This window comes from Streptomyces sp. HUAS MG56, from assembly GCF_058673395.1.
In genome coordinates this window covers 4,750,641-5,197,812 of sequence record NZ_CM178722.1, presented here as the reverse complement: position 1 = coordinate 5,197,812, position 447,172 = coordinate 4,750,641, and the positions used below count along the sequence as shown (strand labels likewise).

The window sequence follows — 447,172 nt, the reverse complement described above, 5'->3', positions numbered from 1 at the left end:
CAGGGCTCCACCCGGTAGGCGGTGTCCGCTCGGAGGTCCGGTCGGTGGCCACCTGGCGCCGAGGCGCCCGGCAGGTGGGCACCCGCCGCCGAGGCTCACGTCAGGTGGTCGGTCACCGATGAGGGCGGTGGTCGGTGCCGCTCGTGCGTCCGCCCGCCGGGGAGCTCTCGGTCACGTCTCCGTCCGGTACATCAGGTCCGTCTCGTACGTCGTGAAGCCCAGGCGTTCGTACACGGACACGGCCGCCTGGTTGTCGGCGTCGACGTAGAGCATCGCCGTCGGCAGGCCCTGTGCGGCCAGGTGGCGCAGGCCGATCGTGGTGAGGGCCTTGCCGAGGCCGCCGCCCTGTTCGCCGGGCCGCACGCCGAGGACGTACACCTCGCCGAGCTGCTCCTCCGCGTGCACCTTGGTCCAGTGGAAGCCGACCAGCTCGCCGCTCCGCTCGGCGAGGAAGAAGCCGGCCGGGTCGAACCACGGCTCGGCCTTGCGGTCGTCGAGGTCCCGCTGGGTGAGCGAGCCCTGCTCGGGGTGGTGGGCGAAGGCGGCCGCGTTGACCGTGAGCCAGGCGGTGTCGTCCTTGCCCGGCACGAAGGCGCGCACGCTCACGCCCTCCGGCAGCTTCGGGTCGGGCAGTTCCAGGCCGGTCAACGGCCGCCGCATCTGACGCAGTTCACGGAACAGGGTCAGGCCGAGCACCTGGGCCAGGTGCCGGGCGGCGGGATGTCCGCCGTGCGCCCACACCCGCAGCCGCTTGCCGGACGCGCCGAGCAGGGCGGAGCCGAGCGCCCGGCCGTGCCCGTGCCCGCGGTGCACGGGGTGGACGACGAGTTCGGCGGCCGGCGCCTCCACCGGGTCGGTGTCCTCCAGCTGGGCGTAGCCCACGAGTTCACCGTCGACGGTCAGCAGCAGATGCGAGACGCCCTCCCGGGTGCCCCCGCGCAGTTGCAGCCGCCCCTGCTCGGACACCGGTTGCTGCCCGTCGGCCCGGACGACCTCGGCCAGCAGGTCGAGCACGGCCTCGGCCTGGTCCGGGGTGAGCGCGGAGTAGGTCTCGATGGAGCGGGTTGGGAAGGCTCGTACGGTGTCGTCGCTGCTCATGGGTACGAGGGTACGGGGCGGGGGTCGCCGCCGTGCGGCAGAACGTTCGACACGCGCCATAAAACCTGTGTGAACACCGCTGCGGTTCCAGAATTCCCCTGTGAATTGCGCACAGGGGTATTTCATTCAGGTCTCATCGGAATCGGCTTTTCCTGGCTCGCGAATCCCGTAATGTTTTCCATGTCGAAAGCGAAAGGCGCTGACGGCAGCAAGACGGCAACGAAGAGAGAGGTCACAGTCGTGAGCTTCCACAAGATCGTCCCGGTGAAGAAGACCCGCAAGCCCGCCCCGGCGCCGAAGCCGCAGCCCCGCAGGCACCAGCCGAAGAGGCACGAGCCCAAGCGCCCGGTCGGCCACAAGTAATTCCCGGACGGCACAGGAAAAAGAAAGGGAAATTCCATGTCTTTCCACAAGCTCGCTCCCGTCAGGACGCACTGCAAGCCCGGCCCCGAGCGGAAGAAGCCGGCGCCGAAGAAGCCCGAGCCGCGCCGCCGCCCGATCGGCGACAAGCGCTGAGACAAGCGCTGGGGCATGCGCTGGGACAAGGGCCGGGACAAGGCCTGAGTCAGTCCGTCGTGAGGCGGGGTCACCGGTCACCGCGTGGTCGCACCGGTGGCCCCGCCTCGGCCGTGTCAGCTGCCTCAGCTGTGTCAGCCATGTCCACAGCTGTGGAAAGGATCCGCCGATGCTGAGGGAAGCGCGTGAGGCCTTCCGCCGGTTCTGGCCGCTGACCCGCGGGGACCGCGGATGGCTCGCGGCGATCGTCGCGTGCGTGGTCGTGGCCGCGCTCGCCGAGACCGCCGCGATCCTGCTGTTCGCGCAGCTCACCGACCACGCATTGAAGGCCGGTTCGCTCGCCGCCTTCTGGGGTCCGGCCGGCGCCTGGCTGGGCGTGGCCGCGCTCGCCGCGCTCGCCGGTTATCTGGGCAACTCCCTGGCCACCCGGACCGCCGAGAGATTCGTCCTGCGCCTGCGCGCGTCCGTCTTCCGGCACGTCCAGGACCTGCCCCCGCACTTCTTCCAGCGTCATCGCCAGGGCGACCTGGTCGAACGGCTCACCGGAGACGTCGAGTCCATCGAGCGGCTGGTGGTGTCCGGCGTCGTGGGAGCGGTGTCCGCGGGGTTCTCGGCCGTCTTCTACGCCACCGCCGCGTTCTGGCTGCGCTGGGACCTGGCGCTGGCCACCTTCGTCCTCGCGCCCCTGTTCCTGCTCGCCGCCCGCCGCTTCTCCGGCCGGATCGGCGAGGCCTCGCGCGCCGAGCGGGTCGCGGACGGCGCGATCACCTCGGTGGTGGAGGAGTCGCTCGGCAACGTCGTGCTCACCCAGGCGTACAACCGGCAGCGCGACGAGGAGTGGCGGCTGGAGCGTGAGGCCCGCGCCTGGATGCGGGCGAGCGTGCGCGGGGCGCGGCTGAGCGAGATGTACGAGCAGTGCGTCGAGATCGTCGAGACGCTGTGCGTGATCGCGGTCATCGGCCTCGGCGTCTGGGAGATCTCGGCGGGCCGTATGACCCTGGGACAGCTCCTCGCCTTCGCCGCCTTCCTCGGCTACCTCTACCCGCCGATCCGCAGCCTCGGGCAGCTCGGCCTCACGGTCACCGCGGCCACCGCCGGCGCCCGCCGCATCGGCGAGATCCTCGACGCCGAGCCCGCCGTCACCGACCCCGCGCGCCCCGTCCCGGCCTGGCCGGTGCGCGGCCGGCTCGCCTTCCACCGGGTCTCCTTCCGCTACCCCGACGCCGTCCGCTCCTGCCTCCGCGACATCGAACTCACCGCCGAGCCCGGCGAGTTGGTGGTCGTCACGGGCCCGAGCGGTGCCGGAAAGTCCACCCTCGCCGCCCTCCTCACCCGCTTCTACGACCCCACGGCCGGCGCGATCACCCTCGACGGCGTGCCCCTCACCGACGTGCCCCTCCGCTTCCTCCGCGAGCAGATCACCCTGCTCCCGCAGCAGACGCTGATCCTGAACGGCACCATCCGCGAGAACATCGCCTGCGGCCGCCCCGGCGCGACGGACGCCGAGATCGAACGGGCGGCGAGGAGCGCGGCGGCCCACGACTTCGTCACCGCGCTTCCCGACGGCTACGACACCCGCATCGCCCCCGGCACCGCCGCCCTCTCCGGCGGCCAGCTCCAGCGGATCGCCATCGCCCGCGCGATGCTGCGCGCCTCGCCGGTCCTCGTCCTGGACGAGCCGACGGCGGGCCTGGACGCGGTGGCCGCCCGCCAGGTGGTGCGGCCCCTGCGCCGCCTGATGTCCGGCCGTACGACGATCATGATCACCCACGACCTGTCGCTCGCCCCCGACGCCGACCGCATCCTGGTCGTCGAGCACGGCCGGCTGGTGGAGACGGGAACGCACGCGGAACTCCTCGCCCGGGGCGGCGCGTACGCCCGGCTGGCGGCCCCGCTGCCGGAGACGGCCGTCGAGGCGCCGACGCCGCAGGACACGATGATCCTCAGGCGGTGACCGTGTTCAGTTGGTCTTCTTCCGGTCGAACGGGATGGTCAGGAGCGTCGGCATCAGGCCCGCCCAGAACACGATCCGCGGCACGCCCCGCTCGGTCCAGGGCACCTGGCTGACCAGCAGCGCGCACAGCACGGCCCAGGCGGCCTGGCCGAGCACGATGCGGGGCCAGCGGCGGCGCCGGAGCACGGACCGGAGGTTGTACCGGACGCCCGTGCGCAGCCGTCGGTAGCGCAGCAGGGCTCCGACGGTCCACAGGGCGCCGATGGGTACGAAGTACCACAGCTGTTGCCCGAGCGGGACGGGCAGCTCGCGCGGGGCCTGCCCCTCCTTGGTCCACAGGTCGAGCATCGTGGCGGCGAATCCCAGGCTGAGCACGGCGATCAGGCGCACCCCGCGCAGCAGCCGGTACGTCGCGTGGTCCAGGCCCTGCTGAAGGGCCGCGGAATCCGGGGTGACGGCGAGCGCGTCGGCGTAGAGCGCGGCGGCCTCGGCGGCCTTGACGCCCGGCGCGGTGGCGGCCTGCTCGGTCTGCCGGGCGAGGGCCTGCGGGTGCTGAGGATCGCGCCGCAGGATCTCCCGGACCATCTCGTCGGCGAGAGCCCGGTCGCCGCCGATGTCCGCGATGCTCCAGCGCACCTCGTACGGGAAGACCTCCTCGGGTGCCAACCGTACGGCGGTGAGCGCCAGTTCGTCCGACTCGCGCTGGAAGGCGGTCGTGGCCTCCTGGGTGACCGGGCCGCCCGCGTGGCCGAGCCGCAGGGTGCGTATGCGCCACAGCCAGTGCCCGAGCAGCGCGTAGCCGTACCAGTAGTCGGGGGCCAGGCGGATGACCTCGCGCAGGGGGGCCTCGGCGTCCACGATGCGGGCGTTGGACTGGAGGGCGCGCGCGTGCTGGAGGAGCGCGCCGATGTGCTCCGGGGCGATGGCCAGCGCCCGCTCGGTCGCCTCCAGGGCCTCGGCCTTCTCGTCCTGCGCGCCCAGGCAGCGGGCGAGCCGGACCCAGGCGCCGACGTCCTCGGGATCCTCCGCGAGCCGTCGCCCGAGCAGGGCCTTCGCCTCGTCGTGGCGGCCCAGCTCGTGCAGCGCGTCGGCCCGCTCCAGGGCCGGATGCGTACCGGTGGCGCTCACAGCTTCCGCCGCTTCTTCAGATAGGTGACGAGGTCGTCGTACATCCCGCCCTCGTTGGCGAACATGGCCACGTTGCGGGCGGCGGCGAACCACGGCTCGGTGGACGGCACGACCTCCTTCGCGGCGGCCAGCAGGTCCTTCATCCCGATCATCCGCACGGTCCCGGTCCGGGCGGAGTCGAGCAGCGCGCGCTCGGAGGCCGCCTCGCAGACATGGGCCAGATCGGCGCCGGAGAGCCCGTCGGTGACCTTGGCGAGCTTGGCCAGGTCGATGTTCTCGACCGGCCGTTCCCGCAGGTGGTAGCGGAGGATCGCCTCACGGGCGGGTCCGTCGGGAGGCAGGACGAGCAGCGTCCGGTCCAGCCGCCCGGGCCGGCGCAGGGCGTTGTCGACGTCCCAGGGCACATTGGTGGCGGCGAGCACGAACACGCCCTCGTTGGCGGCGGATTCGACCCCGTCCAGCTCGGTCAGCAGCTGGTTGACGGTGTTGCGCATGCCGCCGTGGAGGGTACGGCTGCGCTTGCCGCCGAGCGCGTCCAGTTCGTCGAGGAAGACGACACAGGGGGCCTGCCGCCGGGCCGTCTGGAAGATCTCGTGCATGTTGCGCTCGGAGTTGCCGGTCCACATGTCGAGCACGTCGTTGACCGACACGGACAGGAAGGACGCCCCGAGCTCTCCGGCGACGGCCCGCGCGATGAAGGTCTTCCCGCACCCCGGGGGCCCGTACAGCAGCAACCCGCCGCGCAGGCTCTTCCCGTACAGCTTCCGCAGCTCGGGATTGCGCAGGGGCGCCAGGAAGGCGGCCTCCAACCGCTCCTTGACCTCCCGCATCCCTCCGACGTCGGCGAGCCGCACACCTCCCGGCCGCTCGACGTCCCAGGCGTCGACGTCCCCCGGATCCCCCTGCCCGTCCGCCCGCAACGGCTCCTCGGCCTCCGGTTTCCCTTCCACGAACCGCGGCGGCACGACATCCCCGACCTGCTCCTCGGCAGCCCGCCAGTCGAAACCGGAGCGAACGGAGGGCGCCTGCGGGAGCTGCTGTTGCTGTTCTTGCTGCTCCGGGACCCCCATGGCCCGCGCCATGAGCCGCCGCGCCTGTTCGTCCCCCGGCGCGTTCTGGAGCGCGACGGCCACCTCGGCGACGGCAGCCTCCGACTGCCCCTCGTCCAGGAGGAGTTCGGCCAGGTGCAGGCGGAGCGGTACATCACGCGGCGCGGCGGCAACGGCCGCACGCAGGCTGCGTATCAGAGGGGAGTCTTCCGGCATGGACCCCACCCTACGGAGCCGCTGTGCGGCTACTTCCGCTTGGGCCCCGTGATGGCGGCCCTCGCCCCGGCCGGGATTGCCGACGGTGACAAGCTGATTGCGCACGATGTCCTGGCCGACGGCTATAGCCTCGTCGCACACCTGAATGACGGACGGTCTGCATCGACCCGGGGGTTGAGCAGCCCGGCAACCGTTGAGATGTGGGTGTGCGTCGTGAAGGACTCGTTCGGAGGGTCCTCTTTCGGGAGAATCACGCCGTTGGTTCCGGCGGCGGCGTAGGTGCCCCCGGCAGTCGTACCGTCGCCACCGTGCCGCCGCCTTCCGCGTGGGCCAGGATGACCTGGCCGCCCGCCTGCTGGACCGTGCGGGCCACGATGGACAGGCCGAGGCCCGAGCCGGGCAGGGCGCGGGCGCCGGGGGAGCGCCAGAAGCGGTCGAAGACGTGCGGGAGTTCGTCCGCGGGAATGCCGGGGCCGTGGTCGCGGACGGTCAGCTCGCCGTCGGCCAGCCGCACCTCGACCGTGCCGCCCTCGGGGCTGAACTTGACCGCGTTGTCCAGGATGTTGACGACGGCCCGTTCCAGCGCGGAGGGTTCGGCGCGGACGTACCAGGGCTTCAGGTCCGCCGTGATCGTCAGCTCCGGCCCGCGCAGCCGCGCCCGGCGCAGGGCCGCCTCGACGGTGTCCAGCAGCGGTACGACCTGGACGCGTTCGCCGTGCTGGCCCTCCGAGCGGGACAGCTCCTGCAGGTCGCCGATCAGCGAGGCCAGTTCGGTCATCTGGGCCTTCACCGAGGCGAGCAGGGCCCTGCGGTCCGCCGGCGGGATCGGGCGGCCGGTCTCCTCGCTGCGGGTGAGCAGTTCGATGTTGGTGCGCAACGAGGTCAACGGCGTGCGCAGTTCATGGCCGGCGTCGGCGATCAGCTGCTGCTGGAGCTCGCGGGAGCTGGCCAGCGAGGCGGTCATCGAGTTGAAGGAGCGGGACAGCCGGGCCACCTCGTCCTCGCTGTCGTCCTCCACGGGGATGCGGATCGTCAGGTCCTCGGTCCGGGCCACGTGCTCCACGGCCTCGGTCAGCTTGTCGACCGGGCGCAGGCCGGCCCGGGCGACGGCCAGTCCGGCGGCGCCCGCGCCGATCACTCCTATGCCGGAGACGAGGAGCAGGACGAGCGCGAGGTCGTTGAGGGTCTTCTCGGTGTTCCGCAGCGGTACGGCGACCAGCACGCCCACGTTCGGACCACGGGTCCCGCTCGACGTCGACGTGGGCAGCAGGGGGCGGGTGAGCACGCGCAGCTCGTTGCCCTGCTCGTCCACTCCGTTGCGGAAGTAGATGTTGCCGGTGTCGAGGTTCCTGATCTCGTTCTTGTCGGCCTCGGTGACCTTGATCCTGCCCGATGCGCCCGCGATGAGGCAGACCTTGCCCTGCTCGGTGACCACCTGGGAGTACCGGTCCTGGAGGATCGTGTTGGTGGCGGGAGTGTCCGTGCAGTTGTTGAGCGTGAACTGGAGCTGGTCGAACTGCGACGTGCCGCGCAACGACTTCTGCAGGTCGTCGTCCAGCTGCGAGTACAGCTTCCCCTGCACGATGAACCAGCACGTCACCGACACCGCCGCCACCGCGAACGCCACCGCCGCCGCGACCAGCATCGCCAGCCGGGCCCGGATGGGCAGAGCCCGGTACCGGCGGACCAGCCTCCTCACTCGGCGCCGCCCTGGCGGAGCACGTACCCCACGCCCCGGACCGTGTGCACCAGGCGCGGCTCGCCGCCCGCCTCGGTCTTGCGGCGCAGGTACATGACGTAGACGTCGAGGGAGTTGGACGAGGGCTCGAAGTCGAAGCCCCAGACCGCCTTCAGGATCTGTTCGCGGGTGAGGACCTGGCGCGGGTGCGCCATGAACATCTCCAGGAGGGTGAACTCCGTGCGGGTCAGTTCGACCTGGCGGCCGCCCCGCGTGACCTCGCGGGTCGCGAGGTCCATGCGCAGGTCGCCGAAGGCGAGCGCCTCGTCCTCCTGGATGTCGGGTGACACCGCGGCCGCGTACGAGCTGCGGCGCAGCAGGGCGCGGATGCGGGCGAAGAGCTCGTCCAGCTCGAAGGGCTTGACGAGGTAGTCGTCGGCACCGGCGTCCAGGCCGGTCACCCGGTCGCCGACGGTGTCCCGGGCGGTGAGCATGAGGATCGGGGTCGTGTCGCCCGCGCCGCGGATGCGGCGGGCCGCGGTCAGGCCGTCCATGCGCGGCATCTGGATGTCGAGGACGACCAGGTCGGGCTTGTAGGCGGTGGCCTTCTCCAGCGCGTCCGCGCCGTCGACGGCCACCTCCGTGTCGTACCCGTCGAACGCGAGGCTGCGCTGCAGCGCCTCGCGTACCGCCGGCTCGTCGTCGACGATCAGGATGCGCTGGGGGTCACGGTCGCCTTCGGCGGGGCTCATCGCTCGCGGTTCCTCGGGGTACGGGTCCTGTCCGGACGGGGGCTGTCTCTCAGCGTGCCACGTTCAGGCCCGTACCGCGGTCAGGCGGTTCAGCGGGACCTTGCGGCGGTGGGTGCGGACGGCGGAGGTGCGCAGGCCCATCAGCTCGGGGACCGGTGTCACGACGACCTCCGGGGCGCGGGGCTTGGGGATCGGCAGGTGCAGATCGCGGGCGATGGTGAGGGCCAGGGTGATGTCGGCGGCGTGGCGGCCGGTGATCTGGTGCGCGTGCGAGACATGCGTGATCATGACGTACTCCCTGCTGACGTGCCGGTGCTCGGAGCTGGTGGAGCTGTTAGCCGGTGGCGCCCGACCGGAGCTTGGCCAGGTCGGACTTGACGGTGTTGATCGGGATCGCGAAGCCGAGGCCGATGCTGCCGGCGTCGGAGGACGACGAGGACTGCTGGCTCGACGAGTACATCGCGGAGTTGATGCCGATGATGTTGCCGCTCGCGTCGATCAGCGCACCGCCGGAGTTGCCGGGGTTGAGGGACGCGTCGGTCTGGATGGCCTTGTACGTCGTCGTGGACGAGCCGGTGTCGCCGTTGAACTGGCGGCCGCCGAACTGGAACGGCCAGTTTCCGTCGCCGCCCTGGTTCTGGCCCTGGTTCTCGTCGGTGGAGACGGTGACGTCCCGGTTCAGGGCGGAGACGATGCCGCTGGTCACGGTGCCGGTCAGGCCCTCGGGGGAGCCGATCGCGACGACCGTGTCGCCGACCTGGACGCCGCTGGAGTCGCCGAGCGAGGCCGTCTTCAGGCCCGAGGCGCCCTGGAGCTTGAGCAGCGCCAGGTCCTTGGAGCTGTCGGTGCCGACGACCCGGGCGGTGTATCTGCTGCCGTCGCTGGTGCGCACCTTGATGGACTGCGCGCCGGAGATGACGTGGTTGTTGGTGACTATCTCGCCGTTCGACGTGATGACCACGCCGGAGCCGGTGGAGGAGCCGCTGTCGAGGGTCGCGTTGATCTCGACCACGCTCGGGCTGACCGCGGAGGCGATGGCGGCGACGTCACCGCGCTTGCTGGAGGGCACCACGTTGGTGGCCGTGCCGCTGGAGGCGACCGTGTCCTTGCCGGTCAGCTCCTGGAAGGCGTAGGCGGTGCCGCCGCCGACGGCCGCCGCGACGATCGCGACCGCCGCGAGGAGGGCGACCGGGCCGCGGCTGCGCTGCTTCCTGTCTTCGCCCGGCTGGTACGGCGGCGGGGGCGGCCACTCGGGGTTCACGGAAGCGGAGTGGTCCGCAGGAGCGGAGTAGTAGTGCTGCTGCGGGTACTGCTGCGCGTCGTTGCCCTGGCTCTCGGTCATGTCATAGAGAGTCCCCCGCGAACGTGAGAGCTTCCTGAGTGCTTGCTGAGAAGCCCGGCAGAACCTCGTTTGCCCGATATAAAGAACCAGCGGGGCTACTGGCAGCCGCAGCTCGTGCGCACCACCAGCCGCGACGGGAACGTCTTCAGCCGCTCCCGGCGCGAGCCCGCCACCCTGAGCCCGTCGTCCAGGACCAGGTCGACCGCCGCCCGGGCCATCGCCGAGCGGTCCGAGGCGACCGTGGTCAGCGGCGGGTCGGTGAGCGCGGCCTCCTTGATGTCGTCGAACCCGGCCACCGCCAGCTCGCCGGGCACGTCGATGCGCAGCTCGCGCGCGGCCCGCAGCAGGCCGATCGCCTGGTCGTCGGTGGAGCAGAAGATCGCGGGCGGCCGGCGGGGCCCGGACAGGACCTCCAGGGCCACCCGGTAGGCGTCGTAGCGGTTGTACGGAGCCTCGAACAGCCGGTCCTCGGTGCTCAGGCCCGCCTCGGCCATGGCCCGCCTCCAGCCCTCGACGTGGTCGGAGACCGGGTCGCCGACGGCCGGCGTCTCCGCCGTACCGCCCAGACAGGCGACGTAGTCGTGCCCGTGCTCCAGCAGGTGGCGTACGGCGAGCTGGGCGCCGCCCAGGTCGTCGGTGACCACGGCGACGTCGTCGATGGCCTCGGGCCGCTCGTGCAGCAGCACCACCCGGGCGTCCCAGGCGTCGATCTCGGCGGCGGCCAGGTCGTTCAGCGCGTGACTCACCAGAATCAGGCCGGAAACACGCATGCCCAGGAAGGCGCGCAGATAGTGGACCTCGCGCTCGCCGATGTAGTCGGTGTTGCCGACGAGGACCATCTTTCCGCGCTCGGAGGCGGCCTGCTCGACCGCGTGCGCCATCTCGCCGAAGAACGGCTGGCGGGCGTCCGGGATGATCAGGCCTATGAGGTCGGTGCGGCGCGACGCCATGGCCTGGGCGACCCGGTCGGGCCGGTACCCCAGCTCCTTGATCGCCGCGAGGACACGCTCGCGCGTGGCCGGGGCGACCGGCCGGGGTCCGTTGTTGATGACATAGCTGACCACGGCGGTGGACGTCCCCGCCAGCCGCGCCACATCATCCCGAGTCACCTTGGCCACGCGCGGAGTCTACGCGGATGGACCCACTCTGGGCAGGGCGTATCAGTGCTCGGATGGTGCCCCCGAGGCGCGGGGACTACACGTCGGCGTGGACGTCGGCGCCGTCCCGGACGGCCGCCTCGGCCGTCTTGTCCGGATCCTCCGCCTTTGCCTGTCCGGCCTTGGCCTTGGCCTCCTCGGCCGCCTTCTCGGCGGCGCGGTCGACCTTCTCCGGGGTGACGAACCGGTAGCCGACGTTGCGCACGGTGCCGATCAGCGACTCGTGCTCCGGGCCGAGCTTGGCGCGCAGCCGCCGTACGTGCACGTCGACCGTGCGGGTGCCGCCGAAGTAGTCGTAGCCCCAGACCTCCTGGAGCAGCTGGGCGCGGGTGAAGACCCGGCCCGGGTGCTGGGCGAGGTATTTCAGCAGCTCGAACTCCTTGAAGGTGAGGTCGAGCACCCGCCCCTTGAGCTTGGCGGAGTACGTGGCCTCGTCCACGGAGAGATCGCCGTTGCGGATCTCCATGGGGGAGTCGTCGCCCACGATCTGCTGGCGCCCCGTCGCGAGCCGCAGCCGCGCCTCCACCTCCGCGGGGCCGGCGGTGTCGAGCAGGACGTCGTCGATGCCCCAGTCGGCGGTGACGGCGGCGAGCCCGCCCTCGGTGACGACGAGGATCAGCGGACAGCCGGGGCCGGTGGACCGCAGCAGCTGGCACAGGCTGCGCACCTGCGGCAGGTCGCGGCGGCCGTCGACGAGGATGACGTCGGCGCCCGGGGTGTCGACCAGGGCGGGGCCCTCCGCCGGGGCGACCCGCACGTTGTGCAGCAGCAGGCCGAGTGCGGGCAGCACCTCCGTCGAGGGCTGGAGGGCGTTGGTCAGGAGCAGCAGAGAACTCATACGTCTGGTTCCTCCTCGGGTCCCCGCGAGGACTGTGCGGACGGGCACTGCTCTGCGATCCCGAAGGCCCCGTACACGGCCACGGGCCACCTGGGGTTTCCCGTTTCGTATACAACGCTTCCGAAAGCACAAAAGGACCCGGGGGCTTCGCTGCCCGAGTCCTCTGCCCAGCAGAATAGCCCACATGAGGAACCGTTCGGCAGGTCAAGTGGCGCATTCCACCGTTCGTCCGAATCCCGAGACGCCCAGACAGGAAGCTTTCCGGACGTTCCTGCGCACGGCCGACGGAATTCCGGTCGATTCCGTATACGATCCGGGCGCCTTCGTATACGAAAGCTCGGAATCCCTTCCCGACACCTCGGGTACGCCCGTCCGTGACCTCGTGTTCGTGATCGCCCACGGGTTCACCGGGGACGTGGACCGGCCGCACGTACGAAGGGTGGCGGGCGTGCTCGCGCGTTACGGCGCGGTCCTCACCTTCTCCTTCCGCGGCCACGGACGCTCCGGCGGCCGCTCCACGGTCGGCGACAAGGAGGTGCTCGACGTCGCCGCCGCCGTCGAGAGGGCCCGCTCCCTCGGGCACGCGCGCGTGGTGACCGTCGGCTTCTCCATGGGCGGCTCGGTCGTGCTGCGCCACGCGGCCCTGTACCCGCGCACGGCCGACGCGGTCGTCGCGGTCAGCGCCCCCGCCCGCTGGTACTACCGCGGCACCGCCCCCATGCGCCGGCTGCACTGGCTGGTGACCCGCCCCGAGGGCCGCCTGGTCGGCCGCTACGGCCTGCGCACCCGCATCCACCACCGCGACTGGGACCCGGTCCCGCTGTCCCCGGTGGAGTCGGTCCCGGGAATCGCCCCGACGCCCCTCCTCGTCGTCCACGGCGACCAGGACGGCTATTTCCCCCTCGACCACCCCCGGATGCTCGCCGAGGCGGCCGGTGACCACGGGGAACTCTGGGTGGAGCCCGGTATGGGCCACGCCGAGCACGCGGCGGACGACGCGCTGCTGGCCCGGATCGCGGACTGGGCTGTCGGCGCGGCGGGCTAGCCTGAGGGCACTCTTATTTCTTTCCTGCCGTCGATTGAGGAACGAGATGCCCAAGGTCACGGTGCGCTACTGGGCCGCCGCCAAGGCCGCGTCCGGCGTCCCCGAGGAGCCGTACGACGCGGACACGCTGGCCGACGCGCTGGCCGCCGTGCGCGCGCGGCACCCCGGTGAGCTGTCGCGTGTGCTCCAGCGATGCTCCTTCCTCATAGACGGTGACCCCGTCGGGACCCGCGCGCATGAGACGGTACGGCTGGCCGAGGGCGGCACGGTCGAAGTGCTCCCGCCGTTCGCAGGAGGATGAGGCGCGATGAGCGACCAGCCGCATGAGGGGTACGGGCCCTACGACCCGTACCAGCAGCAACAGCAACCACAGCAGCAACCACAGCAGCAGTGGCAGGCCTACGACCAGCACGGCCCGTACGACCAGTACGGCCACCAGTCGGGCTACGACCCCCAGTCGACCCAGCAGTGGCAGGGCCAGACGTGGGACACGCAGACGCACGCGCACACGTACCCGCCGGCGCAGCCGTACCAGCAGCCCCAGCCCCAGCCCTATCAGCAGCAGTACCAGCAGCCGGCGTACTCCGGTCCGTACGCACAGCCGCAGCCGCAGCCGCAGCCGCAGCCCCAGCCGCAGCCGGTACCCGAGCCCGAGCCGAAGGCCGCGCCCGCGGCCGAGCCGGAGGCGCAGGAGGAGGGGGAGCCGGAGTACGGCCCGGCCACGCTCGGCGGGAACGCCCGGATCACGGACGCCCAGCGGGCGCGCCTGGAGGGCCGTTCGCCGGTCATCGAGCCCGGCATGCAGCCGGCGCTGCTGACCGCCGTCCTCGGCCTGCTCCTGGCCGCGACGGCACCGATCGCCTCGTACGCCCTGGTCGTCCCGCTGGTCGTGCTCCAGGCCGTGACGGCGGCGGGCTGGTTCCGGCTGAACGGCATGTGGCCCGCCCGGCAGGGCATCGCGCTGGCCTTCGCGGGCGGCCTGACGGCCGACGCGGCGGTCCTGGTCGCGGGCCGCGACAACGCGCCCGCCGCGATCCTCGGCCCCCTCGGCGTCTGGGTCCTGCTGTCCCTGGTCCTCCAGCTGCGCTCGCACGCCTCGCCGGACGAGCGGATGTACGGCCTGATGGCGACGGTCGCCTCGGCGTCGCTGACCGTCCTCGCCACCGGCTACCTGGGCGCCGACACGCACGCGGTGTCGGTCGGCGCGGCGGCGGTGGCGGTCGCGGTCCTGGCCCGCGCGCTGCCCCTGCCGACCCCGGTCTCGGTCGTGGTCTCCCTGCTGGCGGCCGCGGGCGCGGGCATCGCGGTGGGCCAGATGACCCACTTCGGCACGCAGGGCGCCGCCCTGGGCGCGGCGGCAGCGGCCTGCGCGCTGATCGGTCACCGCGTCGCCAGCTACGACTACCCGTCCCGCTTCGTGCACTTCACGGCCGGCGTCGCACTCCCGCTGTCGGCGGCGGCCCCGGTGGTGTGGGCCCTGGGCCGCGCGCTGGGCTGAGCAGGCGGAAGCAGACCGAAGGGCCGTACCCCCATGGCGTCCAACCCCGGGGTACGGCCCTTCTGTCCGTCACTCAGCCGTCACTGAGTCCTCGGCTCGCTCAGACCGCGATGGCGACCTCGGCGAGCCCGCCCTTCTCCGCCACGACGACCGTGCGGTCGGCGGAGCCGCCCGGCACCAGCGCCCGCAGGGTCCACGTGCCCTCGGCCGCGTAGAACCGGAACTGACCGGTCGCCGAGGTCGGGACCTCGGCCGTGAACTCGCCGGTCGAGTCCAGCAGACGGACGTAGCCCGTCACCGGCTCGCCGTCGCGGGTCACCTGGCCCTGGATCGTGGTCTCACCGGGCTTGATCGTCGAGGCGTCGGGGCCGCCGGCCTTCGCTCCGCACATGTCGTCTCTCCAGAAGAAGGGGGATGTCTTACTTGTTGGCGCCGAGCTCGATCGGCACGCCGACGAGGGAGCCGTACTCGGTCCAGGAACCGTCGTAGTTCTTGACGTTCTGCACGCCGAGCAGCTCGTGCAGCACGAACCAGGTCAGGGCCGAGCGCTCACCGATGCGGCAGTAGGCGATCGTGTCCTTGGCGAGGTCCACGCTCTCCTCGGCGTAGAGCTCCTTGAGCTCCTCGTCCGACTTGAAGGTGCCGTCGTCGTTGGCGTTCTTCGACCACGGGATGTTGCGCGCGCTCGGCACGTGGCCCGGGCGCTGCGACTGCTCCTGCGGCAGGTGGGCCGGGGCGAGCAGCTTGCCGCTGAACTCGTCGGGCGAGCGCACGTCGACCAGGTTCTGCGAGCCGATCGCGGCGACGACGTCGTCACGGAAGGCGCGGATCGAGGTGTCCTGGGCCTTGGCCTTGTAGTCGGTCTTCGCGCGCTCGGGGACCTCGTCGCCGGCGACCAGCTCGCGGGCGTCCAGCTCCCACTTCTTGCGGCCGCCGTCGAGGAGCTTGACGTTCTCGTGGCCGTAGAGCTTGAAGTACCAGTAGGCGTACGACGCGAACCAGTTGTTGTTGCCGCCGTAGAGGATCACCAGCGTGTCGTTGGCGATGCCCTTCTCCGACAGCAGCTTCTCGAAGCCGGCCTGGTCGATGAAGTCGCGGCGGACCGGGTCCTGGAGGTCCTTGGTCCAGTCGATGCGGATCGCGTTCTTGATGTGGTTCTTCTCGTAGGCGGACGTGTCCTCGTCCACCTCCACGAGGGCGATGTTCGGGTTGTCCAGGTTGTCCTGGACCCAGTCGGCGTCTACGAGGACGTCGCTGCGGCTCATGCTCTTTCTCCTCCGGGGCAGTCGCGGCGGGGCGTGCAGAAGTAGAGAGGGCGCGCGCCCGGAAGGGCCGGGCGGCGCACGGGTGCCCTTACCAGCAGGGCGGCTGAGGGATGCGGAAGTGGATTACTTCCACTCAGAAGGGGCGACAGAGCATGGCGGCAACGCGGCACAGGTCCACTGCCCGCCGCTTCGTGAGATCCGCCTGTCGCTTCATGGCCCCGATCGTAGGGACGTCCGGGCGCGCGTGTCACCGGTGTGTCGTATGGCGAGATGCGATCGTCCGAATGTTGGGACGAGAAGAGCGCCCGGGGCAGGCGGCGGTGGCCTCCGGGCGCTCGTGCGGGTGACGCAGCTACGGTACGGACGTGGCCGTCTCGCCAGTCGGACGAAGTCTGTCCATCGCCGGTGTTCCGCGGGTGTCCCTACCCTGCCAGCCTGACGTCCGAACCCTTCACGCTGATCTGCACGCCGTCCGGCGCGGCCTGCACCTTGTCCAGCTTGATGCCGCCGGGCAGCCGGTCGATGGCCTGGTTGAAGTCGGTGATGTCGCGGACGCGGTTGTCGGCGGCGGCGACGGCGGCCAGCTTGGGCAGGGAGTCGGCGTGGACCTCGACCTTGTTGTTCACGACGGCCACGGAGCTGAGCACGGACGTCGTCTGGTCGACCGGGATGGACAGGAACGAGCCGGTGATGCGGATCGCGACCTTGATCTTGCCGTTGCCGCCGTCGGACAGCCCCACGACCTGGGCCTGGACCCCGGGTACGACCTCGGTCGGCTGGGACTTGGCGGTCTTCAGCAGCTCGGCGTAGGAGACGGTCGCGGTGCCGGTGGCGCTGTCCGCGGTGGCGGAGCTGTAGTCGCCGGAGAAGGAGACGCCCTTCATGTCGGCCTTCAGGTCGTCGATCCGGATCGTCTTGCCGTCGGTCCCGGTGGCCGCCTGGTAGTCCTTGATCCCGACCTGTACGTCGTCCAGCGACCCGCCCGCCAGCTGGGTGAGGAACGGGAACCCCTCGATGCTGACGTCCGGTGTCGAGGCGAGGTTCTCCGTCGACTTCAGCTTGTCGGCGGCCTGCCCCTCGGCGAAGTGCACGGCGACCCGGTCCACGATCACGAACAGCCCGCCCAGGATCACGACGAGGATCAGGAGTATTCGCAGGGCGCGCATGTGGTGGTTCTCCCCGGGGGTCGGTGTCGTTCGTCCGCTGCCGTACGCCACGGTAACCCTGCGGGGCGGGGGCGCCGGGAGTTTGTGGATCAGTTGTGACAGGGGCCGCTCGGAGCCCCGCGACCTACTCTGGACGTATGTACGCGCGGCGGCGGCACGTCTACTTCGCGATGATGGGCGTCTGTATCGGGCTTTTCGTTCTGGCCTGGGGAGTCGTCCGGATCTGGTCTGTGCCGGCGGCCGTCGGCATGTGCGTGGTGGCCATGGTCATTCCACCGGTCGCCGCGATGATCGCCAACCGCCGGGGCCCCGAGGACCGTTGGTGGGACGATCCGTCGGGGGACCCGAAGTCCGACGAGTGGTGGGACGAACTGGACGGCAAGAAGCGCCCCAGGCAGTGATCCGGCAGTGACCTGTCAGTACACGAGGGCCTGGGTGTCGTCGGCGAGGGCCTCCTGGACGAAGACCTGCGCGCCCGCGATCCGTACGCCCTCGATGACGTCCTTCTCGGTGATCTCCCGCCGGGCCGCGCACTGCGTGCACAGCGTGAGGCGCCCGGCGGCCAGGACCGACTCGATCAGGTCCGGCAGCGGCGCGGAGTGCGGCAGCTCGAACTCCGCCGCCCGCCCCGGCAGCGCGAACCAGGACGACTCGCCGGTCAGCCACAGCGAGACCTCGACGCCACTGGCCACGGCCACCGCCGCCACGGTGAACGCCTGCGAACAGCGCTCGGGCGCGTCGGCCCCGGCCGTCACCTTGATCACGAGCTTCTTGGTCATGAGGGAAGCGTAGCCGCGACGACGACGGTGACGATCAGCGTGGCCAGGCAGAGGACGGTGAGGACGCCGCTGACGGTGGCGCCGTCCACCGATCGCCGCGGGCGCCGTCGCTCCCGGGCCCGCTCGGCGAAGTACGGGTGGAAGGGCGGCACCGCGTACGCGGGCGGGACGGACTCCGGGTCCCGGGGCGTACGCCCCTCCTCCTGCCATCGCTTGCACTCCTCGTACGGCAGTCCCGTCATGCCTGGTGCTCCCTGCGCTGGTGCTGGCGCAGCAGGACGTTGGCGTCCACCTCTGCGCTCCGGTCGTACGTCGCCTGCGCGGCCTCCCGTTGGCCCGCCAGCTCCGCGCAGGCGGCGCAGCCGGGGACGGGGCTCGGTGGCCGGGTGATGTCGTTCATGGGGTCGGCTCCTTTCTCCGCACGCCTGCGCACAGCGCGAGGGGAGCGCTACGCTGCGTGTTCGGGTGGCGTGATGAGCATGGCGCAGAGAAACGGCATCTGGGCTGTTGAGAGGCTCAACTTCCACGCTGGGCCTGCCAAATTCAACAAATTCAACAGGAGCGCGATGCCGCAGCGGCTGGTGATCACGGGACGGAGTCAGGAGCCACGGGGACGCTTCGCCGAGGAGTTACGGCGCCTGCGGAGCGAGCGCGGCCCGAGCCTGCGGGACCTCGCGAAGGAAGTGGGCTGGGACGCGTCCCTGTTCAGCAAGATGGAGAGCGGACGGACCCTGGGCGGCCCGGAGGTCGTCCAGGCGCTGGACCAGTACTACGGCACACCGGGACTGCTGGTCACGCTGTGGGAGTTGGCGGTGGCGGATCCGACGCGGTTCAAGGAGCAGTACCGGGGTTATATGGAGCTGGAGGCAGAGGCCATCAGCCTCTGGCACTACGGATGCGGCACCCTTCACGGACTCCTTCAAACCCCGGAGTATGCACGTGAGTTGCTCGCGGCAGGCGGCAGCAAGGGCGATGAGCTGGAGCGGCAGGTGGAAGCGCGCATCGGGCGACGCCAGGTGCTGGAGGGGGATGACGCGTCGCCGTTCCGCGCCCTCCTCTCCGAGGGCGCTCTGCGGGCTTCATTGCAATGCCCCCGTGAGTGGCGGGAGCAGTTGGCGTATCTGGCGGAGGTTTCGGAGCGCCCGAACATCACCCTCTACGTGCTGCCGTTCGGCACCGGGCTGCACGGCCTGATGGACACTGCTGTGACCTTCCTGCGGTTGCCGGACGGCCGTACCGTGGCCTACGTGGAGAACGACGCACGCGGTGAACTGATCGAGGAAACAAGCAAGGTTGAGGGATTGCAGCGCAGATATGATGCGATTCGCGACCTGGTGTTGAACCCGGCCGAATCGCTGAAGTTCATCTTGCGAGTGTTGGAGGAAGTGCCGTGCGAGCCATAGACCTGAGCCACGCGACATGGCGCAAGAGCAGCTACAGCAACTCGGACGGCGGCGCCTGTGTCGAAGTCGCCGACAACATCCCTTCCGTCATCCCTGTCAGGGACAGCAAGGACACCACCCGCACCCCCCTCCTCTTCGGCGCGGGCGCCTGGGGGGCGTTCGTGGACGACGTCAAGCGCTGAATCGTAATCAAACCGCGCTACAACTCCGTGTGCATGCCATGAGTCTCCTGTGGAGCGCGGGTGGGCAACCCGCGCTCCCATCCTGTAGGGAGACGTCTTGGAATCACCTGAAAGACCGGGGCGCCGGGGCCGGACCGCCGCGCTGATCGCGGGGACCGCCGGTCTCGGTGTCGTCGCGGGGCTCTGCACCGGTTACGTCGTCCAGGCCGGTCGGCCGCCCACGAGGCTGCCCTCGCTGTCGCAGCCCGTCGTCCCTCAGGGCAAGGGCACTGTCGAGCCTCTGTCGGCGGCGGACGACCGCCGGGTGAAGACCGACGGCGACCTGCGCAAGCTGCTGCTGAAGCGGCCCAAGGGCGCGCGGGCCACCGACTTCGGGAGTGCCGACGGCTGGATGGACCTGGCCGACTACGCGAGCGCCTTCAAGAATCCGACCGGGGCCTTCAAGGACGAGCTGAAGAGCGAGTTCCGGCGCGCGGCCCAGACCACCTGGCAGACCGGCACGTACGACGTCGAGATACGGCTCGTCCAGTACCACCAGGTGTCGGCGCCCGGCGCCGCCAAGCACGTGGAGGAGCAGCGGTACTGGGCCGAGCGGGATCCGGACACCGGCAGCTCGCCCATCCCCGGCACGGGCGACGGCATGGTGTTCGCGCACCGCACGCCCAAGGCCGAGAGCGGCTACCTGCCGGTGTACTCGGCCGAGGCGCTCGCCTCGCGCGGTGACATCTACATGGACATCTGGATCACCGACACCAAGCCGATCCCCGAGAACGAGATCATGGAACTGGCGAAGCGGCAGGTGGCCCAGCTGTGAACGAGGCTGTGAACGAATCCGCCGAGCCCGAGACGCCGCCCGCACCGCCCGCACCGGCCCCCGCCAGGCGGCCCGTGGGCCGGATCGTCGCCGTCGCACTGCTGGCCCTCGCCGTTGTCGGCGGGCTCGGGTTCACCGCGGTGACGGTCGCCGGTGCCGACCGGGATCCCGGCAAGCCCGTCTTCACGTTCCCCAAGGCCTCCGAGGGGGGCGACAAGGGCGAGAACCCCCAGGACGACCAGCAGGGCAAGGACGTCTCGGGGCTGCGCGGCATGCTGATGCCGTACGAGAAGGGCGTGTCCTACGGCTACGGCCAGGGGCCGGACATCGGCGAGTTCGGCCCCGACGTCGCGCTCGACGGACGCGAGGCCACCGCACTGCGCAAGCAGGAGATCCACGGCCTGCCGCCGGCGACCCGGCGGGCACTGGACCAGGTGATCGACAAGGAACACATCCAGGGCATGGCGATGCGCAGCTACGCCCCGTTCGACAGCGAGTACGGAGGCCTCGACAAGCCCTTCACGCTCACCTTCGAACTGGTCCGGCTGGCGAACCGCGACTCCGCACGCGAACTCTCCACCAGCCGGAACGAGGTCTTCAAGGCCCTCGGGGTCTTCCCCAGGGGGCCGGAGATCCAGGGCCACACGGACGCGGCCTGCTTCCGGATGCCCAAGACGGGCGACGAGAAGACCGACCGCATGGTCTGCTCCGCCTCGGTGGGCGACGTGCTCGTCACCGTCAACGCGGCCGGGACCCGCCCGCTCGACACCGACCACATCGCCGTCTTCGTCGGCAGAGAGCTCGACCGCATCAAGGACAAGGACCCGGGGAAGGCCGTATGAGCGAGCAGCAGATTCCCGTCGCCCCCGTGCTGCCGGAGCCGGAGCCGGAGCCGGAGCAGGAGCCCGCGGCGCCCGCGGGCAAGGACCGCCCGGTCCTGCGGGCCGTCCTGCGCTGGACCGCGGCCCTCGCGGTCTTCGCGGTGGCCGGCACGTCGACGGCGTACGGCATCACCCGGGTGGAGCGCACCGACCTCCCCGGCCTCGCCACGCGTCCGGACGGCCGCTGGGACTACCCGCGGATCGTCCGTCCGCCACTGCCCGCCGGCCGCCCGGCCCCCTTCGCCCGCAACAACGCGGCGGACATCCACTACGCCGACCTGCGCACACTGGTGCTGTCCGCGCCGAAGGGCGCCAAGGCCGTCCCGGCACTCGCCGGCGACCGCGGATGGACCAACCCGAAGGTGTTCCTCGCGGAGTACGCGAGCAAGGACGACCGGGACGCTCTCCAGGGCGAGCTCACCGACCACGGCCTGCGGCACATCGCCGCCCGCGGCTGGACCATGCCGGACGGCACCCGGACCCGGATCTACCTGCTCCAGTTCGAGACCGGCCTGATCGCCGGCGAGGTCCAGCAGGACGAGTTCACCGGCTACGACGACCCGCCGCTCGCCCTGCGCGGGGCTGCCGACAACGCGATGGACGAGTCGTACCCCGCGGCCGCCACCGCCGACGGGAACAGCCTCGTGGAGGAGTTCGCCGAAAAGCAGCCGTACGGTGCCGAGCAGGTGCGGCAGGCCTACATCTCCTCCGGCGACGTCATCGCACTCGTGGTGCAGTCCCGCGCGGGCGGTGCGAAGGAGATCCCGTTCCAGCAGACGGTGGTCCTGCAGCAGCAGCTGCTCGGCTGAGGACCCGGACAGCGCACCTCGGCAAGAGTGCCGGGTCCCGGCCGCGTAAGCTGAGCCCCGGCTCTGTCGTACGCCCACCCTCGCTCAAGGAGCACCCGTGGAGATCTTCTTCGAAACCCTGCTGGTCCTGGTCTGCGTCGGCGTGCTCGCCTTCGCCGCTCTGGCAGTGAAGAAGCTGTACCAGGGCCAGCGCTGAACCTCACCTAGGAAAGCTTTCCGCTCATGATCGAGATCCCGTCCGACCTGCACAAGGACCTCGTCCCGCTCGCCTTCCTGCTCGGCAACTGGGCCGGCGCGGGCGTGCACGACTTCCCCGGCGCCGAGAAGTGCAACTTCGGCCAGGAGGTCAGCTTCACCCACGACGGACGGGACTTCCTGGAGTACCACTCCCGCACCTGGGTGCTGGACAACGACGGCAACAAGGTCCGCCCGCTGGAGTCGGAGTCCGGCTTCTGGCGGATCGACGCCGACCGCAAGGTCGAGGTGACGATGACCCGCGACGACGGTGTCATCGAGATCTGGTACGGCGAGATGGCCGACAAGAAGCCGCAGATCGACCTGGTCACGGACGCCGTCGCCCGCACGGCCGCCGCCCGGCCGTACAGCGGCGGCAAGCGGCTCTACGGGTATGTGAAGAGCGACCTGATGTGGGTCGGCGAGAAGCAGACGCCCGACGTCGAGCTGCGCCCCTACATGTCGGCCCATCTGAAGAAGGTCGTCACCCCCGAGGACGTCGAGCGCTGGGCCAAGGCCCTCCCCGACGACATGCCGGACGACGGCATCGCGTTCTTCAAGTGACCAAGGCCGGGTAAGGGCCTTTCCTGATCACACGCGGCTTCACACGCGTCCCAGCAGCCCACCCGCGAGACCGCCGACGAGACCGTCCTCCGCGTCCATGTCGTCGTCGGCGGACTTCGGCTTCGGGTCGTGCCCGGGGTGGTTGCGGTGGTTGTCGGGCCGGGACCAGATGTCCCCGGCGGCGGGCTGGCCGGCGGCCGTGGGCCCGGGACGGGCGGACGCCGCGGTCGCGCCGAGCGTGGCGAGCAGGACAGGGGTGGCGACCGCGAGGGCCAGGATTCTGCGGACGTGCATGGATACCTCCGTGTTGGGGGCGACAGGTCGCCGCGAAGCTACCCACGGAATTCATCCTGAATAACGAATTATCGAGCTAACCACTCATGCGGCCGAAGAGGACCGGCTCCCGGTGTGACGGGCGTGGTTCTAGACTCGTCGGTGTGGTGAGCACCGACTGGAAGAGTGACCTCAGGCAGCGTGGCTACCGGCTGACGCCGCAGCGGCAGCTCGTGCTCGAAGCCGTGGACACCCTTGAGCACGCGACCCCCGACGACATCCTCACGGAAGTGAAGAAGACGGCGTCGGGGGTCAACATTTCCACCGTCTACCGGACGCTGGAGCTGCTGGAGGAGCTGGGCCTGGTCAGCCACGCCCACCTCGGGCACGGGGCGCCCACCTACCACCTCGCCGACCGGCATCACCATCTGCATCTGGTGTGCCGGGACTGCGAGAGCGTGATCGAGGCCGATGTGGCGGTCGCGTCGGAGTTCACCGCCAAGCTGCGGGCGCAGTTCGGGTTCGACACCGACATGAAGCACTTCGCGATCTTCGGCCGCTGCAAGGACTGCTCCCTGAAGAGTTCAACTACCGCGTCGTAGGCTGGCCGTATGAAGAGCCCTCTGCTGTCCCTGCCCGGCGCCGTCCCCGCCGAGGGCGTGGACGAAGGTGTCGCCGCCCACTACGGCGACCTGTTCCGTGAGCAGCGTGCCCTCGCCGAGGGCAGCGGCTTCGTGGACCTGTCCCATCGCGGCGTCGTCACGGTCACCGGTGACGACCGGCTGAGCTGGCTGCACCTGCTCCTCACCCAGCACGTCAGCGAGCTGCCGCCCGGCGAGGCCACCGAGGCGCTGATCCTGTCCGCGCACGGGCACATCGAGCACGCCCTGTACCTGGTCGACGACGGTACGACGGTGTGGGCGCACGTGGAGCCCGGGACGCGGGAGGCGCTCCTCGCCTACCTGGAGTCGATGAAGTTCTTCTACCGGGTCGAGGTCGCCGACCGGACGGACGACTTCGCGGTCGTCCACCTGCCCGCCGGGTCCATCGCCGAGGTGCCGGACGGCGTCGTCGTACGGGAGACGGCGTACGGGCGGGACCTGTTCCTGCCGAGGGCCGACCTGGAGTCCTTCGCGGCCTCCCACGGACCCGCCGCCGGGCTGCTCGCGTACGAGGCGCTGCGCGTCGAGCAGCACCGGCCCCGGCTCGGCTTCGAGACCGACCACCGGACCATTCCGCACGAGCTGGGCTGGATCGGTACGGCGGTGCACCTGCAGAAGGGCTGCTACCGGGGGCAGGAGACCGTGGCCCGGGTGCAGAACCTGGGCAAGCCGCCGCGCCGGCTGGTCTTCCTGCACCTGGACGGGAGCGACGTCCATCTGCCGGGCGCGGGAACCGAGATCCGCCTCGCGGACGACGGGCCCGACGGGCGCAGGATCGGGTTCGTGACGACGTCCGTACGCCACCACGAGCTGGGGCCGGTGGCACTGGCGCTGGTCAAGCGCAATGTGCCGGTGGACGCGCGGCTGATCGCCGGTGACACCGCCGCCGCGCAGGAGGTCGTGGTCGAGCCGTAGGCCGGCCCTGGGGCGTCGTCACATCTCCAGCAGCACCGTGAAGGGGCCGTCGTTCGTCAGGGACACCCGCATCCGCGCCCCGAACCGGCCCGTCGCCACCGTCGCGCCGAGGGCCCGCAGTTGGGACACCACCTCGTCGACCAGGGGCTCGGCGACATCGCCCGGGGCCGCCGCGTTCCACGTGGGGCGGCGGCCCTTGCGGGCGTCGCCGTAGAGGGTGAACTGGCTGATGACCAGCAGCGGGGCGTCGACGTCGCTGCACGACCGCTCGTCCTGGAGCATGCGGATCGACCACAGCTTGCGGGCCAGCTGGGCCGCCTTCTCCTTGGTGTCCTCGTGGGTCACCCCGACCAGGACGCACAGCCCCTCGCCCTCGATCGCGCCGACCGTCTCGCCGTCCACGACGACGCTCGCGCCGTCCACCCGCTGCACCACCGCTCGCATGCGGACCATCATGCCGCGTGTCCCGCTCGTGGTCACAGGCGGCCCATTATCAATCCTTACCGCCCATCTGGGGCTGTTCGGGGGCACTCGGTCACATTGCGGTCGGTCGGGGTGGCACGATGCTTACCACACGCCGGTCGAGGGGACGGTCAGAACCACGATGAGCACACCTAGTACCAGCGGGCGGCTGGAGCTCCAGGGGGTCCAAGGGGTCCAGGGGATGCCGGAGGTGACGTACCGGGCGCCCACGCAGCGCGCCGACAGTCCGTCGAGCCCCGTGCTGCCCGCCGAGCCCCGCGAGCGCGAACTGGCCCGGCTCGGCCTGCCCGAGCTGCGCACCCTGCGCCGGGACGCCCAGCGCGACGAGGCGGACCTCAGCTATGTGCGGCGACTGCTCCAGGGGCGGATCGACATCCTGCGCGCGGAGCTGTGCCGGCGCGGCCGGGCCTCGGTGCCCGCGCCGGCCGACGGCTCGGTGGTGGACCGGCTCCCGGAGATCCTGAAGGACGCCCCGGCCCGCTACCGCTCCTCGGCCCGCCATGTCACGCTCGGCACCCCGCACAACGAGGAGTACCGGCAGCTGGCCGCCGAGATGCTCGGCGAGGTCGAGCTGAGCGATCTCGCGGCGCGGACCGATCTCGAACTGAGCAGTGCCATGGGGCGGTTGGTGCGCTACGAGCAGGAGGTCTCGCAGCGCCGGCAGCGGCTGCAGCAGACCACCGACGAGTGCAGCGGGGAGATCGCCCGCCGGTACCGGGTCGGCGAGGCCACGGTGGACGACCTGCTGAGCTGAAAAGGGGGCGACGCCCGGCGGGGCGTGTGCCTATCGTGAGGTGATGAGCGACCTGGTGATACGCGCTGTCGGCGAGTCCGAGTACGAGAACTGGCTGCGGGCCGTGAGCACCGGGTTCCTGAGTCCGCCCACCGTGAGCGCGGACCAGCTGGAGCGCAGCCGCCGCACGGACGCCGAGGCGTCGGCCCGGCGGACCGGCGCCTTCGACGGCGACCGGTGCGTGGCGACGCTCTGCTCCTTCCGGCAGGAACTCACCGCCGTCGGCGGCGCGTTCGTCCCCGCGAACGCCGTCTCGGGCGTCACCGTGAGTCCCACGCACCGGCGCCGGGGCCTGCTCACCCAGATGCTGGGCCGGGACCTCGCGGCGGCGAAGGAGCGCGGTGACGTCGTCGCCACGCTGATCGCCGCCGAGTACCCGATCTACGGCCGCTACGGCTTCGGCCCGGCGGCCTGGTCCGTCAAGTGGACCGTCGAGGCGCTCCGGGCGGGGCTCGACCGGCGCTGGGCCGGGCCCGAGGACGGGGGCCGGATCGATCTGGCCGACGGCGCCGAGGTGCGCACGCTGGGGCCCGCGCTGCACGAGCGGTTCCGGGCCGCCACGCCCGGCGCGGTCAGCCGTGTCCCGGTGTGGTGGGACCTGACGACCGGCGTCCTGCGCTCCGGCCCGGACTGGACCGAGCCGTACTACGCGGTGTACCGCTCCGCCTCCGGCGAGGTCGAGGGTCTGGTGTCGTACCGCACGGCGGAGCACGACTGGCCGGGCAACCAGCCGGGGGACACCCTGGCCGTGAACTGGATGCTCGCCACCACCCCGGCCGCCGAGCGCGCCCTGTGGCACTTCCTGTGCTCGATCGACTGGGTGGCCCGGGTGACCAGTGACCGGCGCGCCCCGGACGACCTGCTGCCCCAGTTCCTGCCCGACCCGCGCGCGGCCCGCCTCACCGAGCACACGGACTGGCTGTGGCTGCGGATCCTGGACGTCGTACGGGCCCTGGAGGCGCGGACGTACGAGGCGGCGGGGTCGGTGGTCCTGGAGGTCGCCGACCCGGAGGGGCCGGCCGGCGGGCGGTTCCGGCTGGAGGCCTCGGCGGACGGGACGGCCTCCTGCACGGTCACGTCCGCGAGCGCCGATCTCACCCTCGGCGTCGGCGAGTTGAGCAGTGTGTGGCTCGGCGGGGAGTCGCTGCGGCGGCTCGTGGCGCTCGGGCGGGTGCGGGAAGAACGAGAGGGCGCCGCCCGGAAGGCCGACGCCCTGTTCCGCTCGCCCGGGCTCCCGTGGTGCCCGGAGCTCTTCTGACGGGTCCCTTCTCCCGGCTGCCCTGACTGTTCATGGCTGTTCATGACTGCTGTCCGTAGCGAGCTGTTCAGTTGTGGCTGTGCTGTGCGGTGTTCAGTTGTGGCTGAGCTGTTTGTCTCATGTCCTGTTCAGTTGTGACTGTGCGCTTCGGTGGCCGTCCCCTGCCCGGGCTCCCGGCTCCCCTCCGGAGGGAAGCCCGGTCGGCCAACCACTGGGGAAGCTCGACCATGTCCTGCAAGTTGGCAGCCAACTTCACTGTACTTATCTCCGCGCGGAAGCGGCTCATAACCAGCTGTCGACGAACTGCCGGAAGTTGGCGGGAAGTTGTAGTGTTTGTCCGTGGACCCGGAGCACGTCTTGTCCCATGGACGGACGAGGCCACAGCGGCCCCGCTCGTCCCACCGCGACATCGCCGACGAACTGCGCAGCCGGATCAGGTCCGGCGTGCTGCGGCCGGGCCAGCGCATGCCCACGCAGGCCAAGCTGGCCGACGAGTTCGGCGTCGAGCGCGGGGCCGTACGGGAGGCGCTGCGCATCCTTCAGGCCGAGCAGCTGCTCATCAACGTGTCCAAAGGCAGTCCGGCGACCGTGGCCCCCGCGCTCGGGCCTGTGCCTTTCGTGTCCGGGCCGGCCGCCGCGCCGCAGCCCACCATGGTCGGGCTCACCCCGCGCATCGCGGCCGCCTTCGCCGCGCCGCACGTGCGGATCGACGCGCTCTGCCTGACCTCCGTCTCGCTCACGCTGGCCGTCGGCGAGCCACTGCGACAGATCCACGCGGGACGGCTGAAACCGGCCAAGATCGACGTCCGGGTGCTGCTGCCCAGCCGGGACATCGACCTCGCCTTCCCGGCGCCGGTGGCCGCCGACGACGGGGGTCTGCTGCACCGCCGCTGGCTGGCCCAGCGCAACGCCCAGGGGCAGGTGCTGCGGCAGAACCTGCTGGCCCTGCTCACCACGCACGGCATCGACGTCCGGGTCTCCTTCCGGGCGCTGCCGTTCACCCCGCCCGTGAAGCTGTATCTGCTCAACGACGCGGAGGCGCTGTTCGCGTACTACACGCTCAAGCGCCGTGAGCGGGAGATCGAGCACGAGCATCTGGAGCTGTACGACGCCGACGGCACGCGCTCGGTGCTGTTCGCCTTCGAGGGGGACGCCGGGGCGCGGGACGCGGCGTTCGTGGAGCAGTCCCGGCGGTGGTTCGACGCGCTGTGGGGGACGATCAGTTCGGAGCTGCGGTTCGGCGCGTAGCCGGCGGGCGCGTGGGTGGCAGCCAACTCCGGCCAAGTTGCCGGTGCTTGGCAGCTATGGGCGAACAACTTCTGGGCAACTCTCCCTGGATGGATCAGAGTTGTAGCGTTTGGTCGTGACTCGGGAGTATGTGGCAGTGAACGGCAGCAGAAGGCGCACGCCCCAGGAGATCGCCGACACCCTGCGCGAACGCATCCGCACGGGTGCCCTGCGGCCCGGTGCGCGGCTGCCCACGCAGGCCGTGCTGGCGGGGGAGTTCGGGGTCGAGCGGGGTGCCGTGCGCCAGGCGCTGCGCGTGCTCCAGGAGGACGGGCTGCTCAGCGACGTCAGCAAGGGCAGCCCGCCACGGGTCGCCGAGCGGGGCGAGGGCCGGGAGGGGCCGCAGCCGACCATGGTGGCGCTGGCGCCCCGGCTCACCGAGGCGTTCTCGGCGTCGCACGTGCGCATCGACGCCGTCTGCCTGACCGCGCAGAGCCTGATCCCGGCGCTCGGCGAGCCGCTGCGGCTGATCCACGAGGGGCGGCTCAAGCCCGACCGGATAGACGCCCGGGTGCTGCTGCCCGGCCGGGACATCAACCTCGCCTTCCCGGTCTCGGTCGACGCCGGGAGCGAGGAGGACGACGCCGTGCACCAGCGCTGGCTGGCGATGCGCAACGCCCAGGGCCAGGTCCTCCAGTACAACCTCCAGGCGCTGCGCGGCACCCACGACATCGACGTCCAGGTCACCTTCCGGGCGCTGCCGTTCACCCCGCCCGTGAAGCTGTACCTGCTCAACGGGGCGGAGGCGCTGTTCGCGCACTACATGATCAGCCGGCGCGAGGAGCCGACCGACAGCGGGACACTGGAGATGTGGGACACCCTGGGTTCCGAGTCGCTCCTCTTCTCCTTCGAGCGGCGCTCCGGGCAGCGGGACGCCGCCTTCGTGGAGCAATCGCAGAAGTGGTTCGACGCCCTCTGGGAAACCATCACGTCGGACCTGACACTCTCCTAGTGACTTCTGATGCGACTTCTGATGCCAGCGAGATCGAAAAGCTTCGGGAACTGATCACACCGGCCCGCTTCGTGCTGTGGGACTTCGACGGGCCGATCTGCCGGCTGTTCGCCCGGCGCCGGGCCTCGCGGGTGGCCGCCGACCTGGTGGAGTGGCTGGAGCGCCAGGGCCTGCGCGGGCTGCTCACCGACGCCGAACGGGAGACCCTGGACCCGCAGGTGGTGCTGCGCGCGGTCGGCCGCCGGCGCCCGGGCAGCGACCTCGTCGCCGGGCTGGAGGAGCGGCTCACCCAGGAGGAGCTGCGGGCCGCCGCCTCGGCCCTGCCCACCGCCTACGCCGATCCGCTGATCCGCACCTGGACGGCCGTCGGCGCCCGGCTGGCCGTCACCACCAACAACTCGCCCCGCGCGGCCCGCACCTACCTGGACTCCCGCGGCCTCACCGGCTGCTTCGCCCCCCACCTGTACGGCCGTACCGACCAGTTGCACCACCTCAAGCCGCACCCGCACTGCCTGCACCGGGCGCTCGCCGCGATGGGCGCCCCGCCCGGGGCCGCGCTGATGATCGGCGACGCCGTCTCGGACCTGGCCGCCGCGCGCGAGGCGGGCGTCGCGTTCCTCGGCTACGCGCGTAACGAGGGCAAGGAGCGGACGCTGCGCACGGCGGGCGCCGACCTGGTCGTACAGTCGCTCGAACCCGTCCTGACGTTGCTCCGGAGCGGCCGTCCGGTGGGCTAGCATGCCGACGAGTCCGGGCCACCGCCCGGACTCGTGCGCACTCACGGCGGCGCGAGCGGCCGGGTGTGCCCGCGCGCGCAGGGAACGGGTACGAGCCGGTCCTCGGCGGCCGACTCGTGTGTTGCTGGTTCCCTTCCCTTTTGCGCGATCGACCTGGAGCGGCCCGTGGGCGCACCGCCTGTCCCGCGAGCCACGAACCTCGCCGTCCGGGAGCTTGTGACCCGCGCGCTCGCGACACCGCCGGCGCGTTCCGGACACCACCACGACGACCACGTCCTGCCGCTGACCGAACCGGCGGCCCGGCTGCTCGGCCGGGCGCCGGGCACACCGGTGACCGTACGGGTGCGGCGGGCCGGTGCGCCGGCGGTGGTGATCCGCACCTGGCCGGGCGAGCCGGAGATCCTGCGGGCGGTCGGGGCCGTACTGCCGCAGGTGCCGCACGTGCTGCTGGAGGGAGCGGACTTCACCGTCCTCAGCCATGTGGCGGGCACCCGTCCCGCGTTGCCCTCGGCGACGGACGTGGCCGGGCTGCTGGCCGCGGTGGTGCAGGTGCGCGGGTCGGCGCTGCCGCCGCTGCCGGCCGGCCGGCCCGGCGACCACACCGATTCCCAGGGGTTCCTGCGCGCCCTCGCCCACCAGGCCGACCAGCAGATCCGCCGCCCCAACTGGCGCCGATACGGTGGCCTGTTCGTGGCGCTCGGGGTGCCCGAGGACGCGTTGCTGCGGTTCGCCGAACGCGTCCCGGCGATGACCCGGCGGCCGTACGGCCTGCTCCACGGCGACCTGCACGGCGGCACGCTGCTCGTTCCCGCCTCCGGGGCCGTGCCGTTGACGTGCGTGGACTGGGAACTCGCCGGGTACGGCGACCCGTTGCACGACCTCGCCGTGCACCTCGTGCGGATGCGGTACGCCGAGCAGCGGTGGCGGGAGGTCGTCGAGGCGTGGGAGGCGGCCGTGCGCCGGGTGCGGCCCGGTGCCGTCGCCGGTCTCGGCAAGGACCTGCGGCACTACGTCGCCTTCGAGCACGCGCAGTCGTTGTACGCCGCCGTGATCCGTGCCGCGCGCTCCCTGGAGGACTCCTTCGACCGGGGCCGTCTGGAGGAGGCGACGGCGGATGTCCGTACGGCCCTGCGCCGGGGCGCGGCCGCGCTGCGGCTCGGCCGGGTGCCGGAGCGGGCCGAGATCGAGAGGGCGCTGTTCCGCCGGGGGGTTTCGAGCACCGCCTCGGCTTCGCCGCCGGCGGCTGACAGTGGTGCCCGTGCGCGCGGGATCGGGTGGATTCCCGATCGGCGGGTGCCCGAGCATCCCGGGTTTCCGCGTTCCGCCGTGCTCGACGCGCTCGCGCTGGAGGGCACCGCGCCGGCCGGGCGGGTGTTCAAGGGGGCCGCTCATCTCAACACCGTGCTGCGGGTGCCCGGCATCGGATTCCCCGTGGTCGTGCGGCGTGCGGTGACCGTCGTGCTGCGGCGTGAGCCCAGCTTCCTCAGTGAGCACGCCGTGCTCGCCGCCATCGAGCGGTCGGGGGCGGCGGTGGCGGCGCCCCGGGTGCTGGCGCTCGGCGAGTCTCACGCCACCGATCCCGCCCATCGCTATCGCGGGGACCGGTTCGCGGTGCACACGTACGAGGGCGGGCGGGATCTCGGGCGCCGGCCCGAGCACCCGGTGCACGGGCTGCGGCCGCACGAGGCGGACTGCCTGGTCGACCAGCTGGCCGAGCTGACGACGGTGGACTACGCCGAGGTCGACCCGGTGGCCGGCCGGTCCGGGTTCCGCGACGGGCGCCGGTCCGGCTTCTACGACTGGCTCAGCGGCCAGCTCGTGGCGCTGGTCGCCGCCCTGCCGAAGGAGTCCCAGCAGGCCGCCCGCTTCCTCGGCCTGCCCGATGCACCCCGGCTGCGCGAGATCCTCGCCCGGCACCGGGTCACCGACCGCGACTCAGCCCTGCTGCACGGCGACCTCAACCCCTGGAACCTGGTCCGCCGCGACGACGGCCCGGCCCTCACCCTGATCGACTGGGAGCTGGCCGTGGTCGGGGACCCGCTGTACGAGCTGGTCCGGCACATGCACCTCACCCCGACCCGGCCGGAGATCCGCGACCGCATGTTCCGCCGCTGGGAGGCCCGGCTGCCCGCGCGGTTCACGAAGAACTGGCAGGAGGACTGGCGGGTGTACCGCTGGATCGAGCTCGTCCGCTCCGCCTACGTCGACCTCGACCGCCTGGTCACCGGCGCGGGCCTCGACGCCCCCAACGTCCGCCGCGCGCTCGACTCGTACGGCATGACCCTCGCCGCCGCCATCGCCTCCCTGGGCCTGTCGTCCCGGCGGCGCGGCGATCCGCGGCTGCCGCCCGCCCCGGCCCGGCCCGCCCGCCCCGGCGGTCCCGCATAGGCTCGGCCCATGGGAGAGATGGGCCTGCGCGAGCGCAAGAAGCAGCGGATGTACCAGGACGTGTCGGACACCGCCGTACGGCTGTTCCTGGAGCGGGGCTTCGACGCGGTGTCCGTGGCGGAGGTCGCGGCGGCGGCCGGGATCTCCAAGCCGACCCTCTTCCGGTACTTCCCGGCCAAGGAGGACCTGGTCCTGCACCGGATCGCGGACCACGAGACGGAGGCGGCCCGGGTGGTCGCCGGGGCCGCCGACCCGGTGGACGCGCTGCGCCGGCACTTCCTCGCCGGGCTGGAGCGCCGCGACCCGGTCACGGGCCTGAACGGCCACCCGCAGGTGCTCGCCTTCCACACCCTGCTCTACGGCACCCCGTCCCTGGTGGCACGGGCGTACCGGCACCAGGAGCGGTCGGAGGCGGCGCTCGCCGAGGCGCTCGGCGGCGATCTGGACGCGCGGCTCGCGGCCGGGCAGATCATCGCCGTCCAGCGGATCCTCGCCCAGGACAACTGGCGGCGGATCGCGGCGGGGGAGGCCGTGGAGGACGTGGCCCCGGACGCCGTGCGGGCGGCGGAGCGGGCCTTCGCGCGGCTGGCGGAGGGGCTCCCGCAGCTGAGAGGCGCTGTGTGAGACCGGGTTAAAAATGTAACTCGGTAACGTTATGGCGGTACGCTGGCGCCATGACGCCACCCGACCCCGCCCTCACGGACACCCTCCACGCCGAGCGCGCCCACCACGACGCCTGTCGTGCCGCCCTCACCGCGATGATCGAGGGCGCCGCCGAGCAGGTCGTCATCGGCGAGGACGTCTCCGCCTCCGGCGCCGACGCCGAGGTCCTCGGCTACCAGTTGCGCAGCCAGGCCAAGGCCATGCGCGAACTCCCGCCGGGCCCGCTCTTCTTCGGCCGCCTGGACTTCGCCGGGCACCACCCCGAGCACGGCGGCATGGCCTACCACGTCGGCCGCCTGCGCATCACCGAGGACCCGGCCACCCCGCCCCTCGTGGTCGACTGGCGGGCCCCCGTCTCCCGCGCCTTCTACCAGGCGAGCGCCCGCGATCCCCAGGGTGTGGAGGTGCGCCGCCGGTTCGGCTGGGCGCCCGGCGGCGCGGGCGACTCCGCCGACCTGACCGGGCTGGAGGACGAGTACCTGGGCCGGGGCGAGTCGCGGGCCAGCGACATCGTCGCCCGCGAGATCGAACGGCCCCGGGTCGGGCCCATGCGGGACATCGCCGCCACCATCCAGCCCGAACAGGACGACCTCGTCCGCGCCGCCCTCGCCGACTCGGTGTGCGTCCAGGGCGCCCCCGGCACCGGCAAGACCGCCGTCGGCCTGCACCGCGCCGCCTACCTCCTCTACACCCACCGCAGGCGCCTCCAGCGCGCCGGCCTGCTGATCCTCGGCCCCAACCGCACCTTCCTGCACTACATCGCCGAGGTGCTCCCGGCCCTCGGCGAGAGCGCGCGGCGCGGCGCGACCGACGGGGGGTACCGGCAGACGACGCTGCCGGAGGAGATCGCCCGCCACCCCGTCACCGGCGCCGACTCCCCGGCAGCCGCCGCGCTCAAGCACGACGCCCGCATGGCCGAGGTGTTGCGCCGGGCGCTGTACGCGCGCGTGAGCACCGACGGCCTCACCGACCTCGCCGTGCCCGACGGCTCCTACCGCTGGCGGGTACCCGCCGCCGAACTGGCCGAGATCGTCGCCGAGGTGCGCGCCGAGGAACCGCCGTACGCCGTCGGGCGCGAGCGGGTGCGCACCCGGGTCGTACGGCGCCTGCGGGAGCGGGCCGAGCGGCGCGCCGGGGTGCTGCCCGCCGCCTGGGTGCGCCGCATCGAGCGGGCCCGGCCGCTCACCGCCTGCCTGGACACGGTGTGGCCGAGGATCCGCCCGGAGGAGGCGCTCACCGAACTCCTCGCCGACGCGGGGGTGTTGGCGCGGGCGGCGGACGGTCTCCTGGACCCCGCCGAACAGTCGGCACTGCTGTGGCCCAGGCCGCCGCGCTCGTACAAGTCGGCCCGCTGGTCGGCCGCCGACCTGGTGCTGCTGGACGAGCTGTCCGGGCTGATCGAACACCCCGAGGGATACGGGCACATCGTGGTCGACGAGGCGCAGGACCTGTCGCCCATGGAGTGCCGGGCGATCGCCCGCCGGGCGGCCTTCGGCTCGCTGACCGTCCTCGGCGACCTCGCCCAGGGCACCACCCCGTGGGCCGCCCGCGACTGGTCCGTCCAGCTCCGCCACCTCGGCAAGCCGGAGGCGCGCGTGGTGCCGCTGACCACCGGCTTCCGGGTACCGGCGGCCGTCGTGACCCTGGCCAACCGCCTCCTGTCCCGGCTGGACGTCGCGGTCCCGGCGGCCCGGTCCCTGCGCACCGACGGCGCGTTGCGGCTGCGGCCGACGACGGACGTGCCCGGTACGACGGTGACGGCGGTCCGCGAGGCGCTGGCCCACGAGGGCTCGGTGGGCGTGGTCGCGGCGGACGAGGAGGTGGCCGGCGTGGGGGAGGCACTGAGCGCGGCCGGCATCGCCACGTCCGGGCCGGACACCCTGGGCGCCCGGGTCACGCTCGTCCCGGCGAGCATGGTGAAGGGCCTGGAGTACGACCATGTCGTGGCCGTGGAACCGGCGTCGGTCACGGCGGCGGAGCCGCGCGGCGCACACCGCCTGTACGTGGTCCTGACCCGGGCCGTCTCCCGCCTGGACGTCGTCCACTCCCGCCCGCTGCCGTTCTGACGGGGGTGGCGTGCGCCCTGGCCGGCGGCAACCGTGCGCTCTGTCACGCCCCCACGTACGTGGCCAAGTGCTTCCCGGTCAACGTCGAGCGCGCAGCGACGAGTTCCGCCGGTGTCCCCTCGAACACCACCCGGCCCCCGTCGTGCCCGGCGCCCGGGCCGAGGTCGACGATCCAGTCGGCGTGGGCCATGACGGCCTGGTGGTGCTCGACCACGATGACGGACTTGCCGGAGTCCACCAACTGGTCGAGCAGGCCCAGCAGATGCTCGACGTCGGCCAGGTGGAGGCCCGCCGTCGGCTCGTCCAGGACGTAGACGCCGCCCTTGTCGGCCATGTGCGTGGCCAGCTTCAGCCGCTGGCGCTCGCCGCCGGAGAGGGTGGTGAGGGGCTGGCCGAGGGTCAGGTAGCCGAGGCCGACGTCGGTCAGCCGCTGGAGGATCCTGTGGGCCGCCGGGATGTGCGCCTCGCCCGTGGCGAAGAACTCCTCCGCCTCGGTCACCGACATCGCCAGCACCTGGGCGATGTCCCGCCCGCCGAGCGTGTACTCCAGCACCGAGGCCTGGAACCGCTTTCCCTCGCACTCCTCGCACGGCGTGGCGACCCCGGCCATCATCGCGAGGTCGGTGTAGACGACCCCGGCGCCGTTGCAGGTGGGGCACGCGCCCTCGGAGTTGGCGCTGAACAGGGCCGGCTTCACGCCGTTGGCCTTGGCGAAGGCCTTGCGGACCGGCTCCAGCAGGCCGGTGTACGTCGCCGGGTTGCTGCGCCGGGAGCCACGGATCGGGGCCTGGTCGACGGAGACCACGTCCGCACTCCCGGGGCCCTTGGGCACCGAGCCGTGCACGAGCGAGCTCTTGCCGGAGCCCGCGACGCCGGTGACCACGCACAGCACGCCGAGCGGGATGTCCACGTCGACGTCCTGGAGGTTGTGCGTCCGCGCGCCCCGGATCTCCAGCGCGCCCGTCGGCTTGCGCACGGTGTCCTTCACGGCGGCCCGGTCGTCCAGGTGGCGGCCGGTGAGGGTGCCGCTGCCCCGCAGCGCCTCGACGGTCCCCTCGAAGCACACCGTGCCGCCCGCCGTACCGGCGCCGGGGCCGAGGTCCACGACGTGGTCGGCGATGGCGATGACCTCCGGCTTGTGCTCCACGACGAGGACCGTGTTGCCCTTGTCGCGCAGGCGCAGCAGCAGGTCGTTCATGCGCTGGATGTCGTGCGGGTGCAGGCCGGTGGTGGGCTCGTCGAAGACGTACGTCACGTCGGTCAGGGCGGAGCCCAGGTGGCGGATCATCTTCACGCGCTGCGCCTCGCCGCCCGACAGCGTGCCCGCCGGCCGGTCCAGCGAGAGATAGCCGAGGCCGATCTCCACGAACGAGTCCAGGGTGTGCCGCAGCGAGGCGAGCAGCGGCGCCACCGTCCCCCGCGCGTGGCTGACGCCACTGTACGCGCGGGTGGTACCCCCAGGCTCGGCCAGCCCGCGCACCCACGCGGCGAGGTCGCTGATCTGCATCGCGCACGCGTCGGCGATGCTCACACCCGCGATCTTCGAGGAGCGGGCCGCCTCGGTGAGCCGGGTGCCCGCGCACTCGGGGCAGACGGCGAAGGTGACCGCGCGGTCCACGAAGGCCCGGATGTGCGGCTGCATGCCCTCCTTGTCCTTGGCGAGCATCGACTTCTGGATGCGCGGGATCAGACCCTCGTAGGTCATGTTGATGCCCGCGATCTTCATCCGGGTCGGTTCCTTGTGCAGGAAGTCCTGGAGTTCGCGCTTCGTGTACGTGCGGATCGGCTTGTCGGGGTCGACCAGGCCGGACTCGGTGTAGAGCCGGTAGTTCCAGCCGCCGGACTTGTAGCCGGGGATGGTCAGCGCGCCCTCGTTGAGGGAGAGGGAGTCGTCGTAGAGCTGGGTCAGGTCGAGGTCGGAGACCGTGCCCCGGCCCTCGCAGCGCGGGCACATGCCGCCGGTGATGCTGAAGCTGCGCCGCTCCTTTACCTGCTGTCCGCCGCGCTCGACGGTGACCGCGCCGGCGCCGCTGACCGAGGCCACGTTGAAGGAGAACGCCTTGGGCGAGCCGATGTGCGGCGTGCCGAGCCGGCTGAAGAGGATGCGCAGCACGGCGTTGGCGTCGGTGGCGGTGCCGACGGTGGAGCGGGGGCCGGCGCCCATCCGCTGCTGGTCGACGGTGATCACGGTGGTCAGCCCGTCGAGCACGTCGACCTCGGGGCGCGCCATGTTCGGCATGAAGCCCTGGACGAACGCGGGGTACGTCTCGTTGATCAGCCGCTGCGACTCGGCGGCGATCGTGTCGAACACCAGTGAGCTCTTGCCGGAGCCGGAGACCCCGGTGAAGACCGTCAGCCGGCGCTTGGGCAGCTCGACGTCGACGTCCTTGAGGTTGTTCTCCCGGGCGCCGTGCACCCGGATCAGGTCGTGGCTGTCGGCGGCGCGCGCCGGGGTGAGGTCCATGCCGGCCAACCTAACGCCGCCCGCGCCGCCGGCGCTTCTCGAATCCTGACGGCTTCGAGAGGCCCTAGGCGGGACCCGAGGTGTCGGCGGCCAGGGAGAGGGCGAGTCCGCCGAGCACCGTGCCCATCACCCAGCGCTGCATCCTGAGCCAGGAGGGGCGGCGGGCGAGGAAGACGGCGATGGTGCCGGCGGCGAGCACGATGGCCAGGTTGACCGCGATGCTCACCACGATCTGGACCGAGCCGAGCAGGAGCCCCTGGAGCAGCACGTGGCCCTTGCCCAGGTCGATGAACTGGGGGATCAGGGAGACGTACATGATGGCGATCTTCGGGTTGAGCAGATTCGTCATCAGGCCCATCGTGAAGAGCCTGCGCGGCGAGTCGTGCGACACGTCCTGCGGGGCGAAGACCGGGACGCCGCCCGGCTTCAGGGCGTTCCAGGCGAGGTACGCGAGGTAGGCGGCGCCGGCCAGCTTCACCGTGACGTACAGCCCGGGTACGGCGGTGAAGACGACCGACAGGCCCAGGTTCGCGGCGAGCAGGTACACCAGGAAGCCGAGGGCGACCCCGCCGAGGGAGATCATCCCGGCCCGGCGGCCCTGGGTGATGCTGCGCGAGACGAGATAGATCATGTTCGGGCCGGGCGTGAGGACCATGCCGAGCGCCACCAGGCCCACGCCGAACACTCCACTTGGTTCGATCATGCGGCGAGCGTAGGTCAGTTCAATACCTCGGTGCAATCAAAAGATTGCGCTCGGTGCAATGGTGTGGTGGGGTGAGTGCCGTGAAGGACTACCGGAGCGTCGCCGACGCCGTGGCCGAGGAGATCCGCGCCGGCACCCTGCGACCCGGCGACCGCCTGCCCCCGCAGCGCGCGTTCGCCAGGCGGCACGGCATCGCCGGCTCCACCGCCACGCGCGTGTACCGGGAACTGGCCCGGCGCGGCCTGACCGTGGGCGAGGTCGGCCGCGGCACGTTCGTGCGCGCGACGCCCGACGGCCCCGCCCCCGCGCTCACCGAACCGGCGCTCGCCCGGATCGACCTGGAGCTGAACCACCCCGTCGTACCCGAGCAGAGCGCCCTGCTCGCCGAGGGGCTCGGCGGGCTGCTGCGCCCGGACGCCCTCGCTCACGCGCTGCGGCCGGTCGGCGCGGCCGGGCTGCCCGCCGTCCGGGAGTCCGCCGCCGCCCTCCTCGCCCGCGGCGGCTGGCGCCCCGACCCCGCGCGGATCCTGTTCGCGGGCAACGGCCGGCAGGCCGTCTCGGCCGCCGTCGCCGCCCTGGTGCCCCCGGGCGGCCGCCTCGGCGTCGAGGAGCTGACATACCCCGTGATCAAGGCCGTGGCGGCCCGGCTCGGCATCACCCTCGTCCCGCTGGCCATGGACGAGGACGGGCTGGTCCCGCAGGCGCTGGCGCGGGCCCACGCGGCCGCCCCGCTGCACGCCGTCTACGTCCAGCCGCGCGTGCACAACCCGCTCTCGCTCACCCTGCCCGAGCGGCGGGTCGTGGAGCTGGCCGAGACCCTGGAGCGGCTCGCCCTGCCGGCCGTGGAGGACGCGATCTGGGGGTTCCTGCGCGACGAACTCCCGCCGCTCGCCGCGTACGCGCCCGAGCGGACCGTCCTCGTCGACAGCCTGTCCAAGCGGCTCGCCCCCGGTCTGACCCTGGGCTTCGCCGTCGCCCCGGCCGCGCTCACGCCGACCCTCTCCGCCGCCCTGCGCGCGAGCGGCTGCACCCCGATGCGCTTCGCGCTGGAGGCCGCCCACCGCTGGCAACAGGACGGCACCGCAGCGGAGTTGGCGGCCGCCAAGCGGCGGGAGGCGGTGGTGCGGCAGGAGATCGCGGCCCGGCGGCTCGCCGGGTTCGACGTGCGCGGCGAGGACCGCTCCTTCCACTGCTGGTGGCGGCTGCCCGGCGGCTGGCGCGCGGACACGTTCGTCGCCGCCGCGGCCCGGCTCGGCATCGGGGTCGTGCCCGCGGCCGCGTTCACCGTCGGCGAGGCCCACGCCCCGGCCGCCGTCCGCGTGGGCCTCGCCACGCCCCCGCGCGACGTCCTCGCCCAGGCGCTCGGCACACTCGCCGACCTGGCCCGCACGGCACCCGAGGACGCGGTCGCCGACTGATCCGGGCCGGGGTGTCACATCCCGGATCCCACCGGTGTCTTCATGGCGACAAGCCCTTCGTACCGTTCGTACCGGGAGAAGACGATGACACTGCGTGTCCCGAAGGCGGACCTCTCCGCCGAGCTGAGCGAGAGCATGATCGAGCAGTACGGTCTCGTGCCCGAACCCCTTGAGGCCACCGGCCACCACCCCGACGTCTTCCGGGCGAGCTCGGAGATGGGGGCGCGGGTGACCGCGTGGGACATGGCCGACGACAGCCTCAAGACGTTCGCGCACATGGCCGTCGCGGCACAGGTCGGGTGCAGCTGGTGCCTCGACATCAACTACTTCCTCGCGCAGCACAAGGACCTGGACCTGACCAAGGCGAGCCAGGTGCCGCGCTGGCGGGAGTCGGACGTGTTCACGCCGCTGGAGCGGGACGTGCTGGAGTACGCCGAGGGCATGACGGACACCCCGCCGACCGTCACCGACGCGCTGGCCGCGCGCCTGCTGGACCGGCTCGGCCCGGCGGCACTGGTCGAGCTGACGGCGGCGATCGCCTTCGCCAACTTCTCGACCAGGAACAACGCGGCACTCGGGGTGAAGTCGCAGGGCTTCTCGGACGCCTGCGAGATCCCCCTGGCCGGCCGCCCGGTGACGTCCGGCCCGGCCCCGACGGCATGACGGCGCAGGACCCCTTCGTCGCCCACCGCAGCCTGCTCTTCACGGTCGCCTACGAGATCCTCGGCTCGGCCGCCGACGCCGAGGACGTGCTCCAGGAGTCCTGGCTGCGCTGGGCGGGCGCCGACCGGGCCGAGATCCGCGACCCGCGGTCGTACCTGGTCCGCACCGTCACCCGGCAGTCGCTCAACCGGCTGCGCACCCTGGCGCGCAGACGCGAGGAGTACGTCGGCGAGTGGCTGCCCGAACCCCTGCTGACCAGCCCGGACGTCGCGGAGGACGTCGAGCTCGCGGAGAGCGTGTCGATGGCGGTGCTGACCGTCCTCGAAACCCTCGGGCCGACCGAGCGCGCGGTGTTCGTGCTGCGCGAGGTCTTCGACCTGCCGTACGGCGAGATCGCCGAGGCCGTCGGCAGGCCGGCCGCCACCGTACGGCAGATCGCCCGCCGGGCCCGCGCGCACGTGGCGGCCCGGCGGCCCCGGGTGACGGTGAGCCGCTCGGAGCAGCGGGCCGTGGTGGAGCGCTTCCTGCTGGCGCTGCGCACCGGGCGGCTGCAGGAGCTGCTGGACGTCATGGCGCCCGACGTGGTCATGATCACCGACGGCGGCGGGGTGGTGGCCGCCGGGCTGACGCCGTTCCACGGCGCCGAGCTGGTCGCGGGGCTGCTGGCGCGCGCCAGCGAGGTCACGTCGGACTTCGCGCCGGTGTGGCTCAACGGCGCACCGGCGATCCGGATCGACCTCGACGGGGAGCCGTGCGCGGTCAGCGTCACGGTGGCCGACGGCCGCATCACCGGCCTCTACGTCGTCCGCAACCCGCACAAGCTGACCCGCCTCGACGAACCGGCGCAGCTGTCCCGGTGACCGGCCGGCCCCCGTGCCTCACCCCGCGACACACTTTTGCAAGCAAGGTGCTTGCAATTGTTAGCAGGGGTGGGGCACAGTGGGGGCATGGCATCGCTGAACGTCGGCAACCTCGGTGAGTACCTGCGCGAACAGCGGCGGAACGCCCAGCTGTCGCTGCGGCAGCTCGCCGACGCCGCGGGGGTGTCCAATCCGTACCTGAGCCAGATCGAGCGCGGGCTGCGCAAGCCCAGCGCGGAGGTGCTCCAGCAGGTCGCCAAGGCCCTGCGCATCTCCGCCGAGACGCTGTACGTGCGCGCCGGCATCCTCGACGCGGAGCGGGACGGGGAGGAACGCCTCCGGGAAGGCGCGACGCGCGCCGGCATTCTCGCCGACCCCTCGCTCAACGAGCGGCAGAAGCAGGTGCTGCTCCAGATCTACGAGTCCTTCCGCAAGGAGAACGGATTCGGGGGCGGCGAGCCCGACGCGGCCGAGGACGGCCCGGCGGGCGCGGACCACGACACCGGCGGCACGGACGGCGCCGGCGCCGCGGCCGGCAGAAGCGATGTCGATGCCGGTCCGCGGCGGACGGCCGGATAACCGGACCAGGGCGCCGGCCGCCCCACCGCGGACCACACCAACCCTCAGCCGAACGCGAATCCGGGAGGACCAGATCACCATGGCCATCACCGACGACCTGCGCAAGACCCTCAGCGACCCGACTCCGCTCTACTTCGCCGCCGGTACCGCCGACCTCGCCTACCAGCAGGCCAAGAAGGTGCCCGCCCTGGTCGAGCAGCTGCGCGCCGAGGCCCCGGCCCGCATCGAGGCCGTCCGCAACACCGACCCCAAGGCCGTGCAGGAGAAGGCCGCCGCCCGCGCCAAGGAGGCGCAGGAGACCCTGCAGACCAAGGTCAACGAGTTCCTCGGCACCCTCGACGTGGACCTGAAGAAGCTCGGCGAGCAGGCCCAGGACCTCGCCCTGCGCGGTGTCGGCGTCGCCGCCGAGTACGCCGTCAAGGCCCGCGAGACCTACGAGAAGGTCGCCGAGCACGGCGAGCAGACCGTCAAGACCTGGCGCGGCGAAGCCGCCGAGGACATCGAGGACTTCGCGATCGCCGTCGAGGGCAGGCCCGAGCCGGTCGGCGTCAAGGAGGAGGAGCCGAAGCCCGCCGAGGCCGAGGCCGCGCCCGCCGAGAAGAAGCCGGCCGCCAAGAAGGCCCCGGCGCCGCGCAAGAGCACCACCGCGAAGAAGACCACGCCGCCCGCGAAGTGAGCGCGCGCGACGAGCCGGCACCGGGCCGGGCACCTTCGGGGTGTCCGGCCCGTTGTATGGGTACCGTGGCTGTACGGACGACTCGACTCGGGTGGTGGGTACTGTGCTGACAACGGCAATCGGCGGAGTGATGTGGCTGATCTTCACCGCCATGCTGGCGCTCGCCATCGTGGCGTTCGTGATGGCGGCGATCTTCCGCGAGGACGCCTACCGCGCCGCGAACAAGAACAACAAGGGCTTCTGGCTGATCATCCTGGGACTCGCGGTCGCGGTGAACCTCTTCGTCCCCTGGCTCTTCCTCCAGCTCGCGGGCCTGGTCGCCACGATCGTCTTCTTCGTGGACGTCCGCCCGGCCCTCCAGCAGGTCTCGGGCGGCAGGGGCGGCAAGGGCTTCCGGAAGCGGGGCCGCGGCAGCAGCAGCGACGGTCCGTACGGGCCGTACAACGGCGGCCGCTGACAAGCACACCCCGACCGGCAGCCGGCGACGGAGCGGTACCTCCTACGGGGAGGTACCGCTCATACCGTCCGGTCCAGCAGCACGACCGCCACGTCGTCCGTCAACTCGCCCCCGTTGAGCTGCCGGACCTCGGCCACCGCGGCCCGCAGCAGCGCCTCGCCCCGCAGCCCCTCGGACAGCTGCCGCCGGATCATCGACACCATGCCGTCCTGACCCAGCCGCTCCCCGCCGTCGCCGACCCGCCCCTCGATCAGCCCGTCGGTGTAGAGCATCAGGCTCCACTCGGCCCCCAGCCCGACCTGCATCCGCGGCCAGCGCGCCCCGGGCAGCAGCCCGAGCGCGGGGCCGTTGTTGTCGTAGGGCAGCAGCGTCGCGTCCCGCCCGGGACGGGCGAGCAGCGGTGCCGGGTGCCCGGCCAGGCACAGGCCCGCGCTGCGGCCGTCCGGCGCGATGTCGACCGTGCACAGCGTCGCGAAGATCTCCTCGTCGGCGCGCTCGTGCTCCAGCACCTGCTGCAGCGTGCTCAGCAGCTCGTCCCCGCACAGCCCGGCCAGCGTCAGCGCCCGCCAGGCGATGCGCAGCTCCACACCGAGCGCGGCCTCGTCCGGGCCGTGGCCGCAGACGTCACCGATCATGGCGTGCACCGTGCCGTCGGGCGTGCGGACGGCGTCGTAGAAGTCGCCGCCGAGCAGTGCCCGGGAGCGGCCGGGGCGGTAGCGGGCGGCGAAGCGCAGCTCGGAGCCGTCCAGCAGGGGCGTGGGCAGCAGCCCGCGCTCCAGCCGGCGGTTCTCCTGGGCGCGCAGCCGGCCCTCCGCGAGGCGCCGCTCCGCGGTGTCGGAACGTTTCCTCTCCACCGCGTACCGGATGGCGCGGCTCAGCAGCCGGCCGTCCAGCTCGTCCCGGAAGAGATAGTCCTGGGCCCCCACGCGCACGGCCTCGGCGCCGCGCTCGGGGTCGGCGGAGGCGGTCAGCGCGAGCACGGCGTGCCGGGGCGCGAGCCGGAGCACGTGCTTGAGCACGGCCAGCTCGTCGTCGGCGTCGTCGCGGGCGGGCGCGGACAGCGCGAGGTCCAGCAGGATGCAGTGGACGTCGTCGGTGAGCAGCCGCTCGGCCTCGGTGAGGTTGCGGGCGGTGCGCACGCGGATCGGCTTGCCGGCCGAGTCCTGCAACTCGTGCGCCAGCGGCGAGCCGGCCGGATCGTCCTCGATCAGCAGCAGCGTGAGAGTGGTGCCGGCGCCGCTGGCGGGCGTGGCGTCGCGGTGGGCCTCTTCCTTGAGGGGGCCGCCGACTGCGGTGGCGGCCTCCTGCGCCTGACCACTCTCCACGGCCGGGATCGCTCTCTGCCGCGGTACGGGTACGGGCATGGTGTCGGGTTCCTTCCCTCCCCCCGAGGGCGTGACGGCGCCGAGGGTCTCGGGCCGTCGACGGGTGACCATAGCGGCACTGCCCGCCCTGATGGAATGGTGTGAGCCGCGTCGCTCCCGCGCAGGCCGCTGTCATATGCCGCGTTCCCTACCGCAGTTGGACAGGGCGCCCCGGCCCGCGGGATGACGAAGCTCACGTCTGCCGGGGTTCGGGCGGGGGTTGGGGTGCGGTGGGTCACATGGCGTGGGTCACGCGCAGGGTGTGGTGTGGAGGGCGATGTGCGGGTGGGGTGCGGGGTGTGTCCCGGCCGTGAGGCCTACGCGTCGGGCCGTACGACGCCCAGGATCGCCATCGAGCCGGCGCCCGCGATCGTGACGTTACGGCCCGGGCGGGGGGCCTGGATAATGGCGCCGTCGCCGATGTAGATGGCGACGTGGCTGGCGTCCGTGAAGTAGATGATGAGGTCGCCGGGCCGCATGTCCTTGATGTCGACGTGCTTGAGCTGCTGCCACTGCTCCTGCGAGGTGCGCGGGATGGGCCGGCCGGCCGCCGCCCAGGCCTGGGAGGTCAGGCCCGAGCAGTCGAAGGAGCCGGGGCCCTCGGCACCCCACACGTACGGTTTGCCGAGCTGGGCGGTGGCGAACGCGACGGCCTTCCTGCCCTGCTCGGAGGCCTTGGCGTTGATCTCCTTGAGGACGCCGGTGTCCAGCCAGGCGGTCTGGGCCTTCAGCGCGGCCTGGTTCTCCAGCTGGTCCAGCCGCTCCTGGTCCTTCTTCGCCAGCTCGGATTCGAGCTTCTTCGCGGCGGAGATCTGCTGCTCGATCTTCTTCTGGGCGTCGGCCTTGGTCTTGCGGTCGGCGTCCAGCTTCTGCCACCGGTCGGCGGCGTCGACGGCGTAGGCCTGCAAGTCGTCCTGTGTGCCGGTCAGTTCGCCGATCAGCTTCTTCGTCGCCCGCTGGCCCTGGAGCACCAGCCCGGCGCCGTCCAGGAACTGGCCCGGGTCGTCGCTGAGCAGGAACTGCGCGGTGGGCGGCAGGCCGCCGGTGCGGTACTGCTCCCGGGCCGCCGCGCCCGCCTGGTCCTTGAGCCTCTCCAGCCGCTGCTGCCCCGTGGCGATCTTCTTGGCCAGCGCGACGATCTCGGCGGACTGCTTCTTCGTCCGCTCCTCGGCGGCGTTGTAGGCGTCGGTCGCGACGGCCGCGTCGTGGTAGAGCTTGTCCAGCTGTTCTCGGACCTTCTCAAGGTCCTTGCCGGGCGCGGGAGTCGGGGACGACACGGGGGAGGGGGTCGCGCTCGGCGTGGGTGCCGGAGCGGCGAAGGCCGTGCCGGGTGCCGACAGCGCGGTCACCGCGCAGACCACGGTCACGGCGGCCATCAGCATGCCGCGCTTGCCCCAGCCCATCACACGTCCCCCAACCTGATTTACCGTCAGTAACTTACGGTGCCCGGGGATCGTGTCACGTCATGGCGCAAAACGACAGAGGCAATGACAGACCCACGGAAACGACACAGGAAGCAATCCCCCCGCACCCGCCGCCGTACGACGATCCCCCGCCGATGTGACGAACGACGCACGGAGATCGTTCCCCTCCCCTCCACGCCCGGCCGTCCCACCGGACACCGGGGTCAGCCGCGCGGCGCCAACGCCCCCCACCTGACCGTCACTTCGCCCTGCCGCCAGCGGGCCGGGGAGTCCGTCACCGGCCAGTCCGCCGTCAGGTCCCGTACCGCGCGCAGCCAGCGCTGGCGGGCGCCGTAGGAGGCGTAGGGCGCGGCGGCGGCCCAGGCGCGGTCGAAGTCGCGCAGGAAGGCGTGCACCGGCTCGCCGGGGACGTTGCGGTGGATGAGCGCCTTCGGCAGCCGCTCGGCGAGGTCGGACGGCCGCTCCAGCGAGCCCAGCCGCGTCGCGAAGGTCACGGTCCTCGGCCCCTCCGGGCCGAGCGCCACCCACACGTGGCGCCGCCCGATCTCGTCGCACGTCCCCTCGACCAGCAGCCCGCCGCGCGAGCCGGCGCCCGCCGGGGCGAGCCGCGCGCACAGCCGCTCCCAGACGGCCGCGACCTGGTCCTCGTCGTACTGGCGCAGCACATTGGCGGCCCGGACGAGCAGCGGGCGCCCGGCGACGGGGATCTCGAAGCCGCCGTGCCGGAAGACCAGCCCGTCGCGTTCGTACGGCCTGGCCGCCGCCACGCGCTCCGGTTCGATCTCGACGCCGACCACACGCGCGCGGGGCGCGACGGTCCGCAGCCGGCCGAGCAGTTCGACGGCGGTCCAGGGCGCGGCGCCGTAGCCGAGGTCGATCGCGAGCGGGTCCGCGGCGCGCCGCAGCTCGGCGCCGTGCGTGGCCGCGATCCACCGGTCCATGCGGCGCAGCCGGTTCGGGTTGGTCGTCCCGCGCGTCACCGTTCCGACAGGGCGGGAGGCTGCGCGGGCTGTCATGCCTACGAGGGTAAGCGGGCGCCCGGCCGAACTCGGTCGGCCGGGCGCGTGGGGTCGGGGGTCAGCGGGAGCGCTGCGCGGCCTTGCGGCGCAGGACGAGGACGATGCCGCCGCCCACCACGACCAGCGCGGCCGCCGCACCGGCGATCAGCGGGGTGCCGCTGGACGCACCGGTCTCGGCGAGGCGGGTCCCCCCGCCCGCGGGCGACGGGGCGCCGCTCGCCACCGGCGAGGCGGCCGGGCTGCCGCTGCGGGCCGGGGCCGGGACGGCGGAGGCCGCCGAAGAGGGGCGCGCGGACGGCGCCGCCGAGGACGCGGGGGCGGACGGCGTCGGGGAGGCCGAGGGGACGGAGCCGCCGGCGGGCGTGCAGGTGAAGTCGTCCGGGACGACCACCGGGGGCTTGAGGTCCTCGTCGACGCTGTCGCCCGCCTTCACGTGGACCACGAAGGTCTGCCCGGCGTGCCAGTCCAGGGGATGCAGGTCGACGCTCGCGCCCTGCGCGGTCGGGTGCCCGATGGTGCCGGTGTCGACGTCCCGCTCCCCGCCCGGCATGCTCAGCTCTATCTTCAGGGTGAGCGTGGCGGGGGTGCCGGAGGCGTCCTTGTCGGTGACCCGGACGACGGGCTTGCCCGCGCTGTCGCAGGCCGGGGCGGCGGTGAAGTCGGCGATGTCGCAGGCGAGCGCGGACTGGGCGGCGGCGACGGAGAGGGCGGCCGCGGCGGCCGACGTGCCGATGGCACGCGCCGCCCTGGTGAGGTGACGGGAACGGAGCACGAGGAAGCGTGTACATGCCCCGCGCAGATGCTGTCAAAGGTTGTATCGCAGCAGGTCAAGCCTTGTCCTAAGAGGTTTCCGCCACGAGTAAAGAGGCGCCGCGTGCGGGTCTGGCGCCCACCCCGATGGTTGACCGCTGGAAGGTCATGATTGGGTAAAGCGGTCCGATCGGGAAATGACAGCGCCCCCGCCCGCTGTTGCACCCCCTTGGAGGGCGCGGCAGGCCCTCCGGCAGGCATGCCCGCAGCCCAGGAGGAACGCCAGGTGAGCCAGTACGTCAGCAGGCTCGGGCGCCGCTCTCCGGCGACCGCCCCCCGGCTCCGGCTGCACCGCAGGCCGCGCCGGGTCGCCATGCTCTCCGTGCACACGTCCCCGCTCCACCAGCCCGGCACCGGCGACGCCGGCGGCATGAACGTCTACATCGTGGAGCTGGCCCAGCGCCTCGCCGCGCAGGGCATCGAGGTCGAGATCTTCACCCGCGCCACCTCCGGCGGCCTCGAACCCACCGTCCAGCTGGCCCCCGGCGTCCTCGTCCGGCACGTGGACGCGGGCCCCTACGAGGGGCTCAACAAGGAGGACCTGCCCGCCCAGCTGTGCGCCTTCACGCACGGCGTGATGCAGGCCTGGGCCGGCCACCGCCCCGGCTACTACGACCTCGTCCACTCCCACTACTGGCTCTCCGGCCACGTCGGCTGGCTCGCCGCCCAGCGCTGGGGCGTGCCCCTGGTGCACGCCATGCACACCATGGCCAAGGTCAAGAACGCCAGCCTGGCCGCCGGCGACACCCCCGAGCCCGCCGCCCGCGTCATCGGCGAGACCCAGATCGTGGCCGCCGCCGACCGCCTCGTCGCCAACACGGCGGAGGAGGCCGACGAGCTGGTCCGGCACTACGACGCCGATCCCGCCAAGGTCGCCGTCGTCCACCCCGGCGTGAACCTCGACCGCTTCCGCCCGGCCGACGGCCGCGCCGCCGCCCGGCTGCGCCTGGGCCTGCCGCAGGACGCCCTGATCCCGCTCTTCGCGGGCCGCATACAGCCCCTGAAGGCCCCCGACGTGCTGCTGCGCGCCGTGGCCGTCCTGCTGGACGAGCGCCCCGAGCTGCGCTCGCGCATCCTCGTGCCGATCGTCGGCGGCCCGAGCGGCAGCGGGCTCGCCAAGCCGGAGGGGCTGCAGAAGCTCGCGGCGCGGCTCGGCATCGCGGACGTCGTACGGTTCCGCCCGCCGGTCGGCCAGGAGCAGCTCGCGGACTGGTTCCGGGCCGCGTCGATGCTGGTCATGCCGTCGTACAGCGAGTCCTTCGGGCTGGTCGCGATCGAGGCGCAGGCGGCCGGTACGCCGGTGCTGGCCGCCTCGGTCGGCGGGCTGCCGGTGGCCGTGCGCGACGGCGCGACCGGCTTCCTGGTCCAGGGCCACGACCCGGCCGACTACGCGCGCGTGCTGCGCCGGTTCGCCGACGAGCCCGCGCTCACCGCCACCATGGGCCGGGCCGCCGCCCGGCACGCGCAGTCCTTCGGCTGGGACACGGCGGCCGCCGCCACCGCCGAGGTCTACGCGGCCGCGACCCAGTCCCACCGCCGTCGCGTACGCTCGCCCCATGGGTGATGTGGACAAGACCGCGCAGGTCCTGGAGGGCGTCCTGGAGGACGCCGAGCTGGAGTGGGAGAGCCCCGAGCCCGGGAACTACGTGGTCAAGCTCCCCGGCACCCGCAAGCTCTCGACCACGGTCTCCTTCCTCGTCGGCCGCCACTCGCTCTCCCTCAACGCCTTCGTCGTCCGCCACCCCGACGAGAACGAGGCGGGCGTCCACCGCTGGCTCCTGGAGCGCAACCTCAAGCTGTACGGCGTGAGTTACGCCGTCGACCGCCTCGGCGACGTCTACGTCACCGCCCGCCTGCCCCTCGCCTCGGTCACCCCCGACGAGATCGACCGCATCCTCGGCCAGGTCCTGGAAGCGGCCGACGGCGCCTTCAACACCCTCCTGGAGCTGGGCTTCGCCTCCTCGATCCGCAAGGAGTACGCCTGGCGCGTGTCCCGGGGCGAGTCGACGCGGAACCTGGACGCGTTCAGGCATCTGATCGAACGCCCTGCGGACTGACGCTCAGCGCGCGCTGAGCCGGTAGCGGCCGGGGGTGACCCCGACCAGCCTCCTGAAGTGCCGGGTGAGATGGGCCTGGTCGAAGAATCCGGTGACGGCCGCCACCTCGACCGGCGCGAGCCCGTCCAGCAGCAGCCGCCGGGCCCGCCCGACCCGCCGCGACATGAGGTACTGGTGCGGGGCGATGCCGTACGCCCCGCTGAACGCCCGCACCAGATGGGCGGGATGGGCGTGCAGCGACCGCGCGGCCTCCTCCAGCCGGATCCCGTCGACGACCCGGGCGTCGAGCAACTCCCGCAGCCGGCGGGCGAGTACCGGATCCGGACGGTACGGGGGCACGTCCGTGCGCCGCCGCAGATGGTCCCGCAGCCGCTCCCCGACGAGGGTCAGCCGGCTCTCCGCCTCCAGTTCGTCACCGGGCCGGGCGAGGGCGGAGTGCAGTCGCCCGACGCGCTGCCGCAGCACCGGATCGCGCAGATCGGGCGTGTCGACGGCGGCCCCGATCAGGTCCTCGCCCAGCAGGGTGCTGTCGAGGTAGACGACCCGCTTGCGGAAGCCGTCCGGGGTGGCGGGCGAGCCGTTGTGCGCCACGTGCGGCGGCAGCAGCGAGACGGTGTCGAGCGGGGTGCCGTGCTCATGCCGGTCGAGGTCGTACCGTACGGCCCCGTCGTCCACGATGAGCAGCGTCCAGGCGTCGTGGACGTGCATCGGATAGGCGTACTCGGTGAAGTGGGCGTGGAAGACCTCCACGACACCCGGGACGCGCGGGCGCCAGGCGGAGACTTCCTGCCGGTCGGCCACGTTAGGAACGTACAAGACCCGCGGTCCGGCCGCCCGGCAGTCTCACTGCATGAACACCGAACCGATCAGTCCCGGGCCCGTACGCTTCGACACGAAGATCGCCGTGCTGCTGCGCGAGGACCTGGAGCCCTGGCAGCGCCTCAACGTCACCGCGTTCCTGGTCAGCGGCCTCGGCAGCCAGGTTCCCGAGGTGATCGGCGAGCCGTACGAGGACGCGGACGGGGTCGGGTACCTGCCGATGTTCCGCCAGCCGGTGCTGGTCTTCGAGGGTACGAAGGAGACGTTGAAGGCGGCCCACACCAGGGCGCTGAGCCGCGCCCTGCCCAGGGCCGTCTTCACCGCGGACCTGTTCACGACGGGCAACGACCGCGACAACCGGGCGGCGGTGCGTGCCGTGCCGACGGCGGAACTGGACCTGGTGGGGCTGGCGGTGCACGGCCCGCGGAGCGGGGTGGACAAGGTGCTGAAGGGGGCGCGGATGCATCCGTGAGGTGCGTCCGTGCGGTCCGTCCGCGAGGTGCGCCCGCGCGGGCGGGGCGCCCCCTCCGGCACCCTCGGGTGACTACTTGAACTGGCCCGGCTGGTAGTCGCCGGCGGGCATCCGGACGATGACGTTCAGCCGGTTGTAGGCGTTGATGAGGGCGATCAGCGTCATCAGGCCGAAGAGCTGGTTCTCGTCGTAGTGCTTGGCGGCGTTCTCCCACACCTCGTCCGGGACGCCACCGGCCGCGTCGGCGATCCGGGTGCCCTCCTCCACCAGCTCCAGGGCGGCCCGCTCGGCCTCGGTGAACACCTTGGCCTCCCGCCAGGCGGCGACCAGGTGCAGCCGCTGCGCGGTCTCACCGGCGGCGGTCGCATCCTTGGTGTGCATGTCGGTGCAGAATCCGCAGCCGTTGATCTGGCTGGCCCGGATCTTCACCAACTCCTGCGTGGCGGCGGGCAGCCCGGACTCCGCGACCACCGTGCCCACCGCGTTGAGGTGCTTGATCGCCTTGGTGGCGAGCGGGTTGCCGAAGAGGTTCAGACGCGCTTCCATGATCTGCTCCTGTGTGGTCGTCGATGACTGCACACCTCTGACGGGCGGGCTCGCCGAGATGTGACACGAGCGAATGTGACGCCCATCACTGCTCCCGCGGTCCGGCGCCGAATCTGCACAGCGCGCACGCAACTGCCGGGCGGGCGGCCTGCCTCGGTTCCCCTTGGTGCGGAGTTGTCGTGGTTGGCGCGGCGGTGGCAAGAGCTGTGCGGTGCCTGTGTGACGGGAGGTGTGGAGAAACCGCCCGCGTCGCGTGAGCGCGCCCGCACGAATGAGACGACGGGAGCAGCCAATTGGCCAGGTGGGAGCGGTGATTGACTGGCTGCTCCGGCGCGCTCCGTGGTTGTATCGCTGGCACCGTCGGGACCGCGCCGAGGTGCCCTGAAAAGGCCGGCGCACGCCCGCGGCCGCGGCTCACCGTCTGTCCCCAGCGGCGCCGCTTCCCCCTGTGGACCATCCATGCGAAGGGCAGTTTCCCCATGAACTCCGCTCACCAGGTTCAGACCGCCGAGATCTCCGACGCCGACCTCGACTCCGTCGCCGGCGGCCTGAGCCCCGAGGCGAGTGCCTCCCTCGGCGCCACGACCGTCACCAGCACCGAGGTGCTGTCCCAGCTCAGCGGCGTCACGGGCGAGGTGCAGGGCGTCCTCGGCCAGTACGGCCACGTCGGCGTCAACATCTCCCTCTGATCACCCAGATCGCCACACCGAGCCCCCTGCCCGCGCCTGACCGCGCAGCCAGGGGGCTCGACGCGGTGCGGCCCTACCCGTACGGCTCAGGCGGCGCGAGCCTCGGCGGCCGCGCCTCCGGCCGTCGTGGTCGTGGTCGCTGTGCCTTCGGCCCTGACCTCCTCGCCCTCTGTGCCCCCGACCGCCGGGCCCCGTCCGCCGGGCCTCAGGTGTCGGGCCCCAGCCGCCGTGCCCTCGGTCCCTGTGCCCTCCCGCGCCCTCGGGCCTGACGGGGGCGGCCGTTTCCCCGGCCTGCCCAGACCGCCCGGCCCGCCGAGACCACCCGGTCCGCCCGGACCGCTCAGGCGGCGCGGACCTCGGTCGCCGTGTCCTCGGCGCCCGCGCGCTCGGTGCTTATGTCCTCGCGTCCCGGGTTCCCGGGCGGCGGTGCAGGTGCTGTCGGGGTCTCCTTCGGCAGTCCCCGCATGAGCACCCCGTACCCCAGGCCCGCGACCGTTCCCACCGCGGCGCACGTCGCCCACAGCCACTGCGCGCCCCAGCGGTCGATGACCGCGCCGGACATCAGCGGGGCGACCAGCGCGGCGACGGACCACGACAGGGTGTAGACGCCCTGGTAGCGGCCGCGACCGTGGACCGGCGAGAGCCGGACGACGAGGCCGGTCTGGGTGGGCGCGTTGACGATCTCGGCGAGGGTCCACACGCACACGGTGACCATGAAGACGCCGACCGATCCGGCGAAGGCGGTGAGCCCGAAGCCGTACCCGGCGAGGACCGAGGAGAGCACCAGCAGGGTGCGTGGGTCGCGGTGCTCGATGAACCGGGTGACCGGGATCTGCAGGGCGACGATCAGGACGCCGTTGACGGCGACGGCGAGGCCGTAGTCGGCGGGCGAGAACCCGGCCCGGCCCATGGCCACCGGCAGTCCCACGGCCCCCTGCTGGAAGATCAGCGCGACGAGGAAGGACAGCCCGACGACGGCCATGTACCGCCCGTCGCGCAGCACGGTCCCGAGGCTGACGGCCTCCTCCGCGTCCTCGCTGTCCGCGGTCTCCGGCCGGGACTCGGGCACCTTCAGGAAGACGACGAGCGCGCAGGCCAGGGTCATCCCGGCCTCGATCAGGAACCCGGCGAGATAGCTGAACTCGGCGATGAACCCGGCGGCCGTGGAGGAGACGGCGAACCCGAGGTTGATGGCCCAGTAGTTGAGGGAGAACGCCCGCACCCGGTCCTCGGGCCGGACGAGGTCGGTCATCATCGCCTGCACGGCCGGCCGGGAGGCGTTGGAGGCCATGCCGACGAGGAAGGCGACGGCCGCGATGGCGACCGGGTCGGTCATGAAACCGAGCAGCGCGACGGAGGCGGCGGTGGCCGTCTGGGCGATGAGCAGCGTCGGCCGCCGCCCCAGCCGGTCGGCCATGACGCCACCGCCCAGCGAGGAGACGACTCCGCCGAGCCCGTGCAGCGAGGCGACGAGACCGGCGTACGAGGCGGAGTAGCCGCGGTCGAGCGTCAGGTACAGGGCCATGAAGGTGGCCACGAAGGCGCCGAGCCGGTTGACCAGGGTGCTGGTCCACAGCCACCAGAACTCACGGGGGAGCCCGGAGACGGTCTCCCGGGCGGCACGTCTGAGACTGGTTGCGGGCATGACAGCGGACCCCCGTGGATGGACGACGCCCCGGACGTGAGGGCGATGTAAGCGGCGCAAGCGGCAGGCACAAGTTACAGAGCCGGTCCGTCGGTTGCCACTCGATTAACAGACCCCGTCAACCGTCCACCCACCGGCCGGGCGGGGCGGCGCCCCGAACGGGTGGATTACGCTCTTTCCCATGGCCGACGCACCGTACAAGCTGATCCTCCTCCGCCACGGCGAGAGCGAGTGGAACGCGAAGAACCTGTTCACCGGCTGGGTGGACGTCAACCTCAACGAGAAGGGCGAGAAGGAGGCAGTCCGCGGCGGCGAGCTCCTGAAGGACGCCGGTCTTCTCCCCGACGTGGTCCACACGTCCCTCCAGAAGCGCGCGATCCGCACGGCGCAGCTCGCCCTCGAAGCCGCCGACCGCCACTGGATCCCGGTCCACCGCAGCTGGCGCCTGAACGAGCGCCACTACGGCGCCCTCCAGGGCAAGGACAAGGCGGCCACGCTGGCCGAGTTCGGCGAGGAGCAGTTCATGCTCTGGCGCCGCTCGTACGACACCCCGCCCCCGCCGCTCGCGGACGACTCCGAGTTCTCGCAGGCGCACGACGCCCGCTACGCCTCCATCCCGCCGGAGCTGCGCCCGGACACGGAGTGCCTGAAGGACGTCGTCGTCCGGATGCTCCCCTACTGGTACGACGGCATCGTCCCCGACCTCCTGGCCGGCCGCACGGTCCTGGTCGCGGCCCACGGCAACTCGCTGCGCGCCCTGGTCAAGCACCTGGACGGCATCTCCGACGCCGACATCGCGGGCCTGAACATCCCGACGGGCATCCCGCTGGCCTACGAGCTGGACGAGAACTTCAAGCCGATCACCCCGGGCGGCACCTACCTCGACCCCGAGGCGGCCGCAGCCGCGATCGAGGCGGTCAAGAACCAGGGCAAGAAGAAGTAAGGCGAGAAGTGGGGCGACCCCTTACACCACAGGGCCGGTGTGAATTCGATTCACACCGGCCCCAGGTGTTTGTGCCCTATTCCGGGTGGTCCGTCAGCCGCACTGGCAGGGATTGCCCGACTGGCAGCCGCAGCCGCAGCCCGAGCCGCAGCCGCACGCACCGAACAGCGGAAGGCTCCTGGTCTCGGCGGGCTGGTCGGTCTCGCGCTCCTGAGTGGGGTCTGGCGTGGTGCTGGGGGATTCGGCCATGGGTCCCTCCTGGACGCTGGGGCAGGGATGCCCTCGCCCATTTCATGCCCGCTTCCCAGGGCGCATCAACGGCGCACAGTGGCGCTCGCACGCTCCCGCCGGTCACCCCCGCAAGCCCCGGAGGGCCCCGGTCAGGCGCCCTCGACGCCCGTCACCGGCTGGATGTCCGGCTGGAGCTCGTCCGCGTGCTCGCCCGTGACCAGGTAGACCACGCGCTTGGCGACGGCCACGGCGTGGTCGGCGTAGCGCTCGTAGTAGCGGCCCAGCAGGGTGACGTCCACCGCCGTCTCGATGCCGTGCTTCCAGCGCTCGTCGATCAGGTGCTGGAAGAGCGTGCGGTGCAGCAGGTCCATCTCGTCGTCGTCCTGCTCCAGCTGGAGCGCGAGGTCGACGTCCTTCGTGATGATCACCTCGGCCGCCTTCGCCATCAGGCGCTGCGCGAGCTGGCCCATCTCCAGGATCGTGGCGTGCAGGTCGTTCGGGACCGCGCGCTCGGGGAAGCGCAGCCGGGTCAGCTTCGCCACGTGCTGGGCGAGGTCGCCGGAGCGCTCCAGGTCGGCGGACATGCGGAGCGACGTGACGACGATGCGCAGGTCGGTCGCCACCGGCTGCTGCCGCGCCAGCAGGGCTATCGCCCGGGCCTCCAGGTCGTGCTGGAGCTCGTCGACCTTCTGGTCCGCCTCGATGACGCTCTCGGCGAGCTTCAGGTCGGCGTCCAGGATGGCCGTCGTGGCGCGCCCGATCGCCGACCCGACCAGCCGGGCCATCTCCACCAGACCATCGCCGATCGAGTCAAGTTCCTCGTGGTACGCGTCCCGCATCAGGGTTCCCTCTCATAGGTGTGCTTGGTCCCACGCTCCCACGTTCCGGTCCGCACGCGTCCGTTTCCGCCATCTCAAGTGAACCAACACTGGCTCCAAGGTGAACTCTGGGCGACGAGTGTTCGAGGTCGCCCTTGGACGGCTGTGGGTATGTCGTACGCCCTGCTTAACCTGGATGCATGGACGTGAACGCGGCGGTCGCCGCAGCGGCAGCGATCGCCGGGGTGCTCACCGGCGTCATCGCCATGCTGGCGTTCCGCTGGAGCGAACGCGACCAGAAGCGACCGACCAGGACTTCCTTGCACACCGATCCCGTACTCCCGCCCGGCGTGGACACCGTGCTGTCCGTGCTCCGCTCCTCGGCCGTCGTCCTCGACGAGGCCGACGCCGTCGTCAAGGCCAGCTCCGCCGCGTACGCCCTCGGGCTGGTGCGCGGCGGCAAGCTCGCCGTGGAGCCCATGCTCCAGATGGCGAGGGACACGAGACGTGACGGCGAGATACGCCAGGTCGAGCTGGACCTGCCCCGGCGCGGCACCGGACGCGGCGAGGCCCTCGCCGTCTCCGCGCGCGTGGCCCCGCTCGGCTCTCGTCTGGTCCTGCTGCTGGTCGAGGACCTGACCGAGGCCCGCCGGATCGAGGCGGTCCGGCGTGACTTCGTGGCGAACGTCAGCCATGAGCTGAAGACGCCCGTCGGCGCGCTGTCCCTCCTCTCGGAGGCGGTCATGGACGCCTCCGACGACCCCGAGGCCGTGCAGCGCTTCGCGGGCCGCATGCAGATCGAGGCGACCCGGCTGACCAACCTGGTCCAGGAGCTCATCGACCTGTCCCGCGTGCAGAACGACGATCCGCTGGAGGACGCCGAGCCCGTCCGTGTGGACGAACTCGTCGCCGAGGCCGTCGACCGCTGCCGCCACCAGGCGGGTACGAAACAGATCACGATGGCCGCGGGCGGCACCGCCGACCTGCACGTCTGGGGCAACCGCGGCCAGCTGGCCGCCGCCCTCGGCAACCTCGTCGAGAACGCCGTGAACTACTCCCCGGCCCGCACCCGCGTCGGCATAGCCGCCCGCCGGGTCTCCGCACCCGGTGGCGACATGATCGAACTCGCCGTCACGGACCAGGGCATCGGCATCTCCGACAAGGACAAGGACCGCATCTTCGAGCGCTTCTACCGCGTCGACCCCGCCCGCTCCCGGGCGACCGGAGGCACCGGTCTGGGTCTCGCGATCGTGAAGCACGTGGCCGCCTCGCACGGCGGGGAGGTCACGGTCTGGAGCGCCGAAGGCCAGGGCTCCACGTTCACCCTGAGACTGCCGGAGGCGGGCGTGGCCCGTGATCGTGCCGGTCAGCACCCGGACCCCGACCTCGATGACGAGGCCGGCGGCTCCACCGAATCATCCCCGTACGAACCGCTTCCCGCCCCGGAGGTCCTTCCGTGACCCGAGTGCTCGTCGTCGAGGACGAGGAGTCCTTCTCCGACGCCCTGTCGTACATGCTCCGCAAGGAGGGCTTCGAGGTCGCTGTGGCGGCCACCGGGCCCGACGGACTCGACGAGTTCGAGCGCAACGGCGCCGACCTCGTCCTCCTCGACCTGATGCTGCCGGGCCTGCCCGGTACGGAGGTGTGCCGTCAGCTGCGCGGCCGCTCCAACGTCCCGGTGATCATGGTGACCGCCAAGGACAGCGAGATCGACAAGGTCGTGGGCCTCGAAATAGGAGCCGACGACTACGTCACCAAGCCCTTCTCGTCCCGCGAGCTGGTCGCCCGCATCCGTGCGGTGCTCCGCCGCCGTGGCGAGCCGGAGGAGGTCACCCCGGCCGCGCTGGAGGCGGGCCCGGTCCGCATGGACGTCGACCGCCACGTGGTGACGGTGGCCGGCTCCAAGGTCGACCTTCCGCTCAAGGAGTTCGACCTCCTGGAGATGCTGCTCCGCAACGCCGGCCGCGTCCTGACCCGCATGCAGCTGATCGACCGCGTCTGGGGCGCCGACTACGTGGGCGACACCAAGACCCTCGATGTCCACGTCAAGCGTCTGCGCGCCAAGATCGAGCCGGACCCGGGCGCCCCGCGCTACCTGGTGACGGTCCGCGGCCTGGGCTACAAGTTCGAGCCGTAAACCGCCGGCTCGGCCCCATCGGTCGTACGGTCCTCCCCGTGTACGGCCTTCCCCGTGCACGACGAAGGGCGGCACCCCCGGCAGGGGTGCCGCCCTTCGTGCGTGGCGCGGTGCTCAGTGGCCGGCGACCGACTGGGACGCCGAGTCGCTCGGGGTGGCGTGGGTGCTCGCGGAGGACGACGGGGTCGCCTTGCCGCCCTTGCCCTTGCCCTTCTCCGGCTTGCCGCTGGTGGAGGCCGAGGCGCCCGGGGCGCCCGGGGCACCCGTGGGGGTCGCCGGGGCGGACGGGATCGTGCTCGGGCCCCACTTGTCGAAGTAGCTGGTGGCCGGGACCACGAAGGCGCTGAGGCTCACGGCACCGGTCGTGCTGAAGGTGAAGGTGACCTTCTGGACGTTGCCGTCCTGGACCGCCGTACGGCCGCCCGGCACCTCCGCGGAGGCGTTGCCCTGACCACCGATGATCAGGGAGCCGTGCGCCGGGACGGTGAGGCTCTGGCCCTTGGCGGCGGTCAGCTTGACCGTGCCGCTGGTGCCCGGGATGGCGACCGACTGGAGGGTCTCGTCCGAGACGCCCTGGTTGAAGAGGGTCGCGGAGATGACGGCCGGCCCGGTCGACTGAAGATCGGGCTGAGTGATGATCAGCGCGTTCTGGACCTTGATGTTGCCGACCTTGGTGGCAGCGTTGTCCGGCTTGATCTCCAGGGTCTGCGAGCCGTTGCCGGCGCCGCATGCGGCGAGCGAGGCGATCGAGAAGACGATGGCGGAGGCGGCGAGGGCGCCGCGTCGAAGGCTGCTGCTCACGGCGGCGGCAACTCCTTGAACGCGCGGGCGGCTCCCCTTATAAAGCCACCCTAAGTGTCTGTCAGCGGCCTTAGGTTACCGAGCCGTTCCGGCGCCGCCGCACCCGACCCTCCCCTAGCGTCCCGCTTGCCTCCGGCTGGGGGTACCGCCCGCGGCCTCGTCGCTGCGGGCACAGGCGCCTCTTCCGCGACTTTGCCGAGTGCTCGTCCGCCATTCACATAACCGCGCGCAAAATTTCCGTGAAGGAATGCGGGCCCTCTCGGAGGCGGTCTTGAAGCTCTCTCGATGACCGCTCGGCGACCGTCCCGGAATTGATCACCGAGCACCCCTCGGGCGGTCGTTGATCAATTCCGGATTCTCGTCGCGGCCGCCTCCGGATCGCCCTCCGGATCCGCCTGTACGCACCGAACGGAGTAGCGGAAGTCGTACGCTTGGAACAGGACAAATCGGGATGTTAAGCCACCCGGAGAGGGTGCTCGGAGTGTGTGACGCACGTGTTTCACCCCGCCCGAAGAGCCCCTCCGACCTGCGAATACCCGCTTGCGCAGGCCTCTCGAAGCACGTTCCTGTTGCTGTTGTCAAGCCCCGAGATATGCCCTGACCTGCGAAAACGCCATTCAGAAGACGCCGTATCCGTGTTACCCTGGATAGCCACGGAAGGGGTACCTGTCACATGACGTTCAAGGTTGGCGACACCGTGGTCTATCCCCATCACGGGGCCGCGCTGATCGAGGCCATCGAAACTCGCCAGATCAAAGGCGTGGACAAGACCTACTTGGTGCTGAAGGTCGCCCAGGGTGACCTGACGGTACGTGTGCCAGCGGACAATGCTGAGTTCGTGGGCGTGCGTGATGTGGTCGGTCAGGACGGGCTGGACCGGGTCTTCGAGGTGCTGCGCGCGCCGTACGCCGAGGAGCCCACGAACTGGTCCCGTCGCTACAAGGCAAACCTGGAGAAGCTCGCCTCCGGCGATGTCATCAAGGTCGCGGAAGTCGTGCGTGACCTGTGGCGTCGTGAGCGCGAGCGCGGACTGTCCGCCGGTGAGAAGCGCATGCTCGCCAAGGCCCGCCAGATCCTGGTGAGTGAGCTGGCCCTCGCGGAGAACACGAACGAGGACAAGGCCGAGGCTCTGCTCGACGAGGTGCTCGCCTCCTGATGCGCCACGGCGGCGATCTCTCGCTGCCGGTTCGCGCAGCACACTCTGCACAATGAAATGCGCACAGTGAAATGCCGCGGTGCCCGATGACACGGATTCGACACTGACCCTGTCGGATCCCGTCGCCGGGCGCTGCGGCATGTTCGTATTCGCTTCGTATCCGCGCGTCGGTCGGGCGACTTTCTGACCGGAAAGACCCCCGATATTTTGATGTGCCGGGCCCGGGCAGTCGGCCTCGACCAGGGTCACGGAAGGGTCCGGTCAAGGCAGCGCGCCCGGCACTCCTCCAGGCCATACCCACCTAGGTCGAGCACACAAACCTGACAGGAACCGATGTCTGACGAATCGCGCCCCTCACCTGCGCAGACCCCCGTCGCAGCCGTGATTCCCGCCGCCGGCCGGGGCGTACGCCTCGGTCCGGGCGCCCCCAAGGCGCTGCGCGCGCTGAACGGCACGCCCATGCTCATCCACGCGGTCCGCGCGCTCGCCGCGTCCCGCCGTGTCTCCCTCGTGATCGTCGTCGCCCCGTCCGACGGCACCGAAGAGGTCAAGTCCCTGCTCGACGCGCACGCGCTGCCCGAGAGGACCGACTTCCTGGTGGTCCCCGGCGGCGACACCCGCCAGGAATCGGTCAAGCGGGGCCTGGACGCCCTGCCCCCCGAGTACGGCGTCGTCCTCGTGCACGACGCGGCCCGCCCGCTCGTGCCGGTCGACACCGTCGACGCGGTCATCGAGGCCGTCGGCGCGGGCGCACCCGCCGTCGTCCCCGCGCTGCCGCTGGCCGACACCGTCAAGGAGGTCGAGCCCGCCGCCGAGGCCGGCGCCCCCGAGCCGGTCGTCGCCACCCCGGAGCGCGCCCGCCTGCGCGCCGTCCAGACGCCGCAGGGCTTCGACCGTACGACCCTGGTCCGGGCGCACGAGACCGTCACCGACGACGTGACGGACGACGCGAGCATGGTCGAGCAGCTCGGGCTGCGGGTCGTGACCGTCCCCGGTCACGAGGAGGCCTTCAAGGTCACCCGCCCCCTCGACCTGGTCCTCGCCGAGGCGGTCCTGGCCCGCAGGAGGCTGAACGATGGCTTCTGAGGCCGGCTTCGTGCTGCCCCTGCCCCAGGTCGGCATCGGCACCGACATCCACGCCTTCGAGGAGGGCCGCGAGCTGTGGTGCGCGGGCCTGAAGTGGGAGGGCGAGGGGCCGGGCCTGGCCGGGCACTCGGACGCGGACGTCGTCGCCCACGCCGCCTGCAACGCCCTCTTCTCCGCCGCCGGGCTCGGTGACCTGGGACAGCACTTCGGCACCGGGCGCCCCGAGTGGTCCGGTGCCCCCGGGGTGACCCTCCTCGCCGAGGCGGCCCGGATCGTCCGCGCGGGGGGCTTCACCATCGGCAACATCGCCGTCCAGGTGATCGGCCCCCGTCCGAAGATCGGAAAGCGGCGCACCGAGGCCCAGAAGGTCCTCTCCGAGGCGGCCGGCGCCCCCGTCTCCGTCTCCGGCGCGACGACGGACGGCCTCGGCTTCCCCGGCCGCGACGAGGGGCTGATGGCGATCGCGACGGCACTGGTGGTCCGTACGGGCTGAGGCCGGCGGCGGCCGTCGGTCGTGGTGCGGGTGGACGGAGAGCGTGCGAGGGTATCCGGAGAGTCACCGCCGACCCTAGGAGGCACCCATGCCCGCCACCCTGCCCGACCGGCTCAAGTCCGTGCTCGACGGTCCCGTCTTCATCGTGGTCGGCACGATCCAGCCCGACGGCCGGCCCCAGCTGTCCCCGGTGTGGGTGAAGCGGGACGGCGACCAGGTCCTGTTCTCCACGACCGTCGACCGCCGCAAGAAGAAGAACCTCGACCGCGACCCCCGGGTGAGCGTCGTCGTCCAGGATCCCGAGATGCCGTACGTCTACGCCGAGATCCGCGGTACCGCGGAGTTCGCCGTGCAGGGCGCCAGGGAGCTGATCGACGAACTGTCACTGAAGTACACCGGCAAGAAATACGCGGAGTTCAACCCCGACTCCGTCAACGACGCCGACCGCGTGATCGTCAGGATCACCCCGGAGAAGGTCGTGGGGATGTTCTGAGCCGTGCGGCACCGGGCACCACGCCGCGCCCACTACCCTGGAGTGGTGACCATTCGCCTGTACGACACCAGCGCCCGGCAGATCCGTGACTTCACCCCGCTCGAGCCGGGTTGTGTCTCGATCTACCTGTGTGGCGCCACCGTGCAGGCGGCCCCCCACATCGGGCACATCCGGTCGGGGCTCAACTTCGACATCATGCGCCGCTGGTTCACCTACCGCGGCTATGACGTGACGTTCGTCCGCAACGTCACGGACATCGACGACAAGATCATCGCGAAGTCCCGTGAGCAGGGCCGCCCGTGGTGGTCGATCGGCTACGAGAACGAGCGCGCCTTCGACGAGGGCTACACCGCCCTCGGCTGCCTCCCGCCGACCTACGAGCCGCGCGCCACCGGCCACATCACCGAGATGGTCGAGATGATGCAGCGCCTCATCGAGCGCGGGCACGCCTACGCGGCGGACGGCAACGTCTACTTCGACGTGCGCTCCTTCCCGCAGTACCTGGCCCTGTCGCGCCAGGAGCTCGACAACCTGCTCCAGCCGTCCGGCGAGGGCGAGACCGGCAAGCGCGACCCGCGCGACTTCGCCATGTGGAAGGCGGCCAAGCCGGGCGAGCCGACCTGGCCGACGCCGTGGGGCGCGGGCCGTCCGGGCTGGCACCTGGAGTGCTCGGCGATGGCCCACAAGTACCTGGGCTCCGCCTTCGACATCCACGGCGGCGGCCTGGACCTGATCTTCCCGCACCACGAGAACGAGATCGCCCAGGCCAAGGCGTACGGCGACGAGTTCGCCCGGTACTGGGTGCACAACGCCTGGGTCACCCTGGCCGGCGACAAGATGTCCAAGTCGCTGGGCAACAGCGTGCTGGTGTCCGAGATGGTCAGGCAGTGGCGGCCCGTCGTGCTGCGCTACTACCTGGGCACCCCGCACTACCGCTCGATGATCGAGTACAGCGAGGAGTCGCTGCGCGAGGCCGAGTCGGCGTTCGCGCGGATCGAGGGCTTCGTGCAGCGGGTCACCGAGCTGGCCGGCAAGACCGTCGAGCCGGCCGCCGAGGTCCCGCCGGCCTTCGCCGAGGCGATGGACGACGACCTGGGCGTCCCGCAGGCCCTGGCGATCGTGCACACCACGGTCCGGCAGGGCAACAGCGCGCTGGCCGCCGACGACAAGGAAGCGGCCGTGGCCCGGCTCGCCGAGGTGCGGGCCATGCTCGGCGTCCTCGGCCTCGACCCGCTCGACGAGCACTGGGCGGGCGAGTCCGACCGGAGCGAGGACCTGCACGGCGTGGTCGACAGCCTCGTCCGCCTGGTCCTGGACCAGCGCGAGGCCGCCCGCGCCCGCAAGGACTGGGCGACCGCCGACGCCATCCGCGACCAGCTCACCCAGTCCGGCCTCGCCGTCGAGGACAGCGCCCAGGGCCCCCGCTGGACCCTCAAGGCCTAGCCGAACCCGAAGATCGACTGTGCCGCCCGGCCTTGCGGGCGGCACACTGCACAGGACGCGGACGCACAGGACGCGGACGACGCAGACACAGAAGACGTACGTACGAAGCTCACGGAGACGAGTGACTCATGGCCGCGAACAACCGCCGCATGTCCGGCAAGAAGGGCGCGCAGGTCGGCAGTGGCGGCCAGCGGCGCCGGGGCCTGGAGGGCAAGGGCCCGACCCCGCCCGCCGAGATGCGCAAGGGGCACAAGAAGAACCGCATCGCCACCGCCAAGGCGAAGCAGGCCGCGCGCCGTCCCGTGGCCCGGGGCCGCGGCGGCAAGTCGGCGTCCGAGATGGTCGTCGGCCGTAACCCGGTCGTCGAGGCGCTGCGCGAGGGCGTGCCCGCCACCACCCTCTACGTCCAGCAGTTCATCGACAACGACGAGCGTGTCCGCGAGGCCCTCCAGCTCGCCGCCGAGCGCGGTGGCATCAACCTGATGGAGGCCCCGCGCCCCGAGCTGGACCGCATGACGAACGGCCTCAACCACCAGGGCCTCGTCCTCCAGGTCCCGCCGTACGAGTACGCGCACCCCGAGGACCTGCTCGACGCGGCGGCCGACGGGGGCGAGGACCCGCTGGTCGTCGCGCTCGACGGGGTCACCGACCCGCGCAACCTGGGCGCGGTCGTCCGCTCCGTCTCCGCCTTCGGCGGCCACGGCGTCGTCGTGCCCGAGCGCCGCTCGGCCGGCATGACCGCCGGCGCCTGGAAGACCTCCGCCGGTACGGCGGCCCGTACCCCGGTCGCCCGCGCCACCAACCTGACCCGCACCCTGGAGCAGTACAAGAAGGCCGGCGTCGCGGTCGTCGGCCTGGCGGCGGACGGCGAGGTCGAGCTCGGCGAGCTGGCGGCCCTGGACGGCCCGGTCGTCATCGTGGTCGGCAGCGAGGGCAGGGGCCTGTCCCGCCTGGTCGGCGAGACCTGCGACTTCCGCGTCCGCATTCCGATGCCGGGCGGCGCCGAGTCGCTGAACGCCGGTGTGGCGGCGGGAATCGTGCTGTACGAGGCGGCGCGCAGGCGGGCCTGAACGGCCGTCCGAATTCTCACCTGTTCGGGTTGATTCCGGTGTTCCTGCAGTGCTCCGGGCCCCTTTGACGGGGTCCGGACACATCCGACCGGTCAAAGACGTGTCCTAACTCCACGTCACTCGGTTAGATGAGTGTGGACACCAGAACACCCCGCACACCCACGGGGGACCGCTCGTCGGGATTCAAGTCCGGATTCTCGTCCGGTCCCGAAGACGCTCCCGCGCTGAGCATGGTGAAGGTGCCGAGCGATCCGGCGCAGGTCATCGTCAATCACGCCAGCTTCCGCGTGCAGCTGAGCGCGTCGGCGAAGCGGACCCAATCCCCGCGGATCGCCCGGCATCTGAGTGCCGCCCATCACACCGCCGGGATGCCCGCCATGAGCCCCGAGGGCCGGGCGGGCGCCGTCGGCCGCCGCCGCCCCGTCGTGTGGAGCGGCAAGTCCGCCCCCGACGACACCGGCGCCCACCGGCTCCTCCAGGCCGTGCGGGGCAGCGTCCGCCAGACCGAGGAGCCGGAGGGCGGCGCCACCCAGGTCATCCCGCGCGTCGGCACCGGCTACGACGACGGCTACGACGCGCTGGACCAGACGGTCGAGACCCCGGTCGTGGGCCACCAGCGCACCGCCCCGGACGCCGACGGCACCCGCCTGCTGCCCCACATGGGCACGGCCGGCGGCGCCTACGACGAACCCCCGTACCAGGAAGCCGACTTCGGACGCCCCCACGGCTACGACGGCTACGGCGGCTACGACGACCACGACGGTTACGACGAGTACGCGGATCACCCGGGCCGCCGGGACCGCGCCCTCGACGACCTCGCGCGCCCCGTGCGGCGCCAGGGCGAAGACCTCGCCCGGCACGCCTACTACCCGGGCCGCCGGATGAACCTCGGCGTCGTCCTGCTCCCGCTGCGCATCTTCCTCGGCTTCATCTCCATCTACGCCGGCATGGGCAAGCTGTGCGACCCCGTCTACTTCGACGGCGGCAAGCGCGGCTCCATGGTCAAGTGGCTCAACACCCTGCACCCGTGGGACGTGGCCGAGCCGCTGCGCCAGTTCGCCCTGCACCACCCGGTCGGCTCCGGCCTGGTCATCGCCTTCCTCCAGGTGGTCGTGGGCGTCCTGACGATCCTCGGCTGCTGGCAGCGCGTGGCCGCGGTCGTCGGTGCCCTGCTCTCCGCCGCCCTGATCGTCACGGTCAGCTGGAAGACGGTCCCCGCCTACGACGCGCCCGACATCATCTACCTCGCCGCCTGGTCGCCGCTGATCATCGCCGGTGCGCCCGTCTACTCCGTGGACGGCCGGCTCGCGGCCGGTGCCTGGCGCCGCCTCGGCCCCCGCTCCGACATCTGGGAGCTGCGCCGCTACGTTCTGCGCCGCGGCGCCCTGATCACGGCCGTCACGGCCGGTCTCACCCTGCTCGTCGGCTCCCTGCTGGGCGGCGCCGTACGCGACTCCAGCCGCGTGGTCGTCCCCGGCCCCGGCGAGGCCCCCCGCAACAACCTCCCGGGCTCCCCGCTCCCGCAGGAGCCGGGCCGGCGGCACAGCACCACCCCGTCGGCCTCCACGCCCCCCAGGGGCGGTGCGAGCCCCTCCGGCGCGGCGACGACCCCGGGCGCCACGCGCAGCGCGGCCGGTACGACGGTGCCCAGCGAGACCCAGGGCACCTCGGGCCAGCTCCCGCGTCACCACTCCTCCCCGACGGGCGGCACCCCGAGCACCACCGCGGGCCCGACCAGCACGGGCGGTACGGCGACCGGCGGCCCGACGTCCTCGGGCGGCTCGGGCAGCTCCGGCGGCACGTCGTCCTCCGGCCAACCGGGCCTGGTGGGCGGCTTGTTGGGCTAACCGGCAGCCGGTAGCCGGTCGTCGGCGCAGCGAAAGGCGCGCGAAAGGCAAGGGCCCCGCATCATGACGATGCGGGGCCCTTTGCCGTCAACGGCCCAGAGCCGCCAGCTCCTTGGCGGCCTCCGTCAGGTCCTTGGCGGTGTCGATGGCCCGCCAGTAGGCCCCCTGCGGGATGGGGAATCCGAAGAGCCGCTCTTCCCGGGCCAGCCGGGGGAACGTGGTCCGCTCATGGTCGCCCCGCTCCGGGAGCATCCCGGCGAACTCGGGCGAGAAGACGTACACGCCGGCGTTGATCTCGAACGTCGACGGCGGCGCCTCGATGAAGTCGGTGATGTGCCCGAACCCGTCGGTCCGCACCGCGCCCCACGGGATACGGGGACGGGCCAGGGCCAGGGTGGCCGTGGCGTCCCGCTCGGTGTGGAAGTCGGCCATGTCCCGCAGGGAGAAGCGGGTCCAGATGTCGCCGTTGGTGGCGTACCACGGCCGGTCGGGGCGGGGGAGGTGCGCGGCGGCGTACTTGAGGCCGCCGCCGCGGCCGAGGGGCTCGGTCTCCACGACGGTGGTGACGGAGACCGGCAGGTCGGCGGAGTCCAGCCACTTCTGCAGGACTTCGGCGAGGTGGCCGCAGGAGACCACCACGTCCGTGACGCCTTCCTCGGCGAGCCAGGACAGCTGATGGCCGATGATCGGAGTGCCCGTGCCGGGGATCTCGACCATCGGCTTGGGCCGGTCGTCGGTGTACGGACGCAGCCGGGAGCCCTGGCCACCGGCCAGGACCACGGCTTGGGTGGGGCGCGACGCGGCGTTGGGATGGGTCATGCCCGCACTGTACGTGGCGCTCCGCCCGGGCCGGCCGACAACGACGCGGGCCCGGGCTCCGGCTCAGCTGTGCGCGGCGAGCACGCCCGAGGCGAACGACGTGTCGCACACCGGGCGGGCGTAGGACTGGGCGTGCGAGGCGCCGTAGATGCGCGCGGCGGCCTGGCCGAGGGCGCGGGCGATGGACGAGCAGTGCTTGGCCAGCGACGGGTGGTCGTTGACGGCCTGCTGGAGGTGGGTGAGGACCACCCCCGGGTTCTTGTCCTGGAGCTCGCTGATCAGCCGGTCACGGAGCGCGTCCTGCGGGGTCTCGGGAGCCTTCTCGGCGGACGCGGGGGAAACCTCCGCCGGGGAGACGTCCGAGGCGGCCAGCACCGAGCTGCGGGGGCTCCCGGTCCAGTTGACCCGCGTGACCGCGAGGGTCCCGGAGAGCACCAGGACGACGGGCAGGACGAGGGCGAGAGTGCGGCCGATGTGGCGGGCAGGGCCGCCCCGGTGGCCGCGTCGCGTCTGAGGGTTGGTGGAGTGCTTCACGCGTGTGAGGGTAGCGCCCGGTAATGATTTGGCGACATTGAGTCACTCTTACGGGGGATGAGGCCGTGCCTTTTTCTGGGTATGCGGTTGACGCCGCTCACCCGAAATGATCGCTGTGCCGGGGTATTTCCGGCGGTGCATACGACGCGAATGGGGCCCCGCGGCACTCCGCGGGGCCCCATTCGTCAACTCCGGCGCAAACGCCCAGCTCAGTCGGAGAGGCGCTCGCCCGTCGACGTGGAGAACACGTGGATCTCGCCCGGCCGCGGCACGACGTGCAGCGTGGAGCCCTTCTCCGGCACCTGGCGGCCGTTGACCCGGACCACCAGGTCCTTGACCTCGTCGCCGACCTCGGCGGTGCCGTAGACGTAGCCGTCGGCGCCCAGCTCCTCGACCACGTTCACCGAGACGGCGAGACCGGCCGGGGCGTCCGCGCTGTCCTTGGAGAGGGACGCGGCCGCGCCCCCGCCCAGTTCGACCACGTCGAAGTGCTCGGGCCGGACGCCGACGGTCACCGTGCGGTCGCCCTTGTCGGTGGCGGCCGTCAGGGCCTCGCGGTTGACGGGGACGACGCTGTTGCCGAACTTCACGCCGCCGTCGGTGACCGGGACCTCGATCAGGTTCATGGCGGGGGAGCCGATGAAGCCGGCGACGAAGAGGTTCGCGGGCTTGTCGTACATGTTGCGCGGCGAGTCGACCTGCTGGAGCAGGCCGTCCTTGAGGACCGCCACGCGGTCACCCATCGTCATGGCCTCGACCTGGTCGTGGGTGACGTAGACGGTGGTGATGCCGAGACGGCGCTGCAGGGACGCGATCTGCGTACGGGTCGAGACGCGGAGCTTGGCGTCCAGGTTGGACAGCGGCTCGTCCATGAGGAAGACCTGCGGCTCACGGACGATCGCGCGGCCCATCGCGACACGCTGGCGCTGACCGCCGGAGAGGGCCTTCGGCTTGCGGTCGAGGTACTCGGTGAGGTCGAGGATCTTGGCGGCCTCCTCGACCTTCTGCCGGATCTCCGCCTTGTTGACGCCGGCGATCTTGAGCGCGAAGCCCATGTTGTCGGCGACGGTCATGTGCGGGTACAGGGCGTAGTTCTGGAACACCATGGCGATGTCCCGGTCCTTGGGCGGCAGGTGGGTGACGTCGCGGTCACCGATGCGGATGGCGCCGCCGTTGACGTCCTCCAGGCCCGCGAGCATCCGCAGGGAGGTGGACTTTCCGCAACCGGACGGGCCGACCAGGACGAGGAACTCGCCGTCCTCGATCGCGATGTCGAGACCGTCGACGGCGGGCTTGGTGGAACCCGGGTAGATCCGGGTCGCCTTGTCGAACGTGACTGTGGCCATGGTGAGGGGCCCCCTTCTACCGGCAGGAACGTGCCGGACGATCCGTTGTAGGAAGGTGGTGGGTGCAGTCCACGCGGTGTGGTCCACGCGGGTGAACTGGATCAGGACGGTACCTGGCGTTCACTCGGTCTGTCAGTACCCGGGCGACGGTGAACTTCGCGGAAATTTTCGACAGGACCCGGCGCGGAGATGGGTACACTGCACGGGCGCCCATGCGCACGCCTCCTTAGCTCAGCTGGTCAGAGCGCCGCTCTTGTAAAGCGAAGGTCGTCGGTTCGAATCCGACAGGGGGCTCTGGCTCTACCGGCTCCACCTGGGGCGATGCCCTCACGATCCATGATCGTGAGGGCATCGGCGGTAGTTCTCGACAGTTCTCGACGGCGATCCGCCTCCGGTGGAGCCGGCCTCACTCCACGCGGGCGGCGCCCGGCGCCGTGGAGGTCGTGGAAGCCGCCGGTGCCGTGGCGCCGCCGCGGGCCGCGCCGGCTCCCGGCACCACCTGACGCACGCTCACCAGTGCCGCCAGTGCGATCGCTCCCGCCACCGCCGGAACGCCCGCCGCCCCGATCGTGGACAGGGTCACGCCGCCGAGCGCGCCGGCGACGGCGACGCCCAGGAACTGCGCGGAGAAGTGCAGGCCGAGGGCCTGGGAGCGCTGCTCGGGGGCGAGGCCGGCCAGGCGGGTCTGCTGGCTGATGCCGCCCGACCACCAGGCCATGCCGAAGGCGAACAGGAGCGGGAAGGCGATGATCCGCGCCGTCGTGTGCAGGTGCGCGACGGTCAGCAGGGTCAGTACCGCGAGGAACGCGGTGATCAGCAGCAGCGCCGTGCGCAGGACGTTCGCCAGCGCGTGCTTGGCCAGGACGGAGCCGATGATGCGGCCGCCGGTGAACCCGCCCGCGCCGAAGACGACCATCAGGGCGGCCACGCCGGTGCTGCCCAGGCCGGTGGAGCGCTGCGCGATGGGGGCGAGGTACGTGTACATCGTGTAGGCGGCCAGGAACAGGCCGAACGTGGTGACCAGGCCCCAGCGGACGGCGCCGCGGCGCAGCAGGTTGAGCCGGCCGGCGGTCGCGCCCGCGGTGCCCGGGACGTCCGGGAGCCAGGCGGCGATGGCGACGGCGGTGACGAGGGCCAGGGCCGTGACGAAGCCGAAGGAGGCCCGCCAGCCGAGGGCCGCGCCGACGACCGTGCCGATGGGGGCGCCGAGGGTGAGGGCGATCGCGTTGCCGCCGGCCGTGACGGCGATCGCGCGCGGCAGCTCCTCGGGTTTGCTCAGCGCGGCGGCGGCGGCCGCGGCGGGCGCGGCGAAGAGGGCGGCGCCCAGCGCGGCGAGGACCCGGGCCACGGCCAGGGTGACGAGGTTGGGGGAGACGGCGGCGAGCACGTTGGCGGCGGCGAAGCCGACGGCCGCCCAGATGAGCAGCTTCTTGAGCGGAACGTGCTGGAACTGGCCGATCAGGGGCGGACCCGCTAAGGCGTAGACGACGGCGAAGACCGTGACCATCTGCCCGCACATCGACACCGTGGAGTGCAGGTCGTGGGCCACGTCAGGGAGGACGCCGGCGATCACGTAACCCTCGGTTCCGACCGTGAAGGTGCCAAGGGCCAGGAGGTAGATCCTTGGATTCATGGTCCAACGGTACAAGAGTTGTTGAACCATTGGAAGGGGCGGCGCGGCGCAGTAGGGTCGTAGGCATGCGCGACAGGTTTCATGCCGAACTGGACAACGTCAGCCTCGCCCAGGCGATGCACGGGCTGAGCGACCCGCTGCGCCTGCGGATCGTCGCCCTGCTGGCCGAACGCGGCGAGACCGAGTGCTCGGTGATCTACAACGACCTCGGCATCAGCAAGTCGAACGCCTCGCACCACTTCCGTGTCCTGCGCGAGTGCGGGCTGATCTGGCGCAGCCACCAGGGGCAGCAGCAGAGCGCCCGGCTGCGTGTCGACGAGTTCGAGGGGCGGTTCCCGGGGCTGCTGGCCGCCGTGATCCACAACATGGAGGCCGGTGAGCCGGGGCCCGAACGGCGACGCGAGGCCGGCGAGCCCGAGGGCGCGCCGGCCTCGCGTTGACCGGGGCCGGTGCCGGCGGGGAGCCGGGACCGGCCGGTTCAGCAGGCGAAGGGGGTGGTCAGGCTCAGGCCCGAGTACGTGTCCCGCATCGCGATGACGTCACCGTCGCGCAGCTCGGCCCCGTCCTTGTGCGAGCTGATGCAGGAGCCCAGCAGGAGATACACGACCGTGCCGGCCTCGAACAGGCCGCGCCGGTGCAGCAGCAGCCGTTCCAGGACGCGCGGGGAGTAGAGCATCTCCCGCCTGCCGAGGGCCCCGTCGCGCTGCCACACGACCCGGCCGTCCCGGCTGATCGACGCGCTGACGGCGCTGGTCGGCGGCAGTTCCTCCAGTACGGCCTCGGCGGCGACGACCGTCGGCTGGAGCTTCGACAGGTTGGCCAGGTTCCGGCGGGCGTGCCTGAGGCCCGCGTCCGAGAAGTCGTTGGCCAGCGTGAAGCCGAGGTAGACCGGCTCGCCCTGCTTGTTCACGCAGTAGGCGGCGCAGTACTCGACCTCGATGCCACCGGACGTCAGCGGCACCGGGCTGGTGAGCCGGTCGCCGTCGGTGCGCAGGAGGTCCCCGGTGCCCTTGTAGTAGAAGTCCAGCCGTCCCTTCTCCACCTTCGCCCCGTTCACGACGGAGTGGGTGTAGCCGAAGCTGTAGACGGCGGCCCGTGACCGGTCGGCGGGCAGGAAGGGCACCTGCCCGGCGGGGAGGGGCTGTTCGGGCCGGCCGTCCAGGAACTCCGGCCAGGACAGCCCGCTGTCGGCGTACTCGACGGCGAGTTCGTACGATCCGGCGGTCTTCCGCGTCATGGTGATCACTTCTTCCTGAACACCTTGTACTGGTTTCCGGCGAGGGTCAGGTCGGCGGTCTCGACGAGGTTGTCGGGGAGCGGGCCGCCGCCCGGCAGGTCGCGGACGTCGCTGACCAGGAGGCCGCCCTGGAGCAGGGTGCGCTCCAGCTCGGCGAACGGGACGACCGTGGTGCCGGGGGCGTGCTCGCTGATCGTGAGGTCGTAACCGGTCCGCTTGTTGTAGTGGAAGTGACCGGCGGTCTCGAAGGGCAGCGTGGCGCCGGTGAGGTCCGAACGCACCCGGACGCGCAGGGCCTTGTGGTCGCCGGCCCACTGGAGCACGTGGGGCGTGAGGGCCGGGGAGTGCGTGGCGATGTCGAGACGGGCCTCGGCGAGCAGGGGCACGAGGCGCAGGGAGTCCGGCTTCAGCAGCAGGGTGCGCATCCGCGGGTGCCTCAACTCAGTTGTGAGCTCGACGAGTTCGGACAGGTCGTCGCCGGAGCCGAGCAGCGGGCCGCTCTCGGCGGCGTAGGTCCGCAGCCAGTCCGCGTCGACCTTCCCCCAGTCGGAGATCCGCAGCACCTCCTCCACGCTCAGCTGGAACCGGCCGAACAGGAAGGCCTTGAACGGCTGGTACTGGAGGATGCGGCCGTGGTCGCCGACGATGGAGTAGTCGCCCACCCAGCTGTTGATGAAGGACCGGGTGCCCACGACGCTCGCCAGGCCCAGATAGTCGCTGTTCCAGCCGACCATGGCGTCGCGTCCCACCCATGCGTAGTCCCGCAGGACGACGCCCGGCTGGTCCGTCATGGAGACGGTGCGCGCCCCGATCGAGGGCCGTCCGTACGCGCTGTGGTCCTGGCGCAGCAGCAGGCTGCCGGGGGACAGCCAGGCGCCGTCGCCGATGGTGATGTCGCCGCCCGCGTTGATCCCGCTGCCCTTGCCGAACCGGACGTACCGGCCGATGTCGATGCGGGGTATCTGGTGCGCGGCCAGGGCGTACTGGTGGTCGGCGTGCGGGGCGCTGAAGTAGGCGCCGCCCTCGAAGTGGGTGGGGAGGATCCAGTGCTGCCCGGCACCCTCCTTGACGAGCAGCGGATCGCCCGAGGTGTCCACGGAGAAGTGCTCTTCCGGAAGCCCGAGTTCCGCTCCGAGTTCCCGGAGTGATTTCTCGACGAGCCGACCGAATTCCACCTGCTGCCGCTCGTTTCCGATGCCGGCCGACTGCTTCCGGAGTTCCTTCAGGACCTGGGTGTACCGAACAATCGGGTACGGCTCGGGGCCGGTCCCCACGTCCAGCTTTTCCAGCAGGTTTCCCAGGCTTACTCGCTCTACGGTGGTGCGCGCGTCGAAGTATTCGGACTTGTTCACTGAGTCCCCCTGAAAGGCCCGGGAATGGGTGTCCGGGCACATCGATGGCTGCCACGCTGGCTGTTCAAAACCCTAGGTGAAGCCTCAACGGGTCGGCCAACAAGAATTGGTTATTGGTTCAATAATTCCCGCTTATCGATGGATCGGTGTAACTAGAAAAGGTCTTGCCAAGATCCCGTCAAGATAGGGTGATGCGCGGACTTCCTGGGCAGGCGGCCTTGTTGGTGAAAATGCAAGCCCCCCACACACCGAGGTAGTTATGTCTCGCAATCTGGATGTCGGTCAGCTGCGTACCCTCGTTACCATTCTGGAAACGGGAGGTTTCCATCGTGCTGCCGAGCGACTTTCGCTCACACAGCCCGCGGTGAGCCAGCACATACGCAAACTCGAATCCCTGCTGAACGGTCCGGTGTTCACCAGTACCGGGCGCCGGCTCCGGCTCAGTCCGCGGGCCGAGGAACTCGCCGGATACGCCCGGCGGATCGTCGCCCTCAACGACGAGGCGGTCGGCCGCGTCAGCGCCGTACCGCGCACCGAGTTACACCTCTCGGTGGGCGTCTCGCAGCAGTTCGAACCCGCCATGCCGGAACTGCTGGCCACGCTCACCCGTCTGCTGCCGGACGCCCGGATCGCCCTGCGCACGGGGCTGAGCGCACCGCTCACCGCCCGTGTCGGCGACGGCGAACTGGACCTCGCGGTGGTCTCCGCGCCGCCGCGCGGCAGCCGGGACCTGTTCCTGGGGCGCGTCCAACTCGCCTGGTTCGGCCGTCACCTGATCGAGGCGGGCGCTCCGCTCCCGCTGGTGCTGTGCGTCGAGCCGTGCAACCTGCGGGTCCATGTGCTGAACTCCGTCGCCCTGGGCGGGGTGCCCTGGAGAAGCGTGTACGAGGGCCCCGATCTGCCCGGCGTCCGGGCGGCGATCCGCGCCGGACTCGGCAACACCTGCCTGCCGGCCAACGCGGACGAACTGTGGGGGCTGCGCAAGGCTCCCGAGGAGTGCTTCCCGCCGGTCGAGCCGGTCGAGGCGTCGCTCGTGCTCGCCCCCAGCGTCGGGCCGCACGTCATCGAGGCGGCCCACCGTGCGGCCCGGGACGCCCTGCGCTGCTTCCCCTTCTCGTACGAGGGCTCGTACAGAATGGCGTCCTGACGCGAGGGAGGTCCTCGTGCGGACTCCAGTCGGGCTGGATGGGTTATACGCGGTGACTTACGGCCGTGTACCCCATCCAGCCCCACACAGGGCGGGTGCGGCTCAGGGCACGTACGACCGTGTGTTGCTCGCCCACAGGGCGCCGCCCTTGCCCGTGCCGCCGGTGGCGGTGTAGACGACGACGTTGCCGTCGTTCTGCATCACCGCGTACGCGCCGGAGTGGCCGTAGGTGTGGGTGGACCACAGGGCGGTGCCGGTGCTGGAGTAGACGACCAGGTTGCCGTCGGCCTGCATGTACGCGTAGGCGCCGGAGTGGCCGGAGGTGCCGGTGGACCAGATCGCCTTGCCGTCGCGCTTGCGGTACAGCACGAGGTTGCCGTCCGGCTGCATCGCCAGGCGGGTGTACCGGGCCTGGGCCCACCAGCCGGCCGTGAGCTTCTGGCCGGAGCCGATCGTCGCCGAGTGCACGTTCGTGCCGTCGGCCCACAGCGAGCCGCCCGTGCTCGGGCCGCCGCCGGAGCCGTAGACCACCAGGTTGCCGTCGTCCTGGACCAGGAAGTAGGCGCCGGAATGGCCGGAGGTGTGGGTGGACCACAGGGCGGTGCCGGTGCTGGAGCAGACGACCAGGTTGCCGTCGGCCTGCATGTACGCGTAGGCGCCGGAGTGGCCGCTGGTGTGGGTCGACCAGATCGCCGGGCCGCTGCCGCTGGTGCCGTTCGTCTTGAGGTACGCGACCAGGTTGCCGTCGCTGCCCATGGTCAGCGTGATGTTCGCGCTGCTCAGCCGGTGGCCGGAGGTGAGCTTCTGGCCGGGCTGGAGGGAGTTGACGCCGGTCGCGCCGAAGGCGAAGGCGGCGGTGCCGTTCGGGGTGCCGAGACCGGTCGGGCCGTCGTAGCCGGTGGCGGCGGTGCACAGGTAGCTCGTGGAGCAGGTGCCGTCGCTGCCCGTGGTGACGTCGTTCAGGGCGGACGTGTGCCCGTAGGCGTACGTCGACGGGTAGCTGTTCGCGGCCGGGGTGCCGGCGAGGGCGTAGGTGGCCGCGACGATGGGCGAGGAGGCGCTGGTGCCGCCGTATACGTTCCAGCCGGCCGAGCCGCCGTAGGTGTCGTAGACGGCGACGCCGGTGGCCGGGTCGGCGACCGCGGAGACGTCCGCGACGGTGCGGTGCGAGCAGCCGGTGTCGGTCTGCCAGGTGGGCTTGGCCTCGTCCGCGGAGCAGCCGGACCCGGTGCCCTCGGTGCTGCTGGTGGACCACACCGACTCGGTCCAGCCGCGGGTGTTGCCCGAGCGGCTGAGCGAGGTGCCGCCGACCGCGGTGACGTAGGGCGAGGAGGCTGGGTACTGGACGCCGTAGCCGCTGTCGCCCGAGCTGACCGTGATGGCGACGCCGGGGTGGTTGAAGTACTGGACGTCGGCGGTGGTCTCGCTCGGGTCCTCGGTGCCGCCGAAGGAGTTGGAGACGTACTTGGCGCCGAGGGCGACGGCCTCGTTCTCGGCGGTGCCGATGTCGCTCGTGCTCGTGGAGGAGGCCTCGACGAGCGTGATGTGGCACTGCGGGCAGACGGCGCTGACCATGTCGAGGTCGAGGGAGATCTCGCCGGCCCAGCCCGCGTCCGCGGTGGGGTACGTGGTGCCGCCGGTCTGGTTCACCTTGTGGAAGCAGCCGTTGGCGGTGGTGCAGGCGGGCAGGCCGTACTGGGCGCGGTAGGCGGCGAGGTCGGACTCCGCGTTCGGGTCGTCCAGGGCGTCGACGATCGCGACGGTCCGGCCCGAACCGGCGCTCGCCGACGGCAGGTTGTAGGCGCTCTGGAGGTCCGCGGGGCCGTAGCCGGACGGCGGGGTGTGCGGGCTCACCGTCAGACGCTGGAGGACATCGGTGCGGGCCTCGGCGAGGCACGCCACGTGGCCCGGCGCGGTGGGGTGGGCGCACAGGTGCTTGGCGTGGGCCGCGCCGCTCGCCGACGGAGCGGCGGAGGCGGCGGCCGTGAGCCAGCCGGTGGACAGCGCGGTGGATATGAGCGCGCTGGTGGACAGGACGGCGGCGGCGGATGCCGCCCGACGTCTCCGTGAGTGCAAGGAAGTGCCCTTCTGATGGTCCGTTGTGATGACTGGGGGGCGGACGAAAAATAGCCACGCCGTTCACCGGGGACAAGGAGAGGGTGGTAAATCCTTGATCATGGTTTCCCCGGTCGGGGCCGGGGAAGCAGCTGGCGCGCGATCTCCGACTGGCGCTCCTCGACCGGACGGCCGTCCGTCACGTCCCACACGGCGTTCTGCAGCAGCCGGCCCAGCGTCCAGGCGCGGGCCCGCTCCCGGTCGAGGCCGAGGACGTCGGTCATCGCGTCGAAGCGCCAGACGACGTCGGCCGCCTCGAACCGGTTGACCAGCGCGGGCCACAGCTCGAAGCCCGGGTCGCCGGCCAGCGGCTTGGGATCGATGGCGAGCCAGTCGGCGCGGCCGGCCGCGAGCACGTTCTCGAAGTGCAGGTCCCAGTGCAGCAGCCGGTCGCCGGGCTCGGCGACGACCTCCCGTACGGCCGCCGCGCAGTCGGCGACCGTACGGCGGGTCCCGGGGTCGGGGATCCGCGCCAGCGCCCACGGGGTCCGCTCCAGCAGGGCCGCGGCGATGTCGCCGAGCCGGCGCAGCTCGGGCGGTGCGGGGAAGGAGGTCAGCCGGGCGAGCAGCCGGGCGATCACGAGAACGGCGGCGCGGGTGTCGGCCGTCGAGGACAGCATCCGGGAGGCGTCCAGGCGCTCCAGGAGCATGGTCCCGGTGGCCGGATCGTGGTCGAGGAGCCGTACGGCGCCGTCGCCGTCCCAGACCCGCAGCGCGACCGGTTCGCCCTCGGTCTCCTCGTCCGGCAGCTGGAGCTTGAGCACGGCCCGGGTGCCGTCCGCGCCGGTGACGGGCAGGACGAGCGCGCTGACGCCGTTCATGGCCGGCCCGTCGAGCCGCAGCCCCCAGCGGTCCAGGAAGCGGGCCGCCAGCCCGGGCAGCGCGGCGACGAAGGCCCGCCCCGCCGCGCCGTTGTACTTCGCCTGTGCCTCGGCCAGGCCGTCGGGGATGTCGATCACGGACGGGACGATACTGGCGTGCGTGAATCGGCTCATGCGAATCAAGCGGGGCCTCACAGTGGTACGGGCCGCGGTGTGGTCGTGGATCCGCAGCGCACCCGGCACCTACGTGTGGCTGCTGGTCCTGTTCGTCACGACCGTCGCCCTGCACCGCATGTCGCCCGACTTCGAGCAGCACTTCCTGCGCCGGCGCTCGACCAACATCCACGAGCTGTCGCACAACCCGGTGCGGGTGCTGGTGGCGAGCGCGTTCTGGATCGACAGCGGCCACTGGATTCCGTACGCCTTCCTGTACACGGTGTTCCACGCGCCCGCGGAGCGCTGGCTCGGCACGGCCCGCTGGCTCGCGGTGTGCGCGCTGGCGCACGTGTTCGCGACGCTGACCAGCGAGGGCGCCCTGCTGATCGCGATCCGCGACGGCATCGCCCCGCACCGCGCGGTCAACACCCTGGACATCGGGGTGAGTTACGCGCTGGCGGGGGTCATCGCGGTGCTCACGTACCGGATCGCGCCCCCCTGGCGGTACGCGTATCTGCTGGTGGTGCTGGTCATCTACGGGCTGCCGCTGGCCGAGGGGCGGACCTTCACCGATCTGGGCCACTTCGTCTCGGTGCTGATCGGGCTGGCCTGCTATCCGCTGGTCAGAGGGCTCGGAAAAGCATGGAATCCGAAGGAGACACTGGCCGGGACGAGGGGCTAACGTCCCGGCCATGAGCAGCTCGGCAAGCAGTGCGGCCCCCGGCTTCGCGGGCGGCGTCGTCAACGGCGGGATCTCCTACTGGTACACGGACGACGGCCTCCCGGCCGTACGCGAGCCGCTGTCCGGGGACGCCACGGCCGACGTCGTGATCGTGGGCGGCGGATACACGGGCCTGTGGACGGCCTACTACCTGAAGAAGGCCGCCCCCTTCCTGCGCATCACGGTCCTGGAGCAGAAGTTCTGCGGCTACGGCGCCTCCGGCCGCAACGGCGGCTGGCTCTACAACGGGATCGCGGGCCGCGACCGGTACGCGAAGCTGCACGGCCACGAGGCTGCCGTGCGCCTCCAGAAGGCGATGAACGACACGGTCGCCGAGGTGATCGCGGTGGCCGGGGCCGAGGGCATCGAGGCGGACATCCACCGCGGCGGCGTCCTCGAAGTGGCCACGACACCGGCCCAGTTGGCGCGCCTGAAGGCCTTCCACGCGCACGAGCTGTCGTACGGCGAGACGGACCGGGAGCTGTACGGCGCCCGCGAGACGGCCGAGCGGATCCGGGTCGCGGACGCGGTGGGCTCGGCCTGGACCCCGCACGGGGCCCGGCTGCACCCGGTGAAGCTGGTGAAGGGCCTGGCGGCGACGGTCGAGGCGCTGGGCGTGGTGATCCACGAGTCGACGCCGGTGACGGAGATCCGCCCCAAGCACGCCGTCACGCCCTACGGCACGGTCCGCGCCCCGTACGTGCTGCGCTGCACGGAGGGTTTCACGGCGCGGTTGAAGGGTCAGAAGCGCACCTGGCTCCCCATGAACTCCTCGATGATCGCGACCGAGCCGCTGACCGAGGAGCAGTGGGCGTCGATCGGCTGGGAGGGGCGCGAGACCCTGGGCGACATGGCGCACGCGTACATGTACGCGCAGCGCACGGCCGACGGCCGGATCGCGCTGGGCGGCCGCGGAGTGCCGTACCGCTTCGGCTCGCGCACCGACAACGACGGCCGCACACAGGCGGCGACGGTCGAGGCCCTGCACGAGATCCTGACCCGCTTCTTCCCCTCCCTGGCCGGGGTGCGCGTCGAGCACGCCTGGTCGGGCGTCCTCGGCGTCCCCCGCGACTGGTGCGCCACGGTCACCCTGGACCGCTCGACGGGCCTCGGCTGGGCGGGCGGCTACGTCGGCTCCGGCGTCGCCACGACCAACCTGGCCGCCCGCACCCTGCGCGACCTGGTCCAGCGGGACTCCGGGCAGGGCGGCCGCACCGACCTCACGGACCTGCCCTGGGTGAACCACAAGGTCCGCAAGTGGGAGCCGGAGCCCTTCCGCTGGCTGGGCGTCCACGGCATGTACGCCACCTACCGCACCGCCGACCAGCGCGAACGCCTGCACCCCGGAACCGAGTCCTCCCGTCTGGCGAAGGCGGCGGACCGGGTGGCGGGGCGCCACTGAACCGGTTCCCCAGGGGACGCCGGGCGCGCCTCGGGCCCGGTCGAGGCCGAGCGGCGGCCGGGGTGAGTGTCAGTGGCGGGGTGCAGCATGGGGGCATGGCGAGGAGAGCGACGGGTGAGGGCGGGAAGCGGGCGAAGGGCGCGCGGCGGCCGGAGGTGCGGCTGCCGCCGCTGACCCCGTGGTCCGGCGGCGGGCTGGAGCCGGACGGGGACTACGACGGGCTGGAGTTCCAGGACGCGGACCTGAGCGGGCAGGACGGCTCGGGCGCCCGCTTCCTGGACTGCGCGCTGACGGCCTGCGCCGTGGACGGTACGGCGCTCGGCCGGGCCAGAGTGCTGGACTCGGTGCTGACGGGGCTGCGCGGGGTCGGCACGCATCTCGCCGAGTCCACGTTCCGGGACGTCGAGGTGGTCGACGCGCGCCTCGGCGGCACCCAGCTGCACGGCGCCGTGCTGGAGCGGGTGGTGGTCCGGGGCGGCAAGATCGACTATCTCAATCTGCGCGAGGCCCGCCTCAGGGACGTCGTCTTCGAGTCCTGTGTGCTGGTCGAGCCGGACTTCGCGGGGGCGAGCCTGGAGCGGGTGGAGTTCGTCGGCTGCGCGCTGAAGGGGGCCGACTTCGGCAGCGCGACGCTGAAGGACGTGGATCTGCGCGGAGCCGCCCCGCTGGAGATCGTCCGCGGCCTGGACCGGCTGTCCGGGGCGGTGGTCAGCACGGGACAACTGCTGGATCTGGCACCGGTGCTGGCGGCGGAGCTGGGGATCAGAGTGGAGTAGTCGTTACGGCGCCATGGTTCACGGCAGACGGGGGAAGCGGGCCTGGAGGGTCCAGATCGCCGGGTTCTCCGCCAGGTCGTCGTGGAGGTCGGTGAGGTCCGCGATCAGATCGTGCAGGAAGTCGCGGGCCTCGCGGCGCAGCTCGGCGTGGCCGAAGCTGAGCGGGGCCTCCTCGGCCGGCATCCAGTCGGCCTCGATGTCCACCCAGCCGAAGCGGCGCTCGAACAGCATCCGGTCGGTGGACTCGGTGAAGTCCAGCTCCGCCTGCTGCGGGCGCGCGGCGCGCGAGCCCATCGGGTCCCGGTCCAGCCGCTCCACGATGTCGCACAGCGCCCACGCGAAGTCCAGCACCGGCACCCATCCCCAGGCTGTGGACAGCTCCCGGTCCGACTCGGTGTCCGCGAGATAGACGTCACCGCAGAACAGGTCGTGCCGCAGCGCGTGGACGTCCGCACGGCGGTAGTCGGTCTGCGGCGGGTCCGGGAACTTGTTGGAGAGGGCGTAGCCGATGTCGAGCACGCACCGATGGTGTCACGGGTCCCTGCCCGGCCCTTAATTTCCGGTCCCATAAGTAAGACCGGTGCCCCATAGGATCGCTGCCGTGCCCCGTTCCGTACGCCTCGCCGTGGCCGTCCCGGCCGCCGCGGCCCTGCTCACCTTCAGCCTGGCTCTTACCGGAACGGCGGCCGAAGGCGGTGTGCACGGCACCCCGGGCAGCCCGGGCGTGCACGACCCGTACTTCCCGCAGGCCGGCAACGGCGGCTACCACGTGGAGCACTACGCCCTCACCCTCGACTACACCCCCTCCGGCCACCGGCTCACCGGTACGGCGGTCATCACCGCCCGCGCCCTCCAGGACCTGTCCGCCTTCGACCTCGACCTCGCCGGACTGCACGTCGACTCGGTCACCGTCGAGGGCAGGAGGGCCCCCTTCGGCCGGTCCGGGCAGGAGCTGACCGTCCGCCCGCACACCGACCTGAACGCGGGCGAGACGTTCCGCACGACCGTGCGCTACTCGGGCGTCCCGCGTACCCTCACCGACCCCGACGGCTCCAAGGAGGGCTGGCTGCCCACCGCCGACGGCGCTCTCGGCCTCGGCGAGCCCGTCGGCTCCATGGCCTGGTTCCCCGGCAACCACCACCCCTCCGACAAGGCGGCCTACGACATCACCGTCACCGTCCCGAAGGGCCTCCAGGCCGTCTCCAACGGCGAGTTGGCGGGCCAGAGCACCCGGGGCGGCCGCACGTCGTACCACTGGCACACCGCCCAGCCCATGGCGAGCTATCTGGCCACGGTCGCCGTCGGCCACTTCACCCTCACCCGCACCACCGGCCCGCACGGGCTGCCGATCCTCACCGCCGTCGCCCCGGACCAGGCGAAGGACAGCGCGGACGTGATCGCGCGGCTGCCCGGCATAGTCAAGTGGGAGGAGGACACCTTCGGGCCGTTCCCCTTCTCCTCCGTCGGCGCGATCGTCGCCGGGGAGGGCGCCGCCGGATACGCCCTGGAGACCCAGAACCGGCCGACCTTCCCCGGCGCCCCGGACACCGGGACGGTCGTGCACGAACTGGCCCACCAGTGGTACGGCGACTCGGTCACCCCGAAGTCCTGGCAGGACATGTGGCTCAACGAGGGCTTCGCCACCTACGCCCAGTGGCTGTGGCAGGAGGACCACGACGGCGACTCGGCCCAGAAGATCTTCACCGACCTCTACGACGGCGACGACGACAGTATCTGGGCCTATCCGCCCGCGAAGCCGTCCGGCGCCGCCCACATCTCCGACAGCCCCGTGTACGAGCGCGGCGCGATGGTCCTGCACAAGATCCGCCAGAAGGTCGGCGACAAGGGCTTCTTCGCCCTCCTGCGCAGCTGGCCCGCCTCCCACCGGTTCGGCAGCGCCGACACCGCCGACTTCACCGCGTACGTGGAGAAGCAGTTCCCCGGCACGGACTTCACCGAGATCTGGAAGGACTGGCTGTACGGCAACGGCAAACCGGCCCACGCCTGACGCCTCGCCACTCCGGGCCCGACCGCCTCAGGGGCCCGACTGCCTCAGGGGTGGAGTGCCTTGCGCAGGACGGCGCAGGGGCGGCCGTGGGTGCGGTCCGTGCGGTCGGCGAGGTGGACGTAGCCGAGGGCGGTCCAGAAGGCCAGGGCCCTCGGGTTGGCGGCCAGGACGGCGAGGCGTACCGCCGTGCGGCCCTGGGCGCGGAAGCGTTCCTCCACGGCGGTCGCGAGGGCACGGCCGTGGCCCCTGCCCTGTGCGTCCGCGTGCACCATCAGCAGGCCGATCCACGGGTCCGGGTCGGCGGGGTCGGGATGGCGGGCGAGAGTGACCGCGATGCCGACGAGGCGTTCGCCGGCGGCGGTGCGTGCCGTCAGCGCCTCGGCGCCCGGCGTGGCCAGTTCCTCGGCGAGCACGGCCGCGACCTGGTCCGGGCGGACGTCGTCCGGGTCGGGGAAGTCGCCGCTGATCCGGTGGAAGGCCCGGTTGGACGCGAACAGCCCGGTCAGTTCGGCCAGCAGCGGGGCCGGCAACTCCTGGTCGGGAGGCAGGGGTTCGAGGAGCATCCGGGGAATCTACCGCCGGAACCCACCGCCCGGCGGGCACACCGCCCCCCGGTACGGCTCCCGGTGCGGCGGGGGCCCCGCGCCGCGGCCGTGTGCGCCGTGGCTCGGGGCCCCGCTCGGCGGTGCGGCGTCCGTCAGACGTTGACGCCGAAGTCCTGGGCGATGCCGACCAGGCCCGAGGCGTAGCCCTGGCCCACCGCGCGGAACTTCCACTCCGCGCCGTTGCGGTACAGCTCGCCGAAGACCATGGCCGTCTCGGTGGCGGCGTCCTCGGAGAGGTCGTAGCGCGCGATCTCGGCGCCGCCGGCCTGGTTCACGATGCGGATGTACGCGTTGCGGACCTGGCCGAAGTTCTGGCCGCGGTTCTCCGCGTCGTAGATGGAGACCGGGAAGACGACCTTGTCGATGTCGGCCGGGAGCGCGGCCAGGTTGACGTTGATGGCCTCGTCGTCGCCCTCGCCCTGGCCGGTGGTGTTGTCACCGGTGTGGACGATCGAGTTGTCCGGCGTCTGCTTGTTGTTGAAGAAGACGAAGTGGGCGTCCGAGTAGACCTTGCCCTGTGCGTTGACCGCGATGGCGGAGGCGTCCAGGTCGAAGTCCGTGCCGGTGGTGGTGCGGACGTCCCAGCCGAGGCCCACGGTGACGGCGGTCAGGCCCGGAGCCTCCTTGGTGAGCGAGACGTTGCCACCCTTGGACAGGCTTACAGCCATTCTTGGGAGTCCCTTCCTTTGGTTCGGTACGGCGGAAAAGGTACAGCTACCCCTACCAACGCCGAGGGAGCCCGGGAAGGTTCCAGCTCGCTTTACTTTCTTTACTTCCCGTCCCCGGTTCCACCGCCCCGGGTATTTCGGGTGACGTGGACGGGCCGGTCGCGCGACCATGGTGGGCATGTCCGGTCCCTACCTCATCCGTGGCTCCGTCTCCCTTCCCGAGGCCGAGCTGATGTGGCGTTTCTCCAGGTCGTCGGGGCCCGGCGGACAGCACGTCAACACCAGTGACTCGCAGGTGGAGCTGCGCTTCGACCTCGCGCGCACCGAGGCACTGCCCCCGGTGTGGAAGGAGAGGGCGTTGCAGCGGCTGGCCGGCCGGCTCGTCGACGGAGTCGTCACCGTCCGCTCCTCCGAGCACCGCTCCCAGTGGCGCAACCGCGAGGCCGCCGCCGTACGCCTCGCCGCGCTCCTCGCGGAGGCCAGCGCGCCCCCGCCCAAGCCCCGCAGACCGACCCGCATCCCGCGCGGTATCAACGAACGCCGGCTGCGGGAGAAGAAGCAGCGCGCGGACACCAAGCGCGGCCGCTCGGGCCGGGACTGGAGCTGAGTCCGTCACACTTCCGGGCCGCCGTACGTCAGGGTCGTGAAGACCCTGTACGGCGACGGAGAGGCCGGCACCACCGATGAGCGAGCACGACGCGCACCAGCACCAGGACGACACCGGCGGCAACGGCGGCCTCGACGTCCTCGCCGAGCGGTTCGAGGCGTACCGGGGGCATCTGCGGGCCGTGGCCTTCCGGATGCTGGGCTCGGCCGCGGAGGCCGAGGACGCGGTGCAGGAGACCTGGTTCCGGCTGAGCCGGTCCGACACGAGCGAGGTGGCCAACCTCGGGGGCTGGCTGACGACCGTCGTCGGCCGGGTCTGCCTCGACCTGCTCCGCTCCCGCCGCACCCGGGGCGAGCAGCCCCTGGACACCTGGGAACCGGTGGCCTCCGCCACACAGGACCCGGCACAGGACCCCGCACAGGACGCCCTGCTGGCCGACTCGGTCGGCTCGGCCCTGCTGGTTGTTCTTGACCAGCTCAACCCGGCCGAACGGCTGGCGTTCGTGCTGCACGACCTGTTCGGGGTGCCGTTCGAGGAGGTCGGCGGCGTCCTCGGGCGCACCCCGGCCGCCGCGCGGCAGCTGGCCAGCCGGGGCCGGCGCCGGGTGCGGGGCGCGGATGCGCCGGAGACCGACCTGGTACGGCAGCGCGCGGTGGTCGACGCCTTTCTGGCGGCGGCGCGGGACGGCGACTTCGAGGGGCTGCTGGCCGTCCTCGACCCGGACGTCCTGGCCCGCGGCGAGGCCGGTACGACCATCGGCGCGACCGGGGTGGCCTCCGGCGCGAAGAGCTTCGCCCGCCTGGCCGCCGAGTCCCGTCCGGCCTTGGTCGACGGCGCCACGGGCCTGGTCCGCTACGTCGACGACCGTCTGGAGCGCGCGCTGACCTTCACCTTCGTCGCCGACCGCATCGCCACGATCGACATCGTCACGGACCCGACCCGCCTCGCGGAGCTGACGATCGAACCGACGGAGGCGTGACGGCCCGGCGGGGGTGTGACGGCCCGCGGCTCCGCCGTCATCCGGCGGGGGTGTGACGGCCGTCGGCTCTGTGACTGTCCGGCGGGGGTGTGACAGCCGCGGGCTCTGCCACGGTCCGGCGGGGGCGTGACGGCCCGCGGCTCCGCCGTCATCCGGCGGGGGCGTGACAGCTGCCGGCTCTGTGACTGTCCGGCGGGGGCGTGGCAACCCGCGGCTCTGGCGCCAACCGGCCGGGTGCCTGACAGCCCGCGGGGGCGCCGCCCGCTGCCCGACGGTGGTGGCTCCGCCGCCCGCTGCCCGACGGGTCGGTGCCGGGCTCAGCCCAACTGTCGGTACCGGCCCCGGAAGTACAGCAGCGGCCCGCCCTCGGCGCTCGGCACCTGTGCCGTGAGCACGCGGCCGATGACGAGGGTATGGTCCCCGGCGCTCACCCGCTGCTCGGTGCGGCACTCCAGCGTGGCCAGCGCGCCGCCCACCAGGGGCGCGCCGGTCACCTCGCCGCGGTCGTAGGGGATGTCCGCGAAGAGCAGCCGGTCGCTGATGCGGCCCTTCATCGCGAAGCGCCCGGCGATGTGCCGCTGGCTCTCGGTGAGCACCGACACGGCCCACAGGGGCTGTTCGGCCAGCAGGTCGTCCATCCGGGAGCCCTCGCGCAGGCTGACGAGGACGAGCGGCGGGTCGAGGGAGACCGACAGGAAGGCGGTGGCGGTCATGCCGACGTCCTCCACGTCCGGCGCGCCCGGGTCGTCCGGGTCGAGCGGCGGTTCCTGCGCGGTCACCAGGACCACGCCCGCGGCCAGCCGGGACATCGCGGCCCGGAACTCGTCGTTGCTCACCCCCTCAGCATGCCCGGAAGCGGTGAGGGTGGCGGGAGAGGCAGTCTTCAGCACGCCTGGAACGCTAGCCTCCGCCCTGCACGGGCCACATCGGGCCTCCGCCCGAGCCGGGTCCTAGGACCAGGGGACGACCATGCGGCACTTATGGGCATCATCTGCGCACGCCCGCAAAGCTTGCGTTCAGTATTCGCACGTGCCAAATGCAGAAACTCCACTCAATTGTTCACGTTCACCTGTGACTTGAGTCACAAGGGGCAAGAATTGTTGACCCTGTGTACCGAGTGAGCAGCGCGCTGTGATTCAGTGGCGTGGAAGCTGAGACAACCCTTGATTCGCTGCGACGTCGCGGGGGGGAGGGCGAGCATGGAGACTGAGTCGGAGCCGTATGTCCGTCTCGCGTCCCTGCGGCAGCTCCACCAGGTCATGGCCGACATGAACACGGCGCGCAGCCTGGCGGACACCTTGCAGACGGTCGCCGACGGCGTCGTACAGGCCCTCGGATACGAGCTGGCGTGCGTGAACCTCGTGCGCCAGGACGGCGACCTCGTCGTCGCCGCCCTCGCCGGGAACTCCGCCGCCGAGGCCCTGATCACCGGCCGCGTCGGCTCCCGCGAGTCCTGGGACCGCCGGCTGCACATGGGCGAGCGCTGGGGCGACCTGATCTTCATACCGCACACCGAGGGCTGGGTGCTGGACGACGACGACGTCCCCCAGTGGTACACCGACGGCCCCGCGCCCCGCTTCGAGGACGAGTGGCACCCCTCGGACCGCCTCTTCGCCCCCATGTACACACCGGGCGTGCAGGGCGGCTCCTGCGGCGAGCTGCTCGGCGTCCTGTCCGTCGACCGGCCGCGCAACGGCCGCCACCCGGGCGCCTGGGGCCGCGAGGCCCTGCAGATGTACGCCTTCCAGGCCGCCATCGCCATCAGCAACGCCCGGCTGCGCGCCAACATGCAGCGCGCCCTGGTCCGCCTGGAGCGCGAGCAGCAGGCCCTGCGCGCAAGCGAGGAATCCTTCCGGCAGGCCTTCGAGTACGCCCCCTCCGGCATGGCCATCGCCGAGATGGGCGGCGACCAGCACGGCCGCATCCTGCGCACCAACGACGCCCTGTGCCGCCTGCTGGGCCGCCCGGCCTCCGCGATGCGCCGCTACTCCTTCTCCGACCTCGTCCACCCAGATGACATCGGCACGCTGCTGCGGACCTCCGCCGAGGGCGGCCGCGCGGAGCTGCGCCTCGGCCGCCGCGACGGCACGTACGTCTGGGTCTCCCTGCGCAACTCCGTCGTCGCCGACGCCGCCGACGGCCCCCGCTTCCTCCTCACCCACGTCGAGGACATAGAGGAGCGCAAGCGCCGCGAGCTGCAGCTCGCCCACCGCGCCTCGCACGACTCGCTGACCGGCCTGCCGAACTCCGCCGAGCTGCGCTCGCGCCTGTCGGCCCGCCTCTGTCATCGCCCCTCCCAGCCCGGCGACCTGGAATCCCTGGACGCGGCCTACGGCCTCCCCGTCTTCGACGCCCCGGGCAGCCACGGCGGCAGCCACGGCGGCAGCCACGGCGGTTTCGACTTCCGGCCGGGCACGGAGGGCTACGACGCCTTCGACCACCACGTGCACACGGTCGCGCCCGAGGAGGGCCGCGACGACGGCACCAAGGGCCTCGCGGTGCTCTTCTGCGACCTCGACGGCTTCAAGTCGATCAACGACCGTTTCGGCCACAACGCCGGCGACGCGGTTCTCATCGAGGTCGCCCGGCGCCTCACCCGCGGTGTCCGGGACGGCGACACGGTCGCCCGCCTCGGCGGCGACGAGTTCGTGATCCTCGCCGACGGCCTCGGCCGGGCCGACGCCCAGGACCTCGCCGTACGGCTGCGCAACGAGATCATCCAGCCGATCCGGGCCGAGGGCCGGGCCATGCGGGTGGGCGCGAGTTTCGGCATCGGGTGGGCACACTGCGGCATGACCGCGGACGAGGTGTTGAAGTCAGCCGACGAGCGGATGTACGTAGAGAAACGATCTCGTCCCAAACAGCACCGACGCGCGGGATGATCCGCAGGTCAGCGAGTTGATGCGGTTCGAGCCACCCGTTTGGCTCAGTGAGAGCGGGTAGGCTCGCTCATCCATGCCCCCTATCGCATCCGCCCGCACCTGCTGAGGAGTACCAGGGATGACGCCCGGCGACAACGGCGCGAGCACGCCCGAGGAAGACGACCCCTTCGGCTATCTGTACGCCGACGGCCAGGCCAGAGGAGCCCAGCCGCCGTCCGGCGGTTACGGCTACCCGAACTCGGTCAGCAGGGTGCGTGCCGTCGGCGAGCGCCAGTACGGCCAGCAGCAGCCGCCCGCCTACGGCCAGGTGCCGCAGCAGGGCGGCTACGGCCAGCCGAACACCCACTACCAGGCCCCGGAGACCCTCCCGGGCGGCCCCGCCTCCACCACCCGCACCCCCCAGCCGGCCCCGCCGCGCCGCGGCCCCAACACCAAGGGCCTGCTGATCGGCGCCATCGCGGTCGTCGCGGCGGTCGTCATCGGCATCAGCGTCGCGATGCTGAACGGCAACTCCTCGGACAACAAGGCGGGCGGCGGCGCCTCCGACGCGCCGTCCGCCTCGCAGAGCTCCCAGCCCAGCCAGTCGGCGAGCAGCAGCGCGTCGGGGGACCTGCCGAAGACCGACGCGAAGGACCTCCAGCTGGGCGGCGGCGCGTCCGCGGCCTCGGCCGTCAAGGGGGCGTCAGCGGCCGGCGGGACCTATGTGGCGGGCTTCAACCAGGTCGGATCCTCGGTCACCTGGACCGTCAACGGCATCCCCGATGCCGGCAAATACAGCGTCTACATCGGTTACAGCGTTCCCGGCAAGGACGCCACCGCCACCCTCACGGTCAACGGGACCGCTTCCGATTCGCCGGTCGGCCTGAAGAACTGGTCGCACGGCGCGGCGGGCAGCTACGAGAAGGGCTGGACGAAGACCTACAGCTGGGTCCAGCTCAACAAGGGCTCGAACACCATCAAGCTCTCGTGCGAGCAGGGCGACCAGTGCGACGCCCTCATCGACCAGATGTGGCTGGTGAAGGGCTGGGTCAACTCCGGCGGCTGAGCCCCGAAGCGGTGCGGCGACCTCGGCAGCCGCCGAGGTCGCCACATCCGCTGTCAAGGCCGCGGCACTACTGCGCGTAGACCTCGATCCCCGTAGCGGTGCCATGGAGGTTGTCCGAGTAGGTGCCCGGCTTCAGCGTGAGCAGCTTGGTGCCGATGGCGCAGCCGGTGCCGGGGGTGATGGCCCAGAACACGATGCGGTAGGGCGTCTGGTTCGAGACGGACCGGGCGGGGTTGATGGGATCGCAGCCCGGCGTTTCGGAGTAGACGGTCCTGGTGCCGGTCCTGTTCGTCCCCGACCAGCCGCAGACCTTCCCCTTCGGGCAGGTGTTGGGATCGGCCGCCGCGGCCGGTGTGGCAGAGACGCCGGCCAGCAAGGCACCGGCCACGGCCACCGTCGTCAGGCTCTTCTTGAGCACGCTCATATAAGGCTCCCCCTATGTCCATCGCTGCTGGTCGACGCAGCGAACCGGCGATCATGGGATCATCCGGCCGACGTGAAGGGAAGGGCGTTTTTCGGCCAAACTTTCGACTAGGTCTTCACGTCGCCGTCACCGACACCCGCGCCAGGAGTTTCTCGTAGGCCGCGTGGTCGAACTCGCCCGCCGCGGCCGCCCGTACCGTCGCCGCCGACAGCGCGACCGCGCGGGTGAGGCGGTCCGGCCAGGGGAGTTGGTCGACGAGCCCCGACAGCAGGCCCGCCACCGCCGAGTCGCCGGCGCCCGTCGGGTTGCCGTGTTCGGGGTCGGGCGGGACCGCGTGCCAGCGGCCCTCCGGGGTGACGGCCAGGAGGCCCTGCGGGCCGAGGGAGGCGACGACCGCGTGGGCGCCGCGCCGGCGGGCGTCCTGTGTGGCGCGCAACGGCTCGTGGGAGCCGGTCAGTTCGGCCAGTTCGTCGGCGTTCGGCTTGACGATGTCGGGGCGGGCGGCGACTGCCCGGCGCAGCGGCTCGCCGCTGGTGTCCAGCAGCACCGGCACACCGTGGGAGCGGGCGTCGCGCACGAGGTTCGCGTAGGCGCCGACCGGCACGCCCGGCGGCAGGCTGCCGCACAGGGCCACCGCCGAGGCGCCGGGCAGCAACTCCTCGTAGCGGTCGAGGAAGGTGCCCCATTCGGTGGGGCTGATCTGGGGGCCCGGCTCGTTCAACTGGGTCGTGTCGCCCGACAGTTCGTCCACGACGGCGATCGTGCGCCGCGTCGCCCCGGCGGCCGGGAGCAGCGCGTCCGTCAGCCGGGGAACGGCGGAGAGCCGCTCGCGCACGGCCCGCCCGGTGCCGCCGCCCGCGAAGCCCGTGACCGTCACCTCGTGCCCCAGCGCGGCCAGCACCCGGGCCACGTTCACGCCCTTGCCGCCCGGCCGCTCGATGACCTCCGAGACCCGGTGCGAGGCGTGCGGCCGCAGCGACCGGACGCGATAGGTCAGGTCGAGAGCGGTGTTCAGCGTGACCGTGAGGATCATCCGGGCCGCCTCCCTCGAAGTTCCCCGCGCCTGTCGTCGCGCCCGTCATCGTCCGCCGGGGCCCGATCATGCCAAAGAGTCGGCGGCCGGCCCAGTCAGGAGTCGGCCGCCGTTCGGGGAAAAGACGGGCAGATCACGCCAGTTGGGGCGGTACCACCACCCATTCGCCGCGCCTCATCACACCCTTGAGGGCGAAGTCGGCGTCGAACACGACCAGGTCCGCGTCCTTGCCGGGCTCCAGCGAGCCGATGCGGTCGGACAGGCCGAGCAGCCGGGCCGGGTTGACGGACAGGGCCGTCACCGCGTCCTCGACGGACAGCCGGTCGATCGTCACCGCCCGCTGGAACGCGCGGTCCAGGGTCAGTGTGGAGCCCGCGATCGAACCGCCGTGCACCAGCCGGGCCACGCCCTCGCTGACCTCGACCTCCAGCGGGCCGAGCAGGTAGCGGCCGTCACCGGAGCCGGCCGCGTCCATCGCGTCCGTGATGAAGGCGACGCGGGAGGCGCCCGCGTGGTGGAAGGCCAGCTCCAGGGCGGCGGGGTGGAGGTGCGTGCCGTCGTTGATCAGCTCGACCGTGACCCGCTCGTCCTCCAGCAGGGCCGTGATCGGGCCGGGGGAGCGGTGGCCGACCGGGGGCATCGCGTTGAAGAGGTGGGTGGCGACCGTGGCGCCCGCGTCGATCGCCTCGACCGTCTGCTCGTACGTCGCGTCCGTGTGTCCGACGGCCGCGATCACGCCGTGCTCGGCGAGGAGCCGCACGGAGTCGACGCCGCCGGGCAGTTCGGTGGCGAGGGTGACCATCTTCGCCTTGCCGCGTGCCGCGTCGATCAGCTTGCGGACCTCGGCCGGGTCCGGGTCGCGCAGCAGCTCCTCGGAGTGCGCGCCCTTGCGGCACGGCGAGATGAACGGCCCCTCGAAGTGGATGCCGGCGATCTCGCCCTGCTCGGCCAGCTCGCTCAGCAGCCCGGCCTGCGTCGCCAGCAGGTCCATCTCGTCGGTGACGGTGGAGGCCACCAGGGTGGTGGTGCCGTGGGTGCGGTGGGCGTGGACGGCCCTGAGGATGTCCTCGGCCGTGCCGGAGAAGGAGGCTCCGCCGCCGCCGTGGTTGTGGATGTCCACGAAGCCGGGGAGGACCCAGTGGCCGGTGAGGTCGACGGCCCGGGCGCTCTCGGCGGCCGTCGCCGTGATCTTCGTACCCTCCACGGACACGCGCCCGTCGTCCACCACTCCGCCGGGCAGCACCACCCGAGCACCTGTGAGAACCAAGCTGGGAGCCATCAGGCGCCTACCTCCGGAGTCGTAGAAGTGGTGGTGGTGAGCAGGTCGCGGGCCAGCAGGCCCGCGCCCAGGCAGCCCGCCGTGTCGCCGAGGGCGGCGGGGACGACGGCCGGCAGTCTCTGGAAGGTGACCCGGCGCCGGACGGCGTCGCGCAGCGGTGAGAACAACACTTCCCCCGCCTCGGCCAGACCGCCACCGATGATCAGCGTGCCCGGGTCCAGCAGGGTGAGCGCGGTGACCAGGCCGTCGGCCAGGGCGTCCACCGCCCGCTGCCAGACCCGGACGGCGTTCGGGTCGCCGGACGCGACGGCCTTCGCGCAGTCGGCCGCGTCCGCGTCCGGGTCCCCGCAGGCCGCCGCCCAGGCCTCGCTGACGGCGGACGCGGAGGCGTACCGCTCCAGGCAGCCGTGCTGCCCGCAGGGGCAGGGGGTGCCGGAGGGCCGTACGACGATGTGGCCGATCTCGCCGGCGAAGCCGTGCGCGCCCGCCTCGACCCGGCCGTCGATGCCGATGGCGCCCGCGATCCCGGTGCCGAGCGGCACGAACAGGAACCGGTCGGCGCCCTTGCCCGCGCCGATCCGGCCCTCGGCGAGCCCGCCGGTGCGCACGTCGTGCCCGAGGGCGACGGGGATGCCGAGCCGCTCGGCGAGCAGGGCGCGCAGGGGTACGTCGCGCCAGCCGAGGTTGGCGGCGTAGGCGGCGATGCCGCGCTCCTCGTCGACGATGCCGGGGACCGCGATGCCGGCGGCGCGCGCGGGGGTGCCGTAGTGCTCGACGCCGTACGCGCGCAGTTCGGCGGCGAAGTCGAGGATCGTCGCCACCACCGCGTCCGGTCCGCGCTCGCGGCCGGTGGCGCGGCGGGCGCGGTGGAGCAGCTCGCCGTCGTCGCCGACGAGGGCGGCCTTCATCCCGGTACCGCCCACGTCGAGGGCGATGACATGTCTCACCACGGCCCTAGTGTGGCCCTCGTACCCGCGAGAGGTCTAGTCCACTCACGTGGTGTAGACCTTATGTGTCCATATATTGAACGGTCAGACGGCAGGGTTGGGGCGTTGAGGGTGCGTCGGGGTACGGCAGGAACGGTCGCGGTAGTGTCTGCCATGGGCATGACAGTGCTCTTGGGGGGCTGCGGGAGCACGGGTTCGTCCGGCGTGACCCTGAGACTCGTCGCCGCCGACTACGGAGACTCCCCCGCGAACAGCTCCAAGAAGTACTGGGACAGCGTTGTCCAGGCGTACGAGGCCCAGCACTCCGGGGTGAAGGTCGAGGTCAGCGTCTACTCCTGGAACGACGTCGACGCCAAGGTGAAGGCGATGGTGGCCGACGGCCACGCTCCCGATCTCGCCCAGATCGGCGCCTACGCCGACTACGCCGCCGCCGGCAAGCTCTACCCGGCCTCCGACCTGCTCTCCATCCGCACGCAGGCCGACTTCCTCTCCCAGCTCTCCGACGCGGGGCAGTGGAACCACACGCAGTACGGCATCCCCTTCGGGGCCTCCACGCGCGTGCTCTTCTACAACAAGACCCTCTTCGCCAAGGCCGGCATCACCACCCCGCCCACCACCTGGGACGAGCTGGCCTCGGACGCCAAGGCGCTCAAGGACAAGGGCGTGACGTACCCGGTCGCGCTGCCGCTCGGGCCCGAGGAGGCGCAGGCGGAGACGATGCAGTGGCTGCTGAGCGGGTCCGGCTCCGAGAACGGCGGCAACGGCTACACCGACGACGTCGGCACCTACACCATCGACTCCGCGCAGAACGTGGACACCTTCACCTGGCTCAAGGACGACCTGGTCGGCAAGGGCCTGACGGGGCCGGTCGCGCCCGGCAGGCTCAACCGCGCGGACGCCTTCGCCGCGTTCGCGAACGGCCAGGTCGGCATGCTCAACGGGCACCCCACGCTGATCCAGCAGGCACAGCAGAAGGGCGTGCAGTTCGGGATGGTGCCGATGCCGGGGCGCACCGGTAAGCCGCGGGCCGCGATGGGCGTGGCCGACTGGATGATGGCGTTCAAGCAGAACGGCCACCGCGACCGGATCGGCGACTTCCTGAACTTCGTGTACAACGAGAAGAACGTCCTGGCCTTCTCCCGCGACTACGGGCTGCTGCCGGTCACGGGCTCCGCCTCGACGGCGATGAGCGAGTCGGACGCCGCCCCCGACAAGGCCCTGCACCCCTTCCTGGAGCAGCTGCCCACCTCCGAGCTGTACCCGGTCGGCAAGACGTCCTGGGCGGCGGTCGCCGCGGCCGTGAAGCAGAACATCGGCCAGGCCGTCGCCCCCAACGGCGACCCCTCCGGCGTCCTCACCCGGCTCCAGGCGACGGCCACGGCGGCGGACAGCAGCGCCAAGAACTGAGCGCTACGGTGACTCCATGGAACTGGGCACCCGGGAAAAGTCGATCCTCGCCCTGGAGCGCCGGAGCTTCGCCGGCCCCGGCGCTAAGGAACGGGCCATCCGCGAGGAACTCGACCTGGCCCCGGTCCGCTACTACCAACTCCTGAACGCCCTCCTGGACGACGAGCGCGCCCTGGCCCACGACCCGGTGACGGTCAACCGCCTGCGCCGAGTCCGCGACCAGCACCGCTCGTCCCGCTGACTTCTGCCCACCCACCCGCCGGACTCGGTCGGCCGAGAGGTGAGGGGCGTGGGGCTGTGTCTGACATGCGGCTGCCGCCGCGTGGGCGCGACCAGTCACGACGGACCCGCGGTCGCGTGCGGTCCTGGCAGGCTCGGCGGGTGGGCGAGGCGGGGTGCCTTTCCGGCCGACCGAGTCGGGATGGGGGTCCCCCCGCGCGAGCGCAGCCGAGCGTGGGGGAGGGTGGGCGAGGCGGGGGCCAGGGACGGAGCCCGTGGCGGGGTCTGGGGCCGAGTCCCAGGAGTGAGGGCGGGCCGAGCTGGATAGTGTCGGTCCATGGACCCTCTGCCGACCCCGCAGACCCAGCTCGGCCGGGACGGACTCGCCGCTCTGCTCGCGAAGCCGCGCACCGCGATCGTCGGTCTCGACTTCGACGGCACCCTCGCCCCCATCGTCGCCGACCCCGAGCAGGCCCGCGCCCACCCCGACGCCGTACCGGCCCTCGCCCGGCTCGCCCCCAAGGTCGCCTCCATCGCCGTGATCACCGGCCGCCCCGCCGGCGTCGCCGTCCGCTACGGCGGCTTCGCCGGTGTCCCGGGACTGGACCACCTCACCGTCCTCGGCCACTACGGCGCCGAACGCTGGGACGCCGTCACCGGCACGGTCACCGCCCCCGCCCCGCACCCCGGCGTCGCCGCCGTCCGCGCCGAACTGCCCGGCGTCCTGGACCGCGCCGGTGCCTGGCCCGGCACCTGGATCGAGGAGAAGGGGCGGGCCGTCGCCGTGCACACCCGCCGCGCCACCGACCCGGAGTCCGCCTTCGAGGCCCTGCGCGCCCCCCTCACCGACCTCGCCGCCCGCCACGGCCTGGTCGTCGAACCCGGCCGCCTGGTCCTGGAACTGCGCCCGCCCGGCATGGACAAGGGCGTCGCCCTCGCCGAGCACGTCCGCAGGACCGGCGCCGGCCCGGTCCTCTACGCCGGCGACGACCTCGGCGACCTGCCCGCCTACGCCACCGTCGAACGCCTCCGCGCCGACGGCGTCCCCGGCCTGCTGGTGTGCAGCGGCAGCACGGAGGTCACGGAACTGGCGGAGCGGGCCGACCTGGTCGTCGACGGCCCCGCCGGTGTCGTACACCTGCTGCGCGCCCTCGCCGACCAGCTGGGCTCCGATCAGCCGGGTGCCGATCAGCCGGGCTGAAGCTCCTCCAGCGCCCGCAACTGGTCCATGAACCACTGGGCCGGAGGCAGCGCGGTGGCCGCCGCCGCCAGTCTCTTGGCGCGCTCCGCCCGCTCCTCCGGCCGCAGCGACAGCGCCTCGTGCAGGGCGCGCGCGGTCTCCAGCACGTCGTAGGGGTTCACCGTGAACGCGTCCGCGCGCAGCTCCTCGTACGCCCCGGCCTCCCGCGACAGCACCAGCGCGCAGCCCTCCTCGGAGAGCACCGGCACCTCCTTGGCGACCAGGTTCATGCCGTCCCGGATCGGGTTGACCAGAGCCACGTCGGCGAGGCGGTACGCGGCCAGCGAGCGCGCGAAGTCGTCCTTGACGTGGAGCACGACCGGGGTCCAACCGGGCGTCCCGTAGCGGGAGTTGATGTCGTCCGCGACCCGCCGCACCTCGGCCGTGTAGTCCCGGTACACCGCGAGGTCCTGCCGGGACGGGTACGCGAACGCCACGTGGACGACGTTCTCGCGCCACTCGGGGTGGTCGTCCAGCAGCTGCCGGTACGCCAGCAGCCCGCGCACGATGTTCTTGGACAGCTCGGTGCGGTCGACGCGCACGATGGTCCTGCGCCCCGCGCCGATCTCCGCCCGCAGCGCGGCCATCCGTTCGGTCACGTCCGGCCGGTGCGCCCGCTCGCGCAGGAAGTCCGCGTCCGCGCCGAGCCCGTGCACCCCGATCGCCGTACCCGAGAGGCTGTCCGGACCCAGCACCGCCGTGCAGCACGCCGTGAACGCGTCCGCCCAGCGCCGGGTCAGGAAGGCCGCCCGGTCCGCGCCCAGCATGCCGTGCAGCAGCGCGGCGGCGATGTCGTCGGGCAGCAGGCGGAAGTAGTCCGGCGGGGCCCAGGGGGTGTGCGAGAAGTGGCCGATGCGCAGGTCGGGGCGGAGCGCGCGGAGCATGCCGGGCGCGAGGCACAGGTGGTAGTCCTGCACCAGCACGGCCGCCCCCTCGGCGGCCTCCTCGGCCAGAGCCTCGGCGAACGCGCGGTTGTAGGCCTCGTACGACGCCCACTGCCGGTGGAACTCCGCGTCGAAGACCGGTTCCAGCGGGGTCTGGTACAGCATGTGGTGGACGAACCAGAGCACGGAGTTCGCGATGCCGTTGTACGCGTCGGCGTGCACGGCCGGGTCGACGTCCAGCATCCGCACCCGCTGCCCGCCGGTGTCCTCGGCCGGCAGCAGCCCGCCGCCCGCCCGCCGTACGGCCTCCCGGTCGCCGTCGCCGAGCGCCGCGCACACCCATACGGCACGGGCGTCCGGGCCGATGGCCGACAGCCCCGAGACCAGCCCCCCGCCGCCCCGCCTGGCCCGCAGCGAACCGCCCTCGCCGTCCGCGTCGAGCGTGTACGAAACCGGGCCGCGATTGGACGCGACCAACACCTCGGCACCGTGCGTGGAAGCCATGGTCCTCAACCTAGCCCGGCCCGGAAACGCTCAAACGTACGGCCACGCACGACGCCCCGCCCGTATACGAAGTCCGGCGAAGTCACGCCACCCGGCGCTCGGCGTACTCCGCGATCTCCGTCATCGGCGGCCGTTCCTCCGTGTCCACGGAGTACGTCCGGGGCGCGAAGCCGTCCTCGTCCCGCTCGAACTGGGTCAGGGCGGGGCGGATCAGATGGCCGCGGGCCAGCCGGAGCTGGGCGGTGCGGTAGATCGCGGCGGCCATCCGGCCGAGCGCCTGCCCGTCCTGGTGCCGGTGCTTGCGGACCCCGACGTCCACCTGGGCGAGGGCGTCCAGGCCCACCAGGTGCAGCGCGTCCACCAGCATGCCCAGCTCCACGCCGTAGCCGACGGGGAAGGGGAGCTGTTCCAGCAGGCCGCGCCGGGCCGCGTACTCGCCGCCCAGCGGCTGCACGAAGCCGGCCAACTGCGGCCAGTGCATGTTGAGCAGCGGGCGGGCCATCAGCTCGGTGACCCGGCCGCCCTGCCCGGCGGCACCGGCGAGCGGGCGGTCGTACATGGCCTTCACCAGCGAGATCCCGGGGTCGGTGAGGAGCGGGCCGACGATGCCGGAGACGAAGTCGGCGGAGAACTCGCGCAGGTCCGCGTCGACGAAGCAGATGATGTCGCCGCGGGTCACGAGGAGCGAGCGCCACAGGACCTCGCCCTTGCCGGGAACGGCCGGGATGCGCGGCAGGATCGCGTCACGGTGGACGACCCGGGCGCCCGCGGCGGCGGCGACCTCGGAGGTGCGGTCGGTGGAGCCGGAGTCGACGACGACGAGCTCGTCGACGAGCGGGACCCGCTCCATCAGCTCGCGGCGGATGACCGCGACGATGTCGCCGACGGTCTCCTCCTCGTCGAGCGCGGGCAGCACGACGCTGATCGTCTGTCCCGTGCGCTGCTTGGCGGCCAGTATCCGCTGGAGCGGGCGATCGGTCACGGACCAGGAGCGGGTGGCCAGCCAGCGCTCTACTTCTTCCAGCACGCTCTGCGGCTCCTCACTGTTCGTGATCACAGGTGGTGACTGTGTGATCCATCTCGCGGTTCGGACGACTATCTCAACTGTCCTGGCCTTCGGTTACAGTCTTGAACAACGCCGGTGACCATCGCATGTCGGGGGGCGCGGGCGCGCACGACTCGTGCGTACAACTGCTCATACAACCGCATACCGCTCATCCAGAGGGGCAGAGGGACACGGCCCGATGAAGCCCCGGCAACCCTCCAGTCGGTTCTTGTCACGTTGACGTGGCGAGGCTCCCGGCTAGGGAAGGTGCCAAATCCGTCTCACGGCGAGATGCGTCGTGAGGAAGATGAGGAGAAAGGGCCTCGCCTCCATGGCTGTGCAGACAGTTGCAAGCACCTCCACCTCCCCCGTCGACCTCGGTCCGGCCGCGGCCCTGAGCTGTCGCGAGTGCGGTCACCGTGTCCCGCTCGGCCCGGTCTTCGCGTGCGAGGAGTGTTTCGGCCCGCTGGAGATCGCCTACGACTTCTCGGCCTACGACACCGAGGAACTGCGGGCCCGCATCGAGGCCGGCCCCGCGAACATCTGGCGGTACGCCCCCCTGCTGCCCGTCCCGGCCGACGTGGCGGACAAGCCGAACATCAACCCCGGCTGGACCAAGCTCGTCAAGGCCGACAACCTCGCGCGTGAACTGGGCGTCACCGGCGGCCTGTTCGTCAAGGACGACTCCGGCAACCCGACGCACTCCTTCAAGGACCGCGTCGTCGCCCAGGCCCTGGAGGCCGCCCGCGCCTTCGGCTTCACCACCCTGTCCTGCTCCTCCACGGGCAACCTGGCCGGTGCCGTCGGCGCCGCCGCCGCCCGCGCCGGCTTCCGCTCCTGCGTGTTCATCCCGCACGACCTGGAGCAGGGCAAGGTCGTCATGGCCGCGGTCTACGGCGGCGAGCTCGTCGGCATCGAGGGCAACTACGACGACGTGAACCGCTTCTGCTCCGAGCTGATCGGCGACCCGGCCGGCGAGGGCTGGGGCTTCGTCAACGTCAACCTGCGGCCGTACTACGCCGAGGGCTCCAAGACGCTGGCGTACGAGATCTGCGAGCAGCTCGGCTGGCGGCTGCCGGACCAGATCGTGATCCCGATCGCCTCCGGCTCCCAGCTGACGAAGATCGACAAGGGTCTCCAGGAGCTCATCAAGCTCGGGCTGGTCGAGGACAGGCCGTACAAGATCTTCGGTGCGCAGGCCGAGGGCTGCTCGCCGGTGTCGACGGCGTACAAGGCCGGGCACGACGTGGTCCGCCCCCAGAAGCCGAACACCATCGCCAAGTCCCTCGCCATCGGCAACCCGGCCGACGGGCCGTACGTGCTGGACATCGCACGCCGCACCGGCGGCGCGGTGGAGGACGTGACGGACGAGGAAGTCGTCGACGCGATCAAGCTGCTGGCCCGCACCGAGGGCATCTTCGCCGAGACGGCGGGCGGTGTGACGGTCGGCGTCACCCGCAAGCTGGTCAAGGCCGGCGTCCTGGACCCGGCGAAGACCACGGTCGTCCTCAACACCGGCGACGGCCTGAAGACCCTCGACGCGGTGGCCGGCACGGGTCTCACCGCCACCATCCGTCCGACCCTGGACTCCTTCCGAGAGGCTGGCCTCGCATGAGCGTGACCGTTCGCATCCCCACCATCCTGCGCACCTACACCGGCGGTCGGGCCGAGGTCGCCGCCGAGGGCGCGACCCTCGCCCAGGTGATCGAGGACCTGGAGAAGAACCACACCGGTATCGCCGCCCGCGTCCTGGACGACCAGGGCAAGCTGCGCCGGTTCGTGAACGTGTACGTCAACGACGACGACGTGCGCTTCGAGCAGGGCTTGGAGACCGCGACCCCCGACGGCGCGGGCGTCTCCATCATTCCGGCGGTCGCCGGCGGCTGATCATTACCGTCGGTAATCTCGGTTACCGATTGTTCATCGAATGGCCTCCCCCGTGAGAGAAACGGAGGGGGCCATTCAGTGTGATTGAGCGCGGTACAGTTGGGGAACGCGTTCCGGACCTGAAGGTCGCGGTTCGGGATTTCGCACCGCGAGCCCGATAAGAAGTAGCCAAACTATGCGGGCTTTCTGCGGCTTTTGTTCCACTTTGTACGGCCCGACTTGCCCTGAATTCGGCCGTATTTTAGGCAGATTCCGGACCGTCGTCGTCCAGATTTCTCGTCCGATTGACCTGTTGCAGACGGCAGTTGGACAGATACATTCAGCCGCGGTCGACGCGTTCCGGCGCACGCCCCCGACCGATGGGGGGTGAGGTCTGACCCGGGTCCGCGAAGTGTGGATCTGTGCAAGGGCCAGTAATAGGGGAGTTAGGCATGGCTCAGGGCACCGTCAAGTGGTTCAACGCGGAGAAGGGGTACGGCTTCATCGCGGTCGACGGTGGTGCGGACGTCTTCGTCCATTACAGCGCCATTCAGATGGACGGCTACCGCACCCTGGAAGAGGGGCAGCGGGTGGAGTTCGAGATCTCGCAGGGCCAGAAGGGCCCGCAGGCCGACATGGTTCGCCTCAGCGCCTGAACGTTTCTTGTCCGAAGGGCCTGCACCTCGCGAGGGGTGCGGGCCCTTCGCCGTGCCCGGCTGCCCCGTACCGCCGCGCCCGGATCCTCTGTTCGCGGGCGGCTGAGCGCGCGCCCCGACCCCCCGAAGGCGCTTGCACTCGACAGGGGCGAGTGCTAATCATTGGCGTTAGCACTCTGAAGGTGAGAGTGACAAAGAAGGACCGGGTCGGTGAGGCCCGCAGGCCACGTGGGGCAAGGAACCACAGGCCGGCGAGCCGTCCGTCGCGGGCGCGGGCGCGGTCCGAAGGAATCACCCCCAGTCCTGGAGGGACCACTTCACATGGCCAAGATCATCGCGTTCGACGAGGAGGCGCGGCGCGGCCTCGAGCGCGGCATGAACCAGCTCGCGGACGCCGTCAAGGTGACGCTCGGCCCCAAGGGCCGCAACGTCGTCCTCGAGAAGAAGTGGGGCGCCCCCACGATCACCAACGATGGTGTCTCCATCGCCAAGGAGATCGAGCTCGAGGACCCGTACGAGAAGATCGGCGCCGAGCTGGTCAAGGAAGTCGCCAAGAAGACGGACGACGTCGCCGGTGACGGTACGACCACCGCGACCGTGCTCGCCCAGGCCCTGGTCAAGGAAGGCCTGCGCAACGTCGCCGCCGGTGCCAACCCGATGGCCCTGAAGCGCGGTATCGAGAAGGCCGTCGAGGCCGTCTCCGCCGCCCTGCTGGAGCAGGCGAAGGACGTCGAGACCAAGGAGCAGATCGCCTCCACCGCGTCCATCTCCGCCGCCGACACCCAGATCGGCGAGCTCATCGCCGAGGCCATGGACAAGGTCGGCAAGGAAGGCGTCATCACCGTCGAGGAGAGCAACACCTTCGGTCTGGAGCTTGAGCTCACCGAGGGCATGCGCTTCGACAAGGGCTACATCTCGGCCTACTTCGCGACCGACATGGAGCGCATGGAGGCGGCGCTGGAGGACCCGTACATCCTCATCGCCAACTCCAAGATCTCCTCGGTCAAGGACCTGCTCCCGCTCCTGGAGAAGGTCATGCAGTCGGGCAAGCCGCTGCTGATCATCGCCGAGGACGTCGAGGGCGAGGCCCTGTCGACCCTGGTCGTCAACAAGATCCGCGGCACCTTCAAGTCCGTCGCCGTCAAGGCCCCGGGCTTCGGCGACCGCCGCAAGGCCATGCTCGGCGACATCGCCATCCTCACGGGCGGCGAGGTCATCTCCGAGGAGGTCGGCCTCAAGCTGGAGAACGCGACCCTGGACCTCCTGGGCCGCGCCCGCAAGGTCGTCATCACCAAGGACGAGACCACCATCGTCGACGGCGCCGGCTCCTCGGAGCAGGTGGGCGGCCGCGTGAACCAGATCCGCGCCGAGATCGAGAACAGCGACTCGGACTACGACCGCGAGAAGCTCCAGGAGCGCCTGGCCAAGCTCGCGGGCGGCGTCGCGGTCATCAAGGCCGGTGCCGCCACCGAGGTGGAGCTCAAGGAGCGCAAGCACCGCATCGAGGACGCCGTGCGCAACGCCAAGGCGGCCGTCGAGGAGGGCATCGTCGCCGGTGGTGGCGTGGCCCTGCTGCAGGCCTCCTCGGTCTTCGAGAAGCTGGACCTGGAGGGTGACGAGGCGACCGGCGCCAACGCCGTGAAGCTCGCGCTGGAGGCCCCGCTGAAGCAGATCGCCGCCAACGGTGGCCTTGAGGGCGGCGTCGTCGTGGAGAAGGTGCGCAACCTGGCCGTCGGCCACGGTCTGAACGCCGCCACGGGCGAATACGTCGACATGATCGCCGAGGGCATCATCGACCCGGCGAAGGTGACGCGTTCCGCGCTGCAGAACGCGGCCTCCATCGCCGCGCTGTTCCTCACCACCGAGGCCGTCATCGCCGACAAGCCGGAGAAGGCCGCCGCGGCCGCTCCGGGCGGCATGCCGGGCGGTGACATGGACTTCTGATCCGTCCGGATCACCTGTCCTTCTCCGAGGGCGGCACTTCCAGCTTCCGGCTGGGGGTGCCGCCCTCGGGCGTTTCCGGAGGCGGCACCAGGACGTGTCCTGGATCACACAAGCGTAGATCGCGGACCGGAATGCGGGCCCGCGCACAGGCCGTTTACTTAAGGAGCTGCAACAATGCGTGCTCACATACCGACCGGTTAACTCCGCTGCCCCCGAGGAGCCCCTACGTGACCGCCACGACGACCCCCGCCTCCCGCGCGGCCCAGATCCTGTCCCGCCCGATCACCCTCAACGGCCTCACCGTGCCGAACCGGATCGCGATGGCGCCGATGACCCGGATGTTCTCCCCGGGCGGCGTACCCGGCGAGGACGTGCGCTCGTACTACTCCCGCCGTGCCGCCGCCGGAGTCGGCCTGATCGTCACCGAGGGCACCTACGTGGGCCACGACTCGGCGGGCCAGAGCGACCGCGTGCCGCGCTTCCACGGCGAGGAGCAGCTGGCGGGCTGGGCGAAGGTCGCCGAGGACGTGCACGCGGCGGGCGGCACCATCGTCCCGCAGCTGTGGCACATCGGCATGGTCCGCAAGGACGGCGAGGCCCCCTTCCCGGAGGCCCCCGCGATGGGCCCCTCCGGCCTGGTCACCGCGGGCGCCGAGGCCACCGGCCGGGCGATGACCCAGCAGGACCTCGACGACGTGATCGCCGCGTTCGCCCGGGCGGCGGCCGACGCCGAGCGCATCGGCTTCGACGGCGTGGAGCTGCACGGCGCCCACGGCTACCTCCTGGACCAGTTCCTGTGGGAGGGCACCAACCGCCGTACCGACGCCTACGGCGGCGACCCGGTGGCCCGTGCGAAGTTCTCCGCGGAGATCGTGGCGGCGGTCCGTGCGGCCGTCTCCCCCGAGTTCCCGGTCATCTTCCGCTACTCGCAGTGGAAGCAGCAGGACTACACGGCCCGCCTCGCCGAGACCCCCGAGGAGCTGGAGGCCATCCTGACCCCGCTGGCGGCGGCCGGCGTCGACGTCTTCCACGCCTCCACCCGCCGCTACTGGGTGCCGGAGTTCGACGGCTCGGACCTGAACCTGGCCGGCTGGACGAAGAAGATCACCGGCAAGCAGGTCATCAGCGTCGGCTCGGTCGGCCTCGACGGCGAGTTCATCAAGGCGTTCCAGGGCGAGGGCTCCGGGACCAAGAGCATCGACGACCTCCTCGACCGGCTGGAGGCCGAGGAGTTCGACATGGTCGCCGTCGGCCGTGCGCTGCTCCAGGACCCGGAGTGGGCGGCCAAGGTGCTCGCCGACCGCTTCGACGAGCTGAAGCCGTACGACGCCGCGTCGCTGAAGACCCTCAGCTGACGCCGTCCGTCGCTCCGTTCGGGCACTTGTGATCGTCGCCGCACGTTCCCCTGACGACCGGTGAGACCGACGTCAGGGGAGCGAGCGATGACGAAGAGCGAGTCCGGGCCCGTGGTGCGCACCGCCTCCGGGGCGGTGCGCGGGCTGCGCGAGCAGGGGCTGTCGGTGTTCCGGGGCATTCCCTTCGCCGCGCCCCCGGTCGGCCCGGACCGCTTCCGGGCACCGCGCCGGCCCCACCCCTGGGAGGGCACCCGGGAGGCGTACGCGTTCGGCCCGCCGCCCCCGCAGGAGACCGGCTTCCTCGGCCGCACGGCCCAGCCCCGGCAGCCGGAGGGCGACGACTGGCTGACGCTGAACGTCTGGACCCCGGACCCGGATCCGTCCGCCGCCCGTCCGGTGCTGGTGTGGATCTACGGCGGTGCGTTCAAACTCGGCTTCAGCGGCCAGCCGGGCTACGACGCCCAGCAGCTCGCCCGCACGGGCGACGCGGTGCTCGTCACCTTCAACTACCGCGTGGGCATGGAGGGTTTCGCCCTCTGGGCCGACGCCCCCGCGAACCGGGGCCTGCTGGACCAGGTGGCGGCCCTGGAGTGGGTCCAGGAGAACATCACGGCGTTCGGCGGCGACCCCTCCCAGGTCACCGTCTTCGGCGAATCGGCCGGCGCGGGCTCCGTCGCCTCGCTTCTGTCCATGCCGAGAGCCCGGGGCCTGTTCCGCCGCGCCGTCGCCCAGAGCGTGCCGGGCACGTTCTTCTCCGCGGACCTCGCCCGCGACATCGCCGGGTCCCTGGCGGCGCGGGCCGGCCGCACCCCCACGGCGGCCGACCTCGCCGCGACGGACCCCCGCGAGCTGACCCGGGCGGGCCAGACCCTGGGCATCGAGATGCCGGCGTACACCGACCGCTGGGGCCGGGCGGCACCGACCTCGGTGCCCTTCGCGCCGGTGGTGGACGGCGACGTCCTGCCCACGACTCCCTGGGAGGCGCTCTCGTCGGGCGCGGCGCGGGACGTGGACCTCCTGGTCGGCCACAACCGCGACGAGTACCGCCTCTTCCTGGTCATGGCCGGCATGTCCGGCAAGATCACGGACGACCTGGCGGCCCGGACCCTGCGGCTGTACGCACCGGGCGGGGAAGCGGGCGAGGCGGCGTACCGCTCGGCCTTCCCGGAGTGGGGCGCGGAGCAGCTCTTCGAACGGGTCCAGACGGACTGGCTGTTCGGGCAGCCGAGCCTGCGGCTGGCGGAGGCCCAGCGGACGGGCGGCGGCCGCGCCCACGTCTACGAACTGACCTGGCCGGCCCCCGACTCCGCGGGCGCGCTGGGCGCCTGCCACGGCCTGGACATCCCGCTGCTCTTCGGCACGTTCGGCGCCGACCTGGGCGCCCTCCTCTTTCCCGGCGGCAGACCCACACCGGAGGCGGAGCGGCTGTCGGCCTTCGTCCAGCGCGCCTGGACGGCCTTCGCCCGCACCGGCGACCCGGGCTGGCCGGCCTACGACCCCCGCTCCCGCCTGGTCCAGGTCCTGGACGCGGAACAGCGGGTGGCGCCGTACCCGGAGGAGGCGAGCAGGCGGATCTGGGAGGGGTACGCGTTCGGCGCGTTGCCGCTGCTATAGGTTGCCCAGCGGCTCGATGTCGACGCGCACGGGGGTGCCCCACACGCGGAGCACCTCGTAGTCGGTGAACTCGTGCACGAGCCGGTACGCCATGGCGGGCCGGGACGAGCGGCGCTGGGCGGCGAGATACGCCTCGGCCTCGCGCTTGTCCCGCCGGGGCGTGCCGCACAGCTGCCACTCCTGGCCGTTCCACGCCTCCGGCAGCCAGCGCTGCTGCGGCTGCGGCCGGTCGGCGCGGACGCCGTAGCGGGAGGGCGCGGTGGCCGCGGCCGCGGCTTCGGTCCTGCCGCCGCCGTGATACTCCGACCGGCGTGCGGCCCGGCGCCGGGTCTCGCACAGCAGGCACAGGTCGGGGGCGCTCTCGTCCACGGGGCCCTGCGGATGCTCGGGACACCGGGTGGCGGGCGCGCCGGCGGCGACACTCTCGTCCAGCAGATCGAGCGCTCGGCGCAGATCGGCCTTGATCTCGTGCAGCCGGGAGTCCGGGGTGTCGGCGCCGAGCGCCTCCCCGTGCTCCCCGACGAGCCGCAGGGCCCGTCCGAGGGCGGTGAGCTGGGCGTGGTTCATGTCAGTCCGCGTAGTCCTTGAGTTCCTGGGTGTCCAGTGTGAAGCCGACGGGGGCGGGCAGCTCCACCGAGGATCCCCAAGGGTACGAGAGCGACTGCTGATAGCGGCCTTGTCGGCTCGCTGAAGACGGTGAGGGTCTGGTTGTCGTGGTCGATGAGGAGGCAGGCCGGCGGTCAGGGTGTGGAGTACGGCCTCGTCTGTGGTCCCCCGGGCGAACCACTCCGCCACCAGCGGGGCGAGTTCCGCACAGTCGGCGGCGGAGAGGGACAGGACGGGCCCGGTCCTCCGGTGGCGGCTCCGGCGGCGGTACGTCGCCGCGCGCGAACGTCGAGTCCGGTGACCGGCGCGAGTGACGAGCCGTTTGCGTCGGTCGATCCGGGGCGCTGCAATGTCCGTACCGCCGAGCGGCCGGCGGACGTGCTCAAGGCGATGTCCGTCGGTGAGGAACTGCGGGTCAAGGTGCGGCAGGTGAACCGGGAGAGGCGCAGTCGTTGAGCAGACTGATCGAGGCACTGCACGGCTTCAACGCCGCCCACCCCTGGGACCACAACGCCCGCTATCACCGCTGGCTGCTGCGGCAGTTGCCCCGCGGGGCCGGGCGGGCCCTGGACGTGGGGTGCGGCAGTGGGGAACTGGTGCGGCGGCTGGCCGGGCGGCGGGCGGAGGCGGTCGTCGGAGTCGATGCCGACGCCGGGATCCTGGAGCGGGCGCGGGAGGCCACTCCCGCCGACGCCCCCGTCGCCTACACACTCGCCGAGGTGCCCGATCAGCTTCCCCCGGGACCCTACGACGTCATCACCTGCGTCGCCGTACTCCATCACCTCCCCCTCGCCGAGAGCCTCGTCCGGTTCCGGGAGGAGTTGGCGAGCGGTGGCACGCTGGTCGTGGTCGGCTGTGCGCGGGCGGAAGGGGCTCTGGACCACGCGGTCGGGCTGGCAGCCGTAGCGCTCAACCCGCTCATCGGCTGGGTGAAGAACCGGGGGCGGGTCGCGTCGCACCGGCCCGTTTCCATGACCGCCCCTGTCCGGGATCCGGAGATGACCTTCGCCGAGATCGGTCGTGAGGCCCGGCGGATCCTTCCCGGGGTCCGGCTCCGCCGCCGGCTCTTCTGGCGTTACACGCTCGTGTGGCGCGCACCGTAAGGCCCGACGAGCCCTCCTGAGGCCCTCAGCGGTTGCCGTGCGGGCCCTGGTGGCCCCGGTGGCCGGGGCGGATCAGGCTGCCCTCGCCGCACGCGGTGGTGTTCTCGCGCACCTGCAGCGGCGAGACCTCCTTGAGGACGGGGACCACGGCGAGGGTGTCGGCGCACTTCGCGGTGTCGGAGATCGTCCACTGCGCGTTGTCGTGGGCGGCCTTGGCGGTGGGCGTGGTGCCCGTGCCGGCCAGGGTGTCGGCGTGGGCGGGGGCGGCCAGCGCGGCGGCGGAGGCGGCGGTGAGGGCGGCCGTGGCGAGGAGCTTCATCGTCGTCATGCTGAGGCAACGAGCGGCCACCGCCGTGCGTCACGTGGCGGCGCTCGGCCGGGGGGCGCGCGGAAGGCCGAAGAGGTACGTCGCCGCGAAGCCCACCACGTAGCCGGTGAGCAGGCCGCCCGCGTAGACGGCGACGGCCGCGCCCGCGCCCCTGTTGCCCGTCAGCAGCGGGAACAGGGCCCAGCCCGACGGGCCGATCGCGGTCGCGCCCACCGTGGTGCCGAGCATCGCGAAGAAGCCGACGAACGCCCCGCCCGCGGCCCCGCCCGCGCAGGCCGTCAGGAAGGGGCGGCCCAGCGGCAGGCACACGCCGTAGATCAGGGGCTCGCCCACGCCGAGCAGGCCGGCTGGGAGGGCCGAGCGGATCGTCGTCCGCAGTTCGCCGTCGTGGCGCAGGCGGACGTACACCGCGAGCGACGCGCCCACCTGGCCCGCGCCCGCCATGGAGAGGAGGGGGAGGAGGACCGTGTAGCCCTGCTGGGAGATGAGGGTGGTGTGGATGGGGATCAGGGCCTGGTGCAGGCCCAGCATCACCAGGGGGAGGAACAGGCCGCCCAGCACCAGGCCCGCCGCCGCGCCGGCCGTGGTCAGGAGCCAGTTCGCCGCGGTGCCGATCGCCGTCGCCACCGCACCGGCCGCGTACATCAGGCCGTACAGCGTCACGAGACCGGGGACGAGCACGGTGACCGTCGGCGTGAGCAGGACGTCCAGAGCGCCCGGCACCCGGCCCCGTACCCACTTCTCCACGCGGGTGGCCAGGAGCGCGGCGGCGAGGGCGCCGAGCACGCCGCCCTGGCCGGGGGACAGGTGGGCCCCGAACACCGTCACCTTCGCCACGCCCGGGTACACGACGACGGCCGCGACGGCACCGCCGAGCACCGGGGTGCCGCCGAACTCCCGCGCCGTGTTGATGCCGACGAACACCGCGATCAGCGCCAGGAAGGCGGAGGCGATGGCGGACAGGGCGGGGGAGAGGGAGGAGAGCCGGCCGGCGTTCAGGAGAAGGCCGTTGAGTCCGGAGAGGATGCCGCAGCCGATCAGGGCGGGGATGAGGGGGACGAAGACGTTCGCCACCCGGCGCAGGGCGGTCCTGACGCCCGTCTCCTGCTCTGAACTCCCTTGCTGCGAACTCCCCTGCTTCGAGCGGCCGTCGGAAGGCTCCGCTCCCCCCTCCGCGGCCCGTGCCGCCTCCGCCACCGCCCCTGCCACCGCCTCCGTGACCTCCTCGACCACCCCGGGCCCGAGCACGACCTGGCAGTGCGGGCCGTCGCAGACCAGGCCCAGCACCTCCGGGACCGCCCGCAGGCCCGCCTCGTCCAGCGCCGTCGGGTCGGCGAGGGCCAGCCGGAGGCGGGTCATGCAGTGGGTCACGGAGGTGACATTGGCCGGGCCGCCGACCAGGGTGAGGACGGCGGTCGCGGTGGAGGCGGGGTCGATGCGCACGCCCCGAGCGTGCGGGTCAGCGGGGCGCGTGCGCCAGCGCGGCACGCAGATGGCCGCCGGACTCCTCCAGAAGGCGGGCGGCCGTGGGGCCGTCGACGCCGGCGAGGAGGGCCAGGATGGCGTTCTTCACCTCGCCGCCGGACTCGGCGAGCGCCCGCTCGATCTCGTCGTCCCCCGCGCCGGTGGCGAGGGAGACGATGCGGCGGGAGCGGGCCCGGAGCTTGTCGTTGGAGGCCCGGACGTCGACCATCAGGTTCCCGTACGTCTTGCCGAGCCGGATCATCGTGATCGTCGACAGCATGTTCAGGACGAGTTTCTGGGCCGTGCCGGCCTTCAGGCGGGTCGAGCCGGTGATCAGTTCCGGTCCGACGACGACCTCGATGCCGTGCTCGGAGGCGGCCGCGAGCGCGCTGTGCTCGTTGCAGGCCAGACCGATGGTCAGGGCGCCCTGCGCGCGGGCGTGTGCGACGGCGCCGATCGCGTAGGGGGTGCGGCCGGAGGCGGAGATGCCGACAACGGTGTCATCGGGCGTGAGCTTCAGCGCGTCCAGGTCCTGGCGGGCCAGCTCCGTGGAGTCCTCGGCGCCCTCCACCGAGGTGACCATGGCCGTGGGGCCGCCCGCGATCAGGCCGACGACCTGGGCGGGGTCGGTGTTGAAGGTGGGCGGGCACTCGGAGGCGTCCAGGACGCCGAGCCGGCCCGCCGTACCGGCGCCGGCGTAGATCAGCCGGCCGCCGCGCGCCATCCGTGCGGCGACGGCGTCGATGGCGGCGGAGATCTCCGGGAGGCGTCGGGCGACGGCCGTGGGCACGGCGGCGTCCTCGCCGTTCATCAGGCGGGCGAGGTCGGGGGTGGGCAGGCGGTCGATGTCGGCGAGTTCGGGGCGGAAGGCCTCGGTGGTCAGGGAGGCCAGCTGGCTGCGCAGGTCATGGGAGGTCATGAGGGGAGCGGCTCTCTCAGGTTCGGGATCGCGTGCGGTTACTCACCTGGGGTTGGTGCGATGCCGGTGAGCCAGCGCCTCGTACGACGCGGCCAGCGCGGGCGCCGCCGTCTCGTACGTCCGCTGGGCCACACCCACGAACAGGCAGTCCACCACGAGCAGTTGACTCGTCCGCGAGGACATCGCGGCGGGGCGCAGCTCGCTCTCCCGTGAGGTGGACGTGGTCAGTACGTGGTCGGCGTACTGGGTGACCGGCGAGTCGGGCCGGCCGGTGATCGCGACGGTCGCCGCCCCGTGTTCGAACGCGACCCGCAGCGGCTCGATGACGTCCCCCGTCGAGCCGGAGTGGGTGATCGCGATCGCCACGTCGCCCGGGCGGAGCTGCACCGCGTTGGTCACGGCGAGATGCGGATCGCTGTGGGCGTGGGCTATGAGGCCGATGCGCAGGAGCTTCTGGGTGAGGTCCTGGGCGACGAGGCCGGAGGCGCCGATGCCGTACACGTCCGTGCGGCGGGCGCCCGCCAGCGCGGTGACGGCGGCGCCGAGCTGGGCGGTGTCGAGCCCGGCGGCGGTGTCGGCGAGGGTCTGCTGCTCCTCGTAGGCCAGCTTGGTGACGACGTCGGCGATGGGGTCGTCCACCGCGATGTCGGTCGTGATGGCCGGTGCCCGGCCCGACTGCTGCTGCGCGGCCAGCCCGGCGAGGGCGAGCCGCAGGTCCCGGTATCCCGGGTAGCCGAGCAGGCGGGCGGTGCGCACGACCGTGGCCTCGCTGGTGCCGGTCAGTTCGGCGAGGCCGGTGACCGTGAGGGCGGCGCAGCCGGCCGGGTCGTTCGCGACGGCCTCGGCGACGCGGTGCATGGACCGGGTCATGGAAGGGGCGAGGGTGCGCACCTTCGCGGCGAGGGATCCGCCCGGACTGCCGAAACTTTCCTTCACGTCCTGGGTCACATATGAAAGATATTTTCGGTTCGGTGTGGTGGTCAAGAGTGCGCACAATGGGTTCCATGGACCCCGTCGATCCCGCCCACCCGGCCCGTCCCGTCACCCCCCTCGAACAGGCCCTGCACGCCGCCCGCGCGCGGGTGCTGGCCGATCTGGTCGCGGGCGAGGTCGCGCACGCGGACGTGGTCTCGCTGGTCGAGGACTCCGTGGCGGAGCGGCGCTGGTGGGTCGAGCAGTGGCCGGACGGGGCGGCCTTCGTCGCGGGGCTGGTCGCGCAGGACGTACAGGACGCGCTGCTGGAGCGGTACGGCCGCTGGCCGCTGTGCCCGGTGTGCGGCTCGGGCGATCCGCACGCCCTCGACGTGGAGCCCGAGCTGGGCCCCGATCCGCACTGGGTCTGCCACAAGGCGGGCGTGAAGGTCGCGGCGGTCGGCTCCCTGGGCTCGGCCGCCGGCCCGGCGGCCTCGTCGTGAGGCGTGAGGCGCCGGTGACCCTGTGACCCTCTACATCGACCCGCCCGTCTGGCCCGGGCACGGGCGCCTGTGGTCGCATCTGGTCAGCGATGTGTCGTACGACGAACTGCACGCGTTCGCCGCGAAGTTGGACATCCCCCACCGCGCCTTCGACGGCGACCACTACGACGTCCCGGAGCGCCGGTACGCGGACGTGGTGGCGGCGGGGGCGGTGGAGGTCAGCAGCCGCACGGTGGTGCGGCTGCTGCACGCCTCGGGGCTGCGACGGCGTAAGCGCAGGGGGGATCAGGCGCGGCGGAGGTAGAGCCCGAGCCCCTCCTCCATGCCGTGCTCGGTCCGGGCGGTCCGCTCCTCCTCCGGCGTGGCCCGGGTGAAGCCGGCCCGGGAGACCACCCGCTGCGAGGGGATGTTGGTGTGCTCGATGGTCGCGACGACCATCGAGACGTCGTCCCGGGCCAGCGCCCGCTCGGTCAGGGTGCGCAGCGCCTCGGTGGCGTAGCCGTGTCCCCGGGCGCCCTCGGCGAGGTCGTAGCCGACCTCGACCCAGCCCTCCTCGTTCGGAGCGCCGTGGAAGCCCATGCCGCCGATGGCGCGGCCGTCCTCGTGCCGGACGAGGGCGAAGACCCCGAACTCCGGCCGGTGCGTGCCCGCTTCGTACGCCTTCACCAGGAAGCCGGAAGCGTCCCGGGTGCCCTCGTAGGGGCCGCCCTCGATCCAGTCGAAGCCGCCGTCGCCGCCGAGGCGCAGGTCGCGGGCGGCGGCCGGGCGGATGCCGACCAGGTCGAACCGCTCGGCCGGGACGACCAGGTTGTTGTGCCAGCGCCAGTCGGTGACCGGGGCGCGGCCGGGCAGCTCGCCCCGGCCGGTGGCCCACAGCAGGGTCGGCCAGGGCGCGGGGCCGGGCTGGACCTGCGGGAAGATGCAGGTCAGGACGGATTCGGCCAGGTCCTCGTCCGGTGCGTAGGGGAGTCCGAGGCCCTCGGCGATGTCGTGGGTGTGCAGCAGCACCTCGGCGATGCCCATCGCCGCGAAGCCCTCGCGGTCGGCGCTGCGGAACGGGTAGGGGTGGAAGGCGCGCACGCCGGGCGGGGCGGTGTCGACGGTGGCGGCGAGCAGTGCGCCGGTCGTCTCGATCACGTGCAGCAGGCCGGTGTTGTCGGTGCCCTCTTCGAGGGTGATCTCGAAGGGGACGTACGCGTCCCGGGCGCGTCCGGCGAGGTTGCCCGCGTAGCCCAGGCAGTCCTCGGCGATGTGGAACGCGGTGGCGTGGCAACTCCACTCCACCCGGCCCGCCTTGACGGCCGTCCAGTCCCGGTCCGCCGCCTGCCGCAGCGCCGCCGTGCAGCTCGCTACGGCTCGCTTCACATCATCCCCGCTGATCGTTCGCATGGGGCGCACTGTAAGCGGGAGCGCCGGCTCAGGTCGACAGCAATTCCAGCTCGGATCCGAGGTTGTAGCGGGCGGTGGCCTCCCAGTGCGCGCGGCCGTACGGGGTGTGGAACAGCCGTGGCAGTGCGAGGAGTTGGCGCAGGATCGCGCAGCGGCCCTCCCGGAAGGCGTCGTTCGGCACGAAGTGGTACTCCTCGCGCACCTCGGCGGCGTAGACGGCGTACGCCGACGGGGGCGCGGCCAGGATCGCGAGGTCCGCGTCGCACAGCACCTGGCCGTCGCGGTCGTCGCCGGCCGGGTCGTGCGTGACGGTGAGCCGGACCAGCCGGGCCACCTCGGCGGTCTTCTCCGGTGACACCCCCGCCTCCGGGAGCGCGCGCTCGGCGAGCCGCGCCGAGCGCTCCTCGTTCTCGGAGCGCTCGGGCAGGTAGACGGCGTCGTGGAACCAGGCGGCCAGCCGTACGACGTCGGGGTCGGCGGCGTGGTCCGCGAGGACGTCGACGTGGTCGAGCACCGCCGTCAGGTGGGTCACCGTGTGGTACCGGCGCTGCGGCTCCTGCCAGCGGACGAGCAGGTTGTCGGCGTACGGCGCGGGGTCGGGGCCGCCGGGGGCGCGGGCGGCTTCCAGGGCGCGGGCGAAGCGGAGGCGCAGGGCGTCGAGGTCGGCCATGGGCCCATTGTGGCGTGCGGGTGGCTCGTCGCCGGTGCGGTCGGCCACGGGGTGGGGCAGGGCGTACCCTTTGGATTGGACTAGACCTCTAGAGCTGTACTTGGATACCTGGACCTGTAGCCGCGATGAATGGGGTGCCATGAGCAAGCGTGCAGTCCTGGAGGTGATCGCGCTCGACGTGGCGGACGCGGTCGCCGCCCAGGCGGGAGGCGCGGATCGCCTGGAGCTGGTCACCGAGATGGCGGCCGACGGGCTCACCCCCGCGCCCGCCACCGTCGCCGGGATCCGGGCCGCCGTCGACATCGACCTGCGCGTGATGCTGAGGCTGTCGGACGGGTTCGCGGCGGGAACCGCCGAGGACGTCGCCGCTCTGGTCCGGGCGGCGGGCGAGATGCGGGCGGCCGGCGCCGACCAGTTCGTGCTCGGCTTCCTCGACGCGGACGGCGCGGTGGACCTGGCCGCGGTGGAGCGGGTGGTCGCCGCCCTGGACGGCTGCGCCTGGACCTTCCACCGGGCGATCGACCGCGCCGCCGACCGTGACGCCCTGCGCAAACAGCTCGCCGACCTGCCCGGCCTGGACACCTACCTCACGGCGGGCGCCGCCGGCGGCGTGGACGAGGGACTGGCGACGCTGGTCGCGGAGGCGGGACGCCGCGGCGAGCCCGGGTACGACCAGACGGTCCTGGTCGGCGGCGGGCTGCGCCTGGAGCATGTCCGCCCGCTGCGGAACGCGGGGATCGACGCGTTCCACATCGGCGGCGCGGCTCGCTCCGCGGGTTGGGCCGGGCCCGTTTCCGAGGAGGCTGTGCGGGAATGGCGGACGGCGGTGGACGGGGAGTAGGACCTGCCCCGCCCACCGGTGTCACGCGGTCGCGAGCGCGACCAGGACGAACAGGAACACGAGGACGAAGCCGCTCAGCGGGAGCAGGCCGAACATTCCCGCCGGGCGGCGCAGGACCGGGCTGCCCGGGTCCAGGCCGGGGCCCATGGGGGCCACCGGGGCGGGGAGCTTGCGGATCTTGGACAGGGCGAAGAGGTTGATCAGCAGCGTGATGGGCGTGATGATCACCGACATCGGGCCCCACCAGCCCTGCACCATCGTGTCCGACTGCATCTTGCGGAACACGGCGAGCGCGCAGGTCTGGCAGAAGGTGCCCTTCCGCCACAGGTTCCGCATCACGATCAGGAAGCCCTGGTGGCCGCGGATCGTCACCCGCGTGGCCGGCCCGGCCCCGCACACGTCGCAGCCGGGTCCGGCGGGCGCCTGCTGGTAGGGAGCCTGCTGGCCGTAGCCGCCGGGTCCCTGCTGGTACGGCGCCTGGGGCTGGCCGTAGCCGCCGGGCGCCTGCTGGGGCTGGTACGGCGCGGGGGCCGCCTGCTGGTACGGCCCGGGGGCGGGCTGCTGGTACGCCCCGGGCGCCTGCGCGTAGGGCCCGGGAGCCTGCTGGTACGGACCCGGCTGCTGCGGATACGCACCCGGCTGCTGCTGGTACGGACCCGGCGCCTGCGGGTAACCGGGATGCGGGGACGGCGGTGTGCTCAACGGAGGCCTTTCCATGGGGACGTGGCGGAACGGAGCAGAACCCTACTCACCGTTCCTCTCGGCGAGTTGCGCAGGCACCGGTGCAGCGTGCGTCACGATCAGCCCGGACACCGCTCGCGTGAGCGCCACGTACAGCCGCCGCAGGCCCGTCCGTTCGTCCGGCTCGCCGTCCACCACGGCCTGGGGCTCGTCCAGGGCGACGTAGTCGTACTCCAGGCCCTTGGCGAGGGAGGCCGGGACCAGGGTGAGGCGGGTCTCGCGGGTGGTCTCCTCGCCGGGGGCGAGATACGTGATCCCCGCCGCCGTCAGGGCCTCGGCCAGGGCCGGGATCCGGGCGTCGGCCGCGATCAGGCCCGTCGAGCCCTCGTTGCCCAGCAACTCCTCGCACGCGGCGACGACTTCGGCGGTGTCCGTGATCGCGCGGACCTCGAAGAAACCGGGGTTCTCACGGACCGAGGCGACCGGGGTGAGGCCGGGCGCGATGTGCGGCAGGAGCCGGGAGGCGTACGCGATGACGTCCGTCGGCACACGGAAACCGGCCGTCAGCTCCTCGATCACGCCCTCGCGCTTGCCGAGGTGGGCCAGCGCCTCGTCCCAACTCCGGGTCGCCCACGGGGTGGTGCCCTGGGCCAGGTCGCCGAGGACGGTCGCGCTGCCGGTGGTGCAGCGGCGGCCCACCGAGCGGTACTGCATCGGGGACAGGTCCTGCGCCTCGTCCAGCACGACATGGCCGAGCGAGTGGGTGCGCTGGATCAGGTCGGCCGTCTCGTCGATCAGCACCGCGTCGGCCGGAGACCACCTGGCCGACTTCACGCTGCGCACCGGCCTGTCCCACAGGATCGTCTTCTGCTCGTCCTCGTCGAGGATCCCCTCGGCGTGCTCGGCGAGGAAGTCCGCGTCCGTCAGCAGGCGCAGCACGAGCTTCGCCGGGTCGACCACCGGCCAGAGAGCCTTCACCGCCGCCTTGACCGCACTGTTGCGGGCCACCGCGTCCTGCACCCGGTCGTCCGGCGCCTCACCGGCCCGCTCCATCTGCACCAGCACCGCGTGCGCGATCCGCTGCGGCAGCGCCTCGCGGGCGGCGCCGTACCGGATGTCGCGCTCCAGCAACTCCCGTACGACGTCTTCCAGTTCGTACGCCGGTACGCGCCAGCGACGGGAGCCGCGCACCACCACGACCGGTTCCGTCGGCATGCTCACGTGCGCGTACAGCGCCCGGCGCAGCACCTCGGCCATCCGGGCGTCGCCCTTGATCACGGCCGCCGCCGCCTCGTCCGCGCCGCGCACCTCCACGTGCGCCACCAGGTCGTCCACGGTGGCCTGCTGCACCGCCAGCTCGCCCAGCGCGGGCAGCACCTGCTCGATGTAGTGCAGGAAGGACTTGTTCGGCCCGATGACGAGGGTGCCGGTGCGGGCCAGCCGCTCCCGGTGGGCGTAGAGGAGGTAGGCGACCCGGTGCAGTCCGACGGCGGTCTTTCCGGTACCGGGCCCGCCCTGGACGCAGACGGTGCCGCCCAGCCCGGAGCGGACGATCTCGTCCTGCTCGGGCTGGATGGTGGCCACGATGTCCCGCATGGGGCCGACGCGCGGCCGCTCGATCTCCTGCTGGAGGAGCTTGCTGGTCTTCGCGCTCTCCTCGGGGTCGGACAGGTGCTCGTCCTCGTACGCCGTGAGCTCGCCGCCGGTGTAGCCGAAGCGGCGGCGCAGCCCGACGTCCATCGGGTCCTTCTTGGAGGCGCGGTAGAACGGCTGCGAGACCGGTGCGCGCCAGTCGATGACCATGGGGTCACCGTCGTGGTCGTGCACATGCCGGCGCCCGATGTAGAACTGCCCGCCCGTCTCCCACCGCCGCCCTTGCAAGGAAGGCGCTTCGCGCCTCTTTTTTGATTCCTCCGCGCCCTCGGCCCGGTCCGCGCCCGGCGCGTGGAGGTAGTTCAGCCGGCCGAAGAACAGCGGGGTGTCGCTCAGGTCGGCCAGCGCCTTGATCCGGTCGTCGATCTGGCGGGCCAGCACCTGGGCGTTGACCCAGTTCGCGGCGACGTCCTTGATGTCCAGCGCCTCCACGTCCTCGCGCATGGCGCGCAGCGCGGCACGGGAGGACGTCAGATGGGCGCGCTCCCGGGCGAGCGGGTCGTCGGCCGGGGCGGCGGACGGGGCGTCGAGCGGCTCTTGGGCGGGCGTGGACAAGGGGGTGCCTCCGGTAGACCTGCTGGGTGGCTACGACGATGCCGCACGGTTACCGACCGGGCGGCGGCACTCCGCTGAGGGGAGGCGGGCAAGAGAGGGGATTTTAGTCGGGGCGGGGAGACGAGCGCCAATGAATTTCCGCCGCCGGGAACAGCCCACGCGCCAGGGCCTCGTCCAGCAACGCCCGCACGCTTCCGGGCTCGTGCAGATTCAGGTACTCCCGGTCCGGCAGACGCATCGCGGCACCCTAGGGGACCCGTCCCCCTTGGAGTAGGGGGCGAGGTCCACCCGGAGGTCTAGTCCGAGCCGCCCATAACTGGCCCTGGAGACCGATGCGGGTCAGGTGTCCGCGGAGCCACCATGGAGACATGAGCGCAGCAAGCATCTCTCCGGCCCCCGCCCGGCCCCCGTCGGGTGCCACGGCGACGGACGGCCCCCACCACCACCCGCTCGGCAACGCCCTGCGCGCCCTCAAGGTGTTCGCGGAGGCCGCCTTCAACGTGATCATCCTTGGCGAGTACGGCGAGGAAGCGGGCATACGCCGTCGGTGACGGCCCCGAACCCGCCGGTGCGCCGTCGCCTCAGCCCTCCGCGAGGATCTCGTCCGCGTCCATGATGCGGTAGGCGTAGCCCTGTTCCGCCAGGAAGCGCTGGCGGTGGGCGGCGAAGTCCTGGTCGATCGTGTCGCGGGCGACCACCGAGTAGAAGTGGGCCTGGTGGCCGTCGGCCTTCGGGCGCAGCACGCGGCCGAGCCGCTGTGCCTCCTCCTGCCGCGAACCGAACGTGCCGGACACCTGGATCGCGACCGTCGCCTCCGGCAGGTCGATGGAGAAGTTCGCGACCTTCGAGACGACCAGCACGCTGATCTCGCCCTCGCGGAAGGCGTCGAAGAGCTTCTCGCGCTGGGCGTTGGAGGTCTCGCCCTTGATGACCGGGGCGTTCAAGTGCTCGCCCAGCTCGTCGAGTTGGTCGATGTACTGCCCGATGACGAGGATCTGCTGCCCGGCGAACCGGCGCACGATCGCCTCGGTGACCTTCCGCTTGGTGTCCGTCGTCGCACAGAAGCGGTACTTCTCCTCCGTCTCGGCGGTGGCGTACGCGAGCCGCTCGGAGTCGGTCAGGTTGACCCGCACCTCGACGCAGTCGGCGGGCGCGATGTAGCCCTGCGCCTCGATCTCCTTCCAGGGCGCGTCGAACCGCTTGGGGCCGATCAGCGAGAAGACGTCCGACTCGCGGCCGTCCTCGCGCACCAGCGTCGCCGTCAGGCCGAGACGGCGCCGGGCCTGAAGGTCCGCCGTGAACTTGAAGACGGGAGCCGGCAGCAGATGCACCTCGTCGTAGACGATCAGCCCCCAGTCCCGGGAGTCGAAGAGCTCCAGGTGCGGATAGACGCCCTTCCGCCGCGTCGTCAGCACCTGGTACGTGGCGATGGTGACCGGCCGGATCTCCTTGCGCGTCCCGCTGTACTCGCCGATCTCGTCCTCGGTCAGGGAGGTCCGCTTCACCAGCTCGTGCTTCCACTGCCGGGCCGAGACGGTGTTCGTGACGAGGATCAGGGTCGTCGACTTCGCCTGGGCCATCGACCCGGCCCCGACCAGCGTCTTTCCGGCACCGCACGGCAGGACGACCACACCGCTGCCGCCGTGCCAGAAGTTCTCCACGGCCTGCTTCTGGTACGGCCGCAGCGCCCAGCCGTCCTCCAGCAGCTCGATCGGGTGCGCCTCGCCGTCGACGTACCCGGCGAGGTCCTCGGCCGGCCAGCCCAGTTTCAGCAGTACCTGCTTGATCTGCCCGCGTTCGGACGGGTGCACGGCGACGCTGTCCGGGTCGATCCGGGCGCCCACCAGCGGGACGATCCGCTTGGACCGCAGCACCTCTTCCAGCACGGGCCGGTCGGTGCTCGTGAGGACCAGTCCGTGGGTGGGGTGCTTGGACAGGGTCAGCCGACCGTAGCGGTCCATGGTCTCGGCGATGTCGACCAGCAGCGCGTGCGGCACCGGGTACCGGCTGTACTGCACGAGCGCGTCCACGACCTGCTCGGCGTCGTGCCCGGCCGCCCGCGCGTTCCACAGCCCGAGCGGCGTGACCCGGTAGGTGTGGATGTGCTCCGGCGCCCGCTCCAGCTCGGCGAACGGCGCGATGGCCCGTCGGCAGTCGTCGGCCCGCTCGTGGTCGACTTCCAGGAGCAGGGTCTTGTCGGACTGGACGATCAGCGGTCCGTTCACGCGCGGCACACCCTTTCCACTCAGGCCGAGTACATGTCGGCCAAACGTCCAGTGTGCCGCATCCCCCGCAGAACCGGGTCAGTCCTCCGCCAGCTCCGCCACCCCCGTGATCCGGTGCAGCGGGTACGTCCGTACCTCGTCCGCCGTGTGGTCGTACGCCGTGACGAAGCCGCCCTCGACGCGGACCGGGGCGATGACCCGCTGGCTGGCCGAGCCCTCGGCGTTGACGTAGCCGATCCAGAGGGATTCGCCGGTCAGGACGGCGGCCTGCATGGTGGCCAGAGTCTCGGCGGAGGAGGTGCGCGGCAGCTCGCCGCCCGTCAGCGGGGCCCTGCTCCCGGTGCCGGTCTCGGAAGCGGCGGGCTTGCGTGGCGCGGTGGCGGCCAGGTCGCCCGCCCGGATGGCGCGGATCGCCGCCGCGAGGAGCGTGGCGTCGGGCGGCGGCGGGCCGTCCGGGACCGGCTCGGGTGCCGTGCGCGGCGGGGTGCGGTGGGCGTGCGCGCGGGCGATCAGGACGTCGCCCTCGGCGGACTCGGCGGCCGGTGCGAAGCCCATCGCGCGCAGGCCCTCCAGCAGGGCCGCCGGGTCGGACTGGGCGGCCAGCACGGTCGGGGCCAGCCGGCGCAGCCGCAGACCGGCGGCGCGCTTGTCGGCCAGGATCTCGTTCAGCAGGGCGTCGTCGTCGCAGCGGACGTACGCCGAGGCCGCGCCGACCCGCAGATGGCCGTGTTTGCGGGCCACGTCGTCGATCAGATAGGCGAGCGGCTGCGGGACCGGCGTGCGGGAGTGCTCGGTGAGGAAGGCGTGCAGGTCGGAGGCGGTGCGGCCGGCGTCCAGGGCGCGGCGCACCGAGGCGGGCGTGAAGCGGTAGACCGTCGCCCCGCCCTTGGACTCGACGTCCGCGAGCACGTCCAGCGTGTCGGCGAGCGGTCGCCGGAGCGGGCCCGGCGCCACCGCCGTCAGGTCGGCCTGGAGCAGGACGTGGTCCAGGGGCTCGGGCAGCAGCGGGGCGAGGACGCGAGCGGCGGCCGCCGTCGCCGCCGCCTGCTCGGCGGGCGAGAGCGGCGCCGGGGCGGGGCCGGGCGCGTGGTGGTGGACCGGCAGCCTGGCGCCCGGCCCCGCCGGAACCTCGGCGACCGGAGTCGGCGCCGGCGCCGGCGCGCCGAGCAGCGCCCGCCCCTGTGCCGACAGCGCGCCCCGTCCCGTGATCCCCAGCAGTTCCGCCTCCGACAGGGTCCAGCGGGCCAGCCGGGAGCGCAGGTCCTCCTCGCCGCCCTCCTGCCGGGGCCCGCGCAGGGGCCGTTCCCAGCGCAGCCGGTTCAGCACCGACCCGGTGTCCGGTGCCGTGCCGGTCGGCAGCCCGGCCAGCAGGGTCAGCACCCGGTGCCGTACCTCGGCGGCGGCCGAGCGGTCCAGGCCCGGGCCGAGCGCGGAGAGCGTACGGTCCTTCGCGTCCCGCCCGCCGACCAGCCCCGGCGTGCGGGTGCCCGCGAGCCAGGCCTCCGCGAGGGCGGACCAGCGCTCGGCGGCGGGCCGCTCCAGCCACTCGTCGTAGCCGGGCGTGGCCGCGTACCGCTCGTCGGCCTCGCCGTCGGAGGCGATCAGACCGGCCGCGTACGCCAGCTCCACCCAGAACGCGGCGACCGGCTCGGAGACGTCCAGGGCGACGGCCGTCCGCTTCAGATCGCGCACGCTCAGACCGCCGGCCCGCAGCACGCCCGGCCCGCCCTCGTCCCAGTCCTTCAGCAGCTCCTCGACGGTGGCGAGCGCGGTGTACGCCTGCCCGGCCGCCGTCGCGTCCACCACCTGCGGGCTGTGGGCGGCGGCCGGTTCGACGGCGGGCGGCAGCGGCTCCGGCGTGCGGTGGGCCCGGCCCTCGCGCAGGTGCAGGGCCACCTCACGCGGGAGTACGACCGTGCCGGGGGTGGTCGGCAGCAGCAGGCCCCGGTCCAGCAGCCAGCGCAGATGGGCGGCCGGATCGGCGGTGACCTGCCCGTACGGCGGCCCCCACACCAGCCGGTGCAGCACGTCGAGGGCGGCCTCCGGGGCCCCGGCGAGCAGCCTGGCCATCTTCTTGCGGTGGCCGAACAGGGCGGTGAGCCCGGCCACGGCGGACACCGCGTCGTGGGTCGACGGCAGCCCGGCCGTCGTCACGATCTCCTGTATCCGGCCAGGCGACATGCCCGACGTCGCCTCCTGCACGGACGGGCCGAGCCCGGTCGGGGAGGGGTGCTGCGGGGCGGGGGCGAGGAGTTCACGGGCGGTCCGCACGAGCCGCAGCCGCTTGTCGTCGCCCCACACCAGGGCCTGCTCGCGCAGGGTGGCGACGGCCCTCGGCAGCGCGGCGGTCACGCTCTCGTCGGCCGCGTCGCCCGCCATCAGCCCGAGCAGCGTGGTGTACGACGCCGGGTCCGGGGCCACGGCCAGCGCCTCCGCCGTCTGGAGCGCGAACCGGTCCAGCCGCTCCAGCGCGCGCAGCACCGAGGCGCGGGTGCCGGCCCGGGTGGCGAGCTGGGTGAGGTCGGTCGGCACCGGCGTGATGAGGTCGGGACGGCTGCGCAGGAGCGCGGACAGCGAGGCGTCGTCCCTGGCGCGCAACGCTTCCGCGAGGGAACGGGGAGCTGGTCGGGCCGCTTGGCTCATCTGACCCACGGTAGCGGGTGCGTCCGTTCCCGCCGAGTGAACCGGGGGAGGGCGGCCAGGCGGTACCGTCCTCAGCGGGGTTTCCACACCGTCGCCCCGGAGGGGTTCCGTTGGGGATCGAGAGTGACAAGGTCGTCTACGAGTACCTGAGCCGTGTCGGAGACATCGCTCAGCAACGGCAGTTGCCGTCGTCCACGCGCATGCGGCTGGTCTCGGAGCTGCGCAACGAGATCGACCGGCACCGGGCCAGGGTGACGGTGGACTCGCCCGCCGCCGTCCGCCGCATCCTGGACCGGCTCGGCAGCCCGGACGACGTGGTCGAGGCGGCGGGCGGAACGTCCGGCGGCGCCGGCGGTATGCCGCAGCCGCCCGCCGCCGCCGTACCCGTACAGCCCGCGCCGCGCGAGCGGAAGCGGCCGCCGAAGCCGGCGGCCGGGGACGGCGCCGGTGGTGCCGCAGAGGGCGCGGGACGGCCGAAGGGCCTGCGCCGGGTCGTACCCCGCCCCCGCTCCCGCCCCCGCCCCGCCGACCCCGGGCCCGAGGGCCCGTCCGTCCCGCGCGAGGCACCGTCGTCCCCGGCGCGCCCCGGCCCGGCGTACGACTTCGGGGACGACCTCCCCCAGCCCGAGTGGTGGCGGACCGGCGACACCCCCTTCAGCGGCGCCGGGACCGACTCCGTGCCGGGGTTCGTGGGCGGTGTGGAGATCCCGGAGATGCTCCGGCGGCCGCAGAAGGAGACGGCCGCCGAGGAGTCGAAGAAGGAGCAGGAGGCCGAGGAGGAGGCGCCGGAGGCCGCCGAGGAGGATGCGTCCGCCGGGCGCCGCCGCCTGCTGCCCCTGGGCCCCGCCGCCGGCTGGACCAACCCCCTCCTGCTGCTGGCCGCCGCCGCGCTGGTCGCCGGCGCGGTGCTCGGCAACTGGTTCGCGCTGCTGCTCGGCTGGGTGATCGCCTACGGTTCGCGCAGGCTGACCGCCGCGGAGACGAAGACGGCCGTGATGATCCTGCCGGGCGCGGCGGTGGCGGCAGGCCTGGTGTGGCTGTGGGGGCGGCAGGACGGCCGCTGGGGTCAGCCGATCGCGCAGGGGCACATGGGGGACGCGGTCGCGGGGACGTGGCCGTGGGTGGTCCGGGGCGCGGCGGTGGCGTCGGCGTTGTTCCTGGTGTGGCGGTCGCAGCGGCGCGGCTGAGTTCCCCTCGCCCCTTCGGGGCGCTCGTACGCACCCGGCACAATGGGCGACATGACTCTCGCCGTCGGCTTCGACCTCGACATGACGCTCATCGACTCGCGCCCCGGCATCCGCGCCTGCTACCTGGCGCTGGCGGAGCGGACCGGGACGTACATCGACGCCGACCTGGCGGTGACGCGGCTCGGGCCGCCGCTCGCGGAGGAGCTGGTCAACTGGTTCCCCGAGGAGCGGATCCCGGCGATGGCGGACCTGTACCGGTCGATGTACCCGACGATCGCCATCGCCGCGACCCCCGCCATGGCAGGCGCGAGGGAAGCGATGGAGACCGTACGGGCGGCCGGCGGGCGGACCATGGTCGTCACGGCGAAGTACGAGCCGAACGCCAAGCTGCACCTCGCGCACCTCGGCATCGAGCCCGACGTGGTCGTGGGCGACCTGTGGGCCGAGCGGAAGGCGGAGGCGCTGCGCGAGTACGGCGCGCATGTGTACGTCGGTGATCACGTCGGGGACGTGCGCGGAGCGCGCACGGCGGACGCGCTGTCCCTCGCCGTGGCCACCGGGCCCTGCTCGGCGGAGGAACTGCGCGCTGCGGGCGCGGACGTCGTCCTGGACGACCTGTCCGCGTTCCCGGAGTGGTTCGACGGCTACCGCTCGGCGGCCGCGGCCCGCGCCTGACGCCGGCCGACCGCCACCGACCGCACCAGACCGGCGCCGGCGAGCAGGAATCCGACGCCCATGAGCATGCTCAGCAGGTACATGTAGGTCGGGAAAGGCGTCGCGCCGAGGAACAGCGGGGTCACCGTGACGAGGGTGGCCAGCGCGCCGATGAAGAACACGACGGCACCGGCCCGGACCAGTCGGTCGCCGGGCCCGGCGGAATTCGTTTGGGTTTTGTCACGCACCGGACCAGGGTAGTTCCCAGCCACGGTGAACAACCGGGGGACGTCTTGTCACCCGCCCGAAGAGCATTAGCCTTGGTAGCACTTGGTATCGCTAGGTAGCAGCGGGTCACGGTCGACCCGCTCGCGTGCTATCGAGAGCCGTTTCCGAAGTAGTTTTCCCGACGAGATACGAGGACGAGGACAGACGTGCCTACCGGCAAGGTCAAGTGGTTCAACAGCGAGAAGGGCTTCGGCTTTCTCTCCCGCGACGACGGCGGTGACGTCTTCGTCCATTCCTCGGTTCTCCCCGCCGGAGTCGACGTACTCAAGCCGGGACAGCGTGTGGAGTTCGGCGTCGTCGCCGGTCAGCGCGGTGACCAGGCGCTCTCGGTGACGGTGCTCGACCCGACCCCGTCGGTCGCGGCGGCCCAGCGCAAGAAGCCGGACGAACTGGCCTCGATCGTGCAGGACCTGACGACCCTTCTGGAGAACATCACGCCGATGCTGGAGAAGGGCCGCTACCCGGACAAGGTCTCCGGCAAGAAGATCGCCGGCCTGCTCCGCGCGGTCGCCGACCAGCTGGACGTGTGAGACCTCGGGGAAACCTCAGGGAACCTCAGGGAAAAGCGAGCGCATCCGGGCCGAGGGGCGGAACAAGCCCCTCGGCCGCCGCACGTGTGAGCGGTCCGCGGATCGCGGCGCCGCTTTCGTCCGCCGCCCTTGCGCCGCTGCGGGGGCCGCGGACGGCTGTGCCGGACTCCGTCGCGGCCGTGCGTCAGGGAAAGTCGTGCGTCAGGGGAACGAGAGCGCCTCGGGCGGGAGTGCGGGCAGCAGCCCCTCGGCCGCCGCGCGTGTGAGCAGGCCGCGGATCGCGGCGTAGCCGTCCTCGCCGAGGTCGGCGGTGAACTCGTTGACGTAGAGGCCGATGTGCTGGTCGGCGACGGCCGGGTCCATCTCCTGGGCGTGGGCCATGACGTACGGCCGGGAGGCCTCGGGGTCGTCCCAGGCGGCCCGCACGGAGGTGCGCACGGACCCGGCGAGCCGCGTCAGCGTGTCCGCGCCCAGCGAGCGCTTGGCGATGATCGCGCCCAGCGGGATGGGCAGCCCGGTGGTGTGCTCCCAGTGCTCGCCCATGTCGGCGAGCTTGTGCAGCCCGTAGTTCTGGTACGTGAAGCGGGCCTCGTGGATGACCAGCCCGGCGTCCACCTTGCCGTCCCGCACGGCCGGCATGATCTCGTGGAACGGCATGACCACGATCTCGCCGACCCCGCCCGGGAGGGTGTCCGCCGCCCAGAGGCGGAAGAGCAGGTACGCCGTCGACCTCTCGCTCGGGACCGCGACGGTGCGGCCCGTCAGGTCCGCGTCCGCCTCGCGCGTGAGGACCAGCGGCCCGCAGCCCCGGCCCAGCGCGCCGCCGCACGGCAGCAGGGCGTACTCGCCGAGGACGTACGGCAGGACGGCGTACGACACCTTCAGCACGTCGAACTCGCCGCGCTCGGCCATGCCGTTGGTGATGTCGATGTCGGCGAACGTCACGTCCAGCGCGGGGGCGCCGGGGACGCGGCCGTGGGCGAGGGCGTCGAAGACGAAGGTGTCGTTCGGGCAGGGGGAGTACGCGATCTTCAGCGTCTGCTGCTGCTCACTGGTCGTCATGTCGGTTCCAACTCTCCAATGCGGGGGCGAGCTTCCCGAACGCCTCGGTGAGGGCGGCGAGGGCGTCGCCGATGCGCCACGCGGCGCGGTCGCGCGGGCCGACCGGGTTGGAGACCGCGCGGATCTCCAGGACGGCCGTCCCGTGCGCGTCGGCCGCCTCCGCCACCCCGAAGCCCTCCATGCCCTCGGCGAGCGCGCGGGGGTGCCGGGTGCGCAGTTCGGCCGTGCGGGCGGCGGAGCCGGTGACGGTGGAGACGGTGAGGATCGTGCCGGCGGGGGCGCCGGTGGCCTGGCAGGCAACCCGTACGAGTGATCTCGGCGGGTCGTGGTGGATGGTGCCGAAGCCGAGTTCGGTGACCGGGAGGAAGCCGTCGGCGGTCTGGGCGCCCAGGTCGGCGACGGTGATCCGGTCGGCGACGACGAGCGAGCCGACGGGGGCGCCGGGCGGGAAGCCGCCGCCGATCCCGGCCGAGACGACCAGGTCGTAGGGGGTGCCGGCGAGCCGGGCCGCGGTGAGCGCGGCGGCGACGGAGGCGGCGGCGCGCGCCGGTCCGACCCCGGCGGCGAGCAGGTCCCAGACTCCGGCCGTACGCGCCGAATGCGCCGTACGCGTCAGCTCCGCGCCGGGCAGGCCGAACTGCTCGACGGGGGAGTCCGGCGGGCGGAACGCCCGTGCCACCGCGTCCCGTTCGGCGGGGACGGCGGTGGCGACGAGGATGCGCGCGGCAGGCGTGGAAGACGTGGTCAGGAGGCCTTCTTCAGCTTGAAGGCCCACAGGCCCTTGCCCGGGCTGGTGGCACCCATCTGGATGGAGACCGTGTTGGTGTCGCCCTGGGTGCCGTACTGGGCGTTGAAGAACGCGCTGCCCGGGATCGTCCGGTACGTCTTCTTGCTGGAGTCGGTGAACTGGCGGCCGTTCACCAGGATGACCCAGCCCGCGTCGGCGATCTTCGGGTCGACGCCGAAGCGGACGGTGTCGTCCGTGTCGACCGTGATCGACTTGACGTCGTTGATCTTCTTGGCGCACTTCGCGAGCGACTTGTTGTCCAGCGTGTTGCCGTCGTTGTAGCAGAGTGCCTCGGAGTTGACCGAGCTTCGTCCGACGGTGATCGTCGCGACGGGCGTCGGCTTCTCGCAGGCCGTCAGCAGAAGCAGTCCGGCGGAAACGGCGCCGGCGGCGGCGACGGCGCGGCGGCGTCGCACAGCGGATTGCAGCGTGGTCATGGCCGAAGGCTATCGGGCGCCCGGAGCCGTCCGGCCACGTGGGGTACGGCGTGCCCGGTTCGTTACGCCACGCGGGCCCTGGGACGGCCTCCGTGGCGGGCGGAGGCGAGCAGTCCGCGCAGCGTGGTGAGCCAGCCGACGGCGACGAACGCGGCGCCGATCAGCAGGCCGACGGTGCCGTCGAGCGGCAGCACGATGCCGACCGCGCCGCCGAACACCCAGGCCATCTGGAGCAGCGTCTCGGAGCGGGCGAAGGCCGAGGTGCGCACCTGCTCGGGCACGTCCCGCTGGATCAGCGCGTCCAGGGCCAGCTTGGCGAGGGCCTGGGCGAACCCGGCGACCGCGGCGAGGCAGGCCACCAGGAACGCGCCGAAGAACACGGCGGCCACGACCGCGGTGCCGAGCACCACGGCGACGACGGTCACGATGATGATCTCCGGGGCGCGCGATCTCAGCCAGTTCCCGACCGCCGTTCCGAGGGCATTGCCCACGCCGGCGGCGACGCCGACGATGCCCAGCGAGACCGCCGCGCTCTCCCCGGTCAGCGGGTGCTCGCGGAGCAGGAACGCGAGGAAGAAGATCAGGAAGCCGGACAGACAGCGCAGGGCCGCGTTGGCGCCGAGCGCGTGCGTGACGGCGGGGCCCACGGTCCGCAGCCCCGGCCGCTTCGCCCGCTGGTTCCTGAGCGGCCCCCGCAGATGCTCCTCGTCGGCCGCGAGCAGCGCCCGGTCCTCGCCCTTGGCCGAGTCCACCTTGTGCGGCAGGGTGAACGACAGGAACGTTCCCGCGACGAAGATCACGAAGGCGCCGTAGAGCGGCCAGGGATCCCCGATCCTGTGCAGCCCTGCCGCCACCGGCGCGGCGGCGCCGGTGGCCAGCAGACCGGCGAGGGTGACCCGGGAGTTGGCCTTCACGAGCGAGAAGCGGGGCGGCAGCAGCCGCGGCACGACGGCGCTGCGGACCACGCCGTACGCCTTGGACGCGACCAGCACGCCCAGTGCGGCCGGGTACAGCTCCAGGCCGCCGCTCGCCACCGCGCCCGAGATGATCAGCGCGAGCAGGGCGCGGGCCAGCATGGCCGCGGCCATCGCGGCGCGCCGGCCGTGCGGCAGCCGGTCCAGGAGCGGGCCGATGACCGGGGCGAGGACGGTGAAGGGCGCCATGGTGATGGCGAGGTACAGCGCGACACGCCCGCGTGCCTCGTCGGTGGGCACGGAGAAGAACACGGTGGAGGCGAGCGCCACGGTGACCATCACGTCGCCCGCGCCGTTCACCGCGTGCAGCTCGATCAGCTTGCCCAGCCCGGACTCGCCCGCGCCCTGGGCGTGCGTGGCCCGGCGGATGCCGCGGGCGGCACCGGTGACGGGGAAGTGCAGGGCACGCCCGACGGAGCGGGCGGCCCCGCCGACGCGGGCCGCTCCGCCGCCACGACCACTCGCCTTGTCCGCGGCTGCCACGACGTTCATAGTGCCCCGAGAAGCGGGCCGATAGTGCGAGGCCGGGCGAGTCGGGTGTGTGGACGGGGGGCCGGGTGTGCGGGCGGGTGGGAAAAACCCACGAATCCCGTTCGGTGTAGCGTGCGTATCTCAGCCATAACGCAGAATGGATGGCAGAGGTGCGCCCAGCGCGCGGATGCAGACGTCGATGCGGTCCTACGGTCCGCTCCGTCGGCAGGCCCGCCGGAGGCAGGCCCACACGTGAGACGGCGTAGGAGAGAAGCGATACCTGTGAGCGCAGCGACAACGCGAAGCCGCACCCCCGACCGTCTGTGCGCGGAGGCGGTCGACCTCGCCCGCGCCGCCGCCGAGGAGGCCGCCGCACCCGGTGTGGTCGGTGAACACACCGGCCTGGTGTCCGAGGGCGACCGCGTTGTCACCCACTTCTTCGAGTGCAAGGAGCTGGGCTACCGCGGCTGGCGCTGGGCGGTGACCGTGGCCCGCGCCTCCCGTGCCAAGATCGTCACACTCGACGAGGCCGTCCTGCTCCCCGGCCCCGACGCCCTCCTCGCCCCCGAATGGGTGCCCTGGAGCGAGCGGCTGCGCCCCGGCGACCTCGGCCCGGGCGACCTGCTGCCCACGGACCAGGAGGACCTGCGCCTGGAGCCCGGCTACACGGCCGAGGAGGAGCCGCCGCCGAACGCGCTGGTCTCCCACGAGATGGAGGAGCTGGCGGACGCGGAGGACGCCGAGGTCACCCCGGGCGCCCCGGCCGTCCAGCTCACGGTCCCCTCCCGCGGCTCGATCGCCTCGGTCGCCGAGGAACTGGGCATGCGCCGCGCCCGCGTCCTGTCCCGCTACGGCCTGCACACCGCGGCCGACCGCTGGGACGAGGCCTTCGGCGCGCGGACCCCGATGGCCCAGGCAGCCCCGGCCACGTGCATGACCTGCGGCTTCCTCGCCCCGGTCGGCGGCTCGCTGGGCCAGGCCTTCGGCGTGTGCGCCAACGAGTTCGCCCCGGCCGACGGCCGCGTGGTCTCCCTCGCCTACGGCTGCGGCGCCCACTCCGAGGCCGCGGTCATGCCGAAGCCCCCGCAGGTGGCCCCGCCGGTCATCGACGAGACGAAGGTCGACGCCTTCCCGCTGCGCCCCGCCCGCGACTCGGGCTCGGTCCCGGAGACGTCCGACGAGGAGACGGCGGAGCTGGGCCACTCCTGATCCGGGCGGCTCCTGATCCGGGCCGCTGCTGATCCGGGCCGCTCCTGCCCCGGGCCGCTGCTGATCCGGGCGCTGCCCAACGGCGGCCTCCGGGGACGCAGTTGTTCCCGGAGGCGAAAAGTGACGAATCGATCGCTTACGGTCGCTCTTTCCGGGCGCTGACCGGATGAAACGCGCTGCTCCATAAGGGGTGACGTGTCCGCTCCGGCCCTCCGCGGGGCGCCCCGCTCTTCGATCATCGCCGCGTCGGCACTCGGCCGGCCTTGAGGCGAGGAGTGGTGCAATGCGGCGCATCAGGTGGTCGGCGGTCGGTGCGGGGCTCGCGGCCCTTTCGCTGGCCCTGGGTCTTCAGGGGACGGCGGCCGCGGCCGCCGGGCCCCCGCCCCCGGCACCGCACGGGCGGCTCCTCGCCTTCCCGCTGGCGGCGATCGAGGGGCTCGTCCGGCCGGAGTCGCCGCCGGCCGGCGCCGACGACTGGAGCTGCAAGCCGACGCGCACGCATCCGCGCCCGGTCGTCCTGGTCCACGGGACCTGGGCGAACGCCCATGACGACTGGGGCCTCATGGCCCCGTACCTGAAGCAGCTGGGCTACTGCGTCTTCGCCGTCAACTACGGCGGGGCACCGGGCAGTCCGGTCAAGGGCACCGCGCACGTCCCGGTCTCCGCCGGGCAGATCGCCGCCTATGTCGACCGCGTGCTCAAGGCCACCGGCGCCGACCAGGTCGACCTCGTCGGGCACTCCCAGGGCGGCGGTCTGACGCCCCGCTGGTACCTGCGGTTCGCGGGCGGCACGGATCCCGCGCATCCGCGGCGGAACAAGGTGCACAGCCTCATCGGACTGGCGCCGTCCAACCACGGCACGACCGCCTCCGGACTCGGCACCCTCACCACCGAGCTGGGCCTCAACCAGCCCGTCTCGCTCCTCCTCGGCCAGGCCTACGCGGACCAGATGGTCGGCTCCGACGTGAACACGGCCCTGGACCGGGGCGGGGACACCCAGCCCGGCGTCGCCTACACCGTCATCACCACCCGGCTCGACGAGGTCGTCACCCCGTACACCCACCAGTTCCTGACCCCGGGACCGGGCGCGACCGTCAAGAACATCCTGATCCAGGACGTCTGCCCGCAGGACCTCTCCGAGCACGTCTCGCTCGCGTACGACGCCAACGCCGCCCAACTCGTGCGCGACGCCCTCGACCCCGCCCACGCGCGGCCCGTCGACTGCCACCTCTCCCTGCCCGTGCTCGGCGGCTGAGGCGACCGGCCCGGGCCCGCCGCCCTGCCGCCCGCCACCCGGGCCCCGGCCACCCCGTGCGCGCTGTACCTTCGTCCTCACAGCGACGAGGTGGAGAGTGAACGTGAGCAGCAAGTACGTGCGGCCGGCGGCCGAGGGCGCCGACCCCTTCGGCACCGCCCGGCTGCGGCGCGGTGTGCTCGACGCCTGGGCCACCAGCCCCGCCCGGTTCCGGGAGGACGCCAACGCCGAGGAGGACCTGGTCCTGGGCGGCTACCGGGACCGGCTGGTCGTGGAGCTGGCGCAGAACGCCGCCGACGCCGCCGCACGTGCGCACGCCCCGGGCCGGCTGCGGCTCACCCTCCAGGGCGGCGTCCTCGTCGCCGCCAACACCGGTGCCCCGCTGGACGCCGCCGGTGTCGAGTCGCTGTCCACGCTGCGGGCCTCCGCCAAGCGGGACGCCGAGGGCGCCCGCAGCGCCGTGGGCCGGTTCGGCGTCGGGTTCGCCGCCGTCATCGCGGTGACGGACGAGCCCGCGATCGTGGGACGCCACGGCGGGGTGCGCTGGTCGCTCGCCGAGGCGCGGGAGCTGGCCGCCGAGACCGCCCGGCACAGCCCGGGGCTGGGCGACGAGGTCCGGCGCCGCGACGGCCATGTGCCGCTGCTCCGGCTGCCGTTCGCCGCCGAGGGCACCGCGCCGGAGTCGTACGACACCGCCGTCATCCTGCCGCTGCGGGACACGGCCGCCGCGGACCTCGCCGAGCGGCTCCTCGACGCCGTGGACGACGCGCTGCTCCTCGCCCTGCCGGGCCTCGCGGAGGTCGTCATCGAGGTCGACGGCCGGGAGCCGCGCGTCCTGCGCCGCCGTACCAGTGCCGCCGACGGCGCCGTCACCGTCGTGGAGGACTCGCGGGAGGGCACGACGCGGTGGCGCAGCGTCTCCGCCCACGGCGCGCTCGCCGCCGACCTGCTCGCCGACCGGCCCGTGGAGGAGCGGCTGCGGCCCCACTGGTCCGTGACCTGGGCGGTGCCCGAGGACGAGGCCGGGCGGCCCGTGCGGCCGCGCACCGCGCCCGTCGTGCACGCGCCCACCCCGAGCGACGAGCCGCTCGGCGTCCCGGCCCTGCTCATCGCCTCCTTCCCGCTCGACACCACCCGCCGGCACGCGGCCCCCGGCCCGCTCACCGACTTCCTGGTGCAGCGCGCGGCCGACGCGTACACCGAACTCCTCGCCGCCTGGCGGCCGGTGACGGACGGGATCATCGACCTCGTGCCCGGCCCGCTGGGCAAGGGCGCGCTGGACGGTGCCCTGCGGCAGGCCGTGCTGGAGCGGCTGCCGCGCACCGCCTTCCTGCCCCCGGCGCTCGCGCCGAGCGGCGAGGACGAGCTGCCCGAGGTGCTGCGGCCCCGGGACGCGGAGATCGTGGAGGGCGCCGGGGCGGACACCGTCCGGGTGCTCGCCGAGGTGCTGCCCACCCTGCTGCCCGCGGGTCTGGAACGACGTTCCGAGCTGCGCAGCCTGGGCGTCGCCCGGCTGTCCCTCGCCGACGCCGTCGACCGCCTCGCCGGGCTGGAGAAGGACCCCGACTGGTGGTGGCGGCTCTACGACAGCCTCGCCGGGGTCGACCCCGACCGGCTCTCCGGGCTGCCGGTGCCGCTCACCGACGGCCGTACGGCCATCGGCCCCCGGCAGGTCCTCCTGCCCACCCCGGACGCCGCGCGGATCGACCCCGAAGTCCTCGGCCGGCTCGGGCTGAAGGTCGCCCACGAGGGCGCCGCGCACCCGCTGCTGGAGAAGCTGGGCGCGCTGCCCGCGAGCCCGCGCGCGGTGCTCACCACCCCGCAGGTGCGGGCCGCCGTCGCCGCCTCGCTGGACGAGGAGGGGGCACTGGGCTGGGAGGAGGACGCGCCGGACGCCGAGGAACTGGCCGACACCGTCCTGGCGTTGGTGCGCGACGCGGGGCTGGAGCCCGGTGACGAGCCCTGGCTCGGCGCGCTCGCCCTGCCCGACGAGGACGGCGAACTGGCCCCGGCCGGTGAGCTGGTCCTGCCCGGCAGCGCCTTCGCCCGCGTGATCCGCGAGGGCGAACTCGCCGCCGTGGACGCCGACATGGCGGACAAGTGGGGTGAACAGCCGCTGACCGCCTGCGGGGTGCTCGCGAACTTCGCGCTGGTCCGCGCCGCCGACGTCGTCCTCGACCCGGACGAACTGGAGCCCCGGGACGGCGACTTCGCCGAGCCCGACGACGCCGGGCTGCTCGACGCCGTCGACGTGTGGTGCGAGGACATCCTCGACCGCTTCCCCGACAGCCCCGTCCCGCCGGTCGCCACCGAGCTGATCGCCGTGCGCGACCTGGACCTCGTGGACGACGCCCACTGGCCCGAGGCCCTCGCCCTCCTCGCCCAGCCGCCACTGCGGGACGCCCTGACCCAGCCGGTCCGCATCCTGCTGCCCGACGGCACGCACGAGGTCGTACGGCCGTACACGGCGTGGTGGCTGCGCGGCCACCCCGTGCTCGACGGCCGTCGCCCCGCCGGCCTCCTCGCGGCCGGCGGCGACCCGCTCCTGCACGGCCTGTACGACGAGGCCGACGCGACCGGGTTCGAGGACGAGCAGGTGCTGCGCGCCCTCGGTGTACGCACCTCGGTCGCGGCCCTGCTGGACGAGCCGGGCGGTGCCGCCGAACTGCTGGACCGCCTGGCCGATCCCGAACGCCCCGTCTCGTCCGCCCAACTGCACGGCCTGTACGGCGCGTTGGCGGACCTGGACCCCGAGCAGGTGACCCTGCCGGACGAGCTGCGGGCCGTGGCCGACGGGCAGGTGGAGGTCGTGGACGCCGCCGACGCCGTGGTCGTCGACTCCCCCGACCTGCTGCCCTTCACCTCCGGCGTGCCCCTGCTGCCGGTCCGCCCGGCCCGGGCCGCCGAGCTGGCGGAGCTGTTCCAGGTGCGGCGGCTGAGCGAGTCCGTCACCGGCGCGGTCCACTCGGAGGGCACCGAGCACGACGTACCGGACCCGGTGCGCGTCCTGCTCGGAGCACGCACCCCGCAGACGTACGTCGAGCACGAGGAACTCCTCGTGGACGGCGTGGAGATCGACTGGCGGCTCACCGACGACGGCGTGCTGCACGCGGCCACGCTGGAGGGCGTGGCGGCCGGCCTGGCGTGGGCGTCGGGCCAGTGGCCACGCCGCTTCGAGGTCGCAGCCCTGCTGGAGGACCCGTCCAGGACGGAGGAACTGGCGAGGGACCGCTGGTTCGACTGAGCATGCCCCACCCGCCGGCGTCGTGCGGGACGCCGACGGGACGGGCGTTCTGTGGACGCGACCCTGACCCTGCGGTCGCGATGGGACCCCGTCTGCCGGGGGCAAGGCTGTTCTCGTGCGCTTCTCAGTACCTTGACGACCAGCAGCGGCACTGGCTGCCACGGGGGCGTGCGGGCGTCTCGGCTCCAGCGGACTCAGCCGGCGACGATGGCGGTGAGCTGGGCCAGGCTGTCGATCCGCCAGTCGGCAGCTGCGACGACGTCGGCGTCGTCCGCCCACAGGTGTCCCCACGGGCCGCGGCGGATGTGCCCGGCGCGCAGCCCGGCTGCCTTCGCCGGGAACACGTCGTTGACGGGATGGTCACCGACGTACAGAGTCGCGTCCGGCGCGGCGTGCGCCACCTCCAACACCCGTTGGAAGAACTCCGGTTGAGGTTTTGCGACACCCCACTCTCCGGAGGTGACGACGAGGTCCGCCGGGAGATCCAGGCCGCGCAGCAGCTCCCCCGCGCGAGGCGTCTGGTTCCCGGCGACGATCACCCGCACGCCCTGCTCCCGAAGGGCCGACAGCGCGGGCCGGACATCTGGATACAGGTCGGTCTCGTCCAGGTGTTCACCGTGACCGGCTGCCTCCCGGGCGCGGTACTCGGCGGCGACGTCGATCCCCGGGCGCAGCATCCGTAGTGCTTCTGCGTTGTCCTGGCCTCGCGCGACGACAGCGCCGACCAGAGCGGACAGTGTGTGTCTCGGGACATCGAGCCAGTCCGCCCACGAGCCCCAGTAACGGTCGTCCCGAGTGATCGTCTCTCCGATGTCGAACACGATGGTCTCCATCACCCTGAGAGCCTATGCGCCCCACGTGCGGCCCGGTCACACGAAAACCCCGCCGCCTACGTCTATACAGGAAACCGCCGGTCCACCCACTTCCAGATCCACTCCAGGGCGGCCGCCGCCACCACCGCGATGCCGACGGCGGTCCACGGCATGGCCACGCCCACCAGTTTCAGCGCGAAGAAGCTCTGCAGGGCCGGGACGACCAGGACCACCAGGAACGCCACGCCCATCGCGGCCACCAGGGTCACCCGCCACCAGGTGTAGGGCCGGGCGACGATCGCCAGGATCCACATGGAGATCAGGAACAGCGTCAGCGTGGCCGCGCTGGTCTCGGCGCCCAGCTCGCCGCTGCCGCCGTAGTGGTGACGGGCGATCAGATACGTCACGAAGGTCGCCGCGCCGCACATCACGCCACCCGGGATCGAGTACCGCATCACCCGCCGGACGAAATGGGGTTTCGCGCGCTCCTTGTTGGGGGCGAGGGCCAGGAAGAAGGCGGGGACGCCGATGGTGAGGGTGGAGAGCATGGTCAAGTGGCGTGGGAGGAAGGGGTATTCGACCTGCCAGCAGACCACGAGCACCGCCAGCAGCACGGAGTACACGGTCTTCACCAGGAACAGCGTCGCGACACGCGTGATGTTGCCGATCACCCGGCGCCCCTCGGCGACGACCGACGGCAGGCTCGCGAAGCTGTTGTCCAGCAGCACGATCTGCGCCACCGCGCGCGTCGCCTCCGAACCGGAGCCCATGGCGACCCCGATGTCGGCGTCCTTCAGCGCGAGCACGTCGTTCACGCCGTCGCCGGTCATCGCGACCGTGTGCCCGTCGGACTGGAGCGCGCCCACCATGTCCCGCTTCTGCTGCGGGGTGACCCGCCCGAAGACGGTCCCGGAGTCCAGCGCCCGCGCCATCCCCGCCGCGTCGCCGGGCAGCCGTCGCGCGTCCACCGCCGTACCCTCCAGGCCCAGCTTGGCTGCGACCGCGCCGACCGAGACCGCGTTGTCCCCGGAGATGACCTTGGCGCGGACGTCCTGCTCGGCGAAGTAGCGCAGGGTGTCGGCCGCGTCCGGCCGCAGCCGCTGTTCGAGTACGACGAGGGCGGCGGCGCGGGCGCCGCGGGCCGGCTCGGTGTCGTCCAGGTCGCGCGCGGCGCGGGCCAGCAGCAGCACCCGCAGCCCCTGCTCGTTGAGCCGCTCGGTGTCGGCCAGGGCCGGGTCGCCGTCGGTGAGGAGGACGTCGGGGGCGCCCAGCAGCCAGGTGCTGGTCTCGCCGTCGCCCTCGCTGAACGCGGCCCCGCTGTACTTGCGGGCCGAGGAGAACGGCAGCGACTCGACACAGCGCCACTCCTCGCTGTCGGGGTAGGCGTCGATGATCGCCTGGAGGGAGGCGTTGGGGCGCGGGTCGGACTCGCCGAGCGCGCCGAGGACCTTGCGCACGTACGTCTCGTCGTAGCCGTCGAGGATCCTGAGCCGGGTGACGTCCATGCCGCCCTCGGTGAGGGTGCCGGTCTTGTCCAGGCAGACGGTGTCGATGCGGGCCAGCCCCTCGATGGCCGGGAGCTCCTGCACCAGGCACTGCTTGCGGCCCAGCCGGATCACGCCGATCGCGAAGGCGACGGAGGTGAGCAGCACCAGTCCCTCGGGGACCATCGGGACGATGCCGCCGACGGTGCGGGCCACCGCGTCCTTGACGTCGTTGCTCTTGACGACGAGCTGGGTGATGACGAGCCCGACGGCCGCCGGGACCATCATCCAGGTGACGTACTTGAGGATCGTGGAGATGCCGGTGCGCAGCTCGGAGTGGACCAGTGTGAAGCGGGAGGCCTCCTCGGCGAGCTGGGCGGCGTAGGCCTCGCGGCCGACCTTGGCGGCCTGGAAGGCACCGCCGCCCGCGACCACGAAGCTGCCGGACATGACCGGGTCGCCGGAGCGTTTGACGACGGGGTCGGCCTCGCCGGTGAGCAGCGACTCGTCGATCTCCAGCCCGTCGGCCTCGGCGCACACCCCGTCCACGACGATCTTGTCCCCGGGGCCGATCTCGATCAGATCGCCGAGCACGATCTCGCCGGTCGCGATCTCGACGGCCGCCCCGTCCCTGCGCACGGTCGGTCTGGCCTCGCCGATCACCGCGAGCGAGTCGAGGGTCTGCTTGGCCCGCCACTCCTGGACGATGCCGATGCCGGTGTTGGCGAGGATCACGAAGCCGAACAGGCTGTCCTGGATCGGCGCGACGCACAGCATGATCACCCAGAGCACGCCGATGATCGCGTTGAACCGGGTGAAGACGTTGGCCCGCACGATCTCGCCGAGCGACCGGCTGCTGCGCACGGGAACGTCGTTGACCTGCCCGCGCCTGACGCGGTCCGCCACCTCGGCACCGGTCAGCCCGGCCGGCCTGGTCATCGGCAGGGCCACCGGATGCACGGGGTCGAGTTCGGCGCCCGCGTCTATGTGGGTCATGTCATCGACGGTACGGCTACTTCGGCGTCGTCGCCTTCAGCGCCGCCGCCCGCTTGATCGCGGCGTCGCGCTTCCTGACGTACCAGATCCCGATCAGCCCCAGTCCGCCTCCGGCCAGGCAGGTCCACAGCCACCACAGGTGACCGTGGTCGTGGAACCAGCCGTAGAACGGCAGCTGGACCAGGAAGAGCACGAACCACACGATCGTGCCGCCGGTGATGGTGGCGACCACGGGGCCCTCCAGGGGCTCCGGTGCCTCGTGCTTCGGGGTCCATTTGGCCATGCGCACAGCTTAAGCGCCGCCGGTGTCTACGCGCGGAGATAGCGATCTAGCACTCATACGTTCATACTGAAACCGTTTGTCTTTGTCCACTTCTGCTCGTATGAAACTCCAACGCGGCTCGGGGGAACCCCGTCGGAGATGAGGTCCCGCATGTCCACCTCGGCTCCTGCCAAGGCCCCCACGCCCGAGAAGGGCGCGCCGAACAACGCGCTCGACCGCTACTTCAAGATCTCCGAGCGCGGCAGCACCGTCGCCCGCGAGATCCGGGGCGGTCTCGCCACCTTCTTCGCCATGGCGTACATCATCGTGCTGAACCCGATCATCCTCAGCAGCGCGAAGGACATGTACGGGCATCACCTGGACAACGGCCAGCTGGTGACCGCGACCGCGCTGACGGCCGCCTTCACCACCCTCCTCATGGGCGTCTTCGGCAACGTGCCGATCGCGCTCGCCGCCGGCCTCGGTGTGAACTCCGTCGTCGCCCTCCAGCTCGCGCCCCGTATGACCTGGCCGGACGCCATGGGCATGGTCGTGCTCGCCGGTGTCGTGGTCATGCTGCTGGTCGCCACCGGCCTGCGCGAGCGCGTGATGAACGCCGTGCCGTTCGGCCTGCGCAAGGCGATCTCGATCGGTATCGGCCTGTTCATCATGCTGATCGGCCTGGTCGACTCCGGCTTCGTCACGCGCATGCCCGACGCCGCCCAGACCACCGTCCCGCTCCAGCTCGGCGTCGGCGGCCATCTGCACGGCTGGCCCGTGCTGGTCTTCATCCTCGGCGTGCTGCTCACCTTCGCGCTGCTCGTCCGGAAGACCCCGGGCGCGATCCTGATCTCGATCGTCGGCATGACCGTCCTCGCCGTGATCATCAACGCCGTCACCACGGTCTCCTCCTGGGGCCTGACCGTCCCGAAGTGGCCGGGCAACCCGGTCTCCACCCCCGACTTCGGCCTGGTCGGCCAGGTCAGCCTGTTCGGCGGCTTCTCCCGGGTCGGCCTGCTGACCGGCGTCCTGTTCGTCTTCACGGTCCTGCTGTCGTGCTTCTTCGACGCGATGGGCACGATCATGGGCGTCAGCGACGAGGCCAAGCTGACCGACGCCCAGGGCTACATGCCGGGCATCAACAAGGTCCTCTTCATCGACGGCCTCTCCGTCGCGGCGGGCGGCGCCAGCTCCTCCTCGGCCACGACCGCGTTCGTGGAGTCCACGGCCGGTGTCGGCGAGGGCGCCCGGACGGGCCTCGCGAACGTCGTCACGGGCGGTCTCTTCGCCGTCGCGCTGTTCCTCACCCCGGTCGCCACGATGGTCCCGTCCCAGGCGGCCACCCCGGCGCTGATCGCGGTCGGCTTCCTGATCCTGTCGAACTCGATCAAGGAGATCGACTGGGCGGACTACACGATCGCCATCCCGGCCTTCGTGACGATGCTGATGATGCCGTTCACCTACTCGATCACCAACGGCATCGGCATGGGCTTCATCACCTTCACGGTGCTGCGCCTGGCCGCGGGCCGGTTCCGGGAGATCCCGGTGGCGATGTACGTCGTCTCGGCGGTCTTCGCCTTCTACTACCTGATGCCGGCCCTGGGTCTCACGTGATCGGCCGGGGCTCGGAGACCCCGTAGAACTTCTCCGTCTCCTCGACGGCGGCCTGGAACCGCTCGTCGAAGTCGTCGCGAATGAGCGTCCGGATGACATAGTCCTGGACGCTCATTCCTCTTTTCGCCGCGTGGTGCCGGAGCCGTTCGAGCAGCTCCCCGTCTATCCGCAGGCTGAGCACACTGGTCCCCATGCCTACGAGGGTCGCCACATCCGGCCGCCCCGTGCGTCACTTTCCGGAATCGACTCACTCGTACGGGTGATGGAGAGGTTCAGTGGCCGGGGTCACGGGCAGCCTGTCGGTGTCACGGTGGTCTTTAGAGAGAGTAATGAGTTACTCTAAGGACATGCCGGACCTGGATCTCACCCATGGCGACGACGCAGCCGCCGTGAACTCCCTCCGCTCCGCCGTGATGCGGCTGAGCCGTCGGCTCAAGCACCAGCGGGTGGACGAGTCGCTGAGCCCCACCGAGATGTCGGTGCTCGGCACGCTCTCCCGCTGCGGCTCGGCCACGCCGGGCGAACTCGCCCGCAAGGAGCACGTCCAGCCGCCGTCGATGACCCGCATCGTCGCGCTGCTCGAAGCCAAGGGGCTGGTCCGGCTGGAGCCGCACCCCGAGGACCGGCGCCAGAAGGTCGTCACCCAGACCGAACAGGCCGAGGCGATGCTCGAAGAGAGCCGCCGCAAGCGCAACGCGTTCCTGGCCGGACTGGTCGAGGGCCTGGACGAGGACGAGTGGGCGTCCTTGCGCGCCGCCGCCCCCGTGCTGGAGAAACTCGCACACCTGTAAGCCGCTGTATGGAGGAGGCGAACTCGTTTGAGTACGGGATCCGGAACACCTTCCGCCCCCGCACCGACCGCTACTACCACCCCTGTCTCCCGTAAGACCTCCTCGATGTTCAGCTCGCTGAGGATCAGGAACTACCGCCTCTTCTTCCTGGGCCAGGTCGTCTCCAACACGGGCACCTGGATGCAGCGCATCGCCCAGGACTGGCTCGTCCTCAGCCTCACCGGCTCCTCAGCGGCCGTGGGCATCACGACGGCCCTCCAGTTCCTGCCGATGCTGCTCTTCGGCCTCTACGGCGGTGTCCTGGTCGACCGTCTCCCCAAGCGGCCCACGCTGCTGGTCACCCAGTCCTCGATGGCCCTGTCCGGCCTGGCGCTCGCCGCGCTGACCCTGTCCGGCCACGTCCAGGTCTGGCACGTCTACCTGGCCGCCTTCGCCGTCGGCCTCGCCACGGTGGTGGACAACCCGGCCCGGCAGTCCTTCGTCTCGGAGATGGTCGGCCCCGAGCAGCTGCAGAACGCGGTCAGCCTGAACTCGGCGAACTTCCAGTCCGCCCGCCTGATCGGCCCGGCCGTCGCCGGCCTCATGATCACCGGTGTGGGCACGGGCTGGGCGTTCCTCGCCAACGGCCTGTCGTTCGCGGCCCCCATCGCCGGCCTGCTCCTGATGCGCGCCCGCGAGCTGCACGTCGTCACGCGCACCCCGCGCGGCAAGGGCCAGCTGCGCGAAGGCCTGCGGTACGTGGCCGGGCGCCCGGACCTGATCTGGCCGATCGTGCTGGTCGGCTTCATCGGCACCTTCGGCTTCAACTTCCCGGTCTGGCTCTCCGCCTACGCCGAGCACGTCTTCCACGCGGGTGCCGGCGGCTACAGCCTCTTCAACACCCTGATGGCCGTCGGCTCCCTGGTCGGCGCCCTGCTGGCCGCCCGCCGCGGCACGGCACGGCTGCGCGTCCTGATCGCCGCCGCGGTGGCCTTCGGCACGCTGGAGACCGTGGCCGCGCTGGCCCCGTCGTACTGGCTGTTCGCGCTGCTCATGGTCCCGATCGGGGTCTTCGGCCTGACGGTGAACGTCACGGCGAACACCTCGGTCCAGATGGCCACCGACCCGGCCATGCGCGGCCGGGTGATGGCGCTGTTCATGATGGTCTTCATGGGCGGCACGCCGCTGGGCGCCCCGGTCGTCGGCTGGGTCACCGACACCTACGGCCCCCGTGTCGGCTTCGTCCTCGGCGGCGTCGTCTCGGCCGCGGCCGCCGCGGCCGTCGGCCTCGTCCTGACCCGCATCGGCGGCCTGCGTCTGTCGCTGGGCTGGCACCACGGCCACCCGAGAGTCCGCTTCGTCCCGCGCGAGCGGGAGGAACTGGCCACGGCGGCGTAGGCCTGCCGGCCGGGGGCGGGCGGTGGTGAGCTGCCCGCGCCCCGCGCCCCGTGCCCGCGGGGGTCTGCGAAGGTGAGGGCATGAGACTCTTCGCCGCGGTGCTCCCGCCGGAGCACGTCGTCCACGAACTCGCCGCCGAGGTGGCCGAGTTGAAGAGGCTGCCCGGCTCGCAGGGGCTGCGCTGGACCAACCGGCCGGGCTGGCACTTCACGCTCGCCTTCTACGGGGAGGTCGCCGACGACGTCGTACCGGCCCTGTCGGACCGCCTGGCCGTCGTGGCCCGCCGCACGGCCCCCTTCGACCTGGCCCTGTCCGGCGGCGGCCAGTTCGGGCACGGCAAGGCCCTGTGGACGGGTGCCTACGGCGAGGTGGAGTCGCTGCGGCTGCTGGCCGAGCGGGCGGAGGCGGCGGCACGGAAGGCGGGGCTGCCGATGGAGGAGCACCGCCGCTACCGGGCGCACCTGACGGTGGCGCGGGGCCGGGACTCGGTCGACGTGCGACCGTATGTGGATCTGCTGCGCGGCTTCACCAGCACGACCTGGACGGTGAGCGAGGTGGTGCTGGTCCGCAGCAACCTGCCGAGGTCCGGGGTGCCGGGGGAGCAGCCGCGGTACGAGGCGGTCGCCCGCTGGGCACTCGGCGGGGCCCGTTAGGCTCGTTGCCGTGGACCCGAAAACCCGGAACCGGATCATGGCCGGTGTACTTGTGCTGATGTTCGTGGTGGTGGCCTTGGCCTCGGCCATGAAGTAGTCACATGAAGGAGTCAGGGGCGCGGGAGTGCTCCCCGCGCCCCTGCGGTGCTACCAGGCGAACGCCTCCGGCGACGGACCCGGGCCCGGGAAGACCTCGTTCAGCCCCGCCACCAGTTCCTCGCTCAGCTCCAGCTCGACGGCGCGCAGCGCGGAGTCGAGCTGCTCGGCCGTGCGCGGACCGACGATGGGCCCGGTCACCCCCGGCCGGGTCAGCAGCCAGGCCAGGGCCACCTCGCCGGGCTCCAGGCCGTGCTTGTCGACCAGGTCCTCGTACGCCTGGATCCGGGCGCGGGCGGCCGGGTCGGCCAGGGTGTCGGCGGCGCGGCCCGAGGCACGGCGACCGCCCTGCACCTCCTTCTTGATGACCCCGCCGAGCAGACCGCCGTGCAGCGGGGACCAGGGGATGACCCCGAGGCCGTACTCCTGCGCGGCCGGGATGACCTCCATCTCGGCGCGCCGCTCGTGGAGGTTGTACAGGCACTGCTCGCTGACCAGCCCGATGGTGCCGCCGCGCCGGGCGGCGGCCTCGTTGGCCTGGGCGATCTTGTAACCGGGGAAGTTGGAGGAGCCGACGTAGAGGATCTTGCCCTGCTGGACCAGGGTGTCGATCGCCTGCCAGATCTCGTCGAAGGGGGTGTCCCGGTCGATGTGGTGGAACTGGTACAGATCGATGTGATCGGTCTGGAGCCGCTTCAGGCTGGCGTCCACGGCCCGCCGGATGTTCAGCGCGGAGAGCTTGTCGTGGTTCGGCCAGGCCGGCTGTCCGTCGGCGGCCATGTTCGCGTAGACCTTGGTGGCGAGGACGACCTTGTCGCGCCGCGCGCCGCCCTTGGCGAACCAGTTGCCGATGATGCTCTCGGTGCGGCCCTTGTTCTCGCCCCACCCGTACACGTTGGCGGTGTCGAAGAGATTGATGCCCGCGTCCAGCGCCGCGTCCATGATCGCGTGGCTGTCGCCCTCGTCCGTCTGCGGCCCGAAGTTCATCGTCCCGAGAACGAGCCGGCCGACCTTGAGTCCCGTGCGTCCTAGCTGCGTGTACTTCATGGTCCCCAAGCCAACGGCTTGAAGTGCGCTCGAAGCAAGCGGGGTTGGGCTAGTCGCGGGGGAAGGCGTCGGTCTTGAGGGTGAGGTCGATCACCGTGCCGGTGAGGTCGATGTCGGTGCCGAAGTCGAACGGCGTCCTGCTCTCGTAGTCACCGTCCTTGGGGTCGGTGTAGACGTAGCAGCGGCCCTGGTACGGGTCGGCGACGATGTAGAGGGGGACTTCGGCAATCGCGTAGGCGGTCTTCTTGGGGCCGTAGTCATTCTGGGCCGTCCCCACGGAGATGACCTCGGCGACGAACTCGACGTCCTGGTATCGCCAGTGGCCTGTGTCGTCCTTCTTCGCCGACTCGCTGAGCAGAGCCACGTCCGGGCAGAAGCCGTTCTCGTGGCCCGGGAAGTCGATGCGGACGTCCGAGAACACCTTGACCTCCCTCCCGAACCTGTCTTCGAGGGCCCAGAGGAACTCGCGGATGACCATCCAATGTGTGTCGCGCTGCGGCGTCATGAAAACGTTGCCCCCGACGATCTCGACCCTGAATCCTTCGGGGACGGGCATACGCTCAAGCCGCTCGAACCACTCGTCCAAACGCTCGGTGTTGGCGTCGGCGTCGGCCATCTCGATCCTGTCTTCAAGGACGGTCATCGTGGCGCTCCTCCCCGGCCGCCCCACGGACAGGTGCGGCCGCGCAGTACAACGATACGCACGGTGACCAGGACTCGCCGGATTCAGATCAACCTGTTCCAGCCACGTACGCCTGTTCCCCCCGCATCGCCCCAGCCCGCCAGGTGCCGGAACTGCACTGATGCGTTTTCCGCATCTCTGATGCGCGCCGGACATTGGTGCAATGTCCAAGCATCTGGATCTACTTCCCGTACCGCAATCAGCACGACGGTGCCCACCGGCACCGCAGCACGACAGTACGGGGGTACGGCCATGCACGAGGCCATGTACGAAGACTTCCTGGCGCAGAAGCTGGAAGAGCTGCGCAGCGGCGGACAGTACCGGGAGTTCGTGGACATCAACCGGCGCGCCGGCGCCTACCCGAAGGCGGACCGCCGGACCGCCGACGGCCGCACGCAGCAGGTGACGGTCTGGTGCAGCAACGACTACCTGGGCATGTCGCAGCACCCGAAGGTGCTGGAGGCGATGCACCGGGCCGTCGACGAGTACGGCGCCGGCTCCGGCGGCTCGCGCAACATCGGTGGCACGCACGCCCATTACGCGCGGCTGGAGACAGCACTCGCCGAGTGGCACGGCAAGGAGGCCGCGCTCGTCTTCCCGACCGGGTACGGCTCGAACGACGCGACCCTGCAGTGCCTGCTGCGGGTGCTGCCCGACCCGCTCGTCGTCTCGGACGAGCTGAACCACGCGTCGATCATCAACGGCATCCGCAGCACCCGGGCCGAACGCGCCGTCTTCCGGCACAACGACGTCGGCCACCTGGAGGAGATACTCGCCGCGCAGCCGCTGGACCGGCCGAAGATCGTCGCGTTCGAGTCGGTGTACTCGATGGACGGGGACGTCGCCCCGATCGAGGAGATCATCAAGGTCGCCCATCACCACAACGCGCTGACGTACCTGGACGAAGTGCACGCCATCGGCATGTACGGGCCCCGGGGGGCCGGCCTGGCCGCGCAGCTCAACGTCGACCACCACATCGACATCATCCAGGGCACGATGGCCAAGGCGATCGGGGTGATCGGCGGCTACATCACCGGCTCGGCCACCCTGATCGACGCCGTGCGCAGCTTCGCCTCCGGCTTCATCTTCACCACCTCGCTGCCGCCGGCCGTCGTCGCCGCCTGCCACGCGAGCATCGAACACCTCAAGACGTCCGGTGCCGAGCGCGACGCACTGCACCGCAAGACCGCGCTCCTGCGCGACGCGCTCCAGCGCGCCGGCATCCAGGTGATGCCGTGCAGCACCACGCACGTCCTGCCGGTCCTGGTCGGGGACGCCGCGCTGTGCAAGAAGTCGGCCGCCCGGCTGCTGGACGAGTACGGCGTGTACCTGCAGCCCATCAACTCCCCGACCGTCCCGGTCGGCACCGAGCGCTTCCGCGTCAATGTCACGCCGAACCACAGTGACGAGGACATCGCCCATCTGGTGCAGGCGCTGAGCGAGGTCTTCGCGTACTTCGGCGTGGCCGGCGCGTCCGAGGAGCGGGCGGCATGAGCGCCACGAACCGAGCGGCGGACGTACCGGTGCGGCCCGCCGGCGTCGGCGACATCGACGAACTGGTGCGCCTGCGCGCCTACCTGCTGGAGGACGCCGGCTCGTCCGAGGTCCCGTACGCGGCCACGTCCGCCACCGCGAGCGCGGCGTGGCGCAGCAGCTATCGCACCTGGCTCGCCGAGCGCCTGCCCCGCGACCCCGACCTGCGTGCGGCCGTCGTGGACGGACCCGGCCGGCTGCGAGCCTGCGCGATCGCCGTCGTCGACCAGCGGGCCCCGTCGCCCGTGTGCCCGAGCGGCCGGGCCGGGTGGATCCAGTCCGTGGTGACCGACCCCCGCGACCGGGAACAGGGCCTGGGCGCCGCCGTACTGGACCACCTCGCCGACTGGCTTCGCTCGCGCGGCGCCGACGAGATCGTCCTGCAGACCACCGCCCGCGCACGGGACTTCTACCTCCGCTCGGGCTTCCTGCCCACCGGCGAGGACCTGCTGTACAAGCCGCTGCACACCACGAAGGAGGCCGCTGCCGCATGAAGACGGCACGTGTACTGATCGCGGGCATGGGATACGCCGGCTCGCGCTTCCTGAGCGCGCTGCGCTCGCTCGACGGGCCGGACGGGGTCGGGGCCAGGCTGGAGTTCGCCTACCACGCGCGTCACCGCACCCGCGAGGACATCCCCTACTTCGGCTCGCTCCCGCAGGCGCTGCGCGACTTCGCGCCGGACCTCGTCATCGTCGCGGTCACGGACTCGGCCCACGCCGAGATCCTGACGGCGCTGGACGGCTACCGCGGCTTCGTCCTCGCCGAGAAGCCGCTGACCTCGCGTCAGGACGACCTCGCCGCCGTGGCCTCGGCACTGCGGCACACCTCCGGGTTCGCGATGGATCTGGTCGAGCGCCACTCCGACGTCACCATGGCGCTGCGCGACTACGCCGGCCGCCATGAACTGCGCCTGGTCCGCGCCCACGCGACCTGGGGCAAGGACCGCATCAACGACCACCGCCCGACGGTCGGTGTCACGAGCGAGGTCATCCACTCGCTCGATCTGCTGCGCCTGATCGGCCCGCGGGACCACGCCGTCGAGCCGGTCGACGTCATCGGCGTGGCATCCGACTTCTCGGTCAGCGGACCGGAGGTGCTGGACAGCGTGGCCCTCACCGCGACCCTGGGCGGGGCGCCGGTCACCGTCTACAGCAGCTTCACCAACATCACCCGGCAGCGCACCGTGGACTGCACGTTCCGCGCCCCCGACGACTCCCTCGTGCACGCCACGGCCGTCTACGACACGCCCGTGTGGGACGCCGACCGGCTGCGGATCTGGCGCCGCACGGACGCGGGCGAACAGACGCTGAGCGTCGTGGACACCCGGGAGGATCCGGTCCCCCAGGAGCTGCGCGGCATCGTGAAGCTGCGCCGGCTGGTCGCCGACGCCCTGCGTTTCGTGGTGCACGGCACGGACCCGCTCGTCGGCTTCGCCGGCCTCGACGAGTCGATCGCCCTGCAGCGACTCCTCAACCGCATCGAGGACATGGCACGAGTCGCCGGCCCCGCCCGGTACTTCCCCCACGGGCGGACCGTCGCCACCGAGGTGGACTGGGAGCGGCTGGGATGACCGCCACCACGACCCGGCCGCCGCGGCACGGCAGCAGCTTCATCCTCCTTCTCGCCCTGGGCGCCTTCGCCCTCGGCCTCGACGCCTACGTCATGGCCGGGCTGCTGCCCCGCGTCGCGGACGACCTGGCGGTGTCGGAGGCCTCGGCCGGCCAGATGGTCACCGTGTTCACGCTCTGCTACGCGCTGGCCGCGCCCGTCTTCGCCACCGCGCTGGCCGGGCGCCCCGCCAAGGTGGTGCTCGCCTGCGCGCTCGCCGTCTTCACGGTGGGCAACGCGCTCACCGCGCTGGCCCCCGGGCTGCCCGTCCTGCTCGTGGCGCGCGCCCTGGCCGGCATCGGCGCGGGCCTGTACTCGCCGATGGCCGCGGCGACGGCGGCGGGCCTCGGCGGGGCGGAGCGCCGCGGGCGCAGCCTCGCCCTGGTCATGGGCGGGATGAGTATCGGCACCGTCATCGGCGTGCCCATCGGGGTGCTGCTGGCCGAACACGTGGGCTGGCGCGGCACCCTGTGGCTGATCACGGCACTCGGCGTGGTCGCGCTGGGCGGCATCGCGCTGCTCCCGCGCACCGAGGCCGGGCCGCCGCCCGCGCTGCGCGACCGGGTACGGATCCTGACGGACGGCCGGGTCGCCTCCGTCGCCGTCGTCTCGCTCCTCGGCGGCGTCGCCAGCCTCGGCCTCTACACGTATCTGGCGCCCTTCCTCTCCGACGCGGCCGGTCTGCACGAGACGGTCGGCCCGATGTGGGCCTGGGGCGCGGGAGGCGTGCTCGGCAGCCTGCTCATCGGCCGGGTCGTGGACCGTACGAAGCGGCCCTTCGCCGTCGTCGCGTGCGTGCTGACCCTGCTGACCGCGGCTCACCTCGTGATGCCGGCGGCCGCCCGGTTCTCCTGGGCGCTGGCGGTCCCGCTCGTCGTCTGGGGAGCGGCGGGCTGGGCGCTCCAGGTGCCGCAGCAGCACCAGTTGATCGCCGCGCAGCCGGAGCAGGCCCCGGTGGCGGTGGCGCTGAACAGCTCCGCCGTCTACCTCGGCAGCGCGATCGGCTCGGCACTCGGCGGCACCGTCATCGCGGCGGGCGTGGCCCCCCGCGCCCTGCCGTACTGCACGGCGGGACTCGCCCTGCTCGCGCTCGTCCTGCACCTGAGTGCCGTACGGCACTTCACCCGGCGCGCGCAGCGGCGGCCCGCACCGCCCGCACCCTCGGTCACGGCCCCGACGGTACGGTGACTAACCTGGCGAACATGGACATCGGCATACACCACCTGCGGTGCTTCCTCACCCTCGCCGAAGAGCAGCACTTCACCTGGGCGGCCGACCGGCTCGGGGTGTCCCAGCCCACCCTGAGCCGGCAGATCCGGCGCCTGGAGGAGACGCTGGGCCGCTCCCTGCTCGACCGCAGCACCCGCCACCCCCGGCTCACCGCCGAGGGGCGGCGGCTGCAGGGCGAACTGCACGCGCTGCTGCCGCGCCTCGAAGCGGCGCTGCGCCCGCCGAGACCCGAGGCGGCCTTCCGTCTCGGCTACGCCTGGGGGTTCCCGGTGGCGCTGGGGCGAGCGGCCATGGAGCAGATGGAGCGGGAGCACCAGCTCCTGATCCAGCCGGTGCGCGCCGACGACCGCACCGCCGGGCTCCAGGGGGGCCTCGTCGACGCCGCCCTGTTGTGGGGCGGCGTCGACGACCCGCGGCTGACCTCCGTGGAGATCCTGCGCGAGGAGCGGGTCGCCGCGGTGTCGAGGCGCTCCACCCTCGCCGTCCGGTCCACCGTCACCTGGCGTGATCTCGGCCGCCGTTGTCTGGTGCTGAACACCGTCAGCGGCACCCTCACGCCGGACGACTGGCCGCGCTCCGCCACCCCCGAGATCGGTGCCGAGACCACGAACATCGACGAGTACCTGCACGCGGTGGCCGTCCGGCGCGGCGTGGGCGTCCTGCCCGCCTCCGTGGCCGCGCAGCACCCCGATCCGGACGTGCTCTATCTGCCGCTGACCGGAGCGCCCCCGGCCACCTTGCACTGCGTCTATCCGCGCACCGACCCGCACCCGCACGCCGCCGTGCTGGCGAAGACGCTGCTCCGGCAGCGCACCGGGCGTCCGTCCTGCCCCGCGCGGTGAGCAACGGCGGCCGTCGTCACGTCAGTTCAGCCCGCCCGCGTACGCCTGTCCGACCCCCCACGCCTGCCACATCGCCCCGGCGAACGCGCCCGCGATCCGGTGCTCCCCGCTCGCGTTGGGGTGCGTGCCGTCGTAGGTGTCGGCGTGGATGTCGTACGCCTTGGGCGGCGAGGCCAGCAGCAGCGGGGAGCGGGGCTCGTCCAGGTCGGCGACCGTCTTCGCGAGCAGGGTGTTGAAGAGGTCCACCTGGGCCGCGAACGGCTCGTCGGCCGCGGCCCGGATGTTCGGGATCACCGGGAGGACGACCATGCGTATGCGCGGGGCGGCCTCCCGGGCGCCGGCGACGAACGCCCGTACGTTCTCCGCGGTCTGCTCCGCGTTCGTGTAGAAGCCCAGGTCGATCAGGCCGAGGGAGACCAGCAGCACGTCCGGGCGGTGGGCGCGCACCGTCTCGCCGATCAGCGGGGCCATGTGCAGCCAGCCCTCGCCCCAGCCCGCCAGGTGGCGGCGCGGGAAGTCGGGTTCGGCGTAGGCGTACGACGTCGGCGCGTCGGACGACTTGTCGTACAGCTCCTCGCGCGGGCCGACGAACGTGAACGGGCCGCCGTGCGTCTCGCACAGGTGCCGCCACAACCGGTAGCGCCAGGTGTGCTCGCCCGCGCTCCCGATCGTCATGGAGTCACCTACGGGCATGAATCTGAGCATCCGCTCATGATGGACGATCACGCACAGCGGTGGGGTGTGAGGCCCACCACGTCCGAGCAGGTCCAGGTGGGGATGGCAGGCTTGGGGGATGCGCCGATCGTTCGCCGTCCTCGCCCCCGCGCTGCTCGTGGGTGCCTGCGCGCTGCCCGCCTCCGCCGCTGAAAACGGCGCCGGCGACCGGGGGTTCACCCTCAGGGACCCCCGGATCACCGAGTCCAGCGGTCTGGCCGCCTCCCGGCAGCACCCCGGCATCTACTGGACGCACAACGACAGCGGCGACGGCCCGTACCTCTACGCCGTGGACAGCCGGACCGGGAAGACCGTCGCCCGGATCACCCTGCGCGGCATCGGCTCCCCGCGCGACGTCGAGGCCGTCTCCATCGGCCCGGACGACCAGATCTACGCCGGCGACATCGGCGACAACCTCGACGGCTCATGGCCGTACGTGTGGATCTACAAGCTGCCCGAGCCGAAGGTGCTGAAGGACCGGACGGTCACCGCCACGCAGTACGTCGTGAAGTACGCGAACGGACCCCGCAACGCCGAGTCGCTGGTGGTCCACCCGAAGACCGGGCGCGTCTACATCATCGACAAGAAGGAGGACGGCGGGCACCTCTACGAGGGCCCGGCCACCCTCTCCGCCTCCGGCACGAACGTCTTCCGGCCCGTCGCCGCCGTCGACCTGTGGGCCACGGACGCCGCCTTCTCGCCGGACGGCCGGCAGCTCGCCGTACGCGGGTACTTCGGCGGGATCTACTACGACTGGAACGGCGGCCGCATCAAGCGCGCGGGCCGGCTCGACGTGCCCCTGCAGGGGCAGGGTGAGGGCATCACGTACTCCGCCGACGGGACCAAGCTGCTCTACAGCTCCGAGGGGGCGGGCACCCAGGTCGAGACGGAGGACGCCCCCGGCCGGTCCACGGGCACCACGTCACCTTCCGGCGGCGCGAGTTCGACGGCCGGACCGGCCGGCGGCAGCGGCGACTACAAGACGGGCGCCGCGATCGTCGCCGCCGTGGTGGCCGCCCTCCTCGGGGTGCGGTGGCTGCGGCGCAGGGCCTGAACGGTCACCGGTCGCCGGGCTCCGCCCACTTCCCCGGCGGTGTCTGCGGGGGCGCCTCCTCCACCGGCCGTACCTCGTAGTGCAGCGTCGTCGCCCGCATCACCTTGTGCGAGAGCGGCACCAACACCCCTTGCACGAGCGGGTACTTGTGCCGCAGCAGCCGCGCCGCGTGCCGGTCCTCCGCGCTGCCGTGCTCCAGCAGCCGGGCCCGCGCGTGGATCTCCGGTCCGGTGGGAGCCCCGCGCACGGTGGCGGGAGCCAGCTCCACCTCGGGGTTGCCGCGCAGCCGCTTGACCTTCCAGGTGGTGCCCGGGGTGCGGAAGTAGGCGTGGTCCCCCTCGACGGCGATGTTCACGGGGGTGCCGACGCCGGTGCCGTCCCGCTTGTGGGTCGTGAGCAGGGCGGCGTACTGCTTGACGAACGGGGCGAGCGCGGGGCTCGTACGCACACTGGCCATGTCTCCATGGAGACACCGGACGCCCGGCTTCTCAAGTGCGGGGTGCGTGGGAGCGCTCCCGTGAGCGCGGAGTCGACCACGTCGTCGTAGAGCCCGACCCGCAGGACGCCTCAGTGGAGGCAGAGGCAGAACGGGTGGCCGGCCGGGTCCGCGTAGACCCGCCAGTTGGCCCCCGCGCGGACCTGGTCCGTTCGCTCCAGCACGGTCGCGCCGAGGGAGAGCGCCCGCTTCTCCTCGCCGTCGAGGTCGTCCACGTCGAAATCCAGGTGGAGCTGCTGCGGGCGCTCCTGGCCGGGCCATTCGGGCGCCCGGTAGCCCTCCACCCGCTGGCAGGCCAGCGGCGTCCCCTCGAAGCCGTGCACCTCGACCCAGTCGGGATCCTCCGGATGCGCGACCACGCGCCCGCCGAGCAGTTCCGCCCAGAACTCGGCGAGCCGCACCGGATCTGCGCAGTCCAGCGCGACCGCCTGCAACTTTCGAATCACTTCCGGCACCCCTCGCTCTTCAGCCGCTTCCGCGACGCCCCTGTACGGGAGGTGTCGTACCCGCCGCTGCGGCAGGCATGCGCGGCGGGTACGCCGGCCCGCGCTCCGTCCGAGCGAAGGGCGCCCGGTGATGTCCCACCGGGCGCCCTTCAGCGTGCTGGCTGCCGAGAGGTCAGAGCTTCTCGATCACGAAGTCGATGCACTTCGTCAGGGCCTCGACGTCCGCCGGGTCGATCGCCGGGAACATCGCGATGCGGAGCTGGTTGCGGCCGAGCTTGCGGTAGGGCTCGGTGTCCACGATGCCGTTGGCGCGCAGGACCTTGGCGACGGCGGCGGCGTCGATCTCGTCGGCGAAGTCGATCGTGCCGATGACCTGCGAGCGCTTGGCCGGGTCGGTGACGAACGGGGTGGCGTACTTGGATTCCTCGGCCCAGGTGTAGAGGCGGGTGGAGGAGTCCTTCGTGCGGCCCGTGGAGAAGGCGAGGCCGCCCTGGCCGTTGAGCCACTCCAGCTGCTCGTTCAGGAGGAAGAGGGTGGCGAGGGCCGGGGTGTTGTACGTCTGGTTCTTGCGGGAGTTGTCGATCGCCGTGGGGAGGCTGAAGAACTCCGGGACGTGGCGGCCGGACGCGTGGACGCGCTCCGCGCGCTCGATCGCGGCCGGGGAGAAGACGCCGATCCACAGGCCGCCGTCGGAGGCGAAGGACTTCTGCGGGGCGAAGTAGTAGACGTCCGTCTCGGACACGTCGACCGGCAGGCCGCCCGCGCCGGACGTGGCGTCCACGAGGACGAGCGCGCCCTCGTCGGCGCCGGCCACGCGCTTGATCGGCATGGCGACACCGGTGGAGGTCTCGTTGTGGGTGAAGGCGTAGACGTCGACGCCCGCCTCGGCCCGCGGCTCGGGGTGGGTGCCGGGGTCGGTGGCGATGACGGTGGGCTCGGCCAGCCACGGCGCCAGCTTGGCGGCCTTGGCGAACTTGGAGGAGAACTCGCCGAAGTTCAGGTGCTGCGACTTGTTCTCGATCAGACCGTGGGTGGCGATGTCCCAGAAGGCGGTCGAGCCGCCGTTGCCGAGAACCACCTCGTAGCCCTCGGGCAGGGAGAACAGCTCGGAGATGCCTTCGCGGACCTTGCCGACCAGGTTCTTGACGGGCGCCTGGCGGTGGGAGGTGCCCAGCAGGGACGAACCGGTCGCGGCGAGGGCGTCCAGCGCCTCGGTGCGCACCTTGGAGGGGCCCGCGCCGAATCGTCCGTCGGCGGGCTTGATGTCAGCGGGAATCTGGATGTCGGCCACGAGTCGGAGGGTATCCGGTGGGCGAAACCGGGCGGAACCGTGTCCGTCCGATGAGACGAGATCGTCCGGCGGCAGAACTCGTGAATTAGTACGACGATATGGGCGAGGCTGTGGAAAACTCTCGGTGACGGTGCGTGATCGGATGGATGCTGGACGCATGACAGATCTCGCCGAGGCGCTGCGCAGGTCCGTCCGGGGAGAGGTGGGCTTCGACGTCACCTCCCGGGCGCTGGTCACGATGGACGCGTCCAACTACCGACGCGTCCCGCTCGGCGTCGTGGCCCCGAGAGACGCCGACGACGTGGCCGCCGTGCTGGCGGTGTGCCGGGCGCGCGGGGTGCCGGTGGTGGCGCGCGGCGGGGGCACGTCGATCGCCGGGCAGGCGACGGGCACGGGCGTGGTGCTGGACTTCACGCGGCACATGAACCGCCTGCTGGAGCTGGATCCGGGCGAGCGCACGGCCGTCGTCCAGCCCGGCCTCGTCCTCGACCGGCTCCAGGAGGCCGCCGCCCCGCACGGCCTGCGTTTCGGCCCGGACCCGTCCACGCACAGCAGATGCACGCTCGGCGGAATGATCGGCAACAACTCGTGCGGCTCCCACTCCGTCGCCTGGGGGACCACCGCGGACAGCGTGCGCGAGCTGTCCGTCGTCACCGCGCGCGGGCAGTTCCTGCGGCCGGGGCGGGACTGGGCCGGGGCGCCGGACGGCCTGCGGGAGCTGGCGGCGGGCGAGCCGGCCCGGCTGCGCACCGGCTTCCCCGACCTGCCCCGCCGCATCTCGGGGTACGCGCTGGACGCCCTGCTGCCCGAGAAGGGCGCCGACGTGGCCCGCTCCTTCTGCGGCTCGGAAGGCACGCTCGGCATCCTGACCGAGGCGGTCGTACGGCTGGTGCAGGCGCCGCGCGCGCGTGCGCTCGCCGTGCTGGGCTACGGCGACGAGAGCGCGGCGGCCGAGGCCGCGGCCGGACTCCTGCCGCTCGGCCCGCTGACGGTGGAGGGCATGGCGGCCGATCTGGTCCGTTCGGCGGCCGGGCTGCCGAAGGGCGGCGCCTGGCTGTTCGTGGAGACCGGCGGGGAGTCGGCGGGCGAGGCACGCGCGCGTGCGGAGCAGATCGTCCGCGCGGCCGACGTCGTCGACGCCCTGGTGGTGACGGACGCGGGTGCCCAGCGGGCCCTGTGGCGCGTCCGCGAGGACGCGAGCGGCACGGCGACCCGCCTGCCCGACGGCTCCGAGGCCTGGCCCGGCTGGGAGGACTGCGCGGTGCCGCCCGCCCGGCTCGGCGCCTACCTGCGCGACTTCCGCGCGCTGCTGTCCGCGCACGGCCTGCGCGGCACGCCGTACGGCCACTTCGGCGACGGCTGCATCCACGTCCGCATCGACTTCGACCTGCTCACCGAGGCCGGCGTCGCCCGCTTCCGCCGCTTCTCCGAGGAACTGGCCGACCTGGTGGTGGAGCACGGCGGCTCGCTGTCCGGGGAGCACGGCGACGGACAGGCCCGCGCGGAGCTGCTGCCGCGCATGTACGGTGCCGAGACGGTCCGGCTCTTCGAGCGGGCCAAGGCGCTCTGGGACCCCGACGACCTGCTCAACCCCGGCATGCTGGTCCGCCCCGCCCCGCTGGACACCAACCTTCGCTTCTCGGTGCTGCCGGGACGCCCCGTCGACGTGGAGTTCGGCTATCCGGCCGACGGCGGCGACTTCCGCGCGGCGGTCCGCCGCTGCGTGGGCGTGGCCAAGTGCCGCACGGCCACGGTGTCCGGCCCGGCCGTGATGTGCCCGTCCTTCCGGGCGACCGGCGAGGAGGAGCACTCCACGCGCGGCCGGGCCCGGCTGCTGCACGAGATGCTGGCGGGCGAACTGGTCACCGACGGCTGGCAGTCCGCCGAGGTCCGCGACGCCCTCGACCTGTGCCTGTCCTGCAAGGGCTGCCGCTCGGACTGCCCGGTCGGCGTCGACATGGCCACCTACAAGGCCGAGTTCCTGCACCACCACTACGCCGGCCGGCGCCGCCCCGCGGCCCACCACAGCATGGGCCGGCTGCCCGAGTGGCTGCGCTGGGCGGCCCGCACGCGCACGGCCCGGCTGCTCAACGCGCTGGCCTCGCTACGGCCGTTCGCCGCCGTCGGCAAACGCCTGGGCGGGATCGCGGCGGAGCGGGACATCCCCCGGCTGGCGACGCGGACGTTCACCGGCTGGTGGCGCACGCGGCGGGCGGCATCCGCGCCCCGGTCCGCGCCTGAGCCCGCGCCCGAGTCAGCGCCCGCGGGGAAGCTGGTCGTGCTGTGGCCGGACACCTTCACCGAGCACCTGTCCCCGGCCGTGGGCCGGGCCGCCGTCCGGGTGCTGGAGGCCGCCGGACTGCGGGTGGCCCTGCCGCCGACGCTGCTGCCGCGCGAGGCGGCGCTCGGCACGGGGCGCAGCAGATCGGCCCTCGCACTCCTCACCGCCCGCCGGGCCCGGGTCTGCTGCGGCCTGACGTACGTCTCCACCGGCCAACTGGACCGCGCCCGGGCGGTGTTGCGCCGCACGCTGGACCTGATGGAGCCGGTGCTGCGGGCACGGGTCCCGGTCGTCGTCCTGGAGCCGAGCTGCGCGGCGGCGCTGCGCACCGACCTGCCCGAGCTGCTGCCCGACGACCCGCGGGCGGCCGAGCTGTCCGCAGCGGTCCTCACCTTCGCCGAGGCCCTGGAGCGGCACGCCCCGCACTGGACGCCGCCGGCCGTGGACCGCCCGGTCGCCGGCCAGACCCACTGCCACCAGCACGCGGTCCTCGGCGACAGTCCCGACCGCCGGCTGCGCGAGGCCGCGGGCCTCACCGGCGAACTGAGCGGCGGCTGCTGCGGCCTCGCGGGCAACTTCGGCTTCGAGAAAGGCCACTTCGAGGTGTCGAAGGCCTGCGCCGAGGACCAGCTCCTGCCCTCGCTGCGCGCCGCGCCCGAGGAGGCGCTCGTCCTGGCCGACGGCTTCTCCTGCCGCACCCAGCTGGCGCAACTGGCCGGGGTCCGCGGCAGACACCTGGCGGAGGTACTGGCGGAGGCGCTGGAGGCCGGTTCCGGTTGTTCATAAGGGAGTGCTCAGGTTCATAAGAGAATTCCCAGGTTCGAGTGGCTCTCTCAGGAACCGCCAATGTTTTCACAGCGCCCCTTTGCCAACTTTGCCGTTCAGGGTCTGTGGTGGCGTGTAGGTTCTTCGATGTCGGGAGCCGGACGCGGAATTCTCGAAACCACAAGAACTGCGAAACACCAGGAGTAGGAAATGGGCTTCAACAAGCTTGTCCCGCTGCCCCCCAAGCCCAAGAAGCAGCTCCCCCCGCCGCCGCACCCGAAGCCGAAGCCGCGGAAGCACGAGCCGAAGCCGCTGCCCAAGCCCTTCCCCGGCCGGGACCAGTAACCCCGAGCTGATCCGAAAGGGGTCGATGGTGCACCGTCGGCCCCTTTTCTTTTTTCATTCCGGAATCTCCGGAGCCGTAGAAATTCCAGAAATTCCAGGAATTCCAGGAAGGGGGTCGGATGACCGACGACGGTGCAGAATTCGAGGACGACGCGTACGAGACCCCCACGATTCCCGCCCGAGCGGCGTTCCGCCGGTTCTGGCCGCTGACCCGGGGACTCAGAAGATGGCTGCTCGTCGTCTGGGTGTGCACGGTGATCGCCGCGCTCGCCGAGACCGAGGCCGTCCTGCTGTTCGGCGACCTCACCGACCACGCCCTGGAGAAGGGGTCGCTGGCCGCGTTCTGGGCACCGGCCCTGAAGTGGCTGGGTGTCGCCGTCGTCGGCGCGTTCGTCGCGTACGCCGGCAACTCCCTGGCCGCGTGGGCCACCGAACGCTTCGTGATGCGGCTGCGCGAGCACGTCTTCGACCATGTCCAGCAGTTGCCGCCGCACTTCTTCCAGCGCCACCGCCAGGGCGATCTGCTCTCCCGGCTGACCAGCGACGTCGAGGCGATCGAGACGCTGGTCGTGTCCGGCCTGGTCGGCGCCGCCTCGGCCGCCTTCTCCGCCCTCTTCTACGCCGCCGCCGCGTTCTGGCTGCGCTGGGACCTGGCCGCCGCGACCTTCGTGCTCGCGCCCCTGTTCTGGCTGGCCGCGCGCCGCTTCTCCGGTTCCATCAAGGACGTCTCGCGCGCGGGCCGGGCCGCCGACGGCGCCATCACCTCCGTGGTCGAGGAGTCCCTCGGCAACATCGTGCTCACCCAGGCCTACGACCGCCGCGACGCCGAGCGCCGCCGGCTGGGCGAGGAGGCGAACGCCTGGTTCCGCGCCTCGGTCCGCTCCACCCGCCTCAACGAGGCCTACGAACAGCTCGTCCAGGTCATCGAGACGGTCTGCGTGCTCGCGGTGATCGGCATCGGCGCCTGGGAGATCTCCACCGGCCGCATGACCCTCGGCCGGCTCCTCGCCTTCGCCGCCTTCCTCGGCTACCTCTACCCGCCCGTGCGCGGCCTCGCCCAGCTCGGCCTCACCGTCACCGCCGCCACGGCGGGCGCCGAGCGCCTCATCGAGATCCTCGACGTCCGCCCCTCGGTCACCGACCCCCCGCGCGGCACGGAGACCGGCCGCCCGGACGGCACGGTCGAGGTCCGGCAGGCCACCTTCACCTACCCGGGCGCCGAGAAGACCGCCCTCGAAGGCCTCTCCTTCACGGTCAGCCCCGGCGAGCTGGTGATCGTCACCGGCCCGAGCGGCGCCGGGAAGTCCACGGTCTCCAAGCTCCTGCTCCGCTTCTACGACCCCGACGCCGGCGAGGTCCTGCTGGACGGCGTCCCGCTGCGCGACTTCCCCCTGGCCCGCCTGCGCGAGTACGTCACCCTGCTCCCGCAGGAGACCCTCGTCCTGCACGACACGGTCCGCGCCAACATCGCCTGCGGCCGCCCCGGTGCCAGCGAGCAGGCCATCGAGGAGGCGGCGAGGGCGGCCGACGCCCACGAGTTCATCGTCCGCCTCCCCGACGGCTACGACACCAGGGTCGACCCCAACTCGGCCCGCCTGTCCGGCGGTCAGCTCCAGCGCCTGGCCATCGCCCGCGCGATCCTGCGCGACGCCCCGGTCCTGGTCCTGGACGAGCCGACGACGGGCCTGGACGCGATGGCCGCCCGCCGCGTCGTGAAGCCTCTGCGCCGTCTGATGGCGGGCCGTACGACGATCATGATCACCCACGACCTCAACCTGGCCCCCGACGCCGACCGCATCCTCGTGGTGGACCGCGGCCGCATCGTCGAGACCGGCCGCCACGACGAACTCCTGGCCAGGGGCGGCGCGTACGCCCGTCTGCACCGCTCGCAGAACAACGCGGTCATGGACACGGGCGAACTGCGCATGCCGCTGTGGGAGGACCACCGGCCGGCCCCGCCCCGGCCCCCCGCCCCCCAGCCCCACGCCCAGTCATGGCAGCATCCCCAGGCCTGGCAGGACCCTCAGACCTGGCAGGCCCCCCAGGGCGGCTGGCCCCCGGCGCAGCCGGGCCAGGGACCGTACGCGTACGGACACCACGCACCGATGTCCCTGGCCGACGGCCGCCCGCTCTTCCGGGACGAGGAGGGAGCGGACCGGAGGCCGGATCCCACGATGCGGGACAGCTACTAAAGGGGTTCACGCTCCTGTCGAAGTCCATTACCCTGAACTTGTTAGTACATCGGGATAGACATACTCGATCAAGTCCAGGACAGCCCGTGACCGCCGCCTCCAGCACCAACGCCTCCCACACCACCACGCCGGCCGCGACCCCGGCCGCCCCGTCCGGCGCACCGCGCCGCTTCGGCTCGCCCCGCTCACTCGGCCCGGTCGGGCTGGTGCTGGCCGGCGGCATCTCGGTCCAGTTCGGAGGCGCGCTCGCGGTGACCCTGATGCCCCGCGCCGGCGCGCCGGGTGTCGTCACCCTGCGCCTCCTCGCGGCGGCGATCGTCCTCCTCGTGGTCTGCCGCCCCGGGCTGCGCGGCCACTCGCGCGCCGACTGGGGCACGGTGGTCGCGTTCGGTATCGCCATGGCCGCGATGAACGGGCTCTTCTACGAGGCGGTCGCCCGTATCCCGCTGGGCCCGGCGGTCACCCTCGAAGTCCTCGGCCCGCTCACCCTGTCCGTCCTGGCCTCCCGCCGCGCGATCAACGCGGTGTGGGCGGGTCTGGCCCTGCTCGGCGTGTTCCTGCTGGGCGGCGGAGGCTTCAGCGACCTGGACCCCACAGGTGTCGGATTCGCCCTGGGCGCAGGCGCCATGTGGGCGGTCTACATACTCTTCAGCGCCCGCACGGGCCGCCGCTTCCCCCAGGCGGACGGCCTGGCCCTGGCCATGGCGGTGGCGGCGCTCCTCTTCCTCCCCCTGGGCGTCACCTCGGCGGGCACCCGTCTGCTGAACCCCACCACCGTCGCCCTCGGCTCGGCCGTGGCCCTGCTCTCCTCGGTCCTCCCCTACACCCTCGAACTCCTGGCCCTGCGCCGCCTCCCCGCCTCCACCTTCGCCATCCTGATGAGCCTGGAACCGGCCATCGCGGCCACGGCGGGCTTCCTCATCCTGGGCCAGTCCCTGTCCTGGACCGAGGCGGCCGCCATCGCCCTGGTCATCGCCGCCAGCATCGGCGCGGTCCGCACCCAGGTGGGCCGCGGCAAGGCCCGGGTGGAGCCGGCACCGGAAGCGTGACGGCAGGGGCGTCGGAGGTCTCACGTTCGACCCGCTGGCTCTCGGCGGCGGGACGCGGCTGACGACGGAAGAGGACGTGGTGCGCAGGTGGCGGGTGGTCGGCGCGGAGTGAATTCGCCGACGGCGGCGATCGATCACGCAGCGCATCCCGGCCCCGGCCGCTTCCGGCCGGGGCTGATCAGTCGCTTCAGCCCTTGACCGACTGAACGAAGGCCGACCAGGCGCGGGTGGGGAAGAGGAGGGCAGGCCCCTGCTGGTGCTTGGAGTCACGGACGGCTGTGGCGGGGGTGAGATCGGCGACCTCGACGCACTGGCCGCCCGTGTCGCCGCTGTAGGACGACCTACGCCATATCGCGCCCGACAGCTCCCGGCTCGTCTCCATAGCGCTCCTCCATCACGCGGGCGATCAGCGCTGCCGAGTCCTCGGCGGAGAGGGCAGCAGCCTGAAGTTGATCGTAACGGACCGAACCTTCCTTGACCGCTTGTGGATTGGCCGTCATGTGCCCCTGGACGAAGTCCTCCGTGTAGACGATGTCGGGTTCCTTGTCGAAGCGCAGCAGGGCGTATGACCCCATCAACCCGGTATGCGCCCCCGCCGTGAACGGCAGCACCTGAACGCTCACCCACGCGCGCTGCTGCATGGTCAAGAGGTGCGCGAGTTGCTCCCGCATGACTGCCCGGCCTCCGACTTGCTGATGCAGCACCGCCTCGCTGAGCACCACCCAGGTGGCCGGCGGTTCTTCGCGCTCCAGGATCCGCTGCCGCTCCAATCGCGCCGCCACCTTGGAGTCGAGACCCGCGTCGTCACGCAGACCCAGCACGGTGCGGGCGTACGCCTCGGTCTGGAGCAGGCCGTCCACCAACTGCGCCTGGTACGTGGAGATGTATGCCGCCTTCGCCTCCATCTCCGCATACGGCTGAAACCAACTGGGCAACTGGCTCCGTAACACCAGCCCGACCAGACGCGAGAACAAGCCGTCCGTCCCCAGCGCCGCATCCACCCGCTCGGAGAACTCCCGCTGCGGCACCCGCGCGGCCGTCTCGATCATGCCGATGAACGACCCCGTGCAGAACACGATCGACCCCAGTTGGGCCAGCGTCAGGCCGGCCGCTTCCCGTGCCCTGCGCAGCTCGTAGCCGTAGTAGTCCAACGGTGACGCACTGGGATCGAGTTTGCGGATGTTCACCGTCACCACCTCCGTTCACCGAGGGTAGCGACCCGCGTGCACACAGGAGTTGCCCTGTGGAAAACAAATTCATGCAAGCGTGCTTGATTGTTTCTGCCCTCACTGCCATGCTCCCCCCATGGCCGACCCGACGCCCGTCATCGACGACCTGCGTGCCGAGAGCGAGGAACTCGACCTGCTCGTGGCCGAGTTGAGCGCCGAGCAGTGGGCACTGCCCACCCCCGCCCCCGGCTGGACCCTCGCCCACCAGATCGCCCACCTCGCCTGGACCGACCGTTCGGCCCTGCTCGCCGTCACCGACGCGGACGCCTTCCGGGCACTGGTCGAGAAGGCGCTCGCCGCCCCCGACTCCTTCGTGGACGAGGGCGCGGAGGAAGGCGCCCGGCTCGTGCCCGCCGAGCTGCTGTCGGCCTGGCGCGGGGGACGCACCGCCCTCGACCAGGCCCTGCGCGCCGCGCCGCCCGGCGCCCGTTTCCCCTGGTACGGCCCTCCGATGTCGGCCGCCTCCATGGCCACCGCCCGCCTCATGGAGACCTGGGCCCACGGCCTGGACATCGCCGACGCCCTGGGTGTGGTGCGCCCACCCACCGACCGGCTCAGGCATGTGGCCCGACTCGGGGTGCGGACACGCGACTTCGCCTACAGCGTCCACCAGCTGACCCCTCCCGCCGAAGAGTTCCGCGTCGAACTCGCCGCGCCGACGGGGGAGACGTGGGCATACGGCCCCGAGAACGCCCCGCAGCGCGTCACCGGCCCCGCCCTCGACTTCTGCCTCCTCGTCACCCAGCGCGCCCACCGCGCCGACCTCGGCCTGACCGCCGTGGGCCCGGACACCGACCGCTGGCTGGACATCGCCCAGGCCTTCGCGGGGCCGCCCGGCGGCGGCCGCCCGCCGAAGGAGGGCGAGCGGTGAACCCCCTGCGCATCGGCAACTTCTCCGGCTTCTACGGCGACCGCGCGAGCGCCCTGCGCGAAATGCTCACCGGCGGCGAACTCGACGTCCTCACCGGCGACTACCTCGCCGAACTCACCATGCTGATCCTCGCCCGCGACCGGCTCAAGGACCCCGGCGCCGGTTACGCCCGTACCTTCCCGCGCCGGCTGGAGGACTGCCTCGGCCTCGCCCATGAGCGCGGGGTGCAGATCGTCACCAACGCCGGAGGGCTCAATCCGGCCGGACTGGCCAGTGCCATAAGGGAGTTGGCCGACCGGCTCGGCATCCCGGTCACCGTCGCGCACGTCGAGGGCGACGACCTCACCGCCGCCCACCCCGGCACCCTGGCCGCCCACGCCTACCTCGGCGGCTTCGGCATCGCCGAGTGTCTGCAAGCCGGTGCGGACATCGTCGTCACCGGGCGCGTGACCGACGCGGCCCTGGTCACCGGGCCCGCCGCCGCCCACTTCGGGTGGGCGCGGACGGACTACGACCGGCTCGCGGGCGCCGTCGTCGCCGGGCACGTGCTGGAGTGCGGGACGCAGGCGACCGGCGGGAACTACGCCTTCTTCCAGGAGGGCGACGTCCGGCGGCCCGGGTTCCCGCTCGCCGAGATCCACGCCGACGGCAGCAGCGTGATCACCAAGCACCCCGGCACCGGCGGCCTGGTCGACGTCGGCACCGTCACCGCGCAGCTGCTGTACGAGACCGGCGGCGGGCGGTACGCCGGGCCCGACGTCACCGCCCGCCTGGACACCGTACGGCTGAGTCCGGACGGGGCGGACCGGGTGCGGATCGAGGGGGTGCGGGGCGAGGCACCGCCGCCGGACCTCAAAGTCGGGCTCAACCGGCTCGGCGGCTTCCGCAACGAGGTCGCCTTCGTCCTCACCGGGCTCGACATCGAGGCCAAGGCCGCGCTGGTGCGGGAGCAGCTCGACGACGCGCTCGCCACGTCGCCGCCCGCCGAGGTCCGTTGGGAGCTGGTGCGGACCGACCGGGACGACGCGGACACCGAGGAGACCGCCAGCGCCCTGCTGCGGCTCGTCGTACGGGACGCGGACGAGCGGGTCGTCGGGCGGGCGCTGAGCGGGGCCGCCGTGGAGCTGGCGCTGGCCAGCTACCCCGGGTTCCATGTGCTCTCGCCACCGGAAAAGGCCGCGCCCTATGGGGTCTTCGAGGATGTGTACGTCCCCCATGGCGCCGTCGACCATGTGGCCGTCCTCCACGACGGACGTCGTGTCCCTGTGGCGCCGCCCCAGGAGACCCGGCCCCTGGACGCCGTACCCGAACCGGCTCTGCCCGCGCCCCTGCCGCCCGGGCCGACCCGCCGCGCGCCCCTCGGGCTGGTCGTCGGCGCCCGCAGCGGGGACAAGGGCGGGAACGCCAACGTGGGGGTGTGGGCCCGCAGTGACGACGCCTGGCGGTGGCTCGCGCACGAGCTGACCGCCGAAAGGTTCCGGCAACTGATCCCCGAGAGCCGGGACCTGCCCGTCACCCGGCATCCGCTGCCGAACCTCCGCGCGGTCAACTTCGTCGTCGAGGGCGTCCTCGGCGCCGGCGTCGCCGCCCGGCACCGTTTCGACCCGCAGGCCAAGGCCCTCGGCGAATGGCTGCGCTCCCGCCACCTGGACATCCCGGAGGCCCTGCTGTGACCACCCTGACCTCGGCCCTGGACCCGGCCGCCCCCGACCACCGGGCCAACCGCGAGGCCATGCTCGCCAAGCTCGCCGAACTGGACGCCGAGCACGCCAAGGCGCTCGCGGGCGGCGGCGAGAAGTACGTACAACGACACCGCCAGCGCGGCAAGTTGCTCGCACGGGAGCGGATCGAGCTGCTCCTCGACCCGGACACGCCCTTCCTGGAGCTGTCCCCGCTCGCCGCCTGGGGCAGCGACTACACGGTCGGCGCCTCGATCGTCACCGGCATCGGCGTGGTCGCGGGCGTGGAGTGCCTGATCACCGCGAACGACCCGACCGTGCGCGGCGGCGCGAGCAACCCGTGGAGCCTGAAGAAGGCCCTGCGGGCGAACGACATCGCGCTCGCCAACCGGCTGCCCTGCATCAGCCTGGTGGAGTCCGGCGGCGCCGACCTGCCGTCCCAGAAGGAGATCTTCATCCCGGGCGGCGCCATCTTCCGCGACCTCACGCGCCTGTCCGCCGCCGGCATCCCGACCGTCGCCGTCGTCTTCGGCAACTCGACGGCCGGCGGTGCGTACATCCCCGGCATGTCCGACCACGTGATCATGGTCAAGGAGCGGGCGAAGGTCTTTCTCGGCGGTCCGCCGCTGGTGAAGATGGCCACCGGCGAGGAGAGCGACGACGAGTCCCTGGGCGGCGCGGAGATGCACGCGCGCGTGTCGGGTCTGGCCGACTACCTCGCCGTCGACGAGCCGGACGCGCTGCGGCAGGCGCGGCGGGTCGTCGCCCGCCTCAATCACCGCAAGGCGTACCCGGATCCGGCGCCCGCCGAGCCGCCCAAGTACGACCAGGAAGAACTGCTGGGCATCGTCCCCGGCGATCTGAAGATCCCCTTCGACCCGCGCGAGGTCATCGCCCGGATCGTGGACGCCTCCGACTTCGACGAGTTCAAGCCGCTGTACGGGACCAGTCTGGTCACCGGCTGGGCCGCCCTGCACGGATACCCGGTCGGCATCCTCGCCAACGCCCAGGGGGTCCTGTTCAGCGCGGAGTCGCAGAAGGCCGCCCAGTTCATCCAGCTCGCCAACCAGCGCGACATCCCGCTGCTCTTCCTGCACAACACCACCGGCTACATGGTCGGCAAGGAGTACGAGCAGGGCGGGATCGTCAAACACGGCTCGATGATGATCAACGCGGTCAGCAACAGCAGGGTTCCGCACCTGTCCGTGCTCATGGGGGCGTCGTACGGGGCCGGGCACTACGGCATGTGCGGGCGCGCCTACGACCCCCGGTTCCTGTTCGCCTGGCCGAGCGCCAAGTCCGCCGTGATGGGGCCGCAGCAGCTCGCGGGCGTGCTGTCGATCGTCGCCCGCCAGTCGGCGGCGGCGAAGGGGCAGCCGTACGACGAGGACGCGGACGCCGCCCTGCGCGCGATGGTGGAGCAGCAGATCGAGTCCGAGTCGCTGCCGATGTTCCTGTCCGGGCGGCTGTACGACGACGGCGTCATCGACCCGCGCGACACCCGCACCGTCCTCGGCCTGTGCCTGTCCGCGATCCACACCGCGCCCTACGAGGGCGCGCGTGGCGGCTTCGGCGTCTTCCGGATGTGAGGGATTCCGTGATCTCTGCGATTTCGACACTGCTCGTCGCCAACCGGGGCGAGATCGCCTGCCGGATCTTCCGCACCTGCCGTGAGTTGGGAATCCGGACGGTCGCCGTGCACTCGGACGCGGACGAGAACGCGCTCCACGCGCGCGTGGCCGACACGGCGGTACGGCTGCCGGGCGCGGCGCCCGCCGAGACGTATCTGCGCGGCGACCTGATCGTGAAGGCGGCCCTCGACGCCGGCGCGGACGCCGTGCACCCCGGCTACGGCTTCCTCTCCGAGAACCCCGACTTCGCCCGCGCCGTGCTCGACGCCGGCCTGACCTGGATCGGCCCGCCCCCGGAGGCCATCGAGGCGATGGCCTCCAAGACCCGCGCGAAGGAGCTGATGGGTCTCGCGCCCCTCGACGCGGCGCAGGTCACGGAGGCCGAGCTGCCGGTACTGGTGAAGGCGGCCGCCGGGGGCGGGGGGCGCGGGATGCGGATCGTACGCCGTCTGGAGGAGCTGAGCGCCGCACTGGAGGCCGCACGCGCCGAGGCCGCGAGCGCCTTCGGCGATGGCGAGGTCTTCATCGAGCCCTACCTGGAGCACGGCCGCCACGTCGAGGTGCAGATCCTCGCCGACACCCACGGCACGATCTGGCCCCTCGGCACCCGCGACTGCTCCCTCCAGCGCCGCCACCAGAAGGTCGTCGAGGAGGCCCCGGCGCCCGGCCTGTCCGAGGGGCTCACGCAGGACCTGTACGCGCTGGCCGTGCAGGCCGCGCGCGCCGTCGCCTACGGGGGCGCGGGCACCGTCGAGTTCCTCGTCGCCGACGGCCGCGCGCACTTCCTGGAGATGAACACCCGCCTCCAGGTCGAACACCCCGTGACCGAGGAGGTGTTCGGCATCGACCTGGTCGCCGAACAGATCCGGATCGCGGAGGGCGGGGCCCTCGAAAAGGACCCGCCACGCGCGCGTGGCCACGCGATCGAGGCCCGCCTGTACGCCGAGGACCCCGCCCACGACTGGGCCCCGCAGACCGGCACCCTGCACCACCTCGCCGTACCGGCCGGCGTCCGCCTGGACACCGGCTACACCGACGGCGACACCGTCGGCGTCCACTACGACCCGATGCTCGCGAAGGTCGTCGCCCACGCAGCCACCCGCGCGGAGGCGATCCGCACGCTCGCCGGAGCACTGGAGCGCGCGGAGATCCACGGGCCGGCCACCAACCGCGCCCTGCTGGTCCGCTCCCTGCGCCACGAGGAGTTCACCGGCGGCCGCATGGACACCGGCTTCTACGACCGCCACCTCACCGCACTGACCGAGCCCGCCCCCGACCCGTACGCCCCCCTCGCCGCCCCCCTCGCCGCCGCCCTCGCCGCCGCCCACGGCCGCTCCCGCTTCGGCGGCTGGCGCAACCTGCCCTCACAGCCGCAGGTGAAGCGGTACGCGGTGGCGGGGGAGGAGCAGGAGGTCCGCTACTGGCACACGAGGGAAGGCCTGGCGGCGGACGGGGTACGCGTCGTGCATGCCGACGAGCGCGCGGTTGTACTCGAAGTGGACGGTGTGGAACGGAAGTTCGTGATCGCTCGCTACGGCGACGAGGTGTACGTGGGCACCACCCGCCTCACCGCCCTGCCCCGCTTCCCCGACCCCACCGCCCAGCTCGCCCCCGGTTCCCTGCTCGCGCCGATGCCGGGCACGGTCGTCCGCGTCGCAGAGGGCCTGGCGGAGGGGGCGGCGGTTCGGGCCGGCCAAGGCCTCATCTGGCTGGAGGCGATGAAGATGCAGCACCAGATCTCGGCGCCGGTCACCGGAACCCTGACCGCGCTGCACACCAGGACCGGCCAGCAGGTGGAACCCGGAATGTTGCTCGCCGTAGTGCAGGAAACCTCTTCTTAGGAGCCTCATGTCTCCCGTCATCGAAACCGAAGAGCACAAAGCCCTCCGCTCAGCGGTAGCCGCCCTCGGCAAGCGCTACGGACGCGACTACCTCGTCCAGGCGGTCGCCGCCGGAAAGCCCCCCACCGAACTCTGGTCCGAGGCAGGAAAACTCGGCTACCTCGGCGTCAACCTGCCCGAGGCGTACGGCGGCGGAGGCGGTGGCATCACCGAACTCTCCATAGTCCTCGAAGAGCTGGGTGCCGCAGGCTCGCCCCTGCTCATGCTCGTCGTGTCCCCGGCCATCTGCGGAACGGTCATCTCCCGCTTCGGCACCGAGGCCCAGAAACAGGCCTGGCTCCCCGGAATCGCCGACGGCACCCGGCTCATGGCCTTCGGCATCACCGAACCCGACGCCGGCTCCAACTCCCACCGCATCACCACGACCGCGCGCAAGGACGGCACCGACTGGCTGCTCACCGGCCGCAAGGTCTTCATCTCCGGTGTCGACATCGCCGACGCCGTCCTCGTCGTCGGCCGCACCGAGGACGCCCGCACCGGACGCCTCAAGCCCTGCCTGTTCATCGTCCCGACGGACGCCGAGGGCTTCGACAGGCGCCCCATCGACATGGAACTGAGCGCGGCCGAGAAGCAGTTCGAGCTGGTCCTGGACGACGTACGGCTGCCCGCCGACGCGCTCGTCGGCGACGAGGACGCCGGTCTGCTGCAACTGTTCGCCGGACTCAACCCCGAGCGGATCATGACCGCCGCGTTCGCCATCGGGATGGGCCGGTACGCGCTCGCCAAGGCGATCGAGTACGCCCGCGACCGCACCGTCTGGAAGGCCCCCATCGGCGCCCACCAGGCCGTCGCGCACCCCCTGGCCCAGGCGCACATCGACCTGGAGCTGGCCCGGCTGATGATGCAGAAGGCGGCCCACCTCTACGACGCCGGCGACGACATGGGCGCGGGCGAGGCCGCCAACATGGCGAAGTACGCGGCCGGTGAGGCCTGTGTGAAGGCCGTCGACCAGGCCGTGCACACCCTCGGCGGCAACGGCCTCACGCGCGAGTTCGGCCTCGCCTCGCTGATAACGGCCGCGCGCGTGGCTCGTATCGCGCCGGTGAGCCGGGAGATGATTCTCAACTACGTCTCCCACCAGACGCTCGGCCTGCCCAAGTCGTACTGAGCCGGGCCGACCGAGCCGCCGCTTCCGCCTGGAGGAACCGTGTTCCGCAGCGAGTACGCAGACGTTCCGCCCGTAGAACTCCCCATCCACGAGGCCGTCCTGGGCCGGGCGGCCGAGTTCGGCGACCTGCCCGCGCTGATCGACGGCACGGACGGCACCACGCTCACGTACGAGCAGGTGGACCGGTTCCACCGGCGCGTCGCCGCCGGGCTCGCCGACGCCGGCGTGCGCAAGGGCGACGTCCTCGCCCTGCACAGCCCCAACACGATCGCCTTCCCGACCGCCTTCTACGCGGCCACGCGCGCGGGTGCCTCCGTCACCACGGTGCACCCGCTCGCCACGCCCGAGGAGTTCGCCAAACAGCTCCGCGACAGCGCCGCCCGCTGGATCGTCACCGTCTCGCCGCTGCTCGGCACCGCCCGCCGGGCCGCCGAACTCGCGGGCGGCGTACGGGAGATATTCGTCTGCGACCGCGCGAGCGGGCACCGCTCCCTGGCCGACATGCTCGCGACCACCGCCCCCGAGCCGCAGCCCGTCCTGGACCCGGCCGAGGACATCGCGGCCCTGCCGTACTCCTCCGGCACCACCGGCGTCCCCAAGGGCGTCATGCTCACCCACCGGCAGATCGCCACCAACCTCGCCCAGCTGGAGCCCGCCGTCCCGGCCGCCCCCGGCGACCGCATCCTCGCCGTCCTGCCGTTCTTCCACATCTACGGCCTCACCGCCCTGATGAACGCGCCGCTGCGCAAGGGCGCCACGGTCGTCGTACTGCCCCGCTTCGAGCTGGAGACCTTCCTCGCGGCCATCCAGAACCACCGCATCACCGGCCTGTACGTCGCCCCGCCGATCGTCCTCGCCCTCGCCAAGCACCCGGCGGTCGCCGACTACGACCTGTCCTCGCTGAAGTACGTCATCAGCGCCGCCGCCCCGCTGGACGCGCACCTCGCGCGCGCGTGCGCCGAGCGGCTCGGCCTGCCCCCGATCGGCCAGGCCTACGGCATGACGGAACTGTCCCCGGGCACGTACGTCGTACCCCTCGCCCGCCTGCACGACGCCCCCGCCGGCACCGTCGGCCGCCTCGTCGCCGGCACCGAGATGCGGATCGTCTCCCTGGACGACCCCGGCAAGGACCTCGCCGCCGGCGAGCCGGGCGAGATCCTGATCCGCGGCCCGCAGGTGATGAAGGGCTACCTCGGCCGCCCCGACGCCACCACCGCCATGATCGACGCCGACGGCTGGCTGCACACCGGAGACGTCGGGCACGTCGATGCGGACGGCTGGCTGTACGTCGTGGACCGGGTCAAGGAGCTCATCAAGTACAAGGGCTTCCAGGTGGCTCCCGCCGAGCTGGAGGCGCTGCTCCTCACCCACCCCGGCATCGCCGACGCCGCCGTCGTCGGCTCCTGCAACGAGGACGGCAACGAGGTCCCGCACGCCTTCGTCGTCCGCCGGGCCGACGCCGCCGAAGACCTCACCGAGAACGAGATCATGCTGTACGTCGCCGAACGGGTCGCGCCCTACAAACGCGTCCGCCGGATCACCTTCCTCGACACCGTCCCGCGCGCGGCCTCCGGCAAGATCCTGCGCCGCGAACTGCGGGCCCTTTAGGGAGCACCCGTGAGCACACCGATCGGCCGCACGCGCACGCGTGGCGTCGAGACCCTCAGCCTCGACGCCAACGGCACCCGCAACGCGCTCTCCGCGGCCCTCGTCTCCGGCCTGGCGGGCGCGCTGGCCGACTGTGCCGCGGACGAGGACGTACGCGCCGTCGTCCTCACCCACAGCGGCAACACCTTCAGCGCGGGCGCCGACCTGCGCGACCCTCCCGACCCGGACGCCCTCGTCGGCCTGCTCCGGCAGATCGTGGAGCTGCCCAAACCGGTCGTCGCCCGGGTCACCGGGCATGTCCGCGCGGGCGGCCTCGGCCTGCTCGCCGCCTGCGACCTGGCCGCCGCGTCCGCCACGGCCACCTTCGCCTTCACCGAGGTCCGCATCGGGGTCGCCCCCGCGGTGATCTCCCTGCCGGTGATCCCGCGCACCGACCCCCGCGCCCTGGCCCGCTACTACCTCACCGGCGAGCGTTTCGACCCGGCCGAGGCCGTCCGCCTGGGCCTGCTCACCACGGCGGACGAGGACGTGGACGAGGCCCTGGCCCCGATCCTCGACGGCCTGCGCCGCTCCTCCCCCCAGGCCCTGGCCGAGACGAAACGGCTGCTCACGGCTAGGGTGCTGGAGACGTTCGACCGGGACGCGGCGGAGCTGACCGCGCTCTCGGCCCGGCTGTTCGCCTCCGGCCCGGCCCGGGAGGGGATGACGGCCTTCCTTCAGAAGCGGGACGCGGCATGGGTGGTGTGACCGGATGAGCATGACGGCGGAACGCGACCGCGCGCCCAAACAGGACCGCAGCCGGGCCACCCGGCAGCGGCTGCTGGAGGCCGCCGTGGCCTGCCTGGCCGAGCACGGCTGGGCGGGCTCCACCGTCTCCGTCGTCGCCGAACGCGCGGGTGTCTCCCGGGGCGCCGCCCAGCACCACTTCCCGACCCGGGAGGACCTGTTCACGGCGGCCGTCGAGTACGTCGCCGAGGAGCGCTCCACCGCGCTGCGGGAACTCTTCCCGGGCGGCGCCGCCGACGACCGCCGGGCCGTCGTCGCGGCCCTCGTCGGCCTCTACACCGGCCCCCTCTTCTGCGCCGCCCTGCACCTGTGGGTCGCCGCCTCCAACGAGGACCAGCTCCGCGCGCGCGTGACCGAGCTGGAGGCCCGCGTCGGCCGCGAGACCCACCGCATCGCCGTCGAACTGCTCGGCGCCGACGAGAGGCGCCCCGGCGTCCGGGAGACCGTCCAGGGCTTCCTGGACATGGCCCGCGGCCTCGGCCTCGCCAACCTCCTGACCGACGACACCGCCCGCCGCGACCGCGTCGTCGCCCAGTGGGCCGACCTGCTGGAAGGCGCGCTCGCCTGAGCCGGTGAAGCGTGAAGCGGGCCACATCCGTATCCCGTGCGGCGCAGTACTCTTGCCGCATGCTTCCGATGCTCGTTCGCCGTCGCCACGTGGACTTCGTGCGCGTCACGAGCATGGGCTGTCGCCTTTCGGCCTGATTCAGCCCCTTTCTTCTCCCTCTTCTTACGGCATCCTGGGCGCCGCCCTACCCTCGGCGGCCTGCCCGTGGCCCACACACCCCTGTGGACGCACCCATGACTTCGCACACCGCGACGAAACCGTCGTACGACCAGCTCCCGATCATCGACCTGTCGGCCGCCGACCGCGGCTCCCAGGCCCGGGCCCTGCTCCACGCCCAACTGCACAGCGCCGCGCACGACGTCGGCTTCTTCCAGCTCGTCGGACACGGCGTGACCCGGGCCGAGACCGACGCGCTGCTCACCGCCATGCGCGCCTTCTTCGCCCTCCCCGAGGCCGACCGGCTCGCCCTCGACAACGTCAACTCCCCGCATTTCCGCGGCTACACCCGCACCGGCGACGAGCGCACCGCAGGCGCCCGCGACTGGCGCGACCAGCTCGACATCGGCGCCGAACGCCCCGCCCGCGTCCCGGGCGCGGGCGAGCCGCCGTACTGGTGGCTCCAGGGCCCCAACCAGTGGCCCGCCGCCCTGCCCGAGCTGCGCAGCGCCGCCCTGACCTGGATCGACAGGCTGAGTGCGGTCGCGGAGCGCCTCCTGCGTGAACTGCTGACGGCGATCGGCGCCCCGGCCGACTTCTACGCCCCGGCCTTCGGCGAGCACGCCCATCCGCACCTCAAGCTCGTCCGCTACCCCGGCAGCGCGGGCGACGGCACCGACCAGGGCGTCGGCGCCCACAAGGACTACGGCTTCCTGACCCTGCTCCTCCAGGACACGGTCGGCGGCCTCCAGGTCCAGCGCGAGGACGGCCTCTTCCACGATGTCCCGCCCGTCGAGGGCGCCTTCGTGGTCAACCTCGGCGAACTGCTGGAAGTGGCCACCAACGGCTACCTGGTGGCCACCAACCACCGCGTGGTCAGCCCGCCCGGAGCGACGGAACGCTTCTCGGTGCCGTTCTTCTACAACCCCCGCCTGGACGCGAGGATCCAGCCGCTGCCCTTCCCGCACGCGGCAACGGCTCCCGGCATCACGACCGACCCCTCGAACCCGCTGTACGCCGAGTACGGCTACAACGAGCTCAAGGGCAAGCTGAGGGCACACCCGCTGGTGGCGGAGCGGCATCACGGGAAGCTGCTGACACCGGCGGCGTGAACCCCCTCAGGGGCACGGGGGCGTACCCCTCAGGTATGAGGTACGCCCCTCAGTGGGCGATGTCCGCGTACCCCTCGACGTCCTGCGGACTGCGCACCCCCGGCCCCACGTACCGCGCGGAAGGCCGCACCAGGCGACCCGTGCGCTTCTGCTCCAGGATGTGCGCCGACCAGCCGGCGGTGCGGGCACACGTGAACATCGACGTGAACATGTGGGCCGGCACCTCGGCGAAGTCCAGCATGATCGCCGCCCAGAACTCCACGTTGGTCGCCAGCACACGATCCGGGCGCCGGCTGTGCAGCTCGTCCAGCGCGGCCTTCTCCAGGGCCTCCGCGACCTCGAACCGCGGTGCCCCCAACTCCCGTGCCGTACGCCGCAGTACGCGCGCGCGTGGGTCCTCGGCCCGGTACACCCGGTGCCCGAAGCCCATCAGCCGCTCACCCCGGTCCAGGGCCCGCTTCACGTACCCCTCCGCGTCCCCGGTGCGCTCGATCTCCTCGATCATGCCGAGCACCCGGGACGGCGCGCCCCCGTGCAGCGGACCGGACATCGCGCCGACCGCCCCCGACAGCGCGGCGGCCACGTCCGCGCCGGTCGACGCGATCACCCGCGCCGTGAAGGTCGACGCGTTCATGCCGTGCTCGGCGGCGGAGGTCCAGTACGCGTCCACGGCCGCGACGTGCTTCGGGTCGGGCTCGCCCCGCCAGCGGATCATGAACCGCTCGACCACCGACTGCGCCTTGTCGATCTCCCGCTGCGGCACCATCGGCAGCCCCTGCCCGCGCGCGGACTGGGCGACGTACGACAGCGCCATCACGGCGGCCCGCGCGAGGTCGTCGCGGGCCTGGCGCTCGTCGATGTCGAGCAGCGGCCTCAGCCCCCACACCGGGGCGAGCATGGCGAGCGCCGCCTGCACGTCCACCCGGATGTCACCGGAGTGCACCGGGACCGGGAACGGCTCGGCGGGCGGCAGGCCGGGGGTGAAGGCGCCGTCGACCAGCAGCCCCCACACGTTCCCGAACGAGACGTGCCCGACCAGGTCCTCGATGTCGACGCCCCGGTAGCGCAGGGCGCCGCCCTCCTTGTCCGGCTCGGCGATCTCCGTCTCGAACGCGACGACTCCCTCGAGTCCGGGTACGAAATCGGACATCAGGCGGCTCCTCGTGATGTGTCGGGGTGGTCACCCCGGTGATGCCCCGATCGGCCGGTGGTCACCCGGTGGTCACCCGTACGCAGGGCCCACCGGCGGGGAACCAGCACGATATCCCTCAGTGCCAGATATCGGGAGACCGAACGACACTGAGTGCCACGACTGTTCGAGACGTCTTCGGTGGCGGGTGCGGCAAGATGACCGCGTGACCGACCGCGAATTCCGCCTGGAGCCCCTCGACCCCGCCCTCGATCCCGCCGCCATGCGCAAGCAGTACCGGGTCGACGGCCTCGCCGAACAGGACCTCGCCTCGCATCCCATGGACCAGTTCACGCGCTGGTTCGAGGACGCCGCGCGCACGGCCCTGCACGGCACGCTCTACGAACCCAACGCCATGGTCGTCTCCACGGCGGACGCGACGGGCCGCCCCAGCTCACGCACGGTCCTGATGAAGCAGTACGACAGCGACGGCTTCGTCTTCTACACCAACTACGACTCCCGCAAGAGCCGTGACCTCGCGGAGAACCCACACGTCTCGCTGCTCTTCCCCTGGCATCCGATCGCCCGCCAGGTCATCGTCACGGGCACCGCCCGCCGCACCGGCCGCGACGAGACCGCCGCCTACTTCCGCACCCGCCCGCACGGCTCCCAGCTGGGCGCCTGGGCCAGCACCCAGTCCGCGGTGATCGCCTCCCGCGCCGAACTGGTCACGGCCTACGCCGACCTCCAGGCCCGCTACCCCGAGGGCGAACAGGTCCCGGTCCCCCCGCACTGGGGCGGATTCCGCGTCGTCCCCGAGACGGTCGAGTTCTGGCAGGGCCGCGAGAACCGACTCCACGACCGCCTGCGCTACGTCTCCCGGCCGGACGGCACGTGGGCGGTGGAACGCCTCAGCCCCTGAGGAACGGGACGTCCCGCGCACGCGGACGCCCCGCGAACGCAGACGACCCGCGGGCTGGGTTCCTCCGAGGAGGAGCCGGCCGGACGTACCGGCAGCCCGCGGGTCGGGTGACTGCTTGGGATAGGCCGGCTGCGTGCTCGTATCGCACGCCGGTCCGGCACCGCACAGAGCGTGGTGACGGGCCGCTAGCCCGCAGCCACCTCACGCGTCCGGTATTCATACATCTGCCGAACCACCTCCCTTCTCGTGTGCTCCACACCATAAGAAGCCCTCGGGAGCCGTTCAACCCCTTTTTTTCGTTACCGTCCGGCACATGACAACACTCGGCATCGGCCTGAGCATCGTCCCCGTCACCGGCGACGCCATGCTCGAACAGTGGCGGCACGTCCACAACGTGATCGTCCCGCCCGCCGCGATGTCCCCGGCGGACGCGCGGGACCGGCAGGAGCGGTACCGGCTGCGGAACGCCTACCTGGGAGACGTGCTCGTCGGCTGCTCCACCGTGCGCCCGCCGGGCGCGGAGGAGGGGGCGGCGACCGTCATCGCGCGCGTGCTGCCCGGTTTCCGGCGGCGGGGGTTCGGGACGGCCCTGTACGAGGACGGGCTCGCCCACGCGCGCGTGCTCGGCGCGAGCGTGATCGAGACGTGCGTGCTGGCGGTGAACGAGGACGGACTGCGCTTCGCCGCGCGGCGGGGGTTCGTGGAGACCGAGCGCTACGTGCTCGACGGGCAGCGCGACGAGTGGGTGGACCTGCGGTGGAGCGTGGGTTGAAACTCGGGGAGTTTGCGGGAACAGGATGTGGGCTGTGTCACGTTCCAGTTGAATGAGGGCCAGTGAGCGAACCGCGCGCCGTACGGGCGCCGACGCAAGCCTCCAGGGGGTCCAGGTGAGTGCTTCCCGGCGGAGTGGGACCACCGACGAGCTGGGACCGGACGAGCCGGATGAACCGGGCGGGCCGGGCCCCTCCGGTGAGCCCGGTGAGTCAGGAGAGCCCGGTGAGTTCGGGGGTTCCGATCTGCTCGCCGCGCTGCTCGACGGCATGGACGCGGCGCTGTGCGCCTTCGACGCCGACGGGGTCGTCACGCACTGGAACCGGGAGGCCGAGCGGATCCTCGGCTGGACGGCCGCCGAGGCGGTCGGGCGGCACGGCTTCGCGGGCTGGGCGGTGCGCAGCGCCGACGCCGAGGAGGTCCAGTCCCGGCTGATGTCGGCCATGCACGCGGCGGGCCGGCAGGTGCACGAGTTCGCCCTGGTGACCAAGGACGGCGGGCGGGTGCTGGTGCGCACGCAGTCCGCCGCCGTACGCGGCCCCGACGGCAAGCCCGCCGGTCTGTACTGCGCGTTCAGCGAGGTGCACGCGCAGATCGATCTGGAGCGGTCGATCGCGCTCAGCGAGGCCCTGTTCGAGAACGCGGCATGGGGCGTCGTCCTCATCGACGCCGATCTGCGGCCCGCCGTCGTCAACGCGCACGCGGCCCGCGCGCTCGGCGTCGGCCGCACGTCCGTGCTCGGCAGGCCCCTCGGCGAACTGCTCGCCCAGGGCGTCGAGGAGCTGGAGGCCGCGCTCACCCACGTCCTGTCCGAGGGCGCGCCGCCCGCGCCCGCCGACATGTGGTTGGCCCTGCGCACCGCGGAGGGCGAGCGGCGGCGGTGCTGGCGCAGCGGCTTCGTACGGCTGGCCTCGCCGCTCGCGGAGGAACCGGTGCCGCTCGGCGTGGGCTGGCTGTTCCAGGACGTCACCGAGGCCAAGCAGGGCGAGCAGGAGGCGTCCCTGCTGCGGTTCCGCGCCAACCAGCTGCACCGCGCGGGCCACGCCGCCGCCGAGTGCGAGGACCCGGCCGAGGCGGTCACCGTCCACCTGGACTTCGCGCTCGCCGGCTTCGCCGACCACGCCCTGATCGACCGCGTGGCCCACCCCTCGCGCGCCGCCGGCGAAGGCGGGCAGGAGGGCGCCGTGCGGCTGGTGCGGCTGGCCGCGACGCCCGCCGGGGCGCCGGGGCCGAGCATGCTCACCGGCGCGGCAGGGCTGCCCGTGCGCTACGCCGCCGGGCATCCGGCCGTGCAGTGCGTGGAGCGGGCCGGCTCCGTGCGCGCGGACGCCGGGTCGGTCCCGGCGGAGCTGGCGCGGCAGTGGGCGCTGGCCCGGCAGTGGCCCGACGACGCGGTGCACGCCCTGTGCGCGGTGCTGCGCAGCCGGGGCCGCACCCTCGGCGTCGTGACCTTCCTGCGCGGCTGCGGCCGCGCCCCCTTCGAGCGGTCCGACACGGCCTACGCCGAGGACGTGGCCGTACGCATGGCGGCCGCGCTGGACCTGGCGGACGCGGCACACGGCGCGTAGGCGATCACTTCCGTTCGGTCCCCCGGCTCAGTGCCGGTAGAAGATCCGGTCGCCGTACTCCCGCATCACCCGGCCGTTCCACTCGTGTCCGCCGTCGACGTTGCCCGAGCGCAGCAGCGGCGGCTCGATGCCGCGCTCGGCGAGGGCGGCGGCGGCGGTCGCCATGACGGCCTGCATCAGCGCGGTGGTGACCACCGTGGAGGCGGGCGCGAAGGGCGCCGGGATGGTGTCGAGGGTGAGTTCGGCGTCGCCGACGGCGATCTTCGAGTCGAGGACGAGGTCGCAGTGGTCCTTCAGGAAGGTGCCCGAGACGTGCCGGGACGTCGTCTGGGCGGCGTACGCGACCGACGTCACGCCGATGACCTTCACGCCGAGCGCGCGGGCGTTCAGCGCCATCTCGACGGGCAGGGCGTTGCGGCCGGACAGGGAGATGATCACCAGGGCGTCGCCGGCCCGGACCGGCGAGGTGTCGAGCACGGCGCTCGCGAGGCCGTCGACGCGTTCGAGGGCGGAGCCGAGGGTGGCCGGGGTGACGTCGACGCCCACGACACCGGGCACGGCCAGCAGGTTCATCAGGGCGAGACCGCCGGCGCGGTAGACGACGTCCTGGGCGGCCAGTGAGGAGTGCCCGGCGCCGAAGGCGAACAGGCGGCCGCCGGCCTCGACGGTGTCGGCGAGCAGGGTGCCGGCCGCCCTGATCGGCTCGGCCTCCTCCTCGCGGACCCGTTGCAGCAGGTTGATGGCGGCGTCGAAGAACAGGTCGGCAGGCGTGCCTTCGCTCATGCGGTGCCCCTTCGCAGCGTCTGTGTCGCGGATCACCGTGCGGTCTGGACCAGTGCGGTGTCAATACGGCCGAGAGCGAGCGCCCCGAAGGGGTTCGGCCCCTCGTTTTCCCGGTGCTCCCCGCTTGTCAGTGGGATCCGGCAGAATTGGTGCCAGGGCCAGCGCACGCGCCGGGCTTCGGGCAGAGGTTTCCGGCAGAGGTAATCGAGGGGCACGTATGTCCGGACTGATCGACACCACGGAGATGTATCTCCGCACCATCCTCGAACTCGAAGAGGAAGGCGTCGTGCCCATGCGAGCCCGCATCGCGGAGCGGCTCGACCAGAGCGGGCCGACGGTGAGCCAGACGGTGGCACGCATGGAGCGCGACGGCCTGGTGTCCGTCGCCAGCGACCGCCACCTGGAGCTCACGGACGAGGGCAGACGGCTCGCCACGCGCGTGATGCGCAAGCACCGGCTGGCCGAGTGCCTCCTCGTCGACGTGATCGGCCTGGAGTGGGAGCAGGTCCACGCCGAGGCGTGCCGCTGGGAGCACGTGATGAGCGAGGCCGTGGAGCGCCGCGTCCTGGAGCTGCTGCGGCACCCGACCGAGTCGCCGTACGGCAACCCGATCCCGGGCCTGGAGGAGCTGGGCGAGAAGGACGGCGCCGACCCGTTCCTGGACGAGAGCATGGTCTCGCTGGCCGACCTCGACGCGGGCGCGGACGGCAAGACGGTCGTCGTCCGCCGGATCGGCGAGCCGATCCAGACGGACGCCCAGCTGATGTACACGCTGCGGCGCGCGGGCGTGCAGCCCGGCTCCGTGGTGAGCGTGACCGAGTCGGCCGGCGGTGTGCTGGTGGGCAGCGGCGGTGAGGCGGCCGAACTGGAGGCGGACGTCGCCTCCCATGTGTTCGTCGCCAAGCGCTGACAAGCGAAGGGCCCCGGCGCCTTGCGGCGCCGGGGCCTGTCCTCCCCTGTGCTGACCCGGAGCCCCGAGCTCTCAGGGTCATCCCCCTCGGACCGTTTTTCCCCGAGCGGTCCGCCTCCCGCCAGAAAGATCCCCTGGGCGGCGGCGATCATTCCTGGAGGGGTGTCACTCGAATGAGGGGTGTTGTCCGCGGAAACAGATTTTTCGAATAGGCATTCGATAATCTGGGGCGGCACGACGCGACGACGAGCACGACAGCGACAGCGGCGAGTACGAGCGAGTACGGCAGTACACCGGTACGAGGCAGGCGGAGCTGGGGGGTGCCAAGCCCATGGCGCGACGTATCGACGTGACGGGAGCGGGCGGGGTGCACCTGGCCGCCTGGGAGTTCGCCGACCCTCCCAAGAGGGACGCGGCCGCCGGTGACCGCCCGGCCGCGGATCCCGGCGCTCCGGGCGTGCTCCTACTCCACGGGCTGATGGGCCGCGCCTCGCACTGGGCCTCGACCGCCCGCTGGCTCGCCGCCCGGCACCACGCGGTCGCCCTCGACCAGCGCGGCCACGGCCAGAGCGACAAGCCCGCGCAGGCCGCGTACACCCGCGAGGCCTACGTCGAGGACGCCGAGGCCGCCCTCGAACAGCTCGGCCTCGCCCCCGCCGTCCTCGTCGGCCACGCCATGGGCGCGCTGACCGCCTGGCAGCTCGCCGCGAAACGCCCCGACCTCGTGCGCGGCCTGATCATCTGCGACATGCGGGCCTCCGCGCTCGGCGCGGCCTCGCAGCGCGAGTGGGCCGAGTGGTTCCGCTCCTGGCCCGTCCCCTTCGCCACGCTCGCCGACGTCCGCAAGTGGTTCGGCGAGGACGACCCCTGGGTGGAGCGCCCGAACCCCGCGCGCGGCGCGTTCTACGCCGAGGTCATGCACGAGTCGGCCGACGGCTGGCGCCCCGTCTTCGAGCCGGAGCAGATGCTCGACTCCCGCGAGACGTGGGTGTACGACGCCCACTGGGAGGAGCTGGCCCAGGTCCGGTGCCCCGCGCTGGTCGTCCGCGGCCTGGACGGTGAGCTGGGCCGGGCGGAGGCGCAGGAGATGGTGCGGGTGCTGCCCCGGGGGAAGTACGCGGAGGTGACGGACGCGGGGCACCTGGCCCACTACGACCGGCCGGCGGCTTGGCGGGCGGCTGTGCTGCCGTTTCTCGACGGCTTGCTGGGAGATTGAGTTGCTACGCGTCTGCCGGGCTGGTGCTTCGCCGGCACGTGCGCGTGGGTGGTGGGTTCTCGCGCAGTTCCCCGCGCCCCTTGGGCCGGCGAGCATCAACGTGCCCAAGGGGCGCGGGGAACTGCGCGACAAGCCACGGACTACCCGCACCCGCCGACGAAACGGAAACCCGGCAGACGCGTGGGCGAACGGCTACCGGTCCCTGCCGCACGCGTACGCCAGCGGGGAGATCAGTTCCTCCGCGTCCGGGAGCCATCGGTTCGCCGGGGTCGGGCGGCAGGCCCACTGGACGGCGCCGCGGGAGCCGAAGCGGGTCGGCGGGGCGGCGACGTAGGAGCCCTCGCCCAGGGTCACGAGGTCGAGGGACGACAGCGACCAGCCCAGCTTGCGCACCAGCTCCGGCACCTTCGCGCAGCCGCCCGGCAGCACGAAGAACTGCATCCGCCGGTCCGGCGCCAACGCCACAGGACCCAGCGTCAGTTGCATCCGCTCCATCCGGGCCAGCGCCAGGAACCCCGCGCTCTCCGGGACGGACAGCGCGTCGAAGGTCCGTCCCGTCGGCAGCAGGATCGACGCGGTCGGCTGCTTCTGCCACATCCGGCGCGCGACGGTCGCACTGCCGGTCGCCTGGGTCGCCCAGTCGGGGCGCGCGGGGTGCGCACCCGGCGCAGAGCAGGAGACGTCGCCGCACGAGCAGTGCTGCCGCCCGTCGGCGGCTTCCAGCCAGGTGCCGGGGAACACGTCCCAGTGCCGCTCCTCGGCGTACCGTACGGCGGTCTCCAGCAGCGTTTCCCCGCGCTGCTGCGGAATCTGACCGGTCATCTGACTGTGCTGGGCGCCCGCGATCGTCTCTTCCACGCTCCTCTCAACTCCCGCGCCCACCTGGAGTTACGGCCGTACCGCGCGCGGGGGAGGAGCATCGATTCCGCAGCCGGGGCGCATGGGTGCACGTCCGGGGGCGCGTGGGGGGAAGCGGGGCGTGGGGTGGGTAGCCAGGGAGGGGGTTGGCAACCGTCTTTACCCCGGCAAACCGCACATGTCGCGCATTGACGGTATGTCAGCTGGGCAGTGATCTTTCCGAACGGATCGACTCGGCCGGATCTTTGCTCCAGGGGATCGCAACGCATCACAGGGGGTTGTACATGGCCGCAAGGCCTCTCGTGGCGAGGCAGCCGAACGAACGGCTGCAGGCACTCATCCAGGAAGCGGGGTGCTCGAACGCCGGGCTGGCCCGGCGGGTCAACATGTGCGGGGCGGAGCACGGACTCGACCTGCGCTACGACAAGACGTCCGTGGCCCGCTGGCTGCGCGGTCAGCAGCCGCGGGGCCGGGCCCCGGCCATCATCGCGGAGGCGCTCGGGCGCAAGCTCGGCCGTACGGTCACGATCGACGAGATCGGCATGGCCAACGGCAAGAACCTCGCCTCGGGAGTCGGTCTCCAGTTCTCGCCGACGGTACTGGGGGCCATCGAGCAGGTCTGCGAGCTGTGGCGCAGCGACGTGGGGCGCCGGGACTTCCTGTCCGGCTCCTCCGTCGCCGCCTCCGCGCTGGTCGAGCCCAGCCGTGACTGGCTGATCTCGGCGCCGGACTCCCAGGTGGCCCGGCAGGCGGGCCCGAGAGTCGGCCAGGCCGACGTCGCCGCCGTACGGTCCATGACGCAGGCGCTGACCGACCTGGACCACCAGTTCGGCAGCGGGCACGTCCGGCCGGTCGTCGTGCACTACCTCAACAGCGTCGTCTCCGGGCTGCTCGCGGGCTCCTACCGGGAGGCGGTCGGACGTGAACTCTTCGCCGCCGTCGCCCGGTTGACCGAGCTGGCCGGCTACATGGCGGTGGACACCGGCCAACCCGGGCTGGCCCAGCGGTACTACATCCAGTCGCTGCGGCTCGCCCAGGCCGCCGGGGACCGCGGCTACGGCGGCTACGTGCTCGCCGCGTCCATGAGCCACCTCGCCGCGCAGCTCGGAAACCCGCGCGAGATCTCCCAGTTGGCGCGGGCGGCGCAGGAGGGCGCGCGCGGGCAGGTGACGCCGCGGGTGGAGGCGATGTTCCACGCGGCCGAGGCGCGCGGGCACGCCCTGCTCGGCGACGCGCGCGCGGCGCAGACGGCCACCGGGCGCGCGGTCACGGCGATGGAACAGGCCGACGACTCATCCGGGGACGACCCGGCCTGGATCCGGCACTTCGACGAGGCCTATCTGGCCGACGAGTTGGCGCACTGCCACCGCGACCTCGGCCAGGCCGAGCAGGCGGCCCGGTACGCCGAGCAGTCGCTGGCCGGGCATCCCGAGCACCGGGCACGCCGGCGCGCCATCGGCTATGTGCTGCTCGCCACGGCCCAGGTGCAGCAGCGCGAGATCGAACAGGCCTGCACCACCGGACTGAAGGCGGTCGAGCTGCTCCAGTCGCTGCGCTCCAACCGGGGCGCCGAGTACCTGGAGGATCTCCAGCAGCGGCTGGAGCCGTTCGGGGAGGAGGCGGTGGTAAGGGAGTTCGGGGCGCGTCTCGATCTCCAGCAGGCCGCCTGAACACCGGCCCCGCGATGCGGTGAACACACGGGAAACGGAACGCCCGGGTGTGACATGTGCCCTTGTACTGCGCATTGCGGGGCGGTTTTGTTACCACTCTCACAGGGATCGAGGTCGTGCCCTGAGCTGCGTGGCACCCGGCTCGGGGGACCCGGTAGCGTGACCCGACGATTCACAAGGTCCCCCATTAGTAGGAGTCCCGGTGACGCAGAGTGGACAACGCGAGGAGCCCTCGGCGCAGAACGCGCGCGAAGGCATCGTGCTGCCCTCCGACGGAGGCGAGCCCGTGCTGCCCGGCATGACCGGCGCGCCCGCTCCTGCCGCCCCCTCCGGCGGGCAGGCCTGGAGCGGATCCTGGGGGCCCGGACAGCAGCCGTCCCAGCCCGGCCAGGGCTGGCCCCCGGCGGCCGCCCAGCAGTGGGACGCGCCCCGGGCGAGCCCCGGCGCCCTGCCACCCGAGGGCGCCCCGGCCCCCTCGTACGACGGCCAGGGCGGCGGGTACGGCACGCCCGCGCCGTACCCGCACCAGCCGGAGCACCAGCCGGGGTACCAGCAGCCGCAACAGCACCAGCCGGAGTACCCGCAGACCGCCGCGTCCGGCGCGCACGCCGCCCCGGCCGGCGCCGCGCCGCTGCCGGCCGCCGTGCCCGGCGCGCTGCCCCCGGCGGCCGACGGCGCCACCCAGTACATACCGCCGGTCCCGGCCGTGCCCGGCCCCGCCGACGAGGGCGCCACGCAGTACATCCCGCCCGTGCAGGCCGCCCCGGCCGACGGCGCGACGCAGTACATCCCGCCGGTGGCCCCCGGCGCACTGCCGCCCGAGGCGAACGGTGAGCAGACCCGTTACCTCGGCATCACGCCGCAGCAGCCGGCGCCCGCGTCGTCCGACGCCGAGGCCACCCAGTACATCCCGCCGTACGCGGCCCAGGCCCAGGGCGGGGACCGGCAGCCGCCGGCCGAGTTCGACAACCTCTTCCGCAGCGGCCCGGCGGGTGCCGACGGCGTGGCCGGGTCCACCCAGCAGCTGCCGCGCGTCCAACCGCCGGGCGCCTACCCGGGCCCCGCGCAGGCGCACGCCCCGGCGTACGGCCAGTCGCAGGCGCCGTACGGAGCGCAGCAGCCGGCGTACGACCCGGCGCACGACGACGACCGGCCCCGGCGGAGGTCGCGGGTGCCGCTGATCGCGGGCATCGGCGTCGGCATCGTCGTCATCGGAGTGGGCGCCGGCGCGCTCCTCAGCGACGGCGGCAGCAAGGGCGCCGACAGCAAGACGGTCGCCGCCACGTCCCCGGCCACCGGCCAGGGCTCCGCCGCGCCCGGCACCGACCCGGCCCGGCAGCAGGCGGTCGAGCTGGACAAGCTGCTCGCCGACAGCGGCAGCAGCCGCGCCTCGGTGATCAACGCGGTGGCCGCCGTCAAGGGGTGCGACAACCTCGACGGCTCCGCCACCGACCTGCGCGACGCGGCTAAGCAGCGCACCGAGCTGGTCACCCGGCTGGGCAAGCTGTCCGTCGACAAGCTGCCGGACAACGCCGCCCTGACCGGCGCGCTGACCCAGGCCTGGCAGGCCTCCGCCTCGGCCGACAACCACTACGCGGCCTGGGCCGACCAGGTCAAGGGCCAGCACAAGGGCTGCCGCAAGGGCCATGCCAAGGTCACCGGGGAGGCCCAGGCGGGCAACCGGGCCAGCGGTACCGCCAGCGAGCAGAAGGCGAAGGCGGCCGGGCTGTGGAACGCGATCGCGCAGAAGTACGGCCTGACCCAGCGCCAGCCCACCCAGCTGTGAGCCGCGGCCGCTGAGCCGCTGCCGGTGACCCGTGCCGCCGTCGGCACCCGCACTCCCGCCGGGGCCGACGGCGCTCACTGCACCTGGGCGTTCTCCAGCGTCTGCGTCATGTCGGCGGTCCCGCCGATGCCCTTGCGGGCCGCGACCAGCTCGCCGTTCTGCACGACCTCCAGGGTGACGTTCGCGTTGACCAGCCGCGGGAAGCCGACGGAGGAGAGCTTGCCCTCGTAGGGCCAGCTCAGCGTCGGGGTGAGACCGCCCGTGGAGACGTGCAGGCCGTTGTTGAGGGTGCGGCGCACGGCGTCGGCGGTGACGTCACCGGAGCCGATCTTCTCCAGCGCGGCCTTCAGCACGGTGTAGGCGATCCAGGTGGTCTGCACTCCGGCGTCCGCGGGGTCGATGCGGTTGTCGCCGAAGGCCTCCTCGTTGATCACCTTCTTCATCAGGTCCCAGCGCGCGTCGGTCGCCGGCGGGTACCAGCTGGTGATGTACGACCCCTCGTACGGCCCCTCGGCCCCGCCCGTGGAGTTGATCAGGGTCTGGTCGACGCTGCCGAGGACGGTCGCCATGCGCACGTCGGGATAGGTCTCGCGGGCCCGGCGGAAGGAGTCCATGAAGGTGTCCGTGCGGTCCCCGAGCGCGGGCACCACGCAGCCCTTGCGCGGCGCGTCCTTGGTGGCCTCGCGCAGGGCCCGGTCGGACTGGGCGCTGTACTCGGTGGCGTTCTCCTCGGCCATCTCGTCGTCCGCGTTCGCGTGCCCGCCCGCCTTCAGGCCCGAGTTCAGCAGCGGGGGCAGCTCGTCGCCGGCGATGCTGTCGGGGCGGACCAGGGCGACGTTCCCGCAGCCGACCGCGAGGGCGCGGCCGAGACCGGCGAGCAGGGCGGGCTGGCCGCCGTTGACCGGGTACGACATCTGGCCGGTGAACTCGTCGCTGGTGACGCCGTAGCCGCCTATGTACGGGATGCCGGCGCTCTCCAGCGGGGAGAGGAAGGAGTCGCCGAACTGGCTGTAGGAGCCGACGACCGCGACCACGTTCTCCTGGGCGGCCTGCCGGGCGCACTGGGCGGCGCCCACGCTGTCGTTGTGGTCGTTGCAGGTCAGGATCTCCAGCTTGCGGCCGTTGACCCCGCCGTGGGCGTTGATCCACTTGCCGTAGGCGCGGGCCATCGCGGGCATGCCGGGCTTGTTGGTGGCGTCGGTGTTCTCCGGCGCCCAGGTCATGACCTTGATCGGGTCATCCCCGGAGCCCCCCGTGGCACCGGGGATGACCCCGCATCCGGCGGTGAGCGACGCACAGAGCGCCACGGCGCCCGTGGACAGGGCGGCGGCTCTGACGGGCCGGGAGAAGGAGCGCGGGAGGGTGGTGCGGTTGTGCGGCCTGCCGGTCATGTGTGCCCACGCTTCCCTCACATCACTAACCCGGGAGTGACCCTCGGTCAACGAAAGGTGACGTCGAGGTGAAATGCGGGGGCCGGTGAGGCGTGTGTGGCGAGGAACGTACGATCGATGACCGTGCAAGGTTCGGAGAACTCTTCCCGTCGCGGCCGTCGCTCCTCCACCATGGGCGGCATGCCTCTAAGCGACATGCCGTGGTGGCGCTGGCGCAGCAACGTGCGTTCGGCCCTGCACATGCTCTCCGACCCCGTGTTCCAGCGCGACGTCTGGCTGGCCGGCGTGGACGGGTACGGCGACGTCACCGACGCCGTGTACCGGCTGGTGGAGGACACCTGGCTGGACAACTGGTCCGCGGAGAAATACGTCGGCACGATATTCCGGGACTCGCAGGAGGCGGCGCTCGTGGACACCGCCGTGCTGCGGGTGCTGCGCATCATGCACCAGGTCGGCCCGGACGCGCCGGTCTCCGCGTATGTCGACCACCAGGGCTGGCCGGAGGCGGTGCGGGCGGCGCGGGACGCGCACGTGCGCATGTCGGTGAGCGACGGGGAGGACCCCGAGACGCCGCCGAAGACGCTGGAAGTGCTGCGCATCCTGACGCGGACCGCCTAGGACCGCCCGGAGCCTGCCCGGGACCGGACCTGCCCGGGACCTTCCGGGACCGGGGGCCGGTGTCCCGTCCTGCGGGACAATCGCCCACGGCGGGTGGCCGGCGTGAGACCCTGTGGTGCATGAATGAGCAGTCCGCGCCCGCCGCCGCGCCGTCGGCCCAGTACGTCCTCACCCTCTCCTGCCCGGACAAGAAGGGCATCGTGCACGCGGTGTCCAGCTATCTCTTCATGACCGGCTGCAACATCGAGGACAGCCAGCAGTTCGGTGACCACGACACCGGTCTGTTCTTCATGCGCGTCCACTTCTCGGCCGAGGAGCCGGTGACGGTGGACAAGCTGCGGGCGAGCTTCGCGGCGATCGGCGACTCCTTCCACATGGACTGGCAGATCAACGAGGCCGACGCGAAGATGCGCATCCTGCTCATGGTCAGCAAGTTCGGGCACTGCCTGAACGACCTGCTCTTCCGGGCCCGGATCGGCGCGCTGCCCGTGGAGATCGTGGGCGTGGTGTCCAATCACACGGACTTCCAGGAACTGGTGGGTTCGTACAACATCCCCTTCCACCACATCCCGGTGACGAAGGACACGAAGCAGGACGCCGAGGCGCGGCTGCTGGAGATCGTCCGCGAGGAGGACGTCGAACTGGTCGTCCTCGCCCGCTACATGCAGGTCATCTCGGACGACCTGTGCAAGCAGCTCAGCGGCCGGATCATCAACATCCACCACTCCTTCCTGCCGAGCTTCAAGGGCGCCAAGCCCTACCACCAGGCCCACGCGCGCGGTGTGAAGCTGATCGGCGCCACGGCCCACTACGTGACGGCCGACCTCGACGAGGGGCCGATCATCGAGCAGGAGGTCGAGCGCGTGGGACACGACGTCACCCCGGACCAGCTGGTGGCCATCGGGCGGGACGTGGAGTGCCAGGCGCTGGCGCGGGCGGTCAAGTGGCATGCCGAGCGCCGGATCCTGCCCAACGGGCGACGGACGGTCGTCTTCGCCTAGCCGCCGCGGCGCCGTGTCGGCACCTCGGCGGGGTCACTCGGGGATCGTGAAGTACCCCGCGAACGCCGGCACGAGCTCCGCCTCGCCGAGCACGCCGTCGCCGTCCGTGTCGAGGGCGGCGGCGGTCGCCCTGGCCACGGCGTCCGGTACGCGCAGGGCCCGCAGCCCCCGCGCCGTGTCCGCGACCGTGATCCGGCCGTCGGAGTCCGTGTCCGCCACCGCCAGCGCCGCGTGCAGGAAGGGGCGGGCGATCTCGGCGAAGCGGGCGGGGGTGTCGCGCAGGCGCTTGACCGCGCCGGTGACGAACTCCTCGCGGGTGATGCGCTGGTCGCCGTCCCGGTCCGCGATGCCGGCCATGCCCTGCCAGAACGCCTCCGCGCCCGCGTAGAGCGCCTGCCCCTCGGCGGAGCGGGCGGGCACGGTGAACTCGGCGAGGAGCGCCTTGGCCGCCGCGCTGAAGTCCTCGCGGTCGATCCAGCCGTTGCCGTCCTGGTCGAGGGTGGCGAACCGGGCGGCGATCCTGCGCTCGTACTCGGTGCTGACCATGTCTGTTCGGGCCGCCTTACGTGTGCGTCGGTCGATCTCGCTCGGAGCGTACGACGCGGTCGGCCGGAAGATGGCGGGAAACCGGCGGTTGTGCCAAGACCGGGGGAATCCTGCGACACATGTGTGGACTTGTCGCGAAGACCGGGGCACGCTGCGGCGCGGGGCGCTGCGGCGCGTCAGGCGGACAGCGGGTCCGCCTCGTCGGACGTGGCGGAGTCGAGGTCGGGGCGGACGTCGAAGAGACGGCGGACGCCGAGCGCGCCGAGGACCCGGTTGACGTGGGAGCCGTCGACCGCGCCCCGGTCCGGCAGGATCAGCCGCAGCCGGCCCTGACAGGAGCGGATCAGCCGGCGGGCGGCGATGAGGACGCCGACCCCGCTGGAGTCGCAGAAGAACACGTCGGAGAGGTCGACGACGAGGCTGTGGTGCCCGTCGGCGACGACGTCGTGCACCCGCTGGCGCAGCACCGGCGAGGTCATCAGGTCCAGTTCCCCGGACACCCGCAGGACGGCCCACTCGCCCTGTTCGACGCCGGTCACGTTGAATGCCACGGCTATGCCCCTCCGCTCGCCGGAACTCTCGGAACCACCTGAGCCGCCAGAAAACGGAAGCAGTTCCTACGCTTGCTTTCGCGCGGCTGCCCACCGGCCGTTCCCTGAAACGTCGGGCAGGAAACCGGACGTGATCGACAAGGGGCTTGTTTCGGTCACTATCGATCGTGTTCGATCAGAGATGTCATGGGGACGCTCACACATTGTGTGAAGTTTATGTGAAGAGGGCACTATCACCTGCGGTGCCTCCCGGGGCGCGCATTGACACAAAGGGGCGTGCGCTGTCAGAGGTGCCGACTACATTCGAGGAGACGGTGCAGACACGCTGTAGGGCCGGAGCACGGGCGAGGGGAGGGGACCGCATGGCCGCGAAGGACGTACCGCCCCGCTGGGACCGCAAGATGCAGCAGCGCCTCGCCCGCGGCGAGGCGGCCGCCCTGGGCGAGCTGTACGACAGGTTCGCCTCGCTGGTGCACAACCTCGCCCACCGCGTCCTCGGCGACGAGAAGGCCGCCGACATCGTCACCCGCGAGGTCTTCGCCCACGTCTGGGAGCACCCCGAGAGCTACGACCCCCGGCAGGGCCCGCTGCGCTCCTGGGTGGCGGGCGTGGCCCACCGGCTCGCGGTGCAGCGGCTGCGCGACTGCGAGACCGCCGCGCTGCCCCGGGAGGCCGGTGCCGCCGAGGAACTGGAGCGCAAGGTCCGCCGCGCCTCGGTCGCCGCCCGCGCCGACTTCATCGTCCACTCCATGCCCGCCCCGCTGCGCGCCGCGCTCGAACTGGCCTACTTCCAGCGCAGGGACTACCGCCAGACCGCCGTCGACCTCGGCGTCACGGAGGACGAGGCCCGCCGCCGGCTCCGCCTCGGCCTGCAACTGCTCTCCACCGCCCACGACACCGGGGTGCCTCCGGGACACGGGGGTGCGGTGTGAGCGGCGCGGGCCGGTTCGAGGCACACGACGAGCACGAGGGCCCCGAGGAGCAGCACGGGAGGCGTGCGGAGCACGGGAGTCACCGGGACGACGGCGCCGCCGGTCCCGCTGAGCGCGACCACCCCGGCCGGCGCGACGGCGACGGTGCCGGCGACGGCCCGGGACAGCTGACGCCCGGCTCCGGCGCGCCCGTGCCGGACCGCCCCCGCATACCGACGCCCCGCGCCTCCGTGGAGGACGGCGGACAGCCGCTGCCCGACCTCGCCGACCTGGGAGATCCCGCCCCCGTGCCGCTCGACCTGCCGCACGACGTCCTGAAGTCGCTCCTCGGCGCCTGGGCGCTGGCCGCCTGCTCGGCGGCGGAGACGGCGGCCGTCGAGGACCATCTGGGCTCCTGCGGAAGCTGCGCCGACGAGGCCCGCCGGCTGCGCGAGGCGGTCGGCCTGCTGCACCAGCCGGAGAGCCTCGACCTGGACCCGGGCCTGCGCACCCGCGTCCTGGAGACCTGCCTGGACCGCCGCCCGCCCCGCATCCCGCTGCCGCGGTGGGCAACGCCGTACGACGCCGAGACCGCCCGACTCGACGCCCTCCTCCAGGACTTCGGGGACGCCGAGTGGCATGCGCCGGTCCGGCTGCGCTGGTTCGAGGGCGACGCCGCGGCGAGCCGGCGTACGACCGTGGCCGGGGTGATCGCGCACCTGCTCTCCGTGGACGGCATGATCGCGCTCGCCCTCGGCCTGGAGGACCCGCTGACCGATGCCACCGACGCGGACGGCACCGGCGCGACGGACCCGGCCGGACGCACGGAAGCCTTCTGGCGGACCTCTCGCTTCCCGCCGACCCTCCCCCACCCTTCGGGTGGGGGGACCCCCATCTCGCTTCGCTCGGTGCGCGGACCCTGGCGCGAGCAGAGCCACAGCCTGGTGCGCACGGTGGCCTTCACGGGCAGCCACGCGGGCGGACTCCCGGTGTCGTACGGCGACTTCTCCCTCCCGCTGCACGACGCGATGCTGGACCGCGCCTTCGAGTGCTGGGTGCACGCCGAGGACATCGCGGAGGCGGTCGACTACCCCTACGACCCGCCCGCGCCCCGGCATCTGAACAAGATGATCGACCTCACGGCCCGCATGCTCCCGGCCGCGCTCGCCGAGCGGCGCCGCGCGGGCCGCTCCGCCCCGGGCGGCACCCCGCACCTGGTCGCGGCGGGCGCCCCCGGCCGCAGCCTGCGGCTGGAGATCGAGGGCGCGGCGGGCGGCGAGTGGCTGATCCCGCTGGACTCCCCGGCGGCGGTGGGCTCAGCGGAGTTCGAGGTGGCCCATGTCGCCCTGGACGGCGTGGAGTTCTGCCGCCTGGCGTCCGGCCACATCCCCCCGGAGGAAGCGGCCGCAGGCCAGGACGGCGACCGCCAGGCGATCAGAGACGTGCTGTTCGCGACGGCGGGGTTGAGCCGGATGTGACCGTGTCTTCGACGAGCGCGTGAGGCCTGTTGCCAGGGGGATGTCGGCCTCACCCGACACCCCGCCCGATCCTACGGATCCGAAGGGGTCCGCCCCGATCTCGCTGCGCCGTACCCGCTCCGTCCCGGGTGAACGCGAACGAAGCCGGTTGCCCGGGCCGCCTACGGCAACGGTCCCGAGAACCGCTCCCGCAGCTTGTACTTCAGTACCTTCCGCAACGTCTCGTTCCTCGGCAGCGCGTCCACCACCTCCAGCCGCTCCGGCAGCTTGTGCACGGAGAGGCCGCCCGTCCGCAGGTGGGAGACCACGTCCGGAAGGGTCAACTCACCGGCTCCCGGCGGCTGTTCCACCACCGCGCACACCAGCTCTCCCCGGTCCGCGTCCGGCAGGCCGATCACGGCGGCGTCCGCGACCAGCGGGTGGGCGGCCAGCAAGTCCTCGATCTCCTTGGCCGAGATGTTCTCGCCCTTGCGGATGATCACGTCCTTCAGGCGTCCGGTGAGGACCAGATGACCGGAGGGAGTGACGTGGCCGAGGTCGCCGGTGCGCAGGAAGCCCTCGGCGTCGAAGGCGGCGGCCGTCTGGGCGGGGTCCAGATAGCCCTGGCAGACGGCCTCGCCGCGCAGCCGCACCTCGCCGTCGGTGATGCGGATCTCCATGCCCCGCGGGGGGCGGCCCTCGGTCGTCGCCAGGTTCTCGGCGGTGTCCCGCGGGTCGCCCATCGTGATCATCGGGACCTCGGTCATGCCGTACCCGTGTGTGAGCTGGACGTCCATCTCGCGCACGACGGCGTGGTAGACCTCCGGCGGCTTCGGGGCGCCGCCGCCCGCGAGCAGTCGCAGGGAGGGGATCAGCTTCGTCCTCGGCGGCTGGGTGCGCTGCTCGGCGAGGAAGAGCGAGTAGAAGGCCGTCGAGCCGCCGGCCACGGTCACCCCGTGCCGCCGGTACTCCGCGAGCGCGTCCGGCAGCGCGAAGTGCTCGAACAGCACCGCCGGGAAGCCGTACAGCAGGAGCATCACCAGGTAGTCGGGGCCGCCTATGTGGGCGTAGGGGAAGGCGATCGAGCCCACGTCGTCGGCCGTCAGCCGCAGCGCGTGCGCCAGGCAGGAGCCGCCCGCGAGCAGCGAGCGGTCGGTGTGCAGCACGCCCTTGGGGTCGGAGGTGGTGCCCGAGGTCCAGTAGATCCAGCGCACCGAGGTGCCCTCGGCGGGCGGGGCGGGGAGCGTCGAGGGGGCGCCGTCCGGCAGGGTGTCGTACGCCTCGAAGATTCCCTTCGCGCCGAGGCGTCGTGCCATCTCCGTGTGGTCGTGGCCGCGCCACACGCCCGGGACCGCGAAGAACTCCGCCCTCGACTCGCGCAGCGCGAAGCCGACCTCGCGGTCCCGGTAGAAGGGGATGACCGGGGACTGTACGGCGCCCAGGCGGGCCAGTGCGAGGGACAGCAGGACGGTCTCCACGCGGGTGGGCAGCTGCCAGGCGACCACCGTGCCGGGGCGGACTCCCATGCCGTACAGCCCGGCCGCCACCCGCTCGGCGCGCGAGCGCAGCTCGCCGAAGGTGAGCGTGCGGTCCCGCTGGATCAGCACCGGGCGGTCGGGGGTGAGGGCCGCGCGGCGGACGACCAGCTCCCACAGCGTGCGGGAGGAACTCAGGGAGTGCGGGGTGTCGTTCACGTCGGCCCCCTCCTTGGCTGACGACTCGTCAGGTAGCATGTTATCTGACGAGTCGTCAGATAAGTATCGTCCGGCGGAGGGGAACCATGACCGAACTGCCCCGCATCATCAGCGTCGACGACCACGTGATCGAGCCCGCCCACCTCTTCGAGACCTGGCTCCCGGCCAAGTACCGGGACCGGGGCCCCAAGCCGCTGACCGCCGGGATCGGGGAGCTGGCCTACGTCGCCGGGAAGTACCAGATCACCATGGACCCGGCGGGGCAGCCGACGGACTGGTGGATCTACGAGGACCTGAAGTTCCCGTACAAGCGCAACATCGCCGCCGTCGGATTCGACCGCGACGAGATGACGCTGGAGGGGATCACACGCGAGCAGATGCGGCGCGGGTGCTGGGACCCCGTCGAGCGCCTGAAGGACATGGACCTCAACCACGTCGAGGCCAGCCTCTGCTTCCCGACCTTCCCGCGTTTCTGCGGCCAGACCTTCGCCGAGGCGCACGACAAGGAGGTCGCCCTCGCCTGCGTGCGCGCCTACAACGACTGGATGGTGGAGGAGTGGTGCGGGGACAGCGGGGGGCGGTTGATTCCGCTGTGCCTCATCCCGCTGTGGGACGTCGGGCTGGCCGTCGCCGAGATCCGGCGCAACGCCGAGCGCGGGGTGCGGGCGGTCACCTTCTCCGAGATCCCCACCCACCTCGGGCTGCCGTCCATCCACTCCGGCCACTGGGACCCGTTCTTCGCCGCCTGCCAGGAGACCGGCACGGTCGTCAACATGCACATCGGCAGCAGCTCGCAGATGCCCGCCGCCTCCCCCGACGCCCCGCCCGCCGTCCAGGCCTCGCTCAGCTTCAACAACGCGATGGCCTCGATGATGGACTATCTCTTCAGCGGGGTCCTGGTGAAGTTCCCGCAGCTCAAACTCGCCTACTCCGAGGGCCAGATGGGCTGGGTGCCGTACGCCCTGGAGCGCGCCGACGACGTGTGGGAGGAGCACCGGGCCTGGGGCGGGGTCCGGGACCTGATCCCCGAGCCGCCGTCGACGTACTACTACCGGCAGATCTTCTGCTGCTTCTTCCGCGACAAGCACGGCGTCGCCTCGATCGACGTCGTCGGCCGCGACAACGCCACCTTCGAGACCGACTACCCGCACGTCGACTCGACCTTCCCGCACACCAAGGAGGTCGCCCTCGACCATGTGAAGGGCCTGGACGACGAGACCGTCCACAAGCTGATGCGGGGCAACGCCATCCGCATGCTGGGCCTGGACCTCGACACGTAAGGGGACAGGTGATGGACCTCACCTGCACACCCGAGGAGGAGGAGTTCCGGGCCCGGCTGCGCGAGTGGCTCGCCAAGGCGCTGCCCACGCTGCCGGCGAAGCCGTCCCCCGACGACTGGCCCGCGCGCAGGGCGTACGACCTCGGCTGGCAGCGGATGCTCCACGACGCCGGGTACGCCGAGGTCCACTGGGACGCCTCCCCGACCACCCGGCTGATCTTCCTGGAGGAGACCGAGCGCGCGGGGGCGCCGTATGTGGGGGCGAACTTCGTCGGCCTGCTGCACGCCGGGCCGACCATCGCCGCCGAGGGCACGGCCGGGCAGCGGGCGCGCTGGCTGCCGCCGATCCTGCGCGGCGAGGAGGTGTGGTGCCAGGGGTTCAGCGAACCGGACGCGGGTTCCGACCTCGCCGCGCTGCGCACGCGCGCGCGGCGGGACGGCGACGACTACGTGGTGAGCGGGTCCAAGATCTGGACCTCGCACGCCGAGGTCGCCGACTGGTGCGAACTGCTCGTGCGCACCGACCCGGACGCGCCCCGGCACCGGGGGATCACCTGGCTGGCCATGCCCATGGACGCCGACGGGATCACCGTACGGCCGCTGCGCACCCTCGCCGGGTCGGCGGAGTTCGCCGAGGTGTTCCTGGACGAGGTGCGGGTGCCGGCCGCCAACCGCGTCGGCGCGGAGAACGACGGCTGGCGCGTGACCATGGTGACCCTGTCCTTCGAGCGGGGCACGGCCTTCGTCGGCGAGGTGGTGGCCTGCCGCCGGGTGCTCGGCGAACTCGCCCGCACGGCACGGGAGAACGGCCGCTGGGACGACCCCGTGCTGCGCCGCCGCCTCGGCCGGCTGGAGGCGGAGTTCCGGGCGCTGTGGCGGCTGACCCAGTGGAACGTGAGCGCGGCTCAGGCACGCGGCGGGGTGCCGGGCACGGGCGCCTCGGTCTTCAAACTCCGCTACTCGCACGCCCGCCAGGAACTGTACGACGCGGCGGCGGACGTCCTCGGCCCCGACCGCCTCGACCTGGACCGGCCGTGGGTCCTCGACCGCCTGTCGGCCCTGTCGTACACGATCGCCGCCGGCACCTCGCAGATCCAGCGCACCATCGTGGCCGAGCGGATCCTCGGTCTGCCGAGGGGGAGATGAGCCATGCACCGGCCGCGCGGGACGGGCTCGGCGCAACCATGTCCGGGCCCGGCGCGTCCACGGCCCGCCCGAAGGGGAGATGAGCGTGCGGTTCCAACTCACCGATGATCAGCGGGCGTTGCAGACGGGGGTGCGGGAGCTGCTGGGCCGGTGCTTCGGGCGGGAGGCGCTGCGGGCGGCCGTGGAGGCGCCGGGGCGGCTCGACCGGGCGCTGTGGCGGGCGCTCGGCGGGGCGGGGTTCTTCGCCCTGCGGCTGCCCGAGGCGGCCGGCGGGGTCGGGCTGGGCCTGCCGGAGGCGGTGCTGGCCTTCGAGGAGGCGGGGCGGGCACTGGTGCCGGGCCCGCTGATCGCCACGCACCTCGCGGCCGCCGACGTACCGGGCGCGGCCACCGGGGAGACGGTGGTGGCGGCCGTGGACGGGGAGTTGGTGGAGTGGCTGGCGGCGGCGGACCGGGTGCTCGGGGAGACGGCGGGGGCCGCACCGGTGCGGTCGGTCGACCCGCTGACACCGCTGCACCGGGTCACCGGCACCGCGCCCGCCGATCCCGCCCGCGTCGGTCCCGCTCCCGTCGATCCCGTGGCCGTTCTCCTGACCGCGGCCGAACAACTGGGCACAGCCGCGCGGGTGTGCGAGCTGGCCGTGCAACACGCCCGGACCCGCGAGCAGTTCGGGCGGCCGATCGGGGCGTTCCAGGCGGTTCAGCATCTGTGCGCCGACCTGTTGGTGCGCAGCGAAATCGCCCGTGTGGCGGTGTACGCGGCGGCCGTCACCGCCGACCCGGCCGACATCGCCGCCGCCCGGCTGCTGGCCGACGAGGCCGCCGTACGCGGTGCCCGCGACTGTCTCCAGGTGCACGGCGGCATGGGTTTCACCTGGGAAGCCGACGTCCACCTGCACCTCAAGCGGGCCTGGGTGCGGTCCGAGCGTGGCGGCGGGTGCACGCAGAGTGAGGAACTGCTCGCCGCGCGACTGGCCGGCTGAGCGGCCGGCACCGCCGTGGGCTGCGGCGCCGGGAAGTCGTGGCCCAAGATGTCGCAGATCGTGGCCAGATGGCGTCACAGAGCGTTGATATCCGGTTGTGTCCATCGCGTGACTCGTAACAGCCTGGAGTCGGGCGCCCGCTCCGGTACCTTGTGTGAGATGCGAGTGGCTGTGAGCGCGAGCCGGGCCGGCGATCCCCCTGGGGCGATGCCGGACGAAGCGGTGCGCACCGCTGCTCGCGGGGCGGTCCCGGCGTCGTACGCCGCGTCGTGTGCCGTCTGTTCGACTCCCCGGCACGAGCGTCGCACAGTATGCCTCACACATACTCCTTCGCGCTGGAATATGCCCGAAGCGCTTGTTGGGGTGACTGTACGTCAACCATGCTGTCTCATCAGGGAATCACGGTCCGTGATCCCTGCTCTGGCCGTTGTTCTGGCCATGCAGAAAATGGCTACGATCGTGGCCCTCGTCGTGATCGCCGCCGCGGCCTACGCCGTGGCGGCCGGGCGGTGCGGGGTCATGTGTCCGCCGGTTCGGATGGTGTGAGCGGTGCAGGTGCTTCAAGTGCAGCTGGAGATCCGGCCCGACCCCGCGGAGGTGGGGCGGGCGAGGCGGTGGGCGCTCTCGCGGCTCGCCGGGTTCGGTATAGCGGCCGACGAGCCGCTGGCCGAGACCCTGGTCCTGCTCGTCTCCGAGCTGGTGACCAACGCCGTGGTGCACACGGGGCGTCCGGCCGTGCTGAGACTCTCCCTGCCGGGCGGACCGGCCGAAGTGCCGGAGCAGGCCGCTCCGTCGGCCACGGTGCGGGTGGAGGTGGCCGACACCAGCTCGCGCGCCCCTGTGCCGCGCTGCGCCCGCGGTGACGCCACCGGCGGCCGGGGCCTCGCCCTCGTGGACTGCCTCGCCGATCGCTGGGGCTGGAGCCCGGAGGGCGCCGGCAAGAGCATCTGGTGCGAGCTGGACCGCTGTTCGCAGCCCCGGGAGAGTGCGGCACTGGCGTACGGAGGCGCACTGTCCGCGTACGAGGGGCTGGCCTTCGAGGCGGTGTAGGTCCGGGCGCGGTGGTGCGCCGGGGGTGCATCCGTGCGCCCGGGCTGTGAAGTGGGCGTACGTAACAAATCCCCGTACCGGCGTTGACGTGACGTGACCGGCTGAACACGCTGGTGGGCGTCGATTCGCCGCGAGGGGACGGCAAGGGTCCGCGATACGGCGGCCCTCGCCGAGTGTGGGTCGCATCGGATGGCGGCGCGCGTGCACGGCCGTGGGGGAGACGCGCCGTCGGGGGGCGCGCCGCCATCCGGTCACGTCGGTCCCGTCGCGCTCCCGCCGCCTCACAGGATCGCCACCGGCGCCACCGGTGTGCCCGTCGCGCCGACGAACGGCTCCGGCATCGCCGACAGCAGGAAGGCGTACCGCCGCTCTTCTCCACAGGCTGTGGACAACTCTTCCAGATTCCAGTTCTGGCCCTGGAGCATCCCCATCTCCACCAGGTCCAGCGCGTGCACGGGCAGCCACAGATCGTCGATCTCGGGTGGAAATATCTCAAACGTGAGCGTGTCGTTGGCGACGGCCGCCACGTCGCGCGCGTGGAACCACTCCGGTGTGCGCACGGACAACCCCGGCGACGGATAGCCGTACCCGTGCTTGTCCCCGGCCAGGTAGACCTGCACCTGGCCGGTCCGCACGAGCACGATGTCGCCGGCACGCACGCGCGTGCCGGCGAGTTCCTCGGCCGCCTCCAGGTCCTCCGGCGTGACCGCGTGGCCCCCGGCCAGCCGGTCCGTGCCCCGCGCGCGTGCCACGTCCAGCAGCACCCCGCGCGAGACGACGTGCCGTGCCGCGGCGATCCCGCTGAACTCGGCGCCGCCGTGCGCCGTGACCGTGTGCGCCGGGCGGCCGTTGTAGAGCTTCCCGGAGTGCGAGACATGGGTGAGCGCGTCCCAGTGGGTGCCCGCCTGGAGCCCCATGGTCACCACGTCGTCGCTGCACGCGACCGTGCCGGGGCCGAACAGCTCCTGGTTGACCTGCACCATGGCGTGCAGCGGGTTGACCCGGCCCGGGATCATCCCGGTCTGGACGCCGTCCTCCCGCAGGGGCAGGGCGAGCGGGACGCGGCGGCCGGTGCGGACGCAGGCGGCGGCCTCGCGCACGACCGCGTCGGTGACGAGGTTCAGGGTCCCGATCTCGTCGTCCGCCCCCCAGCGCCCCCAGTTGTTCACGCGCCCCGCGATCTCGTGGAACTCCTTCGGCAGTGTCATCAGGTGCCTCCCCGGGGCTTGTGTCCGTGCGTCCGACGGGCCATAGAATCTAACGGACCGTCAGAAACCGCGGGAAGGGGCCGGGCGTGGGGAACTTCTTGGCAGGCAAGGTGGTCGCCGTGACGGGGGCCGGGCGCGGCATCGGCCGCGCGGTCGCGCTCGCGGCGGCGGCCGAGGGCGCGAAGGTCGTCGTCAACGACTACGGGGTCGCCGCCGACGGCACCGCGCCGACGAGCGAGGTCGCCGAGGCCGTCGTCAAGGAGATCGAGGCGGCGGGCGGCGAGGCCGTCGCGGTCGCCGACGACATCTCCACGATGGCGGGCGGACAGCGCGTCGTGGACACGGCGGTCGCGGCGTACGGCCGGCTCGACGGGGTCGTGTGCGTGGCGGGCATCCTGCGCGAGCGGATGCTGTTCAACATGACCGAGGCGGAGTGGGACCCCGTGCTCGCCACCCACCTCAAGGGCACGTTCACCGTCTTCCGGGCCGCCTCCGCGGTGATGCGGCAGCAGCGTGCGGGCACACTGATCGGCTTCACCAGCGGCAACCACCAGGGCTCGGTCTCGCAGGCCAACTACAGCGCCGCGAAGGGCGGGATCATCTCGCTGGTGCGCAGCGCCGCGCTCGGGCTGCACAAGTACGGGGTGAGCGCGAACGCCGTCGCCCCCGTGGCCCGTACGCGGATGTCGGCGAACGTCCCCATGGAGCTGGCCGAGATCGGCGAACCGGAGGACGTGGCCGCGCTGGTGGTGTACCTGCTGTCCGACGCGGCCGCGCAGCAGGGGATCACCGGGCAGGTGTACACCGTCGCGGGCCCGAAGATCGCGGTGTGGGCCCAGCCGCGTGAGCTGCGCTCCGTCTACGCCGAGGGCTCCTCCTGGACGCCGGAGCGGATAGCCGAGGTGCTGCCGGGGTCGGTGGGCGCGGACCCGATGCCGATGCTGGACCGGCTGGTGGCGATGGAGCAGGCGGCGCGAGCGGGCTCCCGGCCCAACGCCCGGCCCGATGCCCGGACGGCCTGAGGCGGTCCCCATGGATTTCGGGTTCAGCGAAGAGGACGACGCGTTCCGTGCCGAGGTCCGCTCCTGGCTGGCCGCCCACGCCGACGCGTCGTGCGACAGGCGCGGCTGGGAGCGCACCCTCGGCGCGGCCGGCTGGATCGGGCTCGGCTGGCCCGAGGCGGGATACGGCAACCGCACCGCCACGCTCACCCAGCAGGTCGCCTGGGCCGAGGAGTACGCGCGCTCGGGGGCGCCGGGGCGGTCCGGGCACATCGGCGAGAACCTGCTCGCGCCCACTCTCGTCGCGCACGGCAGCGACGCGCAGAAGCGGAGGTTCCTGCCCCCGATCGCCGCCGGGGCGGAGCTGTGGTGCCAGGGCTACAGCGAGCCCGGGGCCGGCTCCGACCTCGCCGGGATCCGCACGACGGCCGTGCGGGACGGGGAGCGGTACCGGATCAGCGGGCAGAAGATCTGGACCTCGCTCGCCCACGAGGCCGACTGGTGCTTCGTACTGGCCCGCACCGAGCCGGACTCCCGCCGCCATCACGGGCTGAGCTTCCTGCTCGTGCCCATGGACCAGCCCGGCCGCATCGAGGTCCGGCCCATCCGGCAGCTGACCGGCACCAGCGACTTCAACGAGGTCTTCTTCGACGGGGCGCACGCGCGCGTGGAGCACGTCGTCGGGGGCGCGGGGCAGGGCTGGCGGGTCGCCATGAGCCTGCTCGGCTTCGAGCGCGGGGTGTCCACGCTCGCCCAACAGATCGGCTTTGCCGAGGAGTTGGGGCGGGTGGTGCGCAGCGCCGTGGACAGCGGAGCCGCGGCCGACCCCGTCGTACGGTCGCAGCTCGTACGGCAGTGGGCCGAGCTGCGGGCCATGCGCTGGAACGCCCTGCGCACCCTCGGCGGCTCGGGCGATCCCGGCGCGCCCAGCGTCGCCAAGCTGCTCTGGGCCGGCTGGCACCAGCGCCTCGGCGAGCTCGCGGTGCGGGTCCGGGGCGCGGCGGCCTCGGCGGGCCCGGCGGACTGGTCGCCCACGGCGCCGTACGAACTCGACGCGGACCAGCACCTGTTCCTCTTCTCCCGGGCCGACACGATCTACGGCGGCTCCGACCAGGTCCAGCGCACGATCATCGCCGAGCGCGTGCTCGGTCTGCCCAGAGAGCCCAAGGGGGCCGTGTGATGCGTGGAGTGGTGTTCGACGGCGCACAGGTCCGGGTGGTCGACGATCTCGCGGTGCGGGAGCCGGGCCCCGGCGAGGTGCTGGTGGCCGTCGCGGCGGCGGGGCTGTGCCACAGCGACCTGTCCGTGGTGGACGGGACGATTCCCTTTCCGGTGCCGGTGGTGCTGGGACACGAGGGGGCGGGCGTGGTGGAGGCGGTCGGCCCCGGGGTCACGCACGTCGCGCCCGGCGACCATGTGGCGCTGTCCACGCTCGCCAGCTGCGGCACCTGCGCGGAGTGCGACCGGGGCCGGCCGACCATGTGCCGGCAGGCGATCGGCCGCCCCGGCAGGCCCTTCACGCGGGGCACGGGGCCGGTGTACCAGTTCGCCGCCAACTCGGCCTTCGCGGAACGCACGGTCGTCAAGGCCGTCCAGGCGGTGCCGATCCCCGAGGACGTCCCGCTCCCGTCCGCCGCCCTCATCGGGTGCGGGGTGCTCACGGGGGTCGGCGCGGTGCTGAACCGGGCCCGGGTGGACCGGGGGGACAGCGTCGTCGTCATCGGCACCGGCGGGATCGGGCTGAACGTCATCCAGGGCGCGCGCATCGCGGGGGCGCTGCGGATCGTCGCCGTGGACGCCAACCCGGCCAAGGAGGACGCGGCCCGGCAGTTCGGCGCGACCGACTTCCTGACCTCGGCGGACGGCGTGAAGGACGTCCTGCCCACGGGTGCCGACCACGTCTTCGAGTGTGTCGGCCGGACCGAGCTGATCCGGCAGGCGATCGACCTCCTCGACCGGCACGGACAGGCCGTCCTGCTCGGGGTCCCGCCGGCCACGGCCGAGGCGTCCTTCCTCGTCTCCTCCCTCTTCCTGGACAAGTCCGTCCTGGGCTGCCGCTACGGCTCCTCGCGCCCCCAGCGGGACATCCCCCTGTACGCCGAGCTGTACCGCCAAGGACGGCTGCTGCTGGACGAGTTGGTGACGGCCGTGTACCCGGTGGAGGACTTCGAGAAGGCGCGGGCCGACGCGGAGTCGGGGCGGGTGGCGCGGGCGGTGCTCACGTTCTGACGCCGGTCCGGAACGTCCGGCGATAGGCGGTCGGTGTCACCCCGAGCGCCTGCTGGAGATGCTGGCGCATCGACTGGGCCGTGCCGAAGCCCGTCTCGCGGGCCACCTGGTCGATGGACAGCTCCGTGGTCTCCAGCAGCTGGCGGGCGCGCTCCACGCGCTGCTGGGTGAGCCACTGGCCGGGGCTGACCCCGACCTCCTCGCGGAAGCGGCGGGTGAAGGTCCGTACCGACATGGCCTCCTGCTCGGCCATGTCCCGCAGCTGGATCGGCTCGTGCAGCCGGCCGAGCGCCCAGGCCCGCGCGGCGGTCGTGGTCGCCACCTGCGGGTCGGGGACCGGGCGCCGGATGTACTGGGCCTGGCCGCCGTCGCGGTGCGGCGGGACGACCGTGCGCCGGGCCACGTCGTTGGCGACGGCCGTGCCGAAGTCGCGGCGCACCATGTGCAGGCACAGGTCGATCCCGGCGGCCACCCCGGCCGACGTCAGCACGTCGCCGTCGTCGATGAACAGCACGTCGGCGTCGACCTCGATCTTCGGGAACAGCCGCTGGAAGCGCTCGGCGTCGGCCCAGTGCGTGGTCGCCGGGCGGCCGTCGAGGTAGCCGGCGGCGGCGAGGACGTAGACGCCGGTGCAGATGGAGGCGAGGCGGGTGCCGGGGCGGATGCGGGCGAGGGCGGCGGCCAGTTCGCCGGTGAGGCGGCCCTCGTCGAAGACCGGGCCGAGTTCGTACGACGCGGGGACGATCACCGTGTCGGCCTCGGCGAGGGCCTCGGGCCCATGGGCGACGTGGATCGTGAAGTCGGCGTCCGTCTCGACCGGGCCGGGCGGCCGTACGGAACAGGTCACGACCTCGTACAGTGGCCGGCCCCGTTCGTCCTTCGGGCGGCCGAAGATGCGGTGCGGGATGCCCAGCTCGAAGGGGAGCAGGCCGTCGAGGGCGAGGACGACGATGCGGTGCGGCCGGAATTCCCCGGCGAGAACGTCCATGGCCCGATCCTAGCGAATGCTGTCCTTCGGGCCACTCGATGCGCGGGACTGAAACCTGGACGCTCTATGACGTGACTCAGACAAGCCCAGCCGCAGCCCCCGACCGGGCGACCCCGGTCCCGCCCGCCCGGCGCCCGCGCGTGCACCGCGCCTGGTTCGTCGCGGCCGTCACGTTCGTCACGATCATCGGCGCGGCCGCGTTCCGTTCGCTGCCCGGCCTGCTGATCGATCCGCTGCACCAGGAGTTCGGCTGGTCCCGCGGCACGATCGGCGCGGCCGTCTCCCTCAACCTCGCGCTCTACGGCCTCACGGCCCCGTTCGCCGCCGCCCTCATGGACCGCTTCGGCATCCGCAAGGTGGTCGCCGTCGCGCTGGTCGTGATCGCGACCGGGTCGGGCCTGACCGTGTGGATGACGGCGGCCTGGCAGCTGTGGCTGTGCTGGGGCCTGCTGGTGGGCCTCGGCTCCGGCTCGATGGCGCTCGCCTTCGCGGCGACGGTCACCAATCGCTGGTTCACCGAGCGGCGCGGACTGGTCAGCGGCATCCTCACCGCCGCGTCCGCCTCCGGCCAGCTCATCTTCCTGCCGGTGCTGTCCTGGATCGTCGAGCACCACAGCTGGCGCCCCGCGGCCGTGACGGTCGCCCTGGCCGCCCTCGCCGTCGTCCCCTTCGTCTGGCTCCTGCTGCGGGACCACCCGGCGGCCATCGGCGTGAAGCCGTACGGCGCAGGGGAGTTCATACCCAAGCCCGCACCGGTGACGGGCGCCGCGCGCCGCACGCTCACCGTGCTGTCCACCTCCGTCCGCACCGGCACCTTCTGGCTGCTGGCCGGCACCTTCGCGATCTGCGGTGCCTCCACCAACGGCCTGATCCAGACCCACTTCGTGCCCGCCGAGCACGACCACGGCATGCCGGTCACCACGGCGGCCTCGCTGCTCGCGGTCGTCGGGGTGTTCGACGTGGCCGGCACGATCGCCTCCGGCTGGTTCACCGACCGCTTCGAACCCCGCCGCCTGCTGGCGGTGTACTACGCCCTGCGCGGCCTCTCCCTCCTCTTCCTCCCGATGCTGCTGGGTCCCGCCGTCCACCCCCCGATGCTCTTCTTCATCGTCTTCTACGGCCTCGACTGGGTGGCCACCGTCCCGCCCACGCTGGCCCTGTGCCGGGAGCAGTTCGGCGAGGACAGCGCCATCGTCTTCGGCTGGGTGCTCGCCTCCCACCAGATCGGCGCGGCCCTGGTCGCCTACCTCGGCGGCGTCGCCCGCGACGTCTTCGGCTCCTACGACCTCGTCTGGTACGCCTCGGGCGCCCTGTGCGCGGCGGCGGCGCTGATGTCCCTGGTGATCCGCCGGGCCGCCCCGCAGGCCCCCGCCCTGGCCGCAGTATCCTGAACGCACGCTTTCGGAAAGGGATGTTGATGACACTCGGCATGGTCCTCGGCGACGCGTTCCTCGTGCCCGCACACGTAGGAACCCCCTCCCGAGGAGCATGCCGTGTCCCCCTCGTCCACGGTCCGCTGGACCGAGAGCGACGTATCCCTCTCCGCCCACTGGCACTCTGAAAGCCGACTCCCGCCGCCCCGGCGGCTGATCGTCGCCGACGACCGCATCCGCGCCGCCACCGCACACCGCCTCGCCGCCGAGGGCACCGCCCTGCTGTGGCGGGGCGACTACCACGGCGCCCGCCAACTGCTGAGCGCACTGGCCCGCCGTATCGACGCCAAGGCATCCGGACCGGCGTCGTCGTCCGCGGCCGAGACGTTCCACCTCCAACGCCGCTTCCGCGCACACCGCGCCCGCGTCCTGGGCCGCCTCCTCGTCCTCCTGGAAGCGGACCATCGCCTCACCCTGCGCCGCGCACCGGACGTCCGCCGCGCCTGCGCCGACGCCTACGGCCCGCCCGCCGGCCCGACTCTCGTCCCGCTGCGCGAACTGCTCGGTGTCCTCGGCGCCCGCCAGTGGCGGGTAACAGGCGTCGACGTCCCGGCCCTGGGCCCCGGCACCCGGATCCACCCGCACTACGGCGTCTTCGCCCCCGTGCGCGGCGAGTACGTCGACCTCGTCGCCGGGGCCCCGCTGCCCGAGGCCGCGACGAGGGGCCGTACCGCCTTCGACCTCGGCACCGGCACCGGCGTCCTCGCCGCCGTCCTGGCCCGGCGCGGCCCGACCCGGATCACCGCGACCGACGTCAGCCCCCGGGCCCGTGCCTGTGCCCGCGACAATCTGAGCCGTCTGGGTCTCGCCGACCGGATCACGGTCACCGGCCCGGACCTCTACCCGCCCGGCCGGGCCGCGCTCGTCGTCTGCAACCCGCCCTGGCTTCCGGCCCGCCCCGTCTCCCTCCTCGACCAGGGCGTGTACGACCCCGGGGGCGCGATGCTGCACGCCTTCCTGGCCGGGCTCCCCGCCCACCTCGAACCCGGCGGCGAGGGCTGGCTGATCCTCTCCGACCTGGCCGAACACCTGGGCCTGCGCACGCGGGCCGACTTGCTCTCCGCCATCGAGAAGGCGGGCCTGACGGTCCTGGGCCGCACGGACACCCGCCCCCGCCACGCACGCGCGAGTGACCCGACCGACCCCCTGCACGCGGCCCGCGCGTCCGAGGTGACGTCGCTGTGGCGGCTGGCGGTCAGGCGCGTCTCAGGGGCTGACGGGGCCGAGCCGGGCGAACCGCCCCCGGTGGAACAGCAGCGGGTCCCCGTCGCCGTCCGTGCCCAGCGCGTTCACCCGGCCCACGACGATGAGATGGTCGCCCCCGGGGTGCACGGCCTGGATCGTGCAGTCGATCCAGGCGGCCGCACCGGTCAGGCGGGGTGAGCCGGAGACGGGAGCCGGGGCGTACGCGACCCCCGCGAACTTGTCGGCGCCGCTCGCCGCGAAGGCCCGGCACAGCTCGCCCTGGCCGGCGGCGAGGACGTTGACGCAGAAGACGCCGGCCCGGGCGATGCGCGGCCAGGTGGTCGACGTACGGCCCACCAGGAAGCAGACCAGGGGCGGTTCGAGGGAGAGGGAGGAGAAGGACTGGCAGGCGAAGCCGGCGGGGCCCGGTTCGTCCTCGGCGGCCGGGGCGGTGACGACCGTGACCCCGGTCGCGAAGTGCCCCAGCACCCGCCGGAACTCCCCGGCCTCCACCGGCGCCCGCTCATCCTCCCGGACGCACCGCAACTGCGGCCGCGGCAACGGCTCGACCGGCCTCGGCGCCGGGGCCGACCTGAGATATCGGACGGCTGCCGCTGCCGCCCCTGCGTGTCCCATCACACCGTCCATTGAAGCTGACGGTACGTCAGATGAGAAGCGCCCCGGACGCCCTCATCGCCCCCGGAACTCAGGACTTCTGCGCTCCACGAACGCCCGCAGCCCGTCCTGGGCGTCCGCGGTCGTCATGTTGATCTCCTGGGCCCAGGCCTCCGCGGCGAAGGCGGTCGCGCGGTCCGTGTCGAGGGAGGTGTTCACCAGGTGCTTGGTCAGGGCCAGCGCGCGGGTGGGACCGGCCGCCAGGCGGGCCGCCCACGCGCGGGCCGTCTTCTCCAGGTCGCCGTCCGGCACGACCCGGTTGACCAGGCCCAGCCGCTCCGCCTCCGGCGCCGGGAGCGCGTCCCCGAAGAACATCAGCTCCTTGGCCCGGTGGGGGCCCAGGAGGCGGGGGAGCAGATAGGCGCCGCCCGCGTCCGGCACCAGGCCCCGGCGCACGAACGCCTCGATGAAGCGGGCCGACTCGGCCGCCACGACCAGGTCACAGGCCAGCGCCAGATGCGCGCCGAGGCCCGCCGCCGTGCCGTTCACGGCGGCGAGCACCGGCTTCTCGCAGTCCAGCACGGCCGCGATCAGGCGCTGGGCGCCCAGGCGGAGGACGCGGGCCACGTCTCCGGGAAGCCGTTCCCCGCTCCCGCCGCCGCGCAGGTCCGCCCCCGCGCAGAAGCCCCGCCCGGTGCCGGTCAGCACCAGGGCCCGTACGTCCGGGTCCGCCGAGGCCGCCGTGAACAGTTCGACCAGGCGGTCCCGCATGTCCGGCGTGAGGGCGTTCAGCGACTCCGGGCGGGACAGGGTGACGTACGAGACCTGGTCCCTGACCTCGTGCTCGATCCCGGTGCCCGGCGCCCGCGGCGTCATCGGCACACCACCAGCGCGTCCAGCGCCACCGCGCCCTGCCCCCGCTCCAGCACCATCAGCGGGTTGATGTCCAACTCGGCGATGTGGTCGCCGAGTTCGAGTGCCATGCGCTGGACCCGCAGGACCACCTCCACCAGGGCGTCCCGGTCGGCCGGCGGGCGGCCGCGGACGCCGTCCAGCAGGGCCCGGCCGCGCAGTTCGGCGAGCATGGCGTGGGCCTGGTCCTCGCCGAACGGCGGGACGCGGACCGCCGCGTCGTGCAGGACCTCCACCAGGACCCCGCCGAGGCCCACCGTCACGGTCGGGCCGAACAGGTCGTCGTGCGTGACCCCGACGACCATCTCGACGCCCTGCTCGACCATCTGGCACACCAGGATCCCGTCCAGCGAGACCCCCTCGTAGCGCGCGATGTCCGTCAGCTCGCGGTAGGCCTCCCGGACCTGGCTGGCCGATGTCAGGCCGACCTTCACCAGGCCCAGTTCGGTCTTGTGGGCGATCTGCGCGCCGGAGGCCTTCATCACCACCGGGTAGCCGACCTGGGCGGCCGCCCGTACGGCCGCCGCCGCGCTGGTCACCAGCTGTTCGCGCGGCACCCGGATGCCGTAGGCGCGCAGCAGCTGCTTGGCCGCGTGCTCGCTGAGCCGGCGGCCCGGGCTCATCAGGGCCTCCGCCTTGCGGTAGGAGGGGGAGGGGGTGCGCGGGGCCTCGTCGAAGGGGGAGCGGTACTCGCTGACGAAGGCGTGGTGGCCCAGCCAGGCCCGGACCGCCGTCAGGCAGTTGCCGACCGTACGGAAGGTCGCCACCCGGGAGGAGCCGAGCAGCACCTCGCGGTACGCGGGCTCCGTGCCGACCGGGGAGCCCCACACCACGCAGATCAGCTTGTCCGTCTCCTCGGCCGCCGCCACCAGGTCCGCGACCAGCCTGTCGCTCAGCGGCGGGAAGGGGCCGGTGACCGGGCAGATCAGGACGCCGACCGAGGGGTCCGCGAGGAGCGCGTCGATGATCTTGCGGCCGCGGTGGTCGCCCACCGGGTGGCCGCCGTTGTCCACCGGGTTGGCCACGCTCAGGTACTCCGGGATCCACTGGTGCAGCTCCGCCTGCCGGTCCTCGGACAGCCTCGGCAGCCTCAGCCCCATCCCGGCCGCCAGGTCGGCGACGTGCGCGCCGGTGCCGCCCGAGATCGAGTAGACGGCCACCCCGTCCGCCAGCGGGGCCCGCGCCCGCGCCAACAGGGTCGCGGTGTCCTGGAGTTCGTCGAGTCCGTCGACGCGTACGACGCCGTACTGGCGCATCGCCGCGTCCACCACGTCGTCGGCTCCGGTCAGCTTGCCGGTGTGCGAGGCGGCCGTACGCGCCCCGGCCTCGGTGCGGCCCACCTTCACCGCGACCACCGGCACCCCGCGGCGGGCGGCGCGGTCGGCGGCCAGCAGGAAGGCGCGGCCGTCCTTGAGACCCTCCACGTAGGCGGCGATGGCGCCGACCTCGGGCTGTTCGGCGAAGTACGAGATGAAGTCGGCGGTCTCCAGATCGGCCTCGTTGCCGGTCGGCGCCCAGTGCGACAGACGGACGCCCAGCTGCTGCAGCGAGAACACCGGGCGGCCCTGGTGGCCGGACTGGGTGATCAGGGCGATCGCCGGGCCGGTGAGGTCCTCCCGGAACCGCTCGAAGGCGTTCAGGTTGGTGTTCGGGCCGAGCAGGCGCAGGCCCGAGCGGCGTACGGCCTCCGCGAGCCGCCGCTGCGCCTCGGCGCCCGCCTCGCCGGTCTCGGCGAAGCCCGAGGCGAAGGCCACCGCGAACTTCACCTTCGCGTCGGCCAGTTGCTCGATCAGCGGCAGCGGATCGGCGACGAGGAGGACGGCCAGGTCGATCTGGCCGGGCGGCAGGTCGGCGACGGAGGCGACGCACGGGACGCCGAAGACGGCAGGGCGGGTCGGGTGCACCGGGTGCACCCGCGCGCCGACCCGCTCGGCCCAGGCCAGCAGCTGCCGGGTGATCCCCGTGTTGGGCCGCCCCTCGGCGTCCGAGGCGCCGATCACGGCGACGGACTCGGGGCGGAAGAAGCGGGTCAGATCCGGTACGTCCGCGTACAGCGGGCGCCCGCCGACGTCGAGGTCGTCGACCCGGTCGTGGACCGCGGGCCCGGGCCGCTGCTCGCCGCAGGCGATGACCCGGGCCCGGCGGGAGTCGGTGGTGAGGGTGCCGTGGGTTGATCCAAGCATCGGTCCGCCCCGCTCCTGTGAGACAGCAGAAGTAAACTGACGCAGTGTCAGATTACTGAACTGACGCATTGTCAGGAACTGGTCGGACATTCAAAGTTACCGGCGGGTGCGCCGTCCCGTCACCGGTCCCGTCACCGGTCCCGTCGTCAACCCTGCCCCCGGACCGTCATCGACCCCGTCACCGATTGGTCCTGGCCACCGCCTTCGCGATCTTCCCGGCGTCCAGCGCCAGTTCGCGGAGCATCCCGCTGATCGGGTTGGTGAACCCGGTGAAGTACAGGCCGGGCGCCTGCGCGGGGGTGCGGCCGCCGCGCACGACCGGCATGCCCCGCCCGTCGAGGACGTCGAGATGGCCGACCAGCTCCTCCAGCGCCCGCGCGTAGCCCGTCGCCGCGATCACCGCGTCCGTCTCGACCCGGCTGCCGTCGGCGAGGACCACCTTTCCGGGGTTCCCGCCCTCGAAGGAGTCGACGGCGGCCACGATCTCCACCGTGCCCGCGCGCACGGCGTCGATCAGGCCGGCGTCCTGCACCGGGATCGCGCCCTGACGCACCCTGCTGTACAGCCCGGTGTCCGGGCGCGGCAGCCCGTGCGCCGAGAGGTCCGGCAGGGTCGCCTTCGCGAACGGCCCGGCCAGCCGGTCCACGAGGCCCACCGGCAGCCGCCGTACCAGCACGCCCGTGTACTGCGCGGCCCAGCCGAGCGTCGAGCGGCGCAGGATGTGCGGGGCGGTCCGCACCGCCAGCCGCACCCGCGCCGCCCCGCCCTCGACCAGGTCCACGGCGATCTCCGCGCCGGTGTTGCCGGCCCCGACGACCAGCACGTCCCGGCCCGCGTACGGCTCGGCGTTCCGGTACGCGCCGGCATGCAGCAGCTCCCCGGTGTAGTCGTCGAGGCCCGGCCAGTCGGGCAGCCGCGGGGTGTGGTTGTGGCCGGTGGCGACGACGACCGCGCTGCCGGTCAGCTCGCGGCCGCCGGAGGCGTGCAGCAGCCAGCCGGTGCCGTCCGGCGTCCGGTCGACGCGGAAGACCTCCACGCCGGTGACGATCTCCAGCTCGTGGTGGTCGGCGTACTTCTCCAGGTAGCGCACCACGTCGTCCCGGGCGACCCAGCGCCCGAACCTCCGGGGGATCGCGAGGCCGGGCAGGGCGGACAGCCGCCGTGTGGTGTGCAGCCGGAGGCGGTCGTAGTGTCCGCGCCAGGAGGCGCCCACCCGGTCCGCCTTCTCCAGGACCACTGCCCGCACGCCCCGCGCCCGCAGCGCGTACGCGGCCGCCAGGCCGCCCGGCCCGGCGCCGATGACGTACACCGGGTGGCCGGCGGAGGCCGGGGCGGGCCGCGGGGAGGCGGGCGTGGAAGCGGAATGTGAGTCGGCCATACCCGGAGCGTAATCACCCACCTGCTTGATGGGTCTCGGTCAAGACCGGAATTGGTTGCGGATTGATCACGGGTGTACGGGAAGGGTTCGCGACCGGTGAAGAAACACCCCAACTCATGGCCGGTTGCCGCCTGTTGCTCACCGCCTGCCGGTCACCGCCCCTCGGCGTGACGGCCGGGCCCCGGCGGTGGGCTTTACGGCACATCTGACGTACCGTCAGATCCATGGACTCCATATGGCTGGACGGCGCCCAGTGGCTGGCGGTGCTGCGGATCGGCCTCGGGCTGTGGTGGCTGGAGAGCTGGCGGCACAAGGACAAGAAGGCCTGGTTCGAGCGGGGCAGCGGCATCGCGTGGGCGGCCGGGATCGCGGAGAAGCACCGCTGGGCGGTGGTGCGCGGCGGCTTCGCGGCGACGGTGAAGCCGCACCCGAAGCTGATGGCCTACGTCGTCGCCTACGCCGAACTCTCCCTCGGCCTCGGCCTGATCCTCGGCTTCCTGACCCCGGTGGCACTGATCGGCGGCGTGCTGCTGAACGGCATCTACTTCGTGCTGATGATCCACGACTGGGCCGAGCAGGGGCAGAACTCGATGATGGCGCTGATCTCGCTGGTCGGCCTCTTCGCGATGGCCTGGCAGACCTGGTCGATCGACGCCTGGCTGGGGTGGTTCCGATGAGCACGGCGCGCCACGACATCCCTGAGCCCGACGCCTTCACCCGCCCGTACTGGGACGCGGCCGCCGCGGGCCGGCTGCTGATCCGCCGCTGCGGGGCCTGCGGCCGGGCCCACCACTACCCCCGCGAGTTCTGCCCGCACTGCTGGAGCGAGGACGTGACCTGGGAAGAGGCGAGCGGCCGGGCCGCGCTCTACACCTGGTCCACCGTCCACCGCAACGACCTGCCGCCCTTCGGCGAGCGCACGCCGTACGTCGCCGCCGTCGTCGACCTGGCCGAGGGGCCGCGGATGATGACGGAGCTCGTGAACTGCCCGGAGGGGACACCGGCCGCCGGGATGGCGCTGCGGGTGGCGTACCGGGACGGAAATCCGGTGTTCGAGCCGGGCGGCTGAACCCGATCATTGGGGTGCATGAGCCCTGAGAACTGGTATCTCACCGAAGATCTCGACGAGTTCCTCGCCCGCGCGGGAGACTTCCTGCACTCCCGCCCGGCCCTGCACACGGTCCCGCTGACCGTGACGGACGGGCTGCGCCGCCGCGGCCCGCACGTCTACGGCCCCGAGGACCCTGTCTTCGGCATCCTGTCCGAAGACGGGGGCGGTCCGATCCGCGCGGTCCTGCTCCACACCCCGCCCTTCCCGGTGCACGTCACCCCGCTCACCCCGGACGAGGCGGACGCCCTGGCGGCCCGTCTCGCGGACCTGGACCACCCGGTCTCCGGGATCTCCGCCGCGCGCGGGACGGCGGAGGCCTTCGCGGCGGCCTGGCAGCGGCGGACGGGAGCGGCGGGCAGGGTCCGTCAGCGGCAACGGCTGTACCGGCTGGAGGAGTTGACGGTGCCGGAGCCGAGGCCCGAGGGGCGGGCGCGGATCGCCGAGGAGAGGGATCGCGCGTTGCTCGCCCGCTGGTACGGCGCCTTCCACGAGGACGTCGGAACGTCACGCGGGCAGGACCCGGGCGAGTGGGCCGACGCCCGCCTCTCCCACGACGGCGTGACCCTCTGGGAGAGGGCCGACGGCACACCCGTCTCCCTGGTCGGGACCACCCCGCGGATCGCCGGCCAGGTCCGCGTCGCCCCGGTCTACACCCCGGCCGAACTGCGCGGCCGGGGCTACGCGGGCGCGGCCACGGCGGCGGCGAGCCGGGCCGCGCGGGAGGCCGGGGCCGCGGAGGTCGTCCTCTTCACGGACCTCGCCAATCCGACGAGCAACGGCCTGTACCAGCGGATCGGGTACCGGCCGGTGGAGGACTTCGCGGTGTGGGGGTTCGGGGACTGAGCCCTCACGGCCACAGCAGCCCCTTGCTCCACCCGAACTCCGTGCTCCGGTACTCCAGCCGCACGTGCCGGCGCTCCGGGTCGCCCTGGAAGAACTCCACCGTTTCGGGGTGCAGCCGGTACAGGGTCCAGGTCGGGGACGGCTCGGCCGGGTTGGCGCGGGCGCGGTCCCAGGCAGCCTCCGAGGCCCGGCGCAGTTCGGCGACCGAGGCCAGCTCCTCGCTCTGGCGGCCCGTGAGCGCCGCCGCCAGCGCGCCCGTCGAGCGGGCGTGCAGGTCCGCCTGGCTCTCGGTCGAGGGGGCCGCCGTCACCGGGCCGCGCACCCGGACCTGGCGGCCCAGCACCGGCCAGTAGAAGGCCAGGGCGGCGTGCGGATGGGCGGCGAGGGCGCGGCCCTTGCGGCTGGTGCGGTGTGTGGCGAAGGCCCAGCCGTCCGCGTCGGCGCCGTGCAGCATCACGATCCGTACGTCCGGCCGCCCCTCCTCGTCCACGGTCGCCAGCGACATCGTGTGCGGCTCCGGCTGCCCGGCCGCCACCGCGTCCGCGAACCAGTCGGTGAACAGGAGCAGGGGCGTCGGCGGGGCGGTGCCGGGGTCGAAGGGGGGCAGTGTCGTGGTACCCGCGTCCCACACCCGCAGCGACCGCAGCAGCGCCGGGAGATCAGTTGCCATGTCCTCCATGGTCACACCCGCAGGCCGGGCCCCTGCTCACACCTGACCGAGGTCCGACGACACCCACCGCTCGGGGCGCATGTGGACCACCACCTGCTCCCCGTGGTTCTTCCAGGCGAAGTCGACGTAGCCGGGCACCTTCTCGGCCGTCAGATAGCGTGCGGAGATCTCCCGGAGCCCCTCGATCGTCGCCGGGTCCGTCCTCACCACCGGGCCCTCCACCGACACGTACCGGATCGTCGGCTCCAGCCGGTCGACCAACAGAGTGAACCGGCCCGCCTCGCCGATCAGGCCGTACTTGCGGGACTCCCGCCCCGTCATGATCCAGACGTCCCCGCCGGGCTCGTACCAGTACCAGATCGGCACGGTCAGCGGGGCCCGCCCCGGGCCCGCGTCCACCGCCAGCGCGGCGACGTGCGGCTCGGCCAGGAACGCCTCGCGCTCTGCGCGGCTCAACGCCATGTCGGTCTCCTCCGGCTGTCCGGTGTGGGGCCGCGGTGACAGCGGCCGGTACGGACCGTCTTCCCGCACCGCCGCCCGGCCGATCAGTTCCGGCCGAGCACCACCGTCCCGGACGAACAGAACCATCCCCCCGTCCCCGAGGCGACCCCGAGCCGGGGCGGCTGCCCGTCCCGGCCCCGCACCTGCCGCTCGCCCGCCTCCCCGCGCAGTTGCCGTACCGCCTCCGCCAGCAGGAACAGGCCCCGCATCCCGGGGTGTTGGGCCGACAGGCCGCCGCCGTCCGTGTTCACCGGCAGTTCCCCGCCCCGCACCAGCAGCCGCCCCTTCTCCACGAACGCCCCGCCCTCGCCCTTCCCGCAGAAGCCCAGGTCCTCCAGGGTCACCAGGGTCATGTAGGTGAAGGCGTCGTAGATCTCCGCGAAGTCGATCTCGGCGGGGCGCACGCCCGCCCGCTCGAAGGCGAGCCGGCCGCTCACCGCCGCCGGGGAGACCGTGAAGTCCGCCCACTCGGACATCGTCGCGTGCGAGGTGTGCTCGCCGGTGCCGAGGATCCAGACGGGGGCCGTACGGCAGTCCCGTACGTACTCCTCGGCCGCCAGCAGCACCGCCGCACCGCCGTCCGAGCGGATGCAGCAGTGCAGCTTGGTGAACGGGTCGGCGATCATCGGGCCGGCCAGGACGTCGTCCACCGTGACGGGGGTGCGGAACATCGCCTCCGGGTTCAGGGCGGCGTTCGCCCTCGCCTGCACCGCCACCTCGGCCAACTGCTCGACGGTCGTGCCGTGTTCGACCATGTGGCGGCGGGCGGCCATCGCGTACTTGGCGATCAGCGTGTGGCCGTAGGGGACCTCGAACTGGAGGGGGCCGCGCGCGCCGAAGGACAGGTCGCCCGTCCTGCGGCCCGCCTTGATGTCGGCGCGGGCCGTGGAGCCGTAGACGAGGAGGACGGCGTTCGCATGGCCCGCCGCGATCGCGTCCGCCGCGTGCGCCGCCATCACCTCCCAGGTCGAACCGCCGACCGAGGTGGAGTCCACCCAGGTCGGGCGCAGGCCCAGATACTCGGCGACCTCGACCGGCGCCAGCGTGCCGAGGCCGGCGGAGGCGAGGCCGTCGACCACCGCGCGGTCCAGTCCGGCGTCCGCGAGGGCGCGGCGGGCCGCCTGCGCGTGCAGGGTGTACGGCGTCGCGTCGGCCACCCGCCCGCAGTCCGACAGCGCCACCCCGACCACGGCGACCTTCCGGCTCCCGGCAGTCATACGGTCCTCCGTCCCCTGTGCATCTCGCTTCGGCGCTTCTAATATGACGGACCGTCAGATCCGGTGGAAGAGGCCGGGACGAGGCAGCGAAGAGGCAGGGGAAAGCCATGGACACGCGTCTCACCGCCGAACAGCACGAGATCCGCCGCACCCTGCGTGAACTCCTCCACAAGCGCTGCGGCCCCGAGGAACTGCGCGCCGCACTCGCCGCCCCCGCCGGACACGACCCCGCCCTCTGGACCGCCCTCGCCGACCGGCTCGGCCTGCCGGGGCTCGCCCTGCCCGAGCGGTACGGCGGGATCGGCTGCCCGGTCACCGAACTGGCCCTCGCCTGCGAGGAGACCGGTCGCGCGCTCGCCCCCTCCCCGCTGCTCGCCACCGCCGTGCTGGTGGCGCCCCTCGTGCTCGCCCTCGGTACGGAGGCCCAGCGCTCCGGGCTGCTGCCCCGCCTCGCCGCCGGCACCCTCACCGCCGCCCTCGCCGTACCGGGCACCGGCCTCGCCACCGCGCTCGCCCTGACCGGCGACAACGGCGGCTTCTCGGCCGGCGGCGGCCGGGCCGGCGGTGTCCAGGCCCGGCGCGCGGCGGACGGCTGGCTGCTGTACGGGCAGGCCGACCAGGTGCTCGACGGGCACAGCGCCGGACTGCTGCTCGTCGCCGCGCACACCGGCGGCTTCGCCCGCGCCCGGACCCGGCTGTTCCTGGTGCCCGGCGACGCGCCGGGCCTCGTCCGCGCCCGGCAGACCGCCCTCGACGCCACCCGCCCCCAGGCGCGCGTCCAACTGCGCGACGTGCCCGCCGAGGTGCTGGGCGAGGAGGGCACGGAGGTGCTGTCCGCCCTCGCCGGCCTCGGGGACGGGGTCGCCGCCGTGCTCGCCTGCGAGGCCGTCGGGGCGGCCGACCGGGTGCTGGAGCGGACCGTGGAGTACGTCGGGCAGCGCGAGCAGTTCGGCCGCCCGATCGGCTCCTTCCAGGCGGTGAAACACCGGCTGGCCGAGGTGTACGTGGCGGTGCAGGCGGCCCGCTCGGCCGCGTACTACGCCGCCTGGGCGACCGCTCAGGGGGAGCCGGCCGGCGGGCTGGCCCTCGCCCAGGCCCTGGAGGCGCTGCGGCTGGCCGCCGCCGAGGGCATCCAGCTGCACGGCGGGATCGGCTTCACCTGGGAGCACGACGCCCACCTGTACTTCAAGCGGGCGGCCGGGGACGAGCTGCTGTTCGGCCCGCCGCACCGGCTGCGGGAGCGGGCCGCCGAGGCCGCCGGGCTGTTCGGGCGCGGGGAGGTGGCGGTGTGATCGGCGTCCGGATGGTGCAGAAGGTGTCCTCGACGCGGGGGTTCGCGAAGGTCGCCCCGCATGTGATCCCGGCCCTCGACCGCACCGTGCACCGGCTCACCCGGGGCAGGGTGCTGCTCAGCGCCCAGATGCTGCCCGGGGTGATCCTCACGTCCACGGGCGCCCGAAGCGGGCTCCCCCGCAGGACCCCGCTGGCCTGCATGCCGGAGGAGGACGGACGGAGCTGGCTGCTCGTCGGCTCCAACTTCGGCCGTCCGGGCCATCCGGCGTGGACGCACAACCTCCTCGCCCATCCGGATGCCTCGATCAGCTGGCAGGGGCGGGACATCCCGGTGGCGGCCCGGCTGCTGACGGGGGAGGAGAGGGCGGCGGCCTGGCGGTCGGCCGTCGCGTTCTGGCCGCCGTACGTCGCCTACCAGGAGCGGGTGACGCGGGAGATCCGACTGTTCCGGCTGGTCACAAGGTAGCCAGGCGCTCCGCCAGCAGGATCGCCCCGATGCCCAGCATCGCCGCTCCCGACGTCCGCGTCACCGCCCGGGCCGCCGCCGGCCGGGCGGACAGCAGGGCGCGGGCCAGGACGCCCACGGTGAGATAGACGGCCGCGCAGCACGCCATGTGCAGCAGGCCGAGGGCCGCCGTCTGGGCCGGGACCGGCAGACGGGTGCCGCGCAGGGTGAGGAACTGGGGGAGGACGGAGAGGTAGAGCAGCAGGCCCTTCGGGTTCAGACCGCTGATCGTGGCGCCCCGGAGGAAGAGCCGCCCCCCGGCCGCGTCCGGGACCGCGTCCGGGGCCCCGGACGCGACGGGTACGGCCGGGCGCCGCAGGACCCCCCACCCCAGCCACAGCAGATACCCGGCGCCCGCGACCGTCAGCGCGGTCAGCAGCTTCGGCGAGCCCGCCACCAGGACCGCCAGGCCCGCCGTGGCGAGGGCCGTGTGCAGGGCGTACCCCGAGACCAGGCCCGCCACCGCGCGCGGCACCGAGCGGCCGCGCAGGGCGGTCGCGATGACGTACGCCCAGTCGGCACCCGGTACGCACACCAGCAGCAGGTCCACGGCGAGGAAGGAGAAGAGCAGTCCCGAATCCATGCCGGTGACATTAGGTGGGAATGGCCCGAAAGTGTTCCCGATGTTTTCCCGTGATCGCGTGGTTCGGGGGAAGATCTGCCGTATGGACGACGTGGACCGGAAAATCCTTGCCGAGCTCCAGCAGGACGGGCGGCTGACCGTGACGGAGCTGGCCGCGCGGGTGCGGCTGAGTGTCTCGCCCTGTCACCGGCGGCTGCGCGAGCTGGAGCGCTCCGGCGCCATCGAGGGCTACCGCGCGGTGGTGGACCCGGCCGCGCTCGGGCTGAACTTCGAGGCGCTGGTCTTCGTGTCCATGCGGCAGGAGGACCGGGACACGGTGGCCGACTTCGAGCGGGCGGTCAGCGAGCTGGAGCACGTGCTCGACGCCCAGCGGCTCTTCGGCGAGCCCGACTATCTGCTCCGCATCGCCACCGCCGACCTCGCCGCCTTCCAGCGGCTGTACGACGACCGGCTCGCGACCCTGCCGGGCGTGCAGCGGCTGACGTCGACCCTGGTGATGAAGCACGTCGTACGGGACCGGCCACTGCCGGCGTAGCACGGCAGGCGGCAGCTCATCTCGATGAACTACCGCCTGCCAGACAGGACTTGGGAAAGGGAAAGGAGGAGGGGGTTACTTCGTCGGCTTCTTTCCCGTCACGCCCAGGTGGACCAACAGCGCCAGGTTCGGCTTCAGTTCGGCCTGTTTCACGCCCCAGGACGAGAAGCCCTTCTGGTGGGCCGCCACCGCCGCGAGCATCGCGACCAGCGAGCCGGCCACCGCCGCCGGGTTCACGTCCTTGTCGACCCTGCCCTTGGCCTGGAGTTCGGCGATGGAGTCCGCGAGGGAGTTGTTCACCGAGTTGAGGATCTTCATCCGGAGCTTGTAGAACCGTTTGTCCCCTTCGGCCGCGCCAAGGTCGACCACCCGCAGGATGGCGTCGTTCTTCCGCCAGAACTCCAGGAATCCGTCCACGAGCTCCTGCGCGGTCTGCCACCCGGACTTGCCGGCCCATGACCGCCCTTCGAGCAGCTCGGTCAACCCGGCGCCCTCGGTGGCCATTTGCTCGGCGATCTCCAGGACGGCACCTTCGACGTCCGGGAAGTACTGATAGAAGGTCGCGGGCGAAGTGCCCGCTTTCCGGGCGACATCGATGACCTTGACGTCCCGGTACGGGGAGGAGCTGAGCATCTCGCTGAGGCAGTCGAGCAGCTTCTGCCGGGTCGCCTGCCCACGCCGGCCGGCCACGCGGCCGTCGACGGTACGCACTTGTCCTGTCATGCCGTCAGCTTACCGAGGGGTGATCGGAGCGCGATTCGGCCGACTGCAAATGGGGTGCACGGGGGCTCTGAGGGTGGTGTGCCTGGTCTGCGGGGTGCGGGCGGCCCGGTTACTTTGGCGGCATGGCCGAAAACAGGGCATCCGCGAACGAAGCGCCGGATGAGGCGGAAGAGGTGGTCGAGGGGGAAGTGGTCGAGGCGGCAGGTGCGGATGAGCCGTACGGGGAGGGCGTGCCCTGCTGGGTGGACGCCCAGCTGCCCGACGTCGAGGCGGGCAAGCGCTTCTACGGCGAGCTGTTCGGGTGGTCCTTCGAGGACGCGTACGGCTCCTCGGTGTGGGCCCGGCTGGACGGACGGCCGGTCGCCGCGCTCGTGCCCAAGACCGACGGCAGGATGCCCACCGTCTGGACGGTGTACTTCGCCACCCCCGACGCCGCTGCGTTCACCCGGCGGATCCTCGCGGCCGGCGGACAGGTGGTGACGGCGCCCACCCCGCTGGGCGACCTGGGCGCCGCCGCTCTCGCCGCCGACTCCGAGGGCGCGGTGTTCGGCCTGTGGCAGCCGGGCCGGCACCGGGGCTTCGGGGTCCGCCGCGAGCCCGGCAGCTTCGTCTGGGCCCAGCTGTACACGCGCGACATCTCCGCCGCCAACACCTTCTACGGCACCCTCTTCCACGACGCCCTCTTCGGTGCGGGCGCCGAGCCCGACTTCGGGCGGGCCGAGGTCACCGAGGTGTTCCCGGCCGAGATGCCCCCGCACGTCCTCGCCCACTTCCGGGTCGCCGGTCTGGGTGACGCGCTCGGGGCCGTCCAGCGGCTCGGCGGCCGGGTGCAGGCGCCACCCTTCGAGACGTCGTACGGAGCTGTGGCGGTCGTCACCGACAATCAGGGGGCGTCGTTCGCACTATTGCAGCGGTGATCCGGCCGACGCGGCGGCGATCCGTCAGCTTTGGTCGGATTAAGTGCCAGACACCCCGATATTTCGCCGGGTTCGCAACGAGCCGCCCGGCCAGGAAGAATCAGGGTGCGTGCCGCCACGGCGGTGCGGTGGTGAGACGCTGCACGTCGGTCGCGTACATATGGGGTGGCGCGGCCAGTACGGGGAGGTGGCAGGCAAGTGGTGGATCAGCTGACGCAGCACGATCCGCGGCGGATCGGGCCGTTCGAGGTGCTGGGGCGGCTGGGCGCCGGCGGCATGGGGCTGGTCTATCTCGCGCGCTCGGCGTCCGGCCGGCGCGTGGCGATCAAGACAGTGCGCACCGAACTGGCCGAGGACCAGCTCTTCCGCGTCCGCTTCACCCGTGAGGTGGAGGCGGCCCGCGCGGTCTCCGGGTTCTACACGGCCGCGGTGGTCGACGCCGACCCGCGCGCCGCCGTGCCCTGGCTGGCCACGGCCTACGTGCCCGCGCCGTCCCTCGAAGAGATAGTGAACGACTGCGGGCCCCTCCCGGCCCAGGCCGTGCGCTGGCTCGCGGCGGGCGTCGCCGAGGCCCTCCAGTCCATCCACGGCGCGGGACTCGTGCACCGGGACCTGAAGCCGTCCAACGTGCTCGTGGTCGAGGACGGCCCCCGGGTGATCGACTTCGGCATCGCGTCCGGCGTCTCGAACACCCGCCTGACCATGACCAACGTCGCCGTCGGCACCCCCGCCTACATGTCCCCGGAGCAGGCCAAGGACTCCCGCAGCGTCACCGGCGCCAGCGACGTCTTCTCGCTCGGCTCCATGCTGGTCTTCGCGGCGACCGGCCACCCGCCCTTCCACGGCGCCAACCCGGTCGAGACGGTCTTCATGCTGCTGCGCGAGGGCCCGGACCTGACCGGCCTGCCCGACGAGCTGCGCCCGCTCATCGAGGTCTGCATGCAGATGGAGGCCACGGGCCGTCCCTCCCCGGCCGACCTCCAGGCACAGCTCGCACCCCATCTCTTCGGCTCCGGCTCCGACGACAGCGGCACCGCTTCGGCCTGGCTGCCCGAGAAGGCCGTCGCCCTCATCGAGTCCCGCCGCGGCGGCGGCCGCCCCGCCCCCAGGCCCGCCACCCCGGCCGGCACCGGCGGCGGGCGCAGCGGCGGCGGCCGTCCGGCGGTCCCCCCGCTGCCCTCGTACGACCCGCCCGTCCCCGCCCCGGCGCCCGCCGGTGTCCCGGACGCCGGCCCGGTCCGCCTCGCCGGCGCCCAGGTTCCCATCGGCCCCGGCCCGCGCGTCGCCGACGCCCGCGCCGCCGCCGTCAAGGCACCCCCGCCGGAGGCCGGCCTGGTGGCCACCTGGTCCCGCCCGCGCCCCGGCGTCGCCGGCGCCGGCGACGACCTGCCGGCCGCGCCGCCCGTGCCCCCGGAGACGGCGAGCGGCTGGCGCCCCTGGCGGTTCCGCATGTCCAACGACGTCTGGGGCACCCCCACCGTGGGCGGCGACCTGGTCTACGTCACCTCCTTCGAGGTGCACGCCCTGGACGTGGCCACCGGCCGCCGGCGCTTCAAGACGCGGGACGTCGCCTGGTCCATGGCCGTGGCGGACGGCCGTATCCACGCCTCCGACGGCCCGACCCTGTTCGCCCTGGACGCCCGCGAGGGCGGCGACCTGTGGCGGCTGTCGACGGACGCCTGGGTGTACTCCCTCAAGGCCGACCACGGCACGGTCGTCACCGGCACCCGCGGCGGCGGCGTCCAGGCCTGGGAGGCCGCGACGGGTCAGAAGCTGTGGGAGATCAGCGGCTGCCAGACCGACTTCGAGTCCCCCGAGGCCGGCCCGCTCGTCCACGACGGCACGGTCTACGTGTGGCAGAACGCCCGGCTGCGCGCCCTGGAGGCCCGCACCGGCGAGGAGCGCTGGTCGTACCCGGTCGGCGACGCGGCCTCCTGCGGCGGCGTGCCCGTGCGCCTCGCCCCGGCCGCCGACGGCTACGTCTACGTCTCCGCGGGCACCCGGGTGATCGCCGTCGAGGCGGCGAGCGGCATGGTCCGCTGGCACTTCGAGTCCCCGGCCGTCTTCCTGAGCCCGCCGACCTTCGCGCCCGGCCCGGCGGTCACGGGCGGCGGCGTCTACCTCGCCGACTACCTCGGCACGGTCTACGCCCTCGACGCCACCGACGGCCGTGACCGCTGGCGCATCGCGACCGAGGCCCGCTCCTCGATCGAGCCGGTCCTCGTCGCCGCCGGCCACGTCCACGTGGGCAGCGGCAAGGCCCTCTACACCCTGGACGCGGTCACCGGCACGCCCAAGTGGCGCTTCCAGGCGGGCGGCGACGTCGTGGGCGCGCCCGCGGTGGCCGAGGGCCGCATCCACTTCGGCTCCACCGACCACCTCCTCTACACCCTCAAGGCCGACGACGGCCGGCTGCGCTGGAAGCTGGCGACGGGCGGCGAGATCACCGGCTCCCCGGTGGTCAGGGACGGCGTGGTGTACGCGTGCAGCAAGGACCGGTGCGTGTACGCGCTGGACGCGGAGAAGGGCACGGGCACGGCGCGGACGGCGTAGCGCGGCCTCGCCCGGCGGCGTGCGTGACGGCCGTCGTACCGGTTGTCACGGAAAGGGCTCCGGACGGCGGCCGTCCCAGGGCTGACGCTACCCCCGGCCCCGGACACCCGCCATGCGGTGCCGCCGGTGACGACGCACGGTCACCGCACCCGGAACCCGCCCGTCCGCCGCCCCGCGAACAGCTCCGCCTGCCGCTCGGCCGGCAGGTTGCCGAGGGCGATGAGGTGCGGCGCCTGCGCGAACGCGTGCGCCAGCGCCGCCTCCCGCGCCGCCCACAGCGCCCGCACGGTCCCCTGCACTCCCTGCGCCGGATACCCGGCGATCACCCCCGCACAGCGCACCGCGGCGGCCAACGCCCCGCCCTCCTCGGTGACTTCCGACACGAGCCCGATCTCATGGGCCCGCCGCGCGGAGACCCGTTCGGCGGTGCCCATGAGCATCATCCGGGCCGCCTCCCCGTACGGCATCCGCGCGGCCAGCAGCATGGACTCGTACGCGCTGACCATGCCGTACGAGGTGTGCGGATCGAAGAAGACGGCGCTGGCGTCGGCGATGACGAAGTCGCACTCGCCGAGCAGATAGAAGGCACCCCCGCAGGCCATCCCGCGCACGGCGGCCACGACCGGCTTCCACAGGTCGTTCGCCTTGGGCCCGAGCCGCAGCAGCGGATCGTCCTGCATGTACGGCGACGACGGCTGCGGCACGACGACGTCCCGGTCGATCCCGGTGCAGAAGGCCCGCTCCCCGCCGCCGGTGAGCACGACCGCCCGCACCGCGTCGTCGACCCTGAACTCCCGCCACACGGCGGTCAGTTCGCGCACCATCTCCAGATCGACGGCGTTGAGCCGCGCGGGCCGGTCCAGTGTGACGACGGCGACGCCGGTGTCCTTGTCGACGTCGACCCGGACGGTGTTCACGACAGGACCCACTGCGGGAGGCCGCCCGCGAACACGACATGCACCCGCGCCCCGATCCGCAGCCGCCCCGGATCGAGGGAACCGAGAGGCGCCCCGGCCCGGCTGACCACATTGCCCACGAGCCGGATGCGCGGGGCGTCCTCCAGCTCCACCACGACGACGTTGTACGGCGCCTGCTCCGCGTACGCGGGCAGCAGCGGCGGATGCGGCACCACGTACGACCAGATCCGCCCCCTCCCGGACACCGCCCGCCACTCGCTCGCGAACGACTGGCAGTGCGGGCAGCAGGGGCGGGGCGGGAAGCGGAGCTCGTCGCAGTCGGCGCAGGCCTGGACGCGCAGTTCGCCCCGGGCGGCGTACTCCCAGAAGGGGGCGCCGTCGGCGTCGGTGACCGGGGTCAGCATGGTCGGCTCCTTCAGTTCCTGAGGAGGAGGGCGGAGGTGGGCACGCCCTCGCCGGCGGTGACCAGGCAGGCGGCGGCGCCGGGCACCTGGGCGGTGCTGGTGCCGCGCAGCTGCTTCACCCCTTCGGTGATGAGGTTGAAGCCGTGCACATAGGCCTCGGAGAGCCCGCCCCCGGAGGTGTTGAGCGGCAGCCGCCCCCCGATCTCGATCGCGCCCCCCTCCGTGAACGCGCCCCCTTCCCCCCGCCCGCAGAAGCCGTACCCCTCCAGCGAGAGCGGGACGAGGGCGGTGAAGGCGTCGTAGATCTGCGCCACGTCGACGTCGTCCGGGGTGAGGTCGGCCTGCTTCCACAGCTGCCGGGCGGTGCTCCAGGCGGGCCCGGTGAGCGGGTCGTCGTTCCAGTAGTTGACCATCCCGTGGTGCTGGGCGGGCAGCCCCTGGGCGGCGGAGTGGACGTAGACGGGCCGCTGCCGGCAGTCCCGCGCCCGCTCCCTGCCCACGACGACACAGGCGAGCGCCCCGTCCGTCTCCAGGCAGTTGTCGAAGAGGCACAGCGGCTCGCTGATCCAGCGGGCGGTCATGTACATCTCGCGGGTCAGCGGCCGTTCGTACATCACGGCGGCCGGGTTCTGGTTGGCGCGGTTGCGGCAGGCGAGGGCGACATTGAAGAGATGGTCGCGGGTGGCGCCGTACTCGTGCATGTAGCGGCGGGTGAGCATCGCGATCTCGTCGGCGGGCCGCAGCAGCCCGAAGGGCCGGGTCCACTGGGCGGGGGTGGGCAGTTGGACGGTGGTGTTCGTCCACGGCCGGGGCCCGCTGCCCCGCTTCCGGGACCGCCATGCCACGCCCACGGAGGCCTGCCCGGAGGCGATGGCGGCGGCGAGGTGCGCGACGGTCGCACAGGAACCGCCCCCGCCGTACCCGACCTTGCTGAAGAAGGTCAGATCCCCGAACCCGACCGCCTTGGCCAGCTCGACCTCGTCGGTCTCCTCCATGGTGTAGGAGGCGAGCGCGTCGACCTCGCCGGGCGCGATCCCGGCGTCGTCGAGCGCGGCGAGCACGGCCCGGCAGGCGAGCGTCTTCTCGTCGTCCGGCAGGTGCTTGGCGAACGAGGTCTGCCCGATCCCGACGACGGCGGTGGCGTCCTTCAGCCCGGCGGCTGCCATGGTGTCCCCCTCATCGCGTCCCCACACCTGACTGTACGTCAGATTACAGTTAATCTGACGGATAGTCAGGTACGAGATGGTGAAGGAGGCCTGCCATGGGCGACTGGGGGACTGTCCCGGAACTGGTGCGCTGGTCGGCCGAGCGGTACGCGGACGGCGAGGCCGTGGTGGACGGCCGGACGAGGATCACGTACGCCGAACTCGGCGCGCGCGTGGACCGCTCGGCGGCCGCCTGCATCGCGAGCGGCGTACGGACCGGCGACCGCGTCGCCGTCTGGGCCCCCAACTCCCTGGACTGGATCGTCGCGGCACTGGGCGCGGTGAGCGCGGGCGCGGTCCTCGTCCCGCTCAACACCCGCTTCAAGGGCGCGGAGGCGGCGGACGTACTGCGCCGCAGCGGAGCCCGGCTGCTCTTCGTGACGGGCACCTTCCTCGGCACGTCGTACGTGGCCTCCCTGCGCCGGGCGGCGGGAGTGGTCACGGCGGCACCCGGCACCGACGCGGGCGCCGGCACCCGGGCCCCCCTGCCGGGCCTGCCGGAACTGACGGACGCGGTGGTCCTGTCGGAGGACGCACCACCGGAGTTCCGGACGTGGAAGGACTTCCTGGCGGCCGGGGAGGGGGTGTCGGAGACCGAAGTGCGGGCGAGGGAGGCGGAGTTGTCCGCCGATTCCCTCTCGGACATCGTCTACACGTCGGGTACGACGGGCCGCCCCAAGGGCGCGATGATCACGCACGGGCAGACACTGCGGGCGTACGGCATCTGGGCCGACCTGGCCGGCCTGCGCGCCACGGACCGCTACCTCATCGTCAACCCCTTCTTCCACACCTTCGGCTACAAGGCGGGGGTGATCGCCTGCCTGACGCGCGGGGCGACGATGATCCCGCAGCCGGTCTTCGACGTGGAGACGGCGCTGGCGAACATCGCGGCGGAACGGGTGTCGGTACTGCCCGGCCCGCCGACCCTCCATCAGTCGTTGCTGGACCACCCTTCCCGGGACGCCCACGACCTCTCCGCCCTGCGCCTGGTGGTGACCGGCGCGGCGGTCGTGCCGCTGCTCCTGGTGGAGCGCCTGCGGGGGGAACTGGGCGTGGAGACGGTTCTCACGGCGTACGGCCTGTCCGAGGCGAGCGGGGTCGTCACGATGTGCCGCCGGGGCGACGACCCGCTGCTGATCGCCTCGACGTCCGGCCGGGCGATTCCGGGCACGGAGGTGAGGGTGGCCGACGCGTGGGGCGCGCCGGTGCCGGACGGCGCGGCGGGCGAGGTCCTGGTGCGCGGCTTCAACGTCATGCAGGGCTACTACGGCGACACCGAGGCGACGGCGGCGACGATCTCACCGGACGGCTGGCTGCGCACGGGCGACGTGGGCGTCCTGGACGCCTCGGGCAACCTCCGCATCACCGACCGGATCAAGGACATGTTCATCGTCGGCGGCTTCAACGCGTACCCGGCGGAGATAGAGCAACTCCTCGCCCTCCACCCGGAGGTGCGGGAGGCGGCGGTGATCGGCGTACCGGACGCACGGCTGGGAGAGGTCGGCAAGGCCTACGTCGTCCGCCACCCGGGCTCCCCCCTCACCGCCGACGACCTGATCGCCTGGTCCCGCCGCGAGATGGCGAACTACAAGGTGCCGAGGGCAGTCGAATTCGTCCCCGAACTGCCGAGGAACGCGAGCGGGAAGGTACTGAAGGGGGAGCTGCGGGGGAGGAGACGAAGGTAGGGGGTTGAGCTGATCCGGGGTCGGAGAGGTTGCCCTTGGGCCGCCCGCTTCTCTCTCAGTGTCGTGCTTCCGCGAGGTGTGTAAAGGGCGCTCCCGTTCCGCTGCGCTCCACTCCCGCGTCGGCTGCGCCGATGGCCCTGCGGGCCACCCTTGACACACCTCGCTCCAGCACGCGGAAGAAGCGAGCGTGCAGCCCGGGGAAAGTGGGCGCCTTACCGGGGTTGGCCCCCGAGGCCTACTGGGCAGTCGCCGTGGGCTGCGGGTGCGCACCCGCGCCTCGCCTGCACGCCGGGTGGGGGCGGCGGCTTGCGGGTTGGGGGAGGCTGGGGGAGGGGGGCGTCCCTTCCCTTCGGCCTCATCAGTCACACCACTCCTACCAGTCACGAGGAATGGGGAAGTTGGATGATTTGGGCGCGTTGGGGGTGGGAGGGGGACGGATAGGGGCGGTCGGTGCGGGGGCTGGCGGGGCCGTGGCCATGGGGATGGCCCAAACCTTCCAAATGCTCCCCGATCCCTGCCATCCGAGTCCGCTCAGGTCCGCGCCGCCTCCCAATCCGCCTGGACCCCGATTCCCCCACCCCCCACTCGGCCGCAGCCGCTGAGCCAACGCGGCGTCCCCGCCTGCTGATGCGCCTCCACCCTCATCCGCTGCCGCCGAGCCCACCCGGTGCGCCCCTCCTGCCCCGGCCCGCGACGCGAGTGACGGTAGGGGCACGCCGGTCGGGGCCCCCGGCCCCACGGTCACTTGGAGGCACCGGTCAGGTCGGCCAAGGTGGACCTGATCTCCTCGACCATGTACGCAGGGCGGTGGAAAACGTCCTCGGCGCTGAAGCGGAGGAGGCCGCGGATCTCCGGGCACCGTAAGAGCTGGTTGAAGCGGGTGATGTCCTGGCGGTGGGCGTCACGGGTGGCGTGGTAGACGTAGCCCTCGATCTCCACGCCCAACCCCGCAGCCCGGAAGAGGAAGTCGAGGGTGCGGCGGCGTCCGTCCGGTGTGCGCACCTCGGCCTGGCTCTCGGGGTGAAGAGCGGCGTCGTATATGCGGAGTCGGGCAACCGTCTCCGCCGGGGAACCGGCGAGCGGGTCGCACAGGGGCAGCCAGCGCCGGGCCCGGGCCGCCCCCTGAGCCTGCCCAGCCGACTCCAGCGCGGCGACGATGTCGTCCCACCGGGTGAGCGGTGCGCGGCGGACGTGCCCGACCCTGCGGTAGGTCAGCGCCGAGTCCGCTGCGACGACCGCCTCGTCCCTCGGACCGCGTCGGAGCAGGTCGGTGACCGTGCGGGTGGGGTTGGTGAGGCGCAGTCCCTGCCGTTCCACCACGTCGGTCGGGTCGATCTGGAGGCGGTGTACGTGTACGTCGCTGCTCAGGCGGCGGAGGGTGAGCTGGGGGTCGGTGAACTCCAACGGTGCCTTACGGCTACCACGGCTGTCGCCGAGCAACTCGATGTGCCAAAGGGTGGCCGCCGAACCATGGCTCACGATCAGCCGGGGTTCACGGAACAGCACCGCCCGGAGCCGAGTGAGCAGGTCCGGGCTCTGCCCCGGCTCCGCCCAGGCGCCGTGCCGGAGTTGGGTCCAGCCCTCCGCGCGCAGCGCACGCGTGAGACTGCGCCGGGGCCAGCCGGCCTCGACGGCACGTGAGGTGAGCAGGACGCCCCTGTCCGCCAGCGCCCTCAAGTCCCTGCGCTCCACCAGGGCAAGATCGCAGAAACCCCGCCCTGCCGCTTGCCCTGTGGATAACCCTGGTCAGCCCTTGAGCGAGCTGACGAAGGCGTCCCAGACGAGGGGCGGGAAGAGGAGCACCGGTCCGTCCTGGGCCTTCTTCGAGTCGCGGACGGGGATCACGCCGGGGTGAGCATCGCAGACTTCGACGCAGTCGCCGCCGCTGGAGTTGCTGTAACTGCTCTTGCGCCACTGCACGCCGCTCAAGTCAAGCCCGATGCTTGCCATTTCGGTAGTCCTTCGCCGCCCGCTCGATCATGGCCAGGGACGCTTCAGGTGGTAGTGCCGCGGCCCTGAGCAGATCGTACGACCTGCGGTAGTCCTTCACGATGGGCGGATAGTCGATGAGTTGGCCGCTGTGGAGCCCCTCGGTATAGACCACGGGCGGTGCGTCCGGGAACGTCATGACCTTGATCATGCCCATCATGAGTGGGTGGCCGGCGTCTGTTTCCGGCAAGATCTGTAGAACGCCTCGTGCAGAGCGGACCACACGCGCGATGTGCTCCAGCTGTTTTGCCATCTCCTCGGAAGACAGCAGCGACGTGCGGACCAGCGGCTCGCGAATAACGGTCCAGAACGCGGGCGGTTCGTCGTTTTCCCAGAGCCTGGCGCGTTCCAGCCGGGCGCTGACCTGCCGTTCGATGGTCGCGGTCGGCAACCACGGGCTTCCCGTCTCGATGACGGCTTGGGCGTACTCCTTGGTCTGGAGCAGACCAGGCAGGAGCATCGGCGCCCACTCCTCGATCGTCTCCGCATGCTGCTCCATCTCCGCCACATCCGCGAAGTACTCCGCATGACCCGACTGCCGTGCCCTGCGCGCATCTTCACAACGCCGCTCGAAAAACCCGTCCGTCTTCAGGACCTTGTCGACATGCCGGGCCAGATCCACCGGCATGCGTCGCTCGGCGCGTTCGATCTGGCTCAGGAAAGGGACGCCACGGAAGCTACCTTCCGCCAGTTGCTCCAGGGTCAGTCCCGCCAGTTCCCGTCGATAGCGCAACTCGGCGCCGTAGAAGGAGGGGACGTTGGCCGATGCGTCGGGGTCCTTGCGTGGGGGCACAACTCATCACCGCCGTTTGCTTGTTGCTCTGCGTAGTCGAAAGCTCTTCAAACGGTACCGATGGAGGCGTCACTGTGTGACTGTTCGTCACAGAAAGCACAGGGAGGCGTACGAAGTCATGCCGTCGTCCGAATCCGACAACTCCGTCTACGACATCACCCTCTGCGTAGATGACCTGCGCGCTGCCTTGTCCAGCCACGGCATCACCCTGCCGTCCCTCCGGGTGGACCTGCCGAGCTTCGCGGGCGCGTACCGGCCACCGGTCGGCCTGGTTGCGCTCGGCAACTGCAACGCCGCCATGGCGCGCAGGCTGGCGGCGGCGCTGAGGGGCTCCGACGCGGCACCGGGCCGGGCGCCGCTGGATGTCGAGCTTCCCGCCGTACCGGAGGCGCTGCGGGGGCTTCGGCGTACCGTTCGCCGCTACTTGGGCGCACCCTGTCCGGACGCCGAACTCTGCGTCACGGAACTCGTCACGAACGTGATCCGGCATGTGGGGGAGGGGATTTCCATCCGTGTGCGGGTGGTCCGGTCGGACGGTGATCGCATCCGCGTCGAGGTGACGGACCCGGCCGGGCAGGCCCTCCCCCTGTCCCGGTCCGCCGCACCCGACGACGAGGAGGGACGCGGCCTCGCCCTGCTGGAGGCGGTGGCGCTGCGCTGGGGTGTGGAGCGGGGGGGTGGAGGCCAAGACGGTGTGGTGCGAGCTGGGTGGTGCCGGTTGATTCAGCTGACGTTGCCCGTGATGTGGATGTTGTCCGGCGACACGATGGTGGCGTGGGTGTTGTCCGGGCTCACCGGCTGGTGGTTGTCGGCCAGGGCCGGGCTCGCGGCGGCGACGGTCGCGCCGAGCAGTAGAGCAGTGGTGGCGACGATCTTCGCGATGCGGGTCATGAAGGTCTCCTTGGAGAGTCGACGTCGAAGGTACTGATTCCAGACACACGTCGGCCGCGACGGCTCCCCCTCGGCGCCGTCGCGGCCGGCTCCCCCGTGCGGGAGTTGGCTCAGCTGGGGTCGGACGTGATGTGGGTGTTGTCCGGGCTCACCGTGCCGTCGGCGGCCACCGCCTCGACATCCGTGATGTGGGTGTTGAGCGGCTTGACGTCGGCGGCAGCCTTGGCGTCCGTGATGTGCGTGTTGAGCGGCTTGACCGTGGAGCCGGCCTCGGCGTCGGTGATGTGCGTGTTGTCCGGCTTGATGACCGTCTCGTCCTTGGTGATGTCGCTCATCAGGTCCTCCCCTTGGAGATCGCGTTGCGGCTGTGCCGGGCCCGTCCGGCCGCTCCCCCGGGGCCGGCCGGACGGGCCGCTGGAGCCGCCCACTCTAGATCGCGAGTGTGACGGTCTCACTGGCCGGTCCGTCTGCCCCCCGACGCGACGGCCCGACACCCAAGAGAGTGCCGTGGGGCGATAAACGAACGATGAACGACGTATCCGGTCCCGGCGCCCGGATCAGGCCGCGGCGGCCGGTGTCAGGAGCGTCTGGACCTCCGCCGCTTCCGGAGAGTTCAACCGCTCGTAGATGTCCAGCGCCTCGCGCCAGCAGACCTGGGCCCTGCCGGTGTGGCCGATGCCGTTCAGGGACTTCCCGAGAACGGTCAGTGCGTTGCCGCGGCGCCATTCGCCGCCGATCTCCCTGAGCAGCGTCAGCGCCATCTCGGCGTTGGCGGCGGCCTGGGCGGGGCGCATGGCCTGCAGGTCCACTTCCGCGAGACGGAACAGGGTCATGCCCTCCCACAGACGCTGCCGACTGGTGCGGAAGACGAGCAGGGCCTGACTCAGATGCCTGCCGGCGTCCTCCAGCCTGCCGCTCTTGCCCAGTGCCAGCCCGAGGGCGTAGTGGCCGTTGGCGGCTTTCAGGGAGTGACCCAGCTCCTCGTACATCTCGGTGCCCTGCCGTGCGAGATGTACCGCGCTGTCGGGCCGTTCGGTCTGGAGGTGCAGACGGGAGAGGTTGCACAGCGCGGCCGCCGCGCCGGACAGGTCGCCGCAGGCACGGAAGTCCTCGATGGCACGCTCCAGGTGGGCCTCACCCTCGGCATAGCGGTTCTGGTAGTAGGCGAAGACGCCCAGGATATTGGCCGCCCAGCAGCGGGGCAGAGCGTCGTCGGCCGCCTCCGAGAGGGCGAGCGCCTGCTCCGCCTCCGCGTAGGCCTGCTTGAACTGCCCCGACCAGTGACGGGCGTTGGCCAGCACCAGGATGGCGCGTCCCTCGGCCTTGCCGTCAGCCGCGGCATGGGAAGCGGCGCGCAGCGCGGTACCGGCCGCCTCGTACTCCTTGAAGTTGGCTCCCGACTCGGCGAGGTCGACCGCCGTCCACAGCAGGTCGACGGCGCGCCGCAGCGTGGCACCGCTCGACGACTGCCGGACGCAGGCCAGCAGTGGGACGGCTTCGGAGTAGAGCCAGTCCCGAGCGGCACGGCGATCGGCGAAGACCAGCCCGGAGACGCCGGTCTCCTCCAGATGATCCACCAGCCGGTCCCCCGGCCGCTCCATCGCGTACACCTGTGCCGCCGTGGCCAGGTAGAAGTCCAGCAGGCGGGACATCGCCGCGTCCCGTTCGCTCGGCGGCTGTTCGTCCCGCTCCGCGCACGCACGCGCGTAGAGCCGGACCAGGTCGTGGAAGCGGTAGCGGCCGGGGGCGGCCGATTCCAGGAGGGAGGTGTCCACGAGGGACTCCAGGAGGTCCTCCGTCTCCTCCGCCGGGAGGTCCAGGACGGCGGCCGCGGCCGCGAGCGAGATGTCCGGGCCGTCGGCCAGGCCCAGCAGGCGGAAGGCGCGGGCCTGGGCCGGTTCCAGCTGGCCGTAGCCCAGTTCGAACGTCGCCTTCACCGCCAGGTCGCCCGCCTGGAGCTCGTCCAGGCGGCGGCGTTCGTCGGCCAGCTTGGCCGCCAGGACGGAGACCGTCCAGGTGCGGCGGGCCGCCAGGCGGGACGCCGCGATGCGGATCGCGAGGGGGAGGAAGCCGCAGGACGCGACCACGTCCAGGGCGGCCTCCCGCTCCGCCGCCACCCGTTCCTCGCCCACGATCTTCGTGAAGAGGGCCAGCGCCTCCTCCGGGGACATCACGTCCAGGTCCACCAGGTGGGCGCCCGCCAGGTCGACCATGCGGACGCGGGACGTCACCAGGGCCGCGCAGCCCTCCGTGCCCGGCAGGAGCGGGCGTACCTGGGCCGCGTCCTTGGCGTTGTCCAGCAGGACCAGTACCCGCCGGCCGTCCAGGACCGAGCGGTACAGGGCCGCCCGTTCCTCCATGCTGTCCGGGATCGCCGAGTCCGCCGTGCCCAGTGCGCGCAGGAACGAGCCGAGTACCGTCTCGGGTTCCGCCGGACGCGGGCCCGCGCCCTGGAGGTCCACGTACAGCTGGCCGTCCGGGAAGGCCGTGCGGGCCCGGTGGGCCACGTGCACCGCCAGTGTCGTCTTGCCCACGCCGCCGATGCCCGCCAGCGCCGAGACCGCCATCACCCGGTTGCCGGCGTCCGCCGACTCCGACGCCGAGGCGAGTACGTCGCTCAGTTCCGCGACGAAGGACGCCCGGCCGGTGAAGTCCGGTACCGAGGCGGGCAGTTGGGCCGGTCGGACCGCGCCGACGGCCGGTTCCGCCGACGGCGACGAGGGCTCCGCCAGTGCCGGGTCGGCCTGGAGGATGCGCTGCTGCAGCTCGCTGAGGCCCGCGCGCGGGTCCACGCCGAGCTCCTCCGAGAGGAGGCGGCGGGTGTCGGCGTAGACGGCGAGGGCCTCGGCCTGTCTTCCGCTGCGGTACAGCGCCAGCATCAGCAGCTCGCGCAGGCGCTCCCGCAGGGGGTGGGCGGCGGTCAGCGCGGTCAGTTCCGAGACCGCCTCCGCGTGGCAGCCCTGCTCCAGGTCCATGTCCAGGCGGGATTCGAGGAGGCCCAGGCGCCATTCCTCCAGGCGGACGCGCTGGGTCTCGGCGTAGGGGCCGGGCACGCCGGCCAGGGGTTCGCCGTCCCAGTGGCCGAGGGCGTCGTTCAGCAGGTCGCGGGCCCGGTGCAGGTCTCCGGCGGTGCGGGCCTTGTCCGCCAGCGCCGCCAGCTCCTGCGCCTGCGCCAGGTCCAGGGCGCCCTCGCGCAGGCCCCGGACGGCATAGCCGCCGGACTCGCTGACCAGCACGCCGGGGTCCAGCACCTTGCGCAGCCGGGAGGCGTAGGTGCGCAGGGCCGCCAGCGCCTGCGACGGGGGCTCGGCGCCCCACAGGGCGTCGATGAGCTCCGCCGCGGTCGCCGTACGGCCCTCGCGCAGCAGCAGGGCGGCCAGCAGGGCGCGCTGCTGCGGGGAGCCCGTGCTGAGCGGCTCGGTGCCGCGCCAGGCCCGTACCGGACCGAGCACGCCGAACCGCAGCGCCTCCGGTTCCGTGACGGTCACGGAGCCGGGACGCCGCTGCTCAGGCACTCGCGGCCCATCGTCCATGCGTTGGTCCCCCTCGGGTCCACGAACAACCCCGTCAGTTTGCCTTGTTCCGGGCGGTTGCGTCAGCCGTGGGAGACGGCGATCACAGGTCGGCGCGACGGGGTGCACAAAGCCCTCACACGGTCTTCGCACACAGCGGACCGCGACTCACTAGCTGACGGGTCGTCAGATCGGCGCTACCGTGAGGCCCATGGAGACACCACAGTTCCCGCTGATCATCTCCGTCGACGACCACACCGTGGAGCCCGCCACCGTCTGGCAGGACCGGCTGCCGAAGAAGTACCTGGACGTCGGACCCCGGATCGTGCGCGCGCCGCTGAAGGAGATGACCTTCCTCGGCGGACGGTTCAAGCCCGTCATGGGTGATCCCGGCGGCACGGACGGACCCGTCGGCGACTGGTGGGTCTACGAAGACCTCCGGCGGCCGCTCACCCGGCTCGACACCGCCGTCGGCGTCGACCGCGACGAGGTCAGGCTCGAAGTCATCACGTACGAGCAGATGCGGGCCGGGTCGTACGACGTCCCCGCCCGGCTCGCCGACATGGACGTCAACCACGTCCAGTCGGCCGTCTGTTTCCCGACCTTCCCGCGCTTTTGCGGACAGACCTTCACGGAGGCCGCCGACAAGGAGCTCGGCCTGCTGTGCGTGCGCGCCTACAACGACTGGATGGTGGAGGAGTGGTGCGGGCCGAAGGCGCGCGGCCGGCTGATACCGCTCACCCTCATACCCCTGTGGGACGCCGAGCTGGCCGCCGAGGAAGTGCGGCGCAACGCGGCGCGGGGCGTGCGGGCCGTCGCGTTCTCCGAGATACCGCCGCACCTGGGCCTGCCGTCCGTGCACACCGACGACTGGGATCCGTTCCTCGCGGCGTGCGACGAGACCGGCACGGTCGTCGCCATGCACATCGGCTCCAGCAGCCGCATGCCCTCCACCTCCGCCGACGCCCCGCCCGCCGTGGGCTCCACCATCACCTTCGCCAACTGCTGCTTCTCGATGGTGGACTGGCTGATGAGCGGGAAGTTCGAGCGCTTCCCGAACCTCAAGGTGATGTACGCGGAGGGGCAGATCGGGTGGATTCCGTACATCCTTGAGCGCGCCGACGTGGTGTGGGAGGAGAACCGGGGGTGGGGCGGGGTCGCCGACAAGGTCACCCGGCCGCCGTCGGAGACCTTCGCCGAGCACGTCTACGGCTGCTTCTTCGACGACGCCTTCGGGCTCAGGAGCCTCGACTCCATCGGCGTCGGCAACGTCCTGTACGAGACCGACTACCCGCACTCCGACTCCACCTGGCCCAAGTCCCGCGAGGTCGCCGGGACGCAGATGGGGCACCTGGCGGACGGCGTGGTCGAGCGGATCGTGCGCGGCAACGCCATCGAGCTGCTGGGGCTGACGCGGGACGGGCTGTGGCGGGGGCCCAGGTGAGCGCCCCGGCATCCCTGACGTACGGCATGCAGTTGCCCGTCCAGTCGCAGAGCACGATCTACGCCGAGGAGTGGGAGGCCGGGGCCGGGACCGCGGATCTGGTGGAGATCGCGCGGGCGGCGGACCGGGCCGGGTTCGGCTATCTCGCCGTCTGCGACCACGTGGCGATCCCGCGCCGCCTCGCCGGGGCCATGAGCACGGTCTGGTACGACCCCGTCGCCACCCTCGCCCACCTCGCCGCCGTCACCGAGCGGGTGCGGCTGCTGAGCCATGTCGCCGTCGTCGGGCTGCGGCACCCGCTCCTGACCGCCAAGCAGTACGCCACCCTCGACCACCTCTCCGGCGGCCGGCTGGTCCTCGGGGTGGGCGCCGGGCACGTGCGGGAGGAGTTCGAGGCGGTCGGGGCCGACTTCGAGCGGCGGGGGGCTGTGCTGGACGAGACGATCGACGCGTTGCGGGCGGCCCTCGGGCCGGCGGAGTTCCCCGAACACCACGGCAAGTTCTACGACTTCGCCGGGCTCGGCCAGCTCCCCCGGCCGGCTCAGCCGGTCGTTCCCCTGTGGGTCGGGGGCTCCTCGCCCCCCGCCGTGCGCCGGGCCGCCCTCAAGGGCGACGGCTGGCTGCCGCAGGGAGATCCCCGGGACCGGCTGCCCGCGCAGATCGCCCGCATCCGGCGGCTGCGCGAAGAGGCGGGCGTCGAAGGGGCGTTCACCGTGGGGGCCATCACCGAGCCGCTGTACGTCGGGCGGGCCGGCTGGGAGGTCGGGCGGCGGACCCTCACCGGGGCGCCGGAGGAGGTCGCCGCGTCGCTGCGGGCGTACCGGGCGATGGGCGTGGACCAGATCCAGGTGCGGTTCCGCAGCCGGAGCCGGGCCGAACTCACCGAGCAGATCGGACTGTTCGGGGCGGAGGTCGCGCCCCGGCTGGACTGAGGAGGACAGGACTCCATGGGCAAGCTGGACGGGCGGGTCGTCGTCATCACCGGGGCGGCCCGCGGGCAGGGCGAGCAGGAGGCGCGGCTCTTTCGGGAGGAGGGCGCGCGGGTGGCCGTCGCCGATGTGCTGGACGAGCGGGGCGAGGCCCTGGCGAAGGAGATCGGGGCGCTGTACGTCCACCTCGACGTGGGCGAGGAGGACGGCTGGCGCTCGGCCGTCGGGGCGGTGAAGGAGGCCTACGGGCGCATCGACGGGCTCGTCAACAACGCGGGCATCCTGCGCTTCAACGCCCTCGCGGACACCCCGCTGGACGAGTTCATGCAGGTCGTCAGGGTCAATCAGGTCGGCTGTTTCCTGGGCATGAAGGCGGTCGCGCCGGAGCTGCCGGAAGGCGGCACGATCGTCAACACCGCCTCCTACACGGCGCTCACCGGCATGGCGGCCGTCGGCGCGTACGCCGCCACCAAGCACGCAGTGCTGGGGCTGACCCGGGTCGCGGCGCTGGAGCTGGCCGGCCGGGGGATCCGGGTCAACGCGATCTGCCCGGGCGCCATCGACACCCCCATGTCCAACCCGGCCCGCCTGGACCCGGACGCCGACCCGGAGGAGATGAGCCGGGCGCTGGACGAGCTGTACCGCAAGCTCGTGCCGCTCGGCCGGGTCGGGCAGCCGGAGGAGGTGGCGCGGCTGGCGCTCTTCCTCACCTCGGCGGACTCCTCGTACATCACCGGGCAGCCGTTCGTGATCGACGGCGGGTGGCTGGCCGGGGTCAGCGTCATCTGACGGACATCCGCCCAATGGGCTGACGAGGTGTCAGCTATTGACGAATCTGACGGTACGTCAGAAAGTTCGTAGGACTCACAGGACTCGCAGGACCACCTGGACCGGGATGGTGAACCGCCGTGGAATTCGGGCTCTTTGTACAGGGATACGTGGGCAAGCGCGCCGAGACCGACCCGCTCGCCGAGCACAGGGCGCTGATGGAGGAGACCGAGTACGTCATCCAGGCGGACCGGTCCGGCTTCAAGTACGCCTGGGCCTCCGAGCACCACTTCCTGGAGGAGTACTCGCACCTGTCCGCCAACGACGTGTTCCTGGGCTACCTGGCGCACGCGACCGACCGGATCCATCTGGGCTCCGGGATCTTCAACCCGCTCGCCCAGGTCAACCACCCCGTGAAGGTCGCCGAGAAGGTCGCCATGCTCGACCACCTCAGCGAGGGCCGCTTCGAGTTCGGCAGCGGGCGGGGCGCCGGGTCCCACGAGATCCTCGGGTTCATACCGGGTGTGACCGACATGAATTACACGAAGGAGATCTGGGAGGAGACCATCGCCGAGTTCCCGAAGATGTGGCTCCAGGACGAGTACGCCGGCTTCCAGGGCAAGCACTGGCAGCTGCCGCCGAGGAAGGTCCTGCCGAAGCCGTACGGGAAGTCCCACCCGGCGATGTGGTACGCGGCCGGGTCCCCGGCGTCGTACGCCATGGCCGCGAGGAAGGGGCTCGGCGTGCTCGGCTTCAGCATCCAGAAGGTCTCCGACATGGAGTGGGTGCTGGAGCAGTACAAGACGGCGGTCGTGAACGCCGAGCCGGTCGGGGACTTCGTCAACGACAACGTGATGGTGACGACGACCGCGATCTGCGCGCCGACGCACGACGAGGCGATCCGGATCGCGGTCGGCGGCGGGCTGCACTACCTGCCGTCGCTGGTCTTCCGGTACCACGACACCTTCCCCCGGCCGGAGGGCTTCCCCGTCTGGCCGGAGACGCTGCCCCCGTACACACCGGAGTTCGTGGAACTGCTCATCGAGGAGGAGCTGCTGATCTGCGGCGACCCGGACGAGGTGCTGCGCCAGTGCAAGCGCTGGGAGCAGGCGGGCGCGGACCAGCTGAGCTTCGGGCTGCCGGTGGGGGTGCCGAAGGAGGAGACGCTCCAGACGATACGGCTGATCGGGGAGCACGTGATCCCGAAGATCGACACGGATCCCGTGCACCGGACGAGCCGGTTCCGCCAAGCGGTCTGAGGGGGTTCGCGGGAATGCTGGACCATGTGATCAAGGGCGCCACCGTCGTCGACGGCACCGGCGCCCCCGCCTTCACCGCCGACGTCGGCATCCGGGACGGCCGTATCGCCGTCGTCGGCGAGGTCACCGAGGAGGCCCGCACCGCCGAGGACGCCGCGGGCCTCGTCCTCGCCCCCGGTTTCGTGGACCCCCACACCCACTACGACGCCCAGCTCTTCTGGGACCCGTACGCCACGCCCTCGCTGAACCACGGGGTGACCACGGTCGCGGCCGGGAACTGCGGGTTCACCCTCGCCCCGCTGAACCCCGCCCGCCCCGAGGACGCCGACTACACGCGCCGGATGATGTCCAAGGTGGAGGGGATGTCCCTGGTGGCGCTGGAGGAGGGGGCGCCCTGGAACTGGAGCTCCTTCGGGGAGTACCTGGACGCGCTCGACGGCCGGATCGCCGTCAACGCGGGCTTCATGGTCGGGCACTGCGCGCTGCGCCGGCACGTGATGGGACCGGACGCGGTCGGCGGGCAGCCGACCGAGGAGCAACTGGCCGAGATCGTACGGCTGCTGCACGAGGCGATGGACGCGGGCGCCTGGGGGTTCTCCACCACCCAGTCCAGCACCCACTCCGACGGCGACGGCAGGCCGGTCGCCTCCCGGCACGCGAGGCCCGCCGAACTGCTCGCCCTGGCCCGGGCGGTCGGGGAGCACGAGGGCACGCAGATCGAGGCGATCGTCGCCGGGTGCCTGGACCAGTTCGACGACGACGAGATCGATCTGCTCGTGGAGATGAGCGCGGTCGCCGGGCGGCCGCTCAACTGGAACGTGCTCACCGTCGACGCGGCCGTACCGGAGCGGGTGCCCCGGCAGCTGAGCGCGAGCGAGCGGGCGCGGAAGGCCGGCGGGCGGATCGTGGCGCTCACCATGCCCATCCTGACCCCGATGAACATGTCCCTGGGCACCTTCTGCGCCCTCAACCTGATCCCCGGGTGGGGGCCCATCCTCGGACTGCCGGTACCCGAGCGGATCGCCAGGCTGAAGGACCCGGAGGTGCGGGCGGAGATGCTGCGCCGGGCCCGCTCCAAGGAGGCGGGGGTCTTCCGGCGGCTCGCGAACTTCGGCCGGTACGTCATCGGGGACACCTACAGCGAGGCCAACCGGGGCCTGAGCGGCCGGGTGGTGCGGGACATCGCCGAGGAGCGCGGCCTTGACCCCTTCGCCTGCCTGGTGGAGATCTGCGCGGCCGACGAACTGCGCACGGTGCTGTGGCCGATGCCGACCGACAACGACCCCGCCTCCTGGGCGCTGCGCGCCGAGACCTGGCAGCACGAGGACGTCCTGCTGGGCGGCTCCGACGCCGGGGCGCATCTGGACCGGATGTGCGGGGCGCCGTACACGACCCGGTTCCTCGGGGACTGTCTGCGGGGGCGGAAGCTGGTCGGTCTGGAGCGGGCGGTGCGGATGCTGACCGACGATCCGGCGCGGCTGTTCGGGCTGCGGGAGCGGGGCCGGATCCGCGAGGGCTTCCACGCCGACCTGGTCCTGTTCGACCCGGAGCGGATCGACGCCGGGCAGGCGCGGCTCGTGCACGACCTGCCGGGCGACAGCCCCCGGCTGGATTCGGCGGCGATCGGGGTGCGGGCCGTGTGGGTCAACGGGGTCGAGGCGATCCGCGACGACGTGGTGAGCGGCGCCGTACCGGGCAGGGTGCTGCGCTCGGGCACCGACACACGGACGGTGGGGACGCGGTGAGCGACGGGCAGCGGCTGTTCGTCGGCGGCCGGTGGACCGAGCCGGATGGCGGGTACTACCCGGTGACCGACCCGGCCACCGAGGAGACCGTCGGCCGGGCGCCGGAGGCCTCGCCGGAGCAGGCCCGGGCGGCCTGCGCGGCGGCCCGGGAGGCGTTCGGGCCGTGGTCGCGGACCCGGCCGGAGGAACGGGCGGCGGTGCTGGCGCGGGCGGCGGAGATCATCCGCGGCCAGTTGGTGCCGTACGCCGAACTCGCCCGCGCCGAGACCGGGGCGACCACCGCGACCGCCCGGGCCATGCAGGTCGGGGTGGCCGCCGCCCGGTTCCGCCGGTACGCGAGCGTGGAGAGCGCCGAGTGGCCGGTCGCCCCGCAGATCAACGAGGCCGGGCCGATGGGGAGGGCCGGGGTGATGGGCGCGCTGGCGCTGCGGCAGCCCGTCGGCGTCGTCACCTGCGTCACCTCGTACAACAACCCCTGGGCCAACCCGGCCGGGAAGGTCGCCCCGGCGCTCGTCATGGGCAACACGGTGGTGGTGAAGCCCGCACCGCAGGACCCGCTGTCCGTCTACCGGATGGCCGAGGCGCTGGAGGCGGCCGGCGCACCGCCGGGCGTGGTGAACGTGGTCTGCGGGCGGGACGTGGCCGTGGGCGAGGCGGTGGTGGCGTCCGCGGACGTCGACATGGTCAGCTTCACCGGCTCCACGGCCGTCGGCCGGCGCATCGCCGAGGTGTGCGGGCGGGACATGAAACGCCAGCTGATGGAGCTGGGCGGCAAGGGCGCGGCCCTCGTGTTCGACGACGCCGACCTCGGCTCGGCCGTGGCCGGCATCGGCACCACCTTCTCCTTCTACAGCGGGCAGATCTGCACCGCGCCGACCCGGGTGCTGGCGCAGCGGGGCGTGTACGAGCGGCTCGTGGAGCAACTCGCCGGGTACGCGCGCAGGTTGAAGGTGGGCGATCCGTCGGAGCCGGACACGGTCGTCGGACCGGTGATCTCGGCGGAGCACCGGGCGCACGTCGAGTCGTACGTCGAACTCGGCCGCAAGGAGGGCGCGACCGTGGTGGCGGGCGGCGAACGGCCGCCGCTGGAGCGCGGGTTCTACGTCGCGCCGACGCTGCTCGCCGACTGCGCCAACGACATGCGGGTGGCCCGCGAGGAGATCTTCGGGCCGGTGGTCTGCGTCATCCCCTTCGACGACGAGGACGAGGCGGTCGCCCTCGCCAACGACTCCGACTACGGCCTCATCGACTACGTCTGGTCCGGCGACGTCGCCCGCGCCTTCCGGGTCGCCCGGCGCCTGCGGGCCGGCGGGGTCGGCATCAACACCGTCGGCCGCAACATGGAGGCCCCGTTCGGCGGGTTCAAGAGGAGCGGGGTGGGGCGGGACGTGGGCTCGTACGCCCTGCATGCGTACAGCGAGGTGCAGGCGATCGTGTGGCCGGGGTGAGCGCCGCTCCGCTCCCGCTCAGTCCTCCAGATCCACCCGCACCGTCAGCAGGTCCGTGCCGAAGGCCCGTACCGCCGCGCTGTTGAAGAAGGGGAGGGCGCGCAGGCGGGCGACGGGGTCGTCGTCGGGGAGGAGGTGGGCGGTGCCGTGGTGCCAGCGGCCGGCGAGGCGGACGCGGACCCTCGGGTCGGCCTGGATGTTGCGGACGTACTGCGACTTGTGGCCGAACTCGGAGACCAGCCAGAAGGACTCACCGACCCGGCGCCCGCCCACCGGGGTCCGCCGGGGCAGGCCGGAGGTGCGGCCGGTGGTCTCCAGGAGGGTCTGGAACGGCAGGCGCCGGTTGAGGGGGTTGGCGATGCGCCGCTGGAAGGCGGTCACCATGCGGTGCTTGCGGTCTGCGGGGGCTGGCATGCCGGTTGCTCTCCTGGTCTGACGGCACGGCGTCACGGCGGGGATGGTGTGTCGACTCGGTGCGGGGCGCGTGACACCCGGACTTCCCGCCGGGTGTCGCGTGTTAGCCTCCCCCGCGGTCGTGATCATTTCAACGGGGGAGCCTGATGGGCGCGTCTTCGGACGGTTACACCGCCAAGTCCGGGATGTCCGGACAGGCGAAGGACCTGGACGCCGCGGGCGACGACGCGGGCAAGATCGGCGAGGCGATCCAGCCCGGCATGTGCTACATGGACGACGCGCTCGGCGGTCCCGACGCCGCCGCGGCGTTCAACGCGTACGCCGCCGCCTGGGAGGCGGAAGTCAAGGCCCTGGAATCGGCGCTGCACGAACTGGCCGACAAAGTACGGCTGTCCAAGGGGGCGTACCACGGCAGCGACAGCCTCGTCGACACGAGTGTCCGCAGTGTGCGGGTCGGCGACAGCTCCTTCAGCACCATGCCCGCTCCCGTCGGCGACGGCTACCTCACCACCATGCCCGCCCACGCCACGCGCCCCTCGGCGCTGGCCGACTACTGAGGGGGCGGGCGATGACGGAGTCCACGGGCGACCGCCGCACGCGGCTGGGCGAGCTGTGCAAGACCATCGCCTCCGCCGACAGCAAGAACGACCTGATCGACGCCATCAACGACGCGCTCGCCGTCTGTGCCCCGGTCGGCGACACGGCGACGCTGGAGTCCCTCGGCAAGCTGTACCAGAAGCAGGATCTCGACGACCTCTACAAGCGCATCGACAGGGTGGCCAAGAAGGGCCTGCCGGACGTCTGGGCCGGGAACACGAGTGTCCTCGCCTCGGACGCGGTGGCCGCTGCCGGGCGGGCCGCCGGGGCGGTGGGCCGGGCCTTCTACGGCGGCGGACTGGCGCTGCTCACGTTCGCCGACGCCCTCAAGGACGCCAAGAGCCAGGACGGCGACGGGCGGGGTTCGCTGCGCGAGGCGCTCGGGATGCTCGGCGGCAAGGACGACTGGTTCGACGACCTCTTCGAGTCCGACGACGAAGAGGCCGTCCGGCTGAACGCCCGGTCCCTCGCCTCCCTGGGCGCCGAGGACATGCACAAGGCCGCGATCGCCGCCGACGACGCCGCCCACGCCGCCGCCAGGAACCTGAACAAGTGGGCCTCCGAGGCACGCATGCGCAAGCTGGGCACGGGCAAGCTGACCGCCGTCGACAAGCTGATGCTGGCCGAGACCAGCGCCGTCGACGGCGACCCTACGCTGAACGAGATCCTCACCGCGCACGACCTGGAGCGCGCCGGGCGGCGCATGGACCAGCTGAGCGCCGCCGACCGGGCCGCCGTGGACCAGATGCTGGCCGGGTCGCAGAGCCCGCAGGAGCGGGCCTATCTGATGAAGGCCCTGGCCGCCGGGCACAGCGTGGCGGAGATCGAGCAGTTCCAGGGCAAGATCCAGGGCCACGACCCGGAGTGGCTGCGCAGGCATCTCACGCCCGTCGTCACCCAGGTGGACAGCATGGACGACGAGGGCCTGGCTTCCGACGGCTCCAACAACAACAAGGACTACGTCACCTTCGACGGGCAGCGGTGGATCCAGGGCGGCGACGGCTCGGAGGGCACCTGCGTGGCCTCGTCCACCGTCACCGCCCGCGCCATGGTCGACCCCCTCTACGCCCTCGGACTCACCGGCGGCCCCAGCGGACAGGAGGACGACCCCGGGGCCTTCAGGCAGCGCCTGGTGGCCGAGCAGCACCGGCTGCACACGGAGGGCCACGGCGGTGACCACTGGGAGGGCATGGGCCCCGACGGGCAGGAGCACATCGACGACTCCACCATCGGCGCCGCCACCGGCGACGACTACCAGCGCCACGACCTGGCGGGCGCCGCCGACCGCAGGGCGGTGCTGAGCGATGTCGAGAAGGCGGTCGCGGACGGCCGCCCGGTCCCCGTCGACGTCAAGGGCAAGGACGGCGCCCACGCGATGACCGTCATCGCGCAGGAGGGCGACAAGCTGCAGATCTACAACCCCTGGGGCACGACGACCTGGGTCAGCGAGAACGACTTCATCAACGGACACATGAGCAAGGCAGCGGACAGTGGACTCAACGACGCGTACAGCGTGTACCTCCCGACGGCGAAGTAGGCGGAGCCTTCGCCGTCGGGGCAGGACGGCGGGCGGCGCCGTCGCGGCGGTCGCGCTGCTCACGCTCGTCGCGGGCTGCGGGTCGGGCACCGACGAGCCCGCCCCCGTCGCGCACCCCACCGGCGAATCCCGCATCACCGCGAAGGTCGGGGAGCGCTTCACCCTCACCGTCCACGAGAACGCCTCCACCCGTGAGCACTGGTACCTGTCCGACCCCCGGCCCGACACCGCGGTGGTCCGCGACCGAGGGCGGCACAGCGTGTCGGACTCCGGTGACAAGCACCTGGTGGGCGGCGGCGGCAGCCTCACGTTCACCTTCGAGGCGACCGGCAGGGGCAGCACCCGGATCGTGCTGACCCACTGCACGTTCGCCACCACCTGCGGCGACGGCGACGGCACGCCGGCTCCGGCATCGACCGGACCGTACCGGCAGACCGCGCCCGAGAGCGTCGTCTACACCGTCACCGTCCGCTGAGCCGGCCCCGTCGAGAGTGATTCCGAGACCACCATGAACCCCGACCGCACGGACGACGAACTGGCCCGGCTCGACATGGGCGTGCTGCTCCGCTACGGCCTGACCGCGCCGCCCGGCCCCCGGCGCACCGCCCTGTTCGGCGACGGCGTCGCGGGCGCGGCCGTGCTGCTCGACCGCCTCGGCACCCAGCCGCGTTCGGTGGCCTTCCTCGCCGACACCGTCCGTGCCGGCGGCCTCGCCTACGCCGCGGGGCTCCCCGAGCCGCTGCCGAGCCCGGAGGCGAGCGCCGTCGTCCGCGACTGGCTGGCCGTCGGCACCGAACTCGCGGCCGGTGTCACCGCCGACGACACCGCCGCCCGCTGGCTGCGCGCCGTCGCGACGCTCATCGAACTGCGGCAGCTGACGAGGACCGCACGCAGCCGACCGTCATGACCCGGCGAGCGACCCGAGGAACACCGGGTTCGTGAACGCGGCCAGTGCCCCCGGCACCGGTCCCGCCGCCGTCTCGTGCCGTACCTCGGCGCGCACGTAGGCCGCGTACGAGGGCGTCGTGCGCCACTCGACCGTGCCCGTGCCCGCCACCGGCAGCGGATCGCTGGTGAACAGCACGCCCTGGTCGGTGACGAACCGCACGGAGCAGCGCGGCGCGCCGGAGACCTCCAGCCGTACGGTCACCGGGGTGTCGGCGGCCACGTCCAGCCGCTCCCCGATGCCCGCTTGCTGCCCGCGCCCGCCCGACACCGTGAAGCCGAGGGTCACGTTCTTCGACTCGGCCACGTAGGAGCGGCCCGCGCGGATGCCCTCCTGGACGGCCTCCCGGGTCAGGTCGTCGGCGAGGACGACCGTCTGGGGCGAGCCGACGGCGTCCGGGTCGCGGTGGGCGTCGCTGTTGCCCATCGCCGGGAGCCAGGCCCGCCCCTGCCGTACGGAGGCGACCAGCTGGTTGTCCCAGTCGGCCAGGGTGATCTCGTCGTCCGGGGTGTACGGGCCGTTCCACACCTCCACGGCGTCCGCCTCGGCGAAGCCGAACTTCCAGCCGCAGCCGACGCAGGTGGCGTGCGGGTGGGCGGGGACGACCAGGCCGCCGGCGCGGCGGATGTCCCGGGCGAAGCGGGCCCAGCGGTTGTCCCGGGCGCGGTAGCGCCAGTCCACGAAGGTGCCGGGCTCGGTGCCGAGCGCGACCACGTGGCCGTTGCGGGTGGTGATCTCCTCGCCGAGCATGATCAGCAGGTCGTCGCCGGCCTGGTCCGCCCAGTGCGGGTGGGCGGAGTGGGTGTTGTGGTCCGAGGAGTTGATGAAGTCCAGGCCCGCCGCCCGTGCGAGGGCCGCGATCTCGGCCGGGGTGCGGCGGCCGTCGGAGTACCAGGAGTGCAGATGGCAGTCGCCCCGGTACCAGGCCCGGCCGCGCCCCTTCGCCCGGGACGGCGGATACACGGGCCTCGGGGTCTCGCCCGCCGCGCCGTACGTGAGCGTGATCGTCAGCTCGTAGGCGAGGCCCTGCGGCGCCACCGTGTAGGGGCCCAGCGCGACGTACCAGGTGCCCTCCCGCACCGGGCCGGGGACGTAGCCCGGGGTCGCGTCGTCGGCCCGGACGAAGAACTCCGTGCGCGCCCCGCCGGACCAGCCGCGAAAGCCCCGGCCGCCCAGCTCGGTGCCGCGCTCGTCGAAGAGGCCGATGTCGAGCGCGTTGCCCTGGGTGCCGGCCGGGACCGAGGGCCTGTCGTAGGTGTAGGAGACCGTGATCTCCCGTACGCCGGCCGGGACTTCGACCGGGACGTACACGAAATCGGGGGAGCCGGGCGGCAGCGTTCCGCGTACCGTCCGCGTCTCGTGGTCCTGCCCGTCCGCCGCTGCGAAGCTCACGCTTCCCAACGTAAGGGCAGCCGCGGCGCCCGTCACGAACAGCGCGCGTCTGCCGATGCCATGGGCGTGATCGTGCGTGTCGTCACACATGGTGCTCACTGTCCCCTCTCGACGTGAACGTCCCCGGAAGAAAAGGGAATCCACAGGCATCCGTATCCCTGTGCGCGGCGGCATGGAAGACGGGACACGGGACGCCATGGGATGCCGACCAGTCGGTATGGACACTTCGCGCCATCCCCGGTACAGATGGGTCATGCGCATCGCCGTCACGATCTTCCTCACCGACGAGACCATCGCTCCGGTCCGGCTCGCCCGCGAGCTGGAGGACCGCGGCTACGCCGGGCTGTACCTGCCCGAACACACCCACATCCCGGTCGAGCGGACCACCCCGTACCCGGCCGGCGGCGACCTGCCGCGCGAGTACGGCCGCACCCTCGACCCCTTCGTCGCCCTCGGGCAGGCCGCCGCCGTGACCGAACGCCTCGGCCTCGGCACCGGCATCACCCTGGTCGCCCAGCACGACCCGATCGCCCTCGCCAAGCAGATCGCCACCCTGGACCACCTCTCCGGCGGCCGCTGCACGCTGGGCCTCGGCTTCGGCTGGAACGTCGAGGAGGCAGCCGACCACGGAGTCGACTGGCGCACCCGCCGGGAGCTGGTCCGGGACCGGACGCGGCTGATGCAGGCGCTGTGGGCGGAGGAACCGACGGCCTACGAGGGCGAGTTCGGCGCGGTCCGGGCCAGCGACGCCCACCCCAAGCCGGCGCAGAAGGCGCGCGGTCCGGTCACCGGACCGCGCACGCTCGTCGGCGGGGCGGCCGGGCCGAAGCTGTTCGCGCACATCGCCGAGTACGCCGACGGCTGGCTCCCGATCGGCGGGCGCGGCCTCGCCGAGTCCCTGCCGGTGCTGCGCACGGCCTGGGCGGACGCGGGCCGCGACCCGGCCGCCCTCCAGGTCGTCCCGTACGCGGTCCTGCCGACCCCCGGCAAGCTCGCCCACTACGCCGAGTTGGGCATCGAGGAGGCCGTGCTCCAGCTGCCGCCGGCGGGGGAGAAGGAGGTGCTGGGGGTGCTGGACGCGTACGCGAGCTTTCTGTAGGCCGGGCGGAGCCGCAGGAGCTGATCACACCGAACGTATGGTTGAAGGATGACGACTTCCGCGACCTCCGGAACCGGCCCGACCGAGAACTCCATGCGTCGCGCCCTCAAACGCGCCCGGGACGGCGTCGCCCTCGACGTCGCCGAGGCGGCGGTGCTCCTCCAGGCGCGCGGCGAGGCCCTGACCGACCTCGCCGCGTCCGCCGCCCGGGTGCGCGACGCGGGTCTCGAACAGGCGGGCCGGCCCGGTGTCATCACGTATTCGAAGAGCGTCTTCATCCCCCTCACCCGGCTGTGCCGGGACAAGTGCCACTACTGCACCTTCGTCACCGTCCCCGGCAAGCTGCGCCGCGCCGGGCACGGGATGTTCATGTCCCCGGACGAGGTGCTGGACATCGCCCGCAAGGGCGCCGCCCTCGGCTGCAAGGAAGCCCTGATCACCCTCGGCGACAAGCCGGAGGACCGGTGGCCCGAGGCGCGCGAGTGGCTCGACGCGCACGGTTACGACGACACCATCGCCTACGTCCGCGCCGTCTCCATCCGCATCCTGGAGGAGACGGGCCTGCTGCCCCACCTCAACCCGGGCGTCATGACCTGGACGGACTTCCAGCGCCTCAAGCCGGTCGCCGCGTCGATGGGCATGATGCTGGAGACGACCGCGCGGCGGCTGTGGTCCGAGCCGGGCGGCCCCCACTACGGCTCCCCGGACAAGGAACCGGCCGTACGGCTGCGGGTGCTGGAGGACGCGGGCCGCTCGTCCGTGCCCTTCACCTCCGGTCTGCTGATCGGCATCGGCGAGACGTACGAGGAGCGCGCCGAGTCGCTCTTCGCGCTGCGCAAGGTCTCCCGGGCCTATCACGGCGTCCAGGAGCTGATCATCCAGAACTTCCGCGCCAAGCCGGACACGGCGATGCGCGGCATGCCGGACGCCGAACTGGACGACCTGGTCGCCACGGTGGCCGTCGCCCGGCTCATCATGGGCCCGAGCGCCTGCCTCCAGGCGCCGCCGAACCTGGTGGACAGCGAGTACGAGCGGCTGATCGGCGCCGGCATCGACGACTGGGGCGGGGTGTCGCCCCTGACCATCGACCACGTCAACCCCGAGCGCCCCTGGCCGCAGATCGAGGAGCTGGCCGAGAGGTCCGCGGCGGCGGGCTTCGAGCTGCGCGAACGCCTCTGCGTCTACCCGGAGTTCGTGCGCCGCGGCGAGCCCTGGCTGGATCCGCGCCTGCGCCCGCACGTGGCCGCGCTCGCCGACCCGGAGACGGGGCTCGCGCGCGAGGACGCGGTGGTCGAGGGCCACCCGTGGCAGGAGCCGGAGGAGGCGTTCGTCGCGTCGGGCCGCACGGACCTGCACGCGTCGATCGACACCGAGGGCCGCAGCGCCGACCGGCGCGACGACTTCGACGAGGTCTACGGCGACTGGGAGGCGCTGCGGGAGGCGGCCGCGCCGGGGATGGCGCCGGAGCGGATCGACACGGACGTACGCCAGGCGCTGCGCACCGCGGCCGACGATCCGACCGGGCTGACCGACGCCGAGGCGCTCGCCCTCCTGCACGCGGACGGCCCGGCGCTGGACGCGCTGTGCCAGGTGGCCGACGACGTCCGCAGGTCGGCGGTCGGGGACGACGTGACGTACATCGTCACCCGGAACATCAACTTCACCAACGTCTGCTACACCGGCTGCCGCTTCTGCGCCTTCGCCCAGCGCAGGACGGACGCGGACGCGTACACGCTGTCGCTCGATCAGGTGGCGGACCGCGCCCAGCAGGCCTGGGACGTCGGCGCGGTCGAGGTGTGCATGCAGGGCGGCATCCACCCCGACCTGCCGGGCACGGCGTACTTCGACATCGCGAAGGCGGTCAAGGAGCGGGTCCCCGGCATGCACGTGCACGCCTTCTCCCCGATGGAGGTCGTGAACGGCGCCACCCGCACCGGCATGAGCATCCGGGAGTGGCTGAGCGCGGCGAAGGAGGCGGGCCTGGACACGATCCCCGGGACCGCCGCCGAGATCCTGGACGACGAGGTCCGCTGGGTGCTGACCAAGGGCAAGCTGCCGGCGGCCACCTGGATCGAGGTGATCACCACGGCCCACGAGCTGGGCATCCGCTCGTCCTCGACGATGATGTACGGCCATGTCGACCAGCCCCGCCACTGGCTCGGCCATCTGCGCACGCTGGCCGGGATCCAGCAGCGGACGGGCGGTTTCACGGAGTTCGTCACGCTGCCCTTCATCCACACGAACGCGCCGGTGTACCTGGCGGGCATCTCCCGGCCCGGCCCGACGACGCGGGACAACCGGGCGGTGACCGCGATGGCCCGGCTCCTCCTCCACCCCTGGATCCCGAACATCCAGACAAGCTGGGTGAAACTGGGCGCGGAAGGTGCGGCGGAGATGCTGCGCTCGGGCGCGAACGACCTGGGCGGCACGCTGATGGAGGAGACGATCTCCCGGATGGCGGGCTCCTCGTACGGCTCGTACAAGTCGGTCCGCGACCTGGTGGCGGTGGCCGAGGCGGCCGGCCGGCCGGCGAGGCCGCGCACCACGCTCTACGGCGACGTCCCGGCGGAACGGCGGCGCGCGGCCGAGGCCTCCGACGGGCACCTGCCGGAACTGCTGCCCGTCCTGGACTGAGTACGATGATCCGACCCCGGACCGCGTAGGGACGGGGACCCGTAGCGGAGGAGATGCGTACCCGTGGCTGCCCGACTGCCCTCCTGGGCCTGGGTCACCGGTCTGACGGCTGGGGCGACCGCGGCCGTCGTCGCCCTCGCCGTACAGGCGAACCACGGGCCGCATCCCACGGCCGCCGTGGCGAAGCCGGTCCCGTCGGCCTCGGCGGGCGTGCACGCGTCCGCCACGCCGCACTCCTCCGCCCCGCCCGCCCTGCCGGGTTCGTCCGGCGAGGGGCGGCGGATCGTCTACTCCGTGGGTGCGAAGCGGGTGTGGCTGGTCGACGCGACCGGCCGGGCCACCCGCACCTTCCCGGTGTGGCCGGGCACGGTGAGCCCGCAGCCCGGCCGCTACTCGGTCACCCTGCGCATCCAGTCCCTCAAGGGCTCGGACGGCGTGGAGATCGAGCACGTCATGTACTTCACCAAGGCCGACGGCGTGAACGTCGCCTTCTCCAACGCCCTGGACGGCGCCTCGCCGCCGCCCGCGGACGGCAAGAAGCTGGGCGGCATCCGGATGGACAAGGGCGACGGAACCGCCCTGTGGTCCTTCGGCGACCAGGGCACGACGGTGACGGTCGTCAGCTAGCGTCCTCCTGTCGCCCGCCGGTCAGCAGATTGACGAGGAGGGCGACACCGGCGAGCGTGAAGACGCGGATGGCGGCGTCCTCGCCGTTCCACGTCTTCGACTGCCACATCGAGAACCACTCGCCGCCGATCGCGATGAACCCGGCGCCGAAGAGCAGCAGCAGCATCAGCAGGCCGTAGGTGGAGATGCGCCGGGCGAGGTCGTCTTTGCGCCACGCCCAGAACCAGGTGCCTCCGATCAGCACGAGCGCCGCCACGGTCTCCCACACGATGATGAGGACATAGGCCGTGTCCTGAAGAGCGGTACTGGTGACGGCCCGCCACATCAGATCGTGGTCCTTGAACGTTGTGTCCATCGCCAGCACATGCCGCACGAACTGCTGGTTCGTACCGAAGTCGGTGATGTTCCCGAGGGCGACGAGGGCGATGTAGAGGGCGAGTATGCCGGTGAGGACACCGGCGGCAAGCCTGACGCTGGAGTTGCGCGTGGGGGTGGTGGTCATGGCTGAATTCTCCCCTGTTCCGGGTCCGGTCAGCACGTGCCCATTGCGCCACAATGAAGCGGCGGGCCTCGGGGGAAGGGCGGGCGTACGGATGGTGCGGGCACGGCCGTCGATGCAGGAGCTGATCGGACGGCGCAGACGGGCCGGCTTCGTCGGCCGGAGCGACGAACGGGCCGCGTTCCGGGAGAACTTGGACCTCCCGCCGGAGGACGAACGCTCTTCGAGGCCACGACCAACGCGCAACAGACGCAGAGCCTCGCTCCGCCGCGCGCCTTCGTGGGCCGTGTTCGTGGCCGTCGAGCGGCATCCGCAACGGGCGGCCCGGTTGCGGGAATTGGAAGCCGTCGTGGATGCGGGGGAGCAGGATCCGGTGCCCGCCATCGCGGAGATCCGGGCGATCCGCAAGGCAGCAGAGGCGGAGGCCGGACTGTGACGGACCGGGCTTGGGACTACAACCCGAGCGCGCAGTACGTCGCGGGACGCGGTGTCATCAGCTTTCTCGCCGTACCTCGTCACGAGTGCGCCTACGTCTGCAACGTCACGTGGTACGGCTGACTTCACCCTGACGTCCCCCCTCAGCGCCCCGCCGCCTCCCCCGTCACCACCGGTCGCACCTTCGTGAGCAGCAGGTCCAGGAACTGGTCCGGGTGGCGGAAGGACGCGAAGTGGGCGGCGTCCCGGATGAGGGTGAAGTCCTTGGCCGGGGCGGTGACCGCGTCGTGGAAGCGGCGGGCCGGTTCCGGTGGGGTGAGGACGTCGTGGTCGCCCTGGAAGAGGAAGAAGGGGAGGCGGAAGGCGGTGCCCTCGGCGTACTCGTCGATCGTCGTCGACTGGGGGGCGAGCCGTTCCGAGAAGGTCATGCCCTTCAGGTAGGCGCGCAGGTCGCGCAGGGTGTGGAAGGGGGAGAACCAGAGCGAGCGGATCACGACCGTCTTCATCGTGTCGTAGGTCAGCGGGTCGGTCGTGACCACGGTCTTGGCGAAGTCCGACCACTGCTCGGGGCTCCAGGCGGTGCGGTCCGGGCCCATCGCCGTGATCCGCGCGTGCTCCTTCTTCTTGCCGGCCTTCGCCAGCCGGGCCAGCAGCGCCTCGTAGGAGGAGGTGTCGTGGCCGCCTCCGATGATGTTCTGGTCGGTGCCGACGTAGGCCGAGTAGAGCTCGGGGTGGTCGCGGGCGAGGCGCAGGCCGGTGACCGTGCCGAAGCTGTTGGCGACCAGCAGGACCTTGTCGACGCCGAGGCGGGCGCGGAGGTGGTGGGTCACCTCCAGGGCGTCGGCGTACACGCGGTCGAGGGTCATCTCGCCCTGCCCCTCGGGGCCGCCCGCCGCGAAGGTCAGACCGGCGCCGCGCATGTCCCAGCGGACGATCGTGAAGTGCCGCTCCCAGGCGCGGGTGCGCGGGGCGAAGACGAGGTTGGAGGCGCCCGGGCCGCCGTGCACCTCCAGGATCACCGGGTTCGCCAGGTCCTCGCCCCGGATCGAGATCCACTGGTCGATGCCGCCGATGCGGACGTACGACGCCTCGTCGATGCCGTTCGGCGTCCGGATCTCCAGCTTCTTGGCGTTCGCGCGGCGCTTGAGGGCGCGGTAGGTCAGCAGCATGGTGTTCCCCATAAACTGTTTATGCCGTCATCCGTTTGGATGTGCTTACGGTATATACAGTTGTCGGCGGCGTCAATGGGCCGGCACGTGGCGGGGCGAAGCGCTCGCGACTGGGCGGGAATGAACCTTCGGGGTCGGTTTGCCCCACTGAACGGACCGTTCCAGGTCGATTACAGTGCTGAGCGTCGTACGGACGGACGGTGCCGTGAGGAGGTCTCAGTGGGTACGACGTCCGGCGCCGTCTGGGGACGCGCCGAGCAGCAGGACTTCCGGAGCAGGGTGCGCGGCACACTGCTCGGGGCCGCCGTGGGCGACGCGCTGGGCGGGCCCGCCGATCCGCTGTCCCTGGAGGAGATCCGGGCCGCCTACGGCCCCGAGGGGCTGCTCGACCTCGCCTTCGGGCAGGGCCGACGCGGCACGGTCACGCACCACACCCAGCTCACCCTCTTCACGGTCGACGGGCTGATACGCGCCCAGGTGCGCCGGGACACCGGCGCCTGGCATCCGCCGACCGACCTGCACCGGGCGTATCTGCGCTGGGCGGCGACCCAGCGGGACTGGGGGCCCGACGAGCGCCGCAAGGACGCCGGCTGGCTGGCCCGCGAGGAGTGGCTGTACGCCCGCCGCGAGCCGAGCCGGGGCCTGCTCACCGGGTTCGGCGACGAGGCCATGGGGACGCTGGAGAAGCCCAAGAATCCCGGCGAGTCGGGGCCGGAGGCGGTCGCCCGCTCGGCGCCGTTCGGGCTGCTGGTCGGCTGGGAGCCGCAGCTCGTCGCCCAGCTCGCCGTGGAGTGCGCGACGCAGAGCCACGGACATCCGATCGCCTACCTGTCGGCGGGCGCGTACGCCGTGATCGTGCACGCGCTGGCCCGCGGCGAGAGCCTCGACGGGGCCGTCCAGCGCGCCCTCGGCCTGCTCTCCGCGCGCCCCGGCCACCAGCCCGTCGCCGATGCCCTCCAGCATGCGCTGGGCGCGGTGCGCCAGGGCATCCCGAGCCCGACGCGGGTGGAGGAGCTGGCCGGGGACGGGACGGCGGACGGGCTGCTGGCCGCGTCCGTGTACTGCGCGCTGGTGGGGGAGGACGTACGGCACGGGCTGTGCCTGGCGGTGAACCAGAGCGGCCCGTCGGCCGCCGCGGGCGCCCTCACCGGCGGCCTCCTGGGCGCCCTGCACGGCGAGACGGCGCTGCCGCCGGGCTGGCTGGCGGAGCTGGAGGGCCGCCCCACGATCCTGGAGCTCGCCGACGACTTCGCGATGGAGATGACCCAGGGCCCCGCGCTGCACGGGCCCGCGGGCTCCTCGCCCGGGTGGCTGGCGCGCTACCCGCGGTAGGACGGGACGCGCCTCCGGATCCGGGGTGCGGGTTCTGAGCCGGGGGCTCGGGGTCGTGGGTGCCGGTCGGGGGCCGGGTGCCGCACGGGCCCGGGGATCGTCGCCGGGTGGCCGGCGCGCTCCCCGCGGGGCGGCGCGCCAGCGATGGGCGGTCTGCTACGGCGCCGGTACGGGCGCGGACACCGCCGCGTCCCCGTCCGTGTTGACCCGTTCGATGATCGCCAGCCGCTCCGGGGTGTCCTCCGGCTTCAGGTAGCCGATGAGGACGTAGAGGACGAGCGAGACGGCCAGCGGGACGGACACCTGGTACTGGAGCGGGACCCCGCCCGAGATCTCCCAGTTGAGGGGGTAGTTGACCAGCCAGAAGGCCAGCAGGCCGGCCGCCCAGCTGACGAGGGCCGCCGTGGGGCCGGAGCGGCGCAGCGGCCGGAGCAGGCCCAGCATCATCGGGATCGCGATCGGACCCATCAGCCCGGCCACCCACTTGATGACGACGGTGATGATGTCCTTGAACGTGGGGGAGTTGACCTGGGTCGCCACCGCCATCGACAGGCCGAGGAAGACCACCGTCGTCACCCGGGCCGCGACCAGTCCCGAGCGCTCGCTCCAGGACCGTGCCTGCCGTGAGAGCACCGGCGCGACGTCCCGGGTGAAGACGGCGGCGATCGCGTTGGCGTCGGAGGAGCACATCGCCATCGTGTGGGAGAAGAAGCCGACGACGACCAGGCCCAACAGGCCGTGCGGAAGCAGCTGTTCGGTCATCAGGCCGTAGGAGTCGGAGCCGTCCGGCTTCTGCGCGTGCACCAGGAGCGGGGACATCCACATGGGGAAGAACAGGACGACCGGCCAGACCAGCCACAGGACCGCCGACAGCCGGGCCCCGCGCTCGGCCTCGCGCGGGCTGCCCGTCGCCATGTAGCGCTGGGCCTGGTTGAGCATGCCGCCGTTGTACTCGAAGAGCTTGATGAAGAGGAACGCCAGCAGGAAGACGGCGCCGTAGGGGCCGACGAGCGGCTTGCCGTGGCCGTGCAGGGCGGGCTGGTTCCACGCGTCGAAGAAGCCGATGTGCTTGTCGTGCAGCTTCAGTACGACCGCCACGAACATCGAGGCACCGGCCAGCAACTGGATGACGAACTGGCCGAGTTCGGTCAGCGCGTCCGCCCACAGGCCGCCGATCGTGCAGTACACGGCCGTGATCGCGCCGGTGATGAGGATGCCCTGGTTCAGCGTGATGCCCGTGAACACCGACAACAGGGTGGAGATGGCGGCCCACTTGGCGGCCACGTCCACGATCTTCAGCAGCATGCCGGACCAGACGAGCGCCTGCTGCGTGGAGAGGTTGTAGCGGTTCTTCAGGTACTCCAGCGGGGAGGCCACATGGAGCCGCGAGCGCAGCCGGTTGATGCGGGGCGCGAACAGCTTCGACCCGATGGCGATGCCCAGCGCGATGGGGAAGGACCAGGTGACGAACGAGGTGACGCCGTAGGTGTAGGCGATCCCCGCGTACCCGGTGAACATGACCGCGCTGTAGCCCGACATGTGGTGGGAGATGCCGGACAGCCACCAGGGCATCTTGCCGCCGGCCGTGAAGAAGTCGGAGACGTTGTCCACGCGCTTGTGCGACCAGACGCCGATCGCGACCATCACGCCGAAGTAGCCGATGAGCACGGCCCAGTCGAGACTGTTCATGGGCTCGATCGTGGGTGCGGTCACGTGAACACGACAAGCAAGCGTAAGGTCAAGTCACCGTAAAATCGTTCGATTTGCTGACCTACGTTCACGTCCTTGAACTCACCGCATCACCTCACCCGCGTTGACCAGCAGCGACTGCCCGGTGATGGCCCGCGCCCGGTCGGAGGCGAGGAAGGCGACGGCGTCGGCCACGTCCCCGTCGGTCGCCAGCTCGGGCAGCGCCATCCGCCCCGTGAGCCGTCCCAGCACCTCGGACTCCGGAACCCCCTCCGTCAGCGCGGTGAACTGGACGTAGGCCTGCACCGGCGGGCCCCACATCCAGCCCGGCAGCACGGTGTTGACCCGGATCCGGTCCGGGCCCAGCTCGTGCGCCAGGGAGTACATCGCGCTCGTCAGCGCCCCCTTCGACGCCGCGTACGCCGCCTGCTTCACCTGCGAGGGCGCGGCGACGGCCGACTGCGTCCCGATGAAGACGACCGAGCCGCCCCCGCCCTCCCGCAGCGCGGGCAGACAGGCCCGGGTCATCCGCAGCGTGCCCAGCAGGTTCACGTCGATGACCGACTGCCAGGTCGCGAAGTCCGCGTCCTCCACCCCGCCGAAGTACGAGTCCCAGGCCGCCACGTGCACCACCGCGTCGATCCCGCCGAACCGCTCCCGCGCGAGTGCCGCCAGCACCGCGCACTGCCCCTCGTCCGTGATGTCGGTGGCCCGGTACGCCGTGCGCCCGCCCGCCGGATCGATCTCCGCCGCGCTCTTGGCGAGGTTCGCCCCGGTGCGCGCCCCGAGCACCGCGTTCCCGCCGTCCCGTACGACGGCCGCGGCCACCTGGTGGCCGAGTCCTGCGCCGACCCCCGAGACGACGACGGTCTTTCCGGCGAGCAGGGACATCCGTACCTCCCGGGCTATGGCGCTTTATCTGACGGACCGTCAGGCTATGGGCGAGCGCGGAAAGACGGAAGGGCACGGACGCGCACGGAAGGGCACGGGAGGGGAACCGCATGAGCGAGGAGACGGACACCCGCAGCGAGGCGTACGGGGAACTGGCCGCCCTGGGCCCCTACGGCGTGCGCCCCGGCCACGCCCTGATCACCATGGTCGAGCCGCACCCCGGGCACGAGTACGCCTACAACCGCTGGTACGAGGACGACCACTACTACGCCGGCGCCATGGCCATGCCCTGGATGTACGCGGGCCGGCGCTGGGTGGCGACCCGGGACCTGCAACTGCTCCGCTACCCGGAGAAGTCGGCCGTCGCCCAGCCCGTCACCGCCGGCTGCTACCTCTCCACGTACTGGATCACCGCCGGCCGCTACGACGACCACATGAGGTGGACCGTCGCCATCAACAAGCGCCTGAACCGCGACGCCCGCGTCCACCACGCCCGCACCCACGTCTTCACGGCCTTCCAGGACCACGAGACCACGGTCTACCGCGACGGCGCCGCCGGCCCCCGCGACTTCCACGCCCTCGACCACCCGTACGCCGGCCTGGTCCTGGAGGTGATCGACGCGCACGGGCCCGAGCAGCGCCCGCAGCTCCTCGAACGGCTCCGCACCCGCGACCTCCCCCGTCGCCTGGCCGGCTCCCCGGCCGCCATGGTCACGGTCTTCCGGCCCACCCCGCTGCCCGGCGACCGCATGACCTACGTCAAACAGGTCGAGGGCACGGGCACCCGCCTGACCCTGCTGTGGTTCCTGGAGCAGGACCCGCGCGAGTGCTGGCAGGACCACTTCACGGGCCTGGACGAGCAGGTGAGCGAGTCGGGGCTGGGCAGGGTGGAGCTGGTGGCGCCGTTCATTCCCACGATCCCGGGCACGGACCGATATGTCACCGAGCTGCGCGGCTGACGGTTTCGGACGGGCGGGTGGGAAAGCTACCTCAACTCGTCCGGACAGGGAGTGCCGCGAGGCAACTGGTACGGCGCCGCCAGCCGATACGTTCCGGCCCGCGGAGCGATCAGCATCGTCCACTTGTCGCCGTTCACGTCCTGCTGCGTCTCCGTCAGACACCCGTTGAGGTTGTCGTACGACTTCGGCGTGCCGTCCGCCCGGTGCTTGGAGGCCTCCGTCTCCTGCGGCGGCTTCACGCTCTTGCCGTGCGCGTCGACGATGCTCAGCCACGGCGAGTACGGGATGCGGATCAGGATCCGCCCGGCCTTGCGCACCCGCAGCGTCATCTCGCCCTGGTCGGCCCGGTCCACCACCGCGTTCGGCTCGGCGAGCGGCGCCGGATCGGTCACCTGGAACAGCTGCCAGTTGGCATCGCCCCAGATCTGCTTCAGATACGGCATCCCGCGCTGCAGCAGCGCCCGCTCGCGCACGCCGCCGTCCCCGTCCGGGTTGTCCTTCGGCAGCACCACGAAGTGCACGGCCCACCGCTGGAGCCACTCGTGGTAGTTCGCCGAGTTGAGCGTGTCGTCGTAGAAGAGCGGGTTGCGCTCCATGTCGGCCTGCCGGTTCCAGCCGCGCGCCAGGTTGACGTACGGCGCGAGCGCGGACGCCTCCCGGTGCGAGCGCGCCGGGACCACCTCGACCCGGCCCTTCTCGGCGCCGACCTTCTGGAGCTGGTTCACCAGCGGCGCCAGCTCGCGCGCCCACGACGCGGCCGGGGTGGTGTGGATGATGTCGTCGACCGACTTGTAGCCGACCCAGCCGACGAAGCCCAGGAACGCCAGCACGGTCAGGTACCACTGGCGCGACCTCGGCACCGTGAACGGCAGCGCCGCGACCAGCGTCGCACCCGCGAACAGCATCGGCAGCCGCGAGATGTTCGACCCGATCTGCGAGCTGATCAGCCACACCAGCACCACGCTGAGGCTGTAGACGGCGGCCGTCAGCCGGACGGTCACCCACTCCTTCGGCACCAGGAACAGGCACAGCAGGCCGTACAGCAGCGGCATGACCACCGAGCCGAACGTCATCGGCTGGGTGCCGGAGAACGGGAAGAGGAAGTAGGAGGCGGCGACCACCGCGGCCGGGGCGAGCCCCAGCGTCCAGGTGCCGGGCCGCCGCTTCTGCAGGAACAGCGCGACCGCGACGAAGCCCACGAACAGCCCCGAGACCGGCGAGGCCATGGTCGACAGCCCGGCCAGCGTCGCGGCCACCGCCGCCTTCGACCGGCGTCTGTGCCGCCACCGGTGCGGCCAGCAGAACACCGCCGCGACCGCGCCGAGCCCGAACATCGTGCCGAGCCCGAAGGTCACCCGGCCCGACACCGCGTTGGCCAACAGCGCGAACACCCCGGCGAGCGAGACCCACAGCGGGTTGCGCACCGCCCGGCTGCGGATCAGGACCAGGGTCAGCAGGCCCGCCGAGGCCGTCCCGGCGATCATCATCGTCGTACGGACGCCGAGGACGGCCATCAGATACGGCGAGACGACGCTGTACGACACCGGGTGCATGCCGCCGTACCAGGCGAGGTTGTACGCCGAGTCCGGGTGCCGGCCGACGAACTCCGCCCAGGCGTCCTGCGCCGCGAGATCGCCACCGCTGTTCGCGAACGTGAAGAACCAGATGATGTGCAGGACACCCGCGAGCGCGGTGATCGACAGCACGGGATGCCGGAGCATCCGCTGCCGCAGGGGCTCGGCGGCGACGAGGAGCCGCGCGAGCCTGCCGGGCCGTACGCCGTCGGTTCGACCGTCCGTGTCGGCCGTGGACAGGCCCGTGTCAGCCGTGGACGGGCGTATTCGCGGGCCGGACCCCGGGGGGTTTCCCGGGCCCGGATCGGCGTCGTCGGCGCGTGTCGGCTCCGCTGTGGCCACCTGAAGGCACTCCCCGTGTCCCGTCTTTTGTTCTCGGCCGGGCCCCTCGGAGGCCCGCCGTGGGTTCCGAGGTGTTCGCGGCCGCTTCTCGTTCTGTTGGCCGTCCCGTCCCGTGACCGACGACCTGCCCCGATTCGTGACGCTAGCACGCACCCCGCCGCGGGGCTCCCGGGGTGGGGCTCCGACGACGGGGTGCGGGGTGGTGCGGGGGTGCTGCGTCTGCCTGGCGGGTCAGCTCACGCGGGTGAGCTTCGCGCCGAAGCCGGGCTCGGCGAGATCCGTCCGGAGGGCCACCGGAACCTTCACCGCTCCGGCCGAACCGTCACCCACGGTCAGCGTGCCCACCGTGGTGCCGGCCTTCGCGGTGTGCGGAACGGAGTCGGAGGCGAAGGACAGCTTCACCTTCAGCCCGGACCAGCCGACCGCCGTGACGTCCTTGGTCACCACGATCGGGGTCTGCCCGCCGAGCTGGTCGTCCACGTAGCCGACCACGTCACCCTTCTGCAGGATCTTCGCGCCGGTCAGCGCCTGCTGGGCGCCGAGCAGCGCGGTCTTGCTGACGTCGTTGACCGTGTCGAGGATCGACGGCTTGTGCTGGCCGAGGATCGCGCCGACGATCGTGACCGTCTGTCCGTCGACCGTCTTGCGGGAGGCGAAGAGCAGATTGCCGCCGGCCGCGGTGGTGCTGCCCGTCTTGATGCCGATCGCGCCGATCTTGTACGGCAGCGCGTTCCAGTTGGGCCAGTTGTGACCGGTGGGGTCCGTCCAGCTGGCCGCGCTGGTGATGGCCACCAGGGCGGGGATCTTCACGACCGCGCGGCCGATCTTCACCTGGTCCTCGGCCGTGGAGACCGTGGTCTCCTTCAGACCCGAGGGATCGGTGTACGTCGTGTTCGTCATCCCCAGCTCCTTGGCGGTCGCGTTCATCTTCTTGACGAACGCCGCCTCCGAGCCCGCGTCCCAGCGGGCCAGCAGCCGGGCGATGTTGTTCGCGGAGGGGATCATGACGGCCGACAGGGCCTGCTTCTCGGTGAGGTAGTCACCGGCCTTGATCGTGTTGAGGGTGGACTCGCCGCTCTTGTCGTAGCCGCCCTCCTTCTCGGCCGTCGAGTCGACCTTTATCCTCGGGCCCTCCTCGCCGGGCTTCAGCGGGTGGTCGCGGAGGATGATGTACGAGGTCATGGTCTTGGCGACCGAGCCGATGGCCACGGGCGTCTGCTTGCCGAAGCGGCCCATCGTGCCGATGCCGTCGCCGTCCATCCAGCCCTGGCCCTCGCTCGGCCAGGGCAGGCTCACCGCGCCGCCGTCGAAGGTGTAGCTGTCCTTCGCGGTCAGCACGAGAGTGGGGGACGGCAGCGGGCGCAGCGCCTGTACGACGACGAAGACGATCGCCAGCAGCACGACGAGCGGGGTCCAGATCTTGACCCGGCGCACGAGCGTGCGGACCGGGGTCTCCGGGGGCGGCGGCGTGTTCGTCAGCTCCGCCAGCAGGTCCAGCGGGGGCTTGGGCGGCAGGGGCTGCTGCGTGGTCCGCTCCGGGCCGACCTGCGGGACCGGGGTGGTGACGTCGGCCTTGGCCTCCGGCTTCGGCTCCTTCAGATCCGGCTTGAGCGCGACGAACTTGCTGGTGCGCTCGGGGTCGGATGCGGGGTCCTTCGGAGCCTCGGGGGCCTTGGCGGACTTGGCGGCGCCGCCCAGCTTGAGCATGGTCGTCGGCTGATCGACCTGCGGCTTCCGTACGGTCTTGAAGACGGCGGTCGGCTGGTCGACGGCCTTCGCCTCCGGCGCGTCGGCGGGATCGTCCGCCGCCTCGGCCTCGCCGTCCTTGTCGTCGGCGTCACCGGCCTCGTCGGCGGCTTCCGGTTCGTCACCGTCCTCAGCGGCCTCATCGGCCTCATCGGCCTCAGGCTTCTCGGCCTTCGCGTCCGGCTCAGGCTTCTCGGCCGCCTCGGCATCGGCCTCGGCGTCCTCGTCCTCCGCCTCGTCCTCCGCGTCGGCCTCGTCGTCGGCCGTCACGGCGTTCCCGGCCTTCGGCTCCGTCTCGCTGTCCGCCTTCCCGGCGTCCTCGGCCCCGTCCTCGTCGGCGCTCTCGTTCGCATCTGCAAGCGCTTCCGCGTCGGTACCGGGGGCCGTGTCGCCCTCGGTCTCCGTCTTCGCGTCCTTCGGCTCCCCGTCGGCCCCCCGCACCCAGGCGGACACCGCGTCGCGCAGGGCGGCGTCCGCCTCGGAGGCGGTCGTCGTCCCGGTCTCGGCGGGTTCCCCGGAGCCGGCCGTGTCGGTCGTGCCGGCCGTGTCGGCCGCGTCGTCATCGGACTCGGTGTCCCGCACCGTCAGGATCTTCGTCGCCGTGTCCACGCCGCCGCCCGAGGAATCCTTTTCCCGGGAGACCGCGAGGCGCGGATCGGGGGCCTCGGGAACCGAACCCCCGCTCCCCGGCGTCGGTTCCGCCGACGACTCGCGCTGCTTCGACCTGTCGGGGGACTCGCCCGCCACCGATGCCTCCTCCGTGCGGCGCACGGCTCTGTCCGCGCGCCCTGTCCGAACCATGTACCAGTGTCCTGTGTGGGGGCTTGGCCCCTGGGCTAGACGAGAACGACATACCTACCGGTTCCCTCACGAACCGGTCACGCACCCTCGACAGACCAATGTGAGAGGGGTCACCCTGTCATTCATCCACGCGGGGAGGCATGGATGGGCAGGAGCCGCAGAACAATTCCGGAGGAGCTTCTGCTGCTGGCATTGGACCCGACCACGGGTACCACTGCGCAGCCGCAGTCGCTCGACCTCGGTCTGGCCGGAGCACAGCTAGTGGAGCTGGCGCTGGCCGGACGGATAGCCCCAGACGGGGATCGTATCGCCGTGGTGGCCCCACGGCCGACTGGAGATCCAACACTGGACTCCGCGTTGGAGTTGCTGCGCAGGCGCGGCGCTCCCGTGCGTGCCGTCCACTGGATCGGCGGGCCCCGGCTGGGGCTCCGTCAGACGTATCTCTCGCATCTGGAGCGGTGCGGCATGGTCGCCGCCGTGCCGGGTCAGATGTGCGGGGTGCTGCCGACGACGCGCTACCAGGCGACGGACACCGCCATCAGCCGGGAGATCAGGGCCCGGCTGGACTCCGCGATCCGCACCGGCGTACCGCCGGACCCGCGGACCGCGGCGCTCGCCGCCCTGGCGCACGCCGTCGGGCTCGGAAAGCACCTGTATCCGGGGAACGAGGGCCGCTCGTCCCGCTCCCGGCTGCGGGACCTGATCCGGCACGATCCGATGGGCGGGCTCGTCGCGCACGCCGTGATGGACGTCCAGAGCGGTGCGGCCGCACAGCCGCGCCGCGCTCCCGCGGCCGCCGGGCGGCAGGGCGCGGCCGGCGCCAGGACCGCGCCGGAACCCGCACGCGGGGTTCCGATGCAGCCGCACCGCGGGTCCATGGCGCGCGTCGTGGCCCACTAGGCCGCAACCCCGGTCCCCCCGGACCCAGTTCGGGAGCCGCTGGTCGGAGCGGGACGGTGCGACCCTCGATTCGAGAGGGGTCGCACCGTCCCGCTCGACTGCGTGTGTGGCGGGTGGTGGCGAACTGACGTGCACGCGCCGCATATCCCTCGTTTCCCAGCGGTAGAAAGCACCTTGGTGGCAGTCTGCTCAACAGCAGATACGGAAAGTGTTAAGCAACAGGCAGGCAGCCGGAGGTGCACGTCCCGTGGCGTCCAATGTCAATCCCACCGTCAGGCGGCGCCGGCTCGGCCAGGAGCTGCGCAGGCTCCGTGAGCTCAAGGGCATGACGGCCGAGGAGGTTGCGGAGCGGCTGCTCGTTTCGCAGTCGAAGATCAGCCGGCTGGAGAACGGCCGCAGAAGCATCAGCCAGCGCGACGTGCGTGACCTGTGCGGGGTGTACGAGGTCGAGGACCAGCGGATCGTCGACTCGCTGATGGAGATGGCCCGCGACTCGCGCCAGCAGGGCTGGTGGCACACGTTCGGAGACATCCCGTACAGCGTGTACATCGGACTGGAGACCGACGCCGAGTCGCTGCGGGTGTACGAACCCCAGCTGGTGACCGGTCTGTTGCAGACCCACGCCTATGCCGAGGCCCTCGTCCAGGGTGCCCTGCCGGAGACGTCGCCGGCCGACATCGAGAAGCGGGTGCAGGTGCGCCTGCGCCGACAGGAACGTATCACCGCCGAGGGCAACCCGCTCCGGCTGTGGGTGGTGCTCGACGAGGCGGCGCTGCGCCGGGTCGTCGGCAGCAGGCTGGTGATGCGCGAACAGCTCGACCACCTCATCGAGATGTCGCAGCTGCCGCATGTCACCGTGCAGGTCCTGCCGTTCGAGGTGGGCGCGCATCCGGGGCTCAACGGCCAGTACGCGATCCTGGAGTTCACCGACGCGGCCGACTCCAGCGTGGTCTACCTGGAGGGTGTCACCAGCGACCTGTACCTGGAGAAGGCACAGGACGTCCAGAAGTACGCCGTGATGTACGAGCACTTGCGGGCACAGTCCCTCAATGTGGAGCAATCCCGGCAGTTCATCGCGAAGGTGGCCAAGGAGTACGCGGACTGAGCCGCTGTCACGAAAGGCGCCGGATCGTACACCGCCGGTCCACTCCATTGGAAGGCCCGTCTGGAATATGCCATCCGGTCGAGTGAACGACTACTCCAGCGGGGCCAGTTGCCCGGTAGCGTCGATCACGCCAATCAGCCAAGAAGGTTGGCGTGAACCGCACCATCGCAACTCGCACAACAGGAGTGGACATGGCACTGATTCAGGGCGCTTCGGAGACGTGGATGAAGTCCTCCTACTCGGCGGGCAACGGCGCCTGCGTGGAGGTCAGGTCGGCCACCGCCGCCGAGCTGTCCGTCCGTGACTCCAAGGACGTCGCGGGCCCGGTCCTGGCCTTCCCCGCCGACGCCTGGAACGCCTTCGTGGCCACGGTCAAGGCCTAGGGGGCTCTCCCTGACTCCTGGCGTCACTGGCGAGGATCGCAACGGCGTCGCTGACGAGGATCGCAACGCAGAGCCCACAGACGACACAACTGCACAGCACCACCTCCCACAGAGCCCTCTCGACCGGTCGCCGTCCTTGCCGAGAGGGCTCGGTGCTGTCCAGCGACTCCTATCGGGTCACTGGAAAGGCCACGTCGCACACCGGGTCCTCCGGCCCGGCCGTGTCCCAGTCGGCGAAGTAGACCTCCCGGCACGGCCCGGCCATCTCCAGCCCCTGCCCCGCCATCCACTGCTCCACCGCCTCGAAGGCAGCCAGGATCTGCGGATGCGCGACCTGCGCCTTGGTGATCCGCGCGAAGGCCAGCCGCGCGGCCGGCTCCACCCGCACCCGCGTCCGCCGGGCCCGACCGGCGCGCTCGGCCCACGCCCGCGCCGCCGCCTCGTCGGCCACCGGCACGCAGGACTCGGCCGGCCCGTCGCTCTCCATCGACACCTCGGCGTGGTAGACGACGAACGGCGCCCCGGTCACGCCGCCGCACTCCCGCGCGGCGCCCACCAGCCGCTCCAGCGACCCGCCGATCCACGTCGGCAGCTCGTCCGCGAGGGTGTGCCGCGACTCGGTGATCACCACCTGCGCCGGTACGTCGACGGTCTCGACCACGAACTTCCCGTACATCTCGGAGCTCCTCCCCGACAGTCGTCCACGGAGGTACTCGGCGAGGGTCCGCTGCCCGGCCACCCGGGTCTCCACGTCCGCCCACCAGCCGGTCAGCCGCTCGGCGGCCTGGGCGCCGGTTTCCGCCCCGACCACGTCGGCGATCCGGGCGAGCGGCATGTCCAGCTGCCGCAGCAGGGCCACCAGCCGGGCGCGTTCGACCTGGTCGGCGCGGTAGCGGCGGTAGCCGCTGACCTCGTCGACATGCGCCGGGGTCAGCAGGCCGAGCCGGTCGTACAGCCGCAGGGCCTTGGCCGACAGCCGGGCCCGTGCGGCGAACGCGCCGATCGTGAGCAGTTCGTCGTCCACGAGAGCATCCTCCGTCACCGGGCGCGGTCCGCCCGGTGACAGGGACACTCGGCCCTGCCCCAGGGGCAAGGTCAACCGGTCAGCCCAGCTGGGCCTCGATGGCCGTCACGACCTCGGCGGACTCCGGCTCGGTCTGCGGCGAGAAGCGCGCCGCGACCTGCCCGTCCCGGCCGATCAGGAACTTCTCGAAGTTCCAGCGGATGTCCCCGCTGTGCCCCTCGGCGTCGGCGAAGTCGACCAGCCGCTCGTACAGCGGGTGCCGGCCCTCGCCGTTCACCTCCACCTTCTCGGTGAGCGGGAAGGTCACGCCGTACGTCGCCGAGCAGAACTCCGCGATCTCCTCGGCGCTGCCGGGCTCCTGCCCGAGGAACTGGTTGCAGGGCACACCGAGGACGGTGAAGCCCTGTGCGCCGTACCGCTCCTGGAGCTTCTCCAGGCCCGTGTACTGCGGCGTCAGGCCGCACTTGGAGGCCACGTTCACGATGAGCACGGCCTGGCCGGCGTACCGGTCCAGCCCGGCGGGGCCACCGGCGAGCGCGCCGATCTCGACATTCAGGGGGCTGTGGTCAGCAGTCGTCATGCCCGAAGGCTAGCCCTGCCCCCCGGAGGTCTTCGCCGGGGCCCGTGCCCGCGGCCTCCACCAGGACGTCGCCCGCCGGTGTCCGCCCGTACAGGACCGACCGGCCCGTCCGCCACCGCTCCGCCAGGCCGGCCTCCCGGAGGACCTTGAGATGGCGGCCCACCGAGCCCAGGCCCTGGCCGGTCAGCGCGGTCAGCTGGGTGGTGGTCAGGGGGGAGCCGAGGAGGACCAGGACGGCGGCCCGGGCCGGGACGAGCAGCGCGCCGAGGCCCGCCGGGACGGTCCGTGCGCCGGTGTCGGCGAGGACACCGGCGCACGGGTAGACGGCCGCGTACCGCACCCCGTCGTCCCAGGCCACCCACCCCGCCCGCTGCACGGTCACCGGCACGAAGAGCAGCTCGGCGCCGGAGATCTCGCGTGGCGGGTACTCGTGCAGATTGATCTGGAGCCGGTTCTCACCCAGCCAGCGCGTCCGCCCGGGCCGCAGGGCGTCCAGGACGCTCACCCAGCCGCCCCGGCTCACCTGCGCCGTCCGCGCGACCACATCCGCCTCCAGCACCCGCCGGCGCCGCTCCCAGGACGGCCGTACGGTCTCCTCCCACACCCACTCCAGCAGCGCCGCCGCCCGCTCGGGCAGATCGTCCCGCTCCAGCCCGGCCGGGAGCGGACCGGCGAGGGCGGTGCGCAGATGCGCGCGGGCCACGGCGGGCGGCGTCGAGCGGACCCGGGCGACCTCCTCCGCGAAGGCCTCCCCGCCGCGCGGGGCCGGCGTCAGGAAGTCGGCGATCCACTCCCTCCCGAGCCCGGCCCGCACCAGCGGCTCCGCCACCGGGTCCGCCGCCAACAGCGCCCGGTAGCCCGGCAGATGACGGCCCAGCCACGCCCGCTCGCCGGGATGCGCCACGTCACCGACGTGCAGCAGCCGCAGCGACGCGAAGGTCTCGGCGAGCTGTGAGATCACGAACCGGCTCCCGGCCAGCGTGTCCGCGTTGAGCTGCCACCACCCCACACCAGCCACCCCCTGGAACCACGTTCACAGCCCCGATGACCTTTCGCGTGGTGGCGAAACCATAACGACCCGCCCGCGGTGCCCCCGACACTCCGGAGCATGCCCACCTACCGCTCCCTGTTCCGCACCCCGGAGTTCACCCCGCTCTTCCTCGGCACGGCCGCGCAGACCGCCGCGCAGACCGTCGGCGGGCTCGCCCTCGGCACGCTCGTGTACCGGGCGACCGGCTCCCCGCTGCTGTCCGCGGTGAGCATGTTCGGCCCCTCGCTCGCCCAGGTGCTGGGCGCGACGGTCCTGCTGTCCGGCGCCGACCGCCTTCCCCCGCGTACGGCCCTGTCGGCGATCGCACTGACCTTCGCGGCCGGTACGGCGTTCCAGGCGCTGCCCGGCCTGCCGGTCGGCGTGGTCCTCGCCGTCGTCCTCGTCCTCGGCCTCGTGGCCTCGCTCGGCGGCGGGGTCCGCTGGGGCCTGCTGAACGAGATCCTGGCCAAGGAGGGCTATCTGCCCGGGCGTTCGCTGTTCAACATGATGAGCGGGCTCATGCAGATCGCCGGGTTCGCCACCGGCGGCGCGCTGCTGACCGCGCTCTCCCCGAGGGTCTGTCTCCTGCTGTCGGCCGCCCTGTACCTGACGGCCGCGCTGGTGCTGCGCCTCGCCCTGACCGCCCGCCCGCCCCGCACCGCGGGCCGTCCCTCCGCGCGGGCGACCTGGCGTGCCAACTCCCTGCTGTGGTCGTCCCGTTCGCGCCGCCTGACCTATCTGGGCCTGTGGCTGCCCAACGGCCTGGTGGTCGGCTGCGAGTCGCTCTACGTGTCGTACGCCCCGCACGCGGCCGGCACCCTGTTCGCCTGCGGGGCGCTCGGCATGTTCGCCGGGGACGTGACGGTGGGCCGCCTGCTGCCGCCCGCGGTGCGCCGCCGCCTGGCCGCCCCGCTGCTGCTCCTGCTGGCGACGCCGTACCTGCTGTTCGCCGCGCACCCGCCGCTGCCGGTGGCGATGGTGTGCGTGACGCTCGCGTCGGCCGGCTTCGGCGCGAGCCTCGTCCAGCAGGAGCGGCTGATGGAGCTCACGCCGGACGAACTCGCCGGCCAGGCCCTGGGGTTGCACTCCGCGGGCATGCTGACCATGCAGGGCGTGAGCGCCGCGCTGGCCGGCACGGTGGCCCAGGTCACCTCGCCCGCCGCGGGGATGACGACGATGGCGGCGGGCTCGGTCCTGGTGACACTGGCGCTGGCTACGGCCGGCCGTCGCTCTCCTGAGCCTGAGCCGGGTCTGAAGCAGGAGCCGGGGCCTGCTGCGGCGACTGGGGCGGCTGGGACGGCTGGGGCGCGTCGGGGTTGAGGTCCGCGTCGATCTTCCGCACGGCCCGGTCGAAGTAGCGCAGCAGCTCGACGGGGAACGGCATGACGAGGGTGGAGTTCTTCTCGGCGGCCACCTCGACGACGGTCTGGAGGAGACGCAGCTGCATGGCCTCGGGAGTGTCCGACATGATCCGGGACGCGTTGGCGAGCTGCTGCGCGGCCTGGAACTCGCCGTCGGCGGTGATGACCCGGGCCCGCCGCTCCCGCTCGGCCTCGGCCTGCCGCGACATGGACCGCTTCAGCGACTCCGGCAGCTGGACGTCCTTGATCTCGACGCGGTCGATGTGGATCCCCCAGCCCGCGGCCGGGCTGTCGATCATCAGCGCCAGCCCCTCGTGCAACCGCTCCCGGTCGCTGAGCAGGTCGTCCAGATCGCTCTTGCCGATGATGGACCGCAGGGAGGACTGGGCGACCTGCCCGACGGCGAAGACGTAGTCCTGCACCTCGATGGCCGCGCGCACCGGGTCGGTCACCCGGAAGTAGACGACGGCGTCGACCTTCACCGACACGTTGTCCTTGGTGATGCCCTCCTGGGTGGGCACGGGCATGGTCACGATCTGCACGTTCACCTTGCGCATCCGGTCGGCGAACGGGATCAGGAAGGTGATGCCGGGCTGCCGGTGGCTCGGCAGGGCCTTCCCCCACCGGAACACCACCCCGCGCTCCACCTGGTTGACGACCCGCATCCCGCTCTTCAGCACGAGCAACAGCAGCAATGCCACCACGACGACCGCCACCACGGTGCCCTCCATGGCACTCCCTTCCTCGCGACCGGCACGAACGCCGGTACGGACACCGGCAAGGACACCACCCGCGACCGGCCGGATGCGACCCCCGCGTCAGGACTCCGTCAAAATGCGGCGCCGGCGCGGGCCGTGGCACCGCGTCACCGGGGCGGGGCGTAGCCGCGGGTGCGGACGAGGTCGTGGGTGAGCCCGGCGAAGGCGCGGGCGGCGGCGCTGCGGTAGGCGCCTTCGCGGTGCAGGAGGGTGACGGTGCGCGGGGGCAGCGGCGGGTCGAGGGCGACGGGCGTGAGGTGGGGGTGGTCGTGGGTGACGGCGTCGGGCAGCACGGTCGCCACCGGGGTGCGCCGCACGATCTCGGTGAGGGCCTGCACGGAGTTGGCCTCGACCGCGATGTGCGGGGCGGTCCGCTGCCTGGCGAAGTAGGCGTCGATGTGGGCGCGGGTGGCGAAGTCGCCGCTGAGCAGCGCGAGTTGTACGTCCCTGAGGGCCCGCACCGGCAGCGGCTCCGGCAGCGCCCGCGGGTGGTGGGTGCCGGTGACGAGGCTGAGGGTCTCGGTGAACAGCGGCGTCGGGGCGACGCCGGGCAGGTGGGCGCCGCCGAACGCGATGCCGAGGTCGAGGTCGTCGGCGAGCAGGGCGGCCTCGATCCGGTCCTGGGTCGTCTCGGTCAGGGCCAGGCTGACGCCGGGGTGGCGGGCGTGGAGCGCGGCGGTGAGCGGGCCGACGAGGTAGGCGGTGAAGGTGGGGGTGACGCCCAGGCGCAGATGGCCGCGGGTGAGGTCCTGGACGTCGTGGACGGCTCGTTCGGCGGCGGCCAGGTCGCGCAGCGCGCGGCGGGCGTGCTCGGTGTAGACGGCGCCGGCGTCGGTGAGCCGTACCGTGCGGCCGGTGCGGTCCAGCAGCTGCACGCCCAGGGTGCGCTCCAGCTGCCTGACCTGCTGGGAGAGCGTGGGCTGGGAGATGTGCAGGTCCTCCGCGGCACGGGTGAAGCTGCCGTGTTCGGCGACGGCGAGCAGATAACGCAGGTGACGCAGCTCCAGGACGGCCATGAACGCCACTGTAGCCGCAACTATAGCTACGACCACTGACTCTCATGGCTATCAGCTCTTGGACTCTATAGGTCCAGGCCGTGCATGGTGGATTTCGCCGGCCCGCAGGGGCCGGCACCACCGAAGGGAGTGCCCCATGCAGGACCTCGCCGAGGGTGTCGCCCGTTTTCAGCGGGACGTCTTCCCGGCCAAGGCGGAGCTCTTCGCCCGTCTGGCCACGCGGCACACGCCCCACACGCTGTTCATCGGCTGCTCCGACGCCCGCGTCGTCCCCGAGCTGATCACCGGGTGCGAGCCCGGTGAGCTGTTCGTCATCCGCACCGCCGGCAACCTGGTCCCGCCGCACACCCCCGGTGCCGACGGAGTGGCGGCGAGCATCGAGTACGCCGTCGGCGCACTCGGTGTCACCGACATCGTCGTCTGCGGCCACTCCGCGTGCGGCGCGATGACCGCCCTGGCCGAGGGGCACGACCTCAGCGACGCCCCGGCGGTCGCCACCTGGCTGCGGCACGCCGACGCCTCCCGGGCCCGCACCGCGACCTCCGGCGACGTGCCGTCCCTGGTACGGCAGAACGTGCTCGCGCAGCTGGCGAACCTGGCCACCCACCCGTCGGTCGCCCGCGCCCTGGCGGAGCGGAAGGCCACCCTGCACGGCTGGGTGTACGACATCGGCACCGGCCGCGTGACACACCTGCCCACCGAGGCCCCCGCCCCGGCCCCGGCTGCCTGACCCCTTTTGACCGACCCCCATCGAAAGAGAAGGAAGTACCGATCATGATGCACGCCCAGTTCGACCCCACCGCCCGTCAGGCCCTGGCCAACGCGGCCGTGGACGCCAAGACCCGCAAGAACCTCTCCTGGCAGCGGATCGCCGACGCGGCCGGCCTCTCCGTCGCCTTCACCACCGCCGCGGTCCTCGGCCAGCACGCCCTGCCGGAGGAGTCCGCCCGCGCCGTCGCCGAACTGCTCGGCCTGGACGAGGACGCGGCGATGCTGCTCCAGACCATCCCGGCCCGCGGCTCGATCCCCGGCGGCATCCCCACCGACCCGACCGTCTACCGCTTCTACGAGATGCTCCAGGTCTACGGCACCACCCTCAAGGCCCTGGTCCACGAGGAGTTCGGGGACGGCATCATCTCCGCGATCAACTTCAAGCTGGACGTGCGCAAGGTCGCCGACCCCGAGGGCGGCGAGCGCGCCGTCATCACCCTGGACGGCAAGTACCTGCCGACCAAGCCGTTCTGACCGTCGCCGCCGGGTGCGGGCGTGTGGTGGTGAAGTGGACGTCCGAGGCGTGAGTTGTGGGTGAGGTGTAACAGTTTCGGCCCGCCGCGCTCTGTCCAAGCGGACGACCGCCCCGGTCGTCCAGGACAGGGGACACGACTCGTGCAGTGGACGAACGGAAACGGCGGACCGTACGGCGAGGATCCGTACGCCGGCGCCGGGTACGCGTATGCCTACGGCCACGAGGGGTACGGCGGCGAGGGCTACGGCTACGAGACGTACGGCTACGAGACGTACGGCGGCGACACGGCCACGCTGACCTGGGACCCGACGCGGTCGACGCAGTGGGCGCAACCGCACCCGACGGCGTGGGACGGCGCAGGCGGTCCGGCGTGGCAGGCCGCCCGCGGCGACGTCCTCACCGCGACCGGCCCGGAGAGCGACACACAGCCCATCCCCTTCGTTCCGGTGCCGGCACCGGAGTCTGAGCCGGTCCCGGACACGCCGGAGCACGAGTCGGCGCGGCCGGTCTTCGTGGACACCTCGGGGCGACGCCAGCGCCGCGTGATGCGCGCCGCACGGCTGCTGGTGATCCCCGCCGGCGGCTATGTCGCCCTGCTGATCAGCACCGTGCTGGGCGGCCCTGGTGGCAGCGCCCCCTTCGTCCCGCAGCCGGACGCCGCGCACCGGGCGACGCCCCGCGTGACCGCCTCCGACTCCCCGTCCGGGCCCGGCCACTCCGCCGGGCGTGCGGGCTCCGCCGCAGGGCACCCCGACTCCCGTCCCACGGCGCGGCGGACCGCCCCGCCCGTCCGGCCGACGGCCTCGACCGCCCCCGCGACCACCGCACCCACCAGGGCCACTTCCCCGACGGCCACCGCCAGTGCGACCCCGACCATCTCCTCCCGGGGGCGTGCCCGCGGGACGTCCCACAAGCCCGTGAAGTGACCCAAGGCCCTGACGTGACCGATCGACGCCGCCGTACCGCTCCTGCCCGCCGCCACGGCCGCACCCGCCAGATCACCCCTCGCGCCCACTGGCTGCTGCTGAGCGTGCTCGCGGTGACCCTGTCGACGGCCCTCCTGCTCCAGGGGTACACCCATCACATGTTCGGGATCACCTCGGACGACGTGACCGGTGCCCGTGGCCGCAGCGAGGCGGTGCCCGCCCAGGTGGCCGACGGCGGTCCGGTGATCGCGAACGCCGCGGGCGCCGTGCACACCGCCCGGCCCCGGGACCGCACCATCGCCCTCACCTTCGACGACGGGCCCGACCCCGTCTGGACCCCGCGCATCCTCGACGTGCTGCGCCGCAACCATGTGCGCGCGACCTTCTTCGTCGTCGGAACCCAGGTGGTGGCCCACCCGGAGCTGGTCCGCCGGATCGTCGCCGACGGCCACCAGATCGGCATCCACACCTTCACCCACCCCGACCTCTCCCGCCTCGCCCCCTGGCAGCGCTCCCTGGAACTCCACGAGACCCAGCTGGCGGTGGCCGGCGCGGCCGGGGTCACCAGCGCGCTGCTGAGGCCGCCGTACTCCTCGAAGAACGACGCGCTGACCGACGCCGACTGGTCCGTCCTCAAGCAGGCCGACACGGCGGGCTACGTCACGGTGCTCTCCACCCAGGACGCCGAGGACTGGCAGCGTCCCGGCGTGGACCGCATCCTCGCCAACGCGACTCCGCACGGGCACGCCGGACAGATCCTGCTGATGCACGACGCCGGGGGTGACCGCTCCCAGACCGTCACCGCGCTGAACACCCTGATACCGCGGCTCAAGGCACAGGGCTTCCGGTTCGCGACGGTCGGCGCCGCAGTCGGCATGGCGGGGCCCGTCCAGCCCGCCGGCCTCGGCGAACACCTCCAGGGCATGGCCCTGGTGAACGCGTTGCAGGCCGGCGACTGGATCGTATGGCTGCTGGGCGTGCTGATGTACGCGGCCGGAGTGATCAGCGTGCTGCGCGCGGTGGTCGTGGTGCTCACGGCCCGCCGGCACCGGCGGCTGCGCAGGGCAGGACGCCGGGGCGGGTCCTGGGGGCCACCGGTGACCGAACCCGTCAGCGTCATCGTCCCCGCGTACAACGAGAGCGCCGGGATCGAGGCGGCCGTGCGCTCCCTGATCGCCTCGGACCATCCGGTGGAGATCATCGTGGTGGACGACGGTTCCACCGACGGCACCGCCGACCTGGTGGAGTCGCTCCGGCTGCCGTGGGTGCGGGTGATCCGGCAGGAGAACGCGGGCAAACCGGCAGCCCTCAACACCGGCCTCGCCGCGGCCTCCTGCGACCTGGTCGTGATGGTCGACGGCGACACCGTCTTCGAACCGGACACCGTCCGCACCCTCGTGCAGCCCTTCGCCGACCCCCGCGTGGGCGCCGTCTCCGGCAACGCCAAGGTCGTCAACCGCGGTGGCCTGCTGGGCCGTTGGCAGCACATCGAGTACGTGGTCGGCTTCAACCTCGACCGCCGGCTGTTCGACCTCGCCGAGTGCATGCCGACCGTCCCGGGTGCGGTGGGCGCGTTCCGCCGTGGTGCGCTGCTGGATCTCGGTGGCGTCAGCGACGTCACCCTCGCCGAGGACACCGACCTCACCATGGCGCTGTGCCGGGCCGGCTGGCGCGTGGTCTACGAGGAGGGCGCGGTGGCCTGGACCGAGGCACCCGCTTCCCTCAGCGCCCTGTGGCGGCAGCGGTACCGCTGGTGCTACGGCACCCTCCAGGCGATGTGGAAGCACCGCGGCGCACTGCTCCAGCGCGGCGCCGCCGGCAAACTGGGCCGCCGCGGCCTGGGCTACCTCCTCCTCTTCCAGGTCCTGCTGCCCCTGCTCGCCCCGGCCGTCGACCTCTTCGCCCTGTACGGCCTGGTCTTCCTGGACCCGGTCCGGATCACCGCCCTGTGGCTCGGCTTCCTCCTCCTGCAACTCGGCATGGGCCTGTACGCGTTCCGCCTCGACGGAGAACACCCCGGCCCGCTGTGGAGCCTGCCGTTGCAGCAGTTCGTCTACCGGCAGCTCATGTACCTGGTGGTGATCCAGTCCGTCTTCACCGCCGTGTCCGGCTCGCGCCTGCGCTGGCAGCGCATGGAGCGCTACGGCAGCCTCCGGGCTCCCGCGGGAGCGGAACCCTTCCCGGACACCGGCACCGCGCCCGCCGCGCAGCCGCAGCCCGTGCCCCCGAGCCATGAGCAGGTCGACTCCAGCCCATGACTTGCTGATGAACGACACATGCACGTCCCGGAAAAGGCAAAGGAACGTCACAGATTCAACATCCGTCTTGTTGACGCGACCCCGCCATCCGTACGTTCTGCGCGACCACGACGCGACACCCCGCGCCGTGGTGGCACCGCGCACCCCCCACAGCCCTTCCCGGTACACCCACCATGTGGAGGACGTACGTTGCGCAGAACCGTTTCCCTCACCGCCGTGGCCACGCTCGCCACGGCCGCCCTCGCCCTGGCCGCCCCCGTCGGCCAGGCCGCCCAGGCCACCGCCTCCCCGTCCCACGGCGTCTCCGTCGCCCGCGCCTGCGCGACTCCGACGAAGAAGGACCAGATGGCCTGCAACGCCCTTCAGGTCACCGCGGGCACCCCCGCCTCGGCGCACGCCGAGAGCGCCCTGACGGCCGCCGCCGCTCCCTCCGGCTACGGCCCCGCCTCGCTCCAGTCGGCGTACAACCTGCCCTCCGCGACCGGTGGTTCGGGCCAGACAGTGGCGATCGTCGACGCCTACGACGACCCCAGCGCCGAGTCCGACCTCGCCGTCTACCGCTCCCAGTACGGCCTGTCCGCCTGCACCACGGCGAACGGCTGCTTCAAGAAGGTGGACCAGAGCGGCGGCACCAAGTACCCGCGCGGCAACTCCGGCTGGGCCGAGGAGATCTCCCTCGACCTCGACATGGTCAGCGCGGCCTGCCCCAACTGCAAGATCCTCCTGGTGGAGGCCGGTTCGGCGAGCATGACCAACCTGGGCACGGCCGTGAACACCGCCGTCAGGCTGGGCGCCAAGTTCGTCTCCAACAGCTACGGCGGCTCCGAGTCCTCCAGCGACGCGTCGTACGACTCCACCTACTTCAACCACCCGGGCGTCGCCATCACCGTCTCCTCGGGAGACGGCGGCTACGGCGTCGAGTACCCGGCGGCCTCCACGTACGTGACGGCCGTGGGCGGTACGTCCCTGAAGACGGCCTCCAACACCCGCGGCTGGACCGACTCGGTGTGGAGCGGGGCGGGCTCCGGCTGCTCCGCCTACGACGCCAAGCCCAGCTGGCAGAAGGACTCCGGCTGTGCGAACCGCACGGTCGCGGACGTCTCGGCGGTCGCCGACCCCAACACCGGCGTCGCGGTGTACGACACCTACGGCCAGGGCAGCGGCTGGATGGTCTTCGGCGGCACCAGCGCCGCCTCCCCGCTGATCGCCGCGGTCTACGCGCTGGCCGGCACCCCGTCCTCCGGCTCCTACCCCTCCTCCTTCCCCTACGCCCACACCTCGGCCCTGAACGACGTCACCAGCGGCTCCAACGGCAGCTGCGGCGGCTCCTACCTCTGCACCGGCACCACCGGCTACGACGGCCCGTCCGGACTCGGCACACCGAACGGCACCGCCGCCTTCACCGGCTGAACATCCCCAGGGGACGGGCACCCACCACGGAGGGCCGTAGCCACTGTGCCGCGGCCCTCCCGGCCCCGCACCACCGAGCCGGCGCCACCGCCGGCTCGGCCCACACGTCGGCCTGCCGGTTACGGAGCAGGCCGGCCGGTTCGACGGTCGCCCAGGGGTGCCGCTGTGTGCTGCCGTCCGGGCTCGTTGATGTCAGCCGTGGACGTCAGAAGTCGGCAGACGGTGTCGGCTGGAGTCGTCAGGCGTCGGAGCCTTCCAGCAGTTCTTTCAACGCGGCCTGGTCCTTGACGTTCACCCGCCGCACAGCTGCAGCCATCATCGGAGCGCTCACTTTGGCAAGGCCGGATGGCTCGCCGCGGTTGCGCAGCGTCCACCGGCTGCCAGGTGTAGGTCGTCTCCATGGGAAACGGCCCCTGCGCGGTGCGCATCGCTCGGGATCTCGACACACGTGCTGCCTGCCCAGGAGTGACGCCTCCCCGGCGGTCGTCTGCCGCGGCTCCGGCTGCTCCACGGCGTGGCTGACGGTGACGCCGAACGCGGCCATGCGGTTCACGACACCCGCCCCGGAGTGCGGCCCGCCCTCGCGGAGAACGACGGGAGTGCCGGCGGTGAGGTCGTACGGCTCCCGGCTCGCCGACAGCTGCACGGGCCTGCCGTCGGCCAGGAACTCGTACGTCGTCCGCACGCACAGGCCGCCCGATCGCCTGATTCCCCGCTGCTCCCCGCTCGTTCCGGGGGTGCCGGCCAGACAGGGCGATGCCCCTGAGAACCGGGTCCGGTGTCACCGACCGGCGCTACCCTGAAGGGAGTTGGCGTGGTGTCAGTTGGTGGCGTCGGGGGAGGCCGGGATGACGGATGACGCAGACGGTGACGTCCTGTCGGTGCCCGGTGTGTCTTCCGCGCTGGAAGGCATGACCGCGTACGAAAGGGCTTGGGCCATACGCGTGCTGCCCTCGGCGTCGGCAAAGGACACGATGTTACTGAGGAGCTTCTCGACTCACCCGGACCAGGTCCAGGCGATCATCCGAGCACTCATGGCGGCAGACGTCGGACGACAATACGAGGATGCCCGGCAGCAGGTGGTGCAGTCCGCGGGCGAGGTCCACAACGTCTTCATCGGGGGTTACGACCCCATGGCTGCCCCGGCGCCCCAATCCGCTCCGGACAAGCCGAGCCTGGCCGAGCAGCGGCAGAAGTTCCACTTCGAGTTCCTGAACCACTCGCTGAAGCAGGCCGAGTGGACGTTCCGCCTGAGCGTGTGGTTCATGACGGGCGGGGCGGCGGTCATCCTCGTCGGGGCCGTCCTGGCGCTGCTGCACGCGGGCAGCCCCAGCCACGGCTACGTGCCCCTGGTGACGAGCCTGACGGGTGCGCTGATCACGGTCGGCGGCGGTGCGCTCGCGGTTCACGCCCGGCGTGCCAGGGCTCACGTGACCGAGCAGGCCCAGCGCATCGAGGACAAGATCGACGCTGACCACCAGCTTGAAACCGCGACGACCTTCATCGACCGCGTGAGCGACCCGGAAGCCAAGGACCGGCTCAACGCGGCAGCCGCGATGAAGGCGCTGAACATGCAGGCGAATCAGGCGATGGTGAACCGCCTGCTCCCCGGCGAGCAGCCCAGGGAAATCGAGCCCGGCGACGCCGCCGAATGAGCCTCGGACGCAAACCGGCCACCACCTGCGCGTTCCACTGGATCTGCGCCTGACTCGGCGTGGCCGCCGAGCCGGGCGATCTCACGGCTGTCCCGCAAAAGATCTCCGAGTGTCGTCATACGCTGCGTCGAAGCACTGCGCCTGCGGCCCGCGCAGCGCGGACCCGTCGTACATCCGTTCCTGACCGCCTCCGCGAGGCGGGACGCATAGCTGCTGGCCAAACAGCGATCAGGCCGCACGTGAGGAGATCCGTCCGGTCGATCTTCATGACCGGCGATGAGTTACTTCGCCTGCCTCCGTCTTACCTGGTGAAGACCAAGGAAGCGGAGGCATGGGATGAGCAGGTCCACTCACATCACACAGGTGGCCACGATCGGGATCCGCGTCACCGATCAGCCCAAGGCGGTCGAGTTCTACGTCGGTGAGCTCGGCTTCGAAGTACGCCGGGACGTGCCCTTCGGTGACGGGCGCTGGATCGAGGTCGCGCCGCCTGGTGCGACGACGACTGTCGCGCTCGTTCCCGAAGGGGTCCCGACTGGCATCCGTCTTACGACCCGGGATGCCGACGCCGATCACGCGGACCTGCGCGCACGCGGCGTCGATGCGGATGCACAGGTCTTGCGGATGGGGCCCGCAGTGCCGCCGATGTTCGCTGTGCGTGACCCGGACGGCAACAGCCTCATCCTCATCGAAAGCTCCTGAACAGGCGGTATCCGTGATGGACAAGCAGTTCACCGCGACCCTGCAGAAGAGCCCGGACAAGGGCGGCTGGAGGACCTACGCTGTCCGGCGGTGAATGGTGCCGAACAAGACGGAAACTGTGACGGCCGCACTTCTCACCGCGGCACACGAGATGGCCCCTGCCGGTTGCCGGAGCCATCATCGTCGGCGGAGCTAGGCTGCCTCGGGCCGCGCTGCCCGCATGCCCGGGGCGGGCTCCTGTGCGTCCTCAAGGGGCAAGGTCTCGTCTTCCCCGAAATCGGGGGCCTGGAAGGGGTTGGTCGCCGGAGGCGGCGATGCTGCAGTGGAGCAGCGGGGTTGCCCTTCCAGGGCGGAGAACAGCGAGGTCAGATCGATGAGAGGACTCTCTTTCGTTACAGGCCCCTGAAGGGTCCTGGTGTGCCGTGACCGGGCACAGCGGTCCTACAGCTTGGGCATCTTGGCGTACGGGCTCAGAATCCGCATTCGCGCCGAGCCGAAATCCACGAGCGCCGCGCCCCCGTCCTCGATGCCGGTCACTCGACCGAGGCCGTAGGGGCTGGCGGGCAGATGATGCTTCGGCGCAGCAGGCTTTGCCATGACTCAGTATGCGCCCACGTCCGTCCCGTCCGCTGTGGCCGTCGGCACGGATCCGGCGGCCCGATCGTGGGCGACCGCCCGCGTTGATGTCAGAAGTGGATGTCAAAGGCCATCTGCGGAGGTCCGTGGGTGGCCTTTTCCCTTGTGCCCCGGCAGGATTCGAACCTGCGACACCCGCTTCAGGAGCATGATCATTGGATCATCGATCCTTTGCGTCGTCCACCAGGGACGAGAACTGGTCGGCGCTCATCTGGACGCGCCGGCCGAAGTCGTCGGTCATGGTGTTCCGCCTCCGTGGACATGAGGTCGCGGCGTCCGGTGCCCGGACCGGTCCGGGGGGCCGCAGGGGGCTGCCCTCGGGATACCCGAAGCGGACGTGGCGGACGCGCGCCCCGTCGTGTGCGGAGGCGCGGAGGGCTGCGGGTGCGCTCGTGCTCCTCCGGCCGCTTCCGATGCTTCGATATCGCCGGGGTGGCCGGGAACTGGACCGCACGTGCGTCCGACTCCTAAGGAGGGGGGCGATGACCAGGTAGTTCGTGGGCGGTGATGCATGTGCGTAGACAGGGGGCGGTGAGGCCCCTCGGTCGCGTGGCGGCATCGGGTGCCGTGAGTGTGTCCTGGGCGGTGCGAAGCGTGCGCGCGGCGGTGTTCGCTGTGCTGTGCGTGCTGCTCGCCGTCGGGGGGCATGCCCTGGCCACGGGTGCCGCACCGCCGGTGTGGGTGCAGGTCGCCGCGTTCGCGTCGGTCTTCGCGGCCGGCTTTCTGCTGGGCGGTCGGGAGCGGTCGCTGGCCGGCATAGGCGTCGGGACGCTGGCCGCCCAGAGTGGGCTGCACCTTGGCTTCCACGCCGCGCGGCCACAGCACGTCGCGATGGCTGTGCACGGCATGCGGATGGCCCATGGCCATGCGCTGACGCCGCACGCCACGGCCGTCCATGTCGGGGCGGCCGTGCTGCTGACCTGGTGGCTGCGGCGCGGTGAGGCCGCGTTGTGGTCGCTGCTGCGGTGGGCGGTCGCGTTCGTACCGGGGCTTGTCGCCTGGTGGCAGGTGACCGGTGGGGTGCGGAGCGTGCCGGACGCGCCGGGGCTCGTGGCGCGGGCCGGTGGTGAACCGTGGTCGGTGCGACAGGTACGGCTGAGGCATGCCGTTCACCGGCGGGGGCCGCCGACGGGGATGTCGTACGCGATCTGACCCGACATCCGCTCTCAGTACGGAGATTCATCACCTCATGTCCCCGAACCGCATCGCCCTGCGCCGTGCCGGCACCGTCACCGCGCTGACCGCCGCCGGACTCCTCGCCGCCGCCGGCGTCGCCTCCGCCCACGTCACCGTCCACCCCGACAGCTATGCCAAGGGCGCGACGGACGGCGTGCTGACCTTCCGCGTGCCCGACGAGGAGGACAACGCCGGCACGAACAGGGTCCAGATCTTCCTGCCCACCGACCACCCTGTTCTCGGTGTGCTGGTCCACCCGCAGGACGGCTGGACCGCTCAGGTCACCAACACCAAGCTCAAGACGCCCGTGAAGACCGACGACGGCACCATCACCGACGCCGTCTCCGAGATCACCTTCACCGGCGGCAAGATCGGGCCGGGCCAGTACGAGGACTTCAACGTGGCCTTCGGGCAGCTGCCCGACGACACCGACCAGCTGACCTTCAAGGCCCTTCAGACGTACTCCGACGGCAAGACCGTCCGTTGGATCGAGACGCCCTCCGGCGGCCAGGAGCCGGAGAACCCGGCGCCCGTCCTCAAGCTCACCGCCAAGGGCGCGGACGAGAGCGGCAGCACCTCGACCGGCTCGCCGGCGAACTCGAAGAGCTCCGCGAGCGCCAAGGCGACCGCTTCGAGCAGCGACTCGACCGCCCGGGGCCTCGGCGTCGGCGGGCTGGTCGTGGGCGTGCTGGGCCTGGCAGCGGCCGTGTTCGCCGTCCTGCGCGGCCGCTCCACGGGATCCCGGGCCGAATAGCGCAGGTGCCCTGCCGACAGCCGGAACCCGGAAACCGTCGGCAGGGCTCCCGTCCTTCGACGCGCGACGCCAGAGCACGGTTGTTCGTTACGTGACGTGCGCCATAGGTGTGCTCCGGAACTCGGGCGTCCGGTGGCCCGACTCCTGAAGCGGTACGGCTCGATCCGGCCGGCGCCGTACGACGTGATCTGGAGACGCGGTTGATGGACGAATCCCGGCAATCCTCCTCCAACGCGGGTGCGGTGCTGCGGAAGCTGGTCCCACCGCCCGCCCTGTGCGGGTTCCTTCTCCTGCTGGCACTGATGTTCGCGGTGTCGTATGCCGTCGGTGCCGCCGCCGGACCTGTCGCCCCCGGTATGCACGGCACAGGGGTACGGCCCGGCGGCGACGGCAGTGGAGGCGGAGGCGCCGACGGCATGGGTGACATGCACGGGGGAGGCCACTGATGGGAGCGGAACCCGTGGGCACCCTCGTCACGACCGACCTGACCGTCGGCGGCATGACCTGCGCGGCCTGTGTGAGGCGGGTCGAGAAGAAGCTGGGCAAGCTCGAAGGGGTCACGGCGACCGTCAATCTGGCCACCGGGCGGGCCCGGGTGAGCCATCCGGCGCAGATCAGTGCGGCGGACCTCGTCGCGGCCGTCGAGAAGGCGGGCTATGCGGCCGCCCTCCCCGAGCCGCCCAGGAAACAGAAGCGCGAGGACGACGCCGAGGGCGAGGGCGCCCGGCAGGAGCGCGACCGGCTGGTGATCACCGCGCTCCTCGCGCTGCCGGTGCTGGTGCTGTCGATGGTGCCCGGCCTCCAGTTCCGGAACTGGCAGTGGCTGTGCTTCATGCTCGCGGCACCCGTCGCGGTGTGGGGTGCCCTTCCCTTCCATGTACGGGCGGTACGCGGGCTGCGGCACTCGGCGGCGACCATGGACACCCTGGTGTCGCTGGGCGTGGTGGCCTCTTTCTCCTGGTCGGCGTACGCGCTCTTCCTCGGCGGTGCCGGTGAGCCCGGGATGCGGATGCCGTTCACCCTCGTGCCCTCCGCCTCGGAGGGCGCCGCGCACATCTACCTCGAAGCGGCCGTCGGCGTACCGCTGTTCGTCCTGGCCGGCCGGTTCCTGGAAGCGCGTGCCCGGCGCGGAACGGGGGCGGCGCTGAGGTCGCTCGCCCAGCTCGCGGCCAAGGAAGTCTCCGTGCGCGAGGACGGCACCGAACGGCTGGTTCCCATCGAGCAGTTGGGCGCCGGACAGGTCTTCGTCGTACGGCCCGGAGAGAGGGTCGCCACCGACGGCGTGGTCGTGGACGGCGCCTCAGCCGTGGACCTGTCCCTGGTCACCGGCGAGAGCGAGCCGGTTGAAGTGGGTGCGGGTTCGGCCGTGGTCGGCGGGGCCGTCAACGCCGGCGGCCTGTTGCTCGTCCGGGCCACCGCCGTCGGCGCCGACACCCAGCTCGCCCGGATCACCCGCCTGGTCACCGAGGCACAGGCGGGCAAGGCGCGGGCGCAGCGGCTGGCCGACTCGGTGGCCGGCGTCTTCGTCCCCGTCGTGCTGGCGCTGGCCGTCACGGCGCTCGGCTTCTGGCTCGGTGCGGGAGCCGACCCTCAGGCGGCCGTCACCGCGTGCGTGGCGGTGCTCGTCGTCGCCTGCCCCTGCGCACTCGGCCTGGCGACCCCGACCGCGCTGATGGCCGCGACCGGTCGGGGTGCTCAGCTGGGCGTGCTCGTCAGTGGGCCGCAGGCTCTGGAGGGGCTGCGGCACATCGACGCGGTCGTATCGGACAAGACCGGCACTCTCACCTCCGGCCACATGAGTGTCGCCCGGGTGACCGCTGTGCCCGGCGGGCTCGGGAAGGAGGCGGTGTTGCGGCTGGCCGGAGCTGTCGAGCAGGGCTCGGAGCACCCGCTGGGCCGAGCCGTCGCCGCGTATGCCGGACGGGCCGCGCAGGGACAGCCGACGCCGGACGTGACCGAGTTCGGCGCCACACCGGGGCAGGGGGTGCGCGGCCGGGTCGAAGGCCGCCTGGTCGAAGTCCTCGTGCCGGACGATGACTTGCCCACGGTCCTCGCGGACGCCGTGTCCGGGGCCGAGGCCGCCGCCCACACACCCGTCCTGGTCCGCGTCGACGGCGTGGCCGAGGCCCTGATCGAGGTCGGGGACGTCGTACGCCCCGGAAGCTACCGTGCCGTGGAGCGCCTGCGGCGGCTCGGCGTCCGACCGGTGCTCGCCACGGGCGACCGGGAAGCGCCCGCGCAGGCCGTCGCGTCGGCTCTGGGCATCGACGAGGTGCATGCCCGCTGCACCCCCGAGGGCAAGGCCGACCTCGTACGGGATCTGCAGGAGCAGGGCTACCGGGTCGCGGTGATCGGCGACGGCGTCAACGACGCCGCCGCCCTCGCCGGTGCCGACCTCGGCATCGCCATGGGCAGCGGCACCGACGTGGCCATCGGAGCGGCCGACGTGACGCTGGTGCGCGGCGACATCGAGGCCCTCACGGACGCGGTTCGGCTGGCCAGGCGCACCCTGGGCACCATCCGCGCCAACCTCGTGTGGGCGTTCGGCTACAACGTCGTCACCGTGCCGCTCGCCATGGTCGGCCTGCTCGACCCGATGTTCGCCGCGGCCGCGATGTCGGCCAGCTCGCTGCTGGTGGTCGGCAACAGCCTGCGACTGCGCGCCTGGCAGCCCTCGCCCGCCCGGAGGCAGACCCGATGACCGAGCAGAACCCCTGGCGGCCGTCGCGCCGCAGGCTGACCGACACTCTGCTCGCCGCGGCCGTGCCCGTGGCCGCGTGCAGTCTCGCCCTGGGCGGCCTGACCACCTGGGTCGGGGCCGGGAAGGCGGGCAGCCCGGCACGGATCGCCGTCACGTCCGGGCGGGTGTTCCTGCCCTACGGCGGCAGCACGGAGACCGCGGCGTTCTTCGACGTCTCCAACCTCGGCGGCGCGGACGACCGGCTGGTGAAGGTGACGTCCACCGACACGCGCGGAGAGATCACCCTGAGCCGTCACCGCGCCACCGACAGCGGGGCCGCGTACAAGGCCGACGTGAACTCGGTGACGCTCCCCGCCGGTGGCGAGCTGTCCATGTCCCCGCACGGCGTGGACCTGACCCTGCGGGCGCGCGCTGGGTGGCAGGCAGGTGACCTGGTGTCGTTCACGCTGCACTTCGAGCGCAGCGCGCCGGTCAGGACGATCGCGGTGGTGATCCGCTCCGGCGACGGAGTCTCCTGATCAGCCGCCCCACGAGGGCAGTTCGGCCTTGCCGGGTTCGCTGCTGCCGGAAAACCGCGGCCGGAAAGTGCTTCCCGGAGAGATGTCGGGTAGGAACCCTCGTCAGTTCCGGCGCGGCGTCGTGGTCTGGATCACAGGCCGGGTACTGAGTGCGGTGCCCGGTGGATTTCCGTACCCACGCATGACGGCCGAAGCCCGGATGCGAGGATGAGGCGCCATGACAGCAGGGTGGTGTGCTCGCACGATTCGGGCCGCGGTGTTCGCGGCCGTCTGTGTGCTGCTCGCCGCCCTGGGCCACGTCCTGATGTCCGGGAGCGACGTGCCCGCGTGGGCGCTGGCCGCAGGCGTGGCCGTCACCGGTGCCGTCGGCTGGTGTCTGGCGGGGCGTGAACGCGGGCTGCCGTTGATCGTGACGGCCGTGGTCGCCGCCCAGGCCGGGCTGCACGAGGCGTTCTCCTACGCGCAGTCGGCATCCGGCGGTTCGGCCTCCGCGGACATGAGCGGCATGGGCTCCATGGGCATGGGGCACACGGGCATGAGCCACATGGACCACGCGGGTCAGATGGGCCACGCGGGACACATGGGGCACTCCATGGACGGCGGCTCGTCGTCGTTCGGCATGCTCGCCGCTCACCTGCTCGCCGCGCTGCTGTGCGGGTTGTGGCTGGCGTACGGCGAGAGGGCCGCCTTCCGGATCCTGCGGGCGGTGGCCGGATGGCTGGCGGCGCCGCTGCGACTCCTGTTCGCTTCACCCGTCACCCCGCACCGCCCGCGCGTCCGCCTGCGGCGCCGTCGCTCGGACCGGGCGCCGCGTCTGCTCCTTCTCGGCCACGCGATCACTTCTCGGGGTCCGCCGGTGGGGACGGCTGTCGTCTGAGGACAGCTGGTTTCCCGAGGCTGCCCGTCTGCGCCTCGGGCCACGGCCGTACGACCGCGCAGGCGTTGTAGCGCCACCGCGTCGTAGGGCCGTCTCCCCTCTTTCACCGGACCTCGCGCTTTTGCCGGCCGTTGGTCCGGATCACGGTTGACCCTAGAAGGACACCAGGTGATTACCTCTGCCCTGCCCGCGTCGCGCGTCAAAAGCGACAAAGCGGCAGCACTCGACGAATCGATCACCGCCTGGGCGCTGGCCGCCCGCGGCGGTGACGCGGACGCGGTCGAGCAGTTCGTGGGCGCCCTGCACCGCGACGTCCAGCGCTACGTCACGCACCTTTGCGGCGATCCCCAGGCTGCGGACGATCTGGCCCAGGACACCTTCCTGCGGGCGCTCGGCAGCCTGCACCGGTTCGAGGGGCGTTCCTCGGCCCGGGCCTGGCTGCTGTCCATCGCCCGCCGCGCGGTGATCGACAGCTACCGCTACGCCGCAGCCCGGCCGCGTCAGTCGGACGTACCGGACTGGTGTACGGCCATCGAGCTGGCTCAGCCGTGCGACCTGCCGGGTTTCGACGACGGCATCGCACTGCTCGATCTGCTGGCTTCGCTGCCCGATGACCGGCGGGAGGCGTTCATCCTCACGCAGCTGCTCGGCCTGCCCTACGCGGAGGCCGCCGAGATCAGCGACTGCCCGGTCGGCACGGTCCGCTCCCGCGTGGCCCGCGCCCGGGCGGCCCTGATGGACCTGCTCGACGAGGCGGAGAGGCCCGCCGCGCTGGCGGCCTGACGCTCCGGGAGGGTGTCGGCGCCGGCCGGGAAAACCCCGGCACCGACACCCTCGTCCGCACCTGGGAACGGTTCTCCTGAGCCGTGCCGCCAGCTTTTCGGGAACTCACGGGAACTCGCGTGACGTTCGCCCCGACTTCTGGAGCGGGTGACGGAGGTTCGCCCGCGTACCGAGTGGATCCGGGAGTTGTTCGATGCGTTCTCGTGTGTGGGGCTCTGCGGCGGCCGTCGCGCTCGGCGGCCTGCTGGCGGCGGGCTGTGGCGGCGGGGACCGCGGAAACACGGACACCGGAAGCGAGGGCGCGGGGAAGGCCAAGGACTCCGTCTCGGGCGCCTACCCGGTGTCCGTCACCGACTGCATGGGTGCCAAGGCCACCTTCTCCGCCGCTCCGAGGAAGATCGTCACCAGCAACGCCTCCAGCCTGGAGCTGCTGCTGCGCCTCGGTGCCGGTGACAAGGTGATCGGCACCGGCTTCCCGCCCGGCAAGGGCACCTTGCCCGGCGCCCTCGGCACGCAGGCGCAGAAGGTGAAGGTGCTGAGCCAGACCGTGATCCCGAAGGAGAAGTTGCTCGGCTCCGGCGCCGACCTGTACATCGACACCTTCGCCTCCATGGGCAGCATGGGCGGTGGTGGGATGGGGGACGCGCCGACGGCGGAGGAGTTCCAGGCCGCCGGAATCAAGCACATCTACCTGAAGTCCACCGCCTGCGCGGCACAGAGCAAGAGCCCGGTGACCGACCTGTCCGCGGTGGAGGCCGACATCACCTCCCTCGGCGCGGTCACCGGCACGAGCGCGCGGGCGAAGGAACTCGTCGCCGGGATGAAGGAGAAGGTGGACGCCGTCCAGAAGGCGGTCGGCGGCACGGCGGAGGACAAGCGGCCGACGTACTTCTTCTTCGACTACGACGCCGGCACCAAGCAGCCCTCCGTCACCTGCAACCGCCAGGTCGCCAACGCGGTGATCACCCTGGCCGGGGCCCGCAACGTCTTCGCCGACTGCGACGGCGACTACAAGCAGGTCGGCTGGGAGGACGTGATCGCCAAGAACCCGGACTGGATCCAGCTCGGGGTCCGCGACCGGGGCAGCGAGGCGGCGAACAAGAAGGCGTTCGACGAGGCCGAACAGTGGCTGAAGTCCGACGCGGCGACCAAGGGGCTCAAGGCGGTGAAGGAAGGCCACCTCCTGCGCGTCGGCTCCGAACAGACGACCATCGCGGGAGTCGAGAACGCCGACACGGTCGAGGCGATCGCCAAGGCCCTCTATCCGGGCAAGGTCGGCTGACCATGCCCTCCACGCTGGTGCGCCGGAAAGCCTCAGCTTCACAAGAGCGCAGTCTGCCCGCGACGCCGCTGGCGGCGGTCCTCGCAGTGGTGCTGCTGGCCGCGCTGACGGCCGCGGTGGCCTGGGGCTCGACGTCCATTCCGCCCGGCGAGGTGTGGGGCGTGGTGTGGCGCAGACTGTCCGGTGCGGCCCCGCGGCCCGGCACGAACGACTTGATCATCTGGCAACTTCGCGTTCCGCGCGCTCTGCTCGCCGCTCTCGTCGGCGCCGGGCTCGGTGTCGTCGGTACGGCCGTACAGGCGCTGGTGCGCAACCCGCTGGCGGACCCGTATCTGCTGGGGATCTCCAACGGGGCCTCCCTCGGTGCGGTCGCCGCGATCGTGCTCGGTGTCGGGGCGGGCGGGACGCTGGGGCTGGGCCTGTCCGGCGCGGCCTTCGCCGGGGCGCTGGCCACTTTCGCGCTGGTGTGGGCGGTGGCCCGGCGCGGCGGGGGCTTCGCACCGCTGCGGCTGGTGCTGGCCGGGGTGGCGATCGGCCAGTTCCTGTCCGGCTTCACCAGCTACCTGGTGCTGCAGGCCGGGGACGAGCAGCAGACGCACGGCGTGCTGTTCTGGCTCATGGGCAGCCTCAGCGGTGCGAACTGGCAGATGCTCGCGGTCCCCGCCGTCGCCGTGCCCATCGCTCTGCTCTGGCTGCAGGCGCGCGCCCGCGGACTGAACGCCCTGCTGATGGGCGACGAGACGGCCGCCGGCCTCGGCATCGACGTCACCCGGCTGCGCCGCGAACTGTTCACCGTCACCAGCGTGCTGACCGGCGTCCTGGTCGCCGTCTCCGGCGCGATCTCCTTCGTCGCCCTGATGGTGCCGCACGTCTGCCGCCTGGTCGTCGGCGGTGACCACCGCCGCCTGCTGCCGGTCTCGGCCCTCTTCGGGGCGGTGCTCCTGGTCGTGGTCGACATCGTCTGCCGTACGGCCATGGACACGCAGGAGCTGCCCGTGGGCGTGGTCACTTCGCTGCTCGGGGCTCCGGCCCTGCTGTATCTGCTGGACCGGCGCCTGGGGAGCGGTAGTTGAGGATCGACATCGAGGACCTGCACGTCGCCTACGCCGGCCGTACGGTCGTCGCGGGCGCCCGCTTGATCGCCGCCGAGGGCGAGATCACCGGCCTCGTCGGGCCGAACGGCAGCGGCAAGTCCACCCTCCTGCGCACCGTCTACCGGCACCTGAAGCCCACCGCCGGGCGAGTACTTCTGGCCGGCACCGATCTGCGCGAGCTGAGCCCGGTCGAGTCGGCGCGGCACGTGGCCGCTCTCCCGCAGGAGCGGGGGAGCGACTTCGAGCTGAGTGTGCGCGAGGTCGTCGCCATGGGCCGCACCCCCTACAAGCGAGCCTTCGCCGGTGAGGACGCCGCCGACCGGGACATCGTCGCCTGTGCCCTGACCGACGTCGGCATGGACGAACAGGCGGGGCGCCGGTTCACGGCCCTGTCCGGAGGGGAACGCCAACGCGTCCTGCTCGCAAGGGCCTTCGCTCAGAACCCCGACATCCTGGTCCTCGACGAGCCGACCAACCACCTCGACATCCGCCACCAGGTCGAACTGCTCGCCCTGCTGCGTGCGCAGCGCCGTACGACCCTGGTGTCGCTGCACGACCTCAACGCCGCCGCCTCCGTCTGCGACCGCCTCCACGTCCTGCACACCGGATCGGTCGTCGCCTCCGGCCCGCCGCGCGAGGTTCTCACGCCCTCCTTGATGGCGGAGGTGTTCGGGGTGCGGGCGGCCGTGGTCGACCACCCCCTCACCGGGGATCCCCTGATCGCCTTCGACCACCGGGCACCCGCCGGCGCGGAGCCGGCTGTGGCAGTGGAGACGCACACCGGCCTGTGAACGCGATGGGGCCCGACTGATCGATGGGGTCAAATCCAGCCTGTCCGCCATGTTTTTGGGACAGGTCCGGGAACTCACGTGCGATCCCTCCCGACTTGTGGGACGAGGCTGCCTTCCGGCAGCCCGCCCACGAAGGTGAAGGGCGGAAAGGTGACAGACCACAGACACGGTTCGGAACAGCCCGGGCGCATACCCGACGGCCCTGCCGGTGAGGACCGCTGGCTGCTGGTGGCCGTGGCGGGCATGCTCTCGTTCGTGGCGATGCTCGACATGAACATCGTCAACGTGGCTCTCGCGGACATCGCCGATGGCCTGCACGTCTCAGCAGCGACCGCCCAGTGGGCCGTGCTCGGATACCAGCTTCCCGTCGTCGCACTGCTGTTGCCGGTCGGGCGCTGGCTGGACGGCGTGGGGATGCGCTCCGCCGTACTCGCCGCGACCGCCGGCTTCGCACTGTGCAGCGCGCTGGCGGCCGCCGCTCCCTGGGCTGCCTGGCTGATCGCCGCCCGCATTGCGCAGGGCGCCTTCGGAGCGGTGCTGTTCGTGCTGATGCCGGTCCTCGCGATCCGCTCCGTACGGCCCGAGAAGCGAGGGCGGGCGATGAGCGTGCCCGCGACCCTGGGCCCGCTGGGGGCGGTGACCGGGCCGGCCGTGGGCGGGCTGCTCCTGGACCATCTGGGCTGGCACGCCGTCTTCCTCGTCAAGATCCCCTTCTGTGCGCTCGCCCTGGTGCTGGCCTGGCGTGCGATGCCGCGGGACGGCGGGCTGCGCCGGCCCGATCGGCGCTCGGCAGGGGACGCCCTCCTGGTGGCCACCGGTGTGGCGGCCCTGCTGCTGGCGCTGACCCTGGCCTCGGACCGTCCGGCGTGGCTGGTACTCGCGCTCGCAGCAGTCCCGCCGCTGTGGTGGTGGCTGCGCGGTCCGGGCGGGCGTCCGGTGACCGGCGTGCTGGGTGTCTCGGGGCTGTTCCGGGCACACGGGGCGGTACTGGCCCTTGCGGCCGGCTTCGCCGCCATGCACTACGTCGTCGCCCTCCACCTCCAGCGTGACGACGGCGTCAGCGCCACCACCACCGGGCTCACCGTGCTCGCCTTCCCGCTCGGTATGGGCCTGGCCGGACCGCTCGGCGGACGCCTCGCCGACCTCCCCCACTCTCGGCTCCGCTCAAGCGGGGGTACCCCCATCGGCGCCCGTCCGACAGCGGTCACCGGTGCCGCTCTCATCGCCGCCGGGCTGGTTCTCCTCGTTCCGCTGGGCGGCGACTGGTCACCGCTGGACGTCGCCTGGCGGCTGGGGCTGGCCGGCCTCGGCATGGGCCTGAACGGCGGCCCGACCCAGGCCCTGGTCATGGGCGCCGCCCCGCCGGAGTGGACCGCGACCGTCGGCTCGACCGTCCAGTTCGCCCGCAGCCTCGGTTTCACCCTGGGCCCGGCCCTGGCCACCGCCGCCTGGGGTCTTGCCGGACCTGCCGACGGCGTGCACGCCGGGCTCGCCGTGGCCGCCACCGCCGCTTGCCTCGCTGTACCTCTGCTGGCACTGCCCGCCCGACGCCCGGCCGCCGTGCCGGAGAAGACCACCGACGCGGCGTCCGCCGCCCATCGTTGAGCAAGGAGTCACCCGTATGTGCGGAATCACCGGCTGGGCGAGCTTCCACCACGACGCCCGCACCCAGGCTCCGGTCATCGAGGCCATGACCGCCACCCTCACGCCCCGCGGCCCCGACGCCCGAGGTGTCTGGCTCGGCGAACGCGCCGCGATCGGCCATCGTCGCCTGGCCGTCATCGACCTCGAAGGCGGTGTGCAGCCGATGCCGGATCGTCCCGGGCAGCCGGACATCGTGCTCACCTACAGCGGTGAGGTCTACAACCACCACGAACTCCGTGCCGAGCTGCGCGGCCGGGGCCATCTGTTCCGCACGCGCAGCGACACCGAGGTGGTGCTGCGGGCATACGCGGAGTGGGGCGAGGACGTTGCCGACCACCTGGAGGGCATGTTCGCCTTCGCCGTATGGGACGAGCGGGCGCAGCGGCTGCTGCTGGTACGTGACCGGCTCGGCGTGAAGCCGTTGTTCTGGGCGGCCGTCGACGGCGGTGTGGCCTTCGCCTCCGAACCCAAGGCCCTGTTCGCCCACCCCGAGATCCGGCCCAGGGTGGATGCCGACGGGCTGCGGGAGGCGTACAGCCTGCTGTTCAACACCGGGCCGACCGTGTGGTCCGCAGTGCGCGAGGTGGAGCCGGGCGGGCAGCTCGTCCTGGACCGGCACGGCGTCCGCGAACGCCGCTACTGGCAGCTTGAGGCCAGGGACCACGGCGACGATCAGGAAACGACCGTGGAGCGGATCCGCGCGCTGGTCGGCGCGGCGGCCCGCAGCCAGCTGGAGGCCGACGTCCCGCTGTGCAGTCTGCTCTCCGGCGGCATCGACTCCACCGTCCTGACCGCGCTGCTCGCCGACGAACTACGGCTGCGAGAGGGGACGGAGGCGAGGATCCGCTCGTACGCCGTCGACTACAGCGACCAGGCCGAACAGTTCACGGGCGACGTCCTGCGCACCGGTCACGACACCCCGTACGCCACCGAGGCCGGCGCCTTCATCGGCACCGACCACAGCACCGTCGTCCTCGACCCGCGTGCTCTGCTCGACCCCGAGCACCGCAAGGCGGTCGTCGTGGCCCGTGACTCGCCGATCGGGGTGGGCGACATGGACACCTCGCTGTACCTGCTCTTCGGCGAGATACGGCAGCACTCCACTGTCGCCCTGTCCGGCGAGGCGGCCGACGAGGTGTTCGGCGGCTATCCCTGGTTCCACAACCCCAAGGCGCTCGCCGCGCAGACCTTCCCGTGGCTGCTGGTCACCGGCGACGAGGCCGCGATGCCGCTCAACCCCGAACTGGACCTGCACATCGCTGAGTTCCGCGACGACACGTACCGCAGCGCCCTGGCCGCCGTACCGCACCTCGACGGCGAGAGTCCCGTCGAGCGTCGGCAGCGCGAGATGCAGCACCTGTCCCTGACCCGCTGGCTGCGCCAGCTCCTGCACCGCAAGGACCGGCTGAGCATGGCCCAGGGCCTGGAGGTGCGTGTCCCGTACTGCGACCACCGGCTCGTCGAGTACGCCTTCTCCACGCCCTGGGCACTGAAGAGCTTCGACGGCCGTGAGAAGAGCCTGTTGCGCGCCGTCGGCACGGGCCTCGCCCCGGACTCGGTGCTGTACCGGCCCAAGAACCACTACCCGGCCACCCACCACCCCGACTACAACCGCGGCTTGCAGGACATGGCCCGCGACGCGCTCGCCACCGAACAGGTCCGGGCGCTGGCCGACGAGACCCGGATCAAGCCCTGTCTGGACACCCCGCCCGACCGGCTGGAGTGGGGCCACCGCCTGCGCCTCGAACGTGTCGTCGACCTTGCCCTGTGGCTGGACCACCACCGGCCCGAACTCGCCCTCTGAGGAGCCTCCGCATGACCATCCAGGAACCGATACCCGGCACCGATCCGGACGTCCTGCCCGATCCGGTCCCGCTGATGGGCTGCCCGTACAAGGCCGACCCCTACCCCCTGTACGAGCAGATGCGTGAGGCCGGCCCGGTCCACCGCGTGCTCTTCCCCAGCGGGGTGCAGGCCTGGCTCGTCACCGGCTACGACGCCGCCCACGCCGCGCTGAACGACGAGCGCCTGGGCAAGAACCACGACCGCGGCAACGACCACTGGCGCGCCCGCGCCTCGATCATGCCCGAGCCCCAGCACTCCCAGCTCCAGGTCCACCTCCTCCACCAGGACCCGCCCAAGCACACGCGTATGCGGCGCTTCGTCACCGACGCCTTCACTCCACGTCGTGTCGAGAGCCTGCGCCCCCGGTTCCAGGAACTGGCGGATGCGCTGGTCGACGCCCTGCCCGAAACCGGCCCGGCCGACCTCGTCACCGACTTCGCCGCCCACTTCCCCTTCCAGGTCCTCGCCGAGGTCATCGGGCTTCCACAGGATCTGGCGGCTCGCTTCGACCGCGACTGGGGCAAGGTCGTCCAGCCGGTCGGCCCCACCGACCCCGGACGCCCGCTGTACGAGGCGCGGCTGCACGGCCTGCAGAGCTACATCGCCGACGTCGTCGCCCACAAGCGCGAACACCGGGACGACGACCTCCTCAGCCGTCTCGTCGTGGCCCGAGACCGCCGTGAACTGTCCCAGGAAGAGCTGGACTCGATGATCTTCCAGCTCCTTGTCGCCGGCCAGGAACCGGTCACCAACCAGATCACCACGTCCCTGATCGCCCTCTTCCGCAACCCGGACCAGCTGGCCCGGCTCCGCGACGAACCGGACCTGCTGCCGCGCGCGGTCGAGGAACTCCTCCGTTACGACAGTGCCTTCGAACTGACCACCTGGCGCTTCTTCGACAAGGACAGCGACCTGCACGGCACCGAGGTCCCGGCCGGCGACTCCGTGATCGTGTCCCTGTGCGCCGCCAACCGCGACCCGCGCCGCTTCCCCGGCCCCGACACCCTCGACCTCGACCGGACCCCGAACCCCCACCTCGCCTTCGGCCACGGCATCCACTTCTGCCCCGGCGCGGCCCTCGCCCGCGCCGAACTCCGGACCGCCCTGGGCACCCTGCTCACGCGGCTGCCCGGCCTGCATCTCGCCGTCAAGGCCGAGGACATCGAGTGGATCCCCGCCGTCCTCGGCCGCGGCACGAACAGCCTGCCCGTGGGCTACGTCCGACGCTTCTGACATCGACGTATCGCTGACCGGGTCCGGCCACACCGGCCTCGGCTGACTCACACCCGCTGACCACTGGCGCCGTGGGACGCATTCCCGCCACGGCGCCATGTCGACATGCCCTCGTACTCCAGGAGGAACGACATGCCCCTGACGACCGCGTCAGACGCCCTCCCCACCCGCATCGGCACCGAGATCCTCAACCTGCTCCTGCCGCATCACCGCACGACCGATCCGGCCCCCGTTCCCGCCCCTGCGGAAGCGTTCCCCCATCAGCTGCGCCGGATCGCCGACTTCGTACGTGAGGGCGCGCCCATCGTCTTCACCCTGCCCGCCTTCCCCTGTAAGTCCCCCAACCCCGCCAAGGTCCTCGGTCACCTCCCCGACCAGGGTGAACGCCTCTCCCTGACGTTCCTGAACGTCCTGTGCACCGAGATCGAGAGGATCTACCCGCCCGGCGCGCGCGTGATCATCTGCTCCGACGGCCACGTCTTCGGCGACCTCGTTCACGTCCCCGACCACCACATCGACGCGTACGCCGACGACCTGCGCATACAGATGGCCCGACTGGGCCTGGACAGACTGTCCGTCTTCGACCTGCGCGACATCCTCGGCGACCTCCCGCACGACACGAAACGCGCCCACGTCCACGACCGCCACGCCCCCGCGCTGGACGCTCTGCGCGCCGAGGCCCGTACCGACGACCAGACCCTCGCCCTCTACCGGGGCATCACGCGCTTCCTCGTCGAGGACACCGCCGACTGGACCGGCACCCGCTCCGCCCTGCAGCGCGCCTGCCGGCAGCGCGCCTACGGCGTCATCCAGCGCAGCCGCGCCTGGGGCGACCTGATCGCCGAGCACCACCCCCACGCCGTGCGCCTCTCGATCCACCCGCAACCCGTCGGCGCGCCGAAATTCGGCATCCGCCTCCTTGACGCCCCCGACGCCTGGACCACCCCCTGGCACTCCGCCGCACTCCACCGAGCCGACGGCACCTGGACGCTCGTGCCCCGAGCGACGGCGGCTCGGCTGGGCCGGCTTGTCCGACGTGACGGCAGGCCCAGCCACTTCGAGCACGATTGATCAGGCCGGGGTCGCGGCGACGGCCACCGTGCCGTCAGCCGGTGTCCGCGGCGCGGGTGTTCCAGCGCTCCTCGACCTTGGCCAGACGCCAGTAGGCGACGGCCACGGCCCAGACGACCACGAACAGGCCGGCGATCACGTAGCCGACGTTGTCCAGGTCCAGGCCCGCGATCCAGCCGGACACGTCATCGCTCAGGCCCAGCTTGTCGTGCAGCACGCCGACCAGCTCGATCGTGCCGACGAAGAAGGCCACCGCGATGGACAGGCCGGTGATGGTGAGGTTGTAGAACACCTTGCGCACCGGGTTGGAGAACGCCCATTGGTAGGCGAAGTTCATGAAGGTGCCGTCGAGTGTGTCGAACAGGCTCATACCCGCCGCGAAGAGGAGGGGCAGGCACAGAACCGCGTACCAGGGCAGGCCGGCGGCGGCGCCGTTGCCGGCCAGGGCGAGGAGCAGAACCTCGGTCGAGGTGTCGAAGCCGATGCCGAAGAGGAAGCCGAGAGGGAACATCTGACCCGGTCGGCGGATCGACTTGGTGAACCGGCCCAGGAGGCGGTTCATGAAGCCGCGCGAGTCCAAGTGGGCCTCCAGCTCCGCCTCGTCGTAGCGTCCGGCGCGCATGGCCTTGAAGACGCGCATGATGCCGAACAGCGCGACGAGGTTGAGGGCGGCGATGAGGTACAGGAAGCTGCCGGAGACCGTGGTGCCGACGGTGCCGAGGACCTGGTGGGTTCGGGAGCCGTCGTTCATCAGGGTGCCGGCGAGCTTGGCGCCCCCGGCGACCAGCGCGGCCATGACGACCACCACGCTGGAGTGGCCGAGCGCGAACCAGAAGCCCACCGACACCGGACGTTTGCCGTCGGCCATCAGCTTGCGGGTGGTGTTGTCGATGGCGGCGATGTGGTCGGCGTCGAAGGCGTGCCGCATGCCGAGGGTGTAAGCGGTGATGCCCAGCCCGACACCGAACGCCTTGGTGCCGACCTCGTAGTGGTGCGGGACCACGAGCAGGAAGAGGATTCCGAAGGCGACCACGTGCAGAGCGACGATCACGGTCATGAGGCCGACGGTTCGGACGGTGTCCTCGCGGCGCCATCGGAAGGAAGGGGCGGCGTCGGTTTCGGGCACGCCTTCGGACAGGGTCATACGGTCACGCTCCAGCACCTCGTGGATCTGCTTCGTGCTGCCGTGGCCGGTCTCCTGGCTGACGGGTCACCGCGCCCGCCCCTGCCTTCCCGGCCGCGAGACCAGTGGCAATGCATGGGGCGGGAACTCCCCGATCACAGTGGCGAGGGCCGCTCCGGGCTGAGCCCCTGGGGGCTGTCACCGGTCTTCCCGAACACCACGGCCTGCTCAGCCTAGAAGGCGGCCCGTGTCAGCTGCAAGGCTGCATATCTGAGCAGATATAGAGCAGATATAGAGGGGTATGGAGGGTGAAACGTTGGCTGCGATGATGCCTCCATGCATCTCGTCCCCGCGGAACGTGCCGGGCAGCGCACCATCGACGGCCATCGAGTCTGCGACGCCATCGCCGCCGTCGGCGAGCCCGAGCACGTACGCGCCTGGGCCGACCGCTTCTCCCTGCTCTCCGATCCCCGACGCCTGTCCCTGCTGCTCGCCCTTCACGAGGCCGGCCCCATCGCCGTGTCCGACCTCGCCGTTGCCACCGGGATGCGGGACACCGCCGTCTCCCAGGCCCTGCGCCTCCTGCGCACCGCAGGCATCGTCGAGGGCGAGAAGGACGGCCGGGTCGTGCGCTACCGACTCGTCGACGGACCGGTTTCCGCGCTGCTGCGACACTGCGCGTCCGACCCTGGAGGGCACGTTCCCGCGGTCCCCTGACCGGGCACTCGACCGAGATGGTGCAGCGCGAGGGGCTCTCGGCCGAAGGCGAGTCCACGGGAAGCGTTGCGGACGTCGGTCAGCAGGGCGCGGTCGCGAGTGCAGTAGAACTTGTTGGTCAGGAGAGTGTGCTTGAACTGCCTCTTCCTTAAAGCAGAAAGCCTCTCAGGGGCCTACTCGTATGCCCAGGTCCCCGAAGAGCCTGAGGGCCCCGATGACGAGCCCGGGCATGCAGCCGCCCAGCTCAGAGAACCTATGGCCGCGGCAACAGGGAGTCCTCCCGGCACCGAGGCACCGGGAGGACTCCCTGCCGGGTAGTGCCCCCTGTCAGCCGCAGGGCAGGTCGAGGTTGTAGGTGCGGTAGCCGGAGTTGATCTGGGTGTCGGTCCAGTACGGGCCGGACAGGACGTACCGGGCCCTGAGCGTGTAGGTGCCGGGGCCCGCGCAGCCGGTGGAGTTGCCTTCGACCACTCCGCCCGGACCGCCGCTGCCGGAACCGCTGCCGTCCAGCACGTTCCGGCCTTCACGGGTCACGGTGTATTGGAAGTCGAACCCGCACGGGTACTTGGCGTTGGCGTAGTACCAGGCCGCTCCCCAGTAGTACTGGCACTCGGAGAAGTCGAGGATGGGCCAGACCTGGCTGCCGTCGGTCCCCAGGCAGAACCGGGCTTCGGTGTAGGTCCAGCGGCCGTCCGAGTACTGCGGGAACTTGCTGCCGCACACCGTCACCGGGTCGGCCTTCGTCGCAGCGTGCGGCGCATGGGCGGGTGCGGCGCTGACAGCGGGTGCCATCGCCATCCCCAGCGCCACCGTGACGGTGGCCGCGCAGACGGCGGCGCGTTTGAAACGCGTCAGGAGCGAGGTCATGTTGCATCCCTCCGGGTGGTCGATTACCTACGGCAATCTCGGCAACTGCCGCCAAACAGCGCGGAGTTGCTTGCCTGGCAACGATGTCATGCACGCAATGAGCAGTCAGTAGAAATGCCCCAGATTGGACCATGTGAGGGAATGTGTCACATTTTCACATTGCTCCGGATAGGGTCTGGTTCCCCAGATTCATGGCGACGGCGCGTTCCCATCCGGAGCAAGAAGGCCCTCCGTGATCTTCACGGAGGGCCTTCACTGCACTAAACCAGGCTCTGACCTGGTGTTCCTCTGTGCCCCCGGCAGGATTCGAACCTGCGACACCCGCTTTAGGAGAGCGGTGCTCTATCCCCTGAGCTACGAAGGCGGGGCCTTGCGTTGGAACGTGGCTGAATACTCTGAGTGACTATCCGGCTCGGTTGTGGCAAGGGTGGGACCGTCACCTGGGTGGCGGTCCCTGACAGGGTAGCGGATCGGGGTGGGGTTGGTGGGGTGAGCATCGTGTTCGGGAGGCTGTAGGGCCTCGGGGTGGGTCAGCGGGCGCGCTCGACCCGGTGTTCGTGCCACACCGGTTCCGATGTCTCGCGTACCCGGCCGTCGCTGCCGCGGTCGAAGGAGCGGGCGAACCAGCGGTCGTGGGCGACCGCGAGAACCGTCCCCTCGTACGACTCCAGCCCCTCCTGCAGAGCCTCCGCCGACTCCAGGTCGAGGTTGTCGGTCGGCTCGTCGAGCAGCAGTGCCGTGGTGCCTCGCAGCTCCAGCAGCAGGATCTGGAAGCGGGCCTGCCGGCCGCCCGACAAACGGTCGAAGGCCTGGTCCGCCTGCCGGTCGAGTCCGTAGCGCCGCAGGGCCGACATGGCCTCACCGCGGCTCCGCGCGTGTTCGGTCCACAGGATGTCCGCCAGGGTCCGCCCGAGCAGCTCGGGGTGGGCGTGCGTCTGGGGAAATGGCCCGGTACGACGCGTGCGCCACCCTGGCAGCCTCCGGCGTGCCGGTGCTGTCGTTTTTCCGCGAAGGAGTCACCCGCTCATGCAGTACGCGCCGCACGCCCCCGCCGACGGGACGGCGACCCCGGCCGCCTCGCCGTTCTCCCTGGCCGACGACGCGGCCTCGTACGCGGCGGCCGTCGCGGAGTTCCTCGCCGCGCCCTCGCACCCGACCGTCCCGGTGTGGACCGGCGGACGCGCCGACCTCGCCGCCTCCGTCCGGCGCGCGGCCACGCTGTACGCGGGTGGACCGGCCCGCCCCGCACGCGCGCGGCATCCTGCTGCGGCCCGACACCCTCCCCGCCGCACTCGCGGCCCTGATGACGCCGCTGGCCGAGGAGTGGCTCGACGAGGCGGAACTCGGGGCCGCGATCTTCGACGAACCCCGTGAGGACGACGGGGTGTCCGGCGCGGCCGGCCCCCGGTGCGCCCCCTGCTGGTCGCCGGTCTGTACGAGCACTTCACCCTGGACCCCCTGTGGCCCGCCCTGCTCGCCGCCGCCCGCCGTCCGGACCTGCGCATCACCTTCCTCACCGGCCGTGACGCCGCCTCCCTCGCCTGGTTCACCGCCAAGCAGTACGCCCGCACCGCCCCAGACGTCCGCGAGCTGGGCCTGTACACCTCCACGGACCGCCCCCTCGCCCCGTACGGCATCCACCTGCGCGACGAGCGCGGCGTGGAGAGCACCGACGTCAAGTCCGAGATACTCGGCACCCGCTGGCGCAGGATCCTCTTCCAGGGCCACGGCAAGGACGACTCGATCAACCTCGCCGACTTCACCGTGTGCGGCCTGAGCGGGCTCGCCCCCCGACGGCCCGCCGCCACTTCGGCGTCCTGTCGCAGTGATCGAAACGGCCGCCCCGGCCGGCCACGGCCCCGCACACTCCCAGGAATCGGAAACCACCGCCCATGACCGTCTTCCGTCTCGCCCCCGCCCCCGCCGTCGCCGACGCCTTCCCCGACGCCCTCATGGCCGTGGTCACCGCCACTGGCCTGCGCGGCCGTGAGCCCTGGCCGCACACCGTCACCGCCCTGGAGGAACTGGAGCGGCAGCTCGCGGACGGCAGTTGGGCCCCCGCCGACGAGACCGACCCCCGCATCGAGGCCTGGCACACCGCCTACCGCGCCGCATCCGCCCCAGCGTCGACGCGCTCGGCCGCCGCCTCGCCAAGCGGGGCACCCTGCCGCGCATCAACCCGGCCGTCGACTCCTACAACGCCGTCTCCGTACGGCACGGCCTGCCCGCCGGCGCCTTCGACCTCGACCGGGTCGAAGGCGACATCGACATCCGCCACGCGGACGGCACCGAGTCCTTCACCCCGCTCGGCGAACCCGACACCGTCGAGACCCCGAAGCCGGGCGAGATCGTCTACGCCGACACCGCCGGCGTCCTGACGCGCCACTGGAACCACCGCGACGCCCACCGCACCCGCGTCACCGAGGACTCCACCCACGTCGCCTTCATCCTCGAAACCGTCCACGCCGCCCGGGACGGCGGCCTCCTCAAGGTCGCGGCCGACGAACTCCAGGGCCTCCTCGCCCCCCACGCCGGGCAGACCGCCGTGCACCACCTCGGCCCGGCACAGCCCCAGGTCACCGTCTGAGACCTCGACGCCCCGCGCGTGGTCACGCCGGGGGGACGGGCGTGAAGCGGGAGGCGGTGTGCAGGTCGGCCTGGAGGCGGTCGGCGGTGGTGCGCAGGGCGGGCAGGACGTCGTGGACGCAGGACTCCAGGGTGCGGCGAGCCGTGTGCGTGGCCACGCACACGGCGGCGACCGCCCGGCCGGTGCGGTCCCGTACCGGTACGGCGACCGAGCGCAGGCCCGACTCCAGTTCCTCGTCGGCGAGGGCGTAGCCCTGCGCGCGGACCTCCGGGAAGGCGGGGGAGGCGTCCGCCAGCAGGACGCGGCCGAGTGAGGTCGCGGCGGCGGGGAGGCGGGCGCCGACGGTGATGTGGACCGTGAGGACACGGCTCGTGCCCGCCCCGGCCGTGTACTGGATCTCCCTGCCGTCGGGGGTGAGGACCGCGAGCGCCGTCGGCTCGTGCAGGGCGTCGGCCAAGGCTCGCAGACGGGGCTCGGCCAGCCGGGGCAGCGTCGTGCGGGAGAACGAGGGGAAGCCGAGGTCCAGGACGCGCGGGGTGAGGGCGAAGGAGCGGTCGGGACCCGCGGCCACCAGGCCCAGGTGTTCGTGCGTGAGCAGCGCGCGCCGGGCCGTGGCCCGCGACAGGCCCGTCGCCCGGGCGACCTCGGTCAGCGGCAGCGCCGAGCGGCCCGCGCCGAACGCGGTCAGGACGGTGAGGCCCCGAGCCAGCGACTCCACGAAATCCCGGCCCAGTTCGTGCTTCGACGCCGTCGTCCAGGCCGCCAGGCCCGAGGGCGGCGGGCCGGGCTCGGGCACGGGTGCCGTGCGCAGGTCGCACTCCATCGCCGCCACCGCCGTACGCAGCCGGGGCAGGAGGCTGGTGCACAGGCCGGCCGCCGAGTGCCGGCTGGTGTGGCTGACCACGCTCGCCACGCACACCGGGCGGCCGGTGTACGGGTCCCGCACCGGTACGGAGACCGCGACCAGGCCCGGTTCGATCAGCTGGTCGTCCAGGGCCCAGCCGTCCTCGCGCGCCCGCTCCACCCGTGCCGGGAAGGAGGGGAGAGGGGTGTCGTCGGCGGCGGGCGTCTGCCGGGGCGGGAGGGCGGGGAAGGCCGTGTCGTGGGGGTCGGCGGAGCGCCGGTCCCGCCAGCGCGCCCAGTCCGGCTCGGTCCACTCGGTCGCGAACAGCGGGCCGGGGCCGGTGCGTTCGGCCGGGAGCAGGTCGCCGATGCGGAAGCTCACCGACAGCGCGCGGCGCCGGGTGGCCTGGTGGATGAAGCGGATGCCGTCGAGGTCGGCGACCGCGAGGGACACCGACTCGTCCAGCTCGTCGGCGAGGGCGTCGGCGCGGGCGCCGAGCAGTGCGGGCAGGCGCAGGGCGGCCAGATAGGAGTTGCCCAGCTCCATCACGCGCGGGGCGAGGACGACGTCCCGGCCGTCGAGGCGGACGTGGTCCATGCGGGCCAGGGTCGCGGTGATCCGGTCGACCGTGGAGCGCGCGAGCCCGGTGGCCCGCTCCAGCGCGCTCGGGCTGAGCGTGCCGCCGGCCTCGGTCAGCCGCCGCAGCACACCGACCCCGCGGACCAGCGGCCCGACCGCCTCGGCCGGCGGCCCGGCCGCGGCGGGCACGTCGGTGTCCAGGACGGGGTCAGCAGCGGGCATCGGCTCTCCGGTACGGCGTTCGGGCACGCCTACGGTAAACCCCGCCCGGCCCTGTCCGTCCGGGCCGTTCCCTCAGCTCCGTGTCACCCGTACCCGATAGTCCCCGTCCTCGTCCTTCTCCCGTACCTGGACCGTGATGCCGTGGCCCGGGTCCTTGAAGGTCTCGCCGGGGGAGTAGGGGGCGTCGGAGAGTTCTGCCTGGACGTTGGGGGTGCGGGTGCAGCCGCCGCTCTTCGGGTGGCTGTCGCGGACCGTGATCGGGCCGCGGCCGGTGTCGACCGTCGCGTCGACCCGGTAGATCAGGATGCCCGGGTGGCACACCGCCTCGTCGTTGCCGCTCTGGGTGCGCAGCTCCAGCGCGTATCCGCCGTGCGAGTCCGTCGGTACGAACACCAGCTTCTCGCCGCCCGCCTGCGCCAGCGGCGTCAGCGTGTACTCGGTGCTGCCCGGCCGTACCGCGCAGCGGACCTGCGAGGCGTCCAGCCAGCCCAGCTTCCACTTGTGCCAGCCGAGCAGATCGTTGTCGGCCCCCCAGTCCTCGCTCATGATGTCCCAGTGCCCGACCGCGCCCCCGCCCTCCTGCGTGTACAGGTCGGGCAGGCCGAAGGTGTGGCCGTTCTCGTGGGGCAGGACGCGGAAGCCGGTGTGGGCGTAGGAGCCGGAGCCGTCGTCCTGGCGGGAGTAGATGAAGGACGCGTTGGCGACGGGCACGCCGTCGGCGACCGGGGCGTCCCCGTTCCCGGCGAAGGTCACGGACAGCACGGTGTCGAGGGCGGACGGGCCGGCGTTCGGGGTGACCAGGACGTTCAGGAGGTCGTACGAGCGGAAGTCCACCGCGGGGTCGGCCGCGGCCACCATGTCCTGCACCAGCTGGCGGTAGCCGGGATCGAAGGGCGCGCCGCGGTCTATGCCGTACGCCTTGAAGGGCTTGGGCATCCGCAGCCAGCCGGTGACCGGGGTCTCGGGCTCGTAGTCGAGCCGGCCGTAGGACGCGGTGCGGAACCACTCCTGGGTCTGCGGGAAGAACTCGTGGAAGCGGTCCATGGCGCTGCCCTGGCCGGGCGCGTCGGAGAAGTCGATCATCAGGGTCAGGGCGTGGACCGTGCCCGTGGAGCGGGAGTAGCCGTGCGGGGTGGGGACGCCCTCGGTCATCTGGATGTCGGGGCTGCCGTGGATCATGCAGGGCCCGAAGGCGGAGGAGCGGGCCAGGGCGATGGGCCCGGCGGTGGTGGGCGCCGTCAGATGTCCGGTCCCGGCCGAGGTGCTGACCGCGAGGGTCAGTGCGGTCACCGCGGCGAGGGCGGCCACGCGGCGCGTGCGTATCCGGCGCCGGCTGCGCGCCCCGGCGGCCCGGGATCTCCTGCGGCAAGGGGGCAGGGAGGGGGCGCGGCCGTCGTCCTCGCCCTCGTCGTACAGGCCGTCGGGCGGACACTCGTGCCGGCTCTCGTGCCGGCTCCCGTACCGGCGCTCGTACCGGCTCTCGTGCGGGATGCGGCCCGTGGTCGGGTGGTCGTGGGGGACGTGTCCGTGGGGGAGACGTATGCGGCGGGGCGGCTGCGGCTGCATGCACGGGCCTCTCGCTCCACGGCAGCGGCCGGTAGCCGGCTGCACCCTTGCGCTCACCCTGTGTCGAGGGGGTGCGGGGCGCGCGTTGGAGGAGACCGAACGTGGGAAAACGGGGCCGCAACAGGGTGAATCCCGGCCCGAGATGAGTGTGGCTCAGGTCACAGGGATTCGTGGCGCGGGCGGGAAATATCCGGGGACCCGTTCCCCGTTTAACCCTGCGTCCGAGCGAAACGGGGACTGCTTCCCCGGATCGTGATCATCGCCCGCCGAAGCTCCCGAAGCCTCCGCCGGGCCCCGTCACTTCGACCACGAGGAGTACGCCGTGTCGACCGCGACCACCCCGGCCGTGCGCAAGGTGCCCCGGCCCCGGGCCGACGCCGTGCGCAACCGGGAGCGGATCGTCACCGCCGCCCGGGAGATGTTCGTCGAGGACGGCCCGCACGTGCCGTTGGACGAGATCGCCCGCCGGGCGGGCGTCGGCAACGCCACGCTGTACCGCAACTTCCCCGACCGCGAGGCCCTCGTCCGCGAGGTCGTCTGCTCCGTCGTGGACCGTACGGCCGAGGCGGCCGAGCAGGCCCTCGCCGAGACCGGCGACGCCTTCGCCGCGCTGGAGCGCTTCGTGCACGCCTCCGCCGACGAGCGGATCAGCGCGCTGTGCCCGATGATCTCCAGCACCTTCGACCAGCACCACCCCGACCTCGAAGCCTCCCGCGAGCGACTGGAGCAGCTCATCGAGGAGGTCATGGACCGGGCCAGGGCGGCCGGGCAGCTCCGGCCGGACGTCGGTGTCGGCGATGTGATGATCGCCGTGGCGCAACTGAGCCGGCCCCCGGCCGGCACGGACTGTCTGCGCAGCGACCGGTTCGTCCACCGCCACCTGCAACTCCTCCTCGACGGCCTGCGGGCCCCCGTCCGCTCCGCCCTGCCGGGCGAGGCCGTGACCCTCCGGGAGCTGCGCAAGCCCTGACCGACCAGTCCTGACCGATGAGTTCGGTCCCGCACCGCAGTCCACCCTCACATCCCGGCCGTCCGCCGCGGCCGTCCGACCCGTCCGTCGCCACCGCCGCCGACGAGCCACGCCTCCGTCTTTCCATTTTTTCGCTTTACTTCAGCTTTTTCCGTCACGAAAGTCCCGAAGTGGGTAACCCCATGTCCGAAACAGACCGCAAGGGCGCCTTCGGCGTCACCGCCGGCGTCGACCCCAACCGCTGGAAGGCGCTCGTCTTCATCGCGCTCGCCCAGCTGATGGTCGTCCTCGACGCCACCATCGTGAACATCGCGCTCCCCTCCGCCCAGACGGACCTCGGCATATCCGACGGCAACCGGCAGTGGGTCGTCACGGCCTACGCCCTCGCCTTCGGCGGCCTGCTCCTCTTCGGCGGCCGTATCGCCGACAAGTGGGGCCGCAAGCGCGCCTTCGTCACCGGCCTGGCCGGCTTCGCCCTCGCCTCCGCGCTCGGCGGCGCCGCCACCACCGGCCCGATGATGTTCGGCGCCCGCGCCCTCCAGGGTGTCTTCGGCGCGCTGCTCGCCCCGGCCGCGCTCTCCCTGCTCGCGGTGATGTTCACCGACGCCAAGGAGCGCGCCAAGGCGTTCGGCATCTACGGCGCCATCGCGGGCGGCGGCGGCGCCGTCGGCCTGATCGTCGGCGGTTTCCTCACCGAGTACCTGAACTGGCGCTGGACGTTCTTCGTGAACATCCCGTTCGCCGTCGTCGCGGCCCTCGGCGCCGTCTTCGTCATCCGTGAGCCCGAGGGCGGCCGCAACCGCTCCCCGCTCGACATCCCCGGCGTGGTCCTGTCCTCGCTCGGTCTGATCGCGCTCGTCTACGGCTTCACCCGCGCCGAGTCCGACGGCTGGGGCGACACCGTGACCGTCTCGATGTTCGTCGCGTCCGCGGTGCTGCTGCTCGCCTTCGCGGTCGTCGAGTCGCGGGTCAAGGCCCCGCTGCTGCCGCTGCGCGTGGTGACCGACCGCAACCGCGGCGGCATCTACCTCTCCCTCGGCCTCGCGATCATCGGCATGTTCGGCCTGTTCCTCTTCCTGACCTACTACCTCCAGGTCGTGAAGGGCTACACGCCGGTCAAGACCGGCTTCGCGTTCCTGCCGATGGTGGCCGGCATGATCACCGGCTCCACCCAGATCGGCGCCCGCCTGATGACCCGGATCCCGGCCCGCTTCCTGATGGGGCCCGGCTTCCTGGTCGCCGCGCTCGGCATGCTGATCCTGACCCAGCTGAAGGTCGACTCCTCGTACGGCACCCAGCTGCTGCCCGCGATGCTGCTGCTCGGCCTCGGCATGGGTACGGCGTTCATGCCGGCGATGTCCCTGGCCACCCAGGGCGTGCAGCCCCGGGACGCCGGTGTCGCCTCCGCGATGGTCAACACCTCGCAGCAGGTGGGCGGCGCGATCGGCACCGCCCTGCTGAACACCATCGCCGCCTCGGCGACCACGTCCTACATCAAGGACCACATCGCCGGTGCCGCCGCCAAGCCGCAGCAGGAGCTGGTCAAGCTCCAGGGCATGGTGCACGGCTACAGCAGCGCGATCTGGTTCGCCGTCGGCATCCTGGCCGTGGCCTCCCTGATCGCCTTCACCTTCGTCAACGCCGGCCGCCCGGGCTCCACCCCGGTGACCTCCGGCTCGGGCGAGGGCGTCGAGGACGAGCTGCCGGTGCCGGTGGTGGCCCACTGACCCCGTCCACGGGACGGCGCGCCCCCTAGCGGAGCCAGGGCAGATCCGCACCCGCTTCGTCGGGCTGGAGGCCCTCGGCGATGATCCCCATGATCTCGCCGAGGGCCTTCTGCTGTTCCGGGCTGAGCCGGTCGAACATCGCCTGCCGCACGGTGGCCACATGGCCGGGCGCGGTCCGTGCGAGCACCTCGGCGCCCTCGTCGGTGAGCACCGCGAGCTGGCCGCGCTTGTCGGAGGGGCAGTCCTCGCGGCGCACCCAGCCGTTCTTCTCCAGCCGCGCGATGGCGTGCGAGAGGCGGGAGCGGGTGATCTTCGACCTCATCGCCAGCTCGGTCATCCGCAGCCGCCGGCGGGGCGCCTCGGCGAGGCCGACGAGCAGGCCGTAGTAGATGTGCGGCATCCCGGCGTCGCGCTGGAGCTGCCGGTCGAGGTGGTCCTCCAGCAGGGTGGTGGCGTGCATGTACGCACGCCAGACGCGCTGTTCCTCGTCGGTGAGCCAGCGGTGCCGCGCGGCGTCGGGGTCGGGTGCCGTGTTCATGTGTCCCACTGTACGAGGCATCTCCTTGAAACTTGAACAAATCGGCCGTATGCTTCCGATAGAACTTGAGAGTTAAAGCAACTCTGGAGTCTTCGTCCGGAGTCCTCCCGGAGTCCTTCCAGAGCCGTTGCGCGGTGCTCCCGCAATTCTGTCGGGAGCCTGGCGGGGGCCTGTCAGGGACCTCGCGGAGACCTGTCGTTGGACCTGCCGTTGGGAGCCGCCGCCATGTCCGCCATGCCCGCCGTGCCGCAGGAGACGCCCGCTGCGGCGTCGCCGGAGACGTCCACGGCGCCGTCGCCGTCGCAGACGTCCGCCGCATCGCAGGAGCGCATGCCCGCCCTCTACCTCAGCCACGGCGCGCCGCCCCTCGCCGACGACCCCGTCTGGCCCGGCCAGCTCGCCGCCTGGTCCGCCGGCCTGCCCCGTCCGAAGGCGATCCTCATGGTCTCCGCCCACTGGGAGGAGGCCCCGCTCGCGCTCGGCGCGGTGCAGACCGTCCCGCTCGTCTACGACTTCTGGGGCTTCCCCGAGCACTACTACCGCGTCCGGTACACCGCCCCCGGCGCACCCGAACTGGCCGCGTCCGTCCGCAAGCTGCTGCGCGCCCCCGGCGTCCCGGTCCAGGACATGCCCGACCGCGGCCTCGACCACGGCGCCTACGTCCCGCTCGTCGAGATGTACCCGGACGCCGACATCCCCGTCCTCCAGGTCTCCCTGCCGACCCTCGACCCGGTCCGCCTGATGGACATCGGCCGCAAGCTCGCCCCCCTGCGCGACGAGGGCGTGCTGATCGTTGGCTCCGGCTTCTTCACCCACAACCTCGCCGCCCTGCGGTACACCGGCGGCGGCGTGCCGAGCTGGTCCTCCGAGTTCGACGACTGGGGCCGGCGCGCCCTGGAGGCCCGCGACTGGGACGCCCTGCTCGACTTCCTCGACAAGGCCCCGGCCGGCCGCTACGCCCACCCGCGCACCGAGCACTTCGCGCCGCTCTTCGTCACGATGGGCGCCGCCGAGGCGGGCGGCGAGCCGGCCACGCAGAAGTCCGTGACCTCCGTGATCGACGGGTTCTGGATGGGCATGGCGAAGCGGTCGGTGCAGTTCGGCTGAGGCTGCGCCCGGGGTGGACGCCGACGGCGGAGTCGGGGGCGGAGTCCGAGCCGGGGGCGGGGCGGAGTCCGGGTCGGGGGCGGAGTCCGAGTCTGGGGCCAGGTCAGGGGCGGAGCCCGGGTCGAGGGCCTGCGATGGCGGGTGCCGCGTGTCGGCTGCCGCGGGGCGGTGGGTGGCCTGCGCGGTCTCCGCCCGGTAAGGGCCGGATATGGCCTAGCTCAGTATTTGCTGTGATTCCGCTCGCGTGGCAACCATCGGGCGGCGCGCGCCGTCTTCCGGGTCGGGAGGGCGGTCGAGGACGACGGAGATCCTCCTCGACTCCCGTCCTGACCTGCGTCTCTGCAGGTTCGGCGGCCCCTCTCGCCCCATGCGGCGAGACAGGGTACTGCATGATCAGAAAAATCGGAGGGCAGGTTGGGAATTCTGTCCGGATTCCAGTCGTTGTTTCCATCGGACGCAGGGCAGCCGAGGAGAGTCCCTTCACAGTCCCCCGAGTGCTGAGCGCCCACAGGACCACCTGCCAGCCCACCATCGCAAGGGAGCACGCATGGCAACCCGTGCCGTCGCCCGTCGTCAGTCCGCCTCCGGCGAGACGGCCGACTCGGCAAGCAGGCTTCGCGCACACGGCGGTGAGATCGCCGACCGTGACCTGGTCGGCATGTACCTCGACGAGATCGCGCGTACGCCGCTGCTCGACGCCGCCAAGGAGGTCGAGCTGTCCCAGACCATAGAGGCGGGTGTGTTCGCGCGGCAGGTCCTCGACGGCGAGGAGGAGTCCGCGTCGGACGCCACCCGTGAGGAACTGGAGGCGCTGGTCGCCGCCGGCGAGCGGGCCAAGGACGTCTTCATCCGCTCCAACCTCCGCCTGGTCGTCGCCGTGGCCCGGCGCTATCCGCGCAGCGGCCTGCCCCTGCTGGACCTGATCCAGGAGGGCAACGCCGGCCTGGTGCGCGCGGTCGAGAAGTTCGACTACCGCAAGGGCTTCAAGTTCTCGACGTACGCCACCTGGTGGATCCGTCAGGCCATCACCCGCTCCATCGCCGACCAGTCCCGCACGATCCGGCTCCCCGTCCACCTGGTGGAGGAACTGGGCCGCATCCGCCGCATCCAGCGCGAGTTCAACCGCGAGCACGGCCGCGAGCCGGAGCCCGCGGAGATCGCGGCCGAGCTGGGCTCCACCCCGGAGCGCGTCACGGACGTCCTCGACTGGGCCCGCGACCCCGTGTCGCTGAACATGGCGGTGGACGACCAGGGCGAGACCCAGTTCGGCGACCTGCTGGAGGACACCTCCGCGGTCTCCCCCGAGCAGTCCGTCCTGACCCTGCTGCGCAGCGAGGAACTGGACGACCTGATCGGTCGCCTGGACCAGCGCACGGCCTCCATCATCAAGATGCGCTACGGCATCGAGGACGGCCGCGAGCGCACCCTGACCGAGGTCGGCAAGGAGCACGGCCTGACCCGCGAGCGCATCCGCCAGATCGAGAAGCACGCGCTGCTCGAACTGAAGAAGCTCGCGCGGGACACCGGATTCGACGCAGCCGCGTAACGGCCGTACGCCGCTCCCGTGAGGAGCGGCGTACGGGACTGGGGGCGGCATACAAGAGGGGGCGTTCACAGGACAGGAGGGGGCGGCTGCGGAGTCGTGTGCGCGCTGCGCGCGGAGTGCGAGGTGTGCGCGCTGCGGAGGGTGTGGGTGGTTGTGGGCGTGCGCTGCCCGGGACCGCGCACGCCGGTGGCGAAAGACGGCGCAAACATGGCGTGGTCCTGTCGCTTCAACGCCCGGGCCCGCGGGAACAACCCAAGCGGGCCCAGCGCAAGCCCCCCGGGAACCCGGACCGCACTCCCCAGAGCGTCTGACACACCGCCCGCCCGACACACCCGACATCCGCACCGCACGGCAGCCGATCCAGCGCCGCCGGCCGTCCCCACGCGAACCACGTCCCGACGCACCATCCCCCCCGGCGCCGGGACCTTCCGAAGCCGGGCTCCGGCACCCATCCCCCCTGGGTGCCGGAGCCCGGCTCTCTCGTGTGCGCGACGGCTGTCCCCGTGGCCATTCCTGTCCTGGTCTGCGCGGTCGGCTCACGACGGTCGGTGCGCACCGGGCGGTCGGCTCGCACCGGGCGGCTGGCGCGCACCGGGCGAGGAGAGCGCCGACTCGGCCAACTCCAGCCAGTCAGCGAGCTGTTCCTCCGTCGGTCCGGCGGGCAACTCGGGGGTCGTGGAACGGCCGGTGGCTGAGGTGTAGTGGCTGAAGCGCAGTCGGGCTCGACAACGGTGCGACACGTTGGAACGGCGGCCCACCCCGTACCTGAACCCCGGGGTGGACCGCGCGGATGGCAGATTCTGCCACATGGGCATAGCCTGCCGGAATGAGCACCACCCCCAGCCCCTCCCACCAGCAGTTTTCCGCCTCCGTACCGGTCTCGTTGACCGAGCGCCGGAAGGCCGAGACCCGGATGGAGATCGCCCGGGCGGCGGGCGCGCTGTTCGTCCGGCAGGGCCTGCGGGCGATCCGCGCCGAGGACATCGCGCAGGCCGCGGGCATCGCACCCCGCACCTTCTACCGCTACTTCGCCACCAAGGAGGAAGCGGTCGCCCCGCTCTACGCCGCCGGCGCCCAGCGCTGGGCGGAAGCGGTCCGCGCGGCTCCGGCCCACCTCGGCGTCCCGCAGGCGCTGGAACACGCCGTCCGCCACACCCTCACCCCCGGTGCCGGGGTCTCGGCGGCCTCCTGGGAGTGGGTCCGCACCCTGATCCGGCTGGCCGACAGCAGCCCCGCCCTGCGCAAGGTCTGGGCCGAGGTGTGCCAGGCCTCGGAGACGACCCTGGGCGAGATCCTCGCGACGCGCCCGGCGCCCGGCGGACCCGCCACCGTCACCCCTGCCCTCCGTTTCACCGCCGCCGTCGCCGGCGCGGCCGTCCGCGTGGCCGTGGAGTCCTGGGCCGCCACCTCCGCCCCGGCGACCGGCCCCGAGGGCCCGGCGGCCCTGGCACTGCACAACCTCCGAGCGCTGAGGGGATTCGACTGGGGCGGTCAGGACCAGGGCCCGCGCCCCCGGGATGAGCCGAACGACACCCCCTAGGCCGCCGGCCGCCCGGCGGCGAACGGGCTGGAGACCGGCACCGGGAGGAACCGGGGGAGGGGGATCGGGCGCCGGTGCCGGGGACCGGTGCCGTGAACCGATGCCGGACGCGCCCGGGTGTCAGCGCAGGAGGGGGTCAGGACTGCGGGGACCCGGGGTCAGGTTCCTCGGGCCCCGCCCTCCCCCTCCCCCCGCCCGCCCTCTCCCCGTCCCGCCCGGCTCAGTCGCCCGCCCAACTCCCGTACGCACTCGGCCAGTTCGCCAGGCTCCCGTACGGTGAACTCGAATCCGGCCATCGCGAGCCGTACCGCCAGCCACTCCACGGGATCACCGGAGGTGCCCCGCAGGAGACAGCCGCCGTTCCCGTCGTCCTCCGGCTCCCCGAGCCAGGCCGGCACCCGCGCGGCGACCTGCCCGGCGGGCGCGGCGAAGCGCACCGCGAACTCGTACGTCTCCTGCCGCCGGTTGATGGACTGCCGCAGATACTCGGCGGCGTCCCCCGCCGGCAACTCCCGTGGTGCGAACCGCACTCCGGTTGCGAACGGCTCGCTCACCCGGTCCACCCGGAACGTGCGCCAGTCCGCCCGGTCGAGGTCATAGGCGACCAGGTACCACCTCCTTCCGGTCGACACCAGTCGGTGCGGCTCGGTCAGCCGCCGTGTCTCGCCGCCCTCCTTGTCGCGGTAGGCGAACCGCAGTCGTTCGTGTCCCGCGACCGTCGACGCCATCACGGTCAGCGTCTCCGGCGCGATGCTCGCGCCGTCCCCGCTGGTCAGCGGTGTGGTCGCGGCCTGCAACGTGGACACCCGGTGACGCAGCCGGGAGGGCAGCACCTGCTCCAGCTTGGCCAGGGCCCGCACCGACGCCTCGTCCACGCCCGCCACCGCGTGCCCGGCGCCGGCCCGCAGCCCCACCGCGATCGCCACCGCCTCCTCGTCGTCCAGCACCAGCGGCGGCATCGCCTTGCCCGCGACCAGCCGGTACCCGCCGTCCGCGCCCTTCGTCGCCTGCACCGGATAGCCCAGCTCCCGCAGCCGGTCGATGTCCCGCCGCACGGTACGGCGCGACACCCGGAGCCGATCGGCCAGCTCCCCGCCGGGCCACTCGCGCGGGGTCTGGAGGAGTGAGAGCAACTGCAGCAGCCGAGCCGGTGTGTCGGTAGTCATACGGACGAGAATGCCGTACGACTAGGACACGATCTGACCTAATGGACTCCTAACTTTGCGGACATGACCTCCTCGGAACAGACCCTCACCCCTCGGCCGTCCCCGGACGACGCGCCGGCCCGGGGCGACCGGCGCCGCTGGTTCGCCCTGGCCATCGTCATGACGGCGGCCTTCATGGACCTGGTGGACGTGACGATCGTCAACATCGCCATCCCGTCCATCCAGCGGGACGCCGACGCGTCCGTCAGCCAGATCCAGTGGATAACCGCGGGCTACGCCCTCGCCTTCGCCGCGGCCCTGATCACCGGCGGCCGGCTCGGCGACATCCACGGCCGCAGGCGGCTGTTCCTCATCGGCATCGGAGGCTTCACGCTCGCCTCCGCGCTGTGCGGTTTCGCCGTGAACCCCGAGATGCTGGTCGCCTCCCGCATCCTTCAGGGCAGCATGGCGGCGATGATGGTGCCTCAGGTGCTGTCGATCGTGCACGCCACCTTCCCGGCCCATGAACGGGGCAAGGTCTTCGGTCTGTTCGGCGCCGTCGTCGGCCTGGGCGCGGTCTCCGGACCGCTGCTCGGCGCGCTGCTGACGGAATGGAACCTGTTCGGCCTCGAATGGCGGCCCATCTTCCTCATCAACCTCCCCGTCGGTATCGCGGCCTTCCTCCTCGGCCGCCGCTTCATCACCGAGTCCAGGGCGCCGAAGGCGCTGAAGCTGGACCTCGTCGGTGTCACCCTGGTCTCGCTGGGCCTGCTGATGCTGCTCTACCCGCTCACCCGCGGCCGGGAGCTGGGCTGGCCGCTGTGGGGGTACCTCTGCATGGCCGGCGCCCTCGTCGTCTTCGCCGCCCTGCTGTCGTACGAAAAACGGAAGGCCGTTCGGGACGGTTCCCCGCTCATCGAACTGTCCCTCTTTCGGGTGAAGAGCTTCGCCGCGGGCATCGCCGTACAGACCGTCTTCGGCGTCGCGCTCGGCATCTTCTTCCTGGTCTGGACGCTGTACATGCAGATCGGCCTGGGCTGGAGCCCGCTGCGGGCCGGGCTGACGGGGGTGCCCTTCTCGATCGCGGTGTCCGTGGCCGCCGGGATGTCGGTGCAGAAGCTGGTCCCGCGCTTCGGCCGCAAGGTGCTCCAGGCGGGCGCGCTCGTGATGGGCGCGGGCGTGCTGCTCTACCTGTGGGAGGCCCACCGGTACGGCCTCGCCATCGCCTCCTGGCAGATGGCCCTGCCGCTGGTCGTGATGGGCGCCGGCATGGGGCTGATCGTCGCGCCGCTGACGGACGCGGTGCTCTCGGAGGTGCCGCGTGAGCACGCCGGTTCCGCGTCGGGGCTGATCAACACCGTGCAGCAGATGGGCAACGCGCTCGGGCTGGGGCTCGTGTCGGTCGTCTTCTTCGGACGGATCGGCGACCGGCTGGCCCCCGTCCAGGTCGGCCCGGCCTTCGTGCACGCTTTCCAGTACGCGCTGTGGTGGGTCGCCGGGATCATGGGCGCGATCTTCCTGCTGATGTCCGCCCTGCCGAAGCGGCCGGCGCAGCACGTGGAAGGCGCGGAGGACGCGGAGGGCGACGAACTGTCCGCGCCGGAGAAGGAACCCGAGCTGGTGCCGTGACCGGGCGGGAGATGTCCTGACCCGCACGTCGAAGGGCCCGGCACCGATCAGGTGCCGGGCCCTCGTGCTGCCCGCCGACCCCACTTGCGCGGGCCCCTGCGTGAGCCCACCGTGTGGGCCGGAAGTCCGTTCATGCCCGAGCAAAGTCCGAACCTGTTTACATTCCGGAAAGCCGCGCGTAGCCTCGCAGTGAAACCACACGTTCGGGCATTACTCGGAAGTGAACGGACATCGAGGCGGAGGCGAGCGGGATGTACGCACCGGAACGGCAGCAGGAGATCCTCCGGCTCGCCCGTGACGGCGGCCGGGTGGACGTGCTGTCGCTCGCCGAGGAGTTCCAGGTCACGGCGGAGACGATCCGCCGCGATCTGAAGGCCCTCGACCGCGCCGGACTGGTCCGCCGCGTCCACGGCGGCGCCATCCCCGCCGGCCGCCTCGACTTCGAACCGGACCTCGCCGAACGCGAGGGCACCTCCGCCGACGAGAAGGACCGCATCGCCAAGGCGGCCCTCACGGAACTGCCGACCGAGGGCACGATGATCCTCGACGCCGGTACGACGGTGGCGCGGCTGGCTGCCGCCATCCCGCTGGAGTCCTCGCTCACCGTCGTCACGCACAGCCTGCCGATCGCGGCCCGCCTCGCGGACCACCCCGGCATCCAGCTCCACCTCGTCGGGGGGCGCGTACGGCACCGTACGCGCGCCGCCGTGGACGCCTGGGCGCTGCGCGCGTACGGCGAGATCCGGGCGGACGTGCTCTTCGTGGCGGCCAACGGCTTCTCCGCCGAGCACGGCCTGACCACCCCCGACCTCGCGGAGGCCGCGGTGAAGCGGGCCGCGGTCGCCGCCGCCCGCCGCGTGGTGCTCCTGGCCGACTCCGCCAAGCACGGCCAGGAGCACTTCGCGCGCTTCGCCGACCTGAGCGACGTGGACCTGCTGATCACCGACAGCGGGCTGAGCCCCGAAGACACCGCCGCCATCGAGCGCGGCGGCACGGAAGTAGTGCGCGCATGATCCTCACCGTCACCCCCAACCCCTCCCTCGACCGCACCTACGAGGTCCCCACCCTGGAGCGCGGCGAGGTCATCCGTGCCACCGGCGAGCGCATGGACCCGGGCGGCAAGGGCGTGAACGTCTCGCGCGCCGTGGCGGCCGCCGGACAGCGCACGGTCGCCGTCCTGCCCCTGGGTGGTGCGCCGGGGGCGCTCGTCGCCGATCTGCTCGACGCGCAGGGCATCGAGGTCGCGCCGGTCCCGGTCGCCGGAGCCACCCGCTCCAACATCGCGCTCGCGGAGTCCGACGGGGTGCTCACCAAGATCAACGCGCCGGGGCCCGAGCTGTCGCCCTCGGAGCAGGAACTGCTTCTGGACACCGTGCGGGAGCAGTCGCGCGACGCCGACTGGATCGCGTGCTGCGGCAGCCTGCCCCGGGGGCTCGCGCCCTCGTGGTACGCCGATGTCGTCACGCGGGCTCACGCCGGGGGCGCGCGCATCGCCCTGGACACCTCGGGGCGTGCGCTGCTGGAGGCGCTGCGCGCGCAGCCCGACGTGGTGAAGCCGAACGCCGAGGAGCTCGCGCAGGCCGTCGGCCGCCCCCTGGCCACCGTGGGCGACGCGCTGAAGGCGGCCGAGGAGCTGCGCGGCATGGGCGCGCGCGCCGTGCTCGCGAGCCTGGGCGCCGACGGGCAGCTCCTCGTGGAGGACACGGGCGCCTGGTTCGCCCACGCGCGCGTGGACGCCGTCCGCAGCAACGTCGGTGCCGGCGACTCCTCCCTCGCTGGCTTCCTGGTCGCAGGCGGCAGCGGCCCCGGGGCCCTCGCCTCCGCCGTCGCCCACGGCGCCGCCGCCGTCCAGCTCCCCGGCAGCGTGATGCCGACGCCCGCCGGCCTGGACCCGGCGGCGGTGACCGTCACGGCCGAGATCCCGCTCGACCGCGAACTGACGGAGCCGGTGTCATGACCCGGCTCGCGCTCCGTGGCGGACGCCCCGGCACTCGGCACCTTGGCGCGCGCCCCCGACCGGCCCCGAAGCGGCGGGACTCCCCGTTACTCGCCGCGGCCACCGGGCGGCACCACCGGCCGAGCCACGGTGCCGCCCCCGGGAGGCGGGGTTTCCCCGGCCCCGCCTCCTGCCCGATCCCATGCCCCCACCGCACCCCCGTCCCCCTTTCCGCCCACTCCTCCCCCCGGGCGATACGCGTGCATAGGAGCCCGCGATGAGCGACATGATCACCGCGGACCTGGTCGACCTCGACCTGTCCGCCGACACCAAGGAAGCGGCGGCCCGTGCCCTCGCCGAGCGCATGGTGGCCCAGGGCCGGGTGACCGACCTGGAGGGCTTCCTCGCCGACGTGGCCGCCCGCGAGGCCCAGATGCCGACCGGCCTCGACGGCGGCATCGGCATCCCGCACTGTCGCAGCGCGCATGTCACCGAGCCGACCCTCGCCTTCGGCCGCAGCGCCGCCGGTATCGACTTCGGCGCCCCGGACGGCCCGGCCGACCTGATCTTCCTGATCGCGGCCCCCGCCGGCGCGGACGACGCCCACCTCACGATCCTCTCCTCCCTGGCCCGCCAGCTGATGAACACCGAGTTCACCTCGGCGCTGCGGGCGGCGTCGGACGCGGAGACGACGGCGGCACTGATCCGCGGGGACGAGAAGCCGTCGGCTGCGCAGACGGCGGAGACTTCGGGACACGGCGCGGACGGTACGGCGGGCGCGGCCGGCGCGGAGCGCGCGGCGAGCGCCGGGAGCGCGGGTGCGGCCGAGGGCGCGGAGGCCGGCGAGGGCGCCGTGAGCGCCCCCAAGGACACCGCTGCGACGCCGGTGGCGGCCTCCGCCGGCGCCGCAGCGGTCACCACGACGGCGCGGGCGCGGAGCGCGTCCGCCCCGGACTCGGGCGAGCGGCCCTTCCGTATCGTCGCCGTCACCTCCTGCCCGACCGGTATCGCCCACACCTACATGGCGGCCGAGTCCCTGGAGAACGCCGGTCGCGAGGCGCGCGTCGAGCTGGTCGTCGAGACGCAGGGCTCGGCCGGCTTCACCCGGCTCGACCCGGAGGCGATCGCGGCGGCGGACGGCGTGATCTTCGCGCACGACGTCCCGGTACGCGACAAGGACCGCTTCGCCGGCAAGCCGACCGTCGACGTCGGTGTGAAGGCCGGCATCAACCGTCCCGCCGAACTCATCGGCGAGGTGCGCGAGAAGGCGGCGCGCGGCGAGACGAGCGCCCCGGCGTCCGCGTCCGGCGGCACACCGGTCGAGCGCGCGGGCGACTCCACCGAGGGCTACGGCACCAAGCTCCGCAAGTGGCTGATGTCCGGCGTCAGCTACATGGTCCCGTTCGTCGCCGCGGGCGGCCTCCTCATCGCCCTGGGCTTCGCGATCGGCGGCTACAAGATCAACAAGGCGCCGTCGGTGATGGACCACTTCGTGTGGACCCAGGCCGACAGCTGGGGCGCCCTGCTCTTCCAGATCGGCGCCGTGGCCTTCGGCTTCCTGGTCCCGGTCCTGGCCGGCTACATCGCCTACGGCATGGCCGACCGGCCCGGCCTGGTGCCCGGCTTCGTCGGCGGCGCGATCTCACTGACCATCAACGCGGGCTTCCTCGGCGGCCTGGCCGCCGGTCTGATCGCCGGTGGCGTGGTGCTGGCGATCCAGAAGGTGCGGATCCCGGCGGCGTTGCGCGGCGTCATGCCGGTGGTGGTGATCCCGCTGATCTCCTCGGCGCTCGTCGGATTCCTGATGTTCGTCGTGATCGGCAAGCCCATCGCATCCGCCCAGAAGGGCCTCACCGACTGGCTGAACGGCCTCACCGGCACCAACGCCGTCCTGCTCGGCGCCCTGCTCGGCCTGATGATGTGCTTCGACCTGGGCGGCCCGGTCAACAAGGTCGCCTACACCTTCGCCACCGCCGGCATCGCGGTCGCCAACCCCAGCGACTCCGCGATGAAGATCATGGCAGCGGTGATGGCGGCCGGCATGGTCCCGCCGCTGGCGATGGCCCTGGCCACCACCGTGCGCGGCAGGCTCTTCACCCAGACCGAGCGCGAGAACGGCAAGGCCGCCTGGGTCCTGGGCGCCTCCTTCATCTCCGAGGGCGCGATCCCGTTCGCCGCGGCCGACCCGCTGCGGGTCATCCCGTCCGCCATGGTGGGCGGCGCGCTCACCGGCGCCCTGTCGATGGCCTTCGGCGCCACCCTGCGCGCTCCCCACGGCGGCATCTTCGTGGTCCCGCTGATCGGCAACCCGTTCCTGTACCTGGTCGCCATCGCGGCCGGCGTCTGCGCCACCACGGCCCTGGTCGTCCTCCTCAAGGGCATGCGCAAGCAGACCCCCGAGTCCACGCCCGGCGGCCCCGCCGCGAACACCACGACCGCGAAGGGCACCAAGCAGCCGGTGGCGGCCTGACCGCCGGCCGCGCCACCCCGCCCCACACCTTGTCCCTTTAGGTCCCTTTAGTTCGCTGTGAGTTGTTCACGGCACCTGCGAGATACGTCACGGTCCGGGATCAAAGTCCCGGACCGTGGTGTGTACTGGGCGCATGCCTGAGCACGTCCCGACTCTCCAGCTGATCGGCGTGGCCGTCCTCGCCGTGGCGGCCGTCGTCTGGGCCGTCACCCTGCTGCGCCTGCTGGATCGCGCCGGTCTGCGGTCCCCCGTCCGGCGCACCACGAGCCTGCTGCCGGCCCTGCCGCGCCAGACCCGGGTCGGCCCCGAGCTGGAGTCCGTCGAGCTGACCCCCGCCGAACAGGACGCGTTCGCGGGCCTGGCACGGCAACTCGCCGACGGCTGACGGCACAAGGCGCCCACGCCGGCCGCACGCGCGCACCGGGTGCACTACCCCGGCGTACGACCCCTGGTGCGCTACCCGTGCCGCGCCGCCCGCCGCTCCATGGCGTCCCGCGCCTCGTCCTCCGACATGTAGACCTCGCACATGTGCCGTCCGTCGGGCGTCGCCGTGTGCTCGACCTCCCACAGGGAGATCTCGCTCTCGTCCGGCAGCAGGAACGCGTGCTCGTACAGCGCGTAGCTCAACCCCACGCGTCCGGCCCGCCCCGGGCGCCCGAACGCCTGCGTGATCTCGTGCGCCGTCGCCGTCGCCAGCAGCGCCGCCGTCTGCGCGCCGGGCCGGTCCGGATTCTCCGCGCGGCGCAGCAGCCGGCGCGCGTGGTCCGCCGAGTCGTCGGAGGCGAACACATGCCGGGGCTCGGGAATCGCCCACAGCCGCATCGGCGCGGGCAGCTCGAACTCCGGCGCGTCCGGCGGCAGCCCGAGCCGGGCCGTGGCCGTCTGCAGCTCCTCGTCGTCGACGTACACCTCGTGTTCCGGTGCGCTGCCCGGCGTGGGGTTGTGGACGAGCTCCCACAGCGTGACCGCCGAGCCGTCGGCGAGCAGCCAGGTGTGCCGGTACGTCTCCCGGTGCAGCCCCGCGCTGTGGTACGCGGAGTGCAGCGAACTGTCGTGCGCCAGCGCGCAGTCGAGCCGCCGTATCACGTCGTCGGGCAGCTCGAAGGAGTTCAGGGCACGGCCGAGGAGTCGCGCGAGATGCTCCTCCGGAGACTCGGGCGACTCGGCTGGTTCGTACGCTGCCGTCTCGTACGGAACGCTCAAGACATCTCCCGGCGTTGCTGCATGTCACCTTGTGGGTGCATACCGTAGCCCCTCGGTCGGACATCATGTCCGGGAACCGAGAAAACGTACGCCGGGAAAACGCGCGGGCCGCGCGAGAAGTTCCCGCGCGGCCCCACATCACGTCAAAAGTCGCCGCTCAGACGGCACTTCCGGCGGTCCAGGCGCTCCACGACATGTTCCAGCCGTTCAGCCCGTTGTCCGGGGCGACCGTCGTGTCCGGGGAGTTCTTCACGATCACGACGTCCCCGACGAGCGAGTTGTCGAAGAACCACTTGGCCTGGGTGTCACCCTGCGCCCCCTGCACGTCCGCGAGCCCGACACAGCCGTGGCTGGTGCCCGAGCGCCCGAAGGGCGGGTTGCCCTTGTTGTACCAGTAGTTGCCGTGGATGAACGTCCCCGACGAGGTCAGCCGCATCGCGTGCGGCACGTCCGGGATGTCGTACTCCCCGCCGAAGCCGACCGTCGAGCCGTTCATGCGGGTCTGCACGAACTTCTCGGCGATCACCATCTGCCCGTTGTACGTCGTGTGCTCCGCGCTGCCCGCGGAGATCGGCACCGACTTGATCGTCTGGCCGTCCCGCACGACCGTCATCGTCTGCGTGTTGGCGTCGACCGTGGACACCTGCGCGCGCCCGACGGTGAAGGTGACGGTCTTCTTCTGCACCCCGTAGACACCGTTCGCGCCCTGGACCCCGTCCAGGTCGATCTTCATCGTGACCTTGGAACCGGCCTTCCAGTACTCCTGCGGCCGGAAGTCCAGGCGCTGGTTCCCGAACCAGTGCCCGACCACCTGCTGGCCACTGCTGGAGTTGACCGTGATGTGCGACTGCACGGCCTTCTTGTCGGTGATCGCCTTGTCGAAGGTGAACGACACCGGCATGCCCACCCCGACCGTGCTGCCGTCGTCCGGCGTGTAGGTGCCGATGAAGCTGTTCGCCGAGGTGACGGTGGTGAAGATGGAATTGGCCGCCGCGGTACGCCCGTTCGCGTCCTTCGCGGTCGCGGCGATCTGGTACTTCGTCCCGCGGTCCAGCTGCTCCTTCGGCTTCCAGGTGCTGCCGTCCGCCGATATCGCCCCGGCCACGGTCTGCCCGGTCCCCGACACGGTCATCTTCACGTCCGTCAGCTTGCCGTCGCTGACCTTCACGCCGGTCGCGTTGATGGACGCGCTGGTCGAACCGTCCTTCGCCGAGATCATGATCTTCGCGGTCGACGTCTTGGGGGAGTCCTTGCCGCCCTTGTCGTCGGTGGCGTTGGCGCTGCCACCACAGGCGGTCAGGGTGAGGGTGCCGACCATCAGGGCGGCACAGGCCCCCAGTACGCGCCGCGCTGCAATGTCCGGCGTTGTCACGGGCTGCTCCAGGTTCATGTGATGTGCGTGATCCGTTCCAGTGCGTGGAGAAAGAGTGCTCCGGCACCCGGGTAGGTTCCCGCCGGCTCCCCTGAACGCCATCACGTGACAGAACCGCGACAATCCGGCCCCGCCGGACCCCCGCACCACCCCTACCGCTCCTCGTACAACTCCCCGTACGACGGCCACACTCCGCCCCGCCCGTCGACCGACTCGGCGGCCCGCACGCCCCGGACGATCGCGCGCGTCACGAGATCCGCGCCGGCGGCCAGGATGTCGTTGAGCGCCAGGGGATGCCCGTCGAGCGGGCGCGCGCCGGTCGCCAGCGCGAACACCGTGTCCCCGTCGTGCAGGAGATGCACCGGACGCACGGCGCGCGCGATGCCGTCGTGCGCCGTCCCCGCCAGCTTCTGCGCCTGCGCCTTGGAGAGGTCCGCGTCGGTCGCGACCACCGCCAGCGTCGTGTTGAGCGGGGGCGGCGCGTTCCTGGCGGCGGCTTCGTCGAGCCGTCGGCGCGCGGCCGCCACCACGCGTTCCTGCGGATACTCCACCCGCCCCCGCAGCAACAACTCTCCGTACAGCGCCCCCGTACCGGTGTCCACCACGGCACCCGCGGCGTTCACGACCGCCAGCGCGGCCACGGTGACGCCCGAGTCGAGCACCGTGCTCGCGGTTCCCACCCCGCCCTTCAGCCGCCCCGCCACGGCGCCCGCACCGGCCCCGACACACCCCTCGGGCACAAGGGCACCCGGGGCGGTCGCCGCCGCGGCCTCCACCGCCGCGCGGCCCGTCGCCGCGTCGGGCCGCGCGCGGAAGTCTCCCCCGCGCCCCAGGTCGAAGAGGCACGCGGCGGGCACGACCGGCACGACGTGCGCCGGGTCCGGCCCCACCCGCACTCCGCGCGAGCGCTCCTCCAGCCAGGCCATCACCCCGGACGCCGCGTCGAGCCCGTAGGCGCTGCCCCCGGTCAGCACGATCGCGTCGACCCGCTGCACCACGTTGCGCGGGTCGAGCGCGTCGGTCTCCTTCGTGCCCGGGCCGCCGCCGCGCACGTCCACGGCGGCGACGGCGCCGCCCTCGGGAGCGAGGACGACGGTGGTGCCGGTGAGCCAGCCGTCCCCGGTGCGGGTGGCGTGCCCCACCCGCACCCCGGCGACGTCCGTCAATGCGTCAACTGTCATGGGGGCAAGTGTGGCCGCCCGGGCACCGGTGAGGGCTCAGTGGGCCGATGCGCCGGCGCTCGCCGCACGCTCCCGGCCGGCCATGCGCGCCGTCAGCGTCACTCCGGTCGCCACCGCGCCGGCGCAGACGAGCCCGGCCGCGAGCACCGCCCAGTGGCCCAGGAAGGTGCAGCAGATCACCAGCAGCGCCGTGCCCGGCAGCACCAGCTGCTGGGCGATACCGACCTTGAAGTGCCGCGAATGCAGCGCCCAGACGGTCAGCAGATACAGCGCCGTGGGCAGGGTCACCGCAGCCGAGGCGGACAGCGTGGAGATGTGGGTCTTGCCGACCGTCTGCTCCACCGCGACCTCCAGGCCGGCGCCGATCGCCGCGGCCGACGCGAAGATCAGGTAGTGGCCGTAACCCCAGAGGAACGCCTGCCCGTTGGAGCGCAGGTGACCGTGGATGGGCACCACGAAGTAGATCCACCACGCGGAGAAGACGATCAGCAGGCCGCCCGCCGCGATCGGCAGCAGCTCGCCCAGCGCGCTGTGCTCGTTCACCGCCGACTTCACGGCGATCGTCGCCGCGGAGATCGTCTCGCCGAGCACGATGATGGTGAACAGGCCGTACCGCTCGGCGATGTGATGCGGATGCCAGGAGGTCGTGCTGCTCTTCTCGGCGTACAGCGGCACGCACATCTCCGCGATCGCCATCACGAGGAACACCCAGGGCCGGGCGGGCCCGGGCAGGACCACCAGCCCGGTCCAGCCGACCTGGCACAGCAGCACACCGCACGCGTAACGGAGCGCCATCGTTCTCTCCGCGCCGGTGGCCGCTCTCGCGGCTCTCAGCCACTGTGCGGCCATCGCCAGCCGCATGATCAGGTAGCCGAGCCAGACCATCAGGTAGTCGTGACTCTGGAAGGCCTGGGACACACCGGCGGCCAGCACCAGGACACCGGCGATCTGCACCAGGGTGACGACCCGGTAGAGGGCGTCGTCGTTGTCGTACGCCGAGGCGAACCAGGTGAAGTTCATCCAGGCCCACCAGATGGCGAAGAACTGCATGGCGTAGTTGAGGATTCCGCCGCCGGCGTGCCCTTCGGCGACGGCGTGGACCAGTTGCACGCCCGCCTGCGCGATCGCCACGACGAAGCACAGGTCGAAGAACAGCTCTAGCGGGGAGGAGACCCGGTGCGCTTCGTCGCGCCCGCGCGAGGTGAGCCGTCGCAGAGGCCCGGGGAGCCGGGGTGCGCCCGAGGAGGCGGGCGGCGGAGCGGAACTCGACGTCATGCCTCCCAGGACAGCAGAAATCCGCCCCGAAATCTTGTGAACGGATTCACAAATGCCCTGGCCGCCGGAGGCGGGGCCGTACCCTTGGGGCATGAGCACCGCCCCCGAATCCGAGCCCCGCGACCCGAAGCCCGCGCTGGTCTTCGACGACCCGCTGGACCAGCAGTCCTCGGACGACACCGACCGCGGATGGGGCGAGCGCACGGACGGTGACAGCGCCGCCGACCTGTTGCGCTTCCTCGACGAGAAGCCGCCCCACCACCTCTGAGCCCGCCGCCGCCTCCGAGCCTCGCGCGGCGGCGCCGCTAGCGTTCGTCGTGCCCCGACCCGCGCTGGGCGACCAGCGCGTCGCGGATCTCCTTGAGCACCTCCAGCTCGGTCACCTCGATGACCTCCTTCGTGCCCTCCCGCGCGGCCTTCTGCGCCGCCTGCCGGGCCAGGTACTTCGACATCGGCAGGACCATCAGGAAGTACACGACTGCCGCGGTGATCAGGAAGTTGAGCGTGGCACCGAGGACGGAACCCCACATGATGTGGATGCCCTGGTTGGCACCGCACGTGGAGCTCAGGCAGGAGCTGTAGTTGTCCAGGCTCTTGGTGCCGAAGGCGCCGACCAGCGGGTTGATGACCCCCTTCACGACCGAGTTCACGATGTTCGTGAAGGCCGCGCCGATAACCACCGCGACTGCCAGATCGACGACGTTGCCGCGCATCAGGAAGGCCTTGAAGCCCTGCCAGACGCTCGGTTCCTTCTTCGCGCTCACCTCGGGGACACTCCTCGCGTGCACAGGTTGTGGAACGAAACGCTCCGCAACCTACGGCACGGTGCGGCCATTGTGTCCAGTCCCGTCGCTCGATCGAGCGACTTGACAGCAAGCCGCCGAAGAATCGTCCCCGTCGGTTCAGCACAGCGTCACCGCCAGGCGGGCCGTGGCGCTCGCGCCGACGAGCCGGGCCGCCGTGGCGCGCGGTACCGACAGCACCACGAGCGCCCCGCTCTCGGCCCCGCCGTCCAAAGGCTCCGGAACCCTGGTCACGCGCACACCGCGCGCGAGCACTCGGGCGACGCCCCCGGCCGACGGGTCCTCCGCGGCGATCACGTCGACGCGGTCGCCGGGCCGTAGCAGCCGGACCGTGGCGGCGTCGGCGATCCGCACGGGTGCCGTCACCACCTCCACCGGCGCATGGCGCCGTACAGGGGCGGTGACCGGATGACCGCGGGGCTGTTCCGCGCCGTGCGGTGCGGTCGCCGTGCGCGGCCCGGCCGCGACGAGCGCGGCCGCGGTCACCGCGAGGCCGGCCGCGATGGCCCGCCGGCGGTGTCGTACGAGCCGTTGCAGCTGATACCGCCCGCCGCGCACCCACACCGGAGGGAACTGCGGGACCTCACACGTCGCGGGGGCGTCCGTGCCCAGCGGACGCGGGAGCCGGATGGGAGGCGGACAGGGGAGAGGAGCGGGAGGAGGCGAGTGCGGAGCGGGGGGCGACGAGGGGGACGACGAGGACCAAGGCATGGGAGACCACCGCCTGCGACGAGGAATTCGGCTTGCGATGCCACGATGGGACATCGCGCCGAATCCCGGCGGAGCCGGTGGAAGACGGACGGGTTGTGGACAACTCGGCCACCCGAACGTGGAATTCCGCCCCCTTGTCCACAGGCCCGGCCGTGAACCGGCCCCTAACCGGCCGGTGTCCTACGGCAGTTCGAAGCCCGGGTCCATCCCGCCGAGCGCGTTCCCGCACGGGCAGTCCCGCTCCCCGGTCCCGGGCAGCGCCGCCACCGCGTCGAACAGCACACCGCGCAACCGGTCCACGTTGGCGGCGAACACCTCCAGCACCTCCTCGTGCGAGACGCCTTCGCCGGTCTCGGCGCCCGCGTCGAGGTCGGTGACCAAGGTCAGCGATGTGTAGCACAGCTCCAGTTCCCGGGCGAGCGCCGCTTCCGGGTGGCCCGTCATGCCCACGACCGACCAGCCCTGCGCCTGGTGCCACAACGATTCGGCACGCGTCGAGAAGCGCGGCCCCTCGACCACGACCAGCGTGCCGCCGTCCACCGGTTCCCAGTTCCGGCCGCGGGCCGCCTTCAGCGCGGCGGCGCGTCCGGCGGGGCAGTAGGGGTCGGCCATGGAGACGTGCACGACGTTCGGCACCGTGCCGTCGGGCAGCGGCAGCCCGTCGAAGTACGTCTGCGCCCTGGACTTCGTACGGTCCACCATCTGGTCCGGCACGAGCAGGGTGCCGGGGCCGTACTCGGGGCGCAGCCCGCCCACCGCGCACGGGCCGAGCACCTGACGGACGCCGACGGAGCGCAGTGCCCACAGGTTGGCGCGGTAGTTGATGCGGTGCGGCGGAAGGTGGTGGCCGCGGCCGTGCCGGGGCAGGAAGGCGACCCGCCGGCCGGCGATCTCGCCGAAGAAGAGGGAGTCGCTGGGCGGCCCGTAGGGGGTGTCCACCTGGACCTCGGTCACGTCCTTGAGGAACGAGTAGAAGCCTGAGCCGCCGATTACACCGATCTCTGCGTTCGCCATGGTCAGCACACTAGCTGTCGGCGAAAGAGCGGGGGAGGCGGTGCCCGGAAACGCCGGAAACCCTGCCGTCGCGCGACGGCAGGGTGCGGTGTGAGCGGGTCAGGCGGCGGAGCTCTTGGCGGAGCTCGACGAGGAGGAGGACGGCTTCGCGTCGGACGACGAGGACGTGGTGCCCGACGACGTGGTGCTCGACGACGAGCCGGACGGCTTGGACGCCGGGCTGCTGCTCGACGTGGAGCCGCGGGAGTCGTTGCGGTAGAAGCCGGAGCCCTTGAAGACGATGCCGACCGCGGAGAACACCTTCTTCAGGCGGCCACCGCAGTTGGGGCACTCGGTCAGGGCGTCGTCGGTGAACTTCTGCACCGCCTCAAGGCCCTCGCCGCACTCGGTGCACTGGTACTGGTAGGTCGGCACTGTCTTCCTCCTGGCACTCTCACTCGATGAGTGCTAACGACGGTCCATAGTGACGTATTCCCGGGGATCAGTCCACCGTCACCGGCACGCGGTGACCGACGCCACGTGCGACGGTGACGTTCCGCCGGGGTGCGACCAGCCGCGATCGCAGCGTCACCAGGGTCGACAGCGCGAGCACGGTGCCCGCCGCCGGCACCAGGAATCCGGCACCGTTCCACAGCCGGTCCTCAAGCTGGCCGGCGACGGTGACGGCGGCCGCCTGCCCGAGCGCGACCGCGCCGGTCAGCCAGGTGAAGGCCTCGGTGCGGGCGGCGGCCGGCACCAGGCCCTCGACCAGCGTGTAACCGGTGATCAGCGCCGGTGCGATGGACATGCCGACGAGCAGGCCGAGCCCGGCGAGCAGCAGGACCGAGTGTGCCGTCCACAGGGCGGACGCGGTGATCGCGAGCGCCGTGTAGCCGGCGACCAGGCGGTGCTGGGGCGCGACCTTCCACGCGATCGCGCCGCAGACGATGCCGGACAGCATGTTTCCGGCGGCGAAGACGCCGTACAGGACGCCGTTCAGGCCGGGCTCGCCGATCGACTCGGTGAACGCCGCCAGCGACACCTGCATGCCGCCGAAGACGGACCCGATCCCGAGGAACGTCACGACCAGTACGCGCACGCCGGGCACGCGCAGCGCGGAGGCGTGCTGCACGCGCGCGTGCCCGGTCTCCACGGTGACCGGCGGCTGCGTGCTCTTCTGCGCGGCGAACAGCAGACCGCCGACGAGCGTCAGCGCGCCCTCGGTGACCAGGCCCGCCGCGGGCGTCACGGTGGTGCACAGCGCGGTCGCCAGCAGCGGACCGAAGACGAAGGTCAGCTCGTCCGTGACCGACTCGAACGCCGCCGCGGTGGCCATCAGGGGCGAACCCTGGAGCTTCACGCCCCAGCGCGCCCGCACCATCGGGCCGACCTGCGGCACCGAGGCGCCGGTCGGGACGGCCGCCAGGAAGAGCGCCCACAGCGGCGCGTGCGCCAGCGCGAGCGCCGTCAGGGTCAGGCCCGACAGCGTGTGCACCAGAACGCCGGGGACCAGCACGGCGCGCTGGCCGTAGCGGTCGGCGAGACGGCCGCTGTACGGCGCGAACAGCGCCATGGACACACCGGTCGCGGCCGCGGCGGCGCCCGCCGCGCCGTACGAGCCGGTGGTGTGCTGCACGAGCAGCACGATCGAGAGGGTGAGCATCGCGAACGGCTGGCGCGCGGCGAAACCGGGGAGCAGGAACGTCCAGGCGCCGCGGGTGCGCAGCAGCTGTCCGTAGCCCGGGCGGGACGACGCCGACGGGTTCTCCGCCGGCTCGGTGGTGACCGTGGATTCCACGGCCCGTGCCTTTCTTCCGCCTGGTAGCGCGCCCGTGCGGGGGCGCCGAGAGCTGTCCTCTTGCGCGGAACTGCGGTAGATACCGGTGCCACTGCGGAGGGCGTTCCGGCCGCCATACGGTCGCGCCAGCTCTGCATCAGACAGAGTTGGTTCGATCTGGGTGCCTTGATACTACAGGGAGCAAGGGCTTGTGCACCTGTGAAAACGAGCACGGTCGGGCCTGTTCACCTGTGATTGGCGCGCGTGTGAATCGCACGAAACGCACCCGTAACGCACGCCCTCCCCGCTCCCGTGCGCCCCGCGCTCACCGCCAGGCGGTCGCCCCGCTCACGCCCAGCCACCCCGCCAGCTTGCCGCCGTGGGCGACCGCGCGCAGCCGCCGTTCCGTCGCGTCGCGCACCGGGTCGGTGGCGACGACCAGCAGTTCGTCGCCCTGGCGCAGCACGGTCGTCGGCAGCGGAACGAACGATTTTGCATCGCGGACGACGAGCGTGACGGCGGCCCCGGTCGGCAGCCGCAGTTCGTTGACCTCGACGCCGTGCATCCGGGAGCCCTCGGGGATCGAGACGGAGAGCAGGTGCCCGCGCAGCCGCTCCAGGGGTGCGGACTCGATGCCGAGGTCCGCGGCCTCGCCCTTCTCGCCCAGCCGCAGCGTGCGCGCCAGCCAGGGCAGGGTCGGCCCCTGGACCAGGGTGTAGACCACGACCAGGACGAAGACGATGTTGAAGATGCGGCGGCTGCCGGCGACGCCGTTCACCATCGGGATGGTCGCCAGGATGATGGGTACGGCGCCGCGCAGTCCCGCCCACGACATGAGCGTCTGCTCCTGCCATGCCACGCGGAACGGCGCGAGGCTGAGGATCACGCTCAGCGGGCGGGCCACCATGGTCAGGGCCAGGCCTATGACCAGGGCGGGCCAGACGTCGTCACCCAGCTCGTGCGGGGTGACCAGCAGGCCGAGCAGGACGAACATGCCGATCTGGGCGATCCAGCCGAGCCCCTCGGCGAAGCCGCGTGTGGCGGGCCAGTGCGGGAGCTTGGCGTTGCCGAGCACCATCGAGGCCAGGTAGACGGCCAGGAAGCCGCTGCCGTGCCCCAGGGCGCCGGCGGCGTACGCGGTGACGGCGATGGCCAGCACGGCGATGGGGTAGAGGCCCGAGGCGGGCAGGGCCACGCGCTTGAGCCCCCAGGAGCCGATCCAGCCCACCGCGAGCCCTATGGCGGCGCCGACCGCCAGCTCCAGAAGTATCCGGCCCAGCAGGACGTACCAGTGCTCGACGGGTCCCGCCGTGGAGAAGGCGACGACCAGGATGACCACCGGGGCGTCGTTGAAGCCGGACTCCGCCTCCAGCGTGCCCGTCACGCGCGCGGGGAGGGGAATCCTGCGCAGCACGGAGAAGACCGCCGCCGCGTCCGTCGACGACACCACCGCGCCGATGATGAGCGCCTGGCGCCACTCCAGCCCGACCAGATAGTGCGCGCCCGCCGCCGTGACGCCCACGCTGACGGCGACGCCGACGGTCGCCAGGACGGAGGCGGAGGCCAGGACCGGGCGGACCTCTTTCCACTTCGTGCCGAGGCCGCCCTCGGCGAGGATCACGACCAGGGCCGCGTACCCGATGACCTGGGTCGTCGCGGCGCTGTTGAAGTGGATGTGCCCGATGCCGTCCTGGCCCATGAGGATGCCGATCCCCAGGTACACGAGCAGGCTGGGGAGCCCGCTGCGCGAGGAGATCCGGACGGCCGCGACGGCGACGAGCAGGACCAGGGAGCAGACGAGCAGGAGCTGGTCGAGGTGGTGGACAGTCAGCGGCGGTTCCCTTCCTTGGCCCGCGCGCGGGGCGCGCGGGCACACGTACACAAGATCCGAGGCTGCGGCACGCCGCACCCAAGTACTTCGTTACCTTACCTAACTCTTGACGCTTTCTTGACGCTCGCCGAGGCAAGATCGAACGCTCGTACACGCTGGTTCCCCACTCCGCGTCAAGCGGGACAGGGCCCTGCGCCTATGGTTGCTCCAGCGCTCATTCAAAGTCACAGCCCGACCTGCCGCTCGCGTTAGGACAGCAAGGACAGCGATGCCCCCGAATACCACCGCCACAACGGGTGACAAGCCCGCCAAGTCCGGCAGGAAGAAGGGGCGCAGAGCCCGACTGATCGTGCTGGTGCTGGTCCTGGCCGTCATCGGCGGCATCGCCTACGGGGCGTACTGGTCGATCAGCACCGTGCGCGCCTCCTTCCCGCAGACCACGGGTTCGCTCACGCTCCAGGGCCTGTCCGGGCCGGTGGACGTGAAGCGGGACGGCAACGGCATCCCGCAGATCTACGCGTCCTCCGACACGGACCTGTTCATGGCGCAGGGCTACGTGCAGGCGCAGGACCGGTTCTACGAGATGGACGTGCGCCGGCACATGACTTCCGGGCGCCTGTCGGAGATGTTCGGCAAGAGCCAGGTCAAGAACGACGAGTTCCTGCGCACCCTCGGCTGGGACCGGATCGCCAAGCAGGAGTACGACACCAAGCTGTCGGCCTCCACGAAGAAGTACCTCGACGCGTATGCCAAGGGTGTCAACGCCTACCTCCAGGGCAAGGACGGCAAGGACATCTCCCTGGAGTACGCGGCGCTGGGCCTCACCAACGACTACACGCCGCAGCCGTGGACCCCGGTCGACTCCGTCTCCTGGCTCAAGGCGATGGCCTGGGACCTGCGCGGCAACATGCAGGACGAGATCGACCGCGCGCTGATGACGAGCCGGTTCGGCCCGCAGCAGATCAAGGACCTGTACCCCGAGTACCCCTACAGCCGTAACAAGCCGATCGTGCAGGAGGGTCAGTACAACGAGCTGACCAGGACCTTCCAGCAGAGCGGCGCGACGGGCGGCTCCCAGGGCACAGGCGTGACGGGTGCGACCGGCGGCAGCACGGGCTCCACGGGCGCCTCTGCGGGCGCGACGGGTACGACCGGCTCCGCCACCTCGGGCGCGACGGGATCGTCGCTCACGAGCCAGCTGGGGGGCCTCTACAACGTCCTGGACAACGTCCCGACCGCCGTCGGCGTGAACGGCCAGGGCATCGGCTCCAACTCCTGGGTCGTCTCCGGGAAGTACACCATCACCGGCAAGCCGCTGCTCGCCAACGACCCGCACCTGTCGGCGTCCCTGCCGTCCGTCTGGTACCAGATGGGCCTGCACTGCCGGACCGTCTCCGCCCAGTGCCAGTACGACGTCAGCGGTTACACCTTCGCCGGCATGCCGGGCGTGATAATCGGTCACAACACCGACATCGCCTGGGGCATGACCAACTCCGGGGTCGACGTGACCGACCTCTACCTGGAGAAGGTCACCGCGAACGGCTACCTGTACGACGGCAAGGTCCGGCCCTTCCAGACCCGCGAGGAGACCATCAAGGTCGCCGGCGGCTCGTCCAAGACGATCGTCGTCCGCCAGACCCAGGACGGGATGCCGCTGCTGTCCGACCGGGACGACGAACTCGTCCAGGTCGGCAGGAAGGCCACGGTCAACACCGCCGCGCCCGACCGCGGTGACGGCTACGGCGTCGCCCTGCGGTGGACCGCGCTCGACCCGAGCACCTCCATGGACGCCGTCTTCGCCCTCGACAAGGCCTCCGGCTGGAGCGAGTTCCGCCAGGCCGCCGCCCTGTTCGACGTGCCGTCCCAGAACCTGGTCTACGCCGACACCAACAACAACATCGGCTACACGCTGCCGGGAAAGATCCCCACGCGCTCCTCGGTGGACGACGGCTCCGTGCCGGCGCCGGGATGGGAGTCGAAGTACCGCTGGACCGGCTTCGTCAAGCAGGGCGAGCTCCCCTACGAGTACAACCCCAAGCGCGGCTACATCGTCACCGCCAACCAGGCCGTGGTCGACAAGGGCAAGTACCCGTACACGCTGACCACCGACTGGGGCTACGGCACACGCAGCCAGCGCATCACCGACCTGATCGAGTCCAAGATCAAGGACGGCGGCAAGATCTCGACCGACGACATGCGGCAGATGCAGCTGGACAACAGCAGCGAGATCGCCAAGCTCCTGGTGCCGAAGCTGCTGAAGATCAACCTGGACGACAAGAACGTGCGCCAGGCGCAGAAGCTGCTGGAGGGCTGGGACTACACCCAGGAATCCGACTCCGCGGCGGCCGCGTACTTCAACTCGGTCTGGCGCAACATCCTCAAGCTCGCCTTCGGCAACAAGATGCCCAAGGAGCTGCGTGTCAAGGGCCAGTGCCTGTGGGTCGACAAGATCGACAGCACCGGTCCGGTCGACGACAACACCAAGGTGCGCGAGTGCGGTGAGCGCGACGCCGACCAGGCGCAGCCGGACGGCGGCGACCGCTGGTTCGAGGTCGTGCGCGACCTGATGGACAAGCCGGACAGCGACTGGTGGAAGACGCCCAAGTCGGGCACTCGCCCCGCCGCGAACAACATGGACCAGCTCTTCGCCCGCGCCATGATCGACGCCCGCTGGGAGCTGACCGCCAAGCTCGGCAAGGACATCGACACCTGGAGCTGGGGCCGGCTGCACCGCCTGTTCCTGAAGAACCAGACGCTCGGCACCGACGGCCCCCAGGTCCTGCAGTACATCCTCAACCGGGGCCCCTGGAAGCTCAGCGGCGGCGAGGCCACGGTCAACGCGACCGGCTGGAACGCCGCGGGCGGCTACGGCGTCGTCTGGGTGCCGTCGATGCGGATGGTCGTGAACCTCGCCGACTTCGACAAGTCCAAGTGGATCAACCTGACCGGCGCCTCCGGGCACGCCTTCAGCGCGCACTACACGGACCAGACGAGCCTGTGGGCCAAGGGCGAGCTGCTGCCCTGGTCGTTCTCGGCCACGGCGGTCGACAAGAGCACGAGCGACACGCTCACCCTGAAGCCGTGAGCACCTGACGGCACGCGACCCGAAACGGCCCTCCACGCACGCGTGGAGGGCCGTTTTCCGTGAGGGCGGCGCCCGCTCAGGCGCCTCGGAAACGGTGCACGCCGGAGGGCGTCACCACCGCGTGCACCGGCTTGTCGTGCGCCTCCGCCGGGACGTGGGCGACGACCTCCGTGTCGTGGAGCAGGACCACGAGGCGGGGTCGTACGCCCGCGCGCTCCAGGCGGGCCAGCACGCGGTCGTACGACCCTCCGCCCCGCCCCAGGCGCATCCCGCGCGCGTCCACCGCCAGCCCGGGCAGCAGGACCACGTCGGCGCCCGTCACCGCGTCCGGGCCGAGGCGCGCGCCCGCGGGCTCGAAGAGCGCCATCTTTCCGCCGTGTCGGATCCGCGCGAGGGAGTCCGGGCCGGTGTACTCGCCCCAGTCCAGATCGTTGTCCGGCAGCAGTGCGGGGAGCAGGACCCGCACGCCCCGCGCGCGCAGCGCGTCCAGCAGCGCCCGCGTGCCGGGTTCGCTCCCTACGGAGACGTACGCCGCCACCGTGCGCGCACGCGCCAGTTCGGGCAGCTCCAGCGCGCGCTCCGCCAGCGCGCGCCCTGTCGCGTCGGCGTCATCCGGTGTCAACCTGTTCCTCACCGTGAGGAGCTCCCGCCGCAACGTTCGCTTGTCAGGCTCGCTCATGCGTCCCTCGTGTTCCACGGGTCGTCTGCGTCCTTCTTGATTGTTCAATGCGGTCATAAAGGGTCAATCAACCGGCACTACGGATTCCGTACAAAGAGCCGGTTAAGGTGGCGGGCATGACTCAGTCGCACCCCAGGATCAGCAAGGCTGTCATCCCTGCGGCAGGCCTCGGTACGCGGTTCCTGCCGGCCACCAAGGCCACTCCCAAGGAGATGCTGCCGGTCGTCGACAAGCCGGCGATCCAGTACGTGGTCGAGGAGGCCGTGGCGGCGGGTCTCGACGACGTGCTCATGGTCACCGGACGCAACAAGCGTCCCCTGGAGGACCACTTCGACCGCAACTACGAGCTGGAATCGGCCCTTCAGAAGAAGGGCGACGCCGGCCGGCTCGCCAAGGTCCAGGAGTCCAGCGACCTGGCGACCATGCACTACGTCCGCCAGGGCGACCCCAAGGGCCTGGGCCACGCCGTCCTGTGCGCCGCCCCGCACGTCGGCCACGAGCCCTTCGCCGTCCTCCTCGGCGACGACCTGATCGACCCCCGCGACCCGCTGCTCCAGCGCATGATCGAGATCCAGGAACAGCACGGCGGCAGCGTGATCGCCCTCATGGAGGTCGCGCCCGAGCAGATCCACCTCTACGGCTGCGCGGCCGTGGAGGCCACCGCCGACACCGACGTCGTGAAGGTGACCGGACTGGTCGAGAAGCCGGACCCGGCGGACGCCCCGTCGCACTACGCGGTCATCGGCCGCTACGTCCTCGACCCGCACATCTTCGACATACTCCGCCGGACCGAGCCGGGCCGCGGCGGCGAGATCCAGCTCACCGACGCCCTCCAGCAACTCGCCCAGGACGAGAAGGTCGGCGGTCCGGTGCACGGCGTCGTCTTCCAGGGCCGCCGCTACGACACCGGCGACCGCGGCGACTATCTGCGTGCCATTGTCAGACTCGCGTGCGAACGTGAAGACCTGGGCCCGGACTTCCGGGCCTGGCTTCGCAGTTACGTAGCCGAGGAGATGCAGCAGTCTTGAGCAGCGCCGCGACCCGCCCCGCCGGCCCGGACCATCTGTGGTCGGTGGACGAGCACCTGGAGGACATCCTCTCCGCCGTCCGCCCCCTGGAGCCCATCGAGCTGCAACTGCTCGACGCCCAGGGCTGTGTCCTGGTCGACGACGTCACGGTGCCGGTGTCCCTGCCGCCGTTCGACAACAGCTCCATGGACGGGTACGCGGTGCGGGTCGCGGACGTCGAGGGTGCCAGTGAGGAGTTCCCGGCCGTCCTGGACGTCGTCGGGGACGTCGCGGCGGGCGCGGCCGACCCGGTCCGGGTCGGCCCCGGGCAGGCCGCCCGCATCATGACCGGCGCCCCGCTGCCGCCGGGCGCCGAGGCCGTCGTCCCCGTCGAGTGGACCGACGGCGGGCTCGGCGAGGGACCGGTAAGCGGCATGCGGGCACGCAGCCTGGCCCCCGAGGGCGCCGAGGGGCAGGTGCGCGTGCACCGTCCCGCCCGGGCACGCGCGCACGTGCGCGCCAAGGGCAGCGACGTGAAGGCCGGCGAACGCGCCCTGGAGGCCGGCACGATCCTCGGCCCGCCGCAGATCGCGCTCCTCGCCGCGATCGGCCGCGGCACGGTACGCGTGCGCCCGCGCCCGCGCGTGGTCGTCATGTCCACCGGCAGCGAACTCGTCCAGCCCGGCGAGGACCTGGCCGACGGCCAGATCTACGACTCCAACAGCTTCGCCCTCACCGCCGCCGCGCGGGACGCCGGCGCCATCGCCTACCGGGTGGGCGCGGTCGCCGACGACGCCGACACCCTGCGCTCGACCATCGAGGACCAGCTCGTCCGCGCCGACCTGCTGGTGACCACGGGCGGGGTGAGCGTCGGGGCGTACGACGTGGTCAAGGAGGCGCTGTCGTACGCCGGTGACGAGGACGAGGCGGGCGGCGGCGTGGAGTTCCGCAAGCTCGCCATGCAGCCCGGCAAGCCCCAGGGCTTCGGCTCGATCGGCCCCGACCACACGCCGCTGCTGGCCCTGCCCGGCAACCCGGTGTCGTCGTACGTCTCCTTCGAGCTGTTCGTCCGCCCCGCCATCCGCGCCCTGATGGGCCTGCCGGACCTGCACCGGCCCCGCACGCGCGCGACGCTGAAGGCGGACGAGGCGCTGCGCTCGCCCAAGGGGCGCCGGCAGTTCCTGCGGGGCGCCTACGCCGACGGCGAGGTGGCCCCGGTGGGCGGGGCCGGTTCGCACCTGATCGCGGCGCTGGCGCAAGCCGACGCGCTGATCGTCGTCCCCGAGGACACGGAGTCCGCCGAGCCCGGCGACGAGGTGGAGGTCGTCCTGCTCGGCTGACGCACGCGCGCGTGAGCGAGCGACGGGGCCCCACGGGGGTCCTGGCCCGGTGCGTGCGCCGACTTGGCGGTACCGTGGCGCGCACAGCAGGCCCGCGCAACCGCACTGTGACGGGCCCGGACCGGGAGCGGCACAGAGCATGAGTACGCAGGACGGACTGACGCACATCGACGAGGCGGGCGCCGCCCGCATGGTCGACGTATCCGGGAAGGACGTGACCGCGCGCACCGCCCGTGCCAGCGGCCGCGTGCTCGTCTCGCCCCGCGTGGTCGAGCTGCTGCGCGGCGAGGGGGTACCCAAGGGGGACGCCCTCGCCACCGCGCGGATCGCGGGCATCATGGGCGCCAAGCGCACCCCGGACCTGATCCCGCTGTGCCACCCGTTGTCGGTGTCCGGTGTGAAACTGGATCTGTCGGTCGCGGACGACGCCGTGGAGATCCAGGCCACCGTGAGGACGACGGACCGTACGGGCGTCGAGATGGAGGCCCTCACCGCCGTCACGGTCGCCGCGCTGACCGTGATCGACATGGTCAAGGCGGTCGACAAGGGAGCGGTCATCACGGACGTACGGGTGGAGGAGAAGACGGGCGGCACGTCGGGCGACTGGAGCCGGGCATGAGCTACCGGGCTCTGGTGGTCACCGCCTCCAACCGGGCCGCGGCGGGTGTCTACGAGGACAAGGGCGGCCCGTTGATCGTCGACGGCCTGACGGGCTTCGGGTTCGCCGTGGACGGCCCCCGGATCGTGCCCGACGGGGATCCCGTGCGGGAGGCCCTGCTGGCGGGCGTGGCCGCCGGGTACGACGCGATCGTCACCACCGGCGGCACCGGCGTCTCGCCGACCGACCGCACTCCCGAGGCGACCCGCGCGGTGATCGACTACGAGGTGCCGGGCATCGCGGAGGCCATCCGGGCGTTCGGCAGTCAGAAGGTGCCGACCGCCGTGCTGTCCCGGGGCCTGGCCGGGGTGGCGGGACGGACCCTGATCGTCAATCTGCCGGGCTCCACGGGCGGGGTGCGCGACGGCCTCGCCGTGCTGGAGCCGCTGCTGGTCCACGCCGTCGACCAGATCCGCGGCGGCGACCACCCCAGACCCACGAGCGGGGGTGCGAGCTGAACAGCCCCTACTGGCCCGTCGTGCTGGCGGACGGCGATGTCGTCCTCCGGCCGATAAGGCTGCGCGACCAGCGAGCCTGGCGCGAGGTGAACCGGCGCAACCGGGACTGGCTGCGCCCCTGGGAGGCGACCATTCCGCCGCCCACGCCGAGCGGGCCGATCACCCACCGGCCGACGTACCGCCAGATGGTCCGGCACCTGCGGTCGGAGGCCAACGCGGGCCGGATGCTGCCGTTCGTCATCGAGTACCAGGGGCGGCTCGTCGGGCAGTTGACGGTCGCCGGGATCACCTGGGGGTCGATGTGCTCGGGGCACGTCGGGTACTGGGTGGACGAGTCGGTGGCCGGCCGCGGCGTGATGCCGACGGCGGTCGCGCTCGTGGTGGATCACTGTTTCCGTGCCGTCGGGCTGCACCGCATCGAGGTCTGCATTCGGCCCGAGAACCGGCCCAGCCGCCGGGTCGTGGAGAAACTCGGATTCCGCGAGGAGGGGCTCCGGCCGCGCTATCTGCACATCGACGGGGCCTGGCGCGACCACCTGGTCTTCGCGCTCACCGCGGAGGAGGTGCCCGACGGGTTGCTCGCGCGCTGGCAGCGGGCACGCTCCCAGAGGGAGCGGCACATCGAGCGCCCGGCGGACGACGCGGATCCGTCGCGGAATCCGCAGAACACGCCGGGGAATCCCGCCTAGGCCCGCCGAAATTGAATATGTGTTCGAAATTGATCGGATGCTGACCGTCTCAGGGCATTGAATTCGCGACTGAGGCGGTCCTCTGATCGCATGGATCGCAAAAAAAGCTGGAAATATCAGCCAGATCGTGCGACACACCGGCCCAATTGGCGGATGGCCTCAGGCAAACCCCTCTACGGTGTGAGGCGTGAGCAGCAGCGGCCTCATCTACGCAGTCATTGTCGGGGCCTGGGCCGCCTACTTGGTGCCGATGTGGCTCCGTAGGCAGGACGAGCTGAACGAGGCCCGTCCGACGGAACGCTTCAGCACCGCCATCCGGCTGCTGTCCGGACGGGCGGGCATGGAGCGTCGATACGCCAGGGACCTGCGGGCGCGCTCCGCCCAGGAGGGGGAGCCGGACGCCGGTGACCCGGACGCCGCCACCGACTCGGTGGACGTCCGGGCCTTCGCCATGCCTCCGGCCCGTCGTCAGGTGCACGCGGAAGCCGGGGGCGAGTCACCCGGAAGAGCGGAAGCGGCACGCGGACAGGAGCCCGCACGGGCGCCCAAACCGGCGCCCGCGCCCCCGCAGCGGCCGGTGCCGGCCGCGCGGCGCACGGCCTCGGCACAGGCGGCCGCAGCGCGCGACCGGCGCCTGAAGGTCCTGGCGCGCCGCCGGCGCACCACCGTGATGCTCTTCCTCGGCTTCACGCTCGGTGCGATCGTCGCCGCGGTCGGCGGGCTCGCCTTCCTGTGGGCGCCCGCCGTACCGGCCGTGATGCTCAGCGGGTACATCGCGTACCTGCGCTCCCAGGAGCGCCGTCGCTTCGCCTACCAGATGGACCGCCGGCAGGCCGAGGTCGCCGCGCAGCGGCTGCGGGAGCGCGAGCGTCAGCCGCGTCGGCGCGTGTCGCCCGATACGACGAGCGCCGGCGCGGACGAAGCGGAGGAGGTTCAGGAGGCCGAGACGGATCCCGGTCTCTCCGCGCTCGCCGCGGACCGGCGTGCCCTGGTCGAGCAGACCGACCACGCCGAGTGGGTCGACCAGCAGCGTGAGCGGCAGCGGCGGCCCGGCGGGGACAGCTGGGAGCCCGTGCCGGTGCCCCTGCCGACGTATGTGACCGCGCCGGTGGCGCCGCGTGCCACGTCCGACGTGGACCTGGGGGCGCCGGACACCTGGAGCTCGGCGCGTTCCAGCTCGGTCGCGCCGGAGCAGGAGGCCGTCCACGCGCCGGAGGCCGGCGCCGACGAGCAGGCGCCTGTGGCCGAGGACAAGCCGGCGGGCGGCCGCAGCGACGCGCGCCGCGCCGCGTCCGCGCGCCGGGCCCGTGAGCGCGGACGCACGCCCCTGTTCGATCAGTACGAGGACGGCGACCGCCCGCGCGCGGCGAACGAGTAACTCCCGCACGCCCCTCCGGCGCGCTCCCCGTCGCGCGCCCCCTCCGGAGACCCCCGCCGTGACCAGTCACGGAACGGATTTCCAAGCACCCCGACGGGGATGCTAGAGTTTCACTCGTTGCAAGGGCCTGTGGCGCAGTCCGGTAGCGCACCTCGTTCGCATCGAGGGGGCCAGGGGTTCAAATCCCCTCAGGTCCACGCAGCATGAAGCCCCTGTCGGCGGTAGTCGACAGGGGCTTCATCGTATGTCCGGGCGCGGTGTCGGACCGCGTTCAGGCCTGCCGGGGCTCAAGCGGGCCTGGTGTGATCCGAGTTACCGGCTCAGGGCCGCTCAGAGCTTCTTCGCGAAGCAGAGGCTCTCCTCGTGGAAGCGGTAGTAGCCGAACTTGGCGCACGGCTCGTAGCCGCTCGACGTGTACAGGGCGACGGCCTCCGGCTGCTTGCTGCCCGTCTCCAGCACCATGCGGATCCGGCCGGCGGTGCGGGCGTCCTTCTCCAGGGCCGCGAGCATGCGGCGCGCGAGGCCCCGGCCGCGCATCTGCGCGACCACGTACATGCGCTTGAGTTCGGCGTCGCCGTTCTCGTTGCCCTCGTCGTTGAGGTCCTGGCTGCGCCAGCCGCCGGTCGCGACGGGGCGGTCGAGCTCGTCGTACGCGATCAGGTAGGCGCCGCGCGGCGGGTCGAAGTCCGTGGTGTCGAGAGCCGTGGCGTCGCCGTCGCCGCCGTAGCGCAGCTGGTACTCGGCCTGTACCTCGTCGTTGAGCGTGACGGCGTCGGGGTGATCGAAACGGACGCGGCGTATATTCATGCTGGGCATCGTACTTCTATGCAGGACGGTGTTCGTCGGACGGTGTGGACGGGCTCCGACCAGTGTGCCGGTATCGTGCCCTGGTGCTGACTGTGACCTCGGTGAACGTGAACGGGCTGCGGGCCGCCGCCAAGAAGGGCTTCGTGGAGTGGCTCGCCCGGACGGAGGCGGACGTCGTCTGTCTCCAGGAGGTGCGTGCCGAGCCGCACCAGCTGCCCGAGGAGGTCCGGGAGCCCGACGGCTGGCACGTCGTGCACGCCCCGGCCGCCGCCAAGGGGCGTGCGGGCGTCTCCCTCTACACGCGGCGGGAGCCGGACCGCGTCCGGGTCGGCTTCGGTTCGGACGAGTTCGACGGCAGCGGCCGCTACGTCGAGGCCGACCTGCCCGGTGTGACGGTCGTCTCCCTGTATCTGCCCTCCGGCGAGGTCGGCACCGAGCGGCAGGACGAGAAGGTGCGCTTCATGGACGAGTTCCTCGTCCACATCAAGGAGCTGCGCGCGCGGGCCGCCGCCGACGGGCGCGAGGTCGTCGTCTGCGGCGACTGGAACATCGCCCATCAGCAGGCCGACCTCAAGAACTGGCGCGGCAACACCAAGAACTCCGGCTTCCTGCCCGAGGAGCGGGAGTGGCTCGGCCGGGTGCTCGCCGCCGAGGAGGGCGGTTACGTCGACGTCGTGCGCGCCCTGCACCCCGATGTCGAGGGGCCGTACACCTGGTGGTCGTACCGCGGGCGGGCCTTCGACAACGACTCGGGGTGGCGCATCGACTACCACGTCGCCACGCCCGGGCTCGCCGGCAAGGCCGTCAAGGGGGTCGTGGAGCGCGCGGCCACGCATGCCGAGCGGTGGTCGGACCACGCGCCGGTGACCGTCGTCTACGACCTGTAGGCGCGGCCCCGCCCGCTGGGCCCGTCCGTCGGCGGCAGGCGGGCTCAGATGGCGCGTTCGCCGGATTTCTTGGTCAGGCGGCGGTCGAGGGCCAGGGAGAGTTCCGCCTCCACCACGCTGCGGGCCAGGGGGCGCAGGCGGTGGAGGTCCTCCTCGGGGGCGTGGCGCAGGATCAGGTCGGAGAAGAGTTCAGCCAGGGCGTCGGCGTGTTCGCGGACGCGGGTGGCGGCCGCGAGGACCTCGCCGAGCGGGATGCCCTCGCGGACCAGGGCGGAGGAGACGTCCAGCAGGCGGCGGCTGATGTGGACGATCTCGTCGCCGTCGGTGCCGAGGTAGCCCAGCGCCATGGCCGCGGCGAGGTTCTCGGGGGTGACCTCGCCCTCGAAGCGGGCGGCGAGTTCCTCGGGCGTGAGCCGGACCGGCTCCTCCTCGGTGGGGGTGCCGACGCCGAGCAGGTCGGCGACGTCGCGGCCCTGGTCGAGGGCCTCCGCGAGTTCCGCGATGCCGTTCAGCGTGTGGCCGCGCTCCAGCATGGCGGCGATCGTGCGCAGGCGCGCGAGGTGGTGGTCGTCGTACCAGGCGATACGGCCCTCGCGCCGGGGCGGCGGGATCAGCTTGCGCTCCCGGTAGAAGCGCAGGGTGCGCACGGTGATCCCGGCGAGCCGGGCCAGCTCCTCCATGCGGTACTCGCGCCGTTCCCGCGGCCTTGTCCCCGAGTGTTCTGCGTCCTCTGCCACGTCCGCAGCCTATGTTGTACCGCCGGTAACTTTCGTGCCCCCGCCCCCTACCGCTCGGTACGGAGCTGCTCTACAGTCCCATTGTGCCAGTGTTCACTGGCAGGGTCGAAGGCGATGCGTGGAGGCTTCGGGATGGCCGAGCACGAGCATGTACGGGTGGCGGTGATCGGGTCCGGGTTCGGCGGGCTGGGGGCCGCCGTGCGGCTGCGCCGCGAGGGGATCACCGACTTCGTCGTCCTGGAGCGGGCCGACAGCGTCGGCGGCACCTGGCGGGACAACAGTTACCCCGGGTGCGCCTGTGACGTACCCTCCCACCTCTACTCCTTCTCCTTCGCGCCCAACCCGGACTGGCCGCGTACCTTCTCGGGGCAGCAGCACATCCGTGCCTACCTGGAGCACGTCACCGACCTTTTCGGACTGCGCCCGCACCTTCGCCTCGACTGCGAGGTCAAGCTGATGACCTGGGACACCGAGAACCTGCGGTGGACCATCGAGACCACGCGCGGCTCGCTGACCGCCGACGTCGTCGTCTCCGCCACCGGACCGCTGTCCGACCCGAAGATCCCCGGGATCCCGGGCCTGGAGTCCTTCCCCGGCAAGGTGTTCCACTCCGCCCGCTGGGACCACGACTACGACCTGCGCGGCAAGCGCGTCGCGGTGGTCGGCACCGGGGCCTCCGCGATCCAGATCGTGCCCACGATCCAGCCGCAGGTCGGCCGGCTGACCCTCTTCCAGCGCACGCCGCCGTGGGTGATGCCCCGGGTGGACCGCGCCATCAGCGGCGTCGAGCGCGGACTGCACCGGCTGCTCCCGTTCACGACCCAGGTGCGGCGCGGACTGCTGTGGGGCATCCGGGAGCTTCAGGTCCAGGCGTTCACCAAGCACCCCGACGAACTCGGCCTGGTCGAACAGCTCGCCAAGCGCAACATGGCCCGCGCGATCAAGGACCCGGCCCTGCGCGCCAAGCTCACGCCCGACTACCGCATCGGCTGCAAGCGGATCCTGCTGTCCAGCGCGTACTACCCGGCGCTGGCCAGGCCGAACGTGGACGTCGTCGCCAGCGGGCTCGGCGAGATCCGCGGATCGACGCTCGTGGCGGCCGACGGCACCGAGGCCGAGGCCGACGCGATCGTCTTCGGGACGGGCTTCCACGTCACGGACATGCCGATCGCCGAGCGGGTGGTCGGCGCGGCGGGCGACACGCTCGCGGACTCCTGGAAGAACGGCATGCGGGCGCTGCGCGGTGCCACCGCCGCCGGGTTCCCGAACTTCATGACGATCATCGGGCCCAACACCGGCCTCGGTAACTCCTCCATGATCCTCATGATCGAGTCCCAGCTGAACTACATGGCCGACTATCTGCGCCAGCTCGACGTCCTCGGCGGCCGCACCGCCCTGGACGCCCGGCCCGCCGCCGTCGAGTCCTGGAACCACCGGGTCCAGGAGCGCATGAAGCGGACGGTGTGGAACACCGGCGGCTGCACCAGCTGGTACCTGGACGCGAGCGGCCGCAACACCACGATCTGGCCCGGCACGACGTCCGAGTTCCGCAGCGCGACCCGGCGCGTGGACCTGGCGGAGTACGAGGTCGTCCGGAACGCCGACGGCAAGCCGGCCGGTACGGCCGTGCGGCGGACGCCGGCCGCCGTCGTGGAGAGCGAGGGCGCCGCATGAGCCGGACCGCCCCCGCGCCCGCCCCTGTCACCGGCGGCCGCTACGCCCCGCCCGCCCCCGCCCACGAACTCACCGTCGTCTCCGCCGACGGCGCGCCCCTGCACGTCGAGGTGCACGGCCCCGAGAACGCGCCCCCGATCGTCCTCTCTCACGGCTGGACCTGCTCGACCGCCTTCTGGGCGGCGCAGATACGGGACCTGGCGAGGGACCACCGGGTGATCGCGTACGACCAGAGGGGGCACGGGCGCAGCCCCGCGAGCCCCGCGTGCACCACCCGGGCGCTGGCGGACGATCTTGAAGCCGTGCTCGCACGGACGCTCGCACGCGGGGAGAAGGCCCTGATCGTCGGCCACTCCATGGGCGGCATGACGGTCATGGCCGCGGCCACGCGCCCCCGCTTCCAGGAGCACGCCGCCGCCGTCCTGCTGTGCAGCACGGGCAGTTCGCGGCTGGTCGCGGAGTCGCGCGTGGTGCCGATGCGCGCCGGGGGCGTGCGCACCTGGATCACCGGGCACATCCTGGGCTCGCGCGCTCCCCTCGGGCCGGTCACGCCGGTTGCGAAGAGCGTCCTCAAGTACGCCACCATGGGCGCCGGTTCCGCCCCGCACATGGTGGAGGCGTGCGCCCGGATCGTGCACGCCTGCCCGCGCGCCGTACGCCATGCGTGGGCCGGGGTGCTGGCGGCGCTCGATCTCGACCACGGCGTACGGGAGTTGCACACGCCCACCGCGATCGTGCACGGCGCGTCCGACCGGCTCACGCCTGCGGTGCACGCCCGCGCGCTGGCCGCCGCACTGCCGGAATGCGTCGGTCTCACCGAGCTGACCGGCGTCGGGCACATGACCCCGATCGAGGCCCCCGACCTGGTGATCGGCAGGATCCGGGAGCTCGTCACCACGTATGTCACGGCGCAGATCAAGGAGGGCGCATGAGCAGGGTCAGCCTCGAAGGGCAGGTCGCGGTCGTCACGGGGGCGGCGCGCGGCGTCGGTGAGCTGCTGGCGCGCAAGCTCTCGGCACGCGGCGCGAAGGTCGCGCTGGTCGGGCTGGAGGAGGAGGCGCTCAAGGAGGTCTCCGGGCGGCTGCACAGCGACAGCGCGTACTGGTACGCCGACGTCACCGACCACGAGGCGATGGGCCGGGTCGCGCGGGAGGTGAAGGAGCGGTTCGGGAAGGTGGACATCGTGGTCGTCAACGCCGGTGTGGCGACGGGCGGTCCGTTCATCGACTCCGATCCGCAGGCCTGGCGGCGGGTGATCGAGGTCAACCTGATCGGTTCGGCGGTGACCGCGCGCGCGTTCCTGCCGGTGCTGGTCGAGAGCAGGGGCTATCTGCTCCAGATCGCCTCGCTCGCCGCGATCACGCCCGCGCCGATGATGACGGCGTACTGCGCCTCCAAGTCGGGCGTGGAGGCGTATGCGCACAGTCTGCGCGCCGAGGTCGGCTACCAGGGCGTGCGCGTCGGCGTCGGCTACCTGTCGTGGACGGACACCGACATGGTGCGCGGTGCCGACCAGGACGACGTGATGCGGGAGTTGCGCCAGCGGCTGCCGTGGCCGTCGAACAAGACGTACCCGCTGGGCCCCGCCGTGGACCGGATCGTGGAGGGCATCGAGCGGCGCTCGGCGCACGTGTACGGACAGTGGTGGCTGCGCGGCATGCAGGGGGTGCGCGGATATCTGCCGGCGCTCATCGGGACCGTGGGGCAGCGCGAGATGAAGCGGTTCGCGCCCCGGTTGCAGGGGATGAGCTCGGGGCTCGTGGGCGCGGGCGGCGCGGCCGACGACGCGGCGCGGGCTACGCACCGTAACTGATCCACATGCGTTGCCCGGTCCGCCGTGTGAGTCTGGTCGAGGCCCCAGCGGGGCCGTTCCCCCGATTTCCCTCTCACTCACCACAGGAGTGAACCCTCATGGGTATGAAGGACCAGTCCCGGAACAAGGCCGGCGAACCGAAGCAGCGGGCGAAGGGCAAGGGCGACCAGGCCCGTCAGCAGGCCGGGCAGCGCGGTAAGCAGCAGGCGCCGCCCGAGCGGGGACTCAAGCACGAGAACATGCGTGACATCGAGGACTCGGACCAGGAGATGAAGGACCGGTTCGACCGGGACTACGACGCGTAGCCGCTGCGCTCGGCTTCGGCCGGCTGTTCGGCGCGGGGCACCCTCCTTCTGGAGGGTGCCCCGCGCTCCTTATTGACGGCCCCCTTGCCGACTGTTCCTCGGCGGCAGTTTCGGGCGGGAGCGGTTCGGGACGTCGCTGTAGTCCGGGGGGATGGCCGCGGGGGTGGTGGTCAGGAGGTCCAGGGCGAGTTGGATCGCGTCGTCCATCTGGGCGTGGCGGCCCTCGGCCCAGTCCAGGGGGGTGCGCATGATCTCCAGGTCGGGGGCGACGCCGTGGTTCTCCACGGACCAGCCGTAGGCGTCGAACCAGGCCGCGTTCATCGGGACCGTGATGACCGTGCCGTCGCCCAGCCGGTGGCGGCCGGTCATGCCGACCACGCCGCCCCAGGTGCGCTGGCCGACCACCGGGCCGAGCCTGAGCAGCTTGAAGGCGGCCGTGATCATGTCGCCGTCCGAGGAGGTCGCCTCGTCGGCGAGGGCCACCACCGGACCCCGTGGCGCGTTCGAGGTGTACGACACCGGCTGGGCGTCCCGGGTCAGGTCCCAGCCCAGGATCGTCCGGGTCAGCTTCTCGATGACGAGTTCGCTGATGTGCCCGCCCGCGTTGCCCCGCACGTCCACGATCAGCGCGGGCCGGGACACCTCCATGCGCAGGTCGCGGTTGAACTGGGCCCAGCCGGAGCCGCCCATGTCGGGGATGTGCAGATAGCCGCACTTGCCGCCGCTCAACTCCCGTACGACGCCGCGGCGTTTGGCGACCCAGTCCTGGTAGCGCAGGGGGCGGTCGTCGACGAGCGGGACGACCGCGACCCGCCGGGCCCGGTCCGCGCCCCCTTCCGCGGGCACGAACGTCAGCTCCACGGTTGTTCCGCCGGCGCCGGCGAGGAGCGGATACGGCCCGGTCACCGGGTCGACCGGGCGGCCGTCGACATGGGTGAGCACGGCGCCCTCGCGGATGCCCGTGCCGGCCAGCGGCGAGCGGGCCCGGGAGTCGGAGGAGTCGCCGGGCAGGATCCGCCTGAGGGCCCAGCCGGCTTCCCGGCGGACGAAGTTGGCGCCGAGCAGGCCCTGCCGGCGCTGGTAGTGCGGCGGGCCCTCGTTGCGGCGGGCGGCGGTGACGTACGCGTGCGAGGTGCCCAGTTCGCCGAGGACCTCGCGCAGGAGGTCCGCGAACTCGTCGGGGGAGGCGACGCGTTCGACCAGCGGGCGGTACTGGTCGAGCACCGCGTCCCAGTCGATGCCGCACATGCCCGGGTCCCAGAAGTAGCCGCGGATGATGCGCCCCGCCTCCTCGTAGGCCTGGCGCCACTCGGCGGGCGGGTCGACCTCGTGCAGGATGCGGCGCAGGTCGATCCACACGGTCGTGTCGCCGTCGCCCGGTTCCGTGGACGGGACCGCGCGCAGCTCGCCCTCGTCCACGACGACCAGGCGGGTGGCGTCGCCGCTCACCGCGAACCAGTCCAGATGGTCGACCAGTTCGGACTTCTTGGCCTTGGTGATGTTGAAGTACTCCAGCGTCGGACGGCCGCTGGTGTCGGCCGGGTTGGCGAAGGTCTCGCCGAGCGCGCCGGAGATCGGCCAGCGCAGCCAGACCAGGCCGCCGCCCGCGACCGGGTGCAGCGCGGAGTACTTGGAGGCGATGACCGGGAACGGCGTGACCCTGTTCTCCAGGCCCTCCACCTCCACCGTCACCGTGCCGGCCTCGCCCGTCTCCTCGTCCTCGACCGGGTCGAGCCCGCCCGCGGCCGGGCGGCCCTCGGGGTTCAGCGCGAAGGGGGAGGGGGTCGCCGAGCTCAGCGGGACGAGGTACGGCCGGCAGCCGAGCGGGAAGGAGAGGTCGCCGGTGTGGACGTCGTACACCGGGTCGAAGCCGCGCCAGGAGAGGAAGGCGAGGTAGCGGCCGTCGCGGGTGAAGACGGGGTTCTCGTCCTCGAAGCGGCCGTTGGTGACGTCCACGATGTGCCGGTCCTTGATCCGGGCCAGCTTGATCTCGCGCAGGGAGCGGCCGATGCCCGGGTGGGACCAGGCGAGCCAGGCGCCGTCGGGGGAGAAGGCGAGGTCGCGGACGGGGCCGTTGACGGAGCGGATCAGCTCGGTCACCTGGCCGGCCGTGCCCCCCGGCACCTCGGCCCGCGCGCTCTCCCCGGCCTCCTCGCCCTCCTCGGGCCCCTCTGCTTGCGCGGAGCCCTCGGCGGCGGCCCGCGCGGCCGGGGTCTCCGCGGCCTCGCCGCCCTCCCCCTCCCCCGTGTCGAGCAGCAGCAGCCGCCCGTCGTGCGAGGCGATGGCGAGCCGTTCGCCGAGCGGGTCGCAGACCATCTCCAGGACCCGGCCGAGCGCGCCGGAGGCCAGCCGGTGCGGGGCGCGGTCGCCGGACGCGCGGGGCAGCTGGGCGATCTCGACGGCGTCCTCGCCGTCGGCGTCGGTGACGTACGCGACCTTGCCGGTCGTGCCCAGCATCTCCGGCAGCCGTACCCGGACGCCGGGCGTGTCGGCGATGGTGCGGGCCGGGCCGTCGCGGTGGGTGAGCCAGTACAGGCTGCCGCGGACGACGACGGCGCCGGCCCGGCCGGTCTCGTCCACGGAGATGCCGTCGACGTTCTGCGCGGCGGGCACCTGATAGCGGCGGCGGCCGGTGGCGGGCCCGGCGAGGCGGACGTCCAGCTTGTGCGGCACGGCGTTCGGGGAGAAGTCGTCCACGAGCCACAGGTCGCCCGCGCACTGGTAGACCACCCGGGTGCCGTCGCCCGCGGCGTGCCGGGCGTAGTAGGCGTCGTGGTCGGTGTGGCGGCGCAGGTCGGTGCCGTCGTACGCGCAGGAGTAGAGGTTGCCGACGCCCTCGTGGTCGGAGAGGAAGGCGACGCGGCCGGCGACGAACATGGGGCAGGCCAGATGGCCGCCGATGTCGGGCACGAGCTGCTCGCCGTGCAGCCACAGGCGGCCCATGGCGCCGCCGCGGTAGCGCTTCCAGGAGGCCGGTTCGTGCGGCGGGGTGCCGGTGAGCAGCAGGGTCCGGTGTTCGCCGTCGACGTCGGCGACCTGGATGTCGGTGACCGGCCCCCAGGGCAGCCGCGCGCCGGGGTCGCCGTCGGTGGGGACCTTGTAGGCCCAGGTGAAGTAGGAGAAGGGCTGGTCGTGCGAGGCGACCGCGAGGATGTCGCTCTCCCCGTTCTCGGGGGGCGTCCAGCCGCAGACCCGGGTGTCGGAGCTGCCCCAGTACGTCAGCTGCCGCGCGGGACCGCCGTCGACGCCGACGAGATGGATCTCGGGGTCGAGGCTGCGCCAGGTCGTGTAGGCGATGCGGCGGCCGTCGGGCGAGAAACGCGGGTGGCCGGTCTTGGTACGGTCGGCCGTGAGGCGCCAGGCGCGGCCCGGCGCGTCGAGGGGGGCCAGCCAGAGGTCGTCCTCGGCCACGAAGCACAGCAGGTCGCCGCTGAGGTGGGGAAGGCGCAGATAGCTCACCTCCCTATGCTTTTCCGGGCAAACGGCACGGGCAACTCGTACGCGGGAGACCGGCGCCGGTTTATGGAAAGCCAACAAGCGTGACCCAACCCACGTACGAAACGGTTTCGTTTCGCTCGCTCTCAGGGTATGTTCATGGAGTACGAAACAGGAGGCTCCGGAGCGGAAGGGTGAGTGGCATGACCGAGGTCGTCGCAACAGGGCGCCGCAGTCGGATCACGCCCGAGCGGGAGGCCGAGTTGTACGAGGCCGTGCTCGACCTGCTCCGCGAAGTCGGCTACGACGCCCTCACCATGGACGCCGTCGCCGCCCGTACCAAGTCCAGCAAGGCGACGCTCTACCGCCAGTGGGGCGGCAAGGCCGAGCTGGTGGCGAAGGCGGTGCGGCACACCAAGCCGGGCGGCATGGGCCTCGACGAGATCGACACGGGATCGCTCAAGGGCGACCTGCGCGCTCTCACCCTGCGTTCGGACGACTGCGAGATGGAGCAGAACTCCGCGCTGATGCGGGGCCTGGCCATGGCGGTGCACAGCAATCCGGATCTCCTGCGGGCGTTCCGGGATCATCTGATCGAGCCCGAGATGGCGTCGTTCCGCCGCGTGGTGCAGCGGGCCGTCGACCGGGGCGAGGTCCGAGCGGACAACCCGGCGGTCGAGTTCATGATGCACATGATGCTCGGAGGGTTCGCCGCCCGCACCATGATCGACGAGCTGCCGCCGACGCAGGCCTTCCTGATGTCGTACATCGACGCCGTGGTCCTCCCCGCCCTCGGCGTTCCCACCGACTGATCTCTCTCCCCAGCAAGCCCACCTTCTGACGTCACCGCTCACGTCGTCGGGCTGACCACCCCTGCCCTGATCAACCCCACGACCTGACCGGGAGTACGCCTCCGTGGCCACATTCCTGTACAAACTGGGCCGTCTCGCCTTCCGGCGACGGCACTTCGTCGCCCTCATATGGGTGGCGCTGCTGACCCTCGCCGGGGTCGGCGCCGCCTCCGCGCCGCCTGCCGGCAGCACGTCCTTCTCCATCCCCGGCACCGAGGCGCAGAAGGCTTTCGACCTGCTCGAACAGCGCTTCCCCGGGATGAGCGCCGACGGCGCCACCGCGCGGGTCGTCTTCAAGGCGCCGGCCGGCGAGAAGATGACCGACAAGCTCAACAGGGCGGCCGTCGAGAAGACCGTCAAGGAGCTGGGCAGCGGTTCCGAGGTCGTCTCCGTCGCCGACCCGTACGCCGGGCACGCCGTCAGCCGGAACGGCTCGATCGCCTACGCCTCGGTGAAGTACAAGGTCTCCGGGATGGAGCTCAAGGACTCCTCCAAGAACGCCCTGAAGGAAGCCGCGCAGCACGCACGCGACGCCGGGCTGACCGTCGAGGTCGGCGGTGACGCGCTCACCGCGACCCCGGAGACCGGCTCCAGCGAGGTCATCGGCATCGCGATCGCCGCCGTCGTCCTCGTCATCACCTTCGGCTCGCTGCTCGCGGCCGGATTCCCGCTGCTGACCGCGCTCATCGGCGTCGGCATCGGCGTCTCCACGATCACCGCGCTCGCCAGCGCCCTGGACCTGGGCTCCACGACCTCCACCCTGGCGTCGATGATCGGCCTGGCCGTCGGCATCGACTACGCCCTGTTCATCGTCTCCCGCTACCGCGCCGAACTGGCCGAGGGCCGCGAGCGCGAGGAAGCGGCCGGCCGCGCCGTCGGCACGGCGGGCTCGGCGGTGGTCTTCGCGGGCCTGACCGTCGTCATCGCCCTGGTCGGCCTGTCGGTCGTCAACATCCCGATGCTCACCAAGATGGGCATCGCGGCCGCCGGCACCGTCGCCATCGCCGTCCTCATCGCGCTGACGATGATCCCGGCGCTGCTCGGCTACGCCGGCCGCAGGGTCAAGCCCGCCGGCGAGAAGAGCAAGCTGCTCGGCGGCGGCCGTGCGCCCAGGAAGCCGGGCCGGCCCAACATGGGCACCCGCTGGGCGAGCTTCGTCGTACGCCGCCCGGTCGCCGTCCTCCTCCTCGGTGTGATCGGCCTCGGCGCGGCGGCGGTCCCGGCCGCCTCCCTCGAACTCGGCCTCCCGGACGACGGTTCCCAGCCGACCTCCACCACCCAGCGCCGCGCCTACGACCTGCTCTCCGAGGGCTTCGGGCCGGGCTTCAACGGCCCGCTGATGGTCGTCGTCGACGCCAAGGGCAGCCAGGACGCGAAGGCCGCCTTCACCAAGGTCGGCGACGATATCAAGGGCCTGAAGGACGTCGTCACGGTCACCCCGGCCGTGCCCAACAAGGCTGGTGACACCGCGACCATCACCGTCGTCCCCGGATCCAAGCCGTCCTCGAAGACGACCGAGGACCTGGTGCACGCCATCCGCGACAAGGGCGCGGAGGTCGCGCGGCAGACCGACTCCAAGATCCTGGTCACGGGCTCGACGGCGATGAACATCGACGTCTCGCAGAAGCTGAACGACGCGCTGCTGCCGTACCTGGCGCTGGTCGTCGGGCTGGCCTTCCTCCTGCTGATCGTGGTCTTCCGCTCCGTCCTCGTCCCGCTGAAGGCGGCCCTCGGCTTCCTGCTCAGCGTGACGGCGGCGCTCGGCGCCGTGGTCGCGGTCTTCCAGTGGGGCTGGCTGTCCGGCCTGTTCGACGTCTCCGAGACCGGCCCGGTCATGTCGATGATGCCGATCTTCATGGTGGGCGTCGTCTTCGGTCTCGCCATGGACTACGAGGTCTTCCTCGTGACCCGGATGCGCGAGGCGTACGTCCACGGCGAGAAGCCGACCCAGGCCGTGGTCACCGGCTTCCGGCACGGGGCGCGGGTCGTGACCGCCGCCGCGGTCATCATGATGGCGGTCTTCTCCGGCTTCATCGGCTCCAGCGAGTCGATGATCAAGATGATCGGCTTCGGCCTCGCGATCGCCGTCTTCTTCGACGCGTTCATCGTCCGCATGGCGATCGTCCCGGCGGTGCTCGCCCTGCTCGGCAAGCGGGCCTGGTGGCTGCCCAAGTGGCTCGACCGCGCCCTGCCGAACGTCGACGTCGAGGGCGAGGGCCTGCGCACACAGTCCTCCACGGACGGCAAGGACACCGACCCGGACGGGGAGCGGGAGCTGGTACGCGCGTGACGTACCGCTCGTAGTCCGCAGGGACTACGAGGACCAGCCGGTGAGGGTGCCCGTGGGGACGGGGCTGCACCCTCACCGGCTGCTTTTGTTCCGGTGGCAGCTGAAAACGCCGTGAGCACGGCCGGAACGATGCCGTAGCGTGCCCCGCATGACGACGACCGCCACCGGCACCGGCGAGTCCGGTGCCCACCCCCGGTTCGCCGAAGCGATGCGTGCGCGCGGGCTGGAGGACGTCCTCGCGCGGACCCGGCGCTTCCCGGAGGCCACCCGGACCGCCGCCGAGGCCGCCGCCGCGATCGGGTGCGGGCTGAACCGGATCTGCAAGTCGCTGGTCTTCGCCGCCGACGGCGTCCCGGTGCTCGTCCTGATGGACGGCGCCTCGCGCGTGGACCTGGAGCGCGTGCGCGAGGAACTGGGGGCGGGCGAGGTCACCCGGGCCGACGCCGGTGTCGTGCGCGAGACCACCGGGTACGCCATCGGCGGCGTCCCGCCCTTCGGACACCGCACGCGCACGCGTGTCCTCGCCGACCGCTTGCTGCTCGCGCACGACGAGGTGTGGGCGGCGGCGGGCACGCCGTACGCCGTCTTCCCGGTCGAGCCGCAGGCGCTGGTGGCGCACGCCGGTGCGGCCGTGGTGGACGTGCGCGAGCAGATCACGTGACAGCGGACATCAGGTGGCGGTGAGAGTCCCGGTGACGCGCGTCAGCGTGGCCGGGGCGGTGCCGGACAGGTTGGTGAACAGGTTCGCCGTGACCGTCCCGCCCGCGGAGACGGTCCACAGGTCGGGTGTGCCGTCACCGTTGGCGTCGGCGGCCTGCAGGTCCAGTGCGGCTCCGGTGTTCCACCCGGTGGCGACCGTCCAGTTGTTCCAGTCCGCGCTGCCGTTGTCGTGGTGGTGCGCCCGGGGCGGGGTCTGTGTGACGAGGACGAGCCCATGAAGTCGTCGGCTTTCCGAGGGGGCCGACCGGCCCCGAATGGAGTCAAGTTACGGTATGCGTCACGGGAGTTCGCAGGGTCCCTACGGACTGTCCGACCAGGTCGCGCCCGGACTCTCGCAGCTGCGTGCCGACCCGTGCTGCTTCCGGAGCAGCAGGCGTGAACCGCCGTACGCGTGCGTGCGTGTGTCCGTCCGCGCCGCGAAGATGGCCGGGGACCACGTGGCCGGGGACCATGCGACAGCAGCCGGACGACGACAGGGAGCCGTCAATGACCGACAAGCCGACCGTGAGCGTGCTGGGCACCGGCATCATGGGGGCCGCCATGGCCCGCAATCTGTGCCGGGCGGGGCTGGACGTGCGGGTCTGGAACCGGACGCGCGAGAAAGCCGAACCGCTCGCCGCCGACGGCGCCCGCGTCGCCGCCACGCCCGCCGAGGCCGTGGCGGGCGCCGACGTCGTCCTGACGATGCTCTACGACGGCCGGACGGTCCTGGACACCCTGCGCGCGGCCGCCCCGGCGCTGCGCCCCGGCACGGTGTGGGCGCAGTGCACCACCGCCGGGGTCGACCTGGTCACCGACCTGGCGGGCTTCGCCCGCGAGCACGGGCTGGTCTTCTACGACGCTCCCGTCCTCGGCACCCGCCAGCCCGCCGAGGCCGGTCAGCTGACCGTGCTGGCCGCCGGGCCCCAGGAGGGGCGGGTCACGGTCACGCCGGTCTTCGACGCGGTCGGCGCGAAGACCGTGTGGACCGGGGACGACGGCGCCTCGGGCAGCGCCAGCCGGCTGAAGCTGGTGGCCAACAGCTGGGTCCTCGCCGCCACGGCCGCGACCGGTGAGGTGCTCGCCCTCGCCCGGGCCCTCGGCGTGGATCCGCAGGGCTTCTTCGACCTCATCGAGGGCGGCCCGCTCGACATGGGCTATCTGCGCGCCAAGGCCGCGCTGGTGCTCGACGGCAAGCTGTCACCGGCGTCGTTCGCCGTGGCCACCGCCGAGAAGGACGCCCGGCTGATCGTGCAGGCCGGTGAGCGCGGCGGCGTACGCCTCGACGTCGCCGCCGCGACCGCCGAGCGGTTCGCCCGCGCCGCCGCCCAGGGCCACGCCGACGAGGACATGGCCGCCGCGTACTTCGCCAGCTTCGACGAGAAGGGCGCGTAGCCGAGAAGGGCGCGCAGGCGCCGACATGACGGCCGGGGGTGCCAGGGCGCACCCTGGAAGCAGCGGTCTTCGGAGGTGGTCGTCATGTTGCAAACCGTTGTCGGATGGCATGTCGAGATGGAGTTCGTGGAGGACGATCTGCACACGCGCGCGGTGGCCATGGTGCGCTTGCCCGACGGCTCGGAGATGCGCGCGCACGGCCGGGCCAGCAGGCACACCGTCGACGCCAACCAGCCCAGGGTCGGCGAGGAGATCGCGGGTGCGCGCGCCCTCAACGAACTGGCCATGCAACTGCTCACCAAGGCCCACGAGGAGATCGACGCGGCGTCCGGACGGACCTCGCACCCGATCAACGTGTGACACCGGGCGGGCCCGGCGGGCGCGCGTTACGCGAGCGCCGTGCGCAGCGCCCGTACCAGCGCCTGCGCGCGCGGGTCCGCCGTCACGCTCTTGTGGAAGCCGTTGGTGACGTAGCCGAAGGAGACTGCGGTCTCCGGGTCGGCGAACGCGAGGGCGCCGCCGCGGCCCGGGTGGCCGAAGGAACCGGGGGTGAGGAGCGGGGACGCGCTGCCGTGCAGCATGTGGCCGAGGCCGAACCGGGTGCCCACCACCAGGACCCGGTCCGGTCCGGCCGACCGCTCGGTGCGCGCCAGTTCCGTCGTCTGCGGGGTGAACAGGCGCGTGCCGCCGTCCACGTCGCCGATGAGGGACGCGTAGACGCGGGCCAGCCCGTCGGCGGTGGCGATGCCGTTGGAGGCGGGCAGGGCGGCCGCGCGGTAGGCGGGGTCGTTCTCGTCGGGGAGCGGGGTGATGGCGGCGAACGCCCGCCGGGTCAGCGAGTCGGGATCGGCGTAGGCCTCGGCCACCGCGCGCTTGGGGCGCGTCTTCAGCGTGCCCGCGGTCTCCGGCGCCTGGACCGGTCCGACGCGGCCCACGCGCGCGTGCTCCGATTCCGGCAGCCCGAGCCAGAGATCCGCGCCGACGGGTCCGGTGATCTCGTCCGCGATCCAGTCGCCGACCGGGCGCCCGGTGACCCGCCGGACCAGCTCGCCGGTGAGCCAGCTGTAGGTCTGGGCGTGATAGCCGTGGTCCGTGCCCGGCTCCCACACCGGCGTCTGAGCGGCGACCGCGGCGGCGCCCAGGTCGGGGTCGGCGGCCTCGGCGGGGGTCAGCGGGCGGTCCAGCACGGGTATGCCCGCGCGGTGGGCCAGCAGATGCCGGACGAGGGTGTGCTCCTTGCCGGCGGCCTTGTACTCGGGCCAGTACGTGCCGACCGGGGCGTCCAGGTCCAGTTCGCCGCGCTGGTGCAGGAGCAGCAGCGCGGCGGCGGCGACGCCCTTGGTCGCCGAGCGGACGATCTGCGCCGTGCCGCGCTCCCAGGGAGCCCCGTCGGCACTGCCGTCGACGTCCTTCGCGCCCGCCCACAGGTCGACGACCTTGTGCCCGTCGCGGTACACGGCCACCGCCGCGCCGCGCTCCCCGAGCAGCGCGAAGTTCGCGGCGAACGCCTGCTTGACCGGCTCGAAGCCCTCGGCCACTGTGCCGTGCACGTCCACGCCCACGTCTGTCGTCCCTTCCCGCACTGTCCCGTCGCCTGCGACAGTGCGTGCAACGTCGCCCGCGGGCCTGCGATTCCTCGGCGGGATCAGCCCAGCAGAATCGTTACGTCGATGTTGCCACGCGTCGCGTTGGAGTACGGGCAGACCTCGTGCGCCGCGTCCACCAGCTGGGCCGCCAGGTCGGCGTCCAGGACCGGAAGGGAGACGCTGAGGGCCACGGCGAGGCCGTAGCCGCGCTGCTTGTTCGGGCCGATGCCGACCTTCGCGGCGACCGTGGAGCCGGTCAGGTCGTAGCCCGCACGGTTGCCGACCAGGATCAGCGCGTTGTGGAAGCAGGAGCTGTAACCGGCCGCGAACAGCTGCTCCGGGTTGGTGCCGTCGCCGTCGCCGCCCAGCTGCGGGGGCATCGCGACCTTCAGCGCGAGCCGGCCGTCCTGGCTGGTGACATGGCCGTCCCGGCCGCCGTGGGCGGTGGCTTCGGCGACGTACATGATCTTCGTCGGACGTGTGTCGACGGCGGAGTCCTCGGTCATGGCCGGCCTTCCCCGGAATGAGTGGTGCACAGATACATCGTGCACAAGGTACTGGCCGGTAGGTCGGTGTGTGCCGTCAGGGTGGGCGACCGCGGGTAAGGCGGGATCAGCGCGCTCGGTGCCGGTCGGCCGCCGTGGCGGCGCGCTCGGCGAGGTCCCGCAACTCCACGCGCAACCGCGCCACGTCCTCGGCGCCGAGCCCCGTCGTGGTGAGGAGCGCGCCGGGGACCCGCGCCGCGCGCTCCCTGAGTTCCTCCGCGCGCCCGGTGCACGCGACGAGCACCGAGCGCTCGTCGTCCGCCGCGCGCTCCCTGCGCACCAGACCCGCCGCCTCCAGCCGCTTCAGCAACGGCGAGACGGTCCCGTAGTCCAGGCGCAGGGCGCGCGCCAGTTCCTTCACGCTGGTCTCGCCGCGCTCCCAGAGCACCAGCAGCACCAGGTACTGGGGGTAGGTGAGCCCGAGGTCGTCCAGAAGTGGACGGTATGCGGCGGTCACGGCGCGCTGTGCGGCGTACAGCGCGAAGCAGAGCTGGTCGTCCAGCAGCAGCGACCCGGCGGCCTCTTTGTCGTCTCGGTCGTCTTGAGGCGTCACGCGCCCCATTCTCGCGGACGTGTGTCGCCGGTCGGCGTGAACAGTCGGTCGCCTCCGGGGGCATAAATCGGAAAATATGGCACATTGGAGACAAAGCGGATGCGGGACTTCCGTGAAGGTGACTCAGTGTGAAAGGGCAGTCCGATGTCTGTGGTCGAACAGTACGCGCGCGTCCACATCGTCACGGAAGAGGACGAGGAGGATCCGGAGGCCGTACCGGTGCTGCTGCGGTACGACCCCGACAGTGATCCACGCTCGGTGCGGATCGACCTGCCCGGTACCCACGAGTGGACCTTCTCGCGCTCCCTGCTGGAGCAGGGACTGCGGACGCCGGCCGGGAGCGGCGACGTACGCGTGTGGCCGTGCGGCCGCGTGCAGGCCGTCGTGGAGTTCCATTCCGACAACGGTGTCGAGGTCGTCCAGTTCGAGTCGAAGGCGCTGCTCAGGTTCCTGCGGCGCACCTACACCGCGGAACCCGTAGGGACCTGATCAGCCGCCCGTCTTCAGCAGCGTTGCCACGATCGGCCCGGCCGTGTCGCCGCCGTGGCCGCCCGCCTGGACCACCCCCGCCGCCGCGAGGTCGCCCTTGTAGGCCGTGAACCAGCCGTTCGGCTTCTTCTGGCCGTCGACCTCGGCGGAGCCCGTCTTGGCGCCGTAGTCCCCGCTCATGCCCGCCATCGCCTTGGCGGCCGTGCCGTAGTCCGCCGTGAACTTCATGACGTCCTTCAGCTGGGACTGGGTCTTCGCCGACATCGTGCGCGCGGCCTTCGCCAGCGTGCGGTGGTCCACCGAGGGCGCGACCAGGTACGGCTGGTGGAAGGAGCCCGACTCGACCGTCGCCGCCACCGACGCCATGTTCAGCGGGTTCATCCGCACCGCGCCCTGGCCGATCAGCGAGGCGCCCATCTGCGCGCCGCTCTGTACCGGCACGGAGCCGTCGAACGACGGGACACCGATGGCCCAGTTGTCCATGCCGAGGCCGTAGACCTGCTGGGCCTCCTTCGTCAGGTCGTCGTTCGACAGCTTCGGCGCGAAGTCGATGAAGGCGTTGTTGCAGGAGGCCCCGAAGCTCTGCCTGAACGTGCCCTTCTTGATCTCGGAGTTGTCGTCGTTGTGGAACGTCCAGCCGGCGACCTTGTACGTCTTGGGGCAGGGGTGGGAGGCGTCCGGGGTGATGAGGTTCTTCTCGAACAGCATCGTCGACGTCACGATCTTCATCGTGGAGCCGGGCGCGAGGGAGCCCTGGAAGCCGACGTTGAAGCCGTGTCCGCTGTTGGCGACCGCGAGGATCTCGCCCGTGGACGGCCGCACGAGCACCACCGAGGCCTGCTTCTGCTTGCCCACCTGCTGCTCGGCGGCCGCCTGGAGCGTGGGGTTCAGCGTCGTCTGCACCGTGCCCGGTGTGCCCTGGCTCAGCGCGACGAGCGTCTTGTCGGACAGCTCGGCCTTCTGCGACGCCTTGCCGCGCACCACGCGCAGCTCGATGCCCGCCTTGCCGCCCGCGGTCTTGCCGTACTTCGCGCGCAGCCCGTCCAGCACCGGGCCCAGGGAGGGGTACTTGGCGGCCGTCAGCTCGCCGCCGTCGCGGTCCAGCGCCTTGACGGGCGGGGTGCCCGACGCGCCGGTGACGAGGGTGTCGCCGTCCTCCAGGTCCGGCTGGACGACGGAGGAGTGCCAGTCGACCAGCGGCGTGCCGTCGCTCGCCCGGCGCACCACGGTGAGCGAACTGCCGTACGTCAGCGGCTTGCTGAGCTTGTCGTACGTCACCGTCGCCTTGACGGAGAAGGGCACCTTCGCGCCCGTGGCCGTGCCCGGGGTGAGGGTGACGCCCGTCAGGTGGGCGTCCTTGGCGACGCCGGTGAGCAGCGCGGTGGCGGCCGAGGCGTCGTTCGTGGCGCCGGCCGCGTCGGCGACCTTGCCCTGCTGCCAGGCCGACAGGAAGCGGGTGGCGGCCGCGTGGACCTCGGCGGCGCTGAGCGGACCGGTCTTGACGGCCTTGTGGTCGGCCGAGGCGGACGTGCGCTCGTCGGCCGCCGCGCCGCCGTCCGCCACCGCGTAGACGGCGAATCCGGCGCCGGCGGCGACCACGGCGATCACCCCGCCGAGCACCGCCGGCCTCGTCGTCCTCCGTCGCTCGGCGACGCGCCTTCTGTTGCCCACAGCCTCAGTTCCTCCGTGCGTTCCCCAGGGTCCCCGCCACCCCTTCACTCTCCCCAACGACGGCAATCACCTTAAAGTCCCCACCTTTGAGGGTGACGTCAGTCGGCATTTCGTAGCACGGTTGCGACAATCGGGCCGGCCGCGTCAATGCCGTGCCCGCCGTCCTGGGTCATCGCGGCGGCGGCGACGTCGCCCCGGTAACCGGTGAACCAGCTGTTGGACTTCGCCTGTCCGTCGACCTCCGCCGAGCCGGTCTTGGCGCCGATGTCACCGCCGAGCCCGGCCATGACGCCGGCCGCCGTGCCGCTGTGCGCGGTGCGGCTCATCATGGCGCGCAGCTGCTGGACCGTGCTGGGCGACAGCCCACGCGCGCGTGCCGGTTCACGGCCGTCCAGGGAGAGCGGCACGACGACCGGCTGGCGGAACGTTCCGGTCGCCGCGGTGGCCGTCACGGAGGCCATGTTCAGGGGGTTCATCTGGACCTGGCCCTGGCCGATCAGGCCGGCCGCCGTGTCCGGGCCGCCGGAGGCGGGGACCCGGCCGTCGAAGGACGGCACGCCCACCTTCCAGTCGCCGCCGAGGCCGAAGCACTGCTCGGCCTCCTGGGTGAGCGAGTCCACCTTCACCGAGTCGGCGAACTTCACGAACGCCGTGTTGCAGGACCGGGCGAAGCTCTCCGCGAGGGTGGCGTGCTCGTCCGGCGCGAGGCCCGTGAGGTTGTGGAAGGTCTGGCTCTGCCAGACGGCCGACGGCGGGCAGGGCGCCGGGCCGTTCGCGGTGGTCAGACCGGAGTCGATGAGGGTCGCGGCGCTGATGATCTTCATCGTGGAGCCGGGCGCGAGGGTGCCGAGGAAGGCCGCGTTGAAGCCGTCCGCGCGGTGGTTGGCGACGGCCAGCACCTCGCCCGTGCTCGGCTTGACCGCCACGACCGACGACTCGGCGTACTTCTGCACGGCCGTCTCGGCCGCCGCCTGGGCGCTCGCGCTGAGCGTCGTGCGCACCCGGCCCGGTCTGCCCTCGGCGAGCGTGAGGAGCGGGGTGCCGGCGTCGTCGCCCGCGTGACGGATCGCCAGCTCCACGCCGGCCGTGCCGCCCGCCCTGTCGCCGTACCGCTCGCGCAACTGGTCCAGAAGGGGACCGAGGGACGGGTACTTCTCCTTCGTCAGCACCGCGCCGTCGCGGTCCACCGCCTCGATCGGCGGGGCCGCCGACTCACCGGTCGTGAGCGTGTCCCCCTGGCGCAGCCGCGGATGGACGACCGACGGCCGCCAGTCGACCAGCGGACGGTGCGAGGTCTCGCCGCGCACGACGGTCAGCGTGCTCCGGTAGGACAGCGGCCGGCTCTTCCCGCCGTAGGACACCGTCGCCTCGACCGTGAACGGCACGCGCGTGCCGGTCGCCGTGCCCGGTGTGACACGCACCTTGCCGATGTGCGCGGCGCCGGCGTAGGCCGTCAGCAACTCCCGGGCGGCCTGCGGATAGTTCGTGTACGACGCCGCCGTCGCCGCGTCGCCCTTCTCCCAGGCGGCGAAGAAGCCCTCGGCGGCCTCCGTTACCTCGGAGCCGCCGGGCGGGCCGGTCTGCACGCCCGCGTGGCCGTTCGTACCCGCGTCGCCGTTCAGTGCGGAGACCATGGTGTAGGCGCCGTAACCGGCTCCGCCCAGCATCACCGCGCACACGGTGCCGATGACGGCACCCTTCACCCCGTTGCGCATCGCGCGCATCCCTTCCCCGTTTCCCCGTGCATGACCGAGCCCTGTTGAACGCGTTCAACAGGGCAGCGGGGGAACTGTAAGCGCTTGTGGGGAAGTTGTGACCGATGTTGTCGAAACCGTGACTCGGGCCGTGGGCTAGACCCACGTATCCAGCCACATCCGCGCCCGCCACTGGTCTATGGGGATCGCGGTGCCCGTGTAGAGCGGCCAGAAGTAGATGAAGTTCCAGATGATCAGCAGCACCAGCACCCCCGCCGCGGACGCGCCGATCACGCGGCGGGTGTCCGAGGAGCCCGGTGGGCCGATGATCGCGCCGAGCAGCATCGCCACCGCCAGACACAGGAACGGCAGGAAGACGACCGCGTAGAAGAGGAAGATCGTCCGCTCCTGGTACATGAACCAGGGCAGCCAGCCGGCCGCGATGCCGCAGGCGACGGCACCGGCCCGCCAGTCGCGGCGGAACGCCCAGCGCCACAGCACGTAGAGGATCGCGAAGCAGGCCGCCCACCACAGCAGCGGTGTGCCGATCGCCAGCACCTCGCGCGCGCACTTCTGGCCCGCGTCCGCCGGGCAGCCGTCCGCGCCGGGGTTCGGGGACTCGTAGAAGTACGACACCGGGCGGCCCAGCACGATCCAGCTCCAGGGGTTGGACTGGTAGGTGTGCGGGGAGGTCAGCCCGACGTGGAACTCGTACACCTCGTGCTCGTAGTGCCACAGACTGCGCAGCCAGTCCGGCAGGAACGTCCAGCTGCCGCCCTTGCCGTCGGTGGCCGCCCAGTTGCGGAAGTAGCCGCCGGTGCCGTCGGACGGGGAGAGGATCCAGCCGAGCCAGGACATCAGGTAGACGGCGATGGCCACCGGAACGGTCGCGACGAAGGCGAGGCCGGTGTCGTACTTGAGAGCTGCGGCATACGGGTGATGGGCACCGGCCGTCTTCCTGGCGCCGACGTCCCACAGGACGGCCATCACACAGAACGCGACCAGGATGTACAGGCCGTTCCACTTGGTGCCGATGGCCAGGCCCAGCATCAGCCCGGTCGCCCAGCGCCAGGGGCGCGGGCCGAAGCGGAACGTGTCGGCCACGCGCGCGTCCGGGCGGACCCGGCCGTCGCGGTCCACGGGCAGGGCCGCGGCCAGCCGCGCCCGCGACCGGTCCCGGTCGAGGACCAGGCAGCCGAACGCGGCCACCACGAAGAACATCAGCACGCCGTCCAGCAGCGACGTCCGGCTCATCACGAAGTGCAGGCCGTCCACCGCCATCAGCGCGCCCGCGAGGCAGCCGAGGAACGTCGAGCGGAAGATCCGGCGCCCGATCCGGCACAGCAGCAGCACGCTCACCGTGCCGAGCAGGGCGGTCATGAACCGCCAGCCGAACGGGTCGAACCCGAAGAGCAGCTCGCCCAGCCCGATCACGTACTTGCCGACCGGCGGATGCACGACGTACGACGCGTCCGTCGGGATCGCGAGATGGCCGTGCGTCTGCAGGACCAGGTCGTTGGCGTTCTTGTCCCAGTTGACCTCGAAGCCGCGGTGGACCAGCGCCCACGCGTCCTTGGCGTAGTACGTCTCGTCGAATATCACCGCGCGCGGGCTGCCCAGGTTCCAGAACCGCATCAGGCCCGCCACCAGCGTCACCAGCAGCGGGCCGAGCCAGGCCGACCACCGGGTGATCCGCCCGGCGAGGACCGGCGGCACGCCGAGCGCCTGCCACAGCCGCGGGCCCGGCTCGGTGTACGGGGGCACCAGACGGTCGCGCACGTCGCCCGACGGCGCGTCCTTCGCCGGTACGTACCCGAATCGGCGCAGCCGCTGCTGCCACGCCGGCCGCCGGTCGTGCGGCGACTGGCCCTGCCGGAGGTCCATGGAGGACGCGGTACTGGTCACCGCGCCATCGTAGGGAACCGTTCTGTGGGAGTCCCGTGCATGTGCGGTACCGGCCGGGGCGCGGCCCGCTTCCCGGGCCGGACTGTCAGTGGTTCCTGGGAGGATGGGGGTGTGACTGGAACCCTTGTCCTCGCAGGTACCCCCATCGGCGACATCGCGGACGCGCCGCCCCGGCTCGCCGAGGAGCTGGCCGGCGCCGACGTGGTCGCCGCCGAGGACACCCGGCGGCTGCGCCGGCTCACCCAGGCGCTCGGCGTCACGCCCAAGGGGCGCGTGGTGTCGTACTTCGAGGGAAACGAGTCCGCCCGCACCCCGGAGCTGGTCGAGGAGCTGCTCGGCGGCGCGCGCGTGCTGCTCGTGACGGACGCCGGGATGCCGTCCGTCTCCGACCCGGGCTACCGGCTCGTCGCGGCGGCCGTCGAGAAGGACATCAAGGTCACCGCCGTGCCCGGCCCGTCCGCCGTGCTCACCGCGCTCGCCCTGTCCGGGCTGCCCGTCGACCGGTTCTGCTTCGAGGGCTTCCTGCCGCGCAAGGCGGGCGAGCGGCTGTCCCGGCTGCGGGAGGTCGCGGACGAGCGCCGCACCCTCGTGTACTTCGAGGCCCCGCACCGGCTCGACGACACCCTCGCCGCCATGGCCGAGGTCTTCGGCGCGGAGCGGCGGGCCGCCGTCTGCCGCGAGCTGACCAAGACGTACGAGGAGGTACGGCGCGGTCCGCTGGCCGAGCTGGCGCGGTGGGCCGCGGAGGGGGTGCGCGGGGAGATCACCGTCGTGGTCGAGGGGGCGCCCGAGGCCGGGCCCGAGGAACTCGACGCGGAGGAGCTGGTGCGGCGCGTGCGGGTGCGGGAGGAGGCCGGGGAACGGCGCAAGGAGGCCATCGCGGCGGTGGCGGTGGAGGCGGGACTGCCGAAGAGGGTCGTTTTCGATGCCGTGGTGGCGGCCAAGCGCTCCGCCGGGTGAGGCGTATCGGAACCCGCCCCCACCTGCGGGAAAACACCCTCTGAGCAGGGGTGTTCTCGGGTGAGCGTGTGGGCCATGGGACGGCAAAAGGCTGTCGCCGATGGCAAAGCGAAAAGGGACCGGACGGGGCGTATTCGGCAAGGAAGCGCCAAATCGCCTCCAACACTCGACAGGCCGGATGCGTTCGGCTCCACGGAAGCGTCCACTGGTCGAAGGGACGCACACGGGTCCCTCGACCAGCGGACCAGAGGAGCTGGCATGAGCGAGATCGCAGGGCAGACCGGCCTCCGCGGTACGGCCACAGCCGTCGTTCACGAGTCGTATTCGTTCGCCTGCATGCGCTGCGGGCACGGCTGGGAGCAGTCGTACGAGATAGAGCACCACAAGGATGCCGACGGGCAGGAGTTCGTGCTGTACGTGGCCGACGGCCGGGTCGTGCCGTCGCCGCTGAGCAGGCCCAGCTGCCACAACTGCGACGGTCACGTCGTGCGGATCATGCGCGCCGGGCAGGTCTCCTCGGTGTGCGGCACCGCGGAGCACCGGCACAGCGTGCCGCAGGCGGGCCCGGTCGAGACCCCCGCGGTGCCCTCCGGGGCCGTGGCGCCCGAGCTGCCCCGGGAACCGCACCACTGGCATCTGTCGGATCTCCTGCACCCGTTCCAGCGCAAGGCGGGCTGAGCGGGCGCCGGCGTCCGGCGGCATGCCCCTTTCGTAGGATCGGGGCATGCCTTCGAACGCCGGCCAGAGCACCAAGGACGACAAGAACAGCGCACCGCCGCTGCCGCCACCCCTCACGGTGCCCGTCGCCGACTCCCACACCCACCTCGACATGCAGTCGGGCACGGTCGAGGAGGGCCTCGCGAAGGCCGCGTCGGTCGGGGTGACGACCGTCGTCCAGGTCGGCTGCGACCTCAAGGGCTCGCGGTGGGCCGCCGAGACCGCGGCCGCGTACGACAGCGTGCACGCCACCGTCGCCCTGCACCCCAACGAGGCCCCGCGCATCGTGCACGGAGACCCCGACGGCTGGTCGCGGCAGGGCGCCCGCGAGCCGGGCGGAGACGCGGCACTGGACGAGGCCCTCGCCGAGATCGACCGGCTGGCCGGGCTGGCGCAGGTCAGGGGCGTCGGCGAGACGGGCCTGGACCACTTCCGCACCGGCCCCGAGGGCAAGGCCGCCCAGGAGCGGTCCTTCCGGGCCCACATCGAGATCGCCAAGCGGCACGGCAAGGCGCTCGTCATCCACGACCGCGACGCGCACGCCGACGTCCTGCGCGTCCTGAAGGAGGAGGGCGCCCCCGAGCGCACCGTCTTCCACTGCTACTCCGGCGACGCCGAGATGGCGGAGATCTGCGCGCGCGAGGGCTACTTCATGTCCTTCGCCGGCAACGTCACCTTCAAGAACGCCCAGAACCTGCGGGACGCCCTCGCCGTCGCCCCGCTGGAACTGGTCCTCGTGGAGACCGACGCGCCCTTCCTGACCCCGGCGCCCTACCGGGGCCGGCCCAACGCTCCGTATCTGATCCCGGTCACCGTGCGTGCCATGGCCGCCGTGCGCGGCCTCGACGAGGACACGCTGGCCACGGCCCTGGCCGCGAACACCGCCCGCGCCTTCGGTTACTGAGCGCACACGGAACACGCGGCACACACGCGCGTACGGGCAACAGTGCGTAGTCGCGTCGCTTTGGAGAGTGACGACCGCTCCGCTAGGTTCTGGGGGCCCGATCCGGACCCCTCTGGCGCCTCTGGAGCGTGTCGGTGTGAGCAAGTCGCAGTACGAGACGTTCGAGCAGTACGAGCCGTACGGCCCTGACGTCTCCGCCCCGCCGTACGGCCCCGGCAGGGTCTCCGCCCTGGTGTACGGCCGCGGCGCGTCCGTGCACCACACGGAGACCCAGTCGTACGGGCCGTACGAGGACACCTACCGGCCCGCCTACGAGGCGCAGGCGTACTACGTCACCGAGCCGGTGCTGCCCCGGCAGGGCGGCGCGGGCTGGGACGCGGGCTGGGACACGGTCGGCGCGCACGCCGGGAGCGCGCTGGAGGAAGAGGCGCACACGACAGAGTGCGACACCGGGACGCCCGCCGGAGCGAGCCGGCGTGCCGCGCGCCGACGCAGGGGGCGCGGCGCCGCGCGCCCGGAGTCCACCGCGCGCCGTCTGCTGCCGCAGGCGTTGGTCGTGGCCTTCCTGGCCGGCGGCACCACCGCGTTCATCGCCAAGGACAAGGCGGTCGAGCTGACCGTCGACGGCAAGCCGCGCACCCTGCACACCTTCGCCGACGACGTGCGCGAGCTGCTGGAGGACCAGGGCGTACGCGTGGGGTCGCACGACATGGTCGCGCCCGCCCCCGACGCGGTGCTCGCCAGCGGCGACGCCATCGCCGTGCGCTACGGGCGCCCCGTCCGGCTCACGCTGGACGGCGAACAGCGCGAGGTGTGGACGACGGCGCACACCGTGGCGGGAGCGCTGGCGGAGCTCGGCGTGCGCGCCGAGGGCGCGTATCTGTCCACCTCGCGCGCCCAGCCCATCGGACGCTCCGGGCTCGCGCTCGACGTGCGCACCGAACGCGCCGTCACGGTCATGGCCGACGGCCGGGCCCGCACCATCCGCACCAACGCGGCCACCGTCGCGCAGGCGGTCGAGGAGGCCGGGGTCACCCTGAACGGCCAGGACACCACCTCCGTCCCGCCCGACAGCTTCCCGCGCGACGGACAGACGATCACCGTGCTGCGGGTCAGCGGCGTCCGGGAGATCCGCGAGGAGGAGCTCCCGTTCGCGACCGAGCGCACCGAGGACCCCACCCTCTTCCAGGGCACCGAGGTCGTCGCCCAGCCCGGCCGGCCCGGACTGCGGCGCGACGTCTACCTGCTGCGCACCGTCAACGGGGTCCAGGAGAAGCCGCGCCGGGTGACCTCCGAGGTGGTCCGCACGCCGCGCCCGCAGATCGTGAAGGTGGGCACGAAGAAACCGCCCGCCTCCGTGGACGGCGCCGACGGCCTGAACTGGCAGGGCCTCGCCGCCTGCGAGTCCGGCGGCCGCCCGGACGCGGTCGACGCCTCGGGGACGTACGGCGGGCTCTACCAGTTCGACACCCACACCTGGCACAGCCTCGGCGGCGACGGCCGCCCCCAGGACGCGTCGGCCGACGAACAGACGTTCCGCGCGAAGAAGCTGTACACGCGGCGGGGGACGACACCCTGGCCGCACTGCGGGGCGAAGCTGCACGGCTAGGCGGCTTCGTTCCGATCGGCGGGCGGACCAGGGGTCACCGCCCCGTACCCTTGTCCCGTGAGCAGCCCCACCCCCGACGCCCTCCTCGGCCCCGCCGACATCCGTGAGCTGGCGGCCGCGCTCGGTGTCCGTCCCACCAAGCAGCGCGGCCAGAACTTCGTGATCGACGCCAACACGGTCCGCCGCATCGTCCGCACCGCCGAGGTCCGCCCCGACGACGTGGTCGTCGAGGTCGGCCCGGGGCTCGGCTCCCTCACGCTCGCGCTGCTGGAGGCCGCCGACCGGGTCACCGCCGTCGAGATCGACGACGTCCTGGCCGGCGCGCTGCCCGCGACCGTCACCGCGCGCATGCCGGCGCGCGCCGACCGGTTCGCGCTGGTCCACTCCGACGCGATGCACGTCACCGACCTGCCCGGCCCGGCCCCGACGGCCCTGGTGGCGAACCTGCCCTACAACGTCGCCGTCCCCGTGCTGCTGCACATGCTGGCCACGTTCCCGACCATCGAGCGCACCCTCGTGATGGTGCAGTCCGAGGTCGCCGACCGGCTCGCCGCCGCGCCCGGCTCCAAGGTGTACGGCGTGCCGTCCGTGAAGGCCAACTGGTACGCCGAGGTGAAGCGCGCCGGGGCCATCGGCCGCAACGTCTTCTGGCCCGCGCCGAACGTCGACAGCGGCCTGGTCTCGCTGGTCCGGCGGACCGAGCCGATCAAGACCACGGCCACCAGGGAAGAGGTCTTCGCGGTCGTCGACGCCGCCTTCGCGCAGCGCCGCAAGACCCTGCGCGCGGCGCTCGCCGGCTGGGCCGGGTCCGCCGCTGCCGCCGAGGCCGCCCTGGTCGCGGCCGGGGTCTCGCCGCAGGCGCGCGGGGAGGCGCTGACGGTGGAGGAGTTCGCGCGGATCGCCGAGCACAAGCAGCAGGGGGAGAGCGGCACGTGAGCGTCACGGTACGGGTCCCGGCCAAGGTCAACGTCCAGCTCGCGGTCGGCGCCGCGCGCCCCGACGGGTTCCACGACCTGGCCAACGTCTTCCTCGCCGTCGGCCTCTACGACGAGGTGACGGTGACCCCCGCGGACGAGCTCCGCGTCACCTGCGAGGGCCCGGACGCCGCCGAGGTCCCCCTGGACCGCACCAACCTCGCCGCGCGCGCCGCGATCGCGCTGGCCGCGCGCCGGGGCATCGAACCGAACGTCCACATCCACATCGCCAAGGACATCCCGGTCGCCGGCGGCATGGCGGGCGGCAGTGCGGACGGCGCGGGCGCGCTGCTCGCCTGCAACACGTTGTGGGGCACGGGTGCGTCGCGGGCCGAACTCCTCGCCGTGTGCGCCGAGTTGGGCAGTGACGTGCCCTTCAGTCTGGTGGGGGGCACGGCTCTGGGGGTCGGGCGCGGCGAGCAGCTGACGGCCCTGGAGACCGGCGGCACCTTCCACTGGGTGTTCGCGATGGCCGAGCGGGGGCTGTCGACCCCGGCGGTCTTCCGCGAGTTCGACCGGCTGGCGGAGGGGCGGGAGATCCCGGAGCCGGTGGCTTCGGCGGAGCTGCTGGAGGCGCTGGCGAAGGGGGACGTGGAGGCGCTGGCGGCGGCCGTGTCCAATGACCTTCAGCCTGCAGCGCTGTCCCTGTTCCCGGAGTTGGCGGACACGCTGGAGGCGGGGCGGGGGGCGGGTGCGCTTACCGCGCTGGTCTCGGGTTCCGGGCCTACGACGGCGTTCCTCGCGCGTGATGCGGAGTCGGCGGAGAAGGTGGCCGCGGCCCTGCGGTCGTCGGGGACGTGCAGGGCCGTGCGGATGGCGGAGGGGCCGGTGGCGGGGGCGACGGTGGTCTGAGGGACGTCCCCTCAGAGCTCGTCGATCGCCGTCAGGTCGATGTCGATGGGGTATGGCTTGTCGACCTTGACGCGGTCCCGGTAGGTGCCGGTCGACCGATACGTCCCTGTGTCCGCCGAGAGTTCGAAGACCTCGACAACGGGGTGGTCGTGCGGCTCGGTCATCTCGACCAGCCAGTAGTACCGGATACCTGCCGCCGCGTACTTGTGCGTCTTGGTCAGCCGATCCCGGGCCTCGGACTCCGGAGAGATGACTTCTACGGCGAGCACCACGTCCTTTCCTTCGAAGTACGTCTGGTCCAGTCCCTTCCTCGCGGCAGCCTTGATCACGGAGATGTCGGGCTCGGGGCCGTTGCGGCGATCCAGTACCACCGTCATCTCACGCGCGACCTTCAGGTCAGACGGCACGGTCTGGCGCAGGCCGCTCACCAGCAGGTCGATCGTGGCGAAGTGGAAGTAGCGCTGCGGGCTCACAAGGACCAGGCTCCCGTCGATCAATTCTGTGTGCGGCGGGAGATCCGGCAAGGTGAGCAGGTCGTCAATGGTGTAGCCGTCCAGCGGGGGCATTCGCCATTCCGGCTGCTCAGCACGCTGGGCTGTCATGGTTCCTCCCACGGACGGGATCCTGCTGCCTGCCCTCCACGGTAGCGGCCCGTTGCCGATCACGTCATCACAAAGAGTGACTACCCCCTCGCGCTCCGCCCCCGCCCCCCGAGGCCCTACGCTAGAAGGCTGACCGACCCCCGCGCACAGGAGTGAAATGGCCGTCAACCTGGTCAATGTCGAGAACGTCAGCAAGGTGTACGGCACCCGTGCCCTGCTGGACGGCGTCTCACTCGGCGTGTCGGAGGGTGACCGGATCGGCGTGGTGGGTCGCAACGGCGACGGCAAGACCACCCTCATCCGGATGCTCGCCAAGCTGGAGGAGGCCGACACCGGACGCGTCACGCACTCCGGCGGGCTGCGGCTCGGCGTGCTCACCCAGCACGACTCCCTCGACCCCGCCGCCACCGTCCGGCACGAGGTCATCGGCGACATGGCGGACCACGAGTGGGCCGGAAACGCCAAGGTCAGAGACGTACTGACCGGGCTGTTCGGCGGGCTCGACCTGCCCGGCTTCCCGAAGGGGCTCGACACCGTCATCGGACCGCTGTCCGGTGGCGAGCGGCGCCGGATCGCGCTCGCCAAGCTGCTCATCGAGGAACAGGACCTGCTCGTCCTCGACGAGCCCACCAACCACCTCGACGTCGAGGGCATCGCCTGGCTCGCCCGGCACCTGCAGAACCGGCGGTCCGCGCTGGTCTGCGTGACGCACGACCGGTGGTTCCTGGACCAGGTCTGCACCCGCATGTGGGACGTGCAGCGCGGCGACGTGTACGAGTACGAGGGCGGCTACTCCGACTACGTCTTCGCCCGCGCCGAGCGCGAGCGCATCGCCGCCACCGAGGAGACCAAGCGGCAGAACCTGGTGCGCAAGGAGCTGGCCTGGCTGCGCCGCGGCGCCCCCGCCCGTACGTCCAAGCCGCGCTTCCGGGTCGAGGCCGCCAACGAGCTGATCGCGGACGTGCCGCCGCCCCGGGACAGCTCGGAGCTGATGAAGTTCGCCTCCTCGCGGCTCGGCAAGACGGTCTTCGACCTTGAGGACATCACCGTGCAGGCCGGGCCGAAGGTGCTGCTCAAGCACGTCACCTGGCAGCTCGGCCCGGGCGACCGGATCGGCCTCGTCGGCGTGAACGGCGCCGGCAAGACCTCGCTGCTGCGCGCCATGGCCGAAGCGGCCCGCACCGAGGGCGAGGAGCAGCCGGCGGCGGGCCGTATCGCGGTCGGCAGGACGGTCAAGCTCGCCTACCTCTCCCAGGAGGTCGCCGAACTCGACCCCACCTGGCGGGTCCTGGAGGCCGTGCAGCGGGTACGCGAGCGCGTGGACCTCGGCAAGGGGCGCGAGATGACCGCCGGGCAGCTCTGCGAGACGTTCGGCTTCAACAAGGAGAAGCAGTGGACGCCGGTCGGCGACCTCTCCGGTGGTGAGCGGCGCCGGCTCCAGCTCCTGCGCCTCCTGATGGACGAGCCCAACGTCCTCTTCCTGGACGAGCCCACCAACGACCTCGACATCGAGACCCTCACCCAGCTGGAGGACGTCCTCGACGGCTGGCCCGGCTCGATGATCGTCATCTCCCACGACCGGTTCTTCGTCGAGCGCACCACGGACCGGGTGTTCGCCCTCCTCGGCGACGGCGCCCTGCGGATGCTGCCGCGCGGCATCGACGAGTACCTGGAGCGGCGCCGGCGCATGGAGGAGGCGGTCGCCGCGCAGCCCTCCGCCGCGGCTCCCAAGCCGGCCACGCAGGAGAAGACCGCCGCCGACCAGCGCGCCGCCAAGAAGGAACTCCAGAAGATCGAGCGCCAGTTGGACAAGATCTCCGAGAAGGAGTCCACGCTGCACGCGCGGATCGCCGAGAACGCCACCGACTTCGCGAAGGTCGCCGACCTGGACGCCCAGCTGCGCGACCTCGCCTCGGAGCGTGAGGAACTGGAGATGCGCTGGCTGGAGTTGGCCGAGGACGCGTAGCGCGGTCCCTCCCTCCACGACGTGAACCAGCCACCGCGCCCCCTCCTCGCGTGCACCGCGTGAAGGGGGCGTGAAGGCGCGTAACGGCGGCATCACGGGCCGGTTCTCCCTTGGGAACAGCGACGGATCCGGGCCCGTGCGCCGTCAGGGGCGGGTGATAGAAAGGGCCGTCTGAGAACTGTCTGAGTAACGACCCAGGGTCCGTCAAGATCCTCAGGGCGTGGCTAAAAATCAGTGAACGAGGGGGAAGAGCGCTGATGACCCAGCCGCCCAACCAGCCGCCGCAGGGCGGTTTCGGAGCGCCGCAGGACCAGCCGCCGGGCGGCGGATTCGGAGCCCCGCAAACGCCGCCGGCCCAGGGCGGTTTCGGACCTCCGAGCGCCCCGCAGACCCCTCCGGCCGCACCGCAGGGCACCCCTCCGCCGCCGGCCCAGCCGCCCGCGGCCCCGCCGCAGCCCCCGGCCGGACCCCAGCCCGGTTACGGCTACCCCCAGCAGCCCGGCCCGTACGGCGCCCCGGCCGCGCCCGGCGCCCAGAACCCGTACAACTCCCCGACGCCGCCCGGCACTCCGGGCCCCTACGGCTACCCGCAGCAGCCGCAGCAGCCCGGTTTCGGGTACCCGCAGCAGCAGCCGTACCCGGGCGCGCCCGCCGGCGTGCCGGGTGCCGGGGGCGGCAGGCGGAAGACGGCGCTGATCGTCGGTGCCGTGGTGGCCGCGCTGGCCGTCATCGGCGGCACCGTGTACGCGGTCACCAGCGGCGGCGACGGCAAGAAGAAGCCCGTCGCCCAGCAGAGCGACGACCCCAAGAACGCCTCCGGCTCGCCGAGCCCCTCCAGCAGCGGCGGCGGCGACGACCCGGAGAACCTCAACTCGGGCCGCCAGGCCGGCGAGGCGAAGGTGCTCTGGTACCAGTCGGCCCCGGACGTGCCCGGTTCCGGCGCCGACGCCCCCGGCATGTGGATCACCGACAAGGTGGCGGTGAAGGCGGCGTACAAGCAGGTCTTCGCCTACGGCATCGGCGACGGCAAGCCCGCCTGGGCCCCGATCGGCTTCCCGCAGAAGATCTGCGCGGTCACCCCGCAGAAGTCGGCCGACGACAAGGTCGTCGTGGCGTACATGAGCGGTGTCAGCGACAACGCCAAGTGCAACCAGCTCCAGCAGATCGACCTCACGACCGGCCAGAAGGGCTGGAGCGGCGAGGTCGCCGACGGCGGGCTGTTCGACAGCGCGCTCAACGTCGAGCTGACCGTGAGCGGCAGGACGCTGATGGTCGCCCGGTCGGAGTCGGGCACGGCGTACGACATCGACAGCGGCAAGAAGCTGTACGACGAGAAGAAGTACGGCTCGGCCTGTTTCCCGGCCGCGTACGCGGGAAGCGCGAGCCGGCTGATCCAGGTGGCCTCGTGCGGCGCCGGCACGTCCGGCGAGCACGACGAGATCCAGGAGCTCGACCCGGCCACGGGCAAGGTCAAGTGGACCCAGGCGGTGAAGAAGGGCTGGCAGGTCAGCCGGATGTTCTCCGTCGACCCGCTGGTGGTCTACCTGACCAACCAGGACAAGAAGGCGTGGAACATCTCCACCTTCACCAAGGAGGGCAGGTTCCGCTCCGAGGTGAAGGTCGACGAGAAGTTCGCCCCGCGCTGCGGCTGGCAGATCCTCGAACGCGACCTCCAGGGCTGCCAGGGCGTCGTCGCGGACGCCGACACGCTGTACCTGCCGACGGACACCACCAGCAGCGCCAACGAGATCGTCGCGGTCAGCCTCGCCGACGGCAAGGCGAGGTGGCGGGCCAAGTCCCCGGCGGGCGAGCCGATGTACCCGATGAAGGAGGACGGCGGCAAGCTCGTCGCGTACGTGCAGCCGTCGTACGACGCGGGCGGCCAGGTGGTCTCGATCCCGCTCGGCGGCTCCTCGCACCCGACCTCCAAGCTGCTCCAGAACCCCTCGGGCACGGCCCGGATCGAGGACACCTTCTACGACGGCGTCATCGACTGGTCCGGCGGGCGGTTCTTCATCTCGTCCGGCCGGCTGTCCGGCAATGACAAGACGAAGGAGAAGCTGATCATGGCCTTCGGCAACTGAGCCGCGGCCTGCGTCGCCTTCCCCGTCCGTCCACGTCCCCGTCCCTGTGCCGTCAGGCCGTCCGCCGGCCCCGCCTCACCGAGGTACCACGTCATGACCCAGCCGCCCCCTCCGCCGCCGAACCAGCCCCCGCAGCAGCCCGGCTTCGGCCCCCCGGCCCCGCCGCCGGGCGCGCCGCAGGACCAGCCGCCGGCCGCCCCGCCGGCGCCCCCCGCGCCGCCGGCCCAGCAGCCGCAGCCCGGTTACGGCTACCCGCAACAGCCCCAGCCCGGTTACGGCTACCCGCAGCAGGCGCCGGCCCCGCAGCCGCCGCAGCCCGGCTACGGCTACCCGGGCGGGCAGCCGGCGGCCGCCCCCTACGGCGCTCCCGGAGCGCAGAACCCGTACGCGCAGCCCACACAGCCGATGCAGGGCGCGCAGCCGGGCTACGGCTATCCGGGCCAGCCGCAGACCGTGCCGATGCAGCCGGCGCCGGCCGGTGGCGGCCGGAACAACACCGCCCTGTTCATCGTCGTCGCGGCGGTCGTCGCCATCGCGCTGATCGTCGGCGGCGGAATCTGGTACGCCGGTTCCTCCGGCGGCGACGGCAAGAAGAGCGACACCGCCTCCTCCAGCGGCGGCAAGAACGGCGCCGGCGGCACCGGCGGCACCGGCGGTTCTGGGGGCAGGGAGAAGGTGCCCGCGAACCCCGCCGCCGGCGTGCTGTTCCAGGTCCCGATGCCCACGACGGACAACCTGGTCAGCACCCCGGGCTCGTGGCTGACCGACAAGGTGTACGCGAAGAGCGGCATCGCCGAGGTCGTCGGCTACGATCCGGCCACGGGCGCCAAGCGGTGGACGATCAAGCTGCCCGGCCCGGTCTGCCAGGCCAGCGAGCACATCGGCGCGGACAACCGGACGGCGATCGCCTACCAGCCGAAGATGCCCGGCAAGAACTCCTTCGCGGGCTGCACCCAGATCGCCGCGATCGACCTCGACACGGGCAAGAAGCTGTGGACGAAGTCGGTCAACTCCGGTGACTCTCCGATCAGTTTCGAGAATGTGACGGTCGCTCAGCACACCGTCGCGGTCGGCAGCACCAGCGGCGGCGCCGCGCTCGACCTGGACTCCGGCACGGTGCTGTGGCAGCCCAAGGCGGACGACACCTGTTACGACGCGGGCTACGGCGGCGGCGCCAAGCTGGTCGCGGTGCGCAAGTGCGGCGATTTCGGCAACCAGCAGGTGCACATCCAGAACATCGACCCGCGGTCGGGCAAGGTGATCGCCGACTACACGATGGACTCGGGCATCGACTACGCGTCCGTCGTCTCCACCGACCCGCTGGTGGTGGCGGCCCAGGCCGGGTCCGACAGCAAGTCCCTGGAGTACTTCTCCGTCGACGACAAGACCGGCAAGCTGCTCGCCCACATCTCCGCGCCGAACGACACCTACGGCGGCCACTGCGAGACCACGACCGTCGAGAGCTGCAAGGAGATCGTCGTCGGTGGCGGCAGGCTGTACCTGCCGACCGCGGAACACGACGGCAACGGCGAGTTCGGCAGCACCAACGAGATCGTCTCCTTCGACCTGAACACCGGAAAGCCGACCGGCCAGCGCGTCGAGGCCGGGGACGGCTACACGCTCTCCCCGCTGCGCATGGACGGCTCGAACCTGCTCGCCTACAAGCGGCCGCCGTACAACAAGGGCGGCCAGATCGTCAGCATCGACGGCGTCGGCTCCAAGGCCACCGAGCTGCTGGAGAACCCCGCCGCCCAGGACGTGCGGAACGCGGAGACCAGCATGCTGCCGGACTCCGCGGAGATCCTCTTCGGCGACGGCCGGCTGTTCATGTCGGCGGTGTTCGCCAACAAGCCGTACGCGGGGGCCGGCAAGCAGTATCTGGTGACGGCGTTCGGCACCAAGGGCTGAGCCTCGCGCGCCTTCGCCCGAATGGGTGACATACCAAGAAGTGCCCCGGATTTCATCGATCCGGGGCACTTCTCATCAAGAGGGGCAGCAATACGTCGAACAAGCGTGTAGCTTCCGGGGGCATGAAGGGCGAGGTGCCGGGGGGCCCTCTGTCCTTGCGGACCGGTGGACGTCCATAGTGGGGCGTCCACGGGGGGACTGGGGGGTGGCTCTATGGGAGTACGGCTCATGGTCGTCGACGACCATCGCCTGCTCGCGGAGGCGCTGGCGTCGGCGCTCAAGCTGCGCGGGCACCGGGTGCTCGCCGCCGCGGCACCGGCCGCGGGCGCGGCGGACCTGGTGATCGCACGGGCGCCCGAGGTGTGCCTGCTGGGTACGGCGGCACCGGCCGAACCGGGCGTCTTCGACCCGGTGGTGAAGATCAAGCGGGAGCGGCCGCAGGTGGCGGTGGTGGTGCTCGGCCCGGTGCCGTCGCCGCGCGGCATCGCGGCGGCGTTCGCGTCGGGGGCTTCGGGGTACGTCCGGCACGACGAGCGGATCGAGGGCGTCGAGCGGGCCATCATGAAGGCCCGGGCGGGGGAGGCCGCGGTGGCTCCGCAGCTGCTCCAGGGCGCGTTCGGGGAACTGCTCAACCCTGCGGCCCAGCCCGACGACGAGGCACAGCGGCTGCTGGAGATGCTCACGCCGCGGGAGGTGGAGGTCCTGGTCCGGGTGGCCGACGGCGAGGACACCCGCCTGATCGCGGCCGGCATGGGCATCGCCCCGAGCACCGCGCGCACGCATGTGCAGCGGGTGCTGATGAAACTGGGGGTGGGGTCGAGGCTGGAGGCGGCGGCACTGGCCGCGAGGACGGGGTTGCTGGACAGGGCGGGGCCTTTGAACTCCGGCCCGGAGTAAGCGCCCCGAAGGGGCGCGGGGCTGTGTCGATCTGCGGCTTCGCCGCGTGGGCGCGACCAGCCTCCGCGCACCCGCAGTCGGGAACGGAGCCTTACTCCCCCTGCGTCTCCTGCGGCGAAACCGCCGGAGGTGTCGGTCGCAACTTCAGCCACACCAGGAAGAACGCTCCCAGCAGCAGCATGCCGATCCCGGTCCAGAGGTTGATGTTGACGCCCTGGGCCTTGTCGATGGCCGACTGCGAGTCGGTGATGCCGGTGATCGTGACGATGACGCCGTACAGCACGAACAGGCCGCCGATGATGCGGCGCAGGTCGAAGATGCGGGCCGCCGTCGCGGACTTGCTCTCCAGCTCGGTGACCTCCCGCTGGACGTCCTCCTCGCTGTAGTGGAAGCCGTCGTGCGCGTTGTCGCTCATGATTTCCTCGGTCCTTCCGCGTCAGAACGAGAACGGGATGTAGCAGGCGGCGGCCAGGACGACCGCGCCCCAGCCCAGCAGGGCCGGCTTGCGGTACCAGGCGTCGTCGCCGGCGGCGGGCGCCTCGGCCATGCCGGGGGAGCGGGTGCCGTAGACCAGGCCCTGGAGTTCCTCCGCCGGCTTCGGCTTCGTAAAGAAGGACACCGCGATCATCACGACCGCGCCGGCGACGAACCCCGCGATGGCGGAGACGAAGTTGGCGCCCTGGTCGGAGGGGAGCGAGATGATGCCCTTCTTGTAGAGCACGAAGTAGTTGACCATCGCGGTCACGGTGCCCGCGAGCAGGCCCCAGAAGCCGGACTTGGCCGAGGCGCGCTTCCAGAACATGCCGACGATGAAGACGACGAACATCGGCACGTTGAAGAAGGAGAACAGCGTCTGGAGGTAGCTCATGATGTTAGAGAACGAGGACGCCAGGAACGCCGTGCCGACCGAGGCGGCCACGCCGATGGCGGTGATCAGGCGGCCGAAGCGGACGTAGTAGGCGTCCTCGCGGCCGCGCACCACGTACTTGGCCCAGATGTCGTTCGTGAACACGGTGTTGAACGACGACACGTTGGCCGCCATGCCGGCCATGAAGGCGGCGAGCAGACCGGTGACCGCGATGCCGAGCACGCCGTTGGGCAGCAGCTCCTGCATCAGGTAGGGGATGGCGTCGTTGTACTGGTAGCCGGAGGCGGCGGTGCCGAAGTGCGGGACGACCGCGGCGGCGACCAGGCCCGGGATCATCACCAGGAAGACGATGAAGATCTTCGGGTAGGCGGCGATCAGCGGGGTGCGCTGACCGGCGGAGAGGTTCTTCGCGGACAGGGCGCGCTGCACCTCGGCGAAGTTCGTCGTCCAGTAGCCGAAGGAGAGGACGAAGCCGAGGCCGAGGACGATGGTCAGCCAGTTCGCGCCGAGCGGGTTGACGCTGCCGATGCCGGTCCCGCCCCAGGCGGTGGTGAAGTTGTGCCCGTGGGACTCGGTGAGCTTGTGGGTCAGACCGCCCCAGCCGCCGACCTTCTTCAGGCCGAGGACGGTGATCGGGATGAGGGCGGCCAGGATCACGAAGAACTGGAGCACCTCGTTGTAGATCGCCGAGGAGAGGCCGCCGAGGGTGATGTACGCGAGGACGAACGCGCCGGCGACGACGATCGCGACCCACTGCGGCCAGCCCAGCAGCGCCTCGACGACGATCGCGAGGGCGTAGAGGTTGACGCCCGCGATCAGGATCGCGGCGAGCGCGAACAGGATGGAACTGAGCAGGTGGGCGGCCCGGTCGAAGCGCAGCAGCAGGAACTCGGGGACCGAGCGGACCTTGCTGCCGTAGTAGAAGGGCATCATCACCAGGCCCAGGAAGACCATGGCCGGGATGGCCCCGATCCAGTACCAGTGCACGGTGTAGGCGCCGTACTGGGCGCTGTTCGCGGCCATGCCCAGGATCTCGGTGGCCGCCAGGTTCGCCGAGATGAAGGCGAGGCCGGTGATCCAGGCGGGCAGCGAGCGTCCCGAGAGGAAGAAGTCGAGGCTGGTCTTCACCGAGCGGCGGGCCGCGAAGCCGATGCCGAGCACGACGACGAAGTAGATCGCCAGGATCGTGTAGTCCAGCCAGTTGACGGGGAGCTGTAGCCCCGCCGCCAGATTCGTCGGTCCGTATGTGGGGGTTTGCATGAGTACTCGCTTCGTTGCGCGAACTGATCCTCAGCGGAACCTACGCCTCCGCGTTTAGTAATTGAACACTTCTGTTGGTGTTCTTTGTTTGATTGTGATGATCCTGGGGGTGGTGAGTTGTGGTCTGTTATGTTTGATTGTGTTGAGTGATTGGGTGCGGGATGCAGTGGGACGCAGAGGAGTCCGGCGTTGAAGAAGACCTCGACACGGCTGGCCGACGGTCGTGAGCTGATCTATTACGATCTCCGGGACGACACCGTCCGTGACGCCGTCGACCGCCGTCCCCTGGACCGTACGGTCACCACGTCCGAGATCCGCCGGGACGCGCTGCTCGGCGACGCGGTGGCGATCGCCTCGCACCGCCAGGGCCGTACGTACCACCCGCCGGCCGACGAGTGCCCGCTGTGCCCGACGCGGGGCGAGCGGCTCAGCGAGATCCCGGACGCGTCGTACGACGTCGTCGTCTTCGAGAACCGCTTCCCGTCGCTGGCCGGTGACTCCGGCCGCTGCGAGGTCGTCTGCTTCACCTCCGACCACGACGCCTCCTTCGCCGGCCTCACCGAGGAGCAGGCCCGCCTGGTGCTGGACGCCTGGACGGACCGCACCTCGGAGCTGTCCCACCTGCCCGCCGTCGAGCAGGTCTTCTGCTTCGAGAACCGGGGCGAGGAGATCGGCGTGACCCTCGGCCACCCGCACGGGCAGATCTACGCCTACCCCTTCACCACCCCGCGCACCGCGCTGATGCTCCGCTCGCTCGCCGCCCACAAGGAGGCGACCGGCGGGGAGAACCTGTTCGACGCGGTCGTCGAGCGGGAGCTCGCCGGTGAGCGGGTCGTCCTGGAGAGTGAACACTGGGTGGCCTTCGTGCCGTACGCGGCGCACTGGCCGTACGAGGTGCACCTGTACCCCAAGCGTCGCGTACCCGACCTGCTCGCGCTCGACGAGGCGGCACGCACAGAGTTCCCCCAGGTCTATCTGGAACTCTTGAGGCGCTTCGACCGGATCTTCGGCGAAGGTGAGCCTCCGACGCCGTACATCGCGGCCTGGCACCAGGCCCCGTTCGGCGCACTGGAGGAGTTCGACGGTGTCACGCGCGACGACTTCGCGCTCCACCTAGAGCTTTTCACCGTCCGCCGCACTTCCGGCAAGCTGAAGTTTCTCGCGGGTTCCGAGTCCGGCATGAGCGTGTTCATCAACGACGTGCCGCCGGAGCGCGCGGCCGAACGACTGCGAGAGGTAGCGAGTTCATGAAGTACCTGGTGACGGGCGGGGCGGGTTATGTCGGCAGCGTGGTCGCCCAGCACCTGCTGGAGGCCGGCCACGAGGTGACGGTCCTCGACAACCTCTCGACCGGGTTCCGCGCGGGCGTCCCGGCCGGGGCCGCCTTCATCGAGGGCGACATCCGTGACGCCGCCAAGTGGCTCGACCCCTCCTACGACGGCGTCCTCCACTTCGCCGCGTTCTCGCAGGTCGGCGAGTCGGTGGTGAAGCCGGAGAAGTACTGGGACAACAACGTCGCCGGCTCCCTCGCCCTGCTCGGCGCGATGCGCGAGGCGGGCGTGCGCAGGCTCGTCTTCTCCTCCACGGCGGCCACGTACGGCGAGCCGGAGCAGGTCCCGATCCTGGAGAGCGCCCCGACGAAGCCGACCAGCGCCTACGGCGCCACCAAGCTCGCCGTCGACCACATGATCACCAGCGAGGCGACCGCCCACGGCCTGGCCGCGGTGTCGCTGCGCTACTTCAACGTCGCGGGCGCGTACGGCGCCTTCGGCGAGCGGCACGACCCCGAGTCGCACCTGATCCCGCTGGTCCTCCAGGTCGCCCAGGGCCGCCGCGAGGCGATCTCGGTCTACGGCGACGACTACCCGACCGAGGACGGCACCTGCGTCCGTGACTACATCCACGTGGCGGACCTGGCCGAGGCCCACCTGCTGGCGGTCGCGGCGGCCCGTCCGGGCGAGCACCTGATCTGCAACCTCGGCAACGGCAACGGCTTCTCGGTCCGCCAGGTCATCGAGACCGTCCGCCGGGTCACCGGCCACCCCGTTCCCGAGGTCGCGGCCCCGCGCCGCGGCGGCGACCCGGCGGTCCTGGTCGCCTCGGCGCGGACGGCCCGCGAGAAACTGGGCTGGAACCCGTCCCGCGCGGACCTCGCGGGAATCGTCGCGGACGCCTGGGAGTTCGCGCAGCACATCGCTAAGGAGCACTAGTGGCACCAGTGGGGGCACAGCAGGTCGCGGCCCGCTTCGCCGAGCTGTACGGCGCCGGGCCGCAGGGGGTGTGGGCGGCGCCGGGCCGGGTCAACCTGATCGGCGAGCACACCGACTACAACGACGGCTTCGTCATGCCGTTCGCGCTGCCGCACCGGGCGACCGCGGCGGTCTCGCGCCGGGACGACGGCGTCCTGCGCCTGCACTCGGCGGACATCGGGGGCGACGCGGTGGAGCTGCGCCTGGACGCCCTCGCCCCCGGGAGCGACGCGAACTGGACGGCGTACCCGGCGGGTGTGGTCTGGGCGCTGCGCGAGGCGGGCCACGGGATCACGGGCGCGGACGTCCACCTGTCCTCGACGGTCCCGACGGGCGCGGGCCTGTCCTCCTCGGCGGCGCTGGAGGTGGTGATCGCCCTGGCCCTGAACGACCTCTACGGCCTGGGCCTCAAGCGCTGGCAGCTGGCCCGCCTGTGCCAGCGCGCCGAGAACGTCTACGTCGGCGCGCCGACCGGCATCATGGACCAGACGGCCTCGGCCTGCTGCGAGGCGGGCCACGCGCTCTTCCTCGACACCCGCGACCTGTCCCAGCAGCAGATCCCCTTCGACCTCGCGGCCGAGGGGCTGCGCCTGCTGGTGGTCGACACCCAGGTCAAGCACGCGCACAGCGGCGGCGAGTACGGCAAGCGCCGGGCCGGCTGCGAGAAGGGCGCGGCCCTGCTCGGCGTCGACGCCCTGCGGGACATCCCGTACGCGGACCTGGACGCGGCGCTGGAGCGGCTGGGCGACGAGGAGGAGGTGCGCCGTCTGGTCCGCCACGTGGTGACGGAGGACCAGCGGGTCGAGCGGGTCGTCGGCCTGCTCCGTGCCGGTGAGACCCGCGCGATCGGCCCCGTCCTCACCGAGGGCCACGCCTCGCTGCGCGACGACTTCCGCATCTCCTGCCCGGAGCTGGACCTGGTCGTCGACACGGCTCTCGCGGCCGGCGCCCTGGGCGCCCGTATGACGGGCGGCGGGTTCGGCGGCTCGGCCATCGTCCTGGCCGACGCCACCGAGGTGGACACCCTGACCAAGGCGATCGAAGAGGCTTTCGCCAACGCCGGCTTCACGCCCCCCCGGGCCTTCGAGGCGGTGCCGTCGGCGGGGGCGGGACGGGTGGTCTGAGTTCCGCGACCCCGGGATGCGACGGCGCCGGTGTCACGAGCCGGCGTCGCCGCCCGCGAAGCGGACCGGTGAAACGAGGGCGATACGGATCAGTCCGGGCTCGGGTGGCGGGGCGTCGTAGACGTAGGTGACCGTGAGCGCCGGGCGGGTGTCCGTGGCCTCGATGCGTGTCGTGTACAGCTTCATGTCGCCGACCGCGCTGCGGGCCTGTCGGCCGAGGGCCGGGCTCTTCTCCAGTTCGGCGCGGAGGGTCTCCACGGCTTCGAGGGCCCCGTGGCCGATGGCCCGACAGCGCGCGAGGGCCTCGTGCGTGATCTCGGCGACGGCAGGCTGCTGGTTCTCGGTCAACGGCCGGACCCTCGGGTGGCCCGGATCTCGGCGACGGCCGCGGCCACGGCGGAATCGAAACCGGGATCCTGGCGGGCGGCGATCCGGCCCCGGAACTCCTCCACCAGACGGACGACGCCGCTGAGATCGGCCGGGTCGGCGTGGTTGATCTCGCGCGCCAGCTCGGCCTCGAAGTCGTCGGCGTCGCCGGGGAAGCCGTAGCCCAGAGTGAGGGCCGCACGGAGTTCACCGATGGTGCGCATGGCAGGGAGACGGGACGAGCCGGGGGCTGCCGGGTCTGCGGTCATGACGGTCGGGCTCCCTTCATGGTGAGGGTTTCACCGTACCGGTAGCCGCTTCGTCAGCGTGTACTCCGTGATCCCCGGCGGATAGTCCGGGATCACGCAGACCACCTCGTAGCCCTGTTTCTGGTAGAAGCGGGGGGCCTGGAAGTCCCAGGTCTCCAGGCGGGACGCCGTGCAGGACCGGGTGGTGGCGATGTGCTCGGCCCGCGACAGGAGGCGGGAGCCGAGCCCCGCGCCGCGGTGGACCCCGTCGACCCACAGGTAGGTGACGTGCAGCCAGGTCGCCCAGGTGTGGCCGACCAGGCCGCCGGCCAGGCCGCCGGTCTCGTCCAACGCCCAGACGTGGAGGGGGACTTCGCGCGCGCCCGGGGTACCGCGCAGCGCGGCCAGCACCGGGGACGCCGCCGTGTTGGTGTCCCGCAGCCGGGAGTGGAGCAGATCGCGTCGGGCTTTGTCGACTTCCGCCTCAATACGAAACATGCGGCACACGATAAACGCGCCGGACGGCCAGTTCTGTAAATCTGCTTCCGCTGCGTGCTCGCATCCGTACTCTGAGGAGCAGCACCGGTGGGGGCCGGTGCTGATCAGGGGGCGAGACATGCGGGTACGGCGCCCGCGGTGGGGGTAGCAGTCTCCGCGACGGCGGCGGCCGTGCGGGGTGTCCTTTCCGCGGGTGTCGTGCTCCGTGAGTGTCGTGCCCGACGTGGGCCGGCGTTCGCCGGACTTCGGCCGGTCGGCCGGGTTTTCCAAACCTTGGGTATCCCCTGCTCCGCGCGGAGCCTGGGGAAGGGGGTTTCGTGGTTCGCATCCGAGTCCTGGTCGTGGACGACCACCGCATCTTCGCCGAGTCGCTCGCCGCCGCCCTGGCCGCCGAGCCCGACGTCGAGGTCTCCGCCGCCGGCAGCGGTCCCGCCGCGCTGCGCTGCCTGGAGCGGGCGGCGAACGACGGGCGCCGCTTCGACGTCCTGCTGGTCGACGCCGACCTCGGCGGCAACGTGCCCGGCAGCCGCCCGGCCGTGCCCGTGCAGGAGGGCAACGCGGAGGGGCTCGTCGACGGGATCTCGCTCGTGACCGGGGTCCGGGCCGCTCAGCCGGCGGTGCGCATCGTCGTGCTGGCCGAGAAGGACGATCCCCGGCGGGCGGCGCTCGCGCTCCAGGCCGGGGCCTCGGGCTGGGTCGCCAAGGACTGCTCGCTGTCCCGGCTGCTCACGGTGATCCGGGGCGTGCTGCGCGACGAGACCCATCTGCCGCCCGCCCTGCTCACCGGCGTCCTGCGCGAACTCACCGCCGCCCGCCGGCACCGTACCGAGAGCGAGCGGCTCGTCGAGTCCCTCACCCCGCGCGAGCGGGAGGTGCTGCGCTGCATGGTCGCCGGGCTGGGCCGCAAGGCCGTCGCCGAGCGGCTGTTCCTCTCCCCGCACACCGTGCGCACCCACATGCAGAACGTCCTCGGCAAGCTCGGGGTCCACTCCACGCTGGCCGCCGTGGCGCTCGCCCGGCGCGCGGGCGTCGGCCCGGCCGACCTAACCGGGGATGTTGTCGAACGGGGCGGTCAACTGGCGTAGCAGCCCGGCCAGTTCGGCGCGCTGGGCGCGGGACAGCTCGGCGAGGATCGCCCGCTCCTGCTCCAGCAGGCCCGCGAGCGCCTGGTCGGCGCGGTCCCGGCCGGTCCCGGTCAGCCGGACCAGCACACCCCGCCGGTCGCTCGGATCGGGCAGCCGCTCCACCAGGCCCTTCTGGGCCAGCCGGTCGATCCGGTTGGTCATGGTGCCCGAGGTGACCAGGGTCTGCGTCAGCAGCTGCCCGGGCGAGAGCTGATACGGCGATCCCGCGCGGCGCAGCGCGGTCAGCACGTCGAACTCCCAGGGCTCCAGCTGGTGCTCGGAAAAGGCGAGCCGACGCGCGCGGTCCAGGTGCCGGGCCAGTCTGCTCACCCGGCTGAGCACTTCCAGCGGCTCCACGTCGAGGTCCGGGCGCTCCCGGCGCCACGCTGCGACCAGCCGATCGACCTCGTCCTCCATGCGATCAGTGTAGTGGTTCTGTCGACATGAAGTCTCTTGATCTCAAGTCTCTTGACATCAAGATAATGGGGAGGGGAGAGTGGTGGGCATGACGAACCCCACCTGGGACCCCGGTCAGTACCTGCGCCACGCCGGCCATCGGGCCCGCCCCTTCGCAGACCTCCTCGCCCGCGTCCCCGCCCTCCCCACGCAGCCGCCCGCCGGGCACCCGCGCATCGCCGACCTCGGCTGCGGCCCCGGCAACGTCACCGTCCGGCTCACCGAGCGCTGGCCGGGCGCGCACGTCACCGGGTACGACAACTCGCCCGAGATGCTCGATGCCGCCCACACGGGCCACGCGGGCCCCACGGCCCAGGGAGGCCTGCTGGACTTCGCCGCCGCCGACGCGCGCACCTGGACGCCCGCGGAGCCGTGCGACCTGATCGTCTCCAACGCCACGCTCCAGTGGGTGCCGGGCCACGCCGACCGGTTCGCCGACTGGATCGGCGCCCTGAAGCCCGGCGGCACCTTCGCCTTCCAGGTGCCCGACAACATCGACGCCCCGCTGCACGCCCTGATGCGCGACCTCGCCGCCACGCCCCGCTGGAAGACGCGCCTCGGCGACGTCCTGCGCCGCACCGACTCCGTGCACACCCCCGGCGCCTACCTCGACCGGCTCGCCCGCCTCGGCTGCGCCACCGACGTGTGGCAGACGACGTACCACCACGTCCTGCACGGCGAGGACGCCGTCCTGGACTGGGTGAAGGGCACCGGACTGCGGCCCGCGCTGACCGCGCTCGCCGACGACCCCGAAGCACGCGACGCGTTCCTCACCGAGTACCGGGACCTGCTGCGCGAGGCCTACCCGAGCGCGCCGTACGGCACGGTCATGCCGTTCCGCCGGCTGTTCGCCGTCGCCGTGAAGGAGGCCTGAGCATGCTCGTCGCGGTCGATCACGTGCAGCTCGCGGCCCCGCCCGGGTCGGAGGACGCGCTGCGGGCGTACTACGTCGGCGTCCTCGGCATGACGGAGATCCCCAAACCGCCGGTGCTGGCGGCACGCGGGGGCTGCTGGTTCGAGGCGGGCTACGTCCAGCTGCACATCGGCATAGAGGAAGCCCCCGCCGGAGGCGGAGCATGTCACTGGCGGGCGGCGAAGAAGGCGCACCCGGGGCTCAGGGTCACGCGGATCGAGGAGTACGCGGCCCGCCTCGAATCGCTCGGCGCCCCGGTGACCTGGGACGACAACCTCCCCGGCCATCTGCGCTTCTACTCGCAGGACCCGGTGGGCAACCGGCTGGAGTTCCTCCAGCCCCGGTGACCGCCCAGGACTACGCCTTGCGGTGCCCTATCAGCCGCGGCTTCTGCTCCAGTCCGTCCAGCCCGTGCCACGCCAGGTTCACCAGATGGGCCGCGACCTCCGCCTTCTTCGGGCGGCGCACGTCCAGCCACCACTGGCCGGTCAGCGCGACCATGCCGACCAGCGCCTGGGCGTAGAGGGGAGCGAGCTTGGGGTCGAAGCCCCGGCTCTTGAACTCGCGGCCCAGGATGTCCTCCACCTGGGTGGCGATGTCCGAGATCAACGAGGCGAAGGAGCCCGTCGACTGCGGGATGGGGGAGTCGCGGACCAGGATGCGGAAGCCGTCCGTGTACTCCTCGATGTAGTCCAGCAGGGCGAAGGCGGCCTGCTCGCACAGTTCGCGCGGGTGCCCGGCGGTCAGCGAGCCGGTCACCATGTCCAGCAGGCGGCGCATCTCGCGGTCCACCACCACCGCGTACAGCCCCTCCTTGCCGCCGAAGTGCTCGTACACCACCGGCTTGGACACCCCGGCCTTCGCCGCGATCTCCTCCACCGACGTGCCCTCGAAGCCCTTCGCCGCGAAGAGGGTGCGACCGATCTCCAGCAGCTGCTGGCGGCGCTCGGCGCCGGTCATACGGGTCCGGCGGGTCCGCCGCGGTTTGTCGGTGCTGGAAGTGCTGCTGGAGTCGGTCGCCACGGCCTCCATCATGCCGCCTCGGCGCTCACCTTCCGGCGCCGGGAGCCGTCATCACCGGTGTTACGGCGCGAATCGATACGTGAGCGTGACGGCCAGCGCACGTCGTACGCCCAGCCGAGCAGCTCGAAGATCCGGATGAAGCGGGCCGAGGAGTCGACCTGGCCGCGCATCACCCCGTGCCGCGCCGACGTCGGGTCGGCGTGGTGCAGGTTGTGCCAGGACTCCCCGCAGGACAGCACCGCCAGCCACCACACGTTGCCCGAACGGTCCCGCGACCTGAACGGCCGCTTGCCCACCGCGTGGCAGATCGAGTTGATCGACCAGGTCACATGGTGGAGCAGCGCCACCCGGACGAGTGAACCCCAGAAGAACCCGGTGAACGCGCCCCACCAGGACATCGTCGCCAGACCGCCGACCAGTGGGGGCAGCGCCAGCGACACCGCCGTCCACATCACGAACTGCCGGGAGATCGCCCGGATCGCCGGGTCCTTGACCAGGTCCGGCGCGTACTTGTCCTGCGGGGTCTGCTCCTCGTCGAACATCCAGCCGATGTGGGCCCACCACAGGCCCTTCATCAGCGCCGGCACGGTCTCCCCGAACCGCCACGGCGAGTGCGGGTCGCCCTCGGCGTCGGAGAACTTGTGATGCCGGCGGTGATCGGCCACCCAGCGCACCAGGGGGCCCTCGACGGCCAGCGACCCCATGATCGCCAGCGCGATCCTGAGCGGCCGCCTCGCCTTGAACGAACCATGCGTGAAGTACCGGTGGAAACCGATCGTGATGCCGTGGCACCCCAGGAAGTAGAAGAAGACCAGCAGGCCCAGGTCGAGCCAGCTCACCCCCCAGCCCCAGGCCAGCGGCACGGCCGCCACCAGTGCCAGGAACGGCACGATGATGAACAGGAGCAGCGTGATCTGCTCGATCGAACGCTTCTGCTCGCCGCCCAGCGTGGCGGAGGGGGCGGAGGTGTCGGTGGCCTTACGGGCTTCGTCGATCACATCGGAACTGGAGGTCATGCGCGTCCCCTGGCGGGTCGAGGGTCGGGGCGGACACCGGGCGGCCGGAACCGGACGGGAGTCGACGATATTCCCTACGGTTCCGTAACCTACGGCGTCGTAAGTATGGCAGCGTGTCACACAGCGGCAAGAGCCCCACAGCCTGCGCCTCCGTATGGACACCTATCCTTGGTCTCGGTCGGACAGCGCGGTCCGCTGAAGTTTCCTTCCCGGACGCTCCGGCCCGTATGCGGCTCCCCGCCGCGTGGCAGACCGCCGGGTTCCCTCCAGACGTTCCACACTGCAAGGAGCCGCACCTGTGAGCAGTGCCGACGACCAGACCACCACGACCGGCAGCGAGCTGCGCGCCGACATCCGCCGCCTGGGTGATCTCCTGGGCGAGACCCTCGTACGGCAGGAGGGCCCGGAGCTGCTCGACCTGGTCGAGAAGGTCCGCCGCCTCACCCGCGAGGACGGCGAGGCCGCCGCCGAGCTGCTGCGCGGCACCGAGCTGCAGACCGCGGCCAAGCTGGTCCGCGCCTTCTCCACCTACTTCCACCTCGCCAACGTCACCGAGCAGGTGCACCGCGGCCGCGAGCTGCGCGCCCGCCGCGCCGCCGAGGGCGGCCTGCTCGCCCGCACCGCCGACCGGCTCAAGGACGCCGACCCCGAGCACCTGAAGCAGACCGTCCGGCACCTCAACGTCCGCCCGGTCTTCACCGCGCACCCCACCGAGGCCGCCCGCCGGTCCGTCCTCAACAAGCTCCGGCGCATCGCCGCCCTCCTGGACGCCCCCGTCCTGGACTCCGACCGCCGCCGCCACGACGTCCGCCTCGCCGAGAACATCGACCTGGTGTGGCAGACCGACGAGCTGCGCGTCGTACGGCCGGAACCGGCGGACGAGGCCCGCAACGCCATCTACTACCTCGACGAACTGCACGCCGGGGCCGTGGGCGACGTCCTGGAGGACCTCACCGCGGAGCTGGAGCGGGTCGGCGTGAAGCTGCCCGACGACACCCGCCCCCTCACCTTCGGCACCTGGATCGGCGGCGACCGCGACGGCAACCCCAACGTCACCCCCCAGGTCACCTGGGACGTCCTCATCCTCCAGCACGAGCACGGCATCAACGACGCCCTGGAGACCATCGACGAGCTGCGCGGCCTGCTCTCCAACTCCATCCGCTACGCCGGCGCGACCGAGGAACTGCTGACCTCCCTCCAGAGCGACCTGGAGAAGCTGCCCGAGATCAGCCCCCGCTACAAGCGCCTCAACGCCGAGGAGCCCTACCGGCTCAAGGCCACCTGCATCCGGCAGAAGCTGGAGAACACCAAGCAGCGCCTCGCCAAGGGCACCCCGCACGAGGACGGCCGCGACTACCTCGGCACCGGCGAGCTGCTGAGCGACCTGCGGCTCGTCCAGACCTCGCTGCGCGAGCACCGCGGCGGCCTCTTCGCCGACGGCCGCCTCGGCCGCGTCATCCGCACCCTGGCCGCCTTCGGCCTCCAGCTCGCCACCATGGACGTCCGCGAACACGCCGACGCCCACCACCACGCCCTCGGCCAGCTCTTCGACCGGCTCGGCGAGGAGTCCTGGCGCTACGCCGACATGCCCCGCGAGTACCGCGCAAAGCTCCTCGCCAAGGAGCTCAGGTCGAGGAGGCCGCTCGCGCCCACCCCGGCACCCGTCGACGCGGCCGGCGCCAAGACGCTCGGCGTCTTCGAGACCGTCAAGAAGGCCCTGGCGGTCTTCGGCCCCGAGGTCATCGAGTCGTACATCATCTCCATGTGCCAGGGCGCCGACGACGTCTTCGCCGCCGCCGTCCTCGCCCGCGAGGCCGGCCTGATCGACCTGCACGCCGGCTGGGCCAAGATCGGCATCGTCCCGCTCCTGGAGACCACCGACGAGCTGCGCGCCGCCGACACCATCCTGGAGGACATGCTCTCCGACCCGTCCTACCGGCGCCTGGTCGCGCTGCGCGGCGACGTCCAGGAGGTCATGCTCGGCTACTCCGACTCCTCCAAGTTCGGCGGCATCACCACCAGCCAGTGGGAGATCCACCGCGCCCAGCGCCGGCTGCGCGACGTCGCCCACCGCTACGGCGTACGGCTGCGCCTCTTCCACGGCCGCGGCGGCACCGTCGGCCGCGGCGGCGGCCCCTCCCACGACGCGATCCTCGCCCAGCCCTGGGGCACCCTGGAAGGCGAGATCAAGGTCACCGAGCAGGGCGAGGTCATCTCCGACAAGTACCTGATCCCCTCCCTCGCCCGGGAGAACCTGGAACTGACCGTCGCCGCCACCCTCCAGGCCTCCGCCCTGCACACGGCACCCCGCCAGTCCGACGAGGCCCTCGCCCGCTGGGACGCCGCCATGGACGTCGTCTCGGACGCCGCCCACAGCGCCTACCGCAGGCTCGTCGAGGACCCGGACCTCCCCGCGTACTTCTTCGCCTCCACCCCCGTCGACCAGCTCGCCGACCTCCACCTCGGCTCGCGCCCCTCGCGCCGGCCCGACTCCGGCGCCGGACTCGACGGCCTGCGCGCCATCCCGTGGGTGTTCGGCTGGACCCAGTCCCGCCAGATCGTCCCCGGCTGGTTCGGCGTCGGCTCCGGCCTGAAGGCCCTGCGCGAGGCGGGCCTGCGGCAGGAAGGGGACACCGTGCTCGACGAGATGCACCAGCAGTGGCACTTCTTCCAGAACTTCATCTCCAACGTCGAGATGACCCTCGCGAAGACCGACCTGCGCATCGCCCAGCACTACGTCGACACCCTCGTCCCCGACGACCTCAAGCACGTCTTCGACACCATCAAGGCCGAACACGAGCTGACCGTCCGCGAGGTCCTGCGCGTGACGGGCGAGCGCGAACTGCTCGACGCCCAGCCCGCGTTGCGGCAGACCTTCACCATCCGCGACGCCTACCTGGACCCGATCTCCTACCTCCAGGTCGCCCTGCTCAAGCGCCAGCGCGACGCGGCCGCCGCCGGCGCCGAGGCCGACCCGACGCTCTCCCGCGCCCTGCTCCTCACCGTCAACGGCGTGGCGGCCGGCCTGCGCAACACCGGCTGACCCGGCCCCGACACAGACGGTGCCCCCGAGGCCGTACGACCCCGGGGGCACCCTCTTTTCCGCAGCCTTTTCCTCAGCTCACTGGATCGCCACGAACGCCGCCGTCAACAGCCCCGCGCCGGACAGCCCCAGCACCCAGGCCACCCGCGTCAGCCGCATCCCGCCCGCGACCACCACCGAGGCCAGCAACAGCGCCCCGCCCAGCGGCACCCACGCGTACAGGATCCCCGCCGGCCCCGAGCGCACCGCGTCCGCCGTACCCGGCTTCAGAACCACGTCGTACGTCCGCCCCGCACGCACCGCCACCGACTCCGGCAGCTCCACACGCGCGCGTGCCCGCGACCCCGACGTCGTCGGCGTGAACGGGCCGGCACACGTGTTTCTGGCGCAGGAGGTCACCCGGACCGTGCCCGCCTCCCGCCCCTTGGCCAGCATCACGTGCTGCGCGGTCCCCCACGAACCCCACACCCCGGCGAACAGGATCAACGCGGCGACCGCGCCCATCGCCACGACCCGCCCGAGGCGCAACGCGGACACGGACACCTGGCGGGCGGTGGCGGCTGTGGCAGGCATGGCCGGGATCATTGGCCATACCCACGCGGCGGGTCAACCCGCGTGTCCGCCGTAGAAGCACATGTCAGGAGTTGTACGCGCTCTGCGCCCGCTCCAGCCCCTCCGCCAGCAGGCACTCCACCGCGTCCGCCGCACGGTCCACGAAGTAGTCCAGCTCCTTGCGCTCCGCCGACGAGAAGTCCTTCAGCACGAAGTCCGCCACCTGCATCCGCCCCGGCGGCCGCCCGATCCCGAACCGCACCCGGTGGTAGTCCGCGCCCATCGCCTTCGTCATCGACTTCAGACCGTTGTGCCCGTTGTCCCCGCCGCCCAGCTTCAGCCGCAGCACGCCGTAATCGATGTCCAGCTCGTCATGGACCGCGACGACGTTCGCCACCGGCACCTTGTAGAAGTCCTTCAGCGCGTTCACCGGACCACCGGACAGGTTCATGTACGACGCCGGCTTCGCCAGCACCACCCGGCGGCTCGCCGGCCCCGCCGGCCCGATCCGCCCCTCCAGCACCTGCGCCTGCGCCTTGCCCGCCCGCTTGAACTTCCCCCCGATCCGCTCCGCGAGCAGGTCCACCACCATGAAACCGACGTTGTGCCGGTTCATGGCGTACTCCGGCCCCGGATTGCCGAGCCCGACGATCAGCCAGGGGTCACTGGCGGCGGTGGTCACGTCCATGTCTCCTTGATACGCGCCAGCCGCCGCCCCCGGACAAGGGAGCGGCGGCTGAACAGTTGACGACGCCTACGGCGCTCAGGCCTCGGCGGCCTCTTCGCCCTCGGCGGCCTCGCCCTCGGTCTCCTCGGCCTGCGCGGCCAGGACCTGCAGCACCACCGCGTCCTCCTCGACGGCCAGCGTGGTGCCCTTCGGCAGCACGATGTCCTTGGCGAGGACGGAGGCACCGGCCTCCAGGCCCTCCACGGACACCGTCACGGCGGCGGGGATGTGCGTGGCCTCGGCCTCGACCGGCAGGGCGGTCAGGACGTGCTCCAGCAGGTTGCCGCCCGGGGCCAGCTCGCCCTCGGCGTGCACCGGAACCTCGACGGTGACCTTCTCACCACGCTTGACCAGCAGCAGGTCGACGTGCTCCAGGAATCCCTTGATCGCGTCACGCTGGACGGCCTTCGGGATCGCCAGCTCGTTGGCCTTGCCGTCGATGTCCAGGGAGATCAGGACGTTCGGCGTACGCAGCGCCATCTGAAGGTCGTGGCCCGGCAGGGTCAGGTGGACCGGCTCGGTGCCGTGGCCGTACAGGACAACCGGAACCTCGTTCTCGCGGCGGATGCGACGAGCCGCACCCTTGCCGAACTCGGTACGGGTCTCGGCGGCGAGCTTCACCTCGGACATGCTGATCACTCCTCGTAGAGGTAGGAACGGACGGGGTCACCCGGCCACGAACGGCCTGCTACGAAGAGCGCGTCGATAACGGAGCGCCGTACATACGCGTACGGCCTCCCTCGCCGAGCAACTTCAGCAGTCTACTCGGCGGGCAGGCCGTACCCAAAAGGATCTTCAGCGACTCACTGCTCGTCGAACAGGCTCGTCACCGAACCGTCCTCGAAGACCTCACGCACCGCGCTCGCGATCGTCGGAGCGATCGACAGCACCTTGATCTTGTCCAGGTCCGCCGCCAGCTCACCCGGCGTCGGCAGCGTGTTCGTGAACACGAACTCACTCACCCGCGAGTTCTTCAGCCGGTCCGCGGCCGGACCGGAGAGCACACCGTGCGTCGCCGTGACGATGACGTCCTCGGCGCCGTGCGCGAACAGCGCGTCGGCGGCCGCACAGATCGTGCCACCCGTGTCGATCATGTCGTCCACCAGGACACACACCCGGCCCTTGACCTCACCCACGACCTCGTGGACGGTCACCTGGTTCGCCACGTCCTTGTCACGCCGCTTGTGCACGATCGCCAGCGGCGCACCCAGCCGGTCGCACCAGCGGTCCGCGACCCGCACCCGGCCCGCGTCCGGCGACACCACCGTCAGCTTGTCCCGGTCCACCTTGTCGCCCACGTAGTCGGCGAGCAGCGGCAGCGCGAACAGATGGTCGACCGGGCCGTCGAAGAAGCCCTGGATCTGGTCCGTGTGCAGATCCACCGTCAGGATCCGGTCCGCACCCGCCGTCTTCATCAGGTCGGCGATCAGACGCGCCGAAATCGGTTCACGACCCCGGTGCTTCTTGTCCTGCCGCGCGTAACCATAGAAAGGCACGATCACCGTGATGGAACGGGCCGACGCACGCTTCAGCGCGTCCAGCATGATCAACTGCTCCATGATCCACTGGTTGATCGGAGCCGTGTGGCTCTGGATCACGAAGCAGTCCGCACCACGCGCCGACTCCTGGTACCGGACGTAGATCTCGCCGTTCGCGAAGTCGAAGGCCTTGGTCGGGACGACCCCGATACCCAGCTGATGGGCGATCTCCTCGGCAAGCTCGGGGTGGGCGCGGCCGGAGAAGAACATCATCTTCTTCTCGCCGGTCGTCTTGATCCCGGTCACAGCACTGTCTCCTCAGAGGTTGTCTCATCCAGCCGGCTGCTCGTACGGCCTTCCGTCTGGGCATGAAAGGCCGAACCAGCTGGTAGGGGTGCGGGTGCACGCGTGCGGATGTGCACTTATCACGGTACGCCGTGTTTGGCGCACACGTTTCCGGTCAGTCCTCGCTCTCGCCCTGCCGGGACGCCGCCTCGGCCGCCTTCGCCGCCGCGCTCCCCGGACGCTTCCGGGCCACCCAACCCTCGATATTCCGCTGCTGACCACGGGCCACGGCCAGCGAACCGGGCGGCACATCCTTCGTGATCACGGACCCGGCGGCGGTGTAAGCGCCGTCCCCGACCGTGACAGGAGCCACAAACATGTTGTCCGAACCCGTCCGGCAATGCGACCCGACGGTGGTGTGATGCTTGTCCTGGCCGTCGTAGTTCACGAACACGCTCGCCGCGCCGATGTTCGTGTACTCACCGATCGTCGCGTCACCGACGTAGGAGAGATGGGGCACCTTCGTCCCCTCCCCGATCGAGGCGTTCTTCGTCTCGACGTACGTCCCGATCTTGCCCTTGGCACCCAGCCGCGTCCCCGGCCGCAGATACGCGTACGGACCCACCGTCGCGTTCGCACCGATATGGGCCGAGTCGGACACCGTGTTGTCCACCCGCGCGCCCGCACCCACCTCGGTGTCCTTCAGCCGGCTGTTCGGCCCGACCTCCGCGCCCTCGGCCAGGTGCGTGTCACCGGTCAGCTGCGTCCCCGGATGCACGACCGCGTCCCGCTCGAAGGTCACGGTCACGTCGACCCAGGTCGTCGCCGGGTCGACGACGGTGACCCCGTCGAGCATCGCGGCCGTCAGCAGCCGGTCGTTGAGGATCCGGCGCGCCTCGGCGAGCTGCACCCGGTTGTTGATCCCGGCGATCTCGCGGTGATCGCCCGCCACCGACGCCCCGACCCGGTGCCCGGCCTCCCGCAGGATCCCGAGCACATCGGTCAGGTACTCCTCACCCTGGCTGTTGTCCGTCCGCACCTTCTTGAGCGCCTCCGCCAGCAGCTGCCCGTCGAACGCGAACACCCCGCTGTTGATCTCCCGGACCGCCCGCTGGGCCTCGGACGCGTCCTTGTGCTCGACGATCGCGGTGACCGCGCCGGTGGCCTCGTCGCGCACGATCCGCCCGTACCCCGTCGCGTCCGGCACCTCGGCCGTCAGCACGGTCACGGCGTTGCCGTCGGCGGCGTGCGTCCCGGCGAGCTGCTTCAGGGTGTCGGCGGTGAGCAGCGGCGTGTCCCCGCAGACGACCACGACGGTCCCCTCCACGGTCCCGCCCAGCTCCTCCAGACCCATCCGCACGGCGTGCCCGGTGCCGTTCTGCTCCGCCTGCACGGCGGTCCTGGTGCCGGGGTCGATCTCGGCGAGGTGCGCGGCGACCTGCTCACGGGCGTGACCGACGACGACCACGAGGTGCTGCGGGTCCAACTCACGGGCGGCGGCCAGCACATGGCCCACGAGGGAACGGCCGCAGATCTGGTGCAGGACCTTCGGTGTGGCCGACTTCATACGGGTGCCCTCACCCGCTGCGAGAACGACGACGGCGGCCGGGCGAATGGCGCTCACGGGGTTGCCCTTCGGCTCTGGATGGGTGGGGATACAGCCGCAGGATACCGGGGCGTTTCGTGGAGGACATGAGAGCGGGCCCTGACGGTGATGACACCGGTCAGGACCCGAACTGAGGTTGTGCTCCCCTGCCAGGACTCGAACCTGGAACAAATCATCCAAAGTGACCCGTGTTGCCCATTACACCACAGGGGATTACAAAACCGACCTAATCGGACATCTCGCCGATCGGTTGGGCGGCTCCCAACACTATGCCGTACCAGGAGCCTTCGATGCGACGGTACAAGTCCGCTCCTTTCAGGACTTTGATCACGAGACAGCCGCGGTAGCCGTCACCGGTGTTCTTGCGGACCGTCTTGGGGTTGTGCTTCTTCAGGGTTGTCTTGTTGAAGGCCGAGCGGTCGGCACCGACGAGGCCGGCCCAGTACTGTTCGGCCCCCGTGACGTCCGCGTTCTCGTGGATCATCACGGTGTAGCGCAGGCGCTCCCGTTCCACTCCCAGCAGATCGAGCCAAGCGAGGAAGACTTTGATCACTCCGGGGTCGCTGTTGACGAAGGTGACGTTCTCGCGACGGTCGTATGACTTGTCCTTGCTCCCTTCCGCCCAGTAGAGGCTCACGCCCACCAGGAACAGGTCGCGGGCGGTGAGGCCCCCGATCGACTCTTTGGCTGCGTCCTTGGTCCGCTGTCGCTCCTTGTCCCGGATGCGCAGCTTCTCCTCCCAGCCCCTGCGCGCGATGGCCGCTGCCTCGTCGGTGCTGCGCTTGCGCTCTGGCCTCGGCAGATCCCGCACCCATAGCGAGATCGAACTCTTCGAGCACCCCAGCTCGACCTGGATCTGGTCGTACGTCCAGCCCTGGAGTCGTAGCTCCCGCGCCCTGTCCCGCAGGTCGTCCTTCGCGTTCGGGCGCTTGGTCCAGTCCGGCGGCGGCTCGCCCTCCAGGAGGCGGTTGAGGATGTCGTTGTTGTCGACGTGCAGGCGGTCGCGGATCTGTCGTCGGCTGAGCCCCGCCCGTCGCAGGGCCACCGCCCGTTCCCGTAACCCCTCGAAGTCGGCGTATTTGCTGTGGGCATGTGTCATAGGCATACCGTCCTGACGGAATGATCCGTTCCGGACGTGAACGGGTGTGGTTCACCAGTTCGAGGGATATTGGATCGTTTCGAGGTCGCTCGGTCACGGAGTGTGGTGTGTTGCGGTAGGCGAAAGTCGCCGGAAATGGCGGACCGGTCGCCCGTAGGCTGGATGCATGACCACGACGGGGGAAGAGCACACCGGGGGCCCGACCGGCCCCTGGTGGTGGGCCAGGTGGCGCAGTGCGGTGCTCGACGGGAGTCTCGCGCTGGTGTCGGCTGTGGAGTGCGGTGCCGAGGGGGTGCCGTTCGCGCGGGACGCGGGGATTCCGGTGTCCCTGGGGGTTCTGTTCGGGGTGATCGCCGGGTCCGTGCTGTTGGTGCGGCGGAAGTGGCCGATCGCCGTCGTGCTGGTCGCCATCGCGATCACGCCGGCCGAGATGGGCTTCCTGATGGGCATCGTCGGCCTGTACACGCTGGCGTCGTGCGAGCTGCCGCGGCGGGTCATCGGCGCGCTGGCGGGGATGACGTTGCTGGGCACGATGATCGTGACGTTCGTGCGGGTGCGGCAGAGCACGGCGCGCGGGGATCTGACGCTGGGTGACTGGTTCGTGCCGTTCGCGGCGGTGACGACGTCGTTGGGGCTGACGGCTCCGCCGTTGCTGTTCGGGCTGTACGTGGGTGCGCGGCGGCGGTTGATGGAGAGCCTGCGGGAGCGGGCGGACTCTCTGGAGCGGGAGCTCCAGTTGCTCGCGGAGCGTGCGGAGGAGCGGGCCGAGTGGGCGCGGGGTGAGGAGCGGACGCGGATCGCGCGGGAGATGCACGACGTCGTGGCGCACCGGGTGAGCCTGATGGTGGTGCATGCGGCGGCGTTGCAGGCGGTGGCGCGGAAGGATCCGGAGAAGGCGGTGCGCAATGCCGCTCTGGTGGGGGACATGGGGCGGCAGGCGCTGACCGAGTTGCGGGAGATGCTCGGGGTGTTGCGGGCCGGTGAGGACGTGGTGGGCCGGCGGGGTGCGGGGGTGCCGTTGGCGGCGGTGCGGGAGGCGGCTGCTGCGGCGGCTTCGCGGGCGGTGGACGAGACGGTGTCCGGGGACGGGCCGTGTCTGTCGGAGCTGGACGAGTTGATCGGGCAGTCGGCGGCGGCGGGGATGGTCGTGGAGCTGTCGGTGATGGGGGAGGCGCGGTCGTATGCGGCGCAGGTGGAGCAGACGGCGTACCGGGTGGTGCAGGAGGCGCTGACGAACGTTCACAAGCATGCGGCGGGTGCGAAGACGCATGTGCGGCTGGCGCACCGGGTGTCGGAGATCGCGATGCAGGTGGAGAACGAGGCGCCGCCGGAGCCGGGTTCCGCGTCCGCGGCCGGGCTGCCGTCGGGTGGGAACGGTCTGGTGGGGATGCGGGAGCGGGTCGCGGCGCTGGGCGGCGTGTTCGTGTCGGGGCCGACGGACGCGGGGGGCTTTCGGGTGTCGGCGGTGATTCCGGCGGTGTAGCCCGGTGGCGTCCGTGCGGTGGGCCGGTGGTCAGCCGGCGGTGAGGCGTACGGGTTCGATGCCGGTGATGAGGGTGGCGAGGGCGTGGTCGATGTCGGGGCCGACGTACCAGTCGCCGGTGTGGTCGAGGGTGTAGACGCGTCCTTCGGTGTCGATGGCGAGTGCCGCGGTGGTGTCGGTCTCCTGGCCGAGGGGGCACAGTTCGGTGCCGAGGGCGAGGCCGAGGTCGCCGAGGGTGCGGGCGAGGTGGCGGCCGTGGAGCGGGTCGAGGTGGAGGGTGGCGGGTGCGATCTGGCGGCCGGGTCCGCCGGGGGTGATGCGGAGTCCGCCGAATTCGGCCCAGGCCTCGACGGCGGCGGGGAAGACGGTGTGCCGGTGGCCGGCGGGTGAGGTGTGTTCGCGCAGGGTGTCGGCCCAGTACTCGGCTTGTTTTATGTCCCAGCGTCCCGGTTGCCAGCCGGCGGAGCGCAGGGCGGCGTCGACGGGGACGGCGAAGCGTGGTGCGGTTGCCCCGTGCTCGGTGGTGGGGCGGTGGTGCTTGGGGGTGGTGGCGTGGTCGGGGTGCATCTGCCCTTCGTTCGTCGTGCCGGCGGTGGTGCGGCGTTGGTACTGGGGGTGACGGCGGTTTTCGGCCGTCGGTTGCCGCGGGTCAGCCGTCGGTTGCCGTGGGGTCGACGATGCGGACGCCGAAGTGGGCGCTGAGGGCGGTGCAGGCGCGGCAGGGGGTGGCGAAACTGCCGTGGAGGGGGTCGCCGTCCTCGCGTATGCGGCGGGCGGTGAGTTTGGCGTGTTTGAGGGCTTTGCGGGCCTCGCCGTTGGTCATGGGTTTGCGGGCGGCGCGTTTGCTGCGGGTGGCGTCGGCGGCGGTGATGTGCCGGGAGATGAGGATCGTCTCGGCGCAGCGGCCGGTGAAGCGGTCGCGTTGGGCGCTGGTGAGGGTGTCGAGGAAGTCCTGGACGAGGTGGTGCAGGGCGGGGGGTGTGTCGCCGCGGGCGGCGGTGCCGGTGAGGGTGGCGCCGTGGACGGAGAGGGCGGCGGCGACGGTGGGCAGGATGCCGTCGCGGCGGTGGCGGAGGGTGGGGACGGGGGGTGCGTCGGGGCCGCTCCAGCCGATGCGGGGGTCGCCGGAGCGCACGTCGGTACCTCCGTGGTGCAAGGTATTCATGATCGTCTTCCCCTCCCGGGCATCCCCCCGAAGGACACAGGGTGCCAAATGCCGTGGCTGGTGCGGAAGCTGGGGCGGGGCGACACGCCACGGTCGGGGCAGGTCGTCACGGTGGGGTGACGGCCGGTCACGGAAGCGGAGGGGTGCTTTCCGCGGGGTTGCGGTGGGCCGGTGACCGGGGTGCGTGTACCGCATAGGCTGTCGCCATCCGCGATCGACACCGCCGATTGAGGCCTAAGAGAACGCCGCAGGGGGCTACCGCCATGACGACAGGTCGGCTCGGGCAGCAAGCCGCGCCACCGAACGCGGCCTACGCCGGGCAGGTCGTGCACTTTCCGGATCCGGTCCGGGCGGCGCGTCACCCGAGAGGAGTACGGGTCGACGAGCGCGGTTACCCGGATTTCGCTCCGTACGCGCGCGTGGCGGTGGAGATCGCCGAGCCGCCGGACGGGTTCGGGGTCGACGAACTGCGGCTGACGGACTACGTGTCGGCGAACGCCGCGCTGGCCGCGGACCGGCACGAGTTGTGGGACACGGTGCCGGACGTGGCGACGCCGCACGGCTGGACGTGGCACCACGTCGCGGGTACGCGGCGGTTGGAGCTGGTTCCGGTCGAGGTGAAGGCGCTGCTGCGGCATCACGGCGGGATCGCGACGGCGCCGGTGGACCACGGCAAGCGCGGGACGCGGCCGTTGCAGGAGACGCGGCCGGCGCACTTCGGGCTGCCGAAGTCGGGTGCGGCGGTGTCGGAGGCGCAGGTGCTGGGGGTCGAGGAGGATCTCGGTTACCGGCTGCCGGGCGCGTACCGCTCGTTCCTGAAGGCGGCGGGCGGTTGCGCGCCGGTGGGCACGGCGTTGGACGCCGAGTTGGGTCTGCTGGTGGACCAGCCGTTCTTCACGGTGCGGGACGAGGCGGCGGTCAACGACCTCGTGTACGTCAACAAGTGTCTGCGGGACCATCTGACGAAGGACTACCTCGGTGTCGCGTTCGTCCAGGGCGGTCTGCTCGCGGTGAAGGTGAAGGGCGCGCGGCCGGGTTCGGTGTGGTTCTGCGCGTACGACGATGTGCGGGACGTGGATCCGTCGTGGTCGCCGGCGGAGCGGGTGGAGCGGTTGCTGCTGCCGGCGGGCGACGACTTCGACGCGTTCCTGTCCCGGTTGGCGGGTAGTCCGCCGGAGTTGGAGACGGTGGCGAATCTGATGGTCGACGGTGGTTTCGCCCATGTCGTCCCGGTGTCGTCCGGTTCGGCGTCGTCCGGTCCGGTGGGGGAGTGAGCTTCAGGCGATGGTGACCTACGCGCAGGCGCAGGAGCGCGCCGAGGAGTGGATCAACGGCGACGTGCCCGCGTACCAGCATCGTGAGGTGCGGGTGCGGGAGTTCGAGCTGGGGTTCGTGGTGTGGGGCGAGGACCGGGCGGAGGGCCCGCGTTCGGACGGGGGTGCGCAGCGGCTCGTCATCGCCCGCGACAGCGGGGAGGCGACGCTGTGGCCGGCGCTGCCGGTGGGTGAGGTGATCCGCCGCTTCGAGGAGGAGTACGGCGGGCCCGACGGCCCGCAGGGCGCGGCACCGGCGCCGGCGCCCGCCCGTGTCGACCTGAACCAGACGTCGTTCCTGCTGACTCCGCCGGAGTGGTTGCAGGAGGCGGCGGACAAGATGGGCATCGGCGAACGGCGTCCGGAGCCCGGGTCCGGTGCCGGGGTTTCGGCTGCCGGTGGTGCGGGGCCGGCGCAGACGCAGGCCGGGGTGCCGGCCGCCGCGCCCCCTGCGGCCGCGCCTCCCGCGGGTGCGCCTGCTGCCGATGTGCCGGTGGGCGCGACGCCGTGGGCGGGTACGGACACCAACGCGGACCCGGGTGAGGACGACCGTTCCGTGCCGCTGCCCGCGACGGTGTTCGCGCCGCCGCTGAGCGAGCCCGACGTTCCCCGGCCTCCGGCGTCCACGCCGGAGGCGAAGACGGCGCTGATGTCGGGGGGCAGCCAGCTGCCGCCGACGGCGGTCGCCCCGGCGCTCGACGCTTCCCGGCTGCCGGGCACGCAGGGCGGTCCGCCCGCTCCCGCTGGAGCGCCGGGGGCGCCCGGTGCACCCGGGGTGCCCGCGGCTCCGGCCGTGCCGGGTGCCGCGCAGACCAGCACGCCCCCGCCCCCGCCGCCCGGTACGGCGCCGTACGGCTACCCGCAGGCGCCGGGCGCACCCGGCACGCCGCCGCCGGGCGTACCGGCCCAGGCGCCGGCGCCCGGTGCCCCGTTCCCGCCTCCGGGCGCCCACATGCCTGCGCCGCCTCCGGGCGCCCCCTCGTACGGCTATCCGCAGGCGCCGGGCGGCGCTCCGGACGCGTCGCTGATGTCGGCGGACTCCGGCACGTCCGGGCGGTCGCTCGCGCCGAACGCCGGGGACATCGCGGACGCCGCGACGAGCAAGGCCGCGCCGCCGCCGAGGAAGGCGCGCGGTGGCGCGGGTGCGCCGCCTCCGCCGCCAGGTGCTCCGGGCACGCCGGGCGCGCGCCCGGGGGGTGCGACGCCGCCGCCCGCGCCGAGCGCGTCCGCGAACGCGTATGTACCGACGCAGTTCGCGCCGGCGCTCGGGCCGGAGGGGCTCCAGGGCCCGGGCGCTCCGGGCACGCCGAACGCGCCGGGCGCCCCCAACCCGCCTGCCCCGCCCGGAGGCAACGTGCACCAGGCGGCCACGATGCTGGCCGACCCCAGCCAGCTGGGCGGCGGCGCACCGCAGCCTCCGGGCGCCCCTGGAGCTCCGGGTGTCCCGGGCATGCCTTCCGCGCCCGGCGCGCCCCAGCCTCCCGGAGCCCCCGGGGCTCCTGGCGCACCCGGCGTGCCGCAGCCTCCCGGCGCTCCCGCCGGTCCCGGTGCGCCCGGTGGCGGCCGGGGTGCCGTGCACCAGGCGGAGACCATGCTGGCCGCCCCGCCGGTGGGCGGACCGGGCGCGCCGGTGCCGCCCGCCCCGCCTGCCCCGCCCTCTCCGGGCGCCCCCGGGATGCCGCCGGGCGCCCCGCAGCCGATGCCGCCGGGCGGGCCCGTTCCGGGGCAGCCGCCGGCGTACGGGTATCCGCCGCAGGGGCAGCCGACGGTCGGCCCCGGCTACCAGGCCGTGCTGCGCTACCGCGCGCAGGACGGTTCGGAGCAGCAGCTGATCCGGCGTTCGGCGCCGGGCACGCCGCATCCGGAGTGGCAGATCTTCCATGAGCTGCGGGCGATGAACGTGCCGTCGGACCAGGTGCTGGAGCTGCACACGGAGCTGGAGTCGTGCGAGCTGCCGGGTGCCTACTGCGCGCGGATGATCCGGGAGCAGTGGCCGCAGGCGCGCATCGCGAGCATCGCGCCGTACGGCACGGACCACGCGAGCCGGCAGCAGGGGATGCAGCAGTTGCTGGCGCACCAGGGCGAGTTGCACCAGGTGGCGGACGGGCCCGCGCGGCCCGCGCCGCTGCGGGCGCCGCTGCCGCCGGTGCAGGCCGTGCCGCCCCTGCCGCCGGAGGGGATCGCGCAGGAGCTGGCGGCGGCGTTCGGGCCGGCGGTGTTCCGGTTCGAGCAGCAGGCGGTGTCGCGGCAGGGCGTGCCGCCGGTCGTGGCGCACACGCTGGTGGTGGCCGGGCTGCCGGTGGACATGGGGCCGTTCTTCTGGGCGCAGGCCCAGCCGGGCCGGCCGGTTCCGACGCTGGCGGAGCTGGCGGCCGAGCGGGGGGTGCAGCCGGCGGCGGACGCGGGTTCGTACCTCGTGATGGGCACCGACTTCGGCCGGGCGATCTGTGTGCAGTACGGCACGGCGAACATCGTCGCCGTCCCCGTGGAGGCGGGGCCGGGCGGTGCTCCGGTGCCGCCGCAGTTCGTGAACACCGGGCTGCCGGAGCTCGCGCGCTGTCTGGCGCTGCTGGGCCGGATGTGGCGGCTGCGGTACGGCCTCAACCAGGAGCAGGCGGGCCGCTGGACCGTCGACTTCCAGGCGCAGCTGGCCGCGCTGGACCCGGCGGCGCTCGGTTCGCCGGAGAGCTGGTGGTCGGTGCTGCTGGAGCAGATGTGGGACGGCCTGCTGTAGCGAACGCCGTCCGGTGGTGAATTCGGGATGCCCTTCACGCGTGCGTGGAGGGCATCCCGCGTTGTGCGGCCGGTCCGCGTTCCGCCCGGGCGCCCGTCGGCCGAACGGGTTCGCGGTGTGGTCGTCCGCCGTGCCGACCAGCTGCCGCGAACGGCCGTCCGTACGACGCCGATCGCGGTGTGCGGGTATTCGAGCGTGACGTGACTGCGGAGTGTCGCGTTATGAACACTTACGCCCGATCCATCAAGATGTGCGCGAAATCAACCTGACGGGTATGTCGTGGATGTCTGGTGGAGAGGGGTTCCCACGGTGACCAGTGCATCGATGCCGCCGCACGGCTTCGTGACCGTCCGGGGGCGCGGCTACCGCCCGGATCAGGTGGACGCCTTCGTGCGGGCGCTGTTCGACGACCGGGACGCCGCGTGGGAACGCGCCGCGCGGCTGACCGTGCTCGCCCGGGAGATGGGGGAGGAGGCCGCCCGGGCGCGCGAGGTCGTCGCGCAGCTCGCGCCGCAGACGTACGAGACGCTCGGGGACTCCGCGCGGCGCCTGTTCCAGGTCGTGCAGGAGGAGGCGGCGGACCTCAGGAAACGCGCGCGGCGTGAGGCGGAGAAGCGGGTCGCGCAGGCCGAGGCGGACGCGGCGCGTGCCCTTCAGGAGGCGCGGGACGCCGCGGACGCGCTCCGCGCGGAAGCCGACGACTACGCCCAGCGGCTCCTTCTCGCCGCACGCGCCGAGGCCGACGACTACCGCATCGGCAGCCGGCGGGCGGTGAAGGCGGGGCGTACGGAGGCGCTCGCGGCGGTGCGCGAGGTACGGCAGCGCGCCACCGGCATGCTCGGCGAGCAGTCCCGGGAGCACACCGAGCGCTGGGCCGAGGTGGAGCGCGTGGAGGCCGAGCGGGCCGCCGCGCTGGACGCGCGGTACACCGAGCGGATGAGCCGGGCCGAGGCCGAACTGGCCGCGGCCGAGCGGGCCCTGCGGGAGGCCGAGGAGGCGGCGGTCCGCGACCAGGAGGAGGCACGCGTGCGTGCCGCCGAGATCCTCGCGCACGCGCGCGTGCGCGAGGAACGCATCGCCGGCGAGACCGAGCAGGTGCTGCGCGAGCACGGCGAGACCTGGGACGTCGTGCACGCGCAGATGGACACCGTGCGCAACCGCCTGATGATGCTGACGGGGCGAGCGGTGGACTAGTTGCGGTCAGCCGGTCTCGTGGGATCGGGACCGGAACTGTTCCGCCACCACCGCCGCCATCAGCTCGGCGTCGAAGGCGGAGGCGTCGGCGAGGCGGGTCGGGGCGCTCAGGGAGTTGAGGAGGGTCTTGGTGACCCTCAGGGCGGTCGGGGGACGGCGGACGATGGGCCTGGCCCAGGCGCTGACGGCCGCGTCGAGTTCGTGGGCGGGGACGGTCTTCTGGAGGACGGACAGGGCCGCGGCCTCCGTGGCGTCGAAGACGCGTCCGGTGAGGATGAGTTCGCGCACGCGGGCGGCGCCGACCTCGCTGATCAGGCGTGGGAGCAGGCCGCCCCAGGCGGTGGGCAGGCCGAGGGCGAGCTCGGGGAGGCGGAAGGTCGCGTCGTCGGCGCCGACCCGCAGGTCGCAGGCGAGGGCCAGGGCGAGGCCGGCGCCGATGGCCTTGCCCTGCACGCGTGCGATGGTGACGGCGGGGTTGGCGGTGAGCGCGTCGCAGACGCGGCGCGCCTTGGTGCCGGAGAGCCGGATGCCGCTCGCCGTGGGGTCGGCGGCGAGGTGCTCGGCGAACTCGCTCCGGTCGCCGCCGAGACAGAAGTCGGGGCCGGCCGCGCGGAGCACCAGGACCCGAATCGCGGGGTCCTCGTCGCCGAGGACGGTCAGCAGGTCGTCCAGCATCGCGTCGGTGACGGCGTTGCCCTGTTGGGGGACGTTCAGCTCGATGGTCAGCACGGGACCCTGCCGGTCGGCGCGCAGGGTCTTGAGTGTCCGGCCGGCCGGGAGCGCGGTGAGGGGCGGGGCGGTCGTCATGTCGTCACTTTCAGGGAGGCGGCGCGTCTGAAGACCATACGAGGGGCGTAGACGGGTGGCTGGGCGGGCCGCAACGCGGGGAAGCGGCGCAGCAGTTCGGTGAGCAGGACCCGGGCCTCCAGCCGCGCGAGGGCCGCGCCGAGGCAGTAGTGCGCGCCGCCGCCGAAGGTGAGGTGGCTGCCGCGGCGCCGGATGTCGAAGACGTGGGGCTCGGGGTTGCGGCGGGGGTCGTGGTTCGCGGCGCCGTACAGGACGTGGACGGCGGTGTCCCTGGCGATCGGCACCCCGGCGAGGACGGTGTCGTCGGCGGCGACACGGGAGTTGAGGTGGATCGGCGGGTCGTAGCGCAGGACCTCGTCGATGGCGTCGTCGAGGTCCTCGGGCCGGCGGCGCAGCCGTTCGGCCCGGGCGGGCTCGCCGGTCAGCAGCCAGACGGCGTTGGTCAGCAGGGTCGCCGTGGTCTCCAGGGAGGCGATGGTGACGAACATCGTCAGGTCGTAGAGGATCTGGTCGGCGGCCGCGCGGTCGCCCGCGTGCACGGCGTCCCAGTAGCGGATCCAGCCGGACAGGACGTCGTCCCCGGGGCGGGCGCGCCGCTCGCTGATCAGGCGGGTGAAGAAGGCCCGCATCTCCAGGGTGGCCTCGGCGGACACGGCGAGTTCGCTCTTGGTCGGCAGCAGTTCCTGGGCGTGCACCTGGCGGTGGGTGAAGCTCAGGATGCGCGGATAGTGCTCCTCCGGGATGGCGAGCCACCGGCCGACGGTGTGGATGGGGAGCTGTTCGCCGACGACGGCGGCGAAGTCGGCCTCGCCCCGGCTGCGCAGTTCGTCGTCGAGGCGGTCCAGGAGCCGGGTGACGTGGGCGGTGACCTGGGGCTCCATGACCTCCAGCGTGCGCCGGTCGAAGAGGTTGCCCAGGGCGCGGCGCTGACTCGTGTGAGCGGGCGCGTTGAGCCGGGAGAGGGTCCGGGTCATCTCCTGGGTGGCAGGCGCATGCCAACGCTCGGCGTCGGACTGGCGCTGCTGCCAGGCGAAGTCCGGGGTCAGCCAGTTCCTGCCGCGCAGGACCTGGTCGCAGGAGTCGAATCCGGTGACGAAGAAGCCGCCCCAAGGGGCGGGCACCACATCGCCCAGGGCGCGTAAATCGGCCCAGACGGGGCGGGGGTTGGACTGCCCCTCGGCAGAACGCAGGCGACGGAGAAGGGAGATGACGGCCCGGCGGTCGGTCGTGGTACCGCGTATGTCGCCAACGGCGGTCACGCGAAGCTCCTTTGTGGCGTGGACGCTACCGATACCGCCGGAACCTACCCTTCCCCTCCCCCGCATCATGCGCCTCTGTGTGTTGCTCCTGTCACATGCCGTGGCTGGATTTCACCGCCGTCACTTTTCCGCCACAAGTACGGCGTCCGGTTCCGTGTCAGACACGGAAAATGTCCAGGAAGGAGCTCCAGAAACCCTTCTTCCTGGCCGGTTCCTGACGCGTGGACGCGGCGGCCGGCGCGACCGGGTGCGGCTGCTCCGCCGGGACGTGCGCGGACCGGCTCTGGAGGTGCGCCGCCATCCGGGTGGCCGGCGCGGGGCTGAACGCCACCGGCATGGCGACCAGCGCCCGGTGGAAGGGGCCCGGCCGCCACTGGAGGTCCTTCTCGGGGACGACCAGGGTCAGGTCGGGCAGCGCGTTGAGCAGCCGTTCGACCGCCGTGACCGCGATGACCTGTGCCGGGTCCTTGGCCGGGCAGGCGTGCGGGCCCGCGCCCCAGGCCAGGTGGGCGCCCTTGCCGTGGGCGCGCCGGGCCTCGCTCAGCGTGGGGTCGCTGTTGGCGGCGGCGAAGCTGATGACGACCGGGGTGCCCGCCCCGGCCACCACGCCCCCGAGGTCGACGTCCTGGAGCGGGTAGTGGGTGGCGTAGTTGGCGATCGGCGTCTGGTGCCACAGCACATGGTCGATCGCCTCCTCCACCAGCATGCCGGCGCCCTGCTCCTCGTCGGGCGCGAGCAGCAGGAGCAGGGCGTTGCCGATGAGGTTGCGCTCGGGTTCGACGCCCGCGCCCATCAGCATGACCAGCTGGTCCTTGAGCTCCTCGTCGGTCAGGCCCGCCGGGTGCTGGATGAGCCAGGAGGTGACGTCGTCGCCGGGCTGGCGGCGCTTGAGGGCGATCAACGCCATGAGGCAGGCGGTGAGTTCCTCGTTGGCGCGCACCGCGTCCTTGCCGTCGAAGATCGCCGACATGGCGCTGGTGAGGGTGTCGCCGATGTCCGCCGGGCAGCCGAAGAGCTTGTTGAACAGCAGCAGCGGCAGCAGCTTGGCGTAGTCGTTGAGCAGGTCGGCCCGGCCGCGCTCGCTGAACTGGTCGATCAGGTAGTCGGCGATCGGCTCGACGTCGCGGCGGATCCGGCTGATGTTGAGCCGCGCCAGGCTGTCGGTGACGGCCTTGCGCAGCCGCAGGTGCACCGCGCCGTCCGTGAACAGGCAGTTGGGCCGGTACGCCATCATCGGCAGGACCGGGTTGTCCATGCCGATGCGCCCCTCGTTGAGGGCCTTCCAGCGGCGGGCGTCGCGGGCGAAGAGCGTGGGGTTCTGCAGGACGCGCAGCGCCGTCTCGTACCCGACGACCAGGGTGGCGTCGACACCGGGCGCGAGTTCGACGGGGCCGGCCGGGCCCTTCGCGCGCAGCCGGTCGTAGACCTCGTGCGGGTCGGCGGCGAACGTGGCGTCGTGCATGGGGCATCTGCCACCGACGGCGGCGGATGCGATCGGGCTGTCCATGAAACTTCTTCCTCCAGGTCCCGGCGCGAGGGCCGGGGGTGGGCCGGCGGGCTGGTCAGGCCGCGCGGTCGAGCAGATGACGGACCAGCGCGATCAGCGCGTGGCCGGAGGACTGGCGGTCGCGGGCGTCGCAGTAGACGACCGGGGTGTCCGGGAGCAGGTCGAGCGCCTCGCGGACCTCCTCCTCGGCGTAGACCCGGTCGGCCTCGAAGGTGTTGACCGCGATGGCGTATTCCAGCCCGTAGCTCTCGATGAGGTCGATGACGGGGAACGTCTCTTCCAGCCGGCCGGGGTCGACCAGCAGCAGGGCGCCGAGCGCGCCGCGGGCCATGTCCTCCCACAGCTGCATGAACCGCTGCTGGCCCGGGGTGCCGAACAGGTACAGCACGAGTTCGTCGCTCAGCGTCAGCCGGCCGAAGTCCAGGGCCACGGTGGTCGTGGTCTTGCCCGTCACGCCGTGCAGGTCGTCCACGTGGAGCGACGCCTGTGTCATCTTCTCCTCGGTGCGCAGCGGGGTGATCTCCGACAGCGAGCCGATCAAGGTCGTCTTGCCCACGGCGAAGTGCCCGACCACCAGGATCTTCGCCGCGCTGGTCACCTCGCTGGAGACGTAGATGGAGCCGCCTGGGCTCCCGTCCGCCGTCTCAGCCGATGAGGGATTGGAGTCCATTCAGAACCTTTTCGAGGGTCGCTCTGTCTACGTTCTGGTGTCGGGGCGGGGCGGCGCGCAGCAGCAGGTGCCCCTGTGCCGATAAGTCGGTCAGCAGCAGCCGGACGACGCCGACGGGCAGTTCGAGGTGGCCGGCCACCTCGGCGACGGACAGGTATCCCCCCGAGACCAGCTCCCAGATCGCCCTGACCTCGGGGCCGGCCCCCAGCGGAAGGGTCCGCTCGGGAGCCAGGGTGACGAGGCTGTGCAGGGCGAGGTCCTCGGAGGTGGGCAGGCTCCGGCCGCCGGTGATGACATAGGAGCGGACGAAGTCGCTGGTGACTGCTTCCTCGCCGGGCGTCCTCATGAGCGGGCACCGCTCTCCGAGCGGGGCGCCACGCTCATCGCCTTGCTGAGGGCGTTCACCGTCTTCTGCATCCGGAACGACACCGCCTCCATGTCGACGTCCAGCGCGGCCGAGACCGCCAGGTAGGAGCCCTGGCCGGCGGCGCTGAGGAAGATCCAGCCGCCGTCGTACTCCAGCAGCGTCTGCTTCCAGATCCCGTGACCCGCCCCGACGAACCCCGCGACGGCGCGGCTGAGCGACTGCATCGAGCTCATCGCGGCCGCGTTGGTCTCCGCGTCGTCCCGGCTGATGTCGTCGGAGCGCTGCAGCAGCAGGCCGTCGCCCGAGACGAGGATGGCGTGGCGGGCCCCGCGCACCTCAAGCACGTCGTTCAGCACCCACGACAGGTCGGTGTTCACTGGTTCTGAGGTCCTTCCGTGGTGTTGTCCCGCCCGAGCTGCGTTCCGCGGGCGAACGCTCCGATCCGCGACGCCGTCACCTCGCTGGCGGGTACGGACGTGCCTTCCTGTGCGAGGGGCGCGGCGTCGGGCACGGCCGCCACCGGGACGGGGCCCTTGCGCCGCCGGCGCTTGGGCAGACCGCCCTGCGTGGTCCCCACCACGTGCGAGGGGCCCACGACCGGGACCGGGGCCAGCCGCTGCGGGGCGGGGGCCTCCTCGACGCCGGGCTCCTGGACGGGCTCGGGCTGCGGGACGTCGGCGGTCAGGAGATCCTCCGGGACACGAATCACTGCGCGCACACCGCCGTAGGGCGAGACCGAGCCGACGGACACGGCGAAGCCGTAGCGGGCGGCGAGCATGCCGCAGACGGCGAAGCCGAACCGGGGCGGGTCGCCGAGCGCGGTGATGTCCACCGGGCGCTCGGGGGAGAGCAGGGCGGCGGCGCGGTCCTTGGTCTCCTGGTCCATGCCGAGACCCGCGTCGTCGACGATGAAGCACACGCCGGTGGGCACGGCCTGGATGTTGACCTCGACCGGCGTACCGGGGGCGCTGTAGTTGGTCGCGTTGTCCAGCAGCTCGGCGAGGACGACGGCCACCGGCTCCACGGCCTTGTTCGCGATGGAGATGCTGACCTGGGAATGGACGCCGACGCGGCTGAAGTCCTTGATACGGCCCTGGGCGCTGCGGGCGACGTCGTAGACGCTGGCGGCGCTGTCGCGGCGGCCCAGCCAGCCGCCGCACAGCACCGAGATGCCCTTGGCGCGGCGGCCGAACTGACTGCCGGTGTGGTCGACGGACATCAGGTCGGCGAGCACGCCGGTGTCGTCGCCGTACTTCTTCAACAGTCCGTCAAGGAGGAGCTGTTGCTCCTCCGCGAGGGACTGCAGGGTGCCCATCGCGGACTTGAGCACGGCCTTGGTCGCCGCCTCGGCGTCCGCGCGGACGTCGGCCAGGTCGTGGTCGTGCTGCGCGCTCAACGTCGTGATGTGCGCGTGCAGTTGGCCGGCCTCGCCGCGGGCGGCGGTGAGGCCGGCTTCGAGGTCGTTCTTCTTTCTTCGGAGAGCCTGGTTGGTTCTCCTGGCCCGCAGTACTGCGATCACCGCAGCGGCGAGCACAACAATCAAGATCCACAGGAGTGGATCTTGGGTCAATGACGTCATGAGACTCTCTTCAAGTCGCGTCGCGCGGGGGAACAGGCCTCAGTCCTGCAGGCGGACCAACATCCACTCCTTAGCGACGGGGCCTTGCAGACTTCCCCCGCGCGCGTCATCACGACGCGCCGTCAGCCTACCGAAAAGTGGCATGATCGTATCAGTCACAAGGCGTCAACAAGCGTGCACCTGTTGGTGTTTAACTGGTCATCACCGAACGTCCACATGTCTCGGTGGTGAAAAAACTTGACTCTCCGTCAATTCCCCCTGCGTACGGCCCCCGCGAGGATCCAGCCCTCCACCGCCTCGTACTGGCGCCGCTGCTGCTCCGCCTTGTCGCGCCCGGAGGCCAGCGTGCCGAGCCAGCCGAACAGGAAGCCGGCCGGGATGGAGACGATGCCGGTCGTGGTGAACGGGAAATAGGTGAAGGAGGCGTGCGGGAACGCCGCGAGGGGCGAGCCGGAGACCAGCTTGGTGCCCGGCATGAGCAGCAGCACGCTGAGCGTGCCCCCGATCAGCGTGGCCAGCAGTCCGCCACGGGTGTAGCGCCGCCAGAAGAGGCCGTAGACCAGGGCGGGCGCGAGGGCCGAGGCGCCCAGGCAGAAGGAGAGCGTCACCAGGGGCTGCAGGCTGTGGTGCTGCACCAGGGTGGCGAGCAGGATCGTCGGCACACCGATCGCGAGCGCGGACACGCGCGCGAGGGCCATCTCGCGCCGGGGCGGCATCTCCCGCACGTGCGCGGCGAAGACGTCGTGGGCGAGGGAGTTGGCACAGGCGAGGATCATCCCGGCCACCGAGGCGAGCAGGGTCAGGAAGATCGCGGTGGTGACCAGGGTGAACAGGAAGGTCTCCGGCACCGACACGTCCGCCCCGAACGCCGCACGGGAGCCCAGCAGATACGCCGTGTTGCCCTGCGGATCGGCCCCGGCGATCACGCCGCGTCCGAGCAGCGCGGTGGCGCCGACGCCGACCACCGTGATGACCAGCACGAACAGGGCGACGATCGACACCGCCCAGGACATCGAGCGGCGCACCTGGCGGGCGCTGGAGGCGGTGTACATGCGCATGGTGATGTGGGGCAGGCAGGCGCCGCCGAGCACGACGGTCAGCTCGGAGGCGATCATGTCCAGCCGGGAGCGGCCCGAGGTGCCGAACTCCAGCCCGGAGTGCAGGAAGGCGGGCCCGGCACCGCTGCGCCGGGCGGCGGCGGAGAACAGGGTGCCCGGGTCCCAGTCGAAGCGGCGCAGGATCAGTACGGCGACCACGGCGCCCGAACCGACCAGCGTCACGATCTTCAGGATCTGGATCAGTGCGGTGCCCTTCATGCCGCCGATCGCCGCGTACGCGATCATCAGGGCGCCCAGCGCCACGACGCACGCGGTCTTCAGCGACGCGTCCGAGAAGCCCAGGATGAACGCCATCAGCTGCCCCGCTCCGGCGAGCTGCACCAGCATGAGCGGCAGCAGCGCGGCGATGGTCACCGCGCAGGCCGTGACGCGCACGCAGCGGCCGGGCAGCCGGCGCGCGAGCGCGTCGCCCATGGTGAACCGGCCCGCGTTGCGCAGCGGTTCGGCCAGCAGGAACATCAGCAGCATCAGCGACAGCGCCGTGCTGAGGGCGAGCACGAGCCCGTCGTAGCCGCACAGGGCGATCACGCCGCCGGTGCCGAGGACGGTGGCCGCGGAGATGTAGTCGCCGGCGATGGCGAGGCCGTTGCGCAGCGGGGACAGGGAGCCGTAGCCGGTGTAGAACTCGTCGAGGTCGTCGTGGTCGGGGCCGGTCATCACGCACAGCAGCAGGGTCACCGTGGCGACGGCCGAGAAGGCGACCAGGGACATGGTCTGGGTCCGGCCGCTGAAAGCGGTGAGGCCCCACACGGCGGGGGAGACGGCGGCCGCGCTCATCGGACCGCTCCGCGCCGGGCGTCCAGCGCGGCCTCCGCGCGGATGCGGTCCGCGAGCGGATCGACGTGCACGCGCGCGGTGTACTCGTACAGGGCGATCGCGAGCCAGGTGACGGGCAGTTGGAGCAGGGCGAGCAGCAGGCCGGCCGGGATGCCGTCGGCGACCGGGCGGGTCATGACGCCGGGCGCGCCCGCGGACAGCACCAGGAACAGCGTGAAGTAGCCGAGCGCGGTGAGCGTGGCGGTGCGCCGCTGCCACCGGTAGGCGCCGCGCAGGACGCGCAGGTCGCGGTGGTGACCGACCGGCGCGCGGGGCGGGTGGCGGGGCACGGGCGCCGGTTCGGGGGGCGGGGGCTGCCAGGGGTAGGTGAGCGGGGACGGGGGCTGCGGGCCGTACGGCGCGCGGGGCGGCGCGTACGACGCGTGCGGGGGGTGCGACGGGTCGTGGGACATCCCGGGGCTCCTTGCGTGGCTCGGGTCCGTGGCGGCGGACCGCAGGGAGGTGGGGGGTGGGCGGAGCCCCGCACGCTACTCGCGGGTACCCGGGCCGCGCGGCGTTTTCGCCGAACTGGCCGGTCGGTATGCGCTTACTTCGCAAAAACGTTTCCGACCTGGGGTGTCACCCGCGTCGACCAAGCCGTGCCGGGCCGGGCGCCGGCGCTCACTCGGTGCGGACCGGGAACCGCCGCGGTGCGAGGAACAGCAGGACCAGGAAGGCCAGGGCCGCCGCGCAGGCCGCGCCGAGGTACACCGCGTGCACCGCGTCCGCGATCGCCCGCCGGGTCGCGCCCGGGGCCGTACCGGCGTTCAACGCGCGCGTGACGGAGTCCAGATCGCCCGCGCCGCCCAGCCGCGCGGCCAGCACCCCGTTGGCGACGGCACCGAACAGCGAGGCGCCGAGGGTCTGTCCGGTCTGCCGGCAGAACAGCACGGACGCGGTCGTGGTGCCCCGCTCCGACCAGCCCACCGTCGACTGGACCCCGACGATCAGCGGCAGCTGGAACAGCCCCAGCGCGCCGCCCAGCAGCAGCATCAGCAGCGTCGGCTGCCACCACGACCCCGGGTAGGGCAGGAACGGGAACGCGAACAGGATCAGCGTCGCCAGGCCGATGCCGAGCAGGGCGGTGTCGCGGAAGCCGATGCGCCGGTAGACGTGCTGGCTGAGCGCCGCCGACACCGGCCAGCTCAGCGTCCACACCGACAGCACGAACCCGGCGGCCACGGGCGCGAGTCCGAGCACCGACTGCGCGTACGTCGGCAGGAACACGCTCGGCGCCACCATCAGCAGCCCCAGCGCGCCGAGCGCCAGGTTGACCGCCGCGATCGTCCGGCGCCGCCACACCCACCCCGGGATGATCGGCTGCGCCGCCCGCCGCTCCACCCACACCACGACCCCGGTCAGCGCGAGGCCCGCCGCGAACAGCGCGAGCGAGGGCGCCGACAGCCACGGCCAGGCGACCCCGCCCTGCACCAGCGCCGTCAGCAGCACCCCGCCGGCCGCGAACACCGCGAGCGCCCCGGCCCAGTCCACGCGCGCGCGTGCCCGCTGTCCCGTGCCCTCTTCGGCGCTCTGCGGCAACTCCCGCGCGGGCTCGTGCAGATGGCGGACGACCAGCCACAGCGCGGCCGCGCCGATCGGCAGATTGACCAGGAAGATCCAGCGCCAGTCGGCGTACGCGGCGAGCAGTCCGCCGAGCCCCGGCCCGGCGACCGCCGACACCGCCCACACCGTGGACAGCTTCGACTGGATCTTCGGGCGTTCCGCGAGCGGATACAGATCGGCGGCCAGGGTCTGCACGGTGCCCTGCAACGCCCCGCCGCCCAGGCCCTGCACGACCCGGAACGCGATCAGCGCCGCCATGTTCCACGCGGCCGCGCACAGCAGCGAGCCCAGCAGGAACACGGCCGAGCCCACCACCAGCACCGGCTTGCGGCCGAAGGTGTCGGACAGCTTGCCGTAGACGGGCAGCGAGACGGTCACGGCGAGCAGGTAGCCGGAGAACAGCCAGGAGAAGACGGAGAACCCGCCGAGGTCGCCGACGATCTGCGGTACGGCCGTGGAGACGATGGTGGAGTCGAGCGCCGCCAGCGCCATCGACAGCATCAGCGCGGCGACGACCGCCCCCCGCCGCCGGGTGCCGTGCCGCTCGCCGGTGCCGCCGCGTATCGCGGGCCGTGTACTCCCCACCGCTGATCCCTCCCCATGCGTCCCGGGCTGCCGGAATCCCCGGATCCCCGGGGAACCTACCCCGTGCCCCTTGCAGCCATCTGCGTTCCGCGAGGCCGCCGCGAGGCCGCCGCGAGCCCGTGGACTTGACCCTGACGCGACGGGAGGGTGGAGGCTCGGGGCGTCGAAGGGTGGAGACGACCCCGAGACGGTCTCCGCCTCAGGACGGAGGACCCCTAGGGGTGTCTCCGTACCAGGGCTCGGGGAGGGTTCGTCCGGGCGGAGGAGGAGACGGGCCGGGAGCGTTCCTTAACCTGGCTTTACGCCGCTGGGGGGCGGCCGGCCGAACCGGCGGGGGTGGGGTTTACCCCAGGGAAAGACGGGGCTTCGCACCAGCGCGCCGCGCCCCCGCCGGCCGCGAGACTCATCGACGCACCCAGGACGACGCACCGCACCGCGGCGCACCCTGCACCGACCTGTCAACCGACATAGGAGACATACCGTGACATCGGCTGTGACCATTCCCAGGCACGGGGGTACTGGAGGGACTACGGCCGTTGCCGCGCGGGCGCGGCAGGTCGTGAAGGCGTACGGGTCCGGCGAGACCCGTGTCGTCGCCCTCGACCACGTCGACGTGGACATCGCCCGCGGCCAGTTCACCGCGATCATGGGCCCCTCCGGGTCCGGCAAGTCCACCCTGATGCACTGCCTCGCCGGCCTCGACACCGTCTCGTCCGGGCAGATCTACCTGGACGAGACCGAGATCACCGGCCTGAAGGACAAGAAGCTCACCCAGCTGCGGCGCGACCGGATCGGCTTCATCTTCCAGGCGTTCAACCTGCTGCCGACCCTGAACGCGCTGGAGAACATCACGCTGCCCATGGACATAGCCGGCCGCAAGCCGGACCGGGCCTGGCTGGACCGCGTGGTGGAGACCGTCGGGCTCGCCGGGCGGCTCAGGCACCGGCCGACCCAGCTCTCCGGCGGACAGCAGCAGCGCGTCGCCGTGGCCCGCGCGCTCGCCGCCCGCCCGGAGATCATCTTCGGGGACGAGCCGACCGGAAACCTCGACTCGCGCGCGGGTGCCGAGGTGCTCGGCTTCCTGCGCCGTTCCGTGGACGAACTCGGCCAGACCATCGTGATGGTCACCCACGACCCCGTGGCCGCCTCCTACGCGGACCGCGTGCTGTACCTCGCCGACGGCCGGATCGTCGACGAGATGTACCAGCCGACGGCCGATCAGGTCCTGGACCGCATGAAGGACTTCGACGCCCGGGGACGTACGTCATGACCGTCCTGAAGACCTCGATGCGCAACTTCTTCGCGCACAAGGGCCGGATGGCGCTCTCGGCGGTCGCGGTCCTGCTGTCGGTGGCGTTCGTGTGCGGCACCCTCGTCTTCACCGACACGATGAACACCACCTTCGACAAACTGTTCCAGGCCACGGCCTCGGACGTGACGGTCAGCGCGAAGAGTTCCTCCGACACCGGCCAGACGACCTCCCGCACCGGCAGGCCCCCGGTCCTGCCGGCCGCCGTGCTCGGCACGGTCCGCGGTGCCCAGGGCGTGCGGTCGGCCGAGGGCACCGTGTTCTCCACGTCGGTCACCGTGATCGACGCGAACAAGGACAAGCTGTCGCCGAGCAGCGGCGCCCCGACCATCGTGGGCAGCTGGAACGGCAACGACGCCCGCACCATGCAGATCACCAAGGGCGCGGCGCCCAAGGGCCCGGACCAGGTCATGGTCGACGAGGACACCGCCGACAAGCACCACCTGAGGATCGGCTCCGACATCGGCATGATCTCGGTCGTCGGCACGCACCACGCGCGCGTGTCCGGCATCGCCGCCTTCAAGGTCACCAACCCGGGCGCGGCCATCTTCTACCTGGACACCAAGACCGCCCAGCAGACCCTGGTCGGCCGGACCGGCGTCTACACGAACGTCAACGTCACCGCCGCCCAGGGTGTGACGAACGACCAGCTGAAGAAGAACGTCACGGCCGCCCTCGGCCACGGCTACAAGGTGCAGACCGCCAAGGAGGTCGCCGACGCCAACCAGAAGAGCGTCAAGAGCTTCCTGAACGTCATGAAGTACGCGATGCTCGGCTTCGCCGGGATCGCCCTCCTCGTCGGCATCTTCCTCATCATCAACACCTTCTCGATGCTCGTCGCCCAGCGCACCCGCGAGATCGGCCTGATGCGCGCCATCGGCTCCTCCCGCAAGCAGGTCAACCGGTCCGTGCTGGTCGAGGCCCTGCTGCTCGGGGTGATCGGCTCCGTGCTCGGCGTCGGCGCGGGCGTCGGCATCGCGGTCGGCCTGATGAAGCTCATGGGCCAGATGGGCATGCACCTGTCCACCGACGACCTGACCATCGCCTGGACGACTCCCACGGTCGGCCTGCTCCTCGGCGTCGTGGTCACCGTCCTCGCCGCCTACCTGCCCGCCCGGCGGGCCGGCAAGATCTCCCCGATGGCCGCCCTGCGCGACGCCGGCACCCCGGCCGACGCCAAGGCCGGCCTGCTGCGCGCCGTGATCGGCCTGCTCCTCACCGGCGCCGGCGGCTACAGCCTGTACGTCGCCGCCACCGCCGACAAGGCGAAGGCCGGCTCCGGCTGGCTGGGCCTCGGCGTGGTGGCCACCCTGATCGGCTTCGTCGTCATCGGCCCGCTGCTCGCCGCCGGCCTGGTCCGGATCCTCGGCGCGATCATCCTGCGCGTCTTCGGCCCGGTGGGCCGCATGGCCGAGCGCAACGCGCTGCGCAACCCGCGCCGCACCGGCGCCACCGGCGCGGCCCTGATGATCGGCCTGGCCCTGGTCGCCTGCCTGTCGGTGGTCGGCTCCTCCATGGTCGCCTCCGCCACCGACCAGCTCGACAAGACCGTCGGCACGGACTTCATCGTCCAGCCGGACAACCAGCAGCTCATCACCCCCCAGGCGGTCAAGCTCCTCAGGGCCACCCCGCAGCTCGCGCGGGTCACCGAGTACCGGCCGGCCCAGGCCGACCTCACCACCCCGGACGGCCGGACGCTCAAGGACACGGAGATCACGGCGGCCGACCCGACGTACGCGACCGACCTGCGCAAGAAGACCGTCGCCGGGGATCTCAAGGACGCCTACCTGCCCGACTCGATGTCCGTCCACGACAAGTTCGCCAGGGCGCACGGCATCCACCTCGGCTCGAAGATCACCGTTGCGTTCAAGGACGGATCCGCCGCCCGCCTGACGGTCCGCGCGATCACCAGCAGCGACGACGTGATCGACCAGAGCGCCCTGTACACATCGATCGCCACGCTCGCGCAGCACGTCCCCGCCGACCGGATGCCGCTCGACCAGATGGTCTTCGCCACCGCCAGGGACGGACAGCAGGCGGCCGCCTACAAGGCGATGAAGTCGGCCCTGCACGACGACTTCCCGCAGCTGACCGTGCGCGACCAGACCGACTACAAGAAGGCGCTGAAGGACCAGATCGGCCAGCTGCTCAACATGATCTACGGCCTCCTCGCCCTCGCGATCATCGTCGCCGTCCTGGGCGTGGTGAACACCCTGGCCCTGTCGGTGGTCGAGCGGACCCGGGAGATCGGCCTCATGCGGGCCATCGGACTCTCCCGCCGCCAGCTGCGCCGCATGATCCGCCTGGAGTCCGTGGTGATCGCCCTCTTCGGCGCCCTGCTCGGCCTCGGCCTGGGCATGGGCTGGGGCGCGACCGCCCAGAAGCTCCTGGCGCTCCAGGGCCTGAAGATCCTGGAGATCCCCTGGCCGACGATCATCACGGTCTTCGTCGCCTCGGCCTTCGTGGGCCTGCTCGCCGCCCTGATCCCGGCCTTCCGCGCGGGCCGCATGAACGTCCTGAACGCCATCGCGACGGACTAGCGGCCACAGGGCCGACCAGCTGCCGCAGCTGGTCCAACGACCACCGCATACGGGGGTTGCGGGGGAAAGACCCGGTGCCGGGGAGTTCTGCGGGACTCCCCGGCACCGGGTTGTCCACAGGCCCGACGGCGACGTCGGCAGCGTCGTACGCTGGGGGACGTTGCCCACTCCTCGGACGGAAAGCCCACATGAGCCTGCACGGTCTGCTCGACGCCCTCGTCAAGGACCCCGCCCTCGCGGAAGCGATCACGGCGGCCGCGGACGGCAACCGCATGCACGTCGACCTCGTCGGCCCCCCGGCGGCCCGCCCCTTCGCGGTCGCCGCCCTCGCCCGCGAGGCGGGCCGCCCGGTGCTGGCCGTCACGGCGACGGGCCGCGAGGCCGAGGACCTGGCCGCCGCCCTGCGCTCCCTGCTGCCCGAAGAGGGCGTCGTGGAGTACCCCTCCTGGGAGACCCTCCCGCACGAGCGGCTCAGCCCGCGCAGCGACACCGTCGGCCGCCGCCTCGCCGTCCTGCGGCGCCTGGCCCACCCCAGCCCCGACGACCCCGAGACCGGCCCGGTCTCCGTCGTCGTCGCGCCCGTGCGCTCCGTGCTCCAGCCGCAGGTCAAGGGCCTCGGCGAGCTGGAGCCCGTGTCCCTGCGGACCGGGCAGAGCGCCGACCTGAACGACACCGTGGCAGCCCTCGCTGCCGCCGCCTACGCGCGCGTGGAACTGGTCGAGAAGCGCGGCGAGTTCGCCGTGCGCGGCGGCATCCTGGACGTCTTCCCGCCCACCGAGGAACACCCCCTGCGCGTGGAGTTCTGGGGCGACGACATCGAGGAGATCCGCTACTTCAAGGTCGCCGACCAGCGCTCCCTCGAAGTCGCCGAGCACGGACTGTGGGCCCCGCCGTGCCGCGAACTGCTCCTCACCGACGACGTCCGCGCACGCGCGCGTGCGCTCGCCGAGGAACACCCGGAGCTGGGCGAGCTCCTGAACAAGATCGCCGAGGGCATCGCGGTCGAGGGCATGGAGTCGCTCGCGCCGGTCCTCGTGGACGACATGGAGCTGCTGCTCGACGTCCTCCCCAAGGGCTCGATGGCCGTCGTCTGCGACCCGGAGCGGGTCCGCACGCGCGCCGCCGACCTCGTGGCCACCTCCCAGGAGTTCCTCCAGGCCTCCTGGGCGGCCACCGCCGGCGGCGGCGAGGCCCCGATCGACGTCGGCGCGGCCTCCCTGTGGTCCATCGCCGACGTCCGCGACCGCGCGCGCGAGCTGGACATGATGTGGTGGTCCGTCTCACCGTTCGCCGCCGACGAAGAGCTTGACGCGGACACCCTCAAGCTCGGCATGCACGCGCCCGAGACCTACCGCGGCGACACCGCGCGGGCCCTCGCCGACACCAAGGGCTGGCTCGCCGACGGCTGGCGCGCGGTGTTCGTCACCGAGGGCCACGGCCCCGCCGCCCGCACCGTCGAGGTCCTCGGCGGCGAGGGCATCGCCGCCCGCCTGGACACCGACCTCACCGAACCGACCCCGTCGATCGTGCACGTCTCCTGCGGCTCGATCGAGTACGGCTTCGTGGACCCGGGCCTGCGGCTCGCCGTGCTCACCGAGACCGACCTGTCCGGCCAGCGCACCGCCGGCCGCGAGGGCGCGCGGATGCCGGCCCGCCGCCGCAAGACCATCGACCCGCTCACCCTGGAGGCGGGCGACTACATCGTCCACGAACAGCACGGCGTCGGCCGCTACATCGAGATGGTGCAGCGCACCGTGCAGGGTGCCACGCGCGAGTACCTCGTCGTGGAGTACGCGCCCGCCAAACGAGGCCAGCCCGGCGACCGGCTGTACATCCCGACCGACCAGCTGGAGCAGATCACCAAGTACGTCGGCGGCGAGGCGCCCACCCTGCACCGCCTCGGCGGCGCGGACTGGACCAAGACCAAGGCCCGCGCCAAGAAGGCCGTCAAGGAGATCGCCGCCGACCTGATCAAGCTCTACAGCGCGCGCATGGCCGCCCCCGGCCACTCCTTCGGCGCCGACACACCCTGGCAGCGCGAGCTGGAGGACGCCTTCCCCTACGCCGAGACCCCGGACCAGCTCACCACCATCGCCGAGGTCAAGGAGGACATGGAGAAGACGGTCCCCATGGACCGCCTGATCTGCGGCGACGTGGGCTACGGAAAGACCGAGATCGCGGTGCGGGCCGCCTTCAAGGCCGTACAGGACGGCAAACAGGTCGCCGTCCTCGTGCCGACGACCCTGCTGGTGCAGCAGCACTTCGGCACGTTCTCCGAGCGGTACGGCCAGTTCCCGGTCAACGTGAAGGCCCTGTCCCGCTTCCAGACCGACACCGAGGCCAAGGCCGTCCTGGAGGGCCTCAAGGACGGCGCGGTCGACGTCGTCATCGGCACCCACCGCCTGTTCTCCTCCGAGACCCGGTTCAAGGACCTCGGCCTGGTCATCGTCGACGAGGAGCAGCGCTTCGGCGTCGAGCACAAGGAGCAGCTGAAGAAGCTGCGCGCCAACGTCGACGTGCTGACCATGTCGGCCACGCCCATCCCGCGCACCCTGGAGATGGCGGTCACCGGCATCCGCGAGATGTCGACGATCACCACCCCGCCCGAGGAGCGCCACCCGGTGCTCACCTTCGTCGGGCCGTACGAGGAGAAGCAGATCGGCGCCGCCATCCGCCGCGAACTGCTGCGCGAGGGCCAGGTCTTCTACATCCACAACCGGGTCGAGTCCATCGACCGGGCCGCGGCCCGCCTGCGCGAGATCGTCCCCGAGGCCCGTATCGCCACCGCGCACGGCCAGATGTCCGAGCAGGCGCTGGAGCAGGTCGTCGTCGACTTCTGGGAGAAGAAGTTCGACGTGCTCGTCTCGACCACGATCGTCGAGTCCGGCATCGACATCTCCAACGCCAACACCCTCATCGTGGAGCGCGGCGACACCTTCGGCCTGTCCCAGCTGCACCAGCTGCGCGGCCGCGTCGGCCGAGGCCGCGAGCGCGGGTACGCGTACTTCCTGTACCCGCCGGAGAAGCCGCTGACCGAGACCGCGCACGAGCGCCTGGCCACCATCGCCCAGCACACCGAGATGGGCGCGGGCATGTACGTGGCGATGAAGGACCTGGAGATCCGCGGCGCCGGCAATCTGCTCGGCGGCGAGCAGTCCGGCCACATCGCGGGCGTCGGCTTCGACCTGTACGTCCGCATGGTCGGCGAGGCGGTCGCGGACTACCGGCGCCAGCTGGAGACAGGGGAGATCGAGGAGGAGGCCCCGCTCGAAGTCAAGATCGAGCTGCCCGTCGACGCGCACGTCCCGCACGACTACGCGCCCGGCGAGCGCCTGCGCCTCCAGGCCTACCGCGCCATCGCCTCCGCCAACAGCGAGGAGGACATCAAGGCCGTCCGCGAGGAACTCACCGACCGCTACGGCAAGCTGCCCGAGCCGGTGGAGAACCTGCTGCTCGTGGCCGGACTGCGGATGCTCGCGCGCGCGTGCGGCGTCGGCGAGATCGTGCTCCAGGGCACCAACATCCGCTTCGCGCCCGTGGAGTTGCGCGAGTCCCAGGAACTGCGCCTCAAGCGGCTGTACCCGGGCACGGTCATCAAGCCGGCCGTGCACCAGGTGCTCGTCCCCCGCCCGAAGCCCGCGAAGGTCGGCGGCAAGCCGCTGGTCGGCCGCGAACTGCTGGGCTGGGTCGGCGAGTTCCTCGCCTCGGTCCTCGGGTCGTAGCGGGCGGACCCCGGGGGCTGCGTCAAGGCCGAGCGTGCGGGGGTGCGGAGTGACCGGGCGCACAGGAGCCGCGGCCGTACTCCCCCCGACAGGCCCCCGTATGCCCCAACTCGTTCGCGAATTGCGTGGATACGCCCATTTTGGCCCCATCTCCCCTTGGTCATAGGGCGGTTACCGTAAGGGAAGGAACGATTCCGCCTGTGTCCGCGGGCGGGCCGGGGAGAGCGAGCGAGGGGGACGTACCGTGACGCGTCTGAGGGGCGGGGCGGTCGCGGCCGCCGCCGTGGTGGTGGTGACCGCCGTGGCCGGCTGCAACACGGACAAGACCAAGGGGGCCTCCGGGCCCGAGCGGTCCGGCGGCGGGGGCGCGGTCATGGCCGCCGTCGACTCGCTGACCGTCAAGGGGCGTGCCCCGAAGACCGGTTACTCCCGCGCCCGGTTCGGCACCGCCTGGGCCGACACCGACTCCAACTCCTGCGACACCCGCGACGACATCCTCAAGCGGGACCTGAAGAGCGTGAAGACCACCGGCGGCAGCTGCAGGGTCACGTACGGCCTGCTCGAACCCGACCCCTACTCCGGCAAGGAGATCACCTACCGGCGCGGCGCCAGCCAGGTCGACATCGACCATGTCGTCCCGCTCTCCGACGCCTGGCAGAAGGGCGCCGAGTACTGGGACGCCGGCAAGCGCATCGCGCTGGCCAACGACCCCCTCAACCTCATCGCGGTCGACGCGGGCACCAACCGCGGCAAGGGCGACGGCGACGCGGCCACCTGGCTGCCGCCGAACGGGGCGTACCGCTGCACCTATGTGGCCACCCAGGTCGCCGTGAAGAAGAAGTACGGCCTGTGGGTCACCGACGCCGAGAAGGCCGCCATGAAGAAGGTCCTCGCCGGCTGCCCGAGCCAGAAACTCCCCTCCGGCGGCAACCCGACGAAGGCACCGGAGCGCTTCACGGCGAAGTGAGCCGGGAAATCCGGTACCGGGCCGGGCGGGGCGCCGCCTACCGTGAAGGTCATGGACGTCAAGGTGAGCAGTGTCGCCGAGCGGCCCGACCGGCTGCGCGCGGTGTTCGAGATGGCCGACACCTGGCCCGAGTTCGTCACCAACGACCCCGTGGGCACCGCGCACTACGGCCGTATCGCCGCCGAACTGCCGCAGCACGCGCTGTTCGCCGAGGACGAGCACGGCGAGATCCTCGCCCACGCCTTCAGCGTGCCCTTCGCCCTCGACGCCGAGGGCCGGGGCGCGCTGCCCGCGCGGGGCTGGGACCAGGTCCTGCTGTGGGCCTTCGCCGACCTGCGCCGCGGCACCCGCCCGGACACCGTGAGCGCCATCGCCGTCACCATCGCCCCGCGCGCCCAGGGCCACGGCCTGTCCGCCGTCATGCTCTCGGCGATGCGGGACAACGCCCGCGCCCACGGCTTCCGCGAGGTCGTCGCTCCCGTCCGCCCCAGCGCCAAGCACCTCGAACCGCACACCCCGATGACCGAGTACGCCTGCCGGGTACGCCCCGACGGGCTGCCGGAGGACCCGTGGCTGCGCGTCCACGCGCGCGTGGGCGGCACCATCGACTCCGTCGCCCCGGCCTCCATGACGGTCGGCGCCGCACTGGAGGAGTGGCGCCGCTGGACCGGGCTGCCGTTCGACACCACCGGGGACGTCGAGGTACCCGGGGCGCTCGTCCCGGTCCGCTGCGAGGCGGAGCGCGGGTACGGCGTCTACGTCGAGCCCAACGTGTGGATGCGGCACGCGCTGTGAGGGCGCGGGTGAGCCGCGGCCCGGAGGCCGCGGCTCACGCCCATGCCGTACGCGGGCGGGGGCCCGGCTCCTGGATCAGGCGGTCCTGATGTCCTTCAGGGAGCCGAGGACCTGGGCCGTCACCTTTCGCGCGGACGCGGCGCCGTTGTCGCTGCCCGCCGTGGACAGCACGGTGACCACGGCGGTGCCGGACCGGACCGCGAGGAGCGTGGTGCCGTTCTGCCAGGCGCCGCTCGTCAGGGTCATCGTGTAGGCCTCGTCACCGAGTCCGGGCGTGGACCGGCCGGTGACCTTCACCGTGGCGTGGGCCTCGGTGTCCGTGAACGTGGCGCACTCGGCGGCGACGGACCGCAGGTCCTTCATCAGCGCGGCTGCCGCGTCGCCCTGGAACTCGTCGATCTCCTGGGCCACTTCCTGGGTCTTGTCCTTGGTCGCGTAGTCGTTCTGAGCGAACGACACGCCCCCTTCGAGACCGGTGGTCTGGATCCAGGACGTGCCCCCCAGCCGGGTGCAGTCCGGCTTTCCGGTGCTCTTGCCGGACGGCGAGACGAACTGGACGCCGCTGTCCGCGGCGCCGTCGGCCTCAAGGGTGAGCCCGGCCGGGAAGGCCGACGCGGGCGCCAGCGCCTGCTTCAGCTGCGTACCGGTGGCCGGCCCGGCGTTCACGTCCTTCTCCTTGGCCGGCCCGGCGCTCGCGGAGGCGCCGGTGGACGCGTCGGAGGAACCGGAGGAACCGGAGGAACAGGCGGTGAGGGCCAGCGGGAGTGCCGCGACGGCGAGGAGCGTGGCGACGCGGGACGAGTGGCGCATGACAGTCCTTCAGGGGATGGGTGGAACAGGGTGAACGGACAATGGAGCGTGTGAGCGGCCGGCGGTGTTACGGGAGGGGCCTGGTCAGGAGGCCTTCTTCCAGTCGCCGCAGCCGGTCGTCTTGAAGTAGGCGTCGCCGGCGCCGATGGTCACGACGGCGGTGCCGGTCACGTTGTCGTTGGCGGTGATCGAGTCCACGCCGTGCTCGGCGTCCTTGGCGCGCTCCCAGTAGCAGGAGCCGTCCTTGTTCCCGGTCGACCGGTAGGTGCCCGGCGCGATGTCCGTGCCGACCTTGAACATGCCCCCGTCGCCGGCCATCGAGGTGGCGGGGGTGCCCTTCGCCCCGGGGCCGACGGCCTCCCAGTCCTTGCAGCCGCTGGACTTGAAGATCTTGTCGGTGGCCTTGACGGTCACGTAACTCGTGCCGCTGACGCTGTCGTTGGCGATCAGGGAGCCGGTCCCGCCCGAGGCGTCCTTGGCGCGCTCCCAGTAGCACATGCCGTCGGTGTTGCCGCGCGTGCGGTACGTGCCCGGCTTCACGTCGGAACCGACCCGGAAGTCACCGTCCCCGGCGAGCGCGGCCTTCTCGGCGCCGGCCTCACCGTCCCCCGTGCTCTTTCCTGAGCCCTTCGTGCCACCGGGTTGGTGCCCGGCGGAGGCGGACGCGTCCTCGCCGTGTCCGCCGAAGCCGTCGCCGCCCTTGCCGTCGCTGCCCGCGTTCGCGGACACGGCGCCGATGACGGCGATCCCCACGACGGCGCCCAGCGCGAGCCTGGCCTTCATGCCCATGGCGAATTCCCCTCCCCAGCGAGGCGGCCTCCCCCTCCGGCGGCCGCTCCGTTCGCTGGGTCAATGAGAGCAGAGGCTGTGAACCGAGTCAACATGCTTCAGGTGACTGGTTGTGTACACGGCCGTGAATGCGTCGGTCCTGTCTACGCCGGTATGCTCGGCGCACACACGGTACGAGGGGAGCGGGGCCGGTGCAGGACAACGCGACAGAGGTGACCGCGGCCGGTATCGCCCGGCTCGCCGGAGTGGGCCGCGCCGCCGTCAGCAACTGGCGCCGCCGGCACGCCGACTTCCCCAAGCCGGTCGGCGGCACCGAGACCAGTCCCTCCTTCGCACTCACCGCGGTCGAGGCCTGGCTGCGCAAGCAGGGCAAACTCGCCGAGGTGCCGCTGCGGGAGCGCGTCTGGCAGCAACTGGCCGGCCACCCGGAGGGCCCGCTGACCGCCCTGGTGCACACCGGTTGCGCCCTGCTGCTGATCCACGAGCGCCCGACCGTCTGGCTCGACGCGAGCGCGGGCTCCGACGCACGTCTGGCCGCCGTGCTGACCGGTGCGCTGGAGCAGGTGCTGACCCCGCGCTTCGGCGGAGCGCCGGGGCGGGGGATGCACGGCGGTGGGCGCGGGGACGCCGGGGAGGCTGTGAACGCATCAGGCGAGGCGCGGGCTGTGAACACCTCCCGCGAGACGCCGGGTGTGAACGCGGTCGGCGAGGTGCCGGGTGTGAACCCTTCTGGAGGTGGGCCGGGTGTGAACGCTGCCGGTGGCGCGCTCGGTGTGAACGCTGCTGGAGGGATGCAGCGTGTCAACGCCTCCCACGACGCACAGGATGTGAACGCCCCGCCGACTGTTCACGGCACGCCCGCCGCTCACGCCGCAGCTCACACCGCCCCTGTTCACACGAGCCCCACCCGTCACGCCGCCCTCACCCCTCACGCCGCCCCCGCCGTCCGTACTCCCACCGGCCCCCAGCTCCTCCCCTCCGTCCCGCTCCTGAGGGGCGCCGCCGAGCTGGCCGCGGAGATGGGGGCGCGGCAGGCCTTCGAGTTCCTGCTGGGGCGGCATCTGGACGTCAATCCCCGCCAGTACACCCTCACCCCGGCCGAACTCGCCGGTCTCATGGCCGACCTGGCCGGCCCCGCCCGCACCGTCCTGGACCCGGCCTGCGGCACCGGCGCCCTGCTGTGCGCCGTGGACACCCGCCCCGACCAGGAGCTGTACGCCCAGGACAGCGCACCCGGCCTGGCCGCGCTCACCGCGCTGCGGCTCGCGCTGCGCTCCCGGGCGACCGTGCGCGGCGCCGTCGGTGACACCCTGCGCGCGGACGCCCACCCGGAGCTGCGCGCCGACGCGGTGCTGTGCCATCCGCCGTTCAACGAGCGCAACTGGGGCCATGACGAACTCGCCTACGACCCGCGCTGGGAGTACGGCTTCCCGGCCCGCACGGAGTCCGAACTGGCCTGGGTGCAACACGCGTTGGCCCGGCTGGCCGACGGCGGCGCGGCCGTGCTGCTGATGCCGCCGGCCGCGGCCTCCCGCCGCTCCGGGCGCCGGATCCGCGCCGACCTGCTGCGCCGGGGGGCGCTGCGGGCCGTGGTCGCGCTGCCGGTCGGGGCGGCACCGCCGTACAACATCCCGCTGCACGTGTGGGTGCTGCGCCGGCCCGACCGGACGCCGGCCGCGCCCGAGGTGCTGCTCGTGGACACCGGGAGGTTCGCGGGGGAGGGGCGCGGCGGTCCGGACTGGGCGGCGGTGCGCGAGGCCGTCCTGGACGCCTGGCGGAGCTTCGAGCGCACCGGCCGGCCGGCGGAGCGGCCGGGGCTCGCGCGGTCCGTGCCGGTCATCGAACTCCTCGACGACGACGTCGACCTCGCACCCGCACGCCATCTGCCGCCGGCCGCCGTGGCCGACGGGGCGGAGCAGCTCACGGCGGTGCGCGAGCGCCTCGGCGCGACCCTGCGCCTGACCGCCGATCGCACGCCTCCTCCTGCCGTGCCCGCGCCCGGCGTGCGCTGGCCGCTCACCACCGTCGGTGAACTCGCGCGCGGGGGCGCGCTGGTGATGCGCACCGGTGGAAACGGCGGCCACGCGCGCGTGCCGGTACTCACCGACCACGACGTCCTCGCCGGAACCGCACCCTCCGGGACGTTGCCGGAGAGCGAGGAGGAGGCCGTGCTGACCGAGCCGGGCGACGTCGTCGTACCGGTGCTCGGCGGGGGCGCGGTGGCGCGCGTGATCGACGACGCGACGGGAGGCGCCGCCCTGGGGCGCAACCTCGTGCTGCTGCGCCCCGATCGCACGGCGCTCGACCCTTGGTTCCTCGCCGGATTCCTGCGCGGCACCGCGAACAACCGGCAGGCCAGCAGCTACGCCTCCACCGCGACCCGGCTGGACGTGCGCCGGCTCCAGCTGCCCCGGCTCCCGCTGGACGAACAACGGCGCTACGGCGCGCGTTTCCGCGCGCTCGACGAGTTCGAGCGGGCGCTGCGGCTCGCGGGCCGGCTCGGGGAGCAACTCGTGCGCGGGACGTACGACGGGCTGACGGACGGGACGGTGGCGCCGGAGTGACCGTGGCACCGGCCTGAGGGCGCGTGGCGCGGCAACGGTTCGGTACACCCGGAACCGGCTGTCCGTGTCGGCCTATACGCTCGGACTCAGCACACACGTCCGCACGCATCAGGCCTCCAGGAGCAGCCATGCACGGCCACGGCTACGCGCCGCCTCCGCCGCAGCCACCCTCGACCGGGGTGCTGGTCGTGTTGCGCGTGATCTTCGTGGCGGTGGCGCTCCTCAGCCTCGGATTCCTGGCGTGGGTGGCGCCGCTGCGCGCGGCGATCGTGTCGCGCAGGCCCGCCGAGTGGTGGTTCTTCGGCGGTTCCGTGGTGGTCCTCGGCATCTGCTTCGGCCTCTTCAGCACCGACCACACCGACGACTTCAGCTCGCCGAACGGCAACCTGGGCATGAGCATGCTGCTGCTGAACGCCGTCGCCTGCGCGGGCTACTACCTCTACGCGGACATACGCCACTTCCATCGGCTCCGTCGGGCCTACGCCGGGCAGGTGCCGTCGGCGCCGGGCTACGGATACCCGCGGCCCGGGGCACCGTTCATCGCGACGACCACCCCGACCGCCCCGATCACCGCGAGCACGCCGCAACTCCCGTACGCCCCGGCCCCGATACCGCACACCGCCGCGCCCCGGCCGCACATCCCCGCACCGCCCCAGCGCCCGGCGCCCAGCCACATCGAGCAGGTCCGCGCCGAACTGGACGAGCTGAGCGACTACCTGCGCAAGCACGACGGCCGGCCCGACGGGCACGAGGGCGGAAGGTGAGCGTGGCGACAGGACGAGTCGTCGCCGGCCGGTACGAACTGTCCACGCTCATCGGGCAGGGCGGCATGGGCCAGGTGTGGACGGCGTACGACCGGCGGCTCGACCGGCGCGTGGCGGTGAAGCTGCTGCGCCCCGACAAGGTGGCGGGCCAGGAGGCGGACGAGCTGCGCCGCCGGTTCCTGCGCGAGTGTCGGGTGACCGCGCAGGTCGACCACCCCGGCCTGGTCACGGTGCACGACGCGGGCAGCGAGGGCGAGGAGCTGTTCCTCGTCATGCAGTACGTCGACGGCGCCGACCTGTCCGACCACCTCGCCGAGCACGACCCGTACCCGTGGCCGTGGGCGGTCGCGGTGGCCGCGCAACTGTGCGCCGTGCTGAGCGCCGTGCACGCCGTGCCGATCGTCCACCGCGACCTCAAGCCGCGCAACGTGATGGTGAAGCAGGACGGCACGGTCACCGTGCTCGACCTGGGCGTGGCCTCGGTCATGGACACCGACACCACGCGCCTGACCCACACCGGCTCCCCGATCGGCTCGCCCGCCTACATGGCGCCGGAGCAGGCGATGGGCGGCGCGGTGGGCCCGTACACCGACCTGTACGCGCTCGGGGTGCTGCTGCACGAACTGCTCAGCGGGGACGTGCCGTTCGCGGGTTCCACGGCGCTGGGCGTGCTGCACCGGCATCTGTACGAGCCCCCGCAGCCCGTGCGCCGGATCCGCCCCGAGGTCCCCGAGGCGCTGGAGACGCTCGTCCTGCGGCTGCTCGCCAAGGACCCCCAGCACCGGCCGGGCTCCGCGCAGGAGGTGTACGAGGACCTGGCGCCGCTCCTGCCCGCGCGGGGGACGCCCACCGGGGCGCCCCTGGACCCCACCCGCCCGTTCCTGCGCCCGCACGCCCCCTGGCCGGACCGCGCGCGGACGCCCGCGCCCCAGCCCGCCCCCGTCGCGCCGGTGCCCCCGGTGGACGGGAAGCCCGATGTCGCCGCGGCCGTGGACGAGGTCAAGCGGCTGCTGGGGGAGGGGCGCATCACCCAGGCCGTGGACATCCTGGGCGCGATCCTGCCCGCGGCCGCCGCACAGCACGGGGAGCACTCCCCGGTCGTGCGCTCCCTGCGCAAGCAGTACGCGGCCACGCTCATGGACGACGGCCAGTACCGGCGCGCGCTGCCCGAACTGCGCCGCCTGGCCGCCGAGCGCGCCGCCGAGGCCGGCCAGGCCGACCCGCAGTCGCTGCGCTACCGCTACGAGTCGGCGCAGTGCCTGGAACAGCTCGGCGAACCGGCCGCGGCGCTCGCCGAGTACCGCGCGCTGCTGCCGTACTACGAGAACCAGTACGTCTCCGGCGACCCCCAGCTCGCGCACGAGGTGCGCCGGCGCATCGGCCATCTCCTGCTCGCGCTCGGCGACCGGCCCTCCGCCCACGACACGCTCGCGCGCCTGCTGATGGACGTGGAGCGGCTGCACGGCCCCGGCCACCCGATGGCCCTGGAGATCCGGCGCACCCTGCAATGGCTGGGCCAGGTGCGCGGCTAGCGGGGGCAGTTGATACCTTGCGCTTCGCTCTGCCGGGTGAGGCAGGGGCGACACACGCAAGGGGTGGGGATCATGGCTGGTCACCGGCAGTCGAAGAAGCGCAGATACATCACGTGGGCGGCGGTCGGCGCCGCCGTGGTCGCCGGGGCCGGGATCGCCGCGCAGACCTCCATGGCCGCGACCGTCTGGCCGGCGCAGAAGACGTTCACCGGGCGCGCGTTCGACACGTGCACCGCGCCCTCGCTGTCCGCGATGAAGGCCTGGCACACCGGCTTCTACGGCGCCGCCGCCGTGTACGTGGGCGGCAGGAACCGCGGCTGCGCCCAGCCCAACCTCACCGCCTCCTGGGTGAAGTCGGTCGACTCCCTCGGCTGGAAGCTCGTCCCGCTCTACGTCGGCGCCCAGCCGCCCTGCCAGTCCGGCTCCAACCCGGAGAAGCTGACCGCGTCGACGGCCGCCTCCCTGGGCACGCAGGACGCCGCCGACGCCGTGGCCAAGGCCTCCGCGCTCGGCATGAAGGCGGGCAGCCCGGTCTACCTCGACATGGAGGCGTACGACACCACGAACACGGCGTGCAACGACGCCGTGCTGACGTATGTGCGCGCCTTCGACAAGGGGCTGCGCGCGAAGACGTACCGCAGCGGCTACTACGGCTTCAGCAGCTCCAGCGCCAAGGCGATCGCGACCGCCAAGGACAGGACGGACCTGCCGGGCAACCTCTGGTACGCGCTGTGGGACAAGCAGAACACGACGATCGCGGACTGGCCGTGGGGGACGAGCCAGTTCACGAACCACAGCCGCGGCCATCAGTACATGGTCAACAGCAAGGAGACGCACGGCGGCGTCACCCTCACCGTCGACCGCGACGCGTGGGACGCGCCCGTGGCCGTCGTCGGCTGAGCCCTGCGGCGTAAGAGGCGCGTGCGGCGGTGCCCGAAGCGCGCGTGAATCGTTGGTCCCATGGGTTGGCCCCGGCCCTCCCACTGCCTACCATCGATCACCGCAAGACTTTGTGCTCCGTCGCACAATCTCCCCTTGGAGGTTTCCTTGCACCGCCGCCGTCGCACCGCGCTCGTCCTCACCGCCGCGATCGCCGCCGCGGCACCCCTGCTGACCGCCTGCGGAAGCGATGCGCACCCGGGCGCCGCGGCCGTCGTCGGCGGACAGCGGATCACCGTCTCCCAGCTGGAGAACCGGGTCGACGAGGTCCGCAGGGCACAGCGGGCCGCGGTGCCCGACGAGGCCCAGTACCAGCAGGTCCTCGCCTCCACCAGCAGCCTCACCCGCGACACCCTGCACAACATGGTCCTCGACCAGGTGCTGCACCGCGCCGCGCAGGACCAGGGCGTCTCGGTGACCCGCCACGAGGTCGAGCAGATGCGTACGAGCCTGGAGCAGCAGGCGGGCGGCGCCACGGCGCTGGAGACGGCCTGGCTGCAGAAGTACGGCATCGCCCCGGCCCGCCTCGACGACAACCTCCGGCTCCAGCTGGAGGCGCAGAAGCTGGCCAAGCAGCTGGGCACCGACACCAGCCAGCCCGCCTTCTGGAAGGCGCTGTCCAAGGCGTCCCAGGAACTGCGCATCGACCTCAACCCGCGCTACGGCACCTGGGACGTGCAGAAGAGCAGCCGCGTGGACGCCAGGACACCCTGGGTGCGGGAGGTCACGACGGGCGCCGGGGGCGGAGAGCCGGTGACGGCGTAGTACGGCCCTGCGGCCCACGGACGTCTGCGCGTCGGCGTGTCGGTCATACGATCACACGACTCTCCCCTGCCTGTGGACAACCGAATCCGCTCGTCGGCGCCGTGGGTTACGTTCGGATCGTGAACGCATCCAGCTCCGACCTCGCCCCCACGGCCGGCCCCGGCCGCATCGTCCTGCTCACCACCAGCCACCGCGTCGCCCCCGGCCTGCTGTCCTGGCCCGCCTGGCAGGCGCTGCGCGCGGCCGACACCGTGCTGTGCGCGGACGGCGCGCACCCGCAGCTGCCGTATCTGCGCGAGGCCGGGATATCGGTGACCGAGGCGTCCCCGACCGCGCAGGAGCTGGTCGACGCGTGCGCCGGCGGGCGGACGGTCGTGGTCGTGGCCACCGGCGAGGGCGAGCCCGCGCTCACCGACGGCCTGGCCCGGCTGGCCGGCTCCGGCCGGGTCGCCATGCCAGAGCTGGAGCTGCTGCCCGCCTCCTACGACCTGCCCGGCGCCCGCCTGCTCGACCTGGTGCAGGTCATGGACCGGATCCGCGTCGAATGCCCCTGGTCCTCCCGGCAGACCCACGAGGGCCTCGCCAAGTACGGCATCGAGGAGGCGTACGAACTGGTCGAGGCGATCGAGGCCGGCGACCGCGAGGAGTTGCGCGAGGAGCTGGGCGACGTCCTCCTCCAGGTCGTCTTCCACTCCCGGATCGCCGAGGAGCACCCGGACGCGCCCTTCTCCGTCGACGACGTGGCCGGCGGCATCGTCACCAAGCTCATCCACCGCCACCCGCACGTCTTCGGCGACGAGAAGGCCGAGACCCCGGAGGACGTCAAGGAGCACTGGCTGCGCACCAAGGCCGAGGAGAAGCGGCGCACCTCGGTCACGGAGGGCGTCCCGCTCGGCCAGCCCGGCCTGGCCCTCGCCGCCAAGCTCGCCTCCCGCGCCCGTACGGCGGGCCTGGACGTCCCCCTCCCGCGCGGCGAGGGCGTCGGCTACGACCTGCTCGGCCTGGCGGTCCGTGCCGAGGCGGCCGGCGTGGACCCGGAGGCGGCCCTGCGCGCGGCGGCGCGGGTGTACCGGGACGCGATACTCCGGGCGGAGGGCACGGCACCGGAGCAGGGGTGACGGGCGGGTCCGGATACCGTCGAGGGGTGACCGACCAGCACCACCCCTCGCCCGCCCCCGGCGCGCCCGGCGTTCCCGAGCTGTTCTCCTGGGAGTTCGCCACCGATCCGTACCCGGCGTACGCCTGGCTGCGGGAGCACGCCCCCGTGCACCGGACGCGATTGCCCAGCGGGGTCGAGGCGTGGCTGGTCACGCGGTACGCCGACGCCCGGCAGGCCCTCGCCGACCAGCGGCTGAGCAAGAACCCGGCCCATCACGACGAGCCCGCGCACGCCAAGGGCAAGACCGGTATCCCCGGCGAGCGCAAGGCCGAGCTGATGACACATCTGCTGAACATCGACCCGCCGGACCACACCCGGCTGCGCCGGCTGGTCAGCAAGGCGTTCACACCCCGCCGTGTCGCCGAGTTCGCGCACCGGGTGCAGGAGCTGACCGACCAGCTCATCGACCGCTTCGCGGAAAGGGGGTCAGCCGACCTCATCCACGAGTTCGCCTTCCCCCTGCCCATCTACGCCATCTGCGACATGCTCGGCGTCCCGCGCGAGGACCAGGACGACTTCCGGGACTGGGCGGGGATGATGATCCGGCACGGCGGAGGCCCGCGCGGCGGGGTCGCGCGGTCGGTCAAGAAGATGCGCGGCTACCTCGCCGAGCTGATCCACAAGAAGCGCGAGGCGCTGCCCGCCGAGCCCGCGCCCGGCGAGGACCTGATCTCCGGCCTCATCCGCGCCTCCGACCACGGCGAGCACCTCACCGAGAACGAGGCCGCCGCCATGGCCTTCATCCTCCTGTTCGCCGGTTTCGAGACCACGGTGAACCTGATCGGCAACGGCACCTACGCCCTGCTCACCCACCCCGGGCAGCGCCGGCGGCTCCAGGACTCCCTGGCGCGCGGGGAGCGGGACCTGCTGGAGACCGGTATCGAGGAACTGCTGCGCTACGACGGCCCGGTGGAGCTGGCCACCTGGCGGTTCGCCACCGAGCCGCTCGTCATCGGAGGGCAGGACATCGCGCCCGGCGACCCGGTGCTCGTGGTGCTCGCGGCGGCCGACCGGGACCCGGAGCGGTTCGCCGAGCCGGACGTGCTGGACCTCTCCCGCCGGGACAACCAGCACCTCGGCTACGGCCACGGCATCCATTACTGCCTCGGCGCGCCGCTCGCCCGCCTGGAGGGCCAGAGCGCGCTCGCCACCCTGTTCACCCGGCTGCCCGACCTGCGGCTCGCCGCTGATCCGGCCGAGCTGCGCTGGCGCGGCGGGCTCATCATGCGGGGGCTGCGCACCCTGCCGGTCGAGTTCACCCCGGTCCCCGCCGGCGGGGGAACCGCCGCTGCCGTACAAGCGTCGTAGGGGTGGGCGAAACCGGCGTAACGGCCTCGTGGGAAACGAAACATGACAGGGATTCAACCCTGTGATCTTCACGTGATCTGCGCGGCATTAACTTGTGACAAGTGATCGTGTGCCGATACGTTCACCCATCAGCGTGGCGACCGGCACCGTCCGCCGCCGCGCCGGTCCTGCTGTCGCACGAAAGGCTTCCGCATGCTCACCGGGAACGGTCGTCACCGTCGCCCCCGTCAGGCTCCGGCCCTCCTCGTCGCGGCCGGCGTGACCGGCTCCGCCATCGCCATCCCGCTGCTCGGCGCCGCGAGCGCCCACGCGGCCGACGGCACCACGTGGGACAAGGTCGCCGAGTGCGAGAGCGGCGGCTCCTGGAGCCAGAACAGCGGCAACGGGTACTACGGCGGTCTCCAGATATCGCAGGACGACTGGGACAAGTACGGCGGCACGCAGTACGCCGACAGCGCCGACCAGGCCAGCCGCAACCAGCAGATCGCCGTCGCCGAGAAGATCCTCGCCGACCAGGGCACCAAGCCGTGGACCATGTGCGCGCTGACCGCCGGGCTGACCTCCAACTCGGGTTCGGTCGACGTCGACACGGGCGTCGGGAACTCCGGGAGCGGCAAGAGCTCGGGTGGCGACTCCGGATCGACGAACGGTTCCGATTCGTCCGGTCTGTCGGACTCGTCCGGGTCCGACTCGGGTTCCGGGGACGGGTCGGGCGCCCACTCCGGCTCGAAGTCCGGCTCCGGCGCGGACGCTTCCTCGGATGCCGGTGCCACGCCCGGACCGAGCGCGAGTGACGGGGGCGGCAAGGAGTCGGGCGCGTCGCACGGCTCCAAGGGTGCAGGCAGCCACAAGTCCGACAAGGGCGACAAGGCGGGCACGTCCGGTTCCGATGGTTCCATCGGGTCCTCCGGTGGCGGAGGCGCGCAGGGCGGCGACAGCTCGCCCAGCGCCACCCCCGGGACCGACGAGTCGGACAATTACCCGCAGAGCACCGGTTCCTGGAGCCTCGTCGACACGGGAGCGCTCAGCAGTGGCGGACGTCACCGCGGCGGAAGTGCGGACGAAAACGTGACAAACGGTCAGGATGCCGCGTCCTCGGGCCGTCACGCGGGCCACCGGACGAACACCTATACGGTCCGTGAGGGCGACACGCTCGCCTCCATCGCCGGCTCTCTCGGCGTCGACGGCGGATGGCGCGCGCTCTATGACGGCAACAAGAAGGTGATAGGGGCCGACCCGAACCAGATCACCGCCGGTCAGACCCTGGAAGTCGGTAACGAAAAGGACGCGGAGTAAGGCGAGTTGGCGCCCCGCTTGATCGCTAATGTCCGTTTTGGCGAAAGTGTGGGATGAGTCTCAGAAGCCCTGATCGTCTTTGAAATTCCGTCGATCGCCTGTCTACGGTCAGGACCGCTCGTCACCACGAGCCCCGGTTGCCGCAACGCCGAATCCTGCCAGCGGCCGTCCGGGAACAGTCGTCGCGTCAAGCGCCGTAGGCAGGAGCGGGGGACCCAAGGTAGGCGCTGGAACCGGCAGTTGACGCCGGATCCGGCTTGGGGTGAAGCCGCAGGCCCGCGACAGCGGGCGTGCGGCCGGGCAACTCAACCGGCCCGAACCCGACAGCTCACCTCGCAGGCGTCGGTGAGGGGATCGATCCATGCTGTTTTCCGGCAAGGGCAAGCACCGTCGTCCGTCCAAGGCCGTCCGCGTCGTCGCGCTGGCCGGTGTCACCGGTGCCGCCGTCGCCGCCCCGCTGATGGCGGCCGGCAACGCCTCCGCCGCCACCGCCTCCGAGTGGGACGCGGTCGCCCAGTGCGAGTCGGGTGGCAACTGGTCCATCAGCACCGGCAACGGCTTCTACGGCGGCCTCCAGTTCTCCGCCTCCACCTGGGCCGCGTACGGCGGCACCGCCTACGCCTCGACCGCCAACCAGGCCACCAAGGCGCAGCAGATCGCCGTCGCCGAGAAGGTCCTCGCCTCGCAGGGCAAGGGTGCCTGGCCGGTCTGCGGCACGGGCCTGTCCTCCGCCCCGTACAACGGCTCCGCCCCGAGCACCGGCTCCGGCTCCACCGGCAGCGGCTCGGCGGGCAGCGGTTCCTCCGGCAGCGCCACCACCCGCTCCGCCGACCAGCAGGCCGCCACCCGCTCCACCGAGCGCTCGGCCCCGAAGGCGAGCAAGACCGTCACCACCCCGACCGGCAAGAAGGTCAAGAAGGGCGACGGCGAGTACAAGGTCGTCAAGGGCGACACCCTCAGCTCCATCGCCGAGAAGCATCACGTCGCCGGCGGCTGGCAGAAGCTGTTCCAGCTGAACAAGGACATCGTCGACAACGCCGACCTCATCTTCCCCGGTCAGCAGCTGCACCTGAAGTGACATCCGGCTCCGGCCGGACGCGCAGCGCCCTCACATCCCCACCCCCCACACCGAGGACCCCGTGAGGGTCACCCCCGTCCCCACGGGCTCCCCGTCCCGGCGCGTGTTCCCCCGTACGCGCCGGGACGGGGCTTTCTGTTTCCCCGCTCTTCAGCCGGGCCTCATCGACAGCCCCCTTTGTTCCGAGGGTGAACAATGGGTACCGTCTGCATGTCCCACCGCGTTCACGGGGCGGTCGGTCGCGGGCCGATCCCCCGGAGACGGTTAGGCTCTAGTCGCACGGCGCAGCCGCAAGGCACACCGCCCCGCACTTCCAGCGTCACATCCAAGAAGGAGATGCTCGTGCCGTCCATCGACGTCGTCGTAGCCCGGGAAATCCTGGACTCCCGAGGCAACCCCACGGTCGAGGTCGAGGTCGGCCTCGACGACGGCAGCACGGGTCGTGCCGCCGTTCCGTCGGGCGCCTCGACCGGTGCCTTCGAGGCCATCGAGCTGCGCGACGGTGACCCGAACCGCTACCAGGGCAAGGGCGTCGAGAAGGCCGTCCTCGCCGTCATCGAGCAGATCGGCCCGGAGCTGGTCGGCTACGACGCCACCGAGCAGCGCCTGATCGACCAGGCCATGTTCGACCTGGACGCCACCGACAACAAGGGCTCCCTCGGCGCCAACGCCATCCTCGGCGTCTCCCTCGCCGTCGCCCACGCCGCCTCCGAGGCCAGCGACCTGCCGCTGTTCCGCTACCTGGGCGGCCCGAACGCGCACCTGCTGCCGGTGCCGATGATGAACATCCTCAACGGCGGCTCGCACGCGGACTCCAACGTGGACATCCAGGAGTTCATGATCGCTCCGATCGGCGCGGAGTCCTTCTCCGAGGCGCTGCGCTGGGGCGCGGAGGTCTACCACACGCTGAAGAAGGTCCTGAAGTCCAAGGGCCTGTCCACCGGCCTGGGCGACGAGGGCGGCTTCGCCCCGAACCTGGAGTCGAACCGCGCCGCCCTCGACCTCATCCTGGAGGCGATCAAGGAGGCCGGTTACGTCCCCGGCCAGCAGATCGCCCTCGCGCTCGATGTCGCCGCCTCCGAGTTCTACAAGGACGGCAAGTACCTCTTCGAGGGCAAGGAGCGCTCCGCCGCCGAGATGACGGAGTACTACGAGGAGCTCGTCTCCGCGTACCCGCTCGTCTCCATCGAGGACCCGCTGTTCGAGGACGACTGGGCCGGCTGGAAGGTCATCACCGACCGCCTCGGCGACAAGGTCCAGCTCGTCGGCGACGACCTGTTCGTCACCAACCCCGAGCGCCTCGCCCGCGGCATCGAGGAGGGCACCGCCAACGCCCTGCTGGTCAAGGTCAACCAGATCGGCTCGCTGACCGAGACCCTGGACGCCGTCGAGCTGGCCCAGCGCAGCGGCTTCAAGTGCATGATGTCGCACCGCTCCGGCGAGACCGAGGACGTCACCATCGCCGACCTGGCCGTCGCCACCAACTGCGGCCAGATCAAGACCGGCGCCCCGGCCCGCTCCGAGCGCGTCGCCAAGTACAACCAGTTGCTGCGCATCGAGGAGATCCTCGACGACGCCGCGGTGTACGCGGGCCGCTCCGCCTTCCCGCGCTTCAAGGGCTGAGCCGTTAAGAGGTAAGTCCTAGCCAGTCGTACGTACGTCCCCGTACCGGTCCCGTACCGTGTCCGGGGACGTACGCACGTGTGAGGCGTGCCAGGCACAGCGCAAGGGGAGGCGAGAGCCAGATGGCCGCGAGGGACCGGGACCGTTTCTCCACCGCGACCAGGCTGCGGCTGCTCGGCGAGCAGACGGCGGCCCGGGTCTACCGCTCCCAGACCAAGCGGCAGGCCCGCCGCTCCCGGCTCACCGGGCGCGCGGCGCTGCTCGTGCTGGTGCTGTGCACGATGATCGTCGCGCTCGCGTACCCGATGCGCCAGTACGTCTCCCAGCGCGCGCAGATCTCCGACCTCCAGCGCCAGAAGCAACAGGCCGAGCAGCGCGTCGAGCAGCTGCGCGACCTCAAGGCACGCTGGCAGGACGACGCCTACGCCGAGCAGGAGATCCGGCGGCGGCTGCATTATGTGATGCCGGGGGAGACCGGGTACACGGTCGTCGATCCCGGTATGGCCAAGCAGTCCCGCGCCGACCTGAAGGCCGCCCAGCGGCCCTGGTACGCCAACGTCTGGGACGGGGTCGACAAGTCCGACGCCTCCGACCAGTGAACCGACAGCACGCCCCGATCCACCGCCTCTTCTGAGAAAGCCGCTCTGAAAGCAGTCATGGAAACCCCTCCGCCGCCCACTTCGCGCACCGAGCCCACCGACGCGGACGTCGAGGCCTTCAAGCAGCAGCTGGGCCGCCCGCCGCGGGGTCTGCGGGCCATCGCGCACCGCTGCCCGTGCGGCCAGCCGGACGTCGTGGAGACGGCGCCGCGGCTGCCCGACGGCACGCCCTTCCCGACGCTGTACTACCTGACGTGCCCGAAGGCGTCCTCCGCCATCGGCACGCTGGAGGCCAACGGCGTGATGAAGGAGATGACCGAGCGCCTGGCGGCCGACCCGGAACTGGCCGCCGCCTACCGGGCCGCGCACGAGGACTACATCCGGCGCCGGGACGAGATCGAGGAGCTGAAGGGCTTCCCGAGCGCGGGCGGCATGCCGGACCGGGTCAAGTGCCTGCACGTCCTGGTGGCCCACTCGCTGGCCGCCGGCCCGGGCGTGAACCCGCTCGGCGACGAGGCGCTGGCGATGCTGCCGGAGTGGTGGCGCAAGGGCGCGTGCGTGACGCCCACCGAGGCCACCGAGGCCACCACCGAGGGGGACGAGAAGTGACGCGTGTCGCCGCCATCGACTGCGGGACCAACTCCATCCGGCTGCTGGTCGCGGACTGCGACCCGGCCACGGGTGAACTGGTCGACCTGGACCGCCGGATGACCATCGTGCGGCTCGGCCAGGGCGTCGACCGCACCGGGCGGCTCGCGCCCGAGGCGCTGGAGCGGACCTTCGCGGCCTGCCGCGAGTACGCCGCGATCATCAAGGAGCACGGCGCCGAGAAGCTCCGCTTCGTCGCCACCTCCGCCTCCCGCGACGCCGAGAACCGCGACGAGTTCGTGCGCGGTGTGCTGGACATCCTCGGGGTCGAACCGGAGGTGATCACCGGCGACCAGGAGGCCGAGTTCTCCTTCACCGGCGCCACGAAGGAGCTGACCGGCCGCGCCGACCTGGCCCGGCCGTACCTGGTCGTGGACATCGGCGGCGGCTCCACCGAGTTCGTCGTCGGCGAGGAGCACGTGCGGGCCGCGCGCTCGGTCGACGTCGGCTGTGTGCGGATGACGGAGCGGCACCTGGTGCACGGCGGCGAGGTCTCCGACCCGCCCTCCGCGGCCCGGATCGCCGCCATGAGGGCCGACATCGAGGCCGCCCTGGACCTCGCCGAACAGAGCGTCCCGCTGCGCGAGGCGCACACCCTGGTGGGTCTCGCCGGGTCCGTCACCAGCGTCTCGGCCATCGCCCAGGACCTGCCGGAGTACGACTCCGCGCGCATCCACCACTCCCGGGTCTCCTACGACCGCGTCCGCGAGATCACCGAGTCGCTGCTGCGCTCCACGCACGCCGAGCGCGCCGCGATCCCGTCCCTGCACCCGGGCCGGGTCGACGTCATCGGCGCGGGCGCCCTCGTCCTGCTCGCGATCATGGAGCGGATCGGCGCCGGGGAGGTCGTGGTGAGCGAGCACGACATCCTCGACGGCATCGCGTGGGCGGTGGCGGAGGAGCTTCGCTAGTGCCGCGGTGACGCGGAGCGGCCCCGGTTCCGCAGGGGGAGGAACCAGGGCCGTCGCCTCGGTCACGGGGGATGACCGTCAGGCGCAGAGGATGCCGATGAGAGCGTGGCATCCGTGCCCGCCGGCCGGGGCGGCCGCCTGGACGGTGGTGAGGTGGGAGGCGGGTGTCGCCGCCACGGCGGATGCGGCCGTCGCCGTCCCCGCGGCGAGTGCGACACCCAGGACCGCGCTGATCGCGCTTATACGTTTGGCGGCCTTACGGGAGGCCTTCGGTGAAGTGTTCATGTTTGGCACGCTAGGGGAGCTTCGGCCGGCTCTCGCGCGGTGCGTGGCTGACGGGTGAACGGCCGGGCGACCGGGTGACGCGCTGTTGCGCGGCTCTCTTTTATTACTCCCCGGTAGCCTTCTGCTGAGCAGGTCGGATAACGTTTGAGCGGCTTCCCGGGGGTCTTCCGGGCCCCTCGGTGACGTGCCGTCGGAAAACTTCGTGAAGTTCTTCACAAGGAATTGGGCTCGGTCGGGGCGCGCAAGGGGTCCTGTTGGGCCTTTCGGGGGCCGAAGAGCCCTTTGAACGTGTTCAGATGGGGGTCGTACGACACCTTCGGATCGCGTGCCGAGGGGGGTGTTCCGACCGGCTCGCACCCCCGGTGGTGACCCGGAGGGGCAGCTCACACGGCCTTGACAACGGACATCGGGCTGCCGCGGTTCCCCTCGCCCGTCATGACCTGTGTCACGCGAGCCGCGGAGTGTAGCACGGGCACTGTAGAAGCTTGTGAAGGGGCGCACGAGCACCCCCCGGGGAGCGGGTGGATACTCGATGCCATGAGCACCACGGAGCGTCCCAGGATCCTCGTAGTAGGCGGTGGGTACGTAGGCCTGTACGCAGCTCGGCGCATTCTCAAGAAGATGCGCTTCGGAGAGGCGACCGTCACGGTCGTCGACCCCCGGTCGTACATGACCTACCAGCCCTTCCTCCCCGAAGCCGCCGCCGGCAACATCTCCCCTCGCCACGTCGTCGTCCCGCTGCGACGCGTGCTGCCGAAGGCGGAGGTCCTCACCGGCCGGGTCACCACCATCGACCAGGACCGCAAGGTCGCCACGATCGCCCCGCTGGTGGGCGAGGCGTACGAGCTGCCCTTCGACTACCTCGTCATCGCGATGGGCGCGGTCTCCCGCACCTTCCCGATCCCCGGCCTCGCCGAGCAGGGCATCGGCATGAAGGGCATCGAGGAGTCCATCGGTCTGCGCAACCACGTGCTGGAGCAGCTGGACAAGGCCGACTCCACGACCGACGAGGAGATCCGCCGCAAGGCGCTCACCTTCGTCTTCATCGGCGGTGGCTTCGCGGGTGCGGAGACCATCGGCGAGGTCGAGGACATGGCCCGGGACGCGGCCAAGTACTACAAGAACGTCTCCCGTGAGGACATGCGGTTCGTCCTCGTCGACGCCGCTGACAAGATCCTTCCCGAGGTCGGCCCGAAGCTCGGCCAGTACGGCAAGGAGCACCTGGAGAGCCGGGGCGTGGAGATCTACCTCTCCACCTCCATGGACTCCTGCGTCGACGGCCACGTCGTGCTGAAGAACGGCCTTGAGGTCGACTCCAACACGATCGTCTGGACCGCCGGCGTCAAGCCGAACCCGGCCCTGTCCCGCTTCGGTCTGCCCCTCGGCCCGCGCGGCCACGTGGACTGCGAGCCGACCCTCCAGGTCAAGGGCACGGACTACATCTGGGCCGCCGGCGACAACGCGCAGGTCCCGGACCTCGTCGGCCGCAAGGCGGGCAACGAGAACGCCTGGTGCCCGCCGAACGCCCAGCACGCGCTGCGCCAGGCGAAGGTCCTCGGCGACAACGTGGTCTCCGGTATGCGGGGCTTCCCGCAGAAGGAGTACGAGCACGCCAACAAGGGTGCGGTCGCCGGTCTCGGCCTGCACAAGGGCGTGGCGATGATCGTCATGGGCAAGATGAAGATCAAGCTCAAGGGCCGCCTCGCCTGGTACATGCACCGTGGCTACCACGGCATGGCGATGCCGACCTTCAACCGCAAGATCCGCGTCTTCGCCGACTGGACCCTCGGCATGTTCCTCAAGCGCGAGGTCGTCTCCCTCGGCGCGATGGAGAACCCGCGCGAGGAGTTCTACGAGGCGGCCAAGCCGGCTCCGGTCGCCGCCAAGACCGAGGAGAAGGCCAAGGCCTCCTGACCTCGCGTCACCTGAGCACACCCCGAAGGACCTCCCGCCATCCGTGGTGCGGGAGGTCCTTCGGCGTTCCCGGGACCCGGAAACTACGTGGCCGCTACAGCGGTTTTGCCCAGTCGTAACTCCTTTGCGGGACTGCACCGAGGCCGTCGTGGTGTTTACGTGGTAACCGGCATCCGGGATCGTCGTCTTGGAGGTGTGCGCCATGGCCGACGCCGCGTCGCGGCTGAGTCGTCTTGCCGAGCAGATGCTGGGAGTTCCGCTCCCGGTACGGATCCGGGCCTGGGACGGATCGCAGGCCGGGCCGCCGGGCGCGCCGGCGCTGGTCGTGCGCAACCGCCGCGCCCTGCGCCGCATCCTGTTCAAACCGGGCGAACTGGGCCTCGCCCGTGCCTGGGTCGCCGGCGACCTGGACGTCGAGGGCGACCTGTACACCGCGCTGGACGCGATGGCGTCCCTGGTGTGGGAGCGCGGCGAGGACGACCGCACCCTCCGCCAGGCCCTGCGCGACCCCGGCGTACGCGCCGCCGCCCTCGACCTGCTCAGGCTGGCCGGGCCCCCGCTGCCGCCCGCCCCGCCGCGCGAGGAGGTCCGCCGGCCCCGCCTCCATCTGCACACGCGGCGCACCGACAGGCAGGCCATCAGCCACCACTACGACGTCGGCAACGACTTCTACGAGCTGGTCCTCGGCCCCTCGATGGTCTACTCCTGCGCATACTGGGGGACCGCCGAGGATGCGGAGACCCTGGAGTCCGCCCAGCGCGACAAGCTCGAACTCGTCTGCGCCAAGCTCGGCCTGAAGGAGGGTCAGCGACTGCTGGACGTCGGCTGCGGCTGGGGCTCGATGGCGATCCACGCGGCCCGCGAGCACGGCGTGAGCGTCGTCGGGATCACCCTCTCCCAGGAGCAGGCCGCCTACGCCCGCAAGCGGGTCGCCGACGAGGGGCTGGCCGACCTGGTGGAGATCCGCGTCCAGGACTACCGGGACGTCGTGGACGGCCCCTTCGACGCCGTCTCCTCCATCGGCATGGCCGAACACGTCGGCGCCGAACGCTATCTGGAGTACGCGAGCCAGCTGTACGCCCTGCTCAAGCCCGGCGGCCGGCTGCTCAACCACCAGATCGCCCGCCGCCCGCAGCGCGACGAGACGGCGTACGAGGTGGACGACTTCATCGACGCCTACGTCTTCCCCGACGGCGAACTCGCCCCCATCGGCACCACCGTCACCCAGCTGGAACGCGCCGGGTTCGAGGTGCGGGACGTGGAGGCGATCCGCGAGCACTACGCCCGCACCCTGCGCCGGTGGGTCGGCAACCTGGAGGCGGACTGGGACCGCGCTGTCCGGCTCACCAGCCCCGGCCGCGCCCGCGTCTGGCGCCTGTACATGGCCGCCTGCGCGCTCTCCTTCGAGCGCAACCGCATCGGCGTCAACCAGGTCCTGGCCGTGCGCACCCCGGAGTCGGGCGCCTCGGGGCTGCCGCCGCGCACCCGCACCTGGAACACCGCCTGAGGGTCCGTGACGGGAAGGGGGCCCCGCTGCCGCGGGGCCCCCTTCCCGTTCGCTGCCCTGCGGCTACTCGGCCTTGATCGCCGTCAGCATGTCCAGCCTGGCCGCGCGCCGGGCCGGCCACAGGGCGGCCAGGACGCCGACCGCGCCGGCCAGCAGCAGGAAGAGCGCCATCCGGCCCCAGGGCAGGACCAGTTCGTACGTCGGCATCTTGGTGCCGAGCAACTGGCCGGCCGCCCAGCCGAAGAAGACGCCCAGGCCGATGCCGAGCACGCCGCCGAACAGGGAGATCACCAGGGACTCCAGGCGGACCATCCGCTTGACCGCCCTGCGGTCCAGGCCGATCGCGCGGAGCATGCCGATCTCCTGGGAGCGCTCGAAGACGGACATGGCCAGGGTGTTGATGACACCGAGGACCGCGACGATCACCGCCATGCCGAGCAGGCCGTAGAGCATGTTCAGCATCGTCGTGAACATCTGGGCGATCTGGTTGGAGATGTCCTTCTTGTCCTGGATCTTGATCGCCGGGTTGGTGCCCAGGTCCTTGGCCAGCCGGTCCTTCGTCGCCTCGGAGGCGCCGTCCGCCGTCTTGACCATGACCTGCATGTCGGCCGGGTTCTTCAGGTGCGGGGTGAGGACCTTGTTGTCGAGCATGATCCCGTTGATCATGTCGTTGCCCTCGTAGACACCGGCGACGGTCAGCTGCCGGGCCTTGCCGTCCTCGAAGTGCGCGGTGAAGTGCGAACCGGGCGTCCAGCCGTACTCCTTGGCCCGGTCCTTGTCCACGACGACCTGCGAGCCGCCGACCTTGAACGCGCCGTCGTCGACCTTCAGGTCCGTCAGCTTCGCGATGGACGCGCCGTCGACGCCCGTCAGGAACTCCGTCTTGCCGTCGATGCGGGAGGCGGCGTTGCGCAGCGGGCTGCTGGCGGTGACGCCGTCGGCCGCGGCGAGCTTCGTCGCCACCTCCGGGGAGAGCGGGGAGCGGTTGGCCATCGAGACGACGTAGTCCGCGCGGATCGCCGAGGAGGCCATCTTGTCGATGGCGGTCTGCAGACTGCCCGCCATCACCGTCATGCCGGTGATCAGGGTCAGACCGATCATGAGCGCGGAGGCCGTGGCCGCCGTACGGCGCGGGTTGCGCACCGAGTTCTGCCGGGCCAGCTTGCCCGAGACGCCGAAGACGCGCAGCACCGGGGCGGCGGCCGCGATCAGCGGGCGGGACAGCAGCGGGGTCAGGATGAACACGCCGATGATGAGCAGGACCGCGCCGATGCCCATCGGGCCCTGGGCGGAGTCGGCGTTCATCGACGTGGCCGCGAGGACCACGGCGACGCCCGCCCCGGAGAACAGCGCGCCGAACGTGTTGCGCAGCACCAGCGACTTGGTGGTGGCCTTGGCGTGCACGCTGCTCATCGCCGCCACCGGCGGGATCTTCGCGGCCCGGCGGCCGGGCAGCCAGGCGGCCAGCATGGTGACGAGGACGCCGACCGCGAGCGCGGAGACCACGGTGCCGGAACTGATCACCAGCGGCCCGTCGGGCACGCTCGCGCCGAAGGAGCCGAGCAGCGAGCGCAGGCCCGCGCCGATGCCGATACCGGCGGCCAGACCGGCCACACCGGCGACCGCGCCGACCGCGAACGCCTCGATCAGTACCGAGCGGGTGACCTGGCGGCGGGAGGCGCCGACCGCGCGCATCAGGGCCAGTTCCCGGGTGCGCTGGGCGACCAGCATGGTGAAGGTGTTGGCGATGATGAACGTGCCGACGAACAGCGCGATGCCGGCGAACACCAGCAGGGCCTGCTTCAGCCCGCTCATCGAGTTCGCGATCGTCTTCGCCTGGTCGTCGGCGAGCTGCTTGCCGGTGGTGGTCTCCACCAGGTGCTTCGGCAGCGCCGAGTCCAGCGCGGACTTCAGCGCGGTCTGGCTGGTGCCGGCCGCGGCCTTGACGTCGATCTCGTCGTAGCCGCCCTTCTTGCCGAAGAGCTGCTGCGCGGTCGGCGTGTCGAACAGGGCGAGGCTGCCGCCCGCGGCGACGTTGCCGTCGTCGGTGGTGAAGATGCCCGCGACGGTCGGGGTGAGGACCGGGCCGTCGACGGAGAGCCGCACGGTGTCGCCGACCTTGTAGCCGGCCCGCTTCGCGGTCTCGGAGTCGAGCAGCACCTCGCCCTTGCCGCGCGGGGCGTGGCCGCTGACCAGCGGGTACCGGGCGTCCTTGGTGCCCCAGTAGTTGCCGCCGGCGGACTGCCAGTCGCCGCCGAGCAGTTTGCCGTCCTTGTCGGCGACGGCGGTGAAGCCGCTGACGACGCCGGTCGCGGAGGCGGCGCCGGGGACCTTCGCGGCCTTGTCCAGCACGGCCTGGGTCAGGTCCGGCGTCCTGCCGACCCTGTCGCCCTCGGAGTCCTGGTACGTGGCCCGGACGGCGACGTCGACCTGGTCGAAGCCCTTGGCGGAGCTCTTCTGGTAGGCGTCGGAGATGGTGTTGGTGAAGACGAGCGTCCCGGAGACGAAGGCCACGCCGAGCATGACGGCGAGGACCGTCATCAGGAGCCGGGCCTTGTGCGCGAGGACGTTGCGCAGGGCGGTGCGGAACATCAGCTGGTACGGCCCTTCGCGTCGAACTGCTTCATGAGGTCGAGGACGGCGTCGGCGGTCGGGCCGTGGATCTCGTCCACGATCCGCCCGTCCGCGAGGAAGACGACGCGGTCCGCGTAGGCGGCGGCGACCGGGTCGTGGGTCACCATGACGACGGTCTGGCCCAGCTCGCGCACCGAGTTGCGCAGGAAGCCGAGCACCTCGGCACCGGAGCGCGAGTCGAGGTTTCCGGTCGGCTCGTCGCCGAAGATGATGTCGGGCCGGGAGGCGAGGGCGCGGGCGACCGCCACGCGCTGCTGCTGGCCGCCGGAGAGCTGGGAGGGCCGGTGGCTGAGCCGCCCGGACAGGCCCACCATCTCGATCACCCGCTCCAGCCAGGCCTTGTCGGGCTTGCGGCCCGCGATGTCCATCGGGAGGGTGATGTTCTCCAGCGCGGTCAGCGTCGGCAGCAGGTTGAAGGCCTGGAAGATGAAGCCGATCTTGTCCCGGCGGAGCCTGGTGAGCTGCTTGTCCTTCAGGGAGCCCAGCTCGGTCTCGCCGATGCGCACGGAACCGGAGGAGAAGGTGTCCAGGCCCGCCACGCAGTGCATCAGCGTGGACTTGCCGGAGCCGGAGGGGCCCATGATCGCGGTGAACTCGGCCTGCCGGAACTCGACGGAGACCCGGTCCAGGGCGACCACCCGGGTCTCACCCTGCCCGTAGATCTTCGACAGCTCCGTGGCACGTGCGGCCACGGCGGTGGTCCGGCCTGCGGTGGGTGTGGTGGTCACGGGGAGGTGCTCCTGTCGGGGGGTGACGTGTGTTCCTGAGGACCGCTCCATCGTCTCGGCGCGAACGGCGCGCCGCGTCAGTCGCTGTTCCGGTTCCCGAGGGCGACTCGGGGCGGACAAGAGGCCGCCGTGTCATACCTGGGGAGGACGGCGGACCCTGAGGAACCACATCGAAGGAGGCACGCTCGCGCGGCGGTCGCGGCAATGTCGAGAACAGGTGGAACGCCCTCGTTCGAACGGTGAAATTCCGTCATTTCACGTACACGCGTGCCCCCCTCACGTCACGCTGTCTGGCAAGTGCGGATGGCGCGTTCCATGGGCTGATGCACCCTCAGACGTCAATAAAATAAGACAACATCGGTCCGCCCTTCCGCTGTTCGGGGGATGGGCCCCGATAGGCTCGGATCCTCGACGCGGAGCCCACGGCCTGCCCGGATGGTGGAATGCAGACACGGCGAGCTTAAACCTCGCTGCCCCTTCGCGGGCGTGCCGGTTCAAGTCCGGCTCCGGGCACCACCGCGCCGCTCTCCGCCTTCACCGTTCAGCCATTGACATCACCCACACCCCGGCGGAGACTCATGCCCGCCCATTGGTGAAGAAAATTTCACCAGGCGAACAAGGGCTCGTCGCTGTGGGAAGGGGCAGGATCCATGCGCACCACCGTCGGGATCATCGGAGCGGGGCCGGCCGGGCTGCTGCTCGCGCGACTGCTGCACCGCGCGGGCATCGACGCGGTCGTCCTGGAGAGCCGCGACCGGGCCTACGTCGAACAGCGCCAGCGCGCCGGGATCCTGGAGCAGGGAACCGTGGACGTGCTGCGCGCGGCGGGCGCCGGGGAGCGGATGGACCGCGAGGGCCTGCGGCACGACGGCATCGAGCTGCGCTTCGACCGCACCCGCCACCGCGTCGACTTCTCCGCCCGCACCGGCGGACGGTCGGTGATGGTCTACGCCCAGACCGAGGTCTGCAAGGACCTCATCGCCCTCCAACTGGCGGAGGGCGGACCGCTGCTGTTCGGGGCGGAGGCGCTCGCCGTCGAGGGGGCCGCCGGCGACCGCCCGCGGGTGCGGTTCCGGCACGAGGGGCGCGAGGACGTGCTGGAGTGCGACTACGTCGTCGGCTGCGACGGCTTCCGGGGCGTGGCGCGGGCCGCCGTACCGGCCGCGGTCGCCCGTGTGTCCGAGCGGACGTACCCCTACGCCTGGCTCGGCATCCTCGCCGACGTCCCGCCCTCGCACGACGAACTCGTCTACGCCCGCCACGACCGCGGCTTCGCCCTGCTGTCGATGAGGTCCTCGTCCGTCTCCCGCCTCTACCTCCAGGTGCCGGAGGGCACGCGGGCGCAGGAGTGGACCGACGACGAGATCTGGTCGGAACTCGACCGGCGGCTGGAGACGGACGACGACTGGCGGCTGGAACGGGGTCCGATCACCCAGAAGTCGGTCACGCCCATGCGCTCCTTCGTCCACGAACCCATGCGCCACGGCCGCCTCTTCCTCGCCGGTGACGCCGCTCACATCGTCCCGCCGACCGGCGCCAAGGGGCTGAACCTCGCCGTCGGCGACGTCGTCACCTTCGCCCGGGCGCTCGTCCACGAGCGGGAGACCGGCTCCCCGGACCTCCTCGACGCCTACTCGGCGACCTGTCTGCACCGGGTGTGGCAGGCCGAGCGCTTCTCCTACGACATGACGACCCTGCTCCATCCGGCCCCGGACACCACGCCCTTCGACGCCGGGCTCCAGCGGGCGCGGCTGGAGCGGATCGCCTCCTCGCGCGCGGCGGAGACCGACCTGGCCGAGGCGTACACGGGGTTTCCTCTCGGTTAGGTCCCAGGTTCGTCATGGAACGCGATCATCCGTGGCCGGGAATCGCCCGCACGCGTAGCGTGTTGCGCAGCACGGCAGGGGAAAGATCCTCCTCAAGTATCATGGTCGGTCCTTTGCCAATCCATTACGCTTTGAGCCAAGGCTGCGCGCGGCAGCCATGGAGGAGTGAGATGAGGAGCAGTAACCCGGTCTTCTCGCGACGGGGGTTCAGCCGCGACAACGGCTACGCCGGCTTCAACACCGCACCGCA

Annotated in this window: 416 protein-coding genes, 5 tRNA genes, 4 pseudogenes and 3 riboswitches (1 of these 428 running past the window's edge); of the genes and pseudogenes, 247 read left to right on the top strand and 178 right to left on the bottom strand. The window is 72.0% G+C overall.

Going from position 1 to position 447,172, the window contains the following annotated elements:
• Positions 1 to 171 precede the first annotated feature (171 nt).
• Positions 172 to 1,098: a mycothiol synthase gene (gene mshD / locus AC4OXY_RS24590; RefSeq protein ID WP_491991081.1), complete on the bottom strand. Its 927-nt coding sequence runs from the start codon at positions 1,096 to 1,098 to the stop codon at positions 172 to 174.
• 240 nt (positions 1,099 to 1,338) lie between these two features.
• Between mshD and AC4OXY_RS24585 the strand changes: the two genes are divergently transcribed.
• Together AC4OXY_RS24585 and AC4OXY_RS24580 are read left to right on the top strand one after the other, a co-directional pair.
• Positions 1,339 to 1,461: a hypothetical protein gene (locus tag AC4OXY_RS24585; RefSeq protein WP_362816945.1), complete on the top strand. Its 123-nt coding sequence runs from the start codon at positions 1,339 to 1,341 to the stop codon at positions 1,459 to 1,461.
• A 322-nt stretch (positions 1,462 to 1,783) separates the two neighbouring features.
• Positions 1,784 to 3,568: an ABC transporter ATP-binding protein gene (locus tag AC4OXY_RS24580; protein WP_491991080.1), complete on the top strand. Its 1,785-nt coding sequence runs from the start codon at positions 1,784 to 1,786 to the stop codon at positions 3,566 to 3,568.
• A gap of 6 nt (positions 3,569 to 3,574) precedes the next feature.
• On the opposite strand, the gene AC4OXY_RS24575 is transcribed toward AC4OXY_RS24580, so the two are convergent.
• The 8 genes from AC4OXY_RS24575 to AC4OXY_RS24540 all read right to left on the bottom strand — a co-directional run bounded on the left by AC4OXY_RS24575 (position 3,575) and on the right by AC4OXY_RS24540 (position 11,728).
• Entirely contained in the window at positions 3,575 to 4,696 is a 1,122-nt protein-coding gene (locus AC4OXY_RS24575) for a tetratricopeptide repeat protein (RefSeq protein ID WP_491991079.1), read from the bottom strand.
• Positions 4,693 to 5,961: an ATP-binding protein gene (locus tag AC4OXY_RS24570; protein ID WP_356020479.1), complete on the bottom strand. Its 1,269-nt coding sequence runs from the start codon at positions 5,959 to 5,961 to the stop codon at positions 4,693 to 4,695. Before AC4OXY_RS24570 ends, AC4OXY_RS24575 begins: the two co-directional genes overlap by 4 nt.
• A 250-nt stretch (positions 5,962 to 6,211) precedes the next feature.
• Positions 6,212 to 7,660: a sensor histidine kinase gene (locus tag AC4OXY_RS24565; protein WP_362816938.1), complete on the bottom strand. Its 1,449-nt coding sequence runs from the start codon at positions 7,658 to 7,660 to the stop codon at positions 6,212 to 6,214.
• Entirely contained in the window at positions 7,657 to 8,391 is a 735-nt protein-coding gene (locus AC4OXY_RS24560; protein WP_356020475.1) for a response regulator transcription factor, read from the bottom strand. Before AC4OXY_RS24560 ends, AC4OXY_RS24565 begins: the two co-directional genes overlap by 4 nt.
• Positions 8,392 to 8,454: 63 nt before the next feature.
• Positions 8,455 to 8,679: a hypothetical protein gene (locus tag AC4OXY_RS24555; RefSeq protein WP_356020473.1), complete on the bottom strand. Its 225-nt coding sequence runs from the start codon at positions 8,677 to 8,679 to the stop codon at positions 8,455 to 8,457.
• A gap of 46 nt (positions 8,680 to 8,725) precedes the next feature.
• A complete protein-coding gene (locus AC4OXY_RS24550; RefSeq protein WP_356020471.1) occupies positions 8,726 to 9,733 on the bottom strand; it encodes a S1C family serine protease in 1,008 nt (335 codons plus the stop codon).
• A 95-nt stretch (positions 9,734 to 9,828) separates the two neighbouring features.
• Positions 9,829 to 10,851, bottom strand: coding sequence for a LacI family DNA-binding transcriptional regulator (locus AC4OXY_RS24545; RefSeq protein WP_356020468.1), 1,023 nt, complete (start codon positions 10,849 to 10,851; stop codon positions 9,829 to 9,831).
• Between the two features lie 76 nt (positions 10,852 to 10,927).
• Positions 10,928 to 11,728: a winged helix-turn-helix transcriptional regulator gene (locus tag AC4OXY_RS24540; protein ID WP_356020466.1), complete on the bottom strand. Its 801-nt coding sequence runs from the start codon at positions 11,726 to 11,728 to the stop codon at positions 10,928 to 10,930.
• Positions 11,729 to 11,912: 184 nt separating this feature from the next.
• Here AC4OXY_RS24540 and AC4OXY_RS24535 point away from each other — a divergent pair, with 184 nt between their 5' ends.
• From AC4OXY_RS24535 to AC4OXY_RS24525, 3 genes are read left to right on the top strand one after another with little or no spacing between them, the layout of a single operon-like run.
• Entirely contained in the window at positions 11,913 to 12,773 is an 861-nt protein-coding gene (locus tag AC4OXY_RS24535; RefSeq protein ID WP_356020464.1) for an alpha/beta hydrolase, read from the top strand.
• 46 nt (positions 12,774 to 12,819) lie between these two features.
• Positions 12,820 to 13,074, top strand: coding sequence for a MoaD/ThiS family protein (locus AC4OXY_RS24530; protein WP_356020461.1), 255 nt, complete (start codon positions 12,820 to 12,822; stop codon positions 13,072 to 13,074).
• A 6-nt stretch (positions 13,075 to 13,080) separates the two neighbouring features.
• Positions 13,081 to 14,271, top strand: a complete 1,191-nt coding sequence (locus AC4OXY_RS24525; RefSeq protein WP_491991078.1) for a hypothetical protein — start codon at positions 13,081 to 13,083, stop codon at positions 14,269 to 14,271.
• Positions 14,272 to 14,371: 100 nt separating this feature from the next.
• On the opposite strand, the gene AC4OXY_RS24520 is transcribed toward AC4OXY_RS24525, so the two are convergent.
• From AC4OXY_RS24520 to AC4OXY_RS24505, 4 genes are all read right to left on the bottom strand, one after another.
• Positions 14,372 to 14,662 carry a DUF1416 domain-containing protein gene (locus AC4OXY_RS24520; RefSeq protein WP_356020457.1) on the bottom strand — a complete coding sequence of 97 codons (291 nt, stop codon included), beginning with the start codon at positions 14,660 to 14,662 and terminating at the stop codon, positions 14,372 to 14,374.
• A 28-nt stretch (positions 14,663 to 14,690) separates the two neighbouring features.
• Positions 14,691 to 15,536 carry a sulfurtransferase gene (locus AC4OXY_RS24515; protein WP_362816931.1) on the bottom strand — a complete coding sequence of 282 codons (846 nt, stop codon included), beginning with the start codon at positions 15,534 to 15,536 and terminating at the stop codon, positions 14,691 to 14,693.
• 133 nt (positions 15,537 to 15,669) lie between these two features.
• A complete protein-coding gene (locus AC4OXY_RS24510) occupies positions 15,670 to 15,750 on the bottom strand; it encodes an Ms5788A family Cys-rich leader peptide (protein WP_350751515.1) in 81 nt (26 codons plus the stop codon).
• Between the two features lie 208 nt (positions 15,751 to 15,958).
• On the bottom strand, positions 15,959 to 16,702 hold the full coding sequence (locus AC4OXY_RS24505) for an LmeA family phospholipid-binding protein (RefSeq protein ID WP_356020452.1): 744 nt from the start codon (positions 16,700 to 16,702) through the stop codon (positions 15,959 to 15,961).
• A 95-nt stretch (positions 16,703 to 16,797) separates the two neighbouring features.
• Here AC4OXY_RS24505 and AC4OXY_RS24500 point away from each other — a divergent pair, with 95 nt between their 5' ends.
• Positions 16,798 to 17,103, top strand: a complete 306-nt coding sequence (locus AC4OXY_RS24500; RefSeq protein ID WP_356020449.1) for a DUF3099 domain-containing protein — start codon at positions 16,798 to 16,800, stop codon at positions 17,101 to 17,103.
• A 15-nt stretch (positions 17,104 to 17,118) separates the two neighbouring features.
• On the opposite strand, the gene AC4OXY_RS24495 is transcribed toward AC4OXY_RS24500, so the two are convergent.
• The 3 genes from AC4OXY_RS24495 to AC4OXY_RS24485 are packed head-to-tail and all read right to left on the bottom strand — an operon-like array spanning position 17,119 to position 17,881.
• On the bottom strand, positions 17,119 to 17,481 hold the full coding sequence (locus AC4OXY_RS24495; RefSeq protein WP_356020447.1) for a DsrE family protein: 363 nt from the start codon (positions 17,479 to 17,481) through the stop codon (positions 17,119 to 17,121).
• Positions 17,478 to 17,723, bottom strand: coding sequence for a hypothetical protein (locus AC4OXY_RS24490; RefSeq protein ID WP_362816929.1), 246 nt, complete (start codon positions 17,721 to 17,723; stop codon positions 17,478 to 17,480). Before AC4OXY_RS24490 ends, AC4OXY_RS24495 begins: the two co-directional genes overlap by 4 nt.
• A complete protein-coding gene (locus AC4OXY_RS24485; protein WP_356020443.1) occupies positions 17,720 to 17,881 on the bottom strand; it encodes a hypothetical protein in 162 nt (53 codons plus the stop codon). The genes AC4OXY_RS24490 and AC4OXY_RS24485 overlap by 4 nt, the downstream gene beginning before the upstream one ends.
• 166 nt (positions 17,882 to 18,047) lie before the next feature.
• On the opposite strand from AC4OXY_RS24485, the gene AC4OXY_RS24480 reads away from it, so the two are divergent.
• The 6 genes from AC4OXY_RS24480 to AC4OXY_RS24455 all read left to right on the top strand — a co-directional run bounded on the left by AC4OXY_RS24480 (position 18,048) and on the right by AC4OXY_RS24455 (position 22,368).
• The gene (locus tag AC4OXY_RS24480) at positions 18,048 to 18,884 is read left to right on the top strand and encodes a helix-turn-helix domain-containing protein (RefSeq protein WP_491994637.1); all 837 of its coding nucleotides are present in this window, start codon (positions 18,048 to 18,050) and stop codon (positions 18,882 to 18,884) included.
• Complete coding sequence (locus tag AC4OXY_RS24475) at positions 18,872 to 19,066, top strand: DUF397 domain-containing protein (RefSeq protein WP_356020440.1); 195 nt, start codon at positions 18,872 to 18,874, stop codon at positions 19,064 to 19,066. The genes AC4OXY_RS24480 and AC4OXY_RS24475 overlap by 13 nt, the downstream gene beginning before the upstream one ends.
• A 97-nt stretch (positions 19,067 to 19,163) precedes the next feature.
• Positions 19,164 to 19,880 (top strand): hypothetical protein, encoded by a 717-nt coding sequence (locus tag AC4OXY_RS24470; protein WP_491991077.1) that lies wholly within the window; start codon positions 19,164 to 19,166, stop codon positions 19,878 to 19,880.
• Positions 19,877 to 20,722 (top strand): hypothetical protein, encoded by an 846-nt coding sequence (locus AC4OXY_RS24465; protein WP_491991076.1) that lies wholly within the window; start codon positions 19,877 to 19,879, stop codon positions 20,720 to 20,722. The genes AC4OXY_RS24470 and AC4OXY_RS24465 overlap by 4 nt, the downstream gene beginning before the upstream one ends.
• Positions 20,719 to 21,570 carry a hypothetical protein gene (locus AC4OXY_RS24460; protein ID WP_491991075.1) on the top strand — a complete coding sequence of 284 codons (852 nt, stop codon included), beginning with the start codon at positions 20,719 to 20,721 and terminating at the stop codon, positions 21,568 to 21,570. The genes AC4OXY_RS24465 and AC4OXY_RS24460 overlap by 4 nt, the downstream gene beginning before the upstream one ends.
• 222 nt (positions 21,571 to 21,792) lie before the next feature.
• Positions 21,793 to 22,368: a heme-binding beta-barrel domain-containing protein gene (locus AC4OXY_RS24455; protein ID WP_362816917.1), complete on the top strand. Its 576-nt coding sequence runs from the start codon at positions 21,793 to 21,795 to the stop codon at positions 22,366 to 22,368.
• A gap of 39 nt (positions 22,369 to 22,407) precedes the next feature.
• Here the strand turns inward: AC4OXY_RS24455 and AC4OXY_RS24450 are convergent, their stop codons facing one another.
• Entirely contained in the window at positions 22,408 to 22,662 is a 255-nt protein-coding gene (locus tag AC4OXY_RS24450; RefSeq protein WP_362816916.1) for a hypothetical protein, read from the bottom strand.
• A gap of 143 nt (positions 22,663 to 22,805) precedes the next feature.
• Between AC4OXY_RS24450 and AC4OXY_RS24445 the strand changes: the two genes are divergently transcribed.
• A complete protein-coding gene (locus tag AC4OXY_RS24445) occupies positions 22,806 to 23,243 on the top strand; it encodes a Fur family transcriptional regulator (protein ID WP_356020427.1) in 438 nt (145 codons plus the stop codon).
• Positions 23,244 to 23,252: 9 nt separating this feature from the next.
• Positions 23,253 to 24,218 carry a CAF17-like 4Fe-4S cluster assembly/insertion protein YgfZ gene (ygfZ, locus tag AC4OXY_RS24440; protein ID WP_356020424.1) on the top strand — a complete coding sequence of 322 codons (966 nt, stop codon included), beginning with the start codon at positions 23,253 to 23,255 and terminating at the stop codon, positions 24,216 to 24,218.
• Positions 24,219 to 24,236: 18 nt separating this feature from the next.
• Here ygfZ and dtd read toward each other — a convergent pair whose 3' ends face one another.
• On the bottom strand, positions 24,237 to 24,662 hold the full coding sequence (dtd, locus tag AC4OXY_RS24435; RefSeq protein WP_356020422.1) for a D-aminoacyl-tRNA deacylase: 426 nt from the start codon (positions 24,660 to 24,662) through the stop codon (positions 24,237 to 24,239).
• A gap of 160 nt (positions 24,663 to 24,822) precedes the next feature.
• On the opposite strand from dtd, the gene AC4OXY_RS24430 reads away from it, so the two are divergent.
• From AC4OXY_RS24430 to AC4OXY_RS24395, 8 genes are all read left to right on the top strand, one after another.
• Positions 24,823 to 25,455, top strand: a complete 633-nt coding sequence (locus AC4OXY_RS24430) for an RsiG family protein (RefSeq protein WP_376287702.1) — start codon at positions 24,823 to 24,825, stop codon at positions 25,453 to 25,455.
• A 43-nt stretch (positions 25,456 to 25,498) separates the two neighbouring features.
• Entirely contained in the window at positions 25,499 to 26,752 is a 1,254-nt protein-coding gene (locus AC4OXY_RS24425; protein ID WP_491991074.1) for a GNAT family N-acetyltransferase, read from the top strand.
• Positions 26,753 to 27,085: 333 nt separating this feature from the next.
• A complete protein-coding gene (locus tag AC4OXY_RS24420) occupies positions 27,086 to 28,000 on the top strand; it encodes a winged helix-turn-helix domain-containing protein (protein ID WP_376287700.1) in 915 nt (304 codons plus the stop codon).
• A gap of 109 nt (positions 28,001 to 28,109) precedes the next feature.
• Entirely contained in the window at positions 28,110 to 28,991 is an 882-nt protein-coding gene (locus AC4OXY_RS24415; protein ID WP_362816910.1) for a FadR/GntR family transcriptional regulator, read from the top strand.
• Positions 28,991 to 29,728 carry an HAD family hydrolase gene (locus AC4OXY_RS24410; protein WP_356020414.1) on the top strand — a complete coding sequence of 246 codons (738 nt, stop codon included), beginning with the start codon at positions 28,991 to 28,993 and terminating at the stop codon, positions 29,726 to 29,728. The genes AC4OXY_RS24415 and AC4OXY_RS24410 overlap by 1 nt, the downstream gene beginning before the upstream one ends.
• 165 nt (positions 29,729 to 29,893) lie before the next feature.
• Entirely contained in the window at positions 29,894 to 32,116 is a 2,223-nt protein-coding gene (locus AC4OXY_RS24405) for a phosphotransferase family protein (protein WP_491991073.1), read from the top strand.
• Between the two features lie 9 nt (positions 32,117 to 32,125).
• Complete coding sequence (locus AC4OXY_RS24400; RefSeq protein ID WP_356020410.1) at positions 32,126 to 32,740, top strand: TetR family transcriptional regulator; 615 nt, start codon at positions 32,126 to 32,128, stop codon at positions 32,738 to 32,740.
• A 50-nt stretch (positions 32,741 to 32,790) separates the two neighbouring features.
• Entirely contained in the window at positions 32,791 to 34,845 is a 2,055-nt protein-coding gene (locus AC4OXY_RS24395; RefSeq protein WP_491991072.1) for a HelD family protein, read from the top strand.
• 43 nt (positions 34,846 to 34,888) lie between these two features.
• Here AC4OXY_RS24395 and AC4OXY_RS24390 read toward each other — a convergent pair whose 3' ends face one another.
• On the bottom strand, positions 34,889 to 37,309 hold the full coding sequence (locus AC4OXY_RS24390; protein ID WP_491991071.1) for an ATP-binding cassette domain-containing protein: 2,421 nt from the start codon (positions 37,307 to 37,309) through the stop codon (positions 34,889 to 34,891).
• A gap of 64 nt (positions 37,310 to 37,373) precedes the next feature.
• Positions 37,374 to 38,012, bottom strand: a complete 639-nt coding sequence (locus AC4OXY_RS24385) for a LysE family translocator (protein WP_356020403.1) — start codon at positions 38,010 to 38,012, stop codon at positions 37,374 to 37,376.
• A gap of 80 nt (positions 38,013 to 38,092) precedes the next feature.
• Between AC4OXY_RS24385 and AC4OXY_RS24380 the strand changes: the two genes are divergently transcribed.
• From AC4OXY_RS24380 to AC4OXY_RS24355, 6 genes are all read left to right on the top strand, one after another.
• Positions 38,093 to 39,430 carry an aminotransferase-like domain-containing protein gene (locus AC4OXY_RS24380; protein WP_376287754.1) on the top strand — a complete coding sequence of 446 codons (1,338 nt, stop codon included), beginning with the start codon at positions 38,093 to 38,095 and terminating at the stop codon, positions 39,428 to 39,430.
• Between the two features lie 84 nt (positions 39,431 to 39,514).
• The gene (locus tag AC4OXY_RS24375; protein ID WP_356020398.1) at positions 39,515 to 40,093 is read left to right on the top strand and encodes a carboxymuconolactone decarboxylase family protein; all 579 of its coding nucleotides are present in this window, start codon (positions 39,515 to 39,517) and stop codon (positions 40,091 to 40,093) included.
• Positions 40,090 to 40,953, top strand: a complete 864-nt coding sequence (locus tag AC4OXY_RS24370; RefSeq protein WP_491991070.1) for an RNA polymerase sigma-70 factor — start codon at positions 40,090 to 40,092, stop codon at positions 40,951 to 40,953. Before AC4OXY_RS24375 ends, AC4OXY_RS24370 begins: the two co-directional genes overlap by 4 nt.
• An 87-nt stretch (positions 40,954 to 41,040) precedes the next feature.
• Positions 41,041 to 41,532: a helix-turn-helix domain-containing protein gene (locus tag AC4OXY_RS24365; protein ID WP_356020394.1), complete on the top strand. Its 492-nt coding sequence runs from the start codon at positions 41,041 to 41,043 to the stop codon at positions 41,530 to 41,532.
• A gap of 79 nt (positions 41,533 to 41,611) precedes the next feature.
• Positions 41,612 to 42,208, top strand: a complete 597-nt coding sequence (locus AC4OXY_RS24360; protein WP_356020392.1) for a hypothetical protein — start codon at positions 41,612 to 41,614, stop codon at positions 42,206 to 42,208.
• Positions 42,209 to 42,338: 130 nt separating this feature from the next.
• On the top strand, positions 42,339 to 42,665 hold the full coding sequence (locus AC4OXY_RS24355; RefSeq protein WP_376287752.1) for a DUF2516 family protein: 327 nt from the start codon (positions 42,339 to 42,341) through the stop codon (positions 42,663 to 42,665).
• A gap of 59 nt (positions 42,666 to 42,724) precedes the next feature.
• Here the strand turns inward: AC4OXY_RS24355 and AC4OXY_RS24350 are convergent, their stop codons facing one another.
• The 4 genes from AC4OXY_RS24350 to AC4OXY_RS24335 all read right to left on the bottom strand — a co-directional run bounded on the left by AC4OXY_RS24350 (position 42,725) and on the right by AC4OXY_RS24335 (position 47,244).
• On the bottom strand, positions 42,725 to 44,029 hold the full coding sequence (locus AC4OXY_RS24350; RefSeq protein ID WP_376287686.1) for a PP2C family protein-serine/threonine phosphatase: 1,305 nt from the start codon (positions 44,027 to 44,029) through the stop codon (positions 42,725 to 42,727).
• A gap of 317 nt (positions 44,030 to 44,346) precedes the next feature.
• A complete protein-coding gene (locus tag AC4OXY_RS24345; protein WP_491991069.1) occupies positions 44,347 to 45,432 on the bottom strand; it encodes a C40 family peptidase in 1,086 nt (361 codons plus the stop codon).
• A 224-nt stretch (positions 45,433 to 45,656) separates the two neighbouring features.
• Positions 45,657 to 46,469, bottom strand: coding sequence for a class I SAM-dependent methyltransferase (locus tag AC4OXY_RS24340; RefSeq protein ID WP_356020383.1), 813 nt, complete (start codon positions 46,467 to 46,469; stop codon positions 45,657 to 45,659).
• 61 nt (positions 46,470 to 46,530) lie between these two features.
• Positions 46,531 to 47,244: an LAETG motif-containing sortase-dependent surface protein gene (locus tag AC4OXY_RS24335; RefSeq protein ID WP_491991068.1), complete on the bottom strand. Its 714-nt coding sequence runs from the start codon at positions 47,242 to 47,244 to the stop codon at positions 46,531 to 46,533.
• Positions 47,245 to 47,508: 264 nt separating this feature from the next.
• Between AC4OXY_RS24335 and mshA the strand changes: the two genes are divergently transcribed.
• Complete coding sequence (mshA, locus tag AC4OXY_RS24330) at positions 47,509 to 48,846, top strand: D-inositol-3-phosphate glycosyltransferase (RefSeq protein ID WP_356020379.1); 1,338 nt, start codon at positions 47,509 to 47,511, stop codon at positions 48,844 to 48,846.
• Entirely contained in the window at positions 48,839 to 49,339 is a 501-nt protein-coding gene (locus tag AC4OXY_RS24325; RefSeq protein WP_491991067.1) for a type III secretion system chaperone family protein, read from the top strand. The genes mshA and AC4OXY_RS24325 overlap by 8 nt, the downstream gene beginning before the upstream one ends.
• Before the next feature lie 3 nt (positions 49,340 to 49,342).
• Here AC4OXY_RS24325 and AC4OXY_RS24320 read toward each other — a convergent pair whose 3' ends face one another.
• The gene (locus AC4OXY_RS24320; protein ID WP_356020375.1) at positions 49,343 to 50,140 is read right to left on the bottom strand and encodes an AraC family transcriptional regulator; all 798 of its coding nucleotides are present in this window, start codon (positions 50,138 to 50,140) and stop codon (positions 49,343 to 49,345) included.
• 49 nt (positions 50,141 to 50,189) lie between these two features.
• On the opposite strand from AC4OXY_RS24320, the gene AC4OXY_RS24315 reads away from it, so the two are divergent.
• Complete coding sequence (locus AC4OXY_RS24315; RefSeq protein ID WP_356020372.1) at positions 50,190 to 50,630, top strand: DUF2000 family protein; 441 nt, start codon at positions 50,190 to 50,192, stop codon at positions 50,628 to 50,630.
• A 72-nt stretch (positions 50,631 to 50,702) separates the two neighbouring features.
• Here AC4OXY_RS24315 and AC4OXY_RS24310 read toward each other — a convergent pair whose 3' ends face one another.
• Positions 50,703 to 51,176: a carboxymuconolactone decarboxylase family protein gene (locus AC4OXY_RS24310; protein ID WP_356020370.1), complete on the bottom strand. Its 474-nt coding sequence runs from the start codon at positions 51,174 to 51,176 to the stop codon at positions 50,703 to 50,705.
• A 479-nt stretch (positions 51,177 to 51,655) separates the two neighbouring features.
• Here AC4OXY_RS24310 and AC4OXY_RS24305 point away from each other — a divergent pair, with 479 nt between their 5' ends.
• Positions 51,656 to 51,865: a hypothetical protein gene (locus tag AC4OXY_RS24305; RefSeq protein WP_491991066.1), complete on the top strand. Its 210-nt coding sequence runs from the start codon at positions 51,656 to 51,658 to the stop codon at positions 51,863 to 51,865.
• A 340-nt stretch (positions 51,866 to 52,205) separates the two neighbouring features.
• On the opposite strand, the gene AC4OXY_RS24300 is transcribed toward AC4OXY_RS24305, so the two are convergent.
• Positions 52,206 to 53,510: an MDR family MFS transporter gene (locus tag AC4OXY_RS24300; RefSeq protein ID WP_491991065.1), complete on the bottom strand. Its 1,305-nt coding sequence runs from the start codon at positions 53,508 to 53,510 to the stop codon at positions 52,206 to 52,208.
• A gap of 181 nt (positions 53,511 to 53,691) precedes the next feature.
• Here AC4OXY_RS24300 and AC4OXY_RS24295 point away from each other — a divergent pair, with 181 nt between their 5' ends.
• Positions 53,692 to 54,453 carry a phosphoglyceromutase gene (locus AC4OXY_RS24295; RefSeq protein WP_356020364.1) on the top strand — a complete coding sequence of 254 codons (762 nt, stop codon included), beginning with the start codon at positions 53,692 to 53,694 and terminating at the stop codon, positions 54,451 to 54,453.
• A gap of 380 nt (positions 54,454 to 54,833) precedes the next feature.
• On the opposite strand, the gene phoU is transcribed toward AC4OXY_RS24295, so the two are convergent.
• The gene (gene phoU, locus AC4OXY_RS24290; RefSeq protein ID WP_356020362.1) at positions 54,834 to 55,523 is read right to left on the bottom strand and encodes a phosphate signaling complex protein PhoU; all 690 of its coding nucleotides are present in this window, start codon (positions 55,521 to 55,523) and stop codon (positions 54,834 to 54,836) included.
• A gap of 179 nt (positions 55,524 to 55,702) precedes the next feature.
• Here phoU and phoR point away from each other — a divergent pair, with 179 nt between their 5' ends.
• The gene (gene phoR, locus AC4OXY_RS24285; protein WP_356020360.1) at positions 55,703 to 56,962 is read left to right on the top strand and encodes a two-component system sensor histidine kinase PhoR; all 1,260 of its coding nucleotides are present in this window, start codon (positions 55,703 to 55,705) and stop codon (positions 56,960 to 56,962) included.
• Between the two features lie 5 nt (positions 56,963 to 56,967).
• Positions 56,968 to 57,639, top strand: a complete 672-nt coding sequence (gene phoP / locus AC4OXY_RS24280) for a two-component system response regulator PhoP (RefSeq protein WP_466437636.1) — start codon at positions 56,968 to 56,970, stop codon at positions 57,637 to 57,639.
• A 114-nt stretch (positions 57,640 to 57,753) separates the two neighbouring features.
• Here phoP and AC4OXY_RS24275 read toward each other — a convergent pair whose 3' ends face one another.
• The gene (locus tag AC4OXY_RS24275) at positions 57,754 to 58,440 is read right to left on the bottom strand and encodes a DUF461 domain-containing protein (RefSeq protein WP_362816879.1); all 687 of its coding nucleotides are present in this window, start codon (positions 58,438 to 58,440) and stop codon (positions 57,754 to 57,756) included.
• A gap of 673 nt (positions 58,441 to 59,113) precedes the next feature.
• On the opposite strand from AC4OXY_RS24275, the gene AC4OXY_RS24270 reads away from it, so the two are divergent.
• The 7 genes from AC4OXY_RS24270 (at position 59,114) to AC4OXY_RS24240 (ending at position 66,028) form a co-directional block, all read left to right on the top strand.
• Positions 59,114 to 59,596 carry a CarD family transcriptional regulator gene (locus AC4OXY_RS24270; protein WP_003953493.1) on the top strand — a complete coding sequence of 161 codons (483 nt, stop codon included), beginning with the start codon at positions 59,114 to 59,116 and terminating at the stop codon, positions 59,594 to 59,596.
• A 333-nt stretch (positions 59,597 to 59,929) separates the two neighbouring features.
• Positions 59,930 to 60,682, top strand: a complete 753-nt coding sequence (ispD, locus tag AC4OXY_RS24265) for a 2-C-methyl-D-erythritol 4-phosphate cytidylyltransferase (RefSeq protein WP_356020355.1) — start codon at positions 59,930 to 59,932, stop codon at positions 60,680 to 60,682.
• The gene (gene ispF / locus AC4OXY_RS24260) at positions 60,672 to 61,175 is read left to right on the top strand and encodes a 2-C-methyl-D-erythritol 2,4-cyclodiphosphate synthase (RefSeq protein ID WP_356020353.1); all 504 of its coding nucleotides are present in this window, start codon (positions 60,672 to 60,674) and stop codon (positions 61,173 to 61,175) included. The genes ispD and ispF overlap by 11 nt, the downstream gene beginning before the upstream one ends.
• Positions 61,176 to 61,263: 88 nt before the next feature.
• Positions 61,264 to 61,668, top strand: coding sequence for a PPOX class F420-dependent oxidoreductase (locus tag AC4OXY_RS24255; RefSeq protein ID WP_356020350.1), 405 nt, complete (start codon positions 61,264 to 61,266; stop codon positions 61,666 to 61,668).
• 45 nt (positions 61,669 to 61,713) lie between these two features.
• Positions 61,714 to 63,111, top strand: coding sequence for a cysteine--tRNA ligase (gene cysS, locus AC4OXY_RS24250; protein WP_356020349.1), 1,398 nt, complete (start codon positions 61,714 to 61,716; stop codon positions 63,109 to 63,111).
• A 128-nt stretch (positions 63,112 to 63,239) separates the two neighbouring features.
• Positions 63,240 to 64,181, top strand: coding sequence for a 23S rRNA (guanosine(2251)-2'-O)-methyltransferase RlmB (rlmB, locus tag AC4OXY_RS24245; protein WP_402062585.1), 942 nt, complete (start codon positions 63,240 to 63,242; stop codon positions 64,179 to 64,181).
• Between the two features lie 128 nt (positions 64,182 to 64,309).
• Positions 64,310 to 66,028, top strand: a complete 1,719-nt coding sequence (locus AC4OXY_RS24240) for a DoxX family protein (protein WP_491991064.1) — start codon at positions 64,310 to 64,312, stop codon at positions 66,026 to 66,028.
• An 87-nt stretch (positions 66,029 to 66,115) separates the two neighbouring features.
• Here the strand turns inward: AC4OXY_RS24240 and AC4OXY_RS24235 are convergent, their stop codons facing one another.
• From AC4OXY_RS24235 to AC4OXY_RS24225, 3 genes are all read right to left on the bottom strand, one after another.
• Entirely contained in the window at positions 66,116 to 66,847 is a 732-nt protein-coding gene (locus AC4OXY_RS24235) for a nucleotidyltransferase family protein (RefSeq protein ID WP_356020342.1), read from the bottom strand.
• Positions 66,848 to 66,910: 63 nt separating this feature from the next.
• Positions 66,911 to 67,381, bottom strand: a complete 471-nt coding sequence (locus tag AC4OXY_RS24230; protein WP_356020339.1) for a hypothetical protein — start codon at positions 67,379 to 67,381, stop codon at positions 66,911 to 66,913.
• Positions 67,382 to 67,590: 209 nt separating this feature from the next.
• Entirely contained in the window at positions 67,591 to 68,727 is a 1,137-nt protein-coding gene (locus AC4OXY_RS24225; RefSeq protein WP_356020337.1) for an ABC transporter ATP-binding protein, read from the bottom strand.
• A gap of 220 nt (positions 68,728 to 68,947) precedes the next feature.
• Here AC4OXY_RS24225 and AC4OXY_RS24220 point away from each other — a divergent pair.
• Positions 68,948 to 69,021, top strand: a tRNA-Thr gene (locus AC4OXY_RS24220).
• A 112-nt stretch (positions 69,022 to 69,133) separates the two neighbouring features.
• On the opposite strand, the gene AC4OXY_RS24215 is transcribed toward AC4OXY_RS24220, so the two are convergent.
• The gene (locus AC4OXY_RS24215) at positions 69,134 to 70,360 is read right to left on the bottom strand and encodes an MFS transporter (protein ID WP_491991063.1); all 1,227 of its coding nucleotides are present in this window, start codon (positions 70,358 to 70,360) and stop codon (positions 69,134 to 69,136) included.
• 65 nt (positions 70,361 to 70,425) lie between these two features.
• On the opposite strand from AC4OXY_RS24215, the gene AC4OXY_RS24210 reads away from it, so the two are divergent.
• Entirely contained in the window at positions 70,426 to 70,800 is a 375-nt protein-coding gene (locus AC4OXY_RS24210; RefSeq protein WP_356020333.1) for an ArsR/SmtB family transcription factor, read from the top strand.
• Positions 70,801 to 70,838: 38 nt separating this feature from the next.
• Here AC4OXY_RS24210 and AC4OXY_RS24205 read toward each other — a convergent pair whose 3' ends face one another.
• Together AC4OXY_RS24205 and AC4OXY_RS24200 are read right to left on the bottom strand one after the other, a co-directional pair.
• The gene (locus tag AC4OXY_RS24205; RefSeq protein WP_356020331.1) at positions 70,839 to 71,597 is read right to left on the bottom strand and encodes a hypothetical protein; all 759 of its coding nucleotides are present in this window, start codon (positions 71,595 to 71,597) and stop codon (positions 70,839 to 70,841) included.
• Between the two features lie 5 nt (positions 71,598 to 71,602).
• A complete protein-coding gene (locus tag AC4OXY_RS24200; protein ID WP_376287665.1) occupies positions 71,603 to 72,949 on the bottom strand; it encodes an acyltransferase in 1,347 nt (448 codons plus the stop codon).
• A 259-nt stretch (positions 72,950 to 73,208) separates the two neighbouring features.
• Here AC4OXY_RS24200 and AC4OXY_RS24195 point away from each other — a divergent pair, with 259 nt between their 5' ends.
• Positions 73,209 to 74,096 (top strand): LysR family transcriptional regulator, encoded by an 888-nt coding sequence (locus tag AC4OXY_RS24195; protein ID WP_356020326.1) that lies wholly within the window; start codon positions 73,209 to 73,211, stop codon positions 74,094 to 74,096.
• Positions 74,097 to 74,198: 102 nt separating this feature from the next.
• On the opposite strand, the gene AC4OXY_RS24190 is transcribed toward AC4OXY_RS24195, so the two are convergent.
• Both AC4OXY_RS24190 and AC4OXY_RS24185 read right to left on the bottom strand, forming a co-directional pair.
• Positions 74,199 to 76,172, bottom strand: a complete 1,974-nt coding sequence (locus AC4OXY_RS24190) for a hypothetical protein (protein WP_491991062.1) — start codon at positions 76,170 to 76,172, stop codon at positions 74,199 to 74,201.
• Positions 76,173 to 76,270: 98 nt separating this feature from the next.
• Positions 76,271 to 77,206, bottom strand: a complete 936-nt coding sequence (locus AC4OXY_RS24185; protein ID WP_491991061.1) for an aminoglycoside phosphotransferase family protein — start codon at positions 77,204 to 77,206, stop codon at positions 76,271 to 76,273.
• Between AC4OXY_RS24185 and AC4OXY_RS24180 the strand changes: the two genes are divergently transcribed.
• From AC4OXY_RS24180 to AC4OXY_RS24170, 3 genes are all read left to right on the top strand, one after another.
• On the top strand, positions 77,205 to 77,870 hold the full coding sequence (locus tag AC4OXY_RS24180) for a rhomboid-like protein (RefSeq protein WP_356020321.1): 666 nt from the start codon (positions 77,205 to 77,207) through the stop codon (positions 77,868 to 77,870). The two genes, AC4OXY_RS24185 and AC4OXY_RS24180, sit on opposite strands and share 2 nt — an antisense overlap.
• A 10-nt stretch (positions 77,871 to 77,880) precedes the next feature.
• A complete protein-coding gene (locus tag AC4OXY_RS24175; protein WP_376287658.1) occupies positions 77,881 to 79,311 on the top strand; it encodes an NAD(P)/FAD-dependent oxidoreductase in 1,431 nt (476 codons plus the stop codon).
• 95 nt (positions 79,312 to 79,406) lie between these two features.
• Positions 79,407 to 80,087 (top strand): pentapeptide repeat-containing protein, encoded by a 681-nt coding sequence (locus AC4OXY_RS24170; RefSeq protein ID WP_356020317.1) that lies wholly within the window; start codon positions 79,407 to 79,409, stop codon positions 80,085 to 80,087.
• Positions 80,088 to 80,105: 18 nt separating this feature from the next.
• On the opposite strand, the gene AC4OXY_RS24165 is transcribed toward AC4OXY_RS24170, so the two are convergent.
• Entirely contained in the window at positions 80,106 to 80,606 is a 501-nt protein-coding gene (locus tag AC4OXY_RS24165; protein ID WP_356020314.1) for a hypothetical protein, read from the bottom strand.
• Positions 80,607 to 80,688: 82 nt separating this feature from the next.
• Here AC4OXY_RS24165 and AC4OXY_RS24160 point away from each other — a divergent pair, with 82 nt between their 5' ends.
• Entirely contained in the window at positions 80,689 to 82,095 is a 1,407-nt protein-coding gene (locus AC4OXY_RS24160) for a M1 family metallopeptidase (RefSeq protein ID WP_356020312.1), read from the top strand.
• A gap of 44 nt (positions 82,096 to 82,139) precedes the next feature.
• Here AC4OXY_RS24160 and AC4OXY_RS24155 read toward each other — a convergent pair whose 3' ends face one another.
• Complete coding sequence (locus tag AC4OXY_RS24155) at positions 82,140 to 82,658, bottom strand: GNAT family N-acetyltransferase (RefSeq protein WP_356020310.1); 519 nt, start codon at positions 82,656 to 82,658, stop codon at positions 82,140 to 82,142.
• Positions 82,659 to 82,792: 134 nt separating this feature from the next.
• Positions 82,793 to 83,368, bottom strand: coding sequence for a TerD family protein (locus AC4OXY_RS24150; protein WP_356020308.1), 576 nt, complete (start codon positions 83,366 to 83,368; stop codon positions 82,793 to 82,795).
• A 169-nt stretch (positions 83,369 to 83,537) separates the two neighbouring features.
• On the opposite strand from AC4OXY_RS24150, the gene arfB reads away from it, so the two are divergent.
• Positions 83,538 to 83,975: an alternative ribosome rescue aminoacyl-tRNA hydrolase ArfB gene (arfB, locus tag AC4OXY_RS24145; protein ID WP_356020305.1), complete on the top strand. Its 438-nt coding sequence runs from the start codon at positions 83,538 to 83,540 to the stop codon at positions 83,973 to 83,975.
• Positions 83,976 to 84,051: 76 nt separating this feature from the next.
• Positions 84,052 to 84,954 (top strand): sigma-70 family RNA polymerase sigma factor, encoded by a 903-nt coding sequence (locus tag AC4OXY_RS24140; protein ID WP_356020303.1) that lies wholly within the window; start codon positions 84,052 to 84,054, stop codon positions 84,952 to 84,954.
• Between the two features lie 317 nt (positions 84,955 to 85,271).
• Here AC4OXY_RS24140 and AC4OXY_RS24135 read toward each other — a convergent pair whose 3' ends face one another.
• The gene (locus AC4OXY_RS24135) at positions 85,272 to 85,844 is read right to left on the bottom strand and encodes a flavin reductase family protein (RefSeq protein ID WP_402062602.1); all 573 of its coding nucleotides are present in this window, start codon (positions 85,842 to 85,844) and stop codon (positions 85,272 to 85,274) included.
• Between the two features lie 309 nt (positions 85,845 to 86,153).
• Between AC4OXY_RS24135 and cdgB the strand changes: the two genes are divergently transcribed.
• Entirely contained in the window at positions 86,154 to 87,836 is a 1,683-nt protein-coding gene (gene cdgB / locus AC4OXY_RS24130; RefSeq protein WP_491991060.1) for a diguanylate cyclase CdgB, read from the top strand.
• A gap of 118 nt (positions 87,837 to 87,954) precedes the next feature.
• The gene (locus AC4OXY_RS24125) at positions 87,955 to 88,881 is read left to right on the top strand and encodes a CBM35 domain-containing protein (RefSeq protein WP_376287649.1); all 927 of its coding nucleotides are present in this window, start codon (positions 87,955 to 87,957) and stop codon (positions 88,879 to 88,881) included.
• Positions 88,882 to 88,948: 67 nt separating this feature from the next.
• Here AC4OXY_RS24125 and AC4OXY_RS24120 read toward each other — a convergent pair whose 3' ends face one another.
• The 4 genes from AC4OXY_RS24120 to AC4OXY_RS24105 all read right to left on the bottom strand — a co-directional run bounded on the left by AC4OXY_RS24120 (position 88,949) and on the right by AC4OXY_RS24105 (position 92,564).
• Entirely contained in the window at positions 88,949 to 89,305 is a 357-nt protein-coding gene (locus tag AC4OXY_RS24120) for a peptidase inhibitor family I36 protein (RefSeq protein WP_356020294.1), read from the bottom strand.
• Positions 89,306 to 89,420: 115 nt separating this feature from the next.
• Positions 89,421 to 90,338, bottom strand: coding sequence for a 1-phosphofructokinase family hexose kinase (locus AC4OXY_RS24115; RefSeq protein ID WP_376287646.1), 918 nt, complete (start codon positions 90,336 to 90,338; stop codon positions 89,421 to 89,423).
• A 133-nt stretch (positions 90,339 to 90,471) separates the two neighbouring features.
• Entirely contained in the window at positions 90,472 to 91,617 is a 1,146-nt protein-coding gene (gene nagA, locus AC4OXY_RS24110) for an N-acetylglucosamine-6-phosphate deacetylase (protein ID WP_491991059.1), read from the bottom strand.
• Positions 91,617 to 92,564 (bottom strand): ROK family protein, encoded by a 948-nt coding sequence (locus AC4OXY_RS24105; RefSeq protein ID WP_356020609.1) that lies wholly within the window; start codon positions 92,562 to 92,564, stop codon positions 91,617 to 91,619. The genes nagA and AC4OXY_RS24105 overlap by 1 nt, the downstream gene beginning before the upstream one ends.
• Before the next feature lie 153 nt (positions 92,565 to 92,717).
• Between AC4OXY_RS24105 and AC4OXY_RS24100 the strand changes: the two genes are divergently transcribed.
• From AC4OXY_RS24100 to otsB, 3 genes are all read left to right on the top strand, one after another.
• Positions 92,718 to 93,971, top strand: a complete 1,254-nt coding sequence (locus tag AC4OXY_RS24100) for an extracellular solute-binding protein (RefSeq protein ID WP_376287644.1) — start codon at positions 92,718 to 92,720, stop codon at positions 93,969 to 93,971.
• A 16-nt stretch (positions 93,972 to 93,987) separates the two neighbouring features.
• A complete protein-coding gene (locus tag AC4OXY_RS24095; protein WP_356020285.1) occupies positions 93,988 to 94,212 on the top strand; it encodes a DUF3263 domain-containing protein in 225 nt (74 codons plus the stop codon).
• Between the two features lie 315 nt (positions 94,213 to 94,527).
• Positions 94,528 to 95,391, top strand: coding sequence for a trehalose-phosphatase (otsB, locus tag AC4OXY_RS24090; protein ID WP_362816844.1), 864 nt, complete (start codon positions 94,528 to 94,530; stop codon positions 95,389 to 95,391).
• Here the strand turns inward: otsB and AC4OXY_RS24085 are convergent.
• Both AC4OXY_RS24085 and AC4OXY_RS24080 read right to left on the bottom strand, forming a co-directional pair.
• Positions 95,379 to 96,818, bottom strand: a complete 1,440-nt coding sequence (locus AC4OXY_RS24085) for an alpha,alpha-trehalose-phosphate synthase (UDP-forming) (RefSeq protein WP_362816842.1) — start codon at positions 96,816 to 96,818, stop codon at positions 95,379 to 95,381. The two genes, otsB and AC4OXY_RS24085, sit on opposite strands and share 13 nt — an antisense overlap.
• An 82-nt stretch (positions 96,819 to 96,900) precedes the next feature.
• Positions 96,901 to 97,845, bottom strand: coding sequence for a glucosyl-3-phosphoglycerate synthase (locus AC4OXY_RS24080; RefSeq protein WP_356020607.1), 945 nt, complete (start codon positions 97,843 to 97,845; stop codon positions 96,901 to 96,903).
• Between the two features lie 184 nt (positions 97,846 to 98,029).
• Positions 98,030 to 98,177: riboswitch (SAM riboswitch) on the top strand.
• Positions 98,178 to 98,194: 17 nt separating this feature from the next.
• On the opposite strand from AC4OXY_RS24080, the gene thrC reads away from it, so the two are divergent.
• The 6 genes from thrC to AC4OXY_RS24050 all read left to right on the top strand — a co-directional run bounded on the left by thrC (position 98,195) and on the right by AC4OXY_RS24050 (position 105,298).
• Positions 98,195 to 99,478: a threonine synthase gene (thrC, locus tag AC4OXY_RS24075; RefSeq protein WP_356020278.1), complete on the top strand. Its 1,284-nt coding sequence runs from the start codon at positions 98,195 to 98,197 to the stop codon at positions 99,476 to 99,478.
• Positions 99,475 to 99,750, top strand: a complete 276-nt coding sequence (locus AC4OXY_RS24070) for a MoaD/ThiS family protein (RefSeq protein ID WP_356020276.1) — start codon at positions 99,475 to 99,477, stop codon at positions 99,748 to 99,750. The genes thrC and AC4OXY_RS24070 overlap by 4 nt, the downstream gene beginning before the upstream one ends.
• Positions 99,751 to 100,181: 431 nt before the next feature.
• Positions 100,182 to 100,385: a cold-shock protein gene (locus tag AC4OXY_RS24065; protein WP_004929928.1), complete on the top strand. Its 204-nt coding sequence runs from the start codon at positions 100,182 to 100,184 to the stop codon at positions 100,383 to 100,385.
• Positions 100,386 to 100,706: 321 nt separating this feature from the next.
• Complete coding sequence (groL, locus tag AC4OXY_RS24060; RefSeq protein WP_356020274.1) at positions 100,707 to 102,329, top strand: chaperonin GroEL; 1,623 nt, start codon at positions 100,707 to 100,709, stop codon at positions 102,327 to 102,329.
• Positions 102,330 to 102,556: 227 nt separating this feature from the next.
• On the top strand, positions 102,557 to 103,684 hold the full coding sequence (locus tag AC4OXY_RS24055) for an NADH:flavin oxidoreductase (protein WP_356020272.1): 1,128 nt from the start codon (positions 102,557 to 102,559) through the stop codon (positions 103,682 to 103,684).
• 87 nt (positions 103,685 to 103,771) lie between these two features.
• Complete coding sequence (locus tag AC4OXY_RS24050) at positions 103,772 to 105,298, top strand: carboxylesterase/lipase family protein (protein WP_491991058.1); 1,527 nt, start codon at positions 103,772 to 103,774, stop codon at positions 105,296 to 105,298.
• On the opposite strand, the gene AC4OXY_RS24045 is transcribed toward AC4OXY_RS24050, so the two are convergent.
• Complete coding sequence (locus AC4OXY_RS24045) at positions 105,293 to 105,865, bottom strand: hypothetical protein (protein ID WP_356020267.1); 573 nt, start codon at positions 105,863 to 105,865, stop codon at positions 105,293 to 105,295. The genes AC4OXY_RS24050 and AC4OXY_RS24045 overlap by 6 nt on opposite strands.
• Positions 105,866 to 106,201: 336 nt before the next feature.
• Between AC4OXY_RS24045 and AC4OXY_RS24040 the strand changes: the two genes are divergently transcribed.
• Both AC4OXY_RS24040 and AC4OXY_RS24035 read left to right on the top strand, forming a co-directional pair.
• Positions 106,202 to 106,360, top strand: a complete 159-nt coding sequence (locus AC4OXY_RS24040) for a hypothetical protein (RefSeq protein ID WP_491994822.1) — start codon at positions 106,202 to 106,204, stop codon at positions 106,358 to 106,360.
• The gene (locus AC4OXY_RS24035) at positions 106,357 to 107,007 is read left to right on the top strand and encodes a class I SAM-dependent methyltransferase (RefSeq protein ID WP_356020264.1); all 651 of its coding nucleotides are present in this window, start codon (positions 106,357 to 106,359) and stop codon (positions 107,005 to 107,007) included. Before AC4OXY_RS24040 ends, AC4OXY_RS24035 begins: the two co-directional genes overlap by 4 nt.
• 25 nt (positions 107,008 to 107,032) lie before the next feature.
• Here AC4OXY_RS24035 and AC4OXY_RS24030 read toward each other — a convergent pair whose 3' ends face one another.
• Genes AC4OXY_RS24030 through AC4OXY_RS24015 form a run of 4 tightly spaced genes read right to left on the bottom strand, consistent with a single transcriptional unit; the run spans position 107,033 to position 110,666 of the window.
• The gene (locus tag AC4OXY_RS24030) at positions 107,033 to 107,326 is read right to left on the bottom strand and encodes a hypothetical protein (protein WP_356020262.1); all 294 of its coding nucleotides are present in this window, start codon (positions 107,324 to 107,326) and stop codon (positions 107,033 to 107,035) included.
• Between the two features lie 39 nt (positions 107,327 to 107,365).
• The gene (locus tag AC4OXY_RS24025) at positions 107,366 to 108,778 is read right to left on the bottom strand and encodes a PTS transporter subunit EIIC (protein ID WP_491991057.1); all 1,413 of its coding nucleotides are present in this window, start codon (positions 108,776 to 108,778) and stop codon (positions 107,366 to 107,368) included.
• Positions 108,779 to 108,794: 16 nt separating this feature from the next.
• A complete protein-coding gene (gene murQ, locus AC4OXY_RS24020) occupies positions 108,795 to 109,718 on the bottom strand; it encodes an N-acetylmuramic acid 6-phosphate etherase (protein ID WP_491991056.1) in 924 nt (307 codons plus the stop codon).
• A 42-nt stretch (positions 109,719 to 109,760) separates the two neighbouring features.
• Positions 109,761 to 110,666, bottom strand: coding sequence for a MurR/RpiR family transcriptional regulator (locus AC4OXY_RS24015; RefSeq protein WP_356020255.1), 906 nt, complete (start codon positions 110,664 to 110,666; stop codon positions 109,761 to 109,763).
• 56 nt (positions 110,667 to 110,722) lie between these two features.
• On the opposite strand from AC4OXY_RS24015, the gene AC4OXY_RS24010 reads away from it, so the two are divergent.
• Both AC4OXY_RS24010 and AC4OXY_RS24005 read left to right on the top strand, forming a co-directional pair.
• Complete coding sequence (locus AC4OXY_RS24010; protein ID WP_362816813.1) at positions 110,723 to 111,133, top strand: DUF8819 family protein; 411 nt, start codon at positions 110,723 to 110,725, stop codon at positions 111,131 to 111,133.
• A 22-nt stretch (positions 111,134 to 111,155) separates the two neighbouring features.
• On the top strand, positions 111,156 to 111,437 hold the full coding sequence (locus AC4OXY_RS24005; RefSeq protein WP_356020251.1) for a DUF4031 domain-containing protein: 282 nt from the start codon (positions 111,156 to 111,158) through the stop codon (positions 111,435 to 111,437).
• On the opposite strand, the gene AC4OXY_RS24000 is transcribed toward AC4OXY_RS24005, so the two are convergent.
• Together AC4OXY_RS24000 and AC4OXY_RS23995 are read right to left on the bottom strand one after the other, a co-directional pair.
• Positions 111,419 to 112,498 carry a GNAT family N-acetyltransferase gene (locus AC4OXY_RS24000; RefSeq protein WP_376287748.1) on the bottom strand — a complete coding sequence of 360 codons (1,080 nt, stop codon included), beginning with the start codon at positions 112,496 to 112,498 and terminating at the stop codon, positions 111,419 to 111,421. The genes AC4OXY_RS24005 and AC4OXY_RS24000 overlap by 19 nt on opposite strands.
• A 52-nt stretch (positions 112,499 to 112,550) precedes the next feature.
• The gene (locus tag AC4OXY_RS23995; RefSeq protein ID WP_491991055.1) at positions 112,551 to 113,192 is read right to left on the bottom strand and encodes an HD domain-containing protein; all 642 of its coding nucleotides are present in this window, start codon (positions 113,190 to 113,192) and stop codon (positions 112,551 to 112,553) included.
• A gap of 139 nt (positions 113,193 to 113,331) precedes the next feature.
• Between AC4OXY_RS23995 and AC4OXY_RS23990 the strand changes: the two genes are divergently transcribed.
• Positions 113,332 to 114,033, top strand: a complete 702-nt coding sequence (locus AC4OXY_RS23990) for a copper homeostasis protein CutC (protein ID WP_362816806.1) — start codon at positions 113,332 to 113,334, stop codon at positions 114,031 to 114,033.
• 21 nt (positions 114,034 to 114,054) lie between these two features.
• Here the strand turns inward: AC4OXY_RS23990 and AC4OXY_RS23985 are convergent, their stop codons facing one another.
• Together AC4OXY_RS23985 and AC4OXY_RS23980 are read right to left on the bottom strand one after the other, a co-directional pair.
• Positions 114,055 to 114,735, bottom strand: coding sequence for a hypothetical protein (locus AC4OXY_RS23985; RefSeq protein WP_356020243.1), 681 nt, complete (start codon positions 114,733 to 114,735; stop codon positions 114,055 to 114,057).
• 42 nt (positions 114,736 to 114,777) lie between these two features.
• The gene (locus AC4OXY_RS23980) at positions 114,778 to 116,922 is read right to left on the bottom strand and encodes a HelD family protein (RefSeq protein ID WP_491991054.1); all 2,145 of its coding nucleotides are present in this window, start codon (positions 116,920 to 116,922) and stop codon (positions 114,778 to 114,780) included.
• A gap of 368 nt (positions 116,923 to 117,290) precedes the next feature.
• Here AC4OXY_RS23980 and AC4OXY_RS23975 point away from each other — a divergent pair, with 368 nt between their 5' ends.
• Positions 117,291 to 117,473: a hypothetical protein gene (locus AC4OXY_RS23975; protein ID WP_356020240.1), complete on the top strand. Its 183-nt coding sequence runs from the start codon at positions 117,291 to 117,293 to the stop codon at positions 117,471 to 117,473.
• A gap of 30 nt (positions 117,474 to 117,503) precedes the next feature.
• Here the strand turns inward: AC4OXY_RS23975 and AC4OXY_RS23970 are convergent, their stop codons facing one another.
• Positions 117,504 to 119,147, bottom strand: coding sequence for a DNA repair helicase XPB (locus AC4OXY_RS23970; RefSeq protein WP_356020238.1), 1,644 nt, complete (start codon positions 119,145 to 119,147; stop codon positions 117,504 to 117,506).
• A 78-nt stretch (positions 119,148 to 119,225) separates the two neighbouring features.
• Positions 119,226 to 121,790 (bottom strand): helicase C-terminal domain-containing protein, encoded by a 2,565-nt coding sequence (locus tag AC4OXY_RS23965; RefSeq protein ID WP_491991053.1) that lies wholly within the window; start codon positions 121,788 to 121,790, stop codon positions 119,226 to 119,228.
• Positions 121,791 to 121,900: 110 nt separating this feature from the next.
• Here AC4OXY_RS23965 and AC4OXY_RS23960 point away from each other — a divergent pair, with 110 nt between their 5' ends.
• Together AC4OXY_RS23960 and AC4OXY_RS23955 are read left to right on the top strand one after the other, a co-directional pair.
• Positions 121,901 to 122,977: a hypothetical protein gene (locus tag AC4OXY_RS23960; protein WP_356020234.1), complete on the top strand. Its 1,077-nt coding sequence runs from the start codon at positions 121,901 to 121,903 to the stop codon at positions 122,975 to 122,977.
• Between the two features lie 51 nt (positions 122,978 to 123,028).
• Complete coding sequence (locus AC4OXY_RS23955) at positions 123,029 to 123,652, top strand: HAD family hydrolase (RefSeq protein ID WP_491991052.1); 624 nt, start codon at positions 123,029 to 123,031, stop codon at positions 123,650 to 123,652.
• Here AC4OXY_RS23955 and AC4OXY_RS23950 read toward each other — a convergent pair.
• On the bottom strand, positions 123,622 to 123,879 hold the full coding sequence (locus AC4OXY_RS23950; RefSeq protein ID WP_356020229.1) for a hypothetical protein: 258 nt from the start codon (positions 123,877 to 123,879) through the stop codon (positions 123,622 to 123,624). The two genes, AC4OXY_RS23955 and AC4OXY_RS23950, sit on opposite strands and share 31 nt — an antisense overlap.
• Before the next feature lie 186 nt (positions 123,880 to 124,065).
• Here AC4OXY_RS23950 and AC4OXY_RS23945 point away from each other — a divergent pair, with 186 nt between their 5' ends.
• Entirely contained in the window at positions 124,066 to 124,449 is a 384-nt protein-coding gene (locus AC4OXY_RS23945; protein ID WP_353598846.1) for a cold-shock protein, read from the top strand.
• A gap of 201 nt (positions 124,450 to 124,650) precedes the next feature.
• Here AC4OXY_RS23945 and AC4OXY_RS23940 read toward each other — a convergent pair whose 3' ends face one another.
• From AC4OXY_RS23940 to AC4OXY_RS23925, 4 genes are all read right to left on the bottom strand, one after another.
• Positions 124,651 to 125,511 (bottom strand): 1,4-dihydroxy-6-naphtoate synthase, encoded by an 861-nt coding sequence (locus tag AC4OXY_RS23940; RefSeq protein WP_356020227.1) that lies wholly within the window; start codon positions 125,509 to 125,511, stop codon positions 124,651 to 124,653.
• The gene (locus AC4OXY_RS23935) at positions 125,498 to 126,286 is read right to left on the bottom strand and encodes a futalosine hydrolase (RefSeq protein ID WP_491991051.1); all 789 of its coding nucleotides are present in this window, start codon (positions 126,284 to 126,286) and stop codon (positions 125,498 to 125,500) included. Before AC4OXY_RS23935 ends, AC4OXY_RS23940 begins: the two co-directional genes overlap by 14 nt.
• Positions 126,256 to 126,735: a DUF2771 domain-containing protein gene (locus AC4OXY_RS23930; protein WP_362816793.1), complete on the bottom strand. Its 480-nt coding sequence runs from the start codon at positions 126,733 to 126,735 to the stop codon at positions 126,256 to 126,258. The genes AC4OXY_RS23935 and AC4OXY_RS23930 overlap by 31 nt, the downstream gene beginning before the upstream one ends.
• Before the next feature lie 62 nt (positions 126,736 to 126,797).
• Positions 126,798 to 128,201 (bottom strand): MFS transporter, encoded by a 1,404-nt coding sequence (locus AC4OXY_RS23925; protein WP_356020220.1) that lies wholly within the window; start codon positions 128,199 to 128,201, stop codon positions 126,798 to 126,800.
• A gap of 261 nt (positions 128,202 to 128,462) precedes the next feature.
• On the opposite strand from AC4OXY_RS23925, the gene AC4OXY_RS23920 reads away from it, so the two are divergent.
• The 3 genes from AC4OXY_RS23920 to AC4OXY_RS23910 all read left to right on the top strand — a co-directional run bounded on the left by AC4OXY_RS23920 (position 128,463) and on the right by AC4OXY_RS23910 (position 133,888).
• Positions 128,463 to 129,389: a DUF3027 domain-containing protein gene (locus tag AC4OXY_RS23920; protein WP_356020217.1), complete on the top strand. Its 927-nt coding sequence runs from the start codon at positions 128,463 to 128,465 to the stop codon at positions 129,387 to 129,389.
• Between the two features lie 283 nt (positions 129,390 to 129,672).
• On the top strand, positions 129,673 to 130,644 hold the full coding sequence (locus tag AC4OXY_RS23915) for an esterase/lipase family protein (protein WP_491991050.1): 972 nt from the start codon (positions 129,673 to 129,675) through the stop codon (positions 130,642 to 130,644).
• Between the two features lie 103 nt (positions 130,645 to 130,747).
• Positions 130,748 to 133,888, top strand: coding sequence for a sacsin N-terminal ATP-binding-like domain-containing protein (locus AC4OXY_RS23910; RefSeq protein ID WP_356020212.1), 3,141 nt, complete (start codon positions 130,748 to 130,750; stop codon positions 133,886 to 133,888).
• Positions 133,889 to 134,082: 194 nt separating this feature from the next.
• On the opposite strand, the gene AC4OXY_RS23905 is transcribed toward AC4OXY_RS23910, so the two are convergent.
• The 3 genes from AC4OXY_RS23905 to AC4OXY_RS23895 form a co-directional block, all read right to left on the bottom strand.
• Entirely contained in the window at positions 134,083 to 134,721 is a 639-nt protein-coding gene (locus AC4OXY_RS23905) for an HAD family hydrolase (protein WP_491994636.1), read from the bottom strand.
• A gap of 62 nt (positions 134,722 to 134,783) precedes the next feature.
• Positions 134,784 to 137,180, bottom strand: coding sequence for an HAD-IC family P-type ATPase (locus tag AC4OXY_RS23900; RefSeq protein ID WP_491991049.1), 2,397 nt, complete (start codon positions 137,178 to 137,180; stop codon positions 134,784 to 134,786).
• A gap of 16 nt (positions 137,181 to 137,196) precedes the next feature.
• Positions 137,197 to 137,463, bottom strand: coding sequence for a DUF2530 domain-containing protein (locus tag AC4OXY_RS23895; RefSeq protein ID WP_071382145.1), 267 nt, complete (start codon positions 137,461 to 137,463; stop codon positions 137,197 to 137,199).
• Between the two features lie 150 nt (positions 137,464 to 137,613).
• On the opposite strand from AC4OXY_RS23895, the gene AC4OXY_RS23890 reads away from it, so the two are divergent.
• A complete protein-coding gene (locus AC4OXY_RS23890; RefSeq protein ID WP_356020205.1) occupies positions 137,614 to 139,056 on the top strand; it encodes an NCS2 family permease in 1,443 nt (480 codons plus the stop codon).
• Here AC4OXY_RS23890 and AC4OXY_RS23885 read toward each other — a convergent pair.
• Positions 139,049 to 139,249, bottom strand: a complete 201-nt coding sequence (locus AC4OXY_RS23885) for a ribbon-helix-helix protein, CopG family (protein WP_362816785.1) — start codon at positions 139,247 to 139,249, stop codon at positions 139,049 to 139,051. The genes AC4OXY_RS23890 and AC4OXY_RS23885 overlap by 8 nt on opposite strands.
• Positions 139,250 to 139,403: 154 nt before the next feature.
• Between AC4OXY_RS23885 and AC4OXY_RS23880 the strand changes: the two genes are divergently transcribed.
• The 3 genes from AC4OXY_RS23880 to thpR all read left to right on the top strand — a co-directional run bounded on the left by AC4OXY_RS23880 (position 139,404) and on the right by thpR (position 141,877).
• Positions 139,404 to 139,847 (top strand): MarR family winged helix-turn-helix transcriptional regulator, encoded by a 444-nt coding sequence (locus AC4OXY_RS23880; protein ID WP_071372570.1) that lies wholly within the window; start codon positions 139,404 to 139,406, stop codon positions 139,845 to 139,847.
• A 27-nt stretch (positions 139,848 to 139,874) separates the two neighbouring features.
• On the top strand, positions 139,875 to 141,224 hold the full coding sequence (locus AC4OXY_RS23875) for an MFS transporter (protein ID WP_376287610.1): 1,350 nt from the start codon (positions 139,875 to 139,877) through the stop codon (positions 141,222 to 141,224).
• 80 nt (positions 141,225 to 141,304) lie between these two features.
• Positions 141,305 to 141,877: an RNA 2',3'-cyclic phosphodiesterase gene (gene thpR / locus AC4OXY_RS23870; protein WP_356020198.1), complete on the top strand. Its 573-nt coding sequence runs from the start codon at positions 141,305 to 141,307 to the stop codon at positions 141,875 to 141,877.
• Positions 141,878 to 142,024: 147 nt separating this feature from the next.
• Here thpR and AC4OXY_RS23865 read toward each other — a convergent pair whose 3' ends face one another.
• A complete protein-coding gene (locus tag AC4OXY_RS23865; RefSeq protein WP_356020196.1) occupies positions 142,025 to 143,020 on the bottom strand; it encodes an aldo/keto reductase in 996 nt (331 codons plus the stop codon).
• A 49-nt stretch (positions 143,021 to 143,069) separates the two neighbouring features.
• Positions 143,070 to 143,663, bottom strand: a complete 594-nt coding sequence (locus tag AC4OXY_RS23860) for a Uma2 family endonuclease (protein WP_356020194.1) — start codon at positions 143,661 to 143,663, stop codon at positions 143,070 to 143,072.
• 303 nt (positions 143,664 to 143,966) lie between these two features.
• Between AC4OXY_RS23860 and hemA the strand changes: the two genes are divergently transcribed.
• Genes hemA through AC4OXY_RS23835 form a run of 5 tightly spaced genes read left to right on the top strand, consistent with a single transcriptional unit; the run spans position 143,967 to position 148,918 of the window.
• Complete coding sequence (gene hemA / locus AC4OXY_RS23855) at positions 143,967 to 145,196, top strand: 5-aminolevulinate synthase (protein WP_356020191.1); 1,230 nt, start codon at positions 143,967 to 143,969, stop codon at positions 145,194 to 145,196.
• Positions 145,193 to 145,729: a GNAT family N-acetyltransferase gene (locus AC4OXY_RS23850; RefSeq protein ID WP_376287607.1), complete on the top strand. Its 537-nt coding sequence runs from the start codon at positions 145,193 to 145,195 to the stop codon at positions 145,727 to 145,729. The genes hemA and AC4OXY_RS23850 overlap by 4 nt, the downstream gene beginning before the upstream one ends.
• Positions 145,726 to 146,808: a Gfo/Idh/MocA family protein gene (locus tag AC4OXY_RS23845; RefSeq protein ID WP_362816777.1), complete on the top strand. Its 1,083-nt coding sequence runs from the start codon at positions 145,726 to 145,728 to the stop codon at positions 146,806 to 146,808. The genes AC4OXY_RS23850 and AC4OXY_RS23845 overlap by 4 nt, the downstream gene beginning before the upstream one ends.
• Positions 146,805 to 148,034, top strand: a complete 1,230-nt coding sequence (locus AC4OXY_RS23840; protein WP_356020185.1) for an MFS transporter — start codon at positions 146,805 to 146,807, stop codon at positions 148,032 to 148,034. Before AC4OXY_RS23845 ends, AC4OXY_RS23840 begins: the two co-directional genes overlap by 4 nt.
• A 14-nt stretch (positions 148,035 to 148,048) precedes the next feature.
• Complete coding sequence (locus tag AC4OXY_RS23835; protein WP_356020182.1) at positions 148,049 to 148,918, top strand: LysR family transcriptional regulator; 870 nt, start codon at positions 148,049 to 148,051, stop codon at positions 148,916 to 148,918.
• Positions 148,919 to 148,939: 21 nt separating this feature from the next.
• Here AC4OXY_RS23835 and AC4OXY_RS23830 read toward each other — a convergent pair whose 3' ends face one another.
• Entirely contained in the window at positions 148,940 to 149,623 is a 684-nt protein-coding gene (locus AC4OXY_RS23830; protein ID WP_356020180.1) for an SGNH/GDSL hydrolase family protein, read from the bottom strand.
• Positions 149,624 to 149,711: 88 nt separating this feature from the next.
• On the opposite strand from AC4OXY_RS23830, the gene AC4OXY_RS23825 reads away from it, so the two are divergent.
• Positions 149,712 to 150,686, top strand: coding sequence for a WD40 repeat domain-containing protein (locus tag AC4OXY_RS23825; protein ID WP_376287604.1), 975 nt, complete (start codon positions 149,712 to 149,714; stop codon positions 150,684 to 150,686).
• 4 nt (positions 150,687 to 150,690) lie between these two features.
• On the opposite strand, the gene AC4OXY_RS23820 is transcribed toward AC4OXY_RS23825, so the two are convergent.
• The 3 genes from AC4OXY_RS23820 to serC form a co-directional block, all read right to left on the bottom strand.
• Positions 150,691 to 151,143, bottom strand: a complete 453-nt coding sequence (locus AC4OXY_RS23820; RefSeq protein ID WP_356020176.1) for a PPOX class F420-dependent oxidoreductase — start codon at positions 151,141 to 151,143, stop codon at positions 150,691 to 150,693.
• 110 nt (positions 151,144 to 151,253) lie between these two features.
• Positions 151,254 to 151,628 (bottom strand): VOC family protein, encoded by a 375-nt coding sequence (locus AC4OXY_RS23815; protein WP_362816770.1) that lies wholly within the window; start codon positions 151,626 to 151,628, stop codon positions 151,254 to 151,256.
• Positions 151,629 to 151,800: 172 nt separating this feature from the next.
• Positions 151,801 to 152,919 (bottom strand): phosphoserine transaminase, encoded by a 1,119-nt coding sequence (gene serC, locus AC4OXY_RS23810; RefSeq protein WP_356020172.1) that lies wholly within the window; start codon positions 152,917 to 152,919, stop codon positions 151,801 to 151,803.
• Between the two features lie 157 nt (positions 152,920 to 153,076).
• On the opposite strand from serC, the gene AC4OXY_RS23805 reads away from it, so the two are divergent.
• The 4 genes from AC4OXY_RS23805 to AC4OXY_RS23790 all read left to right on the top strand — a co-directional run bounded on the left by AC4OXY_RS23805 (position 153,077) and on the right by AC4OXY_RS23790 (position 159,551).
• Positions 153,077 to 155,986 carry an FAD-binding and (Fe-S)-binding domain-containing protein gene (locus tag AC4OXY_RS23805; RefSeq protein WP_491991048.1) on the top strand — a complete coding sequence of 970 codons (2,910 nt, stop codon included), beginning with the start codon at positions 153,077 to 153,079 and terminating at the stop codon, positions 155,984 to 155,986.
• A 189-nt stretch (positions 155,987 to 156,175) separates the two neighbouring features.
• A complete protein-coding gene (locus AC4OXY_RS23800) occupies positions 156,176 to 156,310 on the top strand; it encodes a hypothetical protein (protein WP_356020167.1) in 135 nt (44 codons plus the stop codon).
• Between the two features lie 119 nt (positions 156,311 to 156,429).
• Positions 156,430 to 158,502 (top strand): ABC transporter ATP-binding protein, encoded by a 2,073-nt coding sequence (locus AC4OXY_RS23795; RefSeq protein WP_491991047.1) that lies wholly within the window; start codon positions 156,430 to 156,432, stop codon positions 158,500 to 158,502.
• A gap of 86 nt (positions 158,503 to 158,588) precedes the next feature.
• Positions 158,589 to 159,551 (top strand): EamA family transporter, encoded by a 963-nt coding sequence (locus AC4OXY_RS23790; protein WP_362816763.1) that lies wholly within the window; start codon positions 158,589 to 158,591, stop codon positions 159,549 to 159,551.
• A 187-nt stretch (positions 159,552 to 159,738) separates the two neighbouring features.
• On the opposite strand, the gene AC4OXY_RS23785 is transcribed toward AC4OXY_RS23790, so the two are convergent.
• Together AC4OXY_RS23785 and AC4OXY_RS23780 are read right to left on the bottom strand one after the other, a co-directional pair.
• Positions 159,739 to 159,933, bottom strand: coding sequence for a DUF397 domain-containing protein (locus AC4OXY_RS23785; RefSeq protein ID WP_356020161.1), 195 nt, complete (start codon positions 159,931 to 159,933; stop codon positions 159,739 to 159,741).
• Positions 159,893 to 160,738 carry a helix-turn-helix domain-containing protein gene (locus tag AC4OXY_RS23780; RefSeq protein ID WP_362816761.1) on the bottom strand — a complete coding sequence of 282 codons (846 nt, stop codon included), beginning with the start codon at positions 160,736 to 160,738 and terminating at the stop codon, positions 159,893 to 159,895. The genes AC4OXY_RS23785 and AC4OXY_RS23780 overlap by 41 nt, the downstream gene beginning before the upstream one ends.
• A 118-nt stretch (positions 160,739 to 160,856) precedes the next feature.
• Between AC4OXY_RS23780 and AC4OXY_RS23775 the strand changes: the two genes are divergently transcribed.
• From AC4OXY_RS23775 to AC4OXY_RS23735, 9 genes are all read left to right on the top strand, one after another.
• Positions 160,857 to 161,651, top strand: coding sequence for a TIGR03084 family metal-binding protein (locus tag AC4OXY_RS23775; protein ID WP_491991046.1), 795 nt, complete (start codon positions 160,857 to 160,859; stop codon positions 161,649 to 161,651).
• On the top strand, positions 161,648 to 163,324 hold the full coding sequence (locus AC4OXY_RS23770; protein WP_491991045.1) for an acyclic terpene utilization AtuA family protein: 1,677 nt from the start codon (positions 161,648 to 161,650) through the stop codon (positions 163,322 to 163,324). Before AC4OXY_RS23775 ends, AC4OXY_RS23770 begins: the two co-directional genes overlap by 4 nt.
• Entirely contained in the window at positions 163,321 to 164,919 is a 1,599-nt protein-coding gene (locus AC4OXY_RS23765; RefSeq protein ID WP_491991044.1) for an acyl-CoA carboxylase subunit beta, read from the top strand. The genes AC4OXY_RS23770 and AC4OXY_RS23765 overlap by 4 nt, the downstream gene beginning before the upstream one ends.
• Positions 164,920 to 164,927: 8 nt before the next feature.
• On the top strand, positions 164,928 to 166,802 hold the full coding sequence (locus AC4OXY_RS23760; RefSeq protein WP_491991043.1) for an acetyl/propionyl/methylcrotonyl-CoA carboxylase subunit alpha: 1,875 nt from the start codon (positions 164,928 to 164,930) through the stop codon (positions 166,800 to 166,802).
• A 7-nt stretch (positions 166,803 to 166,809) separates the two neighbouring features.
• Positions 166,810 to 167,970 carry an acyl-CoA dehydrogenase family protein gene (locus AC4OXY_RS23755; protein ID WP_356020149.1) on the top strand — a complete coding sequence of 387 codons (1,161 nt, stop codon included), beginning with the start codon at positions 166,810 to 166,812 and terminating at the stop codon, positions 167,968 to 167,970.
• Between the two features lie 39 nt (positions 167,971 to 168,009).
• On the top strand, positions 168,010 to 169,578 hold the full coding sequence (locus tag AC4OXY_RS23750) for a 4-coumarate--CoA ligase family protein (RefSeq protein ID WP_491991042.1): 1,569 nt from the start codon (positions 168,010 to 168,012) through the stop codon (positions 169,576 to 169,578).
• A gap of 9 nt (positions 169,579 to 169,587) precedes the next feature.
• Entirely contained in the window at positions 169,588 to 170,325 is a 738-nt protein-coding gene (locus AC4OXY_RS23745) for an enoyl-CoA hydratase family protein (protein ID WP_356020144.1), read from the top strand.
• A 4-nt stretch (positions 170,326 to 170,329) separates the two neighbouring features.
• Positions 170,330 to 170,932 (top strand): TetR/AcrR family transcriptional regulator, encoded by a 603-nt coding sequence (locus tag AC4OXY_RS23740; protein ID WP_356020142.1) that lies wholly within the window; start codon positions 170,330 to 170,332, stop codon positions 170,930 to 170,932.
• 233 nt (positions 170,933 to 171,165) lie between these two features.
• Positions 171,166 to 172,200 carry an isopenicillin N synthase family dioxygenase gene (locus AC4OXY_RS23735; protein WP_356020140.1) on the top strand — a complete coding sequence of 345 codons (1,035 nt, stop codon included), beginning with the start codon at positions 171,166 to 171,168 and terminating at the stop codon, positions 172,198 to 172,200.
• Between the two features lie 49 nt (positions 172,201 to 172,249).
• Here the strand turns inward: AC4OXY_RS23735 and AC4OXY_RS23730 are convergent, their stop codons facing one another.
• A complete protein-coding gene (locus tag AC4OXY_RS23730) occupies positions 172,250 to 173,350 on the bottom strand; it encodes a citrate synthase 2 (protein WP_356020138.1) in 1,101 nt (366 codons plus the stop codon).
• Positions 173,351 to 173,612: 262 nt separating this feature from the next.
• Here AC4OXY_RS23730 and pdxH point away from each other — a divergent pair, with 262 nt between their 5' ends.
• The 3 genes from pdxH to AC4OXY_RS23715 all read left to right on the top strand — a co-directional run bounded on the left by pdxH (position 173,613) and on the right by AC4OXY_RS23715 (position 176,590).
• A complete protein-coding gene (pdxH, locus tag AC4OXY_RS23725) occupies positions 173,613 to 174,251 on the top strand; it encodes a pyridoxamine 5'-phosphate oxidase (protein WP_491994635.1) in 639 nt (212 codons plus the stop codon).
• A gap of 313 nt (positions 174,252 to 174,564) precedes the next feature.
• Positions 174,565 to 175,023, top strand: coding sequence for a GNAT family N-acetyltransferase (locus AC4OXY_RS23720; RefSeq protein ID WP_356020133.1), 459 nt, complete (start codon positions 174,565 to 174,567; stop codon positions 175,021 to 175,023).
• Between the two features lie 115 nt (positions 175,024 to 175,138).
• Complete coding sequence (locus tag AC4OXY_RS23715) at positions 175,139 to 176,590, top strand: PAS domain-containing protein (protein ID WP_491994594.1); 1,452 nt, start codon at positions 175,139 to 175,141, stop codon at positions 176,588 to 176,590.
• Between the two features lie 27 nt (positions 176,591 to 176,617).
• Here AC4OXY_RS23715 and AC4OXY_RS23710 read toward each other — a convergent pair whose 3' ends face one another.
• Positions 176,618 to 177,373, bottom strand: coding sequence for an SIS domain-containing protein (locus AC4OXY_RS23710; protein ID WP_491994593.1), 756 nt, complete (start codon positions 177,371 to 177,373; stop codon positions 176,618 to 176,620).
• A 217-nt stretch (positions 177,374 to 177,590) separates the two neighbouring features.
• Here AC4OXY_RS23710 and AC4OXY_RS23705 point away from each other — a divergent pair, with 217 nt between their 5' ends.
• On the top strand, positions 177,591 to 178,283 hold the full coding sequence (locus AC4OXY_RS23705) for an iron-dependent transcriptional repressor DtxR (RefSeq protein ID WP_055710351.1): 693 nt from the start codon (positions 177,591 to 177,593) through the stop codon (positions 178,281 to 178,283).
• A gap of 331 nt (positions 178,284 to 178,614) precedes the next feature.
• A complete protein-coding gene (locus tag AC4OXY_RS23700) occupies positions 178,615 to 179,499 on the top strand; it encodes an alpha/beta fold hydrolase (protein ID WP_362816739.1) in 885 nt (294 codons plus the stop codon).
• A 192-nt stretch (positions 179,500 to 179,691) separates the two neighbouring features.
• Here the strand turns inward: AC4OXY_RS23700 and AC4OXY_RS23695 are convergent, their stop codons facing one another.
• Positions 179,692 to 180,357, bottom strand: coding sequence for a bifunctional DNA primase/polymerase (locus AC4OXY_RS23695; protein WP_356020125.1), 666 nt, complete (start codon positions 180,355 to 180,357; stop codon positions 179,692 to 179,694).
• A 284-nt stretch (positions 180,358 to 180,641) separates the two neighbouring features.
• Here AC4OXY_RS23695 and AC4OXY_RS23690 point away from each other — a divergent pair, with 284 nt between their 5' ends.
• Both AC4OXY_RS23690 and AC4OXY_RS23685 read left to right on the top strand, forming a co-directional pair.
• Complete coding sequence (locus AC4OXY_RS23690; protein WP_356020123.1) at positions 180,642 to 182,027, top strand: NsdA family TPR-like regulatory protein; 1,386 nt, start codon at positions 180,642 to 180,644, stop codon at positions 182,025 to 182,027.
• Between the two features lie 202 nt (positions 182,028 to 182,229).
• The gene (locus AC4OXY_RS23685; RefSeq protein WP_491994592.1) at positions 182,230 to 183,813 is read left to right on the top strand and encodes a hypothetical protein; all 1,584 of its coding nucleotides are present in this window, start codon (positions 182,230 to 182,232) and stop codon (positions 183,811 to 183,813) included.
• Between the two features lie 74 nt (positions 183,814 to 183,887).
• Here AC4OXY_RS23685 and AC4OXY_RS23680 read toward each other — a convergent pair whose 3' ends face one another.
• Positions 183,888 to 185,204, bottom strand: a complete 1,317-nt coding sequence (locus AC4OXY_RS23680) for an ABC transporter substrate-binding protein (protein ID WP_402062678.1) — start codon at positions 185,202 to 185,204, stop codon at positions 183,888 to 183,890.
• Positions 185,205 to 185,321: 117 nt separating this feature from the next.
• Between AC4OXY_RS23680 and AC4OXY_RS23675 the strand changes: the two genes are divergently transcribed.
• Together AC4OXY_RS23675 and purU are read left to right on the top strand one after the other, a co-directional pair.
• On the top strand, positions 185,322 to 185,822 hold the full coding sequence (locus tag AC4OXY_RS23675; RefSeq protein ID WP_362816735.1) for an SCO4402 family protein: 501 nt from the start codon (positions 185,322 to 185,324) through the stop codon (positions 185,820 to 185,822).
• A 119-nt stretch (positions 185,823 to 185,941) separates the two neighbouring features.
• Complete coding sequence (purU, locus tag AC4OXY_RS23670) at positions 185,942 to 186,823, top strand: formyltetrahydrofolate deformylase (RefSeq protein ID WP_356020115.1); 882 nt, start codon at positions 185,942 to 185,944, stop codon at positions 186,821 to 186,823.
• Positions 186,824 to 186,856: 33 nt separating this feature from the next.
• Here the strand turns inward: purU and AC4OXY_RS23665 are convergent, their stop codons facing one another.
• Together AC4OXY_RS23665 and AC4OXY_RS23660 are read right to left on the bottom strand one after the other, a co-directional pair.
• The gene (locus AC4OXY_RS23665) at positions 186,857 to 187,369 is read right to left on the bottom strand and encodes an EF-hand domain-containing protein (protein WP_356020113.1); all 513 of its coding nucleotides are present in this window, start codon (positions 187,367 to 187,369) and stop codon (positions 186,857 to 186,859) included.
• 176 nt (positions 187,370 to 187,545) lie between these two features.
• Complete coding sequence (locus AC4OXY_RS23660; protein WP_071372601.1) at positions 187,546 to 187,926, bottom strand: STAS domain-containing protein; 381 nt, start codon at positions 187,924 to 187,926, stop codon at positions 187,546 to 187,548.
• A gap of 356 nt (positions 187,927 to 188,282) precedes the next feature.
• Here AC4OXY_RS23660 and AC4OXY_RS23655 point away from each other — a divergent pair, with 356 nt between their 5' ends.
• Together AC4OXY_RS23655 and AC4OXY_RS23650 are read left to right on the top strand one after the other, a co-directional pair.
• Positions 188,283 to 188,852 carry an RNA polymerase sigma factor gene (locus AC4OXY_RS23655; RefSeq protein WP_356020111.1) on the top strand — a complete coding sequence of 190 codons (570 nt, stop codon included), beginning with the start codon at positions 188,283 to 188,285 and terminating at the stop codon, positions 188,850 to 188,852.
• A complete protein-coding gene (locus AC4OXY_RS23650) occupies positions 188,849 to 190,309 on the top strand; it encodes a zf-HC2 domain-containing protein (protein WP_376287570.1) in 1,461 nt (486 codons plus the stop codon). Before AC4OXY_RS23655 ends, AC4OXY_RS23650 begins: the two co-directional genes overlap by 4 nt.
• 161 nt (positions 190,310 to 190,470) lie before the next feature.
• Here the strand turns inward: AC4OXY_RS23650 and AC4OXY_RS23645 are convergent, their stop codons facing one another.
• Positions 190,471 to 191,982 carry a class I adenylate-forming enzyme family protein gene (locus AC4OXY_RS23645; protein WP_491994591.1) on the bottom strand — a complete coding sequence of 504 codons (1,512 nt, stop codon included), beginning with the start codon at positions 191,980 to 191,982 and terminating at the stop codon, positions 190,471 to 190,473.
• 86 nt (positions 191,983 to 192,068) lie between these two features.
• On the opposite strand from AC4OXY_RS23645, the gene AC4OXY_RS23640 reads away from it, so the two are divergent.
• The 4 genes from AC4OXY_RS23640 (at position 192,069) to AC4OXY_RS23625 (ending at position 196,439) form a co-directional block, all read left to right on the top strand.
• Positions 192,069 to 193,262, top strand: a complete 1,194-nt coding sequence (locus AC4OXY_RS23640; protein WP_356020104.1) for an amidohydrolase family protein — start codon at positions 192,069 to 192,071, stop codon at positions 193,260 to 193,262.
• 11 nt (positions 193,263 to 193,273) lie between these two features.
• On the top strand, positions 193,274 to 194,407 hold the full coding sequence (locus AC4OXY_RS23635) for an acyl-CoA dehydrogenase family protein (protein WP_356020102.1): 1,134 nt from the start codon (positions 193,274 to 193,276) through the stop codon (positions 194,405 to 194,407).
• A gap of 85 nt (positions 194,408 to 194,492) precedes the next feature.
• Complete coding sequence (locus AC4OXY_RS23630; protein WP_356020600.1) at positions 194,493 to 195,389, top strand: acyl-CoA dehydrogenase family protein; 897 nt, start codon at positions 194,493 to 194,495, stop codon at positions 195,387 to 195,389.
• 564 nt (positions 195,390 to 195,953) lie between these two features.
• A complete protein-coding gene (locus AC4OXY_RS23625; RefSeq protein WP_491994634.1) occupies positions 195,954 to 196,439 on the top strand; it encodes an ATP-binding protein in 486 nt (161 codons plus the stop codon).
• 281 nt (positions 196,440 to 196,720) lie between these two features.
• On the opposite strand, the gene AC4OXY_RS23620 is transcribed toward AC4OXY_RS23625, so the two are convergent.
• A complete protein-coding gene (locus tag AC4OXY_RS23620) occupies positions 196,721 to 197,647 on the bottom strand; it encodes a cyclase family protein (protein WP_376287566.1) in 927 nt (308 codons plus the stop codon).
• Positions 197,648 to 197,733: 86 nt separating this feature from the next.
• On the opposite strand from AC4OXY_RS23620, the gene AC4OXY_RS23615 reads away from it, so the two are divergent.
• Genes AC4OXY_RS23615 through AC4OXY_RS23605 form a run of 3 tightly spaced genes read left to right on the top strand, consistent with a single transcriptional unit; the run spans position 197,734 to position 200,877 of the window.
• A complete protein-coding gene (locus AC4OXY_RS23615) occupies positions 197,734 to 198,669 on the top strand; it encodes an SDR family NAD(P)-dependent oxidoreductase (RefSeq protein WP_356020098.1) in 936 nt (311 codons plus the stop codon).
• 10 nt (positions 198,670 to 198,679) lie between these two features.
• On the top strand, positions 198,680 to 199,828 hold the full coding sequence (locus AC4OXY_RS23610; RefSeq protein WP_356020096.1) for an acyl-CoA dehydrogenase family protein: 1,149 nt from the start codon (positions 198,680 to 198,682) through the stop codon (positions 199,826 to 199,828).
• A complete protein-coding gene (locus tag AC4OXY_RS23605; RefSeq protein WP_356020094.1) occupies positions 199,828 to 200,877 on the top strand; it encodes a Zn-dependent alcohol dehydrogenase in 1,050 nt (349 codons plus the stop codon). Before AC4OXY_RS23610 ends, AC4OXY_RS23605 begins: the two co-directional genes overlap by 1 nt.
• Here the strand turns inward: AC4OXY_RS23605 and AC4OXY_RS23600 are convergent.
• Positions 200,867 to 201,865: a GlxA family transcriptional regulator gene (locus AC4OXY_RS23600; RefSeq protein WP_356020091.1), complete on the bottom strand. Its 999-nt coding sequence runs from the start codon at positions 201,863 to 201,865 to the stop codon at positions 200,867 to 200,869. The genes AC4OXY_RS23605 and AC4OXY_RS23600 overlap by 11 nt on opposite strands.
• Before the next feature lie 71 nt (positions 201,866 to 201,936).
• Between AC4OXY_RS23600 and AC4OXY_RS23595 the strand changes: the two genes are divergently transcribed.
• Complete coding sequence (locus AC4OXY_RS23595; protein WP_491994590.1) at positions 201,937 to 203,256, top strand: MFS transporter; 1,320 nt, start codon at positions 201,937 to 201,939, stop codon at positions 203,254 to 203,256.
• Positions 203,257 to 203,358: 102 nt separating this feature from the next.
• Positions 203,359 to 204,297 (top strand): annotated as a pseudogene (locus AC4OXY_RS23590) (methyltransferase); the annotation flags it as partial.
• A 207-nt stretch (positions 204,298 to 204,504) separates the two neighbouring features.
• Here the strand turns inward: AC4OXY_RS23590 and AC4OXY_RS23585 are convergent.
• The 4 genes from AC4OXY_RS23585 to AC4OXY_RS23570 form a co-directional block, all read right to left on the bottom strand.
• On the bottom strand, positions 204,505 to 205,119 hold the full coding sequence (locus AC4OXY_RS23585) for a flavin reductase family protein (RefSeq protein WP_356020087.1): 615 nt from the start codon (positions 205,117 to 205,119) through the stop codon (positions 204,505 to 204,507).
• A gap of 54 nt (positions 205,120 to 205,173) precedes the next feature.
• Positions 205,174 to 205,974: an enoyl-CoA hydratase/isomerase family protein gene (locus tag AC4OXY_RS23580; RefSeq protein WP_491994589.1), complete on the bottom strand. Its 801-nt coding sequence runs from the start codon at positions 205,972 to 205,974 to the stop codon at positions 205,174 to 205,176.
• Positions 205,971 to 208,193, bottom strand: coding sequence for an acetate--CoA ligase family protein (locus AC4OXY_RS23575; RefSeq protein ID WP_402062692.1), 2,223 nt, complete (start codon positions 208,191 to 208,193; stop codon positions 205,971 to 205,973). Before AC4OXY_RS23575 ends, AC4OXY_RS23580 begins: the two co-directional genes overlap by 4 nt.
• A gap of 178 nt (positions 208,194 to 208,371) precedes the next feature.
• On the bottom strand, positions 208,372 to 209,571 hold the full coding sequence (locus tag AC4OXY_RS23570) for a flavin-containing monooxygenase (RefSeq protein ID WP_491994588.1): 1,200 nt from the start codon (positions 209,569 to 209,571) through the stop codon (positions 208,372 to 208,374).
• Between the two features lie 224 nt (positions 209,572 to 209,795).
• Here AC4OXY_RS23570 and AC4OXY_RS23565 point away from each other — a divergent pair, with 224 nt between their 5' ends.
• Genes AC4OXY_RS23565 through AC4OXY_RS23555 form a run of 3 tightly spaced genes read left to right on the top strand, consistent with a single transcriptional unit; the run spans position 209,796 to position 211,525 of the window.
• Entirely contained in the window at positions 209,796 to 210,248 is a 453-nt protein-coding gene (locus tag AC4OXY_RS23565) for a DoxX family membrane protein (RefSeq protein ID WP_356020079.1), read from the top strand.
• Positions 210,245 to 210,640, top strand: a complete 396-nt coding sequence (locus AC4OXY_RS23560) for a Zn-ribbon domain-containing OB-fold protein (protein WP_356020077.1) — start codon at positions 210,245 to 210,247, stop codon at positions 210,638 to 210,640. The genes AC4OXY_RS23565 and AC4OXY_RS23560 overlap by 4 nt, the downstream gene beginning before the upstream one ends.
• 18 nt (positions 210,641 to 210,658) lie before the next feature.
• On the top strand, positions 210,659 to 211,525 hold the full coding sequence (locus AC4OXY_RS23555; RefSeq protein WP_491994587.1) for a GNAT family N-acetyltransferase: 867 nt from the start codon (positions 210,659 to 210,661) through the stop codon (positions 211,523 to 211,525).
• A 4-nt stretch (positions 211,526 to 211,529) separates the two neighbouring features.
• Here AC4OXY_RS23555 and AC4OXY_RS23550 read toward each other — a convergent pair whose 3' ends face one another.
• From AC4OXY_RS23550 to AC4OXY_RS23540, 3 genes are all read right to left on the bottom strand, one after another.
• Positions 211,530 to 212,195 carry a pyridoxine/pyridoxamine 5'-phosphate oxidase gene (locus tag AC4OXY_RS23550; RefSeq protein WP_491994586.1) on the bottom strand — a complete coding sequence of 222 codons (666 nt, stop codon included), beginning with the start codon at positions 212,193 to 212,195 and terminating at the stop codon, positions 211,530 to 211,532.
• Positions 212,196 to 212,231: 36 nt separating this feature from the next.
• A complete protein-coding gene (locus AC4OXY_RS23545) occupies positions 212,232 to 212,657 on the bottom strand; it encodes a pyridoxamine 5'-phosphate oxidase family protein (protein WP_491994585.1) in 426 nt (141 codons plus the stop codon).
• 83 nt (positions 212,658 to 212,740) lie between these two features.
• Positions 212,741 to 213,913: a thiolase C-terminal domain-containing protein gene (locus AC4OXY_RS23540; RefSeq protein WP_356020069.1), complete on the bottom strand. Its 1,173-nt coding sequence runs from the start codon at positions 213,911 to 213,913 to the stop codon at positions 212,741 to 212,743.
• 107 nt (positions 213,914 to 214,020) lie between these two features.
• On the opposite strand from AC4OXY_RS23540, the gene AC4OXY_RS23535 reads away from it, so the two are divergent.
• Positions 214,021 to 215,205 carry an acyl-CoA dehydrogenase family protein gene (locus AC4OXY_RS23535; protein ID WP_491994584.1) on the top strand — a complete coding sequence of 395 codons (1,185 nt, stop codon included), beginning with the start codon at positions 214,021 to 214,023 and terminating at the stop codon, positions 215,203 to 215,205.
• Positions 215,202 to 215,672 carry a nitroreductase/quinone reductase family protein gene (locus AC4OXY_RS23530; RefSeq protein WP_356020065.1) on the top strand — a complete coding sequence of 157 codons (471 nt, stop codon included), beginning with the start codon at positions 215,202 to 215,204 and terminating at the stop codon, positions 215,670 to 215,672. Before AC4OXY_RS23535 ends, AC4OXY_RS23530 begins: the two co-directional genes overlap by 4 nt.
• Here AC4OXY_RS23530 and AC4OXY_RS23525 read toward each other — a convergent pair.
• Positions 215,662 to 216,294 carry a LysE family translocator gene (locus tag AC4OXY_RS23525; RefSeq protein ID WP_356020063.1) on the bottom strand — a complete coding sequence of 211 codons (633 nt, stop codon included), beginning with the start codon at positions 216,292 to 216,294 and terminating at the stop codon, positions 215,662 to 215,664. The two genes, AC4OXY_RS23530 and AC4OXY_RS23525, sit on opposite strands and share 11 nt — an antisense overlap.
• Positions 216,295 to 216,376: 82 nt before the next feature.
• On the opposite strand from AC4OXY_RS23525, the gene AC4OXY_RS23520 reads away from it, so the two are divergent.
• Positions 216,377 to 216,829 (top strand): Lrp/AsnC family transcriptional regulator, encoded by a 453-nt coding sequence (locus AC4OXY_RS23520; protein ID WP_356020060.1) that lies wholly within the window; start codon positions 216,377 to 216,379, stop codon positions 216,827 to 216,829.
• Positions 216,830 to 216,904: 75 nt separating this feature from the next.
• Here AC4OXY_RS23520 and AC4OXY_RS23515 read toward each other — a convergent pair whose 3' ends face one another.
• Positions 216,905 to 217,552 carry a TetR family transcriptional regulator gene (locus tag AC4OXY_RS23515; protein WP_356020058.1) on the bottom strand — a complete coding sequence of 216 codons (648 nt, stop codon included), beginning with the start codon at positions 217,550 to 217,552 and terminating at the stop codon, positions 216,905 to 216,907.
• Between the two features lie 122 nt (positions 217,553 to 217,674).
• On the opposite strand from AC4OXY_RS23515, the gene kbpA reads away from it, so the two are divergent.
• Complete coding sequence (gene kbpA / locus AC4OXY_RS23510; protein WP_376287548.1) at positions 217,675 to 218,469, top strand: AfsK-binding protein KbpA; 795 nt, start codon at positions 217,675 to 217,677, stop codon at positions 218,467 to 218,469.
• A 198-nt stretch (positions 218,470 to 218,667) separates the two neighbouring features.
• The gene (afsK, locus tag AC4OXY_RS23505) at positions 218,668 to 221,022 is read left to right on the top strand and encodes a protein serine/threonine kinase AfsK (RefSeq protein ID WP_356020056.1); all 2,355 of its coding nucleotides are present in this window, start codon (positions 218,668 to 218,670) and stop codon (positions 221,020 to 221,022) included.
• A 140-nt stretch (positions 221,023 to 221,162) separates the two neighbouring features.
• On the opposite strand, the gene AC4OXY_RS23500 is transcribed toward afsK, so the two are convergent.
• The 3 genes from AC4OXY_RS23500 to AC4OXY_RS23490 are packed head-to-tail and all read right to left on the bottom strand — an operon-like array spanning position 221,163 to position 223,509.
• Entirely contained in the window at positions 221,163 to 221,939 is a 777-nt protein-coding gene (locus tag AC4OXY_RS23500) for an enoyl-CoA hydratase/isomerase family protein (RefSeq protein ID WP_402062701.1), read from the bottom strand.
• The gene (locus AC4OXY_RS23495; RefSeq protein WP_376287544.1) at positions 221,936 to 222,343 is read right to left on the bottom strand and encodes a Zn-ribbon domain-containing OB-fold protein; all 408 of its coding nucleotides are present in this window, start codon (positions 222,341 to 222,343) and stop codon (positions 221,936 to 221,938) included. Before AC4OXY_RS23495 ends, AC4OXY_RS23500 begins: the two co-directional genes overlap by 4 nt.
• A gap of 11 nt (positions 222,344 to 222,354) precedes the next feature.
• Positions 222,355 to 223,509: a lipid-transfer protein gene (locus tag AC4OXY_RS23490; RefSeq protein ID WP_356020048.1), complete on the bottom strand. Its 1,155-nt coding sequence runs from the start codon at positions 223,507 to 223,509 to the stop codon at positions 222,355 to 222,357.
• Between the two features lie 95 nt (positions 223,510 to 223,604).
• Here AC4OXY_RS23490 and AC4OXY_RS23485 point away from each other — a divergent pair, with 95 nt between their 5' ends.
• A complete protein-coding gene (locus AC4OXY_RS23485; RefSeq protein WP_491994583.1) occupies positions 223,605 to 225,233 on the top strand; it encodes a FadD3 family acyl-CoA ligase in 1,629 nt (542 codons plus the stop codon).
• Between the two features lie 741 nt (positions 225,234 to 225,974).
• On the opposite strand, the gene AC4OXY_RS23480 is transcribed toward AC4OXY_RS23485, so the two are convergent.
• The 3 genes from AC4OXY_RS23480 to AC4OXY_RS23470 are packed head-to-tail and all read right to left on the bottom strand — an operon-like array spanning position 225,975 to position 228,015.
• Entirely contained in the window at positions 225,975 to 226,925 is a 951-nt protein-coding gene (locus AC4OXY_RS23480; protein ID WP_376287542.1) for a hypothetical protein, read from the bottom strand.
• Positions 226,926 to 226,979: 54 nt separating this feature from the next.
• Positions 226,980 to 227,183, bottom strand: a complete 204-nt coding sequence (locus AC4OXY_RS23475) for a DUF397 domain-containing protein (protein WP_402062708.1) — start codon at positions 227,181 to 227,183, stop codon at positions 226,980 to 226,982.
• On the bottom strand, positions 227,164 to 228,015 hold the full coding sequence (locus AC4OXY_RS23470) for a helix-turn-helix domain-containing protein (protein WP_402062710.1): 852 nt from the start codon (positions 228,013 to 228,015) through the stop codon (positions 227,164 to 227,166). Before AC4OXY_RS23470 ends, AC4OXY_RS23475 begins: the two co-directional genes overlap by 20 nt.
• 118 nt (positions 228,016 to 228,133) lie before the next feature.
• On the opposite strand from AC4OXY_RS23470, the gene AC4OXY_RS23465 reads away from it, so the two are divergent.
• The gene (locus AC4OXY_RS23465) at positions 228,134 to 228,943 is read left to right on the top strand and encodes an ATP-binding protein (RefSeq protein ID WP_491994582.1); all 810 of its coding nucleotides are present in this window, start codon (positions 228,134 to 228,136) and stop codon (positions 228,941 to 228,943) included.
• A gap of 73 nt (positions 228,944 to 229,016) precedes the next feature.
• On the opposite strand, the gene AC4OXY_RS23460 is transcribed toward AC4OXY_RS23465, so the two are convergent.
• Both AC4OXY_RS23460 and afsR read right to left on the bottom strand, forming a co-directional pair.
• Positions 229,017 to 229,241 carry a hypothetical protein gene (locus tag AC4OXY_RS23460; protein WP_356020034.1) on the bottom strand — a complete coding sequence of 75 codons (225 nt, stop codon included), beginning with the start codon at positions 229,239 to 229,241 and terminating at the stop codon, positions 229,017 to 229,019.
• 222 nt (positions 229,242 to 229,463) lie between these two features.
• The gene (gene afsR, locus AC4OXY_RS23455; RefSeq protein ID WP_491994581.1) at positions 229,464 to 232,439 is read right to left on the bottom strand and encodes an SARP-family global regulator AfsR; all 2,976 of its coding nucleotides are present in this window, start codon (positions 232,437 to 232,439) and stop codon (positions 229,464 to 229,466) included.
• Between the two features lie 190 nt (positions 232,440 to 232,629).
• Here afsR and AC4OXY_RS23450 point away from each other — a divergent pair, with 190 nt between their 5' ends.
• From AC4OXY_RS23450 to AC4OXY_RS23425, 6 genes are all read left to right on the top strand, one after another.
• Positions 232,630 to 233,862 (top strand): amidohydrolase family protein, encoded by a 1,233-nt coding sequence (locus AC4OXY_RS23450; protein ID WP_491994580.1) that lies wholly within the window; start codon positions 232,630 to 232,632, stop codon positions 233,860 to 233,862.
• A gap of 26 nt (positions 233,863 to 233,888) precedes the next feature.
• Positions 233,889 to 234,794 carry an LLM class F420-dependent oxidoreductase gene (locus AC4OXY_RS23445; protein WP_356020593.1) on the top strand — a complete coding sequence of 302 codons (906 nt, stop codon included), beginning with the start codon at positions 233,889 to 233,891 and terminating at the stop codon, positions 234,792 to 234,794.
• A 15-nt stretch (positions 234,795 to 234,809) separates the two neighbouring features.
• On the top strand, positions 234,810 to 235,580 hold the full coding sequence (locus AC4OXY_RS23440; RefSeq protein ID WP_376287532.1) for an SDR family NAD(P)-dependent oxidoreductase: 771 nt from the start codon (positions 234,810 to 234,812) through the stop codon (positions 235,578 to 235,580).
• A 119-nt stretch (positions 235,581 to 235,699) separates the two neighbouring features.
• On the top strand, positions 235,700 to 236,818 hold the full coding sequence (locus AC4OXY_RS23435; protein ID WP_362816683.1) for an LLM class flavin-dependent oxidoreductase: 1,119 nt from the start codon (positions 235,700 to 235,702) through the stop codon (positions 236,816 to 236,818).
• Between the two features lie 14 nt (positions 236,819 to 236,832).
• A complete protein-coding gene (locus AC4OXY_RS23430; RefSeq protein WP_491994579.1) occupies positions 236,833 to 238,563 on the top strand; it encodes an N-acyl-D-amino-acid deacylase family protein in 1,731 nt (576 codons plus the stop codon).
• Positions 238,560 to 240,011, top strand: coding sequence for an aldehyde dehydrogenase family protein (locus tag AC4OXY_RS23425; RefSeq protein WP_491994578.1), 1,452 nt, complete (start codon positions 238,560 to 238,562; stop codon positions 240,009 to 240,011). Before AC4OXY_RS23430 ends, AC4OXY_RS23425 begins: the two co-directional genes overlap by 4 nt.
• 18 nt (positions 240,012 to 240,029) lie before the next feature.
• On the opposite strand, the gene AC4OXY_RS23420 is transcribed toward AC4OXY_RS23425, so the two are convergent.
• Complete coding sequence (locus tag AC4OXY_RS23420) at positions 240,030 to 240,425, bottom strand: nitroreductase/quinone reductase family protein (RefSeq protein ID WP_356020019.1); 396 nt, start codon at positions 240,423 to 240,425, stop codon at positions 240,030 to 240,032.
• A gap of 146 nt (positions 240,426 to 240,571) precedes the next feature.
• On the opposite strand from AC4OXY_RS23420, the gene AC4OXY_RS23415 reads away from it, so the two are divergent.
• From AC4OXY_RS23415 to AC4OXY_RS23400, 4 genes are read left to right on the top strand one after another with little or no spacing between them, the layout of a single operon-like run.
• Positions 240,572 to 240,982 (top strand): hypothetical protein, encoded by a 411-nt coding sequence (locus AC4OXY_RS23415; RefSeq protein WP_491994577.1) that lies wholly within the window; start codon positions 240,572 to 240,574, stop codon positions 240,980 to 240,982.
• Positions 240,983 to 240,993: 11 nt separating this feature from the next.
• Positions 240,994 to 242,559, top strand: coding sequence for a peptidoglycan-binding protein (locus tag AC4OXY_RS23410; RefSeq protein WP_491994576.1), 1,566 nt, complete (start codon positions 240,994 to 240,996; stop codon positions 242,557 to 242,559).
• A complete protein-coding gene (locus AC4OXY_RS23405; RefSeq protein ID WP_356020012.1) occupies positions 242,513 to 243,034 on the top strand; it encodes a protease inhibitor I42 family protein in 522 nt (173 codons plus the stop codon). Before AC4OXY_RS23410 ends, AC4OXY_RS23405 begins: the two co-directional genes overlap by 47 nt.
• A 33-nt stretch (positions 243,035 to 243,067) precedes the next feature.
• Positions 243,068 to 243,466, top strand: coding sequence for a hypothetical protein (locus AC4OXY_RS23400; protein WP_376287521.1), 399 nt, complete (start codon positions 243,068 to 243,070; stop codon positions 243,464 to 243,466).
• Here AC4OXY_RS23400 and AC4OXY_RS23395 read toward each other — a convergent pair.
• Positions 243,461 to 244,987, bottom strand: a complete 1,527-nt coding sequence (locus tag AC4OXY_RS23395) for a CehA/McbA family metallohydrolase (protein WP_491994575.1) — start codon at positions 244,985 to 244,987, stop codon at positions 243,461 to 243,463. The two genes, AC4OXY_RS23400 and AC4OXY_RS23395, sit on opposite strands and share 6 nt — an antisense overlap.
• Positions 244,988 to 245,150: 163 nt before the next feature.
• On the opposite strand from AC4OXY_RS23395, the gene AC4OXY_RS23390 reads away from it, so the two are divergent.
• The 3 genes from AC4OXY_RS23390 to AC4OXY_RS23380 all read left to right on the top strand — a co-directional run bounded on the left by AC4OXY_RS23390 (position 245,151) and on the right by AC4OXY_RS23380 (position 249,257).
• Positions 245,151 to 245,996: a TIGR03619 family F420-dependent LLM class oxidoreductase gene (locus tag AC4OXY_RS23390; RefSeq protein WP_356020006.1), complete on the top strand. Its 846-nt coding sequence runs from the start codon at positions 245,151 to 245,153 to the stop codon at positions 245,994 to 245,996.
• Positions 245,997 to 246,044: 48 nt separating this feature from the next.
• Entirely contained in the window at positions 246,045 to 248,630 is a 2,586-nt protein-coding gene (locus AC4OXY_RS23385; RefSeq protein ID WP_376287512.1) for a bifunctional FO biosynthesis protein CofGH, read from the top strand.
• 63 nt (positions 248,631 to 248,693) lie between these two features.
• Positions 248,694 to 249,257, top strand: a complete 564-nt coding sequence (locus AC4OXY_RS23380; RefSeq protein ID WP_356020001.1) for a hypothetical protein — start codon at positions 248,694 to 248,696, stop codon at positions 249,255 to 249,257.
• Here the strand turns inward: AC4OXY_RS23380 and AC4OXY_RS23375 are convergent.
• Positions 249,250 to 249,759: a DUF2165 domain-containing protein gene (locus AC4OXY_RS23375; protein WP_491994574.1), complete on the bottom strand. Its 510-nt coding sequence runs from the start codon at positions 249,757 to 249,759 to the stop codon at positions 249,250 to 249,252. The genes AC4OXY_RS23380 and AC4OXY_RS23375 overlap by 8 nt on opposite strands.
• Before the next feature lie 283 nt (positions 249,760 to 250,042).
• Between AC4OXY_RS23375 and AC4OXY_RS23370 the strand changes: the two genes are divergently transcribed.
• Together AC4OXY_RS23370 and AC4OXY_RS23365 are read left to right on the top strand one after the other, a co-directional pair.
• The gene (locus tag AC4OXY_RS23370; protein WP_491994573.1) at positions 250,043 to 250,192 is read left to right on the top strand and encodes a hypothetical protein; all 150 of its coding nucleotides are present in this window, start codon (positions 250,043 to 250,045) and stop codon (positions 250,190 to 250,192) included.
• Positions 250,189 to 250,314 (top strand): hypothetical protein, encoded by a 126-nt coding sequence (locus AC4OXY_RS23365; protein ID WP_356019997.1) that lies wholly within the window; start codon positions 250,189 to 250,191, stop codon positions 250,312 to 250,314. Before AC4OXY_RS23370 ends, AC4OXY_RS23365 begins: the two co-directional genes overlap by 4 nt.
• A 20-nt stretch (positions 250,315 to 250,334) precedes the next feature.
• Here the strand turns inward: AC4OXY_RS23365 and AC4OXY_RS23360 are convergent, their stop codons facing one another.
• Positions 250,335 to 251,372 carry an alpha/beta fold hydrolase gene (locus tag AC4OXY_RS23360; protein WP_491994572.1) on the bottom strand — a complete coding sequence of 346 codons (1,038 nt, stop codon included), beginning with the start codon at positions 251,370 to 251,372 and terminating at the stop codon, positions 250,335 to 250,337.
• 207 nt (positions 251,373 to 251,579) lie between these two features.
• On the opposite strand from AC4OXY_RS23360, the gene AC4OXY_RS23355 reads away from it, so the two are divergent.
• Entirely contained in the window at positions 251,580 to 252,692 is a 1,113-nt protein-coding gene (locus tag AC4OXY_RS23355; RefSeq protein ID WP_491994571.1) for an ADP-ribosylglycohydrolase family protein, read from the top strand.
• 156 nt (positions 252,693 to 252,848) lie between these two features.
• Here AC4OXY_RS23355 and AC4OXY_RS23350 read toward each other — a convergent pair whose 3' ends face one another.
• Both AC4OXY_RS23350 and AC4OXY_RS23345 read right to left on the bottom strand, forming a co-directional pair.
• Positions 252,849 to 254,381, bottom strand: coding sequence for a sodium:solute symporter family protein (locus AC4OXY_RS23350; RefSeq protein WP_356019990.1), 1,533 nt, complete (start codon positions 254,379 to 254,381; stop codon positions 252,849 to 252,851).
• Between the two features lie 102 nt (positions 254,382 to 254,483).
• Positions 254,484 to 255,272 carry an SDR family oxidoreductase gene (locus AC4OXY_RS23345; protein WP_491994570.1) on the bottom strand — a complete coding sequence of 263 codons (789 nt, stop codon included), beginning with the start codon at positions 255,270 to 255,272 and terminating at the stop codon, positions 254,484 to 254,486.
• A gap of 110 nt (positions 255,273 to 255,382) precedes the next feature.
• Between AC4OXY_RS23345 and AC4OXY_RS23340 the strand changes: the two genes are divergently transcribed.
• Complete coding sequence (locus AC4OXY_RS23340) at positions 255,383 to 256,231, top strand: hypothetical protein (protein ID WP_356019986.1); 849 nt, start codon at positions 255,383 to 255,385, stop codon at positions 256,229 to 256,231.
• Between the two features lie 26 nt (positions 256,232 to 256,257).
• Here AC4OXY_RS23340 and AC4OXY_RS23335 read toward each other — a convergent pair whose 3' ends face one another.
• Positions 256,258 to 258,147 carry a DUF8823 domain-containing protein gene (locus AC4OXY_RS23335; protein WP_491994569.1) on the bottom strand — a complete coding sequence of 630 codons (1,890 nt, stop codon included), beginning with the start codon at positions 258,145 to 258,147 and terminating at the stop codon, positions 256,258 to 256,260.
• A gap of 231 nt (positions 258,148 to 258,378) precedes the next feature.
• A complete protein-coding gene (locus tag AC4OXY_RS23330; protein ID WP_491994568.1) occupies positions 258,379 to 260,664 on the bottom strand; it encodes a D-alanyl-D-alanine carboxypeptidase in 2,286 nt (761 codons plus the stop codon).
• Positions 260,665 to 260,838: 174 nt separating this feature from the next.
• On the opposite strand from AC4OXY_RS23330, the gene AC4OXY_RS23325 reads away from it, so the two are divergent.
• From AC4OXY_RS23325 to AC4OXY_RS23315, 3 genes are all read left to right on the top strand, one after another.
• A complete protein-coding gene (locus AC4OXY_RS23325; protein WP_356019979.1) occupies positions 260,839 to 261,594 on the top strand; it encodes a GOLPH3/VPS74 family protein in 756 nt (251 codons plus the stop codon).
• Between the two features lie 247 nt (positions 261,595 to 261,841).
• Positions 261,842 to 262,699, top strand: coding sequence for a helix-turn-helix domain-containing protein (locus AC4OXY_RS23320; RefSeq protein WP_071377081.1), 858 nt, complete (start codon positions 261,842 to 261,844; stop codon positions 262,697 to 262,699).
• Between the two features lie 191 nt (positions 262,700 to 262,890).
• Positions 262,891 to 263,082: a DUF397 domain-containing protein gene (locus AC4OXY_RS23315; RefSeq protein WP_071379290.1), complete on the top strand. Its 192-nt coding sequence runs from the start codon at positions 262,891 to 262,893 to the stop codon at positions 263,080 to 263,082.
• A 169-nt stretch (positions 263,083 to 263,251) separates the two neighbouring features.
• Here AC4OXY_RS23315 and AC4OXY_RS23310 read toward each other — a convergent pair whose 3' ends face one another.
• The 3 genes from AC4OXY_RS23310 to AC4OXY_RS23300 all read right to left on the bottom strand — a co-directional run bounded on the left by AC4OXY_RS23310 (position 263,252) and on the right by AC4OXY_RS23300 (position 265,695).
• Complete coding sequence (locus AC4OXY_RS23310; protein WP_491994567.1) at positions 263,252 to 264,124, bottom strand: MerR family transcriptional regulator; 873 nt, start codon at positions 264,122 to 264,124, stop codon at positions 263,252 to 263,254.
• A 61-nt stretch (positions 264,125 to 264,185) separates the two neighbouring features.
• Positions 264,186 to 264,686, bottom strand: a complete 501-nt coding sequence (locus AC4OXY_RS23305; RefSeq protein WP_356019975.1) for a glutathione peroxidase — start codon at positions 264,684 to 264,686, stop codon at positions 264,186 to 264,188.
• The gene (locus AC4OXY_RS23300) at positions 264,673 to 265,695 is read right to left on the bottom strand and encodes a winged helix-turn-helix domain-containing protein (RefSeq protein WP_491994566.1); all 1,023 of its coding nucleotides are present in this window, start codon (positions 265,693 to 265,695) and stop codon (positions 264,673 to 264,675) included. The genes AC4OXY_RS23305 and AC4OXY_RS23300 overlap by 14 nt, the downstream gene beginning before the upstream one ends.
• 99 nt (positions 265,696 to 265,794) lie before the next feature.
• On the opposite strand from AC4OXY_RS23300, the gene AC4OXY_RS23295 reads away from it, so the two are divergent.
• Complete coding sequence (locus AC4OXY_RS23295; protein ID WP_491994565.1) at positions 265,795 to 267,036, top strand: MFS transporter; 1,242 nt, start codon at positions 265,795 to 265,797, stop codon at positions 267,034 to 267,036.
• Here AC4OXY_RS23295 and AC4OXY_RS23290 read toward each other — a convergent pair.
• Both AC4OXY_RS23290 and cynR read right to left on the bottom strand, forming a co-directional pair.
• Positions 266,930 to 267,808 carry a slipin family protein gene (locus AC4OXY_RS23290; protein WP_491994564.1) on the bottom strand — a complete coding sequence of 293 codons (879 nt, stop codon included), beginning with the start codon at positions 267,806 to 267,808 and terminating at the stop codon, positions 266,930 to 266,932. The genes AC4OXY_RS23295 and AC4OXY_RS23290 overlap by 107 nt on opposite strands.
• Before the next feature lie 134 nt (positions 267,809 to 267,942).
• Complete coding sequence (gene cynR / locus AC4OXY_RS23285; protein ID WP_491994563.1) at positions 267,943 to 268,851, bottom strand: transcriptional regulator CynR; 909 nt, start codon at positions 268,849 to 268,851, stop codon at positions 267,943 to 267,945.
• Positions 268,852 to 268,987: 136 nt separating this feature from the next.
• Here cynR and AC4OXY_RS23280 point away from each other — a divergent pair, with 136 nt between their 5' ends.
• The 5 genes from AC4OXY_RS23280 to AC4OXY_RS23260 all read left to right on the top strand — a co-directional run bounded on the left by AC4OXY_RS23280 (position 268,988) and on the right by AC4OXY_RS23260 (position 274,691).
• Positions 268,988 to 269,581, top strand: coding sequence for a carbonic anhydrase (locus tag AC4OXY_RS23280; RefSeq protein ID WP_491994562.1), 594 nt, complete (start codon positions 268,988 to 268,990; stop codon positions 269,579 to 269,581).
• A 44-nt stretch (positions 269,582 to 269,625) separates the two neighbouring features.
• Complete coding sequence (cynS, locus tag AC4OXY_RS23275; protein ID WP_356019962.1) at positions 269,626 to 270,096, top strand: cyanase; 471 nt, start codon at positions 269,626 to 269,628, stop codon at positions 270,094 to 270,096.
• A 141-nt stretch (positions 270,097 to 270,237) separates the two neighbouring features.
• Complete coding sequence (locus tag AC4OXY_RS23270) at positions 270,238 to 271,023, top strand: hypothetical protein (RefSeq protein ID WP_491994561.1); 786 nt, start codon at positions 270,238 to 270,240, stop codon at positions 271,021 to 271,023.
• 14 nt (positions 271,024 to 271,037) lie between these two features.
• Positions 271,038 to 273,281, top strand: coding sequence for a bifunctional polysaccharide deacetylase/glycosyltransferase family 2 protein (locus tag AC4OXY_RS23265; protein ID WP_362816648.1), 2,244 nt, complete (start codon positions 271,038 to 271,040; stop codon positions 273,279 to 273,281).
• Between the two features lie 189 nt (positions 273,282 to 273,470).
• Entirely contained in the window at positions 273,471 to 274,691 is a 1,221-nt protein-coding gene (locus AC4OXY_RS23260) for a S53 family peptidase (RefSeq protein ID WP_376287494.1), read from the top strand.
• A 451-nt stretch (positions 274,692 to 275,142) separates the two neighbouring features.
• Here AC4OXY_RS23260 and AC4OXY_RS23255 read toward each other — a convergent pair.
• Positions 275,143 to 275,555: pseudogene (locus AC4OXY_RS23255) on the bottom strand (hypothetical protein); the annotation flags it as partial.
• On the opposite strand from AC4OXY_RS23255, the gene AC4OXY_RS23250 reads away from it, so the two are divergent.
• On the top strand, positions 275,540 to 276,346 hold the full coding sequence (locus tag AC4OXY_RS23250; protein WP_491994560.1) for a TRADD-N-associated membrane domain-containing protein: 807 nt from the start codon (positions 275,540 to 275,542) through the stop codon (positions 276,344 to 276,346). The pseudogene AC4OXY_RS23255 and the gene AC4OXY_RS23250 sit on opposite strands and share 16 nt — an antisense overlap.
• A gap of 336 nt (positions 276,347 to 276,682) precedes the next feature.
• A complete protein-coding gene (locus AC4OXY_RS23245; RefSeq protein WP_356019950.1) occupies positions 276,683 to 277,048 on the top strand; it encodes a VOC family protein in 366 nt (121 codons plus the stop codon).
• A gap of 441 nt (positions 277,049 to 277,489) precedes the next feature.
• On the opposite strand, the gene AC4OXY_RS23240 is transcribed toward AC4OXY_RS23245, so the two are convergent.
• Positions 277,490 to 277,645 carry a hypothetical protein gene (locus AC4OXY_RS23240; RefSeq protein ID WP_491994559.1) on the bottom strand — a complete coding sequence of 52 codons (156 nt, stop codon included), beginning with the start codon at positions 277,643 to 277,645 and terminating at the stop codon, positions 277,490 to 277,492.
• Positions 277,646 to 278,290: 645 nt separating this feature from the next.
• On the opposite strand from AC4OXY_RS23240, the gene AC4OXY_RS23235 reads away from it, so the two are divergent.
• From AC4OXY_RS23235 to AC4OXY_RS23170, 14 genes are all read left to right on the top strand, one after another.
• Entirely contained in the window at positions 278,291 to 278,836 is a 546-nt protein-coding gene (locus tag AC4OXY_RS23235) for a hypothetical protein (protein ID WP_491994633.1), read from the top strand.
• A 37-nt stretch (positions 278,837 to 278,873) separates the two neighbouring features.
• Positions 278,874 to 279,614, top strand: a complete 741-nt coding sequence (locus AC4OXY_RS23230) for a YcnI family copper-binding membrane protein (protein WP_362816638.1) — start codon at positions 278,874 to 278,876, stop codon at positions 279,612 to 279,614.
• 203 nt (positions 279,615 to 279,817) lie between these two features.
• Positions 279,818 to 280,060 (top strand): hypothetical protein, encoded by a 243-nt coding sequence (locus AC4OXY_RS23225; protein WP_491994558.1) that lies wholly within the window; start codon positions 279,818 to 279,820, stop codon positions 280,058 to 280,060.
• Positions 280,060 to 282,315: a heavy metal translocating P-type ATPase gene (locus AC4OXY_RS23220; RefSeq protein WP_491994557.1), complete on the top strand. Its 2,256-nt coding sequence runs from the start codon at positions 280,060 to 280,062 to the stop codon at positions 282,313 to 282,315. The genes AC4OXY_RS23225 and AC4OXY_RS23220 overlap by 1 nt, the downstream gene beginning before the upstream one ends.
• Complete coding sequence (locus tag AC4OXY_RS23215; protein ID WP_356019944.1) at positions 282,312 to 282,833, top strand: copper chaperone PCu(A)C; 522 nt, start codon at positions 282,312 to 282,314, stop codon at positions 282,831 to 282,833. Before AC4OXY_RS23220 ends, AC4OXY_RS23215 begins: the two co-directional genes overlap by 4 nt.
• Before the next feature lie 217 nt (positions 282,834 to 283,050).
• The gene (locus AC4OXY_RS23210) at positions 283,051 to 283,710 is read left to right on the top strand and encodes a hypothetical protein (protein WP_491994556.1); all 660 of its coding nucleotides are present in this window, start codon (positions 283,051 to 283,053) and stop codon (positions 283,708 to 283,710) included.
• Positions 283,711 to 283,878: 168 nt separating this feature from the next.
• Positions 283,879 to 284,493 carry a sigma-70 family RNA polymerase sigma factor gene (locus AC4OXY_RS23205; protein WP_362816631.1) on the top strand — a complete coding sequence of 205 codons (615 nt, stop codon included), beginning with the start codon at positions 283,879 to 283,881 and terminating at the stop codon, positions 284,491 to 284,493.
• 193 nt (positions 284,494 to 284,686) lie between these two features.
• Positions 284,687 to 285,775 carry an ABC transporter substrate-binding protein gene (locus tag AC4OXY_RS23200; protein ID WP_491994555.1) on the top strand — a complete coding sequence of 363 codons (1,089 nt, stop codon included), beginning with the start codon at positions 284,687 to 284,689 and terminating at the stop codon, positions 285,773 to 285,775.
• Between the two features lie 2 nt (positions 285,776 to 285,777).
• Entirely contained in the window at positions 285,778 to 286,848 is a 1,071-nt protein-coding gene (locus AC4OXY_RS23195) for a FecCD family ABC transporter permease (RefSeq protein WP_491994554.1), read from the top strand.
• Positions 286,845 to 287,660, top strand: a complete 816-nt coding sequence (locus AC4OXY_RS23190) for an ABC transporter ATP-binding protein (protein WP_491994553.1) — start codon at positions 286,845 to 286,847, stop codon at positions 287,658 to 287,660. The genes AC4OXY_RS23195 and AC4OXY_RS23190 overlap by 4 nt, the downstream gene beginning before the upstream one ends.
• Positions 287,661 to 287,810: 150 nt before the next feature.
• On the top strand, positions 287,811 to 289,265 hold the full coding sequence (locus tag AC4OXY_RS23185) for an MFS transporter (RefSeq protein ID WP_491994552.1): 1,455 nt from the start codon (positions 287,811 to 287,813) through the stop codon (positions 289,263 to 289,265).
• A 16-nt stretch (positions 289,266 to 289,281) separates the two neighbouring features.
• On the top strand, positions 289,282 to 291,108 hold the full coding sequence (gene asnB / locus AC4OXY_RS23180; RefSeq protein WP_491994551.1) for an asparagine synthase (glutamine-hydrolyzing): 1,827 nt from the start codon (positions 289,282 to 289,284) through the stop codon (positions 291,106 to 291,108).
• An 11-nt stretch (positions 291,109 to 291,119) separates the two neighbouring features.
• Positions 291,120 to 292,382, top strand: a complete 1,263-nt coding sequence (locus tag AC4OXY_RS23175) for a cytochrome P450 family protein (RefSeq protein ID WP_491994550.1) — start codon at positions 291,120 to 291,122, stop codon at positions 292,380 to 292,382.
• A 132-nt stretch (positions 292,383 to 292,514) separates the two neighbouring features.
• Entirely contained in the window at positions 292,515 to 293,453 is a 939-nt protein-coding gene (locus tag AC4OXY_RS23170; RefSeq protein WP_491994549.1) for an L-tyrosine/L-tryptophan isonitrile synthase family protein, read from the top strand.
• Positions 293,454 to 293,487: 34 nt separating this feature from the next.
• On the opposite strand, the gene nicT is transcribed toward AC4OXY_RS23170, so the two are convergent.
• The gene (gene nicT, locus AC4OXY_RS23165) at positions 293,488 to 294,597 is read right to left on the bottom strand and encodes a Nickel transporter NicT (protein WP_356019922.1); all 1,110 of its coding nucleotides are present in this window, start codon (positions 294,595 to 294,597) and stop codon (positions 293,488 to 293,490) included.
• 27 nt (positions 294,598 to 294,624) lie between these two features.
• Positions 294,625 to 294,814: riboswitch (cobalamin riboswitch) on the bottom strand.
• A gap of 98 nt (positions 294,815 to 294,912) precedes the next feature.
• Here nicT and AC4OXY_RS23160 point away from each other — a divergent pair.
• A complete protein-coding gene (locus AC4OXY_RS23160) occupies positions 294,913 to 295,293 on the top strand; it encodes an ArsR/SmtB family transcription factor (protein WP_362816616.1) in 381 nt (126 codons plus the stop codon).
• 327 nt (positions 295,294 to 295,620) lie between these two features.
• On the opposite strand, the gene AC4OXY_RS23155 is transcribed toward AC4OXY_RS23160, so the two are convergent.
• The 3 genes and pseudogenes from AC4OXY_RS23155 to AC4OXY_RS23145 all read right to left on the bottom strand — a co-directional run.
• Complete coding sequence (locus tag AC4OXY_RS23155) at positions 295,621 to 296,160, bottom strand: hypothetical protein (RefSeq protein WP_491994548.1); 540 nt, start codon at positions 296,158 to 296,160, stop codon at positions 295,621 to 295,623.
• Between the two features lie 291 nt (positions 296,161 to 296,451).
• A tRNA-Arg gene (locus tag AC4OXY_RS23150) sits at positions 296,452 to 296,524 on the bottom strand.
• Positions 296,525 to 296,690: 166 nt separating this feature from the next.
• Positions 296,691 to 297,133 (bottom strand): annotated as a pseudogene (locus AC4OXY_RS23145) (ATP-binding cassette domain-containing protein); the annotation flags it as partial.
• Positions 297,134 to 297,186: 53 nt separating this feature from the next.
• Between AC4OXY_RS23145 and AC4OXY_RS23140 the strand changes: the two are divergent.
• From AC4OXY_RS23140 to AC4OXY_RS23130, 3 genes and pseudogenes are all read left to right on the top strand, one after another.
• Entirely contained in the window at positions 297,187 to 297,534 is a 348-nt protein-coding gene (locus tag AC4OXY_RS23140) for a hypothetical protein (RefSeq protein ID WP_491994547.1), read from the top strand.
• A gap of 33 nt (positions 297,535 to 297,567) precedes the next feature.
• A complete protein-coding gene (locus tag AC4OXY_RS23135; RefSeq protein ID WP_491994546.1) occupies positions 297,568 to 298,056 on the top strand; it encodes a hypothetical protein in 489 nt (162 codons plus the stop codon).
• Positions 298,053 to 298,747 (top strand): annotated as a pseudogene (locus tag AC4OXY_RS23130) (B3/B4 domain-containing protein). The gene AC4OXY_RS23135 and the pseudogene AC4OXY_RS23130 overlap by 4 nt, the downstream one beginning before the upstream one ends.
• 22 nt (positions 298,748 to 298,769) lie before the next feature.
• On the opposite strand, the gene AC4OXY_RS23125 reads toward AC4OXY_RS23130, so the two are convergent.
• Positions 298,770 to 300,392: an IclR family transcriptional regulator domain-containing protein gene (locus AC4OXY_RS23125; RefSeq protein WP_491994545.1), complete on the bottom strand. Its 1,623-nt coding sequence runs from the start codon at positions 300,390 to 300,392 to the stop codon at positions 298,770 to 298,772.
• Between the two features lie 72 nt (positions 300,393 to 300,464).
• The gene (locus AC4OXY_RS23120) at positions 300,465 to 301,700 is read right to left on the bottom strand and encodes a M6 family metalloprotease domain-containing protein (RefSeq protein ID WP_491994632.1); all 1,236 of its coding nucleotides are present in this window, start codon (positions 301,698 to 301,700) and stop codon (positions 300,465 to 300,467) included.
• A 580-nt stretch (positions 301,701 to 302,280) separates the two neighbouring features.
• On the opposite strand from AC4OXY_RS23120, the gene AC4OXY_RS23115 reads away from it, so the two are divergent.
• On the top strand, positions 302,281 to 302,928 hold the full coding sequence (locus tag AC4OXY_RS23115) for a TetR/AcrR family transcriptional regulator (protein WP_356036975.1): 648 nt from the start codon (positions 302,281 to 302,283) through the stop codon (positions 302,926 to 302,928).
• A 182-nt stretch (positions 302,929 to 303,110) separates the two neighbouring features.
• Complete coding sequence (locus tag AC4OXY_RS23110) at positions 303,111 to 304,655, top strand: MFS transporter (protein WP_356036972.1); 1,545 nt, start codon at positions 303,111 to 303,113, stop codon at positions 304,653 to 304,655.
• Between the two features lie 25 nt (positions 304,656 to 304,680).
• Here the strand turns inward: AC4OXY_RS23110 and AC4OXY_RS23105 are convergent, their stop codons facing one another.
• Complete coding sequence (locus AC4OXY_RS23105; RefSeq protein ID WP_356036970.1) at positions 304,681 to 305,193, bottom strand: MarR family winged helix-turn-helix transcriptional regulator; 513 nt, start codon at positions 305,191 to 305,193, stop codon at positions 304,681 to 304,683.
• 173 nt (positions 305,194 to 305,366) lie between these two features.
• Entirely contained in the window at positions 305,367 to 305,525 is a 159-nt protein-coding gene (locus AC4OXY_RS23100; protein WP_356036967.1) for a hypothetical protein, read from the bottom strand.
• Here AC4OXY_RS23100 and AC4OXY_RS23095 point away from each other — a divergent pair.
• The 3 genes from AC4OXY_RS23095 (at position 305,524) to AC4OXY_RS23085 (ending at position 309,386) form a co-directional block, all read left to right on the top strand.
• A complete protein-coding gene (locus tag AC4OXY_RS23095; protein ID WP_491994544.1) occupies positions 305,524 to 306,300 on the top strand; it encodes a dioxygenase family protein in 777 nt (258 codons plus the stop codon). The genes AC4OXY_RS23100 and AC4OXY_RS23095 overlap by 2 nt on opposite strands.
• Positions 306,301 to 306,847: 547 nt before the next feature.
• Positions 306,848 to 307,846: a sigma-70 family RNA polymerase sigma factor gene (locus AC4OXY_RS23090; RefSeq protein WP_356036962.1), complete on the top strand. Its 999-nt coding sequence runs from the start codon at positions 306,848 to 306,850 to the stop codon at positions 307,844 to 307,846.
• Between the two features lie 913 nt (positions 307,847 to 308,759).
• A complete protein-coding gene (locus AC4OXY_RS23085) occupies positions 308,760 to 309,386 on the top strand; it encodes a TetR/AcrR family transcriptional regulator (protein WP_491994631.1) in 627 nt (208 codons plus the stop codon).
• A gap of 158 nt (positions 309,387 to 309,544) precedes the next feature.
• Here the strand turns inward: AC4OXY_RS23085 and AC4OXY_RS23080 are convergent, their stop codons facing one another.
• Positions 309,545 to 310,552 carry a helix-turn-helix transcriptional regulator gene (locus tag AC4OXY_RS23080; RefSeq protein ID WP_491994543.1) on the bottom strand — a complete coding sequence of 336 codons (1,008 nt, stop codon included), beginning with the start codon at positions 310,550 to 310,552 and terminating at the stop codon, positions 309,545 to 309,547.
• Positions 310,553 to 310,615: 63 nt separating this feature from the next.
• Here AC4OXY_RS23080 and AC4OXY_RS23075 point away from each other — a divergent pair, with 63 nt between their 5' ends.
• From AC4OXY_RS23075 to AC4OXY_RS23055, 5 genes are all read left to right on the top strand, one after another.
• A complete protein-coding gene (locus tag AC4OXY_RS23075) occupies positions 310,616 to 312,160 on the top strand; it encodes an MFS transporter (RefSeq protein ID WP_356036956.1) in 1,545 nt (514 codons plus the stop codon).
• Between the two features lie 251 nt (positions 312,161 to 312,411).
• Positions 312,412 to 313,173, top strand: a complete 762-nt coding sequence (locus AC4OXY_RS23070; protein ID WP_071377144.1) for a DeoR/GlpR family DNA-binding transcription regulator — start codon at positions 312,412 to 312,414, stop codon at positions 313,171 to 313,173.
• Entirely contained in the window at positions 313,170 to 314,117 is a 948-nt protein-coding gene (gene pfkB / locus AC4OXY_RS23065; RefSeq protein ID WP_491994542.1) for a 1-phosphofructokinase, read from the top strand. The genes AC4OXY_RS23070 and pfkB overlap by 4 nt, the downstream gene beginning before the upstream one ends.
• Positions 314,118 to 314,373: 256 nt before the next feature.
• Positions 314,374 to 316,566 carry a PTS fructose transporter subunit IIABC gene (locus tag AC4OXY_RS23060; RefSeq protein WP_491994541.1) on the top strand — a complete coding sequence of 731 codons (2,193 nt, stop codon included), beginning with the start codon at positions 314,374 to 314,376 and terminating at the stop codon, positions 316,564 to 316,566.
• 133 nt (positions 316,567 to 316,699) lie between these two features.
• On the top strand, positions 316,700 to 316,951 hold the full coding sequence (locus AC4OXY_RS23055; protein WP_356036947.1) for a hypothetical protein: 252 nt from the start codon (positions 316,700 to 316,702) through the stop codon (positions 316,949 to 316,951).
• Positions 316,952 to 317,022: 71 nt separating this feature from the next.
• On the opposite strand, the gene AC4OXY_RS23050 is transcribed toward AC4OXY_RS23055, so the two are convergent.
• The 4 genes from AC4OXY_RS23050 to AC4OXY_RS23035 all read right to left on the bottom strand — a co-directional run bounded on the left by AC4OXY_RS23050 (position 317,023) and on the right by AC4OXY_RS23035 (position 321,597).
• Entirely contained in the window at positions 317,023 to 317,769 is a 747-nt protein-coding gene (locus AC4OXY_RS23050) for a DUF6227 family protein (RefSeq protein WP_491994540.1), read from the bottom strand.
• 157 nt (positions 317,770 to 317,926) lie between these two features.
• Complete coding sequence (locus AC4OXY_RS23045; RefSeq protein ID WP_356036981.1) at positions 317,927 to 319,141, bottom strand: L,D-transpeptidase; 1,215 nt, start codon at positions 319,139 to 319,141, stop codon at positions 317,927 to 317,929.
• A gap of 152 nt (positions 319,142 to 319,293) precedes the next feature.
• Complete coding sequence (locus tag AC4OXY_RS23040; protein WP_491994539.1) at positions 319,294 to 320,322, bottom strand: P1 family peptidase; 1,029 nt, start codon at positions 320,320 to 320,322, stop codon at positions 319,294 to 319,296.
• Positions 320,323 to 320,358: 36 nt separating this feature from the next.
• A complete protein-coding gene (locus AC4OXY_RS23035) occupies positions 320,359 to 321,597 on the bottom strand; it encodes a low temperature requirement protein A (protein WP_491994538.1) in 1,239 nt (412 codons plus the stop codon).
• A gap of 91 nt (positions 321,598 to 321,688) precedes the next feature.
• Here AC4OXY_RS23035 and AC4OXY_RS23030 point away from each other — a divergent pair, with 91 nt between their 5' ends.
• Positions 321,689 to 321,865, top strand: coding sequence for a hypothetical protein (locus tag AC4OXY_RS23030; protein WP_376287371.1), 177 nt, complete (start codon positions 321,689 to 321,691; stop codon positions 321,863 to 321,865).
• Positions 321,866 to 321,902: 37 nt separating this feature from the next.
• On the opposite strand, the gene mscL is transcribed toward AC4OXY_RS23030, so the two are convergent.
• The 6 genes from mscL to AC4OXY_RS23000 all read right to left on the bottom strand — a co-directional run bounded on the left by mscL (position 321,903) and on the right by AC4OXY_RS23000 (position 327,757).
• Complete coding sequence (gene mscL, locus AC4OXY_RS23025; protein ID WP_356036933.1) at positions 321,903 to 322,361, bottom strand: large conductance mechanosensitive channel protein MscL; 459 nt, start codon at positions 322,359 to 322,361, stop codon at positions 321,903 to 321,905.
• Between the two features lie 138 nt (positions 322,362 to 322,499).
• A complete protein-coding gene (locus AC4OXY_RS23020; RefSeq protein ID WP_491994537.1) occupies positions 322,500 to 323,111 on the bottom strand; it encodes a hypothetical protein in 612 nt (203 codons plus the stop codon).
• A 180-nt stretch (positions 323,112 to 323,291) separates the two neighbouring features.
• Positions 323,292 to 324,125: an S-methyl-5'-thioadenosine phosphorylase gene (locus AC4OXY_RS23015; protein WP_491994536.1), complete on the bottom strand. Its 834-nt coding sequence runs from the start codon at positions 324,123 to 324,125 to the stop codon at positions 323,292 to 323,294.
• Between the two features lie 99 nt (positions 324,126 to 324,224).
• Positions 324,225 to 324,539, bottom strand: a complete 315-nt coding sequence (locus tag AC4OXY_RS23010) for an FmdB family zinc ribbon protein (protein WP_356036925.1) — start codon at positions 324,537 to 324,539, stop codon at positions 324,225 to 324,227.
• 67 nt (positions 324,540 to 324,606) lie between these two features.
• Positions 324,607 to 325,902: an MFS transporter gene (locus AC4OXY_RS23005; protein ID WP_491994535.1), complete on the bottom strand. Its 1,296-nt coding sequence runs from the start codon at positions 325,900 to 325,902 to the stop codon at positions 324,607 to 324,609.
• Between the two features lie 304 nt (positions 325,903 to 326,206).
• Positions 326,207 to 327,757: a potassium/proton antiporter gene (locus AC4OXY_RS23000; RefSeq protein WP_356036920.1), complete on the bottom strand. Its 1,551-nt coding sequence runs from the start codon at positions 327,755 to 327,757 to the stop codon at positions 326,207 to 326,209.
• 223 nt (positions 327,758 to 327,980) lie between these two features.
• On the opposite strand from AC4OXY_RS23000, the gene AC4OXY_RS22995 reads away from it, so the two are divergent.
• Positions 327,981 to 330,797: a penicillin acylase family protein gene (locus AC4OXY_RS22995; protein WP_491994534.1), complete on the top strand. Its 2,817-nt coding sequence runs from the start codon at positions 327,981 to 327,983 to the stop codon at positions 330,795 to 330,797.
• A 76-nt stretch (positions 330,798 to 330,873) separates the two neighbouring features.
• On the opposite strand, the gene AC4OXY_RS22990 is transcribed toward AC4OXY_RS22995, so the two are convergent.
• Positions 330,874 to 331,476, bottom strand: a complete 603-nt coding sequence (locus AC4OXY_RS22990) for a 5-formyltetrahydrofolate cyclo-ligase (RefSeq protein ID WP_356036914.1) — start codon at positions 331,474 to 331,476, stop codon at positions 330,874 to 330,876.
• Between the two features lie 116 nt (positions 331,477 to 331,592).
• Between AC4OXY_RS22990 and galU the strand changes: the two genes are divergently transcribed.
• The 7 genes from galU to AC4OXY_RS22955 all read left to right on the top strand — a co-directional run bounded on the left by galU (position 331,593) and on the right by AC4OXY_RS22955 (position 337,203).
• The gene (gene galU, locus AC4OXY_RS22985; protein WP_376287364.1) at positions 331,593 to 332,504 is read left to right on the top strand and encodes a UTP--glucose-1-phosphate uridylyltransferase GalU; all 912 of its coding nucleotides are present in this window, start codon (positions 331,593 to 331,595) and stop codon (positions 332,502 to 332,504) included.
• The gene (gene glp / locus AC4OXY_RS22980) at positions 332,501 to 333,823 is read left to right on the top strand and encodes a molybdotransferase-like divisome protein Glp (protein ID WP_362821419.1); all 1,323 of its coding nucleotides are present in this window, start codon (positions 332,501 to 332,503) and stop codon (positions 333,821 to 333,823) included. Before galU ends, glp begins: the two co-directional genes overlap by 4 nt.
• A gap of 139 nt (positions 333,824 to 333,962) precedes the next feature.
• Positions 333,963 to 334,442 carry a cyclic pyranopterin monophosphate synthase MoaC gene (gene moaC / locus AC4OXY_RS22975; protein ID WP_071374740.1) on the top strand — a complete coding sequence of 160 codons (480 nt, stop codon included), beginning with the start codon at positions 333,963 to 333,965 and terminating at the stop codon, positions 334,440 to 334,442.
• On the top strand, positions 334,439 to 334,939 hold the full coding sequence (locus AC4OXY_RS22970) for a MogA/MoaB family molybdenum cofactor biosynthesis protein (RefSeq protein WP_356027031.1): 501 nt from the start codon (positions 334,439 to 334,441) through the stop codon (positions 334,937 to 334,939). The genes moaC and AC4OXY_RS22970 overlap by 4 nt, the downstream gene beginning before the upstream one ends.
• A gap of 20 nt (positions 334,940 to 334,959) precedes the next feature.
• Positions 334,960 to 335,628, top strand: a complete 669-nt coding sequence (locus tag AC4OXY_RS22965) for a GNAT family N-acetyltransferase (RefSeq protein ID WP_356027034.1) — start codon at positions 334,960 to 334,962, stop codon at positions 335,626 to 335,628.
• Positions 335,629 to 335,815: 187 nt separating this feature from the next.
• Positions 335,816 to 337,006, top strand: a complete 1,191-nt coding sequence (gene sepX, locus AC4OXY_RS22960; RefSeq protein ID WP_356027036.1) for a divisome protein SepX/GlpR — start codon at positions 335,816 to 335,818, stop codon at positions 337,004 to 337,006.
• 123 nt (positions 337,007 to 337,129) lie between these two features.
• A tRNA-Ala gene (locus tag AC4OXY_RS22955) sits at positions 337,130 to 337,203 on the top strand.
• 133 nt (positions 337,204 to 337,336) lie between these two features.
• Here AC4OXY_RS22955 and AC4OXY_RS22950 read toward each other — a convergent pair.
• A complete protein-coding gene (locus AC4OXY_RS22950; protein WP_362821420.1) occupies positions 337,337 to 337,813 on the bottom strand; it encodes a GNAT family N-acetyltransferase in 477 nt (158 codons plus the stop codon).
• 83 nt (positions 337,814 to 337,896) lie between these two features.
• On the opposite strand from AC4OXY_RS22950, the gene AC4OXY_RS22945 reads away from it, so the two are divergent.
• Positions 337,897 to 338,700, top strand: a complete 804-nt coding sequence (locus tag AC4OXY_RS22945; protein WP_491994533.1) for an exodeoxyribonuclease III — start codon at positions 337,897 to 337,899, stop codon at positions 338,698 to 338,700.
• A gap of 44 nt (positions 338,701 to 338,744) precedes the next feature.
• On the opposite strand, the gene AC4OXY_RS22940 is transcribed toward AC4OXY_RS22945, so the two are convergent.
• Positions 338,745 to 339,380 carry a MerR family transcriptional regulator gene (locus tag AC4OXY_RS22940; protein WP_356027307.1) on the bottom strand — a complete coding sequence of 212 codons (636 nt, stop codon included), beginning with the start codon at positions 339,378 to 339,380 and terminating at the stop codon, positions 338,745 to 338,747.
• A gap of 189 nt (positions 339,381 to 339,569) precedes the next feature.
• Between AC4OXY_RS22940 and AC4OXY_RS22935 the strand changes: the two genes are divergently transcribed.
• The 4 genes from AC4OXY_RS22935 (at position 339,570) to AC4OXY_RS22920 (ending at position 343,229) form a co-directional block, all read left to right on the top strand.
• Entirely contained in the window at positions 339,570 to 341,111 is a 1,542-nt protein-coding gene (locus AC4OXY_RS22935) for a flavin-containing monooxygenase (RefSeq protein ID WP_491994532.1), read from the top strand.
• The gene (locus AC4OXY_RS22930) at positions 341,108 to 342,043 is read left to right on the top strand and encodes an alpha/beta fold hydrolase (protein WP_362821421.1); all 936 of its coding nucleotides are present in this window, start codon (positions 341,108 to 341,110) and stop codon (positions 342,041 to 342,043) included. The genes AC4OXY_RS22935 and AC4OXY_RS22930 overlap by 4 nt, the downstream gene beginning before the upstream one ends.
• The gene (locus AC4OXY_RS22925; protein ID WP_491994531.1) at positions 342,040 to 342,924 is read left to right on the top strand and encodes an SDR family oxidoreductase; all 885 of its coding nucleotides are present in this window, start codon (positions 342,040 to 342,042) and stop codon (positions 342,922 to 342,924) included. The genes AC4OXY_RS22930 and AC4OXY_RS22925 overlap by 4 nt, the downstream gene beginning before the upstream one ends.
• A gap of 98 nt (positions 342,925 to 343,022) precedes the next feature.
• Entirely contained in the window at positions 343,023 to 343,229 is a 207-nt protein-coding gene (locus tag AC4OXY_RS22920) for a hypothetical protein (protein WP_071374731.1), read from the top strand.
• Positions 343,230 to 343,298: 69 nt separating this feature from the next.
• Here AC4OXY_RS22920 and AC4OXY_RS22915 read toward each other — a convergent pair whose 3' ends face one another.
• Positions 343,299 to 346,688: a S41 family peptidase gene (locus AC4OXY_RS22915; protein WP_491994530.1), complete on the bottom strand. Its 3,390-nt coding sequence runs from the start codon at positions 346,686 to 346,688 to the stop codon at positions 343,299 to 343,301.
• A gap of 179 nt (positions 346,689 to 346,867) precedes the next feature.
• Here AC4OXY_RS22915 and AC4OXY_RS22910 point away from each other — a divergent pair, with 179 nt between their 5' ends.
• From AC4OXY_RS22910 to AC4OXY_RS22890, 5 genes are all read left to right on the top strand, one after another.
• Positions 346,868 to 347,476, top strand: coding sequence for a TetR/AcrR family transcriptional regulator (locus AC4OXY_RS22910; protein WP_491994529.1), 609 nt, complete (start codon positions 346,868 to 346,870; stop codon positions 347,474 to 347,476).
• 103 nt (positions 347,477 to 347,579) lie between these two features.
• Positions 347,580 to 349,805, top strand: a complete 2,226-nt coding sequence (locus AC4OXY_RS22905; RefSeq protein ID WP_491994528.1) for an MMPL family transporter — start codon at positions 347,580 to 347,582, stop codon at positions 349,803 to 349,805.
• 148 nt (positions 349,806 to 349,953) lie between these two features.
• A complete protein-coding gene (locus tag AC4OXY_RS22900) occupies positions 349,954 to 350,466 on the top strand; it encodes a YbaK/EbsC family protein (protein WP_356027058.1) in 513 nt (170 codons plus the stop codon).
• Between the two features lie 545 nt (positions 350,467 to 351,011).
• Positions 351,012 to 351,899: an NAD(P)-dependent oxidoreductase gene (locus AC4OXY_RS22895; RefSeq protein ID WP_491994527.1), complete on the top strand. Its 888-nt coding sequence runs from the start codon at positions 351,012 to 351,014 to the stop codon at positions 351,897 to 351,899.
• Between the two features lie 84 nt (positions 351,900 to 351,983).
• Positions 351,984 to 352,259 carry a DUF1876 domain-containing protein gene (locus AC4OXY_RS22890; RefSeq protein WP_491994526.1) on the top strand — a complete coding sequence of 92 codons (276 nt, stop codon included), beginning with the start codon at positions 351,984 to 351,986 and terminating at the stop codon, positions 352,257 to 352,259.
• 26 nt (positions 352,260 to 352,285) lie between these two features.
• Here AC4OXY_RS22890 and AC4OXY_RS22885 read toward each other — a convergent pair whose 3' ends face one another.
• The 3 genes from AC4OXY_RS22885 to AC4OXY_RS22875 form a co-directional block, all read right to left on the bottom strand.
• On the bottom strand, positions 352,286 to 353,455 hold the full coding sequence (locus tag AC4OXY_RS22885) for a serine hydrolase domain-containing protein (RefSeq protein WP_491994630.1): 1,170 nt from the start codon (positions 353,453 to 353,455) through the stop codon (positions 352,286 to 352,288).
• A gap of 89 nt (positions 353,456 to 353,544) precedes the next feature.
• On the bottom strand, positions 353,545 to 353,991 hold the full coding sequence (locus AC4OXY_RS22880) for an organic hydroperoxide resistance protein (protein ID WP_356027065.1): 447 nt from the start codon (positions 353,989 to 353,991) through the stop codon (positions 353,545 to 353,547).
• Between the two features lie 106 nt (positions 353,992 to 354,097).
• Positions 354,098 to 354,592 (bottom strand): MarR family winged helix-turn-helix transcriptional regulator, encoded by a 495-nt coding sequence (locus tag AC4OXY_RS22875; RefSeq protein ID WP_491994525.1) that lies wholly within the window; start codon positions 354,590 to 354,592, stop codon positions 354,098 to 354,100.
• A 135-nt stretch (positions 354,593 to 354,727) separates the two neighbouring features.
• On the opposite strand from AC4OXY_RS22875, the gene AC4OXY_RS22870 reads away from it, so the two are divergent.
• Positions 354,728 to 355,072, top strand: a complete 345-nt coding sequence (locus AC4OXY_RS22870; protein WP_356027070.1) for an SsgA family sporulation/cell division regulator — start codon at positions 354,728 to 354,730, stop codon at positions 355,070 to 355,072.
• Here the strand turns inward: AC4OXY_RS22870 and AC4OXY_RS22865 are convergent, their stop codons facing one another.
• From AC4OXY_RS22865 to AC4OXY_RS22855, 3 genes are all read right to left on the bottom strand, one after another.
• Positions 355,073 to 356,743: a penicillin-binding transpeptidase domain-containing protein gene (locus tag AC4OXY_RS22865; RefSeq protein WP_376287344.1), complete on the bottom strand. Its 1,671-nt coding sequence runs from the start codon at positions 356,741 to 356,743 to the stop codon at positions 355,073 to 355,075.
• 98 nt (positions 356,744 to 356,841) lie between these two features.
• On the bottom strand, positions 356,842 to 358,458 hold the full coding sequence (locus tag AC4OXY_RS22860) for a penicillin-binding transpeptidase domain-containing protein (protein WP_356027074.1): 1,617 nt from the start codon (positions 358,456 to 358,458) through the stop codon (positions 356,842 to 356,844).
• 135 nt (positions 358,459 to 358,593) lie between these two features.
• Entirely contained in the window at positions 358,594 to 360,342 is a 1,749-nt protein-coding gene (locus AC4OXY_RS22855) for a dolichyl-phosphate-mannose--protein mannosyltransferase (protein WP_356027077.1), read from the bottom strand.
• A gap of 111 nt (positions 360,343 to 360,453) precedes the next feature.
• On the opposite strand from AC4OXY_RS22855, the gene rsmI reads away from it, so the two are divergent.
• The 6 genes from rsmI (at position 360,454) to AC4OXY_RS22825 (ending at position 366,358) form a co-directional block, all read left to right on the top strand.
• A complete protein-coding gene (gene rsmI / locus AC4OXY_RS22850) occupies positions 360,454 to 361,302 on the top strand; it encodes a 16S rRNA (cytidine(1402)-2'-O)-methyltransferase (protein ID WP_356027078.1) in 849 nt (282 codons plus the stop codon).
• A 258-nt stretch (positions 361,303 to 361,560) separates the two neighbouring features.
• The gene (locus AC4OXY_RS22845) at positions 361,561 to 361,980 is read left to right on the top strand and encodes a hypothetical protein (protein ID WP_356027080.1); all 420 of its coding nucleotides are present in this window, start codon (positions 361,561 to 361,563) and stop codon (positions 361,978 to 361,980) included.
• A gap of 46 nt (positions 361,981 to 362,026) precedes the next feature.
• Positions 362,027 to 362,923 (top strand): TatD family hydrolase, encoded by an 897-nt coding sequence (locus AC4OXY_RS22840; protein WP_491994524.1) that lies wholly within the window; start codon positions 362,027 to 362,029, stop codon positions 362,921 to 362,923.
• A 136-nt stretch (positions 362,924 to 363,059) separates the two neighbouring features.
• Entirely contained in the window at positions 363,060 to 364,532 is a 1,473-nt protein-coding gene (locus tag AC4OXY_RS22835; protein ID WP_356027085.1) for a resuscitation-promoting factor, read from the top strand.
• A gap of 57 nt (positions 364,533 to 364,589) precedes the next feature.
• Positions 364,590 to 365,468 (top strand): 16S rRNA (adenine(1518)-N(6)/adenine(1519)-N(6))-dimethyltransferase RsmA, encoded by an 879-nt coding sequence (rsmA, locus tag AC4OXY_RS22830; RefSeq protein ID WP_362821450.1) that lies wholly within the window; start codon positions 364,590 to 364,592, stop codon positions 365,466 to 365,468.
• A complete protein-coding gene (locus tag AC4OXY_RS22825; RefSeq protein ID WP_356027089.1) occupies positions 365,465 to 366,358 on the top strand; it encodes a 4-(cytidine 5'-diphospho)-2-C-methyl-D-erythritol kinase in 894 nt (297 codons plus the stop codon). Before rsmA ends, AC4OXY_RS22825 begins: the two co-directional genes overlap by 4 nt.
• Before the next feature lie 11 nt (positions 366,359 to 366,369).
• Here AC4OXY_RS22825 and AC4OXY_RS22820 read toward each other — a convergent pair whose 3' ends face one another.
• Complete coding sequence (locus tag AC4OXY_RS22820) at positions 366,370 to 366,960, bottom strand: Uma2 family endonuclease (protein WP_356027311.1); 591 nt, start codon at positions 366,958 to 366,960, stop codon at positions 366,370 to 366,372.
• 157 nt (positions 366,961 to 367,117) lie between these two features.
• On the opposite strand from AC4OXY_RS22820, the gene AC4OXY_RS22815 reads away from it, so the two are divergent.
• The 4 genes from AC4OXY_RS22815 to AC4OXY_RS22800 all read left to right on the top strand — a co-directional run bounded on the left by AC4OXY_RS22815 (position 367,118) and on the right by AC4OXY_RS22800 (position 373,815).
• Positions 367,118 to 368,926, top strand: coding sequence for an ABC-F family ATP-binding cassette domain-containing protein (locus AC4OXY_RS22815; RefSeq protein WP_376287332.1), 1,809 nt, complete (start codon positions 367,118 to 367,120; stop codon positions 368,924 to 368,926).
• 257 nt (positions 368,927 to 369,183) lie between these two features.
• Entirely contained in the window at positions 369,184 to 371,010 is a 1,827-nt protein-coding gene (locus AC4OXY_RS22810) for an outer membrane protein assembly factor BamB family protein (RefSeq protein WP_491994523.1), read from the top strand.
• Positions 371,011 to 371,103: 93 nt separating this feature from the next.
• The gene (locus AC4OXY_RS22805; RefSeq protein WP_376287328.1) at positions 371,104 to 372,918 is read left to right on the top strand and encodes an outer membrane protein assembly factor BamB family protein; all 1,815 of its coding nucleotides are present in this window, start codon (positions 371,104 to 371,106) and stop codon (positions 372,916 to 372,918) included.
• Between the two features lie 213 nt (positions 372,919 to 373,131).
• Positions 373,132 to 373,815, top strand: a complete 684-nt coding sequence (locus AC4OXY_RS22800) for a helix-turn-helix transcriptional regulator (RefSeq protein WP_376287326.1) — start codon at positions 373,132 to 373,134, stop codon at positions 373,813 to 373,815.
• A gap of 91 nt (positions 373,816 to 373,906) precedes the next feature.
• Here AC4OXY_RS22800 and AC4OXY_RS22795 read toward each other — a convergent pair whose 3' ends face one another.
• Together AC4OXY_RS22795 and AC4OXY_RS22790 are read right to left on the bottom strand one after the other, a co-directional pair.
• Positions 373,907 to 374,230 (bottom strand): hypothetical protein, encoded by a 324-nt coding sequence (locus tag AC4OXY_RS22795; protein ID WP_362821456.1) that lies wholly within the window; start codon positions 374,228 to 374,230, stop codon positions 373,907 to 373,909.
• Positions 374,231 to 374,251: 21 nt separating this feature from the next.
• Positions 374,252 to 375,943 carry a sodium:solute symporter family protein gene (locus tag AC4OXY_RS22790; RefSeq protein WP_356027104.1) on the bottom strand — a complete coding sequence of 564 codons (1,692 nt, stop codon included), beginning with the start codon at positions 375,941 to 375,943 and terminating at the stop codon, positions 374,252 to 374,254.
• A 189-nt stretch (positions 375,944 to 376,132) separates the two neighbouring features.
• Here AC4OXY_RS22790 and galT point away from each other — a divergent pair, with 189 nt between their 5' ends.
• Genes galT through galK form a run of 3 tightly spaced genes read left to right on the top strand, consistent with a single transcriptional unit; the run spans position 376,133 to position 379,316 of the window.
• A complete protein-coding gene (gene galT, locus AC4OXY_RS22785; protein ID WP_356027107.1) occupies positions 376,133 to 377,194 on the top strand; it encodes a galactose-1-phosphate uridylyltransferase in 1,062 nt (353 codons plus the stop codon).
• Positions 377,191 to 378,153, top strand: a complete 963-nt coding sequence (gene galE / locus AC4OXY_RS22780; protein WP_356027109.1) for a UDP-glucose 4-epimerase GalE — start codon at positions 377,191 to 377,193, stop codon at positions 378,151 to 378,153. Before galT ends, galE begins: the two co-directional genes overlap by 4 nt.
• 8 nt (positions 378,154 to 378,161) lie before the next feature.
• On the top strand, positions 378,162 to 379,316 hold the full coding sequence (galK, locus tag AC4OXY_RS22775) for a galactokinase (protein ID WP_362821500.1): 1,155 nt from the start codon (positions 378,162 to 378,164) through the stop codon (positions 379,314 to 379,316).
• Between the two features lie 33 nt (positions 379,317 to 379,349).
• Here galK and AC4OXY_RS22770 read toward each other — a convergent pair whose 3' ends face one another.
• Genes AC4OXY_RS22770 through AC4OXY_RS22760 form a run of 3 tightly spaced genes read right to left on the bottom strand, consistent with a single transcriptional unit; the run spans position 379,350 to position 380,428 of the window.
• Positions 379,350 to 379,664: a hypothetical protein gene (locus AC4OXY_RS22770; RefSeq protein WP_356027112.1), complete on the bottom strand. Its 315-nt coding sequence runs from the start codon at positions 379,662 to 379,664 to the stop codon at positions 379,350 to 379,352.
• On the bottom strand, positions 379,661 to 379,951 hold the full coding sequence (locus tag AC4OXY_RS22765) for a hypothetical protein (protein ID WP_356027114.1): 291 nt from the start codon (positions 379,949 to 379,951) through the stop codon (positions 379,661 to 379,663). Before AC4OXY_RS22765 ends, AC4OXY_RS22770 begins: the two co-directional genes overlap by 4 nt.
• Before the next feature lie 30 nt (positions 379,952 to 379,981).
• Positions 379,982 to 380,428, bottom strand: a complete 447-nt coding sequence (locus tag AC4OXY_RS22760) for a GNAT family N-acetyltransferase (RefSeq protein ID WP_491994522.1) — start codon at positions 380,426 to 380,428, stop codon at positions 379,982 to 379,984.
• Between the two features lie 317 nt (positions 380,429 to 380,745).
• Here AC4OXY_RS22760 and AC4OXY_RS22755 point away from each other — a divergent pair, with 317 nt between their 5' ends.
• Positions 380,746 to 381,513: a LuxR C-terminal-related transcriptional regulator gene (locus AC4OXY_RS22755; protein ID WP_356027120.1), complete on the top strand. Its 768-nt coding sequence runs from the start codon at positions 380,746 to 380,748 to the stop codon at positions 381,511 to 381,513.
• On the opposite strand, the gene AC4OXY_RS22750 is transcribed toward AC4OXY_RS22755, so the two are convergent.
• Positions 381,472 to 381,969, bottom strand: coding sequence for a MarR family winged helix-turn-helix transcriptional regulator (locus AC4OXY_RS22750; RefSeq protein WP_356027122.1), 498 nt, complete (start codon positions 381,967 to 381,969; stop codon positions 381,472 to 381,474). The two genes, AC4OXY_RS22755 and AC4OXY_RS22750, sit on opposite strands and share 42 nt — an antisense overlap.
• 88 nt (positions 381,970 to 382,057) lie before the next feature.
• Between AC4OXY_RS22750 and AC4OXY_RS22745 the strand changes: the two genes are divergently transcribed.
• A complete protein-coding gene (locus AC4OXY_RS22745) occupies positions 382,058 to 382,882 on the top strand; it encodes a trans-aconitate 2-methyltransferase (protein WP_356027124.1) in 825 nt (274 codons plus the stop codon).
• A 2-nt stretch (positions 382,883 to 382,884) separates the two neighbouring features.
• Positions 382,885 to 383,268 (top strand): VOC family protein, encoded by a 384-nt coding sequence (locus tag AC4OXY_RS22740; RefSeq protein ID WP_356027126.1) that lies wholly within the window; start codon positions 382,885 to 382,887, stop codon positions 383,266 to 383,268.
• Positions 383,269 to 383,278: 10 nt separating this feature from the next.
• Here the strand turns inward: AC4OXY_RS22740 and AC4OXY_RS22735 are convergent, their stop codons facing one another.
• Positions 383,279 to 383,956: a TetR/AcrR family transcriptional regulator gene (locus AC4OXY_RS22735; RefSeq protein WP_071379360.1), complete on the bottom strand. Its 678-nt coding sequence runs from the start codon at positions 383,954 to 383,956 to the stop codon at positions 383,279 to 383,281.
• The gene (locus tag AC4OXY_RS22730) at positions 383,953 to 384,960 is read right to left on the bottom strand and encodes an acyl-CoA desaturase (RefSeq protein WP_356027129.1); all 1,008 of its coding nucleotides are present in this window, start codon (positions 384,958 to 384,960) and stop codon (positions 383,953 to 383,955) included. The genes AC4OXY_RS22735 and AC4OXY_RS22730 overlap by 4 nt, the downstream gene beginning before the upstream one ends.
• Before the next feature lie 298 nt (positions 384,961 to 385,258).
• Between AC4OXY_RS22730 and ppc the strand changes: the two genes are divergently transcribed.
• Positions 385,259 to 388,003: a phosphoenolpyruvate carboxylase gene (gene ppc, locus AC4OXY_RS22725; RefSeq protein WP_376287318.1), complete on the top strand. Its 2,745-nt coding sequence runs from the start codon at positions 385,259 to 385,261 to the stop codon at positions 388,001 to 388,003.
• A 78-nt stretch (positions 388,004 to 388,081) separates the two neighbouring features.
• Here the strand turns inward: ppc and AC4OXY_RS22720 are convergent, their stop codons facing one another.
• The 7 genes from AC4OXY_RS22720 to AC4OXY_RS22690 form a co-directional block, all read right to left on the bottom strand.
• Positions 388,082 to 388,588 carry a hypothetical protein gene (locus tag AC4OXY_RS22720; protein WP_356027135.1) on the bottom strand — a complete coding sequence of 169 codons (507 nt, stop codon included), beginning with the start codon at positions 388,586 to 388,588 and terminating at the stop codon, positions 388,082 to 388,084.
• Positions 388,589 to 388,640: 52 nt separating this feature from the next.
• Positions 388,641 to 389,243: an aminoacyl-tRNA hydrolase gene (gene pth, locus AC4OXY_RS22715; protein WP_356027137.1), complete on the bottom strand. Its 603-nt coding sequence runs from the start codon at positions 389,241 to 389,243 to the stop codon at positions 388,641 to 388,643.
• A gap of 75 nt (positions 389,244 to 389,318) precedes the next feature.
• Positions 389,319 to 389,912 carry a 50S ribosomal protein L25/general stress protein Ctc gene (locus AC4OXY_RS22710; RefSeq protein ID WP_491994521.1) on the bottom strand — a complete coding sequence of 198 codons (594 nt, stop codon included), beginning with the start codon at positions 389,910 to 389,912 and terminating at the stop codon, positions 389,319 to 389,321.
• A gap of 173 nt (positions 389,913 to 390,085) precedes the next feature.
• Entirely contained in the window at positions 390,086 to 391,066 is a 981-nt protein-coding gene (locus tag AC4OXY_RS22705; protein WP_071374691.1) for a ribose-phosphate diphosphokinase, read from the bottom strand.
• Positions 391,067 to 391,220: 154 nt separating this feature from the next.
• Positions 391,221 to 392,669 carry a bifunctional UDP-N-acetylglucosamine diphosphorylase/glucosamine-1-phosphate N-acetyltransferase GlmU gene (gene glmU, locus AC4OXY_RS22700; protein ID WP_491994520.1) on the bottom strand — a complete coding sequence of 483 codons (1,449 nt, stop codon included), beginning with the start codon at positions 392,667 to 392,669 and terminating at the stop codon, positions 391,221 to 391,223.
• Between the two features lie 123 nt (positions 392,670 to 392,792).
• A tRNA-Gln gene (locus AC4OXY_RS22695) sits at positions 392,793 to 392,864 on the bottom strand.
• A 13-nt stretch (positions 392,865 to 392,877) separates the two neighbouring features.
• Positions 392,878 to 393,750, bottom strand: a complete 873-nt coding sequence (locus AC4OXY_RS22690; protein ID WP_491994519.1) for a hypothetical protein — start codon at positions 393,748 to 393,750, stop codon at positions 392,878 to 392,880.
• Positions 393,751 to 393,916: 166 nt separating this feature from the next.
• On the opposite strand from AC4OXY_RS22690, the gene AC4OXY_RS22685 reads away from it, so the two are divergent.
• The gene (locus AC4OXY_RS22685; RefSeq protein ID WP_376287309.1) at positions 393,917 to 395,233 is read left to right on the top strand and encodes a sensor histidine kinase; all 1,317 of its coding nucleotides are present in this window, start codon (positions 393,917 to 393,919) and stop codon (positions 395,231 to 395,233) included.
• 30 nt (positions 395,234 to 395,263) lie between these two features.
• Here the strand turns inward: AC4OXY_RS22685 and AC4OXY_RS22680 are convergent, their stop codons facing one another.
• Both AC4OXY_RS22680 and AC4OXY_RS22675 read right to left on the bottom strand, forming a co-directional pair.
• Positions 395,264 to 395,800, bottom strand: a complete 537-nt coding sequence (locus AC4OXY_RS22680; protein ID WP_491994518.1) for an SUKH-3 domain-containing protein — start codon at positions 395,798 to 395,800, stop codon at positions 395,264 to 395,266.
• 82 nt (positions 395,801 to 395,882) lie between these two features.
• The gene (locus AC4OXY_RS22675; RefSeq protein WP_356027152.1) at positions 395,883 to 396,398 is read right to left on the bottom strand and encodes a YwqJ-related putative deaminase; all 516 of its coding nucleotides are present in this window, start codon (positions 396,396 to 396,398) and stop codon (positions 395,883 to 395,885) included.
• Between the two features lie 263 nt (positions 396,399 to 396,661).
• Here AC4OXY_RS22675 and AC4OXY_RS22670 point away from each other — a divergent pair, with 263 nt between their 5' ends.
• The 3 genes from AC4OXY_RS22670 to AC4OXY_RS22660 all read left to right on the top strand — a co-directional run bounded on the left by AC4OXY_RS22670 (position 396,662) and on the right by AC4OXY_RS22660 (position 401,639).
• The gene (locus AC4OXY_RS22670) at positions 396,662 to 397,672 is read left to right on the top strand and encodes an SMI1/KNR4 family protein (RefSeq protein WP_356027155.1); all 1,011 of its coding nucleotides are present in this window, start codon (positions 396,662 to 396,664) and stop codon (positions 397,670 to 397,672) included.
• A 10-nt stretch (positions 397,673 to 397,682) separates the two neighbouring features.
• On the top strand, positions 397,683 to 400,445 hold the full coding sequence (locus tag AC4OXY_RS22665; RefSeq protein ID WP_491994517.1) for an SUKH-4 family immunity protein: 2,763 nt from the start codon (positions 397,683 to 397,685) through the stop codon (positions 400,443 to 400,445).
• 309 nt (positions 400,446 to 400,754) lie between these two features.
• Positions 400,755 to 401,639, top strand: coding sequence for a cellulose-binding protein (locus AC4OXY_RS22660; protein ID WP_376287303.1), 885 nt, complete (start codon positions 400,755 to 400,757; stop codon positions 401,637 to 401,639).
• A gap of 6 nt (positions 401,640 to 401,645) precedes the next feature.
• Here AC4OXY_RS22660 and AC4OXY_RS22655 read toward each other — a convergent pair whose 3' ends face one another.
• The 10 genes from AC4OXY_RS22655 to AC4OXY_RS22610 all read right to left on the bottom strand — a co-directional run bounded on the left by AC4OXY_RS22655 (position 401,646) and on the right by AC4OXY_RS22610 (position 411,910).
• Positions 401,646 to 402,446, bottom strand: coding sequence for an enoyl-CoA hydratase/isomerase family protein (locus tag AC4OXY_RS22655; protein ID WP_491994516.1), 801 nt, complete (start codon positions 402,444 to 402,446; stop codon positions 401,646 to 401,648).
• Positions 402,443 to 403,705, bottom strand: coding sequence for a cytochrome P450 (locus AC4OXY_RS22650; RefSeq protein ID WP_491994515.1), 1,263 nt, complete (start codon positions 403,703 to 403,705; stop codon positions 402,443 to 402,445). The genes AC4OXY_RS22655 and AC4OXY_RS22650 overlap by 4 nt, the downstream gene beginning before the upstream one ends.
• 157 nt (positions 403,706 to 403,862) lie before the next feature.
• Positions 403,863 to 405,167, bottom strand: coding sequence for a cytochrome P450 family protein (locus tag AC4OXY_RS22645; RefSeq protein ID WP_491994629.1), 1,305 nt, complete (start codon positions 405,165 to 405,167; stop codon positions 403,863 to 403,865).
• Between the two features lie 100 nt (positions 405,168 to 405,267).
• Positions 405,268 to 405,882: a GTP-binding protein gene (locus tag AC4OXY_RS22640; protein WP_356027166.1), complete on the bottom strand. Its 615-nt coding sequence runs from the start codon at positions 405,880 to 405,882 to the stop codon at positions 405,268 to 405,270.
• Entirely contained in the window at positions 405,857 to 406,228 is a 372-nt protein-coding gene (locus tag AC4OXY_RS22635) for a DUF742 domain-containing protein (protein WP_356027169.1), read from the bottom strand. The genes AC4OXY_RS22640 and AC4OXY_RS22635 overlap by 26 nt, the downstream gene beginning before the upstream one ends.
• On the bottom strand, positions 406,225 to 406,626 hold the full coding sequence (locus AC4OXY_RS22630; RefSeq protein WP_356027171.1) for a roadblock/LC7 domain-containing protein: 402 nt from the start codon (positions 406,624 to 406,626) through the stop codon (positions 406,225 to 406,227). Before AC4OXY_RS22630 ends, AC4OXY_RS22635 begins: the two co-directional genes overlap by 4 nt.
• Positions 406,623 to 407,828: an ATP-binding protein gene (locus AC4OXY_RS22625; RefSeq protein WP_356027173.1), complete on the bottom strand. Its 1,206-nt coding sequence runs from the start codon at positions 407,826 to 407,828 to the stop codon at positions 406,623 to 406,625. The genes AC4OXY_RS22630 and AC4OXY_RS22625 overlap by 4 nt, the downstream gene beginning before the upstream one ends.
• A 248-nt stretch (positions 407,829 to 408,076) precedes the next feature.
• Positions 408,077 to 409,723: a sodium/solute symporter gene (locus AC4OXY_RS22620; protein WP_491994514.1), complete on the bottom strand. Its 1,647-nt coding sequence runs from the start codon at positions 409,721 to 409,723 to the stop codon at positions 408,077 to 408,079.
• Positions 409,720 to 410,175, bottom strand: coding sequence for a DUF485 domain-containing protein (locus AC4OXY_RS22615; RefSeq protein ID WP_491994513.1), 456 nt, complete (start codon positions 410,173 to 410,175; stop codon positions 409,720 to 409,722). The genes AC4OXY_RS22620 and AC4OXY_RS22615 overlap by 4 nt, the downstream gene beginning before the upstream one ends.
• Positions 410,176 to 410,383: 208 nt before the next feature.
• Positions 410,384 to 411,910 (bottom strand): MFS transporter, encoded by a 1,527-nt coding sequence (locus tag AC4OXY_RS22610; RefSeq protein ID WP_356027179.1) that lies wholly within the window; start codon positions 411,908 to 411,910, stop codon positions 410,384 to 410,386.
• Positions 411,911 to 412,391: 481 nt separating this feature from the next.
• Here AC4OXY_RS22610 and AC4OXY_RS22605 point away from each other — a divergent pair, with 481 nt between their 5' ends.
• From AC4OXY_RS22605 to AC4OXY_RS22585, 5 genes are all read left to right on the top strand, one after another.
• Positions 412,392 to 413,180, top strand: a complete 789-nt coding sequence (locus AC4OXY_RS22605) for an ABC transporter ATP-binding protein (RefSeq protein WP_071374676.1) — start codon at positions 412,392 to 412,394, stop codon at positions 413,178 to 413,180.
• A complete protein-coding gene (locus AC4OXY_RS22600) occupies positions 413,177 to 415,759 on the top strand; it encodes an ABC transporter permease (protein WP_356027181.1) in 2,583 nt (860 codons plus the stop codon). Before AC4OXY_RS22605 ends, AC4OXY_RS22600 begins: the two co-directional genes overlap by 4 nt.
• Positions 415,760 to 415,947: 188 nt before the next feature.
• Complete coding sequence (gene mfd, locus AC4OXY_RS22595) at positions 415,948 to 419,481, top strand: transcription-repair coupling factor (protein ID WP_402062867.1); 3,534 nt, start codon at positions 415,948 to 415,950, stop codon at positions 419,479 to 419,481.
• Positions 419,482 to 419,725: 244 nt separating this feature from the next.
• On the top strand, positions 419,726 to 420,448 hold the full coding sequence (locus AC4OXY_RS22590; protein ID WP_356027185.1) for an HNH endonuclease family protein: 723 nt from the start codon (positions 419,726 to 419,728) through the stop codon (positions 420,446 to 420,448).
• 51 nt (positions 420,449 to 420,499) lie between these two features.
• Positions 420,500 to 421,243, top strand: a complete 744-nt coding sequence (locus tag AC4OXY_RS22585) for an N-acetyltransferase (RefSeq protein WP_356027187.1) — start codon at positions 420,500 to 420,502, stop codon at positions 421,241 to 421,243.
• Positions 421,244 to 421,318: 75 nt separating this feature from the next.
• Here AC4OXY_RS22585 and AC4OXY_RS22580 read toward each other — a convergent pair whose 3' ends face one another.
• Complete coding sequence (locus tag AC4OXY_RS22580; RefSeq protein ID WP_356027189.1) at positions 421,319 to 422,053, bottom strand: hypothetical protein; 735 nt, start codon at positions 422,051 to 422,053, stop codon at positions 421,319 to 421,321.
• A gap of 84 nt (positions 422,054 to 422,137) precedes the next feature.
• Positions 422,138 to 422,842: an Rv1352/Rv1906c domain-containing protein gene (locus tag AC4OXY_RS22575; protein ID WP_491994512.1), complete on the bottom strand. Its 705-nt coding sequence runs from the start codon at positions 422,840 to 422,842 to the stop codon at positions 422,138 to 422,140.
• Between the two features lie 191 nt (positions 422,843 to 423,033).
• On the opposite strand from AC4OXY_RS22575, the gene AC4OXY_RS22570 reads away from it, so the two are divergent.
• The 13 genes from AC4OXY_RS22570 to AC4OXY_RS22510 all read left to right on the top strand — a co-directional run bounded on the left by AC4OXY_RS22570 (position 423,034) and on the right by AC4OXY_RS22510 (position 438,028).
• Positions 423,034 to 425,406, top strand: a complete 2,373-nt coding sequence (locus AC4OXY_RS22570; RefSeq protein ID WP_491994511.1) for an N-6 DNA methylase — start codon at positions 423,034 to 423,036, stop codon at positions 425,404 to 425,406.
• Positions 425,407 to 425,534: 128 nt separating this feature from the next.
• Positions 425,535 to 426,170 carry a hypothetical protein gene (locus AC4OXY_RS22565; RefSeq protein WP_362821475.1) on the top strand — a complete coding sequence of 212 codons (636 nt, stop codon included), beginning with the start codon at positions 425,535 to 425,537 and terminating at the stop codon, positions 426,168 to 426,170.
• A gap of 38 nt (positions 426,171 to 426,208) precedes the next feature.
• Entirely contained in the window at positions 426,209 to 427,702 is a 1,494-nt protein-coding gene (locus AC4OXY_RS22560; RefSeq protein ID WP_356027317.1) for a serine/threonine-protein kinase, read from the top strand.
• Between the two features lie 72 nt (positions 427,703 to 427,774).
• Positions 427,775 to 428,602, top strand: coding sequence for a glycoside hydrolase domain-containing protein (locus AC4OXY_RS22555; protein WP_491994510.1), 828 nt, complete (start codon positions 427,775 to 427,777; stop codon positions 428,600 to 428,602).
• Between the two features lie 147 nt (positions 428,603 to 428,749).
• Positions 428,750 to 429,406, top strand: a complete 657-nt coding sequence (locus tag AC4OXY_RS22550; RefSeq protein WP_356027320.1) for a SurA N-terminal domain-containing protein — start codon at positions 428,750 to 428,752, stop codon at positions 429,404 to 429,406.
• Positions 429,407 to 429,525: 119 nt separating this feature from the next.
• Positions 429,526 to 430,524 carry a nucleoside triphosphate pyrophosphohydrolase gene (locus tag AC4OXY_RS22545; RefSeq protein WP_491994509.1) on the top strand — a complete coding sequence of 333 codons (999 nt, stop codon included), beginning with the start codon at positions 429,526 to 429,528 and terminating at the stop codon, positions 430,522 to 430,524.
• A 26-nt stretch (positions 430,525 to 430,550) separates the two neighbouring features.
• Positions 430,551 to 431,873, top strand: coding sequence for a cytochrome P450 family protein (locus AC4OXY_RS22540; RefSeq protein ID WP_402062875.1), 1,323 nt, complete (start codon positions 430,551 to 430,553; stop codon positions 431,871 to 431,873).
• Between the two features lie 192 nt (positions 431,874 to 432,065).
• A complete protein-coding gene (locus AC4OXY_RS22535; protein ID WP_356027207.1) occupies positions 432,066 to 433,169 on the top strand; it encodes a transglycosylase family protein in 1,104 nt (367 codons plus the stop codon).
• Between the two features lie 182 nt (positions 433,170 to 433,351).
• Positions 433,352 to 433,526: riboswitch (cyclic di-AMP (ydaO/yuaA leader) on the top strand.
• A gap of 4 nt (positions 433,527 to 433,530) precedes the next feature.
• On the top strand, positions 433,531 to 434,247 hold the full coding sequence (locus tag AC4OXY_RS22530) for a transglycosylase family protein (protein ID WP_491994508.1): 717 nt from the start codon (positions 433,531 to 433,533) through the stop codon (positions 434,245 to 434,247).
• A 336-nt stretch (positions 434,248 to 434,583) separates the two neighbouring features.
• Positions 434,584 to 435,870, top strand: a complete 1,287-nt coding sequence (gene eno, locus AC4OXY_RS22525) for a phosphopyruvate hydratase (protein WP_356027213.1) — start codon at positions 434,584 to 434,586, stop codon at positions 435,868 to 435,870.
• Between the two features lie 122 nt (positions 435,871 to 435,992).
• A complete protein-coding gene (locus tag AC4OXY_RS22520; RefSeq protein WP_356027215.1) occupies positions 435,993 to 436,469 on the top strand; it encodes an FtsB family cell division protein in 477 nt (158 codons plus the stop codon).
• A 57-nt stretch (positions 436,470 to 436,526) separates the two neighbouring features.
• On the top strand, positions 436,527 to 437,078 hold the full coding sequence (locus AC4OXY_RS22515; protein WP_356027217.1) for a DUF501 domain-containing protein: 552 nt from the start codon (positions 436,527 to 436,529) through the stop codon (positions 437,076 to 437,078).
• Complete coding sequence (locus AC4OXY_RS22510; protein WP_356027220.1) at positions 437,075 to 438,028, top strand: Ppx/GppA phosphatase family protein; 954 nt, start codon at positions 437,075 to 437,077, stop codon at positions 438,026 to 438,028. The genes AC4OXY_RS22515 and AC4OXY_RS22510 overlap by 4 nt, the downstream gene beginning before the upstream one ends.
• Positions 438,029 to 438,106: 78 nt before the next feature.
• Here AC4OXY_RS22510 and AC4OXY_RS22505 read toward each other — a convergent pair whose 3' ends face one another.
• Positions 438,107 to 438,313 carry a hypothetical protein gene (locus AC4OXY_RS22505; protein WP_362821480.1) on the bottom strand — a complete coding sequence of 69 codons (207 nt, stop codon included), beginning with the start codon at positions 438,311 to 438,313 and terminating at the stop codon, positions 438,107 to 438,109.
• Positions 438,314 to 438,850: 537 nt separating this feature from the next.
• On the opposite strand from AC4OXY_RS22505, the gene AC4OXY_RS22500 reads away from it, so the two are divergent.
• On the top strand, positions 438,851 to 440,227 hold the full coding sequence (locus AC4OXY_RS22500) for an NAD(P)/FAD-dependent oxidoreductase (protein WP_356027222.1): 1,377 nt from the start codon (positions 438,851 to 438,853) through the stop codon (positions 440,225 to 440,227).
• A 202-nt stretch (positions 440,228 to 440,429) separates the two neighbouring features.
• The gene (locus AC4OXY_RS22495) at positions 440,430 to 441,734 is read left to right on the top strand and encodes a class I SAM-dependent methyltransferase (protein WP_356027225.1); all 1,305 of its coding nucleotides are present in this window, start codon (positions 440,430 to 440,432) and stop codon (positions 441,732 to 441,734) included.
• Between the two features lie 63 nt (positions 441,735 to 441,797).
• Here the strand turns inward: AC4OXY_RS22495 and AC4OXY_RS22490 are convergent, their stop codons facing one another.
• Together AC4OXY_RS22490 and AC4OXY_RS22485 are read right to left on the bottom strand one after the other, a co-directional pair.
• Positions 441,798 to 444,326 carry an ABC transporter permease gene (locus AC4OXY_RS22490; RefSeq protein WP_491994507.1) on the bottom strand — a complete coding sequence of 843 codons (2,529 nt, stop codon included), beginning with the start codon at positions 444,324 to 444,326 and terminating at the stop codon, positions 441,798 to 441,800.
• Positions 444,326 to 445,096: an ABC transporter ATP-binding protein gene (locus AC4OXY_RS22485; protein WP_356027230.1), complete on the bottom strand. Its 771-nt coding sequence runs from the start codon at positions 445,094 to 445,096 to the stop codon at positions 444,326 to 444,328. The genes AC4OXY_RS22490 and AC4OXY_RS22485 overlap by 1 nt, the downstream gene beginning before the upstream one ends.
• A 429-nt stretch (positions 445,097 to 445,525) precedes the next feature.
• Here AC4OXY_RS22485 and AC4OXY_RS22480 point away from each other — a divergent pair.
• The 3 genes from AC4OXY_RS22480 to AC4OXY_RS22470 all read left to right on the top strand — a co-directional run.
• Positions 445,526 to 445,612: transfer RNA gene (locus tag AC4OXY_RS22480), tRNA-Leu, on the top strand.
• A gap of 134 nt (positions 445,613 to 445,746) precedes the next feature.
• Positions 445,747 to 446,922: a 4-hydroxybenzoate 3-monooxygenase gene (locus tag AC4OXY_RS22475; RefSeq protein ID WP_491994506.1), complete on the top strand. Its 1,176-nt coding sequence runs from the start codon at positions 445,747 to 445,749 to the stop codon at positions 446,920 to 446,922.
• Positions 446,923 to 447,092: 170 nt separating this feature from the next.
• Positions 447,093 to 447,172, top strand: partial view of a Bax inhibitor-1/YccA family protein gene (locus AC4OXY_RS22470; protein WP_356027235.1) — the beginning only. 796 nt of this gene lie beyond the right edge of the window; only the first 80 of its 876 coding nucleotides appear in the window; the start codon lies at positions 447,093 to 447,095; its stop codon lies beyond the right edge, outside the window.

What these genes read in the sequence shown, in the direction of transcription:
- AC4OXY_RS23240 (WP_491994559.1), bottom strand. Translation starts at nt 277,645, where the DNA reads ATGGCAAAGCCTGCTGCGCCGAAGCATCATCTGCCCGCCAGCCCCTAC.
- AC4OXY_RS23610 (WP_356020096.1), top strand. Translation starts at nt 198,680, where the DNA reads ATGGATTTCGGGTTCAGCGAAGAGGACGACGCGTTCCGTGCCGAGGTC.
- AC4OXY_RS23705 (WP_055710351.1), top strand. Translation starts at nt 177,591, where the DNA reads ATGTCCGGACTGATCGACACCACGGAGATGTATCTCCGCACCATCCTC.
- AC4OXY_RS23930 (WP_362816793.1), bottom strand. Translation starts at nt 126,735, where the DNA reads ATGACCACGCTGCAATCCGCTGTGCGACGCCGCCGCGCCGTCGCCGCC.
- AC4OXY_RS22740 (WP_356027126.1), top strand. Translation starts at nt 382,885, where the DNA reads ATGCTCGTCGCGGTCGATCACGTGCAGCTCGCGGCCCCGCCCGGGTCG.
- AC4OXY_RS22950 (WP_362821420.1), bottom strand. Translation starts at nt 337,813, where the DNA reads ATGAATATACGCCGCGTCCGTTTCGATCACCCCGACGCCGTCACGCTC.
- ispF (WP_356020353.1), top strand. Translation starts at nt 60,672, where the DNA reads ATGGCTTCTGAGGCCGGCTTCGTGCTGCCCCTGCCCCAGGTCGGCATC.
- AC4OXY_RS24365 (WP_356020394.1), top strand. Translation starts at nt 41,041, where the DNA reads ATGGCATCGCTGAACGTCGGCAACCTCGGTGAGTACCTGCGCGAACAG.
- AC4OXY_RS22585 (WP_356027187.1), top strand. Translation starts at nt 420,500, where the DNA reads ATGGACGTCAAGGTGAGCAGTGTCGCCGAGCGGCCCGACCGGCTGCGC.
- AC4OXY_RS24255 (WP_356020350.1), top strand. Translation starts at nt 61,264, where the DNA reads ATGCCCGCCACCCTGCCCGACCGGCTCAAGTCCGTGCTCGACGGTCCC.
- AC4OXY_RS23345 (WP_491994570.1), bottom strand. Translation starts at nt 255,272, where the DNA reads ATGTCCCTGCTCGCCGGAAAGACCGTCGTCGTCTCGGGGGTCGGCGCA.
- AC4OXY_RS24360 (WP_356020392.1), top strand. Translation starts at nt 41,612, where the DNA reads ATGGCCATCACCGACGACCTGCGCAAGACCCTCAGCGACCCGACTCCG.
- AC4OXY_RS23655 (WP_356020111.1), top strand. Translation starts at nt 188,283, where the DNA reads ATGGCCGCGAAGGACGTACCGCCCCGCTGGGACCGCAAGATGCAGCAG.
- AC4OXY_RS22565 (WP_362821475.1), top strand. Translation starts at nt 425,535, where the DNA reads ATGCACGGCCACGGCTACGCGCCGCCTCCGCCGCAGCCACCCTCGACC.
- AC4OXY_RS24315 (WP_356020372.1), top strand. Translation starts at nt 50,190, where the DNA reads ATGAACACCGAACCGATCAGTCCCGGGCCCGTACGCTTCGACACGAAG.
- thpR (WP_356020198.1), top strand. Translation starts at nt 141,305, where the DNA reads ATGAGACTCTTCGCCGCGGTGCTCCCGCCGGAGCACGTCGTCCACGAA.
- afsR (WP_491994581.1), bottom strand. Translation starts at nt 232,439, where the DNA reads ATGGACGATGGGCCGCGAGTGCCTGAGCAGCGGCGTCCCGGCTCCGTG.
- AC4OXY_RS22900 (WP_356027058.1), top strand. Translation starts at nt 349,954, where the DNA reads ATGACGACGACCGCCACCGGCACCGGCGAGTCCGGTGCCCACCCCCGG.
- otsB (WP_362816844.1), top strand. Translation starts at nt 94,528, where the DNA reads ATGGACCCTCTGCCGACCCCGCAGACCCAGCTCGGCCGGGACGGACTC.
- AC4OXY_RS22895 (WP_491994527.1), top strand. Translation starts at nt 351,012, where the DNA reads ATGACCGACAAGCCGACCGTGAGCGTGCTGGGCACCGGCATCATGGGG.
- AC4OXY_RS23140 (WP_491994547.1), top strand. Translation starts at nt 297,187, where the DNA reads ATGCAGTACGCGCCGCACGCCCCCGCCGACGGGACGGCGACCCCGGCC.
- AC4OXY_RS24455 (WP_362816917.1), top strand. Translation starts at nt 21,793, where the DNA reads ATGATCGAGATCCCGTCCGACCTGCACAAGGACCTCGTCCCGCTCGCC.
- AC4OXY_RS22940 (WP_356027307.1), bottom strand. Translation starts at nt 339,380, where the DNA reads ATGGAGGAGCTGGCCCGGCTCGCCGGGATCACCGTGCGCACCCTGCGC.
- AC4OXY_RS23865 (WP_356020196.1), bottom strand. Translation starts at nt 143,020, where the DNA reads ATGAAGTACACGCAGCTAGGACGCACGGGACTCAAGGTCGGCCGGCTC.
- AC4OXY_RS23925 (WP_356020220.1), bottom strand. Translation starts at nt 128,201, where the DNA reads ATGAACGTCGTGGCAGCCGCGGACAAGGCGAGTGGTCGTGGCGGCGGA.
- AC4OXY_RS24225 (WP_356020337.1), bottom strand. Translation starts at nt 68,727, where the DNA reads ATGGCCACAGTCACGTTCGACAAGGCGACCCGGATCTACCCGGGTTCC.
- AC4OXY_RS23440 (WP_376287532.1), top strand. Translation starts at nt 234,810, where the DNA reads ATGGGCAAGCTGGACGGGCGGGTCGTCGTCATCACCGGGGCGGCCCGC.
- AC4OXY_RS23215 (WP_356019944.1), top strand. Translation starts at nt 282,312, where the DNA reads ATGACCGAGCAGAACCCCTGGCGGCCGTCGCGCCGCAGGCTGACCGAC.
- AC4OXY_RS23170 (WP_491994549.1), top strand. Translation starts at nt 292,515, where the DNA reads ATGCCCCTGACGACCGCGTCAGACGCCCTCCCCACCCGCATCGGCACC.
- AC4OXY_RS23700 (WP_362816739.1), top strand. Translation starts at nt 178,615, where the DNA reads ATGGCGCGACGTATCGACGTGACGGGAGCGGGCGGGGTGCACCTGGCC.
- AC4OXY_RS22555 (WP_491994510.1), top strand. Translation starts at nt 427,775, where the DNA reads ATGGCTGGTCACCGGCAGTCGAAGAAGCGCAGATACATCACGTGGGCG.
- AC4OXY_RS23340 (WP_356019986.1), top strand. Translation starts at nt 255,383, where the DNA reads ATGAGCGAGGAGACGGACACCCGCAGCGAGGCGTACGGGGAACTGGCC.
- AC4OXY_RS23520 (WP_356020060.1), top strand. Translation starts at nt 216,377, where the DNA reads ATGGACGACGTGGACCGGAAAATCCTTGCCGAGCTCCAGCAGGACGGG.
- AC4OXY_RS24340 (WP_356020383.1), bottom strand. Translation starts at nt 46,469, where the DNA reads ATGACAGCCCGCGCAGCCTCCCGCCCTGTCGGAACGGTGACGCGCGGG.
- AC4OXY_RS23040 (WP_491994539.1), bottom strand. Translation starts at nt 320,322, where the DNA reads ATGACAGTTGACGCATTGACGGACGTCGCCGGGGTGCGGGTGGGGCAC.
- AC4OXY_RS22790 (WP_356027104.1), bottom strand. Translation starts at nt 375,943, where the DNA reads ATGCAAACCCCCACATACGGACCGACGAATCTGGCGGCGGGGCTACAG.
- thrC (WP_356020278.1), top strand. Translation starts at nt 98,195, where the DNA reads ATGGCTGTGCAGACAGTTGCAAGCACCTCCACCTCCCCCGTCGACCTC.
- AC4OXY_RS23460 (WP_356020034.1), bottom strand. Translation starts at nt 229,241, where the DNA reads ATGAGCGACATCACCAAGGACGAGACGGTCATCAAGCCGGACAACACG.
- AC4OXY_RS23105 (WP_356036970.1), bottom strand. Translation starts at nt 305,193, where the DNA reads ATGAACACGGCACCCGACCCCGACGCCGCGCGGCACCGCTGGCTCACC.
- AC4OXY_RS24195 (WP_356020326.1), top strand. Translation starts at nt 73,209, where the DNA reads ATGTCTCGCAATCTGGATGTCGGTCAGCTGCGTACCCTCGTTACCATT.
- AC4OXY_RS23675 (WP_362816735.1), top strand. Translation starts at nt 185,322, where the DNA reads ATGACCGTGCAAGGTTCGGAGAACTCTTCCCGTCGCGGCCGTCGCTCC.
- AC4OXY_RS22750 (WP_356027122.1), bottom strand. Translation starts at nt 381,969, where the DNA reads ATGGAGGACGAGGTCGATCGGCTGGTCGCAGCGTGGCGCCGGGAGCGC.
- AC4OXY_RS24140 (WP_356020303.1), top strand. Translation starts at nt 84,052, where the DNA reads ATGAGCGAGCACGACGCGCACCAGCACCAGGACGACACCGGCGGCAAC.
- AC4OXY_RS24185 (WP_491991061.1), bottom strand. Translation starts at nt 77,206, where the DNA reads ATGAGCCGATTCACGCACGCCAGTATCGTCCCGTCCGTGATCGACATC.
- nicT (WP_356019922.1), bottom strand. Translation starts at nt 294,597, where the DNA reads ATGACCCTGTCCGAAGGCGTGCCCGAAACCGACGCCGCCCCTTCCTTC.
- AC4OXY_RS24355 (WP_376287752.1), top strand. Translation starts at nt 42,339, where the DNA reads ATGTGGCTGATCTTCACCGCCATGCTGGCGCTCGCCATCGTGGCGTTC.
- AC4OXY_RS23600 (WP_356020091.1), bottom strand. Translation starts at nt 201,865, where the DNA reads ATGGACGTTCTCGCCGGGGAATTCCGGCCGCACCGCATCGTCGTCCTC.
- AC4OXY_RS23100 (WP_356036967.1), bottom strand. Translation starts at nt 305,525, where the DNA reads ATGCGCTCCTGCGATGCGGCGGACGTCTGCGACGGCGACGGCGCCGTG.
- kbpA (WP_376287548.1), top strand. Translation starts at nt 217,675, where the DNA reads ATGGCCGAAAACAGGGCATCCGCGAACGAAGCGCCGGATGAGGCGGAA.
- AC4OXY_RS23075 (WP_356036956.1), top strand. Translation starts at nt 310,616, where the DNA reads ATGACCTCCTCGGAACAGACCCTCACCCCTCGGCCGTCCCCGGACGAC.
- AC4OXY_RS23850 (WP_376287607.1), top strand. Translation starts at nt 145,193, where the DNA reads ATGAGCGCCACGAACCGAGCGGCGGACGTACCGGTGCGGCCCGCCGGC.
- AC4OXY_RS23220 (WP_491994557.1), top strand. Translation starts at nt 280,060, where the DNA reads ATGGGAGCGGAACCCGTGGGCACCCTCGTCACGACCGACCTGACCGTC.
- AC4OXY_RS22760 (WP_491994522.1), bottom strand. Translation starts at nt 380,428, where the DNA reads ATGTTTCGTATTGAGGCGGAAGTCGACAAAGCCCGACGCGATCTGCTC.
- AC4OXY_RS23020 (WP_491994537.1), bottom strand. Translation starts at nt 323,111, where the DNA reads ATGCCTTGGTCCTCGTCGTCCCCCTCGTCGCCCCCCGCTCCGCACTCG.
- AC4OXY_RS23420 (WP_356020019.1), bottom strand. Translation starts at nt 240,425, where the DNA reads ATGCCAGCCCCCGCAGACCGCAAGCACCGCATGGTGACCGCCTTCCAG.
- AC4OXY_RS24045 (WP_356020267.1), bottom strand. Translation starts at nt 105,865, where the DNA reads ATGAACCACGCCCAGCTCACCGCCCTCGGACGGGCCCTGCGGCTCGTC.
- AC4OXY_RS24120 (WP_356020294.1), bottom strand. Translation starts at nt 89,305, where the DNA reads ATGAGCGTGCTCAAGAAGAGCCTGACGACGGTGGCCGTGGCCGGTGCC.
- asnB (WP_491994551.1), top strand. Translation starts at nt 289,282, where the DNA reads ATGTGCGGAATCACCGGCTGGGCGAGCTTCCACCACGACGCCCGCACC.
- AC4OXY_RS22685 (WP_376287309.1), top strand. Translation starts at nt 393,917, where the DNA reads ATGACCACGACGGGGGAAGAGCACACCGGGGGCCCGACCGGCCCCTGG.
- AC4OXY_RS23230 (WP_362816638.1), top strand. Translation starts at nt 278,874, where the DNA reads ATGTCCCCGAACCGCATCGCCCTGCGCCGTGCCGGCACCGTCACCGCG.
- AC4OXY_RS24530 (WP_356020461.1), top strand. Translation starts at nt 12,820, where the DNA reads ATGCCCAAGGTCACGGTGCGCTACTGGGCCGCCGCCAAGGCCGCGTCC.
- AC4OXY_RS23820 (WP_356020176.1), bottom strand. Translation starts at nt 151,143, where the DNA reads ATGGCCAGTGTGCGTACGAGCCCCGCGCTCGCCCCGTTCGTCAAGCAG.
- AC4OXY_RS24215 (WP_491991063.1), bottom strand. Translation starts at nt 70,360, where the DNA reads ATGAATCCAAGGATCTACCTCCTGGCCCTTGGCACCTTCACGGTCGGA.
- AC4OXY_RS22640 (WP_356027166.1), bottom strand. Translation starts at nt 405,882, where the DNA reads ATGGACTCCAATCCCTCATCGGCTGAGACGGCGGACGGGAGCCCAGGC.
- AC4OXY_RS23570 (WP_491994588.1), bottom strand. Translation starts at nt 209,571, where the DNA reads ATGGCCGACTCACATTCCGCTTCCACGCCCGCCTCCCCGCGGCCCGCC.
- AC4OXY_RS24580 (WP_491991080.1), top strand. Translation starts at nt 1,784, where the DNA reads ATGCTGAGGGAAGCGCGTGAGGCCTTCCGCCGGTTCTGGCCGCTGACC.
- AC4OXY_RS23430 (WP_491994579.1), top strand. Translation starts at nt 236,833, where the DNA reads ATGCTGGACCATGTGATCAAGGGCGCCACCGTCGTCGACGGCACCGGC.
- AC4OXY_RS23575 (WP_402062692.1), bottom strand. Translation starts at nt 208,193, where the DNA reads ATGCTTGGATCAACCCACGGCACCCTCACCACCGACTCCCGCCGGGCC.
- AC4OXY_RS24210 (WP_356020333.1), top strand. Translation starts at nt 70,426, where the DNA reads ATGCGCGACAGGTTTCATGCCGAACTGGACAACGTCAGCCTCGCCCAG.
- AC4OXY_RS24460 (WP_491991075.1), top strand. Translation starts at nt 20,719, where the DNA reads ATGAGCGAGCAGCAGATTCCCGTCGCCCCCGTGCTGCCGGAGCCGGAG.
- AC4OXY_RS24150 (WP_356020308.1), bottom strand. Translation starts at nt 83,368, where the DNA reads ATGGCTGTAAGCCTGTCCAAGGGTGGCAACGTCTCGCTCACCAAGGAG.
- AC4OXY_RS23825 (WP_376287604.1), top strand. Translation starts at nt 149,712, where the DNA reads ATGCGCCGATCGTTCGCCGTCCTCGCCCCCGCGCTGCTCGTGGGTGCC.
- AC4OXY_RS23360 (WP_491994572.1), bottom strand. Translation starts at nt 251,372, where the DNA reads ATGGGGAACACCATGCTGCTGACCTACCGCGCCCTCAAGCGCCGCGCG.
- AC4OXY_RS23585 (WP_356020087.1), bottom strand. Translation starts at nt 205,119, where the DNA reads ATGGGACACGCAGGGGCGGCAGCGGCAGCCGTCCGATATCTCAGGTCG.
- AC4OXY_RS23555 (WP_491994587.1), top strand. Translation starts at nt 210,659, where the DNA reads ATGAGCCCTGAGAACTGGTATCTCACCGAAGATCTCGACGAGTTCCTC.
- pfkB (WP_491994542.1), top strand. Translation starts at nt 313,170, where the DNA reads ATGATCCTCACCGTCACCCCCAACCCCTCCCTCGACCGCACCTACGAG.
- pth (WP_356027137.1), bottom strand. Translation starts at nt 389,243, where the DNA reads ATGGACGTGACCACCGCCGCCAGTGACCCCTGGCTGATCGTCGGGCTC.
- AC4OXY_RS23110 (WP_356036972.1), top strand. Translation starts at nt 303,111, where the DNA reads ATGTCCGAAACAGACCGCAAGGGCGCCTTCGGCGTCACCGCCGGCGTC.
- AC4OXY_RS23565 (WP_356020079.1), top strand. Translation starts at nt 209,796, where the DNA reads ATGGACTCCATATGGCTGGACGGCGCCCAGTGGCTGGCGGTGCTGCGG.
- AC4OXY_RS23885 (WP_362816785.1), bottom strand. Translation starts at nt 139,249, where the DNA reads ATGGGGACCAGTGTGCTCAGCCTGCGGATAGACGGGGAGCTGCTCGAA.
- groL (WP_356020274.1), top strand. Translation starts at nt 100,707, where the DNA reads ATGGCCAAGATCATCGCGTTCGACGAGGAGGCGCGGCGCGGCCTCGAG.
- AC4OXY_RS24540 (WP_356020466.1), bottom strand. Translation starts at nt 11,728, where the DNA reads ATGAGTTCTCTGCTGCTCCTGACCAACGCCCTCCAGCCCTCGACGGAG.
- eno (WP_356027213.1), top strand. Translation starts at nt 434,584, where the DNA reads ATGCTCGTGCCGTCCATCGACGTCGTCGTAGCCCGGGAAATCCTGGAC.
- AC4OXY_RS23475 (WP_402062708.1), bottom strand. Translation starts at nt 227,183, where the DNA reads ATGGCAAGCATCGGGCTTGACTTGAGCGGCGTGCAGTGGCGCAAGAGC.
- AC4OXY_RS23990 (WP_362816806.1), top strand. Translation starts at nt 113,332, where the DNA reads ATGAGCAAGCGTGCAGTCCTGGAGGTGATCGCGCTCGACGTGGCGGAC.
- cynR (WP_491994563.1), bottom strand. Translation starts at nt 268,851, where the DNA reads ATGGCCGTCCTGGAGCTGCGTCACCTGCGTTATCTGCTCGCCGTCGCC.
- AC4OXY_RS24100 (WP_376287644.1), top strand. Translation starts at nt 92,718, where the DNA reads ATGGGCATGACAGTGCTCTTGGGGGGCTGCGGGAGCACGGGTTCGTCC.
- galE (WP_356027109.1), top strand. Translation starts at nt 377,191, where the DNA reads ATGAAGTACCTGGTGACGGGCGGGGCGGGTTATGTCGGCAGCGTGGTC.
- AC4OXY_RS22690 (WP_491994519.1), bottom strand. Translation starts at nt 393,750, where the DNA reads ATGACACATGCCCACAGCAAATACGCCGACTTCGAGGGGTTACGGGAA.
- AC4OXY_RS23730 (WP_356020138.1), bottom strand. Translation starts at nt 173,350, where the DNA reads ATGTCCGATTTCGTACCCGGACTCGAGGGAGTCGTCGCGTTCGAGACG.
- AC4OXY_RS22535 (WP_356027207.1), top strand. Translation starts at nt 432,066, where the DNA reads ATGCTCACCGGGAACGGTCGTCACCGTCGCCCCCGTCAGGCTCCGGCC.
- AC4OXY_RS23915 (WP_491991050.1), top strand. Translation starts at nt 129,673, where the DNA reads ATGCGGCGCATCAGGTGGTCGGCGGTCGGTGCGGGGCTCGCGGCCCTT.
- AC4OXY_RS22795 (WP_362821456.1), bottom strand. Translation starts at nt 374,230, where the DNA reads ATGAGCGACAACGCGCACGACGGCTTCCACTACAGCGAGGAGGACGTC.
- AC4OXY_RS23055 (WP_356036947.1), top strand. Translation starts at nt 316,700, where the DNA reads ATGCCTGAGCACGTCCCGACTCTCCAGCTGATCGGCGTGGCCGTCCTC.
- AC4OXY_RS23495 (WP_376287544.1), bottom strand. Translation starts at nt 222,343, where the DNA reads ATGCTGACCCCGGTCACCGACGCCGACGGCGCCCCCTTCTGGGAGTAC.
- AC4OXY_RS23395 (WP_491994575.1), bottom strand. Translation starts at nt 244,987, where the DNA reads ATGTGTGACGACACGCACGATCACGCCCATGGCATCGGCAGACGCGCG.
- AC4OXY_RS23015 (WP_491994536.1), bottom strand. Translation starts at nt 324,125, where the DNA reads ATGGCGAACGCAGAGATCGGTGTAATCGGCGGCTCAGGCTTCTACTCG.
- AC4OXY_RS22930 (WP_362821421.1), top strand. Translation starts at nt 341,108, where the DNA reads ATGAGCCGGACCGCCCCCGCGCCCGCCCCTGTCACCGGCGGCCGCTAC.
- AC4OXY_RS23515 (WP_356020058.1), bottom strand. Translation starts at nt 217,552, where the DNA reads ATGACAGGACAAGTGCGTACCGTCGACGGCCGCGTGGCCGGCCGGCGT.
- AC4OXY_RS22765 (WP_356027114.1), bottom strand. Translation starts at nt 379,951, where the DNA reads ATGACCGCAGACCCGGCAGCCCCCGGCTCGTCCCGTCTCCCTGCCATG.
- nagA (WP_491991059.1), bottom strand. Translation starts at nt 91,617, where the DNA reads ATGGCTCCCAGCTTGGTTCTCACAGGTGCTCGGGTGGTGCTGCCCGGC.
- AC4OXY_RS24065 (WP_004929928.1), top strand. Translation starts at nt 100,182, where the DNA reads ATGGCTCAGGGCACCGTCAAGTGGTTCAACGCGGAGAAGGGGTACGGC.
- AC4OXY_RS23940 (WP_356020227.1), bottom strand. Translation starts at nt 125,511, where the DNA reads ATGACGACCAGTGAGCAGCAGCAGACGCTGAAGATCGCGTACTCCCCC.
- AC4OXY_RS24235 (WP_356020342.1), bottom strand. Translation starts at nt 66,847, where the DNA reads ATGACCCATCCCAACGCCGCGTCGCGCCCCACCCAAGCCGTGGTCCTG.
- AC4OXY_RS23550 (WP_491994586.1), bottom strand. Translation starts at nt 212,195, where the DNA reads ATGGCAACTGATCTCCCGGCGCTGCTGCGGTCGCTGCGGGTGTGGGAC.
- AC4OXY_RS22500 (WP_356027222.1), top strand. Translation starts at nt 438,851, where the DNA reads ATGAGCACCACGGAGCGTCCCAGGATCCTCGTAGTAGGCGGTGGGTAC.
- AC4OXY_RS22840 (WP_491994524.1), top strand. Translation starts at nt 362,027, where the DNA reads ATGCCTTCGAACGCCGGCCAGAGCACCAAGGACGACAAGAACAGCGCA.
- arfB (WP_356020305.1), top strand. Translation starts at nt 83,538, where the DNA reads ATGGTGGGCATGTCCGGTCCCTACCTCATCCGTGGCTCCGTCTCCCTT.
- AC4OXY_RS22530 (WP_491994508.1), top strand. Translation starts at nt 433,531, where the DNA reads ATGCTGTTTTCCGGCAAGGGCAAGCACCGTCGTCCGTCCAAGGCCGTC.
- AC4OXY_RS24450 (WP_362816916.1), bottom strand. Translation starts at nt 22,662, where the DNA reads ATGCACGTCCGCAGAATCCTGGCCCTCGCGGTCGCCACCCCTGTCCTG.
- AC4OXY_RS22670 (WP_356027155.1), top strand. Translation starts at nt 396,662, where the DNA reads ATGACGACAGGTCGGCTCGGGCAGCAAGCCGCGCCACCGAACGCGGCC.
- rlmB (WP_402062585.1), top strand. Translation starts at nt 63,240, where the DNA reads ATGGCCGCGAACAACCGCCGCATGTCCGGCAAGAAGGGCGCGCAGGTC.
- AC4OXY_RS23560 (WP_356020077.1), top strand. Translation starts at nt 210,245, where the DNA reads ATGAGCACGGCGCGCCACGACATCCCTGAGCCCGACGCCTTCACCCGC.
- AC4OXY_RS23085 (WP_491994631.1), top strand. Translation starts at nt 308,760, where the DNA reads ATGGAGATCGCCCGGGCGGCGGGCGCGCTGTTCGTCCGGCAGGGCCTG.
- AC4OXY_RS23635 (WP_356020102.1), top strand. Translation starts at nt 193,274, where the DNA reads ATGGACCTCACCTGCACACCCGAGGAGGAGGAGTTCCGGGCCCGGCTG.
- AC4OXY_RS23155 (WP_491994548.1), bottom strand. Translation starts at nt 296,160, where the DNA reads ATGACCTCGCTCCTGACGCGTTTCAAACGCGCCGCCGTCTGCGCGGCC.
- AC4OXY_RS22880 (WP_356027065.1), bottom strand. Translation starts at nt 353,991, where the DNA reads ATGACCGAGGACTCCGCCGTCGACACACGTCCGACGAAGATCATGTAC.
- AC4OXY_RS22575 (WP_491994512.1), bottom strand. Translation starts at nt 422,842, where the DNA reads ATGGGCATGAAGGCCAGGCTCGCGCTGGGCGCCGTCGTGGGGATCGCC.
- AC4OXY_RS23845 (WP_362816777.1), top strand. Translation starts at nt 145,726, where the DNA reads ATGAAGACGGCACGTGTACTGATCGCGGGCATGGGATACGCCGGCTCG.
- AC4OXY_RS23525 (WP_356020063.1), bottom strand. Translation starts at nt 216,294, where the DNA reads ATGGATTCGGGACTGCTCTTCTCCTTCCTCGCCGTGGACCTGCTGCTG.
- AC4OXY_RS22675 (WP_356027152.1), bottom strand. Translation starts at nt 396,398, where the DNA reads ATGAATACCTTGCACCACGGAGGTACCGACGTGCGCTCCGGCGACCCC.
- AC4OXY_RS23540 (WP_356020069.1), bottom strand. Translation starts at nt 213,913, where the DNA reads ATGACTGCCGGGAGCCGGAAGGTCGCCGTGGTCGGGGTGGCGCTGTCG.
- AC4OXY_RS22920 (WP_071374731.1), top strand. Translation starts at nt 343,023, where the DNA reads ATGGGTATGAAGGACCAGTCCCGGAACAAGGCCGGCGAACCGAAGCAG.
- AC4OXY_RS24520 (WP_356020457.1), bottom strand. Translation starts at nt 14,662, where the DNA reads ATGTGCGGAGCGAAGGCCGGCGGCCCCGACGCCTCGACGATCAAGCCC.
- AC4OXY_RS24400 (WP_356020410.1), top strand. Translation starts at nt 32,126, where the DNA reads ATGGGAGAGATGGGCCTGCGCGAGCGCAAGAAGCAGCGGATGTACCAG.
- AC4OXY_RS24480 (WP_491994637.1), top strand. Translation starts at nt 18,048, where the DNA reads ATGCCGCAGCGGCTGGTGATCACGGGACGGAGTCAGGAGCCACGGGGA.
- AC4OXY_RS23200 (WP_491994555.1), top strand. Translation starts at nt 284,687, where the DNA reads ATGCGTTCTCGTGTGTGGGGCTCTGCGGCGGCCGTCGCGCTCGGCGGC.
- AC4OXY_RS24305 (WP_491991066.1), top strand. Translation starts at nt 51,656, where the DNA reads ATGAACTCCGCTCACCAGGTTCAGACCGCCGAGATCTCCGACGCCGAC.
- AC4OXY_RS24095 (WP_356020285.1), top strand. Translation starts at nt 93,988, where the DNA reads ATGGAACTGGGCACCCGGGAAAAGTCGATCCTCGCCCTGGAGCGCCGG.
- AC4OXY_RS22815 (WP_376287332.1), top strand. Translation starts at nt 367,118, where the DNA reads ATGGCCGTCAACCTGGTCAATGTCGAGAACGTCAGCAAGGTGTACGGC.
- AC4OXY_RS23400 (WP_376287521.1), top strand. Translation starts at nt 243,068, where the DNA reads ATGAACCCCGACCGCACGGACGACGAACTGGCCCGGCTCGACATGGGC.
- AC4OXY_RS24170 (WP_356020317.1), top strand. Translation starts at nt 79,407, where the DNA reads ATGGCGAGGAGAGCGACGGGTGAGGGCGGGAAGCGGGCGAAGGGCGCG.
- AC4OXY_RS23955 (WP_491991052.1), top strand. Translation starts at nt 123,029, where the DNA reads ATGACTCTCGCCGTCGGCTTCGACCTCGACATGACGCTCATCGACTCG.
- AC4OXY_RS24570 (WP_356020479.1), bottom strand. Translation starts at nt 5,961, where the DNA reads ATGCCGGAAGACTCCCCTCTGATACGCAGCCTGCGTGCGGCCGTTGCC.
- AC4OXY_RS23030 (WP_376287371.1), top strand. Translation starts at nt 321,689, where the DNA reads ATGAGCACCGCCCCCGAATCCGAGCCCCGCGACCCGAAGCCCGCGCTG.
- hemA (WP_356020191.1), top strand. Translation starts at nt 143,967, where the DNA reads ATGTACGAAGACTTCCTGGCGCAGAAGCTGGAAGAGCTGCGCAGCGGC.
- AC4OXY_RS23805 (WP_491991048.1), top strand. Translation starts at nt 153,077, where the DNA reads ATGACAGATCTCGCCGAGGCGCTGCGCAGGTCCGTCCGGGGAGAGGTG.
- AC4OXY_RS22810 (WP_491994523.1), top strand. Translation starts at nt 369,184, where the DNA reads ATGACCCAGCCGCCCAACCAGCCGCCGCAGGGCGGTTTCGGAGCGCCG.
- AC4OXY_RS22600 (WP_356027181.1), top strand. Translation starts at nt 413,177, where the DNA reads ATGACCGTCCTGAAGACCTCGATGCGCAACTTCTTCGCGCACAAGGGC.
- AC4OXY_RS22800 (WP_376287326.1), top strand. Translation starts at nt 373,132, where the DNA reads ATGGGAGTACGGCTCATGGTCGTCGACGACCATCGCCTGCTCGCGGAG.
- AC4OXY_RS23895 (WP_071382145.1), bottom strand. Translation starts at nt 137,463, where the DNA reads ATGGCCAAATGGACCCCGAAGCACGAGGCACCGGAGCCCCTGGAGGGC.
- AC4OXY_RS23640 (WP_356020104.1), top strand. Translation starts at nt 192,069, where the DNA reads ATGACCGAACTGCCCCGCATCATCAGCGTCGACGACCACGTGATCGAG.
- AC4OXY_RS24560 (WP_356020475.1), bottom strand. Translation starts at nt 8,391, where the DNA reads ATGAGCCCCGCCGAAGGCGACCGTGACCCCCAGCGCATCCTGATCGTC.
- AC4OXY_RS23175 (WP_491994550.1), top strand. Translation starts at nt 291,120, where the DNA reads ATGACCATCCAGGAACCGATACCCGGCACCGATCCGGACGTCCTGCCC.
- AC4OXY_RS23465 (WP_491994582.1), top strand. Translation starts at nt 228,134, where the DNA reads ATGCCGTCGTCCGAATCCGACAACTCCGTCTACGACATCACCCTCTGC.
- AC4OXY_RS23245 (WP_356019950.1), top strand. Translation starts at nt 276,683, where the DNA reads ATGAGCAGGTCCACTCACATCACACAGGTGGCCACGATCGGGATCCGC.
- AC4OXY_RS23280 (WP_491994562.1), top strand. Translation starts at nt 268,988, where the DNA reads ATGCAGGACCTCGCCGAGGGTGTCGCCCGTTTTCAGCGGGACGTCTTC.
- AC4OXY_RS22520 (WP_356027215.1), top strand. Translation starts at nt 435,993, where the DNA reads ATGGCCGCGAGGGACCGGGACCGTTTCTCCACCGCGACCAGGCTGCGG.
- AC4OXY_RS23080 (WP_491994543.1), bottom strand. Translation starts at nt 310,552, where the DNA reads ATGACTACCGACACACCGGCTCGGCTGCTGCAGTTGCTCTCACTCCTC.
- AC4OXY_RS22870 (WP_356027070.1), top strand. Translation starts at nt 354,728, where the DNA reads ATGTCTGTGGTCGAACAGTACGCGCGCGTCCACATCGTCACGGAAGAG.
- AC4OXY_RS23410 (WP_491994576.1), top strand. Translation starts at nt 240,994, where the DNA reads ATGACGGAGTCCACGGGCGACCGCCGCACGCGGCTGGGCGAGCTGTGC.
- AC4OXY_RS24325 (WP_491991067.1), top strand. Translation starts at nt 48,839, where the DNA reads ATGGGTGATGTGGACAAGACCGCGCAGGTCCTGGAGGGCGTCCTGGAG.
- AC4OXY_RS23620 (WP_376287566.1), bottom strand. Translation starts at nt 197,647, where the DNA reads ATGACACTGCCGAAGGAGTTCCACGAGATCGCGGGGCGCGTGAACAAC.
- AC4OXY_RS24490 (WP_362816929.1), bottom strand. Translation starts at nt 17,723, where the DNA reads ATGACGGGACTGCCGTACGAGGAGTGCAAGCGATGGCAGGAGGAGGGG.
- AC4OXY_RS23605 (WP_356020094.1), top strand. Translation starts at nt 199,828, where the DNA reads ATGCGTGGAGTGGTGTTCGACGGCGCACAGGTCCGGGTGGTCGACGAT.
- AC4OXY_RS24385 (WP_356020403.1), bottom strand. Translation starts at nt 38,012, where the DNA reads ATGATCGAACCAAGTGGAGTGTTCGGCGTGGGCCTGGTGGCGCTCGGC.
- AC4OXY_RS23490 (WP_356020048.1), bottom strand. Translation starts at nt 223,509, where the DNA reads ATGGCAGCCGCCGGGCTGAAGGACGCCACCGCCGTCGTCGGGATCGGG.
- AC4OXY_RS22730 (WP_356027129.1), bottom strand. Translation starts at nt 384,960, where the DNA reads ATGACCTCCAGTTCCGATGTGATCGACGAAGCCCGTAAGGCCACCGAC.
- AC4OXY_RS24295 (WP_356020364.1), top strand. Translation starts at nt 53,692, where the DNA reads ATGGCCGACGCACCGTACAAGCTGATCCTCCTCCGCCACGGCGAGAGC.
- AC4OXY_RS24030 (WP_356020262.1), bottom strand. Translation starts at nt 107,326, where the DNA reads ATGAAGCTCCTCGCCACGGCCGCCCTCACCGCCGCCTCCGCCGCCGCG.
- AC4OXY_RS23035 (WP_491994538.1), bottom strand. Translation starts at nt 321,597, where the DNA reads ATGACGTCGAGTTCCGCTCCGCCGCCCGCCTCCTCGGGCGCACCCCGG.
- AC4OXY_RS23840 (WP_356020185.1), top strand. Translation starts at nt 146,805, where the DNA reads ATGACCGCCACCACGACCCGGCCGCCGCGGCACGGCAGCAGCTTCATC.
- AC4OXY_RS24300 (WP_491991065.1), bottom strand. Translation starts at nt 53,510, where the DNA reads ATGCCCGCAACCAGTCTCAGACGTGCCGCCCGGGAGACCGTCTCCGGG.
- AC4OXY_RS22875 (WP_491994525.1), bottom strand. Translation starts at nt 354,592, where the DNA reads ATGGGGCGCGTGACGCCTCAAGACGACCGAGACGACAAAGAGGCCGCC.
- AC4OXY_RS23785 (WP_356020161.1), bottom strand. Translation starts at nt 159,933, where the DNA reads ATGGAGACGAGCCGGGAGCTGTCGGGCGCGATATGGCGTAGGTCGTCC.
- moaC (WP_071374740.1), top strand. Translation starts at nt 333,963, where the DNA reads ATGAGTACGCAGGACGGACTGACGCACATCGACGAGGCGGGCGCCGCC.
- AC4OXY_RS23965 (WP_491991053.1), bottom strand. Translation starts at nt 121,790, where the DNA reads ATGAGCCAAGCGGCCCGACCAGCTCCCCGTTCCCTCGCGGAAGCGTTG.
- AC4OXY_RS24270 (WP_003953493.1), top strand. Translation starts at nt 59,114, where the DNA reads ATGACGTTCAAGGTTGGCGACACCGTGGTCTATCCCCATCACGGGGCC.
- AC4OXY_RS24495 (WP_356020447.1), bottom strand. Translation starts at nt 17,481, where the DNA reads ATGACCAAGAAGCTCGTGATCAAGGTGACGGCCGGGGCCGACGCGCCC.
- AC4OXY_RS22925 (WP_491994531.1), top strand. Translation starts at nt 342,040, where the DNA reads ATGAGCAGGGTCAGCCTCGAAGGGCAGGTCGCGGTCGTCACGGGGGCG.
- AC4OXY_RS22845 (WP_356027080.1), top strand. Translation starts at nt 361,561, where the DNA reads ATGAGCGAGATCGCAGGGCAGACCGGCCTCCGCGGTACGGCCACAGCC.
- AC4OXY_RS22720 (WP_356027135.1), bottom strand. Translation starts at nt 388,588, where the DNA reads ATGATCCCGGCCATGCCTGCCACAGCCGCCACCGCCCGCCAGGTGTCC.
- AC4OXY_RS24085 (WP_362816842.1), bottom strand. Translation starts at nt 96,818, where the DNA reads ATGGCTTCCACGCACGGTGCCGAGGTGTTGGTCGCGTCCAATCGCGGC.
- AC4OXY_RS23720 (WP_356020133.1), top strand. Translation starts at nt 174,565, where the DNA reads ATGACAACACTCGGCATCGGCCTGAGCATCGTCCCCGTCACCGGCGAC.
- mshD (WP_491991081.1), bottom strand. Translation starts at nt 1,098, where the DNA reads ATGAGCAGCGACGACACCGTACGAGCCTTCCCAACCCGCTCCATCGAG.
- AC4OXY_RS23545 (WP_491994585.1), bottom strand. Translation starts at nt 212,657, where the DNA reads ATGGCGTTGAGCCGCGCAGAGCGCGAGGCGTTCCTGGCCGAGCCGCAC.
- AC4OXY_RS24205 (WP_356020331.1), bottom strand. Translation starts at nt 71,597, where the DNA reads ATGACGCGGAAGACCGCCGGATCGTACGAACTCGCCGTCGAGTACGCC.
- AC4OXY_RS23305 (WP_356019975.1), bottom strand. Translation starts at nt 264,686, where the DNA reads ATGACGACTGCTGACCACAGCCCCCTGAATGTCGAGATCGGCGCGCTC.
- AC4OXY_RS23095 (WP_491994544.1), top strand. Translation starts at nt 305,524, where the DNA reads ATGCCCGCCCTCTACCTCAGCCACGGCGCGCCGCCCCTCGCCGACGAC.
- AC4OXY_RS24310 (WP_356020370.1), bottom strand. Translation starts at nt 51,176, where the DNA reads ATGGAAGCGCGTCTGAACCTCTTCGGCAACCCGCTCGCCACCAAGGCG.
- AC4OXY_RS23800 (WP_356020167.1), top strand. Translation starts at nt 156,176, where the DNA reads ATGGGCTTCAACAAGCTTGTCCCGCTGCCCCCCAAGCCCAAGAAGCAG.
- AC4OXY_RS22990 (WP_356036914.1), bottom strand. Translation starts at nt 331,476, where the DNA reads ATGAGCGAGCCTGACAAGCGAACGTTGCGGCGGGAGCTCCTCACGGTG.
- AC4OXY_RS23890 (WP_356020205.1), top strand. Translation starts at nt 137,614, where the DNA reads ATGTCCACCTCGGCTCCTGCCAAGGCCCCCACGCCCGAGAAGGGCGCG.
- AC4OXY_RS22860 (WP_356027074.1), bottom strand. Translation starts at nt 358,458, where the DNA reads ATGCGCAACGGGGTGAAGGGTGCCGTCATCGGCACCGTGTGCGCGGTG.
- AC4OXY_RS24525 (WP_491991078.1), top strand. Translation starts at nt 13,081, where the DNA reads ATGAGCGACCAGCCGCATGAGGGGTACGGGCCCTACGACCCGTACCAG.
- AC4OXY_RS23160 (WP_362816616.1), top strand. Translation starts at nt 294,913, where the DNA reads ATGCATCTCGTCCCCGCGGAACGTGCCGGGCAGCGCACCATCGACGGC.
- AC4OXY_RS24125 (WP_376287649.1), top strand. Translation starts at nt 87,955, where the DNA reads ATGACGCCCGGCGACAACGGCGCGAGCACGCCCGAGGAAGACGACCCC.
- AC4OXY_RS23710 (WP_491994593.1), bottom strand. Translation starts at nt 177,373, where the DNA reads ATGAGCGAAGGCACGCCTGCCGACCTGTTCTTCGACGCCGCCATCAAC.
- AC4OXY_RS24115 (WP_376287646.1), bottom strand. Translation starts at nt 90,338, where the DNA reads ATGATCCTCACGGTCACGCTGAACACCGCTCTCGACCTGACCTATCGC.
- AC4OXY_RS24515 (WP_362816931.1), bottom strand. Translation starts at nt 15,536, where the DNA reads ATGAGCCGCAGCGACGTCCTCGTAGACGCCGACTGGGTCCAGGACAAC.
- AC4OXY_RS24070 (WP_356020276.1), top strand. Translation starts at nt 99,475, where the DNA reads ATGAGCGTGACCGTTCGCATCCCCACCATCCTGCGCACCTACACCGGC.
- AC4OXY_RS23325 (WP_356019979.1), top strand. Translation starts at nt 260,839, where the DNA reads ATGGGCAGGAGCCGCAGAACAATTCCGGAGGAGCTTCTGCTGCTGGCA.
- AC4OXY_RS23125 (WP_491994545.1), bottom strand. Translation starts at nt 300,392, where the DNA reads ATGCCCGCTGCTGACCCCGTCCTGGACACCGACGTGCCCGCCGCGGCC.
- AC4OXY_RS24350 (WP_376287686.1), bottom strand. Translation starts at nt 44,029, where the DNA reads ATGCCCGTACCCGTACCGCGGCAGAGAGCGATCCCGGCCGTGGAGAGT.
- AC4OXY_RS23775 (WP_491991046.1), top strand. Translation starts at nt 160,857, where the DNA reads ATGGCCGACCCGACGCCCGTCATCGACGACCTGCGTGCCGAGAGCGAG.
- AC4OXY_RS22645 (WP_491994629.1), bottom strand. Translation starts at nt 405,167, where the DNA reads ATGCACGACGCCACGTTCGCCGCCGACCCGCACGAGGTCTACGACCGG.
- AC4OXY_RS24180 (WP_356020321.1), top strand. Translation starts at nt 77,205, where the DNA reads ATGCGAATCAAGCGGGGCCTCACAGTGGTACGGGCCGCGGTGTGGTCG.
- AC4OXY_RS24370 (WP_491991070.1), top strand. Translation starts at nt 40,090, where the DNA reads ATGACGGCGCAGGACCCCTTCGTCGCCCACCGCAGCCTGCTCTTCACG.
- AC4OXY_RS22710 (WP_491994521.1), bottom strand. Translation starts at nt 389,912, where the DNA reads ATGTCCGAGGTGAAGCTCGCCGCCGAGACCCGTACCGAGTTCGGCAAG.
- galU (WP_376287364.1), top strand. Translation starts at nt 331,593, where the DNA reads ATGACTCAGTCGCACCCCAGGATCAGCAAGGCTGTCATCCCTGCGGCA.
- AC4OXY_RS23535 (WP_491994584.1), top strand. Translation starts at nt 214,021, where the DNA reads ATGGACACGCGTCTCACCGCCGAACAGCACGAGATCCGCCGCACCCTG.
- AC4OXY_RS23350 (WP_356019990.1), bottom strand. Translation starts at nt 254,381, where the DNA reads ATGAACAGTCTCGACTGGGCCGTGCTCATCGGCTACTTCGGCGTGATG.
- AC4OXY_RS22995 (WP_491994534.1), top strand. Translation starts at nt 327,981, where the DNA reads ATGCCCCCGAATACCACCGCCACAACGGGTGACAAGCCCGCCAAGTCC.
- AC4OXY_RS24375 (WP_356020398.1), top strand. Translation starts at nt 39,515, where the DNA reads ATGACACTGCGTGTCCCGAAGGCGGACCTCTCCGCCGAGCTGAGCGAG.
- AC4OXY_RS24535 (WP_356020464.1), top strand. Translation starts at nt 11,913, where the DNA reads ATGAGGAACCGTTCGGCAGGTCAAGTGGCGCATTCCACCGTTCGTCCG.
- AC4OXY_RS24425 (WP_491991074.1), top strand. Translation starts at nt 25,499, where the DNA reads ATGAGCGACCTGGTGATACGCGCTGTCGGCGAGTCCGAGTACGAGAAC.
- AC4OXY_RS22970 (WP_356027031.1), top strand. Translation starts at nt 334,439, where the DNA reads ATGAGCTACCGGGCTCTGGTGGTCACCGCCTCCAACCGGGCCGCGGCG.
- AC4OXY_RS22665 (WP_491994517.1), top strand. Translation starts at nt 397,683, where the DNA reads ATGGTGACCTACGCGCAGGCGCAGGAGCGCGCCGAGGAGTGGATCAAC.
- AC4OXY_RS24050 (WP_491991058.1), top strand. Translation starts at nt 103,772, where the DNA reads ATGACGAAGAGCGAGTCCGGGCCCGTGGTGCGCACCGCCTCCGGGGCG.
- AC4OXY_RS23880 (WP_071372570.1), top strand. Translation starts at nt 139,404, where the DNA reads ATGCCGGACCTGGATCTCACCCATGGCGACGACGCAGCCGCCGTGAAC.
- AC4OXY_RS23485 (WP_491994583.1), top strand. Translation starts at nt 223,605, where the DNA reads ATGGGCGACTGGGGGACTGTCCCGGAACTGGTGCGCTGGTCGGCCGAG.
- AC4OXY_RS24505 (WP_356020452.1), bottom strand. Translation starts at nt 16,702, where the DNA reads ATGCGCGCCCTGCGAATACTCCTGATCCTCGTCGTGATCCTGGGCGGG.
- AC4OXY_RS23975 (WP_356020240.1), top strand. Translation starts at nt 117,291, where the DNA reads ATGAGCGCAGCAAGCATCTCTCCGGCCCCCGCCCGGCCCCCGTCGGGT.
- AC4OXY_RS23755 (WP_356020149.1), top strand. Translation starts at nt 166,810, where the DNA reads ATGTCTCCCGTCATCGAAACCGAAGAGCACAAAGCCCTCCGCTCAGCG.
- AC4OXY_RS22910 (WP_491994529.1), top strand. Translation starts at nt 346,868, where the DNA reads ATGACCGAGGTCGTCGCAACAGGGCGCCGCAGTCGGATCACGCCCGAG.
- AC4OXY_RS23070 (WP_071377144.1), top strand. Translation starts at nt 312,412, where the DNA reads ATGTACGCACCGGAACGGCAGCAGGAGATCCTCCGGCTCGCCCGTGAC.
- AC4OXY_RS23835 (WP_356020182.1), top strand. Translation starts at nt 148,049, where the DNA reads ATGGACATCGGCATACACCACCTGCGGTGCTTCCTCACCCTCGCCGAA.
- AC4OXY_RS22490 (WP_491994507.1), bottom strand. Translation starts at nt 444,326, where the DNA reads ATGTTCCGCACCGCCCTGCGCAACGTCCTCGCGCACAAGGCCCGGCTC.
- AC4OXY_RS22655 (WP_491994516.1), bottom strand. Translation starts at nt 402,446, where the DNA reads ATGACGACCGCCCCGCCCCTCACCGCGCTCCCGGCCGGCCGGACACTC.
- murQ (WP_491991056.1), bottom strand. Translation starts at nt 109,718, where the DNA reads ATGACCTCCCATGACCTGCGCAGCCAGCTGGCCTCCCTGACCACCGAG.
- AC4OXY_RS23665 (WP_356020113.1), bottom strand. Translation starts at nt 187,369, where the DNA reads ATGGTCAGCACCGAGTACGAGCGCAGGATCGCCGCCCGGTTCGCCACC.
- AC4OXY_RS24550 (WP_356020471.1), bottom strand. Translation starts at nt 9,733, where the DNA reads ATGACCGAGAGCCAGGGCAACGACGCGCAGCAGTACCCGCAGCAGCAC.
- AC4OXY_RS22505 (WP_362821480.1), bottom strand. Translation starts at nt 438,313, where the DNA reads ATGAACACTTCACCGAAGGCCTCCCGTAAGGCCGCCAAACGTATAAGC.
- AC4OXY_RS24430 (WP_376287702.1), top strand. Translation starts at nt 24,823, where the DNA reads ATGAGCACACCTAGTACCAGCGGGCGGCTGGAGCTCCAGGGGGTCCAA.
- AC4OXY_RS23905 (WP_491994636.1), bottom strand. Translation starts at nt 134,721, where the DNA reads ATGGAGACCATCGTGTTCGACATCGGAGAGACGATCACTCGGGACGAC.
- AC4OXY_RS22890 (WP_491994526.1), top strand. Translation starts at nt 351,984, where the DNA reads ATGTTGCAAACCGTTGTCGGATGGCATGTCGAGATGGAGTTCGTGGAG.
- AC4OXY_RS23445 (WP_356020593.1), top strand. Translation starts at nt 233,889, where the DNA reads ATGCAGTTGCCCGTCCAGTCGCAGAGCACGATCTACGCCGAGGAGTGG.
- AC4OXY_RS22625 (WP_356027173.1), bottom strand. Translation starts at nt 407,828, where the DNA reads ATGACGTCATTGACCCAAGATCCACTCCTGTGGATCTTGATTGTTGTG.
- AC4OXY_RS23210 (WP_491994556.1), top strand. Translation starts at nt 283,051, where the DNA reads ATGACAGCAGGGTGGTGTGCTCGCACGATTCGGGCCGCGGTGTTCGCG.
- AC4OXY_RS23225 (WP_491994558.1), top strand. Translation starts at nt 279,818, where the DNA reads ATGGACGAATCCCGGCAATCCTCCTCCAACGCGGGTGCGGTGCTGCGG.
- pdxH (WP_491994635.1), top strand. Translation starts at nt 173,613, where the DNA reads ATGCGCAAGCAGTACCGGGTCGACGGCCTCGCCGAACAGGACCTCGCC.
- AC4OXY_RS24485 (WP_356020443.1), bottom strand. Translation starts at nt 17,881, where the DNA reads ATGAACGACATCACCCGGCCACCGAGCCCCGTCCCCGGCTGCGCCGCC.
- AC4OXY_RS23900 (WP_491991049.1), bottom strand. Translation starts at nt 137,180, where the DNA reads ATGACCCACATAGACGCGGGCGCCGAACTCGACCCCGTGCATCCGGTG.
- AC4OXY_RS22620 (WP_491994514.1), bottom strand. Translation starts at nt 409,723, where the DNA reads ATGAGCGCGGCCGCCGTCTCCCCCGCCGTGTGGGGCCTCACCGCTTTC.
- AC4OXY_RS23995 (WP_491991055.1), bottom strand. Translation starts at nt 113,192, where the DNA reads ATGGCCGACCTCGACGCCCTGCGCCTCCGCTTCGCCCGCGCCCTGGAA.
- purU (WP_356020115.1), top strand. Translation starts at nt 185,942, where the DNA reads ATGAATGAGCAGTCCGCGCCCGCCGCCGCGCCGTCGGCCCAGTACGTC.
- AC4OXY_RS23680 (WP_402062678.1), bottom strand. Translation starts at nt 185,204, where the DNA reads ATGACCGGCAGGCCGCACAACCGCACCACCCTCCCGCGCTCCTTCTCC.
- mfd (WP_402062867.1), top strand. Translation starts at nt 415,948, where the DNA reads ATGAGCCTGCACGGTCTGCTCGACGCCCTCGTCAAGGACCCCGCCCTC.
- AC4OXY_RS23375 (WP_491994574.1), bottom strand. Translation starts at nt 249,759, where the DNA reads ATGACCACCACCCCCACGCGCAACTCCAGCGTCAGGCTTGCCGCCGGT.
- AC4OXY_RS23295 (WP_491994565.1), top strand. Translation starts at nt 265,795, where the DNA reads ATGCCCACCTACCGCTCCCTGTTCCGCACCCCGGAGTTCACCCCGCTC.
- AC4OXY_RS23735 (WP_356020140.1), top strand. Translation starts at nt 171,166, where the DNA reads ATGACTTCGCACACCGCGACGAAACCGTCGTACGACCAGCTCCCGATC.
- AC4OXY_RS23830 (WP_356020180.1), bottom strand. Translation starts at nt 149,623, where the DNA reads ATGCTCAGATTCATGCCCGTAGGTGACTCCATGACGATCGGGAGCGCG.
- AC4OXY_RS22515 (WP_356027217.1), top strand. Translation starts at nt 436,527, where the DNA reads ATGGAAACCCCTCCGCCGCCCACTTCGCGCACCGAGCCCACCGACGCG.
- dtd (WP_356020422.1), bottom strand. Translation starts at nt 24,662, where the DNA reads ATGCGAGCGGTGGTGCAGCGGGTGGACGGCGCGAGCGTCGTCGTGGAC.
- AC4OXY_RS24510 (WP_350751515.1), bottom strand. Translation starts at nt 15,750, where the DNA reads ATGAAGCGACAGGCGGATCTCACGAAGCGGCGGGCAGTGGACCTGTGC.
- AC4OXY_RS24345 (WP_491991069.1), bottom strand. Translation starts at nt 45,432, where the DNA reads ATGGGCTGGGGCAAGCGCGGCATGCTGATGGCCGCCGTGACCGTGGTC.
- AC4OXY_RS22495 (WP_356027225.1), top strand. Translation starts at nt 440,430, where the DNA reads ATGGCCGACGCCGCGTCGCGGCTGAGTCGTCTTGCCGAGCAGATGCTG.
- AC4OXY_RS23450 (WP_491994580.1), top strand. Translation starts at nt 232,630, where the DNA reads ATGGAGACACCACAGTTCCCGCTGATCATCTCCGTCGACGACCACACC.
- AC4OXY_RS23740 (WP_356020142.1), top strand. Translation starts at nt 170,330, where the DNA reads ATGAGCATGACGGCGGAACGCGACCGCGCGCCCAAACAGGACCGCAGC.
- ygfZ (WP_356020424.1), top strand. Translation starts at nt 23,253, where the DNA reads ATGAAGAGCCCTCTGCTGTCCCTGCCCGGCGCCGTCCCCGCCGAGGGC.
- AC4OXY_RS22935 (WP_491994532.1), top strand. Translation starts at nt 339,570, where the DNA reads ATGGCCGAGCACGAGCATGTACGGGTGGCGGTGATCGGGTCCGGGTTC.
- AC4OXY_RS23580 (WP_491994589.1), bottom strand. Translation starts at nt 205,974, where the DNA reads ATGACGCCGCGGGCGCCGGGCACCGGGATCGAGCACGAGGTCAGGGAC.
- phoU (WP_356020362.1), bottom strand. Translation starts at nt 55,523, where the DNA reads ATGCGGGACGCGTACCACGAGGAACTTGACTCGATCGGCGATGGTCTG.
- AC4OXY_RS22735 (WP_071379360.1), bottom strand. Translation starts at nt 383,956, where the DNA reads ATGATGGAGGCCGTGGCGACCGACTCCAGCAGCACTTCCAGCACCGAC.
- cynS (WP_356019962.1), top strand. Translation starts at nt 269,626, where the DNA reads ATGATGCACGCCCAGTTCGACCCCACCGCCCGTCAGGCCCTGGCCAAC.
- AC4OXY_RS22745 (WP_356027124.1), top strand. Translation starts at nt 382,058, where the DNA reads ATGACGAACCCCACCTGGGACCCCGGTCAGTACCTGCGCCACGCCGGC.
- AC4OXY_RS24555 (WP_356020473.1), bottom strand. Translation starts at nt 8,679, where the DNA reads ATGATCACGCATGTCTCGCACGCGCACCAGATCACCGGCCGCCACGCC.
- phoR (WP_356020360.1), top strand. Translation starts at nt 55,703, where the DNA reads ATGGACGTGAACGCGGCGGTCGCCGCAGCGGCAGCGATCGCCGGGGTG.
- AC4OXY_RS23860 (WP_356020194.1), bottom strand. Translation starts at nt 143,663, where the DNA reads ATGACCGTCCTTGAAGACAGGATCGAGATGGCCGACGCCGACGCCAAC.
- AC4OXY_RS23415 (WP_491994577.1), top strand. Translation starts at nt 240,572, where the DNA reads ATGGGCGCGTCTTCGGACGGTTACACCGCCAAGTCCGGGATGTCCGGA.
- AC4OXY_RS22805 (WP_376287328.1), top strand. Translation starts at nt 371,104, where the DNA reads ATGACCCAGCCGCCCCCTCCGCCGCCGAACCAGCCCCCGCAGCAGCCC.
- ispD (WP_356020355.1), top strand. Translation starts at nt 59,930, where the DNA reads ATGTCTGACGAATCGCGCCCCTCACCTGCGCAGACCCCCGTCGCAGCC.
- AC4OXY_RS22475 (WP_491994506.1), top strand. Translation starts at nt 445,747, where the DNA reads ATGCGCACCACCGTCGGGATCATCGGAGCGGGGCCGGCCGGGCTGCTG.
- AC4OXY_RS24390 (WP_491991071.1), bottom strand. Translation starts at nt 37,309, where the DNA reads ATGGACCTCACCCCGGCGCGCGCCGCCGACAGCCACGACCTGATCCGG.
- cdgB (WP_491991060.1), top strand. Translation starts at nt 86,154, where the DNA reads ATGGAGACTGAGTCGGAGCCGTATGTCCGTCTCGCGTCCCTGCGGCAG.
- AC4OXY_RS24155 (WP_356020310.1), bottom strand. Translation starts at nt 82,658, where the DNA reads ATGCTCCTCGAACCCCTGCCTCCCGACCAGGAGTTGCCGGCCCCGCTG.
- AC4OXY_RS22580 (WP_356027189.1), bottom strand. Translation starts at nt 422,053, where the DNA reads ATGCGCCACTCGTCCCGCGTCGCCACGCTCCTCGCCGTCGCGGCACTC.
- AC4OXY_RS23090 (WP_356036962.1), top strand. Translation starts at nt 306,848, where the DNA reads ATGGCAACCCGTGCCGTCGCCCGTCGTCAGTCCGCCTCCGGCGAGACG.
- AC4OXY_RS23290 (WP_491994564.1), bottom strand. Translation starts at nt 267,808, where the DNA reads ATGGAGGGCACCGTGGTGGCGGTCGTCGTGGTGGCATTGCTGCTGTTG.
- AC4OXY_RS23060 (WP_491994541.1), top strand. Translation starts at nt 314,374, where the DNA reads ATGAGCGACATGATCACCGCGGACCTGGTCGACCTCGACCTGTCCGCC.
- AC4OXY_RS23795 (WP_491991047.1), top strand. Translation starts at nt 156,430, where the DNA reads ATGACCGACGACGGTGCAGAATTCGAGGACGACGCGTACGAGACCCCC.
- AC4OXY_RS23315 (WP_071379290.1), top strand. Translation starts at nt 262,891, where the DNA reads ATGGCACTGATTCAGGGCGCTTCGGAGACGTGGATGAAGTCCTCCTAC.
- AC4OXY_RS22680 (WP_491994518.1), bottom strand. Translation starts at nt 395,800, where the DNA reads ATGCACCCCGACCACGCCACCACCCCCAAGCACCACCGCCCCACCACC.
- AC4OXY_RS22820 (WP_356027311.1), bottom strand. Translation starts at nt 366,960, where the DNA reads ATGACAGCCCAGCGTGCTGAGCAGCCGGAATGGCGAATGCCCCCGCTG.
- AC4OXY_RS24175 (WP_376287658.1), top strand. Translation starts at nt 77,881, where the DNA reads ATGAGCAGCTCGGCAAGCAGTGCGGCCCCCGGCTTCGCGGGCGGCGTC.
- AC4OXY_RS23195 (WP_491994554.1), top strand. Translation starts at nt 285,778, where the DNA reads ATGCCCTCCACGCTGGTGCGCCGGAAAGCCTCAGCTTCACAAGAGCGC.
- AC4OXY_RS22615 (WP_491994513.1), bottom strand. Translation starts at nt 410,175, where the DNA reads ATGTCCCACGACCCGTCGCACCCCCCGCACGCGTCGTACGCGCCGCCC.
- AC4OXY_RS23250 (WP_491994560.1), top strand. Translation starts at nt 275,540, where the DNA reads ATGACGGATGACGCAGACGGTGACGTCCTGTCGGTGCCCGGTGTGTCT.
- AC4OXY_RS23690 (WP_356020123.1), top strand. Translation starts at nt 180,642, where the DNA reads ATGGCCGCAAGGCCTCTCGTGGCGAGGCAGCCGAACGAACGGCTGCAG.
- AC4OXY_RS24395 (WP_491991072.1), top strand. Translation starts at nt 32,791, where the DNA reads ATGACGCCACCCGACCCCGCCCTCACGGACACCCTCCACGCCGAGCGC.
- AC4OXY_RS24010 (WP_362816813.1), top strand. Translation starts at nt 110,723, where the DNA reads ATGGACCCCGTCGATCCCGCCCACCCGGCCCGTCCCGTCACCCCCCTC.
- AC4OXY_RS23385 (WP_376287512.1), top strand. Translation starts at nt 246,045, where the DNA reads ATGACGACTTCCGCGACCTCCGGAACCGGCCCGACCGAGAACTCCATG.
- AC4OXY_RS23390 (WP_356020006.1), top strand. Translation starts at nt 245,151, where the DNA reads ATGCGCATCGCCGTCACGATCTTCCTCACCGACGAGACCATCGCTCCG.
- AC4OXY_RS22635 (WP_356027169.1), bottom strand. Translation starts at nt 406,228, where the DNA reads ATGAGGACGCCCGGCGAGGAAGCAGTCACCAGCGACTTCGTCCGCTCC.
- AC4OXY_RS24240 (WP_491991064.1), top strand. Translation starts at nt 64,310, where the DNA reads ATGAGTGTGGACACCAGAACACCCCGCACACCCACGGGGGACCGCTCG.